The organism is Burkholderia sp. BCC1996, assembly GCF_905339955.1.
Lineage (GTDB): Bacteria > Pseudomonadota > Gammaproteobacteria > Burkholderiales > Burkholderiaceae > Burkholderia.
Genome location: NZ_CAJPHM010000002.1, coordinates 115,041 through 471,937, shown reverse-complemented (window position 1 = coordinate 471,937; position 356,897 = coordinate 115,041). Strand labels below are relative to the sequence as shown.

At 67.8% G+C, this 356,897-nt stretch carries 312 protein-coding genes, 1 tRNA gene, 1 pseudogene and 1 riboswitch (1 of these 315 only partly in view); of the genes and pseudogenes, 175 read left to right on the top strand and 139 right to left on the bottom strand.

Features of this window, described 5'->3' with window-relative positions; all coding sequences use genetic code 11:
- Positions 1–104: pseudogene (locus tag U4Z64_RS04195) on the top strand (type II toxin-antitoxin system RelE/ParE family toxin); the annotation flags it as partial.
- A gap of 22 nt (positions 105–126) precedes the next feature.
- Here U4Z64_RS04195 and U4Z64_RS04190 read toward each other — a convergent pair.
- A complete protein-coding gene (locus U4Z64_RS04190; RefSeq protein ID WP_321819319.1) occupies positions 127–1,938 on the bottom strand; it encodes a sensor histidine kinase in 1,812 nt (603 codons plus the stop codon).
- Positions 1,935–2,582, bottom strand: a complete 648-nt coding sequence (locus U4Z64_RS04185; RefSeq protein WP_044845374.1) for a response regulator transcription factor — start codon at positions 2,580–2,582, stop codon at positions 1,935–1,937. The genes U4Z64_RS04190 and U4Z64_RS04185 overlap by 4 nt, the downstream gene beginning before the upstream one ends.
- A 307-nt stretch (positions 2,583–2,889) precedes the next feature.
- On the opposite strand from U4Z64_RS04185, the gene U4Z64_RS04180 reads away from it, so the two are divergent.
- Both U4Z64_RS04180 and U4Z64_RS04175 read left to right on the top strand, forming a co-directional pair.
- On the top strand, positions 2,890–3,342 hold the full coding sequence (locus U4Z64_RS04180; protein WP_044845373.1) for a hypothetical protein: 453 nt from the start codon (positions 2,890–2,892) through the stop codon (positions 3,340–3,342).
- Between the two features lie 102 nt (positions 3,343–3,444).
- Positions 3,445–5,463, top strand: coding sequence for a VTT domain-containing protein (locus tag U4Z64_RS04175; RefSeq protein WP_321819318.1), 2,019 nt, complete (start codon positions 3,445–3,447; stop codon positions 5,461–5,463).
- A 15-nt stretch (positions 5,464–5,478) separates the two neighbouring features.
- On the opposite strand, the gene U4Z64_RS04170 is transcribed toward U4Z64_RS04175, so the two are convergent.
- The 5 genes from U4Z64_RS04170 to U4Z64_RS04150 all read right to left on the bottom strand — a co-directional run bounded on the left by U4Z64_RS04170 (position 5,479) and on the right by U4Z64_RS04150 (position 11,426).
- Positions 5,479–5,808: an addiction module antidote protein gene (locus U4Z64_RS04170; protein WP_044845371.1), complete on the bottom strand. Its 330-nt coding sequence runs from the start codon at positions 5,806–5,808 to the stop codon at positions 5,479–5,481.
- Positions 5,805–6,137 (bottom strand): type II toxin-antitoxin system RelE/ParE family toxin, encoded by a 333-nt coding sequence (locus U4Z64_RS04165; RefSeq protein ID WP_044845370.1) that lies wholly within the window; start codon positions 6,135–6,137, stop codon positions 5,805–5,807. Before U4Z64_RS04165 ends, U4Z64_RS04170 begins: the two co-directional genes overlap by 4 nt.
- 355 nt (positions 6,138–6,492) lie before the next feature.
- Positions 6,493–7,047, bottom strand: a complete 555-nt coding sequence (locus U4Z64_RS04160) for a protein tyrosine phosphatase (RefSeq protein ID WP_124487679.1) — start codon at positions 7,045–7,047, stop codon at positions 6,493–6,495.
- A gap of 187 nt (positions 7,048–7,234) precedes the next feature.
- Positions 7,235–9,712 carry an alpha/beta hydrolase fold domain-containing protein gene (locus U4Z64_RS04155; protein ID WP_321819317.1) on the bottom strand — a complete coding sequence of 826 codons (2,478 nt, stop codon included), beginning with the start codon at positions 9,710–9,712 and terminating at the stop codon, positions 7,235–7,237.
- Complete coding sequence (locus U4Z64_RS04150; protein WP_321819316.1) at positions 9,699–11,426, bottom strand: choline dehydrogenase; 1,728 nt, start codon at positions 11,424–11,426, stop codon at positions 9,699–9,701. Before U4Z64_RS04150 ends, U4Z64_RS04155 begins: the two co-directional genes overlap by 14 nt.
- A gap of 346 nt (positions 11,427–11,772) precedes the next feature.
- On the opposite strand from U4Z64_RS04150, the gene U4Z64_RS04145 reads away from it, so the two are divergent.
- Entirely contained in the window at positions 11,773–12,816 is a 1,044-nt protein-coding gene (locus U4Z64_RS04145; RefSeq protein WP_321819315.1) for an AraC family transcriptional regulator, read from the top strand.
- 52 nt (positions 12,817–12,868) lie between these two features.
- Positions 12,869–13,378, top strand: coding sequence for a GNAT family N-acetyltransferase (locus U4Z64_RS04140; RefSeq protein WP_044845369.1), 510 nt, complete (start codon positions 12,869–12,871; stop codon positions 13,376–13,378).
- Positions 13,379–13,386: 8 nt separating this feature from the next.
- Here U4Z64_RS04140 and U4Z64_RS04135 read toward each other — a convergent pair whose 3' ends face one another.
- Both U4Z64_RS04135 and U4Z64_RS04130 read right to left on the bottom strand, forming a co-directional pair.
- Positions 13,387–14,340, bottom strand: coding sequence for a leucyl aminopeptidase (locus U4Z64_RS04135; RefSeq protein WP_124487674.1), 954 nt, complete (start codon positions 14,338–14,340; stop codon positions 13,387–13,389).
- A 58-nt stretch (positions 14,341–14,398) separates the two neighbouring features.
- Positions 14,399–14,521: a hypothetical protein gene (locus U4Z64_RS04130; RefSeq protein WP_006752127.1), complete on the bottom strand. Its 123-nt coding sequence runs from the start codon at positions 14,519–14,521 to the stop codon at positions 14,399–14,401.
- Between the two features lie 468 nt (positions 14,522–14,989).
- Here U4Z64_RS04130 and U4Z64_RS04125 point away from each other — a divergent pair, with 468 nt between their 5' ends.
- The gene (locus U4Z64_RS04125; protein ID WP_321819314.1) at positions 14,990–16,240 is read left to right on the top strand and encodes a YbfB/YjiJ family MFS transporter; all 1,251 of its coding nucleotides are present in this window, start codon (positions 14,990–14,992) and stop codon (positions 16,238–16,240) included.
- Positions 16,241–16,307: 67 nt separating this feature from the next.
- Here U4Z64_RS04125 and hpaC read toward each other — a convergent pair whose 3' ends face one another.
- A complete protein-coding gene (gene hpaC / locus U4Z64_RS04120) occupies positions 16,308–16,853 on the bottom strand; it encodes a 4-hydroxyphenylacetate 3-monooxygenase, reductase component (RefSeq protein ID WP_124520373.1) in 546 nt (181 codons plus the stop codon).
- 333 nt (positions 16,854–17,186) lie between these two features.
- Here hpaC and U4Z64_RS04115 point away from each other — a divergent pair, with 333 nt between their 5' ends.
- Positions 17,187–17,819 carry a response regulator transcription factor gene (locus U4Z64_RS04115; RefSeq protein ID WP_044845365.1) on the top strand — a complete coding sequence of 211 codons (633 nt, stop codon included), beginning with the start codon at positions 17,187–17,189 and terminating at the stop codon, positions 17,817–17,819.
- Positions 17,820–18,078: 259 nt separating this feature from the next.
- On the opposite strand, the gene U4Z64_RS04110 is transcribed toward U4Z64_RS04115, so the two are convergent.
- Genes U4Z64_RS04110 through U4Z64_RS04090 form a run of 5 tightly spaced genes read right to left on the bottom strand, consistent with a single transcriptional unit; the run spans position 18,079 to position 22,237 of the window.
- Positions 18,079–18,822, bottom strand: a complete 744-nt coding sequence (locus U4Z64_RS04110; RefSeq protein ID WP_321819313.1) for an SDR family NAD(P)-dependent oxidoreductase — start codon at positions 18,820–18,822, stop codon at positions 18,079–18,081.
- Positions 18,823–18,878: 56 nt separating this feature from the next.
- Entirely contained in the window at positions 18,879–20,003 is a 1,125-nt protein-coding gene (locus tag U4Z64_RS04105; RefSeq protein ID WP_321819312.1) for an amidase, read from the bottom strand.
- A 31-nt stretch (positions 20,004–20,034) separates the two neighbouring features.
- Entirely contained in the window at positions 20,035–20,604 is a 570-nt protein-coding gene (locus tag U4Z64_RS04100) for a nuclear transport factor 2 family protein (RefSeq protein WP_321819311.1), read from the bottom strand.
- Between the two features lie 8 nt (positions 20,605–20,612).
- Positions 20,613–20,990 carry a hypothetical protein gene (locus U4Z64_RS04095; RefSeq protein ID WP_321819310.1) on the bottom strand — a complete coding sequence of 126 codons (378 nt, stop codon included), beginning with the start codon at positions 20,988–20,990 and terminating at the stop codon, positions 20,613–20,615.
- 53 nt (positions 20,991–21,043) lie between these two features.
- Entirely contained in the window at positions 21,044–22,237 is a 1,194-nt protein-coding gene (locus U4Z64_RS04090; protein WP_321819309.1) for an acyl-CoA dehydrogenase family protein, read from the bottom strand.
- Positions 22,238–22,364: 127 nt separating this feature from the next.
- On the opposite strand from U4Z64_RS04090, the gene U4Z64_RS04085 reads away from it, so the two are divergent.
- Positions 22,365–23,921 (top strand): ATP-binding protein, encoded by a 1,557-nt coding sequence (locus U4Z64_RS04085; protein ID WP_321819308.1) that lies wholly within the window; start codon positions 22,365–22,367, stop codon positions 23,919–23,921.
- A 21-nt stretch (positions 23,922–23,942) separates the two neighbouring features.
- Positions 23,943–24,119, top strand: coding sequence for a hypothetical protein (locus U4Z64_RS04080; RefSeq protein ID WP_321819307.1), 177 nt, complete (start codon positions 23,943–23,945; stop codon positions 24,117–24,119).
- A gap of 17 nt (positions 24,120–24,136) precedes the next feature.
- Here U4Z64_RS04080 and U4Z64_RS04075 read toward each other — a convergent pair whose 3' ends face one another.
- The 3 genes from U4Z64_RS04075 to U4Z64_RS04065 all read right to left on the bottom strand — a co-directional run bounded on the left by U4Z64_RS04075 (position 24,137) and on the right by U4Z64_RS04065 (position 26,519).
- The gene (locus U4Z64_RS04075) at positions 24,137–24,523 is read right to left on the bottom strand and encodes a 2-hydroxymuconate tautomerase family protein (RefSeq protein ID WP_044845361.1); all 387 of its coding nucleotides are present in this window, start codon (positions 24,521–24,523) and stop codon (positions 24,137–24,139) included.
- Between the two features lie 212 nt (positions 24,524–24,735).
- Positions 24,736–25,236 (bottom strand): aromatic-ring-hydroxylating dioxygenase subunit beta, encoded by a 501-nt coding sequence (locus tag U4Z64_RS04070; protein ID WP_124487666.1) that lies wholly within the window; start codon positions 25,234–25,236, stop codon positions 24,736–24,738.
- A complete protein-coding gene (locus tag U4Z64_RS04065) occupies positions 25,236–26,519 on the bottom strand; it encodes an aromatic ring-hydroxylating oxygenase subunit alpha (protein WP_044845359.1) in 1,284 nt (427 codons plus the stop codon). The genes U4Z64_RS04070 and U4Z64_RS04065 overlap by 1 nt, the downstream gene beginning before the upstream one ends.
- 139 nt (positions 26,520–26,658) lie before the next feature.
- On the opposite strand from U4Z64_RS04065, the gene U4Z64_RS04060 reads away from it, so the two are divergent.
- Positions 26,659–27,576, top strand: a complete 918-nt coding sequence (locus U4Z64_RS04060; RefSeq protein ID WP_321796525.1) for a LysR family transcriptional regulator — start codon at positions 26,659–26,661, stop codon at positions 27,574–27,576.
- A gap of 141 nt (positions 27,577–27,717) precedes the next feature.
- Here the strand turns inward: U4Z64_RS04060 and U4Z64_RS04055 are convergent, their stop codons facing one another.
- Both U4Z64_RS04055 and U4Z64_RS04050 read right to left on the bottom strand, forming a co-directional pair.
- On the bottom strand, positions 27,718–28,698 hold the full coding sequence (locus tag U4Z64_RS04055) for a PDR/VanB family oxidoreductase (protein ID WP_321819306.1): 981 nt from the start codon (positions 28,696–28,698) through the stop codon (positions 27,718–27,720).
- A 211-nt stretch (positions 28,699–28,909) separates the two neighbouring features.
- Positions 28,910–30,313 (bottom strand): MFS transporter, encoded by a 1,404-nt coding sequence (locus U4Z64_RS04050; RefSeq protein WP_321819305.1) that lies wholly within the window; start codon positions 30,311–30,313, stop codon positions 28,910–28,912.
- Between the two features lie 411 nt (positions 30,314–30,724).
- Between U4Z64_RS04050 and U4Z64_RS04045 the strand changes: the two genes are divergently transcribed.
- A complete protein-coding gene (locus U4Z64_RS04045) occupies positions 30,725–31,855 on the top strand; it encodes a porin (RefSeq protein WP_321819304.1) in 1,131 nt (376 codons plus the stop codon).
- 32 nt (positions 31,856–31,887) lie between these two features.
- On the opposite strand, the gene U4Z64_RS04040 is transcribed toward U4Z64_RS04045, so the two are convergent.
- Positions 31,888–32,919: a LysR family transcriptional regulator gene (locus U4Z64_RS04040; protein ID WP_044845355.1), complete on the bottom strand. Its 1,032-nt coding sequence runs from the start codon at positions 32,917–32,919 to the stop codon at positions 31,888–31,890.
- Positions 32,916–33,890 (bottom strand): AraC family transcriptional regulator, encoded by a 975-nt coding sequence (locus tag U4Z64_RS04035; protein WP_124667045.1) that lies wholly within the window; start codon positions 33,888–33,890, stop codon positions 32,916–32,918. Before U4Z64_RS04035 ends, U4Z64_RS04040 begins: the two co-directional genes overlap by 4 nt.
- Positions 33,891–34,039: 149 nt before the next feature.
- On the opposite strand from U4Z64_RS04035, the gene U4Z64_RS04030 reads away from it, so the two are divergent.
- Together U4Z64_RS04030 and U4Z64_RS04025 are read left to right on the top strand one after the other, a co-directional pair.
- A complete protein-coding gene (locus U4Z64_RS04030; RefSeq protein ID WP_321819303.1) occupies positions 34,040–35,146 on the top strand; it encodes an NAD/NADP-dependent octopine/nopaline dehydrogenase family protein in 1,107 nt (368 codons plus the stop codon).
- Positions 35,143–36,153 carry a 3-hydroxybutyryl-CoA dehydrogenase gene (locus tag U4Z64_RS04025; protein ID WP_321819302.1) on the top strand — a complete coding sequence of 337 codons (1,011 nt, stop codon included), beginning with the start codon at positions 35,143–35,145 and terminating at the stop codon, positions 36,151–36,153. Before U4Z64_RS04030 ends, U4Z64_RS04025 begins: the two co-directional genes overlap by 4 nt.
- Positions 36,154–36,263: 110 nt before the next feature.
- On the opposite strand, the gene U4Z64_RS04020 is transcribed toward U4Z64_RS04025, so the two are convergent.
- From U4Z64_RS04020 to U4Z64_RS03985, 8 genes are all read right to left on the bottom strand, one after another.
- A complete protein-coding gene (locus tag U4Z64_RS04020; RefSeq protein WP_321819301.1) occupies positions 36,264–37,601 on the bottom strand; it encodes an MFS transporter in 1,338 nt (445 codons plus the stop codon).
- Between the two features lie 172 nt (positions 37,602–37,773).
- The gene (locus U4Z64_RS04015) at positions 37,774–38,826 is read right to left on the bottom strand and encodes an ABC transporter substrate-binding protein (protein ID WP_321819300.1); all 1,053 of its coding nucleotides are present in this window, start codon (positions 38,824–38,826) and stop codon (positions 37,774–37,776) included.
- Complete coding sequence (locus tag U4Z64_RS04010) at positions 38,823–39,974, bottom strand: FAD-binding oxidoreductase (RefSeq protein ID WP_321819299.1); 1,152 nt, start codon at positions 39,972–39,974, stop codon at positions 38,823–38,825. Before U4Z64_RS04010 ends, U4Z64_RS04015 begins: the two co-directional genes overlap by 4 nt.
- Positions 39,967–41,412 carry an NAD(P)/FAD-dependent oxidoreductase gene (locus U4Z64_RS04005; protein ID WP_321819298.1) on the bottom strand — a complete coding sequence of 482 codons (1,446 nt, stop codon included), beginning with the start codon at positions 41,410–41,412 and terminating at the stop codon, positions 39,967–39,969. The genes U4Z64_RS04010 and U4Z64_RS04005 overlap by 8 nt, the downstream gene beginning before the upstream one ends.
- Entirely contained in the window at positions 41,409–41,756 is a 348-nt protein-coding gene (locus U4Z64_RS04000; protein ID WP_321819297.1) for a (2Fe-2S)-binding protein, read from the bottom strand. Before U4Z64_RS04000 ends, U4Z64_RS04005 begins: the two co-directional genes overlap by 4 nt.
- The gene (locus U4Z64_RS03995; protein WP_321819296.1) at positions 41,756–42,550 is read right to left on the bottom strand and encodes an ABC transporter permease; all 795 of its coding nucleotides are present in this window, start codon (positions 42,548–42,550) and stop codon (positions 41,756–41,758) included. Before U4Z64_RS03995 ends, U4Z64_RS04000 begins: the two co-directional genes overlap by 1 nt.
- Positions 42,547–43,545: an ABC transporter permease gene (locus U4Z64_RS03990; protein ID WP_321819295.1), complete on the bottom strand. Its 999-nt coding sequence runs from the start codon at positions 43,543–43,545 to the stop codon at positions 42,547–42,549. Before U4Z64_RS03990 ends, U4Z64_RS03995 begins: the two co-directional genes overlap by 4 nt.
- Complete coding sequence (locus tag U4Z64_RS03985) at positions 43,546–44,628, bottom strand: ABC transporter ATP-binding protein (RefSeq protein ID WP_044845344.1); 1,083 nt, start codon at positions 44,626–44,628, stop codon at positions 43,546–43,548.
- Positions 44,629–44,922: 294 nt separating this feature from the next.
- Here U4Z64_RS03985 and U4Z64_RS03980 point away from each other — a divergent pair, with 294 nt between their 5' ends.
- From U4Z64_RS03980 to U4Z64_RS03955, 6 genes are all read left to right on the top strand, one after another.
- Positions 44,923–45,813, top strand: coding sequence for an IclR family transcriptional regulator (locus tag U4Z64_RS03980; RefSeq protein ID WP_044845343.1), 891 nt, complete (start codon positions 44,923–44,925; stop codon positions 45,811–45,813).
- 315 nt (positions 45,814–46,128) lie between these two features.
- On the top strand, positions 46,129–47,244 hold the full coding sequence (locus U4Z64_RS03975) for a porin (RefSeq protein WP_415750291.1): 1,116 nt from the start codon (positions 46,129–46,131) through the stop codon (positions 47,242–47,244).
- 39 nt (positions 47,245–47,283) lie between these two features.
- A complete protein-coding gene (locus U4Z64_RS03970) occupies positions 47,284–47,496 on the top strand; it encodes a DUF3311 domain-containing protein (protein ID WP_124528938.1) in 213 nt (70 codons plus the stop codon).
- Entirely contained in the window at positions 47,493–48,971 is a 1,479-nt protein-coding gene (locus U4Z64_RS03965; protein ID WP_321819294.1) for a sodium:solute symporter, read from the top strand. Before U4Z64_RS03970 ends, U4Z64_RS03965 begins: the two co-directional genes overlap by 4 nt.
- A gap of 103 nt (positions 48,972–49,074) precedes the next feature.
- The gene (locus tag U4Z64_RS03960) at positions 49,075–50,559 is read left to right on the top strand and encodes an amidohydrolase family protein (RefSeq protein WP_321819293.1); all 1,485 of its coding nucleotides are present in this window, start codon (positions 49,075–49,077) and stop codon (positions 50,557–50,559) included.
- Between the two features lie 131 nt (positions 50,560–50,690).
- Positions 50,691–51,074 (top strand): hypothetical protein, encoded by a 384-nt coding sequence (locus U4Z64_RS03955; protein WP_044845339.1) that lies wholly within the window; start codon positions 50,691–50,693, stop codon positions 51,072–51,074.
- Between the two features lie 114 nt (positions 51,075–51,188).
- On the opposite strand, the gene U4Z64_RS03950 is transcribed toward U4Z64_RS03955, so the two are convergent.
- The 7 genes from U4Z64_RS03950 to U4Z64_RS03920 all read right to left on the bottom strand — a co-directional run bounded on the left by U4Z64_RS03950 (position 51,189) and on the right by U4Z64_RS03920 (position 59,994).
- Entirely contained in the window at positions 51,189–52,751 is a 1,563-nt protein-coding gene (locus U4Z64_RS03950; protein ID WP_124487646.1) for a methyl-accepting chemotaxis protein, read from the bottom strand.
- A gap of 435 nt (positions 52,752–53,186) precedes the next feature.
- Positions 53,187–54,686 carry an alkaline phosphatase family protein gene (locus U4Z64_RS03945; protein WP_321819292.1) on the bottom strand — a complete coding sequence of 500 codons (1,500 nt, stop codon included), beginning with the start codon at positions 54,684–54,686 and terminating at the stop codon, positions 53,187–53,189.
- Positions 54,687–54,997: 311 nt separating this feature from the next.
- Positions 54,998–55,768, bottom strand: coding sequence for an ABC transporter substrate-binding protein (locus U4Z64_RS03940; RefSeq protein WP_257770880.1), 771 nt, complete (start codon positions 55,766–55,768; stop codon positions 54,998–55,000).
- A gap of 151 nt (positions 55,769–55,919) precedes the next feature.
- A complete protein-coding gene (locus tag U4Z64_RS03935) occupies positions 55,920–57,149 on the bottom strand; it encodes a cyanate transporter (protein ID WP_321819291.1) in 1,230 nt (409 codons plus the stop codon).
- 202 nt (positions 57,150–57,351) lie between these two features.
- Positions 57,352–58,728, bottom strand: coding sequence for an FAD-containing oxidoreductase (locus tag U4Z64_RS03930; protein ID WP_321819290.1), 1,377 nt, complete (start codon positions 58,726–58,728; stop codon positions 57,352–57,354).
- Positions 58,729–58,954: 226 nt separating this feature from the next.
- Complete coding sequence (locus U4Z64_RS03925) at positions 58,955–59,530, bottom strand: hypothetical protein (protein ID WP_321819289.1); 576 nt, start codon at positions 59,528–59,530, stop codon at positions 58,955–58,957.
- Entirely contained in the window at positions 59,530–59,994 is a 465-nt protein-coding gene (locus U4Z64_RS03920) for a GNAT family N-acetyltransferase (RefSeq protein ID WP_257770872.1), read from the bottom strand. The genes U4Z64_RS03925 and U4Z64_RS03920 overlap by 1 nt, the downstream gene beginning before the upstream one ends.
- Before the next feature lie 178 nt (positions 59,995–60,172).
- Here U4Z64_RS03920 and U4Z64_RS03915 point away from each other — a divergent pair, with 178 nt between their 5' ends.
- On the top strand, positions 60,173–60,811 hold the full coding sequence (locus U4Z64_RS03915; protein WP_044845331.1) for a LysE family translocator: 639 nt from the start codon (positions 60,173–60,175) through the stop codon (positions 60,809–60,811).
- A gap of 280 nt (positions 60,812–61,091) precedes the next feature.
- On the opposite strand, the gene U4Z64_RS03910 is transcribed toward U4Z64_RS03915, so the two are convergent.
- Positions 61,092–62,303, bottom strand: a complete 1,212-nt coding sequence (locus tag U4Z64_RS03910) for a hypothetical protein (protein WP_321819288.1) — start codon at positions 62,301–62,303, stop codon at positions 61,092–61,094.
- A 495-nt stretch (positions 62,304–62,798) separates the two neighbouring features.
- Between U4Z64_RS03910 and U4Z64_RS03905 the strand changes: the two genes are divergently transcribed.
- Genes U4Z64_RS03905 through U4Z64_RS03890 form a run of 4 tightly spaced genes read left to right on the top strand, consistent with a single transcriptional unit; the run spans position 62,799 to position 67,886 of the window.
- On the top strand, positions 62,799–63,548 hold the full coding sequence (locus tag U4Z64_RS03905; protein WP_044845329.1) for a DUF3348 domain-containing protein: 750 nt from the start codon (positions 62,799–62,801) through the stop codon (positions 63,546–63,548).
- A gap of 10 nt (positions 63,549–63,558) precedes the next feature.
- Entirely contained in the window at positions 63,559–66,606 is a 3,048-nt protein-coding gene (locus tag U4Z64_RS03900; RefSeq protein ID WP_321819287.1) for a DUF802 domain-containing protein, read from the top strand.
- 3 nt (positions 66,607–66,609) lie between these two features.
- Complete coding sequence (locus tag U4Z64_RS03895; RefSeq protein ID WP_044845327.1) at positions 66,610–67,254, top strand: OmpA family protein; 645 nt, start codon at positions 66,610–66,612, stop codon at positions 67,252–67,254.
- On the top strand, positions 67,251–67,886 hold the full coding sequence (locus U4Z64_RS03890; protein WP_044845326.1) for a DUF2894 domain-containing protein: 636 nt from the start codon (positions 67,251–67,253) through the stop codon (positions 67,884–67,886). Before U4Z64_RS03895 ends, U4Z64_RS03890 begins: the two co-directional genes overlap by 4 nt.
- Positions 67,887–67,916: 30 nt before the next feature.
- Here U4Z64_RS03890 and U4Z64_RS03885 read toward each other — a convergent pair whose 3' ends face one another.
- From U4Z64_RS03885 to U4Z64_RS03870, 4 genes are all read right to left on the bottom strand, one after another.
- Positions 67,917–68,489: an NAD(P)H-dependent oxidoreductase gene (locus U4Z64_RS03885; RefSeq protein ID WP_321819286.1), complete on the bottom strand. Its 573-nt coding sequence runs from the start codon at positions 68,487–68,489 to the stop codon at positions 67,917–67,919.
- Positions 68,490–68,543: 54 nt separating this feature from the next.
- Positions 68,544–69,221: a histone acetyltransferase gene (locus U4Z64_RS03880; RefSeq protein WP_321819285.1), complete on the bottom strand. Its 678-nt coding sequence runs from the start codon at positions 69,219–69,221 to the stop codon at positions 68,544–68,546.
- Positions 69,222–69,807: 586 nt separating this feature from the next.
- A complete protein-coding gene (locus U4Z64_RS03875) occupies positions 69,808–71,091 on the bottom strand; it encodes an isoprenylcysteine carboxylmethyltransferase family protein (RefSeq protein ID WP_321819284.1) in 1,284 nt (427 codons plus the stop codon).
- Between the two features lie 120 nt (positions 71,092–71,211).
- Complete coding sequence (locus U4Z64_RS03870; protein WP_321819330.1) at positions 71,212–72,405, bottom strand: collagen-like triple helix repeat-containing protein; 1,194 nt, start codon at positions 72,403–72,405, stop codon at positions 71,212–71,214.
- Here U4Z64_RS03870 and U4Z64_RS03865 point away from each other — a divergent pair.
- Positions 72,389–73,306 (top strand): highly repetitive protein, encoded by a 918-nt coding sequence (locus U4Z64_RS03865; protein ID WP_321819329.1) that lies wholly within the window; start codon positions 72,389–72,391, stop codon positions 73,304–73,306. The genes U4Z64_RS03870 and U4Z64_RS03865 overlap by 17 nt on opposite strands.
- A gap of 377 nt (positions 73,307–73,683) precedes the next feature.
- On the top strand, positions 73,684–74,082 hold the full coding sequence (locus tag U4Z64_RS03860; RefSeq protein ID WP_044848113.1) for a carboxymuconolactone decarboxylase family protein: 399 nt from the start codon (positions 73,684–73,686) through the stop codon (positions 74,080–74,082).
- A gap of 40 nt (positions 74,083–74,122) precedes the next feature.
- On the opposite strand, the gene U4Z64_RS03855 is transcribed toward U4Z64_RS03860, so the two are convergent.
- Genes U4Z64_RS03855 through U4Z64_RS03845 form a run of 3 tightly spaced genes read right to left on the bottom strand, consistent with a single transcriptional unit; the run spans position 74,123 to position 77,581 of the window.
- The gene (locus tag U4Z64_RS03855) at positions 74,123–75,109 is read right to left on the bottom strand and encodes an alpha/beta hydrolase (RefSeq protein ID WP_321819283.1); all 987 of its coding nucleotides are present in this window, start codon (positions 75,107–75,109) and stop codon (positions 74,123–74,125) included.
- Positions 75,110–75,116: 7 nt separating this feature from the next.
- On the bottom strand, positions 75,117–76,682 hold the full coding sequence (locus U4Z64_RS03850) for an NAD(P)/FAD-dependent oxidoreductase (RefSeq protein WP_321819282.1): 1,566 nt from the start codon (positions 76,680–76,682) through the stop codon (positions 75,117–75,119).
- Complete coding sequence (locus U4Z64_RS03845) at positions 76,679–77,581, bottom strand: SDR family NAD(P)-dependent oxidoreductase (protein ID WP_124489838.1); 903 nt, start codon at positions 77,579–77,581, stop codon at positions 76,679–76,681. Before U4Z64_RS03845 ends, U4Z64_RS03850 begins: the two co-directional genes overlap by 4 nt.
- An 88-nt stretch (positions 77,582–77,669) precedes the next feature.
- On the opposite strand from U4Z64_RS03845, the gene U4Z64_RS03840 reads away from it, so the two are divergent.
- A complete protein-coding gene (locus U4Z64_RS03840) occupies positions 77,670–78,326 on the top strand; it encodes a TetR/AcrR family transcriptional regulator (protein WP_321819281.1) in 657 nt (218 codons plus the stop codon).
- A 171-nt stretch (positions 78,327–78,497) separates the two neighbouring features.
- On the opposite strand, the gene U4Z64_RS03835 is transcribed toward U4Z64_RS03840, so the two are convergent.
- Complete coding sequence (locus tag U4Z64_RS03835; protein WP_321819280.1) at positions 78,498–79,451, bottom strand: LysR family transcriptional regulator; 954 nt, start codon at positions 79,449–79,451, stop codon at positions 78,498–78,500.
- 126 nt (positions 79,452–79,577) lie between these two features.
- Here U4Z64_RS03835 and U4Z64_RS03830 point away from each other — a divergent pair, with 126 nt between their 5' ends.
- From U4Z64_RS03830 to U4Z64_RS03805, 6 genes are all read left to right on the top strand, one after another.
- Complete coding sequence (locus tag U4Z64_RS03830; protein ID WP_044848107.1) at positions 79,578–80,222, top strand: glutathione S-transferase family protein; 645 nt, start codon at positions 79,578–79,580, stop codon at positions 80,220–80,222.
- A gap of 32 nt (positions 80,223–80,254) precedes the next feature.
- The gene (locus tag U4Z64_RS03825) at positions 80,255–82,450 is read left to right on the top strand and encodes a pyridoxamine 5'-phosphate oxidase family protein (RefSeq protein ID WP_321819279.1); all 2,196 of its coding nucleotides are present in this window, start codon (positions 80,255–80,257) and stop codon (positions 82,448–82,450) included.
- Between the two features lie 123 nt (positions 82,451–82,573).
- On the top strand, positions 82,574–82,777 hold the full coding sequence (locus U4Z64_RS03820; protein ID WP_021164122.1) for a DUF2970 domain-containing protein: 204 nt from the start codon (positions 82,574–82,576) through the stop codon (positions 82,775–82,777).
- A 617-nt stretch (positions 82,778–83,394) separates the two neighbouring features.
- Positions 83,395–85,626: a TonB-dependent siderophore receptor gene (locus tag U4Z64_RS03815; protein WP_321819278.1), complete on the top strand. Its 2,232-nt coding sequence runs from the start codon at positions 83,395–83,397 to the stop codon at positions 85,624–85,626.
- A 59-nt stretch (positions 85,627–85,685) separates the two neighbouring features.
- Complete coding sequence (gene pnuC, locus U4Z64_RS03810; RefSeq protein ID WP_044848104.1) at positions 85,686–86,297, top strand: nicotinamide riboside transporter PnuC; 612 nt, start codon at positions 85,686–85,688, stop codon at positions 86,295–86,297.
- A gap of 60 nt (positions 86,298–86,357) precedes the next feature.
- Positions 86,358–87,566: a phosphotransferase enzyme family protein gene (locus U4Z64_RS03805; protein WP_321819277.1), complete on the top strand. Its 1,209-nt coding sequence runs from the start codon at positions 86,358–86,360 to the stop codon at positions 87,564–87,566.
- Between the two features lie 164 nt (positions 87,567–87,730).
- Here U4Z64_RS03805 and U4Z64_RS03800 read toward each other — a convergent pair whose 3' ends face one another.
- The gene (locus U4Z64_RS03800) at positions 87,731–88,021 is read right to left on the bottom strand and encodes a DUF4148 domain-containing protein (protein ID WP_321819276.1); all 291 of its coding nucleotides are present in this window, start codon (positions 88,019–88,021) and stop codon (positions 87,731–87,733) included.
- Positions 88,022–88,477: 456 nt separating this feature from the next.
- On the opposite strand from U4Z64_RS03800, the gene U4Z64_RS03795 reads away from it, so the two are divergent.
- Positions 88,478–88,906, top strand: coding sequence for a VOC family protein (locus tag U4Z64_RS03795; protein WP_124520339.1), 429 nt, complete (start codon positions 88,478–88,480; stop codon positions 88,904–88,906).
- A 459-nt stretch (positions 88,907–89,365) separates the two neighbouring features.
- Here the strand turns inward: U4Z64_RS03795 and U4Z64_RS03790 are convergent, their stop codons facing one another.
- Complete coding sequence (locus U4Z64_RS03790; RefSeq protein WP_321819275.1) at positions 89,366–90,661, bottom strand: O-acetylhomoserine aminocarboxypropyltransferase/cysteine synthase family protein; 1,296 nt, start codon at positions 90,659–90,661, stop codon at positions 89,366–89,368.
- A 133-nt stretch (positions 90,662–90,794) separates the two neighbouring features.
- Here U4Z64_RS03790 and U4Z64_RS03785 point away from each other — a divergent pair, with 133 nt between their 5' ends.
- Positions 90,795–91,463 (top strand): O-methyltransferase, encoded by a 669-nt coding sequence (locus U4Z64_RS03785; RefSeq protein WP_044848099.1) that lies wholly within the window; start codon positions 90,795–90,797, stop codon positions 91,461–91,463.
- Positions 91,464–91,573: 110 nt separating this feature from the next.
- Here U4Z64_RS03785 and U4Z64_RS03780 read toward each other — a convergent pair whose 3' ends face one another.
- The 3 genes from U4Z64_RS03780 to U4Z64_RS03770 form a co-directional block, all read right to left on the bottom strand.
- Positions 91,574–92,797, bottom strand: coding sequence for an RtcB family protein (locus U4Z64_RS03780; RefSeq protein ID WP_321819274.1), 1,224 nt, complete (start codon positions 92,795–92,797; stop codon positions 91,574–91,576).
- A gap of 197 nt (positions 92,798–92,994) precedes the next feature.
- Positions 92,995–93,756, bottom strand: a complete 762-nt coding sequence (locus U4Z64_RS03775) for a class I SAM-dependent methyltransferase (protein ID WP_321819273.1) — start codon at positions 93,754–93,756, stop codon at positions 92,995–92,997.
- 12 nt (positions 93,757–93,768) lie between these two features.
- Positions 93,769–94,395: a LysE family translocator gene (locus U4Z64_RS03770; RefSeq protein ID WP_044848096.1), complete on the bottom strand. Its 627-nt coding sequence runs from the start codon at positions 94,393–94,395 to the stop codon at positions 93,769–93,771.
- A 171-nt stretch (positions 94,396–94,566) separates the two neighbouring features.
- Between U4Z64_RS03770 and U4Z64_RS03765 the strand changes: the two genes are divergently transcribed.
- From U4Z64_RS03765 to U4Z64_RS03755, 3 genes are all read left to right on the top strand, one after another.
- A complete protein-coding gene (locus U4Z64_RS03765) occupies positions 94,567–95,367 on the top strand; it encodes an AraC family transcriptional regulator (RefSeq protein WP_124528898.1) in 801 nt (266 codons plus the stop codon).
- A 123-nt stretch (positions 95,368–95,490) separates the two neighbouring features.
- A complete protein-coding gene (locus U4Z64_RS03760; RefSeq protein WP_124528896.1) occupies positions 95,491–95,910 on the top strand; it encodes an ATP--cob(I)alamin adenosyltransferase in 420 nt (139 codons plus the stop codon).
- Positions 95,911–96,009: 99 nt separating this feature from the next.
- Positions 96,010–97,011, top strand: a complete 1,002-nt coding sequence (locus U4Z64_RS03755) for a LysR family transcriptional regulator (RefSeq protein WP_321819272.1) — start codon at positions 96,010–96,012, stop codon at positions 97,009–97,011.
- 30 nt (positions 97,012–97,041) lie between these two features.
- On the opposite strand, the gene U4Z64_RS03750 is transcribed toward U4Z64_RS03755, so the two are convergent.
- From U4Z64_RS03750 to U4Z64_RS03740, 3 genes are all read right to left on the bottom strand, one after another.
- On the bottom strand, positions 97,042–98,313 hold the full coding sequence (locus tag U4Z64_RS03750) for a HipA domain-containing protein (RefSeq protein ID WP_321819271.1): 1,272 nt from the start codon (positions 98,311–98,313) through the stop codon (positions 97,042–97,044).
- Positions 98,310–98,822 carry a helix-turn-helix transcriptional regulator gene (locus U4Z64_RS03745; RefSeq protein ID WP_321819270.1) on the bottom strand — a complete coding sequence of 171 codons (513 nt, stop codon included), beginning with the start codon at positions 98,820–98,822 and terminating at the stop codon, positions 98,310–98,312. The genes U4Z64_RS03750 and U4Z64_RS03745 overlap by 4 nt, the downstream gene beginning before the upstream one ends.
- 248 nt (positions 98,823–99,070) lie before the next feature.
- Positions 99,071–99,979 carry a LysR substrate-binding domain-containing protein gene (locus tag U4Z64_RS03740; protein ID WP_321819269.1) on the bottom strand — a complete coding sequence of 303 codons (909 nt, stop codon included), beginning with the start codon at positions 99,977–99,979 and terminating at the stop codon, positions 99,071–99,073.
- 108 nt (positions 99,980–100,087) lie between these two features.
- On the opposite strand from U4Z64_RS03740, the gene U4Z64_RS03735 reads away from it, so the two are divergent.
- Together U4Z64_RS03735 and U4Z64_RS03730 are read left to right on the top strand one after the other, a co-directional pair.
- Positions 100,088–101,170 (top strand): tartrate dehydrogenase, encoded by a 1,083-nt coding sequence (locus U4Z64_RS03735; protein WP_321819268.1) that lies wholly within the window; start codon positions 100,088–100,090, stop codon positions 101,168–101,170.
- 225 nt (positions 101,171–101,395) lie between these two features.
- The gene (locus tag U4Z64_RS03730; protein WP_321819267.1) at positions 101,396–102,706 is read left to right on the top strand and encodes an MFS transporter; all 1,311 of its coding nucleotides are present in this window, start codon (positions 101,396–101,398) and stop codon (positions 102,704–102,706) included.
- A gap of 127 nt (positions 102,707–102,833) precedes the next feature.
- Here U4Z64_RS03730 and U4Z64_RS03725 read toward each other — a convergent pair whose 3' ends face one another.
- The 4 genes from U4Z64_RS03725 to U4Z64_RS03710 all read right to left on the bottom strand — a co-directional run bounded on the left by U4Z64_RS03725 (position 102,834) and on the right by U4Z64_RS03710 (position 107,959).
- Positions 102,834–103,331, bottom strand: coding sequence for a shikimate kinase (locus U4Z64_RS03725; protein ID WP_321819266.1), 498 nt, complete (start codon positions 103,329–103,331; stop codon positions 102,834–102,836).
- A 195-nt stretch (positions 103,332–103,526) separates the two neighbouring features.
- A complete protein-coding gene (gene argG / locus U4Z64_RS03720; protein ID WP_044848086.1) occupies positions 103,527–104,861 on the bottom strand; it encodes an argininosuccinate synthase in 1,335 nt (444 codons plus the stop codon).
- Positions 104,862–105,211: 350 nt separating this feature from the next.
- Positions 105,212–106,282 carry an FUSC family protein gene (locus U4Z64_RS03715; protein ID WP_321819265.1) on the bottom strand — a complete coding sequence of 357 codons (1,071 nt, stop codon included), beginning with the start codon at positions 106,280–106,282 and terminating at the stop codon, positions 105,212–105,214.
- Between the two features lie 144 nt (positions 106,283–106,426).
- The gene (locus tag U4Z64_RS03710; protein WP_415750551.1) at positions 106,427–107,959 is read right to left on the bottom strand and encodes a diguanylate cyclase; all 1,533 of its coding nucleotides are present in this window, start codon (positions 107,957–107,959) and stop codon (positions 106,427–106,429) included.
- A 519-nt stretch (positions 107,960–108,478) separates the two neighbouring features.
- Between U4Z64_RS03710 and U4Z64_RS03705 the strand changes: the two genes are divergently transcribed.
- The 4 genes from U4Z64_RS03705 (at position 108,479) to U4Z64_RS03690 (ending at position 112,772) form a co-directional block, all read left to right on the top strand.
- The gene (locus U4Z64_RS03705; RefSeq protein ID WP_321819263.1) at positions 108,479–110,014 is read left to right on the top strand and encodes an amino acid permease; all 1,536 of its coding nucleotides are present in this window, start codon (positions 108,479–108,481) and stop codon (positions 110,012–110,014) included.
- 363 nt (positions 110,015–110,377) lie between these two features.
- Entirely contained in the window at positions 110,378–110,623 is a 246-nt protein-coding gene (locus U4Z64_RS03700; protein ID WP_044848083.1) for a DUF3717 domain-containing protein, read from the top strand.
- 250 nt (positions 110,624–110,873) lie between these two features.
- Complete coding sequence (locus tag U4Z64_RS03695) at positions 110,874–111,791, top strand: LysR family transcriptional regulator (RefSeq protein ID WP_044848082.1); 918 nt, start codon at positions 110,874–110,876, stop codon at positions 111,789–111,791.
- Between the two features lie 123 nt (positions 111,792–111,914).
- Positions 111,915–112,772 (top strand): alpha/beta hydrolase, encoded by an 858-nt coding sequence (locus tag U4Z64_RS03690; RefSeq protein ID WP_321819262.1) that lies wholly within the window; start codon positions 111,915–111,917, stop codon positions 112,770–112,772.
- A gap of 51 nt (positions 112,773–112,823) precedes the next feature.
- Here the strand turns inward: U4Z64_RS03690 and U4Z64_RS03685 are convergent, their stop codons facing one another.
- Both U4Z64_RS03685 and U4Z64_RS03680 read right to left on the bottom strand, forming a co-directional pair.
- The gene (locus U4Z64_RS03685) at positions 112,824–113,177 is read right to left on the bottom strand and encodes a hypothetical protein (protein ID WP_044848115.1); all 354 of its coding nucleotides are present in this window, start codon (positions 113,175–113,177) and stop codon (positions 112,824–112,826) included.
- A gap of 377 nt (positions 113,178–113,554) precedes the next feature.
- The gene (locus tag U4Z64_RS03680) at positions 113,555–114,175 is read right to left on the bottom strand and encodes a TetR/AcrR family transcriptional regulator (protein ID WP_321819261.1); all 621 of its coding nucleotides are present in this window, start codon (positions 114,173–114,175) and stop codon (positions 113,555–113,557) included.
- A gap of 95 nt (positions 114,176–114,270) precedes the next feature.
- On the opposite strand from U4Z64_RS03680, the gene U4Z64_RS03675 reads away from it, so the two are divergent.
- Complete coding sequence (locus U4Z64_RS03675; protein ID WP_321819260.1) at positions 114,271–115,512, top strand: glycosyltransferase; 1,242 nt, start codon at positions 114,271–114,273, stop codon at positions 115,510–115,512.
- A 16-nt stretch (positions 115,513–115,528) separates the two neighbouring features.
- Here the strand turns inward: U4Z64_RS03675 and hutC are convergent, their stop codons facing one another.
- Complete coding sequence (gene hutC, locus U4Z64_RS03670; RefSeq protein ID WP_257770787.1) at positions 115,529–116,224, bottom strand: histidine utilization repressor; 696 nt, start codon at positions 116,222–116,224, stop codon at positions 115,529–115,531.
- A 494-nt stretch (positions 116,225–116,718) separates the two neighbouring features.
- On the opposite strand from hutC, the gene U4Z64_RS03665 reads away from it, so the two are divergent.
- From U4Z64_RS03665 to U4Z64_RS03635, 7 genes are all read left to right on the top strand, one after another.
- Positions 116,719–117,492 carry an ABC transporter substrate-binding protein gene (locus tag U4Z64_RS03665; protein WP_044848078.1) on the top strand — a complete coding sequence of 258 codons (774 nt, stop codon included), beginning with the start codon at positions 116,719–116,721 and terminating at the stop codon, positions 117,490–117,492.
- Between the two features lie 155 nt (positions 117,493–117,647).
- Complete coding sequence (locus U4Z64_RS03660) at positions 117,648–118,337, top strand: ABC transporter permease (RefSeq protein ID WP_321819259.1); 690 nt, start codon at positions 117,648–117,650, stop codon at positions 118,335–118,337.
- Positions 118,334–119,047, top strand: a complete 714-nt coding sequence (locus tag U4Z64_RS03655; protein WP_044848076.1) for an ABC transporter permease — start codon at positions 118,334–118,336, stop codon at positions 119,045–119,047. Before U4Z64_RS03660 ends, U4Z64_RS03655 begins: the two co-directional genes overlap by 4 nt.
- Positions 119,048–119,071: 24 nt before the next feature.
- Complete coding sequence (locus U4Z64_RS03650; RefSeq protein WP_124488796.1) at positions 119,072–119,839, top strand: ABC transporter ATP-binding protein; 768 nt, start codon at positions 119,072–119,074, stop codon at positions 119,837–119,839.
- Positions 119,840–119,909: 70 nt separating this feature from the next.
- Positions 119,910–120,344, top strand: a complete 435-nt coding sequence (locus U4Z64_RS03645) for a cupin domain-containing protein (RefSeq protein ID WP_321819258.1) — start codon at positions 119,910–119,912, stop codon at positions 120,342–120,344.
- A 294-nt stretch (positions 120,345–120,638) separates the two neighbouring features.
- The gene (locus tag U4Z64_RS03640; protein ID WP_185500349.1) at positions 120,639–120,776 is read left to right on the top strand and encodes an HHHH-motif protein; all 138 of its coding nucleotides are present in this window, start codon (positions 120,639–120,641) and stop codon (positions 120,774–120,776) included.
- Between the two features lie 68 nt (positions 120,777–120,844).
- The gene (locus U4Z64_RS03635; RefSeq protein WP_044848073.1) at positions 120,845–121,312 is read left to right on the top strand and encodes a DUF3761 domain-containing protein; all 468 of its coding nucleotides are present in this window, start codon (positions 120,845–120,847) and stop codon (positions 121,310–121,312) included.
- A gap of 123 nt (positions 121,313–121,435) precedes the next feature.
- Here the strand turns inward: U4Z64_RS03635 and U4Z64_RS03630 are convergent, their stop codons facing one another.
- Positions 121,436–122,794: a polyhydroxyalkanoate depolymerase gene (locus U4Z64_RS03630; protein ID WP_321819257.1), complete on the bottom strand. Its 1,359-nt coding sequence runs from the start codon at positions 122,792–122,794 to the stop codon at positions 121,436–121,438.
- Positions 122,795–123,127: 333 nt separating this feature from the next.
- On the opposite strand from U4Z64_RS03630, the gene U4Z64_RS03625 reads away from it, so the two are divergent.
- Positions 123,128–123,790: a glutathione S-transferase family protein gene (locus U4Z64_RS03625; protein WP_044848071.1), complete on the top strand. Its 663-nt coding sequence runs from the start codon at positions 123,128–123,130 to the stop codon at positions 123,788–123,790.
- Between the two features lie 203 nt (positions 123,791–123,993).
- Here U4Z64_RS03625 and U4Z64_RS03620 read toward each other — a convergent pair whose 3' ends face one another.
- The 3 genes from U4Z64_RS03620 to U4Z64_RS03610 form a co-directional block, all read right to left on the bottom strand.
- Positions 123,994–124,962: a hypothetical protein gene (locus U4Z64_RS03620; RefSeq protein ID WP_321819256.1), complete on the bottom strand. Its 969-nt coding sequence runs from the start codon at positions 124,960–124,962 to the stop codon at positions 123,994–123,996.
- 105 nt (positions 124,963–125,067) lie between these two features.
- Entirely contained in the window at positions 125,068–126,711 is a 1,644-nt protein-coding gene (locus U4Z64_RS03615) for a DUF2334 domain-containing protein (protein ID WP_044849235.1), read from the bottom strand.
- 12 nt (positions 126,712–126,723) lie between these two features.
- Positions 126,724–127,029 carry a hypothetical protein gene (locus tag U4Z64_RS03610; protein ID WP_235879201.1) on the bottom strand — a complete coding sequence of 102 codons (306 nt, stop codon included), beginning with the start codon at positions 127,027–127,029 and terminating at the stop codon, positions 126,724–126,726.
- 956 nt (positions 127,030–127,985) lie between these two features.
- Between U4Z64_RS03610 and U4Z64_RS03605 the strand changes: the two genes are divergently transcribed.
- Both U4Z64_RS03605 and U4Z64_RS03600 read left to right on the top strand, forming a co-directional pair.
- On the top strand, positions 127,986–129,944 hold the full coding sequence (locus U4Z64_RS03605) for a glycosyl transferase family protein (RefSeq protein ID WP_321819255.1): 1,959 nt from the start codon (positions 127,986–127,988) through the stop codon (positions 129,942–129,944).
- Positions 129,941–131,635: an NfrA family protein gene (locus U4Z64_RS03600; protein ID WP_321819254.1), complete on the top strand. Its 1,695-nt coding sequence runs from the start codon at positions 129,941–129,943 to the stop codon at positions 131,633–131,635. The genes U4Z64_RS03605 and U4Z64_RS03600 overlap by 4 nt, the downstream gene beginning before the upstream one ends.
- A gap of 41 nt (positions 131,636–131,676) precedes the next feature.
- On the opposite strand, the gene U4Z64_RS03595 is transcribed toward U4Z64_RS03600, so the two are convergent.
- Positions 131,677–132,579: a hypothetical protein gene (locus tag U4Z64_RS03595; RefSeq protein WP_321803116.1), complete on the bottom strand. Its 903-nt coding sequence runs from the start codon at positions 132,577–132,579 to the stop codon at positions 131,677–131,679.
- Positions 132,580–133,377: 798 nt separating this feature from the next.
- Between U4Z64_RS03595 and U4Z64_RS03590 the strand changes: the two genes are divergently transcribed.
- The 5 genes from U4Z64_RS03590 (at position 133,378) to U4Z64_RS03570 (ending at position 138,999) form a co-directional block, all read left to right on the top strand.
- Complete coding sequence (locus tag U4Z64_RS03590; RefSeq protein ID WP_044847580.1) at positions 133,378–134,613, top strand: Crp/Fnr family transcriptional regulator; 1,236 nt, start codon at positions 133,378–133,380, stop codon at positions 134,611–134,613.
- Positions 134,614–134,635: 22 nt separating this feature from the next.
- Positions 134,636–135,400, top strand: coding sequence for a flagellar motor protein (locus U4Z64_RS03585; protein ID WP_044847579.1), 765 nt, complete (start codon positions 134,636–134,638; stop codon positions 135,398–135,400).
- A gap of 18 nt (positions 135,401–135,418) precedes the next feature.
- Positions 135,419–136,096: a flagellar motor protein MotB gene (locus tag U4Z64_RS03580; protein WP_321812203.1), complete on the top strand. Its 678-nt coding sequence runs from the start codon at positions 135,419–135,421 to the stop codon at positions 136,094–136,096.
- A 149-nt stretch (positions 136,097–136,245) separates the two neighbouring features.
- Positions 136,246–138,108 carry a methyl-accepting chemotaxis protein gene (locus U4Z64_RS03575; protein WP_321819253.1) on the top strand — a complete coding sequence of 621 codons (1,863 nt, stop codon included), beginning with the start codon at positions 136,246–136,248 and terminating at the stop codon, positions 138,106–138,108.
- 102 nt (positions 138,109–138,210) lie between these two features.
- Positions 138,211–138,999 (top strand): hypothetical protein, encoded by a 789-nt coding sequence (locus tag U4Z64_RS03570; protein ID WP_321819328.1) that lies wholly within the window; start codon positions 138,211–138,213, stop codon positions 138,997–138,999.
- Between the two features lie 144 nt (positions 139,000–139,143).
- Here U4Z64_RS03570 and wecB read toward each other — a convergent pair whose 3' ends face one another.
- A complete protein-coding gene (gene wecB / locus U4Z64_RS03565; protein WP_124488785.1) occupies positions 139,144–140,361 on the bottom strand; it encodes a non-hydrolyzing UDP-N-acetylglucosamine 2-epimerase in 1,218 nt (405 codons plus the stop codon).
- A gap of 1,274 nt (positions 140,362–141,635) precedes the next feature.
- Here wecB and glmS point away from each other — a divergent pair.
- The 4 genes from glmS (at position 141,636) to U4Z64_RS03545 (ending at position 145,445) form a co-directional block, all read left to right on the top strand.
- Positions 141,636–143,453: a glutamine--fructose-6-phosphate transaminase (isomerizing) gene (gene glmS, locus U4Z64_RS03560; RefSeq protein WP_044847574.1), complete on the top strand. Its 1,818-nt coding sequence runs from the start codon at positions 141,636–141,638 to the stop codon at positions 143,451–143,453.
- A 543-nt stretch (positions 143,454–143,996) separates the two neighbouring features.
- On the top strand, positions 143,997–144,200 hold the full coding sequence (locus U4Z64_RS03555) for a cold-shock protein (protein WP_006485974.1): 204 nt from the start codon (positions 143,997–143,999) through the stop codon (positions 144,198–144,200).
- 280 nt (positions 144,201–144,480) lie between these two features.
- Positions 144,481–144,705 (top strand): hypothetical protein, encoded by a 225-nt coding sequence (locus U4Z64_RS03550; RefSeq protein WP_044847573.1) that lies wholly within the window; start codon positions 144,481–144,483, stop codon positions 144,703–144,705.
- Positions 144,706–145,034: 329 nt separating this feature from the next.
- Positions 145,035–145,445, top strand: a complete 411-nt coding sequence (locus U4Z64_RS03545; protein WP_321819327.1) for a TIGR02594 family protein — start codon at positions 145,035–145,037, stop codon at positions 145,443–145,445.
- Between the two features lie 142 nt (positions 145,446–145,587).
- Here U4Z64_RS03545 and U4Z64_RS03540 read toward each other — a convergent pair whose 3' ends face one another.
- The 5 genes from U4Z64_RS03540 to U4Z64_RS03520 form a co-directional block, all read right to left on the bottom strand.
- A complete protein-coding gene (locus tag U4Z64_RS03540; RefSeq protein ID WP_321819252.1) occupies positions 145,588–147,024 on the bottom strand; it encodes an efflux transporter outer membrane subunit in 1,437 nt (478 codons plus the stop codon).
- Between the two features lie 16 nt (positions 147,025–147,040).
- Entirely contained in the window at positions 147,041–148,615 is a 1,575-nt protein-coding gene (locus U4Z64_RS03535) for a DHA2 family efflux MFS transporter permease subunit (protein ID WP_321819251.1), read from the bottom strand.
- 13 nt (positions 148,616–148,628) lie between these two features.
- A complete protein-coding gene (locus U4Z64_RS03530; RefSeq protein WP_044847569.1) occupies positions 148,629–149,717 on the bottom strand; it encodes an HlyD family secretion protein in 1,089 nt (362 codons plus the stop codon).
- A gap of 61 nt (positions 149,718–149,778) precedes the next feature.
- A complete protein-coding gene (locus tag U4Z64_RS03525) occupies positions 149,779–150,210 on the bottom strand; it encodes a MarR family winged helix-turn-helix transcriptional regulator (RefSeq protein ID WP_257770712.1) in 432 nt (143 codons plus the stop codon).
- A gap of 107 nt (positions 150,211–150,317) precedes the next feature.
- Entirely contained in the window at positions 150,318–151,238 is a 921-nt protein-coding gene (locus tag U4Z64_RS03520; RefSeq protein WP_044847567.1) for a LysR family transcriptional regulator, read from the bottom strand.
- A 112-nt stretch (positions 151,239–151,350) separates the two neighbouring features.
- Here U4Z64_RS03520 and U4Z64_RS03515 point away from each other — a divergent pair, with 112 nt between their 5' ends.
- The 3 genes from U4Z64_RS03515 to U4Z64_RS03505 all read left to right on the top strand — a co-directional run bounded on the left by U4Z64_RS03515 (position 151,351) and on the right by U4Z64_RS03505 (position 153,534).
- Positions 151,351–151,779, top strand: coding sequence for a MarR family winged helix-turn-helix transcriptional regulator (locus U4Z64_RS03515; protein WP_044847566.1), 429 nt, complete (start codon positions 151,351–151,353; stop codon positions 151,777–151,779).
- 65 nt (positions 151,780–151,844) lie between these two features.
- The gene (locus U4Z64_RS03510; RefSeq protein WP_321812208.1) at positions 151,845–153,092 is read left to right on the top strand and encodes an aconitase X; all 1,248 of its coding nucleotides are present in this window, start codon (positions 151,845–151,847) and stop codon (positions 153,090–153,092) included.
- The gene (locus tag U4Z64_RS03505) at positions 153,085–153,534 is read left to right on the top strand and encodes an aconitase X swivel domain-containing protein (protein WP_321812209.1); all 450 of its coding nucleotides are present in this window, start codon (positions 153,085–153,087) and stop codon (positions 153,532–153,534) included. Before U4Z64_RS03510 ends, U4Z64_RS03505 begins: the two co-directional genes overlap by 8 nt.
- A 223-nt stretch (positions 153,535–153,757) precedes the next feature.
- On the opposite strand, the gene U4Z64_RS03500 is transcribed toward U4Z64_RS03505, so the two are convergent.
- The gene (locus tag U4Z64_RS03500; protein ID WP_321819250.1) at positions 153,758–154,840 is read right to left on the bottom strand and encodes an AraC family transcriptional regulator; all 1,083 of its coding nucleotides are present in this window, start codon (positions 154,838–154,840) and stop codon (positions 153,758–153,760) included.
- Positions 154,841–154,916: 76 nt separating this feature from the next.
- Here U4Z64_RS03500 and U4Z64_RS03495 point away from each other — a divergent pair, with 76 nt between their 5' ends.
- Positions 154,917–156,950 (top strand): NADPH-dependent 2,4-dienoyl-CoA reductase, encoded by a 2,034-nt coding sequence (locus U4Z64_RS03495; RefSeq protein ID WP_321819249.1) that lies wholly within the window; start codon positions 154,917–154,919, stop codon positions 156,948–156,950.
- 24 nt (positions 156,951–156,974) lie between these two features.
- Here U4Z64_RS03495 and U4Z64_RS03490 read toward each other — a convergent pair whose 3' ends face one another.
- Together U4Z64_RS03490 and U4Z64_RS03485 are read right to left on the bottom strand one after the other, a co-directional pair.
- Entirely contained in the window at positions 156,975–157,385 is a 411-nt protein-coding gene (locus tag U4Z64_RS03490) for a DUF2471 family protein (protein ID WP_044847560.1), read from the bottom strand.
- Between the two features lie 292 nt (positions 157,386–157,677).
- On the bottom strand, positions 157,678–158,571 hold the full coding sequence (locus U4Z64_RS03485) for a LysR family transcriptional regulator (RefSeq protein WP_321812212.1): 894 nt from the start codon (positions 158,569–158,571) through the stop codon (positions 157,678–157,680).
- A gap of 86 nt (positions 158,572–158,657) precedes the next feature.
- On the opposite strand from U4Z64_RS03485, the gene U4Z64_RS03480 reads away from it, so the two are divergent.
- Positions 158,658–159,443 carry an NAD(P)H-dependent oxidoreductase gene (locus tag U4Z64_RS03480; protein ID WP_321803086.1) on the top strand — a complete coding sequence of 262 codons (786 nt, stop codon included), beginning with the start codon at positions 158,658–158,660 and terminating at the stop codon, positions 159,441–159,443.
- Positions 159,444–159,587: 144 nt separating this feature from the next.
- Here the strand turns inward: U4Z64_RS03480 and catC are convergent, their stop codons facing one another.
- From catC to U4Z64_RS03465, 3 genes are read right to left on the bottom strand one after another with little or no spacing between them, the layout of a single operon-like run.
- Complete coding sequence (catC, locus tag U4Z64_RS03475) at positions 159,588–159,878, bottom strand: muconolactone Delta-isomerase (protein WP_044847557.1); 291 nt, start codon at positions 159,876–159,878, stop codon at positions 159,588–159,590.
- Between the two features lie 43 nt (positions 159,879–159,921).
- Complete coding sequence (gene catA / locus U4Z64_RS03470; protein ID WP_321819248.1) at positions 159,922–160,824, bottom strand: catechol 1,2-dioxygenase; 903 nt, start codon at positions 160,822–160,824, stop codon at positions 159,922–159,924.
- Between the two features lie 36 nt (positions 160,825–160,860).
- Positions 160,861–161,994, bottom strand: a complete 1,134-nt coding sequence (locus tag U4Z64_RS03465; protein ID WP_044847555.1) for a muconate/chloromuconate family cycloisomerase — start codon at positions 161,992–161,994, stop codon at positions 160,861–160,863.
- Between the two features lie 91 nt (positions 161,995–162,085).
- On the opposite strand from U4Z64_RS03465, the gene U4Z64_RS03460 reads away from it, so the two are divergent.
- Positions 162,086–162,976 carry a LysR family transcriptional regulator gene (locus U4Z64_RS03460; RefSeq protein ID WP_044847554.1) on the top strand — a complete coding sequence of 297 codons (891 nt, stop codon included), beginning with the start codon at positions 162,086–162,088 and terminating at the stop codon, positions 162,974–162,976.
- A 191-nt stretch (positions 162,977–163,167) separates the two neighbouring features.
- On the opposite strand, the gene andR is transcribed toward U4Z64_RS03460, so the two are convergent.
- Positions 163,168–164,124: an anthranilate 1,2-dioxygenase regulatory protein AndR gene (andR, locus tag U4Z64_RS03455; protein WP_321819247.1), complete on the bottom strand. Its 957-nt coding sequence runs from the start codon at positions 164,122–164,124 to the stop codon at positions 163,168–163,170.
- Positions 164,125–164,334: 210 nt separating this feature from the next.
- On the opposite strand from andR, the gene andAc reads away from it, so the two are divergent.
- From andAc to U4Z64_RS03430, 5 genes are all read left to right on the top strand, one after another.
- The gene (gene andAc, locus U4Z64_RS03450; RefSeq protein ID WP_321819246.1) at positions 164,335–165,606 is read left to right on the top strand and encodes an anthranilate 1,2-dioxygenase large subunit AndAc; all 1,272 of its coding nucleotides are present in this window, start codon (positions 164,335–164,337) and stop codon (positions 165,604–165,606) included.
- A 17-nt stretch (positions 165,607–165,623) separates the two neighbouring features.
- Positions 165,624–166,109 carry an anthranilate 1,2-dioxygenase small subunit AndAd gene (gene andAd / locus U4Z64_RS03445; protein WP_321812216.1) on the top strand — a complete coding sequence of 162 codons (486 nt, stop codon included), beginning with the start codon at positions 165,624–165,626 and terminating at the stop codon, positions 166,107–166,109.
- Between the two features lie 25 nt (positions 166,110–166,134).
- On the top strand, positions 166,135–166,461 hold the full coding sequence (gene andAb / locus U4Z64_RS03440; RefSeq protein WP_044847551.1) for an anthranilate 1,2-dioxygenase ferredoxin subunit AndAb: 327 nt from the start codon (positions 166,135–166,137) through the stop codon (positions 166,459–166,461).
- Positions 166,451–167,671, top strand: a complete 1,221-nt coding sequence (gene andAa / locus U4Z64_RS03435; protein ID WP_321819245.1) for an anthranilate 1,2-dioxygenase system ferredoxin--NAD(+) reductase — start codon at positions 166,451–166,453, stop codon at positions 167,669–167,671. Before andAb ends, andAa begins: the two co-directional genes overlap by 11 nt.
- A gap of 164 nt (positions 167,672–167,835) precedes the next feature.
- The gene (locus U4Z64_RS03430; protein WP_321819244.1) at positions 167,836–169,122 is read left to right on the top strand and encodes a DUF445 domain-containing protein; all 1,287 of its coding nucleotides are present in this window, start codon (positions 167,836–167,838) and stop codon (positions 169,120–169,122) included.
- Positions 169,123–169,170: 48 nt separating this feature from the next.
- On the opposite strand, the gene U4Z64_RS03425 is transcribed toward U4Z64_RS03430, so the two are convergent.
- Both U4Z64_RS03425 and U4Z64_RS03420 read right to left on the bottom strand, forming a co-directional pair.
- Positions 169,171–169,470: an addiction module antidote protein gene (locus U4Z64_RS03425; RefSeq protein ID WP_006750245.1), complete on the bottom strand. Its 300-nt coding sequence runs from the start codon at positions 169,468–169,470 to the stop codon at positions 169,171–169,173.
- A 3-nt stretch (positions 169,471–169,473) separates the two neighbouring features.
- Entirely contained in the window at positions 169,474–169,791 is a 318-nt protein-coding gene (locus tag U4Z64_RS03420; RefSeq protein WP_121858857.1) for a type II toxin-antitoxin system RelE/ParE family toxin, read from the bottom strand.
- 395 nt (positions 169,792–170,186) lie between these two features.
- Between U4Z64_RS03420 and U4Z64_RS03415 the strand changes: the two genes are divergently transcribed.
- The 11 genes from U4Z64_RS03415 to U4Z64_RS03365 all read left to right on the top strand — a co-directional run bounded on the left by U4Z64_RS03415 (position 170,187) and on the right by U4Z64_RS03365 (position 186,059).
- Positions 170,187–171,827: an acetolactate synthase large subunit gene (locus tag U4Z64_RS03415; RefSeq protein ID WP_044847547.1), complete on the top strand. Its 1,641-nt coding sequence runs from the start codon at positions 170,187–170,189 to the stop codon at positions 171,825–171,827.
- 28 nt (positions 171,828–171,855) lie between these two features.
- Entirely contained in the window at positions 171,856–173,289 is a 1,434-nt protein-coding gene (locus U4Z64_RS03410) for an aldehyde dehydrogenase family protein (RefSeq protein ID WP_257770668.1), read from the top strand.
- 245 nt (positions 173,290–173,534) lie between these two features.
- Complete coding sequence (locus U4Z64_RS03405) at positions 173,535–175,118, top strand: Na+/H+ antiporter (protein ID WP_321819243.1); 1,584 nt, start codon at positions 173,535–173,537, stop codon at positions 175,116–175,118.
- Between the two features lie 505 nt (positions 175,119–175,623).
- Positions 175,624–176,757 (top strand): hybrid sensor histidine kinase/response regulator, encoded by a 1,134-nt coding sequence (locus U4Z64_RS03400; protein WP_044847544.1) that lies wholly within the window; start codon positions 175,624–175,626, stop codon positions 176,755–176,757.
- A gap of 123 nt (positions 176,758–176,880) precedes the next feature.
- Positions 176,881–178,557, top strand: coding sequence for a methyl-accepting chemotaxis protein (locus U4Z64_RS03395; protein ID WP_321819242.1), 1,677 nt, complete (start codon positions 176,881–176,883; stop codon positions 178,555–178,557).
- Positions 178,554–179,066: a chemotaxis protein CheW gene (locus tag U4Z64_RS03390; RefSeq protein ID WP_321819241.1), complete on the top strand. Its 513-nt coding sequence runs from the start codon at positions 178,554–178,556 to the stop codon at positions 179,064–179,066. The genes U4Z64_RS03395 and U4Z64_RS03390 overlap by 4 nt, the downstream gene beginning before the upstream one ends.
- Positions 179,063–180,496 (top strand): CheR family methyltransferase, encoded by a 1,434-nt coding sequence (locus U4Z64_RS03385; protein ID WP_321819240.1) that lies wholly within the window; start codon positions 179,063–179,065, stop codon positions 180,494–180,496. Before U4Z64_RS03390 ends, U4Z64_RS03385 begins: the two co-directional genes overlap by 4 nt.
- Before the next feature lie 45 nt (positions 180,497–180,541).
- A complete protein-coding gene (locus U4Z64_RS03380; protein ID WP_044849304.1) occupies positions 180,542–181,246 on the top strand; it encodes a chemotaxis protein CheW in 705 nt (234 codons plus the stop codon).
- The gene (locus U4Z64_RS03375; RefSeq protein ID WP_321819239.1) at positions 181,243–183,558 is read left to right on the top strand and encodes a hybrid sensor histidine kinase/response regulator; all 2,316 of its coding nucleotides are present in this window, start codon (positions 181,243–181,245) and stop codon (positions 183,556–183,558) included. The genes U4Z64_RS03380 and U4Z64_RS03375 overlap by 4 nt, the downstream gene beginning before the upstream one ends.
- A complete protein-coding gene (locus U4Z64_RS03370; protein ID WP_044846626.1) occupies positions 183,555–184,574 on the top strand; it encodes a chemotaxis response regulator protein-glutamate methylesterase in 1,020 nt (339 codons plus the stop codon). Before U4Z64_RS03375 ends, U4Z64_RS03370 begins: the two co-directional genes overlap by 4 nt.
- A gap of 60 nt (positions 184,575–184,634) precedes the next feature.
- Positions 184,635–184,738, top strand: a riboswitch (Fluoride riboswitch).
- Between the two features lie 79 nt (positions 184,739–184,817).
- Positions 184,818–186,059 carry a voltage-gated chloride channel family protein gene (locus tag U4Z64_RS03365; RefSeq protein ID WP_321819238.1) on the top strand — a complete coding sequence of 414 codons (1,242 nt, stop codon included), beginning with the start codon at positions 184,818–184,820 and terminating at the stop codon, positions 186,057–186,059.
- A gap of 93 nt (positions 186,060–186,152) precedes the next feature.
- Here U4Z64_RS03365 and U4Z64_RS03360 read toward each other — a convergent pair whose 3' ends face one another.
- Complete coding sequence (locus U4Z64_RS03360) at positions 186,153–186,866, bottom strand: riboflavin synthase (RefSeq protein WP_044846624.1); 714 nt, start codon at positions 186,864–186,866, stop codon at positions 186,153–186,155.
- Between the two features lie 230 nt (positions 186,867–187,096).
- Positions 187,097–188,959: an ABC transporter ATP-binding protein gene (locus tag U4Z64_RS03355; RefSeq protein ID WP_321819237.1), complete on the bottom strand. Its 1,863-nt coding sequence runs from the start codon at positions 188,957–188,959 to the stop codon at positions 187,097–187,099.
- A gap of 486 nt (positions 188,960–189,445) precedes the next feature.
- On the opposite strand from U4Z64_RS03355, the gene U4Z64_RS03350 reads away from it, so the two are divergent.
- Complete coding sequence (locus tag U4Z64_RS03350) at positions 189,446–190,327, top strand: Dyp-type peroxidase (protein WP_321819236.1); 882 nt, start codon at positions 189,446–189,448, stop codon at positions 190,325–190,327.
- A gap of 100 nt (positions 190,328–190,427) precedes the next feature.
- Here U4Z64_RS03350 and U4Z64_RS03345 read toward each other — a convergent pair whose 3' ends face one another.
- Complete coding sequence (locus U4Z64_RS03345; protein ID WP_321819235.1) at positions 190,428–190,829, bottom strand: OsmC family protein; 402 nt, start codon at positions 190,827–190,829, stop codon at positions 190,428–190,430.
- A gap of 118 nt (positions 190,830–190,947) precedes the next feature.
- Entirely contained in the window at positions 190,948–191,868 is a 921-nt protein-coding gene (locus U4Z64_RS03340) for a LysR family transcriptional regulator (protein WP_321819234.1), read from the bottom strand.
- 462 nt (positions 191,869–192,330) lie between these two features.
- Here U4Z64_RS03340 and U4Z64_RS03335 point away from each other — a divergent pair, with 462 nt between their 5' ends.
- The 5 genes from U4Z64_RS03335 to U4Z64_RS03315 all read left to right on the top strand — a co-directional run bounded on the left by U4Z64_RS03335 (position 192,331) and on the right by U4Z64_RS03315 (position 197,643).
- Positions 192,331–193,404, top strand: coding sequence for a helix-turn-helix domain-containing protein (locus U4Z64_RS03335; RefSeq protein WP_321819233.1), 1,074 nt, complete (start codon positions 192,331–192,333; stop codon positions 193,402–193,404).
- The gene (locus U4Z64_RS03330) at positions 193,353–194,669 is read left to right on the top strand and encodes an Nramp family divalent metal transporter (RefSeq protein WP_044846617.1); all 1,317 of its coding nucleotides are present in this window, start codon (positions 193,353–193,355) and stop codon (positions 194,667–194,669) included. The genes U4Z64_RS03335 and U4Z64_RS03330 overlap by 52 nt, the downstream gene beginning before the upstream one ends.
- A gap of 80 nt (positions 194,670–194,749) precedes the next feature.
- On the top strand, positions 194,750–195,337 hold the full coding sequence (locus U4Z64_RS03325) for a phosphatase PAP2 family protein (protein ID WP_044846616.1): 588 nt from the start codon (positions 194,750–194,752) through the stop codon (positions 195,335–195,337).
- A gap of 466 nt (positions 195,338–195,803) precedes the next feature.
- Complete coding sequence (locus tag U4Z64_RS03320; protein ID WP_124486474.1) at positions 195,804–196,592, top strand: SDR family oxidoreductase; 789 nt, start codon at positions 195,804–195,806, stop codon at positions 196,590–196,592.
- 34 nt (positions 196,593–196,626) lie between these two features.
- Entirely contained in the window at positions 196,627–197,643 is a 1,017-nt protein-coding gene (locus U4Z64_RS03315) for an NADP-dependent oxidoreductase (protein WP_321819232.1), read from the top strand.
- A 258-nt stretch (positions 197,644–197,901) separates the two neighbouring features.
- On the opposite strand, the gene U4Z64_RS03310 is transcribed toward U4Z64_RS03315, so the two are convergent.
- The 4 genes from U4Z64_RS03310 to U4Z64_RS03295 all read right to left on the bottom strand — a co-directional run bounded on the left by U4Z64_RS03310 (position 197,902) and on the right by U4Z64_RS03295 (position 202,421).
- A complete protein-coding gene (locus U4Z64_RS03310) occupies positions 197,902–198,954 on the bottom strand; it encodes an AI-2E family transporter (protein WP_044846613.1) in 1,053 nt (350 codons plus the stop codon).
- Positions 198,955–199,185: 231 nt separating this feature from the next.
- The gene (locus U4Z64_RS03305; protein ID WP_044846612.1) at positions 199,186–199,770 is read right to left on the bottom strand and encodes a YSC84-related protein; all 585 of its coding nucleotides are present in this window, start codon (positions 199,768–199,770) and stop codon (positions 199,186–199,188) included.
- Between the two features lie 51 nt (positions 199,771–199,821).
- The gene (locus U4Z64_RS03300; protein WP_044846611.1) at positions 199,822–200,208 is read right to left on the bottom strand and encodes a DUF883 family protein; all 387 of its coding nucleotides are present in this window, start codon (positions 200,206–200,208) and stop codon (positions 199,822–199,824) included.
- 338 nt (positions 200,209–200,546) lie between these two features.
- Positions 200,547–202,421, bottom strand: coding sequence for an ExeM/NucH family extracellular endonuclease (locus tag U4Z64_RS03295; RefSeq protein ID WP_321819231.1), 1,875 nt, complete (start codon positions 202,419–202,421; stop codon positions 200,547–200,549).
- 208 nt (positions 202,422–202,629) lie between these two features.
- Between U4Z64_RS03295 and U4Z64_RS03290 the strand changes: the two genes are divergently transcribed.
- From U4Z64_RS03290 to U4Z64_RS03250, 9 genes are all read left to right on the top strand, one after another.
- Positions 202,630–202,983 carry a YciI family protein gene (locus U4Z64_RS03290; RefSeq protein WP_257770625.1) on the top strand — a complete coding sequence of 118 codons (354 nt, stop codon included), beginning with the start codon at positions 202,630–202,632 and terminating at the stop codon, positions 202,981–202,983.
- Between the two features lie 125 nt (positions 202,984–203,108).
- Positions 203,109–203,528 (top strand): YciI family protein, encoded by a 420-nt coding sequence (locus U4Z64_RS03285; RefSeq protein WP_044846609.1) that lies wholly within the window; start codon positions 203,109–203,111, stop codon positions 203,526–203,528.
- 35 nt (positions 203,529–203,563) lie between these two features.
- On the top strand, positions 203,564–203,980 hold the full coding sequence (locus U4Z64_RS03280; protein ID WP_044846608.1) for a VOC family protein: 417 nt from the start codon (positions 203,564–203,566) through the stop codon (positions 203,978–203,980).
- Complete coding sequence (locus U4Z64_RS03275; RefSeq protein WP_321819230.1) at positions 203,977–205,245, top strand: RNA polymerase sigma factor; 1,269 nt, start codon at positions 203,977–203,979, stop codon at positions 205,243–205,245. The genes U4Z64_RS03280 and U4Z64_RS03275 overlap by 4 nt, the downstream gene beginning before the upstream one ends.
- 278 nt (positions 205,246–205,523) lie before the next feature.
- Positions 205,524–205,946, top strand: coding sequence for a rubrerythrin family protein (locus U4Z64_RS03270; protein WP_040140994.1), 423 nt, complete (start codon positions 205,524–205,526; stop codon positions 205,944–205,946).
- Between the two features lie 125 nt (positions 205,947–206,071).
- Positions 206,072–207,409, top strand: coding sequence for a heterodisulfide reductase-related iron-sulfur binding cluster (locus U4Z64_RS03265; protein WP_124486467.1), 1,338 nt, complete (start codon positions 206,072–206,074; stop codon positions 207,407–207,409).
- Between the two features lie 44 nt (positions 207,410–207,453).
- Positions 207,454–208,035, top strand: coding sequence for a DUF3501 family protein (locus tag U4Z64_RS03260; RefSeq protein WP_044846606.1), 582 nt, complete (start codon positions 207,454–207,456; stop codon positions 208,033–208,035).
- 151 nt (positions 208,036–208,186) lie between these two features.
- Entirely contained in the window at positions 208,187–208,540 is a 354-nt protein-coding gene (locus tag U4Z64_RS03255) for a hypothetical protein (protein ID WP_185640889.1), read from the top strand.
- Positions 208,541–208,767: 227 nt separating this feature from the next.
- On the top strand, positions 208,768–209,709 hold the full coding sequence (locus U4Z64_RS03250) for a transposase (RefSeq protein ID WP_044846605.1): 942 nt from the start codon (positions 208,768–208,770) through the stop codon (positions 209,707–209,709).
- 129 nt (positions 209,710–209,838) lie between these two features.
- On the opposite strand, the gene U4Z64_RS03245 is transcribed toward U4Z64_RS03250, so the two are convergent.
- Positions 209,839–211,365, bottom strand: a complete 1,527-nt coding sequence (locus tag U4Z64_RS03245) for a mannose-1-phosphate guanylyltransferase/mannose-6-phosphate isomerase (protein ID WP_321819229.1) — start codon at positions 211,363–211,365, stop codon at positions 209,839–209,841.
- A 426-nt stretch (positions 211,366–211,791) separates the two neighbouring features.
- Between U4Z64_RS03245 and U4Z64_RS03240 the strand changes: the two genes are divergently transcribed.
- The 10 genes from U4Z64_RS03240 (at position 211,792) to U4Z64_RS03195 (ending at position 224,720) form a co-directional block, all read left to right on the top strand.
- Positions 211,792–213,165: an undecaprenyl-phosphate glucose phosphotransferase gene (locus U4Z64_RS03240; protein ID WP_321819228.1), complete on the top strand. Its 1,374-nt coding sequence runs from the start codon at positions 211,792–211,794 to the stop codon at positions 213,163–213,165.
- A 67-nt stretch (positions 213,166–213,232) separates the two neighbouring features.
- A complete protein-coding gene (locus U4Z64_RS03235; RefSeq protein WP_124486462.1) occupies positions 213,233–214,648 on the top strand; it encodes a UDP-glucose dehydrogenase family protein in 1,416 nt (471 codons plus the stop codon).
- A 49-nt stretch (positions 214,649–214,697) separates the two neighbouring features.
- Positions 214,698–215,141 carry a low molecular weight protein-tyrosine-phosphatase gene (locus tag U4Z64_RS03230; protein ID WP_124486461.1) on the top strand — a complete coding sequence of 148 codons (444 nt, stop codon included), beginning with the start codon at positions 214,698–214,700 and terminating at the stop codon, positions 215,139–215,141.
- Positions 215,135–216,313, top strand: coding sequence for a polysaccharide biosynthesis/export family protein (locus tag U4Z64_RS03225; protein ID WP_044846601.1), 1,179 nt, complete (start codon positions 215,135–215,137; stop codon positions 216,311–216,313). Before U4Z64_RS03230 ends, U4Z64_RS03225 begins: the two co-directional genes overlap by 7 nt.
- A 50-nt stretch (positions 216,314–216,363) precedes the next feature.
- Positions 216,364–218,589 (top strand): polysaccharide biosynthesis tyrosine autokinase, encoded by a 2,226-nt coding sequence (locus tag U4Z64_RS03220; protein WP_044846600.1) that lies wholly within the window; start codon positions 216,364–216,366, stop codon positions 218,587–218,589.
- 62 nt (positions 218,590–218,651) lie between these two features.
- Positions 218,652–219,611, top strand: a complete 960-nt coding sequence (locus tag U4Z64_RS03215) for a glycosyltransferase family 2 protein (protein ID WP_044846599.1) — start codon at positions 218,652–218,654, stop codon at positions 219,609–219,611.
- Between the two features lie 148 nt (positions 219,612–219,759).
- On the top strand, positions 219,760–220,896 hold the full coding sequence (locus tag U4Z64_RS03210) for a glycosyltransferase family 4 protein (protein ID WP_321819227.1): 1,137 nt from the start codon (positions 219,760–219,762) through the stop codon (positions 220,894–220,896).
- A 10-nt stretch (positions 220,897–220,906) separates the two neighbouring features.
- Positions 220,907–222,373, top strand: coding sequence for an O-antigen ligase family protein (locus tag U4Z64_RS03205; RefSeq protein WP_044846597.1), 1,467 nt, complete (start codon positions 220,907–220,909; stop codon positions 222,371–222,373).
- On the top strand, positions 222,370–223,554 hold the full coding sequence (locus U4Z64_RS03200) for a glycosyltransferase family 4 protein (protein ID WP_321819226.1): 1,185 nt from the start codon (positions 222,370–222,372) through the stop codon (positions 223,552–223,554). Before U4Z64_RS03205 ends, U4Z64_RS03200 begins: the two co-directional genes overlap by 4 nt.
- Positions 223,555–223,595: 41 nt before the next feature.
- On the top strand, positions 223,596–224,720 hold the full coding sequence (locus U4Z64_RS03195; RefSeq protein WP_044846595.1) for a glycosyltransferase family 4 protein: 1,125 nt from the start codon (positions 223,596–223,598) through the stop codon (positions 224,718–224,720).
- 141 nt (positions 224,721–224,861) lie between these two features.
- Here U4Z64_RS03195 and U4Z64_RS03190 read toward each other — a convergent pair whose 3' ends face one another.
- The gene (locus U4Z64_RS03190) at positions 224,862–226,097 is read right to left on the bottom strand and encodes an MFS transporter (protein WP_321819225.1); all 1,236 of its coding nucleotides are present in this window, start codon (positions 226,095–226,097) and stop codon (positions 224,862–224,864) included.
- A gap of 158 nt (positions 226,098–226,255) precedes the next feature.
- On the opposite strand from U4Z64_RS03190, the gene U4Z64_RS03185 reads away from it, so the two are divergent.
- On the top strand, positions 226,256–226,714 hold the full coding sequence (locus U4Z64_RS03185; RefSeq protein ID WP_321799871.1) for a helix-turn-helix domain-containing protein: 459 nt from the start codon (positions 226,256–226,258) through the stop codon (positions 226,712–226,714).
- A gap of 280 nt (positions 226,715–226,994) precedes the next feature.
- Here U4Z64_RS03185 and U4Z64_RS03180 read toward each other — a convergent pair whose 3' ends face one another.
- Positions 226,995–227,762, bottom strand: coding sequence for an AraC family transcriptional regulator (locus U4Z64_RS03180; RefSeq protein ID WP_321819224.1), 768 nt, complete (start codon positions 227,760–227,762; stop codon positions 226,995–226,997).
- Positions 227,763–227,788: 26 nt separating this feature from the next.
- Entirely contained in the window at positions 227,789–228,130 is a 342-nt protein-coding gene (locus tag U4Z64_RS03175) for an FKBP-type peptidyl-prolyl cis-trans isomerase (RefSeq protein ID WP_044846591.1), read from the bottom strand.
- Between the two features lie 581 nt (positions 228,131–228,711).
- On the opposite strand from U4Z64_RS03175, the gene U4Z64_RS03170 reads away from it, so the two are divergent.
- Positions 228,712–229,629, top strand: a complete 918-nt coding sequence (locus U4Z64_RS03170) for a metal-dependent hydrolase (protein ID WP_124522642.1) — start codon at positions 228,712–228,714, stop codon at positions 229,627–229,629.
- A gap of 437 nt (positions 229,630–230,066) precedes the next feature.
- Positions 230,067–231,539: a sigma-54 dependent transcriptional regulator gene (locus U4Z64_RS03165; RefSeq protein WP_044846589.1), complete on the top strand. Its 1,473-nt coding sequence runs from the start codon at positions 230,067–230,069 to the stop codon at positions 231,537–231,539.
- A gap of 976 nt (positions 231,540–232,515) precedes the next feature.
- On the opposite strand, the gene U4Z64_RS03160 is transcribed toward U4Z64_RS03165, so the two are convergent.
- On the bottom strand, positions 232,516–233,298 hold the full coding sequence (locus U4Z64_RS03160; protein ID WP_044846588.1) for an ABC transporter substrate-binding protein: 783 nt from the start codon (positions 233,296–233,298) through the stop codon (positions 232,516–232,518).
- A 237-nt stretch (positions 233,299–233,535) separates the two neighbouring features.
- On the opposite strand from U4Z64_RS03160, the gene U4Z64_RS03155 reads away from it, so the two are divergent.
- Both U4Z64_RS03155 and U4Z64_RS03150 read left to right on the top strand, forming a co-directional pair.
- The gene (locus U4Z64_RS03155; RefSeq protein ID WP_044846587.1) at positions 233,536–233,955 is read left to right on the top strand and encodes an MbcA/ParS/Xre antitoxin family protein; all 420 of its coding nucleotides are present in this window, start codon (positions 233,536–233,538) and stop codon (positions 233,953–233,955) included.
- Positions 233,956–233,957: 2 nt separating this feature from the next.
- Positions 233,958–234,656 (top strand): RES family NAD+ phosphorylase, encoded by a 699-nt coding sequence (locus U4Z64_RS03150; RefSeq protein WP_124522644.1) that lies wholly within the window; start codon positions 233,958–233,960, stop codon positions 234,654–234,656.
- Between the two features lie 98 nt (positions 234,657–234,754).
- Here the strand turns inward: U4Z64_RS03150 and U4Z64_RS03145 are convergent, their stop codons facing one another.
- Positions 234,755–235,480: a metallophosphoesterase gene (locus tag U4Z64_RS03145; RefSeq protein WP_044846585.1), complete on the bottom strand. Its 726-nt coding sequence runs from the start codon at positions 235,478–235,480 to the stop codon at positions 234,755–234,757.
- Positions 235,481–235,616: 136 nt separating this feature from the next.
- Here U4Z64_RS03145 and U4Z64_RS03140 point away from each other — a divergent pair, with 136 nt between their 5' ends.
- A complete protein-coding gene (locus U4Z64_RS03140; protein ID WP_044846584.1) occupies positions 235,617–236,270 on the top strand; it encodes a DUF1345 domain-containing protein in 654 nt (217 codons plus the stop codon).
- A 234-nt stretch (positions 236,271–236,504) separates the two neighbouring features.
- Here U4Z64_RS03140 and U4Z64_RS03130 read toward each other — a convergent pair whose 3' ends face one another.
- A complete protein-coding gene (locus U4Z64_RS03130; protein WP_321819223.1) occupies positions 236,505–237,215 on the bottom strand; it encodes a class I SAM-dependent methyltransferase in 711 nt (236 codons plus the stop codon).
- 300 nt (positions 237,216–237,515) lie between these two features.
- Between U4Z64_RS03130 and U4Z64_RS03125 the strand changes: the two genes are divergently transcribed.
- Entirely contained in the window at positions 237,516–239,165 is a 1,650-nt protein-coding gene (locus U4Z64_RS03125) for a DUF3459 domain-containing protein (RefSeq protein ID WP_321819222.1), read from the top strand.
- A gap of 37 nt (positions 239,166–239,202) precedes the next feature.
- Here U4Z64_RS03125 and U4Z64_RS03120 read toward each other — a convergent pair whose 3' ends face one another.
- From U4Z64_RS03120 to U4Z64_RS03100, 5 genes are all read right to left on the bottom strand, one after another.
- Positions 239,203–239,787: a thiamine phosphate synthase gene (locus U4Z64_RS03120; protein ID WP_321819221.1), complete on the bottom strand. Its 585-nt coding sequence runs from the start codon at positions 239,785–239,787 to the stop codon at positions 239,203–239,205.
- A gap of 22 nt (positions 239,788–239,809) precedes the next feature.
- Complete coding sequence (locus U4Z64_RS03115; protein ID WP_321799888.1) at positions 239,810–241,150, bottom strand: hemolysin family protein; 1,341 nt, start codon at positions 241,148–241,150, stop codon at positions 239,810–239,812.
- A 76-nt stretch (positions 241,151–241,226) separates the two neighbouring features.
- The gene (locus U4Z64_RS03110) at positions 241,227–242,006 is read right to left on the bottom strand and encodes a HAMP domain-containing sensor histidine kinase (protein WP_321819220.1); all 780 of its coding nucleotides are present in this window, start codon (positions 242,004–242,006) and stop codon (positions 241,227–241,229) included.
- Positions 242,007–242,073: 67 nt separating this feature from the next.
- Positions 242,074–242,997 (bottom strand): DMT family transporter, encoded by a 924-nt coding sequence (locus U4Z64_RS03105; RefSeq protein ID WP_124921418.1) that lies wholly within the window; start codon positions 242,995–242,997, stop codon positions 242,074–242,076.
- Between the two features lie 41 nt (positions 242,998–243,038).
- Positions 243,039–243,896: a LysR family transcriptional regulator gene (locus tag U4Z64_RS03100; protein ID WP_124486442.1), complete on the bottom strand. Its 858-nt coding sequence runs from the start codon at positions 243,894–243,896 to the stop codon at positions 243,039–243,041.
- A gap of 109 nt (positions 243,897–244,005) precedes the next feature.
- Here U4Z64_RS03100 and U4Z64_RS03095 point away from each other — a divergent pair, with 109 nt between their 5' ends.
- The 3 genes from U4Z64_RS03095 (at position 244,006) to U4Z64_RS03085 (ending at position 247,054) form a co-directional block, all read left to right on the top strand.
- Positions 244,006–244,389 (top strand): tautomerase family protein, encoded by a 384-nt coding sequence (locus U4Z64_RS03095; RefSeq protein ID WP_044845252.1) that lies wholly within the window; start codon positions 244,006–244,008, stop codon positions 244,387–244,389.
- 139 nt (positions 244,390–244,528) lie between these two features.
- Positions 244,529–246,160, top strand: coding sequence for a CHAD domain-containing protein (locus U4Z64_RS03090; protein WP_321819219.1), 1,632 nt, complete (start codon positions 244,529–244,531; stop codon positions 246,158–246,160).
- A 48-nt stretch (positions 246,161–246,208) separates the two neighbouring features.
- Positions 246,209–247,054, top strand: a complete 846-nt coding sequence (locus U4Z64_RS03085) for a TOBE domain-containing protein (protein ID WP_321819218.1) — start codon at positions 246,209–246,211, stop codon at positions 247,052–247,054.
- 182 nt (positions 247,055–247,236) lie between these two features.
- Here the strand turns inward: U4Z64_RS03085 and U4Z64_RS03080 are convergent, their stop codons facing one another.
- The 4 genes from U4Z64_RS03080 to U4Z64_RS03065 form a co-directional block, all read right to left on the bottom strand.
- Positions 247,237–247,938, bottom strand: coding sequence for a sulfate/molybdate ABC transporter ATP-binding protein (locus U4Z64_RS03080; protein ID WP_321819217.1), 702 nt, complete (start codon positions 247,936–247,938; stop codon positions 247,237–247,239).
- 106 nt (positions 247,939–248,044) lie between these two features.
- The gene (gene modB / locus U4Z64_RS03075; protein WP_124921428.1) at positions 248,045–248,722 is read right to left on the bottom strand and encodes a molybdate ABC transporter permease subunit; all 678 of its coding nucleotides are present in this window, start codon (positions 248,720–248,722) and stop codon (positions 248,045–248,047) included.
- 10 nt (positions 248,723–248,732) lie between these two features.
- Entirely contained in the window at positions 248,733–249,530 is a 798-nt protein-coding gene (gene modA / locus U4Z64_RS03070; protein WP_321819216.1) for a molybdate ABC transporter substrate-binding protein, read from the bottom strand.
- Positions 249,531–249,666: 136 nt separating this feature from the next.
- Positions 249,667–250,365, bottom strand: a complete 699-nt coding sequence (locus tag U4Z64_RS03065) for a phosphatase PAP2 family protein (RefSeq protein ID WP_044845257.1) — start codon at positions 250,363–250,365, stop codon at positions 249,667–249,669.
- A gap of 248 nt (positions 250,366–250,613) precedes the next feature.
- On the opposite strand from U4Z64_RS03065, the gene U4Z64_RS03060 reads away from it, so the two are divergent.
- Positions 250,614–251,708, top strand: a complete 1,095-nt coding sequence (locus U4Z64_RS03060; RefSeq protein WP_124486435.1) for a PHB depolymerase family esterase — start codon at positions 250,614–250,616, stop codon at positions 251,706–251,708.
- Positions 251,709–251,804: 96 nt separating this feature from the next.
- Positions 251,805–251,981 (top strand): DUF3563 family protein, encoded by a 177-nt coding sequence (locus U4Z64_RS03055; RefSeq protein ID WP_006753395.1) that lies wholly within the window; start codon positions 251,805–251,807, stop codon positions 251,979–251,981.
- A 108-nt stretch (positions 251,982–252,089) separates the two neighbouring features.
- Here the strand turns inward: U4Z64_RS03055 and U4Z64_RS03050 are convergent, their stop codons facing one another.
- From U4Z64_RS03050 to U4Z64_RS03030, 5 genes are all read right to left on the bottom strand, one after another.
- Positions 252,090–252,509 (bottom strand): organic hydroperoxide resistance protein, encoded by a 420-nt coding sequence (locus U4Z64_RS03050; protein WP_040139352.1) that lies wholly within the window; start codon positions 252,507–252,509, stop codon positions 252,090–252,092.
- A 153-nt stretch (positions 252,510–252,662) separates the two neighbouring features.
- Complete coding sequence (locus tag U4Z64_RS03045) at positions 252,663–253,115, bottom strand: MarR family winged helix-turn-helix transcriptional regulator (RefSeq protein WP_044845259.1); 453 nt, start codon at positions 253,113–253,115, stop codon at positions 252,663–252,665.
- A 157-nt stretch (positions 253,116–253,272) separates the two neighbouring features.
- On the bottom strand, positions 253,273–254,082 hold the full coding sequence (locus tag U4Z64_RS03040) for a BPSS1780 family membrane protein (RefSeq protein WP_124486434.1): 810 nt from the start codon (positions 254,080–254,082) through the stop codon (positions 253,273–253,275).
- On the bottom strand, positions 254,073–255,071 hold the full coding sequence (locus U4Z64_RS03035) for a homoserine kinase (RefSeq protein WP_321819215.1): 999 nt from the start codon (positions 255,069–255,071) through the stop codon (positions 254,073–254,075). Before U4Z64_RS03035 ends, U4Z64_RS03040 begins: the two co-directional genes overlap by 10 nt.
- 107 nt (positions 255,072–255,178) lie before the next feature.
- Complete coding sequence (locus U4Z64_RS03030) at positions 255,179–255,586, bottom strand: hypothetical protein (RefSeq protein WP_321819214.1); 408 nt, start codon at positions 255,584–255,586, stop codon at positions 255,179–255,181.
- Between the two features lie 140 nt (positions 255,587–255,726).
- Here U4Z64_RS03030 and U4Z64_RS03025 point away from each other — a divergent pair, with 140 nt between their 5' ends.
- A complete protein-coding gene (locus tag U4Z64_RS03025; RefSeq protein WP_044845316.1) occupies positions 255,727–257,253 on the top strand; it encodes an AMP nucleosidase in 1,527 nt (508 codons plus the stop codon).
- Between the two features lie 119 nt (positions 257,254–257,372).
- Here the strand turns inward: U4Z64_RS03025 and U4Z64_RS03020 are convergent, their stop codons facing one another.
- Together U4Z64_RS03020 and U4Z64_RS03015 are read right to left on the bottom strand one after the other, a co-directional pair.
- Positions 257,373–257,663 carry a hypothetical protein gene (locus U4Z64_RS03020; RefSeq protein WP_044845263.1) on the bottom strand — a complete coding sequence of 97 codons (291 nt, stop codon included), beginning with the start codon at positions 257,661–257,663 and terminating at the stop codon, positions 257,373–257,375.
- Between the two features lie 394 nt (positions 257,664–258,057).
- A complete protein-coding gene (locus tag U4Z64_RS03015; protein ID WP_044845264.1) occupies positions 258,058–258,816 on the bottom strand; it encodes a TIGR00730 family Rossman fold protein in 759 nt (252 codons plus the stop codon).
- 1 nt (position 258,817) lies between these two features.
- Between U4Z64_RS03015 and polA the strand changes: the two genes are divergently transcribed.
- The 3 genes from polA (at position 258,818) to U4Z64_RS03000 (ending at position 264,500) form a co-directional block, all read left to right on the top strand.
- The gene (gene polA, locus U4Z64_RS03010; protein ID WP_124522662.1) at positions 258,818–261,571 is read left to right on the top strand and encodes a DNA polymerase I; all 2,754 of its coding nucleotides are present in this window, start codon (positions 258,818–258,820) and stop codon (positions 261,569–261,571) included.
- A 280-nt stretch (positions 261,572–261,851) separates the two neighbouring features.
- Positions 261,852–263,186, top strand: coding sequence for an NAD(P)/FAD-dependent oxidoreductase (locus U4Z64_RS03005; protein ID WP_321819213.1), 1,335 nt, complete (start codon positions 261,852–261,854; stop codon positions 263,184–263,186).
- 438 nt (positions 263,187–263,624) lie between these two features.
- Positions 263,625–264,500 carry a dienelactone hydrolase family protein gene (locus U4Z64_RS03000; RefSeq protein ID WP_124667572.1) on the top strand — a complete coding sequence of 292 codons (876 nt, stop codon included), beginning with the start codon at positions 263,625–263,627 and terminating at the stop codon, positions 264,498–264,500.
- 49 nt (positions 264,501–264,549) lie between these two features.
- On the opposite strand, the gene U4Z64_RS02995 is transcribed toward U4Z64_RS03000, so the two are convergent.
- Together U4Z64_RS02995 and U4Z64_RS02990 are read right to left on the bottom strand one after the other, a co-directional pair.
- Positions 264,550–265,419, bottom strand: a complete 870-nt coding sequence (locus tag U4Z64_RS02995) for a sulfurtransferase (protein ID WP_124486430.1) — start codon at positions 265,417–265,419, stop codon at positions 264,550–264,552.
- Positions 265,420–265,535: 116 nt separating this feature from the next.
- A complete protein-coding gene (locus tag U4Z64_RS02990; RefSeq protein WP_044845269.1) occupies positions 265,536–266,642 on the bottom strand; it encodes an aromatic ring-hydroxylating oxygenase subunit alpha in 1,107 nt (368 codons plus the stop codon).
- 271 nt (positions 266,643–266,913) lie between these two features.
- Here U4Z64_RS02990 and U4Z64_RS02985 point away from each other — a divergent pair, with 271 nt between their 5' ends.
- From U4Z64_RS02985 to folE2, 4 genes are all read left to right on the top strand, one after another.
- Positions 266,914–267,207, top strand: coding sequence for an exodeoxyribonuclease VII small subunit (locus U4Z64_RS02985; RefSeq protein WP_321819212.1), 294 nt, complete (start codon positions 266,914–266,916; stop codon positions 267,205–267,207).
- A complete protein-coding gene (locus U4Z64_RS02980; RefSeq protein ID WP_044845271.1) occupies positions 267,204–268,088 on the top strand; it encodes a polyprenyl synthetase family protein in 885 nt (294 codons plus the stop codon). Before U4Z64_RS02985 ends, U4Z64_RS02980 begins: the two co-directional genes overlap by 4 nt.
- 80 nt (positions 268,089–268,168) lie before the next feature.
- Entirely contained in the window at positions 268,169–270,073 is a 1,905-nt protein-coding gene (dxs, locus tag U4Z64_RS02975; protein ID WP_044845272.1) for a 1-deoxy-D-xylulose-5-phosphate synthase, read from the top strand.
- A gap of 154 nt (positions 270,074–270,227) precedes the next feature.
- Complete coding sequence (folE2, locus tag U4Z64_RS02970) at positions 270,228–271,037, top strand: GTP cyclohydrolase FolE2 (protein ID WP_044845273.1); 810 nt, start codon at positions 270,228–270,230, stop codon at positions 271,035–271,037.
- Between the two features lie 131 nt (positions 271,038–271,168).
- Here folE2 and tsaD read toward each other — a convergent pair whose 3' ends face one another.
- Positions 271,169–272,209 (bottom strand): tRNA (adenosine(37)-N6)-threonylcarbamoyltransferase complex transferase subunit TsaD, encoded by a 1,041-nt coding sequence (tsaD, locus tag U4Z64_RS02965; protein WP_044845274.1) that lies wholly within the window; start codon positions 272,207–272,209, stop codon positions 271,169–271,171.
- Positions 272,210–272,668: 459 nt separating this feature from the next.
- On the bottom strand, positions 272,669–272,890 hold the full coding sequence (locus tag U4Z64_RS02960) for a hypothetical protein (protein WP_321819211.1): 222 nt from the start codon (positions 272,888–272,890) through the stop codon (positions 272,669–272,671).
- 101 nt (positions 272,891–272,991) lie between these two features.
- On the opposite strand from U4Z64_RS02960, the gene U4Z64_RS02955 reads away from it, so the two are divergent.
- The 8 genes from U4Z64_RS02955 (at position 272,992) to U4Z64_RS02920 (ending at position 282,187) form a co-directional block, all read left to right on the top strand.
- Positions 272,992–273,408, top strand: coding sequence for a sulfocyanin-like copper-binding protein (locus U4Z64_RS02955; RefSeq protein ID WP_044845317.1), 417 nt, complete (start codon positions 272,992–272,994; stop codon positions 273,406–273,408).
- Positions 273,409–273,643: 235 nt separating this feature from the next.
- On the top strand, positions 273,644–274,720 hold the full coding sequence (locus U4Z64_RS02950; protein ID WP_321819210.1) for a TIGR03118 family protein: 1,077 nt from the start codon (positions 273,644–273,646) through the stop codon (positions 274,718–274,720).
- Positions 274,721–275,349: 629 nt separating this feature from the next.
- The gene (locus tag U4Z64_RS02945) at positions 275,350–276,570 is read left to right on the top strand and encodes an NAD(P)/FAD-dependent oxidoreductase (protein WP_044845276.1); all 1,221 of its coding nucleotides are present in this window, start codon (positions 275,350–275,352) and stop codon (positions 276,568–276,570) included.
- Between the two features lie 105 nt (positions 276,571–276,675).
- The gene (gene rpsU, locus U4Z64_RS02940; RefSeq protein WP_006479415.1) at positions 276,676–276,888 is read left to right on the top strand and encodes a 30S ribosomal protein S21; all 213 of its coding nucleotides are present in this window, start codon (positions 276,676–276,678) and stop codon (positions 276,886–276,888) included.
- Positions 276,889–277,073: 185 nt separating this feature from the next.
- Positions 277,074–277,520 (top strand): GatB/YqeY domain-containing protein, encoded by a 447-nt coding sequence (locus U4Z64_RS02935; protein ID WP_257770406.1) that lies wholly within the window; start codon positions 277,074–277,076, stop codon positions 277,518–277,520.
- 72 nt (positions 277,521–277,592) lie between these two features.
- Positions 277,593–279,464, top strand: a complete 1,872-nt coding sequence (gene dnaG, locus U4Z64_RS02930) for a DNA primase (RefSeq protein ID WP_124486423.1) — start codon at positions 277,593–277,595, stop codon at positions 279,462–279,464.
- 88 nt (positions 279,465–279,552) lie between these two features.
- A complete protein-coding gene (gene rpoD, locus U4Z64_RS02925; RefSeq protein ID WP_082088531.1) occupies positions 279,553–281,970 on the top strand; it encodes an RNA polymerase sigma factor RpoD in 2,418 nt (805 codons plus the stop codon).
- Positions 281,971–282,108: 138 nt separating this feature from the next.
- A tRNA-Ile gene (locus U4Z64_RS02920) sits at positions 282,109–282,187 on the top strand.
- A 465-nt stretch (positions 282,188–282,652) separates the two neighbouring features.
- Here U4Z64_RS02920 and U4Z64_RS02915 read toward each other — a convergent pair.
- Together U4Z64_RS02915 and U4Z64_RS02910 are read right to left on the bottom strand one after the other, a co-directional pair.
- Positions 282,653–283,642 carry an alpha/beta hydrolase fold domain-containing protein gene (locus U4Z64_RS02915; protein WP_321809786.1) on the bottom strand — a complete coding sequence of 330 codons (990 nt, stop codon included), beginning with the start codon at positions 283,640–283,642 and terminating at the stop codon, positions 282,653–282,655.
- 179 nt (positions 283,643–283,821) lie between these two features.
- Complete coding sequence (locus U4Z64_RS02910; protein WP_235879203.1) at positions 283,822–286,395, bottom strand: ATP-binding protein; 2,574 nt, start codon at positions 286,393–286,395, stop codon at positions 283,822–283,824.
- Between the two features lie 248 nt (positions 286,396–286,643).
- On the opposite strand from U4Z64_RS02910, the gene U4Z64_RS02905 reads away from it, so the two are divergent.
- Positions 286,644–287,615, top strand: a complete 972-nt coding sequence (locus U4Z64_RS02905; protein ID WP_044845281.1) for a LysR family transcriptional regulator — start codon at positions 286,644–286,646, stop codon at positions 287,613–287,615.
- 681 nt (positions 287,616–288,296) lie between these two features.
- Here U4Z64_RS02905 and U4Z64_RS02900 read toward each other — a convergent pair.
- Positions 288,297–288,515, bottom strand: coding sequence for a hypothetical protein (locus U4Z64_RS02900; RefSeq protein ID WP_321809787.1), 219 nt, complete (start codon positions 288,513–288,515; stop codon positions 288,297–288,299).
- Between the two features lie 1,288 nt (positions 288,516–289,803).
- Between U4Z64_RS02900 and U4Z64_RS02895 the strand changes: the two genes are divergently transcribed.
- The gene (locus U4Z64_RS02895) at positions 289,804–292,257 is read left to right on the top strand and encodes a glucose/quinate/shikimate family membrane-bound PQQ-dependent dehydrogenase (RefSeq protein WP_321819209.1); all 2,454 of its coding nucleotides are present in this window, start codon (positions 289,804–289,806) and stop codon (positions 292,255–292,257) included.
- Positions 292,258–292,665: 408 nt separating this feature from the next.
- On the top strand, positions 292,666–294,216 hold the full coding sequence (locus U4Z64_RS02890) for a phospholipase D family protein (RefSeq protein WP_321819208.1): 1,551 nt from the start codon (positions 292,666–292,668) through the stop codon (positions 294,214–294,216).
- 138 nt (positions 294,217–294,354) lie between these two features.
- On the opposite strand, the gene U4Z64_RS02885 is transcribed toward U4Z64_RS02890, so the two are convergent.
- The 8 genes from U4Z64_RS02885 to U4Z64_RS02850 all read right to left on the bottom strand — a co-directional run bounded on the left by U4Z64_RS02885 (position 294,355) and on the right by U4Z64_RS02850 (position 308,255).
- Entirely contained in the window at positions 294,355–296,166 is a 1,812-nt protein-coding gene (locus U4Z64_RS02885) for a S53 family peptidase (RefSeq protein WP_321819207.1), read from the bottom strand.
- Positions 296,167–296,911: 745 nt separating this feature from the next.
- Positions 296,912–297,532: a histidine kinase gene (locus tag U4Z64_RS02880; RefSeq protein WP_321819206.1), complete on the bottom strand. Its 621-nt coding sequence runs from the start codon at positions 297,530–297,532 to the stop codon at positions 296,912–296,914.
- Positions 297,529–298,218 (bottom strand): response regulator, encoded by a 690-nt coding sequence (locus U4Z64_RS02875; protein ID WP_321819205.1) that lies wholly within the window; start codon positions 298,216–298,218, stop codon positions 297,529–297,531. Before U4Z64_RS02875 ends, U4Z64_RS02880 begins: the two co-directional genes overlap by 4 nt.
- Entirely contained in the window at positions 298,215–299,660 is a 1,446-nt protein-coding gene (locus U4Z64_RS02870; RefSeq protein ID WP_321819204.1) for an efflux transporter outer membrane subunit, read from the bottom strand. Before U4Z64_RS02870 ends, U4Z64_RS02875 begins: the two co-directional genes overlap by 4 nt.
- Before the next feature lie 4 nt (positions 299,661–299,664).
- Complete coding sequence (locus U4Z64_RS02865) at positions 299,665–302,808, bottom strand: efflux RND transporter permease subunit (protein WP_321819203.1); 3,144 nt, start codon at positions 302,806–302,808, stop codon at positions 299,665–299,667.
- A 20-nt stretch (positions 302,809–302,828) separates the two neighbouring features.
- On the bottom strand, positions 302,829–303,989 hold the full coding sequence (locus U4Z64_RS02860) for an efflux RND transporter periplasmic adaptor subunit (RefSeq protein ID WP_321819202.1): 1,161 nt from the start codon (positions 303,987–303,989) through the stop codon (positions 302,829–302,831).
- Positions 303,990–304,438: 449 nt separating this feature from the next.
- On the bottom strand, positions 304,439–306,943 hold the full coding sequence (locus U4Z64_RS02855) for a mechanosensitive ion channel domain-containing protein (protein WP_321819201.1): 2,505 nt from the start codon (positions 306,941–306,943) through the stop codon (positions 304,439–304,441).
- A 352-nt stretch (positions 306,944–307,295) separates the two neighbouring features.
- Entirely contained in the window at positions 307,296–308,255 is a 960-nt protein-coding gene (locus U4Z64_RS02850) for an LLM class oxidoreductase (RefSeq protein ID WP_321819200.1), read from the bottom strand.
- 1,187 nt (positions 308,256–309,442) lie between these two features.
- On the opposite strand from U4Z64_RS02850, the gene U4Z64_RS02845 reads away from it, so the two are divergent.
- The 4 genes from U4Z64_RS02845 (at position 309,443) to U4Z64_RS02830 (ending at position 313,032) form a co-directional block, all read left to right on the top strand.
- Entirely contained in the window at positions 309,443–310,339 is an 897-nt protein-coding gene (locus U4Z64_RS02845) for an NAD-dependent protein deacetylase (protein WP_124486414.1), read from the top strand.
- Positions 310,336–310,977, top strand: a complete 642-nt coding sequence (locus tag U4Z64_RS02840) for a DUF938 domain-containing protein (RefSeq protein WP_124570558.1) — start codon at positions 310,336–310,338, stop codon at positions 310,975–310,977. Before U4Z64_RS02845 ends, U4Z64_RS02840 begins: the two co-directional genes overlap by 4 nt.
- A 97-nt stretch (positions 310,978–311,074) precedes the next feature.
- The gene (gndA, locus tag U4Z64_RS02835) at positions 311,075–312,487 is read left to right on the top strand and encodes an NADP-dependent phosphogluconate dehydrogenase (protein ID WP_044845293.1); all 1,413 of its coding nucleotides are present in this window, start codon (positions 311,075–311,077) and stop codon (positions 312,485–312,487) included.
- Positions 312,488–312,687: 200 nt separating this feature from the next.
- The gene (locus U4Z64_RS02830) at positions 312,688–313,032 is read left to right on the top strand and encodes a DUF4148 domain-containing protein (protein ID WP_044845294.1); all 345 of its coding nucleotides are present in this window, start codon (positions 312,688–312,690) and stop codon (positions 313,030–313,032) included.
- Positions 313,033–313,148: 116 nt separating this feature from the next.
- Here U4Z64_RS02830 and U4Z64_RS02825 read toward each other — a convergent pair whose 3' ends face one another.
- Complete coding sequence (locus U4Z64_RS02825) at positions 313,149–313,469, bottom strand: hypothetical protein (protein WP_321809797.1); 321 nt, start codon at positions 313,467–313,469, stop codon at positions 313,149–313,151.
- A gap of 432 nt (positions 313,470–313,901) precedes the next feature.
- Between U4Z64_RS02825 and U4Z64_RS02820 the strand changes: the two genes are divergently transcribed.
- The gene (locus U4Z64_RS02820; protein ID WP_321819199.1) at positions 313,902–314,636 is read left to right on the top strand and encodes a peptidoglycan DD-metalloendopeptidase family protein; all 735 of its coding nucleotides are present in this window, start codon (positions 313,902–313,904) and stop codon (positions 314,634–314,636) included.
- Between the two features lie 48 nt (positions 314,637–314,684).
- On the opposite strand, the gene U4Z64_RS02815 is transcribed toward U4Z64_RS02820, so the two are convergent.
- Positions 314,685–315,323, bottom strand: coding sequence for a Pr6Pr family membrane protein (locus tag U4Z64_RS02815; RefSeq protein WP_124486411.1), 639 nt, complete (start codon positions 315,321–315,323; stop codon positions 314,685–314,687).
- A 230-nt stretch (positions 315,324–315,553) separates the two neighbouring features.
- Here U4Z64_RS02815 and U4Z64_RS02810 point away from each other — a divergent pair, with 230 nt between their 5' ends.
- From U4Z64_RS02810 to U4Z64_RS02790, 5 genes are all read left to right on the top strand, one after another.
- Entirely contained in the window at positions 315,554–316,090 is a 537-nt protein-coding gene (locus tag U4Z64_RS02810; protein WP_044845297.1) for a cytochrome b, read from the top strand.
- A 156-nt stretch (positions 316,091–316,246) separates the two neighbouring features.
- Positions 316,247–316,615, top strand: a complete 369-nt coding sequence (locus U4Z64_RS02805) for a DUF2946 domain-containing protein (protein WP_321819198.1) — start codon at positions 316,247–316,249, stop codon at positions 316,613–316,615.
- Between the two features lie 83 nt (positions 316,616–316,698).
- Complete coding sequence (locus U4Z64_RS02800; protein ID WP_321819197.1) at positions 316,699–318,831, top strand: TonB-dependent copper receptor; 2,133 nt, start codon at positions 316,699–316,701, stop codon at positions 318,829–318,831.
- Between the two features lie 232 nt (positions 318,832–319,063).
- Positions 319,064–320,158: a triacylglycerol lipase gene (locus U4Z64_RS02795; RefSeq protein WP_321819196.1), complete on the top strand. Its 1,095-nt coding sequence runs from the start codon at positions 319,064–319,066 to the stop codon at positions 320,156–320,158.
- 3 nt (positions 320,159–320,161) lie between these two features.
- Positions 320,162–321,196, top strand: a complete 1,035-nt coding sequence (locus U4Z64_RS02790) for a lipase secretion chaperone (RefSeq protein ID WP_321819195.1) — start codon at positions 320,162–320,164, stop codon at positions 321,194–321,196.
- A gap of 21 nt (positions 321,197–321,217) precedes the next feature.
- Here U4Z64_RS02790 and U4Z64_RS02785 read toward each other — a convergent pair whose 3' ends face one another.
- Entirely contained in the window at positions 321,218–322,744 is a 1,527-nt protein-coding gene (locus tag U4Z64_RS02785; RefSeq protein WP_124521332.1) for a PLP-dependent aminotransferase family protein, read from the bottom strand.
- 108 nt (positions 322,745–322,852) lie between these two features.
- Between U4Z64_RS02785 and U4Z64_RS02780 the strand changes: the two genes are divergently transcribed.
- The 5 genes from U4Z64_RS02780 (at position 322,853) to U4Z64_RS02760 (ending at position 329,012) form a co-directional block, all read left to right on the top strand.
- The gene (locus U4Z64_RS02780) at positions 322,853–323,947 is read left to right on the top strand and encodes an ABC transporter ATP-binding protein (protein WP_044845303.1); all 1,095 of its coding nucleotides are present in this window, start codon (positions 322,853–322,855) and stop codon (positions 323,945–323,947) included.
- A gap of 78 nt (positions 323,948–324,025) precedes the next feature.
- Positions 324,026–325,072, top strand: a complete 1,047-nt coding sequence (locus tag U4Z64_RS02775; RefSeq protein WP_044845304.1) for an ABC transporter substrate-binding protein — start codon at positions 324,026–324,028, stop codon at positions 325,070–325,072.
- A 93-nt stretch (positions 325,073–325,165) separates the two neighbouring features.
- Positions 325,166–326,440, top strand: a complete 1,275-nt coding sequence (locus U4Z64_RS02770) for an ABC transporter permease (RefSeq protein ID WP_044845305.1) — start codon at positions 325,166–325,168, stop codon at positions 326,438–326,440.
- Positions 326,441–326,477: 37 nt separating this feature from the next.
- The gene (locus U4Z64_RS02765) at positions 326,478–327,314 is read left to right on the top strand and encodes an ABC transporter permease (protein WP_044845306.1); all 837 of its coding nucleotides are present in this window, start codon (positions 326,478–326,480) and stop codon (positions 327,312–327,314) included.
- A gap of 261 nt (positions 327,315–327,575) precedes the next feature.
- The gene (locus tag U4Z64_RS02760; RefSeq protein WP_321819194.1) at positions 327,576–329,012 is read left to right on the top strand and encodes an MFS transporter; all 1,437 of its coding nucleotides are present in this window, start codon (positions 327,576–327,578) and stop codon (positions 329,010–329,012) included.
- Between the two features lie 83 nt (positions 329,013–329,095).
- Here the strand turns inward: U4Z64_RS02760 and U4Z64_RS02755 are convergent, their stop codons facing one another.
- The gene (locus U4Z64_RS02755; protein ID WP_321809806.1) at positions 329,096–330,835 is read right to left on the bottom strand and encodes a S53 family serine peptidase; all 1,740 of its coding nucleotides are present in this window, start codon (positions 330,833–330,835) and stop codon (positions 329,096–329,098) included.
- 700 nt (positions 330,836–331,535) lie between these two features.
- Here U4Z64_RS02755 and U4Z64_RS02750 point away from each other — a divergent pair.
- From U4Z64_RS02750 to U4Z64_RS02740, 3 genes are read left to right on the top strand one after another with little or no spacing between them, the layout of a single operon-like run.
- A complete protein-coding gene (locus U4Z64_RS02750) occupies positions 331,536–331,862 on the top strand; it encodes an ArsR/SmtB family transcription factor (protein ID WP_044845308.1) in 327 nt (108 codons plus the stop codon).
- Positions 331,859–332,290, top strand: a complete 432-nt coding sequence (locus U4Z64_RS02745; RefSeq protein ID WP_321819193.1) for an SRPBCC domain-containing protein — start codon at positions 331,859–331,861, stop codon at positions 332,288–332,290. The genes U4Z64_RS02750 and U4Z64_RS02745 overlap by 4 nt, the downstream gene beginning before the upstream one ends.
- Positions 332,287–332,724: a DUF1801 domain-containing protein gene (locus U4Z64_RS02740; protein WP_321819192.1), complete on the top strand. Its 438-nt coding sequence runs from the start codon at positions 332,287–332,289 to the stop codon at positions 332,722–332,724. Before U4Z64_RS02745 ends, U4Z64_RS02740 begins: the two co-directional genes overlap by 4 nt.
- Before the next feature lie 116 nt (positions 332,725–332,840).
- Here the strand turns inward: U4Z64_RS02740 and acnA are convergent, their stop codons facing one another.
- The 5 genes from acnA to U4Z64_RS02715 all read right to left on the bottom strand — a co-directional run bounded on the left by acnA (position 332,841) and on the right by U4Z64_RS02715 (position 339,993).
- On the bottom strand, positions 332,841–335,558 hold the full coding sequence (acnA, locus tag U4Z64_RS02735; RefSeq protein WP_044845311.1) for an aconitate hydratase AcnA: 2,718 nt from the start codon (positions 335,556–335,558) through the stop codon (positions 332,841–332,843).
- Positions 335,559–335,610: 52 nt separating this feature from the next.
- A complete protein-coding gene (locus tag U4Z64_RS02730) occupies positions 335,611–337,062 on the bottom strand; it encodes a bifunctional 2-methylcitrate dehydratase/aconitate hydratase (RefSeq protein WP_321819191.1) in 1,452 nt (483 codons plus the stop codon).
- A gap of 22 nt (positions 337,063–337,084) precedes the next feature.
- Positions 337,085–337,594, bottom strand: coding sequence for a hypothetical protein (locus tag U4Z64_RS02725; RefSeq protein WP_044845313.1), 510 nt, complete (start codon positions 337,592–337,594; stop codon positions 337,085–337,087).
- 223 nt (positions 337,595–337,817) lie between these two features.
- Positions 337,818–338,822, bottom strand: a complete 1,005-nt coding sequence (locus U4Z64_RS02720) for an HpcH/HpaI aldolase/citrate lyase family protein (RefSeq protein WP_321819190.1) — start codon at positions 338,820–338,822, stop codon at positions 337,818–337,820.
- A 184-nt stretch (positions 338,823–339,006) separates the two neighbouring features.
- Entirely contained in the window at positions 339,007–339,993 is a 987-nt protein-coding gene (locus U4Z64_RS02715; protein WP_044843799.1) for a malate dehydrogenase, read from the bottom strand.
- Between the two features lie 288 nt (positions 339,994–340,281).
- On the opposite strand from U4Z64_RS02715, the gene U4Z64_RS02710 reads away from it, so the two are divergent.
- The 7 genes from U4Z64_RS02710 (at position 340,282) to gltA (ending at position 346,222) form a co-directional block, all read left to right on the top strand.
- On the top strand, positions 340,282–341,112 hold the full coding sequence (locus U4Z64_RS02710; RefSeq protein ID WP_082088449.1) for a GntR family transcriptional regulator: 831 nt from the start codon (positions 340,282–340,284) through the stop codon (positions 341,110–341,112).
- 170 nt (positions 341,113–341,282) lie between these two features.
- Positions 341,283–341,699 (top strand): succinate dehydrogenase, cytochrome b556 subunit, encoded by a 417-nt coding sequence (gene sdhC / locus U4Z64_RS02705; protein ID WP_012365678.1) that lies wholly within the window; start codon positions 341,283–341,285, stop codon positions 341,697–341,699.
- A 4-nt stretch (positions 341,700–341,703) separates the two neighbouring features.
- On the top strand, positions 341,704–342,072 hold the full coding sequence (gene sdhD, locus U4Z64_RS02700; RefSeq protein ID WP_059494581.1) for a succinate dehydrogenase, hydrophobic membrane anchor protein: 369 nt from the start codon (positions 341,704–341,706) through the stop codon (positions 342,070–342,072).
- A 3-nt stretch (positions 342,073–342,075) separates the two neighbouring features.
- Positions 342,076–343,851, top strand: coding sequence for a succinate dehydrogenase flavoprotein subunit (gene sdhA / locus U4Z64_RS02695; protein WP_044843800.1), 1,776 nt, complete (start codon positions 342,076–342,078; stop codon positions 343,849–343,851).
- Between the two features lie 21 nt (positions 343,852–343,872).
- On the top strand, positions 343,873–344,574 hold the full coding sequence (locus U4Z64_RS02690; protein WP_011658352.1) for a succinate dehydrogenase iron-sulfur subunit: 702 nt from the start codon (positions 343,873–343,875) through the stop codon (positions 344,572–344,574).
- Positions 344,575–344,582: 8 nt separating this feature from the next.
- Positions 344,583–344,855 (top strand): succinate dehydrogenase assembly factor 2, encoded by a 273-nt coding sequence (locus U4Z64_RS02685; RefSeq protein ID WP_044843801.1) that lies wholly within the window; start codon positions 344,583–344,585, stop codon positions 344,853–344,855.
- Positions 344,856–344,920: 65 nt separating this feature from the next.
- Positions 344,921–346,222 carry a citrate synthase gene (gene gltA, locus U4Z64_RS02680; protein ID WP_014899964.1) on the top strand — a complete coding sequence of 434 codons (1,302 nt, stop codon included), beginning with the start codon at positions 344,921–344,923 and terminating at the stop codon, positions 346,220–346,222.
- Positions 346,223–346,312: 90 nt separating this feature from the next.
- Here gltA and U4Z64_RS02675 read toward each other — a convergent pair whose 3' ends face one another.
- Positions 346,313–347,302 (bottom strand): helix-turn-helix domain-containing protein, encoded by a 990-nt coding sequence (locus U4Z64_RS02675; protein WP_124892009.1) that lies wholly within the window; start codon positions 347,300–347,302, stop codon positions 346,313–346,315.
- 72 nt (positions 347,303–347,374) lie between these two features.
- On the opposite strand from U4Z64_RS02675, the gene U4Z64_RS02670 reads away from it, so the two are divergent.
- From U4Z64_RS02670 to U4Z64_RS02650, 5 genes are all read left to right on the top strand, one after another.
- Positions 347,375–347,764: a VOC family protein gene (locus tag U4Z64_RS02670; protein WP_321819189.1), complete on the top strand. Its 390-nt coding sequence runs from the start codon at positions 347,375–347,377 to the stop codon at positions 347,762–347,764.
- A 111-nt stretch (positions 347,765–347,875) separates the two neighbouring features.
- Positions 347,876–349,129, top strand: a complete 1,254-nt coding sequence (locus U4Z64_RS02665; protein ID WP_321819188.1) for a DUF1479 domain-containing protein — start codon at positions 347,876–347,878, stop codon at positions 349,127–349,129.
- A 229-nt stretch (positions 349,130–349,358) separates the two neighbouring features.
- The gene (locus U4Z64_RS02660; protein WP_321819187.1) at positions 349,359–350,117 is read left to right on the top strand and encodes a dimethylarginine dimethylaminohydrolase family protein; all 759 of its coding nucleotides are present in this window, start codon (positions 349,359–349,361) and stop codon (positions 350,115–350,117) included.
- A gap of 101 nt (positions 350,118–350,218) precedes the next feature.
- Positions 350,219–350,683 carry an Lrp/AsnC family transcriptional regulator gene (locus U4Z64_RS02655; protein ID WP_124486396.1) on the top strand — a complete coding sequence of 155 codons (465 nt, stop codon included), beginning with the start codon at positions 350,219–350,221 and terminating at the stop codon, positions 350,681–350,683.
- 137 nt (positions 350,684–350,820) lie between these two features.
- Positions 350,821–352,353, top strand: coding sequence for an amino acid permease (locus tag U4Z64_RS02650; RefSeq protein WP_321819186.1), 1,533 nt, complete (start codon positions 350,821–350,823; stop codon positions 352,351–352,353).
- A 157-nt stretch (positions 352,354–352,510) separates the two neighbouring features.
- Here the strand turns inward: U4Z64_RS02650 and U4Z64_RS02645 are convergent, their stop codons facing one another.
- Both U4Z64_RS02645 and U4Z64_RS02640 read right to left on the bottom strand, forming a co-directional pair.
- Positions 352,511–353,236 carry a glutathione S-transferase gene (locus tag U4Z64_RS02645; RefSeq protein WP_321819185.1) on the bottom strand — a complete coding sequence of 242 codons (726 nt, stop codon included), beginning with the start codon at positions 353,234–353,236 and terminating at the stop codon, positions 352,511–352,513.
- A gap of 129 nt (positions 353,237–353,365) precedes the next feature.
- Positions 353,366–353,698 (bottom strand): cupin domain-containing protein, encoded by a 333-nt coding sequence (locus U4Z64_RS02640; RefSeq protein ID WP_321819184.1) that lies wholly within the window; start codon positions 353,696–353,698, stop codon positions 353,366–353,368.
- A 409-nt stretch (positions 353,699–354,107) separates the two neighbouring features.
- Here U4Z64_RS02640 and U4Z64_RS02635 point away from each other — a divergent pair, with 409 nt between their 5' ends.
- From U4Z64_RS02635 to leuC, 3 genes are all read left to right on the top strand, one after another.
- Positions 354,108–354,929, top strand: a complete 822-nt coding sequence (locus tag U4Z64_RS02635) for a hypothetical protein (RefSeq protein ID WP_321809816.1) — start codon at positions 354,108–354,110, stop codon at positions 354,927–354,929.
- 32 nt (positions 354,930–354,961) lie between these two features.
- A complete protein-coding gene (locus U4Z64_RS02630; protein ID WP_321819326.1) occupies positions 354,962–355,720 on the top strand; it encodes a Tat pathway signal protein in 759 nt (252 codons plus the stop codon).
- A gap of 162 nt (positions 355,721–355,882) precedes the next feature.
- Positions 355,883–356,897, top strand: the 5' portion of a protein-coding gene (gene leuC, locus U4Z64_RS02625) for a 3-isopropylmalate dehydratase large subunit (protein ID WP_044843810.1). The gene runs 395 nt beyond the window's last position; only the first 1,015 of its 1,410 coding nucleotides appear in the window; the start codon lies at positions 355,883–355,885; its stop codon lies off the right edge, out of view.

Here is a 356,897-nt window from a genome sequence, read left to right as displayed (position 1 = left end):
TCTCCTTCGGCACGTCAGGCTATGTGTTGTTGTTCGAGATCGAAAGCGCGGAACAAGTCACGATCCTCACCGTTCGGCATCAGCGGGAAGAAGACTACCACTGACCCCCGCAGCAGCACACCGCCGCTACTGCTTCGCCTTTACCTCTTCCGCCCGCGACGTCCCCCGTCCGTCATGCGCAATCGCGACATGCGCCGACGCCACCGGAATATCCACTTCCACCGTCGTTCCTTCGCCGAGCGTCGTATCGATCCGCAGCGTGCCGCCGACGAGATACGCGCGCTCGCGCAGGCCGACCAGCCCGAACGATCCCGACTTGCGCGGCGCACCGGGATCGAAGCCCGCACCGTCGTCGCGAATCGTCAGCGCGATCGTCTCGTCACGGTAGACGAGCGCCACGGTCGCGCTCGACGCGGCCGCATGCCGCGCGACGTTCGCGAGCGCTTCCTGCGCGATACGGAACACGGCCGTCGCATACGGTTCGTCGAGCAGCAATTCGCCCGGCTCGACGTGCAGCGCGCACGCGATGCCGTGACGGTGCTGGAAATCCTCCACGAGCCATTGCATCGCGGCCGCGAACCCGAGGTCGTCGAGCATCAGCGGACGCAGGTCGGACGCGATGCGCCGCGTGGCCGTCACCGCGCCGCGCGCGAGCGCATGCATCGCCGCGATCTTGCGCGCCAGCGGCGCGTCGTCCTGCGGCACGCGGTCGAGCAGCCATTCGAGATCGTTCTTCAGCGCCGCGAGCGTCTGCGCGAGTTCGTCGTGCAGTTCGCGCGCGATGCGGCGCTGTTCGGCCTCGCGTGCGCTCGCGCTGATCGCCGCGATCTCGCGCAGCTCCTCGCGCGACGCCTGCAGCGCCCGCTCCGCGCGCACGCGCTCCTCGACTTCGCGTCGCAGGTCGCGGTTCGACGCGCTCAACTGCGCGGTGCGCGCCGCGACGCGCTGCTCGAGCCGTTCGTTCGCCTCGTTGAGCTGCGCGCTCTTCTGCACGACGAGCAGGTGCTGATAGCGCGCGCCGGCCAGCGCGCGCACCGTCTGCGCATGCAGCCGGCCGTTCTCGAACAGCAGCGCGAACAGCACGACGCACGATGCGACGAGGCCGTAGGTCCGCCCGGCGTAGAAGCCCAGGTCGAAGCGACCGTGGTTCAGCATCGCCGACAGCGCGATGTCGAACAGCCAGGCGACGAGCACGATCATCACCCACAGATCGAGCACCGAATGACGACGCCGCAGCCGCCACATCAACACGAGCGCGGCGAGGTTCAGGGCCCAGACGATCGTGATCGCGTGCGTCATCGTCGACGCCATCCGGTTGCCCTGCATGATGCGCGGCAGCAGGTCGTGGCCGGCGGTCGCGAGCAGCGCGAGCGCGACGGTCGCGCCCGCGGCCGACGCGATGCAAAGCAGGATCGGGATCGCCGCGCGACGCTGCTCGAGCGACGGTGGACGCGCGCGCGCCGCCGCGCGCAGCAGCACGTACGCGATGACCGTCAGCGGAAAGCCGCCGTGCCAGAACAGATAAAGCCATGCGGTGGTCTGTTCGCCCGCGCCGAGCAGGCCCGTCGGCGAGAACAGCCCCGGAAAGGTCAGCATGTGCGTGCCGGCCATGAAGCCCGTGAACAGGTAGCCGCCCGCGAGCGCGAGCAGCGATTTCTCGCGCAGGATCGCGTACTGGCCGAGCAGCAGGCCGGCCGTCACCATGTCGTTGATCACGATCGCCGACTGGTACACGGGAATGAAGCCCAACACGCGCGCGAGCGGCACGCCCGCGAACGGCGCGAGGGTGGCGAAGATCACGGCCGACACGATCACCGTCGCGATCGCGAGCCGCCGCTCGCGCCGGTCGGGCGGCAGCGACGACATGAACAGGCGCGACGGATCCGACGCGTCGTCGTCGTCGGGGGCGGCGGAGCGGACGCGGAACGCGGGCATCATGCGTCGTCGACGCCGAGGTCGAGATCGTGGCGCATCGCGTAGCGCACCAGCGCGGCTTCGTGCGGCAGTTCCATCTTCTCGAGGATGCGGGTCTTGTAGGTGCTGACCGTCTTCGCGCTCAGCGTGAGTTCCGCTGCGATCCGCGTGACCGTCTGGCCCGCGACGATGCGGCGCATCACGTCGAGTTCGCGCGCGGACAGCCGCTCGTGCGGCAGCATGTCGGCCGGCGTGCGCAGCGTGCGCGCGAGGCTCTCGGCCGCCGACCGGCTCACGTACACGCCGCCCGCCGCGACCTTGGTGACGGCCTCGACGAGTTCGGCGGTCGCGCTGTCCTTCGTCAGGTAGCCGGTTGCGCCGGCCTTGAACGTGCGCGCCGCGTACTGCGCCTCCGCATGCATCGTCAGCACCAGCATGCGCAGCGACGGCGCATGCGTCCTGACCAGCCGGATCAGCTCGATACCGGTCGGCGCGGGCATCGACAGGTCGAGCAGCAGCACGTCGGCGGCGCGACGCTCGGCCAGCGCGAGCGTGGCCGCGCCGTCGCTCGCCTCGCCGACGATTTCGAAACCGCCGGCCGTTTCCAGGATGTGACGCAGTCCGTCCCGCATGACTGCGTGATCGTCAGCCAGCATTACCCTGATCATCTAGCGGTCCTCTTCGGGATGATGCCGCGGGCTGCTCCGCCGGTAGCCGCCGCGGCCGTTCTTCTGACCAATATATTCCGCCGAAACCAAAAATGGTGCACCTGCGGGAAATTTTTGAGATGCGAGAGTGTCGAATCTGTCTCAAAGCGAAATAATCGGCGTGAAATGGTACAGGCGATAGGGCCAGATGGGGCGGGTATTCCCGAGGAATGGTCGCCGTCGGGCGGGCGGCATGCGTCGCGGACCGCCCTGATTCAGAGATAAACTGGTGCCAGATTGCACCGTCCCGACCCGAGGAGCCGCCACGATGATCGATCTCGCCGACATCCTGCCGTCCGCGTTGCCCGACGCCGTCGCGTGGGCTGACGCGCAGGCGGCCCACGGGCTCGCGCAGGGCGTGCCGCTGACGCCCGCGCAGGCCGACGACGCGCGCACCGTCGGCGTCGCCCGGCCGGAGCGGATCCGCGTCGTGGTCGCCGACCGGCTGCCGTTCCCGGACACGCCGGCGCTGGGCGCGATCGCGCGCGACACCGGCCTGCTGTCACCGGGGACGATCGGCCTCACGCTCGGCCATGCGGTGTTCGTGCTGCGCGGCCACGACACGCGACGCCTGCTCACGCACGAATTCCGCCATGTGCATCAGTACGAGGAAGCCGGGTCGATCGGCGCGTTTCTCGCGCGCTATCTGCACGAGATCGCGACCGTCGGCTACCACGACGCGCCGCTCGAGGCCGACGCGCGCCAGCACGAGTTCGACTGACACCGCCCGCCGGCACGACCGCGCGCACACGCCGATGAACCTTCCCCACGCCACCGCCGGCCCGGTGCAGACACGCCGCGCCGCCACGCCGCGCGGCCTGCGATGAGCGACACCATCCACGCATGGCTCGGTGCGATCGGCGCGCATCCGGCGCTCGTGCTGGCGATCGTGTTCGCCGCCGCCTGTGCCGAGGCGATCGCGCTGATCGGCACGGTCGTGCCGGCCGGTGCCGTGCTGTTCGCGGCCGGCACGCTGATCGGCGCGGGCGCGCTCGACGGCTGGACGACGATCGGCGTCGCGGCCGCCGGCGCGATCCTCGGCGACGGGATCAGTTACGAGCTCGGACGCCGCTACCGCGGCGCGATTCGAAACGGGTGGGTCCGGCTGGGCTACGCGGATGCCTATGCGCGTGGCGAGCAGTTCGTGCTGCGCCACGGGACGAAGAGCATCGTGCTCGCGCGTTTCCTGGCGCCGGTGCGCGCGGTCGTGCCGGTCGTGGTCGGCTGCGCGACGCTGCCGCGCCGGTCGTTCTACCCGGTCAATGTCGTGTCGGCGCTGATCTGGGCGCCCGTGCACGTCGTGCCGGGCATCCTGTTCGGCGCGTCGGCGGTGCTGGCCGCCGCGATCAGCGTGCGGGTCGCCGCGATCCTGCTGGTGATCGCCGCGCTGGTCGCGCTCGTGTGGATCGGCGTGCGCGTCGCGCTGCGGCGCGGCTGGCCGTTGCTGCGCCGCGCGGCCGGCGCGGCCGTGCACGCATGCGCGCGCCGCTGGCCGCGCGTCGGCGGCTGGCTGCACGACGCGATCGAGAAGGGGCGCCGCCTGCCGGGCGTGGTGCCCGTCTTCGCGCTGCTGTTCGTCGGCTGCGTGTGGCTGCTTGCCGGCATCGTGCGGGAGGTCGTCGCGAACGATTCGCTGATGCACGCCGACATCATGGTGTATGCGTTCCTGCAGGACCTTCGCACGCCGCCGGTGGATGCCGCGATGCGCGCGCTCGCGGTGCTGCACGGACACGATACGGGGCTGATCGTCGCGGCCGCGTTCCTGGTCTGGCTGATGATCCATCGCTGCTGGGTGACGTCCGCATGGTGGCTCGCGACGGTCGGCATCGCGGTCGTGCTCGTGCCGGCGTTCGGCACCGGCGTGCCCGGCATGACGCCCGCGAGCCTGCCGCCCGGCGCGCTGCACGTGCCGCTGCCCGACGCCGACGCGGCGTTCGCGATGCTCGCGAGCAGCGGCATCGGCTGGGTGATCACACGCGACCGGCCGGCGCTGTGGCGCATTCCGGTCGTGACCGCGGTCGTGTTGTGGATCGTGCTCGGCGGCTTCGCGCGGCTTTACGTCGGCGATACGTGGCTGTCGGGTCTGCTCGGCGGCTGGAGCCTCGGGCTCGCGTGGTTCGCGGTGCTGGCGGGCGCCTATGCGTACTGGCAGGTGCGCGAGCATGTGCAGCCGCGGGGCGCGCTCGTCGCGGTGCTCGTCGTGCTCGCGACGGCCGGCGTCTGGACCGTGCCCGCGCAATGGCAGCTCGATCGCGCGGCGCGTCCGCACGTGGGCGACGTCGTCGCGATGACCGTCGATCAATGGATGCGCGGCGGGTGGCCGCGCGTGCCGACGCGGCGCACCGAGATCGGCGGCGATCGCGAGGAATATCTGCCGCTGCAATGGTGCGCGACGTCGGACACGCTCGATCGCCATCTTTCGCTGGCCGGCTGGCAGCGCGCGACGCCGTGGTCGGCCGCCGCCGCGCTGCGGTGGCTGCTGCCGCAGGGGCCGGCCGATGCGCTGCCCGTGCTGCCGCGCTATACGCACGGCGAGAGTACGCGTCGCGTGTTCGTGCGTGTCGATCCGGCCCGTCCGGACAGCCGCCTCGTGCTGCGGCTGTGGCGTTATCCGTACGCGCTGCAGGATGCGCTCGGCACGCGGCCGCTGTGGTACGGCGCGCTGTATCGCGAGACGCTGCATCGGCCCGCACGGCTGATGACGGTCGTGCGCACGACGACGATCGACGATGCGGCGACGATCGCGCAGGCGCTGCAGGTCGAGCCGACGCTCGCGCGGCCGCCGGCGGGGACGAGTGGGGCGCCGGCCGCGGTGCTGCTCGTGTGGATGGTGCAGCCTTGAAGCGCGTGCGCCGCGTTATGCGTGCGACGGTTGCGCGGGGACGACGGACAGGCGCAGGCCGACCGTCTTGAGCACCGCGAGCAGGGTTTTCAGCGTCGGGTTGCCGTTGGGCGACAGCGTGCGATACAGCGATTCGCGGCTGATGCCGGCGTCGGCCGCGACCGCGCCGAGCCCGCCATACGCTTCCGCGACCGTGCGCAGCGCGAGCAGCGCGGCCGCGCGGTTGTCGGGGTCGTCGAGCGATTCCATCGCGACGCGCAAATAGGCCACCGCGAGCTCGCGGTCCGCGCCGAGTTCGGCGACTTCCGCGTCGTGGTGCGATACCGCGCCTTTGAGCTTGTTCATGCTTGCCTCCGTTTCCAGTCCAGCCAGTGTTCCTTCGCATGCCTGATGTCGTCGGACTGGCTGTGCTTGTCGCCGCCGTACAACAGCAGCACCAGCGCACTGCCGTACCGGCCGAAGTACACGCGATAGCCGGCACCGACGTGGATGCGCAGTTCGATCACACCTTCACCGACGGGCTCGCAATCGCCGAAATTTCCGGTCTGCACGCGACGCAGCCGCTCGCGAATCCGCGCCTGGGCGACTTTGTCGCGCACGGCGTTCAACCATTCGGTGAAAGGCTCGCGACCGTCGGCACGCTGATAGCGAAGCAGTTCGAACTTGGAGAGCATTGTAGCTTATAAGTTACATAAAGGCATGGATATCGACGTGATTGCGTTCTGGGCCCGATGAGGCGGATGACGTGAAACGCACGCGGCCGACTGCCGAATCGAGACGAAGCACGACGCGAAGGCGCTGCGCGGGAATGCCTGCAGTGCCTTCGTGGCTCGGGGTGTCAGGCGGCGAGACCCGTTACCCGAACGAAAATCATTCTTTCATTCGGGGCGTGGGATGACGATTCGGCCGAACGGCTGATCTCGTCGGCGCGTACGGGAAACGCGCCGTGCGGGGGAGGGACTGCTCAAACGATCGGACCGCCGGTGCCGCCGCGTGACGCGACGGTCGACCCGGCGAGTCCGGCCTGCGTTACTGCTTCGCCGGCGCGGCCGTCGCGACCTTGTCGAGCGCGGCCGGGATGAACGTGTCGAGCTGCGCGGTCACCGATTCGTAGAAGTCGATCGGCTTGCCCCACGCGTCGGGTACGTCCTTGTGCACGCCGGTCGCGTATTCGGCAAGCGTGAAGACCTTGCCGGCGGCAGACGGATAGAGCGTGAGCACCTTCTCCTTGTGCTTGTCGGTCATCGTCAGGATCACGTCGGAGTGCTTGACGTCGTTCGCATTCAGTTGCACCGAACGATGCGCGGACGTGTCGATTCCGCGCCGCTTCATCAGGATCACACCGTTTTCCTCGGGCTTTTCGTCATACGGATCCTCGTCGACCGCGCGCGAGATCACGGCGATATGCGCGTGCCGTTGCGCGATCAGTTGTCCGGCGATCGCTTCGGCCATCACGCTGCGTCCGGTATTGCCCGTATCGACGAACGCGACCTTCTTCGGTTCCTCCGCGAATGCCGACGTCGCGCACTGGACGCCCAGGCAACAGAGCAGCGCAAGCGTCTTGAGGATGGGGCCTTTTTTCATTGGTGTCTCCGCCAGGGTGGGGTGGTCGTCGCCGCGGCACGACGCCGAGGCTGGCGGAGATCATGCCGGCCGCGCATGCCGGAAAAAAATAAACGGCCGGTTTTGGCAAGAGGGTGTCGCATTGTTGCAAGCGGGTCGATCGAGGCAGTCGCGCTCCGCAGCCTCGATCGCCGGCATCACCGGATCGTCACGTCGCGACCGCCGTCTCCGCCACCCGCCGCGCGGCAAATCCCGCCAGCGTCCGCAACGCGTCCCGCCCCGAGCGCAGATAGAACGCCTGCAGATGAAACACATGCCAGCGCGCGGCATGAATCTCCAGCCGGCACGGCACGCCGCAGGCGAGCGCATGCGACGCGAGTCGCTGCGCGTCCGACAGCAGCACTTCCTGGTCGCCAGCCTGCACCAGCATCGGCGGCAGTCCACGCAGGTCGGTGTCGAGCGGGCCGGGCGCTGCAGCCGAGCCCGCGCCGTGATACCAGCGCAGCCCTTGTTCGAGCCAGCCGCGACGGATCATCGGATCGTCGTGGCGGCGCGATGCGAGCGTGTCGCCGCCGAGCGTCGGGTCGGTCACGGGCGAGATCAGCAGCAGCGCGGCCGCGGCGGGTTCGCCGCGCTCGCGCAGCGCGATGGCGAGCGCCAGCGCGAGCGCGCCGCCGGCCGAATCGCCGGCAATCACGATCCGGTGCGGCGCGTAGCCTTGCGTGCGCAGTGCATCGTATGCGGCCAGCGCGTCGTCGAGCGCCGCCGGGCTCGGGTGCTCGGGCGCGAGCCGGTAGTCGGGCACCCACACCGGCAGGCCGGCTTCGGTCGCGAGCCGCGTCGTCACGCCGCGATGCGTATGCGGGCCGCCGAGACAGAACGCGCCGCCGTGCAGATAGAGGATCGCGCCGCCCGCCTCGCCGCGCTTCGGCGCGATCACTTCGACCGGCACGCCGGCGGCGGACGTCCGGTAGCGCAGCGTGTCGCCTGCGCCCGGCATCAGCGGCGACAGCAGCGCGACGACGCGGCGCTGCATGCGCGCGCCGAACGGCGGCCCGATCAGCGGCCGGAACGCGACGCGCAGAAAGCCGCGCAGCGACGCCGCGGCGAGTGCTTCCACGCGGCCGGCGGGCGGCGCGACGACGGCACCGTGCGTCGTCGTCGGGGTTGATGTGGGTGTCGCCGTGCCGGGCAACGGCTGCGTGAAGCGATACGCGGACAGCCCCGTGAAGCGCGTGATCCATCGATAGGTCAGCGTGAAGCCGGGCCAGTTCGTACTGTTGTGGCCCGACGCGTCGACGTACCAGCTCTTGCAGCCGCTCCACACCGAGCCTTCGAGCCGCTGCTGCACATGCGTGTTGTAGCGCCGGTAGCGGCGCGGATCGACGTCGATCGCGCACGCGCCGTCGCGCCGCATCGCGCGCACGCAGCGCATCACGTGCGCGATCTGGCTTTCGAGCATGTAGACGATCGAGTTGTGGCCGAGGTTGGTGTTCGGGCCATACAGCATGAAGAAGTTGGGGAAGCCCGGCACGGTGAGCCCGAGATACGCCTGCGCGCCGCGCCGCCAGGCGTCGTTCAGGTCGAGCCCGTCGCGGCCGGTGATGCGCATCGGCGACAGGAACGCGGTCGCCGCGAAACCGGTGCCGTAGACGATCGCGTCGACCGGATGGTGCACGCCGTCGTCGGTCTCGATGCCGGTCTCGGTCACGCGCCGGATGCGCTGCGTGACGAGCGCGACGTTGTCGCGGCCGATCGCGGCGAGGTAGTCGCTCGACAGCAGGATCCGCTTGCAGCCGATCGGATAGTCGGGCGTGAGCCGTTCGCGCAACGCCGGGTCGCGCACGTCGCGCGCGAGCAGCTTGCGGAACGGCCGGCCGACCGCGATGTCCATCAGCCCGTGCAGCCGCGTGAACGCAATCGCACGCGACTCGTAGCGCACGTAGATCGACGCGCGATGCAGCTTCATCGCCCACGGCAGCCGGCGGAACAGCGCCCGCTCCCACGGACGATAGGCGCGGTCGGGACGCGGCATCACGTAGGCCGGCGAGCGCTGGAACACGACGAGGCGCTCGACGTCGCCGGCGATCGCGGGCACGAACTGGATCGCCGACGCGCCGGTGCCGACCACCGCCACGCGCTTGCCCGCGAGCGGATAGTCGTGATCCCAGTGCGCGGAGTGGAAGGCGCGGCCGCGAAACGTGTCGATGCCGGGCAGGTCCGGCATCGCGGGGCGGCTCAACTGGCCGGTGCCGCTGACGAGCACGGCAGCGCTGAGCGTCGTGCCGTCGGCGAGCGTGACGTGCCACAGCGCACGGCCCTCGTCATACTGCGCGCGTTCGACGTTCGCGCCGAAGCGCAGGTAGCGTGCGAGGCCGTACTTGCGCGCGCAATGCTGCAGGTACGAATGGATTTCAGGCTGCGGCGCGAACACGCGCGACCAGTCCGGGTTGGGCTCGAACGAGAACGAGTACAGATGCGACGGCACGTCGCACGCGGCGCCCGGGTAGCGGTTGTCGCGCCACACGCCGCCGACGTCGTGCGAGCGCTCGACGATCACGAAGTCGTGAATGCCGGCGCGCTGCAGCGCGACGGCCATGCCGATGCCGGCGAAGCCGGCGCCGATGATGATCGCCGACAGCGGCGCGGCCGGTGCGGCGGGACGGGATGCTTCAGGCGACGACATGGCGGTTTTCCTCGGGCAGGATCGCATCGTGCGGCGCGCACGACGCGGGAACGGTGTCGCGATGTGCCGGCACGGCGGCCGGTTCACGTTCGGTGTCGGCCGCGGCGTGTAGCGGCACACGCCGCACGCCGCGGATCAGGTCGACGGCCTTCTCGGCGATCATGATCGTCGGCGCGTTGGTGTTGCCGCCGATCAGCGTCGGCATGATCGACGCATCGACGATGCGCAGCCCCGCTACGCCATGCACGCGCAATTGCGGATCGACGACCGCGAGCGCGTCGCGCCCCATCCGGCACGTGCCGACCGGGTGATACACGGTGTCGGTGCGCCGGCGCAGCACGTCGCGGATCTCGTCGTCGGTCGTCACGTTCGCGGTGAACAGGTCGCGCGTGATCCATTCGGCGAGTGCCGGCGCCTCCATCAGCCGGCGCGTGATGCGGAAGCCGGCGACCATGTCGTCGAGATCGCGCGGATCGTCGAAGAACGCGGGGTCGATGCGCGGCGCGGCGAGCGGATCGGCGCTGTGCAGCGTGACCGAGCCGCGGCTGCGCGGCCGCAGCAGGCACACGTGGCACGACAGTCCGTGGCCGGCGTGCAGCCGGCGCGCATGATCGTCGACGAGCGCGACGACGAAGTGCAGCTGGATGTCGGGTGCATCGAGGTCGGCTCGCGTCTTGAGGAAGCCGCCGCCTTCCGCGAAATTCGACGTCAGCATCCCGCGCCGCTCGCGGCGAAAGTGCGCGAACTCGCGCAGCATGCGCAGCCCGCCGCGCGCGGACACGCCCATCGTGTCGACGCTGCGCGCGCGGTAGCCGAGGATGAAGTCCGGATGATCCTGCAGGTTGCGGCCGACGCCGGGCAGGTCGGCCCGCACCGGGATGCCGAGCCCCTGCAGTTCGCGGGCCGGACCGACGCCCGACAGCATCAGCAACTGCGGCGTCTGCAACGCGCCGGCCGCGAGCACGACTTCGCGCCGTGCGCGCAGCGTGCGAACCTCGCCGTGCTGCCGCACCTCGACCCCCGTCGCGCGCGTGCCGTCGAACAGGATGCGCAGCACCTGCGCGTGTGTCTCGACCGTCAGGTTGTCGCGGCGGCCGACGTGCGGCAGCAGGTACGCGCGCGCCGCACTCCACCGCTCGCCGTGCTTCTGCGTGACCTGATAGAGGCCGACGCCTTCCTGCCGCGCGCCGTTGAAGTCGTCGGTGAGCGGCAGGCCGGCCTGTCGCGCCGCTTCCAGGTAGCGCGCATGGAACGGGTTGCCGGTGCGCAGGTCGCTGACCCACAGCGGGCCGTCGCGGCCGTGAAAGGCGTCGTCGAAGCGCTCGTTGTGCTCGCTCAGGCGGAAGTAAGGCAGCACGTCGTCGTAGGACCAGCCTTCGTTGCCGAGCGCGGCCCAGCCGTCGTAATCGACGCGATGGCCGCGAACGTAGACCATCGCGTTGATCGCGGACGAGCCACCGAGCGCCTTGCCGCGCGGCTGATAGCCGATGCGCCCGCCGAGCCCCGGCTGCGGCACCGTGTCGAATGCCCAGTTGTTCATGCGGGTCGGCAGCATCGCGACCGCGCCGGTCGGCACGTTGACGAGCGCGTTGTCGCCGCGGCCACCGGCCTCGAGCACGCAGACGGTGACGGCCGGGTCCTCGGTGAGGCGCCCCGCGACGACGCAGCCGCCCGATCCGCCGCCGACGACGATGTAGTCGAAAGTCTTGCTCATGAAATCGTCTCCCGATGGTCGATGGGTCAAGCGATGCGCGCCGGCGCGCGCGGCGGCGGATCGAGGGGCTTGCCGAGCGGCGGGTGGCGCGGCGCGGTGCCGGAACGGCGCACGGCGTCGTTGCCGAACTCGCACGGCGCGGACGGACGTGGCCCGCGATGTGCGCAGCGGGCTGTGAGGTCGGGTGGGCGACTCGGTCGCATGGTGTCTCCTCCGGGGGCGTTGACGTCGTTCGGGCGACGACTGATGACGCCGATGGTGCGGGCCGCATGGGAAAACACCAATGCTGCTTCGGGACAATTGTTTTAGTATTTGGGCCAAATCGGCGCTTCGAGGGTTTCTCCGCATGAGCTTCTGGGACTTCACCCGGAGTCCGGCCAGCGCGCGGCTGCTGGTCGATTTCGGCGACGAACGCGGCGTGCCGCGCGCGAAGTTGCTGGCCGGCACGGGGCTCGCGGACGCGCAGCTCGACGATCCGAACGTCGAGGTGACGGCCGCGCAGGAACTGCGGCTGACCGGCAACCTGCTGCGCGCGCTCGGGCGCGCGCCGGGCCTCGGGTTCGAAGTCGGGCAGCGCTATCACTTCTCCGCGTACGGCGTGTGGGGCTACGGGCTGATCGCGAGCGCGACCGCGCGCGACGCGCTGGCGCTCGCGATGCGCTTCCTGCCGCTCACGTATGCGTTCACGGTGATCACGTACCGCGAGGAACCGCAGACGGGCGTGCTCAATTTCGGCGCGCCGGAGCTCGATGCCGACCTGAGCCGGTTCCTCGTCGAACGCGACATGGCGGCCGCGGCCGTGCTGCTGCAGGAAATCGGCGGCGGCGATTTCGCGTTGTCGCGCTTCACGATGCAGGCCGCGAGCGCGGCGAGCGCAGCCGCGTTCGCACCCGCAGCGCGCATCGCGGGCGTCGAACCTGCGTTCGGCGCCCGCGCGAACAGCCTCGCATTCGACCGTGCGTTTCTCGACCGGCCGCTGCCGCATGCGAACCCGCTGACGGTCTCGATGTGCGAGCAGATATGCAGCCAGCTGGTCGAAGCGCGGCGCGCGCGGCTCGGCACGTCCGAGATGGTGCGGCAATATCTGACGGCGACGCCCGGCAACGTGCCGTTCTCGCTCGAGGACATGGCGCGGCTGATGAACACGAGCCCGCGCACGCTGAAGCGCCGGCTGCAGGAAGAAGGCACGACGTTCAGGGTGTTGCTCGCGCAGGCGCGCGGCGCGATGGCCGAGACGCTGCTCGGCGATGCGCACCTGTCGCTAACCGAAGTGGCCGAGCGGCTCGGCTTCAGCGACCTGTCGAGTTTCTCGCAGGCGTTCAAGCGCTGGTATGGTGTGCCGCCCGGCACGTATCGCAGCGGCCTGCTGCGCGACGGCGGCTCGCCCTGACGCAGTGTCGCGCCACGCGCGCATTCCCCAACCCCTTCACGAGAGTACCCGCATGATCACGCTTCGCCCGATGACCGAAGACGACTTCCCCCGCTTCTGGCCCACGTACCACGCGATCGTCGCCGCGCAGGAGACCTACGCATTCGATCCGGCGCCCACACGTGAAGCCGCCCGCGCGCTGTGGCTCGATGCGCCGCTTTGCACGTGGGTTGCCGAAGAGGATGGCGTGCTGCTCGGCTCGTACTTCCTGAAGGCGAACGCGGCCGGGCCCGGCAATCACGTGTGCAACTGCGGTTACATGGTCAGCGAGGCCGCGCGCGGCAAGGGCGTCGCGCGCCTGATGTGCGAGCACTCGCAGCAGGTGGCGCGCGAACGCGGCTTCCTCGCGATGCAGTTCAATTCGGTGGTCGCGACGAACGAGGTGGCGGTCGCGCTGTGGCAGAAGCTCGGCTTCGAGATCGTCGGCCGCCTGCCGCGCGCGTATCGTCACGCGCGGCTCGGCTTCGTCGACTGCTTCGTGATGTTCAAGTGGCTCGGCGACGCGGCGGCCGCCGACGCCTGATGCCAAGGTCAGACGGCGAACGCGCCGTCGAACACGATCCGCTCGTCGAACGCCAGCGTGCCGCGCGCGAAGATCAGGTCGAGGTGGTGGCTGCCGTTCGCGCCGCCGCCGAGGCCGAGATGCAGGCCCGGATGGCGTTCCTCGAAGCCGGCGTTGCGGCCGTATAGCCCGCGGATGCCCAGGTTCGTGCCGATGCCGAATTCCTCGATGCGCCGGTGATTGTCGTGCCGGTCGAGGTACGACGCGAAGTCGCGCCGGAAGCCCGCGTCGTCGCTGTCGAAATCGACGATCAGGCTGTCTTCGACATGCAGCGTCGCGAGCCGCTCCGTCACGCGGTACTTGATCGCGAACGGCACGGTGCCGAGGAACGTGCCGCTGAACACGATCGAGCCGTGCAGGTCGGTGACGTGCGTCGCGATCTCGCCGGGCACGACGTCGAGATTGCCCATCCCGTCCACGCTCGTCCATTTCTGGTCCGGCGCAAGCGAGCCGGTCAGCGTGTTGCCGGCTTCGTCGATGAAATGGATCTGCGATGCGCGCGCGGCCGCTTCGATCAGCCGGCCGTTGCGCGCGGCGATGTCGTCGAGCGATTCGGCGAACGCCTCGTCGAGATGCGGGCCGTAATCCTTGAACAGCACCGACTTGCTCCAGTGCCTGACGATGGCGGGACGGATCGCGGCCAGGAACGGCGGGCCGCTCGGCGACGGCGTCGGCAGGCACGACGAGTCGTACAGCAGCACGAACAGGTCCGCATGCGTGAGCGCGGCGGCGATGTCGGCGGGCGGGGTGGTGTCGAGGCAGAGGATCGTCGCGTCGAGCGAGTCGGGCAGGGCGGAAAACGCGCGCAACGCGGTGTCGCGGTTGCGGCTGTCGTAGCCGACCAGCAGTTTGCCCGTCTCGCCGCGTGCGAGCTTGTCGCGCAGCGCCGGGTGATACCCCAGCGCGCGGTGCAGGTTCAGCATGCGTGTCTCCGGAAGCGGCGGAAGGGCAGCGGCCCTTCCGCGGGAACGGGCTGGCCGCTCAGACCGGCCAGAGCGCGGTGCCGAACGGCACCACGGCATCCTCGACCATCATGTCGACGGCCTCGGGGTGCGTGTCTTCCTGCATCCAGTCAAGCAATTCGATCTGCCGGGTTTCCTGCATGTCAATTCTCCTGTGGTGAACATGAGCGATTCAACATGAAAGCGCGGTAACGGGATTACCGCGGCTCATCCGATGTTTTTTGAATACCGGACGAGTGGCGTCGATATTAGTCTGATGATTTAGTGAATGCAATGCGTGGCGAGGTTTTTAGCCGCGGCGTGCTAAACACGCGGGTTCGCTGCATTTCGCGCGGTGAAGGCGTATGAATCCAATCGCAAAACCCGAGGATTTTCGAATATCGGGGCCGCAATCGATTGATTGATTCATTCAAGCGATTTTTTGAATCGCGAGTTCAATCGCGTCGATCATTTCGATTTCCGCCATTCACGAACAATGCGCGCGGTTATCGTGGACGCGAACCGGCTCCAGCGGTTTTCTGGCACCATCTGACGACCTCGCGCGCGGGCCGCAGCCGCGCGCCTGCCGCCGTCCCGGCGGCACGATGCGAACCACGATGGAGACACCGCGATGCGCGCAGCGCCGCAACCGGAGCACGCCGGGCCAGCACGACAGGACGCCGGTGCCACCGAACCCGACCGCATGACCGCGTGGCGGCTCGCGATCTGCCTGTCGCTCGGCAGCGCGATCGCGCTCGGTCTCGCGCGCTTCTCGTACGCACTGCTGCTGCCGCCGATGAAGGCCGATCTCGGCTGGACCTTCGCGCAGGCAGGCGCCTTGAACACGGCCAACGCGGCCGGCTACCTGATCGGCGCGCTCGTCTTCCCGTTGCTGTCCCGCCGCTGGCGCACCGGCACCCTGCTGGCGGCCGGCTGCGCGCTGACCGCGGTGCTGATGGCCGCATGCGGGCTCACGTCCGGCATGAACGCGCTGCTCGTCGAGCGGCTCGCGACGGGCGTCGGCAGCGCGCTGATCTTCATCAGCGGCGGCGTGCTGGCCGCGCGGCTCGCGTCCGCAGCGCCGCGCGACGCGGGGCTGCTGCTCGGGCTCTATTACGGCGGCACCGGGTGGGGCATCGTCGCGTCGTCGCTGCTCGTGCCCGCGACGCTCGTGCAGCGCGCGCACGGCTGGCAACCGGCATGGTTCGCGCTCGCGTTCGCATGCGTGCTGTTCTCGGCGATCGCCGTGTCGGCGGCGCGTCGCATCGAGCATGCGCACGCGGCACCGGCCGCGCGGCGTGACGGTGCCGCGCCGGCGGCGACCGCGAGCCCTGCGCGATTCGCACTCGCGCTCGCGGGCTACGGCCTGTTCGGCGTCGGCTACATCGGCTACATGACGTTCATCGTCGCGCTGCTGCACGGCGCGGGAATGAGCGGGACGGTCGTGTCCGCGTTCTACGTGATGCTCGGCGTCGCGACCGTCGTGTCGGCGCGGCTGTGGTCGGGGCTGCTCGACCGGATGCGTGGCGGCCAGGCGCTGGCCGTGCTCAACGCATTGCTCGGCGTGGCGACGCTGATGCCGGCGCTGTTCGTGCATCCGGCGGCCGCGTTCGCGTCGGGCGTGCTGTTCGGCGCGACGTTCCTGTCGGCGGTCGCGTCGACGACCGCGTTCGTGCGCCACAACCTGCCGCCGGAAGGCTGGGCGAAGGGCATCAGCGCGTTCACGACGATCTTCGCGTTCGGGCAGATCGCCGGGCCGGTCGCGATCGGCTGGGTGTCCGACAGCGCGGGCCTTGCGCGCGGGCTCGTCTATTCGGCGCTGACGCTGTTCGCGGGCGCGGCCCTCGCGGCCGGACAGCGTGCATTAAGGGCGTCGGCGTAGCCGATCGGGCCTGCAACGACCGGCGAGCGCGACAACGTGAGTGCGACCGTTACCGTTCCCGTTACCGTTACCGCACGCAGGCCGTGCGCGACACGCGATGAAACGCGCGGCTGAAGTAGATGAGGCTGTCGCCGTCGTTGCGCACGCGAATCGACGTCGCCTCGATGAACATCACCGAGTGCGAGCCGACTTCCTTCATCTCGGCGATCCTGCCCTGCAGGCTCGCGAGCGCATCGCGCAGCACGGGGACGTCCTGCTCGCCGCGATCCCACACCGGCAATTCGAAGCGGCGTTCCATCGGCAGTTCGGTCATCCCCGCGAAATGGCGCGCGAGCAGTTCGTGCTCGGCCGGCAGCACGTTGATGCAGACCTGACGATTGCGCTCGAAGATCGCATGCATCGCGCTCGACCGGTTCAGGCACACGAGCAGCGTCGGCGGCGCGTCGGTGACGGAGCAGACGGCGCTCGCGGTGATGCCGCAGCGGCCGTGCGGCCCCGCGGTGGTGATCACGTTGACGGCCGCGCCGAGGTGGGCCATCGCTTGCCGGAAGGCCTGTTGCGCGTCGGTGGGGGCGGCGCGCGCCGGTTGCGGGGTATCGGTCGTTGCGGACATGGGCGTTCCTGGGTGAATGAGGGCGGCGATCGCGCGCGTTGTCGATGCGGCAGCGGATCGTCGACGATGAACCAAGCGTACGTCGCGAAAAAGCCGGCGAACATTCGCACGATTGACGATGAAGATGGCGTTCCCGCCAACGCATCTAAAGGTTCTACCTAGATGCGCGGCACGACGCTCGAAAAAAAGTGCGATCGGGCGTTCGAGCGGTACGTAAAGGGGTATTCAGCGCATTTCCGGCTCGTTATGATGTGCCGCACACCCCCGACGAACGACGCTTGCCTCACCCGCGGCGCGTGCGATACCGATACCGATATCTTGCGAGACACCCCGATGACGTCACCCGCTCCGATCGTATACATCGTCGACGACGACAGCGGCATGCGGACCTCGCTCGCGTGGTTGCTCGAATCGGTCGGCATCGCGTCCGAGGGATTCGCGAATGCCGCCGATTTTCTCGCGCGCTTCGACGTGAACCTGCCCGCGTGCCTGGTGCTCGACGTGCGAATGCCGGAGAAAAGCGGATTCGACGTGCAGGCGGAACTGAACGCGCGCGGCGCGACGCTGCCGGTGATCTTCGTCAGCGGACACGGCGACATTCCGATGTCGGTGCGCGCGCTGCAGAACGGCGCGATCGACTTCGTCGAGAAGCCGTACAACTCGCAGCAGATGCTCGAGCGCGTGCAACGCGCGCTGCGGCTCGCGCAGCAGCGGCACGCGGTCGGCCAGCGTCACCGCGAGCTGCGCCAGCGGCTCGATGCGCTGACCGCGCGCGAGAAGGAGGTGCTGCGCGGCGTCGTCGACGGCAAGGGCAGCAAGCAGATCGCGTCGGACCTGTCGATCAGCGTGAAGACCGTCGACGTACATCGCGCGAGCATCAAGGAGAAGCTCGGCGCAACGTCGATCGCCGCGCTGGTGCGCGACGTGATGGTCGTGTGGGGCGACGACGGGGAGTCGTCGCGCTAGCGCAGGGTGGTTCGCACGCGAATCGGGCCGTGCGTGTAAGCGTAGTGCCCGCACGCATCGCACGCACCGCGCACACCGCGCACACCGCGCACACCGCGCACACCGCGCACACCGCGCACACCGCGCACACCGCATACACCGCATACACCGCACACACCGCACACACCGCACACACCGCACACACCGCACACACCGCGCGCGGTACCGGCCAGCACCGGCCGGCATCAGTCTGCACCGCACGCTCGACGCATGCCGCCGCTCAACGCATGTACAACCCACCGTTGATGTCCCAGCACGCGCCGTTCGCGAAATGCGCGTCGCCCGACGCGAGCAGCACGGCCGTATCGGCGACGAAGCCGGCCGACCCGAGCTTGCCGCCCGGCAGGTTCGCGAGCACCTGCCGCAGCTTGTCCGGCGCGACGCTCTCGTACACGATCGGCAGATCGAGCGGCCCCGGCGAGATCGCGTTGACGGTCACGCCCTGCGCGGCGAGGTCGCGCGCGAACACCTTGGTCAGCGTCAGCGTGCCGCCTTTCGCGGCCGCGTAGTGCGCGCCCGTCGCCGAGCCGCCGTTCTGCCCGGCGAGCGACGCGATGTTGACGATGCGGCCCGCGCCGCGCGTCGCGAAGTACTGGCCGAACACCTGGCAGCCGAACAGCACGCTGCGCAGGTTCACGTCGATCACCTGGTCGAACTGGTCGGCCGTGATCTCCATCGCGGGCACGACCTTCGATGCGCCGGCATTGTTGACGAGCACGTCGATCGCGCCCCAGCGCGCGACGAGCGCATCGCGCGCGGCTTCGAAATCGCGTTTCGACGTGACGTCGAGCGGCAGCGCGACTGCGCGTGCGCCGCTCGCGTCGAGGTCGCGCGCATGCGCGTGAATGGCGTCGACGGCGATGTCGGCCAGCGCGACGCGATAGCCGGCCGCATGAAAGCGTTCGGCGATGACGGTGCCAAGCCCGCGCGCGGCGCCGGTGACGAGGACGACTCGGTCTGACATGGTGCGTGATTCCGTTGGTTCGCGGAACGTGGCCACAGCCGCGCCCGCATCGTGGTTCATGCGGCGAGCGCCGCTTCGAAGTGCGCGGCAACCGCGCACACCTGTTCGTCCGCGCCCTTGCGTCCGACGATCTGCAGCCCGGCCTTCAGCGGCGTTCCCGCGAGCGGCAGCGGCAGGCTGAGCGCCGGATGGCCGCTCAGGTTGAACGGCCGGATCAGCGACGACATCGCGATGACTGATACGCCGTCGCGTGCCTGCCGAAGCGTGATCGGCAGCGCGGGCAAGGTCGGCAGCACCAGCACCTCCGCGCGCTCGAGCGCGGCATCGACCTGCGCCGTGAAGCGTGCGCGCACGGCTTCGGCTTGCGCGAGCGCGGCCGGTGTCGTCGTCGCGGCCGAGCGCAGCCGCGCATCGAGATCCGCGCCGAGCTTGCCGGTTTCGACGAGATGACCGAATGCACGCGACGTTTCCGCGTTGATGACGGCAAGCCCCGCGGCGAACGCATCCTGCATCGCATCGAGCACGACGTCGTGCGTACGCAGGCCCGACGCGCCAATCGCCGCGTCGAGCGCGGCCGCGATGGCCGGCTCGGCTTCGACGATCACGCGTGCGATCGTGCAGCCGGCCACGGGTGCCGCCGCACGCGCTCGGTCGAAGCCCGGCGCGATGGCGACCATCACGGCCGCGAGCGTGCGGATGTCGCGCGCGAACGGCCCGACACAGTCGAGCGTGGTGACGGCCGGCGCGACGCCGCGTCGCGACACGCGGCCGAACGTCGGCTTGAGCCCGGCCACGCCGCAGCAGGCGGCCGGCCCGCGGATCGAGCCGCCGGTATCGGTGCCGAGCGCGGCGTCGACGGCGCCGAGCCCGACGAGCGACGCCGACCCGCTCGACGAGCCGCCCGGAATGCGCGTCGGGTCCTGCGGATTGACCGGCGTGCCCGTGTAGTCGTTGATGCCGGTCATGCCGAACGCGAGCTCGTGCATGTTCGCCTTGCCGGCGATCTGCCAGCCGGCGTCGAGCAGCAGGCGGACCACGTCCGCGTGCTGCGCGGCGGGCGCTGCATCGGCGAGCGCGCGGCTGCCCGCGCGGGTCGGATGGCCGGCGATGTCGATCGTGTCCTTGATCGCGATCGTCGGGCCCGGGCCGCCCAGCGTGAAGGTGTCGATGAAGCCTGTCATGGTCGATGGCGTGCGAGTGCGGTGAAGGGGTTCAGGCGTGCGGCGCGGCGGCGAGCGGCCACGGGCCGTCGAGCACGCGCTCGGTGCGGAAATGGCGGATCAGCCAGGTCGCGCCGTCGGGGGCCGGCGCGAAATCGATGGTCAGCCGCGCGGCGATCAGCTCGGCCGTGCCGTCCGCGTAGCGCGACGCCTGCAGCATGATCCAGCGGCCGCGCGCGCTTGCATGGTCGGCGCCGACGTCGATCGACTCCGACGTCAGGAAGTGCAGGTTCGCCGAGAAATGCGGTTCGGGCGGCAGGTAGCGGCGCAGCATCGCGACTATCGCGTCCGTGCCTTCGAGGCGGCCGAACTTGCGCGCGTACTGCGGGCCGATGCCTTCCCACACCGCGTCGGCCGTGAACAGCGCGGCGAGCGCCGGCCCGTCGCCGGCATCCTCCGGCACGTCGCACAGCGTCATGTAGCGCGTGATCGTCGCGCGCACCGCGCGTTCGGCGTCGAGCATCGCCACGCGCCGCGCGAGCGCGTCGAGCGCTTTGACGGCTTCGCGGGCGTCGGGCGCTTCGAGCGCTTCGAGCGCGCGCGTCGAATCGGGTCCGGTCATCGCGCGCCTCACGCCGCGGGCTTCGCGGCCGGCGGCACGGTCAGCGCACGGCCGACCCGCGCCTCGATCTTGCCGTAGCGCCACAGGTTGTATTCGCCGACGGGCGTCGTGCGATACAGGTTGCATACCGCGATCGTCGTGTCGAAGTCGGCGACGTCGGCCATGATGTAGAACGTCCACGGCGCGCCGTCGGCCTGGCCGACGACGAGGCGGTCGTCATCCATCACGCCGAGCACGCGCACGCCGGGCATCGCCTCGACGGCGGCGAGCATCGCGCCGTACGCTTGCCACACTTCGCCGATCTTTTCGCGCGGCAGGTCGAAGAAGTTTTGCGACACGCCGCAGCAGAACAGCACGCGCAGCGGCAGCGGATTCGAATCGGACATGAAAGGTTCTCCTGAAGAATGCGTTGTGCGGCATCGAAGCGAATCGACGCGGATTACAGATAGCCGGGAAACGGCGTGACGCCGGTGAACACCGCACCCGCGCCGTCGAAGTTGCCTTCGCCGAGAAACGCGTGCTGCGTGACGACCATCGCGTCGCGCAGCAGGCGCTGCAGCGGATGCGTGCGATAGATCGCGGCCGTGCCGCCGAGGCGGTACGCGCGCTCGACGACGCTCGCGCCTTCGCGGGCGATATGCGTGGCCGCGAGCCGCAGCAGGCTGACCTGCTCGGGCGTGACCGGGTCGCCGGCCAGGATCGATTGCCAGACCGAGTCGGTCGCGTCGTAGAAGAACGCGCGCGCCGAGCGCAGCTGCGCTTCGGCCTTCGCGAGCTCGATGCGGAAATACGCGCGATCGGCGAGGCGCGGGGCGCCGGTGGTCGTCTGGCGGCCGCCCGACATCCGGTTCGCGACGTCGAGCGCTGCGCGGGCCAGCCCGAGGTTGACCACGGCGAGCACCTGCGCCGCATACGCGACGGTCGGATAGCGGTACAGCGGCTCGTCGACGGTCGGCTCGCCGCCGCGCACGAAGGTCCACGCGTCGGGCACGAAGCGGTCGTCGACGCGCAGGTCGTGGCTGCCGGTGCCCTGCATGCCGACCACGCTCCAGTTCTCGACGATCTCGACGTCGGCGGCACGGAACACGGCCGTGCGCGGCTTGTTCGGTGCGGCGTCCTGCGCGCCGGGCACCGCGATGCCGACGCCGAGCCAGTCGGCGCCCTTGCAGCCGCTCGCGAATTTCCACGTGCCGTTCACGCGCCAGCCGCCGGGTGCCGCCTGCGCCGGCTGGACCGGGAACAGCCCGCCCGCGAATACCTGGTCGGGGCCGCTCGCGTACAGCTCGGCCTGCGTGGCGAGCGGCAGCGCGGCGAGATAGACGTTGGCCGAGCCGAAGCTCGCGACCCACGCGGCCGACCCGTCGGCGGTCGCGATCCGCTCGATCATGTCGAGGAACGCGGCGGGCGCGAGCGCATCGCCGCCGAAGCGGCGAGGCGTGCCCGCGCGATAGATGCCGGCCTCCTTGAACAGCGCGATCACGTCGCGCGGCACGTGCGACAGGCGGTCGAATTCGTCGCGGCGCGCGGCGACGGTCTCGATCACCGCGTCGAGCGGCGACACCCGCGCGGCCGCTTCGCGGACCGCATGCGGCGAGGGGGACGCGGCGTCGATGGCGAGGGCGGCGTTGGGCATGAGTGGCTCCTGGGAATGGGGTTCGAAAGACGATGCAATCAGTCTAGAAACGCCGAAAACACGCAGCAATTGGTGCGTAAGGCCGCGCGACTGGTGTGGCTCCGTGCCGGACTAAAGAAATCTTCAGATGCGGGCCGTGCACGCCGGTGCTATGTTGGACATCCGGCCGCGCGACGCCGCGCGCCTTCAACCGAATCCGCTCATGAGCTTCCCCGACGAAGACGATTTCCACCGGCTGCTCGACGCATTGACGACCTGCGTGCTGCTGCACGACGCGCAGACCAAGGCGATCGTGTGGGCGAACCGCGCCGCGTGCATCGCGCTCGGCTTTTCCGTCGAGGAGCTGCTGCCGCTGAAGGCGCCGGACATGACGCGTCCAGAACCGAAATACCGGCGCGAGATCGGCGTGGGCGCGATGGATCGCGCGATCGCCGAAGGGCGGCCGCAGGTGTACGAGTGGTGCTATCGGTCGCGCACCGGCGTCGACATGCTGTCGGAGGCGATCGCGACGCACGTGCCGCTGCGCGGGCGCGACGTCGTGATGGTGCAGTTCCGCGACATCAGCGCGGAGGAGGCGATCCGTCAGCAGTTGCGCCGCTACGAGGCGCGGCTGCGCGAATTCATGCAGGACCTCGACGAAGGCATCGCGGTCGTGACGCCGAACGGCGGCGCGCAGTTCATCAGCGAGTCGGGGCGCCGCGTGCTCGGGCTCGCGCCCGACGATGCGCTCGGCGGCGTGCTCGACTACTGCACCGCGGCCGATCGCGACCGGCTCGTCGCGCAGCTGCGCGATGCGCCGTCGACGTGCCCGTCCGAGCCGCAGCGCTACCGCTTCGTGCGGCGCGACGGCTCGGCGTGCTGGCTGCGCATCACGTGCCGGCAAGTCGAGATCGAAGGCGACCTCGACGGTTTGCTCGTGCATTTCCGCGACGTCAGCGACGAGGTCGCGATCGAGGAGGCGCGCCGCGCCGAAGCGCGCATGCTCGAATACGCGGGCCGCTACAACGCGATGGGCGAGATGGCGACGGTGATCGCGCACGAGCTGAGCCAGCCGCTCGCGGCCGTGCGCAACTTCATCGAGGGTGCGGTGCAGCGGCTGAACACGCGCGGCGCCGTCGACGATGCGATCTGGGGGCTGCGCAGCGCGGACCGGCAGGCCGAGCATGCGGCGCTGATCATCAAGAGCGTGCGCGAGTTCATCGTGAAGCGCGAGCCGGTCGTCGCGCTCGCCGACCTGCGCGAGATCCTCGCCGACGTCGCGTATTTCATCGAGCTGCGTGCGAAGGAAGCGGGCGTGACGGTCGCGATCGTGCAGGCCGACAAGCCGCTGCCGATTCGCTGCGAGCGTGTGCTGATCGGGCAGGTGATCCTGAATCTGGCCTTCAACGCGATCGAGGCGTTCGCCGGCTGCGCGCGCGCGCCGTGCACGCTGACGCTCGGCACCGCCGACGTCGGCGGCCACGCGGAGCTGCGGGCGATCGACAACGGGCCCGGTATCGTCGAAGGGGCGCACGACCGGCTGTTCGACGGTTTCTCGTCGTCGAAGGCCGGCGGCAACGGGATCGGGCTGTCGCTGTGCAAGAGCATCGTCACGCGTCATGGCGGGCGCATCGACGCGAGCCCGGCCGAAGGCGGCGGGCTCGACTGTCGCGTGACGCTGCCGCTTGTCGGTACGCAGGCGTAAGCGGTGCGTCGCGGCGCAAGCGTGACGTGCGCCACGCACGTCACGCACGTCACGCACGTCACGCACGTCACGCACGTCACGCACGTCACGCACGTCACGCACGTCACGCACGTCACGCACGTCACGCACGTCACGCACGTCACGCACGTCACGCACGTCACGCACATCACGCACATCACGCACATCGCAGCCAGATAGCGACGCGCGGCACACGATCAGCGCCCCAGTGCCCGCGCGGTCTGGCCGCCGATCCCGAAGTCGGTGTTCGGGATGTCCTTGATGATCACGCGCGTCGCCTGCAACGGCGCATCGAGCACGTTCGCGCCGGCGTCCGACAGCGCCGCGATCAACGCGCGTTTCTGCTCGTCGGTGCGGCCGGCGATCAGGATCGCGACGATCACCGGCAGCGACGGCGGTGCGCCATCGGCGGCCGTGCGGCCGCCAAGGCCGATGTGCGTGGCGGGCAATTCGGTGAGCAGGACGCGCACCGATTCGAGCGGTGCGCCGATCGCGTCGACGGTCGCGCCGCTGAGCCGCGCGATCAGCTCGGCCTTGCGCGCGTCGTCGTGGCCGGCCGGCAGGAAAACTTCGAGTGTGGGCATGGTCGTCCGGAAAGGTGAAGGTGGCCGGCTCACCGTTGCGCTGGCGATGGCGAACCGGTGGCCGCTTGCAGCAGGAAGCCGATCTCGCTGCGCGCATCGGTCGAGTCGATCAGATGGACGACCGTTTCCGCATTCGAGTGTGGGCTGGGTCGTCCGGAAAGGTGAAGGTGGCCGGCTCACCGTTGCGCTGGCGACAGCGAACCGGCGGCCGCTTACAAAAGGAAGCCGATCGCGCTGAGCGCTTCGGTCGAGTCGATCAGGCGCACGACCTTCTCCGCGATCCGCATTTCGCCGTCCGCGTCGATGTGCAGCTTGTGCGTGACGTCCGCCGCGAACAGCGTCGCGACGCCGCGCTTGTACGCGACGACAACCTGCGCGGATTTCAGCTCGACCATGCCGGCGCTGCTGCTCTCCAGCGTGAAGCGCGACACGGTCCGCACCGTGCGCGCCGCGTCGGTCGCCGACGCCGAGTAACCGGACAGCATCCGCTGCACGCGCTTCTCGCGCATGTCCTGGTCGTCGAACACGTAGTTGAGCGTCGCCGCGAAGTCGGTGGTGTCGGGATCGATCGGCACCACGTAGTGACCGGCCGGATCCCACAGATCGAGCCATGCGCGATAGTCGCGGCGGTCGAGCAGCTCGGCTTCGCGCCACACGAATTCGACCGCGCGGGCGAAGGTCTGCTCGGAAAAGAGGGCGTTGCGGTCGTCCATTACTGTTGCTCCATCATCTTGCGCCATTGCTGGTAGGCCTCGCGCATGCCCGTCTCGTCGGTCGCATGCGCGGTCTTTTCGCCGTTCGCGGCGGTCGTCTCGCGGTTCAGCCCGCGGTTCACGAGGATCGGCACGTCCGGCCCCGCATGCGCGCCGCGCTGCACGCGCTCCCACGCTTCCGCGTCGTCGGGGCTGCCGAAGCCGAACGGGCCCTGGAAATGCTCGTGAATCCGCAGCCGCTCGCGATTCGCTTCGTCCGGGCCGCCATCCATCGCGAGCGCGACGTGACGGATCTCGGTTTCGTTCGCGGAGATCGGCCGCAGCACGCGGAAGAACGCCATCGACAGCGCGAGGTTCGGAAACAGGTTCAGGTTGAAGCCGACCCCCATCAGCGAGCGCACGATGCGGCGCACTTCGTCCGGCGTATGGCGCTCGGCGAGCTTCGCCGCGAGCGGCGCGAAGCGTTCGGGCAGCGGCGCGCCGTCGTCCTGGTCGAGATCGATCAGCTCGGGCATCAGCACCGCGAGGCTGTGACCGTTGCCGAGCCCGCGGCAGAAGGCGTCCTCGCTCGTCATGAAGCTCGTGATCGCGGCCGCCGTTTCGTCGTCGATCGACTTCATCCACGACTTGTGCACGACGGGGAAGTGATAGAGGTCGGTCGTGTTCTCGAGCTGGATCTTCCAGTTGCCCTTGAACTTGAACTTGTGCTCGCCGTTCGCCTTGATCGGGTAGCCGGCACCCTGCTTCATGAACAGGTCGATCCACGGCTTCGCGCCGCCGAGGAAATCCTCGAGCGGTTCGATCGCGTCGTTGAAGCTTGCGAAGATCAGCCCCTGGTACACGCCCACGCGCAGCTTCACGAGCGGCAGGTCGCCTTTCTCGCACACGCCTTCGTAGCCGTCGCCGTACGGCAATGCGCGCAGCGTGCCGTCGAGCGCGTACGACCAGCTGTGATACGGGCACGTGAAGCCCTTCGCGTTGCCCTTGTGCGATTCGCACACGGTCGCGCCGCGATGGCGGCAGCGGTTCTGCAGCACGTTGATCTCGCCGGTCCTGTCGCGCACGACGATCACCGGCTGGCGGCCGATCGTCGTCGTGACGAAGTCGCCCGGGTTCGGCAGCTCGCTCTCGTGCGCGACCCAGATCCAGGTGCGGTAGAAGATGCGGTCGAGTTCGGCCTCGAACAGCGCGGGGTCGTGATACATCGCGGGCGCGATGCGGTCGGGCTGCGCGAAGCCGTGCAACGCGCGGGTGTCGATCGTCTGGGTGGGAATGTCGCTCATCGTCGTCGTGGGGAAAGAGTCGCGAAATCGGGCCGCGTCGCGCGCGGCATCGGGTACCCAGTCTCGTCTTCCGCTACATATCCGTCAAATTGATCTAAAATTGCCAATCAAATAAATGCGGCAAATGATGGAGGTCACGATGACATCGGTCGATCATCTCGATCTGAACCTGTTGCGGGTGTTCCAGGCGATCGTCGAGGAGCGCAGCCTGACCAAGGCCGGCGAGCGGCTCGCGCTGTCGCAGCCGGCCGTCAGCTATTCGCTCGGGCGGCTGCGCACGCTGTTCGACGATCCGCTGTTCGTGCGCACGCGCGCGGGGATGCAGCCGACGCCGGTCGCGCTCGAACTCGCGGGGATCGTCGGCAAGGCGCTCGACATGGTGCGCGTCGCGCTGCGCTATGCGGAGCGTTTCGATCCGGCGTCGAGCACGCGCACGTTCCGGCTGTCGCTGTCGGATGCAGGCGAGATGGCATACCTGCCGGCGATCTGCCAGGCGCTGCGCGAGCGCGCGCCGCGCGTGACGCTCAGCGTGCAGCCGCTGCCGGTGGAGGAGATCGAGGAGGCGCTGCGTGCGAGCCGGCTGGACTTCGCGATCGGCAACCTGCCGGAGCTGATGCCGCGCACGCGCCACCAGCTGCTGTTCGAGGAAACCTACGTGTGCATGACGGGGCGCCGGCGCGGGCTGCCGGCCGGTGCGGCGCTGAGCCTCGAGCAGTTCGTGCGCGCGGCGCACGTCAACGTGAAATCGGTCGAGCACAGCCACCACGCGCTCGACGACGCGTTGCGCGCGCAGGGCGTGGGCCGCAACATCGCGCTCGAAGTGCCGCACTTCGTCGCGTTGCCGAGCGTGCTGTCGGTCACCGATCTCTATGCGACGCTGCCGAAGCGGCTCGCGCGGATCCTGAACCGCGACAACGCGTTCCGGCTCTACGAGCTGCCGGTCACGCTGCCGCCCGCGCCGGTCACGATGCACTGGCACGAGCATTTTCACGAGGACGAGGGGATCGCGTGGATGCGCGCGCTGCTCGCCGAGATCGTCGAGCGGTTCGACGCGTGACGGCGGGGCGGCGTGCTGGGGCGGCTCTGCGAGTCGCCAGCGCATCGGCGCATCGACGCATTGGTCGATCAGTCGATCAGCGCCGCAGCACCTCAGCACCTCAGCACCTCAGCACCTCAGCACCTCAGCGCCCGCCGCGCATCACAGATCGAGAACGAGCACCGCCGAGCGCGCCCGCGACACGCAGCAGCAGATCACCGTGTTGCTCGCGCGCTCGGCCTTGCTGAGGCAGTGGTCGCGATGATCGGGCTCGCCGTCGAGCACCGGCACCATGCAGGTGCCGCACACGCCTTCGCCGCATGACGTATCGACCTCGATGCCGATGCGTGCGAGCGCGTCGACGATCGACGTGCCGGGCGCGACGCGCACCGCTTGGCCGCTGCGCTGCAGGCGCACTTCGAAGCCTTCCGCCGGGGCGGCGTCGACAGCGGCGTCGGCCGCGACGGGTTCCGCCGCGAAGCGTTCGAGATGAATCGCGTCTTCCGGAAGCCGCGTGGCCGCCGCCGCGACGACGGCATCCATGAACGGCCCCGGCCCGCACGTATAGACGTGCGCTTTCGCGTCGATCGACTCGACGCAGCGGCCCAGTTCGGCCGCGAGCGCATCGGGTGCGATCCCGTAATGGAAGGTCACGCGCGACGCGAACGGTTCGGCCGACAGTTCGTCGACGAAGGCCGCGTGTTCACGGCTGCGCGCGAAGTAGTGCAACCGGTAACGCGCGCCGCGCTGCGCGAGCGCGTATGCCATCGACAGCAGCGGCGTGATGCCGATCCCGGCCGCGACCAGCACATGCTCGCTCGCGTCGTCCGCCAGACGAAACAGGTTGCGCGGCGCGCCGATCGACAGCTCGGCACCGACGCGCACGTCGTCGTGCAGCGAGCGCGAGCCGCCGCGCGACTGCGCTTCCTTCTTCACCGCGAACAGATAGCTGCCGCGTTCGTCGGGGCGCCCGCACAGCGAGTATTGCCGCGTGACGCCGGACGGCGCGGTGACGTCGATATGGGCGCCCGGTTCGTACGCGTCGAGCGGCTGGCCGTCGACGCGCGAGACCCGGAAACAGCGGATGTCCTGCGCCGCGTCGATCAGCGCGTCGATCCGGACCTGGTGGCGGTTCGCTTGCATGGGGTGTTCCGTGGGGTAGAAGAAACCGGCGCGGCGGATACCGCGCCGTCATGCAACCGAGAATAAGGACGGGCATCGCATAAATCAAATCGATAAAAAAGCGATGCCGGAATCAGTGAGGTGGATGATGGTCGGCGGTCAGCGTGGCGGCCGCGGCGTTGACGATCGCGCAGGCGGTGCGCCGAACACGCGATCGCTGAACAGCGCGACTTCAGCGTGCGGCAACGGCGCTGCCGCCGTCGACGGCCGCATCGGCCGAAGCCGACGCCGACGCATGACCGCGTTCGCGCTCGAGGCTGCGTCGATACTGCCGGCAGCCGACGGCCAGCAACAACGCGGCGAGCGTGGCCGCCACGACGTTCACGATCGACATCGAATGGCCGACCGCCGCTGGCGCGCCGAACACGCGATCGGTGAACAGCGCGACGACGGTCGTGCCGATCCCGAGCGCGATCAGGTTCGACACGAGCAGGAACAGCGCGGAGATCTGCGCGCGCATCTGGTTCGGCGCGAGCGTCTGCATCGCGGCGGTCGACGTCGGCATCGGGAACGACGCGAAGAACATCGCGACGACGAGCATCGCGAGCGATGCCGGCAGGCTGTCGAGCTGCGTGAACAGCGTCGCGGGGATCACCATGCACGCGGCGCCGATCGCACCGGCGCGCATCGGCGCATCGGTGCGGCCGCGGCGCAGCAGCCAGTCGTTGAGCCAGCCGCCGCAGAACACGCCGGCGGTATTCGCGACGAGCAGCACGATGCCGAGCGTGTAGCCGGCTTCGACCGCCGTCATCCCGAAGCGGCGGATATAGAACGCGGGCGTCCAGCTCAGCAGGCAGTACAGCGTCATCGCGTAGAACGAGAAGCCGAGGTAGTGGCACGCGAAGGTCGCGCGATGCGTGCCGACGAAGCGCAGCGAATCGCGCATCGACACGCGCCGCACGGCGCCCGAGCGGTCCTGCGCGAGCCCCTTGCGCTGCGGGTCGCGCACGGTCGCGACGAACAGGAGCGCGACGAGGATCCCCGGCAGCCCGACGATCAGGAACGTGACCTGCCACGCGTGCACCTGCCCGACGACCGGCAGCGTGAACGCGCTCGCATGCTTGAGCAGCGCGATCACGTAGCCGCCGATCAGGAACGCGACGCCGCCGCCGATGAACGAGCCGAGCGAATACACGGCGATCGCGCGGCCGAGCTTCTCCTTCGGGAAGTAGTCGGCGAGCATCGAATACGCGCCGGGCGACAGCGCGGCCTCGCCGACGCCGACGCCCATGCGCGCGACGAACATCTGCACGAACTGCTGGCTGAGCCCGCACGCGGCGGTCGCGACGCTCCACAGCGCGATGCCGAGCGCGATGATGCGCGGGCGCGCGTAGCGGTCGGCGAGATACGCGACGGGCAGGCCCATCACCGCGTAGAACAGCGAGAACGCGAAGCCGTTCAGCAGGCTGAACTGCGTGTCGGTCAGGTGCAGGTCGCGCTTGATCGGTTCGATCATCAGGACGAGCACCTGGCGATCGACGAACGAAAAGACATACGCGAGCATGCAGATGACGACGACATACCATTCGTACGTATAGCGCTTGCCGTCGGCAGCGCGGGCCGTGGGTGCGGACATGCGGATTCTCCAGGAGCGGGGCGGTGGAAAAGCGCGGCGCGGGCCTCGCGGGCCGGGTGCCGTCGCGGTGCGAAAGCGTGCGGGTGACACGATCGGAGACGCAGCGTAGTCGGCCAAATTCGGCCGCCATAGCCGGAGTGACAGCCGCGCCACACGGACATTTACCGACGCGGATAAAGAAAACACCGAGGCCGTGCGCGCGGGCCGCCGCGCGGCGCACGTGCGGCGGCGCGTGCGCGCATCATGCGGCGCGTCTATAAGCGTTATAGAGCGCATTGCGTCGACGTCCGAAATTGTCGTTCCTAGACTCGGCCCGTTTTTGATCGGCAGCGTTCGCATCCGAATGCGAACGCGCTTCATGTCAAACGGCGCGTTGCCGACACGCGCCGGCATTTCCACGGGACGACCAAGATGAACCATTCGAACGGGCGGGCCGACCGGCTTGCCGTACCGCTTGCCACGCTGGCGGCCGCGCTCCTTGCGTGCGCATCGCTGCCGGCTGTCGCGCAATCGAGCGTGACGCTCTACGGCCGCATCGACACCGCGATCGAATATGCGAACGCCGGGCCGAACCACGTGACGCGCATGGGCAGCGGCAATCTGTGGGCGTCGCAGTGGGGGCTGAAGGGCGTCGAGGATCTCGGCGGCGGCTACGCGACGATCTTCAAGCTCGAGGACGGCTTCAACGCGGCGAGCGGCGCGCTGTCGAACGGCAGCGCGCTGTTCGGCCGCGAGGCGTGGGTCGGCATCACCGGGCCGTTCGGCGGCGTGCAGTTCGGCGAGCTCTACACGATCGTGCACACGACGCTCGTCACGTACAGCCTGCCCGGGCTCGGCGCGGGCCTCGCATGGGGCAACGCGACGAACAACTTCGTCGGCCCAGCGTTCCTGCGCGTGCGCAACTCGCTGCGCTACACGTCGCCGCGTTACGCGGGCTTCATGCTGCGCGCGATGGCCGCGCGCGGCACCAACGGCGCGGCCGGCCAGCCGGCGACGCTCGGCGACACGTACGGCGCGGGCCTCAACTACGTGCGCGGCGGGTTGTCGGTCGACGTCGACTACATGCAGCAGAAGTTCAGCCCGGTGGCGGCATCCGCGCTCGGCGTCACCAGTTCGGCCGCGAACGGCAACTACACGGTCGGCGCGATCTCGTACGACTTCAACGTCGTGAAGGTCGCCGCGCTGTACATGCGGCATCGCGGCGGCCCCGACGTCGCGACCGCGATCGACAGCCAGAGCGCGTATCCGCACAGCGACACGATGGAACTCAGCGCGACGGTGCCGATCGGGCGCGCGTCGCTGCTGCTGAGCATCGGCCACTACCGGAAGGTCGCCGACAGCGACGGCAACGCCGATTCGTACGGCATCCGCTTCGACTATCCGCTGTCGAAGCGCACGGTGCTGTACACGGGCGCCGCGATGGTGCGCAACGGCGCGCACGCACGCTTCGTCGTCAATGGCGCGGCGGGCGGCGGCGTCGCGGTCGCGAAACCCGGCGCGACCGCCAGCTCGATCGTCGCGGGCATCCTCACGGCGTTCTGATCGCCGAGGTCGGCCTGCGCCCGCCCGCGTCGCTATGCGCAGGCGGGCGGCTGCGGCGCGAGCCATGCGTCGAACGGCGCCTGCCGGCCGATATCGAACAGCTCCAGCAGCAGCGCGCGCAGCCACCGATGGCCCGGGTCCGCATCGAAGCGCCGGTGCCAGTACGCGTTGACGGCCCATTCGCCGGCGCCCGCGATCTCGTACAGCGTGCACGGCTGGCGCGCCGCGAACGTGAGCGCGACGGTCTCCGGCAGGATCAGCGCGTAATCGCCGTGTTCGAGCAGCGCCGGCACCACCAGGAAGTCGGGCAGCGCCGCCCGCACGCGCGGCATCAGGCCGTGCCGCTCCAGCAGCTGCATCGATTGCGGATGCGCGGTCACCGCGACGAAGCGCAGCGCGTCCGGCGCGTCGCCGTCGAGCACGAAACCGCCGGGCAGCGCGAGGCGCTGCGCGGTGCGGCGCGGCATCAGCAGCACGCAGCGTTCGTGCAGCAGCGCGGTCCGCTGGAAATGGCTCGATGCATCCGCGAAATGACCGAGCGCGAAGTCGATGCGGCCCGATTCGAGCGCGACGTTGAGCTGGCATTCGTCGACGTGCAGCGTCTCGATCACCGCGCCCGGCGCGCGCCGGTCGAATGCCGCGAGCAGCGTCGGCAGGAACGCGCTCGCCGCGAAGTCGCTCATGTGCAGCCGGAACACGCGCTGGGTGCTGTCCGGCGCGAAGCGTGAGCCTTCGTCGAGCACGTCCTGCAGGATCGCGAGCGCCTTGTCGACCGATAGTGCGAGCCGTTGCGCGCGCGGCGTCGGCTCGACGCCGGTGCCGGTGCGCACGAACAGCGCGTCGCGAAACATCAGGCGCAGCCGGCCGAGCGCGTAGCTCACCGACGGCTGCGTGACGCCCAGCCGCAACCCTGCGCGGCCGACGTGCCGTTCTTCGTACACCGCGCGAAACGTCTTCAACAGGTTCAGGTCGAGGTCCTGCACGCGCAGGCCGTCGGGCGCGTCCGCGTCGTGCGCCGCGGGTTCGGGGCGGGCCGGCGGCCGGCCGGTGGCGGAGTGCGTCATGGTGCTTGCCTCGCGGTGACGGAAGGCAGGTGGCCGTAACGCCGCGCATACGCCTTCGCGAAATGGCCGAAGCCGTGAATGCCGTGCGCGATCAGCACGTCGGTCACGCTGCGCGCGTCGCCGCGCTGCAGCGCGGCGTGCACCGCGGCCAGCCGGCGCTCGCGCACGTAGGCGGCCGGCGTGGTGTTCAGGAACGCGCGGAACGCATGCTGGAGCGTGCGCGGCGCGACGCCCGCGACGGCCGCCAGCGCGGCGAGCGCGAGCGGGTCGCCTAGGTGCGCGTCGACGTGGTCGCACGCGCGGCGCACGTGCGCCGGCAGCGGCGGCGTGCCGCGCGCGAGCGCGGCGCTGTACGAATGCGGCAGGTGCGTGAGCAGCAGCGCCATCAGCCACGCGGTGAGATCGGCGCCGAACGTCGTGATCGACGTGCCGATCCCCGGCTGCGCGCCGAGCCGGCACAGGTATTCGAAGGTCGGCAGCACGAGCGCCGCGCCCGCACCGTTGCCGCCGGCCGCGAGATCGAACTGCAGCGGCCGCGTGAGCGTCGTGTGCAGCATGTCCTGCAGCTTGCGCTCGAGTGCGCCGCGTTCGAGCCGCAGCACCAGGTTGCGGCAATCGGGGCTCGTGCTCAGGCGGCTCGCGAGCGCCGGCGACGACACCGTCAGCTGGCCCGGCCCGGCGCGTGCGACCACGTCGCCGGCCTGCAGCTCACATGCGCCCGACAGCGTCAGCCGGAACAGGAAATGCCCGGCATCGTCGCCGAACTCGATGCGCGTCTCGCGGCCGTAGCAGAGCTCGAGCAGTGCGCCGTGATGCAGCGGCACCTCGTACAGCTCCGCATGAAACGGATCGCGGCCGTGCGCGGCCATCCGATGCGGCCCGAGCCGGTGCGCGACCGCGCGTTCGACTTCGTCGGGCGCATGCAGCGTGCCGAGCCGGTTCGGCGCATGTCGGGAAAGGGCGATATCCATGCGGTGGCCTCGTGTCGGATGGATGGATGCGACGTCGTGCGCATCGCCGCGATTGCGTTGCGCGAACGGGCGCGCCGTTGCGCGCTTTGAAGCGACGCGACGTGCGCCGCCGCGTAGTCTCGGCAACACTCACTCACCGGGAGACGACGATGAAGGTATGTGTACTGGGCGGCGGCCACGGCTGCCATGCGGCCGCGATCGACCTGTTCGAGAAGGGCCACGACGTGACGTGGTGGCGGCGCGACCGCGAACCGCATGCGCGGCTGCGCGAACTCGGCGCGTTGCAGGTGACCGACTATCGCGGCAGGCGTGCCGTGCCGCTCGGCGACGCGCGCGGTGCGATCCGCCTGAGCGACGATCTCGCGGCCGCGCTGCGCGGCGCGCGGCTCGTCGTGGTGCCGCTGCCGGCCGTCTCGCACGATGCGCTCGCCGCGCAGGTCGCGCCCCTGCTGGAGAACGACCAGGTCGTGTTCCTGCCGCCCGGCACGTTCGGCAGCGTCGTGTTCGCGCGTGCGGCGGCCGATGCCGGCAACCGCGCGCGCGTCGCTTTTGCCGAGACCGGCACGCTGCCGTACCTGGTACGCAAGCATGGCGACGACGCGGTCGTGATCAGCGCGTATGCGACGCGCCTGCCGACCGGCGTGTTTCCCGCGAACGCGGCGACCTGGGCGTTCGACGTGCTGCGCGCGGGCTACCCGTCGGTCGAGCCGGTCGAGGATGCGCTGTCCGGCGCGCTGATGAACGCGGGCCCGGTGATTCATCCGCCGCTGATCCTGATGAACGCCGGGCCGCTCGAACACTTCGACGCGTGGGACATCCACAACGAAGGCACGCAGCCGTCGATCCGCCGCGTGACGAATGCGCTCGATGCCGAACGCATCGCCGTACGCGAGGCACTGGGCTACCGCGCGCCGCATTTCCCGCTGGCGGACCACTACGCGACCGACGGCGACGAATGGATGTACGGGCGCGGCGCGCACGGCAAGCTGACCGACAGCGGCGACTGGCGCGAGAAGATCGATTTGCGCACGCATCGCTACATGCTCGAGGACACCCGGCTCGGGCTGTCCTTCATCGTGTCGTGCGGGCGCCGGGCCGACGTGCCGACGCCCGTTGCGCAGGGGCTGCTGAGCGTCGCGTCGGCGGTGACCGGCCGCGACCTGTATGCGCAAGGGCGCACGCTGGAGGCGCTCGGCCTCGCCGCGCTGTCGCGCGACGCGATGCGCGCGCTGCTCGATGCGGGGTACGCCGCATGACGCCCGCCGCCGACGTGACGCGCGTGCACGTGCTCGGCGCGGGACGCATGGGGCAGGGGATCGCGCTCGTCTTTGCGTTCGCGGGCCTCGACGTGACGCTGATCGACTTCAAGCCGCGCGACGCGCAAGGCCGGCGCGTATTCGAGGATCGCACGCGCGGCGAGATCGCGCGGCCGCTGCATGCGCAGGTGGCACTCGGCCGGATCGATTGCGACCAGGCCGCGGCCGTCGTCGCCCGCATCGCGCTGGTCGCGCGTGAGGGCGCGGCGCCCGCGCTGCGCGACGCCGGCATCGTGTTCGAAGCGCTGCCCGAAGTGCTCGACGCGAAGGCCGACGCGCTGCGCTGGCTTGGCGCACATGTCGATGCGCGCGCAACGATTGCGTCGACGACGTCGACGTTCGTCGTCACCGAGTTGCAGCGCCATGTCGCGCATCCGGAACGGATGCTGAATGCGCACTGGCTGAACCCGGCGCTGCTGATGCCGCTCGTCGAGATCAGCCGCAGCGACGCGACCGATCAGCGGGTCGTAGACGCACTGGCCGCGCTGCTCGAACGCGTCGGCAAGAAGCCGGTGATCTGCGGGCCGGCGCCCGGCTACATCGTGCCGCGCATTCAGGCGCTCGCGATGAACGAGGCGGCACGCATGGTGGAAGAGGGCGTCGCGAGCGCCGAGGACATCGACATGGCGATCCGCACCGGCTTCGGCCCGCGCTTCGCGGTGCTCGGGCTGCTCGAGTTCATCGACTGGGGCGGCTGCGACATCCTGTACTACGCGTCGACGTATCTCGCCGGCGAGATCGGCCCGCGCTTCGCGCCGGCCGACAGCGTCGTGCGCAACATGGCGGCCGGGCGCGACGGCGTGCGTAGCGGCGCCGGGTTCCACGACTATGCGCAGGTCGACGTGCCGGCCTACATGCGGCAGCGGCTCGGCGAATTCGCACGGCTGCTCGACCACCTGGGACTGGCGCCGGTGTTCGACGGCGCGCGGCGCAGCACGGACGCATAGGACGGTCGTCGCGGCCCGGTGCGATCGTCGTGCAGCGCACGCGTGCATGCGGTACCGCAAACCGGTGTGTCGTTCGCCGGCCGGAAGCGTCGCGTGCGCGGCGGCTACGCTCATGCCGCGTCGCCGCGCGTGTCGGCAGCAGGCGCGCCGCGCGTCTCGCGCATCACGCACAGCGTCGCGACGGTCACGAGGCCGAGCGCCACGAGGAACAGCGACACGGGCCACGACGCTTGATAGCGCGCGAGCAGTGCGGTCGCGATCAGCGGCGACATGCCACCCGCGAAGATCGACGCGACTTCATGGCCGAGCGCGACGCCCGAATAGCGCACCTCGGTGCTGAACAGCTCGCCGACCAGCGCGGGCAGCGTGCCGATCATCGCGCCGTGGCTCACCGCGGTGCCGACCGTCAGCGCGAGCCACACGAGCGGCGTCGCGCGCGTGTCGAGCAGCCAGAAGAACGGAAACGCGCACGCGACGAGGCTCAGCGCGCCGATCAGGTACACGGGCTTGCGGCCGATCCGGTCGGACAGCCGGCCCCACGCGAGCATCGCGCCCATTTCGACGATCATCGCGATCATCACGCCGGTCAGCATCACGCCGTTCGGGATGCCGACGTATTTGCCGTAGACGAGCGAGAACGCGAGGAAGATGTACGCACCGCCGTTTTCGGCGACGCGCAGCCCCATCGCGAGCAGGATTTCCTTCGGATGGCGGCGGATGCATTCGACGATCGGCAAGTGCGTGTGCGCGCCGCGCTTGCCGGCCTGCTCGTAGTCGCGGCTTTCCGGCAGGTGGCGGCGGATGTAGATGCCGATCGCGAAGATCGCGATGCTCGCGAGGAACGGCAGCCGCCAGCCCCAGGTGCGGAACGCGTCGTCGGGCAGCGCCTGGGCGGCGAGAAACGCGGCCGACGACAGCACGAAGCCGCCGCCGACGCCGAGCTGGCTCCACGCCGCGTAGTAGCCGCGCTGCTCGGGCGGCGCGTTCTCGCTGATCATCAGCACGCCGCCGCCCCATTCGCCGCCGGACGCGATGCCCTGCAGCAGCCGCAGCACGACGAGCGCCGCCGGCGCCCACAGGCCGACCTGCGCGTAGGTCGGCAGCAGGCCGATCGCGAACGTCGACGCGCCCATGATCAGCAGCGTCCATACGAGCGACGCCTTGCGGCCGTAGCGGTCGCCGACATGCCCGAACACGATCCCGCCGAGCGGCCGCGCGACGAAGCCGAGCGCGAACGCGGCGAACGCTGCGAGGCTGCCCGCGAGCGGCGACGCGCCGGGCGGAAAGAACACGTGGCCGAACACGAGCGCGGCGGCCGTGCCGTAGACGAAGAAGTCGTACCACTCCATCGCGTTGCCGGCGACGGAGGCGATGACGATGCGGCGAAGCTGCCGGTCGGCGAGCGGCCGGGCGGCGCTCGGGGATTGCATGGTGTCGGTCGGGTACATGGCGGACTCTGAAGGGGGCGGGTGCGTGCCGTCTCTGCGACGCATGCGGCACTGCGGGCTAGTGTTGTCGGCACCGCCGCCCCGGTCAAATCCGCAGAAAAAGGGGAGTGTCATCACTCCCGCAAATGATGGTCGCGGCGCGCACGGCCGTACCCGCGCGCGCCGGTGCCCGTCACCGCTCGATCTGCCGGTTCCAGCGCGTGTCCCACTGCGCGCGGCGGGCGTTGATCGCCGTCCAGTCGACCACCGTCAACTTGCGCACCAGGTCGTCGACGTTGCCAAGGCTTTGCTGCATCGCGGCGGGCATCTTGGCGAGGCGATTGGTCGGGATCTGCTTGCCGGCTTCGGCCGCCTTCGTCTGCGCGGGTGCGGACAGCAGGAACTGCGCGAGCTTCTGGGCCAGTTGCGGATCCGGGTTGTTCGCGACCATGCACAGGTCGACGAGCAGCAGCACCGGGCCTTCCTTCGGGTTCGCATACGCGACCGGAATGCCCTTGTCCTGCAGGTCGCCGACGCCAGTGGGCGTCAGCGGGAACAGGCCGGCCTCGCCGGTCTGCACCATCTCGGAGATCTTCGCCGAGTTCGGGATGTACTCGACGACGTTCGGCCCGACCGTGCTCGCCCACTTGCTGAAGCCGGGCTCGACGTTCTGTTCGCTGCCGCCGAGCAGCCGGTTGATCGCGAGAAATCCGTGCAGCCCGAACGTGCTGCTCGACGCGGACTGGAACACGACCTTGCCCTTGTATTTCGGGTCGGCGAAATCCATCCACGACGTCGGCGGCGCCCAGCCTTTCTCCGCGAACAGTTTCTTGTTGTACGCGATGCCGGTCATGCCGAGCTGCACGCCGGCGCCGATGTCGTCCTTCATCCGCGCGAACGGATACAGCTCCTTCAGCACCGGCGAATCGTCGAGCTTCTGGCACACGCCGAGGCTGACCGCGCGCGCCATCACGCCGTCGTCGAGGAACGCGACGTGGATTTGCGGCTTGTTGCGGTTCGCGAGCAGCTTCGCGAGCACGTCCGACGACGTGCCGGGCACGACGACGACCTTCACGTTGTTCGCCTTCTCGAAGTCGGGCAGCACCTGGCTCGTATAGGCTTTTTCCATCGGGCCGCCGTTCATGCCGACGTAGATCGTCTTCGTTTGCGCGAAGGCGGGCGCCGGCGCGCCGGCGCCTGCGAGGCAGAGGGCGGCAGCCGCCGCGATCGTTCCGAGCAGTTTCATCGTTGGGTCTCCTCTTGACGGAAAGGGGCGGTCGGCGCGGCTTGGGGGAAGAAGCGGCCGATCGAGAATGCATCGAGCGGCGTGGCGGTCTCGCCGGTCGTGACGAGCTCGGCGAGCACTTCGCCGACGCCCGGCGCGAGCAGGAAGCCACCGCCGGAAAAGCCGAACGCATGCAGCAGGTTCGGCGTGGTACGGCTAGCGCCGATGATCGGGTTGTGGTCGGGCGTGCAGCCTTCGACGCCGCTCCACGTGCGGATCAGCAGCGCGTCGCGCAATGCGGGCAGCAGCGCGCACGCATCGCGCATCACCGCGCGCGTCGTGTCGACCGACGGCTGGCCGAACTCGCCGTCGCCGCGGCCGCGCCCGCCGCCGATCACGCAGTTGCCGCGCGCGACCTGTCGCGCGTACACGCCGCCGCCGTACACGCCGAGGTTGTGCGTGATGAACGGCGGCAGCGGTTCGGTCACCCACATGTTCGGGTAGATCGGCTCCATCGGCACGGCTTCGCCGAAGCGCTCGGCGATCGTGTTCGCCCATGCGCCGGCCGAGTTGATCAGCCACGTCGAACTGAACGCACGGCCGCCCGCAAGGACGTGAAAACGCGTGCCGTCGTGCCGGGCGTCGTCGACCGGCGTGTGCTCGAACACGTCGGCACCCGCTGCGCGGGCCGCGCGCGCGAACGCGGGCGACACGACGCGCGGGTTCGCGTGCCCGTCGGTCGCGCACAGCGAGCCGCCGACCGCTGCGCGGCCGAGCCACGGGTAGCGGCGGCGGAACGCGTCGCCGCGCATCACCTGCAACGGCAAGCCGTGCTCGCCGGCAAGCGTCGCGTAGGCATCGAGCGCATCGAGATCGGCGTCGCTGCGCGCGAGCCGCAAATGACCCGACACGACGAATTCGCCGTCGATGCCGATCAGCTCGGGCAGGCGATCCCAGATGCGCCGCGCGCGCAGCGCGAGCGGCAGTTGTTCGGCGGGGCGGCCCTGGCAGCGCACGCCGCCGTAGTTCACGCCGCTTGCCTGCGCGCCGCAGTCGCGGCGCTCGAACAGCGCGACGCGCAAGCCGTGCCGCGTGAGCGCCAGCGCAGCCGAAGCGCCGACGAGCCCGCCGCCGACGATCGCGACGTCGTAGTGACGGCGTTCACTCATCGCGTGCCTCGTCGGGAATCGCCGCGACATCGTCGCCCGCGAGTGCGGCGGAGATCGGGAACGGCTTCACCGGCGGTTGCGCGCGCAACCGGCCGACGTCCGCGAGCGCGCGGCCGGTTTCCGCGGCGAGCACGAGTGCGGTCGCGTCGCCGCACATGCGGCCCTGGCAGCGGCCCATCCCGGCGCGTGTCAGCGCCTTCAGCCGGTTCAGCTCGGTCGCTTCGCCACCGCGGATGCAGCGTCGCAGCGTACCCGCGTCGATTTCCTCGCAGCGGCACACGATCGTGTCGTCCGGGCAGCGCGCGGCGAGCGCGGCGGGCGGCGCGAACGCCGCTTCGAGGCCGGCACGGAACGCGCCGAGCCGGGCGAGCGTGCGATCGAGTGTCGCCACATCGGGCTTGCCGGCCAGCGACGGCGAAGACGACGGCATCGCGATACCCGCATCCTCGAGCAGCGCGAGCGCCGCGCGTCGCCCGGACGCCTCGGCCGCGTCGGCGCCTGCGATGCCGGCACCGTCGCCCGCCACGTAGATGCCGCGCACCGACGTGCGGCCGGTCGCATCGCGTTCGGGCAGCCATGCGCGGTTGAGCGGATCGAAACGGAACCGGCAGCCGGCGAGATCCGCGAGCTGGGTCTCGGAACGCAGCCCGAAGCCGAGGCCGAGCGCATCGCAGTCGAGCATCCGCGGCGGCGCGTCGCCGCCGGCCGCGCGCCATGCGAGGCCCGTTACGTGCCGCTCGCCGAGCACGCGCTCGAGCGTGACGCCGGTTTCGATCGCGACGCCGTGCGCGCGCAGCCAGCCGATGTAGTACAGCCCCTTCGCGAATGTGGACGGCATGCGCAGCAGGGCGGGCGTCGCGGCAGCCTGCCGGCGCAGCGGGCTCGTGTCGAGCACGGCCGCGACCTGCGCGCCGGCCTTCGCGTACTGATAGGCGACGAGATACAGCAACGGCCCCGTGCCCGCGAACACGATGCGGCTGCCGATCGCGCAGCCCTGCGCCTTCAGCGCGACCTGCGCGCCGCCGAGCGTATAGACGCCCGCGAGCGTCCACCCCGGTACCGGCAGCATGCGATCGGTCGCGCCGCTCGCGACGATCAGGTGCGAGAACGGCACGGTCGTTTCGCGGCCGTCCTGCAGTGTGTCGACGCGGCCCGCGCCGCACGCCCAGGCGAGCGTGTTCGGCCGATAGTCGACGTGCGGCAGCAACGCGGCCATCGTGCGGTGCACGGCATCGGCCTTCGCGGCCTCGAAGCCGTACAGCACGCGCTTGCCGCGCGCGAACGCGCCGTCGGCCGGCGGCTGGCGATAGATCTGCCCGCCCCAGCGCGCGTTCTCGTCGATCACGACGGGGCGCAGCCCCGCGTCGACCAGCGCCTCGGCCGCGCGCACGCCGGCCGGCCCCGCGCCGACGATCACCGGTCGCAGTGCGTCGCTCATGATGCGTCTCCGGCCGTGGCGGGCTGCGCGCCGGTGAGAATCCGCATGCCATCGGCGATCGGCGTCGAGCATGCGCGCACGCGGGGGCCGGCCTCGGTGCGGACCCAGCAGTCCTGGCACGCGCCGATCAGGCAGAAGCCCGCGCGCGGCTTGCCGCTGAATTCGCTCACGCGCACGCGGCGCTGCGCGACGAGGATCGCGGTGAGCACGGTGTCGCCGGCGAGCGCCTGCGCGGGCCGGCCGTCGAGCGTGAACGCGACGGCGGCGCGCTCGCGTTCGGCGACGCGCACGAATTGCGCGCCGTCGTCCGCGCTGTCGGTGGAGCGGGAAACGAAGGTCGTCATCAGTGTTGGCCGATCAGGATGCGGTTCAGGCCGTACACGCGATCGAGCAGCAGCATCGCGGCGGCGGTGATGAAGATGACCAGCGCCGATACCGACGCCATCATCGGATCGATCGATTCGGTCGCATACATGTACATGCGCACCGGCAGCGTGACCGTCTGCGGCGACGTGACGAAGATCGACATCGTCAGCTCGTCGAAGCTGTTGATGAACGCGAGCAGCCAGCCGCCGGTGATTCCAGGCAGGATCATCGGCAGCGTGATGCGGCGGAAAGTCGTCCACGGATCGGCGCCGAGCGAGCATGCGGCCTGTTCGACGCTGCGGTCGAGGCCCGCGACGGACGCGAGCACGAGCCGCATCACGAACGGCGTGATGACGATCATGTGCGCGAGCACCAGCCATGCGAACGAGCCGGTCGCGCCGATCAGCGCGAAGAAGCGCAGCAGCGCGATGCCGAGCACGAGGCCGGGAATCACGAGCGGCGACAGCAACAGGCCGTTCAGGAACGCGCGGCCGGGAAAGGTCGCGCGGCCGATCGCGAGCCCGGCGGGCAACGCGATCGCGAGCGACAGCGTCGCGGACGCGAATGCGAGCTTCACGCTGTTGGCGAACGCGGTGACGAAGTCCGGATAGTCGAGGATCGCGCGGAACCAGCGCAGCGACAGACCATGCGTCGGCAGCGTCAGCGTTTCGTCGGGCGTGAACGCGACCAGCACGACGATCGCGAGCGGCGCGAGCACGAACAGGATCACGAGCGTATGGAACGCCAGCGCAATGGGGCCGTTCTTTCTCATCGGGAAGCGCCTCCGAGGCTGCGCGCATAGCGGCGTTCGAGCACGCGGTAGTAGGTGAGCATCACGACGAGGTTCGCGACGAGTAGCAGCACCGCGATCGTCGCGCCGAGCGGCCAGTTCAGCGAGCCGAGGAATTCGTCGTAGACGGCGGTTGCCGCGACCTTCAGGCGGCGTCCGCCGAGCAGGCCGGGAATCGCGAAGGCGCTCGCCGACAGCCCGAACACCATCAGGCTGCCCGACAGCACGCCCGGCATCAGCTGCGGCACGACGATGCGGCGCAGCGTCGTGAACGGCGACGCGCCGAGCGACAGCGCCGCGTGCTCGGTCTGCGGATCGAGCCGCTGCAGTGCGGTCCAGACGGGAATCACCATGAACGGCAGCATCACGTGGACGAGCGCGATCACGATCGCGAACGTCGTGTACTCGAGCTTGTACGGCCCGAGGCCGACGAGCCCGAGTGCCTGGTTCACGAGCCCGCTCGTGTTCAGCAGCATGCTCCAGCCGAACGCGCGCACGACGACCGACACGAGCAGCGGAGCAAGGATGACGAGCAGGAACAGCGAGCGCCACGGATCGCGCATCTTCGACAGCACGTACGCTTCGGGTGTGCCGATCGCGACGCAGATCGCGGTGGTCAGCGCGGCGATGCCGAACGTGCGCGCGAAGATCGTGTGGAAGTACGACGAGCCGAGCACCTCCGCGTAGTTGCCGAGCTGGAAGGCGGCGATCGGACCTGTGGCCGGGTCGTAACGGTAGAACGTGAGCGCGAAGGTCATCGCGAGCGGCACGAGCACGAGCGCCGCGAACAGTGCGAACGCGGGCGCGCACATCAGCCACAGCGGCGCGTGCGCACGCCACGTCGCGCGCAGCGCAACGCCGCCGGTGCGAAGCGGAACGGCGTCGGCCGCGTTGGCCGCCGCGGTCGCGGCCGCGCCCGATGGCGCGAGCCCGGCCGGCGCGCCGTCGGTCGAAAGCGGACGGGTAGGCTGTCGCATTCAGGCCTCCCGGCGCATCACGCGCACCGCGTCGCTGTGCCAGTCGACGCCGACCGGCGCGCCTTCCGCGAGCGGCTCCGCGCCTTCGTTCTGGCAGCACACGAGCACTTCGCCGAGCGCGCTGTCGACGCGGTACAGCCACTGGCTGCCGAGGAAGAAGCGGCTCGTGACGGTCGCGGCGAAGCGGCCCGCGCCGGGTGCGCACAGTCGTAGCTTCTCGGGACGGATGCACACCGACACGGCATCGCCGATGCGCACGTCGCGCTCGCGCGCCGGTAGGTGCACGGTGCGGCCGGTCTCCGCGAGATCGTGGCCGAGATCGATGCGGATCGCGTCGCCGTCGTGCGCGACGATCGTGCCGGGCAGCAGGTTCGCCTTGCCGATGAACTGCGACACGAAGTGGTTCTCCGGGCGTTCGTACGCGCGGTACGGCGTGTCCGTCTGCGTGATGCGGCCGGCTTCCATCACGACCACGCGATCGCTGATCGACAGCGCTTCCGATTGATCATGCGTGACCATGATCGTCGTCGTGCCGATCTTGCGCTGGATCGCGCGCAGTTCGAACTGCATCTCTTCGCGCAGCTTCGCGTCGAGGTTCGACATCGGCTCGTCGAGCAGCAGCACCGGCGGCTCGATCACCACGGCGCGCGCGATCGCGACGCGCTGCCGCTGCCCGCCGGACAATTCACGCGGAAAGCGGTGCGCGAGCGCATCGAGCCGCACGAGCGCGAGCGCCGCGCGGATGCGCTCGGCGCGCTCCGCCTTGTCGACGCCGCGCATGTCGAGCCCGAAGCCGACGTTCTCCGCGACGCTCATGTGCGGAAACAGCGCATAGCTCTGGAACACGATGCCGAGCCCGCGGCGGTTCGGCTTCATGTGCGTGATGTCCTGCCCGTCGAGCGCGATGCGGCCGCGGGTGACGTCGACGAAGCCGGCGATCATCTGCAGCGTCGTGGTCTTGCCGCAGCCCGACGGCCCGAGCAGCGACACGAATTCGCCTTGTTCGACCGACAGGTTGACGTCGGCGACGGCGGTGAGCGCGCCGAACGATTTCGTCAGATCCGTAAGCGTGAGAAACGACATGGAGCACTCCGGGTTCGCACACCGCATGGCCGGTGCGTCATTGACGCGGACTCTAGCCAGCCATATTTCGGAGCGTCAATTTGGAATTCTGCTCAACGAGATGAATTTCGGAAAAATTCCAGTGAACGGAATGCTTTGCCGAGTCGCCGGCAAATCGTTCCGTTGAATGAAGGGCGGGCAGGTGGTGAAAGACGCGCGTCAATCCCGTGCACACCCGGATGCCGCGCGCATTTTGGCGACACGACAATGGCAGCTGATGTATTCCGTTCAATGAAATCATCGAGGAGAATCCGCATGCAGGAACCGCATTCGCCCGGAACGTCGCGTGCCGTACGCATGCCGGCCGCGGACGAGGACGCCGCCGTCGATGCGGCCGGCGCGCCGGGCACCGGCATGCTGCAGCGTGCGTTCGCGATCCTGCGCGCGCTGGCCGGCATGCAGCAGGACGGCGTGCGCGTCACGCACCTCGCGAAGGCCGTCGGCCTCACGCAGGGCACCGCGCACCGGATCCTGCAATCGCTGATCGCCGAAGGGATGGTCGAGCAGGACGAACAGTCGAAGCTGTACCGGCTGAGCGTCGACTTCTTCGCGCTCGCCGCGCTGGCCGGCAACCCGAGCAGCATGCGCACGCTGTGCCGGCCTGCGCTGCTGCGGCTGTGCGCAAGCCTCGGCGAGACGATCTTCCTGCTCGTGAAGAGCGGCTTCGACGCGGTGTGTCTCGATCTGTGCGAAGGCCCGTTCCCGATCCGTTCGTTCACCGGGGACATCGGCGGGCGCATTGCGCTCGGCGTCGGGCAGGGCAGCCTCGCGATCCTCGCGTTCCTGCCGGAAGCCGAGCGCGAGGAAGTGATCCGCTTCAACGTGCCGCGCATTCGCGGTTACGGCGTGCTCGACGAGGTCTACCTGCGCACCGAGATCGAGCGCGTGCGCGAGCTCGGCTACGCGGGCCGCAACAGCGGCGTGCTCGACGGGATGGCCGGCGTCGCGGTGCCGATCCTCGATCGCACCGGCTACCCGGTCGGCGCGCTGAGCGTTGGCACGCTGGCGTCGCGGCTCGGCGACGACCGGATGCCGATGGTCGTCGAGCTGCTCCGGCGCCAGGCCGATGCGATCGGCCCGCGCACGAATCCGTTCGACGCCGCGTTGCGGCGGCCGATGCACGGTCTATCCGGGAAAACCGCATAGGCGCGTCGCGCGTTACCGTTTCGTCAGCTTGCTTACGCGAGCCATTCATGTCTGAGCAGAATGCGCCGCGTCCGGCGGGCTTCCATGCTTTCTATCGGCTTGCAGACACGCGCAGTCGCCGCCCGTTTCCCCTTCGTTCGTCTCCATTCGATTTTCAACTGCCGCCCAGTTGAACATTTCATTTCTTGATGCGACTGCGGCTGGATACCATCCAGCCACTGTCTATACAAGCCGACCGGCGCGTATGGCCAGCATCAACAAAACACAACATCGACAAGACGGTTTGGAGAGGAGATGACGGAGATGGTGCGAACGATGAGCAGGAAGACGGGCGTCGCGTGCATGAGCGCAGCCATGGCGATGAGTTTCGCCGGCGCCGCGCACGCGCAGTCGACGGTGACGCTGTACGGGATCGTCGACGCCGGCGTGACCTACACGAACAATTCGAAGGGCCATGCGCTGTGGCAGTTCACGGGCGGCAACGAATCGGGCCCGCGCTGGGGCTTGATCGGCAGCGAGGATCTCGGCGGCGGCCTGAAGGCGAACTTCCGGCTCGAGAACGGCTTCAACGTCGCGAACGGCGCGCTCGGGCAGGGCGGCCGGATGTTCGGCCGCTCCGCGTGGGTCGGCCTGAGCGGCGCGAACTGGGGCGCGGTGACGCTCGGCCGCCAGTACAACTCGACGCAGGACATCCTCGGCTCGCTGCAGATGAGCAGCTTCCTCGCGCAGTACTCGACGCATCCGTTCGACAACGACGACATCAACAATAGTTTCCGCACCAACAACGCGGTCAAGTACGTGTCGCCGACGATCGCGGGCCTGCAGGCGAACCTGATGTACGGGTTCTCGAATTCGACGGGCTTCTCGAACGACAACTCGTGGAGCGCCGGCATCACGTATACGCACGGGCCGCTCAATGCAGGCGCCGCCTATGCGCGCGTGAACCATCCGGCGGCCAGCGCGACGGGCGCCGTTGCGTCCGACAACTACTACCCGGGCTCGGCGTCGGTGTTCGGCGCCGGCCTGTCGAGCGCGGTGCGCCAGCAGATCTGGGGCGCGGGCGGCAATTACACGATCGGCGCGGCGACGCTCGGGCTGCTGTACACGGGCTCGAACTTCGGCCAGGCGACGGGCGGCGCGCTGCGCTTCAACAACTACGAAGGCAGCGTGCGCTACCTGATCACGCCCGCGCTGATGGCCGCGGCCGGCTACACCTATACGAAGGTCGCGCGCGGCGCCGACGACGGTCACTACCAGCAGGTGTCGGCCGGCCTGCAGTACCTGCTGTCGAAGCGCACCGATGTGTACGTGAACGGCTTCTACCAGAAGGCGTCGTCGGGCGTGGGCCACGCGTGGATCGACGGGACCGACGGGCCGTCGTCGACGACGTCGCAGGTGGCGGTGGTGGTCGGCATCCGCCAGAAGTTCTGATGCGCTGACGCGTTCGCGCGTCTTCCGGAGGAGACATAGATGAAATTCAGACTGTTGCTGGCGGCGCTGCCGTTCGTCGGGATGTACACCGGCGGCTCGATCGCCGAGGTGCGGCCGCTGCTGTTCGGCCTGCCGTTCCTGCTCGTGTGGAACCTGATCTGGATGGCGGCGACCGCCGCGATCCTCGCGATCCTGTTCCACCTCGACGAGCGCGACGCGGCCCGCGACGGCCGCACGGGAGACGCGCGATGAACGCCTCGATCATCATCATCGCGGCGTTCGCCGTGTTCGCGCTCGCGATCGGCGTGATGGCGCGGCGCGGCCGCAAGCTCACGCTCGAACAGTGGGCGGTCGGCGGGCGCGGCTTCGGTTCGCTGCTCACGTTCCTGCTGATGGCCGGCGAGGCGTTCTCGACCTTCTCGTTCCTCGGCGCGAGCGGCTGGACCTACAGCAAGGGCGTGCCCGCGTTCTACATCCTGTCGTACGGCTGCCTCGCGTTCGTGATCGGCTACTGGATGCTGCCCGCGGTGTGGCGCTACGCAAAGGAGCGCGGGCTCGTGTCGTTCGCCGACTACTTCGCGTCGAAGTACGACAGCCGCGCAATCGGCGTGCTGGTGTCGGTCGTGGCCGTGTTCGCGATGGTGTCGCTGCTGATGATCCAGCTGCGCGGCCTCGGCGTGATCGTGTCCGAGATGTCGTACGGGCTGATTCCGCAAGCGGCCGCGATCTGGATCGCCGCGACGCTGATGGCCGTGTACATGGTCGTGTCGGGCATCCACGGTTCGGCGAGCATCGCGATCTTCAAGGACGTGTTGATCCTCGCGATCGCGATCTTCCTCGGCCTGTACCTGCCGATGCACTACTACGGCGGCCTCGGCGAGATGTTCGCGAAGATCGACGCCGCGCATCCCGAACTGCTGCGCATGCCCGAGCACGGCTTCAACCTGAGCTGGTACAACTCGACGATCCTGCTCACGTCGCTCGGCTATTACCTGTATCCGCACGGCTTCACCGCGATCTACGTCGCGAAGGACGAACGCGCGCTGCGCCGCAACGTGATCCTGATGCCGCTGTACCAGGTGCTGATCGCGTTCCTGTTCCTCGTCGGCTTCGCGGCCGTGATGACGGTGCACGGGCTCGAAGGCGCGCAGACCGATCTCGCGCTGCTGCGTCTCGTGAAGCAGACGTTCCCCGCGTGGTTCGTCGGCATCGTCGGCGGCACGGGCCTGCTGACCGCGCTGGTGCCGGGCTCGCTGATCATGCTGAACGCCTCGACGACGATCGCGCGCAACATCTACCGCGAAGGCTTCGCGCCGAACGCGACCGACCGCGAGGTGACGGGCGTCGCGCGGATCGCGCTGCCGATCTTCACGCTGGTGGTCGTCTACTTCGTGCTGCGCGGCGGCGCGACCTTCGTCACGCTCGCGATCTTCTCGTCGAGCCTGCTCACGCAGCTCGTGCCGATGCTCGCGTCGAGCTTCCTGAAGCGGCCGTTCGGCACGCGGGAAGGCGCGTTCGCGGGGATCGTCGCCGGTGCGATCGTGATCGCGCTGACGAACTACTACGGCGTGACGCTCGCGTCGCTGTTCCCCGGCGCATCCAGCACGCTGACGTCGATCAACCCCGGGCTCGTCGCACTCGCGGTGAACGCGGTGATGTTCATCGCGATCAGCGCGGCGCAGCGCAAGCTGAAGGCGCGCGTGGCCGCGCCGGCCCGCTCCGCGTGACGACCCGATCGGCGTGCCGCCGCCGAACCGCCGGGCGACTGCCCGGCGGTTTTTCCGTGCGGCGGCGCCCGGCCCCTTCTAACTACAACAGGACACCGAAACGATGACGACCGAGAACAAGGCCGAGGACCAGGCCGACGACCGGCGCGAAGCGATCGACACCCTGATCGCGAACGGCTGCGTGATCACGATGGACCCGCAGCGGCGCGTGATCGAGAACGGCGCGGTTGCCGTGACGGGCGATCGCATCGTCGCCGTCGGCGACACCGCTGAATTGCAGGCGCGCTTCCGTGCCGCGCGCACGATCGACGCACGCCGCAAGGCCGTGCTGCCGGGCCTGATCGATGCGCATGCGCACGCGGGCCACGCGATGCTGCGCACGATCGGCGGCGCGGACGGCGATGCGTGGTCGGCCGCGGCCGAGACGATCTATACGCGCGCGTCGGACGAGGCGTTCTGGGAAACCGAATCGCATCTCGCGGCGCTCGAACGGCTGAAGGCCGGCGTGACGACGGGCGTGTCGCTGCTCGGCGGCGGCAACTCGATCATGCGCGTCGACGATCCCGTCTACGCGCGGCGTCATTGCGATGCCGTCGTGCGCACCGGCACGCGCTCGATCGTGGCCGTCGGCCCGTCGCGCCCGCCCGCGCCGCGTGCATACACGCGCCACGCGCCGGACGGCAGCGACACGCGCGACATCGATTTCGACACGATGTACGACGTGTGCGAACGCATCGTCGACGAATGCCACGGCGACGCCGACGGGCGGATCCGGATCGCGATCACGCTGCCGGTGTACGGGCCCGAGCACGACCCGGAGCTCGCGCAGTACGAGCGCGACTTTCGCGACCAGGCCGCACGCTACGGCGCGCTTGCGCGCGAGCGCGGCCTGACGTTCACGCAGGACGGGCACCGCGCCGGCACGCTCGCGTTCGCGCATCGCGAGCTCGGGCTGCTCGGTCCGACGTCGTTCATGTCGCACAGCATCGACCTGACCGACGCCGACATCGCCGCGTGCGTGGAAACCGGCACCGCGATCGTCCACAACCCGAGCGCGATCATGTCGATCATCGGCCGTTGCCCCGTGCCCGAGCTGATCGATGCGGGCGTGACGGTCGCGATCGCGTCGGACGGCGCGGCGCCCGATCGCGGCTACGACATGTTCCGCCACATGTGGCAGTGCATGCACTACCATCGCCGCCACTTCCGCGACCCCGACGTGCTGCCGCACGGCAAGGTGCTGGAGATGGTGACGATCGACGCGGCGAAGGCGCTGTCGCTCGATCACGAGATCGGCTCGCTCGAAGCCGGCAAGCTCGCCGACCTCATCCTCGTCGACCTGTTTCGCCCGCACATGATGCCGATGAACATGCCGGTGTATCGCGTCACGTGTTTCGCGAACGCGGCCGACGTGTGCATGACGATGGTCGGCGGCCGCGTGCTGATGGAGGATCGGCGCGTGCTGTCGGTCGACGAGAACGCGATTCTCGAGCGCGTGATGGAAGTCGCGGAGACGATGATCGAGCGCAGCGGGTTGCGTCGCCTGCTCGACGAACCGAAGACGCTGTGGGGGCGCAGTCACTACTGAGCGATGCCGCGCGGGCCGGCATTTGCGCGCTGCGATGTCGGCAAAGCCGGTCCTTTCGGGGCCGGCTTTTTTTCTGGTTTCGCCGCCGACGGACATGCTAGGATTTCTCTCAAACAACTTCGGAGACAGCTATGCCGTTCATCTGCGAAAACGTTGAATGTCGTGCCGTGCTGGCGCGCGGGCAGGTCAAGTCTCGCCAGGATGATGCGGGATGGTGCTTCTACTGCCCGGACTGCAAGGCCAGGAACGAGTTGATGGCGATCGGCACGGCCGATGGCTCCGTCGAGCTGGTTCAGCCGGAGCGAGCGAGCCCACCGCACAAGGTCGTCGCGACGGCCCGGCCACTGGACGACGGTAAATACGCGGCGCAGTTGCGCGTTCAGCGGGCGCTGGCGGTGAGGGGAACCTACGCGGCCGAAGAGCACTGGGAACAGCTCGGTGTATTCCCCGATGCGCAGGAGGCTGTCGAGCATGCGAAGTCGTTCGCAACCGACCTGCTGGAGCGGGCGGTCTAGTCACACACAGCACACCGCACACCGCACACCGGCGATCCACCTGTTTCCCGTCACGACACCGGGCTGCGGCCCGGGTGGCGTGACGGGCCGGCCAGCCCGCCACGGGCCGTTACATCACGCCGCCGCCGCTTCTCGCAGACGGAATTGCGCGACGGCATCGCTGAGCCGCGCGCCCTGATCCTCGAGCGACAACGCCGCGGCGGCCGCTTCCTCGACCAGCGCGGCATTGCGCTGCATCGTCTGCTCCATCTGGATGACCGCGGCATTCACCTGCTCGATGCCGGCGGACTGCTCGTCGAAGGCGATGCTCGTTTCGCCCATGATCGCATTCACGCGCTCGACCGCGACGACGAGCTCGGTCATCGCTGAACCGGCGAGCGCGACGAGACCGCTGCCGTCTTCGACGCGCTGCGCGGAATTGCCGATGAGTTCGCGAATCTCCTTCGCCGCCGATGCGCAGCGCTGCGCGAGCCCCCGCACCTCGGTCGCGACGACGGCGAAGCCGCGCCCCTGTTCGCCCGCGCGCGCCGCTTCGACGGCGGCGTTCAACGCGAGGATGTTGGTCTGGAATGCGATGCTTTCGATCACGCCGACGATGCCGGAAATCCGCGCGGAGCTGTGCGAGATCGCCGACATCGTCTCGACGACGCGCTGCATCGCGTCTCCGCCTTTTGCCGCGATGCCGGCCGCCCCCTCGGCGTAAGTGCGTGCATCGCGTGCGTTGTCCGCGTTCTGGCGCACGGTTGCCGTCAGCTGCTCCACGCTCGCCGCGGCTTGCTGCAGCGAGACGGACTGCTGCTCGGTGCGCGCGGACAGGTCGACGTTGCCGCTCGCGATCGTGCGCACGTCGCCGACGATCGTCTCGGTGCTCGCGCGCACCTGGCTCACGGTTTCGACGAGGCCGTCCTGCATGCGCTTCAACGCATTCAACAGATACGCCATTTCGTTTTCGCCCGGAATGACGACCGCGCCGGTCAGGTCGCCTTTCGAGATCCTGTCGAAATGCGCGACGGCGAGATGGATCGGCGCGATGATCGCCTTCGCGAGCACGCGCTGCGCCAGGAATCCGACGACCAGCGCGAAGGCGGCGACCGCCGCCATGGCCCACACGATCCGGTGGAAGCGTTCGCCGGCCGCGTCGTAGCGCGCCTTCTGGCGCGCGACCTGGAACGATTCGAGCGCATCGATCGCTTCCTGGTAGGCGGTGAAGAGGGCCGGCGGCGCGGTGCGGTGCGTGTCGAGGAAGTCGAAGGCGTTGTCGTGGTCGAGTTGCGACATCGCTTTCAGGAAAACCTGATCGAGCAAGGTGCGACGGCGCTGCTGCAGCGTATCGAACAAGGCCTGCTCGTCGGCATCGCGCGCATGCAGCCGCGAGTACGCGTCCAGTTCGTCGTCGCTCTGCTTGAGGAGCGTGTGGAGCTGCGCGATTTCCGCCTTCGCGGGCTGGCCGGCGCTGATGATCTGCGCGACGTCGCTGACGCGTTCGCGCAGCACGAGCATGCGCTCCGAGCTGGTTTTCAGGTGCAGCAGCGACGCGGTGTCGTCGCGGTACATCGCTTCGAGCGAGCCGTTGCCGGCATAGAGCGCGGCGATGCACGCGCCGACGACCAGGACGAGCAGCGCCGTATAGCCGGCGACGGTCGCGACGAGGCCGCCGCGGATGGTGAGTTTTCGCATGACGTTCCCTTGCCGGCGGCCCGACGGGCGGCCGACGGCGGATGTGGATTCCGGATCACGAACGACGACGGGCGCCGCGTTGCAAGACGGGGCGCCGGGACTGCGAACGGGTTAACGGCGGGCCGGGCGAGGAGGTTTTATCTGCACGCGACGCGAATCTGAATGATTGCGGCAGCGGGGGACGGAGGGTGGATGCGCGCGCGTGAAGCGCGCCGCGCCGATCGTCGAGGCCACGTCGCATGCGCCGCTCGGGATGCACGCGAATCATCCGTGGCCCCGGCCATCTGCTAGTTGCCATCACCCAGTCGCGACCGGATCTCGGCGATCGACAGATCGCGCTGATGCGTGGCGAACTGCCAGGTATTGCCCTACGGATCCCCGGCCATCGCTCGCCTGTCGCCGTATCGCGTGTCGGCCGTCGCCTCCACGCGGCCGTCAGCCTCCGGTCCTGAACCCCAGTGCCGCAGCCTTCGCGCGCAACTCGGCGAAGCGGTCGACCGCCGGATTGGTTGCGGGATTGGCCGCCGGATTGGCCGCCATTTGCGACGGATCCACGCCGGTAACCGAACCGGGCGACGAGGGCGCGCTTGTCCCCGGACACGTTCCGCCGAACGGACCTTGCGGGACCGTGAACGCCGGCGCGTCCGTGCGCGGCGCGTCGTTGAAATCGAGCGCGTAAGCGAGATTGAAGGTCGCCGGATCACTGCCGCGCACGCCGAGCGGTTTCAACCCGAAACGCCATTGCAGCAGCGCGTGAATCGAGCTCGGGTCGAACGGGTAGCGCGTCACCGAGCCTGCCCGAACGCGCGGGCCGAGCAGGGCGAGCGGCACGCGAAAGCCGAGCTTGCCGTCGTTGCCGAGCGCGAGCTCGTTGTTGCTGATCGGCCGGATCGGCGGCACCGCGTGCTCGAGAAACCCGCCCCACTCGTCATATACGACGATCATCAGCGTGCGGTTCCAGGTGGGACTCGTGCGCAGCGCGTCGTACACCTGGTTGAGAAACGCCTGCCCGTCGCGGATGTCCGCATGCGGATGGTCGTCCGCGGACGCACCTTGCAACTCGCCCGCGAAAACCGGGTCGACCATGCAGAACGGCGGCAGCGTTCCCGCCGCCGCGCTCGACAGGAAATCCGCGAACACATGCGAGATGCCGAGATAGCGCGTGCCATACAGCGCGGTGAACGGTACGTCGTGGTAGTAGTAACTGCAACCGATGCTGGCGTCGCTCAGGTTGTCCCAGATCGTGCGCAGCGACGAATTGTCGGGGGTATCGGTGAGGCGGTCGGTGGCGCCGCTGTGCAGGTAGAGGCGATTCGGAAACGTATTGGTCAGCACGCCGCTGAAGTAGAAGTCGCCGATGGTGTAGCTGCTTGCCGCCGCGCTGAAGAACGGCAGGTCGGCCGACGTGTAATAACCGATGGGCAGCAGGTCGCCCTGGGTCAGGCTCGTTCCAGGCGTCAGGAGCCAGCCGTTCATCTCGCCCGAAGCCAGTTGCGTGCGCGCGCCCTGGTAGGTGTGGTTCGGGTCGTGGTACGCGCATGCCTGATAGCCGTAGGCGGGATTCGCCGACAGCGGAAACGGTGCGTTGGTCCCGCCGAACGCGTCCCTGAACTGCCGATTGGCGGGCATCCCCTCGGCACCCGGCACCCAGCTCATGAAATGGTCGAACGATCGATTTTCCATCGTGACCAGCACGATGTGATCGATGCCGGAACTCGCCGGATCGGGCAACGCAGGCCGCGGCAGGCTGTAACGATTGCCGCCGTTCGGCGACGGCGTGTCGCCGATCGATGGGGCGCGCGCATTGCCGTCCACGGCCGATATGCCGTCCCCTCCGCCGCCGCAACCCGGCAGTGCGACACTGCCGGCCACCGCGGCAACGCCGGCGAGAAAGCGGCGGCGATCGTAGCGGCGATATGCATTCGTCTCGTCCATGACAACGTCTCCTTCGTTATTAAATGCGGCGCTGGCCAGCCGATCGCGCATCGCGGCAGCCGCGAAGCGACGCGCGCTCGCCGTTCGAACAGGCGAGCGGGCGCAAGGCGCAAGCTTCGTGCCTGTCGCTGAACAGGTGGCACTTCGTCGGTGATTGCGAATAGCGAAGCCGTCGTCAGACGATGGGTCGATGCCATTGCACCGGGCGTGGGTCGAAAGGAGTCGACGAACCGGTTCCGGAAAAGAAGAAAGGGGCGTCGCACTTGCATGCGACGCCCCTTTCGGCCACCGGCCGCAACCGGCCGAGTCCGTCAGTTGTAGATATCGAACGAGAAATACTTCTTCGCGATCCGCTGATACGTGCCGTCCTGGATCAGGCTGGCGAGCGCCTGGTTGATCTGCGTGCGCAGCGCGTCGTCGTCCTTGCGCACGCCGATCGCGGAACCGACGCCGAGCGTCTTCGGATCATGCAGCGGCGGCCCCGCGAACGCGAAGTTCGCGCCCTTCGCGGTCTTCAGGAAGCCGAGATCGGCCTGTACCGACGATTGCAGCGACGCGTCGAGACGACCGGAAATCAAATCCTGATAGACGAGGTCCTGCGTCTGGTACGTGCGCACGATCACGCCCTTCGGTTCCCAGTACGTGCGCGCATAGGTCTCCTGCGTCGACCCCTGTTCGACGCCGACGCTCTTGCCGGCCAGCGACTCGGCCGTCGGCTGCAGGTTCGCGCCGCGTCGCGCGACGAGGCGCGGCGGCACGTTGTTGATCTTGTCGGTGAACGCGATCTGCGCGAGGCGCTTCTCGGTCACGCTCATCGACGACAGCACGCCGTCGAACTTGCGCGCCTTCAGCGCCGGGATCATCCCGTCGAAGGCGTTCTCGACCCACACGCAGCGCACCTTCATGCGCTCGCAGATCGCGTTGCCGAGATCGATGTCGAAGCCGACGAGCGTGCCGTCGGGTGCGAGCGATTCGAACGGCGCGTAGCTGGGATCGACGCCGAGGCGCAGGACGGCCGGGTCTTTCGCGGCGGCGGCGCCGGCCGTCAGCGCGAGCGCGACGGCGATGACGAGCTTTTTCATGATTGTCTCCTTACCGATTGATGTCGTTGTGGGGTGAAGCGAAGGTGCGGCCGATGGGCGTGACGGCCCGCGCCCGGCCATGCGCGGGCGGCTGGACGAGCGCCGCAAGCGGCCGGCGATCGTCCGGATCAGGGAATCCGGTGGTGCGGTATCAGCGCGCGGCGCCGGTGACGCGCGCCATGCTGCGCCGGTAGCCGGCGGGCGAGAACGTGGCGTTCAGCGCGGCCATTGACGCGATCACGCCGAGATGCATCCACCACGCGATCGCGAAGCCGCCGCCGGCGTCGCGCAGCCAGCCGATCAACCACGGGCTCGCGGCGACGGTCAGGAAGCCGACGCCCTGCACGAACGCGGCGAGCGCACCCGCGAGCCGCGCATCGGGCAGGTGATCGAGCGTGACGATCAGGCTCATCGAGAAGAAGCCGCCGAGCCCGATGCCGACGCTCGCGACCCACACCCACGGCGCGAGCGCGGGCATCGTCGCGAAGCCGGCGAAGCCGGCCATCTGCAGCGCGAGCGTGAGCCACAGCACCGGGCGGCGATCGTGCGAACGTTTCGCGAACATCGGCATCGCGAGCGCGCCGGCCGCCTGGAACAGCGCCATCCACGCGAGCAGGTTGCCGCTCGCCTGCGGGTTCATGCCGACGCTGCGATAAAACGCGGGCAGCCACGCGACGAGGCTCGCATAGCCGCTGTTGCTGAGGCCGAAGAACAGCGCGAGTTGCCATGCGCGCGGAATGCGTACGAACGCGGCGACGGGCGCCGATGCCGCCGCCGCATGCAGCGCGTCGCGCGGCGCCTTCGCGCGCCACAGCGCGAGCGTGACGAGCGCGGGCACGGCCCACACGGCGAGCGACAGATGCCAGCCGCCGTGCGCGGCGAGCCACGGACTCGCGACCGCGCCGAACGCACCGCCGCCGACCAGCGCGGCCGAATAGAGGCCCATCGCGAGCGGCAGCCGGTCGACGAACCAGCGCTTGGCGAGGCCCGGCGCGAGCGACTGCACCACGGCGACGCCCGCACCCGCGACGATTGCCGTGACGGCCAGTCCGGTGCTGCCGTCGCTCCACAGGCGCGCGGTACAACCCGCGGCGATCAACGCCAGCGCGGCGAGCAGCGCGCGCTGCTCGCCGACGCGCCGCGCGAGCCCGACGCCGATGCCGGCGACGACACCCATCAGCACGAACGGCAGCGTGGTCAGCAGCGCCGCGGCGCGGAAACCGAGGCCCGTGTCGGCACGCACGAGGTCGAGCACGGGGCCGAACGCGGTCAGGAACGGACGCAGGTTGAGCCCGGCCAGCACCAGCAGCGCGAGCGCGCCATAGGACACGGAAGCCGCATGCGGGCGGGAAACGGCTTGCGCGGTGCCGGGGTCGGTCATCGGAATGCTCCAGAGGGGGCCGGTGGCCCTGTGATGCGATGCCGAAAGGGTAAAGGCGCGCTCGTCCAGGTGAAAATTAAATATTCGACTGGCAATCAGTGCGGTTTGCGATGGCGCGGCGCCGCGTGACGGGGCCGGATGGGCAAGGTGCAGCGCGCGTGCATGACGGGCGCGCAGGATGCACGCCCGTTTCCGCGATCCTTCATTCGACCGGATGCAGATCCTGCAGCAAGGTCGGCACGAGCTCCGACACGGTCGGATGGATGTGCATCGCGCGGCTGATCGTCGTGTACGGCGCGCCGGCGGCCATCACGTCGAGCATGCCGTGCACGACCTCGTCGCCGGTCACGCCGAGGATCGACGCGCCGAGAATCGCATGGCTGTCCGCGTCGACGATCACCTTCATGTAACCCAGGCTCTCGCCTTTTTCCACCGCACGGCCGACGCGCGTCATCGGCCGCGTGCCGACCAGCAGCCGGCGGCCGGTCTGCTTTGCTTCCGCGAGCGTCATGCCGATGCGGGCGAGCGGCGGATCGATGTACATCGCGTACGCGTTGATGCGGTCGGACACCTTGCGCGGATCGTTGTCGAGCAGGTTGGCCGCGACGATCTCGTAGTCGTTGTACGCGGTATGCGTGAACGCGCCGCGCCCGTTGCAGTCGCCGAGCGCCCAGATGCCGGGCACGCTGGTGCGCAGCTGGTCGTCGACCGTGATGTAGCCGCGCGCGTCGGTCGCGACGCCGGCCCGCTCGAGCCCGAGATCGTCGGTGTTCGGCACCCGGCCGACCGCGAGCAGCAGGTGCGAGCCCGCGACCTCGCGGCGGCCGCCGGTGCAGTCGAGACCGACCGCGACACCGTCGCCGTCGCGCCGTGCGTTCAGGCAGTTCGCGTCGAGCTGCACGTCGATGCCTTCGTTCTCGAGAATCTCGCGCACGGCCTGCGACACGTCCTCGTCCTCGCGATGGATCAGGCGCGCGCCTTTCTCGACGATCGTGACCTTCGAACCGAAGCGGCGATACATCTGGCCGAATTCGAGCCCGACGTAGCTGCCGCCGATGATCACGAGATGCTCCGGCAGGAAGTCGACGTCCATCATCGTCGAGTTGGTCAGATAGGGCACCGAGTCGAGGCCCGGCATCGGCGGGATCTGCGCGCGTCCGCCGACGTTGATGAAGATGCGTTCGGCCTCGAGCACGTCGTCGCCCACGCGCACCGCATCGGGCCGCTCGAATCGGGCATGACCCTGAAACACCGTCGTGTGGTCGAGCCCGCGCACCCATTGCTCGACGTTGTGGTTCGAGCGGCCGGAGATCCGGTCCTTGCGCGCCTTCACGGCCTTCATGTCGACGCTGACGGGGCCGACCGACACGCCGTATTCTTCCGCGCGCCGCGCGAGTTGCGCCGCATACGCGCTTGCGATCAGCGTCTTGGTCGGGATGCAGCCGGTGTTCACGCAGGTGCCGCCGAAGCGGCCGCGTTCGACGATCGCGACTTTCATGCCGGCGCCGGCGAGCCGTGCGGCGAGCGGCGGCCCGGCCTGGCCCGTGCCGATGACGATCGCATCGAAGTGTTGCGTCATGACGTCCTCCTGCGCTGGTTCAACGTGGGAAGGGACCACGCGCAAGCCGCATGCCGCGCCGGCGCGCGCCCGAACGACGACGAGCGCTTATGGTAGACCGGTTGGCGGGGGGAGGCGAGTCGCGCGGATGCGGGCGACGCGGAACATTGTTCATGACGGCCGGCAGGCTTCATGGCCGGCGGCAACGCGGCTGCGCGCCGGTTGAGGATTGCGCTGCGCGGGTCCTTCAGTCCTTGCGCCGCCATTGGCCGAACGATACCGGCCGGTGCGCATCGGCGCGCGTGACGGTGACCTGGTCGGGCTGGTCGTCGAGCGGAAACGATTCGGTGTAGATCTCGCTGGAGAACAGCCAGCCGCGGGTGCGCGGGTCGTAGCGGAACGTCACGAAGTCGCTCCAGTGTTGCCCGCAGGCGACGAAGTTCTGCACGGTGAAATAGCGGCCTTTCACCGCGAGGCCGCTGTCGGCGGCGTCTTCGGGATCGAACGGATCGCACTGGCCGCCTTCGTTCGCGCGCAGGACGACGTGGTCGTTGCGCGCGGCGAGCCGGTATGCGCGATCGGGCTGCTCCTCGAAGATCAGCAGCGGGCGCGGCGACGGCTGCGCGCGCGTATCGGCGTCGCGATGCACGACGACGAGCAAGCTGCGCCGTCCGTTGCCGAGGTCCGGCCCTTCCTGCGCGACGAGCGGCCGGTAGCCGGACGGCAGTTGCGTCGCGACCGATGGCGGCAGGCCGCCGGCGCGTGCGCCGGACGACAGCGCGGCGAGCAGCGCAACCAGGGCGCAGCGTGCGGTGGCGCTCATCACAGATCCCGCCCGAGGAACTCGGTGCCCGGCACGGGATTGAACGCGACCGGTGGCGCGGGCGTGAAGCCGAGCGAACCATACAGTTGCCTTGCGGCGACGAACTCGGGCAGCACGTCGAGGCACATCCGCGCATAGCCGGCCGCCTTTGCGTCGCGCAGCAGCCGTTCGACGAGCTGGCGGCCGGCGTTCAGCCCGCGCGCGTCGGGACGCACGTAGACGCGCTTCATCTCGCACGTCGTCGCGTCGATTTCCCGAAACGCCGCGCAGCCGACCGCGCGCTCGCCGTGCCATGCGAGCAGCAGTTGCCCGCGCGGGGCCGCGTATTTGCCCGGCAGCGCGGCGAGCTCCGGCTCGTAGTCCTGGAACGCGAGGCTGACGGTGGGGCTTGCGATGTACTCGCGGAAGATCGCTTCGACGACGGCGGCATCGTCGGGATAGCGGGCGGCGCGGATCTCGATCATGGGGCGGGGCGCGAGGGCGGGAACGGCAGCCAGCATAGCAGCGCGCGGGCGCTTTCGGCGGGCGGCGAAGCGTGCCAGAATCGTCGGCTTCAGCGTCGGCGATCGATGCAATGCGATTCGATTCTCGATGCGACACGCAGGCGCCGGTGTTTCGGCGCCGTCGACCAAGGAGACTTCGATGACTGCATCGGCTGCCGTACTCGCCATTCTGGCCGCGCTGTGGCTTGGCGCAATGATTCCGGGACCGAGTTTCGTGCTGGTCGCGCGCAATTCGATCGGGCTGTCGCGCCGCGACGGGCTCGCGACCGCGCTCGGCATGGGCGTCGGCGGGATCGCGTTCGGCGGCGTCGCGCTGGCCGGGCTCTACACGCTGCTGCAGGCGGTCGAATGGCTGTACGTCGGGCTCAAGGTGGCCGGCGGCGCATACCTGATCTACATGGCGTCGAAGATCTGGCGCGGCGCCGACCGGCCGATCGCGATGGACGACCCGCAGGCCGTCGTCGCCGGCAGCGCGCGCAAGTCGTTCTGGACCGGCCTCACGACCCAGTTGAGCAATCCGAAGACGGCGATCTGGTACGGCAGCATCTTCGCGGCGCTGTTGCCGCAGCATCCGCCGCTGTGGTGCTACCTGGCGCTGCCGCCGCTCGTGTTCGGCGTCGAATTCGGCTGGTACACGATCGTTGCGCTGTGCTTTTCGACCCGCCGGCCGCGCGAACTCTACCTGCGCGCGAAGAAGTGGGTCGACCGCGTCGCGGCCGGCGCGATCACGCTGCTCGGCCTGCGGCTGATCCTGAACGCGCCGAAAGCGGGGATCTGACGGCAGGCGGTGCCACTCGCGCGCACCGCCGTTTCATTCCCGACGGGCATGCCGGTGCGGCCGGTCATTCCGGCCGGTGGCGGGACGGTCCGAGCCGGGCGATTCTTTTGGGCCCATCCGCGCCGTCCGCCCCGTCCATCAGCCCATCAGCCCATCCGCCCATCCGCCCATCCGCCCATCCGCCCATCCGCCCATCCGCCCATCCGCCCATCCGCCCATCCGCTCATCCGCTCATCCGCTCATCCGCCCAATCCGCCCAATCCGCCCGCGCGAGCGCGCGTCACACCGCCGGAAACCGCTCCAGCAGCGCCGCGAACCGCGCCTCGTCCGGAAACGCCTTCACTTCATATCGCACCGGCCGATGCGCGGTGGCCGTCATCAGGTCGCCGCACGCGTCCCGCAGCGCGGCCATCGGCACGTGCGCCGACTGCCGCGTCGCTTCCCGGTAGAGCACGACGATGTCGGTCTCGGGCAGCAGCGTCGGCACGCCGTCGCTCCACACGCTGACACTGAACAGCTCGCCGTTCTGCCGCCGATACACGGTGTAGGTCGCCACGAAGATGTCGGTGCCGTCCCGCTTGTGCAGGTCGTCCAGCTGCGTGCGTTGATCCTGGTAGTCGCCGGCGAGTTCGTCCACGCGCAGCGCGTGCAGCTTCGCCTCCAGTCCTGCCGGGATGAAGTTCCGCCATGCGGCGCCGTCCCAGCGCAGCATCAGCGGCGGCAGCGGACGCGGCTGCGCGCGCGCGTGTTCGGCGAGTTCGACCATCGTCGCGAGCCCGGCCGTGTTGCGGTCGCCGGTGAGCAGCAGCACGGCCCGGTTCGGCGCCATCACCACCGGCGCGCCGGAGATCGGCTGGCGATGCAGCAGGTCGGTCAGCAGCAGTCGCGCCGCGTCGTAGTAGTCGCCGAACTGCGACAGGAACACGCCGTCGCGCAACGCGACCCACGGTGCCGACGACGCGCCGCGCAGGTTGTCGATCGCGATGTCGCAGGCGGCGTCGAAGCTGACGCCCCATTCGGCGAGCCGCGCGCTCGTCAGCCGCGCGACGCTGAATTCGCCGTCGTACGCGATGCCGATCTCGAGGTTCTCGCACAGTGGCCGGAACGCCACCTCCGACGCTTCGGGCTGTCCGGCGAGCTGCAGTGCGACCGTGCCGCGCTCGGTCGCGCTGCGGATCACGGGGCGCAGCCGCGCGCGCACGTCCGCGAAGTTCGCCGGAATCTCGTGCTGCATCATCGCGTTCGCCTGGCGCAGCAGCGTCGCTTCGCGCTCGGTGGGCTTCGCGTCCGCGTAATCGCGGAACAGGTTGTGGAGGTTGATGATGTTCGACGGGGCATCGGCTTGCACGAGACGGCCCTTGTCGTGTTCGTGAAGCCACTCGCGCGTGTCGCCGGTCGCGCGCAGCGCGGCGATCAGGCGTTCGGCGAAGTCCTGCCGGGTGGGCGGTTTGCTGAAGCGCTCGCGCAGGCGCGCGACGAAGTCGGAAATCATCGTATGCGGTCGGGCGGGCCCGTCTGTTATTGATCTCTCGTTGTCATGGGCGGCGCCACCCGTCTCCCTTGGGGGCGCGCGCTGCGACCCGCCGATATCGGCCGGATACCCGGAATGCGGCCGGTGGCGGCCCGCGCGCCGGCTGCATGGCGGCGCGGGCCCGCGTCGGACGCGATTCGCGTGGCGGGTGTCGCGATGGTACCGCACGTCCGTGATGGAAACGCGTGTGGTGAACGTTTGTTGATGCACAGGCGAGAGCACCGAGCCCCGAACCCCGAACCGGCCCGCGCCGGCCCGCGCCGGCTCTGGAACGCGGCCCGACTCGTCGCCTGACCCACGCCGGCGCTGGCGAAAACCCCGACGACCGCCCCGCGAGCCTTGTGCGGCGGGCGTTCGCGCCGGTTGCGCGGCGTGCCGTGCCGGGCCGCTTCCCCGATTCTGGCGGCCGACCTCCCGACGACGTGTAAACTGCTGCCTTTTTTGACGGTTTGCAGCATGGTGCAAGCACCCCCGCGCCCGGCACTGAGCGGCCCGACGCTCGTCCGGCTGCTCGCGCGCCTGACCGATGCCGACGTCGCGGAATCCCGGCAGACGCTGTCGGACCGCCTGAGCCAGTGGCTCGGCTGGACCGACGCGATCACGCTGTCGTCCGCGCTGAATGCGAGCCCGCCCGGCGTCGCGGCCGGCGTGCGCGGTTACGACGCCGAGCGCGACTGCGCGCGCGTGCGTCACGACCTCGCGCAGGCGATCACGGCCGCCCACCGTCCGCGTACGCGGCGGCGCCCCGGCGAAATGCCGCCGCCGCCCGCCGACACGGCGGACTTCGCGGATTTCCGCCAGAGCTGTCTGTCCCTGCAGCAGGAAATGGAAACGGCGATCGGCCAGTTGCGAGGCCGCCTGCGGGTCGCGCTGGCCGCGCGCGCGTCCGGGATGGCGCGGCTCGCGGCGCTCGACGCGATCATGGAGCGCGTGCTCGGCGCGCGCGAGCGCAGCCTGCTGTCCGCCGTGCCCGCGCTGCTCGGCACGCGCTTCGAGCGGCTGCGCGACGCGGAACGGCAGGCGCTGGCCGACGCGCAAGCGGCGGCCGCTGCCGATCCCGACGGCGACGCTCCGCCCGCCGCGGCGATCGTGCCCGGCACGTGGCTCGACACGTTCCGCAACGAGATGCAAAGCATCCTGCTCGCCGAACTCGAAGTCCGGTTTCAAACGGTAGACGGGCTGCTCGCGGCCCTTCGTACCTGCTAATCCCTACGCTATGTCCAGAATTCGTCTTGATCTCGTTGTCTTCATCGCCGGCCTGCTCGCAGTGTGCTGGATCGGCGTCGGCTATGTCGCGTCGAACCCGCTCGCGACGGCCGTCACGCTGCTGATCGGCGCGTGCTACGTCGCCGGTGCGTGGGAGCTGCGGCGCTACCGGCAGGCGACCGCCACGCTGTCGCGCGCGGTGGCCGGGCTGACCGAACCGCCGGCGCAGCTCGACACCTGGCTCGACACGCTGCCCGCGGGCCTGCGCGGCGCCGTGCGGGCGCGCGTCGAAGGCGCGCGCGTCGCGCTGCCGGGCCCGTCGCTGACGCCGTATCTCGTCGGCCTGCTCGTGCTGCTCGGCATGCTCGGCACGTTGCTCGGGATGGTCGTCACGCTGAAGGGCACGGGCGCCGCGCTCGAAAGCGCGACCGACCTCGACGCGATCCGCGCGTCGCTGATCGCGCCGGTGAAGGGCCTCGGCTTCGCGTTCGGCACATCGATCGCGGGCGTCGCGACGTCGGCGATGCTCGGCCTCCTGTCCGCGCTCGTGCGCCGCGAACGGCTCGACGCGGGCCAGCAACTCGACGCGAAGATCGCGACGACGCTGCGCGTGCATTCGTCCGCACACCAGCGCGACGAATCCTTCCGGCTGCTGCAGCGCCAGGCCGACGTGATGCCGGCCCTGGTCGACCGGCTGCAGACGATGATGACGACGCTCGAGGCGCGCAGCGTCGCGCTGCACGATCGCCAGATCGAAAGCCAGCAGGCGTTCTTCGATCGGACCGAGCGCGCGTATGCGGGCCTGGCGTCGAACGTCGGCGATGCGCTGAAGGAAAGCGCCGCCGAAAGCGCACGCGTCGCCGGTGCCGCGCTGCAGCCGGTCGTCGCGGCGACGATGACGGGGCTCGCGCAGGAGATGGCCGCGTTGCGCGACACCGTGACGGGCGCCGTGCAGCGTCAGCTCGACGGGCTGACCGACGGTTTCGAGAAGACCACCGGGAACGTGACGGCCGTCTGGAACCGCGCGCTCGACGAGCAGCGCCGCGCGGGCGACGCCGTCGCGCAGCAATTGCAGACGACGCTCGGCCAGTTCACCGACACCTTCGCGCAGCGGTCGACGGACCTGCTCGACGGCGTCGCGACGCGCCTCGAATCGACCGAAAGCCGGCTGTCCGACGCGTGGCGCAATGCGCTCGCGCGCCAGGAGCAGGTCGGCGCGACGCTGGCCGCCCAGCATGCGCAGGCGCTCGGCGAAGCTGCCGCGACCTTCGAGCGGCATTCCGGCGCGGCGCTCGCCGCGATGCGCGAGTCGCATGCGGGGCTGCAGACGCAACTGGCCGCGCGCGACGAGGAACGCCTGGCGGCGTGGAATGCGTCGCTGACGGCGATGGCCGCGAAGCTCGGCGACGAATGGCAGCGCGCGGGCGCGCACAGCGCGGGCCGTCAGCAGGAAATCTGCGATGCGCTGGCGCAAACGACGCGCGATCTCGCGGCACAGGCGTCTACGTTCGAACAACGTTCGAGCGATTTGCTGTCGACGATCCGCGACTCGCACACGGGGCTGCAAACGCAACTCGCGGCACGCGACGAGGAACGCCTGTCCGCATGGAACGACTCGCTCGCCGCGATGGCGACGAAGCTCGGCGACGAGTGGCAGCGCGCGGGCGTGCACAGTGCGGGCCGTCAGCAGGAAATCTGCGATGCCCTTGCACAAACCACGCGCGATCTGACCGCACAAGCAGCGACGTTCGAGCAACGTTCGAGCGACCTGTTGTCGACGATTCGCGAATCGCACACGGGCCTGCAGACGCAACTGGCCGCACGCGACGAAGAACGCCTGTCGGCATGGAACGATTCGCTGGCCGCGATGGCGGCAAAGCTCGGCGACGAGTGGCAGCGCGCGGGCGTGCACAGTGCGGGCCGTCAGCAGGAAATCTGCGACGCCCTTGCACAAACCACGCGCGATCTGACCGCACAAGCAGCGACGTTCGAGCAACGTTCGAACGACCTGCTTGCGACGATTCGCGATTCGCACACGGGGCTGCAAACGCAACTGGCCGCACGCGACGAAGAACGCCTGTCGGCATGGAACGATTCGCTGGCCGTGATGGCGGCGAAGCTCGGCGAAGAGTGGCAGCGCGCGGGCGTACACAGCGCGGGCCGTCAGCAGGAAATCTGCGACGCGCTGGCACAGACGACGCGCGATCTGGCGGCACAAGCGTCCACGTTCGAACAACGCTCGAACGACCTGCTGTCGACGATCCGCGATTCGCACGCCGGCCTGCAAACGCAACTGGCCGCGCGCGACGAAGAACGCCTGTCGGCATGGAACGACTCGCTCGCCGCGATGGCCGCCGCGCTGCGCGACGAATGGGCGCAGACGAGCGCGCAGGCCGCGACGCGCCAGCAGGACATCTGCGACACGCTGACCCGCACCGCGAACGACATCACCGCGCAGGCGCAGGTGCATGCAAGCGACACGATCAACGAAATCTCGCGCCTCGTGCAGGCCGCATCGGAAGCGCCGAAGGCCGCGGCCGACGTCGTCGCCGAATTGCGCCAGCGCCTGTCCGACAGCATGGTGCGCGACACCGCGATGCTCGAGGAGCGCAGCCGCCTGCTCGCGACGCTCGAGACGCTGCTTGGCGCGGTCAATCACGCGTCGACCGAACAGCGCACCGCGATCGACGCACTCGTGAGCGCGTCGGCCGACCTGCTCGAGCGTGTCGGCGCGCGCTTCAACGACGCCGTCGATGCTGAAACGCGCAAGCTCGATTCGGTCGCCGCACAGGTCACGGCGGGCGCGGTCGAGGTCGCGAGCCTCGGCGATGCGTTCGGCGCGGCCGTGCAGGTGTTCGGCGAGTCGAACGACAAGCTGCTGAACCACCTGCAACGCATCGAGGCCGCGCTCGAGAAATCGCTCGCGCGCAGCGACGAGCAGCTCGAGTACTACGTCGCGCAGGCGCGCGAGGTGATCGACCTGAGCATGATGTCGCAGAAGCAGATCGTCGAGGACCTGCAGCAGATCGCCGGTCGGCGGGCATCGGTCGGAGCGTAACGCATGCACGACGAAATCGACGACGGCGCGCCTTCCGCGCCGGTGTGGCCCGCGTTCGCCGACCTGATGTCGGTGCTGCTCGGCGCGTTCGTGCTGGTCCTCGTCGGCGTGATCGGCATGCAGTTGCAGCTCACGTCGAAGCTCGAGGAAGCCGTGCGCGCGCGCCAGCAGGAAGCGCAGCAGCGCAAGTCGCTCGAGGAGGCGCTGGCCGGGCCGCTCGCGGCCGGTCGCGTCACGCTCGTGAACGGCCGCATCGGCATCAGCGGCAACGTGCTGTTCGCGCTGAACTCCGACCAGTTGCAGCCCGAGGGCCGCGATCTGTTGAAGACGCTGGCTGCGCCGCTGGCCGCCTACCTGAAGACGCGCGACGAGATCCTGATGATCAGCGGCTTCGCCGACGACCAGCAGGTGCGTGCCGGCAACCGCCAGTTCGCGGACAACTGGGAACTGTCGGCCAAGCGCGCGCTGACGGTCACGCGTGCGTTGATCGACGCCGGCGTGCCGGCGAAGTCGGTGTTCGCGGCCGCGTTCGGTTCCGAGCAGCCGGTCAGCTCGAATGCGGACGATGAAGGCCGCGCGAAGAACCGTCGCGTGGAGATCGCGCCGGTGCCGCGCAAGACCGCGTCGAGCGGAGGGAAGGCGAAGTGACGGACGACGCGACGCACGTGCGCGCGACGCTCGACGCGTGGCGCGAGCAGGGTGCCGACCGGCTCGATCCGGTGCGCTTCCATCGGCTCGACGCGCTCGAGAAGCGCGCGGCCGCGCTCGACGGCGATGCGCGCGCGTTGCTCGATGCGCGGCTCGCGATGCTGCTGGAAGGGTTTGCGCAGATCGTCGCGCGAGCCGGTGAAGCGGCAGCCGCCGGCTCAGCGGCGCAAGCGAACGCGCAGGCGCCTGCGCGTGGTGCGATCGGCGGGCTCGTCGAGCGCCTCGCGCGCGATGCACAGGCTGACCGGCGCGGGATCGATCCCGCGCTGATCGACTACTTCCGCGCGATGTGGTCGAAGGTCCGCACCGAACAGCAGTACCGCCAGTCGCTCGACCAGGTGCCGCGCAACGCGGGACCGCTCAATTCGAACAGCCTCGTGCACCGGTCGCTCGCGACGATGCGCGAGCTGTCGCCGGAATACCTGCAGCAGTTCCTGTCGTACATCGATGCGCTGGCATGGCTCGAGGATCTGGCCGGCGGCGGCGCGCAGCCGGAGAAGGAGGCGCCGCGCGCGAAAGCCGCGAAGACGCTGAAACCGGCGAAGAAGACCACGCGCACCAAGGCGCGATAACGCACGCGATTGCGTCGCGCCGATCGTTGTCTAGCGAGCGGTCGCCTGCTCGTCGATCGCCGCGCGCAGCGCGTGCAACGCGTCGGTCAGCGCCGATGCGAACGGCGGATGCGCGGCGATGCCCGCCGCGTCGAGCCGGCTGCCGAGGATCGGCAGCGCGATCGACGCGCGCTCGACGATGCACGCCGACATCACCGACAGCGTTTCCCGCAGCGCCGCGTCCGCATGCGTCGCGCGCGGCGACGCGTTCAATACCGCGACCGGCTTGTATACGACGGCCTCGCATCCCACGACCCAGTCCAGCGCGTTCTTCATCACGCCCGTCACGCCGTGCGCGTATTCCGGGCTCGCGATCAGAACGCCGTCCGCGGCGTTCAGCCGCTCGATCAGGTCGCGCACCGCGGCCGGCGACGGAAATTCGCTATCGGGGTTGAACAGCGGAAACTCGCCGAGACGATCGAAACGCGTGATGCGCATCCCGCGCGGCGCAACGCGGGCGGCTGCGTCCAGCAGCGCCGCGTTGTACGACTGCGCACGCAGGCTGCCGCACAGCGCGACGATGTCGATGCGGCGCTCGGAATCGGTTCGGGTTTCGGTAGCCATCGAGGAGCGTAGGGGTGGGAGTCTTGCGCGGCGACGGCGCGCGGATCCGCGGGATTATCGCATCGGCGCGTGAGCGACGTGCCGCGCGTCGGCGACGCGGCGCAGGTGATGCGATTCGCGTCCGTTCTGCGGCAACTGCGTGTTTTGACGCCGGGTGGCAACCGTGTCGCGCATCCCGGTTGCCCGTGCCAGGTCACCGAGTGTCCATCCGTTGCCGAGCAACAGGCGGCGCGTATGCAGCGCACCGTAGACGTCGTCCGAGACGGTTTCGCCGAGATAGCGCAGCGCGCGGCCTTCGACGTCGACGAAGCCGTGCCGGTAGTCGTGCGCGAGCGCGGTCCACAGCTGTGCCGCGCCGACCGATTGGCGTGCGCCACTGATCAGGCAGAGACCCGCGTCGAGTCCCCATCGATACAGCGTCGTCGCAAGCCCCTTGCGTTGCGCGGACCCGCGCAGCCGCGTATGCGGCGCGCGCAGGTAGCGGTCCGCGCGGCGCGGCAGTTCGGGAAGCCGGTTGAAGATCGTGTAGCCGGCGAGCTGCCGCGCCGACGGATCTTCGACGTAAAGGAAATATTCGCCGTCGGCCTCGCGGTGGCGGACGATCAGGCCCGAGTCGCCGAGCGCGACGGCCGGCAGGCCGTGCAGGCGATGGCCCGGCTGGTTCAGACGCGCATGGAGCATGTCGAGTTCATCGTCGATGTCGTGCTGGGAATGCTGTACGTCGATACGCATGGCAAAAGGCGCCCGTCCCGGGCGCATCGAGAAAGGGGTTCATCGCAAACGGGAAAGGAAATGGCAGCGGCCCCCGGGCTCGACGAGCGAGCCGGGGCCGCGAATCAGCTGGGGATGTGCTGGAAACCGGCGGCGATCGCGGCGAGGCCCGCGATGCAGAGTGCGAACAGGATCAGGACTTTGTGGATCACGCCTCTCTCCTCATGTACGCGCGGCGCCGAACGGCGGTGCCACGGAGACGGTGATGGCGGGCACGGCCCGCGCGGCCGTCGTGCGGGACGACGGTCGAAGGTCCGGGCGGCAGGCGCGCGGACGGTCAGCACCATACGCGACGGGAACGGGGCGGGCAACCGGACGGCGGGAGAAAAGCGACGAAACGCGGGGAATCGAGGGTGTTTCGCGACAATCGGTCGCAAGGGGCGGGCGTGTCGACGTCGCGTGCCGGCGTTTGTCTCGAAATCACGTCCGCTTCATGGCAAACGGATTTCACCAGGATCGGACCACGGGAGCGGGCCCGTCCACGGATCGCCGAGCCGCAACGACCTTCTTCACCCGGTGGTTGCGGCGATCTCCTAGTGTTGCCGCCTCACCCCGCCTTCCGCACCCCGAACGCCTGCCTGATCCGCGCGAACAACCCATGCTGCGCGATCCATTCCGCGTACGCGCGATATTCAGGATCACGCATCAAATGACGTTCCTCCGTCTTCGCCCGCGTGTAGTAGATCAGATTGACCGCGACGAGCCCCGCGCAGTGCATCAGCCCGACCTGCCAGCCGAGCGGCTCGACGAATGGCACCGACACCATCCAGTACGACAGGTTCTTCGTGATGTACGCCGGATGCTTCGTGAAACGATACGGGCCCGACGTGATGATCCCGCGGTTCGTGAGGTTCGAGAAACGCAGCCCGAACGAGATCGTCGACAGCGCATAGGTCATCAGCAGCAGGATGATCACCGCGCCCCAGATCACGCGCAGCGTCGGCGCGGACAGCAGCCAGTTGTCCCAGAACAGCGAGCCTTCGTAGCGGATGTAGTTGTTCGAGATCAGCGACCAGAACGGCTGGTAGCACATCAGCGCGGCGACCCAGCCGAGCGTGGTCGGCTCGACGGTGCGCACGTGGCTGTCGAGGATGCGGAACGTGCACAGGTAGCCGACGGTGCCGAACATCAGGTCCATCGTGAACGACAGGTCGTATAGGAACACGAAGGTCGCGATCGTCATCGGCGCGTTCACTGCGTGCGCAAGCGATGCGCTCAGGTGATCGGCGTCCTTCGACAGGTAGACCGTCATCAGCGGCAGGAAGAAAGCCTTCACGCCCCAGCCGGCGAGCATCTCGCGCACGGGCTGCCAGCTCGCTGGCGGCTCGCGGCGGAACAGGTAGCGGCCCCACAGCAGGTACGCGTCGTCGGTCTCGCGCTGGTGGCGATCCATCCACGCGAAGTAGAACGGCGCGGCGACGATCACGTACGGCGCGAGCGAGCGCAGCAGCGACCAGAACGGCAGGTAGAACGCGCCGTGATATTCGGGCAGCAGCCAGTAGATCGCGGCGATGCCGGCGTAGATCGACGTCAGCGCGCCGAGCCGCGTCGCGACGCGAGCGAGCCCGAGCGGGCGCACGGCCTGGCGCGACAGTCCCGCGCTCGGGCGCAGATAGACGCGCGAGATGAAGATTTCGTGCAGCGCGATCGTGCCGATGATCGCGAGGCTGGCGACGACCGCGCGCGTGGCCGCATCGAGGCTCGGCTGGTCGCGCGTGATCCACAGCGCGAAGAGACCGGCCGCGATGCCGAGCAGGCCGGCGCGGAACGGCGTGGCGGAACGGGGCGGGCGGTCCTGGACCGCGGCGATGCCGTCGAGCGTGGAATTCATGATCGGATCCTCGTCGGGATGACGGCCGGCGCCCCCGCTTGGCGGGTGGCGCCGGCCATCGGCCGGGCTTTGGATTGGTATGTGCCCGGCCATTGGCCTGTGGTTCTGATACGTGACGCGTTACTTCTTCGGGGCGGTGCCGAGCAGGCCGCCGAGCAGGTTCGTCACCGGTGCCAGCAGGTTGGTCGCGCCAGCCGCGGTGCCGCCGTTCGAACTGCCGGTCAGGCCGGCCGTGACGGTGCCGCTGCCGGACGGCGTCGTCACCGTGCCGGCCGCGCCGCCCGGGCTGGCCGTGCCGACTGCGCCGAGCGTGCCGGCCGCCGACGTCAGCGAGCCCGTCAGCGTGCCGACCGGGCCGTTCGTCAGCGCACCGCCGAGGTTGCCGGTCAGGTTGCCGCCCGGCGTCGTGACCGTGCCGGTGAGGCTCGCGCCAAGCGGCGTCAGCGAGTTGACGAGGCCGGTGACCGGTGCCAGCAGGCTGCCGGCGCCCGAGCTGCTGGTACCGCTCGTGCCGCTGGTGCCGCCCGTACCGCTCGAACCGAGGCCGCCGAGGGCGCCCGTCACCGTGCCGAGCAGGCCCGTGATCGGCGCGAGCGGGCCGCCGCTGGTGCCGCTCGTCCCGCTGGTGCCGCCGGAGCCGCTCGAACTGCTGCCGCCGCCGAGGGCGCCCGTCAGCGAACCGAGCACGCCCGTGATCGGGGCGAGCGGGTTGGTGCCGCTGCTGGAACTGCCGCTGGACAGCAGGCCGCCGGTCGACGACACCGTGTTGCCGAGCTGGGACACGCTGCCGCCCGCGCTCGTGCCGACCGGGTTGCCGGTCGCGTTGCCGACCTGCGTACCGGCGAGGCCGAGGCCGCTGCCGAGCGTGTTCAGCAGGCCGCTGAGCGGGGCGCCGAGCAGGGTCGCGTTGCCGAGCGTCTGCGTGGCGCCAGGCGTCGTGACGCCGCCTGTCAGCGTGTTGGTGATCGGGTTGATCACGCTGCCGAGTTGCGTCTCGAGTTGCTGGACCGGCGCGCTGTTCAGCGCCGTGTTGAGCGCCGATGCGGTGGAGTTGACCGCGGTGCCGACCGTGTTGACGAGACTGCCGACCAGGGTCGTCGCCGGCGCGAGCGGCGCCAGCGGACCGGTGCCGAGGCTCGTCACCGCGTTGCCGAGGTTGTTGACGGCGCCGCCGGCGCCGGTCAGCAGGCCGGTGGTCGACGTGAGCGTCGGGCCGAGCGGGTTCGGCGACACGCCGATCGAGCCAAGGCCGGCCGCGACGCCGTTGCCGAGCGACTGCACGCCGCTGCCGAGGCTGGTGACCGCATTGCCGATGCTGGTGGCCGTCGTCGGGTTCGTGCCGGGGACCTGTACGCCGCCGACCTGCGACCCGCCGTTCGCGATCGTCGTGCCCAGGGCCGTGACGAGCGTGCCGGTTTGCTGGAGGACGTTGCCGAGCGGGGTGGCGCTGGTGCCGGAGGTGCCTGAAGTACCGGAAGTGCCTGAAGTGCCGGACGTGCCCGAGGTGCCGGAAGTGCCCGAGGTGCCCGAGGTGCCGGAGGTGCCCGACGTACCGGAGGTGCCCGACGTACCGGAGGTGCCCGACGTACCGGAGGTGCCCGACGTGCCGGAAGTGCCTGACGTACCGGAAGTGCCCGACGTGCCGGAAGTGCCCGACGTGCCGGAAGTGCCGGAAGTGCCCGAGGTGCCGGAGGTGCCCGACGTGCCCGACGTGCCCGAGGTGCCGGAAGTGCCGGAGGTGCCCGACGTGCCGGAAGTGCCCGAGGTGCCGGAGGTGCCCGACGTACCGGAGGTGCCCGACGTGCCGGAAGTACCCGACGTGCCGGAAGTACCCGACGTGCCGGAAGTGCCCGACGTACCGGAAGTGCCCGACGTGCCGGAAGTACCCGACGTGCCGGAAGTACCCGACGTGCCGGAAGTACCCGAAGTACCGGAAGTACCCGAAGTACCGGAGGTGCCCGAAGTACCGGAGGTGCCCGACGTACCCGAAGTCCCCGACGAACCCGACGTCCCGGAACTACCGCCGCCGGACGTACCCGACGAGCCGCCGCCGGACGTTCCGGAAGTCCCCGAAGTCCCGGACGTCCCCGAAGTCCCGGACGTCCCCGACGTGCTCGGCTTGATCGACGGCGTGACCGGCCCGTCGACCGAGCCGCAGCCGTACAGCGAGAGCAGCGACAGGACGGCCAGCGATACCGTCGTCTTCTTTAAGTAATGGTGCATGGTGGCCTCGACATTGGAAGTTGTGTCCGGGCCATTACTGCAAATTCCGCGCCATGACATCTTCCGCGCAATGCGCCGGCGCTTTGTTGCGGGAATCGGGAATATCGGCGCGATTTAAACGGAGGAATGGGGCTTTCGCGGGACGGGCGCGCCGGTTGCGCCGCTGTGCGCGCCGTGATGTTCCCGTAAGGTGCCGTAACGCCGGGCTGGATGTTACGTAGCGTTCGGCCCGGTGTTCCGCGTGTGACGCAGCCGGCCGCGCCCCGAGGGCACGGTCTTTGACGAAACGCCCGCGCGCCGCGAACATGACGCGAACCCACCCGGCCGCGGGCGACGCCGAAGCGGCCACGACTTCAGACAGGACACGACATGAGCGAACAGGACAGGGAACAGGGCAAGGCGCGCCGCACCGAAGTCATGGGCGAGGCATTCGTCGAGCGCGCGATGCGCGACCTCGACGGTTTTTCGCGGCCGCTGCAGAACTGGCTGAACGAGCACGCGTGGGGCAGCACGTGGCAGCGCGGCGGCATCGACCTGAAGACGCGCAGCCTCTGTACGTGCGCGATGCTGGCGGCGCTCGGCCGCGGCACGGAACTGAAGGGCCACGTGCGTGGCGCGCTCAACAACGGCGCGAGCCTCGTCGAGATCCGCGAGGTGCTGCTGCACAGCGCGCTGTACGCGGGCGCGCCGGCGGCGGTCGAGGCGTTTCGCAGCGCGCGCGAGGTCATCGCGGAACTCGGGCTGTCGCTGCCCGACGACGAAGCCTGACCGGCGCGCGCCGCGGCGCGGCCGGCAGGCCCGCCGACGCTCAATGCTCGACGTGCGCGCCCTGCACCGGCGCGTCGACCGGCGCGGCGGCGACTTCGAGCAGCCAGTCCGCCGTTGCGTCGGGAATCGTGACCGGCAGCATGTGCCCGCCTTCGACGACCTTCAACCGCACGCGCGCCGACTTCTGCGCGAGCGCTTCGCCGTGCGTGCGCCAGTTCAGGATCGGATCGGCGCGGCCGTACAGCACGTCGACCGGCAGCGCGAGGTTCGCGTAGCGGCGCACCATCGCGGGCAGGTCGACGGGGGCCGACAGCAGGTCGGTCGCCGTCGCGTAGAACACGTGCGGCCGCAGCCCGAGCAGCCCGCCGCCCTTCACCGGGAAGTCGCGCGGCACGGCTTCCGGCGCGAACACCTGATCGACTGCCTTGCGGCCGGTCAGGATCGTCAGCGGGATCGCGAACGTCCACGACACGAAGCGGCGCACCAGCGGCGACGGCAGCATCAGCGGCTTGAACGGTGCCGGCGGCTCGGTCTGCTCGTGCGACAGCGGCGCGATCAGCGCAAGCCGGCTCACGCGCTCCGGATGGTTGAGCCCGACCGCGAGCGCGATCGCGCCGCCGAGCGAATGGCCGACGAGCACGGGCCGGTCGAGCTTCAGCGCGTCGATGAACGCGGCGATCGTGCGGGCCTGCGCGAACACGTTCGCCTGCGAGCCGGCGCCGCGCAGCGAGCGGCCGGCGCCGGGCCGGTCGACGAGGATTACGCGATGGTGCTGCGCGAGGCGCGTGAGCGGCAGGTACGCGAAGTTGCGCCACTGGCCGGCGAGCCCGTGCACGAACACGAGCGGCGGCCCGCTGCCGTACTCGACGTAGTGGATGTGGTCGCCGCCGATGTCGACGAAGCGGCCTTCGGGCGGAAACGCGCGCGTCACGCGACGCGCGACGTAGCCGGAAAACAGCGCGAGCGCGGCGAACATCGCGACGACGCCGAGCAGCACGTTCTGGATCAGGTGAAGCGTATGGCTCATGTCGGCCTCAACGGGTTTCGAGTACGGGTTCGGCGACCGGCGCGGCGGCCGGGCCGGCTTTCGCGCGGCGTTCGAACTGCATGGCCGAATCGGCGAGCCCGCTGAACTTCAGCGACGCGAGATCGAGCACGTAGTTCTGGTGGAACTTCCACGGCTTGCGGTGCCCCTGCTTCGGCAGGATGCCGGCCGCGCGCTGGATGTAGCCCGAGCTCAGGTTCACCGCCGGCACGTCGCCGAGGTCACCGGCGCCGAGCCGCGGCACGCAGGTGTCGTAGCCGTTCGCGCGCATGTGGTTGAGCAGCCGGCACACGTAGCGCGCGATCAGCTCGGCCTTCAGCGTCCACGACGCGTTCGTGTAACCGAACGACGACGCGAGGTTCGGCACGTCGCTGTACATCATTCCTTTGTAGGACACGGTCTGCGGCAAATCGACCGCGCGGCCGTCGACCGTGACGCGCGCGCCGCCGAGCAGCTTCACCTTCAGCCCGGTCGCGGTGACGATCACGTCCGCGTCGAGCTGCTGGCCGCTTTTCAGCTTCAGGCCGGTCGGCGTGAAGCGCTCGATCTCGTCGGTGACGATCGATGCGCGGCCCGCGCGGATCGACTTGAACAGGTCGCCGTTCGGCACGAGGCACACGCGCTGGTCCCACGGCATGTAGCGCGGCGTCAGGTGCTTCGCGACGTCGAAATCGGGGCCGAGCTGCCTGCCGGCCGCGCGGATGATGAACCGCTTCGTCCGCTCGGGCTTGCGGCGCGACACGTTGTACAGGTACATCGTCAGCAGTACGTTCTTCATGCGCACGAGCCGGTGCGCGAGCCGCGACGGCAGCACGCGGCGCAACGCGTTCGCGACCTTGTCGCGGGCGGGCAGCGACACGATGTAGGTCGGCGAGCGCTGCAGCATCGTCACGTGTTTCGCATCGGCCGCCATCGACGGCACCAGCGTGACGGCCGTCGCGCCGCTGCCGATCACGACGACGCGCCGGTTCGCGTACGACAGGTCCTTCGGCCATTGCTGCGGATGCACGATCCGGCCTTCGAACGATTCCATGCCGGCCCAGTCGGGCAGGTAGCCGCCGTCGTAGTCGTAATAGCCGCTGCACATGTAGAGGAAGCGGCACGTGTAGACCAGCGTGTCGAGCGCGCCGTCCCGCATGCGCTCGATGCGCACCGTCCAGCGTGCGCGGTTCGAATCCCAGTCGGCCGCGACCACTTTCTGGCCGTAGCGGATCGTCTTGTCGATGCCGTACGCGCGCGCGGTGTCGCGGATATAGTCGAGGATCGTCTGGCCGTCCGAGATCGCCTTGTCGCTGTGCCACGGGCGGAAGCTGTAGCCGAGCGTGAACATGTCGGAGTCCGAACGGACGCCGGGATAGCGGAACAGGTCCCAGGTGCCGCCGATCGCGTCGCGCGCCTCGACGATCGCGACGCTCGCATGTGGGCAGCGCTTTTTCAGGTGATAGGCGGCGCCGATGCCGGACAGGCCGGCGCCGACGATCAGCACGTCGAGGTCACGGGCGTCGCCCGAGGCGGACGGCGCGTCGCGCCGGTCGGTCGTCGTCGTCGAGGTCATGCGGGATCCTTGGTCGGTGTGGTCGGCCGCGCGGCGGGGGCGCGGGTGCGCTCGAGATTGCGTGCGCGGGCGCGGCGCACGTGGCGCAGCACCAACCGCTGGTAGCCGGCGCCGAGCAGGCGCGCGAGCTTGTCGAGGCGGCGCGCGTCGGCGCCGACCAGCACGCGGCGCGCATTGCGCTCGACGCCGGCGAGAATCTGCCGCGCGGCGTCGTCGGCCGTCGTCGCGTTGATCAGGCGGTTCGCCTGGCGGCGGTGGGTCGCTTCGTCCTGGCCCGTGAGCGCGTGGATGCTGGTGTCGACGCGGCTCGCGTCGACGATGTTGGTCGCGACGCCGCCCGGATGCACGCAGGTCGCGCTGACCGGCGCGCCGTCGAGTTCGAGTTCCATCCGCAGCGCCTCGGTGAAGCCGCGCACCGCGAACTTGGTCGCGTTGTACGCGCTCTGCGTCGGCATCGCGACGAGCCCGAACAGGCTCGACGTGTTGATCACGTGCCCGTCGCCCGACGCGCGCAGGTGCGGCAGGAACGCCTGCGTGCCATGCACGACGCCCCAGAAGTTGATGCCGACGATCCATTCGAGATCGGCGATGCGCGCAGTCTCGGCGCTCGCGGCCAGCGACACGCCCGCGTTGTTGAAGACCAGGTTGACCTTGCCGTGTTCGGCGCGCACGAAATCGGCCCACGCGAACACCGCGTCGCGGTCGGCGACGTCGAGCCGCCGCGTGCTCGTGCGCACGCCGTGCTTCGCGCACGCGGCCGCGGTGGCGGCGAGCCCGACATCGTTGACGTCGGCGAGCGCCACCTCGCAGCCGCGCCGCGCGAGTTCGACCGCGAGGCTGCGGCCCATGCCCGAACCGGCACCCGTGATCGCGGCGACCTTGCCGGAAAACCCCTTCATGCGTCGTTCCTCCCGTTCCGCTTGCGCTGCGTCGGCGGCGTGCCTATTGTGGTGTTATTCGTCACCACTTTAGTTTTCGGGTGTCCTGATGTCAAATAGCGAAATGGAGAAAGCACTCGAAACGGAAAAACGGGGCCGGGCGTACGGCGGCGTGGCGCCCGAGGTGCGGGCCGCCGAGCGGCGCGATGCGTTGATCCGCGCGGCGACGCGCGTGTTCGGCACGGTCGGCTTCCGCAAGGCGACCGTGCGGTCGATCTGCCAGGAAGCGAAGCTCAACGACCGTTATTTCTATGCGGCGTTCGACAGCACCGAGGATCTGCTGCGCTGCACCTACCTGCATCACGCGCAGCAGCTGCACGACGCGGTCGCACGCGCGGTGGCCGAGCGCGGCGGCGATCTGCGCGAAAGCGTCGACGCGGGGCTCGCCGCATTCTTCGGCTTCCTGCGCGATCCATGCGCGGCGCGCGTGCTGCTGCTCGAGGTGATGGGCGTGAGCGCGGATACCGACATGACGTACCAGCGGATGCTGCTCGACTTCGGCAAGCTGATCATGGCGATCGGCGCGGCCCGCGAGGCCACGACACCCGCCGAGCGCACCGAGCAGCGGCTCATCGGGCTCGCGCTGGTCGGCGCGATGACGAACGTCGGCGCGGCGTGGCTGCTCACCGGGTATCGCGACCCGGAGGCTCAGATGGTCGCGAGTTGCAGGAAGGTGCTGCTGGGGACGTTGCGGGAAGCGGGGTAGGCGGTCGGGCGTGTGTATGTCGCGCGCCGTCGCGCGAACGCCGTGCGTAGCTGCAAGGCATTCGCGCAGGAATACGAACTCGCGTCGAGCCTGAATCAGAAGCGATTCAATACGCGAAGGTGCCGCACAAAGCGCTGCTACGCGAAGTTCATGTGATGCGCGGTTGCCCCTTCAATCGTCGGCGCGTCGCACCCGTGTCGCGCGCGCACGCGGCACGGCGGCCGTTGCCGCGATCCTTGCCTTCATCGCGTCGATGAACGCGCGCACCTTCGGCGACGGCAACCGCGTCGACGGATACACCGCATGGATCCCGGCCCGCGCCGAGCGCCACGCGGGCAGCAGCCGCACGAGCCGGCCGGCCGCGACGTCCTCCGCGATCGAGAAATCCGTCAGGAGCCCGAAGCCTCCACCCGCGAGCGCGATCGCACGGCAGGCCGTCGCGGTGTTCGACACGACCGGCGCGACGCAACGCACCGACGCATGGCCGCCGCGCGCGTGGTCGAGTTCGAGCGTATGCGGGCGCGACAGCGTCGACAGCATCACGAACGGCAGCGCGGCGAGCGCGTCCGGGTCGCGCGGCAGCCCGTGCCGCGCGACGAACGCGGGGCTCGCGACCAGCCATTTCTCGTACTCGCCGAGCTGCACCGCGCGATAGTTCGAATCCGCGAGGCGGCCGATGCGGATCGCGACGTCGAGATTGTCCGCGACGAGATCGGCGATGCGGTCGTTCGCGATCAGTTCGACGTCGAGCCGCGGATGCGCGTCGCGCAGCGCGACGACGGCCGGCGCGACGACCAGCGCGCCGTAGTCGATCGGCACGCTCACGCGCAGCGTGCCGCGCAGCGGCCCGGCGTCGGACGACACCGCGTCGAGCGCGCTTTCGGTCGCGCGCACGATGTCGCGGCACGCGTCGTAGAACGCGCGCCCCGCATCGGTCACGCTCAGCCGTCGCGTGGTGCGCACCAGCAGGTTCGCGCCGACTTCGGATTCGAGGCGCTGCATGTGTGTGCTGACGACCGTCTTCGCGAGGCCGAGCCGCTCGGCCGCGGCCGTCAGCGAGCCGGCGTCGACCACCGCGACGAAGATCGCCAGCCGGTTCAGGTTCACGTCGCGCAGATCGGCCATCGTCGATTGTCCTATGGAAGCGGATAATGTTTCAGCGATTATCCGTCTTCTGGCCGCGAACGGCGAGCGCTACGCTGGGGCCGTTCGTCGCCGATTCCCGGCGGCGCGAGATCCAGGAGCTTTCCCATGCCAGCCGCCAGCAAGCCCGCCCGTCCGGTTCGTGTCTATTCGTTCCCGCTGTCCGGGCACGCGCATCGCGTCCGGCTGTTCCTGTCGCTGCTCGGGCTGCCGTTCGAGACCGTCGACGTCGACCTCGCGGCCGGCGCGCAGCGCGAACCTGCGTTCCTCGCGCTCAATCCGCTCGGCCAGGTGCCGGTGATCGACGACGACGGCACCGTGCTCGCCGATTCGAACGCGATCCTCGTCTATCTCGCGAAGCGCTACGGCGACGCGCACTGGCTGCCCGACGATGCCGCCGGCGCGGCGACCGTGCAGCGCTGGCTGTCGTACGCGGCCGGGCCGATCGCAACGGGGCCGGCGGCCGCGCGGCTCGTCACCGTGTTCGGCGCGCCGCTCGATCATGACGCGGCCAAGCGCACGGCCGCGAAGGTGCTCGCCGTGATCGACCAGGAACTCGCCGGCAAGCCGTTCGCCGCGGGCGCGCAACCGACGATCGCCGACATCGCTGCCTACACGTACATCGCGCACGCGCCGGAAGGCGGCGTGTCGCTCGAACCGTATCCGCATGTGCGCGCGTGGCTCGCGCGCGTCGAGGCGCTGCCGGGCTTCGTCGCGATGCCGCCGACCCGCGCCGGCCTGCTCGCCGCCTGACGGCGAAGCCGCGATTTCACCGGGAGAACACGATGACCGCGCCGACTGCCGCCGTACCGGGCTGGGAACTGGATGTTGCGCCGTTTCATGCGGGCGAGCTGGCCATGCAGCAGCGCGCGGGCGTGACGCAGGCCGCTGACGCGGCCGGCCGGCGCGGCATCCGGCGCTTCATGCCGGACCAGCACCGCACGTTCTTCGCGCAGTTGCCGTTCTTCGTGCTCGGCGGCGTCGATCCGGACGGCCAGCCGTGGGCGACGCTGCGGGTCGGGATGCCTGGCTTCGTGACGACGCCGGACGCGCGCACGCTGCGCATCGACGGCGACGCGCTGCCCGGCGATCCGCTGGCCGGTGCATGGCAGCCCGGCGTGCCGCTCGGCGGGCTCGGGATCGAGTTCGACACGCGCCGGCGCAATCGCGTGAACGGCGTCGTGCGCGCGGTCGACGGCGGCGCGCTGACGATCGCGGTCGAGCAGAGCTTCGGCAACTGTGCGAAGTACATTCAGGGCCGCACGCCGACGTTCGTGCCGCGCGAAGGCGATGCGTCCATCGCGGCCGACGTGTCGGACCGGCTGAGCGACGCGGATCGCGCGCTGCTCGCGCAGGCCGATACGTTCTTCGTCGCGAGCGCGAACACGTCGGCGGATGCGGGTGCCGCACGCGGCGCGGATGTGTCGCATCGCGGCGGCATGCCGGGCTTCGTGCGCGTCGACGACGCGCACACGCTGACGACACCGGATTTCAGCGGCAACCGCTTCTTCAATACGCTCGGCAACCTGCAGCACGATCCGCGCGCGGGGCTGCTGTTCGTCGATTTCGACAGCGGTGACCTGCTGTATGTCGCTGCGCACGCGGAGATCGTATGGGACGGGCCGCTCGTCGCGTCGTTCGACGGCGCGCAGCGGGTCGTGCGGTTTCACGTGCGCGAAGTGCGGCGCACGCGGGGTGTGCTGCCGTTTCGGTGGTCGGCGGTTGAGCGGGCGCCGCAGTTTGCGGGGAAGGTGGGGGCGGCGAGCGTGGGTGGGGCGGGGGTGTCTGTCTCGCCGGCGGTATCGGCATCGGCGCGCGCGTTGGCACCTGCATCGGCATTTGCACAGGCACAGGCATCCGCGCCCGCATCTGAGTCAGCATCGACTTCGGGGTTTGCATTGCCTTCGGCGTCTGCATCGACATCGACGTCGGTGCCCACATCGGCATCCCCCTCCAGCTGGCGCCCGCTGCGCATCGCGAAGATCGTCGACGAAGCGCGCGCGATCCGCTCGTTTCATTTCGAAGCGGCGGACGGCGACGCGTTGCCGGCCTACGAAGCCGGGCAGCATCTGACACTGCGCGTCGCGCTGCCGGACGAAGATGCGCCGACGATCCGCAGCTACACGCTGTCCGATGCACCCGGCGCATCGCATTACCGGATCACCGTGAAGCGCGAAGGACGCGTATCGGCCTGGCTGCACGACCACGCGCGTGCCGGCATGACGCTCGATGCGCAGATGCCGCGCGGCCGCTTCACGTTCGACGTCGCGAGCCCGCGTCCGGCGGTGCTGGTGTCGGCCGGCATCGGCATCACGCCGATGATCGCGATGCTGCGCCGCGCGCTGGCCGACGACGCACCGTCGCGCCGCGTGGTGTTCGTGCACGGCGCGCGCGATACGGCCGACCGGCCGTTTGCAGCGGAACTGACGCGCATCGCGGACGCGGACCCGCGCGTATCGCTGCACTGGTTCGACAGCCGGCCGCAGCGCGACGGCGTGGCACGACCGGGCCGTGTCGACATCGCGCAACTGAAGCGCATCCTGCCGTTCGACGACTACGATTTCTACCTGCGCGGACCCGCCGCGTTCATGCGCGATATGTACGACGGATTGCGCGCGCTGAACGTGCCGGACGAGCGTATCCGCTTCGAGGCGTTCGGGCCGTCGAGCGTCGTGCGCAGCGCGACCCGCGCGGCCGGGGCGCCGCCGGCGGCAAGCGTGCCGGTCGTGTTCCGCCGTTCGGCACGCGACGCCGCATGGACGCCCGTCGACGGCACGCTGCTCGAATTCGCCGAAGGCCGGAGCGTCGCGGTGCCGTCCGAATGCCGGTCGGGGTCGTGCGGCACATGCGCGACGCGCGTGCTGTCCGGTGCGGTCGATTACGTGCAAGCGCCCGAAGCGCCGGTCGAACCGGGCTGTGCGCTGCTGTGCGTCGCGCGGCCCGCGACGGGCACCACGGAGGCGCTCGTGCTCGACCGCTGATGGACCCTGCGACACGCCGCCGCAGACGGCCTGCTGCGCGAAAAGCACGCGCAACTGCTTCTTTTTTCGAATGCCGGTCGGATCGACGATAGCGTCAACCGATTCGATGAAAGGAGCACAACCATGAAACTGCTCGGCATGATCAAGCTGGTCCTGTGGAGTTTCTTCGGCGTACGCAACAGCAAGGCGCACGCGGCCGATCTCGCGAACGTCAACTACACGTTGCTGCCGTTCGTGGCGATTGTGCTCGCGCTGCTGGTCGGCGCGGTCATCTACGGCGTCGTGCATCTGGTTGTCGATCCGACCGCGACGATGCAGGGGTTCTGAGCGTTGGGTGAACCGGCAGCGGGCCGTCATTCCCGCTCTGGTTTTCGCTCGTTCGACCGGCGCGTGACTGCACTGGTTGTCGAGGTCGCCGCGCGCGATGCGCATTGCGATCGCATCGCCGCCGCTGTCGCACCATTCGAAGCGTATTTCCCCCATCCCGCCGTTCCCGTCTCCCGTTCCACCCGATTCACCGGCCTTCAGCCCCGCCCGGGGTAAAATGCGCGCCACGCCGCGATGTCGCGCGCGACGGGCATGCCGCCGTTCCGACGAACGGCGTACGCAACTGCCCGGCGCCCGCAACCGGGGCGTTCGAAGCGTCCCCCGCATGACAAGACCGCGCGACGCAGCCGGCCGCCCGACATGCTCGCGATCCAGGATCGACGGCTGCGTCGGTGCCCGGCGCGTCACCGTCATCCGATGTCCCATCCTGCGCTTTCCCGATCGATCGGCACGCATGCTGCGCGATCGTCAGATTCGTCTGATGAATGTCGTGTCGACGTTCGTGCCCGGCGTCCGCCGGACCGTCGCGGATTCTTGCATGAGGTCGCGCTTCGCAGCGGCGCAAAGCGTTTCGAAGGTTTCGACAGGGTCGAGTGGCGAGTTTTCCATCCAGAACAATGACGGTGAATAGAACAACAGCGTCGCCCGCACGGCGGCGGCGCGCGAAGGCCGGGCTTGGCGTCGGTCTCGGTATCACGCTTTTCGCGGCGCAGGCCGCCGTGGCGCAGGGCGACGCGCCGGCGCCCGACGCCGGTGCGGCCGGCAGCACGACGCTGCCGGCGATCACGGTGAGCGGCGAGCGCGGCAACACGCTGCGCGCACGCACGGCGTCGGTCGCGGGGCTCGACGATGCGCCGCTGCGCGACACGCCGGCCTCCGTCAACGTCGTCACGCGGGCGCTGATCGACGACCAGCAGGCGAAGCGCTTGAGCGACGTGGTGCGCAACGACGCATCGGTCGTCAACGACTATGCGCCGGTCGGCTACTTCGAAGTCTTCGCGATCCGCGGCTTTCCGGTCGATCTCGCGAGCGCGATCCGGATCGACGGGCTGACGGTGTCCGGCGAGCAGAACGTGCCGCTCGAGAACAAGGAGCGCGTCGAGATCCTGAAGGGGCTGGCGGGCATCGACAGCGGCGTGGTCGCGCCGGGCGGCGTGATCAACTTCGTGACGAAGCGCTCCGCGAACGTCGCGAGCGTAACGGGCGGCGTCGACAGCCGCGGCTCGATGTCGGCGGCCGTCGATCTCGGCCGCCGCTTCGGCCCCGACAATCAGTTCGGTTTCCGGATCAACGCCGCGAAGGAGAACATGCACTCGTACATCGACGGCACCAACGGACGGCGTACGTTCGGCTCGATCGCCGCCGACTGGGACATCAGCCCGCGCGCGAGCCTGCAGTTCAACGCGGAATTCCAGCAGTGGATCCAGCGTTCCGCGCCCGGCTACCAGCTGCTCGGCGGCACCGTCGTGCCGTCGGTCAAGACGACGTCGAAGGCGCTCGGCACGCAGCCGTGGGCGAAGCCGGTGACGACCGATGCGCTGAACCTGAACGCGCGCTTCGACTACCAGTTCAACGACGACTGGAAGGCCTACGTCGCCGCCGGCCGCAGCCGCACGATGATCGACGACAACAGCGCGTTCGCGTACGGCTGCTATTACGCGGCGAGCTGCGCGGCCGGCACGACGTCGCCGTTCTTCTTCGGCGCGAACGGCGACTACGACGTGTACGACTTCCGCAGCCCGGGCGAATACCGCCGCAACGACGACCTGCGCGCGGTCACGACCGGCAAGTTCGCGACAGGCCCGCTGCGGCATGAGCTGACGCTCGGCGTGAGCGTGCAGCGCCGCGTCGTGCACATGGCGAATGCCGTGTACGACTACGTGGGCAGCGAGAACATCTATGGGCCCGACGTCGCGTTCGCACCGTCGCCGAACACGGCCGGGCCGTCGTATCCGCAGCTCGACGCGTGGCAGTACGGCGTGTTCGGGCTCGACCGCATCAGCATCGGCGAGCACTGGCAGGTGCTCGCGGGCGGTAAGGAAGTGCTGCTGCGCCAGCGCAGCTGGAGCAGCCTCGACGGCGACGCGACGCACACCGACCGCTCGGTGTTCCTGCCGCAGGTCGCGCTCGTCTACAAGCCGGTGAACGTGCTGTCGCTGTACGCGTCGTACAGCAAGGCGCTGTCGCTCGGCGACCAGGCGCCGGTGCGCGCGACCAACGCGTATGCGTTCCTGCCGCCGGTCGAATCGCACCAGTTCGAGCTCGGCGCGAAATACGACTGGCTCGACCGGCTGAGCCTCACGGCCGCCGTGTTCTCGATCAGCAAGCCGTTCCAGTTCGCCGACCCCGATGCGTCGGGCACGAGCTATACGTTCGTGCAGCGCGGCACGCAGCGCCACCAGGGGATCGAGCTTGGCGCGGCCGGGCGCGTGACCGAGCGGCTCGGGCTGACGGCCAGCGTCGCGGCGATTCGCGCGCGCGCGTACGATTCGGGTTCGCCGGCGTACGAGGGGCACCAGATCATCAACGTGCCGGCGCTGCGCGCATCGCTGTATGCGGACTACGCGGTGCCGGGCGTTGCCGGTCTGAACGTGCTCGGCGGCGTCGAGTACAGCGCGGCGCGCAACGCGAACGAAGAGGGCACCGCGCGCGTGCCGTCGTGGTTCGTGTTCAATCTCGGCGCGCGCTATACGACGAAGATCGCGGGCCATCGCACGGTGCTGCGCGTGTCGGTGGACAACCTGTTCAACAAGTTCTACTGGCGCGACGCGGGCGAGCAGCAGGGCGACGCGTACCTGTTCCCGGGTGCACCGCGCACCGCGCGCGTGTCGTTGACCTATGATTTCTGATCGTCCGGACCCGGCCGCGTGATGCGCGGCCCCGGCAGCCAACCAGGAGAGCACAGACGATGTCCCCACTCGAAATCGCCGGCGTGATCGTCAGCGCGCTCGCGATCTGGCTGACCGCGAAGCGGCGCATGCTGTGCTGGCCGGTCGGGCTCGCGTCGGTCGCGCTGTACGGCTGGATCTTCTTCGATGCGAAGCTGTATTCCGACATGCTGTTGCAGGGCGCGTTCGCGGTGCTGCAGGTGTACGGCTGGCGCCGCTGGATTGCGCAGCGTACGCTCGAGGCGGGCGGCGGCGCGGCGCCGCAAGGCGACGTCGCGCCCGTCACCGGCGTGCGGCCGCGGCAGATGCTGCCGGACCTGATCGCGGCCGTCGTCGGCAGCGCGCTGCTCGGCGGGATGATGGCGCGCTGGACCGATGCGGCGCTGCCGTTCGTCGATGCGTCGCTGACCGCGTTCAGCCTCGTCGCGCAATACTGGACCGCGCGGCGCTACATCGCGTCGTGGGGGCTGTGGATCGTCGTGAACGTCGTGTACGTCGGGATGTTCGTGTTCAAGGCGCTGTATCTGACGGCCGGGCTCTACGCGCTGTTCATCGCGCTCGCCGTCGTCGGCTGGCGCGACTGGAGCCGGACGGCGAACGCGTTGCGCGCGACGGCGAGCCCGGCGGGCTGATTCAAGGGCTGATTCACGAGCCGATTCACGGGCTGATTCAACTACGGAGCGACGTCGTTCATGTCATTTCCACTCGAGCCGGACGCGCCTGCATCGCGTGACGTCACCGACATGCGGGACGTCGCGCCGCCGCAATTCGGCGTCGACGGCGAGCAGGCCGAACGCGACTGGCCGCTGATGACGCACGACGAAGTCGCGGGCGTGCTTGCGCGGATCGATGGCGTCGGCGCGCCGGCACGGCTTACGTGGCACAGCCCGCGGCCGTTCTCCGCGGCGGTGCTGGTGCACACGACCGACGCGCGCGCGCTGTTCGTCAAGCGTCATCACGCGAGCCTGCGCGACGTCGCCGGGCTCGAGGAGGAGCATCGCTTCATCGCGCATCTGCGCGATCGCGGTGTGCCGGTCGCGGACGTGCTCGCTGGTCGCGACGGCGCGACCGCGTTCGCATCCGGCGACTGGACCTATGAAGTGCACGTGGTGGCGCCAGGTGTGGATGCGTATCGCGGCGTGATGTCGTGGCAGCCGTTCACGCATCCTTCGCATGCGTACGCGGCAGGCCGCGCGCTGGCCGAACTGCATCGCGCGTCGGCCGGCTACGATGCGCCGGCGCGGCCCGTGCGCACGCTGCTGTCGAGTTTCCGGGTGCTGTCGTCCGCCGATCTTCCCGGTGCGCTCGAACGCTGGGTCGATGCACAGCCGCTGCTGGTGCGCGCGCTTGGCACGCGCGACTGGCGCGGCGATGTCGCGGACGCGATCGGCCCGTACCACGCGCGCCTCGTGCCGCTGCTGCCCGCGCTGGCGCCGCTGTGGACACACGGCGACTGGCATGCGTCGAATCTGCTGTGGACGGACGCCGCGCCCGGCGCGCAGGTGCGGACCGTGCTCGATTTCGGCCTGTCGGATCGCACGTGCGCCGTCATGGATCTCGCGCTCGCGATCGAACGCAACGCGATCGACTGGATGGCGCCGGCCGATGCACGTCGCGTCGAGCATGAACAGATCGGCGCGCTGCTCGACGGCTACGAATCGCTCGAACCGCTGAGCGACGACGCGTATGCGGCGCTGGTCGCGATGCTGCCGATCGTGCATACCGAATTCGCGCTGTCGGAAGTCGCGTATTTCGGCTGCATCGTCAATGCACCGGATATCGTCGATGTTGCGTACGACGGTTATCTGATCGGGCATGCGCGATGGTTCGGCGAACGCGACGGACGGCAGTTGCTCGACTGGCTGGTGCAACGCCGGCGTGCGAAGCGGGGCAACTCGTAAGGTTGCGTTGCGGACACTATCCAGCCGGCAGTGTCGTCTGCCCGAACTTCACCTTCCTGCGGTGCTGCGATCGCACCGCACGGCGCGGCCGCACGTTCGCCGCGATCCGGCGGCGCGCGGCACGCCGCCGGCGATCGCCGGGCAGCACCCACGCCTGACTCGCATCAGCGCGTCGCGAGGCTGTCGTGATTGTCGGCCTGGGGCGACTTCTCGCCGGCATGCACCGACATCCCGTGAAGTTCCTTGTTGCGCGCGATGATCTCGCTGGTCGGCGGGTACTGCGTCTTGCTCGTCGGCACGACGCCGTCGTGCTGCGCCTGCTTGAGTTCGTCGATGACTTCCGCGCGGGTCTTGCCCTGCGTTTGAGTGTGCGTTTGCGCGAAGGCGGCTTGCGAGGCGACGCCGAGCGACAGCGTGGCGGTGACGAACAGGGCTGCGAGTCTTGCCGTTTTCATGAAGCTCTCCTTGATGAGGCCGCCGGGTGGCGATCCATGAGCCCAGTATGCGAAAGCCGCCGAGCGTGACCGTGATCGGCAGATGACAAATGCGTCAGATTGCGGGGCCGAGGGGCGTGACGTGCGGGTCTGGCCGACGTGATGCAATCGTCGCGGGTCATGCATGCGATGAGCGGGAAGCGGAGCATGTCGCCTGCCGACGCCCGAAGCCGGAACCGTCGGATCGTCCGCGCCGAAGGCCGTGCGCGATGCGGTGCCCACCGGCCTGATGCCCGGCGAACAGATCGACCATGCGGGGCATCGATGCGGCAATCCGAACTTCTACGTGAACACGCATCCGTGCCTGTTCCCGAAGCGCAACGTCACGCCGTGATGCAGTCATATCCCCGCGCCACATGCGCGGCTGTCGACTATAGTTATGCACGAACAGCACCCATCCACGTCGAAGGCGGGCAAATGATCGATCACGTTTACATCTCAGTCACCGACATCGAGAAGTCGCTGATCTTCTACTCCGAAGCCTTGAAGCCACTCGGCTGGAGCGTATTCGGCAACTACGACTCCGCGAATGGCCCGGCGAGCGTCCCCGATCTCTACGGCATCGGCGACGATGTGTACGGCAAGGGAGAGGGGGTTGGATCAAGCATCTGGCTACGCAAACGTCAGCCAGGCGAGACCGGGCTTTACCTGGGGATCGTCTGCGATACGAACGAACTCGTCGACGCTGCCTACGCAGCCGCAATCAAGGCCGGCGGCATCGATGAGGGAAGACCGGCGGATCGTACCTACTTCGCCCCCGGCTACTACGCCGCCAACGTCGCCGACCTCGACGGCAACCGTCTCGAGTTCGTACACAAGGCGTGGAACCCCAAGCGACGCTCATAGCAATCCAATGGATGCCCGGGGGTCGTCGCGGGTCGTATCGCTTTGAACGATCCCGCACCGGATAGATGGCTGCTTCGCGAACGTGCGGTTGGCCGAACCGGATCGGCGAGCCCGGTCCACGGAATTCCGCAAAGAAGAAAAAAGGCCCGGCACTCGCAGTGTCCGGGCCAACGCGTGATCGTGCCGTGCGACAGCGATACGCTTGCGTGGTTCGCAACGGGCATCACCCGTCACGCATTCGATGGTATGCGACGCGATCCATCGCGAACCTGATCGGAAGATGAAGTTTTCGTCACGCGCGTATCGGTGTGCGGTCGATATTCCGATCAGAAGCAATGGCGCAGCCCGAGATTGACGATCCCTCGCGTAGCCGTAGGCGCCGATGCGGGTGCTGCGCCCCCCGGCATCGACCGGCGATTGAACACCTTGAAGCGGGCGTGTCGGCACGCCCGCTTCGGCTCACAGCTGCGCGAGCGCCTGGTCGAGGTCGGCGAGCAGGTCGTCGATGTGCTCGATGCCGATCGACAGCCGTACCGTTTCCTCCTTCACGCCGGCCTTCGCGAGCTCGGCCGGCGACAGCTGGCGGTGCGTCGTCGAGGCCGGATGCGTCGCGAGCGACTTCGTGTCGCCGATGTTGACGAGCCGCGTGAACAGTTTCAGCGCGTCCTGGAACTTCGCGCCGCCGTCGCGTCCGCCCTTCACGCCGAACGTCAGGATGCCGGGCGCGCGGCCCGACAGGTAGCGCGCGACGAGCGCATGATCGGGGTGATCGGGCAGCCCCGCGTAGTTCACCCATTCGACGTGTTCATGGCGCGCGAGATGCTGCGCGATCTTCAGCGCGTTGTCGCTGATGCGCTCGATGCGCAGCGCGAGCGTCTCGATGCCTTGCAGGATCTGGAACGCGTTGAACGGCGAGATCGCCGCGCCCATGTTGCGCAGCGGCACGACGCGCGCGCGGCCGATATATGCGGCCGGCCCGAACGCTTCGGTGTAGACGACACCGTGATAGCTGACGTCGGGCTCGTTGAGCCGCTTGAAGCGGTCCGCGTGCTGCGCCCACGGGAACTTGCCCGAATCGACGATCGCGCCGCCGAGGCTCGTGCCGTGGCCGCCGAGATACTTCGTCAGCGAGTGCACGACGATGTCCGCGCCGTGTTCGAACGGACGCAGCAGGTACGGCGACGGCACCGTGTTGTCCACGATCAGCGGGATACCGTGGCGATGCGCGACTTCCGCGAGCGCGGCGATGTCGGTCACGTTGCCGAGCGGATTGCCGACCGATTCCGCGAAGATCGCCTTCGTGCGCGCGTCGATCAGCGGCTCGAACGACGCGGGGTCGCGCGGATCGGCGAGGCGCGTCGTGATGCCGTATTGCGGCAGCGTATGCGCGAACAGGTTGTAGGTGCCGCCGTACAGCGAACTGGCGGACACGATGTTGTCGCCGGCTTCCGCGATCGTCTGGATCGCGTACGTGACGGCCGCCTGGCCCGACGCCAGCGCCAGCGCGCCGATGCCGCCCTCGAGCGCGGCGATCCGCTGTTCGAGCACGTCGGTCGTCGGGTTCATGATCCGCGTGTAGATGTTGCCCTGGACCTTCAGGTCGAACAGGTCTGCGCCGTGCTGCGTGTCGTCGAATGCGTACGCAACGGTTTGGTAGATCGGCACCGCGACCGCGCGCGTGGTCGGGTCGGGTCGATAGCCGCCGTGCACGGCGATGGTTTCGAGGCGCCAGTTCGAAGAGGCCTGATCGGTCATGAGTGCTCCATCTGTTGTTGTCGTGGTCGAGCGATTATAGGAGCAGGTGCGCTGCCGTCCTTAGAACGAATGGTTTGTTGCTTATGGAGCCGCCGCGCATAGAATGGGTTTTTCCTCGGATGAAGGGTGCGCGATGGACCAGGATCAGTGGAACAAGGTGGATGCGTATTTCTCCGCGACGCTCGTGCCGACCGACGACGCGCTCGACGCCGCGCTCGCGGCGAGCGACGCGGCCGGGCTGCCCGCGATCAACGTCGCGCCGAACCAGGGCAAGCTGCTGCAGCTGCTCGCGACGATTCGCGGCGCACGGCGCATCCTCGAAGTCGGCACGCTCGGCGGCTACAGCACGATCTGGCTCGCGCGCGCGTTGCCGCCGGACGGCCGGCTCGTGACGCTCGAACTGAACCCCGATCACGCGAAGGTCGCGACGCGGAACATCGCGCGCGCCGGGTTCGCGGATGTCGTGTCGGTGGTGGTCGGCAGCGCGAAGGACAGCCTCGCGCGGCTCGTCGATGCGGGCGAGGCGCCGTTCGACTTCATCTTCATCGACGCGGACAAGGACAACAACGCCGCTTATCTGGACGCCGCGCTGAAACTGTCGCGGCCCGGCACGGTGATCGTCGTCGACAACGTCGTGCGGGGCGGGCGCGTGGCCGATCCGGACAACCGTGAGCCGGACGTCGTCGGCGTGCGCGACGGGTTCGCGCGGATCGTCGCCGAGCCGAACCTCACGACGACCGCCTTGCAAACGGTCGGGCTGAAGGGCTGGGACGGGTTTTCGATCTCGATCGTCGGCGCGTGACTTGAAGGTGGCGCATCACCGCGGTCGTCGGCCGCACCGGACGTGCGATACGGTCGCGGCCACGGATCTTTCATCGAGCGCGGCCGCCCGGCCTTCGGCCGCGCGCCGCGCTATCCTTTCACGCACACCACCTGACGCAGCGTGTGCACCACTTCGACGAGGCTGCGCTGCGCCGCCATCACCGCATCGATGTCCTTGTAGGCCATCGGAATTTCGTCGACGACACCCGCGTCCTTCCGGCATTCGACGCCGCGCGTCGCCTTGACCTGGTCGTCGACCGTGAAGCGGCGCTTCGCTTCGGTCCGGCTCATCGCGCGGCCGGCGCCGTGGCTGCACGAACAGAAGCTCTCCGGATTGCCGAGCCCGCGCACGATGAAGCTTTTCGCGCCCATCGAGCCCGGAATGATGCCGAGCTGTCCCTTCTGCGCGGATACGGCTCCCTTGCGCGTGACAAGCACGTCCTCGCCGAAGTGGCGTTCGCGCTGCACGTAGTTGTGGTGGCAGTTCACCGCGTGCTCGTCGACCGCGAACGGCTTCGCGATCACGCCGCGCGCCGCGCCGATCACCGCATCCATCATCGCCTGCCGGTTGCGGCGCGCGTAGTCCTGCGCCCAGCCCACTGCTTCGACGTAATCGTCGAAGTGCCGGCTGCCCTCGGTGAAATACGCGAGGTTGCGATCCGGCAGGTTCGCGATGTGCTGCCGCATGTCGGCCTGCGCGAGTTCGATGAACAGGCTGCCGATCGCGTTGCCGACGCCGCGCGAGCCGCTGTGCAGCATGAACCACACGCGATCCGCTTCGTCGATGCACACCTCGATGAAGTGGTTGCCCGTGCCGAGCGTGCCCAGATGCGCGTAGTGGTTCGTCTTCTCCAGCTTCGGATACTTGCCGACGATCCGCTGAAAGCCCGGCAGCAGCGACTTCCACGACTCGGTCACGGCGGCCGGCGTGCGATCGCCCCATGCGCCGGGATCGCGGCGCCCCGGCGCGCGGCCGTGCGGCACCGCGCGTTCGATCGCGCTGCGCAGCCCGCCGAGTGCGTCCGGCAGGTCCGCTGCCGTGAGCGTCGTGCGCGCGGCCATCATCCCGCAGCCGATGTCGACGCCGACCGCGGCCGGGATGATCGCGCCCTTCGTTGGGATCACGCTGCCGATCGTCGAGCCCTTGCCGAGGTGGACGTCCGGCATCACCGCAACGTGCTTGAAGATGAACGGCATCTGTGCGGTGTTGCGCAACTGCGCGCGCGCGTCGTCCTCGACCGCGACGCCTTGTGTCCACATCTTCACCGGCTTGCCGTTCGCCAGTTCCATCACCTGAAAATCATCGTTACTCATTTGCTTCACCTTCGATCGCCCCTTCAGTCGTGCGGCGCAAGCTCTTCAAAGCATGATGCTTCCATCTATTCTTGTCGTTTTCTTCACTGGCTGCCGGCCGACGTGTGTTGGCCGAATCGGGGTACGACGCGACCGGGTCGGACTCGATTCGCGGATGCTCGCTGCGCGGTAGCCGCGCGTGAACGATGTTTCACCATTCATGCGCGGCAGATCGCGATGATCTCCGCACTGGCCGCGTCGTCGAACGGCGCACCGTTCCAGTCTCCGCACCAGTCGGCGGACGAGAAGCCGGCGGCCGCGACACGCGCCTGCAGGTCGGCTTGCGCGATGAAGCGCAGCCGGCTCGCGTTCTTCACTTGCGTATCGTCGCGATGAAACCGATAGACCGAGTCGAACGACACGATCGGACCGTCGACCGCGGTCACCGCATGGTGGAGTTCGACGCTGCCGAATTCGGGCGAATCGATGCGGGTGGCCGACGCCGCCGGAGTCCAGCCAAGCCACGGCTCGACACGCGGATTGCGGGTCTCGAACAGGAAGCGCCCGCCGTCGGCCAGCACGCGCCGCGCGCCGCACAGCGTCGCATCGATCTCCGCGTCGGTCAGCAGGCACTGGAACGCGTGCCCGGTCATCACGACGGCATCGAACGGCGCGCCGGGCGGCAGGCCGCCGAGATCGCACGCGAGCCAGCGCACCGCGCCGGCGCCCGGCTGGCGTCGCGCATGGTCGATCATCGCGGGTGCGGGGTCGATCGCGACGACGTCGTGTCCGGCCGCCGCAAGCCGACGCGCGAACGTGCCGGTGCCGCAGCCGAGATCGAGAATCCGTTGCCGCGCGGTGCCGAGGCGCGATGCGTAGAACGCGAAGTCGCGGTCCCCCGCGTTGAACCGGTCGTAGACCGCGACGAGACGCGGATCGGTATAGAGGATTTCGCCGGCAGCCGCCGCGTCGGACGTCACGCGAAACCCGCGTCAGCGCTGCTGCACCGCGACGCGCAGCCCGAGCGCGATGAAGATCGAGCCGATGATTTTTCCCTGCCAGCGCGTGAGCCACGCAAGCCGCTTCACGACGCGGCCGAGCGGACGGATCGAGCATGCGATCAGCGTCGTATAGAGCGAGCTGAGCACGACGAAGATCAGCCCGAGCACCGCGAACTGCACGAACGTCGAGCCGCGTTCCGGATGCACGAACTGCGGCATGAACGCGAGGAAGAACAGCGCGGTCTTCGGGTTCAGCACTTCGGCGGGAATCGCCTGCAGGTACGCCGTCAGCGGCGTGACGGGCGGCACCTTCGGCAGCGACGGATCGGACGGCCCGTCGAGCAGCGCGCGCACGCCGAGGTAGATGAGGTAAGCCGCGCCGACCAGCTTCACGACGTTGAACGCGAGCGCCGACGTCATCAGCAGCGCCGACAGCCCGACGGCGGCAAACAGCGTATGCACGAAGTCGCCGCTCGCGACGCCGAGGCCGGTCAGGATGCCGGTCTTGCGGCCGCCCTGCACGGTGCGGCTCAGCACGAGCAGCACGGCGGGGCCCGGGATCAGGAACAGGCCCAGGACGACGGCGGTGAAGGTGGCCAGCGTGGTCAGGTCGAACATGGCGGCTCCGGCAAGGTTGGCGAGGCGGCGAGGGATCGACGCATTGTATTCGGATCGGCGCGCGTCTGCCGACGCCGGCCGGGAACCGCGCGGCCGCGCCGGCGCCTTTCTGGTATAAGCACGAAAGGCTGCGCGGGCACGCCGTCCGGCAGCTTTCGACACCATCGCTCCATGCGCGACCTGCCACCCGTTACCGACCCCGCTGCCGACGCCGACGTCTATCACGTGCCGCGTCCGCTCGTCGTGTTCGGCGGCTCGGTCGTCGAACCCGAATGGCGGCTCGAACGGCACAGCCATCCGCAGGCGCAACTGCTGTACACGCTGAGCGGCGTCATTTATTGCGAGATCGACGGCGGCGTGTGGAGCGCGCCGCCGCAATGCACGGTGTGGATTCCGGGCGGCGTCACGCATTCGGCGCGCGGTTCGGCCGGCGCGACGTTCTACGCGGTGCTGGTCGAGCCCGATGCGGCGCCCGGCCTGCCGGCGCGCTGCTGCACGCTGGGCATGTCGCCGCTGTTGCGCGAACTGCTGCTGAAGGCCGCGAGCTTCCCGAGCCTGTACGACGTCGACGGTCCGCAGGGGCGGCTGATGGCGACGCTGCTCGACGAACTCGTCGCGGCGCCGGTCGAGGACCTGTATCTGCCGATGCCGGCCGATCGCCGGCTGCGCAGGCTGATCGATCACCTGCTCGACGACCCGGCCGACAAGTCGCCGCTGCCCGAACTCGCGCGCCGCGCCGGCGTCAGCGAGCGCAGCCTCACGCGGCTTGCCGCGAAGGAACTCGGCATGAGCCTCGGCGACTGGCGCCGGCGGCTGCACGTCGCGCTGTCGCTGCGGATGCTGACGGCGGGCCGCCGCGTGCACCAGATCGCGATCGACCTCGGCTACGAGAGCGCGAGCAGCTTCGTGACGATGTTCCGCAAGGCGACCGGCAAGTCGCCGACCCAATACCTGACCGACCGGCAGCGCTGACCGTGCCGTGCCAGGTCGGCACGCTCGCGCTTGGCCGGATCGAACAAGCGGTTGGCCGGCACGAGAAATGACGGGACGGGCGTCGATCTCTAACATGAGAATCATTCTCATCTGGAGGCCGACATGCAGATCGTCACGACTGAATTCCCGTTGGTGTGGTTGCGTTACGCGCGTTCGCCGTCGAGCGATCCCGCGCACCTGCTGGCCGAGCTCGACGCGTTGCTCGCGCGCCGCGAACGTTTCGTGTTCCTGACCGACGATGCCCCGTCCGGCGACGATCGCGATGCGCAGGATCACGAGATGCGCAAGCAGCTCGCGAAATGGAGCAAGGCGAATCGCGCGCAATCGCGCGAATGGATTCCCGCGATGATCGCGGTCGAGCCCGACGCGCAGCGGCGCGCTGCGCTCGATGCGTTCTCGGCCGCGTTCGAGAAGGTCTGGGGTTATCCGTTGAACGCGGCGGCGAATCGTGACGAGGCGCTCGCGCTGGCACGGCAGCTGCTCGCCGCGCCGGCCCGCGCGGCCGCGGCCACGCGCGACTGAACCGGTCGCCGCGCCGGCGGCGCGGCTCGCTCACTGACAGGCATGCGCCGCGTCGCGTTCGCGCGCGATGCGTGATGCCGTATTCCGCGGGAGTTTCCGGTGGACAATCCGATTCGCGCGATGCGCATCTTCACGCGCATCGTCGAGATGAACAGCTTTACGCGCGCGGCGCACTCGCTCGGCATTTCGCGCGCGACCGCGACGCGCACCGTGCAGGAACTCGAGGCGGCGCTCGGCATGCCGTTGCTGGTGCGCACGACGCGCGCGCTGCGGGCGACGCCGGAAGGCGACGCGTATTACCGGCGGTGCCAGCGCATCACCGCGGACGTCGACGAACTCGAAGCGAGCCTGCGCAACGCGGCGCGGCATCCGAGCGGGCCGCTGCGCGTCGAGTTGCCGGGCGCGGTGGCGGACGCGATCGTGCTGCCGGCGCTTGGCGCGTTCCATGCGCGCCATCCGGAACTCGTGCTGATGCTGGGCGTGTCCGGACGCGCGGCCGACCTGATCGGCGATGCGGTCGACTGCAGCATCCGGCTTGGCGCGCTGCCCGATTCGTCGCTGGTTGCGCGCCCGCTCGGCGCACTCGAGCGTGTGACCTGCGCGAGCCCCGCGTATCTCGAGCGCTGCGGCGTGCCGCGTTCGCTCGATGCGCTCGCCGGGCATCGCGCGGTCAACGGCGCGTTCGCGTCGGCCCAGCGCACGGCCGAACTCGAATTCGCGATCGATGGCGCGGTGCGCAAGATCCGGCTCGACGGCATCGTCAGCGTCGACGACGAGCAGGCGTACCTGGCTTGCGGCGTGCATGGCCTCGGGTTGATCCAGCCGCCGCGTGTCGTCGCGCAGCCGCTGATCGACGCGGGACATTTGCAGGAAGTGCTGCCGCGGTGGCGGCCGGGCGCGGTTTCGGTGTCGGCCGTCTATGCGAAGCGCCGGCACGTGTCGCCGGGCGTGCGCGCGTTCGTCGACTGGATCGCGGAGCGTTTCGAGGATGCCGCGCAGGACCGGGCCGGTGTGAGCGTGCCTGGGGCAGCGCTGCGGCAGATGGCGGCGACGGCGATCGCCGCGTGCGAGCCAGACGGGAGGCTGGCGGCAGCGGCGTGACAGCGGGGCGTCGAATGAATGAACGGGGGCTCAGGTGCTTGCGAGGCGAAACGCGTCGGCCATGCGCTCCTGTTCCCGGGCAGAAAGCGCGAGTCGTGTCGCGAGCGTGCGCCATTGGCCGACGACGCCGCGGAAATCATCGATGATCTCGTCGGCATCCTTCAGGCTCAGCCGGAAGTATTCACATACCTCGCGAGCGAGTTCGAGGTTCAGCGCGTTGTCCGCTTCCGTGATGTTGAGCTTGAGACCATCCGCTACGGCGACGGGATTCATATCGTAGGCCGCGGAGAGTCGCCAGCCCGCAGCCGGTTCGAGCATGAATCCGTGATTGCGAAGATGGTCGTCGGTATTCGAGACGAGTAGGTTGAAGACGATCCGGGCCCATAGTTCGCGCAGGTCGGCATTCGGTTGCGCGCCATGTCGCATGAGAACTTCCGCCAGTTCCAGGTAGCTGACACCGGTCGATGCATCGTCGCCGTCGACATGGCCGGTCATCGTCATGGCCGAGGCAAAATGCAGCCGGCGTCCGTCAGCAGTCCGATCGAAGCGTCGCACCAGGAAGCAGTGGTAATCGCTGGCGAATTTTCGCGCTTCGGCGTGGGCGACGTTCAGGCCACAGCCGACCGCCAGCGCATTGACGACCATTTCCCAGCCGCCTACGTCGTAGTCGTCCCGTGCGCTCGGGAACTTGGCGATATACAGGTGCCCGCGGTCGTCGGCTACGCTGGCTTTCGGTCTGGCGCCACCGAGCGAGCCGCCGGGTGCGATGAGCATCGATAGCCAATCGCGACCGTCCGGGGCGATATTGTCGACGTCTTCCTCCAGTGCCCGACTGGCTTGCTCCAGTTCGCGAATCTCCGCAAACGGCGGCGCGGCGAGATCGATGCGGTCATCGAGAAATTCTCCGGTGTCGTCGAGCTTGTAGCGCAATGCGCCGACTCGATAGAGGTCGTGGACGCCGAGCAGGTAGTCCGACTCATGGAGTCGCGTGCCCTTCGGCCGGAGACCTGCGCGAACGTCACGCTCCAGTCGGCGATCCATCAGCATGCGGCCCCATCGATCGGGGCTCGAATCGGCGAACGCGCCGAACGCGTGCCGCGGCGGCACCGGATATTGCGGTCCTTCGAAGAGGCCGATCCCGGGGTCGAGTTGCACGCCGGCGAACTCGGGTGCATCCAGCGCAACCGCGTCGTACTGGAATTCGAACCGTTCGCTGGCACGTGTCTGTCGACTGTGCAGAAGACCGAGTTTTCGGGGAGCGGGCAGGCCGTCCCAGTCTGCATAGACGGAGATGGTCGTCATTTCCTGGTCGCCCCTCCGTGTCGCTTGCCCACGGGTTTCAGCAATGCGGTGAGATCCGCGGCGGTCGTGCCGCGATTCTCGTCAGGCACTGCGTGACCGAATGCCGTCGTCGCCGTTCCGTCGGCTTGGGCGGTGGGAGAAACGCTCGCGCGAGCGCGCTTGCCGGACGTGTGCAGCGCTGCCGCGGCCGGTGTCGAAGCCACTTGCTTCGAGCGCCGCGGCGTGGCGAGTCGGGCGTCCTGAAGCTGGCGGCCGAGCGGGTCCGCGGCGGCCAGCTTTTCCAGATCACCCTGGAGCCCGAGCGTCTGCATGACGGAAAGATAGGCCCCCATCGTTACCCCCGAACTGCCCGCCTCGAGTGAGCGAAGCGTCATCGGCGACATGCCCGCGCGTTCCGCGACCTGCTTGGCCGTCAGCTTTCGGCGCAGGCGCGCCAACTTCAGCCGCTCGCCGAAGTCGACAAGCAGCCGACTGGATGCCGGCAAGAGCGGGGCAGTCTTCTTGGCCATGGTCGGAGCTAATATTTCAGCGCTTTTTGTGGAATAACGCCAAAATAATAGCACTTTGGCTTGAGGCAAGCGGCATCCCGATAGTGTCTCATGGATCAAAGTGTAAATATTTTGGCGTTTTTTATGAAAAATAGCCGAAATATTTGCATTGTGACGACCGGCCGGTTCAACGCCGCATGCGGTTTGCGCGGGACGTCCGGTGCCTCCTCGCCCTGCAGCGTGCGTCAGCGCCTTCCGCCCGCCTCCCGTCACCCACCCAGCTCCCCCGCCAGAAAATCCACGAACGCCCGTATCCGCGCGGACATCTGATGCCGCTGCGCATACACCGCGTAGATATCCGCGCTCGGCGTTTCGTAGTCGGGCAGCACGACGACGAGGCGCCCGTCGGCCAGATAGTCGCGGATATCCCACTCGGCGCGCATCAGGATGCCGTGCCCGTCGAGCGCCCATTTCACCGCGATCTCGCCGTCGTTCGTCGTCAGGTTGCCGTTGATCCGCACGGCTTCCGTGTTGCGCGCCGCGCCGCGTCCGCTCGCCAGCCGCCAGATCCCGTAGCCTTCGTCGCCTTGCCGGATGCCGATGCAGTTGTGCCGCGTCAGCTCGTGCGGCGTGCCCGGCGTGCCGTGCCGCGCGAGATACGCGGGCGCCGCGCACAGCAGCCGGCGGTTCAGCGCGAGCCGTCGCGCGACGACGCGCGTATCGGGCGGCTCGCCGAAGCGGATGCACACGTCGAACGCGTCGTCGGTGAGCGGCGGCGGCATCACCGACAGTTGCAACTGCACCGACACTTCCGGAAAACGCGCGACGAAGCGCGAGATCGCCGGGCCGACGTGGCTGCGCCCGAAGCCGAGCGTCGCGTTCACGCGCAGCAGCCCCTTCGGCCGCTGCCGCGCGCTGCCGAGCAGTTCGCCCAGTTCGTCCATCTGATCGAGGATCCGGCGCGCGTAGTCGAGATACACGTCGCCCTCGGGCGTCAGCATCATGCGCCGCGTCGTGCGGTTGACGAGCGTCACGCCCGCGCGCCGCTCCATCTGCGTGAGCCGCTTGCTGACGGCCGCCGCGGTCAGCCCGAGCTCGCGCGCGGCCGCGCTCAGGCTGCCCGCCGCGGCCAGCGTCGAGAAGAAGCCGAGATCGGCCGGCTGGACGGTATCCGCCATGACGGGATTCATGAATTGAAGTTAAAGATGCTTTGAGTATAGCCCCGGTTTCCGCACTTCCGGTTCGGTAAAGTGCGTTCACGCTCACGATCGATCGAGGATGTCAGCATGAAGACCTACCGTATCGCGACCATTCCCGGCGACGGCATCGGCAAGGAAGTGGTGCCGGCGGCCAAGCAGGTGCTGGAAGCGCTGGCCCGCGGCAGCGACCGCTTTGCGTTCGAGTTCGAGGATTTCGACTGGGGCGCCGATTACTACCGCCTGCACGGCGCGATGATGCCGGCCGACGGTCTCGACGCGCTGCGCGGCAAGGACGCGATCCTGTTCGGCTCGGCGGGCGACCCCGATGTGCCCGACCACGTGACGCTGTGGGGCCTGCGCCTGAAGATCTGCCAGGGCTTCGACCAGTACGCGAACGTGCGGCCGACGCGCATCCTGCCCGGCATCGACGCGCCGCTGAAGCGCTGCGGGCCGGCCGACCTGAACTGGGTGATCGTGCGCGAGAACTCGGAGGGCGAATACGCGGGCGTCGGCGGCCGCGTGCACCAGGGGCATCCGATCGAGGCGGCGACCGACGTGTCGATCCTCACGCGTGCCGGCGTCGAACGCATCATGCGCTTCGCATTCCGGCTCGCGCAGTCGCGTCCGCGCAAGCTGCTGACCGTCATCACGAAGAGCAACGCGCAGCGTCACGCGATGGTGATGTGGGACGAGATCGCGAAGCAGGTCGCGCAGGAATTCCCCGACGTCACGTGGGACAAGGAACTCGTCGACGCCGCGACCGCGCGCATGGTGAACCGCCCGGCGTCGCTCGACACGATCGTCGCGACCAACCTGCACGCGGACATCCTCAGCGATCTCGCGGCCGCGCTCGCGGGCAGCCTCGGCATCGCGCCGACCGGCAACATCGATCCCGAGCGCCGCTATCCGTCGATGTTCGAGCCGATCCACGGCTCCGCGTTCGACATCATGGGCCAAGGCCTTGCGAATCCGGTCGGCACGTTCTGGTCGGCCGTGATGCTGCTCGAGCATCTCGGCGAGACGGCAGCGGCCGCGCGCGTGATGCAGGCGATCGAGGCCGTGACGGCCGATCCGTCGCTGCATACGCGCGACCTCGGCGGCAGCGCGACGACCGCGCAGGTGACGGCCGCCGTCTGCGAGCGCGTCGCGCACGCGGCGGTCGCCGCCTGACAGTAACGAGAACGGCGACGAGAACGGCGACGAGAACGGCGACGAGAACGGCGACGGCCGCACGCGCAGCCGGTCGCCTTCCGTTCGCCGCCCCCCGGATTTTTTGCCCGCGACGCGCGCATTCGACGCGAGCCGGGCGCCGGCGCGCACGCTTCGTCGTAATGCCGGCGGTACCCACCGAGCCCGCGCGGACAGCGCGCGGCTCGACCTCGAAGGAGGAGACACATGCAAGCGGATCTGGAAACCCGCGTCGCCCGGAAACTGATGTGGCGCATCATTCCGTTCGTGATGCTGCTTTACTTCGTCAGCTTTCTCGATCGCGTCAACGTCGGCTTCGCGGCGATGACGATGAACAAGGCGATCGGCCTGTCGCCGACCGCGTTCGGACTCGGCGGCGGACTGTTCTTCATCGGCTACTTTCTGTTCGAAGTGCCGAGCAACCTGATTCTCCATCGCGTCGGCGCACGCATCTGGATCGCGCGCGTGATGATCACGTGGGGCATCGTGTCGGCGGTGTCCGCGTTCGCAGCCGGGCCGACGAGCTTCTACGTGCTGCGCTTCCTGCTCGGCATCGCGGAAGCCGGCTTCTTCCCCGGCATCATCCTGTACCTGAGCCTGTGGTTTCCCGCGAAGCAGCGCGCGGTGGCGGCCGCGTGGTTCATGGCGGCCGCGCCGATCTCGACCGCGATCGGCTCGCCGCTGTCGGGCGCGATCATGCAGATGCCGCCGCTGTTCGGGCTCGCCGACTGGCAGATGCTGTACATCGTCGAGGCGCTGCCCGCGGTCCTGCTCGGCTTCGTCGTGCTGAAGTGCCTGACCGATGCGCCGTCGAAGGCCGCGTGGCTGCAGCCGGACGAGCGCGACTGGCTGGTCGCGAAGCTGAAGTCCGAGGCCGACGCGCGGCACGCGCATGCCGGGCACACGGCCGGCGCGTGGCAGGCGCTGCGCGACCCGCGCGTGCTGGCGCTCGCGCTGATCTACTTCGGCACGTCGGCGGGGCTCTATACGCTCGGCCTGTGGGCGCCGCTGATGGTCAGGCAGTTCGGCTTCACCGCGTGGCAGACGGGCCTGCTGACCGGCATCCCGAGCATCGCCGCGGTCGTCGCGATGATCGGCTGGGCACGGCATTCGGATCGCACCGGCGAACGCACGTGGCATGTCGTGATTCCGTGCGTGCTCGCGTGCATCGGCTTCGTGTTCGCGGGGCAGGCGGGCACCGCGCTCCTGACCGTGCTCGCGCTGGTCGTCGTCAACATCGGGATCAGCGCCGCGAAGGCGCCGCTGTGGGCGATGCCGAGCGCGTTCCTGTCAGGCGCCGGCGCGGCCGCGGGGATCGCGATGATCAACTCGATCGGCAACCTCGGCGGCTTCGTCGGGCCGTTCGCGATCGGCTGGCTCAAGAACGTGACGGGCGGCTACGCGGCCGGGCTGTACGTGGTGGCGGGCACGCTCGCGGTGTCGGCGGTCGTCACGCTCATGCTGAGCCGCAAGGGCGCGCGCGAGCAGGTCGTGGCGGGGGTGCGGCATCATCATTGAATTGCAGGCAGCGCGTGTTGCCGGACGTGGCGACTGTGCGGAGGGTGCCGGCGCTCGCGTGAGCGAGGCCTTTGCCCACGACGCGGTGTGACGCGACTTCCGGCCGTCGCGCGCGTCGGTTTCCCCGCTACACGTTCGGCGACTGCACGCTTCGTGCGATCTCCTGCGCACACGCATCGGCCGACGCTTTCGACGTGTCGACGAAGCAATCGCTGAACGCGCGCGCCGCATACCCTTCTCGATACATCTCGGCGATACGTTGCCGCTCCCAGTCCGTCAGCGCGCGCGTGCCGCGATCCGACGCCGCGATCGCTACCGGCGGCGCGAGTGTCACGACGAACAGGCGCGCGTCGCGTGCGTCGCAGGCTGCGCGCAGCCGGTCGAATTCCGCGTCGCCGATCGGATAGGCGATCACCAGGTGACGTTCGCGTGCCTGCGCGATCTCTTTGACGAGGCGCGCCAGCGCGATCGCCCACTGCACGTCGAACGGGGCGTCGTCGGGCGCGTCGTGATCGTCGCCGTCGATGAAGCGCGCATCGGGCAGTCGCTGCGCGAGTGCGCGACCGATCGTCGTCTTGCCGCTGTTGATCGGGCCGTTCAGGTGGATGACGGTGAGGGAAGTCATGAGCCGGGCCGGAAATCGGACGACTGGCAGCTTGCCACGATTGCCGTAGCCTTGCAGCGCCGTTCGCGCGTGACGCGGTGGCGCGAGTAGAGCAGGAAGAGAAAGAAGCAGCAGGCCGCGCATGCACCGATGCACATGCGGCCTGCCCGGCCGGAGCGCGTATCGGCTACGCGCCCCGGCGTCGAACGAAGCGACTTACTTGTCGTCGCCCTTGATCTGCGGCAGCGCCGACGCTTCACCCGGCGTCAGCAGGCCGACTTGCGAATACACGCGCAGCTTGTCGCGCGTATCGGTGATGTCGAGGTTGCGCATCGTCAGCTGGCCGATCCGGTCGCGCGGCGAGAACGTCGACGCCACCTTCTCCATCGACAGGCGTTCCGGCTGATACGTGAGGTTCGGCGACTTCGTGCTCAGGATCGAGTAGTCATTGCCGCGGCGCAGTTCGATCTTCACTTCGCCGGTGATCGCGCGCGCGACCCAGCGCTGCGCCGTTTCGCGCAGCATGATCGCTTGCGGGTCGAACCAGCGGCCCTGGTACAGCAGGCGGCCGAGACGGCGGCCGTTCTCGCGGTACTGCTCGATCGTGTCTTCGTTGTGGATGCCGGTGACGAGACGCTCGTATGCGATGTACAGCAGCGCGAGGCCCGGGGCTTCGTAGATGCCGCGGCTCTTCGCCTCGATGATGCGGTTCTCGATCTGGTCGCTCATGCCGAGGCCGTGGCGGCCGCCGATGCGGTTCGCTTCCAGCAGCAGCTCGACCTGGTCCTTGAACTCGACGCCGTTCAGCGCGACCGGCTGGCCGGCTTCGAAGCGCACCGTCACTTCCTCGGCGGCGATCTTCACGTCGTCGCGCCAGAACGCGACGCCCATGATCGGGTTCACGATCTTGATGCCGCTTTCGAGGCTTTCGAGGTCCTTCGCTTCGTGCGTCGCGCCGAGCAGGTTCGAGTCGGTCGAATACGCCTTCTCGGCCGACATCTTGTATGCGAAGCCGGCCTGGTTCATGAATTCGGACATTTCGGCACGGCCGCCGAGTTCGTCGATGAACGTCTGGTCGAGCCACGGCTTGTAGATCTTCAGGTCCGGGTTCACGAGCAGGCCGTAGCGGTAGAAACGCTCGATGTCGTTGCCCTTGTACGTGCTGCCGTCGCCCCAGATGTTGACGCCGTCTTCCTTCATCGCGGCGACGAGCATCGTGCCCGTCACGGCGCGGCCGATCGGCGTCGTGTTGAAGTACGTGACGCCGGCGGTCGTGATGTGGAACGCGCCGCTTTGCAGCGCGGCGATGCCTTCGGCGACGAGCTGCGCGCGGCAGTCGATCAGGCGGGCGCCGGCTGCGCCGTATTCGATCGCGCGTTTCGGGATCGCGTCGTAATCGTCTTCGTCGGGCTGGCCGAGGTTCGCCGTGTATGCGTACGGGACGGCGCCCTTCAGTTTCATCCAGTGCAGCGCGGCGCTGGTGTCCAGGCCGCCGGAGAAGGCGATACCGACCTTCTGGCCGGTCGGGAGGCTTTCGAGAATCGTGCTCATAGGAATTACCGTGGATTGAAGCCGGTGGGATCGTATTTCGCGGAATATGCGAGTATCGGCTGTCCGGGAAGTTGGGGCAAGACCTGATTTTCGCGCCAATACGTCTTCGGGCCTGTCGCGACGGGCCTGACGGGCGGTTAACCGGCCGGAGAATCCGGCGCGAAACGGCCTCGGACGGCGGTCGAAACTGGCGAAGGCGCGCCGGCGCGCACGCCCGATTGGCGGGGCCAGATCGGTCGGCCGGTGCGGCATCCGCGCTCAGGATGCCGGGCCACCTTTATGAAAGGCTAATGAAAGATGTCCTGAGGCGCCCGGCGTCCGCCGGCCTTCGAATCGTCAAAGCTCCAGGTTCAGATATTCCACGCCTGCGCGGTATCGAGCAGTTTCTCGCGCAACTGATCCACTTCGCCGGCCAGCTTGGCCGTGATCGACACGTAGCCCGACAACTGCGCCGGCGGGGCGTCGTGCGGCGGCTCGGCCGGCCGGCGGCGCGGTGCGAGCCGGCTCGGCGTGCCGAACTTGAGCGCGCGGCTCGCGCCGACGAGCGTGTCGCGGATGCGCCGGTTCATCGCCTTCATCTCGATGCGCATGTATTCGCGTGCGGCGAGGTCGTCGCGGGCCGGCACCGTGCTCGACAGGATCTCCAGGTAGCCGATGCACAGGCGCAGGCCGCGCTGGATCGCCTCGAGCTGCGTGACCGGGATGTCGCATTCCTTCGACACCGACGGCATCAGCGAGCGCAGCTGCACCAGCAGCGCGCTCAGCGCGGCCATTTCCTTCAGGTGCGCGTCGTCGCTCACGTGGCGGTCGCCCGCGAGCCGCGCATGCACGGCCGCGCACGCGCGCAGCGCGTCGGCGAGCTTGTAGCGCCACGAGTAGGTCGCATAGAGCGGCAGCGCGAACGAGAACGCCAGCGCGATCGCGATGCCGGTCAGCACGTTCACCGCGCGCCACAGGCCGTCGACGATCTCGTTGTCGCCGTGGCCGGCCACGATCACCATCGTGATCGCCGACAGCAGCGCGATGTAGCCGGCCTTGCCGATCGCGTGATACGCGCAGAGCCCGCACGCGATCGCCATCAGCAGGTAGATCGTGAGCGGCGCGTGCAGGACGGAGTAGAGCAGGATCAGCCCGAGCCCCGCGAGCGCGCCGATCGACGTGCCGAGCGCGCGCTCGGCCGCCTTCTTGCGGATGTTGCCGTGGTGCTGCAGCCCGCCGACGACGATCAGCACGGTGATCGTCGACCATTCGCCGTGCGGCACGCGCAGGCCGGTGGACAAGGCGATCGACACGAGGATCGCGAGCGCGACGCGCGCCGCATGGATCAGCTTCGCGTGCCGGTAGCGGCGGTACGGGTCCAGCAGGGGACGGAGCGCGTGGCGCAGGAGCGGCGGGAATCGGGCAGGGAGCTGGGCGGTCATGACGGAGCGGGGGTGGCCGGCGGGATGGCCGGAATGCGCGTGCGGCGCGGGCGGGCCGGCGCCGCACGTGCGGCTGACGTAACGCTAGCCGAACGCGCGCGGGCTGTCCACGGCAGCGCGGCGCGGGTGCCGCCGGCCGCCGCGTCACGCGTCGGCCGTATTCGCCTCGGCGTTCGACACGCGATTGCGGCCGCCGGACTTCGCGTGGTACAGCGCCGCGTCGGCCTGCCGCAGCAGCGTCGCGGCGTTGACGCGCCCGCCGGCGGTGGTCGCCGCGCCGATGCTCGCCGTCACGTGCCCGTACGGGCTGCGGACGTGCGCGATGTCGAGCCCGGCGATCGCACGGCGGATCGCTTCGGCGACGGTCGCCGCGCCCTGCGCGTCGGTGTCGGGCAGCGTGACGACGAATTCCTCGCCGCCGTAGCGCGCGACGTGGTCGCTGTCGCGGCGCAGGCAGCGCGACGCGGATTGCGCGACGCGGCGCAGCACGTCGTCGCCAGCGAGGTGGCCGTAGTAGTCGTTGAACGCCTTGAAATGATCGACGTCGACGAACAGCACCGACAGCGGCCGGCCGCTGCGCGACGCGCGCTGCGCCTCCTTCGCGAGCACGGCATCGAACGTGCCGCGGTTGTCGAGCCCGGTCAGCGAATCGGTATGCGCGAGCCGGTACAGATTCAACTTGGTGACCTGCCGGCGCTCGAGTTCGCGCGACAGCGCGAGCGAGCCTCCCAGGACGAACACGGTAAACAGGCCCATCAGCACGGCGGTCCAGATCGCGCGATGGCGCCACGGCGCGTAGATGTCGATCTCGGCGGGCGCGACGTCGACGATCAGCGGCAGATGCGCGAGATGCTTGTAGACGTAGATGCGCCGCACGTCGTCGATCGCGCCCACGCCCGTCAGCACGCCTTCGCTGCTGCGCTGCGCCTTGATGAAGAGCGGGGAGTGGTGGAGGTCGAGGCCGACCACGCGCGGATCGTACGGCAGGCGCGAGACGAGCGCGCCGTTGTCCTCGACGATCGCCGCGCTGCCGTGCTGGCCGACCGCGAGCCCGTCAAGCAGCGCGCGGAAGTAGCCGATGTTGAGCGTGCCGACGACGATTCCGCCGAAGCGGCCGTCGGCCAGCGTGATCCGGCGGCTGAGCGCGATCGTCAGCGCGCCGCCGCGCAGCCGGGACGCATAGGGCCGGCTGATATAGAGGCCCTGCACGAGCCGGTCGCGATGCACGGTGAAATACTCGCGGTCGGCGAAATTGCCTTGTCGCGGCGGCGATGCGGCCGAATCGATCACGATATTGCCGTGCGGATCCATTACGAAAATGGCGCCGAGATACGCGCCGGTCGCGGCGCGGTCGAACAGCAGCCGGTGACGCTGGCGCGGCGGCAATGCCGTCAGTTCCGGATCGGCGAGCCCGTCGACGACGTTTTGCAGCGAAAGATCATACAGTTCGATATTGCGGGAAATATCGCGCTCGATCAGCAGCATCAGGTTGCGCGCATTTTCGACCGCATGGTCATACGCGTCGTGGCGTGCCTCGATTAAAAGCGATGTCGAGAGTCCCCAGCTGAACAGCAGCAGCACGACGCCGGCGACGAGCACGCCGCGGGGCGACAGTATGCGTGCCACGGCCGTCGCGGTATGACGGCGCAGCGTAGCGAGCGGCGTGGGTGGCATCATCCTCGGGGCAGGCGGCGGATATGTGCGTCGTCGACGATTCCGCGCTCTGATTAATTCGCATTAGTCGGCATTATCTCGCGAATTCCCGAAATTCGCCGCTCGATGCAAAACATGCATGCGCCAATCCGATTCGGAACGATTACGCATCATTACCGTGATCCGGGCGTTCGTTTCGATTTGAATCGCGATTATGGGTAGCCGGTATTTTGTCTGATTATTAGGGCATATCGATCGATTTTGTCGTTTTAATACAGGATCGGGCTATTGCGCCGGCGCAATTGCGTATCGGGCGGGGAGGTGCACCGTCGCGGCTCACCCCGCGTCGGCATGCGGCGCCGGGGCGTCCGGACCCGAGCGATCCAGACGGCGAATCAGGTAGAATCCGCGCTTCGCCGCTGGCGCCCGGCGCGCAACGCGTATCGGGGCCGCATCGAAATGCATCGCAGCAGGCGGCGCGACGCGCCCCGATCCCGCATGCGCCGGCCCCGGATGCCGGCCCGCTCAACGTTCGTCTCGTTTATGTCCGCAATCCCGAATTCCGACCAACCCGGTTCGTCCGCGAACCCACCCAAGCTTCATCGCGCGCTGAAGGCGCGCCATCTGACGATGATCGCCATCGGCGGCTCGATCGGCACGGGCCTGTTCGTCGCGTCCGGCGCGTCGATCTCGCAGGCCGGCCCCGGCGGCGCGATGGTCGCGTACATGCTGATCGGCCTGATGGTCTACTTCCTGATGACGAGCCTCGGCGAAATGGCCGCGTTCATGCCGGTGTCGGGCTCGTTCGCGACCTACGGCGCGAAATACGTCGACGAAGGCTTCGGCTTCGCGCTCGGCTGGAACTACTGGTACAACTGGGCCGTGACGATCGCGGTCGAGCTGGTCGCCGCGCAGCTCGTGATGCACTACTGGTTCCCGGACGTGCCGGGCGTCTGGTGGAGCGCCGCGTTCCTCGGCGTGATGTTCCTGCTCAACGCGCTGACCGTGCGCGGCTTCGGTGAAGCCGAATACTGGTTCGCGCTGATCAAGGTCGTCACCGTGGTCGCGTTCATCGGCGTCGGCCTGCTGATGATCTTCGGCATTCTGAAGGGCGCGCCGGGCAACGGCTGGGGCAATCTGACGATCGGCGACGCGCCGTTCGCGGGCGGCCTGCCGGCGCTGATGGGCGTCGCGATGATCGCGGGCTTCTCGTTCCAGGGCACCGAGCTGATCGGCGTCGCGGCCGGCGAATCGGAGAACCCGCGCACGACGATCCCGCGCGCGGTGCGTCAGGTGTTCTGGCGGATCCTGCTGTTCTACGTGCTGGCGATCTTCGTGATCGGCGTGCTGATTCCCTACACCGACCCGAACCTGCTGAAGAGCGACGTGACCGACATCGGCGTGAGCCCGTTTACGCTCGTGTTCCGCCACGCGGGCCTCGCGTTCGCGGCCGGCGTGATGAACTCGGTGATCCTGACGGCCGTGCTGTCGGCCGGCAACTCGGGCATGTACGCGTCGACCCGGATGCTCTACAACCTCGCGACGGAAGGCCGTGCGCCGAAGCTGTTCGCGAAGCTGTCGCCGGGCGGCGTGCCGCGCAACGCGCTGTACGCGACGACCGCCGTCGGTGCGCTGTGCTTCTTCACGTCGCTGTACGGCGACAAGACGGTGTACCTGTGGCTGCTGAACACGTCGGGGATGACGGGTTTCATTGCGTGGCTCGGCATCGCGATCAGCCACTACCGGTTCCGCAAGGGCTACGTGAAGCAGGGTTACGCGGTCGACCAGCTGCCGTACCAGTCGAAGTGGTTTCCGTTCGGCCCGCTGTTCGCGTTCGTGCTGTGTCTCGTGATCGCGCTCGGCCAGGACTACCAGGCGTTTCTCGCGAACCGGATCGACTGGGCGGGCGTGGCCGCGACCTACGTCGGCATTCCGCTGTTCCTCGTCGTGTGGCTCGGCTACCGGCTCCTGAACAAGAGCCGCTTCGTGCGCTACGAGGACATGGAGATCGCGCCGTGGGCGGCCGCGAACCGCAGCGCGCAGCTGCAGCGCGTGGAGAACCGCGAAACCGTCGGCTGATGCCGGTGCGGCCACCGGCCGCGTGGTGCGCGACGAAAACGGGAAGCCCGCGGGCTTCCCGTTTTTCGTTGGGGCGTCCGGGGCGACGCGGTGTGCCGCCGACGTCGGTAGCCGACGCGTGCGTCGTTCCCCGATGCCGTTCCAGCCGGCGCCGAACCCGCTTTTTTTGTCGGCTTTGCGCTGCACGGGGTCAAAGCCGGTTATATTTCCCGACCCTACCGGGCCACGGCCCGGTCGGCGCGACGAGCGCGGCGCGGATCGGGCATCCGGCGCGCGCCCGTTGCGGCGGCCGGCGGCGCCCGGCGTTTCCATCGTTCCGCCGCGGCCTGCCCGGCCCGCGGAGCGCGCAATCCAGAGGAATCCATGAGCGCATCACCCGCCGAGCGGAAGGCCGGACCCGTTTCCATCGTGCGAATCGAAGCCGCGATCAACGCGTGGCGCGAAGTGTATCCGCCGGCGCCGGACGGCGAGGACGGCTACGCGCTCGACGCCGGCAGCAACTGCCTGGCCGAGCTGTACGGCACGATGATCTGCTATCGGCTGCCGGACGTGCCGCTCGACTCGCTGAGCGACGCGCAGCGCGATGCGCTGTACGCGACCGAGGCATGACGCGCGGTCGGGACGCTGCCGCGACGCGGCGTCGATGAAGCAACGGGAAGCCTGGCGGCTTCCCGTTTTGCTTTGCGGCTTTGCGCGGTGCGCCGCCCGCGAGGGCGGGCGCGGCGCGGCTCGCGCCGGTATCGGCGCGGGCTGAGGTATCGTCATGGCATCGGGAGCAGGCGCTCACGGGACGACCGGCGCGGCACGTGTGCGCGCGGGGCCGAATGAACGTCCGTGGCCTGTCCGGGAGGGTTCGAACATGGAGTTGAGACACCTCCGCTACTTCGTCGCGGTTGCCGAGGAGCGGAATTTCACGCGCGCGGCCGAGCGCCTGCACATCGCGCAGCCGCCGCTCAGCCGGCAGATCCAGCAGCTCGAGGACGCGCTCGGCGTGCCGCTGTTCGAGCGCAACGCGCGGCCGCTGAAGCTGACCGACGCGGGGCGGTTCTTCTATTCGCACGCGGTGCAGCTGCTCGCGCAGACGACCGAGCTCGAATCGATGACGAAGCGGGTCGGCAAGATCGAGCGCAGCATGTCGGTCGGCTTCGTCGGCTCGACGCTGTACGGGATGCTGCCGAAGATCATCCGGCGCTTTCGAAGCGAGTATCCGGCCGTCGAGCTGAGCCTGCACGAGATGTCGACGATGGACCAGATCAAGGCGCTGAAGGAAGGGCGCATCGACGTCGGGTTCGGGCGCATCCGTCACGAGGACCCGAGCGTGCGGCGCGTCGTGCTGCGCGAGGAGCGGATGATCGTCGCGCTGCCGGTCGGTCACGTGCTCGACGGCGCGAAACCCGTGCTGTCGCTGCACGATCTCGTGAACGACACGCTGATCATCTTCCCGAAGGCGCCGCGGCCGAGCTATGCGGACCAGGTGCTCGCGGCATTCCACGATCGCGCGCTGCAGCCGCGCAAGATCTACGAGACGCGCGAACTGCAGATCGCGCTCGGGCTCGTCGCGATGGGCGAGGGCGTGTCGGTCGTGCCGCACAGCGTGTACGGGCTGAAGCGCGACGACATCAGCTACAAGCCGCTCGACGATCCGAAACTCGTGTCGCCGATCATCATGAGCATGCGGATGCTCGACGAATCGGAGGACATCCGCGCGATGCAGGCGCTGATCTACCGGCTGTACGACGAGTCGCAGATGGAGTATCTGCCGCCGCAGCCCGAATGAGCGCGCGGGCGGTGGGGGCTTGCTTGACGCCGCGCGCGTCGGCGGGCCACCATCGTCGGCATTCTGCGGTCCGCCCGCGTGCGGCCGCCTTCATGCAGCCTTCATGCAGACGATGACATGCACATGACTGAAATCGAGACCGAGGAGACCTGGGTCGAGACGCCGCAAGGGCGTCTCTTCGCGAAGCGCTGGCGCGGTGTGCCTGCGCAGGCGACGGCCGCGACCGGGCCGGCCGCGCCTGTGCAGGCCGCACCTATGCCGGCCGCGCCTATGCAGGCCGCGCCGATCGTGCTGCTGCACGATTCGCTCGGCTGTGTCGAACTTTGGCGCGACTTCCCCGCGCAACTCGCGCGCGCCACGCAACGCGACGTGATTGCATACGACCGGCTGGGCTTCGGTCGGTCCGACCGCCATCCGGGACAGCTCGGCACGACGTTCGTGCGCGACGAGGCCGATCAGGGCTTCCGCGCGCTGCTCGAGCGGTTCGGCATCGATGCGTTCGTGGCGTTCGGGCACAGCGTCGGCGGCGGCATGGCGGTCGGCTGCGCTGCCGCGTATCCCGCGCGTTGCCGCGCGCTGGTGACGGTCGCCGCGCAGGCGTTCGTCGAGGATCGCACGCTCGACGGCATTCGCGAGGCGGGGCAGCAGTTCGACGCGCCCGGCCAGCTCGAGCGGCTCGTGCGCTATCACGGCGACAAGGCCGAATGGGTGCTGCGTGCGTGGGTCGGCACGTGGCTGTCGCCAGCGTTTCGCGACTGGAGTCTCGACGACGCGCTGCCGCGCGTGCGCTGCGCGACGCTCGCGATTCACGGCGAGCAGGACGAATACGGGTCGGACGTGCATCCGAAGCGGATCGCCGCGCGCGTCGCGGGGCCGTCGTCGTTCCTGCTGCTCGACGGATGCGGACACATGCCGCATCGCGAGCGGAGCGGCGACGTGCTCGCGGCCGTGGCGACGTTCCTGCGCGGTGCGCTCGCCTGAACGGCCGGGCGCAGGCGCGCGATGCGACCGGCGGGCCGAGCCCGCCGGCGCTCAGAACGACAGCTGGATCGCGAGATCGAGCGCGAGAATCGCGATCGAGCAGCCGATGCCGAGGACCACGTTCGGCAACCGGTGTTCGAAGTCGCGATTGTCGCGGCGCATCGCGGCGCCGAGCAGGAAGATCGCCTCGACGACGATCTGCAGCCCGACGAACAGCAGCATCAGCAGGTACTCGTAACCCATCTGCTTGAACGCGGCGAATTGCATCCCGTGATCGCGGATCCATTGGCCGACGCGCAGCAGTTCGTAGACGAACAGCAAGGCGGGAAACAGGTAGCTGATGAAATACGTCGGCGCCGTGGCGTGCCGTAGTTCGAGGTGGAAGTGCTGATGCATGGTAGCCATCACGAAGCCCTCCTTGCAAACGCATGATTGCGGTCGCGACGGCGGCGCGACGACGTGCGGACTAAGGGATTGCCCGAGGCATCGTGCGGGGCCGTACGACATCAGCATACTGCTGCGCGGAAGATTTGGCATCCCGTGCGTGCATGCGTTGTAAAAATCCCGGCGCATCGCGCGACGCGTGCAGCGGTCTTCGCTCGCGGAGCGCGACGCGTCGGCCGGTTGCGTGTCGCCCGCGTTGCCGGGCAGCAGCGATTCCGGATGGTGTTCCAGATCGCAGGCCAGCGCGCAGCGCGCCCGGCGTGCGCGTGAATTGCGTGAGCGCCGTGCACGTTCGATGCGCACGCACCTTCCTGCCCGAGCGTCGCTTGGGCGGCCGCTCAGCCTTTCGCTTGCGCGCCTTCGACGAACAGCTTCGCGACCGACCGGAATTCCCGCTTCAGCGACAAGCCCGGCACGGTCAGCCAGCGCAGCATCGCCGCGAGATACAGATGATGGAACCACGTGGCGAGCTGGTCGGCCGCCAGCGCCGGGCTCAGTTCGCCCGCCTGCTGTCCGGCCGCGATCAGCTGCTGCCACACGAGCGCGATGTCGCTGCCGCCGTCCTTCCCGCTTTCCGCTTCCGTCACGCCGATGCTCAGGAACCGATGCCGCAGGTACGCGAGCAGGTACACCGGGTGCTGCTCGCACCACGCGGCCGACGCGTCGAGCACGCAGGCGATCCGCGACGCGAAGGTCTTCCGCCGTGCGACGTCGCGCTGCAGGTGCGCGAGGTCGCGCGCGAGTTCGCCTTCGAGCCAGTGCGCGAGCACGGCTTCCTTCGTCGGAAAGTGGTTGTACAGCGTTCGTTTCGCGACATCGGCTTGCGCGGCGATCTGCTCCATCGTCACGGCATCGTAGCCATGCACATCGAACAGGCGGGCGCCGGTGTCGGCGAGATGCGCGAGCATCTGGATGCGCTTGCGTGCGCGGCGGCCCGGATCGTCGGTCGTCGTCGGCATGGTTCGGTATCGAATGAAAGTGCACGAATTGCATTAGTATACGACGTGCATTTTTATGAATCCACTCGCCTGCATCGTGCAGGGGGAGTCCACGCATGAAGCTCGTCATCGTCACTTACGGCACCGAAGGCGACACGCGTCCGCTCGCGGCGCTCGGCCGTGCGCTGCTGGATGCGGGCCACGAGGTCCGGTTGCTGGCCGACGCCGCGACGCTCGGTTCGGCCGCCGCGCTCGGGGTGCCGTGCGCGCCGTTGTCCGGCGATATCCGCGCGGCGATCGCGCCGGATGGCGCGTTGTCGGACGCGGTGCGCGGGCGCGGCGGCTTCAACGACACGTCGAAGGCGCTCGCGGCGATCGCGAATGCGAACACGGCGGCATGGATGCGCGAAGTCGCGGCCGCGTCGGCCGGTTGCGATGCGATCCTGGTGTCGGGGCTGGCGTCGTTCGTCGGGCTGTCGGTCGCCGAGTATCGCGGCGTGCCGGCGATCGGCACGGGGATGATTCCGATCACGCCGACCGCGGCATTCGCGTCGCCGTTCCTGCCGCCCGGCAAGGTGCCGCGCTGGCTGAATCGCGCGAGCCACCGGCTCGTGAACGCGCTGCTGTGGCTCGCGTTCAAAAAGGCGACCAATGCAGCGCGCGCCAGCGTGTGCGGCCTGCCGCCGCGCCGGCACGTCTGGACCGATCATCCGATGCTGTACGGCGTGTCGCCCGTGCTGCTGTCCGATCCGGCCGACTGGCCGTCGCACGTGCAGGCCTGCGGTCAGTGGCACGCCGACGCGCCGGCGTGGACGCCGCCGCCCGCGCTGGCGACCTTTCTCGGCGCGGGCGAGCCGCCCGTGTACATCGGCTTCGGCAGCATGGCCGGGTTCGATCGCGCCGCGATGGTCGGCGCGCTGCTGCAGGCGCTCGACGGTCGGCGCGCGCTGTTCCACCCGGGCTGGAGCGGCATCGATGCGTCGATGCTGCCGGCGCACGTGTGCGTGATCGGCGAGACGCCGCACGACCGGTTGTTTCCGCATGTATCGATGGCGATCCACCACGGCGGATCGGGTACCACGCATTCGGCCGCGCGGGCGGGCATTCCGTCGGTCGTCGTGCCGTTCGCGGGCGATCAGTTCTTCTGGGCGAACCGGCTGCAACGGCTCGGTGTGGCCGATGCGCCGGTGGCGGGCCGGCGCATGGATGCCGCCGCGCTCGCGAGCGCGATCGTGTTCGCGGCGCATGCCGACACGCAGGCGCGCGCCGCCGGACTCGGTGCGCGGATCGCACGGGAGGACGGGGTGCGGCGGGCGGTCGGCGCGATCGAGCGCTGGGCGCGGCCCGGCATGCGGTGAACGCGCCGGCGCCGCTTCAGAAATGCCCGGTGAACCGGTAGCGGCTGCCCGGGTGCCACAGGTTGGCTACCGACGCGACCATCCCCTGCGACCACGTGCGCCGATGCAGCAGCAGGCAGGGTTCGCGCTCGTCCATCGTCAGGTGGCGGCGCGTTTGCGCATCGGGCATTGCGGCCTCGATCCGGTATTCGACCCGCTGCAGCGGCGCGACGCGCGTGAGGTACTGGTTCGGCGTCGTCGTCGTGAAGTCCTGCAGTGCGTATTCGGGCGCGCAGGACGGATTGACCCAGCGTTCCTCGAGCTGCACCGGCGTGTCGTTCTCGAAGTGCAGCACGCGTGAATGGAAGATCGGGCTGCCGGCGTCGAGCCGCAGCTCGTCGGCGAGCTTCGCGTCGGCGATGGCCGCGCCGACCTCCAGCACCTGCGCGCGATACCCATGGCCGCGCGCGGCGACTTCGTCCGAGATGCTGCGGATCGCCACCAGCGTCGATTCGTATTTCGGCGACGCGACATACGTGCCCGAGCCGCGCGTGCGCGTGAGCACCTGCTCGGCCGTCAGTTCGCGCAGCGCGCGGTTGACCGTCATCCGCGCGACGTTGAATTCGCGCGCGAGCTCGTTTTCCGACGGCACCTGGTCGCCTTCCGCCCACTCGCCCGCATGAATGCGCGCGAGGATGAAGTCCTTGATTTCCTGATAGATCGGTGTGGTCATTGCATTGCTGTTCGAGAGACGGCGGCCGCGTGCCGTCGCGCGCGGGCCTTCGTGCGGTGTCCGGGCGGAGTGTACCGGGTTCGACGCCGCGCGGGCCCGACTGTGGGCCCGGGATTCGGGTTATTCCGGCCCGCGTCCGGCGCGCCGGCCAAGGACCCGCGGGGCCCGTACGGGCCGCGGCCGCCGCGCCGGCGAGCGCGGCAAACGAAAAGTATAGACAAATGCATGCGCGGCGACGATGTGCCGAATCCGCACCGAAACCAGGGGTTCAGCTTCATGTAAGGTGTAGCGAATTGAAATATAAGGAAAATTCGCTCAGGTAAACAATCCGCCGACAATTAGAGATAAACACGGATTGCTGGCAGTGACCTGAAAAAGGCAAAGTTGTATGTACAACTTGGAGAGTCGTCTGACGGATGACCTCCCGGTTGGAAGGGTTCGCGGCGGCGACGCCCGACGGGACCCGTGCCCAGTTCGCCTATGACAGGAACGCCATGAAGAAACTCGCGCTCAGTATTGCCCTTGCCTGCCTCGCGGTCGGTGCCCACGCCAAGGATTGGTCGACGATCCGGTTCGGCGTCGACGCCAGCTATCCGCCGTTCGAATCGAAGGATGCAAGCGGCAAGGTCGTCGGCTTCGACGTCGATCTCGGCAACGAGATCTGCGCGCGCCTGAAGGCGAAGTGCGTGTGGATCGAGAACGACTTCGACGGGATGATTCCGGCGCTGAAGGCGAAGAAGTTCGACGGCGTGCTGTCGTCGATGTCGATGACGCCGGCGCGTGCCGAGCAGATCGCGTTCTCCGACAAGCTGTTCAACACGCCGACGCGCCTCGTCGCGAAGAAGGGCGCGAACCTGCAGCCGACGGCCGAATCGCTGAAGGGCAAGTCGGTCGGCGTCGAGCAGGGCACGATCCAGGAAACCTACGCGAAGGCCTACTGGGCGCCGAAGGGCGTGCAGGTCGTGCCTTACCAGAACCAGGACGGCGTGTACCAGGACCTGATGTCCGGCCGCCTCGACGCCGCGCTGCAGGACGCGGTGCAGGCCGATATCGGCTTCCTGAAGACACCGCGCGGCGCGAGCTTCGAATTCGCCGGCAAGGACATCGACGATCCGAAGACGCTCGGCAACGGCGCCGGCATCGGCCTGCGCAAGGACGACGCCGACCTGAAGGCGAAGATCGACCATGCGATCGCCGACATGATCAAGGACGGCACCTACAAGAAACTCGAGAAGAAGTACTTCGCATTCGACGTGTACGGCGGCTGACGCCTTCGCGGCGCGCACCGGCCGTGGCGCGCGCCGCCCGCTTCGCGTGATGCCGCTGGCTTGATGAGCAGACGGCATCAGGTAGTGCGCAGAACTCGTTTGATGCGCGGTTAATGGCTATTGACAATCCAGCCACATCGTTCTGGATCCCTTATATGATCTTCCAAGGATTTGGCCCGCTGTTGTGGGCCGGCACGGTCGAGACCGTGAAGCTCGCGGTGCTGTCGCTTGCCGCGTCGCTGATACTGGGCCTCGCGGGCGCGGCAGCGAAACTCTCGACCAACCGCATGCTCAAGTCGGTCGGCACGTTCTATACGACGCTGATCCGCGCGGTACCCGATCTCGTGCTGATGCTGCTGCTGTTCTACGGGATCCAGATCCTGCTGAACGATGCGACCGACCTGCTCGGCTGGGACCAGATCGACATCGACCCGTTCGTGGCCGGTGTCGTGACGCTCGGCTTCATCTACGGCGCGTACTTCACCGAGACGTTCCGCGGCGCATTCCTTGCGGTGCCGCGCGGCCAGCTCGAAGCGGGTTTCGCATACGGGATGAGCGGCTGGCGCGTGTTCCACCGCATCCTGTTCCCGCAGATGATGCGCTTCGCGCTGCCGGGCATCGGCAACAACTGGCAGGTGCTCGTGAAGGCCACCGCGCTCGTGTCGATCATCGGCCTCGCCGATGTCGTGAAGGCGTCGCAGGACGCCGGCAAGAGCACGCTCGATTTCTTCTTCTTCACGCTCGCGGCCGGCGCGATCTACCTCGCGATCACGACGGTGTCGAACGTCGTGCTGCACCACCTGGAGAAGCGTTATTCCGTCGGCGTCCGGAGGCTTGCACTGTGATCGAACTCGTCAGCCAGTACTGGCAAAGCTATCTCTATACCGACGGTTACCGCTTCAGCGGCCTCGCGATCACGCTGTGGCTGCTGGTCGTGTCGATCGCGTTCGGCTTCGCGCTGGCCGTGCCGCTCGCGATCGCGCGCGCGTCGTCGAACCGCTGGATCTCGGGCCCCGTGTGGCTCTATACGTACGTGTTCCGCGGCACGCCGCTCTACGTACAGCTGCTGATGTGCTACACCGGCATCTACAGCCTGCAGGTCGTGCACAACCACGTGCTGCTCGACACGTTCTTCCGCAACGCGATGAACTGCACGCTGCTCGCGTTCGTGCTGAACGAATGCGCGTATGCGACCGAGATCTTCGCGGGTGCGATCAAGGCCACGTCGGCCGGCGAGATCGAGGCCGGGATGGCCTACGGGATGTCGCGCTTCAAGCTCTATACGCGCATCATCCTGCCGTCCGCGCTGCGCCGCTCGCTGCCGAGCTACAGCAACGAAGTGATCCTGATGCTGCACGCGACGACCCTCGCGTTCACCGCGACCGTGCCCGACATCCTGAAGGTCACGCGCGATGTCAACTCCGCGACGTACATGTCGTTCCAGGCATACGGCATCGCCGCCGTGCTGTACGCCATCGTCGTGTTCACGCTCATCTGGGCGTTCCGCAAGCTCGAGACGCGCTGGCTCGCGTACCTCTCGCCGCGCAGCCACTAATGCATTCGCAAGGAAGGACCAAGCATGTACAAGCTCACCGTTGACAACCTGCACAAGAAGTTCGGCGACAACGAGGTGTTGAAGGGCGTATCGATGAAGGCGAAGGCCGGCGACGTGATCAGCATCATCGGCTCGAGCGGCTCCGGCAAGAGCACGTTCCTGCGCTGCATCAACTTCCTCGAGCAGCCGTGCTCGGGGCAGATCACGATCGGCAGCGAGCCGATCCAGACCGCGCGCGACCGTAACGGCTCGCTGCGCGTGGCCGACCAGAAGCAGCTGCAGCGGATGCGCACGAAGCTGTCGATGGTGTTCCAGCACTTCAATCTGTGGTCGCACATGACGGTGCTCGAGAACGTGATCGAGGCACCGATGGCCGTGCTGGGGATCGGCAAGGAAGAGGCCGTTGCGCGGGCACGCAAGTATCTGGAGAAGGTCGGGCTCGCGCCGCGCGTCGAAGGCATGTATCCGTCGCACCTGTCGGGCGGCCAGCAGCAGCGTGTCGCGATCGCGCGTGCGCTCGCGATGGAGCCCGAAGTGATGCTGTTCGACGAGCCGACGTCGGCGCTCGATCCGGAACTCGTCGGCGAAGTGCTGAAGGTGATGCAGAAGCTCGCCGAGGAAGGCCGCACGATGGTCGTCGTCACGCACGAGATGGGTTTCGCGCGCAACGTGTCGAACCACGTGATCTTCCTGCATCAGGGGAAGATCGAGGAAGAGGGCGATCCGCGGGAGATTCTCGTGAACCCGAAGAGCGAGCGGCTCGGGCAGTTCCTGTCGGGGCGGCTCAAGTAAGCGGGGGCCGCCGCAGCCTGGAACGCTAAATGCTTGTTTCGGACGACTCTTTCGATCAAGGAGCGCCGCGATGAGCACGCCGACCCCTACCGCGTTTTCCCACGTGAAGCCGCAGGACACCGCATATCAAGGCGAAGGCCTGCGCGACTTCTTCCTGTATCGCGATCTCGGCATCGCGGCCGCGACGAACGGCAAGGTCGTCGCGCAACTCGTCAGGGCGAATCATGCACCGGCGGCGGGCACCGGCTGGCACCGTCACGAGGCCGAGTTCCACATCGTGATGATGCTGAAGGGCTGGGCGCGCTTCATGTACGGCGAGCGCGAGACGCTGGTGAGCGCCGGCGACTGCGTGCACCAGGCGCCGGGAATCGTGCACTACCTGTTCGACTACTCGCCCGACATGGAGTACCTGGAGATCGTCGGGCCGGCTGATTTCAAGTCGATCGACGTCGAAGGGCCATGCGCGGTGCCGGCGCCGACGCCGTGGGGCGACGCGGGCGCGTAGCCCTCGGTCGCATCGGATGCGAGGCATCCGCGTGCCCACGACAGACCGCCTTCGGGCGGTTTTTTTATGGATCCTGTCCGGGCTTCGGGTTCTGACCGGGTCATTCGACATCCGAAGCATTTGCCGCGTAAGGAAATCGAAAAGACAGGCAGCAATTTGTCAGCTTCGCGTGATGTTTCGTTACACGGCGTCAAAGATCGTCAATTCGATGCAGGTGCGGTGCACGGCGCGTCGGCGACCGGCGTTAAGGACGTAACAGCCGGACCACCGGCTGGCCTACCCAGGAGAATGTCCATGACCCGCATCGCGAAGATCCTGACCGTGACGGCCGTCGCCTGTGCCACCCTCGTGCCGGCGCTGGCCGAAGCCCATTCGCACCGCGTGTGCCATTTCGATCACCACCATCACCGCGTGTGCCGCTGGGTCCGTTGACCCGCGACGCGGTATTCCCGGCAAAGCGTCGGGACGCTTTTCCCGTTCAGGCAAATCAGGAGAGGATTATGAAAAAGACGATGTTGATCGCCGCGCTCGTCGCGGGCATGGGTGTGTCGATCGGTGCGTTCGCACAGGTTCCGGCCAGCGCGCCGGCCGGTACGACCGGGCTGTGCAAGGACGGCTCGTTCTACTCGGGCGCGTCGAAGAAGGGCGCGTGCGCCGGCCACAAGGGCGTGAAGACGTGGTATGGCGCAGCGTCGGCAGCCGCGGCGAGCGCACCGGCCGCGGCCCCCGCGAGCGCGGCTGTCGCTTCCGCCGCATCCGGCGCCGCCCCGGCGAAGAGCGCGCCCGCGACGACCGCCGCGGCGGCGCCCGGCGGCGGCGCGGGCAAGGTGTGGGCCAACGACAGCACGAAGGTCTACCATTGCTCGACCGACAAGTACTACGGCAAGACGAAGCACGGCAGCTACATGTCGGAAGCCGATGCGAAGGCGAAGGGCTACCACGCGTCGCACGGCAAGGCCTGTTCGTAACACCGGCGGAACGCGCGAGCGTTGCCGCTCGCGCACTGCCCGGCACCGCGCCCCGCCGTGAGGGCGGGGCGGTTCGAGCGCAACGCCGGTGTGCCGCACCGAGCGTTGCCATCCCGCGCGGGCTCAGTGCACGTGATCGGATGGCGCCGCGGCCGCCGTCGCGTCGCGACCGGCCGCGCGCGCGTCGAGCAACGCCCGCAGCGTCACGTAGTGCGCGCCGCTCGCGCTGCCGTCCGTAGCGGCGGTGCGATCGTACGGCTCGTTGTCGTGGATCGTCGCGCGCACGATCGGATAGATCTGCGTTTCCCAGCGGCCGCCGTTGAACACACCATAATGGCCCGCGCCCGTCTGCACGTGATGCGTTTTCAGGTACGGCGGCAATCCCGAACACAGCTCCTGTGCGGCCACCGTCTGGCCCACGGCGCAGATGTCGTCCTTCTCGCCCTCGATCGTCAACAGCGCGGTGCGGTGGATCGCGGCCGGTTCCACCAGCCGGTCGCCGACCGTTAGCTCGCCGCGCGCGAGCGCGTATTGCTGGAATACCTTCTCGACCGTCTCCAGGTAGAACTCCGCGGTGAGGTCGGCCGTCGCGAAGTATTCGTCGTAGAAGTGGCGCAGCGTGTCGGCCTTCGCGGGGTCGCCTTTCGCGCGCTCGTAGTACAGGTCGGCAAACGACGCCGCATGGCGGTCGGGATTCATCGACATGAACGCGCCGACCTGCACGAAGCCCGGATACACGCAGCGCTGCGCCCCGACGAAGCCGGTCGGCACCACGCTGATCAGGTTGCGCGCGAACCATTCGATCGGCCGGCTCGTGGCGAGCGCGTTGACCTTCGTCGGATTCACGCGGCAGTCGATCGGCCCCGCCATCAACGTCAGGCTCGCGGGTTGGGCGGGATCGCCGGCGGCGGCCATCAGCGCGACCGCCGAAAGCGCGGCGACGGTCGGCTGGCAGATCGCGAGCACGTGCGCATCCGGGCCGATCTGGCGAATGAAATCGATCACGTGCCCGACGTATTCGTCGAAGCCGAAGCGCCCGGCCGCGAGCGGGATGTCGCGCGGGTTGTGCCAGTCGGTGATGTACACGTCGTGATCGGCCAGCATCGTGCTGACCGTGCCGCGCAGCAGCGTCGCGAAATGCCCGGACATCGGCGCGACGATCAGCACGCGCGGCTGGCGCGCCACCGGCCGCGCCTTGCGGAAATGCAGCAGCGTGCCGAACGGCGTGGCCGCCGCGGCTTCCTCGACGATCGGCACCACTTCGCCGTCGACGACGGTCGACGCGATGCCGAACGCCGGACGCCGGTGCGAGAACGCGCAGCATTCGAGCAGTTCGCACAGCGCGTCGACCATGCGGCCCGTCGGGGTCGACGTGGCGGGCGGCCACAGCGACATCGTCGCGCGCGTGGCGGCCGCCCATGCGCGCGCCGGACGCAGGCATTCGGCAGACCATTGGTAGAAAGGATAGGCAAGCAGGTTCATGGCCGTCGTTCGTTGCGTCGCGTTACGTCGAGCGAGGCAAGCCGTATGCCAGCGTGCGGCTGGCACGCGCGTTGCACGGGGTTTGCGAATGCGGCGATACGCGTGGCGACGCGCGCGGCGCCTCATGCGGCGATGCATGCGGCGCGTGGGGCCCGACGACCGAATGCGATGCGCCGCCGTTGCCAACGAGGCTCGGCGTACTCGATGTGTCGCTGCCCCGGGCAGCGCGCTGCGCCACTTCGGCGAATGCTTCGCACAGGCGTGGTGCGCTTCGCACGGCGCGGTGCGTGCTTTCGGTGCAGGGGTACGAACGGCAATCAGCAGGGGAACGACATGGACGTTACCGGACAGACGACGTTGACCATCAGCAGCCGCAATTACTCGTCGTGGTCGATGCGCGGCTGGCTGCTCGCGAAGCTGAGCGGGCTCGCGTTCGAGACGATCAGCGTGCCGATCGATGCGGCATCGCGCGCGGAACTGCTGCTGCTGTCGCCGTCGATTCTCGTGCCGTGCCTGACGCACGACGGCAGCACGGTATGGGATACGCTCGCGATCGCCGAATACCTGAACGAAATCCGGCCGCAGGCGCGGCTGCTGCCCGACGACCGGCATGCGCGCGCGCATTGCCGGTCGATCTGCGGCGAGATGCATTCCGGTTTCAGTGCGCTGCGCTCCGCGCTGCCGATGAACCTGCGTGCGCATTTTCCCGGCTTCCGGATCTGGTCGCGTGCGCAGCACGACATCGAGCGCATCGTGACGATCTGGCGCGCGTGTCTGGCCGCGTATGGCGGCCCCTGGCTGTTCGGCGAGCAGATCGGCATCGCCGATGCGATGTACGCGCCGGTCGTCACGCGATTCCTGACGTACGACGTGAAACTCGAACCCGATATCGCCGAGTACTGCATGCGCATGCTCGCGCATCCGTTCGTGGCGGAGTGGATCGATGCCGCGAAGGCGGAGCACGAAGACATCGACGAACTCGACATGGAGTTCTGACCTGCAACGCACCTTCGCGCGTTCAATCGGATGCCGGCATGTGCATCGAAACGAATCGTCGATGCGGCCGCGCGTGTCCTGCTCGTGCATTGCCCGCGCAGCATCTGTCGGGCATCGCGCCCCGCCGTTTCGGCGGGGCGTTGCTTACCTGTTGCCGGGCACTCTGAGGCTCGCTCCCCGCATTGCAGCACGGCGCAGCAGGATCAGGGACTCGTTTTGGCCGGCTCGGCCGCGGGTGGCTTGGCCGGACGCGTGAGGAGTTCGCGTGTGAGGTTGTCCGACACATAGTGCGGGCCATCGAACAGATAGACTTGATAGCCACGGTAGGTTGTCAGCTGCCTGCTCAATTCGTCGGCGCTGGCCGACCGGAATCCCCCGTGCTCGGCGGGCCGGAAGGCCTCCGCGATTACCCGCACACGTTGCTTTCCGAGGCGCGAGGTCAGCTCGTCGACATAGGTGCGCGCGACGTAGGGTTCGCGCGCATAGACGCCGCAGCCGTCCTGGAAGAACACCCCGACGTCCGACGGCAGCCACGACACGAGCCAGTCCGCCAGCGCCTTCCCGCCGATATTGGTCTGGTCGTAGACGCTCACCCACAGCGGGCGCGGCAGTCGCTTCAGGATATCGGCCAGCTTCGGCGCGTCCTGCCAGGTCGGGTCGATTTCGACCGGGAAGTAGTAGCCGGTGACATTCAGCGGAACGTGCGTGCGCGCTACCGCCAGGGACTGGTCCGCGAGTGTCGACAGATGGGTGCGTGCTCGCTTTTCATCCTGGTAACCGGCGAGGCCCAGGATGACGTTTCTGGCCCAGGGTTCGCGGCCGATGCGCCCCCAGTCGGGAAGGTGTGCCGCGGGACGGATGCCGGCGTCGGGCACGTACGCGGTATCGTCGACCACGCTCCACTGGATCAACAGATCGTGCACGCCGAGCTGTTGCCAGTTCCCGACGGGATTCGTCGTCGCGTTGTCCACCTGCCAGACGATTCCGTCGGCATGCACGTCATGCGCCGTCCAGCTGCACGCGGCCACGGCGAGCGATGCACCGACGGCCGCGAGCATCGCCGCGCGGGACGAACCCGGCGCGTGCGTGTGCCGGCGTCGCCGGCCTGCGTGCCGGAACCGGCCCAGACGCAGTCGAATCCCGCGCAAGGCCGGGATGGCGTACGTGATCATCGCGGCCTCCCCGGAAGCATTCCTGCGCGACATCGTAGCCGATCACATGCAAACGTGCGACCCGCCTTGCTGCTGCGGGTCGCACGAGGCTTCCACCGGCTCGCGTCACTTGGCCGTCGTGCCGTCCGCCCATGTGTAGCCGAGATTCGTGATGCCCGTCACGATACTCTGGAAGTCCTGGAAGGCGGGCAGTCCGAGATCGGGCTCGAGCCAGTACGGATGGAAGAAGAACGACGCGAAGCCGTCCCGCACCGCCAGACCGTATTGCGCGTTGGTGACGATTTGCTGCCACGTGTACGTGATGCACGAGAACGGGTCTTTACTGCAGATGTTGTATTGAAGGCTGCCCAGGTTCTCCGGAATGATTCGTTGCCCGTAGTAATCGGAGTTGATGATGTACGGGAAGAATTGCCCGGCCGAAAAGTCCTGGTTGGGCGCGCCCGTCCCGATCTGCGGATTGGTCGACGTGTAGTAGACGGCCCGCTGGAACGTGGTCGGGAACGTCTGCGCCGTGGCCGTTGATGCCATCGGCGACATCTGGTACTGCGGCGCAGCCCAGCCGACGATCTTGTAGCCGTTGAGCGTGAACTCGAGCAGGCCGTCGGCCATTCTGCCTTTCGCCCATTGCACCGAGTCCTCGTCGACAGGACGATTCTGGACTGCGTACCAGAACTCGAAGTCGCTGCCGCTCACCGCATTCTGAAGATTCGGCGTCGAGTCATACTGGTGCGTATAGCCGTGCATCACGATCGAGCCGCCGCGCAGGAGCGCGTAGTTCAACCCGCTCTTGAGGCCCGTTGCCTGCGCGAGGTGAATCGTCTCCGGCACGCCGCCGTTGTAATACCCGTTCGGGTCGGTATACAACGGAATGGTCGCCATCGTGAACTTGATCTTCTTCGAGTACAGATAGTCCGACAGCTGCCTCATCGAGCTCGTCGTCGTGAATGCGTCCAGATCCTCGAGGCGGACCAGCGCACGATGATTCACCGGCGCATTGGTCTGCAGGATGTCGTGCAGGATGTCGCATATCACCAGGTAGCGATCCGTCGGGCCGATGTAGGAGAACGGCATGTCCGCGAAGTACCAGAACTTGCCGGAGCGCATGACGTAGGGCGTCGTTGCGCCGCTCTTGCTGTTCTTGATGGTGACGAGCACTTGCGCCTTGGTGGCATCGAGAACCTGGGTCAGACCGACATCCGGGTCTGCGTTGATGGCGCCGGTCGACGCGTCGAACGCGTAGTACTTGACCATCGCCAGGTTCTTGTACGTGACGGTGTCGTAGAAGCCGGGATTCGGATTGCTGGACGATGGCGTCGCGTTCATCCCGGCAAGGCCCAGGAAGCTGAACCCGAAGGTCTGGTTGAACGTATAGGCCGTGTTCCACGCGAGCTGCCACAGGTTGTACTTGAACCAGACCACGGTTTTCGTGGCGGTCATCACGTCGCTCATGAACGCCGTCGGAATCGGGTTGTTGTAATAGTCGCCGATATAGAACGTGGCGTCGTGGCTCCCGATCATGCCGGACGTGTAGTTCTGTATCGGTACCAGGTCGACGGTCGTATTGAAGTGGCCGAGCAGGTTCCTCAACATGATGCTGTACATCAGGCCGAGCTTCGAAAACGGGTCGTTGGCCGGGTTGTCGTATAACACGAGCGTATGTGCGGTTGTGGTCTGCGCGTGCGCCGTGCCCGGCAATGTCATTTGCGCGAGTCCGGCAAGCAGGGCTATGACGATCAAGATCTTTTTCATGGCCGTATCTCCCTAGTCGCGTTCGACGTTGCCGCCGTGCTTCTTGACGGAATTTCTGCTGAACTTGGGACGCCCCGTCTCCTTGTATGCCTTGTCCCAATCCTCATCGGACATGCCGGGTTTCACGTTGACTTGGGCAGAGCCGTTTGGCAATGGCGGCGGCTTGATCTTGCCGCCGGACGACTGGTTCGTCTGCTGCGCACTCGCATGCTGAACCGCGCTGGTGATGACGAGCGCGGGACTCAATGCAAGGAGTAGCCCAACGGTGCTCAACCCGATTCGAAAAAATCGATTGCGATGCGAGGGCATGATTTTCATCCTTTGATATGCAAATTGGATTCTCGTTAACGAAACGAGCACGCCCCATTGCCGATTTAGAATCGGGTGTTATGTCGTTATTTTTTGCGTTTAATACCCCGGTTAATGAAACGAAACCGGACAGTTGGCTTTCAAGCTAGTTCTGTACCATCCGCCGCAAATGGACACCGGGCCGGGACGCCAAAATCGGCGCGTCGAGACGGTCCGAAATTGTCTCGATAAACGTTTCACGCATGCAACGCGACTGGTTTCGGAAATTGGGTCCGACGAACGCGTAACGTCTGTTTGAGCGATTCAGGCGAAACCGGTTGCGTGCTTCGTTCCGCCCACGGCAACGCGGCAACCGAGCCGGCGGCGCATCCATCCAACGGCGACCGGAGCACCGGATTTTCGGTTTCATCGTCGATCCGTCCGTCCAGAATCGACGGAATCGCGTGACGCGCTCCGGTCGCGATGATCGGGGGCGCGGGTAGAGAACCTGCCAAACGTCTCATATTCGGAACGCCGGTCCGCATGTTTCAGCACTGAAACATTTGGCTTGGTTTCGATTCGCCGATCGTGCGCGGCACACGCCCGGTACCCGGAAGGCGCAAGAGTGGTGGACGATGGCGCACGACTTGCTTGAAGCGCTGTGTATTGAAAAGAGACGGTGTATGGGGCGCACTGCGTAGCGCTGGATCGGGGGCCGCTGCAAGCGCCGGCGCACGCAGGGACGAACGCAAGCAAGCGGAGAAACCGGCTGTCAAAAGTCATCCACTGAACACGTTGCATTTTTGGTGATGTTGCGTGGTCGTATCAATAGCGCTCCAGGCAGCCGCGAGTCTTTTGATAACGACGAGAACGGATGCGGCGTTAGCCGCAGGAGTGGACGTGACGGGGTCGACGGGGACGGGGCGGTTTCGTCTTCCGTTCGTACGAAGGAAGAAATACAGACGGACGAAAATCGCGGAAAGGTAATGGATAATATGATATGGAGTGCGTATTTATATGCACTCAACCTTGTCGCCATTGTGACCGCCCTCGTCATCCTGGTCAGCACGCTGGATGACCTGACGCTGGATGGCTGTTACTGGTCATTCGAAATCGGGCGCATCCTGCGTCGCGAGAAATCGCAGACCGTCGACATCGGCATGCTGCGCGCGCAGGAAGAGCGCCATCTGGCACTCATGGTGCCGGCATGGAAAGAGTACGACGTGATCGCCAAGATGATCGAAAACACGCTGGCGACCATCGAGTACGAGCGGTATGTCATCTTCGTCGGCACCTATCACAACGACGCTGAAACCACGGCGGAAGTCGAACGGATGGTCCGCCGGTATCCGGGCAGGGTGACGCGTGCCACGGTCATGAACGACGGGCCGACCTGCAAGGCGGACTGCCTCAACTGGATTCTCGAAGCGATCCTGCGTTACGAAGCAGTCCATCATATTCAGTTCGCGGGCGTCGTCATGCACGACTGCGAAGATGTCATTCATCCGGTCGAACTCAAGTACCTCAACCATGCGGTGGCGGAGAGCGATCTGGTCCAGCTTCCGGTGCTGTCGTTGCCCCGGAAATGGAACGAGTTCGTCGCCGGCTGCTATCTCGACGATTTCAGCGAAACGCACCAGAAGGACGTGCCGGTGCGGGCACGCTTGACCGGTATCGTCCCGGGCGCGGGTGTTGCGTCGTGCTACAGCCGGCGTGCGATCGAAGCCGCGATGAAGGCGCGCGACGGCGGCCCGTTCAACACGCGTTCGCTGACCGAGGACTATGATTTCAGCTTCCGGCTGAGAGACCTCGGCATGAAGGAAACCTTTGCCCGCACGCCGCTTTCGGACATCGTGCGCGATGCCGGCGGCAAGCGCGCAAAGGACGGTGCCGCCGGTCGAAACCTGCTGGCCACGCGCGAGTACTTTCCCAAGACATTCCGCACCGCCTACCGGCAGCGCGCGCGCTGGATTCTCGGCATTGCGTTCCAAGGCTGGGAGCAACTCGGCTGGAAGGGCGACTTCCTCACCCGCTACATGTTCTTCCACGATCGCAAGGGCATCGTGACGTCGCTGTTTTCGGTGATTGCCTATGGCGTGCTGCTCAACTTCGTGTTGCTTTCCGCGCTTCAGAAAGCCGGTCACGTCATTCCCGCCAGCGCTCAACTCGTGACGGCCGGTGCCTGGGTCACGCCGCTGCTGTGGGTCAACACCCTCATGCTGTTCGCCCGTGCCGGACAGCGCTTCTACTTCGTCAGCAAGCTGAACGGCCTGCTCCAGGGGCTGCTCTCGATCCCGAGGATGTTCGTCAACAACCTGATCAATTTCTGCGCGGTGAGTCGCGCGTGGCGCATCTATGTCGGCCACCTGGTGAGCGGCAGGCCGATCGCATGGGACAAGACCAGTCACACATACCTGTCCAACGAGGAACTCGGGAAGGCGCGCCGCAAGATCGGCGAGATCCTGGTCGGCTGGGGCGTGGTTTCCCTGGCGCAACTGGAGGACGGCCTCGAGCGGCAACTGACATGCGGCAAGCGGCTGGGTGAACTGTTGCTCGAAGGCAGTGCGTTGTCCACCGAATCGCTGGCGGATGCGATCGCCGAGCAGGCGGATCTGCCGCGGGTGAGCCTGGGCAACGTCGCGGTGGGCCACTTCGCGGACTCGCTGGCATTCGAGCTGCAGTACGCGTATCGTGCCGTCCCGTTTTCGACCGCCGCCGACGGGACGCTGAACGTCGCGGTCGGGCGGCCGCTCACGCAGGACGAACAGGACGTCGTGCGGCGCGGCGCCCGAACGAACGTCGCCTATTTCATTGCCTGCGATGCGGAGATCGCCGCCGAACTCGGCCGGCACTCGCGCTTCGTCGAAATCGCGCGGCTGCGCGATGGCGACGACGCGACGCAGCAGGCAGTGCCGGTGAAAAAGCCGTCGGGAGAACAGGCATGAAGCGCTCGACACGTCGGATCGCGGCCGGCCTCAAGCGCTGCGCACGGTTGAGCGCGCTGGCCGTTGCCATGTCGCTCGCCTGGCAGGCGCCGGCATCCGCCGCCCAGCAGCTCAACCCCAAAGCCTATCGGCTCGCCGATGGCGCCTACAAGGCAATCAACGCACGCGACCTGCCCCGCGCGGAAGCGTATGCGTTGCGCGCCCTCAAGATTCAGCCGGGAAGCGAACAACTCGGGCTGTTGCTCGTGGATGTGTACCGGCGCGAAGGGAAAGTCGACGAAGCGGACGCGCTGCTGGAATCGCTGAGCGTTCGTTTTCCGAAAAGCGCGGCGGTACTGGCGCAGCATGGCTATCTGGCGCAGCGGCAGATGCGCTACGACGTCGCGTGCAGCAATTTCGCGGCGGCCGTCGCGACTGGAAACTGGAGCAAGGAGCAGCAGCGCAACTTGCGCCTCGCGTGGTCGGACAGTGCGCTCGCGGCGAAGCGTCCGCACGAGGCCGGCGTCGCGCTGGCGCCGCTGGCCGATGAAAAATCGGCCGTGATTCAGTTGCGTATCGCGCAGATGAGCTTGCAGGCGGGCGACCACGACAGCGCGCTGCGCGTGGCCGAGCTGGCGGCCGGCAACGCGTCGACCGATGCCGAGCGGAACATGGCCGCGTCGATCGCGGCACAGGCGCGGCAAGCCGACCAGCCGCCCGAGGTGCCGGTGGACGATACCGCGCAACGGACCTTGCAGCACGCCTATGATCTCCTGCGCGAGCACAAGGATCGCGAGGCGCTCGACGCATTTCAGGAAGGTTTCGCCGGTGGCGCCGGCAACGCGATGAACTACGCGGACGCCGGCTATGCGGCCAAGCGGATCGGCTTGAACGAGCAGTCCGTGCAGATGTTCGAGCAGAGTCTCGACGCCGACGAAAACGAACATGCGTTCGACGCGCAGCGCAAGTTCGGCTATCGGCGCGAGGTCGAGCAACTCGAGCGCACCTGGGGTTTCGTGCTGAGCGCGCCATACCAGTCGGCCGCATTCGGCCCGCAAGGCACGATCAGCGTGCTCCAGCCGGGTATCGAGGCGTATTGGCAGCCGCCGAAGATCGGCTATCGGAACGGCCGCATTCTCCAGTTCTTCGTGCGCGGATACGGCACGGCCTACGACGGCACGGGCAACGTGACCGGCATGCCGACCGTGCAGGGGTCGGTGGGCGTGCGCTACAAGCCGATACCCGATCAGAACGTGGTGGTGACCGCCGAGCGGTTGTTCCATATCGGCAGCCTGTCGATGACGGACTGGCTGATGCGCCTGGGTTACTCGTCGGAGGCGGGCACCGACCTGCGGGTCACCGAACCGAGCTGGCGCAGCTGGCAGGCCTATGTAGAAGGTGCGTACTTCATCAATGCCGGGCGTTACGTCATCTATTCGGAGTTGCGTTACGGGCACACGTGGCGCTTGCCGATGATCAGCGACCGGCTGACCGTCTACCCGCACGCCGCGGTGGCGGGCGATCACGACAACCGTCAGCCTGACAAGACGGCAATCGGTGCGGGGCCAGGGGTCCAGTTCAGGTACTGGTTTCGCGAAGGCAGGTATACCGCGCCGGCGAGCTATCTCGACGTGACGGTGCAATACCGGTTCGGGTTGACGTCAGCGGCACGCGCACGTGGTCTCGTGGTACGCGCGACATTGTGGTTCTGAGCAACTGCGCTGACGATCAGGCGACTCGATGGTGAGGCCGATCAGCTGGGCGACTTGAGCGTGATGATCGTTTGACGCAGCAGCTGGAAGTACGAGCTCGTCGAATACGGGACCATCTGCTCGGCGTAGTTCCACCAGAAGAATCCGCCGATGAAACGCGGATCGGTCATGCTGTTGACCATCGGGTAGTAGGTCTTGATCAGGTTCTGCTGCACCGACGCCGGCGCCGCGATATCGGACGTGCCGATTTCGCCGAAGCCGACCTTCGCGTTCGGGAAGATGCTTTCCAGCGCCGCGAAGTCGTTTTTCCACGACGGATTCAGCCCCGGGCAATCCTGGTACGGGTAGTAGCTGAACAGCGCGTAGTCGGCCTGCTGGCGAACCGTCGCCGGCAGGAACGCGGTCGGCCACGTCTTCCAGTAATCCTGCGGCTTCTCCCAGCAGTTGTTGCCCTTGCTGTCGTCGTTGTAGTACAGCGTGATCGCGGTCTTGCCGCCGTTCGATTTGACGATCGTGTTGGCCGCGGCGACCATCTGGCCGATCTGCTGCTCTTCCGAATTGACCACGGTGTTCGTGCCGCTCGGATCGTTGCGCAACCATTCGCCGTTGATTTCGTTGGCGATTTCCCACACGTCGACCGTGTTCTTCAGCTGCGACACCAGTTCCTGCGTGCGCGCCTTGTACGTCGTGATATCCGTCGGGAAATAGTACGAATCGTAGACTTCGCCCATCACGTATGCGACCGAGTGCAGGCGCAGCAGTGGTGCGTAGTAGTCGGCGGCCGACGTGCCCGGATCGAACACGACGCGCACCGTCGGTCGGTACGGCAGGTTCTGCAGCGACGCGATGATTGCATCCAGTTTCGTCAGGTCATCGAGCGTGACACCGTAGACCGGATTCTTCAGCGGTTCGACCTGGGCGTTGGCGGTTTGGGACAAGGGCATCAGCCCGGCATAAGCAACGCATGCGGCAATGGCCGTGCGTGAGATGGTTTTCGTCAGTTTAATCAAAACTTCGGTTCCGTCCTAAGGTAAGAAGAAGCGCGATTTTAGACGAAAATAAAAGGTAATTATCGGATGATATGCGCAATAAAGGGGCGGATGTCGCGGAATGGAAATTGCTGCGCGGCTGGCTGGTGATCAAAAACGCAGCATCCCGAAACGTTTGCAAGCGGGCATCGGGACGGCCGGCGGAACGGGGAATCTCCTGACGACCGGGCGTGGTGGCGCATTCGGGTATACGCGCTGCGATTCCGCTTCGGCTTCGGCTTCGCGGTCGGCTTCGACATCGGCTTCGGCTTCGGCTTCGACATCGGCTTCGGCTTCGGCTTCGGCTTCGGCGTCGGCGTCGGCGTCGGCGTCGGCGTCGGCGTCGACTTCGACATCGACTTCGACATCGGCTTAGACATCGGCTTAGACATCGGCATCGACTTCGACATCGACATCGACATCGACATCGCCATCGTCAACACTGCCGTGCTCACGATCGGCCGCATCGTTCGCGATGGCCATGCAGTGATCCCCTCGGGGGCGGTGCCGCACACAAGCGCACGCATCGAAGAATCTGCTGACGATGCCCGCAATCCGCAAACGTTTCACGTTGATTTTCGTCGGTAACGCGCAGGATTTCGCTAAAGGATGCCGGCGCCGATGACGTTAAACGGGCACGGGGATGACTGCCGATCGCATGCATGTGACATGCGACGCGCAGTCCGCAACAACCAGCGCTGCAGGGGAACCAACATGAATCGTCAGCAATCGTGGACGCGTACGGCCGCGCCCGGCGAGATCATCTACTCGGAGGGCTTCGCCGGCGAGCCCGTCATCTTTCTGATCGCCGACGGCAAGGTCGAGCTGTCGACGCGCTGCGACGACAAGCGCGTCGTCGTCGCGACGCTCGGGCGCGGCGAGTTCTTCGGCGAATCGGCGCTGCTCGCCGCCGAGCCGCGCGCGCATACCGCGAAGGCACTGTCGTTCTGCCAGCTCACGGTCGTGCCGGCCGCGACGATCGACGAGGAAATCGAGCACGTGTCGGCGCTGCTTCGCCACATCGTGCGCACGATGATCCGGCGCGTGAAGCGCAAGGACGACCAGCTCGCGACCTATACGCATGCCGACTTCATGCCGGGCGTGCTGTCGTATGCGCACGTGCTGTCGCTGATGGCGGGCGCCGACGCGCGCGGCTCCGACGACGCGTGGTCGCGGCGGCCGATGCAGGCACATGCGGAGGTGTCGGTGCCGCTCGCGGAGGTGATCCGCCGGTGCCGCGCGATTGCCGGCCATTCGCGCCCGCACGTGCTTGCGATGCTGCGCCGCATGGAGAAGCTCAATCTCGTCACGATCGAAGCCGCGCAGGGCGACCATGCCGGCGGCGCGGCCGATTACCCCGCGTCGTCGGATGCGCGCCAGACCGTCACGTTCGATGCGGCGCGCGTGGTCGATCGCGCGCAGCAGGTTGCCGATCACGATCTCGACGTGTCGATCAACAGCGAGCTGGAGCTGATCGAGCTCGCCGATCTCGAAGCGCTGATCGGCGTCGACCGGAAGCTGCTGCTCAACAAGCTGTCGCACGGCGAGATCGCCGACGAGGTGTTCGCGTTCCGCAAGTCGAAGGTGCTCGGTTACGTCGGGCAGAAAGGCGTCGCGTATTTCTCGCGGCGCAGCCCGCGCGCCGGCGGCGACGTGCGCGCGCTCGAGGATCTCGTGGGGGTCGACCAGCGCACGCTGTTCGACGTGATCAGCGCATTCGATACGTACGATCTCGCGAAGCTGATCGCGAGCCTCGACGATCGCGCGGTTGCCGACAAGCTGTTCTCCGTGATGACGGAAGCGCGGCGCAACGAGGTGTCGTGGGTGATGCGCCGCGAGCTCAAGCTCGACCCGATCGAGATCGAGGAGATCGAGCGGCGCGTGCTCGATGCCGTGCGCGCGGCCAAGGCGCCGGCGGCGTCCGTGCCGCCGGCTTCATCCGCCGCGTGACGCCCACCCGAAGGAGACATCCATGGACCTGTTGACCCTGGCCGGCGTGCTGCTCGGCGGCGTGGCGATCGTGTTCGGCTTCGCGCTGGAAGGCGGACATTTTTCAATGTTGTTCCAGTTCGAAGCGCTCGTGATCGTGCTCGGCGGCACGCTCGGCGCGGTGATGATCCAGAATACGTGGGCGCGCTTCTTCGATGCGGTGAAGCAGCTGCGGCTCGCGTTCGTGCGCGCGCAGGAAGTCGACCGCAAGCACCTAACCGACCTGCTGGAGTGGGGCGATCGCGCGAAGCTCGACGGGCTGCTCGCCTTCGAATCGATGGACGTGAGCGGCATCCATCCGTTCGCGCGGCGCGGGCTCGAACTGCTCGCGAACGGCGTGTCGACCGCGGTGCTCGAGGACGCGCTGCAGCGCGAACTGGACGCCTACGAGCGCAGCCGCCTCGCGGCCGCGCGCGTCTGGCACCAGGCCGGCGGCTATGCGCCGACGTTCGGCATTCTCGGCTCGGTGCTCGGGCTGGTGCAGGTGACGAGCCATATTCTCGAACCGGCGCAGCTCGGGCCGGGCATCGCGGTCGCATTCATCGCGACGCTCTACGGCCTCGCATTCGCGAACCTCGTGTTCCTGCCGCTCTACGGCAAGCTGCGCGCGCAGATCGACAGCGAGCTGCGGTTCCGCAAGCTGTATCTCGACGGATTGCTCGCGATCTCGCGCAAGGAGTCGCCTCACACGATCGAGACGCGACTGACCGGCGACGTGCGCGGCCGCGCGGCGGAGTCGCTCGCATGACGCACCGGGAGCTTCGACATGACGGCTCGAACTGACGGCGCGCGTGCGGGTTCGGCCGCGGCCGGGCGCGACGACGATGAGGCCGAAGGCACGCAGTCCGGGCGCTGGCTGATTTCCTACGCGGATCTCGTCACGACGCTGATGGTGCTGTTTCTCGCGCTGTACGTGCTGCAGCTCGCGAAATACAACGCGCTCGATGCGCGTTATCAGACGCTTGCGCGGCATGACGGCGGGACGGCAAGCGCGCCCGACGCAGCGACCGGGCGCATGCCCGCGTGGCTCGCATCGCTCGACGCGCTGAAGACGGCCGGCCGCATCTCGCTCGTGCGCGCGCCGCACGGCATCGAGATCGGCATCGACGCGAAGATCCTGTTCAACGTCGGCGATGCGCGCTTGCTGCCGGACGCGACACCGGTGCTGAGCCAGATCGCGCAGGCGCTGAGCGCGCATGCGAGCGGCGACATCCTCGTCGAAGGGCATACCGACAGCGTGCCGATCGCGAACGCGAAATACGAGTCGAACTGGGAGCTGTCGTCCGCGCGGGCGGGCAGCGTCGTGCGCTATCTGGCCGATCGCGGCGTCGCGCCGCACCGGCTCGCCGCGATCGGGCGGGCCGATACGCAGCCGCTCGTCGCGGGCGACGATGCGGCCGCGCGGGCGCGCAACAGGCGGGTGACGATCTTCGTCGCGTATTGAGCGCGCGAACCTCGACGGGCGCGCGACGGCCGCCCGTCGACGACATATCGGATCTCGGATGACGAACATGTGAACCCGGCGATGCGATTCCGCGCGTGCCTGCCGATAACCCAGGCTGGCTCAGACCGAGCGGTTATCGAGGGTTCCCCATGCATTTCTGGCGCAAGCTGTCCATTCAGAACAAGCTGATTCTCAGCATGACGAGTTGCCTGCTCGTGTTCGTCGCGATTTCGAGCGGGTTGAGCGTCCGTCTGATCGGCAACGCCGTGCGCGATCGCGTCGTCCGCGAGGAGCTGCCGACGGCCGTGAGCGGCATCCGCGCCGACGTGCAGCGGCAGATGGCCGGGCCGATTGCCGCGTCGCGCCTCCTTGCGCGCGATGCGTTCCTGCTGCAATGGGAGGCCGACGGCGAGCCCGATGCCGGCACGCGCAGCTGGATTCAGCTCGCGAAGAACGTGAAGGACGAGCAGAAGGCGGCGTCCGTGCAGTGGGTGTCGGTGAAGAGCGGCAACTACTACAACGAAGCCGGCCTGCAGCGGAAGGTCACCGACCAGGATCGATGGCTGACGGATTTCCTCGCGTCGGGCAAGGCCTACGAGGTGAACATGGACCGCGAGGTCACGGCCGGCGGCTACATGATGTTCATCAACAGCCGGGTGGAGCTGGACGGCACGCCGATCGGCGCGACCGGCATGAGCCTGTCCGTCGACGCGCTCGCGAAGGGAATCGCCGCATACCGGATCGGCGACACCGGGTTTGCGTACCTCGTGCGGCCGGACGGCGCGATCATGATGCATCGCGATGCGTCGCTGATCGACGGCAAGCACTTCCTGAAGGACGAACCGGGCCTGCCTGGCGATGCATCGTCGACGCTGCTGGCCGGCAAGCCGTATGCGACGTTGAGCTACGACGGCGACGGCGGCGCGCGCTTCATCGCGACATCGTTCGTTCCGGAGCTGAATGCATACGTGGTCGTCGAAGTGCCGCAAGCCGAACTGCTCGGGCCGGTTACGCGTGCGATTCGCAGCGCGGCGTTCGTCGCCGCGATCGCGGGCCTCGGTGTCGCGCTGGTCGTGATCTGGCTGGTCGGGCGCGCGATCGCCGCGCCGATCTGCCGCGCGGCGACTCTGCTGTCGGACATCGCGAGCGGACAGGGCGACCTGACGCGCCGGATGACGGTCGAAAGCCAGGACGAGATCGGCCAGCTGTCGGACGCGTTCAACCGTTTCGTATCGTCGTTGTCGACGCTCGTCCACCGGATCCGCGCGGCGTCCGCGTCGATTGCGACTGGGTCCGCGCAGATCGCGTCGGGCAATGCCGACCTCAGCGAACGCACCGAAGGGCAGTCGGGCAACCTCGAGCGGACGGCTTCGTCGATGGAGGAGATCACGGCGGTCGTGCGCAACAACACCGAAACCGCGACGACGGCCGCGCAGCTGATCACCGGCGCCGCCGACACGGCGACGCGCGGCGGGCAGGTCGTCGGCGAAGTTGTGACCACGATGGAGCAGATCAGCGATGCGTCGCGGCGGATCGCCGAGATCATCGTGATGATCGACGGCATCTCGTTCCAGACCAACATCCTCGCGCTGAATGCGGCGGTCGAGGCCGCCCGCGCCGGCGAGCAGGGGCGCGGGTTCGCGGTCGTCGCGGCGGAAGTGCGGAACCTCGCGCAGCGCAGCGCGCAGGCGGCGAAGGAGATCAAGGCGCTGATCGAGCACAGTGCGGGGACGGTGAGCACCGGGTCGCGGCTCGTCGGCGAGGCCGGCAAGGTGATGCGCGATGTCGTGTCGCAGGTGCAGGGCGTCAGCGCGATGATGAGCGAGATCGCCGAGGCGAGCCTGGAGCAGAGCGCGGGCATCGACCAGATCGGCGATGCGGTGCAGTCGCTCGATCAGATGACACAGCAGAACGCGGCGCTGGTCGAGGAGAGCGCGGCGGCCGCGGAGAGCCTGAAGCAGCAGGCGGCGGATCTGACGCGCCTGGTATCGGCGTTCAAGGTAGATGAATAGCGTCCGCGCGACGTTAGAATGAACGCGTTTCTGGGGGACGGCTGCCGTGGGGATACGGTAGCCGTTTTCGCTGTCGGCGCGGGAATCGGTGACGTCATAAAAATGAAGCGCATTTCAAGACTGAAGATCGGGGTGGGGGCGGTGGTGGTCGCGGCGGTGTTCGCCGCGGTCGGGGCGAAGGTGATCGCATCGCCGGCGGATGCGTATCTTGCCTATCGGAAGCAGGCCGCGGCGGCGGTGGCGGCGGCCCGGATGGAGGATCGGGCGGCCCTCGACCGGCAGTACACGGCCGACGTGAACGCGCGGCTCGCCAAACTAATTGGCACGGTCAGGGCGCGAGGGTTCGTCGCGCAGGCCGAGGGCACGGTGCAGAGCGTCGGCCCCGTCGACGGGATGCCGCCGGGGCCGGACGGGTTGTCCTTCAAGTCGGACGACGGCAAGACGCATCTCGTCGTGACGACCGTTCCGCTGCTGAAGGCCTGGGCGAGCACGGCGGACGCCGGCATCAAGCCGACCGACGACGTCGCCGCGATGTTCGACCATGAAACGCTTTACACGCACGTATTCAGCGACGACGCCGCCGCGTTTCGCTTCGCCGAGTTGCCCGTCAAGCGGCAGCCGGCCGACGGCGTGGTGAAGGCGTGGCTGCTGGGCGAAAGCCAGGACGGCGTGCCGGACGGGCCGAACACGCTGGCCGTGTCGGTTCGGCAGGGCCAACGCGTTTATATCCTGTGGCGGGGCGTGACGCTGCGCCCGATCGCGGCGTGCGACGCGGCGCGCGTGCCCGAGAACGCGCGGCAGGCGTGTTTCGCCAGGCAGGTGGGGACCCAGCGGATTTATCCGCGGCTGGTCGCGCAGGCGCAAGCGATGGCCGATGCCGTGGTCCGATAGCGGGATAGCGGGCGGCAGACACGGGTCGCAGCCGTCGATCGCACGGCGCGATTCGACGGCGCTGGACGGAGGTTCGCGTGCGACGATTGACGGTCGGCGACGTCACGTGTCGCCGACCGTCGGCATGCCGTCCGGCGAACGACTTCAACGCGAGCGCAACGCCTGCAACCCCAGGGTGAGCGGGTTGAACGGCATCTCCGCGGCGCCCATCGAAAAGCTCGTCGCCTTTGCGGTCGCCCCGGGCGCGTGCATCAGCGCATGAACGATCCGCTCGCTTGCATGGCCGTCGCCATACGGATTGCTCGCGCGCGCCATTTCCTCATACGCGCTGTCGCTGTCGAATAGCCGCGACGCCTCCCAGACGATCCGCTCCTGGTCCGTGCCGACGAGCCGCGCGGTGCCGGCGTGGATCGCTTCGGGCCGCTCGGTCGTCTCGCGCGTGACGAGCACCGGCTTGCCGAGTGCCGGCCCTTCCTCCTGGATGCCGCCCGAATCGGTGATGATGAAGTGCGAGCGTGACATCAGGAATACGAACGAAAGATATTCCTGGGGTTCGATCAGGTAGATGTTCGGTACGCTGCCGAGCAGCGCGCGCGCCGGCTCGCGCACGTTCGGATTCAAGTGCAGCGGATAGACGAACTGCGCATCGGGATAGCGCTTCGCGAGCGTGCAGAGCGCCTCGCAGAAATGCCGGAACGGTTCGCCGAAACTCTCGCGGCGATGGCCGGTGATCAGCACGACGCGGCGCGACGCTTCGAGAAACGGAAAGTGTGCGGCGACCTTGTCGTGGAGCGCGCTATCGTGGTCGAGCATGCGCTTGACGTCGTGCAGCGCATCGATCACGGTGTTGCCCGTCATCACGACCGCACCCACCGGCACGCCTTCGCTGAACAGGTTGTCGCGCGCCTGGCCCGTCGGCGCGAAGTGCCATGACGACACCGCATCGGTCACGCGGCGATTCAATTCCTCCGGCCACGGCGACCAGATGTCGCCGCTGCGCAGGCCCGCTTCCACGTGCCCGACCGGCAGATAGCGGTAGAACGCCGCGATACTGACGGCCAGCGTCGTCGTCGTGTCGCCGTGTACCAGCACGACGTCCGGACGCAAGTCGTCGAAGACGGTCCCGATCGCCTGAAGAATGCCGGTCGTCACGTCGGTCAGCGTCTGGCTCTGACGCATCAGATTGAGATCGTAGTCGGGCTTGATGTCGAACAACGTGAGGACCTGATCCAGCATTTCCCGATGCTGGGCGGTCACGCATACGCGGGCATCGACATCCTTGCGCGCCTTCAGCGCGCGGACGAGCGGCGCCATCTTGATGGCTTCCGGTCGAGTTCCGAACACAAGCAAGATCTTTTTCATCGATGTCCTCGTTGAGCATCTTCGCGCCGGAAGATCCGGCGTCTGGCGCCAGGCATGGTTGCAGGCCACCCGTCCCGTCTCCGCATGTATCGGCGCCAGTCGCGCGACATGCAGCGGTATTGCGGGGCGAGCGCGCCGTTTTTGTCCGCGTGGTCTGCGCCACGCAATCGTCGAACTACGGCCGTCCCGTTGCACCTCGTCAATCACGTCATGAGCATTTCTCGCTGTGTCGATCGCCATGTCTGTCGGTCAGGCCACGTACGTTTCCACGTCGCTGCGCGCCCGTACCCGTTCCTCCTTCCGATAGAGCAATATTCAAACCAGTGGCCCTGTGGCCGGCCCCGCTTCGCGCCGCACCGGTGGAATGCCAGGGAACGTTTCACAATTGCTACGAGCGCGATTGCGGCGCCCTGCCGCGATGGGGGTGAAAATCCGACCGTTCGCGCGATCGAGCCGGTCACGTCATGCGACGGATGGCGACTTGCGTCACGCGCTGGCTGCCGATCGAACCGCATGCGCCGTGTCACGCGCCTAGGAGCGTTTCGACATGCGAGTTTTGTCCGGGCAACGTGGGGAACGTCGTCGGCTGCCACGCATTGCCTCCGTGCGAAGGATGGCCCTCACGCATCGCGGCGCGTGCATCGTCCGCACCAGACGATGCGAAACGTTGCGTATCTGTAACGACCGTCCGGAGCCGGCCGGCCATATCCGCAAGGCGGTTGGTCGATGTGTGCCGCGCCGCGCACGGGGCGTTGCCGGACAAGAGCCCCGCAACGACAGCCTGCAGCGGTCGACTTCGAGAAATGGTGGCGCGCGACGTTTCGGTTCACTGAAGGCGGAAGATCCCGCTAGGGGGGAGGTGAACCCTGATTCACCGGTGAATCAAAAACACGCGATCCGTGCCGCGAGCCTGTCGATCGGGTACCCGCAGGCCATTGCATCACGGGGCAGGGCGATCCATGGCTCACCGCTTGCTTTGTTCAGGAGGACAGGCGTGCCCGTCCGAGTTCGAGCGACGACGGAAGGGCGGGGATACCGATACGACGAACCCGCCAGGCGCGACGACCCGTGCCGGGCGGGCGGCGTGCAGGCCGCGCTTGACCGCGCATCACAGCCGGTTGCCGACGCGACGGAGTGTGTGCCGGCCATTAGGCCGATGCCGACCCGCTCGCTCCCGCCCATGCCGGTTCACGATGGCGAAGACAACGGTGACCGGATCGCGTTGATACAGCAGCGCACGGTCGATCAACGAAAACAGGGGAAGGAGACGTGTCATGTGTGGCATCGTCGGCGCGGTCGCGCAACGGAACATCGTTCCGGTTCTGATCGAAGGTTTGCGCCGCCTCGAGTATCGCGGCTACGATTCATGCGGCGTGGCGACCGTCGTCGACGGCCAGGCGCGTCGCGAACGCAGTGTGTCGCGCGTCGCCGATCTCGACGCGCACGTGCGCAGCGCCGGGCTGTCCGGCAGCACGGGCATCGCGCACACCCGGTGGGCAACGCACGGCGCGCCCGCCACCTGCAACGCGCATCCGATCTTCTCGCGCGACGAGATCGCGCTCGTGCACAACGGCATCATCGAGAATCACGAGACGTTGCGCAGGCAACTGTCCGACGAGCATTACCAGTTCGACGGCCAGACCGACACCGAGGTCGTCGCGCACCTGATCCACAGCAAGTATCACGGCGACCTGCTCGCCGCGGTACGCGATGCGACGTCGCAGCTGCACGGCGCATACGCGATCGCGGTGTTCAGCAAGCACGAGCCGCAGCGGCTGATCGGCGCGCGGGTCGGCTCGCCGCTCGTCGTCGGCCTGAAGGACGACGAATGTTTCCTCGCGTCCGACGCGCTCGCGCTTGCCGGCATCACCGACCGCTTCATCTTTCTCGAGGAAGGCGACATCGTCGAGTTGACGCCGGGCGGCGTGCGTATTCTCGAACGCGGCGGCACGCCGGTCGATCGTCCGATCCAGACCGTCTCGTCGACGCAAGGCGCGGTCGAGCTCGGGCCGTACCGGCATTTCATGCAGAAGGAGATCTTCGAGCAGCCACGGGCCGTGGCCGCGACCATCCCCGATGCGGGGTTGTTCGATCCGGCGGCGTTCGGCCCGGATGCCGCGCGCGCGTTCGAGCAGATCGACAACGTGCTGATCCTCGCGTGCGGCACGAGTCACTATTCCGGCCTGACCGCGCGCCGCTGGCTCGAGACGATCGCGCGCCTGCCGGCGCAGGTCGAGATCGCGAGCGAATACCGTTACAGCGATGCGCTCGCGTTGCCGAATACGCTCGTGGTCAGCGTGTCGCAATCCGGCGAGACCGCCGACACGCTCGCCGCGCTCAAGTATGCGCAGGCGCTCGGGCATATCGATACGCTCGCGATCTGCAACGTGCCCACCAGCGCGATGATGCGGCAGACGAGCCTGCGGTTCCTGACGCGCGCCGGCCCGGAAATCGGCGTCGCGTCGACCAAGGCGTTTACCACCCAGCTCGTCGCGCTGTTCATTCTCGCGGTGACGCTCGGCCGGTTGCGCGGCTACGTCGACGATGCGCAGCTCGCGCGCTATGCGACGCAGCTGCGGCGGCTGCCGGGCGCGCTCGACGACGTGCTCGCGCTGGAGCCGCAGATCGAGCGCTGGGCCGCGGAATTCTCGCGGCACGAGAATGCGCTGTTTCTCGGGCGCGGGCTGCATTACCCGATCGCGCTCGAAGGGGCGCTGAAGCTGAAGGAGATTTCGTATATCCACGCGGAAGCGTATCCGGCCGGCGAGCTGAAGCACGGCCCGCTCGCGCTGGTGACGCACGCGATGCCGGTCGCGACGATCGCGCCGAACGACGCGCTGCTCGAGAAGCTCAAGTCGAACATGCAGGAAGTGCGGGCGCGGGGCGGTCAGCTGTACGTGTTCGCCGATGCCGATACGCGGATCGACGACAGCGAAGGCGTGTCGGTGATGAGGATGCCGGATTACTACGGGCTGCTGTCGCCGATCCTGCACGTCGTGCCGCTGCAACTGCTCGCGTATCACGCCGCGTGCCTGCGCGGCGCGGATATCGACAAGCCGAGGAACCTGGCGAAATCGGTGACGGTCGAGTGACGGGCGGGGCCGGCCGACGATTGCCGGTCGGCCCGCGCAGGCGGTCAGCGCAAGGCCGCCGCCCGGGCCTTCACGATCTTGCCCCGCTGCAGCACGTACGCGACACGTTCGCCTTCTCCCGCGACGAGGCCGATATCGTCGAGCGGATTTCCGGCGAGCACGACGACGTCGTGGGCGCAGGAAATCGAAGGAGGCTGTCGACACGATACGGGCGGATCGAACGGAAACCGGAAGGCGGGAAAATCGTTGCCGATCGGCCCGTTCGTGCGGAGATCATGTGCAACGCGCGCCCGGCCAGGCCACGCGCGCCGTCAGTCAGGGCCGCATCGCTTCGCCCGAACAGCGGGTCGCGAGGTAAAACAGTTACAAGTTAGCCGTTGACGCGCATCTGCCCGGCGGTTAGTGTGTGCGTCGAAGTCCAAGAAGTCCGATTGCTGTTCATCAATTGCTCGCTCTCCTCAGCGGTATTCGTTGTCCTCTCCCTCCTTGATGCTTCACGCGCTCTCCAGCAGGGCAAATCTTCATTTTTCTCAAGGAATCTTCATGGATACCGGTATCGTCAAGTGGTTCAACGACAGCAAAGGCTTTGGCTTCATCACGCCGGACAACGGCGGCGACGACCTGTTCGCTCATTTCTCGGAAATTCGTGCCGACGGCTTCAAGACGCTGGCCGAAAACCAGAAAGTGAGCTTCGAGACGAAGCAAGGCCCGAAGGGTCTGCAAGCGGCCAACATCAAGCCGCTGTAAAGTCTGAAGGGCCCGGCCATCCCACGATGGGCGCCGGGCCGCAGCGACATCCGCACGGAGCTTGGTCTCGTAAAGTTGGCGCGCTCGTTCCCGGCTGCGTCTGCTCATTGAGCCGCCGACCAGGCGCCATACACCTCGCTGCACTTCGTTCCCCCTCCGGCCGCAGCGCCGTATTTTCGCTTTCCGACTGCTTCGGGTTCAGCTCGCAATGGCGTTGGATCGGCGCATCCGTGCACATTTCGCACGGCACGCGCGCAGTCGAACATTATTAAAATTAAAAATGCAAAACACACAAAATCATCAATACAACGGCTATGCCGTCCGGCCCTCGGCGCATCGTTTGCCCGATGGCAGTTTTTCAGCCAACCTGCTGCTCGAGCGCATCGATAGCGCGTCTGTCGAAGGCCGCTACCGGTTCTATTCGCTCGATTACTTCGCGAGTGAAGCGCAGGCATTGCGGCACTCGGAACGCTGGGCACGCAACTGGGTCGATACGCGCGGTTAAAGGCAGCGCTGTAGGACCGGATACCCGACGCATATGAGTCGCCCGGGCGCGCAACAATGCGCGCCCGAACCTCGCGTGCGATCAATTCTGTACCTCCCGACTGGAGCCGCGCGCTCGATTCGGGTTACCGGATTTTCCTTTCGACGCCGGTGGCGCATGACGCTATCCCGGCGTCGAAGTGGGTGGCGTACTTGAGAGGCCTGGGCTGACCGAACGGTGGTGCCGACCTCCGCATCCGTGCGAAGATTGCACGCACATCACACTCGCCCGAGAACGACGTGACCCGAGCAAATCCTGAGCGCAACCCGGACGCCGCCGATCCGCCGTGGATGGCCGTCGCCCTGGCCGAACTCGGCATCCGCCGCCATCCGCCCGGCAGCGTGAACCCACGCATCGTCGAGTACAACAACCGGACGAATCTGGTCGGCTACGACGACAAGATTTCCTGGTGCTCTTCGTTCGTCAACTGGTGCATGACGCACGCGGGCATTCGCGGCACCGGGTCGGCGCTCGCGCGTTCGTGGCTCGAATGGGGCCGCCCGCTTTACAGCCCGGTCTACGGCTGCATCGCGATCCTGACGCGCGACGATCCCGCGAGCTGGAAAGGGCATGTCGGGTTCTACTTGAGCCATGACGACGAGCACGTGCATCTGTTCGGCGGCAATCAGCTTGAAGAGGTACGCGAGCTTGCGTACCCGCTGAACGAAGTGATCGGTTACCGTTGGCCCGACGCGGGATGACCTCGTCCTGCGGCATACGCGAATTCGCAATCGCGCGGTTGGCGGCTTGCTTGATCGCGTTGTCGGTCGAATGCCCGGGATCGGGCGACTGAAGAGCGGGGCCCCGGCACGTGTCGAGGCCGGCGCCGTATCGTGATCGCGCCTAGTTCTTCGCCACGGCTTCCACCTCGGGCCCACCGGCCGCATCATTCCTGCTCCACCCGCCCCCGAGCGAGCGATACAACGCGACCGCCGCCAGCGCATGCTCGCGCCTGAGCTGGTTGAGCGCGTCCGAATCCCGCAGATACACCTCCTGCGCCGACAGCACGTCCAGAAAATCCGTCGCGCCGCCCTTGTAGAGCTGGTTCGCCAGCCCGAGCGCCTTGTCCGAAGCCGCGAGCGCGCTGCCGAGCCGCTGCGTCGCTTCATCGCTGCTGACGAGGTTCGCGCGCGCATCCTCGACCTCGCGCAACGCCTGCAGCATCGTCTGCCGCAACCCGAGTTCCGACTCGCGCATCCGGCTTTCGCTCTGCGAGATATCGGCGGTAATCCGTCCCGCGTTGAAGATTGGGCTCGTCGCGCTCAGCGCCGCGCTGAACAGGTTGTCGGTCAGCGTCGGCAAGCCGAGATACGACGCGGCCAGAATCCCGTCCGTCAGGTTCAGCGAGAACTTCGGATACCGTTCGGCCTTCGCGACACCGACCTGTGCCGCGCGCCGCTCGACCTGCGCGTAGGCGGTCAGCACGTCGGGCCGGCGCAGCAGCGCCTGCGACGGCAGCGTGGCGGGCGAGCCGGCCGGCGGCGCCGGAATCGCGCCGGCCTGCGCGAGCACGAGCCGGTCGACCGATTCAGGCGTGCGGCCCGAATACACGGCGATCAGGTTGAGCTGATGCGCGATCTGCGCCTGCGTCGGCGGAATCCGCGCCTCCAGCGCATCGAGCTGGTTCTGCGCGCGCGTGACGTCGAGTTCCGTCGACAGCCCGAACGCCTGCCGCTTGCGCGTGAGTTCGAGCGCATGCCGGCGGATCGCCGCGTTGTCCTGCAGGATCTTCAGTTCCTGCTGCGCCCAGCGCAGGTCGACATAGGCGGATGCCGCATCGGCCGCGAGCGCGAGCCGCATCGCATCTTCCGCATGCTTTTGCCCGACCAGCTCGGCCTGCGCGGCCAGCAGGTCGAGCCGTTCGCCGCCGAACACGTCCGGCGACCAGCTCAGCGCGAGCCCCGCACCGGCCTGTCGCACGTGGCCGAGCGGCGGCGGCGTGTTCTTGCGCTCGTCGGCCGCATGCGCGGTCGCGTCGAGTTCCGGCAGCAGCACCGCGCGCTTCTGCACGGTCAGCGCCTGCGCCTGCTTCACGCGTTCGGCGGCGGCCTGCAGATCGAGGTTGCCGTCGAGCACGGTCGCGATCAGCCGGTCGAGCACGGGGTCGTTGAACTGCGCCCACCACGCGGCGGCGTCGATGTCGGCGCGCGGCACGTCGGTGTCCCACGCGGCCGGCGCGAGCGACTGGACGGAATCGTGCAGCGCGGGATGCTGCGCGGGCTGCACCGCACACCCTGCGGCGAAGGCGCTGACGGCCAGCGCGACGAGTAGCTTTTTCATGATGACGACCTTGGCTTCAGTGCGCGTCCGGCGGCGGCGCGTTGAGGGTGATGGGACGGGAAAACGCGACGGCGACCAGCGCGACCACGAAGCACAGCGACAGCGCGTAGTACGCATCCGCGTAGGTGAGCGTCAGCGCTTCCCGATAGATCAGGCGGTGCAGGTTCGCGAGGCCGGCCTGCGCGGTATTCAGCGTGTTGCCGGCCACCGAGGTCCAGTACGCGGCCTGGCGGTCGAGCAGCGACGCGACTTGCGGCTCGCCGGCGCTCACATGCTCGTTCAGGCGCAGGTAGTGGAAGTTCAGCCGGTCGTTGAGCATCGTCGCGCTCACCGCGATGCCGATCGCGCCGCCGAGGTTGCGCATCAGGTTGAACAGGCCGCTCGCCGATTTCAGCCGCGACTGCGGCAGCGAGCCCAACGCCATCGTCACGATCGGCGGCACGCTGAACTGCTGGCCGATGCCGCGCAGCGCCTGCGGCAGCAGCAGTTCCCGCCAGCCCCAGTCGTGCGTGATCGGCGTGTACAGGTAGCAGCCGAGGCCGAAGCAGATCAGCCCGAACACGAGCAGCGCGCGCATGCTGAAGTAGCGCGCGGCGAATGCATACGCGCAGAGCGCGAGTAGCTGGAACGCGCCGACCGACAGCAGCGCGATGCCGATCTGCAGCGAACTGAACGCCCGCACCTGCGCGAGAAACAGCGGCGTCAGGAACACGGTGACGAAGATCCCGATACCGGTCACGAACGACAGCAGACTGCCGATCCCGAAGTTGCGCACGGCGAGCGCGCGCAGGTCGACGATCGGGTCTTCCGCGGTCAGGGCGTGCACGATGAACAGGAAGCCGCAGATGGCGGAGATCCACGCGCAGAACACGATCGCATGATCGCCGAACCAGTTCTTGCGCGGGCCTTCCTCGAGCACGTATTCGAGGCAGCCGAGGAAGCCCGACATCAGCACGATGCCGAGATAGTCGCCGCGCTTGACGAGGCTCAGGTCCGGTGCGTCGATGTGCACGTAGCGCGGCACGAGCGCGGCCACCGCGATGCCCGGCACGAGGTTCAGGTAGAACAGCCAGTGCCACGACCATTGATCGGTGATCCAGCCGCCGATCACCGGCCCGATCGCCGGCGCGAGCGACGCGAGCGCGCCGATCGTCGTCGACGCGATCAGCCGCTGCTTGCCCGGGAACAGCACGAACGCGGTCGTGAACACGGTCGGGATCATCGCGGCGCCGAGCGCACCCTGCATCCCGCGGAACAGGATCATCGAGTTGATGTCCCACGCGAGCCCGCACAGCATGCTCGTGATCGTGAAGCCGACGGCCGACGCGGTGAACAGCCAGCGCGTCGACATCACCTTCGACAGCCAGCCCGACATCGGGATCACGATGATCTCGGCGATCAGGTAGGCCGTCTGCACCCACGACAGTTCGTCCTGGCTCGCGGAGAGCCCGCCGCCGATGTCGCGCAGCGACGATGCGACGATCTGGATGTCGAGCGTCGCCATGAAGAAGCCGACGCACATCAGCGCGAACGCGAAGACGCGCTGCCTGGTCGGTTGCGACGCGGGGTCGCCGGAAATCGCGGTGGTCATCGCAGGCTCCCGTTCAGTTCGCGTGGTCGGTATGCACGGTCACGACCGCGGAGAGACCGGGGCGCAGCACGTGCTCGATGCCCGGCTCCGGATCGAGATGCACGCGCACCGGCACGCGCTGGACGATCTTCGTGAAGTTGCCGGTCGCGTTCTCGGGCGGCAGCACGCTGAAGGTCGCGCCGGTCGCGGGCGCCAGGCTGTCGACGCGGCCGTGGAGGCGCGTGCTCGACGCATCGAGCGTGACATCGACGCGATCGCCTGAGCGCATCTTGCGCAGCTGGTCTTCCTTGAAGTTCGCGTCGATCCACAGCCCGGCCGCGGGCACGACCGTCAGCAGCGGCACGCCGACGTTCGCGAGCATCCCGACGCGGCCCGTGCGGTTGCCGACGTAACCGTCGACCGGCGAGCGGATCGTCGTGTACTCGACGTTCAGCGCCGCGACGCGTTGCGCGGCGAGTGCCGTGTTCACGCGGGCCCGCGCATCGGCGAGCTGCGCGCCGAGCACGTCGAGCTGCCGCTTCGACGCGAGCAGCGCGGCGTCGCTGCGTGCGACGGCCGCATCCGCCTTCGAGTAATCGGCGTCCGCGCGCTCGACGATCTGGTTCGATACCGCATCGGATTTCACGAGCTCGCGGTAGCGCACGCGATCGGACGACGCGCGCGTGAGCTCGGCCGACGACGCATTCCGGTCCGCCGCATGCTGGCCGATCACCGCGTATTGAAGTTGCTGCTTCGCTTCGAGTTCGGCCACCGCGGAGCGCGCGCTGTCGACTTCCGCGCTCGCCTGCGCGAGCTTCGCATCGTAGTCGCGCGCATCGAGCTGCACGAGCACGTCGCCGGCCTTCACGCGCTGGTTGTCGGTCACGAGGATCTTGTCGACGAAACCGTTCACCTTCGGTGCGAGCACCGTCACGTCGCCGCCGACATACGCATCGTCGGTGCTCTCCTGGAAACGCAGCACGAACAGCCAGTCGAGCGCCGCGGCCGCGACCGCGACGACGACGGCGGCCACCGCGATCCGCATCCACGGCACGCGGCGCTGCTTTGCCGGCCGGTCGGTTGTGGCTGCCTCGCGGGAGGCAGCGGCTTGGGTCGTTTCCATCGATTCACCTATGTATATGCACTTATTAAAACGACCGACGACGCGTCGCCGATCGGGGAAGTCAGCGTTCCGGCAGGTTGTGCGTGATCCGGAACAATTCGTCTCTGAGGCGGGCCGCCTGCGCCGGCCCGAACCGCTGCTCGAACGCTTCCTGCGCGGCGAGCCAGTGCACATGCGCGTCGGCGATCTTCGTTTCGCCGTGCGCGGTCAGCACGAACGTCTGGCGCCGGCAACGCGGCTCGATTTGGCCCGTGACCAGCGCGGCGCCGACCAGCGGCTTCAGCGCGCGCAACAGCGCGGTGCGCTCGATCACCAGCACGGCCGATAGCGTCGCCATCGTCAGGCCCGGACGCTCCCGCAGCAGCGCGAGAATGCTGTACTGCGACGGCGTGACGCCCGCCCGCGACAGGTAGCGCTCGTAGAACTGCGAGATTCGCCGGGCGGCTTGCCGGACCGCGAAACAATCGTCATCGATAAGCGTGGACTTGTGCATGTGCACATATTAGGTGCCCACGCGATGCGAAGCGAGCGGCGAGACAGGATCAGATTGGTGCCGTGGCTGTACCAATCGGCGGTGGAAAGGTGCGTTTGCGCGCCGGATCAGGCCGCGGCCGGAACAATCGAGCCTTCGCGGTCGTAGTACGCGGCCGTGTAGTCGATGAACGCCTTGACCTTCGCGGGCAGCAGCGCGCGGTTCGCGTAGGCGAGCTTGATTTCCACGAACGCGTCGACGAGATCGGCGCCTTCGAGCAACTGCACGAGCGCGCCCGACGCGAGTTCGGCTTCGACGAGCGCTCTCGGCACCACGCCGATGCCGAAGTCGTGCATCACCATTTCGCGGTTGAAGACGGGGCTGTTCGACGAGACGTCGAAGCTCAACGGCACGGTCAGCGTGTCGCCGTCGACGCGGAACGACAGCGCGGGCCGGCGCAGCGACGGCGACATCGGCACGAACATGTGGCCGGCGAGCTCGGCCGGTGTTTCGGGACGCGGATGCGCGCGCAGGTAGGCGGGCGTCGCGACGATCACCACCGGAATGCGTTCGATCAGCCGCACGACGGTCGTCTCGCTCGTCAGCATGTACGGCACGACGATGCCGATGTCATAGCCTTCGCCGACGAGGTCGACCGGGCGCTCGGTCAGCGTGACGTCGAGCCGCACCTTCGGATGCGCGGCCTTGAAACCGGCGATCAGCGGCACGAGCCGGTTCAGCGCGGCCGTCGTGTGCGCGACGAGCCGCAACAGCCCCTCGGGCTCGCGCGTGTACGACTGCGCCTGCGCTTCCAGCGAGTCGAGTTCGTCGAGCACCGCCGCGCATCGCTCGTAGATGCGCTCGGCGGTTTCGGTCAGCGAGACCTGGCGCGTGGTCCGGTGCAGCAGGCGGCTGCCGAAGCGCGCTTCCAGATCCGCGACCGCCCGCGACACGACCGGCCGCGCGAGGCCGTGCATGTCGGCCGCGCGCGTGAAGCTGCGCATTTCCACCACCGACCGGAAGATGCGCAGCTTGTCGATGTAGTCCATGTCCGTCTCCTCGAAGCGATGGCGCGGCGCCGGATGCGCGCGGCCGGCGCCGGCCCTTGTTACGGCCGAGTGTACATTGACTTTATGCATATGCACATTTAAATTGCCGGTCATGAACGACATCCAGATGGCCCAGGCCTGCAATTGCCTCGCGCTGCGTCAGGCGGCGCGCTTCGTCACGCAACTCTACGAGCGGCATCTGGCCCCGGTCGGCGTCACGGCCGCGCAGTTCTCGATCATGGCGAACCTGTCGCGCCGGCCCGGCCTGTTGATGAGCGAACTCGCCGATCGGCTGGTGATGGACCGCACGACGCTGTTGCGCGCGCTGAAGCCGCTGCAGCGCGACGGCTTCGTCGCCGCGGCCGCGTCCGAGCATGACGCCCGCGCGCATGCGCTCAGCCTGACGAAGCTCGGCGAGCGCACCTACGCGCAGGCGAAGGTCGCGTGGCAAGCCGCGCAGGACGAGTTCGAGACGCAATTCGGCCAGGGCCGCGCCCAGGCGTTGCGCGACGAGTTGTTCAGCCTGACGGCGCAGCGCTAGGTGCGACGCGCGGTAGTATGACAAAAGCGATCCGGATCCACCGGACGAGACACGAGGAGCCCCCCATGCTGCAGTTGAGCGAACGCGACGACGCGATGTTGCGCGGCGCATTCGGCGACGGCGTCGCGCGCGCGATGCGGATCGTCGCGCGCACGGCCGAGGTCATGTCGGCGCCGCACCTGATCGACATCACGTCCGCGCATATCGACGGCTGTCTTTACCACGGCCGGACCAGCCTCGACTTCGTCGAGTATTTCGTCGACACCGGCGCGCGGGTCGCGGTGCCGACCACTTTGAACGTCGGGTCGCTCGACCTGATCCATCCCGAGCTGTATCACGGCGACCGCGCGATCCAGCGCGACGCGCAGCGCCTGATGGATGCGCATCTGCAGCTCGGCTGCGAATCGAGCTTCACGTGCGCGCCGTATCAGCTGAAGAATCGTCCGCGCCTGGGCCAGCAGATCGCGTGGGCGGAATCCAATGCGATCGTGTTCGCCAATTCGGTGCTCGGTGCGCGTACCAGCCGCTACGGCGACTTTCTCGACCTGGCCGCCGCGATCACCGGGCGCGCGCCGTATGCGGGGCTGCACGTCGAAGCGAATCGCGCGGCGCGGATCGTGTTCAACGCGCCGGACTTCGGCAAGCGGCCCTCGCGCGACATCTATTTCGCGGCGCTTGGGCTTCTGATCGGCCGGATCGCCGGCGCGACCGTGCCGGCGATCGTCGGGCTGCCCGCGGACACCACCGAAGACGAACTCAAGGCGCTCGGCGCGGCTGCCGCATCGAGCGGGGCGGTTGCGCTGTTCCATGCGGTGGGCGTCACGCCCGAGGCGCCGACGCTCGACGCCGCGTTGCACGGGCGGGCGGCGCAGCGCACGGTCGATGTCGCGATGGCCGATCTCGACGAGATCCGCCGCACGCTGAACCACGGCGCGGCCGGCGATGCGCTCGTCGCGGTCGCGCTCGGCACGCCGCACTTCTCGCTGGCCGAGTTCCGCACGCTCGACGCGCTGCTCGATCAGTTCGACGGCCGGCCGAAGTGCGATTTCTACGTGAACACGAGCCGCTTCATCCTGTGGGAGCTGGGCGAGCTCGGGCTCGCCGGCAAGTTCGACGCGCGCGGCATCCAGATCGTCGTCGATACCTGCACGTACATCACGCCGGTCATGAAACAGCTGTCGGGCCTGGTGATGACCAACTCGGGGAAGTGGGCGTCGTATGCGCCCGCGAACATCGGCGTCACGGTGGCGTACGGCAGCATGCGCGAATGCGTGCGTTCCGCGTTCGAAGGAAAGGTGCGATTCGATGACTGATGCAACGATCGGGAAACTGACGGGCGACACGCTCGTGCCGGGCAGCGCATGCGCGAAGACGATCGTGCTCGACAAGCCGCTCAGCTTCTGGGGCGGCTACGACTCGGGGGCGGGGCGGATCGTCGATCGCGGGCATCCGCAGGCGGGCGCGAGCCTCGCGGGCCGGATCATGGTGATGCCGCACGCGAAGGGCTCGAGTTCGAGCAGCAGCGTGCTCGCGGAAGCGGTGCGCAACGGCACGGGGCCGGTCGGGATCGTGCTGAAGGAGCGCGACCTGATCATCTCGATCGGCGCGATCGTCGCCGCCGAGCTGTATGCGATCGCGGTGCCGGTGGTGTGCGTGACGGACGACGTGTACGACGCGATCGTCGCCGCGAACGGCGAGGTGCGGATCGAGGCGGGTGAGGGCGACGGCGGCGCGTGGATCTTCGTCGACGGTTGACGGGCAGCGCTTGGTTCCGTTTCACGTCGGCGATGCGGGGCGATACGGGCGACGGAGCGTGAGCGCGCGCTTGCTTTTGCGACCGCAACCGATGCGTCGAGCGCCGTTCCATTGACTTAGACGATACGCGTGCGCGGTGACCTTCGGGTGCCGGTGCATGCGCGCGTGCCAACCCCGCGACCGGGACGTTGCGTCTGCACGGCGCCGGCGCGCGCTTTCCGGCTTACTCGCTCGCCGGGTCGCCGGCCGCTTCCCGATACGCACTCGGCGTCTGCCCGGCCCAGCGCCGGAATGCGCGCGTGAAATTCGCCGGGTCGGTGAACTGCAGCCGCTCGGCGATCGTCTTCAGGTCGAGGTCCGACGCGCAGAGCAATTGCTTCGCATCGCGAAACCGCGCTTCGTCGAGCAGTTGCCGATAGCTCGACCCGGCGTCCTCGAGCCGACGCCGCAACGTGCGCGTCGATACGAGCAGCGCGTCGGCGAGCGCCTCCGGGCTCGAATAGTCGCCGGCCGTTCGCGCCAGTTCCGCGCGCACGCGCTCGACGAGATCGCCTTCCTCCTGGCGTACCTGCGCATACTCGCGCTCGACCTGCACCAGCGCCTGCCGGTGCGCGACTTCGTCGGCGAGCGGCAGCGGCCAGTCGAGCACGTCGTGCGCGATCCACAGCGCGTTCGCCGCGCAGCCGAATTCGACCGGCGGCAACTGGTCGCGATAACGCGCGAAATAACCGGGCTCGGGCCACGTGAAGCGCAGCACGATCGGCGGCGACGCGCGTCCGGACCACTGCGAGATGTTCTGCGCGAGCCCCGTCAGCACGAACTCGAACATCACGTGATGCTGCAGCACGGGGCTCGCCTGCACGCCGTGCAGCTCGAGCGTCGCGCCGTGCGCGTCCTCCGCGTAGGTCAGCCGATATTGGCGGTTGCGCATCCGAAAGTAGCGCTGCGTGACGACCAGCGCTTCGCGGATGTCCCGCGCGGTCAACGTCGCATAGCCGAGGAAGCCGTGCACGGTCGGCTTCAGCAGCAGCCCGAACGCCAGCCCGATGCCCGGATCGCCGCCGATCTCGATCGCGTTGAGCACGAGCCGGCCCCATTGCGACGGCGCGACGCGCGCGTCCGGTTCGGCCAACACTGCATCGCGCAGTCCGGTGCCCGCGCGCACCGCGGCCAGGTCGACGCCGCGTGCGGCCAGCGCCTGCAGCAGCAGGCGCGTATAGGCGACCGGAATCGTCGGCCGGCGTAGCCCGAGGTGATCCTTGCGAAACGGGGAGGTCATGTCGATTTGGCCGGAAATGACAAGCATTATGGCTGTTTGCCCCCTCACGTTCAAGGCGGCGCGCGGCCTACGATGACACGCATCGCTTACCGGCAGGATCATCATGACGACTTCGTTTCCCCATCTGCTCGCGCCGCTCGACCTCGGCTTCACCACGCTGAAGAATCGCGTGCTGATGGGGTCGATGCATACGGGCCTCGAGGACAGCCGCAAGACGCTGCCGCGGCTCGCCGACTATTTCGCCGAACGCGCACGCGGCGGCGTCGGCCTGATCGTGACCGGCGGCTTCGCGCCGAACGTGGCCGGCTGGACCAAGCCGTTCGGCGGCACGCTGATGACGTCGGCCGGCGCGCGGCGCCATCGCGTGATCACCGACGCCGTGCATGCGGACGACGGCAAGATCGCGCTGCAGATCCTGCATACCGGCCGCTACGGCTACCACCCGTTCGCGGTCGCGCCGTCGAAGATCAAGTCGCCGATTTCGCCGTTCGCGCCGCGCGAACTCAGCGCAAGCGGCGTGGAGCGGCAGATTCGAGCATTCGTCCGCTGCGCGCAGCTCGCGCGCGAGGCCGGTTACGACGGCGTCGAGATCATGGGCTCCGAGGGCTACCTGATCAACCAGTTCATCTCGATGCATACGAACAAGCGCACCGACCAGTGGGGCGGTTCGTACGAGAACCGGATCCGCCTGCCGATCGAGATCATCGAGCGCACGCGCGAAGCGGTCGGCCGCGACTTCATCCTGATCTACCGGCTGTCGATGCTCGACCTGATTCCCGACGGCAGCGACTGGAGCGAGACCGTGCAGCTCGCGAAGGCCGTCGAGCGCGCGGGCGCGACCATCATCAACACCGGGATCGGCTGGCACGAGGCACGCGTGCCGACGATCGCGACGTCGGTGCCGCGCGGCGCGTTCGCGTGGGTGACGAAGAAGATGAAGGGCGAGGTCGGCATTCCGCTCGTGACGACCAACCGGATCAACCGGCCGGAAGTGGCCGAGCAGATCCTTGCGGACGGCTGCGCGGACATGGTGTCGATGGCGCGTCCGCTGCTCGCGGATGCCGAGTTCGTCGTCAAGGCCGCGCAGGGCCGCGCCGACGAGATCAACACCTGCATCGGCTGCAACCAGGCGTGTCTCGACCACGCGTTCAGGAACAAGATCGCGTCGTGCCTGCTGAACCCGCGCGCCTGCCACGAGACCGAGCTGATCTATACGCGCGTGCAGCAGCCGAAGCGCATTGCGGTGGTCGGCGCCGGGCCGGCCGGGCTTGCATGCTCGACCGTGCTCGCGCAGCGCGGCCACCACGTCGACCTGTTCGACGCGGCAGCGGAGATCGGCGGCCAGTTCAACATGGCGAAGCGGATTCCGGGCAAGGAGGAGTTCGACGAAGCGCTGCGTTATTTCGGCCGGCAGGTCGAGCTGACCGGCGTGAACCTGCACCTGAACCGCCGCGTCGATGCGAGCGAACTGATCGCGGGCGGCTACGACGAGATCGTGCTCGCGACCGGCGTGGCGCCGCGCGACCCGAAGATTCCCGGCCAGGACGGGCCGAATGTGCTCAGCTATATCGACGTGCTCGCCGGCAGGCAGCCGGTCGGCCGGCGTGTCGCGGTGGTCGGCGCGGGCGGCATCGGCTTCGATGTCGCCGAGTATCTGGTGCAGGACGGCGAGTCGCCGACGCTCGATCTGGAAGAGTGGAAAGCGGAGTGGGGCGTGACCGATCCGGCCGCGACGCGCGGCGGCGTGACGCGCGCGCAGGTCGCGGCGCCCGCTCGCGAAGTGACGCTGCTGCAGCGCAAGGCCGCGCCGCTCGGCAAGGGGCTCGGCAAGACGACCGGCTGGATTCACCGCGCGACGCTGAAGATGAAGCAGGTGAAGATGATCGGCGGCGTGAACTACGAACTGATCGATGCGCGCGGGCTGCACGTGTCGTACGGCGAGCAGCGCACCGATCACGAACTGATCGAAGCCGACACGATCGTGTTGTGCACGGGGCAGGAGCCGCAGCGCGCGCTGTTCGCGCCGCTGCAGGCGGCCGGACGCTCCGTGCATCTGATCGGCGGCGCGGAACTGGCGGCCGAGCTCGATGCGAAGCGGGCGATCGATCAGGGCGCGCGGCTCGCGGCGCGGCTGTAACGGTACGGCCGCGAGGCGCCGCCGTCACTCCATCTCGACGCGTTGTGTCTCGCGCTCTTCCGCTTCCAGCATCGCCTTGACGATCAGATAGACGGCGGGCAGATCGTCGTCGTCGCGCTTCCAGTCGACGGCTTCCTCGACGTCCGCGGCGACCATCCGGCTGTCGCGCAGCCGAATGAAGGCGTCGACGACCATCGGATCGTTACGGTTCAGGAAGCCGGTGTTCGAGAACGCCAGCTCCTCGACATTCAGCAGCGCCTGCCAGCTCATCGTGCGGACTGCGGCCGGATGGCTGCGGCGCCGCAAGCCGAGCGCCCGCTGCGCAGGGCCGCCGACGACACGCTGAAGATCGACGACCGCTTGCCGCGCGGCACGCTCGAAGTGGACGGGGTTGAAGCCGGGTTGCTCGGGATCGAATGCGGATGACTGGAACATGGTCGCCTCACAAAAGTCCGTCCGTCATGGGTGACGGAATTCGGGTCAAATGGTACAAAAGTACTGTAAATATATACAGTGTTCGAGGCGGTTTCAAGTGCTGAATGATTGTGTTCGTGCGGCGACCGGCTTCGGGTGAGCGGATTCGGGCGAGCGGCGAGGGCGGCGGACGCATGAAACCGCATTAGTCAGAAGCCCGTTTCTGCTCCGTGCTCTTCGCTGCATCGCGCTGCGCACGTCGTGTCTCGGAACCTCGCGGTGGCCTCACTGCGCCGACCGCCCGTCTGGCGAGCTACACCGACGCGGCAATCGTCTCCCGCAGCCATCGATGCGCCGGATCGCGATGCACGCGCTCGTGCCACAGCATCGACATCTCGTAGCCGGGCACCTCGACCGGCGCCTCCACGACGCGCAATGCGGGCGTGTTGCGCACCAGCCGCTCGGGCAGCATCGCCACGAGGTCGGTTGTGGCGACGGCCGTCATCACGAACAGAAAATGCGGCACCGACAGCACCACGCGCCGCGTGGCGCCGGCTTTGGCGAGCGCTTCGTCCGTCACGCCGAAGAAGCCGCCGCCGTCGGGCGACACGATCACGTGTTCCAGCGCGCCGAACTGCGCGAGCGTCGGGCGGCGCTTCAGTTTCGGATGACCGGCGCGGCCGACCAGCACGTAACGTTCGACGAACAGCGGCAGGCGACGCATCCCTTCCGGCGAACCGTCTGTCGTGTGGAAGGCCAGGTCGATACCGTTTCGCTCGGCGTCCTGCTCGATGCGCGGCGGCACGAGTTCGACGACGGCGAGGCGCGTCGCGGGCGCAGCCGAGCGCAGCGTGTTCAGCGCGGGCAGCACGATCGTCGATTCGCCGTAGTCGGTTGCGGCCACGCGCCACGTATTCGTCGCGGTTGCCGGATCGAACGGCGTGGCCGTCAGCACCGCGCGTTCGACTGCTTCGAGCGCATCTCGCAGCGGCTCGCGCAGCGTTTCCGCGCGCGCGGTCGGCCGCATTCCTCGCGGCCCCGGCAGCAACAGCGGATCGCCGAACAGGTCGCGCAGTTTTTGCAGCTGCACGCTGACCGACGGCTGCGACATGTTCAGTTTCTCGGCCGCCCGCGTGACGTTGTGCTCGGCGAGCAGCACGTCGAGCGTGACCAGCAGGTTCAGATCCAGTCGTCTGAGATTGTTCACGGCTATACCTGGAATATCGGGAATTCATTTCCAATATACCGTTGGCGGCAGCATCCTGCAGTCATTCCATCAACGGAGCAGTGAACATGAACGTGCTGATCGTCTACGCCCATCCCGAACCGCGCTCGCTGAACGGTGCGTTGCGGGATTTCGCGGTCGAGCATCTCGAAGCGGCAGGCCATGCCGTGCAGGTGACCGATCTGTATGCGATGAACTGGAAGGCCGTGTTCGACGCGGATGACGTGACCGACCGTGCGCCCGATGCGCGCTTCGATCCCGCACGCGATTCGAAGCGCGCGTTCGAGACGGGCACGCAGCGCGACGACATCGCGCGCGAGCAGGACAAGCTGAAGTGGGCCGACGCGGTGATCCTGCAGTTTCCGCTGTGGTGGTTCTCGATGCCGGCGATCATGAAGGGCTGGGTCGAGCGCGTGTATGCGTACGGCTTCGCGTACGGCGTCGGCGAGCATTCCGACCTGCACTGGGGCGACCGTTACGGCGAAGGTTCGCTGGCCGGCAAACGGGCGATGGTGATCGTCACGACGGGCGGCTGGGAGTCGCATTACAGCGCGCGCGGCATCAACGGGCCGATCGACGACGTGCTGTTCCCGATCCAGCACGGGATTCTGTATTACCCGGGGTTCGACGTGCTGCCGCCGTTCGTGATTTACCAGACGCACCGGATGGACGACGGGCGCTTCGACGAAACGCGTGCGGCGCTCGGCAAGCGTCTCGACGAACTGTGGAGCGCGCAGCCGATTCCGTTCCGGCGACAGAACGCGGGCGACTACGACATTCCGGCGCTGACGCTGAAGGCGGAAATCGCGCCGGGGACGGTCGGGTTCGCGGCGCATCTGGCGAGCGAGCGGTGATCGTCACTGCATCGTCGTGACGCGGGGCGCCACCTGAACCCGGCGGCTGTGCAAAACGTCACGGGCGACCGGCGAGAAAATCGCCGGCCGCCCGGGGCGTGCTTCGCGCGGCCGTTCGATAACGCCGCGCTTCACATTCACTGCTTACCGATCATCTTCCCGCACCGAAGAAGGATGCCGGCACAGCGCCCGCACTTCCATCTCCATATACGGAAACAACGGCAGCTGACTCAACAGGTCGTGCAGCTGCTGCACGCTCTCGACGTCGAAAATACTGACGTTCGCATACTTCCCCGCGATCCGCCACAGATGCCGCCAGACGCCTTCGTTCATCAGCCGCTGGCACATCGCCTTCTCTTCGGCCTTCAGCGTGGCCGCCTTGACCGGATCCATGTCCGCCGGCAGGCGGACGGTCATTTCCACATGAAACAGCATCCTGCGCTCCTTGCGTTGTCGATTCGCCGAACGGGACGGCCGCTCAGGCCTGCGCCCGCACCCGTTCGACTTCGCTCGCCGGCACGTCCTGCTTGTCCTTGAGCAGCGAGAAATCGAAGTCGATCAGCGCGAACTGCCCGTCGACGCCATACGGCTTGCCTTCCGCGCCCTCGGCCTGCCTGATCTTCGGGATCAGCCCTTCGCGGGTCGCGAATGCGAAGTCGTCCCAGATATGCGGATCGCCTTCGATGTTGATCTGCGTCGTCAGCTTACGATATCCGTCCGCGGAAACGAAGAAGTGGATGTGCGCCGGACGATGGCCGTGGCGGCCGAGCTGGTCGAGCAGTTGCTCGGTCTTGCTGCCCGGCGGCACGCTGTAGCCGACCGGCAGCACGCTGCGGAAGCTGTAGCGGCCCTCGGCATCGGTGCGGATCGAGCGGCGCAGGTTGAACGCCGGCTGCGACTGATCGAAGTACGAGTAGTTGCCCAGATGGTTCGCGTGCCATACCTCGACGAGCGCATTCGCGATCGGCGTGCCGTCCTGGCCGAGCACCTGGCCGCGCATGATCAGCGTCTGGCCCGGATCGGTGCCGTCGTCGAGACGCGCATGGCCGACCGATTCCGGTGCGCCCGCGACATACAGCGGCCCTTCGATCGTGCGCGGCGTGCCGCCGTGGAAGCCGGCCTTCTCCTCGGCCTCGTCCATCCGCACGTCGAGGAAGCGCTCGAGGCCGAGGCCCGCGGCGATCAGCCCGAATTCACGGCCGGCTTCGTTCAGGTAGTTGAGCGCGGTCCAGAACTCGCTCGGCTGCACGTCGAAATCCTCGATCGTGTAGCAGAGGTCCTTCACGATCCGGTTGACGATCGCGCGCACGCGCGGATTGCCGGGCTTTTCCGCGGCGTCGTCGAAGGTCTTCAGCAGGGCGTCGATGGCTTGCTTGTTCATCTGTGTCTCCGGTTTCGGTTGTCGTGTCGTGCGGGATCAGCGGGCGTCGCGTCGCATCCGTTCGATGCGGGCCCAGTCGAAGGTGATGCCGAGGCCGGGCGCGGCCGGCAGGTGCAGCTTGAAATCCTGGTAGCGCAGCGGCTCGACGAGGATTTCCTCGGTGAGCAGCAGCGGGCCGAACAGCTCGGTGCCCCATTTCAGCGAGCCGAACGTGCTGAACAGTTGCGCGGACGCCATCGTGCCGGCCGCGCCTTCGAGCATCGTGCCGCCGTACAGGTCGATGCCGGCCGCCGACGCGATCGATGCGACGCTCGCCGCGCCGAGCAGGCCGCCCGACTGCGCGATCTTCACCGCGAACACGTCGGCCGCGCGGTCCTGCGCGAGCGCAAACGCATCGACGGGGCCGTGCAGCGCTTCGTCGGCCATGATCGGAATGTGCGCGAGCTGCGTGAGGCGTTTCAGCCCCGCGCGATTGGTTGCGGCGATCGGCTGCTCGACGAGGCTCACGCCGGCGTCCGCGAGTCGTGCGCCGGCGCGGATCGCGTCGGTTTCGGTCCAGGCCTGGTTCACGTCGACGCGCACGTCGCCGCGCTCGCCGAGCGCGCGCTTGATCGCGATCACGTGCGCGACGTCGTCGTCGACCGCGTTCGAGCCGATCTTCAGCTTGAATGCGCGATGGCGGCGTGCGTCGAGCATCGCCTCGGCTTCCGCGATGTCGCGCTGCGTGTCGCCGCTCGCGAGCGTCCACGCGACGTCGACCGCGTCGGTCGTGCGGCCGCCGAACAACTCGGACAGCGGCACGCCGAGGCGGCGCGCCTGCGCATCGAACAGCGCGGTTTCGAGCGCGCACTTCGCGAACCGGTTGCCCTGGAACAGCTTGCGCGCACGCGCCATCGCAGCGCCCGGACGCGTCGCGTCCATGCCTTGCAGCAGCGGCGCGAAGTAGGTGTCGATGTTGACCTTGATGCTCTCGGGGCTCTCCTCGCCATACGCGAGCCCGCCGATCGTGGTCGCCTCGCCGACGCCTTCGATACCGTCCGTGCATCGAACGCGAACCAGGACGAGGGTCTGGCAATTCATCGTCGCGACCGACAGTTTGTGGGGCCGAATCGTCGGCACGTCGACGAGCAGCGTGTCGATGCGTTCGATGGTGGCGGCAGTTGCTATCATGCGATTCCTCCTGTTGGTGCACATGGTAGGAATTCCCGCCCGGCGTCGTCCAACACTCTTTCCGACTACTTCCATACCTTTGAGGCATGAAATGGAATTGCGCCAGCTCCGCTACTTCATCGCCGTCGCGGAGGAAATGAACATCACGCGGGCCGCGGAGCGGCTGCACATGACGCAGCCGCCGTTGAGCCGCCAGCTCCAGGCGATCGAGGACGAGGTCGGGCTGCCGCTGTTCGAGCGCGGCGCGCGGCCGCTGAAACTGACCGACGCGGGCCGCGTGTTCTATGCGCAGGCGACGCGGGTCGTCGAACAGGCCGACGAGCTCGGCCCGCTGACGCGGCGGCTCGCGCAGTTGTCGGAGCGGATCGTGATCGGCTTCGTGCCGTCGACGCTCTATGGCGCGCTGCCGGACGTGATCCGCGCGTTTCGCGAGGCGCAGCCGGACGTCGAGCTGTCGTTGATCGAAATGTTCACGCTCGAGCAACTCGGCGCGCTGAAGGGCGGGCGGATCGACGTCGGGTTCGGCCGCCTGCGCTTCGACGACGACCAGCTCGTGCGCGAGGCGCTGATCGAGGAAAAGCTGATCGCGGCGCTGCCGGTTGGCCATCCGCTCGCCGATCCGGACCGGCCGCTGACGCTCGCGGACATCGCGAACGAGACGCTGATCGTCTATCCGAGCACGCCGCGGCCGAGCTTCGCGGACCAGCAGTTGTCCGCGCTGCGCGACGGCGCGCTCGTGCCCGCGGCCGTGCACGAGGTGCGTGAACTGCAGACGGCGCTTGGCCTCGTCGCCGCGCAGGTGGGCGTGTCGCTGGTGCCGGAAAGCGTGGAAGGCGTGCGCGTGAAGGGCGTCGTCTACCGGCGGCTGCCGGAACCCACGGCGACGTCGCCGATCATCATGAGCCGCCGGCTGCACGGCGAAAGCGCCGCGACGACCGCGTTCTGCGCGATCGCGCGGGCGATGATCGCGCCGGCGGCGTAGGGCCGGCCGTTTCCGTATCAATTGCAACTAACGGTCAATTTCGCCGCGCTACGCCGAATTCGGAGAGCGCATCGCGATGCGATGTCATTTGCCGTAGATGCAGGCGCGCAGCGAGGCGATCAGGCCGGCAGGCCGGCAGGCGGGAAGGCGCAAGCAGCAAGGCAACCGACCCCGACAAGCCCGGCACCCGCCTACCGCTTCCCGTCGAGCGTCTCCGACGGCGATTCGCCGAACTTCTCCCGGTACGCGATCGCGAACCGCCCGAGGTGTGTGAACCCGCAATCGAGTGCGATATCGGCGATCCGTCGCTCGGACGCCGACCCGCGCAGCAACTCCCGCGCATGTTCGAGCCGCGTCGCGCGCAGGTATTGCATCGGGCTCATCCCGCGGAACTGCAGGAAGGCGTCGCGCAGCGTCCGCTCCGGCACGTTGGCGGCCTGGACGATATCGGCGAGCTGCAGCGGCTGCGCGTAGTGCGCGTTCACGAACTCCTGCGCGCGCCGCACGAACCCCGGCGCGGGATCGAGGCGCGCGCTCGGTATCGACGGCGGGTGGCCTTCGATCAGCAGATCGATCAGCAGGTGCTCGAGCTGCGACGCGACGCGCGGGTTGGCATTCGCGCGTTCGAGCAGTTCGGGCGAGCGGGCGACGAGCATCAGCTGCTGACGCCACGCGGCGAGCGCGGCATCGCTGATGTGCAGCACGGGGTCGAGCATCGCGCGCGGATCGCCGGTCAGCGAGCCGGCGGTCGCGGCATCGATGCGCAGCACGAACTGCTCGCAGTCGGCGGAGAGCACCGCGTCGAAGCGCTCGCCGGGCGCGCACAGCACGCCCGTCTGCCCGTCGACGCCGAGCCGGCGGCCCATCGCGTGGACTTCCGCCTGCCCGGACAGGCAGAACATCAGCAGGTAATAGCCGTCGACGGCGTCGACCTGCACGCGCATCGCGTCGCCGAACGCGATGGTGCCGATCCCGAGCCCGCCGAGCCGGACGAAATCCATATGCGATGCGCCTTGCACGCGCCCGCTCGGCAGCAGCGCGTGCGGCTGCATCACGCGCGAGATCCGCTCGCGGGTCTCGTCGAGATCGCGGGATTCGAACAGCCGGTGCGCGCGCAGCGCAAGCGGCTCGAACGACGTTGGGGACATGGGCATCGGCCTTGGTGTGGACGCGCGCTTCGATCCGACGAATGGGTCGCGATCGTGCGCCGGGTCGCGTGTGTCGCCATGCTAGCGCAGAAATCCGCCGAAAGTGGATATTGCGCCGCCGCAATCGCACTTTCCGGATAGACGCCGAATATTAGCTTTTCAAAAATCGGCTCCATGGAATCAACGAACCGGAACCACAAGGAGTCCGACATGGAGCAGACAGAATCGCCCGTCGTATTCGCCGCGCGTGACGACGCGTCCGATGTGCGCTTTCCGCACGAAGACGGCTCACGCGTGCCGTACAAGGTGTTCAGCTCGCGCGCGGTCTACGATCGCGAGCAGGAACGCATCTTCCGCGGGCCGACCTGGAATTTCGTCGCGCTGGAAGCGGAAATCCCGAACGCCGGCGACTTCAAGAGCACGTTCATCGGCGATACGCCGGTCGTCGTCACGCGCACCGAGGACGGCACGCTGTCCGCGTGGGTGAACCGCTGCGCGCACCGCGGCGCGCAGGTCTGCCGCAAGTCGCGCGGCAACGCGAGCTCGCACACGTGCGTCTACCACCAGTGGAGCTTCGACAACCAGGGCAACCTGCTCGGCGTGCCGTTCCGGCGCGGCCAGAAGGGGATGACCGGGATGCCGGCCGACTTCGACCCGAAGCAGCACGGGCTGCGCAAGCTGCGCGTCGACAGCTATCGCGGGCTCGTGTTCGCGACCTTCAGCGATGACGTGGCGCCGCTGCCCGAATACCTGGGCGAGCAGATGCGTCCGTGGATCGACCGGATCTTCCACAAGCCGATCGAGTATCTCGGCTGCACGCGCCAGTATTCGAAGTCGAACTGGAAGCTGTACATGGAGAACGTGAAGGATCCGTATCACGCGAGCATGCTGCATCTGTTCCATACGACCTTCAACATCTTCCGCGTCGGGATGAAGGCGCGCTCGATTCCGGATGCGAACCACGGGCTGCACAGCATCATCACGGTGACGAAGACGGGCGACGACACGTCGGCCGCATACAAGCAGCAGAACATCCGCTCGTTCGACGAGGGTTTCCATCTCGAAGACGAGTCGATCCTCGATCTCGTGTCGGAATACGACGAGGACTGCACGAACCACATCCAGCCGATCTTCCCGCAGCTCGTGATCCAGCAGATCCACAACACGCTGGTCGCGCGCCAGATCCTGCCGAAGGGGCCGGACAACTTCGAGCTGATCTTCCACTTCTTCGGCTACGCGGACGACACGCCCGAGCTGCGCGCGCTGCGCATCAAGCAGGCGAACCTCGTCGGGCCGGCCGGCTACATCTCGATGGAGGACACGGAGGCGACCGAACTCGTGCAGCGCGGCACGGTGCGCGACGCCGATGCGACGTCGGTGATCGAGATGTCGCGCGGCAATCCGGACCAGCAGGACACGGTGATCACCGAAAGCCTGATCCGCAAGTTCTGGGTCGGTTATCAGAAGCTGATGGGCTATTGAAGCGGGAGCGCGGAACGATGGAAAACCTGACGGAAGACATGAAGACGTGGTTCGAGATTTACATGCTCCAGAACCGCTACATCGGCCACCTCGACAACGACCGGCTCGAACGCTGGCCGGAGATGTTCACCGAGGACTGCACGTACGAGATCGTGCCGAAGGAGAACGCCGATCTCGGGCTGCCGGTCGGGATCGTCCACTGCACGAACCAGCGGATGCTGCGCGACCGCGTGGTGTCGCTGCGGCACGCGAACATCTTCGAAGAGCACACGTACCGGCACATGACGTCGGGCCTCACGGTCGTCGCCGAACGCGACGGCGAGATCGACACCGAGAGCAACTACGTGGTCGTGCAGACGCGCAGCAACGGCGAATCGAACGTGTACCAGGCCGGCAAGTATTACGACACGGTCGTGCGCACGCCCGACGGGCTGCGCTACAAGACCAAGCGCGTGATCTACGACACGTCGCGCGTGCAGACGCTGCTCGCCACCCCGATCTGACCGATCCGACAGCCAAGGAAACGACATGACCGAAGCAACGCTCGCCGAATGGCACCCGCTGGGCACATTCGACGAATTCTCCGAAGACGAACCGGCGGCACGCGTCGCCGGCCAGAAGCCGATCGCGGTGTTCCGGATCGGCGACGAACTGTTCGCGATGCATGACCTCTGTTCGCATGGTCACGCGCGCTTGTCCGAAGGCTATGTGGAAGACGGCTGCGTCGAATGCCCGCTGCACCAGGGGCTGATCGACATTCGCACGGGTGCGCCGAAATGCGCGCCGATCACCGAGCCGGTGCGGACCTATCCGATCCGGATCGTCGACGGGCAGGTGGAAGTCAATGTCGGCTGACCCGTTCGTGATCGTCGGCGCCGGCCACGCCGCGCGGCGCACGGCCGAGGCGCTGCGCGCGCGCGACGCCGACGCACGCATCGTGATGATCGGCGCGGAGCGCGAGCTGCCGTACGATCGGCCCGCGCTGTCGAAGGACGCGCTGCTGACGGACGGCGGCGAGCAGCGCGCGTTCATCCGCGACGCCGCGTGGTACGACACGCAGCGCATCGAGTTGCGGCTCGGCTCGCGCGTCGACGCGATCGACCGCGCCGCGCAGCGTGTACGGCTCGATAACGATGCGACGGTGCCGTACACGCGGCTCGTGCTCGCGACCGGTTCGCGCGTGCGTGCGTTCGGCGGGCCGGTCGACGAAGGCGTCGTCCCGCATTACGTGCGCACCGTGGCCGACGCGCGTGCGTTGCGCGCGCAGCTCGCGCCGGGGCGTCGCGTGGCGGTGCTCGGCGGCGGCTTCATCGGCCTCGAAGTGGCGGCCGCGGCGCGCCAGCTCGGTTGCGACGTGACGGTGATCGACCCGGCTGCGCGCTTGCTGCAGCGTGCGTTGCCGGAAGTCGTCGGCGCGTATGCGCGGCAACTGCATGACGCGCGCGGCGTGCTTTTCCAGATGGCGACGCTGCCGCGCGCGATTCGCCGCGCCCCGGGCGGCGGTGCGATCGTCGAGACCGATCGCGGCGACGTGCCGGCCGATATCGTGGTCGTCGGGATCGGCGTCGTGCCCAATGTCGAGCTCGCGCAGGCGGCCGGCCTCGAGGTCGACAACGGGATCCGTGTCGATGCGGGATGCCGGACGGCCGATCGCGCGATCTTCGCCGCCGGCGAGGTGACGATGCACTTCAATCCGCTGCTCGGGCGTCACGTACGGATCGAGTCGTGGCAGGTCGCGGAAAACCAGCCGGCCGTCGCGGCCGCGAACCTGCTCGGCGCGGACGAAACCTATGCCGAGCTGCCGTGGCTGTGGTCCGATCAGTACGACTGCAACCTGCAGATGCTCGGGCTGTTCGGCAGCGAGCGGACGACCGTCGTGCGCGGCGATCCCGCGAGCGGGCCGTTCACGGTGTTCGGGCTGGGCGACGACGGGAAGATCGTCGCGGTGGCCGCGGCGAACCTGGGGCGCGACATCGGCGCGTCGAGGCGGTTGATTGCGGCGGGCGCGGTGCCCGATCCGGCGAAGCTAGCCGATCCGGCGGTGAACCTGAAGACGTTTCTCTGAGGCAACGCGCGAACGTGGCCGGGGCGGCCGTGTTCGCGTCGGATCGCTTGAACGCAGCAGGAAACCCGTTCGGGACAACATTCCCGGCGCGCGCGATGCGCACGGGTTTGTCGCGGGCCGGCGATCGGTGCATATTAGCGGCATTGCCGTTGCACCGGTCGCCCATGACGACAGACAAAGCCCTCGAACTGAAACGCAGCAAGCGCCGCGCGCTATGGCTGCTGCTGGCCGCCGTCGCGGTATTCGTCACGACGATCCTGCTGCCGCGCGGCCCGTGGGTCGACGGCTTCAAGGCGGTGGCCGAGGCTGCGATGGTCGGCGCGCTCGCCGACTGGTTCGCGGTCGTCGCGCTGTTCCGCCGCGTGCCGATCCCGTTCGTGTCGCGCCACACCGAAATCATCCCGAAGAACAAGGACAAGATCGCCGACAACCTCGCGGTGTTCGTGCGCGAGAAATTCCTCGGCCCCGACGCGCTCGCCGCGCAGATCCGCCAGCACGATCCCGCGCAGAAGCTCGGCGCATGGCTCGGCGAGCCCGCGAACACCGACGCGCTCGGCGGCTACGTGACGAAGCTGATGAGCTTCGCGCTCGACATGACCGACGACGCGCGGATCCAGTCGTTCGTCCACGACGCGTTCCGTGCGGTGATCGACCGGATCGACCTGTCGCAGTCGGCCGGCGCGATCCTCGACACGCTGACGAAGGACGGCCGCCACCAGGCGCTGCTCGACGATGCGATCGAACAGGTGGTCGACGTGCTCGACAGGGAGGAGAACCGCGAGGTGATCGCGGGTTTCATCGTCGAATGGCTGAAGACGCAATACCCGAAGATCGAGAAGATCATGCCGACGCAGTGGTTCGGCGAGAACGGCGCGCGCATGCTCGCGAGCGCGGTGAGCCGCGTGCTCGAAGGCGTGGCGGCCGATCCCGAACACGAGCTGCGGCAGCGCTTCGACCGCACGGTCGTGCGGCTGACCGAGCGGCTGAAGCACGACCCGGCGTTCATCGCGAAGGGCGACGAGATCAAGCGCTATATCCGCGACGGTGACGCGTTCAACGACTACGTGCGCGATCTGTGGGACCAGTTGCGCGCATGGCTGAAGGCCGATCTCGCACGGCCCGATTCGACGCTGCACCGGCAGGCCGCGACGCTCGGCGGCTGGCTCGGCGCGCGGCTCGCGGAGAGCCCGGCGCTGCGCGCGTCGCTGAACGAGCACATCGAGAAGGCCGTGCACGAGATGGCGCCGGATTTCGCGGATTTCCTGATGCGTCACATCCGCGACACGGTGCGCAACTGGGATGCGCGCGAGATGTCGCGGCAGATCGAGCTGAACATCGGCAAGGACCTGCAGTACATCCGCATCAACGGTACGCTGGTCGGCGGGCTGATCGGGCTCGGGCTGTATCTGGTGTCGCTGGTGCCGCGCTGGGCGGCGGGGTGGTTGCATTGATGCGGCCCCGAGCGTCGAGCATGTGGCGCGGCATCGTGTGCCGCCGCATCACGCGTGCGCCTTCGCACCGTGCAGTTGCAGGCCGAGCGCCTTGATCACCTTCAGGATCGTGCCGAAGCTCGGATTGCCGTCGTGCGACAGCGCCTTGTACAGCCCTTCGCGCGACAGGCCCGCGTCGCGCGCGACCTGCGACATGCCGCGCGCGCGGGCGATCACGCCGAGCGCATGCGCGATGAAGGCCGGGTCGTCGCCGGCTTCCTGCAGGCAGGCCTCGAAGTAGTCGGCCATGTCGTCGTCGGTCTTCAGGTGTTCGGCCGAATCCCACGGCCGGGTCTTGATCTTGTCCATCGGTTACTCCAGGTCGAGCCGCTCGAGCATCGCATGGGCGGCGCGGATGTCCGCCTGTTGCGTCGACTTGTCGCCGCCGCAGAGCAGGATCACCCATATCGTTCCGCGCCTGACGTAGTAGACGCGATAACCGGGGCCGTGGTCGATACGCATTTCGACGACGGGCGAGCCGGCGGATTTCCAGTCGCCCGGATTGCCCATCGACAGGCGGTCGATGCGGGCCTGGATGCGCCGCCTGGCGACGCGATCCTGCAGGCCGGCAAACCACGCGTCGAAGACATCGGTGGTCCGGATACTGAACGTAGGGGCACTGTAGGGCATGGATCTCGGTATGTCAACCATGGTTCACAGGTTCGATGAATGAAATTGGCTTGCCCCCAACGATAGGGCCGCGCGCGCCGCTTGAGGTCGAATTGGCCATCAGGCCGACCCTTTCGCGCGGCCGGACCCGGCCATTCGGCCGAAGTCGGAATTCCGCGAATCCGTCTACAATCAAAAACGTCCTTGCCGCCCGCGCGTGCTTGCCGCGCGCGGGTGAATCCGTTTGTCCTCCCGCCCAGGGAGGCGCCGTCGTGCGTTGCACACGTTGCTCCGCACGGCGGGCAGTGCCGTGGTTTGTGTCCAGTAGGTAAAGCGTCCGCGTGCCGTAGGCCGGCGCGCGTTCTGAACGTCGCGCGCCCGTAAGCCGGGCAGGCGGCATCAACCGAGAGTCCCCCATGAAAGCATCGGATCTGTTCGTGAAGGCGCTGGAAGCCGAAGGCGTCGAGTACGTGTTCGGCATTCCCGGCGAGGAAAACCTCGATCTGCTCGAATCGCTGCGGCGCTCGAAGATCAAGCTCGTGCTGACCCGGCACGAGCAGGCGGCCGGGTTCATGGCCGCCACCTACGGCCGCCTGACGGGCCGCACCGGCGTGTGTCTCGCGACGCTCGGGCCGGGCGCGACCAACTTCGTGACGGCCGCCGCGTATGCGCAGCTCGGCGGCATGCCGATGCTGATGATCACCGGGCAGAAGCCGATCAAGTCCAGCAAGCAGGGCCACTTCCAGATCGTCGACGTCGTCGACATGATGCAGCCGCTCACGAAGTTTACGCGGCAGATCGTGTCGATCGGCAACATTCCGTCGGCGGTGCGCGAGGCGTTCCGCCGCGCGGAGGAGGAGCGCCCCGGCGCCGCGCACCTCGAACTGCCGGAAGACATCGCGCACGAGGAGGGCGACGGCAAGCCGATTCCGCGCAGCTACAGCCGGCGGCCGGTGGCGGAGGAGAAGGCGGTCGCGCACGCGGTCGACGCGATCCAGGCCGCGCGTCACCCGCTGCTGATGATCGGCGCGGGCGGCAATCGCAAGACGACCTGCAAGATGCTGCTCGAATTCGTCGACAAGACGGGCATCCCGTTCTTCACGACGCAGATGGGCAAGGGCGTGATCGACGAAACGCATCCGCTGTGGCTCGGCAACGCGACGCTGTCCGACGGCGACTTCGTGCATCGCGCGATCGAGCATGCGGACTGCATCATCAACGTCGGCCACGACGTGATCGAGAAGCCGCCGTTCTTCATGCGCACGGACGACAAGACCGTGATCCACGTGAACTTCCTCGGCGCGCAGGTCGATCCCGTCTACTTCCCGCAGATCGAAGTGGTCGGCGACATCGCGAACGCGGTGTGGCAGATGAAGGAAGCGGTGACGCCGCAATCGCACTGGGATTTCGAGCGCTTCAAGATGATCAAGGCGCATTTCGACGCGCACCTCGAGAAGGGCCAGCACGATCCGCGCTTCCCGATGTACCCGGTGCGGATCGTGAACGACCTGTACAACGCGCTGCCGGTCGACGGGATCGTCTGTCTCGACAACGGGATGTACAAGATCTGGTTCGCGCGCTACTGGCGCGCGCACGAACCGAACTCGCTGCTGCTCGACAACGCGCTCGCGTCGATGGGCGCCGGCCTGCCGTCGGCGATCGCGACGAAGATCGTGCATCCGCAGCGCAAGGTGATCGCCGTCTGCGGCGACGGCGGCTTCATGATGAATTCGCAGGAACTCGAAACGGCCGTGCGGCTGAAGCTCGACATCGTCGTGATGATCCTGCGCGACGATGCGTTCGGGATGATCCGCTGGAAGCAGGAAAACATGAACTTCCCCGATTTCGCGATGACGCTGAAGAACCCCGATTTCGTGTCGTATGCGCAGAGCTACGGCGCGCACGGGCATCGCGTCGAAGCGGCCGACGATCTCGGGCCGCTGCTGCGCGACTGCTTCGCGACGCCGGGCGTGCACGTGATCGACGTGCCGATCGACTATTCGGACAACGAGCGCGTGCTCAACCGCGAAATCAAGCGCCTGTCGGCGCAACTCTGAATCCGCCGTTCACCGGAAGGAGCGCTCCATGCTGAAGGATACCTATCCGTACTATCTGGCCAACGAGGCCGTCTACGCGAACACCGATCTGGAAGTCACCGACAAGTTCAGCGGCAAGGTCGCGACGCGCGTCGCGCTGGCCGACGCGAAGGCGATCGATGCGGCCATCGGCGCGGCGGTCGACGCCGCGAAGCCGATGCGCGAGTTGCCGGCCTACAAGCGGCAGGCGGTGCTCGACCACTGTGTCGCGCGCTTTCGCGAGCGCTTCGACGAGCTGGCCGAGGCGTTGTGCATCGAGGCCGGCAAGCCGATCAACGATTCGAAGGGCGAAGTGACGCGGCTGATCGATACGTTCCGCGTCGCGTCCGAGGAGTCGGTGCGCATCGACGGCGAAGTGATCAACCTCGAGATCTCGGCCCGCGCGCAAGGCTACACCGGCTATACGCGGCGTGTGCCGATCGGCCCGTGCTCGTTCATCTCGCCATTCAACTTCCCGTTGAACCTCGCCGCGCACAAGGTCGCACCGGCGCTGGCCGCAGGCTGTCCGTTCGTGCTGAAACCGGCGAGCCGCACGCCGATCGGCGCGCTGATCATCGGCGAGGTGCTCGCCGAAACCGACCTGCCGAAGGGCGCATTCTCGGTGTTGCCCGCGCATCGCGACGGCGCGGACCTGTTCACGACCGACGAGCGCTTCAGGCTGCTGTCGTTTACGGGCTCGCCCGCCGTGGGCTGGGCGCTGAAGGAGAAGGCCGGCAAGAAGAAAGTCGTGCTGGAGCTCGGCGGCAACGCGGCGGCGATCGTCGACGCGGACCAGCGCGACCAGCTCGACTACGTGGTCGAGCGTCTCGCGTTCGGCGCGTATTACCAGTCGGGCCAGAGCTGTATCGGCGTGCAGCGGATCCTCGTGCATGCGGACCTGTACGACGCGCTGCGCGACAAGCTGGTCGCGAAGACGCGTTCGCTGAAGATGGGCGATCCTAAGGATCCGTCGACGTTCGTCGGCCCGATGATCTCGGAATCCGAATCGCGCCGCCTGTCGGGCTGGATGGATGCGGCCGTCGCGGCGGGCGCGAAGATCGTCGCGGGCGGCAAGGTCGACGGCGCGATGTTCGAGGCGACGCTGCTGGAAAACGTCGGCCGCGAACAGGACCTCTACCGGAAGGAGGCATTCGGTCCGGTCGCGATCCTCGAGAAGTTCGAGCGCTTCGACGATGCGCTCGCGCGCGTCAACGACAGCGACTTCGGGTTGCAGGCGGGCGTGTTCACCGATTCGCTCGCGCATGCGCAGCGCGCATGGGACGAGCTGGAGGTGGGCGGCGTCGTGATCAACGACGTGCCGTCGTTCCGCGTCGACAACATGCCGTATGGCGGCGTGAAGGATTCGGGGCTCGGCCGCGAAGGGATCCGCTACGCGATCGAGGACATGACCGAGCCGCGCCTGATGGTCGTGCGGCGCCGCTAGCCGCGACGGGCGCCGCATGACGGCACGCGGGCGGGCGCATCGCGCCGGCCCGCGTGCCGTTTTCGTTTCGGCGCACACCGACGGATCGCGGCGATGTCCGCCGTGCGCCATCGTCGCGGCAGCGCGTGCCGCGCCGGCCGAACGCGCTCGACTGCACGCATCGCATCGTGATGTAATCGCGCGAAATGGCCAGCCGGGGTACGACATCGGCTGGCGTGCGCATTCATTCCTCACGAGGTCGATTCATGTCCCCCGTCTCGGCATTCAAGCTGGTTCTGTTGTCATTCCTCGCGATCGTCGCGCTCGAATACATCGCCAAGCGGTTGCGGTTGCCGCCAGCGGCCGCGCTGCTGATCGGCGGCATCGGCATCGCGTTCATTCCCGGCCTGCCGCCGATCAACCTCGATCCGGAGCTCGTGCTGCTCGTGTTCTTGCCGCCGCTGCTGATGGACGGCGCGTATTTCACCGTGTGGGAAGAGTTCAAGCGCAATGTGGGCGGCATCCTGCTGCTCGCGATCGGCGCGGTGGTGTTCACGACGTTCGCGGTCGGCTTCGCCGTGCACTGGGTCGTGCCGTCGCTGCCGTGGGCCGCGTGCTTCGCGCTCGGCGCGATCGTGTCGCCGCCCGATGCGGTGGCCGCGAAGGCGGTGCTCGAACGCGTCGCGCTGCCGCGCCGTCTGATGGTGCTGCTCGAAGGGGAGAGCCTGCTGAACGACGCGGCGGGCCTGGTGCTGTTCCGCTTCGCGGTCGCCGCCGCGCTGACGGGCGCGTTCAGCCTCGAGCACGCGGTCGTGCGTTTCGCGGAACTCGGGCTCGGCGGCGTCGTGGTCGGCTTCCTGGTCGGCAAGCTCGTCGTGTGGTTCCTGAAGCTGCTCGACGACGACTACCTGGTGGTCACCGTCGCGGTGATCGCCGGCTGGATCGCATACATCGCGGGCGAGATGGCCGAGGTGTCGGGCGTGATCGCGACGGTCACGACCGGCATGATCGTCGGCTGGCATCAGCACGAGGTGTTCTCGGCGGCCGTGCGCACGCGCGGCACCGCGTTCTGGCAGGTCATCGTGTTCCTGCTCGAAGCGCTGGTGTTCGTGCTGATCGGGCTGTCGCTGCGCGGCGCGATCCACCGGCTCGGCGGCTTCGAGCAGGTGCTCGCCACGATGATGCCGGCCGTGCTAGCGGTGCTGGCGGCCGTGATCGTATCGCGCTTCGTGTGGATCTATGCCGTCGAGGTGCTGAAGTGGCCGGTGCGCGGGATCGTGCGGCGCGGCGGCGCGCCCGACTGGAAGGCCGCGACGGTCATGAGCTGGGCCGGCATGCGCGGGGTCGTGACGCTGGCGATCGCGCTGTCGTTGCCGGAGGCGCTGCCGGGCCGCGACGTGATCCTGGTCGCGTCGTTCGCGGTGATCCTCGTCACCGTGCTGCTGCAGGGCACGACCATCGGCCCGCTGATCCGGCTGCTGCGCCTGCCGCAACGCGAAGAGCGCGCCGTGCATCACCTGACCGAGCCGCAGACGTGGGCGCATATCGAGGCAGCGCAGCTCGCGGCGATCCAGCCGCTGGTGCGCGACGACAGCGGCAACGTGATTCATCCGCGCCTGCTGGAGCAATACACGTATCGTGCGGAGCTGACCGAGCGGGCGAAGAACGAGCCCGAATATCCGGCGGAGGTCCGCGTCGCGCACTACGACGTCGTGCTGGCCGCGATCAAGGCCGGGCGCGCGGAGCTGCTGCGCCTGCATCGTACGGGCCGCATTCACGACGAGATGCTGCACGTGGTCGAGCGCGATCTCGACCTGCAGGAAGTGTCCGCGCAGCACGCGCGCGGGTAACCGGCCGCGCGGCCGGGCGTGAGCGCACGGCCGCCTTGCTGCGCCACCGGCGCCGGCCGGCGGCGTTCGATGCGTGCCGCGTCGCGGCCGATCCGGTTGCGGCGCGTGCTTTTCTCCTCTCCACCTTCCCCATTCCGTCGCATCGAAATCCGGTCCCGATCCGTTCGACGGGCGGCCTTGCAGCGCATGCAAACCTCATGGCGGCGGCTTCGCAAACGTTGTCGTCTTTCGCGCCAGGAAATGATCTGATTTATCTGAATTCCGCTCTCTCATCATATTTGGCAAAACTAAACCGGAAGGAGATAGATGCTGTGTTCTAATTTCATTTAGAATCAGCCGGTTATCTTTATTGAGAGAAAGCGCGCGGAGGTAATGCGACCGTCGTCGGGGTGAATTCGACGTTCGGATCCCCGCGAGGCAATGCCGACAGGCCAGATCGGCAACACAGGCGGATTTCTCTGCCGCCATGTTTTAAGATGGCGTCCAAGTCGGATAAACAACTCCTATGAAAGAATCAATTGGAGATTTGGCGTTTGAAACGGTATTTATGAAAGAATCCAGCGGTGAAAATGCGCCGGATTGTCTCGAATCGGGGCTATCGGTTCTGCTCGTCGACGATCAGCCGTTCGTCGGCGAGGTGATCCGTCGCGCGCTGCGCAGCGAGCACGATATCGACCTGCATGTGTGCACCGACGCACACCGGGCGATGGCGGTCGCGCGCGACGTGAAGCCGACGGTCATCCTGCAGGATCTCGTGATGCCGGACATCGACGGCCTCGACCTCGTTCGCGCGTGGCGCGCGAACGCCGACACCGCACGCGTGCCGATCATCGTGCTGTCGGCGAAGGAAGAGCCGATCGTCAAGCGCGAGGCATTCATCGCCGGCGCGAACGACTATCTCGTGAAGCTCCCGGACGCGATGGAGCTGACCGCGCGCATCCGCTATCACTCGAATTCGTACCTGATGTCGCGGCAGCGCGACGAAGCGCTGGATTTCCTGTCGCACGACATGCGCTCGCCGCAGACCTCGATTCTCGCGCTGCTCGAGGTCTACCGGACCGAGCACGGCGACATGCCGGCGATCATGGAGCGCATTGCCGGCCACGCCCGGCGCGCGCTCGCGCTCGCCGACGGCTTCATCCACCTGACCCGCGCGCAGTCGGAACGCCGCGCGCACGAGGTCCTGAGCCTCAACGAGATCGTGCTCGACGCGGTCGACCAGCTGTGGGAGAAGGCGGCCGGATTCGGCAGCCGGGTCGTTGCCCACGTGCCCGGCACCGAGTGCGTGACGATGGGCGACCGCATGATGCTCACGCGCGCGGTCGCGAACCTGATCGACAACGCGCTGAAGTACGGCCCGGCCGGTACGGACGTGCATTGCACGCTGAGCGACGACGACGGTGCCTGGCTGATCGGCGTCGAGGACGCCGGCTCCGGCATCGCGCCCGAGCAGCGCACGGCCGCGACCGAGTCGTTCGTGCGGCTCGAATCCGCGCATGGCGCGGCGCGCGGCGGCTTCGGCCTCGGGCTTGCGTTCGTCCGCGCGACGGCCGCGCGGCATCGCGGCCAGATCCTGATGCGCAATACGGCGCGCGGTTTCATGGTCGCGCTTCGGCTGCCGGCACAAGCGGAGCGATGATTTCGCGGCGCGGCCCGCCGGTGCCGCGTTGCCCGCAGACCCCGATGCGCTCGTGGCGCGCCGTCCGGCGCGCAGGCGGGCGCGGATTTTTTCAACGCTGATTTTAGAAAGCCCATAACGAACATGGCCACCGTGACGCCCCGCGCGACCAATGAAAGCCTGCACACGACGAGCGGCGCCGCCCGGCTGACGCTCGGCAACCGTATCCTGATCAGCTTCGGCGTGCTGTTCGTGCTGATGCTGGTGATGGCCGGCGTGTCCTACGAGCGCCTGCGCGCGATCAACAGCGAAGCCGTCAGCATCGAGCGCGATTCGCTGCCCGGCGTCTATCTCGCGGCGTCGCTGCGCGGCGCGGTCAACGAATCGTTCACGGCGCTGCAGCAGGCGACGTTCGTCGACACCGATCCCGAACTCGTGCAGCGCGATTTCGCGAAGATCGGCGAGGCGCTCAAGGAGGTCGAGTCGTTGTCGGTCGACTACCAGAACACGACGTTCCGCGATGACGACCGCCAGCGCTTCGCGACGTTTCGAGGCGCCTTCGACCGCTACCTGCCGCTGCTGAACGACGCGGTGCAGAAGAGCCGCGTGTCGCGCGAAGAGTCCGTCGCCGCCTATGCGAAGGTGCAGCCTTCATGGGCCGAGGTCGTGCGCAACGCGAATATCCTGGTGCAGGAGAACCGCAAGTTCGCCGACCAGTCCGCGAAGCTGATCCGCGAATCCGTGCAGGACACCGAGGTGGTGCTCGCGACCGCGCTGGCGATCGTGCTGCTGTCCGCGCTGGGGCTGGGCTACGGGCTGTACCGTTCCGTCACCGTGCCGATGACGCGGCTCGTCGAGGTGCACGACGTGATGCGTACCGGCAACCTGACGCGCCGCCTCGACCTGCGCCGCCGCGATGAATTCGGCACGCTCGAGACGGGCTTCAACCGGATGGCCGACGAGCTGACCGAGCTGGTCGCGCGCGCGCAGCAGTCGTCGCTGCAGGTGACGACGTCGGTCGCCGAAATCGCGGCGACGTCGCGCGAGCAGCAGGCGACCGCGAACGAAACCGCGGCGACGACGACCGAAATCGGTGCGACGTCGCGCGAGATTTTCGCGACGTCACGCGACCTGCTGCGCACGATGAACGAGGTGGCCGGCGTGGCCGAGCAGTCGGCGACGCTCGCGGGCGTGAGCCAGAGCGGCCTCACGCGGATGGGCGAGACCATGCGCAGCGTGATGGACGCGGCCGGTTCGGTGAACGCGAAGCTCGCGATCCTCAACGAGAAGGCGCTGAACATTAACCAGGTCGTCGCGACCATCACCAAGGTGGCCGACCAGACCAACCTGCTGTCGCTGAACGCGGCGATCGAGGCCGAGAAGGCCGGCGAGTACGGCCGCGGCTTCGCGGTCGTCGCGACGGAGATCCGCCGCCTGGCCGACCAGACGGCGGTGGCGACCTACGACATCGAGCAGACGGTGAAGGAGATCCAGTCGGCCGTGTCGGCGGGCGTGATGGGAATGGACAAGTTTTCCGAGGAAGTCCGCCGCGGCATGCTCGACGTGCAGCAGGTCGGCGGGCAGCTGTCGCAGATCATCGCCGAGGTGCAGACGCTCGCGCCGCGCTTCCAGATGGTCAACGAAGGGATGCAGACGCAGGCGAACGGTGCCGAGCAGATCACGCAGGCGCTGTCGCAGCTGTCGGAAGCCGCGCAGCAGACGGCCGAATCGCTGCGCCAGTCGTCGCAGGCGATCGACGACCTCACGCTCGTCGCGAACCAGTTGCGCACCAGCGTGTCGCGCTTCAAGGTCGACGCGTGACGCGCGTCGAGTCGCACGGCGCCGCGCACGCGCTGTTCCTGATGTTCGAGCTCGACGGCGAGCGCTACGCGCTCGATGCGGCCGACATCGACGAGGTGTTGCCGCTCGCGACCACCAAGGCCGTGCCCGGCGCGCCCGAATGGATCGCCGGGCTGCTGATGCGCGGCGGCCAGCCGGTGCCCGTGATCGACGTGCCGATGCTCGCGCTCGGGCGGCGCGCGCATGCGTTGCGTTCGACGCGACTGGTGATGGTTCGCTACCGCGCCGGGCAGCTCGACCGCGAGCGCGTGATCGGCCTGATCATCGAGCGCGCGACGCAGACGCTGCGGATCGACCGCACGGCGTTCCGCGCCAGCGGCGTATCGACCGCGCGCACGCGCTGGCTCGGGCGCGTCGCGAACACGCCCGACGGGATCGTGCAGCAGGTCTCGGTGTCCGACCTGATCGACGACGTTGCGCGCCTGTATCTGTTCGACGGCCTGCCGGGCCACGGAGGGGAGTCCGCATGAAAGAGTCCGATTCGCGATTTCGCGGCTGGCTGCTGCGCGAGACCGGCATCGACCCCGATTCGCTCGGCAACGATTTTCTGAGCCGCGCGCTGACGGAGCGCGTGCAGGCGCTGCACGGCGACGGCGAGCGGCTGCCGTCGGCGGCGCGGCCGCCCGTCACGCCGGAAGCGCTCGACGCGTACTGGCAGCACCTCAACGCGTCGGCCGACGAACGGCGCGCGCTGATCGATCTGTTCATCGTGCCGGAGACGTGGTTCTTCCGCGATCGCGAGGCGTTCGCGACGCTCGCGCGGCAAGCGGCCGAGCGGCTCGCCGCGACGCCCGGGCGCGTGATCCGCGTGCTGAGCGCGCCATGCTCGACCGGCGAGGAGCCGTATTCGGCGGCGATGGCGCTGCTCGACGCCGGGCTCGAGCCGGCCAGCTTCACGATCGACGCGCTCGACCTGAGCGCGCGCGCGATCGAACAGGCGCGGCTCGGCTGCTACGGGCGCAATGCGTTTCGCGGCACGGCGACCGAGTTCCGCGGCCGCTACTTCACGCCGGTCGCCGACGGCTGGCTGCTCGACGAGCGCGTGCGCGCGTGCGTGCAGTTTCGCCAGGCGAACCTGGTCGAACCGGGCACCGACACGGGCATCCGCTACGATTTCGTGTTCTGCCGCAACGTGCTGATCTATTTCGACCGCGACGCGCAGGACCGTGTGATCGGTTCGCTCGAAAGCGCGCTCGCCGACGACGGCATGTTGTTCGTCGGGCCGGCCGAAACGGGCGTCGCGATGCGGCACGGGATGCGTTCGGCCCGCGTGCCGCTGGCGTTCGCGTTTCATCGCGGGCGCGATGGCGCCGCGGCGGACGGGTACGCGGCCCGCCATGCGGCACCGCTGCCCGCGGTTGCGCCGTACCGGCGCGCCGAGCGTTTCGCCGTGGCGCCGCCGGCTGCGACGCGCCCGCTGCTGGCCGTCGTCCCGCCGGCTTGGAGCGATGCCGCGCCGTCGCGCGCTGCCTTTGAACCGGCCGGGCGCCCGACGGCGTTCGGGCCGCGAGCCGACGTGCGCGTCGACCCGCTGGCCGATGCGGCGAACGTGGCCGGCACGCCCGCGCCCGCGCCGGCGCCGGCGGCCGCCGACGGCGCCGCGCCGACGCTCGAGGAAGCGCAGGCGCTGGCCAACGCGGGCGCATTCGACGAGGCCGAGCGCGTGCTCGCGCAGTTCTCCGCGCACGCCGGGCCGCACGCCGACGCGTTCTACCTGAACGGACTGATCGCGGATGCGCGCGGGCGCGTCGCGGAAGCGGGCGATTTCTACCGGAAGGCGCTGTATCTGCGGCCGACGCACCACGAAGCGCTGACGCATCTCGCGACCTTGCTGGACGTCGGCGGCGACGGCGCCGGCGCGCAATGGCTGCTCGAGCGTGCGCGGCGCTCGGCCGGATAACGAGAATACGGGTTGGGAGCCGACATCGGGATGACCGAGGAACGAATGAACCGTGACGCCGTTGCCACTGACGACACGACGATCGGCGTCGACGATTGCTGGAACCGGATCGGCACGCACGGCGACCGCTCGTGCGAGCGGCTGGCCGATTGCCTGCGCTGCCTGAACTGCCCGGTCTACGCGTATCACGCGGCGAAACTGCTCGAACGCCCGCTCGGCGCCGCCGAGCTGGCCGACGCGACGCAGCGGATCAGCGCGTTCGACGCGACCCGCGCGCACGGCGACGACGATACGCATCAGGCGGCACTGGCGTTTCGCGTCGCCGACGAATGGCTCGCGCTGCCGATCGGCGTGCTGCGCGAGATCGCTGGCACGCGTCCGATCCATTCGCTGCCGCATCGCCGCCATTCGGCCGTGCGCGGCGTGGTCAACATTCGCGGCACGCTGCGCATCGCGATCTCGATCGGCGCGTTGCTCGGCCTCGACGCGGGCAAGGGCCGCGAGGGTGGCGCGGACGGCCGTTTCACGCGGCTGCTGGTCGCCGCGCACCAGGGCGAGCCGGTGGTGTTTCCGGTCGACGAAGTCGAGGGCGTGCTGCGCTTCGGCGCATCCGAATGGGTGCCCGTGCCGGCGACGGTCGGGCGCGCGAGCGCCGGCCTGTCGCGCGGCGTGCTGTCGTGGCGCGGCAAGTCGATCGGCTTGCTCGACGACGATCGGCTGTTCGACGCCGTGACACGGAGCATGCGATGAGCGGCGATGACGATCTGAGCCAACTGTCGCTGCTCGAGCTGTATCGCGAGGAGACGCGCACGCAGACCCAGGCGCTGTCCGAGCGCCTGCTCGCGCTCGAATCGGGCGAGCCCGACTCCGTCGCGCTCGAGGCGTGCATGCGCGCCGCACATTCGCTGAAGGGCGCCGCGCGCATCGTCGGCGTGCCGCTCGGCGTCGACATCGCGGGGCGCATGGAAGAATGCTTCGTCGCGGCGCAGGCCGGCACGATCGCGCTGACGGCCACGCATGTCGACGTGCTGCTGGCCGGCGTCGACCTGCTGGTGCGCGTCGCCGATCCGCAGGCGCAGCCCGTGTCGCCGGCGGAGATCGAGGCGTTCGCGCTGGCGCTGACGGGCGCCGACGGCGCGCACGCGATGCCGGCACCGGCTTTGGCGCCGCCGCCGGCGGCCGCGGCGCCGTCCGTCGTGCCGTCTCGCGAGCACGACGGCGCCGCGAACGAGCCCGTGGGGGCCGGCGCCGCGGTGCCGCCGCTCGCGCTGCCGGCGGCCGTGCCCGATCCGGTCCAGGCCGGCCGCGCGGCCGGCGCGGGCGCGATGCGCCGCGTGCGGGCCGATACGCTGAACCGGCTGCTGAGCCTGTCCGGCGAGTCGCTCGTCGAATCGCGCTGGCTCAAGCCGTTCGCGGAATCGATGCTGCGCGTGAAGCGCGCGCAGCGCGATGCGGCCCGTTCGCTCGATCTGTTGTACGAACAGTTTGCCGACGATCTCGACGCGGGCGTGCTCGCGTCGGTGAACGAAGTGCGGCACATGCTCAACGACCTGCAGCGTTCGCTCGCCGAGCGCATGGACGAATTCGACCGCTTCGAGCGGCGCAGCACGCATATCGCCGAACAGCTGTACGACGAGGCGCTGCAGTGCCGGATGCGGCCGTTCGGCGACGCGACGCGCGCGTATCCGCGCATCGTCCGCGATCTCGCGCGCTCGCTCGGCAAGCAGGTGCGCTTCTCGATCGTCGGCGAAGGCACGCAGGTCGACCGCGACATCCTCGACCTGCTCGACGCGCCGCTCGGCCACCTGCTGCGCAACGCGATCGACCACGGCGTCGAAGCGCCCGACGCGCGCCTCGCGCGCGGCAAGCCGGCCGAGGCGAGCGTGACGCTCGAAGCGCGGCATAGCGCCGGCTCGCTGCTCGTCAGCGTGATCGACGACGGGCCGGGTGTCGACATGGATGCGTTGCGCGCGGCGGTCGTGCGCCAGCGCCTGACCGACGACGAGACGGCCGCGCGGCTGTCCGATCCCGAACTGCTCGAATTCCTGCTGCTGCCGGGTTTCTCGATGCGCGATGCGGTGACCGACGTGTCGGGGCGCGGCGTCGGCCTCGACGCGGTGCAGGAGATGGTGCGCGGCGTGCGCGGCGCGGTGCGCATCTTCAACGAGCCCGGCGCGGGCATGCGCTTCGTGCTGCAGTTGCCGCTCACGCTGTCGGTGATCCGCAGCCTGCTGGTCGAGGTCGGCGGCGAGCCGTACGCGTTCCCGCTCGCGCACGTGCGCCGCACGCTCGAACTGTCGCACGACGACATCGACGTGCTCGAAGGCCAGCCGCATTTTCCGTTCGACGGCCGGCGCGCGGGCCTCGTCGCCGCGCACCAGCTGCTCGATGCCGGCGAGCCCGGCGTCGCGCGCGCGAGCACGGCGGTCGTGGTCGTCGGCGGCGAGCCCGAGCTCTACGGTGTCGCCGTCGACCGCTTCCTCGGCGAACGGATGCTCGTCGTGCAGCCGCTCGACAGCCGCCTGCACAAGATCCAGAACATCGCGGCCGGTGCGTTGCTCGAGAACGGCGACCCGGTGCTGATCGTCGATGTCGAGGACCTGATCCGCTCCGTCGACAAGCTCGTGCGCGGCGGACAGCTCGCGAAACTCACGCGCGACCGGCAGCTCGCGCTCGCCGACCGGCGCCGCCGCGTGCTCGTCGTCGACGATTCGCTGACGGTGCGCGAGCTCGAGCGCAAGCTGCTGGAAAAGCGCGGCTACGACGTGACCATCGCGGTCGACGGGATGGACGGCTGGAACGCGGTGCGCAGCGACGCGTTCGACCTGGTCGTCACCGACGTCGACATGCCGCGCATGGACGGGATCGAACTCGTCACGCTGATCAAGGGCGATCCGACGCTCAAGCGCGTGCCGGTGATGATCGTGTCGTACAAGGATCGCGACGAGGATCGCCGGCGCGGGCTCGACGCCGGTGCCGACTACTACCTCGCGAAGAGCAGTTTCCACGACGAGGCGCTGCTCGACGCGGTGCACGACCTGATCGGGGACGCACGCGGATGAACATCGGCATCGTCAACGATCTGCCGCTTGCCGTCGAGGCGCTGCGCCGCGTGATCGCGCTGCGCACGGATCACCGCGTGCTGTGGGTGGCGACCGATGGCGACGAGGCAGTGGATTTCTGCGTCGCGCATCCGCCCGATCTCGTGCTGATGGATCTCGTGATGCCGAAGCTCGACGGCGTGGCCGCGACCCGGCAGATCATGGCGCGCGCGCCGTGCGCGATCCTGATCGTGACCGCGAGCGTCAGCGCGAACACGTCGTCGGTCTACGAGGCGATGGGGGCCGGCGCGCTCGACGCGGTCGACACGCCGACGCTCGCGCTCGGCCTGCCGTCGGATGCGGCGCCGCAGCCGCTGCTCGCGAAGATCGACCAGATCGGCCGGCTGCTCGAAAGCCGGACCACGACGCTCGTGCCGCCCGGGCCGGCACCCGCGCGCGGCCAGCCGACGCTGATCGCGATCGGCGCGTCGGCGGGCGGGCCGACCGCGCTCACCGCGCTGTTGCGCGCGCTGCCGGCCGATTTTCCGGCTGCGCTCGTGATCGTCCAGCACGTCGACCAGGCGTTCGCGGTCGGCATGGCGGAGTGGCTCGACGGCTATACGCGGCTGCCCGTGCGCGTCGCGCGGCAGGGCAGCGTGCCGCAGGCGGGCGAGGTGCTGCTCGCGGCGACCAACGATCACCTGTACATCTCGCCGCGCGGCGTGCTCGGCTATACGCGGCATCCGGCCGAGACGCCGTACCGGCCGTCGATCGACGTGTTCTTCAACAGCGTCGCCGACGGCTGGGAGGGCGACGCGCTCGGCGTGCTGCTGACCGGGATGGGGCGCGATGGCGCGCTCGGGCTGAAGGCGATGCGCGCGAAGGGGTGCTACACGATCGCGCAGGACGCGGCGACGAGCGCCGTCTACGGGATGCCGAAGGCGGCCGCGGCAATCGGCGCGGCGTCGGCGATCCTGCCGCTCGACCGGATCGCGCCGCAACTGATTTCACGCGTGACGCGCATGCCGCTCGACTGACGGCGCGCCGCGGCCCCGGCGGGGCCGCATTGCGCGCGCCGCGCGGCGTCGCGTACAATTGCCGCCTGCGGAGATGGCATGCCTCCCTGCGGTCGATCCCGTCGCGTCGCGCGCGGTTCGGCCCTCAACCGCCGGTTTGCCCGGCTGATGATGCCTGCGTGTTCCTGGGTCGTCAGGAGGTCGCAGGCCGTCCATGCGGTATTCTGCCGCCCAGGTTTTGATGTCCCGTCGAATCTGGAAATCATGTTTTTCTCGACTTCTGCCGATTTTTTCGCGACCGTGCGCTACGTGTGCCGCTGGCTCGCGCTCTCTGCGTTGCTCGGCGCGCTGGCCGGCACGGCTTCCGCGTTGTTCCTGATCGCGCTCGACTGGGCGACCGGCACGCGCGTCGCGCGTCCCTGGCTGCTGTGGGGGCTGCCGGCCGCCGGTTTGGCGACCGGCTGGGTCTACCACCGGTTCGGCCAGTCGGTCGCGCGCGGCAACAACCTGCTGATCGACGAGATTCACGACCCGAAGGCGCTGGTGCCGAAGCGGATGGCGCCGCTCGTGCTCGTCGCGACCGTCGTCACGCACCTGTTCGGCGGGTCGGCCGGCCGCGAGGGCACGGCCGTGCAGATGGGCGGCGCGCTCGCCGATCGCGTCACGCACCTGTTCCGGCTCGATCGCGAGCATCGGCGCGTGCTGCTGATGGGCGGCATCGCGGCCGGGTTCGCGTCGGTGTTCGGTACGCCGCTCGCGGGCGCCGTGTTCGGGCTCGAGGTGCTCGCGATCGGGCGCGTACGGTACGACGCGCTGCTGACCTGCGTCGCGTCGGCGATCGTCGCGGATGTCGTGTGCCGCGCGTGGGGCGTGCATCACACCGCTTATGCGATTCCGTTCGTGCCGGCCGTGTCGGCGACGGGGCTGGCCGCGACGGTCGTCGCGGGTGTCGCGTTCGGCGTCGTCGGCCGGCTGTTCGCGTTCGCGACGCATGCGCTGACCGCGTGGTTTCGCCGCGTGATCCGCCATGCGCCGCTGCAGCCGGTGCTCGGCGGCCTGCTGGTCGCGGTGGCCGCCACCGTGCTGAACGTGCCGCAGTACCTCGGGCTCGGGATTCCGACGATCGAAGCCGCGTTTCACGGGCCGCTGCCGGCTTACGATTTCGCGGGCAAGTTCGCGTTCACCGTCGTCACGCTCGCGTCGGGATTCAAGGGCGGCGAAGTGACGCCGCTGTTCTACATCGGCGCGACGCTGGGCAACGCGCTCGGGCAGGTACTGGCGCTGCCGGTGCCCGTGCTGGCGGGGCTCGGTTTCGTCGCGGTGTTCGCGGGCGCGGCCAACACGCCGATCGCGTCGACGATCATGGCGATCGAACTGTTCGGCGCGGATGTCGGCGTGTATGCGATCGTCGCCTGCGTGGTCGCCTATCTGTTTTCCGGACACGCGGGGATTTATCGCGCGCAGCGGGTGGCGGTGGGGAAGGGGGCGCAGGCGGAGGCGGAGTAAGGCGGCGTGCGGGGCGGCCGACCGGGCGCATCGCGACGGAAGCCGACGCCCGGTGATCCCGGGCATCAGCGGGAACGGCGGCGCTCTTCGCCGTTACGCCTTCGGCAGCTTCGCGACGTTCCGCGCGAGCAGTTCCTCGATATCGATGCCCTTCTCCGCGAGCAACGTCGTGACGACGCCGGTCAATTCCCCGAGGGTTTCCTTGACCGACTCGCGGATCGTATCCACGACGACCTGCGTGCTGCGCTCGATCTCGATATTGACCTTGTCGTCGACGCCCTTCGCATCGAAGGTGGTCGCGCGTCGCGTTTCGGGAATCAGCCAGACGTCGAACCAGCCTTCGTCGCGATTGACGTCCGACACGGTGAGGCTGCAGCCGTTGATCGCGATATAGCCTTTCGCAAACACGTAGCGCCTGAAATCGGCCGGCACGCCGATGCGGATCATCCGGTTGTGTTCGGACGACGCGATGTTCGCGATCGTTCCCATGAAATCGACGTGTCCGGACAGCGGATGTCCGCCGATTTCAGCGCCGTCCTTCGCGGCCCGCTCGACGTTGATCCGGGCGCCGGTCGTGAGGTCGGCGAGCGTGGTGATGCGCAGGCTCGGCAACATCACGTCGAAGTCGATCAGCTCGGGCGAGTGGATGGTCGTCACGGTCAGGCAGACGCCGTCGACCGAGACGCTCGCGCCGATCTCGATGTCGGTGGTGAACCGCTCGGGGAATTCGATGCTGAACGTTCTCAGTTCGCCGTGATCCTCGATGGCCTTGATGACGCCAACACCCTGAACAATGCCTGTAAACATGATCCGCCTTTCGTCGCAAATTGCCTGGCCGGTATGATAAGTGATCCCGGCTCGCCTCGTTCGCAAGGGGTTTGCCGGGCAGCGCACGGCGGCTCGTGTGGCGCCGTCGAATGGAATCGACGACGCACGCAACGGCCTCGTGAATTCCTGACGATCGCATCGACGTCCCCGCGTGACGCAACCGGCCGCGGCGGCGGTGCGCCGCGCATCCGGTTGCGATCGGGGCGCCTTCAGGCTTGCACCGGCTCTCCAAGCGGCCCGGCATGACCGTCCGCCGTGCGCCGCGGCGGATCGATCAGGCCCTTCGCGAGTTCCAGCGCCTGCCGCTCGAACAGCCGGCGATACGTCCCGCCGTCGATGCGGATCAGCGCGTCGTGGCTGCCTTCCTCGATCACCTTGCCGCGCTCGAGCACGATCAGACGGTCGAGCGCGCGCACCGTCGACAGCCGGTGCGCGACGACGAGCGTCGTGCGCCCGACCATCAGCCGCTCCATCGCCTGCTGGATCAGCACCTCGCTTTCGCTGTCGAGGCTCGACGTCGCTTCGTCGAGGATCAGGATCGGCGCATCGGCGAGGAACGCACGCGCGATCGCGACGCGCTGGCGTTCGCCGCCCGACAGCTTGATCCCGCGCTCGCCGACGAGCGTGTCATAGCCGTCCGGCAGCGCGACGATGAAGTCGTGCGCGCTGGCAAGACGCGCGGCGCGCTCGATCTCCGCACGGCTTGCGTCGGGGCGCGCATACGCGATGTTCTCCGCGAGCGTGCGGTGGAACAGCACGGGTTCCTGCTGGACGATCGCGATCTGGCTGCGCAGCGAATCCTGCCGCACCTGCGCGATGTCCTGGCCGTCGATCGTGATGCGGCCGCCCGACACGTCGTACAGGCGCTGGATCAGCTTGATGAACGTCGTCTTGCCCGACCCGGAATGGCCGACGAGGCCCACGCGTTCGCCGGGCGCGATGCGCATCGAGAAGTCGTCGTACAGCGGCACCGGATGGTTGCCGTAGCGGAACGTCACGTGCTCGAAGCGGATCTCGCCTTGCCCGATCCGGATCGCGGGCGCGCCGGGCCGATCGTCGATGCCGAGCGGCTGGCGCTCGAGCGCGACGAGCTCTTCCATGTCGTTGACCGAGCGCTGCAGGTTGCGAATGTGCATGCCGACGTCGCGCAGGTAGCCCTGCAGCATGAAGAACATCGTCAGCGAGAACGCGATGTCGCCGACGCTCGCTTCGTCGTTCGCCCACAGCCGCAGCGCGACGCCGATCATCGCCGCCTGCATCGCGACGAGCATCGCGCCCTGCAGCCCGCCGTTGAACGTGCCGCGCACCCACGTGCGGCGCGTGCGCTGGCGCCACTTGCCGATCACGCGATCGAGCCGCGCTTCCTCGCGCGTCTCCGCGCCGAACGCCTTGACGACCGCGTTGCAGCTCACGGCGTCGGCGAGCGCGCCGCCCATGCGCGTGTCCCACAGGTTGCCGAGCCGCGCGGCCGGCGCGACGATGCCGAGCGATACCGCGACCGTCACCGAGATGTACAGCAGCGAACCCGCACCGACGACGAGCCCCATCACCGGCCAGTGCGTGCCGAGCAGCACGGTCGCGCCGACGAGCATCGTGACCGACGGCAGCAGCGCGATCAGCACCGTGTCGTTCAGCAGGTCGAGCGCCCAGATCCCGCGCGTGATCTTGCGCACGGTCGATCCCGCGAAGCTGTTCGCGTGCCAGTCGGTCGAGAAACGCTGCACGCGATGGAACGACGCCGCGGCGATCTCGCTCATCATCTTCAGCGTGAGCGTGATGATGTTCAGGTAGACGCCCTGCCGCAGCAGCGTCGCGCCGATGCCGAGCGCGGCCAGCGTGCCGAACGCGGTGACGGCCGCATGCCACGCGGCGGCGCGGTCGGTCGGGCCGCTCGACAGCGCATCGACGAGGCGCCCGGCGAACAGCGGCGTGAGCACGTCGGCAAGCGCGCCGAGCAGCGCCAGCGTCGTGATCGTCGCGATGCGCACCGGCTGCTTGCGCCAGTAGCGGAACGTGAAGCCGAAGACGGCCTGGAATGCCTGGCCGCCCAGATGGGTGGTTTTTCTGGTCATGTATCGTTGCCCGGCGCATCGCGCGACGGGACTTTCCGGTTCGGAGAACGTCGAAAACGCGACAGCCGGACCGCGCGCACGACGCGGGCGAAACGAAACGGGCTGTCGGGAAATTGCGCGGGCGGGCGGGTTAGCGGAGCACCCGGAAGCCGGCGCGGACGACGGGCTGGATCAGCCGCGTCGTGGGACCACGTTCGGGAAGGTTGCTGGCATTCGGAACATCTGCACCTCCCTGAAGTGAACGGTTGAAAGGACGCCGAAAAAGACGTGAAGGAATTTTATCAGCAGAGCCGGACGCGCTGCAACGTCTGACGAATGCGGCGTTGCAGCAGCGATGCGGTTAGTATTCGGGGTTTTGGCCCTCTTTCGTGCGTGTTCCGCGGTGCGGTGCCGCACGGGGCGGCGGGCGGCATCGATTACACTCTGCCGTTGCGCGCCGGCCGCTGCGGCCCCGCGGATTCACCCCGATACACTCCTGAGGAAACGATGAGCGACGTTCAGCAAGGCATCCTGGCTCCGATCGACACGGCGGCCCGATACCTCACTTTCACGATTTCGAACAACGTCAATGTGGCCGCGGCGCTCGCGGCATTGCGCGAGCTCGTCGACGGGCGCGACACGGTCGCAGGTTTCGGGCAGGCGCTGGCCGCGCATCTCGGCCGCCCGGTTCCGGGGCTCACCGAATACCCGGCGTTCGCGGTGAACGACCGTACGCTGCCGATCACGCCGGCCGACGTCTGGGTCTGGCTGCGCGGCGACGATCGCGGCGCACTCGTGCTGCGCGCGCGGGCGATCGAGCGGGCGCTCGCGCCGGCGTTCGTGCTGCAGGACGCGGTCGACGGGTTCCGCTATTCGAACGATCGCGACCTGTCGGGTTACGAGGACGGTACCGAGAACCCGACCGGCGACGACGCGCTGGCCGCGGCGGTCGTCACGGGGCAGGGCGCGGGGCTCGACGGTTCGAGCTTCGTCGCGGTTCAGCAATGGCTGCACGACTTCGACCAGATGGAGCGCATTGCGTCGGGCGACATGGATCACATCGTCGGCCGCCGCCGCTCGGACAACGAGGAGCTCGACGACGCGCCCGAGTTCGCGCACGTGAAGCGCACCGCGCAGGAGAGCTTCGAGCCGGAGGCATTCATGCTGCGCCGTTCGTCGCCGTGGTCCGATGCGCGCCGCGCGGGGCTCTACTTCGTCGCGTTCGGCCGTTCGTTCCGCGCGTTCGACGTGCAGATGCGCCGGATGAGCGGCGCGGACGACGGCATCGTCGACGGCCTGTTCCGCTTCACGCGACCGCTGACGGGCGCGTATTTCTGGTGCCCGCCGGTGAAGGACGGCAAGCTGGACCTGTCCGCGCTCGGACTCTGAGCGCCGGACGACATCCGCAAACGGGCGGGCCGCGCATCGCGCGCGGCCCGCCCGTTTTCTATGTGACGCGTCGATCGCGGGCGGCGCGGTACGCCGCCCGTCAGGTCAGCGTCGTTTCGATGCGTGTGCCGCGCTTGATGAACAGCGTCACCGGCGTCTTCTCGCAGATTTCCGCGAGCCGCTGGCGCTGCGCATCGTCGAGCGGGCCGTCGAGCGTCACGACGCGGCGCACGTATTGCTGCCCTTCACGATCGGCATGCAGTTCGGTGCGCACGTCGATGCGCGCGGCCGGCCACGTCTTGCGCTGCATGTACATGCGCAGCGTCGCGGCCGTGCATTGCGCGAGGCCGGCCAGCACGAACTCGAACGGCGCCGGCCCGAGGCCCTGTCCGCCTTCGCGCGGCGCTTCGTCGCCGGTCAGCGCGTGCGTGCCGGCCTGCAGCTGGACGACGTAGTCGGGCGCGTCGGCGGCGAGGGTGGCGGCAGCGTGGATGAGCGGCATGGCAAGTCTCCGGTAAGCGGGTAAGGGGCGGCCGCGACGACGCGCGGCGTGCGAGCCGTCAGCATACCGTCTCGAGGAAAAACGCGGGCGCCACGCGCGTCGCCGGGGCTCGCCGGGATCAGCCGGCGACGCCGGCACTCCCGCGCACGAGCGCGGCGACGCGTTCGCGCACCCACTGGTGCGCGCGGTCGGTCTCGCGCGACTCGTGCCAGTACGCGAGCAGCGGAAACGGCTTGAGCCGCAGCGGCAGCGGCTGCACGGCGATCGGCAGCATCGCCGCCATGCGCAGCGCATACGTGCGCGGCAGCGTCAGCAGCAGGTCGCCTGCCGCGGCGATCTGGCAGGCGGCGAAGTAATGCTGGCAGACGAGCTGGATGTGACGGAAGCGCCCGTCATTGCCGAGCAGCACGTCGAGCGATTGCGGTTCGCCGAGCGACGACACCGCGACATGCCGCGCGGAGAAATAGTCGCTGCGCCGCAGCGGACCGCCGGTCAACGGATGATCGTGCCGCATCGCGACGACGAGCGAATCGTCGAGCAGGTGCTCGGTCACGATGCGCGGGCCGGTCTGCACGCGTCGATCGACAGCCAGATCGAGATTGCCCGACGCGAGTTCGCGTTCGATGTCGTGCACCGCGACGCGGCGGCTCACGAATCGCAGGCCCGGCGCTGCGCCGGCGAACGCGGCGACGATCTGCGGCAGCGCGATCGATTCGAGCACGTCGCGAATGCCGACCGCGATGCTCAGGTCGAGCGTCGCCGGGTCGAATGCCGCCGGGTCGCGCGCGGCGCGCTGCAGGCCGGCGAGGTGAAGCTGCACGTCCGCGATGATCGCGCGCGTGCGCTCGGTCGGCACGACGCGGTTGCCCTGGCGCACGAACAGCGGGTCGTCGAAATGCGCGCGCAGCCGGTTGAGCGCATGCGTGACGGCCGGCTGCGTCAGGTGCAGCGCACGGGCGGCCGCGCCGATGCCGCCGTGCACGTAGACCGCATCGAGCACGCGGAACAGGTTCAGGTCGAGACGATGGTCGGCAGGCACGGACGAAGGCGGCGTGGTGGGCGGTGGGGCGATTCTAATGGATGCGCGAACAACGGAACGCGGGTGCGCGCGTTGGAGCGACGAGCGATGCCGTTCGATGCATGTCGATGACGATCGTCCCGCTACGCGAGCGTGCGTCGAGCCGAAGCGCGATGCGAGTCCGCCCGTCGACACGCGCATTTCCGCGCGGCCAGATCATCGGTCGGCGATAGCCTGTAAAAATCCGCCATCATGCTGTCCCGGTCGGCCATTTCGTGACAAAGAGACGACCCGTTCGGCTAGTTCGGCTAAGATGCCGTCGCTTCATATTTCGAGATAGCCGTCCCTGTCGCACGTGTTCAAACCAAATATAAGCCTGACAGTTCGACGGCAATTAAAAGAAGTCGAAACAGTCCGGGGGCTTGGCCAGTGGAAGCAGCAGATCAGAGGTGGGTCGTAATCTATTTGAGTACGGGGTTTTCCTTGGCCGAGGCCGCGCGTCTGAGCGAGGCCTTCAACCTGGCGAATCGCCTGAACGCGTTCAATGCGGATTACCAGCTGAAGTACGTATCCGAAAACGGGGGATTGCTGCAGTCGTCGTCCGGTGTGCAGATCGCCGCCGACTCGCTCGGTGACGAGCATGGCCATCGTGCACACGCGTTCTTTCATCTTCATGGTGAGCGCGCGTCGATCAACTGGAACGATGCGTTGCGGCGCCGCCTGAGCGACATCCGCCGCCATGCGCGCTGGATCGTCGATGCGATGGGCCTGTCGACGCTCGCCGCGTCGCAGCGGCAGACGGAAGTCGATCGCGCGCGAACCGATCGCACCCGCGGTGCGGCGGCCACGATCGAACTGCAGGCCGGCGAGGCCGACGTGTTCGCGACCGTGCTCGACATGTTCCGCGCCGATCTCGGCGACAGCGCCGCACAGGAGATCGCCAGCAACCTGATGCAGCCGGTCGAGCAGCGCTATGCGCAGTCGATGTGGGCGTTTCGCGAACTGAGCGCGAGCCCGTCGATCCGGATGTCGGTGCAGCGGCTGCGCGCGCAGAGCGCGAACCGCATTTCGGTTGCGGAAGTCGCGCAGACGGTCGCGATGAGCGAGCGCAATTTCCTGCGGCGCTTCAAGAAGGAAATCGGCGTGACGCCGACCGAGTTCGTGCAGCACGTGCGGCTCGAGCGCGCCTGCCACATGCTGGTCCACACGACGCTACCGGCCGACAAGGTCGCGCGGCGCACGGGCTTCGGCAGCGGCGAGCGTCTGGCCAAGCTGTTTCGCCAGCGCCTGCTGGTGTCGCCGACCGAATTTCGCGTCGCCGAGCGCGAGCGGATCCTGACGAACGGTGCCGCGACGCCGCACCCGCAGGCCGATCGGCAGCCCGCGCCGCGGCTCGCGACTGCCGACGGCGAGCGGGCGAGCCGGGGTGTGCGCGGCGATGCGCGGGAGAAAGCGGGGCGGATGAACGTAAAATCACCGTGTCGCGATCACGATCCCCGGTTTCCATGCCCCTGCTTCCCACTACCGCCACAGCCCCCTTCTGCCCGTCGGAAGTAAAGGGCAGCATCACGATCGACGCCGGCGCGTCGCGCTGGATGAAGCTCAAGCGCTTCTTCGGCCCGGGCCTGCTGGTCGCGATCGGCTATATGGATCCCGGCAACTGGGCCACCGACATCCAGGCCGGCTCGCAATTCGGCTATTCGCTGCTGTGGGTCGTCGCGTTCTCGAGCCTCGCCGCGATCTTCCTGCAGATGCTCGCCGCGCGGCTCGGCCTCGTCGCGGGCAAGGATCTCGCGCAGGCCAGCTACGACCGCTACGGCACCTTCGGCCGCATCGTGCAGTGGGTGACCGCCGAGGTGTCGATCATCGCGTGCGACATCGCCGAAGTGCTCGGCTGCGCGCTCGCGTTCAAGCTGCTGCTCGGCGTGCCGCTCGCGTGGGGGATCGTGCTGACCGCGCTCGATACGGTGATCGTGCTCGGGTTGCAAGGCAAGGGCGTCCGGCAGATCGAGGCGATCGTGCTCGGATTGATCGCGACGATGGCGTTCTGCTTCGTCGCGCAGGTCGCGATCACGCCGCCCGACTGGCATGCGGTCGCGAAGGGGCTCGTGCCGGGCAATCCGGGCCATGACCGCAAGGACGCGATCGTGCTCGCGCTCGGCATCGTCGGCGCGACGATCATGCCGCACAACCTGTATCTGCATTCGTCGGTCGTGCAGACGCGCCATGTCGTCGGCGGCGCGCGCGGCCTGATCCGCGACACGCTCGCGCTGGTGCGCATCGACACCTGCGTGTCGCTGTTCGTCGCGATGCTCGTCAATGCGGCGATCCTGGTCGTCGCGGGCGCGGCGTTCCATGCGACCGGCCAGCACGACGTGACCGACATCGAACAGGCGTACCGGCTGATCACGCCGATCGCGGGCGGCGCGGCCGCGCTGCTGTTCGGCATCGCGCTGCTCGCGTCGGGGCAAAGCTCGACGCTGACCGGCACGATCGCCGGCCAGGTGATCATGGACGGCTTCCTGCATACGAAAATCCCGTGCTACCAGCGCCGGCTGATCACGCGCGGGCTCGCACTGGTGCCCGCGCTGATCGGCGTGCTGTGGCTCGGCGAAAACTCGGTCGGGCAATTGCTCGTCTGGAGCCAGGTGCTGCTGAGCCTGCAGCTGCCGTTCGCGATGTGGCCGCTGATCCGGTCGGTCAGCGATCGCAACACGATGGGCGAGCATGCGATCGGCCGCAGGATGCAGGCCGCCGCCTGGGTACTGTTCGCCGTCATCACCGGCACGAACCTGCTGCTGATCACGGGTGTCGCGGGCTGATACAGCTTGTCACAGGCTGAAACAGGCGCGTGGCACGCCTGCGTTAAACTGCGCCTTTTGCCAGCCGTTCGACGTCCGTCATGTGGAGTGAAATCAGCAACATCGGCGATGCCGCGCTGACCTTGCCGGTCGCGCTGACCTGCGCCGTCTGGCTCGCGCTGTCCAACTGGCGGCTCGCGGTGCGCTGGATCGCGCTGCTCGCGGCCGGCATGAGCCTGGTCGGGGCGACCAAGATTCTCTATGCGGGCTGCGGTGTCGAGATCCCGCAGTTCGATTTCCGCGTGATCAGCGGCCATACGATGCTGTCGACGTCCGTGTGGACCGTCGCGCTGTCGATGCTGTGGCAGGCATTCCGTCCGGGCAAGGAGCCGGGCGTGGCGGCCGGTCTCGTCGTCGGCGCGCTGACGGGCGTCGCGCGCGTGTTCGACCATTCGCACACGGTCCCGGAAGTCGTCGTCGGCTGGCTGCTCGGCGCGCTGGTCGCGCTGGTGTTCCTGCGCGCCTACCGGCGGGCGCACAAGCGCGCGTTCTCGCCGCGCATCGCGGCCGTCTGCCTGCTCCTCGTGTCCGGCATCGCGTACGGGCATCGCGCACCGTTCCAGCAGATGATCGACACGCATTCCCCGCAGTTCTGCGCGTTCATGCGCACGTCCGGCGACGGGTTCTGACGGCTGTTCGTTGCCGCGCATCGGTGCGCCGGTGCCGGATGCGGTCGTCGCCGCGGCGGTGGCCCCCCGAGTCCCGTCCCATTCCTTCTTGGTTATTGTCAAAACCCGTTTCCCGGTCGTTATCGAGCCGACATCGGCGATGATCGGCCGTGCCGTGCCGTGCCGTGCCGTGCCCGTCCGCCCGCCCGCCCGCCCGTCCGTCCCGCCCGTCCCGCCGCCCGCGGATCCGAAGGTCATGAGTCATGTCTATGACCGGGCATTACGAAGATTCATTTCATCGATTGGCGGCAATCGCGTACGCTGGCGTTCGTTCGAGCGGGGCCGGCAGCGGCCGGCCGCCGGATTCGTCCGGCGCGGTGCGGCCGGCTCGCTATACTCGCGCATACCGCGCGGCCGTCGGCCGGCGCACGGCAACCGCCGTCGCGGCACCGGTCCGCCGCGACGACTCACGACAGGAGCAGGTCCCATGACAATCGTTTCCACGCGCCTCGCAGGCAAGTGCGCGTACATCACAGGCGCCGCCGGCGGCCTCGGCCGCGCGATCGCGCGCCGGATGGTCGAGCAGGGCGCGCGCGTGTTCCTGACCGACGTTGCCGACGCGGCGGTGCTCGATGCATTCGCCGACGAACTCAACGCGGGCCACGCGACGCCGGTCGCGTTTGCCGCGACGCAGGACGTCCGCGACGAAGCGCGCTGGCAAGCGCTGCTCGCGCAGGCGGTCGATGCGATGGGCGGGCTGTCGGTGCTCGTCAACAACGCGGGTGTCGGCTCGATCGGCTCGCCCGCGCAGATCGAACTGGACGAATGGCGGCGCGTGATGGCGGTCAACGTCGAGAGCATCGTGCTCGGCTGCAAGCATGCGCTGTCGTATCTGGCCGAGAGCCATCCCGCATCGATCATCAACATCTCGTCGGTGGCCGCGTTCAAGGTCGAGCCGGATTTCACCGCGTACAACGCGTCGAAGGCCGCGGTCGCGTCGCTGACGAAGTCGGTCGCGATCGACTGCGCGCGCCGCGAGCTCGACGTGCGCTGCAACTCGATTCACCCGGCGTTCATTCGCACGGGGATCGTCGAGCCGCTGTTCCAGTCGCTCGGCGAACGCGATGCGACGCGCAAGCTCGCACGCGGCATTCCGCTGCGCCGGCTCGGCGAACCGGACGACGTCGCGCATGCGGCCGTCTATCTGGCATCCGACGAAAGCCGCTTCGTGACGGCCGCCGAACTCGTGATCGACGGCGGCATGTGCGCGGTCTGACGCGCATCGATAAACACAACCGGAGGAGAACATCGTGTCGACACCCGTGAACCGCCAATTGCTGCTGAAGACACGCCCGGAAGGCCGGGTCGGCCGCGAACACTTTTCGTTCGTCGAAACGCCGGTGCCGGCGCTCGCCGACGGCGAAGTGCTCGTGCGCGTGCTGTATCTGTCGATGGATCCGACCAACCGCGTGTGGATGAGCGACGTGCCGCAATACCTGCCGCCCGTCGCGATCGGCGAAGTGATGCGTGCGCTCGGCATCGGGCGCGTGGTCGCGTCGCGCCACGCGGGGTTCGCGCAAGGCGATCTCGTGCAGGGGCTGCTCGGCTGGCAGGACTATGCGCGGGTGCCGGCCGACCAGGCCGCGCAACTCGTGAAGCTGCCCGCGCAGTCGGGCCTGCCGCTGCCGACGCTGCTCGGCGCGTGCGGGATGAGCGGCCTGACCGCGTACTACGGGCTGACCGACATCGCGCCGGTGCAGCCTGGCGAGACGCTCGTCGTGTCAGCGGCGGCCGGGTCGGTCGGCTCGATCGCCGGCCAGATCGGCAAGATCCACGGTGCGCGCGTGGTGGGCATCGCGGGTGGCGCGGACAAGTGCCGCTACCTGACCGAGACGCTCGGCTTCGACGCGGCCGTCGACTACAAGGCCGACGATTTCCGTGAGCAGCTGAAGGCGGCGACGCCGGACGGCGTGCACGTGAACTTCGAGAACGTCGGCGGCGAGGTGATGCGCGCGGTGCTGTCGCGGATGGTGATCGGCGGGCGCGTCGCGCTGTGCGGCGTGATCTCGAACTACAACAGCGGCCGCGCGGCGGACGACGTCGGCGTGCTGATCTCGAAGCGGATCATGATGCGCGGCTTCCTGATCCTCGACTACCGCAAGAGCCGCGAAGCGGTGCAGACGCTCGCGGGATGGCTGCGCGACGGCCGGCTCAAGGCCGAGGAAACCGTCGCCGACGGGCTCGAAAACGCCCCCGACGTGCTGAATCGCCTGTTCGACGGCGATCATCGCGGCAAGCTCGTGCTGCGCGTCGATCCGGACGCATGAGCCGTCGCGCTCGCGCGCATTGAGTCCGAATATTCAGGTATCAGTTTAGGACTTGTCTCATATATTGTTCCGGTCGCTCTCCCTAAAGTAATTGCCGGCAAGCGGCGGCGTGACCTGCGCGTCACGCCGCCGTTTTCATTTGCGCTGCGAGAAGCGGGAAGGGAGGCGGAACATGCAGATGAAGACGAGGCGGGCGGCACCGACGGCGGCGCGCGATCGAACCAAGCGGCGCATCTTCGTCATCCGTGACGCACGGCGTCATTCCCCCTGTTCGGCGCGCGCGTAGATGTCCCAGCTCGCCATGAACAGCGCAGCGACGAGCGGCCCGATCACGAAGCCGTTGATGCCGAACAGCGCCATCCCGCCGAGCGTCGAGATCAGCACGACCCAGTCGGGCATCTTCGTGTCCTTGCCGACGAGGATCGGGCGCAGCAGGTTGTCGACGAGGCCGATCACGCCGACGCAGAACGCGACGAGGATCACGCATTTCCAGATCGCGCCGATCGCGAGGAAGTAGAGCGCGGCGGGCACCCACACGAGGCTCGCGCCGATCGCCGGCAGGAGCGACAGGAACGCCATCAGCGCGCCCCACAGCACGACACCCTCGATCCCGAGGATCCAGAAGATCAGGCCGCCGAGCGCGCCCTGCACGAGCGCGACCGCGATGTTGCCCTTCACGGTTGCGCGCACAACCGTCGTGAACTTCGCGAGCAGCAGGTTCTTGTGCTCTTCGTCGAGCGGCATCGCGCGGCGCACGCGGCGGCCGATCTCGCCGCCGTCGCGCAGCAGGAAGAACACCATGTACAGCATCACGCCGAAGCTGACGACGAACTGGAACGTGTTCTGGCCGATGCTGAGCGCCTGGGTCGCCGCGAACTGGCTGATCTGCGCGGCGCCGTCGGTCAGCTTCTTCTGGATGCCGGGGATGTTGGTCAGCCCGTATTTCTGCAGCAGGTTCTGGATCGACGTCGGCAGCGCGTGAATGATGTCATGGAAGTACTGCGAATAATTCGGCTGCGCGCTCTTCAGTTCCTGGTACACGTACGCGATTTCCTGCACGAGCGTCGCCATGACGAACACGAGCGGCAGGATCACGATCAGGATGATCAGCGACATCGTCACGAGCGCGGCCAGGTTGCGCCGCTTGCCGAAGCGCGCGGCGAGCCAGCGCTGCACCGGCTGGAACAGGATCGCGAGAATGGTGCCCCAGAAGACGGCGCCGGAGAACGGCGCGAGTATCCAGCACAGTCCGACGGTGACCGCGAACAGCAGGAAATAGAAGAATTTTTGGTGATCGTGTCCGCTATCCATGGATGGTTCGCGCAGATTGATGCCTGGTTTGATTGAATTTCGTTGCCTCGGGCGCGATCGGCTCGCGAACGTCACGGATGTCGCGGCGCAGCGCGGCAGGGCGGCCTGATCGGCAGTATGCCCGCAAAGGTGCCGCCATCATACCCGCCGCGCGCGGCGCACGAGAAAACGCCGCGGCCGGGGCCGCGGCGTTGCCGGGAAGCGAACCGGCCCGGGGGCCGTGCCGCATCGTCAGATGTGGAGCCGGGTGACCTTGGTGCCGCTGACCGACAGATCGCCCATCAGGCCCGCGTTGGTCAGCACCAGCACCTCGACCGGTGCGGTGGCCGTGTTGGAGTCGATCGCGCCGTTCGCGCCCATCTTCACGACCGCGACGGAGGCGTCGGCGCCGGCCGACCAGCCTTCGGACTTGCGGAACGAGTCGAGCGCATCCTGCGTCATGAACAGGAACACGATCGCCTTCGATTGCGCACCGGCCTGCAGGCCGACCGACAGCGACGACGTGTTGTAGTAGCCGACGGTGCTGCCGCCGACGCGCAGCGCGCCGTTGCCGGACTGGCCGCCGACGATGAGGCCGGCCTGCAGCACGTTCGGGAACACGAGCACGCCGCGCGATTTCGCGACGAGTTCACGCGAGCCCGGCACCGTCGAATAGAGGCGCGAGATCGTCGCGTTCACGCTCGCGTCGATCGACTCGCGTTTCGACGCGCTGGCCGATGCGTTGTCGGGTTTGTTGGGGGTGGTGGTGCAGCCGGCAAGTGCGAGACTGCCGAGCATGACGGCGGCGGCGGCTTTCAGGACGAGGGACTTCTGCATGGCGTTTCTCCTTCGTTGTCGGGGTGAGGAAGGACGGGGTGGTCGCCCCGTTCAACGGCGGGAAAGGAGCAGGCCGGCGACGAACGCGAGGCCCGCGACGACACCTGCGGTCTGCCATGGATTGTCGTGCACGGCTTGCGATACGCGTTCGGCCGAATCGCGCAGCCGCGCGACCGCGGTGCCCGACGCGTAGTCGAGCGTGCTGCGCGCTTCGTCGAGCCGTGCCTGCACGCGCTTGCGCAGCGCGGCGATATCGCCGTCGCCGTCGTTCTTCAGCAGGTCTTCCAGTTCATCGACCAGCCCGCGCAGATCGTCGGACACGTCCGCATGCAGGTCGCGAGCCGCCGAGCGCGTCGTGCGTCCCACGCGCCGGCCGGTGCGACGGATGTCGGACAGGCCGCGGTCCAGCTTGTGTTCGATCGAGTCGGTGAGCGCCATGGTGTTTATCCTCCTTCGATTTGATTTGCAGGCTAATTTGAAGATAAGACGAATCCCAGCAACCAATGTGATTCACATCAGCCAATTGAGTTTCGAGACAAATTTTCAATTCGCCGGCAAATTTCCCGGAAAGCCCCGCGCAATGGGACGGAGCGGCGGTTGAAAAAATTTCGCGCTTCGGGGCGAAGCGACCAGCAAGCCGTTGGCGCGACGTGAAAGTCCGGTAAATATGGCGTCGCCCGATGCGCCAGGTAAATAGTGCCGTTGCACGCATCATGCTGATGCAATTGCACTATTCGCCCGTCTCTCGGTGGAGCAGGGTTTGTGCCCGCGGTGGCTCAGGTGGCGCCTTCGTCCGGCGCGAGGTCGATGACGACGGGGTCGTGATCCGACGAGCGATAGGCATCGGGTGCGTAATAGGCCGCCCGTTGTGCCGTGGTTTTGTAATCGGGCACGGATTGCAGCGCGACCGGTTCGTCGGCATTGATGTGCCACGCGTGCACGGCCTTCACGCGCGCGGCGAGCGGCGACGTGGCGACTGCGTGGTCGAGGTTGCCCGCTTCGCCGCGGAATACGTAGCTGTAGCCGGCGTTGCCGGCGAAGCGGGCGACGAGGTTCGTGTAGCCGCGCGATTCGAGCGCGCGCAGCGGGTCTTCCTTCGCGTAGCTGTTCAGGTCGCCGATCAGCAGCACGCCGTCGGCCGGGGCGCCGGTCGGCGACGTGGCGAGCCACGCGGCGATGCGTTCGGCCGCACGCGTGCGCGTCGCGTTCCAGCAGCCCTGACCGTCCGACTGGTCGAGATCCGGGCCGCTCGCCCGTGGGCAGTTCTTCGATTTCAGGTGATTGACCGCGACCGTGAATGCGCGGGTGCCGCCGATGCGCCGGAACGTCTGCGCGAGCGGCGGGCGATTGCCGCCGTCGAGCGCGACGGTCGCGGTGCGCCCGACGGGTTCGATCGTCCGGCTGTCGTACAGCAGCGCGACCGCGATCGCATCGCGGCCGAGTCGCGCCGTGCCGGGGTCGACCGCGCGCCAGCCGTCGCCGAGCCGCGCCGCGAGACGCTGCACGGCGCTCGCGGGGCCGTGGCCGTTGTTCGCGATTTCCATCAGGCCGATCACGTCGGCGCGCAGTGCGCGCAGTGCGGCGACGATCTTCGCTTCCTGGCGGGCGAAGACGGCGGGCGTCTTCGCGCCGCGATTCGCCGGATCGTCGAAGCCGCCGCCGCTTCCGTCGCCGTTGAAATAGTTGAAGACGTTGAACGACGCGACCCGCACGTCGGCCTGCGGATGCCGCGGCGGGGCATCGGTCCGCGGATTCGATGCGGCGTCGAAGACCGGCGCCGACGCCGGCACGGGCTGCACTCGCCACGTGCCGTAGCGCTGCTCGAGCACACCTTCGACGCCGCGCACCGTGTAGCCCGCGCGCAGCGTGTTGGCGGCGCCCAGCGCAGGCGGCGGATAGCGGGCGGTCGCGGGGTTCACGCGGCTCGAACCGTCGTCGAGCACGATGCGGTTGCGGGCATTGGCCGCCGCCTGCGCGGCGGCGTCGGCCGGCGGCACCACGTGCGTCGGCATGTAGAGGCGACCGTGGCTGAGCACGATGCTGCCGTAGCGGCCGAGGTCGTAGGTATCGCTGACGGTCAGCGTTTGCGGAAAGCGCACGCGCATGCCTTCATGCGCGGCGAATACGGACTCGCTGTCGACCGGCAGCACGAGCGCGGCCGGCGTGACGGCCTGCCCGCGCGCGCAGACGGCCACGCGGCCCGACAGAGCCAGTTGCGTGCGGCCGTACTTCTGCTCGATCCTGCCGGTGACGTGCACGCGTTCGCCCGGGCGGACACGCGCGTGCGGCGCGTAGACGAACAGGCCTTCCGGGACGCCCGGCCGGTGGCGCCGCTGCGCATCCGCCTGCTGGACGAAGAATCCGCCGAAGCCGTCGGCGCCGCCGAATGCCGCGGTGACGATCGCTTCGATCGACGCGGTGCGCCCGGCCAGCGGCGACCGGCCGCCGGAATGCCGGAGGTCGGCGATCGCCGTCGTGGGGCCGCCGCAGCCCGCGCTGACCGGAGGCGCGGTGGCGGCGGCGGTGGCGGCCGGCGCTGAAAGGGCAAATGCGGCAAATGCGGCAAACGAGGCAAACGAGGCAAACGAGGCAAGCGGGGCGAGCGGGGCGAGCGACGCGGCGAGCGCGAGCGGCGGCGGCAGGCGTGACATGGAGTGCTCCACAGGAAGAAAATTCGAAGGTTCGGGCAAGCGTCTTGACGGCAAAATCGCGTGCTGCGTTCGAATTGGCCATCAGGCCAGTGTCGAACGGCCAACGATGACGGCCGGCCCGCCCGCGGCTGTTACGCTTCGCATCTGACGTGTCATTCCGGCCTGCGATCCGAACGCCTCTTGCGCACGGCCCCCACTGGAGAGTTCCATGTCCTACATGCTGTTGATTGTCGAACCGACCGGCCAGCGCGCCGAACGCACGCTCGAGGAGGGGCAGGCGCTGTACGCGCGGATGGTCGATTTCGCGCAGACGCTGAAGGCGCGCGGCGTGCTGCGCGGCGTCGAGTCGCTCGAGCGCTCGGAGCGCGCGACGCGTGTGCAGGTGCGCGACGGCGAGACGCGCCTCGTCGACGGCCCGTTCGCCGAGGCGAAGGAAATGGTCGGCGGGTTCTTCATCGTCGACGTCGACACGCGCGACGAAGCGATCGCGATCGCGCGCCAGTGCCCGGCCGCACAATGGTGCACGGTCGAAGTGCGCGCGGTCGGCCCGTGCTTCCTGTGACGGCCACGGCTCGGTGTTAACCCGGATTCGTCGCGCCGTACGTCGATCCGGCAGTCTGCCGCCCGTCGTAGGGATAAGGCGCCGATGAACGGACGCCCCTTTCCACCGATGACAAGGAGTGAACGATGCGATTCATGATCATGATCCGGGCGAACGCCGTCAGCGAATCCGACGCATTGCCGGACAACCGGCTGGTCGAGGCGATGACGGTCTATCACGAGGAGCTGGCCAAGGCCGGCGTGCTGCTTGATGCAAACGGCCTGCGGCCGAGCGCGCGCGGCTGGCGCGTGCGCTACTCAGGCGGCAAGGGCACGGTGGTCGACGGCCCGTTCGCGGAGACGAAGGAACTGATTGCCGGCTATACGCTGATCCAGGTGCGCTCGCGCGACGAGGCGCTCGAATGGACGCGCCGGTTTCCCGCGCCGTTCGGTGCGGAGATGGACTGCGAGATCGAGGTGCGGCCGCTGTTCGAACTCGACGACCTGACGCCCAGCGAGGCGGTCGAGCGGTTCCGCGAACTCAATGTCGGGCACGGCCACGCCTGACTTCACCCGAAGCCAATCCTACCGGAGCACCCGTCATGCACAAGATGGTTTTCATCAACCTGCCCGTGGCCGACCTGCCGCGCTCGAAGACGTTCTACCAGGCACTCGGTTTCGAAGTCGTACCGGCCTATACCAACGATCAGGCTGCCTGCATCAAGATCAGCGACACGATTTTCGCGATGCTGCTCGTGCGGCCGTTTTTCCAGACCTTCACCGGCAAGACCATCGTCGATCCGGCGACGCAGGTGCAGGCGCTGTCGTGCCTGTCGTGCGACAGCCGCGCCGAGGTCGACGCGATCGTCGCGAAGGCGCTCGCGGCCGGCGGGTCCGCGCCGCAAGCGCCGCGCGAGTATCCGAACATGTACGGCCACGGGTTCGACGATCCGGACGGCCACGCATGGGAGCTGATGGCCATGCCGCTCGATGCGTCCGCCCAGGGGCAAGCGTCGTGACGCGTGAGGCGACTCACCGTGCGATCGAAGCGGTCTGGCGGATCGAGGCGCCCAAGATCATCGCGCGCGCCGCGCGCGTGGTGCGCGACGTCGGCGTGGCCGAGGAACTGGCGCAGGACACGCTCGTCGCGGCGCTCGAGCACTGGCCCGTCGACGGCGTGCCCGACAATCCGGCCGCGTGGCTGATGACGGCCGTGAAGCGGCGCGCGCTCGACCGGGTGCGGCAGGAGTCGCTGCATGCGGCGAAGCGCGACCAGCTCGGCCATGAAATGGACGCGCTCGAGGCGCACGTCGTCCCCGACATCGCGGAGGCGCTCGCCGACGCGCGCGACGACGATATCGGCGACGACCTGCTGCGGCTGATCTTCACGTCGTGCCATCCGGTGCTGTCGACCGATGCGCGCGTCGCGCTGACGTTGCGGCTGCTCGGCGGGCTGACCACGAGCGAGATCGCGCGTGCGTTCCTGTCGCCCGAGCCGACAATCGCGCAGCGCATCGTGCGCGCGAAGCGCACGCTCGCGGCGGCGCGCGTGCCGTTCGAGGTGCCGGCCGCCGACGCGCGGCCCGCGCGGCTCGCGTCGGTGCTCGAAGTGATCTATCTCGTGTTCAACGAAGGCCATGCGGCGACCGCGGGCGACGACTGGATGCGCCCGGCGCTGTGCGACGAGGCGCTGCGTCTCGGCCGCGTGCTCGCCGGGCTCGTGCCGGACGAAAGCGAAGTGCTCGGGCTCGTCGCGCTGATGGAACTGCAGGCGTCGCGCATGCATGCGCGGACCGATGCGCAGGGGCGGCCCGTGCTGCTGCTCGACCAGGACCGCAGCCGCTGGGATCCGCTGCTGATCCGGCGCGGCCTCGCGGCGCTCGAGCGGGCGACGAAGCTCGGCGGCGTGCGCGGCCCGTATGCGCTGCAGGCCGCGCTGGCGGCGTGCCATGCACGCGCGCGGCACGCGTCGGACACGGACTGGGCGCAGATCGTCGCGCTGTACGACGCGCTCGCCGAAGTCGCGCCGTCGCCGGTCGTCGAGCTGAACCGTGCGGTGGCGGTGGGGATGGCGTTCGGGCCGGCCGCGGCGCTGGAAATCGTCGACGTGCTGCGCGACGATCCGGCGCTCGCGCGCTATCACTGGTTGCCGAGCGTGCGCGGCGACCTGCTCGCGAAGCTCGGCCGCGCCGACGAGGCGAAGGTCGAGTTCCGCCGCGCGGCGGAATTGACCCGCAACGAGCGCGAAAGGGAATTGCTGTTGAAGCGAGCGACGGATGCGTGACGCAGACGGGCGACGCCGGTGTGCATACACCGCGCGTCGCATCGAACGCCAAACGCCATACGCCGAAGGAAACGCCCCCCAGCCAGCGCCCCGCCTCCACCCGTCCCTCATTCCCGCTCCCCGCTATCGGACGGATTGAAAAAGCCTATTGGGGGATGCGAACGCCAGCGCCTAGATTAAAAGGCACGAAGCGTGCGTGTCCGGCGTACGCATCGTTCCCCATATCCATCATCGGCCCGGCTTCGCACGCGGCCGCGCCGACTCGAACGGAGGCGCACATGGCTCAACTCAAGGGCAGCAAGACCGAAGAGAATCTGAAGGCCGCATTCGCGGGCGAATCGCAAGCGAACCGGCGTTATCTGTATTTCGCTTCGAAGGCCGACGTCGAAGGCCAGAACGACGTCGCCGCGCTGTTCCGCTCGACTGCCGAAGGCGAAACGGGCCATGCGCACGGTCACCTCGAATACCTCGAAGCAGTCGGCGATCCGGCGACGGGTCTGCCGTTCGGCTCGTCGCGGCTGAACCTCGAATCGGCGATTGCCGGCGAGACGCACGAGTACACCGACATGTATCCGGGCATGGCGAAGACGGCGCGCGAAGAAGGCTTCGACGAAATCGCGAACTGGTTCGAGACGCTCGCGAAGGCCGAACGCAGCCACGCGAACCGCTATACGAAAGCGCTGGACGCACTCGTCGACTGACGCGGGCGTCGCCCCGAGGCCGCACGGCCCGGCCGGGCAGGTCCCGCGGCCGGCCGTGCGTTGATCGCCGCCCGCGCCGCGCGGGCGGCGCGTTCGCGCGCATGCGCGCCACGCTGGAGCGCCTCATGCCCCACAAGGAAGGCAGTCTCGAAGCCCCGACCCGGCATCCGCTCGACTGGCAGTCCGAAGCGTTCTACGACCAGGCCGCGATCGATGCGGAAATGACGCGCGTGTTCGACATCTGCGCCGGTTGCCGGCGCTGCGTGTCGCTGTGCGGCGCGTTTCCCGCGCTGTTCGATCTCGTCGACGACACGCCGACGGGCGACATCGAGGAAGTGCCGAAGGACGCGTTCGGCAAGGTCGTCGACCAGTGCTACCTGTGCGACCTCTGCTACATGACGAAATGCCCGTACGTGCCGCCGCATGCATGGAACGTCGACTTCCCGCACCTGATGCTGCGCGGCAAGGCCGCGCGCTACAAGCGCGGCGAGGCGCCGCTGCGCGACAAGGTGCTGTCGAACACCGACGCGCTCGGCCATTTCGCGGGCATTCCGATCGTCACGCAGACGGTGAACGCGGTCAATCGCACGCCGCCCGCGCGCCACGCGCTCGAAGCGGCGCTCGGCGTCGATCGCAACGCATGGCTGCCGGAGTTCGCGCCGCGCAAGTTCCGGCGCGCGGCGAAGCGCTCGGACGGCCCGCCGGTTCGCGACGGCGAACGCACGCCCGGCAAGGTCGCGATCTACGCGACGTGCTACGTGAACTTCAACGAGCCGGGCATCGGCCACGACCTGCTCGCGATCCTCGCGCACAACGAGATCCCGTACGAGCTCGTCACGCGCGAAGCGTGCTGCGGGATGCCGCTGCTCGAGCAGGGCAATCTCGCGGGCGTCGCCGCGAAGAAGGCCGTGAACATGCCGGTGCTGGAGCGCTATGCGCGCGAAGGCTATGCGCTGATCGGCGCGATCCCGAGCTGCGTGCTGATGTACAAGAGCGAACTGCCGCTGATGTTCCCCGGCGACGAAGCCGTGCGCGCGGTGGCCGATGCATTCTGGGATCCGTTCGAGTACGTGATCGCGCGGCATCGCGACGGTTTGCTGAAGACCGATTTCAAGCAGGGCCTCGGCACCGTGTCGTATCACGTGCCGTGCCACGCGCGCGTGCAGAACATCGGCCGCAAGACGGCCGACACGCTGTCGCTCGTGCCGGATACGCGCGTGAACGTCGTCGAGCGCTGTTCCGGGCACGCGGGCACGTTCGGCGTGAAGAAGGCCTTCCATGCGGACGCGATGCGGATCGGCGCGCCGGTGTTCAAGGCGATGGCCGAGCCGAAGCCGGATTTCGTGTCGTCGGACTGCGCGCTCGCCGGCCATCACATCGTGCAGGGCATTGACGAGAAAGGGTTGCCGGCCGCGCCGCTCGCGCATCCGCTGACGCTGCTGCGCCGCGCGTACGGCATCTGAACCGGCCGCTTCACGACGACATCGACGCTATCCGAGGACATCCCATGACACTGACCCGCGACTCGCTGCTGACGCTCGAAGCGTACGCGAAGATCCGCAAGACCGAACACGCGCGGCTCGTCGCGCACAAGCGCCGCCGCGCGGTGGCGCTCGGCAACCATCTGCGCCTCCTGTTCGAGGACGAGACCACGATCCGCTACCAGATCCAGGAAATGCTGCACATCGAGAAGATCTTCGACGAGGCCGGCATCGAAGGCGAACTGGAAGCCTATCTGCCGCTCGTGCCCGACGGCACCAACCTGAAGGCGACGCTGCAGATCGAATACGAGCACGAAGCCGAGCGGCGCGCGGCGCTCGCGCGGCTGATCGGCGTCGAGGATCGCGTGTACCTGCGGGTCGACGGGCACCCTGACGTCTATGCGATCGCCGACGAGGATCTCGACCGCGACAACGCGGAGAAGACCTCGGCCGTGCATTTCGTGCGCTTCGAACTGAGCGGGCCGATGCGCGCGGCGCTCAAGGACGGCGCGACGCTGTCGATCGGCTGCGATCACCCGGCCTATACGGTGCCGCCGCAGCGCATCGCGGCGGACGTGGCCGCGTCGCTGGCCGGCGATCTGCGCTGACGCGCGGCCGGGCGCCGCGCTCCATATCGCGCGGATCGCACGTCGTCCGGCCGCGAAACGCGGCGCCCGACCGTCGCGCCCGCCGCCGTCGCGTGCCCATTACCGCCGAAGATGTAACAGGCCCGTCCACGCTTGCATGCCGGGAAACAATGTGCATCGCCTGTCCGACCGCTTTCATTACTCGCCGAGAAACAATAAAAAGATTGTGCACGGAGAAATTTCGGTTCAAGGCAATTTGAATGATTTACCGATCCGTGAATATCTTGTTACGAAATTTTCCCTGATTTACCGATTTTGGCCGGGCATTCGCGGGGTGGTTGCCGGCAAGGGTCGGAACATGGCGGATCGCTTGCCGGGCGGGGTGCGGCCGCACCCCGCAGAGCCCCGCCAGACGGGGCTTCCCAGCGTTGCGCATAACGATCGCGTAAAAAAATTCAACGGTAAATGGATTGCGCATCCATGGCAGGTTGTTTCAGTGCGTAACATTAAGTCATTGTCATATTGAGATAAACCCTGAGGATGGTATGCTTCGTGCACAAAAATTCCCACATTGGAGTGAGACCGTGATTTGTGCGCCATTGCCGGGAATGGCGGCACCGTGAAAGTGCGGTGTCGCGCCGGCATGCACAACAAGCGGATAACCATAATGTGCAACCGGGCCGCCCCGTGACGCGATGCGTGACGGCGGCGCCGACAATCGCAGCCCCGGCCTGGCTGTGTGGAGAAACAACTATGTTCTTCGATGAGCTTAACGATGAAGAGTGGTTTCGTCTTTCAACCCTGATCGCCGACGAGCCGATTCGGCTGAACCGTCGAGGCCGTCCACGCGCGGAACCGCGCGTCGTCGCCAACGCGGTCCTCTGGATCCTGACGACCGGTGAAGCGTGGTCCAAACTGCCCGGGCGCTATCCGTCCGGGCCGACGTGCCGCCGCCGCTACGAGGAGTGGCTCGCGAACGGCACGCTGCTGCAGATGATCGACGTGCTGACCCAGTTCAGCGGGCGCACGTTCGCGTATGTGCCGCCGCCGCCGGCGCCGGTCGCGCCGGCATGCCGTGCGGAGCCGGCGCCCGACAACGATCGTCTGCGCGGCGTGTTCTGGCAGAACCCCGAGTCGTGGCAACTGCCGGTCGCGCACGCAAACGTTTGGGATGGCGAGGGCGCGACGCTGTCCGCGATGCCGAACGACGCAGCGCACGCGTCGTCCGGAGCGTCGTTCGCGGTCCCGGGCGCGCAGCCCGCGGGGCTGCGCCACGGGCGTCCGTCCGCCGCGAGCTTTGCCGCGGCCGAGCCGCAAGTCGATGAATACCGCGGCTATACGATCTGCGGCAGCGCGCAGCCGGTGCAGAACCTGATGTATCGCGCGTGGGCTGAGATCATGCAGGACGATCGGCGCGTCGAGCGCTCGGGCCTGATCGGCCCGCGCTTCACCGATGCGGAGGAAGCCGAGCAGTACGCGCTCGACTGGGCGCGTCAGTGGATCGATCGCCACGGTGCGAGCGACGAACCGGTGCGTGCGCCGCAAAGCGAGGTGCTGGCCGGCCTGTCCGCGCTGGCGCGGGCCGAGTCGGACATCAAGCGCTTCATCGCCGAGCGTCGCGCGGGCGCGCTGTCCGAGAGCCGCAACGACTCGGTGCAGCCGGACCGCCGCGAATACGCGTACCGTGTAGGTTGATCGTCGTCCGCACGAAAAGGAAACGCGCGGGCCGTCGTGTGTCACGGCGCCCGCGCGTTGTTTTTTGTCGCTTCCATTGCCCGTGATGCCGGGTGCACCGTTGCGACGGTGCGCCCGGCAGGCATTGCGTCACTGGCGTCCGTAGGTATCGTCGAAGCGGACGATGTCGTCCTCGCCGAGATACGCGCCCGACTGCACTTCGATCAGCTCGAGCGGCATCTTGCCCGGGTTCTCGAGACGGTGCGACACGCCGAGCGGGATGTACGTCGATTCGTTCTCGGACAGCAGGAAGGTTTCGTCGCCGCGCGTGATGCGCGCGGTGCCGCGCACGACGATCCAGTGCTCGGCGCGATGGTGGTGCATCTGCAGCGACAGTCGCGCGCCCGGCTTCACGACGATGCGTTTGACCTGGAAGCGCTCGCCCGTGTCGACCGAGTCGTAGTGCCCCCACGGGCGATGGACCTTGCGGTGATCGGTCGCTTCCGCGCCGCGTTCGGCCTTGATGCGCCCGACGATTTTCTTCACGTCCTGCACGCAGGACTTGTCGGCGACGAGCACGGCGTCGGGCGTTTCGACGACGACGAGATTCTGCGTGCCGACACATGCGACGAGCCGGCTTTCCGAATGCGCGAAGGTCGATTCGGCATTCTCGAACAGCACGTGGCCGCGGCCGACGTTCTCGGCATCGTCCTTCGGCAGGATCTGCCAGATCGCGTCCCACGAACCGACGTCCGACCAGCCTGCGTCGAGCGGCACGACGACGCTTTCGCACAGCTGCGGCAGGTTCACGAGCCGCTCCATCACCGCGTAGTCGATCGAGTTCGACGGCGAGGATGCGAACGCGTCGCGGTCGACGCGGAAGAAGTCGCCGTCGTCCTTGCCGCGTGCGACGGCCTGCTCGCAGGCCGCGAGGATCTCGGGTTCGAGCAGGCGGATCGCGTTCAGCCACACCGATGCGCGCACGATGAAGATCCCGCTGTTCCACCAGTATTCGCCGGAGGCGACGTACTGCTGCGCGAGTTCGAGATGCGGCTTCTCGACGAAGCGGTCGAGACGGCGCACGTCGAGGTTGCCGGTGCCGGCATCGCCGAGCGGCGCGCCGACGCGGATGTAGCCGTAGCCCGTTTCGGCGCGGCCCGGCACGATGCCCATCGTCGCGATCTTGCCCTGGGCCGCGCAGTGCACGCCGGCCGCGACGGCCGCATGAAAGCGCGGCTGGTCGGCCACCGCGTGGTCGGCCGGCATCACGGTCATCACGGCATCGCCGCCGCCGGCGACGATCCGCAGCGCGGCGAGCGTCAGCGCGGGCGCGGTGTCGCGGCCGAGCGGCTCGAGCATGATCGACGCACGCTTGCCGGTCAGGCGCAGTTGCTCGGCGGTCGTGAAGCGGTGATCCTCGCCGCACACGATCAGCACCTCGTCGTTCAGCGGATGACCGGTCGCGAGGCCGTCGAGCCGCAGCGCGGTGGATTGCAGCAGCGAATGATCGCCGAGCAGGCCGATCAGCTGCTTCGGATAGTGTTCGCGCGACATCGGCCACAGACGCGTGCCCGAACCGCCGGCAAGGATCACCGGCTGCACCGCGACGCGCATGCTGGCGTCGCTGGCGGCGGAAGAAGAAGGGCGCGTATCGGCTGCCACGGCCGGAGCATTCATGATGACACTCTCCTCGATTGAAGTCAGTGCCTGTTTGTAGCATGAAGTAAATCGACAATAAAACCGGACCTTTTGCAAGATATTCGTCGCGCACGGATCCGGGAAAATTTTCCGCGATAGCATCCGCTGCAAATAAAAAAATAAAAAATAATTCGGGCGATCGCGCTGGAGTCATTTCCCATCAAGGGATGCCGGGAACCGTAAAGTTTCCGAAAAAATCCCGATTCACGATCGATTCGGGAAAACGTGCCGAATTAATTCGAGAATGTCGCGGCAAGAATTTCCGATTATTTTTCGAAATACTTGTGCTCTTGAGAAGGGATTTTCTTACCGCTTCAATAGCGTCATGCAACGTTTGAATCGAAGGTGCGGCACGGGCTGCACGAGGAGCTGTTCGGCAAACGCCTGTTCAAAGAGGAAGCGGACATGTTGAGCGTGCTGGCGAGAGTCATCGATATCGCGATGGTCGTGTTGGGGGCGTTGATCGCCGCCGCGCTGCACGGCGGCAGCATCTGGCTCAACGACCTGCAGCGCACGACGGTGCTGTTCGACTGCCTGCTGGTGGTCGTGTTCTTTCCGGCCATCGGCATCTACCAGTCGTGGCGCGGCAAGCGTCTCGTCGGGCTGGTGGGGCGCGTGGCGTTCGCGTGGCTGGTGGTCGAGCTCGCGGGCATCCTGATGAGCTTCAGCTTTCACCAGTCGGGCGACCTGTCGCGGCTGTGGCTGGGTTACTGGGCGGTCGTGACGATGGCGCTGCTCGCCGGCTCGAAGACCTGCGTGCACGTCGTGCTGCGACAACTGCGCCGCGGCGGCTACAACCTGAAGGCGGTCGCGATCGTCGGCGGCACGCCGGCGGCGCGGCGGCTGATCGCGCAGATGCGGGCGCGTCCGGAAGCGGGCTTCAACCCGGTGTGCGTATACGACGAAAGCGAAGCGCCGGGCGAAGTCGCGCTCGACGACGTGCGCATCGAGCGGCAGTTCGAATCGCTGGTGTGGCTGGTGCGCAGCCGCGCGATCAGCGAGCTGTGGCTCACGCTGCCGATCACGGAGGAGCGCCGGATTCACCAGATCGTGACGGTGTTCCGCCACGACTTCGTGAATATCCGTTTCATCCCGGACGTGCGCACGCTGTCGTTCTTCAACCAGGAGGTGGTCGAGGTGCTCGGCGTGCCGGCGATCAACCTCGCGGCGTCGCCGATCACCGATGTGCGGATCCTGCCGAAGTTCGTGTTCGACCGGCTGTTCGCACTGGCGGCGCTCACGGCACTCGCGCCGGTGATGGTGCTGATCGCGTGCCTGATCAAGCTCACGTCGCGCGGGCCGGTGTTCTTCCGCCAGAAGCGCAAGGGCATCGACGGGCACGAGTTCGAGATCTACAAGTTCCGCTCGATGAAAGTGCATCACGAAGTCGCGGGACAGGTCACGCAGGCGACCAAGAACGACACGCGCGTGACGCCGGTCGGGCGGTTCCTGCGCCGCACGAGCCTCGACGAACTGCCGCAGTTCATCAACGTGCTGAAGGGCGAGATGTCGGTCGTCGGCCCGCGGCCCCATGCGCTCGCGCACGACGACATCTACAAGGATCTGGTGAAGGGCTACATGTTCCGCTACCGGATCAAGCCGGGCATCACCGGCTGGGCGCAGATCAACGGCTTTCGCGGCGAGACCGACCAGATCGAGAAGATGATGGGACGCGTGAAGCTCGATCTGTACTACATGCAGAACTGGTCGTTCTGGCTCGACATCAAGATCGTCGTGCTGACGCTCTGGAAAGGCTTCACCGGCAGCAACGCTTACTGACGCGCAACGCGCGCGGACACCCCGGTTTCACGAATTTCGAATCATTGGTCACGAGGTCCGACACATCATGAATCTGACTATCATCGGCAGCGGTTACGTAGGTCTTGTCACCGGCGCCTGTCTCGCCGACATCGGGCACGACGTGTTCTGTCTCGACGTCGATCAGGCGAAGATCGACGTCCTGAACAACGGCGGCGTGCCGATCCACGAGCCGGGCCTCAAGGAAGTCATCGCGCGCAACCGCGCGGCCGGCCGCCTGCGCTTCTCGACCGACATCGAGGCCGCGGTCGCGCACGGCGACGTGCAGTTCATCGCGGTCGGCACGCCGCCCGACGAGGACGGCTCGGCCGACCTGCAGTACGTGCTCGCGGCGGCGCGCAACATCGGCCGCTATATGAAAGGCTTCAAGGTGATCGTCGACAAGTCGACGGTGCCGGTCGGCACGGCCGAGCGCGTGCGTGCGGCGGTCGCCGAGGAACTCGCGAAGCGCGGCGGCGACGCGCCGATGTTCTCGGTCGTGTCGAATCCGGAATTCCTGAAGGAAGGCGCGGCGGTCGACGATTTCACGCGGCCGGACCGCATCGTGATCGGCTGCGACGACGACGTGCCGGGCGAGCGCGCGCGCGAGCTGATGAAGAAGCTCTACGCGCCGTTCAACCGCAATCACGAGCGCACGCTGTACATGGACGTGCGCTCGGCCGAATTCACGAAATACGCGGCCAACGCGATGCTCGCGACGCGCATCTCGTTCATGAACGAGCTCGCGAACCTGGCCGACCGCTTCGGTGCCGACATCGAGGCCGTGCGCCGCGGGATCGGCTCCGATCCGCGCATCGGCTATCACTTCCTGTATGCGGGCTGCGGCTATGGCGGCTCGTGCTTCCCGAAGGACGTCGAGGCACTGATCCGCACCGCCGACGAGCACGGTCAGGCGCTGCAGATCCTGAAGGCCGTGTCGTCGGTCAACGCGACGCAAAAGCGCGTGCTGGCCGACAAGATCGTCGCGCGCTTCGGCGAGGACCTGACCGGTCGCACGTTCGCGATCTGGGGTCTCGCGTTCAAGCCGAACACCGACGACATGCGCGAAGCGCCGAGCCGCGAGCTGATCGCCGAGCTGCTGTCGCGCGGCGCGCGCATCGCGGCGTACGACCCGGTCGCGCAGCAGGAAGCGCGCCGCGTGCTCGCGCTCGATCTCGCGGATCACCCGAGCTGGCTCGAGCGCCTCAGCTTCGTCGACGACGAGGCGCAGGCCGCGCGCGACGCCGATGCGCTCGTGATCGTCACCGAATGGAAGGCATTCAAGAGCCCGGATTTCGTCGCGCTCGGCCGCCTGTGGAAGTCGCCGGTCATCTTCGACGGCCGCAACCTGTACGAGCCGGAGACGATGAGCGAGCAGGGCATCGAATACCACCCGATCGGCCGCCCCGGCTCGCGCCAGGCCGTCGCCGCGCGCGTGCCGGGCGCCGCGCGCGCGAACGCGTAACCGGCGCGTTGCCGTTACCCGTCGTTACCCGTTACCGAATCGAGACGCCATGTTCCGCAACATCCTGATCGTCTGTCACGCGAACGTCTGCCGCAGCCCGGCGGCGGAACTGCTGTTCAAGTCGCACGCGGCGTCGCGTGGCGGCCCGCGCGTGACGTTCCACTCCGCCGGCGTGCGTGCCAACGACGGCGACGGCATCGATCCGGTGATGCGCCAACTTCTCGCCGAGCGCGGCGTCGATGCGACGACGCACCGTTCGCGGCGGCTGTCGCGCCGGATCGTGCGCGACGCCGACCTGATTCTCGTCAGCGAGCGCGAACAGATCAAGGCCGTCGAAGCGGTCGATCCGTTCGCGCGCGGCAAGGTCCACCTGCTGGGCAAGTGGGAGGACGCCGAGATCGCGGATCCGCATGGCGGCCCCGAGGCCGACTATCGCGAGAGCTACTCATTGATCGAACGTCTGGTTCAAGGATGGCTGCAAAAACTATGCTGAAACGTCCCATGCGCCCGCTGGCGCTCGCCGTCGCGATGACGACATTCCTGTCGGCCTGCGCGAGCGCGCCCGGCAACTATCTCGACTCGTCGAACCTGAAGGACGAAGGCCGGCAAGGCCAGGCCGAAACCTATCCGGTTCATTACATCGACGCGAAGCTGGTGATGGATCAGCTGCAGAAGCAGCAGGTCGAGCATCCGCTGCCGCCGGGCCGATACACCGATCCGTCGGAGTACGTGTACCGCGTCGGTCCGCAGGACATCCTCGGCGTCACGGTGTGGGATCACCCCGAGCTGACGACGCCGCAGGGCCAGTCGTTCTCGAGCGGCGGCAACACGACGCAGTCGGTCGCGGGCGCGCTGCAGCAGCCGTATACGACCGCGCTGCCGGGCCAGGCCGATCCATACGGCCAGACGGTCGCCGCCGACGGCACGATCTTCTTCCCGTTCGTCGGCCGCATCCGCGTGGCGGGCAAGACGGTCGCGCAGATCCGCGAGCAGATGGCATCGACCCTCGCGCGCTACGTGAAGAATCCGCAGCTCGACGTGCGCGTGCTGTCGTTCCGCAGCCAGAAGGTGCAGGTGACGGGCGAGGTGAAGCAGCCGGGCCCGCTCGCGGTGAGCGACGTGCCGCTGACGCTCGTCGACGCGATCTCGCGCTCGGGCGGCTCGACCAACGAGGCCGACCTGCAGCGCGTGCGCCTGACGCGCGACGGCAAGCTCTACACGCTCGACGCGAACGGCGTGCTCGATCGCGGCGAAGTGAAGCAGAACGTGATGCTGCAGCCGGGCGACATCGTCAACGTGCCGGACCGCAGCGACAGCCGCGTGTTCATCATGGGCGAGGTCAAGACGCCGGTCACCGTGCCGATGCTCAAGGGCAAGCTGACCATCGCCGATGCGCTGACGGCCGGCGGCGGCATCCTCGACACCGATGCGAACCCGCGCAAGATCTACGTGATGCGCGGCATGCGCGACAACCCGACGAAGCCGGAAGTGTTCCGCCTCGACATGACGCAGCCGGATGCGCTGATGCTGTCGAGCCGCTTCCCGCTCCAGCCGCTCGACGTCGTCTACGTCAGCACGGCCGGCTCGGTGCAGTTCAACCGCGTGCTGCAGCAGGTGTTGCCGACGATCCAGACGATCTTCTACATGCGGCAAATCACGCGCTGATAGCCCGCCGGGGCGGCGCCTGCCCCCCGGCACCACTCAAGCGGGAACGAATGGTGAACACGCAAGCGAAACACTCCTACGCGGATCTGACCGCGAAAACCGAGGAAGAGGACGTCGTCCTCGGCCAGCTGCTCCAGGTGCTCATGGACGACATCTGGCTGCTGCTCGGCATCGCGGTGACCGTCATCGCGATGGCCGGCCTGTACTGCTACATCGCGAAGCCGGTCTATCAGGCCGACGTGCACGTGCGGGTCGAGGGCAACGACAACACGTCGCAGGCGCTCACCCAGACGCAGACGGGCGCGATGATCAACAGCGGTCCGCAGCAGGCGCCGACCGAAGCGGAAATCGAGATCATCAAGAGCCGCGGCGTCGTCGCGCCGGTCGTCGAGCAGTTCAAGCTGAACTTCTCGGTCGCGCCGAAGACGCTGCCGGTGCTCGGCAGCCTGGCCGCGCGCGTCGCGACGCCGGGCGAACCGGCGCGTGCGTGGTTCGGCCTGCGCTCGTACGCATGGGGCGGCGAAGTCGCCGACATCGACACGATCAACGTCGTGCCCGCGCTCGAAGGCAAGAAGCTGACGCTGACGGCCGGCCCGAACGGCACCTACACGCTGGTCGACCAGAACGGCAACCGTCTTCTGTCGGGCCGTGTCGGCGAATCGGAGCAGGCAGGCGGCGTGACGCTGCTCGTGCAGAAGCTCGTCGCGCGTCCGGGCACGCAATTCACGGTGGTCCGCTACAACGATCTCGATGCGATCACCGGCTTCCAGTCGGGCATCCAGGTGTCCGAGCAGGGCAAGCAGACGGGCGTCGTCCAGATCTCGCTCGAAGGCAAGGACCCGGACCAGACCGCCGCGATCGCGAACGCGCTCGCGCAGTCGTACCTGAACCAGCACGTGATCGCGAAGCAGGCCGAAGCGACCAAGATGCTCGACTTCCTGAAGGGCGAGGAACCGCGCCTGAAGTCCGACCTCGAGCGCGCGGAAGCCGCACTGACGCAGTACCAGCGCACGTCCGGCTCGATCAACGCGAGCGACGAGGCGAAGGTCTACCTCGAAGGCAGCGTGCAGTACGAGCAGCAGATCGCCGCGCAGCGCCTGCAGCTCGCGTCGCTCGCGCAGCGCTTCACCGATTCGCACCCGATGGTGATCGCCGCGAAGCAGCAGCTCGCGGAACTGCAGGGCGAGAAGGACAAGTTCAGCAACCGCTTCCGCAGCCTGCCGGCCACCGAAGTGAAGGCCGTCCAGCTCCAGCGTGACGCGAAGGTGGCCGAGGACATCTACGTGCTGCTGCTGAACCGCGTGCAGGAGCTGTCGGTGCAGAAGGCCGGCACGGGCGGCAACATCCACCTCGTCGATTCGGCGCTGCGCCCGGGCGATCCGGTCAAGCCGAAGAAGGTGCTGATCCTGTCGGCGGCGGTGTTCCTCGGGCTGATCCTCGGCACCGGCATCGTGTTCCTGCGCCGCAACCTGTTCCAGGGCATCGAGGATCCGGACCGCGTCGAGCGCACGTTCAACCTGCCGCTGTACGGGCTGGTGCCGCAAAGCGCCGAGCAGGTGAAGCTCGACGCCATGGCCGAGAAGGGCGGCGGCCGCGCGCGGCCGATCCTCGCGAGCCTGCGCCCGAAGGACCTGAGCGTCGAAAGCATGCGCAGCCTGCGCACCGCGATGCAGTTCGCGATGATGGACGCGAAGAACCGCGTGGTCGTGCTGACCGGCCCGACGCCGGGCATCGGCAAGAGCTTCCTGACGGTCAACCTCGCGGTGCTGCTCGCGCATTCCGGCAAGCGTGTGCTGCTGGTCGACGCCGACATGCGGCGCGGCATGCTCGACCGCTACTTCGGCCTCACCGCGCAGCCGGGCCTGTCCGAGCTGCTGAGCGACCAGTCGTCGCTCGAGGACGCGATCCGCGAGACGCCGGTGCAGGGCCTGTCGTTCATCTCGGCCGGCACGCGCCCGCCGAACCCGTCGGAACTGCTGATGTCGGCCCGTCTGCCGCAATACCTCGAAGGGCTCGGCAAGCGCTACGACGTCGTGCTGATCGACTCGCCGCCGGTGCTGGCGGTGACCGACGCGACCATCATCGGCCGCATGGCCGGCGCGACCTTCCTGGTGCTGCGCTCGGGCATGCATACCGAAGGCGAGATCGCCGACGCGATCAAGCGCCTGCGCACCGCGGGCGTCGATCTGGAAGGCGGGATCTTCAATGGCGTGCCGCCGAAGGCACGCGGCTACGGCCGCGGTTATGCGGCCGTCCACGAATACCTGAGCGCCTGACCGCATTGCACGAAACCGGGCCGGCGCGAGCCGCATCGGCCCGGCCGACTGGAGAACCTTCGATGAAAATTTCCGTGCTCGTTCCGACCTACCGGCGTCCCGCCGACCTCGCGCGCTGCCTGCTGGCGCTGCAGCGCCAGGCGCGGCTGCCCGACGAGGTGATCGTCGTCGCGCGCCCGGAGGACGATGCCACGCACGAGCGCCTCGCCGATCCGTCGGTCGGCGGCGCGCTGCCGCTGCGGATCGTGCCGGTCGACGTGCCGGGGCAGGTCGCCGCGCTGAACAAGGGGCTCGACTCGGCGCACGGCGACATCGTCGCGATCACCGACGACGACGCGGCGCCGCACGCCGACTGGCTCGCGCGCATCGAGGCCGTGTTCCTCGCCGACCCGCGCGTCGGCGCGGTGGGCGGCCGCGACTGGGTGCACGAGAAGGGTCGTGTGCTCGACGAATCGCGCGAACTCGTCGGCCAGCTCACGCTGTCCGGCAAGATCGTCGGCAACCATCACCTGGGCGTCGGCGGCGCGCGCGAAGTCGACATGCTCAAGGGCGCGAACATGAGCTACCGCCGTGCCGCGATCGAGCGGCTGCGCTTCGACACGCGGCTGCGCGGCGCCGGTGCGCAGGTGCACAACGACATGGGTTTCAGCATGCACGTGCAGCGCGACGGCTGGAAGCTCGTCTACGACCCGGCGATCGCGGTCGACCATTTTCCGGCCGAGCGTTTCGACGACGACCGGCGCGATGCCGCATCGCTGAATGCGATCAGCAACGGCGCGTACAACCTGCACCTGATCCTGCGCGAGCATCTGCCGCCGCTGCGGCGCGAGATCGCGTGGTGGTGGTGGACGCTGGTCGGCACGCGCGTCTACCCGGGCTTCGCGCACGTGCTGCTGTCGCTGCACACCGCGCGGCGCGACCGCGTGCGCGACCACTGGCGCGCGGTGCGCCGCGGCGCGCGCGAGGCGCGCCGCGCGAATCTTGCCCCCCACCGTGCGGCGATGCCGCCGGTGACGTCTTGAACGGGCCGCGCGCACGATGCTCGGCCACCCGCGAAGGGCATGAAATGGCCCGACTCCCGCGCTCACTTGATTCGCTTGGAGGGGCGCAGCCCCTCCAGCTCCCTGAAGCTTGCCCGTCGGTGCATCCGACGGCCCGGCGGAGGCTGACATGACTTCGACGAAGGTTCACGTTCACCTGTTTTACGGTGCCGATCCGCGTACCTATCGGCAAGGCGAGAACATCGGCTGCCTGTACGGCTATCACCACGCGGAATCCGACGAATTCCGGCTGACCTATTCGCAGGACCGCCGCGAGAACCGCGTCGCGAGCCTCGCGCGCCGTGCGCTGAAGGCGGCGCTCGGCTTCGACGTCGTGCACGCGTGGCGCAATCGCGCCGCGCTGCTGAGCACGGACGTGATCTGGACGCACACCGAGCAGGAGCACCTCGCCGCCGCGCTGGTCCTGAAGCTCGCCGGCGCGCAGGGCAAGCGCCCGCTGCTGCTCGCGCAGAGCGTGTGGCTGTTCGACAAGTGGAACACGTTCGGCGGCCCGCGCCGCTGGCTGTACCGCAAGCTGCTCGCGCGCGCCGACGCGCTGACGACGCTCGCCCGCGACAACGCCGAGCTGTGCCGCCGCTATCTCGGGCGCGAGGCCGAGTTCGTCTACTACGGGCTGAACACGCAGGACTTCCCGCCGGCCGAACCGCAGCAATGGAAGCCGAACCGGCCGCTGCGGATCGCCGCGATCGGCAACGACCGCGACCGCGACTGGCGCACGTTCCTCGCCGCGTTCGGCGACGACGAGCGCTACGACGTGCGGCTCGCGACGCGCCGCCGCGTGCCGCGCGAGTGGCATGCGCCGAACGTGAAGATCGGCTCGGCATCGGGCCTCGCGAAGCAGCACGAGCTGTACGCATGGGCCGACGTGATCGTCGTGCCGCTGCGGCCGAACTTCCATGCGTCGGGCATCACCGTGATGCTCGAGGCGGCGGCGGTCGGCAAGCCGATGATCGTGTCCGACGTCGGCGGCCTCAGCGACTACTTCCCGCACGACACGGCCGCCTACGTGCCGGCGTTCGACGCAGCGGCGATGCGCCAGGCCGCCGATCGCTTCGTGGCCGATCCGGCCGCCGCGCTCGAATGCACGCGTGCCGCGGCCGCGTGCCTGCGCGAGCGCGACCTGACCACGCAGGCGTTCGCCGAGCAGCACGTGCGGATCACGCGCGACCTGCTGCGCCGGCGTCGCACGCCGGCGGCCGCCGGTCTCGCGATGCCGCTCGCGGATTCGCGCCCGTCGTCGCGGTGAGGGCGGATCGATGAGTACGATTGCCGCCGAACGCGCGCCGTCGCGCAGCCGCAGCCGGTTACCCGAACCGAAGCACTGGGTCGGGCAGGCCGGGCTGTGGACGTTGACCGCTGCGCTGATCGCCATTCACCAGGGCAAGGTGCTGACGCTCGCGTTTCCGGTGCTGGCGATCGCGGTCGGCATCTGGCTGTATTTCAAGAGCCCGGCGCGCTACGTCGGCTTCATGTGGTGGGTGTGGTTCCTGAGCCCCGAAGTGCGGCGTCTCGCCGACTGGTCGAAGGGCGCGTTCACGCCGACGAGCCTCATCCAGGTCGCGCCGCTCGCGGTGACGATGATCGCCGGCTTGGGGCTGCTCAGGCATTACCGCGTGCTCGCCCAGCGGCGCGGGATTCCCGTGCTGCTGATGCTGTTCGGGCTGACGTACGCGTACCTCGTCGGGATCGTGTCGAGCGGCGTGATGGCCGCGACCTACGACCTCGCGAACTGGGTGTACCCGGTGCTGATCGGCTTTCACATCATGGTCAACGCGCGCGACTATCCCGAGTACCGCGACGTGCTGCTGTCCACGTTCATGTGGGGCATGCTCGTGATGGGCGTGTACGGGGTCGTGCAGTACTTCGTGATGCCGCAGTGGGACGTGCTGTGGATGATCGGCTCGGACATGGGTTCGCAGGGCGAGCCGGTGCCGTACGGCGTGCGGGTCTTCAGCACGATGAACTCGTCGGGGCCGTTCGCGTTCGCGATCATGGGCGCGCTGGTGTTCGTGTTCGCGGCGCCGCAGAAGGTCCGCTGGTTCGCGGGCGCCGCCGGCTTCGTCTCGTTCGCGCTGTGTCTCGTGCGCTCGACCTGGGGCGGCTGGGTGATCGCGCTTGCGATCCAGCTCGTGCAGTCGAGCAACCGCGTGCGGATGCGGATCCTGATCAGCGGGGTCGTGCTGGTCGGGCTGTGCGTGCCGCTCCTGACCGTCGGGCCGGTGGCCGACCGGCTCGGCGCGCGCCTGCAGTCGATCACGAACCTGAAGGACGACCGCAGCTACGACGACCGCAACAAGTTCTACGCGACCTTCGCGCAAACGGCGTTCACCGACGTCGCCGGCGAAGGGATGGGCGCGACCGGCGCGTCCACCAAGCTGTCGAGCGACAGCGGCGAGCTCGGCAAGTACGGCAGCTTCGACAGCGGCGTGATGAACGTGCCGTTCGTGCTCGGCTGGCCCGGCACGCTGCTGTACCTGTCGGGTGTCGTGATGCTGCTCGCCCGCACGCTGCGCGCGGCGTTCAAGCTGCGCAAGGACAAGTTCGTCGGCGCATGCCTGAGCCTGTGCCTGTCGGTATTCGCGATGCTCGTGTTCACGAACTCGCTGATCGGCACGGGCGGCCTGCTGCTGTTCACGGCCATTTTTTCCATACTATCCGCGGCGCACTGGCAAAAGGCACAGCGCCTGCTGGCCGCCGCGCGTTCACGGGGAGGCGACCATTGAGAATCGCGATCGTCACGCACGTCGTGCGACATAACGACGGGCAGGGCCGCGTCAATTACGAAATCGCGCGCGCGGCGCTGGCAGAACACTACGAGGTCACGCTGGTCGCGTCGCACGTCGCGCCCGAGCTGCTGGCCGACCCGCGCGTGCGCTGGGTGCCGGTCAAGGTCGGCGGTTTCTGGCCGTCGAATCTCGTCAAGCAGCAGGTGTTCGCGCTCAAGAGCGCGGCCTGGCTGCGCGCGCATCGCGGCGAATACGACGTGCTGCACGTGAACGGCTTCATCTCGTGGATCAAGGCCGACGTGAACACCGCGCACTTCGTGCACGGCGGCTGGTTCAAGAGTCCGTACTATCCGTTCGGCCCGACGAAGGGGCTGTGGTCGGCGTACCAGTACGTCTATACGCGCGTGAATACGGCGCTCGAGCGCTGGGCGTACAAGCGTTCGCGCGCGATCACGGCCGTGTCGCAGAAGGTGGCCGACGAGATCGCCGGGCTCGGCATCGACAGCCGCAAGATCAGCGTGATCTACAACGGCGTCGACGGCAGCGCGTTCGCGGGCGCGCAGGCCGATCGCGCGGCGTTCAAGCTGCCGGGCGACGCGTTCCTGCTGCTGTTCGTCGGCGACCTGCGCACGCCGCGCAAGAACCTCGGCACCGTGCTGAAGGCGCTGACGAAGCTGCCGGCGAACGTCCATCTCGCGGTGGCCGGCTATCTGCCCGGCAGCCCGTATCCGGACGAGGCGCGCGCGCTCGGCATCGCGTCGCGCGTGCATTTTCTCGGGCTCGTGAAGAACATGCCGACGCTGATGCGCTCGGTCGACGCGTATGTGTTTCCGTCGCGCTACGAAGCGATGAGCCTGTCGCTGCTGGAAGCGATGGCGGCCGGGCTGCCGGTCGTCACCGCGCGCACCGCCGGCGGCGCGGAGATCATCACGCGCGATTGCGGGATCGTGCTGGAAGACCCGGACGATCCGGCCGCGCTCGCGCAGGCGATCGGCGCGCTCGCGGCGTCGCGCGACACCTGTCGCGCGATGGGCGACGCGGCCCGCGAACTGATGACCCGTTTCGGCTGGGCCCACATGGGCGCCCAGTACGTCGCGCTTTACCGGCGCATCGGCCAACCCACGCAGCCGTCCGCCTTCGAGCGGGTCGAGCATGCAATCACGCAGGAGCAACCGTGACGTCTCAATCTTCCCGGCCGATCAAATCGTTGCAAATCGGCATGCACTGGTTCCCCGAACGCGCGGGCGGCCTCGACCGGATGTACTACTCGCTCGTCGGCGCGCTGCCGGGCGCGGGCGTCGCGGTGCGCGGGCTCGTCGCCGGCTCGCCGAAGGTCGCCGACGACACGGGCGGTGCGATCCAGGGCTTCGGACCTGCGTCGCAGCCGCTCGCGCGCCGCATGCTCGCCGCGCGCCGCGCGCTGCGCGACGAGATCCGCAGCGAGCGGCCGGACGTGATTTCGTCGCACTTCGCGCTGTACACGTTCCCGGGGCTCGACGTCACGCGCGGGATTCCGCAGGTGTCGCACTTCCAGGGGCCGTGGGCCGACGAAAGCCAGGTCGAGGGCGCCGCATCGCTCGGGCAGCGCGCGAAGCGCTATCTCGAACAGGCCGTCTATACGCGCTCGTCGCGCCTGATCGTGCTGTCGCAGGCATTCGGCCAGATCCTGACGAACCGCTACGGGATCGATCCGTCGCGCGTGCGCGTGATTCCCGGCTGCGTCGATACCGCGCAGTTCGACACGCCGCTCACGCCGGCCGAGGCGCGGCACAAGCTGCAACTGCCGCAGGACCGGCCGATCGTGCTGGCCGTGCGCCGGCTCGTGCGGCGCATGGGGCTGGAAGACCTGATCGACGCGATCGGCCTCGTCAAGCAACGTCACCCGGACGTGCTGCTGCTGATCGCCGGCAAGGGCAAGATCGGCGAGGAACTGCAGCAGCGCATCGACGAAGCCGGGCTGCAGGACAACGTGAAGCTGCTCGGTTTCGTGCCCGACAACCATCTCGCGGCGCTGTACCGCGCGGCGACGGTCAGCGTCGTGCCGACCGTCGCGCTCGAAGGCTTCGGGCTGATCACCGTCGAATCGCTCGCGTCCGGCACGCCGGTGCTGGTCACGCCGGTCGGCGGGCTGCCGGAGGCGGTCGCCGGGCTGTCCAACGACCTCGTGCTGCCGTCGACGGGCGCGGACGCGATCGCGGAAGGGCTCGGCGGCGCGCTGTCGGGCGCGATCGCGTTGCCGGACGAAGCGGCGTGCAAGCGCTACGCGCGCGACCATTTCGACAACGCGGTGATCGCGCGACGCGTCGCCGGCGTGTACGAAGAGGCGATCCAGGCGGCGGGGTAAGCGAACGCGACGCGTCGTCGCGACGGTCGAGCCGGCATGCACGTCCGGTTCGCAGGCCGGCCGCCCGATCCGGGCGAGCCGGCTTTTGTCGTTCGAAGCCGGGCATGCGGCGGCTCGCGCGCCGGGCTCGACGCGCTTCGTTCAGGCACGCCCGAGCGTCACGGCCCATACGCCGAACGCGGCCGCGCTGACCGCCGCGCCGAGCCCGCAGACACCGATCCATCCCGCGTGCGCATACGTCATCGTCGACGCGATCGCGCCGAGTCCGCTACCGATCGAATAGAACAGCATGTAGCAGCCGACGAGGCGCGCATGCGCATCGGGCCGCGCGCCGAGGATCATGCTCTGGTTCACGACATGGACGGCCTGCCCGCCGACGTCGAGCAGCACGATACCGACGACCAGCAGCGCGATCGACGTACCGGTGAACGCGAGCGGCAGCCACGAGCATGCGAGCAGTGCGAGCGCGGCGCCGGTCGTCGCTTCGCCGAGCCCGCGATCCGCGAGCCGGCCCGCGCGCGCGGCGGCCGCCGCACCCAGTGCGCCGACGAGCCCGAATGCGCCGATCTGCGTATGCGACATCGCGTGCGGCGGCGCGCTCAGCGGCAGCACGAGCGCGCTCCAGAAGATGCTGAACGCCGCGAACATCAGCAGCGCGATCGCCCCGCGCACACGCAGCACGCGCTCGTTGCGCAGCAGCGTGACCATCGAACCGAGCAGCGCTGCGTAGCCGATGCGCTCGCGCGGCGCGTCCGCATCGGGCAACAGCCGCGCCAGCGCGATCAGCATCGCGATCGCAAGTGCGCCCGACACCAGGTAGACCGCACGCCAGCCGGCGATATCCGTGACGACACCCGCCAGCGAACGTGCGGCCAGCAGGCCGATCACGACGCCGCCCTGTGCCGCGCCGACCACGCGGCCGCGCTCGCCGGCCCCCGCAAGCGCGGCCGAGCAGGCGATCAGCCCTTGCGTCATCGCGGTGCCGAGCAGCCCGACCGCGACCATGCCCGCCAGCAACGCGACGCGCGTCGACGCGGCGGCCACGCCGATGCAGGCCGCCGTCAGCAGCAGAAGCTGGACGGCGAGCAGGCGTTTGCGGTTCAGCAGGTCGCCGAGCGGCACGACGAACAGCAACGCGAGCGCGCAGCCGAGCTGCGTCGCCGTGATGACGCCGCCGACTGCCGCCTGCGATACGCCGAAATCGCGGGCGATCGAATCGAGCAGCGGCTGCGCGTAGTACACATTCGCTACGCTCGCGGCGCAACAGACGGCCAGCAGCGCGACGAGCGCCGTGGATACGCGCGCGCGATCGGCCGGGCACGCGGCACGCGATGTCGCGCTGGACGCGACGGTTCCCGAACGACAAGACGATTCCATGGGCTGCCTCGCACTCGCTTAAGTAGTTGCAATTTGAAACCAGTGTGAGTGTAGGGAAAGTAGTTTTAAAATGCAACTTGTGGGGCGGCGGGCAACGGGTCCGCGCACCGACGTGCCGGGCGCGTGCGAAGGCAACCGGCGCGACAGCGGAGAACAACATGGCCAGGCAGAAAAGTCTTGCGGATTCGCCGTGCCCGGTGGCACGGGCGACCGATATCGTCGGCGATCGCTGGGCGTTGCTGATCGTGCGTGACGCGTTCGACGGCGTGCGCCGGTTCGGCGATTTCCGCGCGAGCCTCGGCGTCGCGAGCAACATCCTGTCGGACCGGCTCAGGATGCTGGTGGACGCGGGCGTATTCGACGTCGTGCCCGCGTCGGACGGCAGCGCGTATCAGGAGTACGCGTTGACGAAGAAGGGCGAGGGGCTGTTTCCGGTGATCGTGATGCTGCGGCAGTGGGGCGAGGCGAACCTGTTCGAGCGCGGCGAGCCGCATTCGGTCCTGGTCGAGCGCAAGACGGGCCGCGCGATCCGCAGGCTCGCGCTGCGGCACGACGATGGTCGGCCGTTGAAGGCGGCGGATACGGTCGTGCGGAAAGTGGGCGACGAGCGGGGGTGATACGGACGTGATGACCCCGGACGCCGTGCCGAGGACGCCGTGCGACGCAAGGACCGTGTCTTTACCGTTGCGCGGCGTCGCCGCATCGGTCGCGCGCCCGGTGGCGGCCGAGAGTCCCGTTCAAGCGGCTGCAGCCCCCGCCCGATGCGCACCGCTTTCATGCGCGCCACGATGTCGCGCGCGATGACAACGCCTGTCTAAGACCATCCGGCCATGACGCATGGGCGCGATCGGCGCAATCGCGTTCGCTATTGCAGGAAAACGGGTGGCGTCTGGCCGCTCAGTGCCGTTCGCCGCGCCAGCGCCCCGGCGCGACGCCGAAGCGTTTCGTGAACGCGTGCGTGAAGGTGCTCTGGTCGGCGAAGCCGACCATGCCGGCGATGTCGACGAGCGGATGGCGGCCGTCGGCGAGCAGCACGACGGCGGCGTCGAGCCGTAGCCGCTGCAGGTAGCGATGCGGGGTTTCGCCGAACGCGTCGACGAACAGTTGGTGAAACCGGCGCATCCCGTAGCCGCAGTGCGCGGCGAGATCGGCGATGCGCAGCGGCTCCGCGAGCCGCGCGCGCAGCCAGCGGTCGATGCGCGCGAAATCGAGGCCCGCCGCGGGCGCGGCGAGGCTGGCGTCGCCGAGCAGCGCGTCGCACAGACGCGCGGCGGCCTGCCACTGGAAGCGATGCGCGTGCCGCGTGTCGCCGGCCGGGCCGTCGAGCTGCGCGGCCGCTGTCGCGACCTGCGCGACGAGCGACGTCAGCGCCGGGTCGATCGACACGGCACGCGCGCTGTCGAACAGCCGCTGCGGCACCGCGAGCGACGCGGCGGGCAGGTCGAGCACGAGCTGTCGATTGTCGCCGAGGCCCGCGTAATCGTGGCGCGAGCCGGCCGGAATCAGCCAGGCCGCGTGCCGGTCGATGCGCTGGCCGACGCCGTCCACCGCCATCACCATCGCCCCGTCGACGCCGAGCACGACCTGGTGAAAGTCGTGCACGTCGGACGCTTCGCACGCGTCGTAACGGCGCAGCGCGATGGCGGGAGACGGGATGCGTTCCATCGGAAGGACGTCGGCCGGCGGCGTCGTCAGACGGCGAGCAGTTCGACTTCGAACACGAGCGTCGCGTTCGGCGGGATCACGCCGCCTGCACCGCGCGGGCCGTAGCCGAGTTGCGGCGGGATCGTCAGGCGACGCACGCCGCCGACCTTCATGCCCTGCACGCCTTCGTCCCAGCCCTTGATGACCATGCCGCCGCCGAGCACGAACGCGAACGGGTCGTTGCGGTCCTTGCTCGAGTCGAATTTCTGACCGTCGGTCAGCCAGCCCGTGTAGTGGACGCTGACGGTCTGGCCGGCTTGCGCTTCCGCGCCGGTGCCTTCGGTCAGCTCTTCGATTTTGAGGCCCGATGCGGTCGTGGTGACAGACATGACTTCTCCTGAAAGGGGTTGGGTAAAACCGCTATTGTAGGCGAGCGCGCAGGGGGCCGCCGCGGGCGGCGAGGGCACGGCCGCGTGCCGGTCGCGGCGGCGCTCACGCATCTCGCGCGACACGCGAATGGAACGCATGTTTGAATCGTTCGCGGACCGGCTCGAAGGAGTTGCACCATGCGAACGCCGCACGCGTATGAATCGGCGCTATCCGGCCGCTCGGCGTCGCGTCGATAAACCGCCGCGCGACGCCGCAAAACGCCCGTCGCGCGGGGCTTGCGCGCCGATTGCGATTCGCGCGCGCGTCGCCCGCCTGCCGGTTGCGCACGGATGCGCGCGTTCGAATCGCGACCCGCCCGAATGCCGCCCGAAGGTCGATTTCGTCGCGTTGCCGAACGTGCCCTGTTTGGAAGCGCGCATCTACCGCGCGGCTTGCGCGCGGCGTCGGCCGGCGCCTATCTTTACAGCTATCGATGTCAAGATTTGGGCGTTGCGCGATGCGCTGCCCGGGCCCACGCCGGCACGGCCGCAATGCTCGCAACGGCCGGCCGGGCCGCCCGGAAACAAGGAGAACGACGAACATGAAGTCAGCCGCTTCCGCGACCGCGGCCGAGGTGATGCCGGTGCGCCGCGACCTGCGCTTCGACCTGCCGGTCGAACGCGCGAAGGACTGGCACGGGCTCGGCCCGCACGTGACGCACTTCTTCAACGCGCTTTCGCTGCTGTTTCCGGCCGGCGAACGATTCTTCATGGATTCCGTGCGCCACTATCGCGACCGGATCGACGATCCGGTGCTGAAGCGGCAGGTGCTCGGCTTCATCGGGCAGGAGGCGATGCATACGCGCGAGCACGTCGAATACAACGAGCTGATGCAGGCGAACCGCCTGCCCGCGCGCAAGCTCGACAAGCGCATCTGGACCGTGCTCGGTTACATGAAGCGCAAGCTGCCGCATTCGGTGCAGCTCGCGCATACGGTCGCCGCCGAGCACTACACGGCCATGCTCGCCGACTGGCTGCTGCGCGATCCGACGCGCCTCGAAGGCTCGGTCGACGGCTACCGTCAGATGTGGGTGTGGCACGCGCTCGAGGAAACCGAGCACAAGGCCGTGTCGTTCGACGTCTGGAACGTCGCGATGAAGCCGGGCCTGCGCCGTTATCTGATCCGCATCGGCGTCTATCTGCTGACGACGCTGACGTTCTGGCCGACGGTGTTCCTGCTGCACGCGACGCTGTTGTCGCGCGATCGCGACATCGAGCATCGCGTGCGCGGCATGCTGCGCATGCTCGCGTTCCTGTACGGGCCGCGTCGTGGGCTGTTTCCGCGGATCGCGGGCGAGTGGCTGAGCTTTTTCCGGCCCGGCTTCCACCCGTGGGACCGCGACAACCGCCATCACCTCGCGCGGGTCGACGCGCTCGTCGCCGCGTACGGTGAACACGACGGCGCGTCGGCCGGCCGTGGTCGCGCCAACGCGCTCGCGCCGCTCGCATCGGGACGCTGACCCGCTCGCCGCGCTGCCCGGCGCGTGTTGCATTCCTGCATCATCCCCGTTTTATCCGACGATTGACCGGCATCAAGCGGAAACGGTTGCGGGTGCCGGGCCGGTGCGGCCGACCGGGCGTGCCGGCCCGTGCCGCCGGTCCGATCCCGTGTGCCCGGCCTCGCGTGCCGTCCCCGCGCGCCAGCACTGGCGCGGCGTCGGGTGTTCGCGATTGGTCCGGCCTCGCTTCGCGCCCGCCGCGCCACCGGGATAACACCCATCTAGCCGCGCGTCGGCGGCGTCGATATACCGTTCATGAAAGGGTTCGCCCGGCACGCGATTATTCCCCGGGGGGATTTTATTCGGACGAAAATGCGGCCAATATGTCGGTTCGATCGACGTCCGTCGGACGCGGCGGCGAGCCAGCGCACGATACCAACGCCAAGCGGGGAACAACGATGGTTGCAAGGTCACCCGACGCAAGCGGGACGGCGGCGTCCGAGACGCCGCTCGTATCCGTCACCGCTCCCGAGGCCGGACGCAAGCTGTTCGTGATCATGCGTTCGCCGGACGAGCCGTTGCTGGCGCAACTGCGCGGGCTCGGCTGGGATATCTCGGTCGCGAAGACGGCCGGCGCCGCGCAGAACATGACGTCCGGCGTGAACGTCGCCGCCGGGCTCATCGATTTCTCGGGCTTCACGTCGCGCGACTATCCCGCGCTGAAGGCCTGCCTGAGCCAGCCGGCGATCGGCTGGATTTCCATCGCGCAGGCCGGCATCACGATCGGCGCTGCCGTGCGCGAACTGATCCGCAGCTATTGTTTCGATTACGTGACGCTGCCGCTGCCGTACGAATGGATTTCGCACGTGCTCGGCCACGCGCGCGGGATGGCCGCGCTCGATCGCGTCGACGGCGCCGCATACGCGGCATCGATCGGCGAGCACGGGATGATCGGCAACTGCGAAGCGATGCAGCAGCTGTTCAGCACGATCCGCAAGGTCGCGAAAACCGACGCGAGCGTGTTCATCTCCGGGGAGTCGGGCACCGGCAAGGAGCTGACGGCGCTCGCGATCCACGAGCGCTCGGCACGCGGCAAGGGGCCGTTCGTCGCGATCAACTGCGGCGCGATCCCGCATCACCTGCTGCAGTCGGAACTGTTCGGCTACGAGCGCGGCGCGTTCACCGGCGCGAACCAGCGGCGCGCGGGCCGGATCGAATCGGCGAACGGCGGCACGCTGTTTCTCGACGAAATCGGCGACATGCCGGTCGAAAGCCAGGCGAGCCTGCTGCGTTTCCTGCAGGAAGGGAAGATCGAGCGGCTCGGCGGCCAGGAATCGATTCCGGTCGACGTGCGGATCATCTCGGCGACGCACGTGGACCTCGACGGCGCGGTCGAAGCCGGCCGCTTCCGCGCGGACCTCTATCACCGGCTCTGCGTGCTGCGCATTCACGAGCCGCCGCTGCGCGCGCGGGGCAAGGACATCGACATCCTCGCGCATTACGTGCTGCAGAAATTCAAGGGCGACAGCGGCCGCAAGATCAGCGGCTTCACGTCGGCCGCGCTCGACGCGATGCGCCGCTACGAGTGGCCCGGCAACGTGCGCGAGCTGATCAACCGGGTGCGCCGCGCGATCGTGATGGCCGAGAGCCGGCTGCTGACGCCGCACGATCTCGGGCTCGAGGTTCCGGGTGAAACGGAGCCCGTGACTCTCGAACAGGCGCGTTCGCTCGCCGAGCGCGTCGCGATCGAGAACGCGCTGCTGCGCAACGATCACCGGATCAACAAGGCCGCCGCCGAACTCGGCATCTCGCGCGTGACGCTGTACCGGATGATGATCGAGCACGGACTCAACGACCACGACAACTCCGGCGACAACGGCGGGAAGGACGGCTCGCCGCCCGACGACGCCGACCACCAGCGAGTCGGCTGAAGGCGGCCCGGAAGCGTCCGCGGCCGGTCCGTGCGCGGGCGTCCGGCGGCATGTAAAGGGCGTGAAACGTTTCCTGCCGGCGGCTGTGCAAAAAGCCCCGGCAAACGCGGGCGGCGACGCGCGGCCCGCGCCGGGAAAATTTTCCGGCTCGTCCGCGCGCCTTGTCCGGCAAGGCGTTGCCGCCACGCGACCGAGGCCGCTCGCGCCCGGCATGTTTCAGTTTCGCAACGTCCGGCATGTCCCGCCCGTCCGAGCCGCACACTGGTCCGATGAAAGGCTTGTGCCGCCGGCCCCGAACGAAGCTGGCGCGCTCCTTGCACAGGTTGGTGTGCGAGAGTCGACGACGCGTCGTCCGGCCGGTTCGGCAGCGAACCATTCGAGAACCGGCTAGGACGCAGTCCGCGGGGATGACGGCCGGACGGGCAGCATGGCCCCGCTCCGGGCGGCATGGGCCGTCGTCGTCGGATCGTCGGAGCACCGGCGGTGTCCGGTTGCCGGCACAAGCAACGACTCGAATACGGGGTAGAAAAATGAACGATCTCAACACGCCGCGGCCGGCAGGCCGCGATCGCAGTGATTCGACCCATCGCCGGTCGACCGCGCACCTTGCTGCCGGCCGGCACGCGTCGACAGGCCACCTCTCCGCGCCCGGTGCGAGGCGGATCCGGCTGATACCCGGTCATCCGCGCCGGGCCGGTGCTTTCCCGCTCGCCAATCCGGTCCGCATGGGGATGTGCACGCGGGCGCCGATACCCCGGCGCCCGGTCTTCGCTTATTGACGACGTCGAGCGCCTGCGGTCGCCAGCGCAGGCGATCCGTTTGCCATGCGAATGACGTGCGGCATCCGGTTGCGCGATACGGACGATGAAACCGGTGCGACGGCAGACGTCAGGGAGGCGTCGCCGTCCGGCGAGCAGGGGAGGGGCGGTCGGGCCGCGCGCGACGGGCATCGCACCCGTGCGCGCGCGGCGCCGCTTCAGCCGCCGTAGATGTCGAAGTCGAAGTACTTCGACGCGAGCCGCTTGTAGGTGCCGTCCTTGACCATGTCGAGGATCGCGCGATCGATCTTCGCCTTCAGGTCGGCGTCTTCCTTGCGCAGCCCGATACCGGCGCCGATGCCGAGCACCTTCTCGTCGACGAGTTCGGGCCCGACGAACTGGTAGCCCGCGCCGCGCGGCGACTTCAGGAACCCGATCGCGGCCTGCACCTCGTCCTGCAGCGCGGCGTCGAGGCGGCCCGACGTCAGGTCCGCATACACGCCGTCCTGGTTCTGGTACGACACGACGTTCGCACCCTGCTTCGCCCAGTACGCCTTCGCATACGCTTCCTGCGTCGTGCCCTGTTCGACGCCGATCGACTTGCCCTTCAGCGATTCGGCCGTCGGCAGCAGCGGCGAGCCCTTCTTCACGACGAGCCGCGTCGGCTGGTTGTAGATCTTCGTCGTGAAGCCGATCTGTTCCGCACGCTGCGGCGTGATCGACATCGACGACAGCACCGCGTCGAACTTCTTCGCCTTCAGCGCCGGGATCATCCCGTCGAAATCGTTCTCGAGCCACACGCACTTCGCCTTCAGCCGTGCGCAGATCTCGTTGCCGAGGTCGATGTCGAAGCCGACGAGCTTGCCGTCGGGCGCCTTCGATTCGAACGGCGCGTAGCTGGCGTCGGTGCCGAAGCGCAGCGTGGTCCAGTCCTTCGCGACGGCGGGGCCTGCCGATACCGCGAGCAGGGCGATCGAAACGGCGGCAATCAGTCTCTTCATGGTGGTTCTTCCTTGGCGTGGTCTATCCGGTTCTGGGCGACACGGTTGCTGCGGGGACGCACCGCGTCCCGGTGCGCTGTCCGCACGGACATTAACGCAGAAAATAAAATCGCAGTCCAGAATGGACAAAAAATATCGATCCTTCGGGAGGAATGCCGGCACGTCGGGGGACGACCCCTTGCAAAAATACGAAAATGGACTAATCTTGTTAGTAAATTCGTTTCGAGACTAACGATCATGTCACAGCCCGCCTTCGATCCGCATTCCGCCCCGCGGCAGGCTTCGGTCGCGCAGATGTCGGCGGCCGGCCTGCGCGCGTTCTTCAACATCGCGCGCGACTGGGAGCTGACGATCGACGAACAGATCGTCCTGCTCGGCTCGCCCGGCCGCTCGACGTTCTTCAAGTGGAAGGCGTCGCCCGAATCGGCGCGCCTGCCGCGCGATACGCTCGAGCGGCTATCGCTGCTGCTCGGCATCTACAAGGCGCTGCAGATCCTGCTGCCGCAGCCGGCCGCGGCCGACACCTGGGTCAAGCGGCCGAACGACGCCGCGCCGTTCGGCGGCAAGCGCGCGCTCGACCGGATGCTCGCCGGCAACGTCGGCGACCTGGTCGCCGTCCGGCAATACCTCGACGCGATGCGGGGTGGCTGGGCGTGACGATGCCGATCGAAGCAGTACAGCACTGGCCCATGACCGTCGTCGACTGGGCACCTGCCTATCGCGTGATTCCCACTCGTTTTCCAGCCATCAACCTGTTCGACCGCGTCGCGTCCGCCGAGGATTTCGATGCGCTCTATGCGCTCGAATCGCTGACCAACGATCGCATCCGCAACGAAGTCGGCACGCTCGAACTCGTGCCGCCGGCGGAGCGTCGCTACGGCCCGGGCTGGGGGCCGATCATGGCCGCGTTCACGCATCTGAATCCGCAGGGCAGCCGCTTTTCGGACGGCAGCTACGGCGTGTTCTACTGCGGGCGGTCGCGCGATACGGCGATCGCCGAAACGCGCTATCACAGCGGGCTGTTCCTGGCCGCGACGAAGGAGGCGCCGATGCGTCAGCAGATGCGGCTCTACACGGTGTATGCGCAGGGCGACGTCGCCGACGTGCGCACGTGGCCGCAGCGCAGCCCGGCGCTGCTCGATCCGCTCGATTACGGCGCGGGGCAGGCACTCGGCCGCGCGGTGCGCAACGCGGGCGGCGCGGGGATCGTCTATCCGTCGGTGCGCGACCCGCGCGGCGAGTGCCTCGCCGCGTTTCGCACGACGCTGCTGCGCGATTGTCATCACGCTGCGTATCTCGAATACAACTGGAACGGATCCGCGATCGATGCGGTGTTCGAGCTGAACCAGGTGGGTTAGCGCAGTGCTCGCGCACGCAAACGCGCGCGTGAGCGTGAGTCCGCCGAGCGTTGCCGGCCCGCGGCCTGCGCAGGCCCGTTATCGGCGTGAACGTGGGCCTAAGGCAGCGGCAGGTCGCCCGCATGACGCGCGCGCGCGTCGGCCTGCGTCAGCGACCACGTGTCGCCCGTGCGCGGCTCGACGATCGTCAGGCGTCCCGACGGTGCGAACGCGCCGGTGTCGATGAACCATTGCGCGCCGATGCGCTGCGGCGCACGCACCGGCGTGTGGCCGGTGCAGGTCAGCGACAGGCCGGCCTGCCGGGCCGGGTCGACGAGCCCCTGGACCAGGTCGCGCCCCCAGATCAGCCGCTCGCGCACGTCGGGCGAATAGCTGCCCGCGTCGAGTTCGGCGTCCGGACCGAGGAATTCCGCATGCAGCACGTTGAAGCGCGCGGGGCCGTCGCCGATCACGCGTACGAGCGGCAGCGCGTCGACGCGCGCCGCGTGCGCGTGCAGCCGTTCCGGCGGGAGGTCGGCGCCCCAGTCGCCGCCGATCCCGCGCCACGCATCGTGCGACAGCTTGCCGCGCGCGACGAGGCTCAGCACTTCTTCGTGATTGCCGCGCACCACGTGGCACCACGGGCGGTCGAGCAGCTCGAGCGCGGTTTCGGACGCGGGGCCTCGGTCGACGAGATCGCCGACCGAGAACAGCCGGTCGCGAGCCGGATCGAAGCCGATGTCGTGCAGCAGCGCGCGCAGCACATCCACGCAGCCGTGCAGATCACCGACGACGAAGTCGCGGCCGGCCGCGTTCGCGGGATGGTGGCAGAGGACGGGAGTCATCCCGATATCTTAGGCGCTCACGCCAGTCGCAACGTCATGCAGGAATGGCGATAATCGGGGCGGTACCCGCCGGCGCTGCCCGGCGGGCCGTTCGCACGCGGGCCGAACCCTTTCCATCCGCTTTCGGAATCACACGATGACGCTTTATCCGCAGGTATTACGCAACCGGCCGCGCATGGTCGCCGCCTTCGCCGCGGGCGTGCTGTGCGCGCTGCTGCTGCCGTTGCAGTTGCGGCCGACCGCGCGTGCGCTGATCGGCTGGGATTGCACGGTCTGGCTGTATCTCGTGCTGATGTGGGGGCGCATGGTCACCGCACATCACCATCAGGTGCGCGAGATCGCGATCCGCGAGGACGAGAACGCGACGACCGTGCTGACGGTGATCTGCATCGCGACGGTCGCGAGCGTCGCCGCGATCGCGATCGAGCTCGCCACCGCGAAGAACGTCGGCTTTCGTGCCGGGCTCGGCCACTACGCGGTCACGGGCGCGACGCTGTTCGGCGCATGGTTCCTGATCCCGACGATCTTCACGCTGCACTATGCGCGGCTCTATTACGGCTCGCCGAGCAGCGATCGCGCGCTGCGGTTTCCCGACCGCAACCCCGAGCCCGACTACTGGGATTTCCTGTATTTCGCCTTTACGCTCGCGGTCGCGTCGCAGACGGCCGACGTGTCGCTCGCGAATCGCGCCGCGCGTCGCGCGGTGCTCGCGCAGTCGATCCTGTCGTTCTACTTCAACATGGCCGTGCTCGGGCTGTCGATCAACGTCGCGGCAGGGTTGCTGAGCTGACGCGGATGACTTGAGCCGTTCTTACCGATCGCCGCGCTCGAGCGCGGCGGTCGGCGGCCCGCGCGTGGCTCGCTATCGAGACAGCGAGCGATCGGCGGATGCGTGCCGCCGTCGCCACGCGCCATCGCGGCTTCGAGCGGAAAGCGCGTCCGGATGGTGGCCGCGCTGACGCTGCGGCTCGCCGCTTCGCCCCGACTCACGCCGACTTACGCCGACTCACGCCGACTTACGCCGTCACGCGCCGCGCCGCGCCGCGATCCACGCGCCCCAGAACAGGCTCGAGAAAAAGCGCAGCGGCGCATCGAAGCCCGCATCGTGCAGCAACGCGAAGACGGCTTCCTCGGCAGCGGGCGGATCGGCGCCCTGCAGGATTTTCGCCAGCTGCGCACGCACGGCGTCGGGCGTCGCGCCCTTCATCCGCCAGCGCTGCTGCCACGCGTCGAGCAGGCGAGGGTGCTCCGCATAGCGGCGATAGTTGCCCGCGATCACGAGCGGTGCACCGGGCTTCAGGCGGCGCGCGATCGCATCCAGCAGCGCGGCCTTCGCCGCATCGCCGGGGACGTGATGCAGCACGCCGATCAGCGTCGCGCCGTCGAACGCCGGCGCATCGGGCAGCGCGTCGACGCCGGCCTCGACGAATTGCGTGCGGGCGGCGAACCCCGCCGCTTCGACGTTGGCACGCGCGAGCGCGAGCATCGGCGCGGACGGATCGACGGCCGTGAACTGCCAGCCCGGTTCGAGCGCCGCGGGCACGCAGATTTCCTGCCCCGTGCCGCCTGCGCCCACGACGAGGAGCCGCGCATCGCGTACACCGATCGCCGATGCGAGCATGCACGCGGCGAGTTCGTGGCACGCGTCGTAGCCGGCGAGCGCGATGCGGGATTGTTCGGCGTATTCGTGCGCGCGTGCCGGATCGAACTTCGCGGCGCTGGCGGGGAGCGACATGGAGATTCCTCGAATTCTGGCGCGGGCGGGGTGCCCACGCGCGTCGCACCGAGCGTAAGCGCGGGGCCGCGGCGCAACAAGGCGAGCGGCCATTCCGGTATGCGGACTACCCGATTCGGCCCGCATCGCGCGCAACCATTGCCGGGGTCGATTCGCATTTAAAAATGTGAGGATTCGATGCGTCGCGATCGTGAAAGCGGCGCATACTTTTCTTCCCCCCTGCCTGGCCGTCGCATGCCGGGCCCGATGCGCCGCGCGAATCGCGCGGCCATGCCGCTCGGCACGCACGAGGAGCGCATCATGTCAGATTGTCCGCACGATCCGTATGCGCAGCACTACATACACTGCCTGCCGTCCGGCGCGCAGCCCTGCGGTGCGCTCGGCACGTCGCCGCGCACGCATTTCCGCGTGTGGGCGCCGGGCAGCACGCATGTTCAGCTCGAACTCGATACCGGCTCCGGCCCGACGCTCGTCCCGATGACGGCGGCCGGTCCGCACTGGTTCGAAGTGTTCGTCGAATGCGGTGCGGGCGCGCGTTACCGTTACCGGCTCGACGATGTCGTGTCGATTCCCGATCCCGCGTCGCGTTCGCAACCGGACGGGCTCAACGGCCCGAGCGAGGTCGTCGATCCGCGCGCGTTTACATGGCGCAACACGTTCTGGCGCGGCCGCCCGTGGGAAGACATCGCGCTGTACGCGATTCGTCCGCACGCGGTGGGCGGCTTCGACGGCGTGCGCCGCCGGTTGCCGCAGCTCGCGCGTCTCGGCGTGACCGCGCTGGAGTTGCTCGCGTCGCCGCACGACAGCCTGCCGTTCGCGCCGCTCGCGTCCGAGGGCGGCCCCGACGCGCTGAAGGCATTGATCGACGCCGCGCACGGCTACGGTCTCGCGGTTCTGCTGGAACTCGATTACGCGCGCTTCGGCAGCGGCACCGACGCACTGCGCCATTACGCGGTGCCGTTCTTCCATACGCGCGACGATCCGCTGCAGGCGGCGCCGCTTGCGCTCGACCATCCGGAAGTCTGCGACTTCTTCTGCGACAACGCGCTGTACTGGATCGACGAATACCGTTGCGACGGCCTGCGGTTGCGCGAGGCCGACCGGATCGGCACGTCGTGGCTGCGCGAGATCGCCGACCGCGTGCGCGCGGCCGTGCCGGCCGACCGGATGATCCACCTCGTGCTCGGCAGCGAGCGTCATCCGGTGCACCTGGCCGATACGCATTTCGATGCGCAGTGGAACGGTTGCGGAGAACGCGCGCTGCATCGGCTGACGGGGCGCGACACGTCGGCGCACGAAGGGATTTCGCCCCACCAGTCGATCCACACGCTCGCGCGCGCGCTGACCGCCGCAGGCGCGGCGTTCCAGCCGGCGGCGGGGGGCGACGGCCCGTGCGCCGAAGGGCTGTCGCTCACGTCGCTGGTGCTGTCCGACGGCGCGTGGCGTGACAGCGAACAGCGCGACAGCGAGCAGGCGGCGGGCCTCGCGGCGCTTGCGTTGTCGCTGCTCACGCCGCAGATCCCGCTGATCTTCGACGAAACCGCGCGCGATGTCGATCGCGCGCATTTCGTGCAGTCGGCGCTCGCGGTGCGCGCGAAGCTGATCGCGCCGCGGCTGTCCGATTGCCGGCCGCAGGACGCGCATGCGTTGAAGGCGAGCGGTGACGGCGATGCCGACGCGCTGCTCGCGTCATGGCGGCTCGCCGACGACGAGACGCTGACCATCGCGTTGAACCTGTCGCCCGACGCGGTGCCGTTCGATGCGCCGAGCGGGCAGGTCGTGTTCGAGACGCCGGCACGCGCACGCGACCGGGTCGACGAAGGGGAGTTGCCGCCGTATTCGCTCGTCGCGTGGCTGACGGGCGACGTCAACCGGTACGCGCTGACGCACGACGTGCGTCGGATCGACGACCGCGCATGGCGCGCGATGCGTCCCGTTCCGCACGCGTGATGCCCGGAGGGTCGGGCGCTGGCGCGCCCGGCCGCCCTTACCAGAAACCGCGAATGCCCGCGACGCCGTACGCGCCGTGGCGGCGCGCGTCGTCGAGATGCGCGCGCGTCATGCCGCCGAGCGCATAGACCGGCATCGCGGCCTGCGCGGCCAGCGCAGCGAATTGCGTCCAGCCGAGCGTCGGCGCGCCGGGATGGCTCAGCGTCGGCAGCACGGGCGACAGCGTGACGAAATCCACGCCCGCGCGCGCGGCCAGCACGAGATCGTCGGCCGCATGGCAAGCGGCCGACATGCGGCGCGAGGCCGGCAGCGGCCGTTGCGCGACGGCGCGCAGCGCGGTGCCGTCGAGGTGCCAGCCCGCGCCGTCGAGCCGCATCACGCCGGCCGCGTCGATCGGCCCGTTGAGCATCAGTTGCGCGCCGGCCGCGTCGCAGCGCGCGAGCGCATCGGCGGCCAGCCGCGCGAACGCGGCCGCGTCGAACGACTTCACGCGCAGCTGCACGAGCGTTTCGCCGCGCGCGAGCACGGCCGACAGCGTGTCGAGGAATGCGTGGCAATCGGCGGCCGACGCGGACGCCGGCTCCGGCGTGATCACGCAGCAGCGCGGCAGCGTCGGCGTCATCGCGCGCGGCCCGCGGCGGCCGTCATTCGTCGGCCTCCTTCGCGATCTTCGGATAGACGCGCACCAGCACGATGCGCGGACCGTTCATCTTCTTCACGACGACGTCGAAGCGATCGAACGACACGCGCTGCCCTTCGGTCGGCAGATCGCTGAGCGCGTGAATCACCAGGCCGCCGACCGATTCCGCACGCCCTTCGTCGATGTCGATGCCGAGCGCCTGCTCGAGCGACACGACGGGCAGGCTGCCCTTGCCCATCAGCGTGCCGTCGTCGAGGCGGCTCCAGTCCGCGTCGCCCTGGCGGAACTCGTCGTGGATCTGGCCGACCAGCGCACCGAGCAGGTTGTCGAGCGTCAGGAAGCCGATCGGCTTCTCGCCCTTGTTGCCGACCAGCGCGAAGTGCGGCGCGCCCTTGCGGAAGCGGCGGAACAGCTCCAGCGCCGGCGTGTCGGGCTTCACGTACTGCACCGGGCGCACGTAGTCGGACAGGTCTTCGAGCGCCGCGCCGGCGTGACGCGCGAGCAGCAGGTCCTTCAGGTGGATCAGCCCGCTCACCTGTTCGCGCGACGCATTCTCGAACAGCGGATAGCGGCTGAAGCGGTGCCGCGCGACGATTTCCATGTTGTCGGGCAGCGGCAGGTCGCGGCGCAGGCCGATCATTTCATGCGCCGGCCGCATCAGGTCCGACACCGTCATCGACGAGAAATCGAGCGAGTGCGCAAGCGTGTTCCACTCGTCGTTGGTGTACGTGCCGCGCGCCGGCTGGGCCGCGTTGCCCGCGCTGCGGCGGCTGCGCAGGATCAGCTTCAGCTCGTCGGTCGAGTAGTGCGCATCGCCGCCATGGTCGGCCGACAGGCCCGCGAGCTTCAGCACCGCGTTCGCGCTGGTGTTGAGTACCCAGATCGCCGGATACATCGCCCAGTAGAACGCGTAGAGCGGCAGCGCGACCCACAGGCCGACCTTCTCCGACTGGCGGATCGCCATCGATTTCGGCGCGAGCTCGCCGACCACGATGTGCAGGAACGAGATCAGCGAGAACGCGAACACGAGCGAAATCAGGTGCACGATGCGCTCGGACTGCACGCCGATCAGGTCGAGCAGCGGCCCGATCAGTTCCGCGAACGCCGGTTCGCCGACCCAGCCGAGGCCGAGCGACGCGAGCGTGATGCCGAGCTGGCAGGCGGACAGATACGCGTCGAGCCGGCCGTGCACGATCGCGAGGATGCGCCCGCGCAGGCCGTGCTTGCGGGCAAGTGTCTTGACGCGCGTCGCGCGCAGTTTGACGAGGCCGAATTCGGCTGCGACGAAAAACCCGTTGAGGGCCACCAGGAACAACGCGCCGATGAGCGCGAAGATCTGTAACAAAGAATCGCTCCAGTCATGACAGGCCCAACAGTATAGGGCCGGAAAGGGAAATGTAATGTGTCGGGCGGCCGATGGCTTACACCGGCGCCTCGCAGGGGACGGTGAGCGACAGGGTGACGGCGGCGCCGTCGGCGAACGGGGCGTGGGTGAACGAGCCGCCGTGCGCGAGCGCGACACGCTGGCACAGCGCGAGCGCCGCTGCGACGCGCTTCGCGTCGCGCGGGTGCAGCATCTCGCGGCGCGCGAACGGTTCGAATGCATGCGGCAGCGCCGGATCGGCGAGGGCGGCGGCGTTCATGTCGCAGGCGACGTGCGCGACGTACTGCGCGCCGTCACGCGCGCACGTGAACGTCACGCGGCTGCCGGCGGCGCTGGCTTCGACGGCCGTCGTCAGCATCGTCCAGAGCGCCTGCGCGATGCGCTCGCGGTCGGCGGTCAGCGACGGCTCGCCGTCGGGCAGCGTCGCGTCGACGCTCACCTGTCGTGCGTCGGCGAGTGCGCAGCGCACCAGTGCGAGCGTGTCGTCGAGCAGCGGGCGCAGCGCGAACGGCTGCGTGGCGATCGCCAGGGTGCGTGTTGCCGCGCGCGGTGCGTCGAGCACGTCGTCGATCAGCGCGACCTGCTGGTCGATCCCCGCGCGGATGCCCGCGAGCGCGCGTTGCAGGTTCGGGTCGGCGCTGGCGAGCTGGCGCTCGAGCACGTACGCCCAGCTGTGCATCGCGTTCAGCGGGCTGCGCAGGTCGTGCGAAGCGATGGACAGCGCCTGGTCGCGCTGGAACAGCGCGGCCTCGGCGGCATAGTGCGCTGCGCGTTCGCGCAGCAGGTCGGCGGCGGGATCGACGGGAGTGGACGTCACGGGGCTGGCCTGTCGGAAGCGGTTGGCATGAAAAGCACGCGAACCGCCATTATAGGGATCGTGCGTGTCACGCCGGCAGCGCGTCCTCGTCCTTTTTCCGTGCGTCGCCGTTCGGCAGCAACTGGCAGGCGAGCAGGCCGGCGAGCATCAGCGCGCAGCCGACCAGCGCGCGTAGCGTCAGCGTCTCGCCGAGCGCGGCCCAGCCGGCGATGGCCGCGAACACCCCCTCCATGCTGAAGATCACGGCCGCGTGCGCCGGCGCTGCATCGCGCTGCGCGACGACCTGCAGCGTATAGCCGACGCCGACCGACAGCAGCCCGCCGTACAGCAGCGTCGGCAGCGCGCGCTTCAGCATCGCGAGGTTGACCGGCTCGATCGCGAGGCCGGCCGCGAGGCACAGCACGCCGCACGCGACGAATTGCAGGAACGCGAGCACGAGCGGATCGTGCCGCTTCGCGAAATGGCCGACGGTCATCACGTGCGCGGCGATGACCACGGCGCCCGCGAGCTGGAACCAGTCGCCGTAGAGCACCGAGAAATGCTCGTCGATGCTGAGGAAGTACAGGCCGAGCGCCGCGAGCAGCGCGCCGAACCACGTGCCGGCGCCGATCCGGTGGCGGACGAACACGCCCATCAGCGGCACGATCACGACGTACAGCGAGCTGATGAAGCCCGCGTTCGCGACCCGCGTGTACTGCAGGCCGACCTGCTGCAGCGAGATCGACACGGCGAGCAGCACGCCGAGCGCGAGGCCCGGCGCGAGCAGGGCCGGCTCGCGGCGAATCGCCGCGAACTGCGCGCGCGAGCCTGCGTTGACCATCAGCAGCGGGAGCAGCACCAGCGCGCCGAGCAGGAAGCGCAGCCCCGTGAACAGGAACGGCCCGATCACGTCGAGGCTCAGTCGTTGCGCGACGAACGCCGAGCCCCAGATCGCGGCGGCGGCGAGCATCAGCAGGTTGGCACGGAGGTGCTTGCGGGCGTCGGGTTTCATCGGCATTCGTCAGGGGATTGCGGGCAGCGGAACCGCGTAGTTTACGCCGAGATTGCAAGGCTGTCGGAAAACCTGCGAAGTGCGGCCGCCGCGCGGGCGTCGCGCACGCGTGAATACAGCACGACCTGCGAATGCGGCAGCGGCGGCAGGCCGAATTTCGTGCCGACGTCGACCAGCGTGCGCGGCGCGACCCGCCGGGCCAGCGGGCACACCGCGAGCCCGGCCGCGGCGGCGGCCGTGACCGCCGCGACGCCGCCGCCCGTAAAGCGCTCGCGCCACGGCCGCCCCGCATGCTCGAGCGCACGCAGCGCGGCGGCCCGCACGCCGCACGGCCCGGCCAGCACCGCGAGCGGCAGCGGCTCGCCCGCGCGCGGCGCCCAGTCGGGCGCGGCGAGCCATGCGAGCGGTTCGGTGAACAGCAGCGTGCCGTCGTCGCGCGGCGGATCCTCGCCCGGTTCGTGCCGCACGATCGCCGCGTCGAGCCGCCGTTCGTCGTATTGCGCGAGCAGGCTCGCCGACATGCCCAGATGCATCTCCAGCGACAGCCCGGGATCCTGCCGGTGCAGGCTCGTCAGCACGGCAGGCAGGTCGGGCACCGCGACGTGCTCGCTGACCCCGAGCGACAGGCGGTGCGTGCCGGCCGAAATCGCGCCGAGCGCCTGGTCGTGCGCGTCGAGCAGCGCGCGGGCGGCCGGCAGGAAGTTCTCGCCGTCCGCCGCCAGCTTGACGACGCGCGGCGTGCGTGCGAGCAGCGGCTTGCCCAGGTGCGCTTCGAGCCGCTTCAGCTTCAGGCTGACGGCCGATTGCGTGGTGCCGAGCGCGTCGGCGGCGCGCGTGAAGCTCGCGAGATCGGCGACCAGCACGAATGCGCGCACCGCATCGAGGTCGAGGACTTTCATTTCGAATGTAAATGAATGAAATATCGGATGATGACTGTTCATTATAGTTCTGCGCGCCTAACCTGACCTTGCGTTTCCGATTCTCAACGTCACCGAAAGGAGCAGGACCATGCCATTCACCCGTATCGCCGTGCGCGAAGGCAAACCGGCCGCCTACCGTGCGGCGCTCGTCGACGGCGTGCACCGCGCGCTCATGCAGACGTTCAACGTGCCCGAGGACGACATCTTCATGGTCGTGACCGAGCATTCGGCCGAGAACTTCTTCTTCGGCCGCCACTACCTCGACATCGAACGCAGCGACGATCTGGTGATGGTCCAGATCACGGCGAACAACACGCGTACGCTCGAGCAGAAGCAGGCGCTGTACCGGACCATCGCCGAGAATCTCGCGCGGCAGCCCGGCGTGCGGCCGCAGGACGTCTTCATCAGTCTCGTCGAAGTGCTGAAGGAGGATTGGTCGTTCGGCAATGGCATCGCGCAATACGTCGTCTGATACGTCGTTTGATGCGTGACAGGGGCGACAGGGCCAGATCGTCGCCAACGCATATTGGCCGCGTGTACTATGGAAGCTGCTTCACGGACGACGCCGGCACGGAGGACGTGCCGGCGATTCTTCATGTGCAGGAGCCTCCATGTCGCGTGTGCTGGAAATCGTGTTGTGCCTGTCGCTGGAAGGTTGGCCGGTCAGGGCCGGAAGCCGGGCCCGTGGTGAGCAGCGCGACTTCGGCGCCGAACTCGTCCGTGCGTGGCGGATCTGTCCGCAGGTGCGGATGCGGCGAGGCCAGGAACGCGTGACGATCGAGCCATGCCAGGTCGAGGAAGCCGAGCCGAGCCCCGGCGAGTGCTGGTGGACGTGGATCGAGTCGAACGCGCACGGCCGGCGGGTCGTCGCGTCGCGCACGAAGGCATTCGCGCCCGGCGTCGTGGAGCGCGAACTGTTCGATGCCGAACACGCGGGCATCGCGGTGGCCACGCCCGCATCGGCGCCGATCGCCGATGCGGATGCGCCGCAGGCGATCGGCGAGGGCGACCGCGTGACGCCCGACGCCGTTGCCGAAGCGGCGCTTGCCGCATCGTCCGGGCCGGCGCCGCTGCGGCTCGTCAGCGAGCGGCGGCGCGGGCGCTGGGCGGACGACAGCGGCGTGGTGGTCGAGATGACGCTCGACGACATCATTCTGCACCGTGGCACCGAACCACCGCGCCGCCAGGTCGAGCTGCGCCTCGCGGCGCCCGACTGGGAAACCGTCGCCGCGCGCACGGCCGCGCTGCGCGCGCTGTTTGCCGCCGCGCGCGAGCTCAGCGGCGCATGGCCCGCGTTCGTGCAGCTCACCAGCGTGATCGACCGCGCGTGCGCGGGCGAACCCGCCGTTGCGAGGCCGGTCAAGGCGCAGCTCGTCGACCTGAGCGGCATCCGCACGCAGCGGGCCGCGCTGTTCGCGCTGTCCGGCGACATCGCCGCGCAATGGCTCGGCAACGAGGGCGGTGTGCTCGATCGCGACGATCCCGAGTTCGTGCACCAGATGCGCGTCGCGCTGCGCCGGCTGCGCACGCTGATGCGCTTCTTTCCACGCTTCGCGGACGAGCAATGGAAGAACACGTTCGGCGCCGACTTGCGCTGGGTCGCGTCGCTGCTCGGCACGGTGCGCGACTGGGACGTGTTCTCGACCGAAAGCCTGCCCGCGCTGATCGCAGCCGACGGCGGCAGCCCCGACTGGGACGGCACGCTCGACGCCGCGCGCGTCCAGGCGACGGCGGCGCGCGTCGAACTGCGCCAGGCGTTGCATTCGGCGCGCTATGCGCGCCTGACGCTCGGCTGGCTCGAATGGCTGAGCGCGCTCGCGCTGCCGCCGGCCGCCGGCGACGACGACACGCCGTCGCTGCGGCGCCACGCGACCAAGCGCGTGCGGCGGCTGTTCGGTCACCTGTATGCATCGCCGTCGCTCACGTCGCTCGACACGGCCGCGCGGCACCAGGTGCGGATCGACGCGAAGCGGCTGCGCTACGCGCTCGAGTTCTTCGCGTCGCTGGCCTCGCGCCGCACGCGCAACGAAACGGTCAAGACGCTCGCACGCGTGCAGAGCGTGCTCGGCGAGGCGAACGACACGATCGTCGCGCTGCATCATCTCGAGCAACTGGCGGCGCCCGCGTACCAGCTCGGTTTCGTGCGCGGCTACGGTGCGGCGCTCGAGCAACGCGCCGCGCGCGACGCCGAGGCGCTGCTCGCGAGCCTGCGCCCGCCGAAGCTCGACGGCAAGCCACGTTGAGCGGCGCGCGCTCACTATAATGGCCACCCGTTTTCTTCCGACAGACCGATGAGCGACGCATCGCCTCCTTCCTCTTCCGCCGGGCCGCTCGAACTGGGCGGCGAACTGTGGCTGCGCGCGGGCGAGCAGACGCTCGGCGGCGCCACCCGCATCGCGCTGCTCGCGGCGATCGGCGACACCGGATCGATCACGCGCGCGGCAACGGCCGTCGGGCTCAGCTACAAGGCCGCGTGGGAGGCGATCGATACGATGAACAACCTGGCCGGCGAGCCGCTCGTGACGCGCTCGACGGGCGGCAAGGGCGGCGGCGGCACGACGCTGACGCCGCGCGCGACGTCGCTGATCGCCGCGTTCCGCACGATCGAGCGCGAGCATCGCCGCTTCATCGACGCCGCGAGCGCGGCGGTGTCCGGCTTCGACGTCGACTGGGCGCTGATCGGCCGGATCGGGATGAAGACGAGCGCGCGCAACCAGTGGTTCGGCAAGGTCGAGTCGATCGTGCGCGGCACGGTGAACGACGAGGTGACGCTCGTGCTGCCGGGCGGGCAGGCGATCGTCGCGGTGCTGACGCACGAAAGCGCCGACGCGCTCGGCTTGCAGCCGGGCGCGGATGCGTGCGCGCTCGTGAAGGCGTCGTGGGTCGTGCTGGCGGTCGACGACGACGGCGGAACCGACGCGACCTTGAAGGTGTCCGCACGCAACCAGTTGCACGGGACGGTCGAAACGGTCACGGCGGGCGCGGTGAACAGCGAGGTGACGCTGGCGCTCGACGGTGGCGGGACGCTCACGGCCGTGGTCACGAACGACAGTGTCGGCGCGTTGCAACTCGACGCCGGCCGGCGTGCGATCGCGCTGTTCAAGGCATCGAGCGTGATTCTCGCGGTGACGGGCTGATCGCACGACGGCGGCGCGCGCCGTCCCTGTCGATGACCGTGGGCGGACGCGGCGAAACCGGCGCCGCCCGACATGTAGGAGGCGCCGGTTTCGATCCCCTTTTCAGCTCGTTCCAGCTTGTGCCGCACGTGCGGCTTCTCTCAGGCTCCAACGTGGCCACATGGGCCACCGCCTTCGCGCGATCACGTGACGCGCGTCGGCCACTCGGCGTGCGGCGTTGCGGCCTGCACGCGTCCTTCGCTCAATTGCACGACCTGATCGCCGAACGCGGCGACGTCGTCGGGATCGTGCGAGATGAGCACCATCGGGATATCGAGCCGCGCCTGCAGTTCGGCGAGCTCGTGGCGCATGCGCTGGCGCAGCGCGCCGTCGAGCGCCGCGAACGGCTCGTCGAGCAGCAGGATGTGCGGCTGCGCGACCAGCGCGCGGGCAAGCGCGACGCGCTGTTTCTGCCCGCCCGACAACTGCGACGGGAATTGCCCGGCGAGCGTGTCGAGTTCGAACGCCTGCAGCCAGTACGCGACTTCGGGCGGCACCCCCTTCGCACGCGGGTTGCGCAGGCCCGGCGTGAGCCCGAACGCGATGTTCTGGCGCACGTTCAGGTGCGGAAACAACGCATAGTCCTGGAACAGATACGCGACGCGGCGTGCACGGGTCGGCACGTCGATGCCGCGCGCGGAATCGAACAGCGTTTCGCCGTTCAGCGTGATCGTGCCCTCGTCGGGTGACAGCAAGCCGGCGATCGCCTGCAGCGTCATGCTCTTGCCGGCGCCGGACGGCCCGAACAGCACGACGCGCTGCGTGCCGGCCGTAAACGACACGTCGAGCGTGAAGCGGCGCTCGGCGTTCGCGTAGGTCTTGCGGATATCGACGGCGACGCTCATGCGGGCCTCCGTCGTGCCGCGCCGTGCGTGCGCGAAACCGCCCGCGCGACGGGACGGCGTGTTGCCGCGACCGGTGCGGCACAGCGGTACGGATGCGGTCGGCGCGTCATGTCGGCTGGCTCCGTCCGGCACGCGACGGCACGAGCCAGCCGGTCGCGAGCAGCACGAGCACGCAGGTGATCGACGTCACCAGCACGAGGAAATTGGCCGTGCTGTCGTCGCCGGCCTGCACCGCCGCATAGATCGCGACCGACAGCGTCTGCGTGCGGCCGGGCAGGTTGCCCGCGATCATCAGCGTCGCGCCGAATTCGCCGAGCGCGCGCGCGAAGGCAAGCAGCGCGCCGGCCAGGATGCCGCGCGTGGCGAGCGGCAGCGTCACGCGGAAGAACACCGCGGCTTCGCCGAGCCCGAGCGTGCGCGCCGCGCGCTCGAGATGCGGATCGACGCTTTCGAACGCGGCGCGCGCCGATTTCAGGATCAGCGGAAACGCGACGACCATCGACGCGATCACCGCGCCCTGCCACGTGAAGACGAGTTCGATGCCGAGCGTGTCGAGCCACGCGCCGAACACGCCGTGCCGGCCGAGCAGCACGAGCAGGTAATAGCCGAGCACCGTCGGCGGCAGCACGAGCGGCAGCGTCAGCAGCGAATCGACCACGTCGCGCAGCGGCGAGCGCCAGCGCGCGAGCACGAAGGCGGCGGCGACGCCGAGCACGATGTCGAGCGCGGTCGCCCAGCCGGCGACCTTCAGCGACAACAGCAGCGGTACCCAGGCGTCCTGCATCATGCTGCGCTCACTTGCCCGCGGGCTTGAAACCGAACGTCGCCAGCACGGCCTGGCCCTGCGGCGACGCGACGAAGTCGATGAACGACTGCGCCTCCGCGGCATGGCGGCTGTCCTTGACCACCGCGATCGGATAGGTGATGGCCGTCTGCGTCGGCACGGTCAGCGCGACCTTCACGCGGCCCGGCATGATCGCCGCGTCGGTGCCGAACACGAAGCCCGCGTCGACTTCGCCGCGCGCGACGTAATCGAGGCTCTGGCGCACGTTGGCGGCCAGCACACCCTTCGCGCTGACGGCGTCCCACACGCCTGCCGCGCGCAGCGCGCCTTCGGTGTAGCGGCCGACCGGCACCGACGCCGGGTCGCCGTACGCGATGCGCTTCACGCCGGGCGCCGTCAGGTCGTTCAGCGACGTCGGCGCGGCCGCACGGCTGTCCGCCGGCACGATCAGCACGAGCGAGTTCGCCGCGAAATCGCGGCGCGTGCCCGGCACGATGACCTTTTCGCTGACCGCGCGATCCATCGCCTTCTGGTCGGCCGAGGCGAACACGTCGGCCGGTGCGCCCTTGGCGATCTGCTGCATCAGCACGTCCGACGCGCCGAAGTTGAACAGCACCTTGGTGTCCGGATGCTGCTTCTGGAACGCATCGCCGACGGCCTTGAACGCGTTCGTCAGGCTCGCGGCCGCCGACACGACCAGCTCGTCGGCAGCGCAAGCCGGCGCGCTGGACGCGATGCCCGCGGCAAGCGCGGCGAGCGGCAGCAGGCGGAGCAGGGTGCGGCGAAGCGGGTGGACGGTCGAGCGCATGGTCGGGGCGTTTGAATGGTTGGAAACCGTAATCGTAATATAGGGCGGGTTATAACGCTCGACATACCGCTAATGCGACGGCGCGCATGACGATCTTCAGACTTGAAAGGCGACCGGATGACGTGCGTGCGGCCCGTCACGCGTGCAGCAGCGGCTGCGACGAATCGGTGCGCTGCAGCGACGACGGCTGCGATGCCGGCCGGTAGTTCGGATTCGCTTTCCAGCGGGCGCGGACGAACGGCCGCTCGTGCCCCGACAGCTCCAGCGCGACCCTGGTGACCCAGCGGTGCGACGGCACCGTGATGCCGTGCAGTGCGACGGTGACGAGCGCGAGGCTCGCGACGACCGCCGCCACCGACCAGCGGTGCGGCACCGCGTGCCACGAGCCGGCGATGAACGCCAGCGCGGCGATCGCGCCGACGATGCAGCCGGTGATCGATTCGGACGGCGAATGCGCGTCAAGCGCGACGCGCGACACCCCGACCGCGATGCCGGCCGCGAGCCCGAGCGCGATGCCGGCGATCCGCACCGGCGTGCGCGTGCGGATCAGCGCGAGGAAGATCGCGACGGGATAGACCGACGTCGACAGCATCGCGTGGCCGCTGAATCCCGTGAAGTCCCACGCGCGGATGCCGATGCCCCAGCCGAGGAAGGCGATCTTCGTGAGCGCGACGACCCCGATCGCGGCCGCGAGCACGCCGAGCCACGCGGCCGCGCGCTGCCACGAGTAGCCGAGCGCGAGCCATACGGCGATCGTGATCGCGAGCGGCAAGGTCAGGCCGGCGCCACCGAACGCGGTGATCGTGATCCACAGGTGAGAGGGCAGGTCGAACATCGGGAGGGGAACGAGCAGAGGCGGGACGAATGCTTAAATCAACGCGCGAGCCGGGAAGAACGACTACAACGGATACAAGCGGCCAAACCCCAGTATAGCGCCGCGTGTGTTCGAGGCCCGTTTTTTGCGCCGAGGGGAACTCTCCGCGCGCAGGAAAAATCCCAGAAACAATGTTATGGTGCATTGCACAAAGTCGAATGATGCACCCCGTGTCGTATCCCTATTTTTCCTGACTGCGAGCCCGATTGATGACCAAAAGTCTGACGAAGGTATGGCTAGGCGGCATGAAACGAATGCTGTCTCCGGCCGCCAAACGCGCGGCGCGCGAGGCCCAGCGGATCGCGCGCGATACGCTCGAGGCCGCCGCATCGCCCGCCGCAACCGATCTGTCCCCGCCACGTGAGTCGCGCGTGCGGCCGCGCGCGGCCGCCTGGGCGGCCGGCGAGTGGACGCGCGGCGAGCATCCGATGGCGCCCGCGCTCGGCCGCCTGGTCCAGCAGCTCGCCTACGGCCTGTACGTCCCGCCTGGCCGTCGGCGCGGCGCGATACCGCTGGTCGTGATGCTGCACGGCTGCCAGCAATCGGTCGACGAGTTCGCGCAGGGCACCCGGATGAACCTGCTGGCCGACAAGTACGGTTTCGCGGTGCTGTATCCGGAGCAGTCGCTGCGGGCGCATGCGCACGGCTGCTGGCACTGGTATGAAGACACCGACCGCGCGGGCCGCGGCGAGGCGGATGCGGTCGCGTCGCTCGTCGATGCGCTCGTCGACGAGCACGGCTTCGATGCATCGCGCGTCTACGTCGCCGGGCTGTCGGCCGGCGCGGGCCTGGCGGCGCTGCTCGCGCTGCATCACCCGGACCGCTTCGCGGCGGTCGCGCTGCATTCGGGCCCCGCGCTCGGCGAGGCGAATTCCGGGATCAGCGCGATGGACGTGATGCGGCGCGGCCTGCGGCAGAACCCGGCTGCGGTGGTCGACACGCTGGTCGACACCGGGGCCTATCCGGGCATGCCCGTGCTGATCGTGCAGGGCGACGGCGACCATGTCGTCGCACCGAAGAATGCGGACCAGCTGACGGTGCAGTTCATGCGCCTGAACGGGCTCGCGGACAGCCGCGGCGCACTGCGCGGCGGCGAGCGGGTGGAGACGCGCGAGGCCGGGGCGCAGATCACCGACGTGCGTCGCGACGGCGAGTCGATCGTGCGGCTCTGTCACGTGAAAGGGCTCGATCATGCATGGTCGGGCGGCGACGAGGCGGTGCCGTTCCACGCGGCGGTCGGCCCCGATGCGAGCGCAATGATCTGGACCTTTTTCGAAGAGAATCGCCGCACTGTGGCGACCTGACGACGCACCTTCCGATCGATGCTGGCCAAAGGCTAGGGTTTTCCCTATAATTCGGGAAAACCCTAGTCAAAGAACCTCTGGATTGCGAGATCGATCATGTACCTGCTGAGCCACCTCTTCCTGATGCTGACCAAGAACGCTGAAAAGGCCGCGAAAGAGCGCGCCGACGCGTACCTTTCCGAAGCAACCGACATCTACGATCTCGAATTCCGCATGCGCAAGATCGATCGCGAAGCGGCGATGAACCGTCCGTTCTCGTTCGGCTCGCGTTAAGCAGCGCAGCGCGGGCCGGCACGTCAGCCGGTCCGGCGAATCACGCAAAAGGGCGTGTGCGGCAAGCAGCCGCACACGCCCTTTTTGCATTCGACGTCGTGCGTCGCGTCAGACGACCGTCAGGCGCACCGGCACGTTGTTGCGGGTCGCGTTCGAGTACGGGCACACGTGGTGCGCCTTGTCGACCAGCGCCTGCGCATCGGCCTTGTCGAGCCCCGGCAGCGACACGCGCAGTTCGATGTCGAGCCCGAAGCCGCCTGCGTCGTTCGGGCCGATGCCCACTTCCGCGGTCACTTGCGTGTCGGCCGGCAGCGTCTGCTTGTTCTGGCCCGCGACGAATTTCATCGCGCTGAGGAAACAGGCCGAGTAACCTGCGGCAAACAGCTGTTCCGGGTTCGTGCCCTCCGCGCCCGTGCCGCCGAGTTCGCGCGGCGCGGCCAGCTTCACTTCCAGCCTGTTGTCGGCGGATACCGCGCGGCCGTCGCGGCCGCCCGTGCTCGTGGCGCTGGTCTTGTACAGAATGTTCATGGTGCAGCTCCTGTCGGAAGAATGGGAGGAAGCGGTCCGGTCGGACGGGTGTCGCCGGCCACGAGGAAAATATAGAACACAAATGATTTGTGTGCAAATGAAATTTTGAAGAAAAGGCCCGGCAGTGCCGGGCCGTTTGCGGCCGCGGGTTCGTCAGCCTTCGTTGGCGGCCGACAGCGCGTGGCGCAACTGCTGGAGATCCGCGCGCAGCCTGACCAGGAACTCGGGCGTTTGCTGCATCGCGCAAAAGAGATCGGCGGGCACCGAGCGCGCCTTGTCCTTCAGCGCGCGGCCTTCCGTCGTCAAGCGCACGTTGACGATGCGCTCGTCGGTGACGCTGCGCACGCGTTCGACGTAGCCGAGCGCCTCGAGCCGCTTCAGCAGCGGCGTGACGGTGGCCGGATCGAGGTCGAGGCGGGCGGCGATGTCCTTTACGGCGATGTCGTCGCGCTCCCACAGCACGAGCATCGCCAGATATTGGGGATAGGTCAGCGACAGCTTGTCGAGCAGCGGTTTGTACGCCTTCGTCATCGCATGCGATGTCGAGTAGAGCGCGAAGCACAGTTGCTCGTCGAGCGTCTGGGGCAGCGGGGGCAGGCGGTCCATGATTCGGGCGGCGCGGCGGACGCGCTAACGATTTGTACGCAAATTATTTTGCGCGCAAAAGATTCGGTTGAACAGGGGTGGGGCGTGGCGCGGAGGACCCGCGCCGGGCTGGCCGGAGGAGGATGGACGGCCGGCGGCGGGCGCCGGCCGAACGGCGTCAGCGGCCGGTGGTGGGCGTCGCGGCGCCCGGTTCCTGCACGCCGAAGCAGCCGCGATAGGTCGCGTAGAACGAGCAGTACATCATCGTGACGATGAGGATCGTCACCGGCATCATGATCGTCAGCACGTAGGCGCCGGCGCCGAGGGCCTGCAGCAGCAGCGACAGGCCGAACGACGTGCCGAGCGCGACGCCGAACCACAGCAGCCCGTACACGACGAATGCGCCGCGATTGCGCCAGCAGCTGACGATGCTGAAGAACAGCGCCTTGGCGGGCGGAATGTCGTGCCACGCAGTGAGCACCGGCGCGAACCAGAACAGCATCGCGACCGGCGCGTAGAGCAGCGTCGCCAGCAGCAGCGCGCCGAGCGTGCCTTGCGCGGCGAGCGTTTCCGGCGTCGGACTCGCTTCGTTCGTGGCGCCGAGCATCATCTGGAGCAGCCCGCCGCCGTCCACGAGGGACGACGCGGCGAACACCAGCACCATCAGCGCGACATAGACCACGCCGAGCACGAGCAGCCGCTGCGTCGTCGCGGTGCCGTACGAGCGGAAGCCGTCGATGAGGATCGTCGGCATCACCGGCTTGCCGGCCACCGTGTCGCGGCATGCGGCCATGAAGCCGACCGCGATGCCGGGGATGAACAGCAGCGGCAGCGCCGCGCCGATCACCGGCACCATCGACACCAGCGTGATCGCCAGCAGGTACGTGAAAAACAGCGTGATGAACGCGAGCGGGTTCCGGCGGAACAGCCAGATGCCTTGACGGAACCAGACATAGCCCGCTTTCGCGGGCACTTCGATCAGTTGCATGCGGTATAGGTCTCGGGAAGCGCGGGCGTGTGGGCGATACGCTCACGCAGGATGCGTTCGAAATGACCGGGATCGTGCGGTTTGAGCATTTCGGCCGCGCGCGGCAGGTAGAAGTCGTACAGGCGCGACACCCAGAAGCGGTACGCGCCCGCGCGCAGCATGTCGCTCCAGTGGCGGCGCTCCTCGGCCGTGAACGGCCGGACCGTCTGGTAGGCGCGCACCAGCGCATCGGCGCGCGCGACGTCGAGCACGCCCGTCGCGAGGTCGACGCACCAGTCGTTGACGGTGACCGCGACGTCGAACAGCCATTTGTCGCAGCCCGCGAAATAGAAATCGAAGAAGCCGCCGAGCCGTACCTCATGACCGGTGCCGGGCGCCGCGTGCGCGAACAGCACGTTGTCGCGGAACAGGTCGCAGTGGCACGGGCCACCCGGCAGCGCCGCGTAGTCGTCCGACGCGAAGAACGCGGCCTGGTGCGCGAGTTCGTCCTCGAGCAGCGTGCGCTGCGTGTCGGAAACGAACGGGACGATCGCCGGCACGTTCTCCTGCCACCACGGCAGGCTGCGCAGGTTCGGCTGGTGACGCGCATAGTCGCGCCCCGCGAGGTGCAGGCGCGCGAGCATCTGCCCGACCTCGATGCAGTGTTCGACCCCCGGCGCGAGTTCGGCGGCGCCGTCGAGCTTCGTGACGATCGCCGCCGGCTTGCCGTGCAGCTCGCCGAAGAGTGCGCCGTCGTCGCGCGGGACCGGATCCGGCACCGGCACGCCGTGGCTCGCCAGATGGCGCATCAGGTCGAGGTAGAACGGCAGCTGTTCCGCCGTCAGCTTTTCGAAGATCGTCAGGACGTACTCGCCGCGCGTCGTCGTCAGGAAGAAGTTGCTGTTCTCGATGCCGGACGGAATGCCGCGGAACGCCAGCACGTCGCCCAGTTCGTAGTGGCGCATCCATTGCGCGAGATCGGAGTCGGAAACAGCGGTGAAAACGGCCATGCGAGATGCGTCTGGTCAGTTGTCGGCACGCGCGCGGCGTGCAGCGCGACAGGAGGTGAAGGGAATGCCGGCGCGCCGCGTCGGGACCGACGCGGCGCGGCAGGAAATCAGTAGCGCAGGTTGACCGACGGCAGGCGCGTGATCGGGACGCCCGCGTCGTGCGGCTTCGGCGACGTGTCGAGCGTCGAGCTCATCTGGTAGCGCGTGCCGAAGTTCGACTTCACGTCGATCTCGACCGGCTTGCCGCGATCGCGATACTCGGTGACCTCGGTGCCGCTCTTGCTCTTGGCATGGAAGCTCGGCGTGCGGCGGATGTCGGCGAAGTCGACTTTCGACGTGACTTCGGCGCCCGGCCGGTTGATCTTGCGGAGATCGGGCAGGCCGGCGGCCTCGTTGGCCTCGGCCCGGGCCTGCGCGTCGGCGTCAGGCATGCCGCCGGCGGCGTAAGCGGCGCCGGCAGCGGCAAACGTGCCCGCGAACACGGCGGCAGCGGCGACGAGAATGAGCGGCTTCATGATGAGTCTCCAGTGAACCTTCCGATTTTAGCAAATACTGCGCGCGGCCCGGCCCTCGCGTGCAAGCGGCGTGCAAGCGGGCGGCCACGAGCGTGACCGGGTTCCGTGGTAATGTCGTCCGATCAGACGAGGTGATGAAAATGAAGAACGATTTGAGCCGCCGGCATCGGGTGCTGACGCCCGAGAGTCCGCCCGTCGAAGCATTCGACGATTCCGTCGCCGCCGTCGCGCGGCTGTCGGCCATCTACGACACCAACACGGGCTTCCTGCGCGATGCCTTCGCGCGTTATCGCCGCCACGAACCGATCACCGAGCACGTGCGTGCGTGCTATCCGTTCGTGCGGATTCGTACCGACGTCAACACGCACGTCGATTCGCGCCGTTCGTACGGTTTCGTCGCGGGTCCCGGCGTGTTCGAGACGACCGTCACGCGCCCCGACCTGTTCGCGAACTACTATCGCGAGCAACTGCGCCTGCTGTCGAAGAACCACCATGTGAAGATCGAGATCGGTGTGTCGTCGCAGCCGATTCCGGTTCACTTCGCGTTTCCCGAAGGCATCCACCTCGAAGGCGAGCTCGACCGCGACCGCCTGCTCGCGATGCGCGACATCTTCGACACGCCCGACCTGTCGTACCTCGACGACCGCATCGTCAACGGCACGTTCGAGCCGGCGCCCGGCGAGCCGCATCCGCTCGCGCTGTTCACCGCCGCACGCGTCGACTTCTCGCTGCACCGGCTGCGTCACTACACGGCGACGTCGCCCACGCACTTCCAGAACTACGTGCTCTACACGAACTACCAGTTCTACATCGACGAATTCGTGAAGCTCGGCCGCACGATGATGACGGAGAGCGACGATCCCGAGGTACGCGCGTACCGCAGCCAGTACAGCGCGTTCGTCGAGCCGGGCGACGTCATCACGTACAACGCGAACCTCGGCAGCGAGCCGGCCGAGGGCGCCGCGCCGCCGCGGCTGCCGCAGATGCCCGCGTATCACCTGAAGCGCGCGGACGGCAGCGGGATCACGATGGTCAACATCGGTGTCGGCCCGTCAAACGCGAAGACGATCACCGATCACATCGCGGTGCTGCGTCCGCACGCGTGGGTGATGCTCGGCCACTGCGCGGGCCTGCGCAACACGCAGCGCCTCGGCGACTACGTGCTCGCGCACGGTTACGTGCGCGAGGATCACGTGCTGGATGCGGACCTGCCGCTGTGGGTGCCGATCCCGGCGCTCGCCGAAGTGCAGCTCGCGCTCGAGCGCGGCGTGGCCGAGGTCACCCGTCTCGAAGGTGCCGAACTGAAGCGCGTGATGCGCACGGGCACGGTCGCGAGCGTCGACAACCGCAACTGGGAGCTGCGCGATCACCGCGAACCCGTGCAGCGGCTGTCGCAGAGCCGTGCGATCGCGCTCGACATGGAAAGCGCGACGATCGCCGCGAACGGGTTCCGGTTCCGCGTGCCGTACGGCACGCTGCTGTGCGTGTCCGACAAGCCGCTGCACGGCGAGCTGAAGCTGCCGGGCATGGCCGACACGTTCTATCGCGGGCAGGTCGACCAGCATCTGCAGATCGGCGTGAAGGCGATGGAGATCCTGCGCACGAACGGGCTCGACAAGCTGCATAGCCGGAAGCTGCGGAGCTTCGCGGAAGTGGCGTTTCAGTGATGTGAACGCCGCGCAAGCCGCGGGCGTAACGACAAAGGCCGCACGCGAACTTTCGTTCACGTGCGGCCTTGTTCTTTGTCCTGCAGTGCGCGAGCCCGATCGAACCCGCACTCGGATGCTCAGCACTCGCCCTTCTTCGCGTGTCCCGGCGGGCAGTGGTAGCCGCCGTGACCATGATGGCGCTCGTGATCTTCCCACTCGCGGCGTTCCCAGTAGCGGCGGCCGTCCCAGTAACGGTCGCCATGCCAGCCGACGATGACCGCGGGCGCTGGTGCGACCACGACAGGCGCGGGCGCGACGACGACCGGCGCGGGCGTGCCGATGTTGACGTCGACGTTGACGGCGTGGGCGAGGCCGGACAGCGAAACACCGAGGCCGGCGAAGGCGAGGGCGATCAGCGAACGTTTCATGTTGTTTTCCGTGATGTCGTTGTCAAAGGGCCGGCGCGACGCGATGGACGCGAGGGGGGATCGTTCCACCGGGGGGACGCCACGCCGACAAGAGGCAGTGTGCGGGCGCCGCACGGAAAATGCGAGCGGCATTTGTTACGGCAGATTGACGTCAGGCCGGCCGGCTGGACCGATGGCAGGCAGCGTGATTTGACAATGGTCGGTCCCGGGCGTGGCACGCGTCGAATGCGTTGTGCGGCACCGGCCGCCCGAATTTGACATTCGACGGTGCGCGGCTGCGTTGCGGGATTAACGCGGCGTTACAAAATGACGCGCGGCAGGTGGCGGAATCGCCATGCCTGCCGCGCGGGAAGCGGGATGCCGGCCGTAAAGGCCGGCCATCGAGCCGATCGAATTACAGATAGAACATGCGGTCTTCTTCGGGCCGCGGCGGATGATCGTCGCCGTCCGCGCCTTCTTCCTCGCCGCTGTCCTCGTAGAACGCGAGCACGGCGTCGAGCACCTGGTCGGGATCGTCGATCACCTGCATCAGGTCCATGTCTTCCGGATTGATGAGGCCGTTCGGGATCAACTGGTCGCGGAACCATTGCAGCAGCCCCTGCCAGAACGTGCTGCCGACGAGAATGATCGGCACGAGGCGCGACTTCTTCGTCTGGATCAGCGTGAGCACTTCGGACAGTTCGTCGAGCGTGCCGAAGCCGCCCGGCATCACGATCACCGCGTCGGAGTTCTTCACGAACGTGACCTTGCGCGTGAAGAAGTGGCGGAAGCGCAGCGAGATGTCCTGGTAGTGGTTGCCGGCCTGCTCGTGCGGCAGCTCGATGTTCAGGCCGACCGACGGCGCCTTGCCGGCGTGCGCGCCCTTGTTCGCGGCTTCCATGATGCCGGGGCCGCCGCCGGAGATCACCGCGAAGCCGGCGTCGGACAGCTTGCGCGCGATCTGCACGGCCAACTTGTAGTGCGGCGTATCGGGCTTCAGACGGGCAGAACCGTAGATGCTGACGGCCGGGCGGATCTCCGACAGGTACTCGGTCGCCTCGATAAACTCTGCCATAATCGTGAACATCTGCCACGATGCGCGCGCCTTCTTGGCCGTCGCGCGTTCTTGATCTGCGAGCGAACGCAGACTCGGAATCACTTTTCTCTTGTTCATAATGCCTGAAGAACGAAATCTGGAAGGTAAGACCCTGCTATTGGTTGACGGTTCGAGCTATCTGTATCGGGCTTACCATGCGATGCCTGATTTGCGTGGCCCTGGCGGGGAGCCGACCGGAGCGCTCTACGGAATCATCAACATGCTGCGTCGTATGCGCAAGGAAGTCAGTGCAGAGTATAGCGCTTGCGTGTTCGATGCAAAGGGCAAGACGTTCCGCGACGACCTTTATGCCGACTATAAGGCAAACCGTCCGTCGATGCCGCCCGATCTTGCATTGCAGGTCGAACCGATTCACGGCGCCGTGCGCGCGCTCGGCTGGCCGCTGCTGATGGTCGAGGGCGTCGAGGCCGACGACGTGATCGGCACGCTCGCGCGCGAAGCCGAGCGGCACGGGATGAACGTGATCGTATCGACCGGCGACAAGGACCTCGCGCAACTCGTCACCGATCACGTCACGCTCGTCAACACGATGACCAACGAGACGCTCGATCGCGACGGCGTGGTCGCGAAGTTCGGCGTGCCGCCCGAGCGGATCATCGACTACCTCGCGCTGATCGGCGACACCGTCGACAACGTGCCCGGCGTCGAGAAGTGCGGGCCGAAGACGGCCGTGAAGTGGCTGTCGCAATACGACAGCCTCGACGGCGTGATCGAACACGCAGGCGAGATCAAGGGGGTGGTCGGCGACAACCTGCGTCGCGCGCTCGACTTCCTGCCGCTCGGCCGCAAGCTCGTGACCGTCGACACGGCCTGCGATCTCGCGCCGCATCTCGAATCGATCGAAGCGTCGCTGAAGAGCGACGGCGAAGCACGCGACCTGCTGCGCGACATCTTCGCGCGCTACGGCTTCAAGACGTGGCTGCGCGAAGTCGACAGCGCACCCGCCGAAGGCGGCGGCGCCGATGCGCCGGAAGGTGACCCCGCCCCGGTGGTGGCCGCAGACATCGTCCGCGAGTACGACACGATCCAGACCTGGGAGCAGTTCGACGCATGGTTCGCGAAGATCGACGCGGCCGCGCTGACCGCGTTCGACACCGAAACCACGTCGCTCGACCCGATGACCGCGCGGCTCGTCGGCCTGTCGTTCTCGGTCGAGCCGGGCAAGGCCGCGTATCTTCCGGTCGCGCATCGCGGTCCCGACCTGCCCGAGCAGCTGCCGATCGACGACGTGCTCGCGCGCCTGAAGCCGTGGCTCGAATCGGCCGACCGCAAGAAGGTCGGCCAGCACCTGAAGTACGACGCGCAGGTGCTCGCGAACTACGACATCGCGCTGAACGGCATCGAGCACGACACGCTGCTCGAATCGTACGTGCTCGAATCGCACCGCACGCACGACATGGACAGCCTCGCGCTGCGTCATCTGGGCGTCAAGACGATCAAGTACGAAGACGTGGCCGGCAAGGGCGCGAAGCAGATCGGCTTCGACGAAGTGGCGCTCGAGCAGGCCGCGGCGTATGCGGCCGAGGATGCGGACATCACGCTGCAGCTGCATCAGGCGCTGTATCCGCAGGTCGCGCGCGAGGCGGGCCTCGAGCGCGTGTATCGCGAGATCGAGATGCCGGTGTCGCTCGTGCTGCGCAAGATGGAGCGCACCGGCGTGCTGATCGACGACGCACGCCTGCAGGCGCAAAGCAGCGAGATCGCGACGCGGCTCATCGAGCTCGAGGGCCAGGCGTACGAACTGGCGGGCGGCGAGTTCAATCTCGGCTCGCCGAAGCAGATCGGGCAGATCTTCTTCGAGAAGCTGCAGTTGCCGGTCGTGAAGAAGACGCCGAGCGGCGCGCCGTCGACCGACGAGGAAGTGCTGCAGAAGCTCGCCGAGGATTACCCGCTGCCGAAGCTGCTGCTCGAGCATCGCGGGCTGTCGAAGCTGAAGTCGACCTACACCGACAAGCTGCCGCGCATGGTGAATCCCGCAACGGGCCGCGTGCACACGAACTATGCGCAGGCGGTCGCGGTCACGGGCCGTCTCGCGTCGAACGATCCCAATCTTCAGAACATTCCGGTGCGCACGGCCGAAGGCCGGCGGATCCGCGAGGCGTTCATCGCATCGCCGGGGCATCGCATCGTGTCGGCCGACTATTCGCAGATCGAACTGCGGATCATGGCGCACATTTCCGGCGACGCGTCGCTGCTGCGCGCGTTCTCGCAGGGCGAGGACATCCACCGCGCAACCGCCGCCGAAGTGTTCGGCGTGACGCCGCTGGAGGTCAATTCCGACCAGCGCCGGATCGCGAAGGTGATCAACTTCGGGCTCATCTACGGGATGAGCGCGTTCGGCCTCGCGTCGAACCTCGGCATCACGCGCGATGCGGCGAAGCTCTACATCGACCGCTATTTCGCGCGCTACCCGGGCGTCGCGCAGTACATGGAAAACACGCGCACGGTGGCGAAGGAGAAGGGCTACGTCGAAACCGTTTTCGGCCGCCGCCTGTGGCTGCCGGAGATCAACGGCGGCAACGGCCCGCGCCGTCAGGCCGCCGAGCGCGCCGCCATCAACGCACCGATGCAGGGCACGGCGGCCGACCTGATCAAGCTGTCGATGATCGCGGTGGACGACTGGCTCACGCGCGACCGGCTCGCGTCACGGATGATCATGCAGGTGCACGACGAACTGGTGCTCGAGGTGCCCGACGCAGAACTGTCGCTCGTGCGCGAGAAACTGCCGGAAATGATGTGCGGCGTGGCGAAGCTGAAGGTGCCGCTGGTCGCCGAAGTGGGCGCCGGCGCGAACTGGGAAGAGGCACACTGACGCACCCCCGTGCGATTCCCGTTTCCCGCGGCATATTGTTGCAGGGATGCTGAATATCGCGATGGTTTGCTTGTGGTCAACGCGCAAGCTCCCGGACAATGCAAGTCAGTCAGGTCATTGTCGCGGGGGCAGCGCGCCCCGTGTTCCGGCATCGGACGCATCGAAGTGTTTCGAACTGCACATCGATGATGTTCGAACCGGTTAATCCAACGGGCGGCGCGAACGCATCGCGTCTGCCTCGTGCGGCGGCAGCAGTTTCGAATCGCAAAGGGGGAATCAGATGCATCGGATCATCATCGTAGGCGGCGGCGCGGGCGGCCTGGAACTGGCGACGCGGCTCGGCGACCGTTACGGCGCGCGCGGCAATCGTCCCGCACGTGCGCTCGTCACGCTCGTCGACCGCAATCCGACCCACATCTGGAAGCCGTTGCTGCACGAGGTCGCGGCCGGCAGCATGGACCCGTTCACGCAGGAGCTCGAATACGCGGCGCAGGCGCGCTGGCATGGCTTCGAGTTTCAGCAGGGCGAACTGACCGCGCTCGACCGCACGGCGAAGCGCATCACGCTGTCGCCCGTCAACGACAGCGACGGCGCGGAGCTGCTGCCGGCACGCGACCTGGAATACGACACGCTCGTGATCGCGATCGGCAGCACGACGCACTTCTTCGGCGTGCAGGGCGCGGCCGAAAACGCGATCGCGCTCGATACGGTCGGCGAGGCCGAGCGCTTCCGCAAGCGCCTGATCGCCGCGTGCATGCGCGCCGAGCATCAGGCGCCGGCGCAGCCCGCGCCCGGGGCGGCGGCCGAACCGCGCATCCAGGTCGTGATCGTCGGTGGCGGCGCGACGGGCGTCGAGTTGTCCGCCGAGCTGCGCAATACCGCGCAGGTGCTGTCCGTCTATGGGCTGCACAAGCTCGACCCGCAGCACGACGTCGGCATCGTGCTGATCGAATCGGGGCCGCGGATTCTGCCCGCGCTGCAGGAGCGCGTATCGACGGCAACGGCCGAGCTGCTCGAAAAGCTCGGCGTGCGCTTGATGCTCGCCGAGCGCGTGACCGAAGTCGCGCCGGGTTTCGTGCACACCGCGAGCGGCAAGACGGTGCGTGCGGATCTCACGGTCTGGGCGGCCGGCATCAAGGCGCCGTCCGTGCTGTCGGATCTCGATGGCCTGCAGGTCAACAAGCTCGGCCAGCTCGACGTGCGCCGCACGCTGCAGACCTTCACCGACGACAACGTATTCGCGCTCGGCGATTGCGCGGCCTGCGTATGGCCCGGCAACGAGCGCAACGTGCCGCCGCGCGCGCAGGCGGCGCACCAGCAGGCGAGCTTCCTGCTGAAGGCGATCGGTTGCCGGCTCGACGGGCGTTCGCTGCCGGAATTCACGTATCGCGATTTCGGATCGCTCGTGTCGCTCGGTCATTTCAGCGCGGTCGGCAACCTGATGGGCGGGCTGATCGGCGGCAACATGCTGATCGAAGGGCTGTTCGCGCGCTTCATGTACATGTCGCTGTACCGGCTGCACATCGCGGCGCTGCACGGCTATCCGCGCATGATGCTCGATACGGTCGCGCACTGGCTGCGCCGCACGACGCTGCCGCGCGTCAAGCTGCACTGACGCGGCTGCACGTTCGTGCGCCGGGCGGGCAGGGAATGCGCATCGCGCGCATTTCCTGCCCGTTGTCGTTTCAAGTGCAGGGTGGTCGTGCGTTCGCGTGTCGGGCCTGTTTATTGCGCATCTCTATTGCGCGTCGTTTCGTGCCGACCCGCAAGTATTCGAGCGCGTGAAGGCGCTTGCCGCATGTGCGCCGCGGATGAACTTGCCGGGCCGGATCGCGGTTGTCGATACCGCGACGGACGCCGCCGGATTACGCCTTCGTAATCGAGTCTTACACATCTGACAGTTGACGTGACAACGGATTATTGGGCATCTTGTGCGGGTTTCCGCTTGCGGCGGAGTGTCAACCGCCGCGACATCCGCGCCGTCCGCCGGCGCGATGCCCCGTCAGGTCCAAGCCATGACCGTGACGGCGGCGCCCAATCGAGGAGTGCATTCATGTTGAAACCCGAAGTCGACAGCCTGGTTCCCCGTGTTCCGTTCTCGCGCCGCAAGTTCATGCAGGCCGCGCTGGGCGGCACCTTCGCGGCGGCCGTGCTGCCCGTGTCGGCGCAGACGATCACGACCGACAGCGCCGGGCTGGACGTCGACACCATCGAGATCCGCTCGGGCGACGCGAGCATCCCCGCGTATCGCGCGCAGCCGGTCGGCAAGACGAACCTGCCGGTCGTCATCGTGATCCACGAGGTCTTCGGCGTGCATGCGCATATCGCCGACGTCTGCCGTCGCTTCGCGAAGCTCGGCTATCTCGCGATCGCGCCCGACCTGTTCGCGCGCCAGGGCGACGTGTCGAAGTATCCGACCATCCAGGCGCTCGTCGACAACATCGTCAACAAGGTGCCGGACCGTCAGGTCACCGAGGATCTCGATGCGACCGTCGCGTGGGCCGGCAAGAACGGCGGCGACCTGTCGCGTCTCGGCGTGACGGGGTTCTGCTGGGGCGGCCGCCAGGCGTGGCTGTATGCGGAGCACAATCCGCACGTGCTGGCGGCCGTCGCGTGGTACGGGTTCGTCGAAGGCAAGACCGACGAGATGACGCCGTTCAATCCGGTCGATCATGCGTCGTTGCTGAAGGTGCCGGTGCTCGGGCTGTACGGCGAGAAGGATACGAACATCACGCAGGCGGCGCTTGCGAACATGCGCAAGGCGATCCAGGCGAGCGATTCGAAGCTCGCGCGCCAATCGGAGATCGTCGTCTATCCGGATGCCGGTCATGCGTTCTTCGCGGATTACCGGCCGAGTTACGTGAAGGGCGATGCCGAGGACGGCTGGAAGCGCGCGATCGAGTGGTTCCACAAGTACGGCGTGATGTAAGCGACAAGGCGGCAGATGCCGCCGCCTCGTCGACGTGTCGCGCCGGTGCTTACGGGTTCGGGCCGGTCGCGATCGGCCGCGACGGATCGGCGCTCCATTCGCTCCACGAGCCCGGATACAGCGACGCACCGTGAAGCCCGGCGATCTCGAGTGCGAGTGCGTTGTGGCACGCGGTCACGCCGGATCCGCATTGCAGGATCGCGTTGTTCGGTTCGGTGCCGGCCAGCAGCGCGGTGAACGTCTCGCGCAGTTCGTGGCCGGTCTTGAAGCGGCCGTCGGCGGCCAGGTTGTCCTTGAAGAACCGGTTGCGTGCGCCGGGAATATGGCCGCCGACACGATCGATCGTTTCGTTTTCGCCGCGATAGCGATCCGGCGCGCGCGCATCGATCACGACGCGCTGGGCCGACGTCACGTTCGCGAGCACGGCTGCCGCGTCGACCGTCGATTCGAGCGGGGCCGCCGCGCGGAAGTCGCCGGCGGCCGGGTGCGGCACGTCGGCGGTCAGCGGCTGGCCGGCTGCTTCCCATGCCTGCAGGCCGCCGTCGAGCACCGCGACGGAGTCGTGCCCGAGCCAGCGCAGCAGCCACCACAGGCGCGCCGCATAGGCGCCGCCGTGTGCATCATAGGCGACGACCTGCTGGCCCTGCTTGACGCCGCGGCTGGCGAGCAGCGTGGCGAGCGCGTCGCGGGTCGGCAGCGGATGGCGGCCGTTGGTGCCGGTCTTGCGGCCGGACAGGTCGCGGTCGAGATGGAGATACTGTGCGCCCGCGATATGGCCGGCTGCGTAGGCGGCTTCGCCTGCGCCCGGATCGGCGAGATCGAAGCGGCAGTCGAACACGGCAACGCTGCCCGGCGCCGCGGCCAGGCGCTCGGCGAGATTGGTTGCTGAGATGAGCGTGGTGTAGTGGGTATGTGGCATGACGGCTCCCTGGAGTGCAAACGGCCTGATACTCCAAGTCTAAACAAAAAAAGACGGGCCGGAACCCGTCTTTTCATATGCCGAATGCCGTGCGGCGCGCAAGCGCCGCGTGCAGGTCAGAGATCGCCGAGGTGGCGGCGCAGGAACTCGTGGAAGTGCTGCATGCCGTCTTCCATCGGGCTCTGGTACGGGCCGACCTGCGATTCGCCGCGCGCCATCAGTGCACGGCGGCCTGCGTCCATCCGCATCGCGATTTCGTCGTCCTCGATGGCCGTCTCCATATAGGCGGCGCGCTCGGCCTCGACGAACTCGCGCTCGAACAGCGCGATTTCCTCGGGATAGTAGAACTCGACGATGTTGGTCGTCTTCTGCGGGCCGCGCGGAATCAGCCACGACACGACGAGCACGTGCGGATACCACTCGATCATCAGGCCCGGGTAGTAGACCATCCAGATCGCGCCGAACTCCGGCGGCACGCCGTTGCGGAACTTGAGCACCTGCTCGTGCCACGTCTTGTAGGTCGCGCTGCCCGGTTTCGCGAGCGCGTTGTGCACGCCGACCGTCTGCACGCTGTACCAGTCGCCGAACTCCCATTTGAGATCGTCGCACGACACGAAGCTGCCGAGGCCCGGGTGGAACGGGACGACGTGGTAATCCTCGAGGTAGACCTCGATGAACGTCTTCCAGTTGTAATCGCACTCGTGCACTTCGACGTGATCGAAGTGATACTCGGAGAAGTCGAAGTGATGCTTCGTGCCGAGGTTCGCGAGATCGCGCGCGACGTTGCGGCCTTCGGCCTCGAACAGCAGCCCCTGCCAGTTCTGCAGCGGGCTCTTGCCGAGGTTCAGGCACGGCTTGTCGGGGAAGTGCGGCGCGCCGAGCAGCTGGCCTTCCAGATCGTACGTCCAGCGGTGCAGCGGACACACGATGTTCTGCGTGTGGCCGCGCCCGTTCAGCATGATCGCCTGCCGGTGGCGGCACACGTTCGACAGCAGTTCGATCTGGTTCGCCGGGTTGCGGACCAGCACGCGGCCTTCCTTCTCGGACGGCAGCGCAAAATAATCCCCCGCCTCGGGCACCATCAACTCGTGCCCGACGTAACGAGGTCCTTTCTTGAAGAGGGTTTCGATCTCGCGCTCGAGCAGCGCCTCATCGAAGTATGCAGTGACTGGAAGCTGGCTGTGAGCCGACTTCAACTGAAGCGCATCGCTCAGATTGGACATTCCCACTCCCGGTGTTAGCGTGAAAGCAGTGAACAACCCAACCATCGAAAAATCGATTTAGGGAAACGCGGAATTATACCCGGTTCGCCTCGCAAGGCTAGGATTAAGTGCCTGATTTGTGTCAATTTTTTGTCCGGCGGCGATCGGGTGGCGCACAATGTGTGTCGAAGAAGGGGCCCGAATGCGTGCCCGGGTGCCCAAGTCGGCAGGTCGGAAAATTCTCTTTTGCCGTAGAATGTCCGACTTGTTTTGAAATTTGACACCCTCGTCCATGGCGAAAACCGCACCCCAAGGCGCCGCCCCGCCCGGCAATGGCACCGAACCGTTGCCGGACAACTATGAAACGGCGCTCGCGGAACTCGAGACGCTGGTTGCCCGGATGGAAGGCGGCACGTTGAGCCTCGAGGATTCGCTCGCTGCGTATCGCCGCGGTGCGACTCTCGTTGCGTTTTGCCAACAGCAGCTCGAGAAAGTGGAACAGCAGGTTCGCGTGCTCGACGGCGCGACGCTGAAGACGCTTTCGTCCGGAACGGCCGCCACGGACGGCGAAGACGACGATCTATGACATTCGAACAATGGATGCGGTCCGTGCTCGACCGTGTCGAGGACGCACTCGGCCACTATTTGCCGGCTGACAACGTGGTGCCCACGCAACTCCACGAAGCGATGCGCTACGCGGTCCTCGGCGGCGGCAAACGCGTTCGCCCGCTGCTGTGCCATGCAGCAGGCGAACTGACCGGCGCGACCGAAGCGGCGCGCAACGCGGCAGCGGCGGCGCTGGAGATGATCCACGTCTACTCGCTCGTGCACGACGACATGCCGTGCATGGACGACGACGCGCTGCGACGCGGCAAGCCGACCGTGCACGTGCAGTACGACGAGCCGACGGCGCTGCTGGTCGGCGATGCGCTGCAGTCGCAGGCCTTCGTCGCGCTGACCGACGCCGCCGCGCTGTCGCCGGTGCAGCAGGCCGCGCTTGTGCGCGAGCTGGCGCTGGCGAGCGGCTCGATCGGCATGGCCGGCGGGCAGGCGATCGACCTGGCGAGCGTCGGCCTCAAGCTGACGCGCGAGCAGCTCGAGACGATGCACCGGATGAAGACGGGCGCGCTGTTGCGCGCGGCCGTGCGGATGGGCGCGCTGGCGGGCGACACGCCGTCGGCGGAGGCGATGGCCGCGCTCGACGTCTATGCGGGGGCCGTGGGTCTGGCCTTCCAGGTCGTCGACGACATTCTCGACGTCACGACCGATTCGGCGACGCTCGGCAAGACGGCCGGCAAGGATGCGGCGAACGACAAGCCGACCTACGTATCGATCCTCGGCCTCGACGCGTCGCGTGAGCTCGCAGCCCAGCTGCGCGCCGAAGCGCATGATGCGCTGAAACCGTTCGGCGCACGCGCACAGCGTCTCGCCGAACTTGCCGACCTGGTGGTGAACCGGGTCAGCTGACGCGAAGCCCGCCGCTGCGCACACGCTACGGTGCGTGCAATAGAATGCGGGCGCGTTTGATTTCCTACAATGGAACGACGATGTACGACTTGCTGAAAACCATCGACGACCCGGCGGATCTGCGCCGCCTCGATCGTCGCCAACTCCAACCGCTCGCGGATGAACTGCGCGCGTTCGTGCTCGACAGCGTGTCGAAGACGGGCGGCCATCTGTCGTCCAACCTCGGGACGGTCGAGCTGACGATCGCGTTGCACTACGTGTTCAACACGCCGAACGACCGGATCGTCTGGGACGTGGGTCACCAGACCTACCCGCACAAGATCCTGACGGGCCGCCGCGACCAGATGCATTCGCTGCGCCAGTACGACGGCATCTCGGGTTTCCCGCGCCGCAGCGAGTCGGAATACGACACGTTCGGCACCGCGCACTCGAGCACGTCGATCTCGGCGGCGCTCGGGATGGCGATCGGCAGCCAGCTGAACGGCGACGACCGCTTCTCGATCGCGGTGATCGGCGACGGCGCAATGACGGCCGGCATGGCGTTCGAGGCGATGAACAACGCGGGCGTGTCGGAGGATGCGAAGCTGCTCGTGATCCTCAACGACAACGACATGTCGATTTCGCCGCCGGTCGGCGCGCTGAACCGCCATCTCGCGCGCCTGATGTCGGGCCGCTTCTACGCGGCCGCGCGTGCGGGCGTCGAGCGCGTGCTGAGCGTGGCGCCGCCGGTGCTCGAACTCGCGCGCAAGCTCGAGGAGCACGCGAAGGGCATGGTCGTGCCGGCCACGCTGTTCGAGGAGTTCGGCTTCAACTACATCGGCCCGATCGACGGTCACGATCTCGATTCGCTGATCCCGACGCTGCAGAACATCCGCGAACTGCGCGGCCCGCAATTCCTGCACGTGGTGACGAAGAAAGGCCAGGGCTACAAGCTGGCCGAAGCGGATCCCGTGCTCTATCACGGCCCCGGCAAGTTCAACCCGGCGGAAGGCATCAAGCCGTCGGCCACGCCCGCGAAAAAGACTTATACGCAAGTATTCGGCGAATGGCTGTGCGATGAAGCCGAGCGCGATACGCGCGTCGTCGGCATCACGCCCGCGATGCGCGAAGGCTCGGGCATGGTCGAGTTCGAGAAGCGTTTCAAGGATCGCTACTACGACGTCGGCATCGCCGAGCAGCACGCGGTGACGTTCGCGGGTGGTCTCGCGACCGAAGGGCTGAAGCCCGTCGTCGCGATCTACTCGACGTTCCTGCAACGTGCGTACGACCAGCTGATCCACGACGTCGCGCTGCAGAACCTGCCGGTCGTGTTCGCGATCGACCGCGCGGGCCTCGTCGGCGCCGACGGCGCGACGCACGCGGGCGCATACGATCTCGCGTTCATGCGCTGCATCCCGAACATGACGATCATGGCCGCGTCCGACGAGGACGAGTGCCGCCAGATGCTGCACACGGCGCTGCAGCAGCCGAACCCGACCGCGGTGCGCTATCCGCGCGGCGCGGGCACCGGCGTGCCGACGGTCAAGGAATTCACCGAGATCCCGCTCGGCAAGGGTGAGGTGCGTCGCCGTACGTCGCAGCCGGAAGGCAAGCGCGTCGCGATCCTCGCGTTCGGCACGATGGTCGCGCCGTCGCTCGCGGCGGGCGAGGAGCTCGACGCCACGGTCGCGAACATGCGTTTCGTGAAGCCGGTCGATGCGGCGCTCGTGCGTGAACTCGCCGAGACGCACGACTACCTCGTCACGGTCGAGGAAGGCTGCGTGATGGGCGGTGCGGGCTCGGCCTGCGTCGAAGCCCTGATGGAGAGTGGGGTTATCCGACCCGTAATACAATTGGGCCTCCCTGACCAGTTCATCGATCATGGCGATCCCGCGAAGCTGCTGTCGCAATGCGGCCTCGACGGCGCGGGCATCGCGAAATCGATTCGCGAACGCTTCCTGAGCCCGGCGGCCGATGTCGCCGATCAGGCGAAGCGCGTCGCATAAGCTGGCGCCGCCTGCGGGCGGCGTCGGTGCGACTGGCGCAACCGGTCTACATTGATGCGGAAAACATGGGCCTGCGGGCCCATGTTGCTTTTCCGGCTGCCGCGTGACGCGGCGTGCGCGTCGTCGAACGCGCGGCTTACAAGGATTGAACAAGATGAACCAGATGAATCCCGCCTTCGTGATGCCCGACGTGCAGAGCACGGTGGATACCCGCCAGATTCCGATTCAGCGCGTGGGCGTGAAGGCGGTCCGGCATCCGTTGACGGTGTGCACCGAGAGCGGCGACGTGCAGCCGAGCGTCGGCGTCTGGAATCTCGACGTGCGCCTGCCTGCCGATCAGAAGGGCACGCACATGTCGCGCTTCGTCGCGCTGCTCGAAGAGAACCGTGCGCCGCTGACGGTCGAGCGCTTCCGCGCGATGCTCGCGTCGATGCTCGAGAAGCTGGAAGCCGAGGCCGGCCGCATCGAGGTCACGTTCCCGTACTTCGTGAACAAGACGGCGCCGGTGTCGGGCGTGCAGAGCCTGCTCGACTACGAAGTGACGCTCGCGGGCGAATGCCGCGACGGCGAAACACGCCTGTTCCTGAAGGTGCTCGTGCCGGTGACGAGCCTGTGCCCGTGTTCGAAGAAGATTTCGCAGTACGGCGCGCACAACCAGCGCTCGCACGTGACGATCGATGCCGAACTCGCAGCCGACCTGCCGGTCGAGGCGCTGATCCGCATCGCGGAAGAAGAGGCGTCGTGCGAGCTGTGGGGCTTGCTGAAGCGTCCGGACGAGAAGTTCGTGACGGAGCGCGCGTACGAAAACCCGAAGTTCGTCGAGGATCTGGTGCGCGACGTCGCGCAGCGTCTCGACGCGGACGAGCGCGTGATCGCCTACGTGCTCGAAGCCGAGAACTTCGAGTCGATCCACAATCACAGCGCGTATGCGCTGATCGAGCGCGACAAGCGACACGCTGCGTAACGTCGCATCGCTGCGGCGCTGCGTCGAATTGCCGCTGCAATGAAAAAGGCCGCTCGAATCGAGCGGCCTTCTTGTTTTCCGTCCGGCGCGTGCAGGTGCGAGCGACGTTGCGCCGCGCCGCGCCGCACGATTCAGCGTGCGAGCGACGCGAGATCCCAGCGTGGCTTCACCGTGAACGCGTAGTCCGCATTCGCCTGCTCGGGCCAGCGGCCGAGCCGCAGTGCGCCGGCGAGCGCGATCATTGCGCCGTTGTCGGTGCAGAGCGCGAGATCGGGGTAGTGCACGTCGAAGCCGCGCTTGGCCGCGGCGGCCGACAGCGCCGCGCGCAACTGGCGGTTCGCACCGACGCCGCCCGCGACCACGAGGCGCTTGAGCTTCGTCTTCTTGAGCGCGGCGAGCGATTTCGCGACGAGCACGTCGACGGCTGCGTCGACGAAGCCGCGCGCGAGATCGGCCTTCGCGCGCTCGAGCGCAACGCCCTCCAGCTTCGCCGCTTCGAACTTCTTCATCTGCGTGAGCACGGCCGTCTTCAGGCCGCTGAAGCTGAAGTCGAGATCGCCCGAATGCAGCATCGGGCGCGGCAGCACGACCGCGCCCGGCGTGCCCGTTTCCGCGAGCTTCGACACTTCCGGGCCGCCCGGATAGCCGAGGCCGATCAGCTTCGCCGTCTTGTCGAACGCTTCGCCGGCTGCGTCGTCGAGCGTCTCGCCGAGCGTCTCGTACACGCCGACGTCGGTCACGCGCATCAGTTGCGTGTGGCCGCCCGACACCAGCAGCGCGATGAACGGGAACGGCGGCGGCTCGTCGACGAGCAGCGGCGACAGCAGGTGGCCTTCGAGGTGATGGATGCCGACGGTCGGCTTGTTCCATGCGAGCGCGAGCGCATTCGCGATGCTTGCGCCGACCAGCAGCGCGCCGGCGAGGCCGGGGCCTTGCGTGAATGCGATCGCGTCGATGTCGTCGCGGCGCGTGCCGCTTTGCGCCATGACTTCCTCGAGCAGCGGCAGCGCGCGGCGGATGTGGTCGCGCGACGCGAGCTCGGGCACGACGCCGCCGTATTCGCGGTGCATCGCGATCTGCGAATGGAGCGCGTGCGCGAGCAGGCCGCGCTGCGTGTCGTAGAGCGCGAGGCCGGTTTCGTCGCAGGAGCTTTCGATGCCGAGAACGAGCATGGGTCAGGGCGGGGCGCGCTGCATCGAGCGCGCCGCAGGAAGGTAGACGTAACCGCAAATTATAGCAGGCGAGGGTCGATCGCCGCTTTGCGCGGCCCGGGCCGCAGGCCGGGCAGGTACAACGCTTCTGGAACCTTCGTGGGGTCGGTTCACATGTCGAACAGGATGCTGAGTCGCTTCAACGCGGTTCCCATCCGCGCCGGTCGACGACGGATGGCTCTGTGGCGACAGACGTCAAGACTCTCGGCCGCGTTCTCGTGGAGGCTCGGAGTAGGCCATGTTCCAGATCGCCTCCCTGTACCGGGGAAGACGTATGAGTCGCGCGAATGCACAGCCGGCACACGACGGCCAGGGTGACGGCCGATGCAGCGCGTTTCCGGTGAAATCGAGCTGAAGCGAGTTGCCGGACACTTGCGCGACGGCATCGATCTTCACGCGTCGATGCCGCCGCCGATTTCGTCAGATGGCGAACAGCATCGCGGCAAAGGCTGCATGGAGCCAGCCAACATGTGCGAGTTGGCGGTTACGCACCTGCGTTGCACGGAACGACCATTGCAGGAAGACGATGGCCAGTACCGTGATGAACGCGGCGAGAATGGACGGCGCCGCCCCTGCGCGGCTCCGGGAATAAGTGCCCCGATGCGTACGTTTAGGTATCGCGCGCCTCCCGAGAACGTTCATGCCGTCACACAGGCAGGGGGGCCTTGCGCGCTCGATGAATAGCGCACGGCAGTCGCTCAACTCGCGGCAGACGCGATGCTTCAATGTCTATGGAGGGAGCCATGTATGCCATTTGCAGAGTCATCGTCGTCGCGGGCGCGGTCGTCCTTGGTGTGACGCCGCAGGCAAGCTGGGCGCAGCATACAGTCGACGCGACATTGCTATCGAACTCGATTCAGCTCAAGACGCACACCGTGAAGTCTGGTCGGGTCACGCTTGATGTCAAAAATGCCGCTGACAACAACATGGAACATGAGCTCGTCGTGCTCAAGACGGATCTGTCTGACGATGCGCTCCCTGTCAGAAAAGGAGAGGTAATGGAGCACAGGCTGACGAAAATCGGGGAAGTCGAAGATATCGCGCCCGGCAGGAGCAAGCGTGTGTCATTCAAGCTCGCACCCGGCCACTACGTGCTGATCTGCAACAAGCCGGGGCACTATGAATCCGGCATGCACACAGTGCTTGTCGTGGCACCGTGAATTGCAACGCGGGCTTGCTAGAACAATGGCCGTCAACGACACGTGTCGATATGAGGAGACTTACGTGCATCGGCGTTCGGCTTCCGCCGACAACTATGGATCGACATCGATCGAAGCGAGTTCGCCCGCTTCGGTGACCATGCTTCGAAAATTCATGATGCGCGGGCGAGACGGGCGGAATAAACGAGGTTGCCGATTCGTTTACTAGCTGCTCTTCCACGTTCGGAGTTCCATCATGAAACAGATCCATGCGGCGTTCGGTGCTGCGTTGTCGGCTGTCGTGCTGGCGAGCGTCGTGGCGTGTGGCGGCGGTTCGTCTCACGAGAGACAGTACGCGGTCAGTGCGCTGGTCTCCGACGGCGCTGTTCCGGCTGCGCATGTGGATGCCAACCTGAAGAATCCGTGGGGCATTGCCTTCAATCCCAAGGGCTTCGTCTGGGTCGCGGATAACGGCACGCAGCACGCGACGCTCTACGATGGCAACGGCGTGCCGCAATCGCTCGTCGTGACGATCCCGCCGGGCACGAGCGGCGACCCCGCTCCGACCGGGATCGTGTTCAATGGCACGAATGACTTCATGGTGACCCAGGGCGCCAAATCGGGGCCTGCAGCGTTCATTTTCGTTGGCGAGGGCGGGACCATGACCGCATGGTCGCCCGCGGTCAACCCGACGTCGGCAATCACCGTGTTCGACAGCGGCGGCGCCGCCGTCTACAAGGGGCTCGCGATTGCCAGTAACAACGGGGCGAATTTCCTGTACGCGACGGACTTCCACAACAACCGGATCGACGTGTTCGACCGGACCTTCGCCAAAGTCACGCCAGTCGGCGCGTTTCAGGATCCCGCTTTACCTGCGGGATTCGCGCCATTCGGCATCCAGGCGCTCGGCTCGAAACTGTTCGTCGCCTACGCGAAGCAGGATGCGGCAGCACATGATGACGTCAAGGGCGCAGGCTTCGGCGTGATAGATGTGTTCAGTCCGTCGGGACAATTCCTGCAGCGCTTCGCTACCGGTGGGTCGCTGAATGCGCCGTGGGGTATGGCACTGGCTCCCGCGAATTTTGGACGCTTCAGCAACGCCGTCCTGATCGGCAACTTTGGCGATGGCATGATCCACGCGTTCGATGCGACTTCCGGGGCCATGCTCGGGACCCTTGAGCACGCTGACGGCAGCGCAATCGTCGAGGCCGGACTGTGGGGCATCGCATTCGGGAATGGGCTCAACAGTCAGCCCACTAATACGCTGTTCTTCGCGGCCGGCACGAACGACGAAGCGGATGGTCTCTATGGCCGCATCGACGTGGGGCCGTGATCGCCAGGATGACCTCAGCAGCCAACTCAGGAGCGAGCCGCGCCGAGACTTGATCGGGCAGCCGAAATCCATAAGCGTCGGTTTGGTCAAATGTCACCTCATTCATCGATTGGGACGATCGATCTGCAGGGGCAAGTGAATGTTCGTAAGCGCCTCGCAGCTTCACAAGTGACCTCATTGACTCGCTCAACCTGCCCGGGCTGTGCGGAGCCAGTTTCAATGCGACCTTGACTTCCACTAAAAACAATCAAACACCGTGCGGTCAATGGAAAGAGAGCAAGCGCATCGTCCGAACCGAATCCGAGAGTGTCTCTGGACGGCAACCGTTCATGTTGTCCCAAGGCAGGATCGGGAACCCGGGATCGGGCCGGCTGCTGACGAGGAAGTTCGCTGGTGGATGAGATCAGCCGCATTCAGGTTCTCCTGCCGACCAGCAAGGATGAGGGCCGTCGATTCACGGTTGCGAGCGCAACCTGGGAATCGAAGCTGCGGCCATCCAAGCGTTGCGTTCTCCGCCGTCGCATGTATCATTCGCCCTTCCTCAAGATATTCATCAGTCGCCTACCTCTAAGTGGCTGATAAATATGCATAATTCCTAGCCTATGCAAAGTTCCTGAACAAACCGCGCCATGGAAACTTACGACATCGCCGTGATCGGCGCGGGCGCCGCCGGGATGATGAGCGCCGCGGTCGCCGGGCAACTCGGCCGCCGCGTGGTGCTGATCGACCATGCGCCGCGGCTCGCCGAGAAAATCCGAATCTCGGGCGGCGGCCGCTGCAACTTCACGAACCTCCATGCGGGTCCCGACAACTACCTGTCGTCGAATCCGCATTTCGCGCGCTCGGCGCTTGCGCGCTACACGCCGCGCGACTTCCTCGGGTTGCTCAAGCGTCACCACGTGACCTGGCACGAAAAGCACAAGGGGCAGCTCTTTTGCGATCACGGCAGCGACGCGGTCATCGACGTGCTGAAGCATGAATGCGACGCGGGCGGCATCGCCTGGCGCCGGCCGGTGGTCGTCGACGCGGTGCGCCACGCGCCGTCCGACGGCTTCACGCTCGACACGCAGCAGGCGGGGCCGATCCGCGCACGCGCGCTGATCGTCGCCACCGGCGGCCTGTCGATCCCGAAGATCGGTGCCACCGACTTCGGCTACCGGCTCGCGAAGCAGTTCGGCCACAAGCTCGTCGATACGCGGCCCGCGCTCGTGCCGCTCACCTTTGCGTCGCAGGACTGGGAGCCGTTCGCGGCGCTGTCCGGCGTGTCGCTCGAAGTGCGCGTGTCGACCGGCGACAAGAAGCGCGGCGGCGAATTCGTCGAGGACCTGCTGCTGACCCATCGCGGCCTGTCGGGCCCGGGCATCCTGCAGATCTCCAGCTACTGGCACTCCGGCGACCCGATCCGTATCGACCTGCTGCCGCAGCGCGACGCGGTGGCCGACCTGCTCGACGCGAAGCGCACGTCGAAGCGCCAGATCGGCTCGCTGCTCGCGGACTGGGTGCCGTCGCGCCTCGCCCACGTCTGGCTCGACACGCACCGCGTCGCGGCCGACGCCCGGCTCGCGGACCTGCCCGACAAGACGCTGCGCCAGATCGGCGACGCGCTGTCCGGCTGGACGCTGACGCCGAACGGCACCGAGGGCTACAAGAAGGCCGAGGTGACGAAAGGGGGCGTCGATACGCGCGAACTGTCGTCGGCGACGATGATGAGCGCGCGGGTGCCGGGGCTGTTCTTCATCGGCGAGGCGGTGGACGTGACGGGCTGGCTCGGCGGCTACAACTTCCAGTGGGCATGGGCGTCGGGCACGGCGGCCGGGCAGGCGGCGGCGGAGTTCTCGCGCGGCGCCTGACACGGCTGCGCGCCCTGCCGTTGACGGGACCCGGCCCTTATGTCTTTGCACGACGCTCTGCTATACTCGTAAGTCTTCCCTGCAAACCTTTATTCGTGTCGGATCATGACGATCATTCGCGTTAAAGAAAACGAGCCGTTCGAAGTCGCCATGCGTCGCTTCAAGCGCACGATCGAGAAGAACGGTCTGCTGACCGAGCTTCGTGCGCGGGAGTTCTACGAAAAGCCGACCGCCGAGCGCAAGCGCAAGAAGGCTGCTGCGGTGAAGCGTCATTACAAGCGGATTCGCAGCCAGACGCTGCCGAAGAAGCTGTACTGAACGATTGAGCGCCGCGCGGTTCGCTGAGCGGCGCACCGGCGACCTCCGCACGATCGGCCTCGTTCCGGGGCCGCGAGTCGCCGATGCCGGATTCGAGCAACCCGCTTGAGACTTAGTCCCAAGCGGGTTTTTGTGTTGACGCCCGTTCGCGGGCGTCGAAGTCACGTTTCCATCCCGGGTGCAAGATGAGTTTGAAAGAGCAGATCAGCGAAGACATGAAGGCCGCGATGCGCGCGAAGGAAAGCGAGCGTCTGGCGACGATTCGCCTGCTGATGGCCGCGATCAAGCAGCGCGAGGTCGATGATCGGGTGACCCTCGACGACGCGGGCATCACCGCGGTGATCGACAAGATGATCAAGCAGCGCAAGGACTCGATCAGCCAGTTCGAGGCCGCCGGCCGCGACGATCTCGTCGCGAAGGAGCAGGCCGAACTGACGGTGCTGGGCGCCTACATGCCCGCGCAGCTGTCGGACGCCGAAGTGGCTGCCGAAGTCGAGGCCGCGGTCGCGGCAACCGGCGCAGCCGGCCCGCAGGACATGGGCAAGGTGATGGGCGTGCTGAAGGGCAAGCTCGCCGGCCGCGCCGACATGACGGCCGTTTCCGCGCAGGTCAAGGCCGCGCTGTCGAAGTAAAACCCGCTTCCCGGCGCGTCGCATGCGCGTGCGCCGGAGCGTCGTATTGTCTTTTTTTCGCTCGATCCCACGGTGATTCCGCATTCGTTCCTGCAGGATTTGCTGAACCGCGTCGATATCGTCGACGTGGTGGGCCGGTACGTGCAGCTCAAGAAGGGCGGCGCCAACTTCATGGGGTTGTGCCCGTTCCATAACGAGAAGAGCCCGTCGTTTACCGTCAGCCCGACCAAGCAGTTCTATCACTGCTTCGGCTGCGGCGCGCACGGCACGGCGATCGGCTTCCTGATGGAGCATGCGGGGCTCACGTTCCCGGAAGCCGTGCAGGAGCTCGCGCAGTCGGTCGGCCTGACCGTGCCGCACGAGCCGTCGATGCGCGGCGGCGGCGGTGGGGGCGGCGGCGACTATCCGGCGCCCGTGTCGAAATCGGTCGCGACCGCGCTGTCCGACGTGATGTCCGCCGCGTGCGACTACTACCGCAAGCAACTGCGTGGCGCGACCGTCGCGATCCAGTACCTGAAGAACCGGGGCCTGACCGGCGAGATCGCCGCGCGCTTCGGGCTCGGCTATGCGCCGGACGGCTGGCAGAACCTCGAAACGGCGTTCCCGGACTATCGCGACGACTCGCTCGTCGAATCGGGGCTCGTGATCGTCAGCGAGAAAACCGACGCGCAGGGCGTGGCGCGACGCTACGACCGGTTCCGCGAGCGGATCATGTTTCCGATCCGCAACGTGAAGGGGCAGGTGATCGGGTTCGGCGGACGCGTGCTCGGCAGCGGCGAGCCGAAGTACCTGAATTCGCCGGAAACGCCGCTGTTCAACAAGGGCAGCGAACTGTACGGGCTGTTCGAGGCGCGCCTCGCGATCCGCGAGCGCAAGTACGTGCTGGTCGTCGAAGGCTACATGGACGTCGTCGCGCTCGCCCAGCTCGGCTTCCCGAACGCGGTCGCGACGCTCGGCACGGCATGCACGCCGATCCACGTGCAGAAGTTGCTGCGCCAGACCGACACGGTCATTTTCAGCTTCGACGGCGACTCGGCCGGCCGGCGCGCGGCGCGCCGCGCGCTCGAAGCGTGCCTGCCGCATGCGGCGGACAACCGGACGATCCGATTCCTTTTCCTGCCGGCCGAGCACGATCCGGACAGCTATGTACGCGAATTCGGCGCGGACGCGTTCTCCGAGCAGGTCGAGCGCGCGATGCCGCTGTCGCAATTTCTGTTGAACGAAGCAATTGCGGGCAAGGCGCTCGATCAGCCGGAAGGTCGCGCGAAGGCGCTGTTCGACGCGAAGCCGCTGTTGCAGGCGCTGCCGGCAAACGCGTTGCGCGCGCAGATCATGCACATGTTCGCCGACCGTCTCGATATCCCGTTCGAGGAAGTCGCGGGGTTGTCGGACGTCGATGCGCGCATCGCGGCGCCGCCGCGCCAGGCGCCCGCGCGCAGCGAGCGGCGGCGCGTGACGGACAGCGAAAAGCGCGCGTTGCGCACGCTCGTGATGCATCCGCGGATCGCGTCGCAGCTCGACGACGAACAGCTTGCGACCCTGCGCGCGCTGCCGCGGATCGGCGAGCTGTTCGCCGAAGTCGTCGAGCATGCGCGTGCGCTGGGCGACGGCGCGGAGTTCCGGCTGCTGTCCGATGTCCTGCGGACCTCCTCGAACGGCGCGACTTACGAGGAAATCTTCCGCGAAATTCTGGACTATGATGAAAACGTCCGCGATTTGCTGTTACAGAATCCGGAAGACGAGACGGTGCCCGAGCGGCAGCGTGAACAGGAACGGATCGCGGGGGAGGAACTGCAGGCCGCGGTGCTCAAGATGCGCTATGACGCCTGCTGCGACCGGCTCGATCGGCTGGCGCGGCAATCGACCTTCACACCCGAGGAACTGGCCGAATTGACGGAATTGAACCAGCAGCGAACCGACATGAAACGTCGGCTCGGGCTGTAGGCGGCCGGGGCGCTGAGAGAGGGCGCCCCAGCGTGCTATAATATAAGGTTTCCAGCGGTTTGTTTTCTAAGCAGAGGCGAGATTCGCGATGGCAAAGACGACAGGCGGAAAGAAAGCAGCAGGCAAGGGCTCGACGGAGCCGACCACCAAGGTCACAGCGGCCAAGTCTGCTTCTTCCACCAGGACAACGTCTTCAGCCACGTCAGCCCCTGCAGGAAAGAAAACCGCGGCCGGCACTGCTCAGGCTGCGCCGGCGCCGGCAGCCAGAACACGGGCTGCCGCCAGACCCGACTCCGGGCCGGCCCAGCCGGCGGCGAAGCGGGCAAGTGCGAAAAGCGCAAGGGACACGACTGCCGCCGCGGACGAAACGGCAGTACGTACTACTCATGCACCTACGGTTCAACCGGCTGTCGTCCAGCAGCCGCGAGTCGATATAGCCGGTACGGCGAACTCCATGACCAAAAAGCTGAACGAAGTATCCGTCGATGACGACGCAAATCAGAGCGACGAGCAGCCCGCAGCCGCGGCTGCCCCGGGCAAATCCAAGGTGCGCGATCGTCGCGCCAAGGAAAAGGCGCTGCTGAAGGAAGCGTTCGCGACGAGCACGCCCGGCACGGCCGAGGAGCTCGAAGAGCGCCGCGTGAAACTGCGCGCGCTGATCAAGCTCGGCAAGGAGCGCGGCTTCCTCACGTATGCCGAAATCAACGACCATCTGCCGGACAACTTCACCGAGACCGAAGCCCTCGAAGGCATCATCGGCACGTTCAACGACATGGGCGTGGCGGTTTACGAGCAGGCTCCGGACGCGGAAACGCTGCTCCTGAACGACAACGCGCCGGCCGCGTCGTCGGACGATGAAGTCGAGGAAGAAGCGGAAGTCGCGCTGTCGACCGTCGATTCGGAATTCGGCCGCACGACCGATCCGGTCCGGATGTACATGCGCGAGATGGGCACGGTCGAGCTGCTCACGCGCGAAGGCGAAATCGAGATCGCGAAGCGGATCGAGGACGGCCTGCGCCACATGGTGATGGCGATTTCCGCGTGCCCGACGACGATCGCCGACATCCTCGCGATGGCCGAGCGCGTCGCGAACGAAGAGATCCGCGTCGACGAGCTCGTCGACGGCCTGCTCGATCCGAATGCTTCGGACTCCGCCGATACGGACGGTTTCTCCGCGAAGGAAGCGGAAGCGATCGAGAACGAGGACGAGGAAGCCGAAGAGGAAGAGGAAGAAGAGGAAGAGGAGGAAGACGACGGTGCCGCTCAGGCGTCGGCCAATGCCGCCCAGCTCGAAGCCCTCAAGCGCGCCTCGCTCGACAAGTTCTCGCAGATCAGCGAGTGGTTCGACAAGATGCGCCGCGCGTTCGAGAAGGAAGGCTACAAGTCGAAATCCTACTTGAAGGCGCAGGAAACGATCCAGACCGAACTGATGACGATCCGCTTCACCGCGCGTACCGTCGAGCGTCTGTGCGACACGCTGCGTGCGCAAGTGGACGAAGTGCGTCAGGTCGAGCGTCAGATCCTGCACATCGTCGTCGACAAGTGCGGCATGCCGCGTTCGGAATTCATCGCGCGCTTCCCCGGCAGCGAGACGGATCTCGACTGGGCCGAGAAGATCGCGGCCGAAGGCCACGCGTACAGCGCGGTCCTGTCGCGTAACGTTCCGGCGATCCGCGAGCAGCAGCAGCGTCTGATCGACCTGCAGGCGCGCGTCGTGCTGCCGCTGAAGGACCTGAAGGAAACCAACCGCCAGATGGCGGCCGGCGAACTGAAGGCGCGTCAGGCGAAGCGTGAAATGACCGAGGCGAACCTGCGTCTCGTGATCTCGATCGCGAAGAAGTACACGAACCGCGGCCTGCAGTTCCTCGACCTGATCCAGGAAGGCAACATCGGCCTGATGAAGGCGGTGGACAAGTTCGAATACCGTCGCGGCTACAAGTTCTCGACCTATGCGACGTGGTGGATCCGCCAGGCCATCACGCGTTCGATCGCGGACCAGGCGCGCACGATCCGTATTCCGGTTCACATGATCGAAACGATCAACAAGATGAACCGCATCTCGCGGCAGATCCTGCAGGAAACCGGTCTCGAGCCGGATCCGGCAACGCTCGCCGAGAAGATGGAGATGCCGGAAGACAAGATCCGCAAGATCATGAAGATCGCGAAGGAGCCGATCTCGATGGAAACGCCGATCGGTGACGACGACGATTCCCATCTCGGCGACTTCATCGAGGACAACAACACGGTCGCGCCGGCGGATGCCGCGCTGCATGCCAGCATGCGCGACGTCGTGAAGGACGTGCTCGATTCGCTGACGCCGCGTGAGGCGAAGGTGCTGCGGATGCGCTTCGGTATCGAGATGAGCACCGATCACACGCTCGAGGAAGTCGGCAAGCAGTTCGACGTTACCCGCGAGCGGATCCGTCAGATCGAGGCCAAGGCGCTGCGCAAGCTGCGTCACCCGAGCCGTTCCGACAAGCTGAAGTCGTTCCTCGAAGGGAACTGATTTCCAGCGTCTCACTTGCGAACGCCGCCGGTATCCGCGTGATGCCGGTGGCGTTTGTCCTCTTTAGCGGCTTTGTTGTTACAATGCCGGCCCGGCTTCGTTGCCGGGGTGGCGTGTAGCACCGGTTGCTTCCCGTCTGGGCCCCTAGCTCATGCTTGGTTAGAGCAGCGAACTCATAATTCGTTGGTGCCGGGTTCGACTCCCGGGGGGCCCACCAGATTCGCTTCCAGGGTTATCCGGGGAAGTCTGTGCCGTTGAGCATAAGTTGTCCACCTGGACACGTTATGCCTTATTTCGCGATTATGACGCCTCGGATGCCGGTCATGGTTTCACGGGGCATCCGGGTTGAACGACTGCGCCGGCGACTGATCGACCGGCACGCAGCAGTTGCTCGAAGATGGCCGTCTGCGCGCGTCGACTTTCGGAGGGCGGTGGCCCGGCCGTCGTCTGCGCTCAAAAAGGCGCACGCCTATCCATAACAGAGTCGCGATATACACGAGCGACGAGAGTCCCAGTTCTGTCGACGGTGCATCCCTGCGCAGCTTCCTCAAGACAGTGCAGAACCTCGACTGCATGACTACCGCAGGCATCGCGGTCTACTACTCGATTTCCTGAGGGGATGGGAAGGTTGAGCTGTGGCGTTCGTCAATGCAGTCAACGGACATATCGATCTGTCCCATATTCAGTGTCCGCGTAGCGTCGCGCGGATCGTGCCGCATGCCAATCGCAATGCAGCCTCGGTAGGCGGCGTGTCGGCGAGGCCGTCGAGTACCGTGAAATCGTGAATCGTGCCGAGGCAGCGAACCGCGCTTACGCGAACCCCGGCGAGCATCAGCTTGCGGGCGTAGGCTTCGCCGTCGTCACGTGCGACATCGTTTTCGGCTGTGACGATCAGCGCGGGAGGCAGGTCTTCGAGGTCCGTGTAACTCGCGTTTAGCGGCATTGCGATTATTTCGCCGAGGTTTTCTGACGAAAAGCGCGTCCGTGCGTGCATGCGCCCGGTGTGTGGGGTCAAGCCGGGACCGTCGGCGTATTTCGCTGCCGAGGCGCCCGCCGGGCTTGTGGAAAGCGTCGGACACAGCATGACCTGAAGCGCGATACGGGGGCCACGGCGCGCCTTGACGAGCAGCGCGAGGGTGGCGGCGAGATGACCGCCCGTGCCTTCGCCTGCGACGATAAGGGTGCCTGCGTCGAGATTCAATGCGCGTGCGTGCTCGTGCAGATGGACGAGCGCGGTGAATGCCTGCTCGTTTTGGGTCTGAAAGCACGCAGCGGGTGCCGAGGTGTAATCGACGAGCACGACGGCCGCCTCGGCGTCGGTGGCAATCCTGCGCGCGAGCCGGTTGTCGCTTTGGCCACCCGCGAAGCTCACGCTGCCCGGCAGGAAGAGCACGGCGGGCAGCGGAGTGGGCGCCGCCTGCGGCGGTCGTACGATCCGTATCGTGAAGCCCGGATCCGCAGCGCCAGCTTTCAGCGCGATTTCTTCGGCGTGGATCGCATCCGTAGCATCGCCGTTTGCCCATTCGCGCAGACGCGCTGCCGGAACCCCTGCCTCAGTGGCATGGTCGAGGAACGATTGCGTTTCCGCATCGAGGACCGGATACGAGTCTGCGGATCTGATCAGGCCCGGTGCGGCGTCTTCGGGCGGACGGGCAGACGTGAAATCATCCATGGGGCAGTTTCCGATGAGTAAGGCTTGCTTGTCGATCCGGCACCGTTGGCCGTCGACAGAACAAATTTTCATCGGATTCCCGCACGAGCCACAGTTAAGCGTTGCTAAGAGGCGTTAAGCCCGTGTCCAGCAAAGCGTTCAGGCTAGTGACGCACGCTTCGAGCCGATTTACCGTCGCTTCAGGTCTGCACACCGCGCATTGCCGCAGCCTCCTGCAAATGCACCTGTAACCACGACGGCGTGTTCCCCCGTCCAGCTTCGATCAATGCGTTTGCGCTCCCTGCGTCGCCAGCGCGCGCGAACACTTCGAGTTGCATCGGGGTTGCGCCGTCCGGCGTGACAGGTCTCCCTTCGTGAATGGCCTCGAAGCCCTCGCCCCATTTGTCCCAATACGCGAGACCGCGCCGGCGCGTGCGCTCGCGAAGCCGTGCGGTCCATTCGCGCGCGAGCGCGACTTCACCTTCCCATGTCGCGACGGCGATCGAGCCGATCGCGAGCCCATAACAGACGGTCAGATCGTGATCGATCGCCAGCGCCTCCGTCGCGCAGTCGCGCGCGAGCGCCATCGCCGCGTCGGTCTCGCCTTGCAGCCACAGAATGCGCATCAGAATGGAAATCGCAGCGATATGCGCGTCGACCTGCGCGTGATTCGCGTGCGTCGCGCGCACCGGGTCCTTGTCGCGAGCCATCACCCCTTCGATCAGCGCCCGCGCGATATCGTGGTCCCCGAGGAAGTGATGTGACAACGCGCACATCCGCTCGCCGGTTTGCGTCGTCGCAAAATCGCCCGTCCGCGCGGCGGCAGCGCGAAACGCACGCGCATGTTCGAGGCTTTCCGCATACGCGCCCGCGAGCGTCCGATGCGCCCACACGCCCCACAGCGTGCGCAATGCGAGCCGGTCGTCGCCGAGGCGCTGCGCGGCGGCCTGTGCGGCGTCGAACGCGTTCGCCATGTCCGCCGTCGGCCCACGCGTGTGCCACAGCGCGTGACCGTACGCGGCGAGCAGCTCGATATACTGCTCCTTACCCGCCAGATCCGAGTTTTCCGCCGCGGCGATCGCGCGCTCGGCCATCCCGAGGAACTCGTGAGGGAGCGAAAGATGGAACCACAGCGGCGCCGTCGCGATGAGCAGGTCGATCGCGAGCTTCGGCTCGCCATCCTGGCCGGCTGCCCAATCAAAAGCGGCTCGCACGTCGTCGATTCGCTGGCTGTGAATCGCGAGCCACTGACGCGGCGCCTTGCCTTCCCACGCCGCCACGGGGTCGGCAAAGATCGCACAGCAGTACAACGCATGACGGCGGCGCGCTTCATCGAGTTCGTCCGCCTCTTCAAGTCGCATATATGCGTAATGGCGCGTCGTGTCGAGCAGTCGATAGGGATGGTCCGAATCGTCGATTACGCAGGCGATCAGCGACTTGGCGATCAGGCCAGTGACGGCGTCGAAGGCGGCGAGGTCATCGACGTCGCCACTGGCCGCGACAGCCGCAGCGGCATCTATGCCGAAGGCAGCCCGCATGACTGAGAGGCGGCGCAGCACCTGGCGCTCCTCCGGCCGGAGCAATTCATAGCTCCAGTCGAGCGTCGCGCGCAGCGTCTGCTGGCGCGGAAGTGCCGTGCGGCGGCCCTGCGTGAGTAGCGCGAAGCGGTCGTCGAGCCGCGCTGCAATCGAATGCACGTCCATCAAGCCGACGCGCGCCGCCGCAAACTCGATCGCGAGCGGGATACCGTCGAGCCGTCGGCAAATATCGATCACGGGGCCCAGATTCGCCTCGCTCAACGCAAACCGGTCATTGGCGGCGCGTGCGCGGTCGTGAAACAGGGCGATCGCCGGGAACTGCACGGCGTCGTGGAGGCTCACGCCTGCGTCAGTGTCGGGCGACGGCAACGCGGCGAGGCGATGGACGGATTCGCCTTCCGCGCGCAGCGGCTCGCGGCTCGTGACCAGCAAATGCACGCCGGACGCGCCTTGCAGCAGTTGCTCGGCGAGTACGGCAACGGCATCGATCAGATGCTCGCAGTTATCCAGCACCAGCAGCACCGGCGACGCCCCAAGCGCCTGGACAAGATCGGGCACCGGATCGCCGCTCGGGACGGCAACACCTAGCGCCGACGCGATCGTACTGGCCGCGCTCGCGGCCGCGGAGACCGGCGCGAAATTGACGAACACGGCGCGCATGCCGGTGCGCTGGGCGAAGCGATGCGCGACAGCGACGGCCACGGTCGTCTTGCCCATGCCTCCCGGGCCGGCGATGGTGAGCAAGCGTCGCTCGGGCAAGTGGTCAGTCAGACCTGCGATGACGTCCTCGCGGCCTATCACGCGAGCGAGCGTGACCGGCAGACTGCGTGAACCGCTTTCGGACCCGGTGGAAGGCTGCACTGCGTGCGGATGAGGCCGTGGTGCGGCAGGGTCCGCTGCTTCGGCCCGGGTAACGGGCGCGGCGAAACGATAGCCGCGTCCGGTCTCGTTGACGATGTAACGCACACCGTCCGGTCCGTCGCCGAGCACCTTGCGCAGCGCCGACAGATGCACGCGCAGCGCACCTTCCTCGACGACGTTGTCCACCCAGACGCTGTCGCACAGATTGCGCGTCGAGACCAGCGCGCCCGCATGCTCGACAAGTACGACGAGAATGTCGAGCGCGCGGCTGCCGATTTTCAGCGGCGTCCCGTCCTTGAGCAGGACTCGTTGCGGGAATTGCAGCGTAAAAGGGCCGAACGCGAGGCTGTAAGGAGCGGTCATCGAGAGCGTCATCGCGCGGGTTGAGTGTCGGCCAATACGGTGCGCTGGTCGCGCACACTGACGCAAAAACAGCCAATCATTGCGCAGAAGCGCAGTACGCGCCCTTAAAAGATCTTAAAAAAACCGCTTTGTTCCAGCCGACGAAGCTTGGCACGGATCCGGGCGCCGACTTAGCAACGCTTAACAAGTCGTAACTGGCCCGATGCGCGTCTCCCCGCCAACATTGCTCCATGCAAGCCAATCAATGATCGGAGGTCGATATGGAGCGTCTGAAAGCGCTGGAGGTATTCAAGGCAGTGGCGGACCACGGCAGTTTCACGCGGGCGGCGGACGCCACGAATATTGGCGTACCGTCGGTGAGCCGCGCGGTGCAGGATCTTGAAACGATGCTCGGTGTGCAGCTCTTCAACCGGACCACGCGCCGCGTCGCGTTGACCACGGCGGGCCATGCGGTACTCGAGCGCGTCACGGGCGTCCTGTCCTCCTATGAAGACCTCGCGCGTACCGGCAGCGACGAAGCCGGCGATTGCGCGGGTAACGTCCGCATCGAGGTGCCGGCAATCTTCGATACCGCCCGCCTCACTTCCGTCCTGGTCCGCTTCATGCGCGCCTGGCCGAAAGTACGGGTCGACGTACGGCGCGTCGACCACCTGGCCGACACGCTCGGCGATCTTGCAGACCTCGCAATCGTCGTCGGTCGCTCGGCGCCGTCGTCGTGCATCGCGCGAGCACTCGCGGACGTGCCTTTCGGGCTCTATGCGAGTCCTGCCTGGCTCGAACGGACCAACGATCTCGCTCACCCGCTCGATGTGCCTGCCGAGGCTTGCCTCGCGACGGGGGCACAGCATTCGGTGTGGACGGTCAGCCATGAAGCATCCGGGGAGTGTGTGTCGCTTGCCCCGCGCGCGGCGCTGCGCACGAATTGTCCTCATGCGCTTCTCGCGGCGGCCGTCGACGGCGAGGGGGTAGCAATCCTGCCCAACCAGCTCGCACAAGCGGCGCTCAATCGCGGCGAACTCGTGTGCGTGCTCGATGCGTGGCAGGTGGCGCCACTGGAAGCCTGCCTCGTCTACCGGTCCAGACGCAATCTCCCCGCGCGGGTGCGCAGATTGACCGATTATTTGCTCGACGCCTTCGGCGAGCAGCGCGACGAGGTTGGCGCAATGGTGGCTGTACCGAACATTACTCAGATTGCAGCGACGCAGGCGACGCTAACGCCGTGCGCAGCTTGATGAATATCTTGCTTATACGAATGCAGGGGAAACAACGAAATGATGGTTGATTTTGCTGGATGTCTGCTGGACGTGTCGTCGCGGTATCTCGGACTCGCGACCAAGAACCGGACGGTAGTGGCTGACGTCGACGCCGGATCAGGACACGCAACGCGTGTGAGCGATTCACGTTGGCACGGGTTGCAGTGGTTTCCCAACTCGGTGGCGAATGTCTCTACGGCAGACGCTACAGTTGAGAGCAGTGTGCTAGACGCTCCTCCAATGATGTCGGCGCGGTAAGTAGTGCGTCAGTCGAATTGGGAAGATATGCGGCAGCCAAGACCGAGAGTACAAAACCGGATGGGATCCCCGACAATAGGCGATTGCGCAGATATCGGTGATGAAGAGATCGCGTCATTCTTCACAACTGCTACGACCTAGGCATAAAGTCGTCGGCACCCCATAGTCGAAGTCATGTTGAGTGGTGTAATAGGGCTCAGTAGCAGTTTGTAAGGTCGTAAATGACTGGTCGGCGTACGAAAAACGCAGCTCGTCGGACGTGACTTGTCGGCGGGCGCCGTTCCATACCTCAGCGAGCTCGAGGTTATGGCGTCTGGTTGGTTCTTCGCGGAGCACCAGCCTCCCGGCGGTATGCCATGGAAATCGTGAGGTCGATGTCGAATACCCGGTGCCGGTATGCTCTCAACATCCCAGCGGGTCGTTTTCTTCGGTCTGTGAATCCAGCCACGCTCGCGCCCCGGCGTCTCTTCTCGCTCGGTACTCTTGTACGGAAGCGAGGTCGATGTCGAACTGACCAGAAGGGTTTCTCGGCAAAACTTCCATCAGTTTCCCGTGGGCGAGCAGCATGTTGATATGAGCGCAACTCACGAAGAGATACTTTGCTGCTTCTTCAACGGTCATGGTGAACGCATTTACGATCGATTATTCAATTCGGGCCGTTCGTCGCCGGTCGCAATGGCTGGCTGTTCGCGAAGTTACCACCGTCGTGACTGCCGACGACTATGCGGTGCTCATGCCATGGATCTAGAAATAACCTACGGATTTCGTCGTTTGATTAAGCTCGCACCAGCGCTTCCATACATAGTCCGCATTGTTTGACCAACCGGGCTCCCCGATGAGCTGATAAATGCGGCCGGAGCGCGTCTCGCCGCGTCAACTCTCAAGGTCGAACGTAACGACCTCAGAGCTGGCGCGTCCTGTGCGGTCTCGGTTGTCTGCGCCGACAAAATGTCGAGTCCCGTCCGATGTTTCCAAGATTCTCCAGCGCGATCGCGAGACCCCCGGCTCGTCAATTACGGGGGCGATTCTCCAAATAGGCATGAGCATCTCCTGTTCGCCGCTGAGGGCCTGGCGGGAAGACGTCGTCTCCCACACTGGCGGCACGTCATTCATGGTATTCGAATTCGCGTCGCGTTAAAGTTAAAAACTGGATTATTTTATTGGTAATTTTTCGGACGGGATATGCTTTATATTTAACTGATTGGTCGATTTATGGTTTTTTGAGGAAAATGTGATTGCAGGTGGTGACATAATGTGTGGACCGCTTATTCTTTATCTCGAGGACGAGTTATGCTTAACGGCACAGCGGTGCAACCGACCTCGATTGGACGCGAAAAGCCGGCCCGGTGGGCCGGCTTTTTCGTTTCTGGGCTTCAACGCGTCGGATCCGGGCAATCCATGGCTCCGGACTACCCGAACGGGTAGGGACCGTTCGTGTTCCCCATCCCTAAACTGCCTTCCTGAAGATTTCGCGGCGAGCGATCGCTTGTCTGCGTATTCGACGACAGACTGGTGCGCATCGAAGCGGGCCATCGGCATCCGCAGGCGAGCTCGACGCACTCGCTACCACCTATAATCCGAGCAAGCGCGCCTTCTTGTACGGCACGGTCGCTCACCTGGACAACAGCAAGAACGGTAACTTCCCGGTGTTTGCGACGGCGCGCGATTCCAGCTTCCAGCTCGCCGACCCGTCCGAACATGGACGAAGGGCAAACCGGCGCGTATGTCGGGATGATGCACGTCTTCTAAAGCAACAGGCCGTTTCGCGGAGCGTTTTCCGCACAGCCGGCCACTGCGGGCACAGCGCAGTGGCTGGACGACTCGCCGGTGTTCGCGCGGGCGAGCCTCGCCACAGGCATCGAGTGACAAGCGATGCTGGCGCCGTCCTCAAAAGAAGGTTGAGATCATCATGACCAGATCAAGCGAATCATCATCGCCGGGGTTCATCGGCGTCGTAACGCTCCTGTTTATCGCGCTTACATCGCTCTTTCTGCTGATAGGCGGCGCGTACCTGCTCTCGCTCGGTGGCTCGGCGTATTACGTCGTGACCGGCGTCGTGCTGCTGGCAGTCACGTGGCTGCTATATCGCCGCAGTCCCACTGCGCTCGTGCTCTACGCGCTCGTGCTCGTGGGCACTGCCATCTGGTCGATCTGGGAGTCGGGTCCCGACTTCTGGGCGCTCGCGCCGCGCTCGGGGGTGCTCGTCGTGTTCGGCGTGTGGTTGCTGCTGCTCGTGAGCTGGCGTCTCGAAGTACCGCGCAAGCTCGGCGTGCAGTCGCTCGTCGGCGCGCTGGTGATCTGGGCGGGTGTGCTCGTGTACGCCTGCTTCAACGATCCGCAGACGGTCAATGGCACGATGGCTTCGTCTGTCGGTTCGCCCGCCGCGAACGCCAACGGCATCGACGCCTCGGACTGGCCCGCGTACGGGCGCACTCAGGAAGGCACGCGCTACGCGCCGCTGCAGCAGATCACGCGGGACAACGTGAAGAACCTGCAGGTGGCCTGGACGTTCCGCACGAACGACATGAAAGGCCCGAACGATCCGGGTGAAATCACCGACGAAGTCACGCCTATCAAGATCGGCAATCTGCTCTACCTGTGCTCGCCGCACCAGAAGCTCTTCGCGCTCGACGCACAGAGCGGCGCGCTCAAGTGGACCTTCGATCCGAAGCTCAAGACCGATCCGTCGTTCCAGCACGTGACTTGCCGCGGCGTGTCGTATGTCGATCTGACGGCGAGTGCCGATGTATCGGCAACGGCTGCTCCCGCTAGCGACGCTGCTGCTTCGGCGCCGCAGGCCGCCGCACCGGCAAGCGACGCAGCCGTATCGGCCACGGGGGCGTGCTCGCGCCGTCGTATCTACCTGCCCGTCAACGACGGCCACCTGTACGCGCTCGACGCACTGACAGGCGAGCGCTGCGCGGGCTTCGGCAGCAATGGCGACCTCGATCTCCAGCATGCCATGCCGGTCACCACGCCGGGTATGTACGAGCCCACTTCGCCGCCGGTCGTCACCAGCAAGGTGATCGTCGTAGCGGGCGCGGTGGAAGACAACTTCTCGAACCGGGAACCGTCGGGTGTGATCCGTGGTTACGACGTGCGCACGGGCCAGCTCGTGTGGGCGTTCGATCCGGGCGCGAGTGACCCGAACCATATCCCGGGCCCGGACGAGCACTACACCTGGAACTCGCCGAACTCATGGGCGCCCGCCGCCTACGACGCGAAGCTCGATATCGTCTATCTGCCGATGGGCGTGCGTACGCCGGACATTTGGGGCGGCGACCGTACGCCGGAGATGGAGCGATATGCAAGCGGCCTGCTCGCGCTGCACGCGTCGACGGGCAAGCTGGCCTGGTTCTACCAGACCGCTCACCATGATCTGTGGGACATGGATATGCCGTCGCAGCCGACGCTCGCCGACATCACGACCAAGGACGGCAAGACCGTGCCGGTCGTGTACGGGCCGGCCAAGACCGGCAACCTGTTCGTGCTCGACCGCCGCACCGGCGAAACCGTCGTGCCGGCTCCGGAACTGCCGGTGCCGCAAGGCGCCGCGCCTGGCGACCGTACCTCGCCGACGCAGCCGTTCTCCGAACTCACGTTCCGTCCGAAGAACCTGCTCACGGACAAGGACATGTGGGGCGCGACGATGTACGACCAGTTGGTCTGCCGCGTGATGTTCCACAAGCTGCGGTATGAAGGCACCTTCACGCCGCCGTCGCTGCAAGGCACGCTGGTGTTCCCGGGCAACCTGGGCATGTTCGAGTGGGGCGGCATTGCGCTCGACACCGATCGTCAGATCGCCATCGCCAACCCGATTGCGCTGCCGTTCGTGTCGCGTCTGATCCCACGCGGTCCGGGCAACCCGATCGAACCGGCATCGGGTGCCAAGGGGAGTGGTACGGAATCGGGTATCCAGCCGCAGTACGGCGTGCCGTTTGGCGTGACGCTGAACCCGTTCCTCTCGCCGCTTGGCTTGCCCTGCAAGCAACCGGCATGGGGCTACATCGCCGGTATCGATCTGAAGACCAACGAGATCGTCTGGAAGAAGCGTATCGGCACGGTGCGTGACAGCTCGCCGATCCCGCTGCCGTTCAAGATGGGGATGCCGATGCTGGGCGGCCCGATGATCACGGCCGGTGGTGTGGCGTTCATCGGCGCAACGGCGGACAACTACATCCGCGCGTTCGACGTGAACGACGGCAAGCAACTCTGGGAAGCCCGCCTGCCGGCAGGCGGCCAGGCCACGCCGATGAGCTACTCGATCAACGGCAAGCAGTACGTCGTGATCGCCGCAGGCGGCCACGGCTCCTTCGGCACGAAGCTCGGCGATTACGTGATCGCTTACGCGCTGCCGAACTAACACGCGTTGCTGTTCGCACCGAGCGCTGGACAGAGGTATCGAGCCTCGCGGCGCACGGTGCGATCCCCGAAACGGCATGCGTGGCATGCCGTTTTTTTGCCTGCTTTCTGGCGACTCTTTTGCCTTCGGCAAAATCTCGAAACCCGCGACGCCGCAAGGCCTCGCGGGTTTTTCTTTTGCGCGCCGCCTGAACGTGGCGAACGTGTTCACGTCCGCGTCGCATGTCGTATCGCCGCCACCGGGAAACACGGAGCGCGTGCCGTCCCGATGTCAATCGAAGTATGCTGTGGCGCGACCGGCGCGCGCGCTCGGGATTCGTCCAGCGTGCGGACCGGGGATCCGCGCCGCGCCCCGTCCGGCAGCCAGAACAAACACAAACAGACTTCGCCCGACCGTGGGGTGGCCATCATGATCATGTTGCGTTCGTGGAGTGCGATTCTTGCGTTGCTGATGCTTGCCGCGTGCGCCAGCCTGCCGCCGCAGGCTGATCGTGCGCCGACGCATGCGTTCTCCGATACCGAAAACACGCGCCTCGGCACGGCGTTCCGCCAGCAGGCCGCCACCCATCCTGGGCAGGATGCGTTTCATCTGCTGCGCGACCCGGTCGATGCGCTCGATGCGCGCGTGCTGCTCGCCGATCGCGCGGACCGCTCGCTGGACCTTCAGTACTACATCTGGCACGACGACCTGACCGGACACGAGCTCGCGGATGCGATCATCCGCGCGGCCGATCGCGGGGTCCGCGTGCGCGCGCTGCTCGACGATCTCGGGACGAACGCGGACGACCGCAAGCTGCTCGAGATCAGCTCGCATCCGAACATCGAGATCCGGCTCTTCAATCCGGTCGCCACACGCCACTTCAAGAAGATCGGCACGGTGCTCGAGTTCTCGCGGGTCAACCGGCGCATGCACAACAAGGCGATGATCGCGGACAACCAGGCGGCGATCGTCGGCGGCCGCAATATCGGCGACGAGTACTTCGGCGCGTCGTCGATGCTGGAGTTCGGCGATCTCGACGTGGTCGTGCACGGCCCGGTCGTGAACGACATCTCGACCGAATTCGATACGTTCTGGAATTCGCCGTATGCATATCCGGTCGATGCGCTGGTCGGGCACGAAGCGGCGCCCGGCGGCCTCGACCGGGAGCGCGAACGGCTGCGCGATTACCTGCGCGCGATGGAGGACAATCCGTACGTGCTCGAGGCGCGGCAAAGGCTCGACCAGATCGTGCACGGGCAGGGGACCGAGCTGTCGTGGGGGCGCGCGACGGTCCTGTACGACGATCCGGCGAAGATCGCACGCTCGCCGAAGGACAGCGACGGGCACCTGATGCCGCAACTGCGCGCACTCGCGCTGCGGCCCGAGCAGGAGCTGCTGATCGTGTCGCCGTACTTCGTGCCGGGCAAGGACATGGTCGAACGGCTGCGTGCGCTCACGGCGCGCGGCGTCCGAGTGACGATCCTGACCAACTCGCTCGCATCGACCGACGTCGCGGCCGTGCATGCCGGCTACCGGCGCTATCGGCGCGATCTCGTCGAAGCCGGCGTGCGCCTTTACGAGCGACGCCCGTCCGGCGACAAGAGCATCTCGAAGCAGGTCATCATCGGCTCGTCGCGCGCATCGCTGCATGCGAAGACGTATGTGTTCGATCGCAAGAGCATCTTCATCGGATCGATGAATCTCGACCCGCGCTCGCTGAACCTCAATACCGAGATCGGCGTTTACTGCGAGAGCCCGGAGATTGCATCCGAAGTCGCGATGGATCTGGAGCCGCGGCTCGATCGAATCGCGTGGCGCGTCGAGTTGCGGACCGATCTGGCCGGGAAAGGGCGCCTCAAGTGGATTCAGACCGACGCGGACGGGAAGGTGACCGAACTCGATCACGAACCGGAAGTGTCGGCGGCGCGGCGCATGGAAGTGTGGTTTCTCGGCTTGTTTCCGATCGAATCGCAGCTGTGATTTCGCCTGCGCGCGACAGCCGCGGGCGACGTGTGCCGACGGTCGTCGTCGATCGGGACGTGCCGCACGCACTGCCGCCGACACGGTTCCGGGCGCGCGAAACGACCGGCACCCGGAACCGCACCGCTCATCGCACGATCAGCGCGCGAAATCCGCCGTGCCCTGGATGAACGCGTTCAGCTTCGAGATGTTCACGCTGCCGAAGCCCGTCGTCGCATCCCAGCCGGCCTTCGCCTTGTAGCCGTACGTGCCGCTGCCGTTGTTGCCGGACGTCACGTCGTGCAGCAGCGCCGCATTGCTCGGGAAGTACTTGTAGATGCTCGACGCCGGGAAGCCGAGCGCGTTGTTGTTCGCCGATTGCAGCCGCGCCCAGATGCCGGTGAAGATCGGCGCGGCGAGGCTCGTGCCGCCTTCGTTGTTCAGATAGCCCGAGCCCCACAGCGTGTCGGACGTCTGGCCGTTCACCACGAGGATCGCGCCGGTGCGCAGGTCGGCGTCGAAGCCGACGTCCGGCAGCGCGCGCTTGGTCGACCCGGTGAGGCTCGACGATTGCCACGCCGGCGCGGCTTCGTACTTGCTGTAGCCGCCGCCCGTCGACCACACGGTGCCCGGCTGCCAGCTCGGATCGTTCCAGACGATTTCGCTGTTGTACGCATTGGTCGACGTGTTGGTGAACAGCGTCGTGCCGCCCACCGCGATCACGTACGGCGACGTCGCGGGCTCGCTCACGGTATAGGTCGAGCGCGACGGCGTGCCGCTCGCGCATTCGTACGCGCCGTGGTCGCCGGCCGACACGGAGAAGGTCTGCCCCTGCGCGACGGCCTGCTTGAAGATCGTGTCGTCGGTCGCTTGCGAGCCGGTGCTGTACGAGGACGATTCGCACACGCCGAGCGACACGTTGATGACTTTCGCGACGTTGTCGCTCACCGCCTTGTTGTACGCGGCGGTGATCGCCGTGAGCGTCATCGACGGTGCCACGTAGAACACGACTTGCTTCACGCTGCCGCCGGCGGCGCCGACGATCGACTGGCTGTCGAGGTTCCATTCGACGGTGCCGGATGTATCGGTGTACGAACTGCCTGACGGACCCGTCGGCACGACGCTGCTGCTGATCGTGCCGAGGCCGTTGTTCGCGGCGAACGTGTTGAGGTCGCTGACGGTCTGCGACAGGTCGCCTTCGGCGACGATGCCGACCGTGGTCTGCGAGGCCGTCGGCGTGCCGTCGCCGCCGTAGAGCGACGAGAATTCCGTCGGGTTGTGCGGCACCGCGGATGCGCCGGCGGGGATCGTCAGGTTGCTGGTGTTGCCTTGCGGCTTGCTGCCCGCGCCGGTGTGCATGAGTTCGACGTTCTGCAGGCCCAGCACCGCGCCGACGATGCCGCCGATCGCGTTCGGCACCTGCGCGGCATCGGTGTTCGCGTAGACGCTGCGGCCGTTGCGCGTGAAGCGCTTGAGCGTCGTGCGGAACGCCGACTTGATCGTTGCCGCGGTGCCGGAGGCGGACACGAGCAGGCGGTTCGGCGCGACCACGATGTTGACGAAGCCGGCCTGGCGCAGGTGCGCGACGACGGAGGCGACCTGCTGGTCGGTCGGCGCGTACTGCGCGGCGAACTGCGCCGGCGCGAGGAACTGCTTGTAGTGCGGCGAGCCGGGCGTATGCAGGTCGTGCAGGTACTGGTCGAGTTGCGCTTCGTTGCGCAGGTTCAGCCCGAGCACGATGTCGACCGATTCGCCGGGCGCCATCTCGGTGGCTGCCGCGGCAGCGGCGGCGGTACTGCTGCTTTCACCTTGCTGGACGAGGGGCAGGAAGCCCTTGGTGCGCGTTTCCGTCCAGCCGGCGGCCGGTGCGGCATGGACGCTCGCCATGCCGAACGAAGCGGCTGCCGCGGCGGCGAAGGCGAGCTTGACGATGCGGATGCGCTTTTGTTTCTTGTCTGCAACCTGATTCATGTTGAATTACCCCTCCGGTTGAACATCGAACGGCACGAACAACGACGGTCGACAGCGGCGCGGATCGTGCGCCGCCGATATCCGCCGCGCTCGCGCGGATGGCGCGGACGCGACGGGGCCTTTCGCCCGGTCCGCAAGGGTGGTGATCCTCCGGGGGCGAAATGCTGGAATGCTCGGCAACGGAGGCGCTGCGCCGCGAAGCAGGGCGACCGCGCCAGCGGGTTTGATGCAGGCGGGATGACTAGAGCAACAGTTTCGGTGTCCTGCTCATTCGGTTCGATCCTTCGGCCCGCTGCCGGACGGCAGCTGCCCAATCAATTGCATCGGGATGTTGCATGCGCCAACGGAAGAAGAGGCGGTCGGCGGCGAGAACGTCGGTGTGGCGCAAGCGCAATGCGTCGAGCGGAATCGATTGCGTGGTGGACAATTCGTCAGATTGCTTGAATCGGACGGTATCAAGAACGAAAGTTCGGTGTCAAACTTTTTCTGATTATATGAAACAAAATTAAATTGAATAAGCTGAAATGATTTTGAAAAATTGCGGGGTATTTTGTAATTTTCAAAGACGCTTTCGGATGTAATGACGGATCGGAGCGCCGGATAATTGACGATTCCATTCGTAATGAGCGAATGGTTGTGGAGGAAACATTCGAGCCGTAGACACCGGCTGAGCCGGTCATGCGTCGCGCAGCGCGCTCGCCGGCGAATGCGTAACGCAATCCGGTCTGCCATCCGCACGGAAACTTCAACGGCGCTCCCGTCGCCGAAGCTCGAGCTTCGGCGTGTCGTGCCGCTCGACGGCCTGCAGGTCGTCGATGAGCCGGAACAGGCCGTCGATACAGTGCAGCAGGCGTTCGTCCGGCGCGTCGCCGCTTGCCGACGCAAGTATCTTGATCTCGTCGAGCCGCGCTTCGAGTTCCGCAAGCGGCGCGCGCACGATGCGTTCCGCATCGGCGGGCGAGGTCGTTTCGAAGGCAGTTGCGTGCTTGAGGCGAACGGTCATGGCATTGAAGTCCTCGATGAATTGCGACATGGCGCTCGGGCAACCGTCGCGGTAAGCCGCGCGCACCGAAAGATCGTCGGCGACGATCCGGCCGGCAGCGTGCGCGGCCGAGTCGAGCGCTTCGAGCGTTCGGCGAATCAGCCGGCACAGGTCGACGGCCGCCGCCAGCAGCCTGGCCAGCAGCAGCGCCGCGAGCACCGGGTACGTGAATGCGTCGTGGTGCAGCGCGTCGCGTGATGGTCCGGCCGGATGGCGCAACGTGTCGCTGATCGACACGCCGGCGCCGGCCGCCAGCACGGCGACGATCGCGAGCAGCACGATCGCCTGCCCGATTTGCCGGCTCGGCGTCGCCGCCCGGTTCACTGTATGCCCCGCAACCGGTAACCGACCCCGCGCATCACTTCGGGCATGCCGCGCGCGCCGGCCTGTTCGAGCTTCTTGCGCAGCCGGCTGATGTGGCTGTCGATCGTGCGTTCCATCGCGCTCACGTCGGCCATGCAGGCATCGAGCAGTTCGCCGCGCGTGAACACGCGGCTCGGCGCGCGTGCCATGTGCGCAAGCAGCCGGAATTCGGTGAGCGTGAGCGACACCGGTACCTCGACCGATTCCGTGCGCACGCAAACGACATAGCTGTCGGTGTCGATCTCCAGGTAGCCGACCCGCAGCACGTGCACGGCCGACGGCGTGCGCGCGCGACGCAGGATCGCGCGCAGGCGTGCGACCACCTCGGCCGGGTCGAACGGCTTCACGATGTAGTCGTTAGCGCCGGCGCCCAGCGCCTGCCGTCTGTCGATGTCGCGGTCGAACGCGGTGACGACGACGACAGGTGTCGTACAGCGCCGTCGCAGCTCGGTCAGCACGTCCCAGCCGTTGCGGCCCGGCAGCTTGACGTCGAGCAGGATCAGGTCGGGCACCAGGTGCGGCTGCACGTCGAGCACGGCCTGCCCGTTGCCGACGCGGTAGGTGCGATAACCGTCGTGCGTCAGGTAGGCGTCGAGGATGTCCGAGATGTCGGGTTCGTCCTCTGCAATCAGGATCAGCGCGCTCATCGTTGCTGCGCCACGTTGGTCGACGGCGCGACGTCGGTATCCGTCAGCCCGCCGCCGAGCGCCTTGTAGAGCGCGACGGCATTGGACAGTTCGCCGCGGCGCAGGTCGAGCAAGGCCTGCCGCGCCGCGTACAGCTGGCGCTGCGAATCGAGCAGCTCCAGTCGCCCCTCGACGCCCGCGCGGTAGCGCAGGTTCGACAGGTCGGTGCGGCGCTCGGCCGATGCGACCACGCGCGTCTGCGCTTCGATCTGCCGGCCGAAGGTCTCGCGTCCGGCGATGCCGTCGGCGACTTCGCGGAACGCGGTCTGGATCGAGCGCTCGTATTCGGCGACGGCGCTGGCCTTGCGCACTTCCGCGAGACGCAGTTCCGAGCGCAGCCGGCCGCCCTGGAAAATCGGGACGGTGACCTGCGGCGCAAAGCTCCAGACGTTCTGACCGCCGGCGAACAGGCTGCCCATCGCCGGGCTCAGGAAGCCGATCGACGACGTCAGCGACAGCCGCGGAAAGAACGCGGCGCGCGCCGCGCCGATGTCGGCATTGGACGCGACGAGGTTCTGCTCGGCCTGCTGGATGTCCGGCCGGCGGAACAACAGCTCCGACGGCAGGCCGGCCGGCAGTTGCGTCATGACCGGCTGCTGCTCGAGCGGCAGCGGGTCCGGCAGGTCCTTCGGCGGCTCGCTGCCGAGCAGCAGGCGCAGCGCATTGCGCGCCTGCTCCACGGCACGCGTGCGCGCTTCGAGGTCGGCGGTCGCGCTCGCGACCTGGCCTTCGGCCTGCGCGATGTCGACGCCGCTCGCCTGGTGCGCTTCCTTCAGGCGGCGCGCGAGATCGAGCGACTGCTGCCAGTCGCCGAGGGTGCGCTCGGCGAGTGCGCGCTGCTCCTGCGCGAGGCGCTCCGCGAAGTACGCATCCGCCACGGCGCCGACGAGCGCGATCTGCACCGCGCGGCGGCCGTGATCAGTCGCGAGGTAGCGCGCGAACGCCGCGTCCGACAGCGACTTGACGCGGCCGAACAGGTCGATCTCGAACGCGCTGATGCCGACGTCGACGCCGTACCGGTTCTGCGTCGATTCGAGCAGCGGCGGATTCGACTGCGGGTCGGCCGCGGTGCGCTGGCGCGTGAAGCTGGCGCCAGCGTCGATCGACGGCAGGCGCGCCGAGCGCTGGATGCCGTACTGCGCTTCGGCGGCCTCGACGTTCAGCGCGGCCAGCCGCAGGTCGCGGTTGTTGCGCAGCGCGACCTCGATCAGGCGCTGCAGGCGCCGATCGCCGAACATCGTGCGCCAGCCGAGATCGGCCGCGTTCGCGTGCAGGTCGGCGGCAGCGGCGGCCGTGTAGGCGGTCGGCGCCGGCAAAGCGGGTTTCACGAGCGCCGGCGTCAGCGAGCAGGCTGACAGCGCGAGGGCGGCGCACGCCGCAGCGGAAAGAATAAGCAATCGCATGGCATCAACCTTGTTGTTCGATATGCAGCGGCTCGGGCTTGCGGCGCGCGGCGCGCCATGCTCCGATGCGTTCCTGGATGCTCATCACGAACACGAAGAACACCGGGACGAAGAAAATCGCCAGCACCGTGGCGGTCACCATGCCGCCGAACACGCCGGTGCCGATCGCGTGCTGCGTTTCGGCGCTCGCGCCGGTCGCGATCATCAGCGGCACCACGCCGAGGCCGAACGCGAGCGACGTCATCAGGATCGGGCGCAGGCGCAGCTTCGACGCCTCGACGGCCGCCTCGATCAATCCCTTGCCTTCCTCACGCAGCTGCTTCGCGAATTCGACGATCAGGATCGCGTTCTTTGCGGACAGGCCGATCACCGTGATCATCCCGACCTTGAAGAACACGTCGTTCGGCAAGCCGCGCAGCAGCACCGCGCCGATCGCGCCGAGCAGGCCGAGCGGCACCACCAGCATCACCGACAGCGGGATCGACCAGCTTTCGTACAGCGCGGCGAGCACCAGGAACACGACGATCATCGACAGCACCATCAGCATCGGCGCCTGCGACGCCGACTCGCGTTCCTGCAGCGACTGGCCGGTCCACTCGACCGCGAAGCCCGGCGGCAGTTGCGCCGCGAGACGTTCCATCTCGGCCATGGCTGCGCCGCTCGACTGGCCCGGGGCGGCAGCGCCCGAGATCCGCGCGGACGGGTAGCCCTTGAAGCGCACCATCTGCAGCGGCGTCTCGGTCCACACGGGGCGAACCACTTCGGACAGCGGCACCATGCCGCCGGCCGCGTTGCGCACGTACAGCTTCATCACGTTGTCGAGCTGCATGCGCGCCGGCGCATCGGCCTGGATGATCACCTGCTGCATGCGTCCCGCGTTCGGGAAGTCGTTCACGTAGGTCGAGCCCATCGCGGTCGACAGCGTGTCGCTGAGCGTCGTGAACGACACGCCGAGCGCCTCCGCTTTCGCGCGGTCGATCTCGAGCCGCACGCTCGTGCCGGCCGGCAGACTGTCCGGGTACACGCCGGTCACGATCCTGCTTTGCGCGGCAAGTTCGAGCAGCTTGACTTCCGCCGCCTTGAGCGCCGCGGCGCCCTGATTGGCACGGTCTTCCAGGCGCATCGAGAAGCCCGAGCTGTTGCCGAGTTCGTCGATCGCCGGCGGCAGCAGGCTCATCACCGTGCCTTCGGTCACACCGGCCATCGCTTGCTGCGCGAGCAAACCTTCCTCCACGGTCGACGAGCCGCCGCGGTTCTTCCAGTCCTTCATCACGGACCAGTTGATCGCCGCGTTCGGACCTTGCCCCGAGAAGCCGTAGCCGATCACGGAAATGCTCGACTGGATTGCCGGACGCGCAGCAAGATGCTTCTCCAGCGTCTTGACCACGTCATGCGTACGCTCGGCGGTAGCGTCTGCGGGCAGCAGAAAGCTGGTGATGAAGTAGCCCTGGTCCTCGTCCGGCAGGAACGACGACGGCAGGCTGCGGAAGCCGAGCACCAGTGCGCCCGAGATTGCGACGAACACCAGCATCACGCGGCCCGTGCGGCCGACCAGGCGGCCGACGCGCGTCTCGTACCAATTGGTCAGGTGTTCGAAGCGTCGGTTGAACCAACCGAAGAAGCCGCGCTTGTCGTGGTGACCCGGTTCGAGCGGCTTGAGCATCGTCGCGCACAGGGCAGGCGTGAGCGTCAGCGCGAGCAGCGCGGAGAACAGGATCGACACGGCCATCGACAGCGTGAACTGCTTGTAGATCACGCCGACCGAACCGCTCGCCATCGCCATTGGCAGGAACACGGCGGTCAGCACCAGCGTGATGCCGATGATCGCGCCGGTGATTTCCTTCATCGCCTTCGACGTCGCGTCCTTCGGCGACAGCCCTTCTTCGGCCATCAGGCGCTCGACGTTCTCGACGACGACGATTGCATCGTCGACGATGATGCCGATCGCGAGCACCATGCCGAACATCGTCAGCACGTTGATCGAGAAGCCCGTCAGCAGCATGACCGCGAACGTGCCGAGCATCGCGACCGGCGCGACGATGGCCGGGATCAGCGTATAGCGCACGTTCTGCAGGAACAGGTACATCACGAGGAACACGAGCACCATCGCCTCGAGCAGTGTCGCCAGCACCTTCTCGATCGAGATCTTCACGAACGGCGACGTGTCGAGCGGGATCGAGTAGCTCATGCCGGACGGCATCGACTTGCTCAGTTCGGCCATGCGCGCACGGATCGCCTCGGCGGTCTTCACGGCATTGGCGCCCGGTGCGAGCTGGATGCCGGCGAGGGTGGCCGGCCGGTTGTTCTCGCGGCTCACGAACAGGTAGTTCTGCGAGCCGAGCTCGACGCGCGCGACGTCGCCGAGCACGACCTTCGAGCCGTCCGCGTTCGCGCGCAGCACGACCTTCGCGAACGCTTCCGGCGTCGTGAGCTGGCCCTGCGCGGTGAGCGGCACGGTCACGCGCTGGCCCGGCAGCGCGGGCAGCGCGCCGAGGCTGCCCGGCGCGATTTGCACGTTCTGCTGGCCGATCGCGCTCGTCAGGTCGCTCATCGACAGGCCGAAGTTGATCAGCTTCTGCGGATCGACCCAGACGCGCATCGCGCGTTCGGAGCCGAACTGCAGCACGCGCCCGACGCCGTCGACTCGCCGCAGCTCCTCGGAAACGCTGCGCGTCATGTAGTCGGCGAGCGCACCTTCGTCGAAGCGGCCGTTGTCGGAGCGCAGGCCGATCAGCATCAGGAAACCGGACGACGCGGATTCGACGATCAGCCCGTTCTGGCGCACGGCCGCGGGCAGGCGCGGTTCGATCGACTTGATCTTGTTCTGCACGTCGACCTGCGCCAGTTCCGGATCGGTGCCGGGCTTGAACGTCACGGTGATCTGCGCGGCGCCGGACGTATCGGCCGACGATTCGAAGTACAGCAGGTTCTTGACGCCGGACAGCTCGCGCTCGATGAGGCTCAGCACGCCGTCGTTCATCGTCTGCGGCGTGGCGCCCGGGTAGCTCGCGGTGATCGTGACGGACGGCGGCGCGACCGATGGGTAGCGCGCGACCGGCAGCTGGGGGATCGCGATCAGCCCCATCAGGATGATGAAGAGGGCGATCACCCACGCAAAGACCGGGCGGCGGATAAAGAATTCAGCCATGACTGGTGACTCCTCCCGACTCAGTGCGCGGACGCGGTGGCGGCCGCGTCAGGCGACTTCCAGTCGGTCGCGGCGACAGGCGCGCCGTCGACCAGGCGCTCCATCCCTTCGACGACGATCTTCTGGCCGGCCTGCAGGCCCGACTTGATGCGGTAGCTGCGGTTCGTCAGTTCGCCGACTTCGACGGCCTTCAGATGCGCGGCGCCCTTCGCGTCGAGCACCCACACCTGCGGCTTGCCGCCAGCGCGCACGACGGCCTGCTGCGGCACTATCACCGCGCTGGCGTAGTGCGCGCGCGGAAGGCGGGCGCGCACGTACATGCCCGGCAGCAGCTGGCGCTGCGGGTTGTCGACCAGCACGCGCAGCAGCACGTCGCCGGTGCCCGGATCGACGTTGACGCCGGAGAACAGCATGCGGCCCCGCGCGTCGTAGCGCGTGTCGTCGTCGCGCAGCACGTCGACCGGCAGGCCGTTGCTGTCCGCCGCCCGCGGCTGTGCCGCGAGCGCGCCGCGCAGCGCGTCGAGCGACGCGGCCGGCTGGCGCACGTCCACGTAGACCTGGTCGATCTGCTGGATGCGCGCCATCGGCTGGCTGTCGCCGCTCGACACCAGCGCGCCTTCGGTCACGAGCGCCTGGTCGATGCGGCCGGCGATCGGCGCTTCCACGGTCGCGAATTTCAGGTCGAGCTGGCGGCGCGCGAGCGTCGCGCGGGCCTGCGCGACGTCGGCGGCGGCCTGGTCGCGTTGCGACACGGCGTCGTCGTACACCTGGCGGCTGATCGCGTCGGCCTCGACGAGCGGCTTGAAGCGCGCCGTCTGCACCTTCGCGCGCTCCAGCGCGGCCTGCGCACGTTGCAGCGACGCGGCGGCCGTGTCCATGTCGGCCTTGAACGGCGCGGGATTGATCTGGAACAGCGACTGGCCGGCGCGCACCTCGGTGCCTTGCTCGAACAGCCGGCGTTGCACGATGCCGCTGACCTGCGGCCGGATTTCGGCGACCCGCACGGCCGCGACGCGGCCCGGCAGATCCTCGGTCACGTCGAGGCGTGCGGCGGCCAGCGTCATCGCCGCGACCGGGGTGGCCGGCGCGGCTGCCTGCTGCTCTGCGGGTCCACAACCCGCCAGCAGGGCCAGCGTCAGTGCACCGGCGGCGCCGTAGCGGCATCGTTGTTGATTCTTCATAGCGACTCCAGGAAGCGCAGGCAGCCCACTGCCTGCTTTGACGGGCTGGAGTGTGCGGCGCCTGGTTGGCGTCTTTTATGCGGGAAGATGGAGATTCGATGGAGACGGCGAAAGAACCGGCAAGGCGGGGGAATGGGGTAGGCGGTGCGAGGCGGGCTTCGTCAGACGAATCGATGCGGTTGAACGAGCTGTCGCGTCCGGTTCGTCGTTCGACACCGTGCGAGGCGGCCCGTCCATGCGATATCGGAGCGGGTTGTCAGCCCGTTATGCGCGGGGCGGTGCGGCGGGCGGCGAGCGGGATGCCGGTGCGACGCCGGCCGCGCCGGCGAACGCAGCGAAGTGCGTTCGGCGCGCGAAGAAAACCGCCGCGCGTTGAGCGCGGCTATCCGTCGTTCGATGGCGCGCGCACGGCGCGACCGGCGGTGGTCGCGCCAGCGGCATCCGTACGATCAGTCCGGCTTGCGCGCCGGCGCAACGGGCGGCGGCGGTTCGGCGTCCGGCGTGCCGGCGGCGTGGTCGCCGTTCTCATCGTTCTCGGGCGCGACGGGACGCAAACCTTCGTCATACGCGACGAGGCTGCGCTGCGGATTCGCGATCCGGATTCCGCGTTCGCGGAACAGCACCGCGATGCGCCGATTGAATTCGCGCTGCACGCCCCAGCGCGCCGAGTCCTTGCACTGGATCTGTCCTGCCAGCGCGATCGCCGCGCCGTCGACCTGGTCGATGCCCCAGTAGCTGAAGTCCGACAGGATGCCGTCCTTGTAATCCGGATCGTCGCGCAACGCGGCGCCGATCTCCTTCAGCGTCGCGATCGCGCGATCGATGTCCTGACCGTAGGCGATGCTGACCTTGACGGCCGCGTTGCCGAGCCCGCGATTCGTATTGTTGACGGTCGTCACCGAGCTGAACGGGATCGTGTACAGCGATCCGTCGCCCGCGCGCAGCCGCACGGTGCGGATCGACAGGTATTCGACCGTGCCGGATACGCCGGCGAGCGTGACCCAGTCGCCCACCTGCATCGCATTCTCCATCAGCAGGAAGATCCCTGTGATGAAGTCCTGCACGAGCTTCTGCGAGCCGAAGCCGAGCGCGACGCCGAAGATGCTGGCGCCGGCGAGCAGCGGACCGATGTTCACGCCGATTTCGCTGAGGCCGGTCAGCACGACGACGAGCGCGATCATGATGAACAGCAGCGAACGCAGCATCGGCAGCAGCGTGCGCAAGCGCGCCGCGCGCACGAGGTTGCCTTCGCGTGTCCATTGCTGCAGGCGGCGCTCGATCGCGATGTTCGCGGCTTCCCAGACGATCAGCGCGACGACGGCTGCAATCGCGATCGTGATCAGCGCCGACGCGAGCCGATGGCCGATCGTGCCGGTCGCGAACGCGTGGAAGATCGGCACGCCCCAGGTCTGCAGCAGCAGCACGACGGTCACGACGGCGATCGCCGCCGACACGACCTGGCGCACCAGCGGGTAGTAGCGGTACGCGTGCAGGTGGACGAGCGTGCGGTCGTCGTCGCGGCGCTGGAACACCCGCGCGAGCGCGCCGAACACGACGATCGACACGATCCGCATGCCGATCATCACGGCGATCGAGCGGCCGCCGAGCGTGATCAGCACGCGGTAGCCGTTGTGGACGTCGAGCGCCCACACGAACCACAGCGCCATCACGACGAACACGGACACGGGCGCCCACGCGTCGGCGAGCGCGTTGCCGACCATCGCGAAGGCAGGCCGATCCTCGCCGGCCGCGCGGATGCGCGCGGCGACCGGCTGGCGGCACCGGAGGATCAGCGCCGAGATCATCAAGTGGCCGACGAGCGCGACCGCCTTCAGCAGCGCGACGTGACCGGCGTCGCTGAGGCCGAAGCTCGCGGCGATCTCGACCCCGGCCGTGCTGGCGCCGACGACCATCACGATCCGCGCGATCGAGCGCTGCGCGAACGCGGCCCATGCGTCGCTGATGTGCAGCAGCCGCAGCTGCCGCGCGTCGGGCTGGAAGAACAGCCGGCTGACGATCGTCACGAGGCGGCAGATCACGTAGATGTCGATCAGCGATTCGAGTGCCGTTTGGGTCGGCGTGCCGGCGCCGTCGAGGACCGACATCGTCAGGCTCGCGATGCCGACGAATACCAGCAGCGGTATCACCCGCAGTGCGAGGCTGACCAGCGCGCGCGGCATGCGGCGCAGCAGCGTGGTGTGGCGCCGCGCATGGCCGCGACCTTGCGACGACGTATCGGGCGTGCCGGTGCCGTCGGCGCGGGCAGCGGAGGCGGCCGGTTCCGGCGTCGAAGTGCGGTCGCCGGGACCGGGCGGTTCGGGTTCAGGTGAATCGGCGTTGGCATCTGCATTGGCATCGGCATCGGCATCGGCATCGGCCCGGTGCGACGATCCGGTGCGGCGCGCGCTCAGCGCGGCCAGCGCGCGCCGCAGCAGCCGCTTCGCGAACCATTCGACGGCGAGTGCGGGCACGAGCACGGCGAGGATGATCAAGATCGCGCGCGTGAGATCGGTACGTTGGTCGGCGCGTACGAGCCGCTCGTGCCACCAGTTGCCGACCGAGCCGACATCGAGCAGCGAGCGCAGCGATTCGTTCAGTGCGCCGCCGATTTCACCGGCCCAGCGCGATCCCTGCCGCACGAGCATCGACGCGAGCCCGTTCGTCGTGAGTGCGGCCGGAGCGGTGCCAGCCGATGCTGCGCTGGCCGGCGCCGCGGCGCTCGCCGCAAGCGCGGGCGTGCTCAGCACGCCGACGGCCGCGATCGCGCGCAATGTCGTTTCGACCTGCTGGCGCTCGCGCGGGTTTTGCAGGACGGAGAGGGCCTGCTGCGCCTGCTGCGGCGTCAGCGCGGGCACGGCGCCGGAGGCGGCCGAGGCGGCGGCCGGGGCAGGGGCGGCCGCGTGGGCGGCCGATACGACGGCGGCGAGCAGCCAGCCGAGCAGGAAATATCGCATGGGTAGGCGTGCGGGCGCGCATCGGAACGTGGCCCGCCGGTCTGGACGATGGACGGAAGTTAACATGATTGCCATCGGAACCGGATAGTTCCGTCGACGAATATTCGAATCGGGCATGCGGCAGGCGGTGCGGGCGTTTGCGCGCTGCCGTGCGGTTCCTTTCGCGTGGCGGTGTCTCGCGCCGGCCGTTCACGATCCGTGATGCGGGCAGGTCGTCGGGTGTTGGCATGCGGTCCCGCCGCAAGCGAAGGCGCAGGATCGGGAACGAAACGTGCTCGCCGGTGATTCGATGGGTTGCCAACCGTGGCTTCGACTATGGGATATAGGCGGAGAATTCCGGATTCCCGATGAATCAACCCCGATCGTCGTGAAAGAGCGGCAATACATGCTCGGCGATTTCCTCGATGACCTCGCGCACGGGCCGGTCCGAGCCGGGATTCAGCGTGACGTGGTGCGTGCCGGCTGCCCGCATGTCCCGCAGGATGTCGATGAGCGCATTCCGACCGGTCGCATAGCCGAGCGGCAGCGCGGTGGGCGGTGCATCGCGATTCGCATCGAGATCGAGCCGCATCGATACGCCGAACGCGCGAAAGCCCGGCGGTGCAAGCCGGTCGACGGCCGCGCGCCACATCGAATAACGAGCGCGCTGCGTGTCCGGGTCGCGATGATAGGTCATCCAGCCGATCGCGTTCCGTGCGATCCAGTCGACGCTCTGTCCGCCGGAGCCGACGGCAAGCATCGGCACCGCGTCGTCGCCGCGCGGCAGCAGCGTGAACTCGGGCGCGTCGGGTGGCGTCTCGTCGGGCAGCACACGGGACGGCACGCCGAGCGCGGCCGCGACGATGTCCCAATGCCGGCGATACCGGTCGCGCCGCGTTTGCGCGTCGACGCCGAACGCCGCATATTCGGGCGGCCGGTCGCCGGAGCCGAGGCCGAGGAGGAAGCGCCCGCCGGACAGCGTCGCGACCGACAGCGCGCCTTTCGCGATATGCAGCGGATGACGCAGCGGCAGCACGATCGCGCCGCTGGCAAGCACGATCCGGCGCGTGCGCGACGCGAGCGCGCCGAGCAGCACCCACGGATCGAGATGCCCGACCGGGTCGGGATAATCGGCGCTATTGAGCGGCACGTCGCGAACCCACAGTGCGCGAAAGCCGAGCGAATCGGCCAGCGCCGCGAGTTCGAGCTGCTCGTTGAAATCCGCGACGGTATGGCCGCTGCGCAGCAGCGGCAGCGTCAGGCCGATCGACAGCCGCTCGGCCGAGAAAACGCGCCGCGCGACGTCGGCGCGGCCGGAGGCGGGCAGGGTCATGTCCATTCCTTGGAGACGGGGCGAAGCCGGTGCGCGCGCCGCACCGTGTCCGAATGCTAACGTGTTTGCGCGCCGCTTGCGGCGCGCGGCGGCATCGGCGGTATTGGCATGATCGGCACCTTCGGTCATCCGGCAATCAATCGGCATGAACGTACGTCAGCGCGTGGTGGCCGGTCTTGCGGCGAGCAGCGTGCTGTCCGTGGTTGCAGGTGGTGCTCACAGGTTCGACGAGCGCGTTCGACCATGCATGCGCGGCCAGGGTCGCACGACTGACTGTAAGCGGATCGTCGGCATCGAACCGACGCAAACGCGCCGCCGGCGCACGCGTCACATGCGTGCAACACCGGCGTCGCGTCCGGTGCGATCGCTCGCGCGGGCCGTTTCCCCTCGTTTCACTTTCGAAACGTTCGCGCCTGTCTGTCGTCGTGCGATTTGCATCGGGGTCGTTTCACCGCCCGCGCGGCCTTGCACGGCGAAGCATGGTGCGCTCCTTGCATGTCTGTATGTGCCGTGAGCGCGATCGCCGGGCGCAGCAGGGGCCCGGCCGTCGCTTCAGTAGGTCGGACGCATCGAAGACGGGGACAAGAGAATGAGAACAGACCGAATCGCAACGTGCCATGTTGCAAACATGAATCGCCGACCTGCCCGTGATTTCGCGTCGCCGTTGATTACGGCGACATGAGCGCGCGGCTTTTCGCTTCATCCGGACCCATCCGGTTCGTTCCGAACGACGACGTGCAGGTATGACGCACGAGGCCGACCCGTGCCGGTCGGCCGTCGGGGATGAACCGCCGGTGCGCGCGGATGGGCGACCATGACTTCCGGATCGTCATGCCGACGCGCGATACGCAGGCGCGCCGCACGCGAAGCATGCGTGCGTGTGCCGTGCGCCGTGCCGCGCGGCGATCCTCGCAAACATCAGGGCAATTTCAGGAATTCGAAGGTGTAGTCCCGGGGAAGGTCTGCCGGCGGCGCTGCGGCGGATCCGACGACATTGTGCTGTCAGTTGATCCACTACCCCGATGGATCAATTGTTGATGCGCCCATCGCCATGTGGTCGATGGGCGTCTTTTTTTGCGGCGCCGGTGTCGCGCGCGGACCGCCGGCCGGATCGCGCGGCGTTCTGTATCATGTGCTGGCGCGCCGGCCGCACGGCCGGCCACCGCGCCCGATCACGCGCCGCCAACATGAACGACATCGCCTTGCCCGACCCCTCATCCGCCGGCATCGAACCGGCCGCGCTCGATGCGCTGCACGCGTTCGTCGAGCGCCATCCGCGGCTGCTCGTGCTGACCGGTGCGGGCATCAGCACGGATTCCGGCATTCCCGGCTATCGCGACCGCAACGGTCAATGGATGCGCTCGCCGCCGATCCAGCTCCACGAATTCCTCGGTTCCGACGCTGCGCGCCGCCGCTACTGGGCGCGCAGCATGATCGGCTGGCCCGTGGTGGGCCGTGCGCAGCCGAACCGCTCGCATGTCGCGCTCGCGCGGCTCGGCGGCACCGGCCGGATCGAGCGCCTCGTCACGCAGAACGTCGACGGGCTGCACCAGCGCGCGGGCAGCGGCGACGTGATCGAACTGCATGGCGGCATCAACGGCGTCACGTGCCTCGACTGCGGCGCGCATCACGCGCGCGCGACGATCCAGGCCGTGCTCGAAACGGACAACCCCGAGCTGCTCGGCGCGCACGCGGAGCCTGCCGCCGACGGCGACGCGCATCTCGAATGGGCCGCGCTCGACACGTTCCGCATTCCGGCCTGCCCGGCCTGCGGCGGGCTGCTGAAGCCGGCGGTGGTGTTCTTCGGCGAGAACGTGCCGCGCGAGCGCGTCGCGCTGGCGTCGCAGGCGCTCGATGCGGCCGATGCGCTGCTCGTCGTCGGCTCGTCGCTGATGGTGTATTCCGGCTACCGGTTCTGCGTGTGGGCCCAGGCGCAGAACAAGCCCGTCGCCGCGCTGAACCTCGGCCATACGCGCGCCGATCCGATGCTGACGCTGAAGGTCGAGGCGCGTTGCGCGCCCGCGCTCGACGCGCTGAACGCGCGGCTGGGCGTCGCCGGCAGCGCGCCGGAGCACGCATCGTGACCGGGCCGACGTCGTCGTCGGATCCGTCCGCGCGGCTGTCGGCGCCGGCGGCCGAGCGCAATCGCGGGCCGATCCTCGACGTGTTGCGCCGCGTGCTGCCGGCTACCGGCGACGTGCTCGAGATCGCGAGCGGCACCGGGCAGCATGCGGTCCATTTCGCGCAGGCGCTGCCGGGGCTGCGCTGGCAGCCGAGCGATCCCGACGCGCACGCGCGCCGCTCGATCGCCGCGTGGGTCGCGCATGCCGGCCTCGCGAACCTGGCCGAGCCGCTGGCATTCGACGTGCGCGACGCGTCGTGGCCGGCCGCGGCGTTCGACGCGATCGTCTGCATCAACATGATCCACATCTCGCCGTGGGCCTGCACCGACGCGCTGTTCGCCGGCGCGTCGCGCGTGCTGCGTCCGGGCGGCGTGCTGTTCCTGTACGGCCCGTATCGCCGCGCAGGCCGGCACACGGCGCCGTCCAACGAGGCGTTCGACCAGCAGTTGCGCAGCCGCGATCCGTCGTGGGGCGTGCGCGATCTCGAGGCGGTCGTCGCGCTCGGCCTCGACCGCGGGCTCGACTGCATCGAGGTCGTCGACATGCCGGCGAACAACCTGAGCGTCGTGTTCCGGCGCCTGCCGCACGCGGAGCAATGACACGCAAGCGCGCATCGCGGCCGGGTTTCCACTATCCTTTCGCCTGTGCGCGCGGCCCGGCTCGGGTCGCGCCCCGTTTTTTCCGGAGAATTGACTAATGGGCAAACAAGCAATCGGTGTGATCGGGCTGGCGGTGATGGGCCGCAATCTCGCACTCAATATCGAGAGCCGCGGTTACGCGGTGTCGGTGTACAACCGCAGCCGCGAGAAAACCGACGAACTGATCGCCGAATTCCCCGGCCGCAATCTGGTGCCGACCTATACGCTCGAGGAGTTCGTCGCGTCGCTCGAGACGCCGCGCCGGATCCTGATGATGGTGAAGGCCGGCGAAGCGACCGATGCGACGATCGCATCGCTCAAGCCGCTGCTCGAGAAGGGCGACGTGCTGATCGACGGCGGCAATACGCACTTCACGGACACGATCCGCCGCAACCAGGAGCTCGCGCAATCGGGCCTGCATTTCATCGGCACCGGTGTGTCGGGCGGCGAAGAGGGCGCGCTGCGCGGCCCGTCGATCATGCCCGGCGGCCAGCGCGACGCGTACGACCTGGTCGAGCCGATCCTCAAGCAGATCGCCGCGAAGGCGCCGTCGGACGGCGAGCCGTGCGTCGCGTACATGGGGCCGGACGGCGCGGGCCACTACGTGAAGATGGTCCACAACGGCATCGAGTACGGCGACATGCAGCTGATCGCCGAGAGCTATGCGGTGCTGAAGGACGTCGCGGGCCTGACCAACGACGAACTCGGCGCGGTCTACACCGAGTGGAACCAGGGCGAGCTCGACAGCTACCTGATCGAGATCACGTCGAAGATCTTCGGCAAGAAGGACGAAGAGACCGGCAAGCACCTCGTCGACGTGATCCTCGATCGCGCCGCGCAGAAGGGCACCGGCAAGTGGACCAGCCAGAACGCGCTGGACCTGGGCGTGCCGCTGCCGCTGATCACCGAGTCGGTGTTCGCGCGCGTGCTGTCGTCGCTGAAGACCGAGCGCGTCGCGGCCAGCAAGATCCTGTCGGGCCCGGCCGCCGCGCCGTTCGACGGCGATCGTGCCGCGTTCGTCGAAGCCGTGCGCCGCGCGCTGTACCTGAGCAAGGTGATCTCGTACGCGCAGGGCTTCGCGCAACTGCGCACGGCATCTGAAGAGTACGGCTGGAACCTCGATCTCGGGACGATCGCGAAGATCTTTCGCGCGGGCTGCATCATCCGCGCGCGTTTCCTGCAGAAGATCACGGACGCGTACGCGAAGGATCCGGCGCTCGCGAACCTGCTGCTCGACCCGTACTTCAAGGACATCGCCGCGAATTACCAGGCGTCGCTGCGCGACGTGGTGGTGGCCGCGGTGAAGGCAGGCGTGCCGGTGCCGGCGTTCGCGTCGGCGGTCGCGTACTTCGACAGCTACCGTTCCGAGCGGCTGCCGGCGAACCTTGTGCAGGCGCAGCGCGACTTCTTCGGCGCCCACACGTTCGAGCGTACCGACAAGCCGGGCAGCTTCCACGCGAACTGGTCGTAACCGGCAGGCGAGGACGGTATTGTTGCGAAATTCTATTCTTTGAGTAGGGTTTTTCGTTCCCGGATCCCGCAATTGTTGGTTCCGAGGAAACAGTGTTTTCGCTCTTTCATGGTTTTCCCTAGGTGATCTCGGGGCTAAACTTTGTTCCATCGCTGCAGACATGGTGTGTGCGGCGGAGCAAAAAAATCCCGGAGGTAATCATGAAATCGCTGATCGCAACGTTCGCTGCAGCTGCCGTCCTCGCCGTTCCCGCCGTCTCGTTCGCCCAACAGAACGCCCCCGTCACCCGTGCGCAGGTGAAGGCCGAACTGGCCCAGCTGCAACAGGCCGGCTACAAGCTGGGCAGCGACCGTACCGACTATCCGGCAAGCATCCAGGCAGCTGAAGCCCGCGTGAACCCGCAACAGAACGTCGCCGCTGCCGATACGAGCGGCTACGGTGCGCAACCGGCCGCCCAGCAAGAATCGGGCGCCCCGGCCGCTGCCAAGACCGGCTGGCAGGTCAAGCGCGTGTCGGACGGCGCACCGGTCTACAAGGGTCGTTGATCGTCATCGATCGCCGGCCGCATGGGCGGCCTGATCTGACCCCTGCGCAGTACACACAGCCCGTCGTTCCGAATCACGGAACGACGGGCTGTTTTTCATTGGCGGCGCCCGCCGCGTCAGTGCAGCGGCCGCGGGCCGCGGCCGATGTCCCGGAACAGCGCGTCGCCCGGTTCCAGCGCCTGCAGCCATGCTTGGTCGTAGCCGCTCAGCGTGTCGAGCGCGTCGCGCAGCCGCTCGATTGCGAGTACCGGCAGCTCGACGCTGTGCCGGGTAGCGCCGCTCAGGTGCGCGACGCTCGCCAGCTGGACGAGGGCGTCCGCGGCTTCGGCGACGTCCGTCGCGAACAGCAGGTGCCGGTTGAGCAGTTCGACGAGGCCGCTGGAACCGGCGAAATCCTCGGCGTTGAGCTGCACGGACAGAAACGTCGCATTGTTCATGGTTTTCTCCTCGTTATCGCTGGAACGTGCGGTGCTCCTCCGAGTATAGGAGGCGGCCGGCAGCGGGGCGGCGCTCATGGGTGCGATACGGCTGCCCGCCGCGGGACGGGACGGCCGGCCCGAAGTCCGCGGGACACCCTGCGCGGCGCGGCCCGCAGCCCACCGGCACCCGTTCGTGGCGCCGCAAGATTGTTGCCGGCTGGGACCCCTGCCGCGGTCCTGACCGCGACAAATGGTATCTTTGCCGATCGGGACGACACAAAGATGGCGCGAAGAAGGGGCCGGTGAGCCCTTTCGCGTCGACGTCCCGCGGTGGAAACTGACGGCCGCGAGAGCGGTCGGATACTGGTTGGTCCGGCCGTTCGGCCGGACATCGTGCGTCGCACGCCGGAGGGCGGTGGGCGGCGCAACGACGCAAATCCGGGAGGACCCTTGAGAAAAACGATTCCGATCCACGATGCGCTGGCGCGCTGGTTGCCGCAGGCGGCGTTCGTCGCCGCGGCCGCCGCGCTGACGGGCTGTACGATGACGCCGTGGACCGACAGCTGGCAGCCGGTGCGGCAGTCGACGCCGGCGTCGGTTGCCACGCCGGGCGTGATCGCCGGCTATTACCGCGTGAATCCAGGCGACACGCTCGCCGGCATCGCCGCCGCCTACGGGCAGCGCGTGCAGGACCTGGCCGGCTGGAACCACATGTCGCCGAATGACGCCGTGTATCCCGGCCAGGTGCTGCGCGTCGCGCCGCCGCCAGCCGCGACGTCGCTCGGGCAGCCGTCCGCGGCGGCCGCGCAGCCGGGCTCGCTGGCATGGCCGGCCACGGGTATCGTCGCGACGCCGTTCTCGGCCGGCAAGACGCGCGGCATCGTGATCGCCGCGTCGGGGCCCGACCGTTCGGTGCGGGCCGCGGCCAACGGGCGGGTGGTGTACGCCGGCTCCGGCGTCAAGGCGTATGGCCCGCTCGTGATCCTGAAGCACGACAACGGGCTCATCACGGCCTACGGGCACAACGGCAGGCTGCTCGTCAACGAAGGCGACGCGGTGCGCGCGGGCCAGCCGGTCGCCGAGATGGGCACCGACGCGAGCGGCCGCGCGACGTTCGAGTTCGAAGTCCGGCAGAACGGCAAGGTCGTCGACCCGATGAACTTCCTGCCGCGCAACGGCGGCTGACACGCCGCTTCACGACGTGTGCGCCGTGCGGCGCACACGCTCCCGCCTTCACCCTTCCTCGAGCGCCGCGGCGTCGGACTGCCTCGCATGATTGCCGAGCCAGCGGATGCCTAGCGCGAGCCCTGCCGCGCCGAGCGCGATCAGCGAGCACTGGATCGCGACCGGCAGGTAGCCGTGCGGCCGCGGATCGACGAACGGATAGGGATACCAGTTCTCCAGCGCGCCGCGCACGAGCGTATAGCCGAGATAGATCACCGGAAAGCCGAGCCACGCGACCGCGCTGCGCCACGGGATCGGCGAGCGCGGCTCCACGTACAGCCAGTCGCACAGCACCACGAGCGGCACGATCCGGTGCAGGACCCAGTTGTTGAGGGCCGGCGTGACGTGGCGCAGCGCATCGAGCCGCGCGAGCAGCAGTTCGTAGACGATCGCGGTGATCAGCACGTAGAGCACGGCGGCGCCGCGCATCGATTCGTAGCGGGCCGAACCGGGACGCGTGATGCGCGACAGCCCCGCGACCAGCATGGCCGCTGCATACAGGCTGCTCAGTTGGGTGAAGTAGCTGAGGTAGTTGCCGAGATGGAAGGCCGGCATGCCCCAGTTGCCGGCGACGCTGTGCAGCGTGGTGGACACCGCGAGCAACGCGGCGATCAGCCGGTAGGCCGCAACGAAGATCGCTTTGCTCATGATGCCCGCGCAACGTCGCACCAAAGCTTCATCGTGCCACAGCCGCGCACGCGCGCGATGCGGATTTTCCATATGGCGGCACCGTGGAACGGGCCGCGCGGATTCGTCGGATATTTGATCCGGTCGCACAACGCCGGCCACGCGCGAGGCTACAATCGGGGCAGCCGCCGGGCACCGGCCAGCCCGGCACGGGCCGCTCCGCATACCACACGAGAAACACGAGACAACGCATGAAAAACATCCTCGCGAAACAGACGCGCTACAGCGCGCCCGCAATTTTCTTCCACTGGGTCATCTTCCTGCTGGTGGCACTCGCCTACCTGGCCATCGAGATTCGCGGACCGAAAGGCAGCGACAGCCGCGTGTTCTGGATGAACGTGCACTTGCTGGCAGGCACGTTCGTGCTCGTGCTGTCGGTGCTGCGCGTGCTGTGGCGGATGGTCAGCCGCGTGCCGGAGCCGATTCCGCAGGCGACGCTGCTCAAGTGGCTGTCGATGCTCGCCCATGTCGCGCTGTATGTCTTCATCATCGCGCAGCCGCTGCTCGGCATCATGCTCGTCAACATGGGCGGCAAGCCCGTGTCGCTCGACTGGATCGGCGTGTCGTTCACGCTGTTCGGCCCCGACAAGGCGCTGCGGCCGACGATCAAGGAAGCGCACGAACTAATCGGCAACGCGTTCTACTTCGTGATCGGCCTGCATGCGCTGGCCGCGCTTTACCACCACTTCATCCGGCGCGACGACGTGCTGCGACGCATGGCGCCGTGATCGCCGCGCGCTGAAGCCGCGCAGCATCCGGGGGCGCATGGTTGTTGACGCAACCATGCGCCCCCGATCCGTTTACCCCGATGCGCGGCTGGCCATCGCGGCGAACATTCTGTAACATCTCGGCTGTTTTTACGTTCCGCTTACGCATCGCCGCGCATGCTGCACCGACATCGTCACCTGACCGCCTGGCTCGGCGTGTTCGCGATCTGGCTCGCGATCGCGGCGCCGCTGGTGTCGCAGTGGCGCATCGCGCAGGCGACGACTCCCGACGCAATCGTCTGTAGTGCAGAGCATGGTGCGCACCGTGCGCCCGATGCAGGCCACGCGCACGATCACGCGCGGCATCTCGATGCGTGCGGCTACTGCGGCTTCTTCGCGCACAGTCCAGCGATCGGCGGCGCGGCCGCCGTATCGTTCGCCTTCGTCCCCGCTCATGCCGTTTCCGCCGCCGCGCCGCATGCCGTCGCGGTGCGCGCCGACCGCTACCCGCGCGCATATCCACGCGCACCGCCCGAGCGTGCCTGACGCGCTGTCTTCCGATTCTTTCATCGCCGATATCCGTGCGGTCCGTCGAGGCCGCGTGGAGGGCGTCACTCGGGCTTTCGATCATGACCATTCTTTCCTTGCGCGCGCCGAGGGCGTCGCGCCATTCCCGTGTGCGGCGCGTGCCGCGCATGCTGAAACTCACCGTTCCCGCGCTCGCCGTCGGCGCGATGACCGCGGCGGCGGCCGCGACCGAATCCGCACGTGCGTCCGGGGCGCCGACGGACGACGCGGCCACGCTGCTGCCGCCCGTCGAAGTCGTTGCGTCGCCGTTGACGACGCCGCTCGTCGTCGTCACGGATCCGAAGACGCCGCGCCAGCCGCTGCCGGCGAGCGACGGCGCGGACTACCTGAAGACGATTCCCGGCTTCACGTCGATCCGCAGCGGCGGGACGAACGGCGACCCCGTGCTGCGCGGGATGTTCGGTTCGCGGCTGAACATTCTCGCGAACGGGATGCCGACGCTCGGCGCCTGCCCGAACCGGATGGACGCGCCGACCTCGTATATCGCGCCGGAAAGCTATGACAAGGTCACGGTCGTGAAGGGCCCGCAGACCGTGCTGTACGGCCCCGGCGCCTCGGCCGGCACCGTGCTGTTCGAACGCGTGACGCCGCGTTTCGAGCGTCCCGGCATGCGGTTCGACGGCAGCGTGGTCGGCGGCTCGTTCGGCCGCAACGACCAGAACGTCGACGTGACGGCCGGCACGCCGGACGTCTACGGCCGCGTGACCGCGAACCACGCGCATGCGCAGGACTACGACGACGGCAACGGCAATACCGTGCCGTCGCAATGGGACAAGTGGAACGCCGACGCGGCGCTCGGCTGGACACCCGACGATCACACGCGCGTCGAGCTGACGGCGGGCACCGGCGACGGCTATGCGCGCTACGCCGGGCGCGGGATGGACGGCGCGCATTTCCGCCGCGAGACGTTCGGCCTGTCGTTCGACAAGCGGCATCTCGGCGACGTGCTCGACCGGATCGAGGCGCGCGTGTACTACAACGAAGCCGACCACGTGATGGACAACTATACGTTGCGGCAGCCCGACCCGACCAGCAGCATGCCGATGCGAATGGCATCCGAGGTGCGGCGCCGCACGCTCGGCGCGCGGGCGGCGGCGACCTTCCGTTTCGGTGACGACTTCAAGCTCGTGACCGGCGTCGACGCGCAGTCGAACCGGCTCGACGCGCGCTCGGCGATGGGGCGGCAGAACTACGGCGACCAGCCGTGGGACGCGCAGGCAACGATGTGGAACGCCGGTGCGTTCGGCGAGCTGACGTGGTATGCGAGCGATGCGTCGCGCGTGATCGGCGGCGCGCGGGTCGACTACGCGAGCGCGCGCGACAAGCGTGCGACGACGAGCGGGATGATGGCGAGCAAGCCGAATCCGACTTTCGACGACGATCGCGCGCGCGTGCTGCCGAGCGGATTCGTGCGTTACGAGCGCGATCTCGCGTCGCTGCCGGTCACGTGGTACGCGGGGATCGGCCATGCGCAACGCTATCCCGACTACTGGGAGCTGTTCTCCGCGAAGCGCGGGCCCGCCGGCTCGATCAACGCGTTCTCGGCAGTGCAGCCGGAGAAGACCACGCAGCTCGACATCGGCGCGCAGTACAAGAGCGACCGGTTCGATGCATGGGTGTCGGCCTACGCGGGATATGTACAGGACTACATCCTGTTCAACTACGCGGCCGGGATGATGGGAACGACCACGCAGGCAAGCAACGTCAACGCGCAGATCATGGGCGGCGAAGCCGGCGTGTCGTGGCGGCCGGTCGCGCCGCTGCGCGTCGAGACGTCGCTCGCGTATGCGTGGGGGCGCAACGCGACGAGCGGCGATCCGCTGCCGCAGATGCCGCCGCTCGAGGCGCGCTTCGGGCTCGAGTACACGCGCGGCGCATGGTCGGCCGGCGGGCTGTGGCGGGTCGTTGCGCCGCAGCATCGCTATGCGATGAACGAGGGCAATGTGGTCGGCAAGGACTTCGGCCCGAGCGCCGGCTTCGGCGTCCTGTCGCTGCATGCGCAGTACAACGTCAGCAAGAAGGTGCAGATCTCGATCGGTGTCGACAACGTGCTGGACAAGGCCTACACCGAGCACCTGAACCTCGCCGGCAACGCGGGCTTCGGCTATCCGGCGAACGCGCCGGTAATGGAGCCGGGGCGCACGGCATGGGTGCGCGTGAGCGCGAAACTGTGACGTGCGGCGCGCGTGTGCGATGCAGCATGCGTGCGCGTGGTTGCAACCCCCGCCCGAACGGGCGGGGCGCGTCAACCGATTAGAGAACCGTATCTAGTCAGGGCGCAAACGTTCGCGACTCGTGATTCACTCCCGCATTCGATGCACACGGTACCCGCGACCGTTCGCGACGTGCCGTGCGCGTCGATCCGATCTCATTCGCACCGGCAGCACAATAATCAGGAGAACATGCATGGCCAGATCGATGCGTTCCAGGATGGTGGCAGGGGCAGTGGCATGCGCGATGAGCGTCGCGCCGTTCGCGGGGACGACCGCGGTGATGACGCTCGCGACGACGCACGCGGCGATGGCGGCAACCGCGCCGGCGGACAATTACGCGGCGACGCGTTACCCGATCGTCCTCGTGCACGGGCTCACCGGCACCGACAAGTACGCGGGCGTGCTCGAGTACTGGTACGGCATCCAGGAGGACCTGCAGCAGCACGGCGCGACCGTCTACGTCGCGAACCTGTCGGGGTTCCAGAGCGACGACGGGCCGAACGGGCGCGGCGAACAGCTGCTCGCTTACGTGAAGACGGTGCTTGCCGCGACCGGCGCGACCAAGGTGAACCTGGTCGGTCACAGCCAGGGCGGCCTCACGTCGCGCTATGTCGCGGCCGTCGCGCCCGATCTCGTCGCGTCGGTCACGACGATCGGCACGCCGCATCGCGGCTCGGAGTTCGCCGATTTCGTGCAGGGCGTGCTCGCCTACGATCCGACCGGATTGTCGTCGTCGGTGATCGCCGCGTTCGTCAATGTGTTCGGCATCCTGACGAGCAGCAGCAACAACACCAACCAGGACGCGCTCGCCGCACTGAAGACGCTGACGACCGCCCAGGCCGCCGCGTACAACCGGAATTACCCGAGTGCCGGCCTCGGCGCGCCGGGCAGTTGCCAGACGGGCGCGCCGACGGAGACCGTCGGCGGCAATACGCACCTGCTGTATTCGTGGGCCGGCACGGCGGTCCAGCCGACCGTTTCCGCATTCGGCGTCACCGGCGCGACGGATACCAGCACGATCCCGGTGATCGATCCGGCGAATGCGCTCGACCTGTCGACACTCGCATTGTTCGGCACGGGCACGGTGATGATCAATCGCGGCTCAGGCCAGAACGACGGACTCGTGTCGAAGTGCAGCGCGCTGTACGGGAAGGTGCTGGGCACGAGCTACAAGTGGAACCATCTCGACGAGATCAACCAGTTGCTCGGCGTGCGCGGTGCGTATGCGGAAGATCCGGTCGCGGTGATTCGCACGCATGCGAACCGGCTGCAGCTCGCGGGCGTGTGATCGATGACGACACGTGAAGGACGCGCGCCGCTCGCGCGGCGCGTTGTGGTCTACGGCGCGGTGGGGCTGGCGGCGATCGCCGGCGTCGCGATCTGGACCGGTACGGCATCGCATCGCGGCGCCGACGCGCCGCATGCGTCGGCGGATGCCGCAGCCCTCGGCGGCGTGAACGCCGCGCCGTCGCAGCCCGCATTGCCGGCGAGCGCGGGCCTGCCGCCGCCGCTCGCCGGTTCCAGTGCGCCCCGGCTGCCGCTCGACACCGGCGGCCACCTCGCGAAGTCGCGCGCGGTGCGCGATTTCTTCGACTACTGCCTGACCGCGCGGAGCGACTTGAGCGCGCCCGCGCTCGATGCGCTCGTCGTGCGCGAGATCGCCGCCCAGCTCGACGGCACGGTCGCGCAATCCGAGGCGCTCGACGTCTGGCATCGATACCGCGCGTATCTCGACGCGCTCGCGAAGCTGCCGGAGGCGGGTGCGGTCGACAAGTCCGATCTCGGCGCGCTGCAACTCGCGCTCGACCAGCGCGCGTCGATCGCGTATCGGACGCTCGGCGACTGGAGCCAGCCGTTCTTCGGCACCGAGCAGTGGCGGCAGCGCTACGATCTCGCGCGGCTGAAGATTACGCAGGACCCTGCGCTGACGGAGGCGCAAAAGGCGGAGCGGCTCGCGGCGCTCGCGCAGCAGATGCCGGCCGACGAACGCGCGGCACGGCAGAAGGCCGACCGGCAGCAGGCCGCGATCGACCAGATCGCGCAATTACGGAAGAGCGGGGCGACGCCCGATGCGATGCGCGCGCAACTGACGCAGACACTCGGCCCGGAAGCCGCCGCGCGCGTCGCGCAGACGCAGCAGGAGGACGCGTCGTGGCAGAGCCGCTACGCCGACTATGCGGCGCAGCGTGCGCAGATCGGCGCGGCCGGATTGTCGCCGCAGGATCGCGACGCGCAGATCGCCGCGCTGCGGCAGCGCATGTTCACGAAGCCCGGCGAAGCGCTGCGCGCGGCGTCGCTCGACCGCGGCGCGGCTGCCGCGCAGTAATGCGCGCAATCGCGCACGCGCTCATGCCGCGCGCGTGAAGCGCCGCGGCAGATGCTGTTCGATGGTGGCCGCGAGCGTGTCGAACGCGGGGCCGATGCGTTCGTGCGCGACGCACGCGTAGCCGAGCAGCAGCCCGCGCCGCGCAGTGTCCAGGCTGCTGTAGTAGCTGGTCAGCGGGCGCACGATCACGCCCGCGTCGAACGCGCTTTGCGTGACTGCGCGATCGTCGCACGTGTCGGGCAGGCCGAGCACCAGATGGAGTCCCGCCTCGTCGCCCATCACGGGCAGCGCGTCGCCGAAGCGCGCATGGATCGCATCGATCAGCAACTGCCGGCGCTCGCCGTACAGCGTGCGCATCCGCCTGACGTGCGAAGTCAGGTGCCCGTCCATGATGAACTCCGCGAGCACGGCCTGCTGCATCAGCTGGCCCTCGCGATACAGCTCCGACAGCCCGGTGCGGAACGTGTCGACCAGATGCTCCGGCACGACCATGTAGCCCATCCGCAGGCCGGGGAACAGCATCTTGCCGAGGCTGCCGACGTAGATCACGCGGCCGCCGTCGTCGAGCCCCTGCAGCGACGCGAGCGGCCGGCTGCCGTAGCGGAATTCGCTGTCGTAGTCGTCCTCGATGATCCAGCAGCGGTGCTGGCGTGCGTACTCGAGCAGCATCCGGCGGCGCGCGAGGCTCATCACCATCCCGAGCGGATACTGATGCGACGGCGTGACGAGCACGAGCCGCGGCGGATGCTGCATGTCGCCCGCGCTCGGATCGAGGCCTTCCTGGTCGACCGGCACCGGCGTGAGCGCGAGGCCGGTCGCCTGCAGCACGCTGCGCACGCCCCAGTAGCACGGCTCCTCGACCCACGCGCGATCGCCGATATCGGACAGGAGCCGCACCGCGAGGTCGATCGACTGGTGGATGCCGGTCGTGATGATCACCTGGTCCGGCGTGCATTTGACCGAGCGCGCGACGCGCAGGTAGTCGGCGAGCGCGCGGCGCAGCGGCCGGTAGCCGCCGCCCGGCGCATAGGTCAGCAATTCGGGATTCGCTTCCTTCCACAGGCGCGCCTGCAGGCGGCTCCAGGTGCGGCTCGGGAATTCCGACACGTCCGGCACGCCCGGCATGAACGCGCCCCACTGGCGCCGCGACACGCCCGCGTGCTCGATCAGCTGCCGGCCGCGCATCGACAGGCCGCCTTGTGCGTCCTGCTGCAGCGCCGCATCGGCATCGGACGGCGGCGGTGCGGCGGCGCCCGGCACGCGGATCGCGGCCGCGTCCGGCCGCGTGTCGGCCACGTAGGTGCCGCTGCCGGTCGTCGTCAGCACATAGCCTTCGGCCGTCAGCTGGTCGTACACGTGCAGCACGGTATTGCGCGCGATCGACAGGTCTGCCGCGAGCGTGCGCGAACTCGGCAGCTTTGTGCCTGGCCCTAATTCTCCGGTGAGAATGGCCTGCTGCATCAGTTGCAGCAGTTGCCGGTACATCGGCTCGGACGAGCCGCGGTCGAGACGGGCCGAGAGCCAGTCGCCCAGGATCACGGTATCCAAAGTGGTCCTACTAGGAATATTGAAATGGTTCCCTAGTATAGAACCGTGCGCGCCGTATAGTGGCTCGCATCTCAAAAACGTTTGTCGCGCAGCAAGGGGACAGCCACGATGAAGTCCGATGATGTGATCGTCAGCTTTCGCGGCGTGCGGAAGACCTACGACGGCGAGACGCTGGTCGTCAAATCGCTCGACCTCGATATCCACCGAGGGGAATTCCTGACGCTGCTCGGGCCGTCCGGCTCGGGCAAGACCACCTGCCTGATGATGCTGGCGGGCTTCGAGTTCCCGACGGGCGGCGAGATCCGCCTCGACGGGGAACTGCTGAATACCGTGCCGCCGCACAAGCGCAATATCGGCATGGTGTTCCAGAACTACGCGCTGTTTCCGCACCTGACGGTCGAGCAGAACGTCGCGTATCCGCTGACGGTGCGCAAGCTCGCGGCCGCCGAGCGCGCGGAGCGCGTCGCGCACGCGCTGAAGATGGTGCAGATGGAGCGTTTCGCGAAGCGCTATCCGGCGCAGCTGTCGGGCGGCCAGCAGCAGCGCATCGCGCTCGCGCGTGCCCTCGTGTTCGAGCCGAAGCTGGTGCTGATGGACGAGCCGCTCGGCGCGCTCGACAAGCAGTTGCGCGAACACATGCAGTACGAACTGAAGGCGCTGCACGAGAAGCTCGGCGTGACCTTCGTGTACGTGACGCACGACCAGGGCGAGGCGCTGACGATGTCCGATCGCGTCGCCGTGTTCGACAAGGGCATCGTGCAGCAGCTCGATACCGTCGACCGCCTGTACGAATCGCCGTGCAACGAATTCGTCGCGAACTTCATCGGCGACAGCAACCGGCTGCGCGGCACCATCGCGCGCGTCGACGGCGAATTCTGCGAATTCCGGCTGGACGACGGCACGCAGCTCGTCGGGCGCCGCATCGGCGACGCGGCCGAAGGCGCGCCGGCCGTCGCGTGCATCCGCCCCGAACGCATGAGCCTCGCGAATGGGCACATGAACGGCAGCACCGCCAACCGCGTCACCGGCGAGGCGCGCAGTCTCATCTATTTCGGCGATCACGTGCGCATGCGCTGCGCGCTGCCGGGCCAGGACGAATGCTTCGTGAAGGTGCCGCTCGGCACGGGCGCGCTCGACGCGTTCTCGCCCGGCGCGCCGGTATCGCTCGCATTCGCGCCCGAGCACCTGCGCGTGTTCGCCTGACACTGGGTTTTCCCGCTTTATCGCTGCACGTCGTCAACAACAACTGCCCACTTCCACCACGAGAGGAGAGGAACCATCATGAACGGAGCAAGCACTACCGCGCGTCGCACCGCGCTCGCACTGGCGCTCGCCGTCGTCGGCGCATCGGCCACGGCGGCCGAACTCACGGTCGTCAACTTCGGCGGCGCGAACGGCGACGCACAGAAGGCCGCATTCAACCAGCCGTTCGAGAAGGCGACCGGCAACAAGGTCACGGCCGTCGAGTACAACGGCGAGCAGGCGAAAGTGAAGGCGATGGTCGAGGCGAAGCACGTCAACTGGGACGTGGTCGAAGTCGAGTCGGGCGACCTGAACCGCGGCTGCGACGAAGGGCTGTACGAGAAGCTCGACTGGTCGAAGATCGCGAAGAAGTCCGACCTGATTCCGGAATCGCCGCAAGTGTGCGGCGTCGGTTTCTTCGTGTGGTCGACCGCGCTGTCGTACAACGCCGACAAGCTGAAGACCGCGCCGACCGGCTGGGCCGATTTCTGGAACGTGAAGAAATTCCCCGGCAAGCGCGGGATGCGCAAGGGCGCGCGCTACAACCTCGAGTTCGCGCTGATGGCCGACGGCGTTTCGACGAAGGACGTATACAAGGTGCTCGGCACGAAGGCCGGCCAGGATCGCGCGTTCAAGAAGCTCGACGAACTGAAGCCGTACATCCAGTGGTGGGAAGCGGGCGCGCAACCGCCGCAGTTCCTCGTGGCCGGCGACGTCGTGATGTCGACCGCGTACAACGGCCGCATCGACGCCGCGCAGAAGGAAGGCAAGAACCTGAAGGTCGTGTGGAACGGCAGCATCTACGATCTCGACTACTGGGCGATTCCGAAGGGCTCCCCGAACAAGGCGCTGGCCGAACAGTACATCGCGTACACGCTGACGCCGAAGCCGCAGCAAGAGTATGCGCATCACATCGCGTACGGCCCCGCGAACGTCGCGGCGATCAAGTCGCTCGACGCGAAGACGCTCGCGAACCTGCCGAACTCGCCGGCCAACGGCAAGAACGCGGTGCTGGAGGACATCGGCTTCTGGACCGACCACAGCGACGAGCTCGAGCAGCGCTTCGCCGCGTGGGCGACGAAGTAACCGCTACTCAGGTGTCCTGATGCAACCTGCCGCGCGGCGCGCCGAACGCGTCGCGCGGCATTCCGCCGGATCGAGCCCGGCCGGAGAGAACCGTTGAACACGATGACGATCGCTCCTTCCTCGCCGTCGACAGCCGCGCTCAAGCGCGAGCTGAAGGCCGCCGAGGCCCGCAAGCGCACGATGGCGTTGCTGCTGATCGCGCCGCTCGCGATCTTCCTGCTGCTCATCTTCGTCGTGCCGATCGGCACGCTGCTCACGCGCGCGGTGCAGAACCCGGAGATCGCGACCGCGCTGCCGAACACGGTGGCCGCGCTGTCGGGCTGGGACCGCAAGACACCGCCGGCCGATGCCGCGTATGCTGCACTCGCGGCCGACATGACGAAGGTCGCCGACAGCGAGGCGATGGGCGCGCTCGCGCGGCGCCTGAACACCGAGATTCCCGGCTACCGCTCGCTCGTCGCGAAGACGGCGCGCGCGATGCCGCTGAAGGGCGAGGAGGGCGCGGGCACCGCGGCGCTGACACCCGCGCAGACCCGCGCGAAGCTGATCGACCTCGATTCGCGCTGGGGCGAACCCGCGTACTGGCAGGCGATCGCGAAGAACGGCAGCCAGGTGTCGCCGTTCTACCTGCTCGCCGCGCTCGACCACAAGCAGGACGGCTTCGGCCAGATCGTGCGGGCCGATCCCGACCAGTCGATCTATCTGGCGATCTTCGGCCGCACGTTCGTGATCGGCGTCGCGGTCACGCTGTTCGCGCTGCTGCTCGGTTATCCGCTTGCGTACTGGATCTCGACGCTGTCCGAGCGCCGCGCGAACCTCGTGATGATCCTCGTGCTGATTCCGTTCTGGACCTCGGTGCTGGTGCGCGTCGCCGCATGGATCGTGCTGCTGCAGAGCGAGGGGCTGATCAACACCGCGCTGATCGGCGCCGGGCTGATCTCGCATCCGCTGACGCTGCTGTTCAATCGCGTCGGCGTGTACATCTCGATGACGCACATCCTGCTGCCGTTCATGATCCTGCCGCTGTACAGCGTGATGAAGTCGATCCCGCCGACCTACCAGCGCGCGGCCGTGTCGCTCGGCAGCCATCCGTTCGCCGCGTTCTGGCGCGTGTACGTGCCGCAGACCTATCCGGGCGTCGGCGCGGGCGCGCTGCTCGTGTTCATCCTCGCGATCGGCTACTACATCACGCCCGCGCTGCTCGGCGGGCCGAACGACCAGATGGTCAGCTACTACGTCGCGTACTTCACGAACGTGACGATCAACTGGGGCATGGCGTGCGCGCTCGGCGGGCTGCTGCTCGCGGCGACGCTGGTGCTGTATGCGGTGTACGGGCGCTTCACGCGCACCAACGTGAGCCTCGGCTGAGCGCCGGGGACAGGAAAACGGGAAGGGGAAGCCGACCATGAAACTCGCCAGGCCGCTGTTCGCGCCGCACATGTCGTTCGCCGAGCGCGCGTGGTACGTCGCGTTGCGCGTGCTCGTCGTGCTGACGCTGCTGTACCTGATCCTGCCGGTGCTCGCGATCGTGCCGCTGTCGTTTTCGTCGAGCACGTTCCTCGTCTATCCGATTCCGGGCTTCTCGACGCGCTGGTACGAGAACCTGATCGCATCGGACGAGTGGCGGATGGCCGCGAAGAACAGCTTCATCGTCGCGCCGTCGGCGACCGTCGTCGCGACCGTGCTCGGCACGCTCGCCGCGATCGGCCTCACGAAGGCGGATTTCCGCGGCAAGGGGCTGCTGATGGCCGTGCTGCTGTCGCCGATGATCGTGCCGGTCGTCGTGGTCGGCGTCGGCATGTACCTGTTCTTCGCGCCGCTCGGGCTCGCGAACACCTACACCGGCCTGATCGCCGCGCACGCGGCGCTCGGCGTGCCGTTCGTCGTGACGACCGTGGCCGCGACGCTGCAGGGCTTCAACCAGAACCTGGTGCGCGCGAGCCTGTCGCTCGGCGCGAACCCCGTCACGACGTTCTTCCGCGTGACGCTGCCGGTGATCGCGCCGGGCGTGATGTCGGGCGCGCTGTTCGCGTTCGCGACGTCGTTCGACGAAGTCGTCGTCACGCTGTTCCTCGCGGGCGCGGACCAGACGACGCTGCCGCGCCAGATGTTCACCGGCATTCGCGAGAACATCAGCCCGACGATCGCCGCGCTCGCGACGATCCTGATCATCTTCTCGACGAGCCTGCTGCTCGCGCTCGAATGGCTGCGCGGCCGCAACGCGCGGCGCGCGGTGTCGTAACGGCGGCCGGATGCGTGACGTTGAGCCGGCTGCCGGGCCGGCGATCGTTGCGTTCTCAACGAAGCCGCGCGCCTGACCCGGCGCGGCGAAGCTTTCGTTTCGCTGACTGACGAAGCGGTTGCCTGCACGTTCGATGCGGCTCTGCAACAATACGGCTCGTGGTGCCGCGCGTTCCGTTGCCGTCGCACGCACGGAGCGCCCGTTGCCGCGCCGCTCAATCCGCGACGCCGCGCGTCGCTCGTCAGTCAGCCGAGCCTCATCTTGTCCGAATTCGCATCCCCCGCCGGCACCCGGGAGCCGGCCGTCAACTGGCGCGCGATGTCCGCCGTGCTGCTGGCCGTCGCGCTCGCGACGCTCGACACCGCGATCGCGAACACCGCGCTGCCCGCGATCGCCGCCGACCTGCACGCGTCGCCGGCCGCATCGGTGTGGATCATCAACGCGTACCAGCTCGCGATGGTCGCGACGCTGCTGCCGTTCGCGTCGCTCGGCGACATCGTCGGCCACAAGCGCGTGTATGTCGGCGGCCTCGCGGTATTCACGCTCGCGTCGCTCGGCTGCTCGCTCGCGGCGACGCTGCCGCAGCTGACGGCGGCGCGGATCGTGCAGGGCTTCGGCGCGAGCGCGATCATGAGCGTGAACGTCGCGCTGATCCGCAACCTGTTTCCCGCGCACCGGCTCGGGCGCGGCGTCGGCTTCAACGCGCTCGTCGTCGGCGTGTCGTTCGCGGTGGGGCCGACGATCGCGTCGCTGATCCTGTCGGTGGCCGCATGGCCGTGGCTGTTCGCGGTGAACGTGCCGCTCGGCGTGCTCGCGCTTGCCGTGGCGATTCCGTCGCTGCCGCAGACGGCGCGGGGCAAGCACGCGTTCGATCCGCTCGCCGCGCTGTTCAACGTGATCACGTTCGCGTCGCTGATCTTCGCGCTCGGAGAATTCGCGCAGCGCGGGCCGCTGTCCGTCGTGTTCGCGGCCGCGGCGGTCGCGCTCGCGTTCGGCTGGCTGCTGATCCGCCGCCAGGCCGGGCACCCGGCGCCGATGCTGCCGGTCGACCTGTTTCGCCGACCCGTGTTCACGCTGTCCGCGCTGACGGCCGTGTGCGCGTTTGCCGCGCAGGGGCTCGCGTTCGTGTCGCTGCCGTTCTACTTCGAAACCGTCCTGCATCGCGACGCGGTCGAGACCGGGTTCCTGATGACGCCGTGGTCGGCGATCGTCGCGCTCGCCGCGCCGATCGCGGGCCGCTTGTCCGACCGTTATCCGCCCGGATTGCTCGGTGCGATCGGGCTCGCGCTGCTGAGCGCGGGGATGGTGTCGCTCGCCGCGTTGCCGGCAGCGCCGAGCGTCGTCGACATCGGCTGGCGGATGATGCTGTGCGGCGCGGGCTTCGGCTTCTTCCAGTCGCCGAACCTGAAGGCGCTGATGTCGAGCGCGCCGCCCGAGCGCAGCGGCGGTGCGAGCGGGATCATCGCGACCGCGCGGCTGATCGGGCAGGCGACCGGCGCGGCGCTCGTCGCGCTGTCGTTCGGGATCGCGGGGCGTCACGGGCCGACGCTCGCGCTGATGCTCGGGGCGGGTTTCGCGGGGGCGGCGAGCGTGGCGAGCGGGCTGCGGCTCTTCGCGCCATCGCACCGGGCCGGCGCGCCGGTTGCGTCGGTCGCGACGACAGCGACGACAGCGACGAACGAGCGGGCGACGGAGTAGGGCCCCGCGCCCGCCCCGCTGCCCGAATCTTTCCAGGCCGGTGCGCGGCGAACGACCGCCGCGCGCCGGCCTTCGCGTCGGGCTCAGAAGCCGCCCGTCTGGATCAGCTTGTTGAGGTTCGCGATGTTCAGGCTGCCGAAGCCGGTCGTCAGGTCCCAGCCGGTGCCTGCTCTGTAGCCATACCCCTGATAGCCGTTGTTCCCTGACACGACGTCATAGCGCACGAGCGACGGGTTCGACGGGATGTCCGCATAGAACTTCGCGGCCGGGAAACCGAGGCCGGTGCCGTTCGCCGCGAGCAGACGCGCCCAGAAGCCGGTGAAGATCGGCGCGGCGAGGCTCGTGCCGCCGATCTGCTGCAACTGGCCGTAGTTGTAGATGTACGCGCCCGTGCTTTGCGCGGCATCGAACGATACGTCGGGCAACTGACGATTGCTGCCCGATTGCCACGCCGGCGCCGGCAGCACCGTGCTGACGCCGCCGCCCGTCGCCCACAGCTTGCCGTTGCCGTCGAGGCCTTCGTTCCACACCGTTTCGTTCGAGAACGCACCCGCCGACGTGGTGTACAGCGTCGTGCCGCCGATCGCGAGCACGTGCGGCGACGCGGCCGGCCACGACACCGTGTAGTTCGCGCCGTCCGGATAGCCGCGGTTGTTGCACTCGTACACGCCTTCGTCGCCCGACGACACCGAGAACGTCTGACCCTGCGCGGCAGCCGTCGTGAAGATCTGCTCTTCGGCGTCGATCGTGCCGTCCGCGTTCGCGTCGGTCTCGCACCAGCCGAGCGACACGTTGATCACCTTCGCGGTGTTGTCCGACACCGCGCGGTTGAACGCCTGCGTGAGCCCCGTGTTGCCGGCGGCGTTCAGGTCCGCCATGTAGAACACGAGCTTGCCGACCTGGCCGCCGGCCGAGCCGACGATCGACTGGCTGTCGAGATCCCATTCGCCCTGGCCGTCCTGGTCGTCGCTGTAGCTGCCGGTCGTGCCGGTGCCGTTGGTCTTCACGGTCTGGGTCGCGACCGTGCCGTAGCCGTTGCTCGACGTGAACTGCTTCAGGTCCTGCAGCGTCTGCGACACGCCGCCGATCGTGATGATGCCGACGCTCACGCCTGCCGCGGTCGGCACGCCGGTCGCGTTGTAGAGGCCCGGGAATTCCTTCGGATAGTGGCCGGTGGCCGTGCCGGCCGCGAGCGCCTGCGGCTTCGCGACGTTGCCGATGCGCAGCATCGGCCGTGCGCGCGCGACGTTCTGCAACCCGAGCACCGAGCCGACGACGTCTCCGAGCGCGCGCGGCACCTGCGCGGTCGACGCGTTCGCGAAGCCCGAGCGGCCCGCGTACTCGAAGTGCACGAGCGACGTGTTGAACGCGGTCTTCACCGTGCCGGCCGTGCCGCGCGCGGACACCAGCAGGCGGTTCGGCGCGACCTCGATGTTCACGAAGCCGCTCTTGCGCAGATAGTCGACGACCGATTTTACTTGCGCGTCGGTGGGCGCGTAGCTGGCGAGGAACTGTTCGTGCGTCAGGTACTGGCGGTAATGCGCGTTGCCGGGCCGGTTCACGTCGTGCGCGAGCTGCTTGAGCTGCGCGGCGTTGCGCAGCTTCAGGCTGACGACGATGTCGGCCGTTTCGCCGGCCGCGAGTTCGAGCGAAGGTGCGGCGCTGCGCGCCATCAATTGCGGGCCGGTCAGAAAGGCCTTCGTGTGGGTGTCGACCCAGTCCGTCGCCGCATGTGCCGCGCCGGCGGCGAGCACGAGCGGCCACGCGCACGCGAGGCGGCGCGGCGACGGAAGGGGAAGGGCAAACCAGGCGTTCCTTTTCATCGGGAGTCCTTTTTAGGAGAGACGACGTTGCTGGAAGCCCGGGCCCTTGTGGGGCCGCGAGCGGTGACGAGCGTAGGGCGTCGGTGCCGTTCAGGTAGCTGCCAGTTTCCATAGCTGTCAGTTCTGACATCGGCGTGCTCGCGTGCCGGCGATGCGTCGTTCATGCATGCGGCAGCGGCCCGCGGCAAAGGGAACCGGTTCGCCACGCGACCAAGCATCGGCCGCTGGCGTTTGCGCGCACGACTCGTTCGTTTCGGCAGCGGAATGCGCGCGATTGCAGAGCGAAGGACCGTGTGTGAGCGGCGCTTTCGATCGCGCGTGAACGCATTGCGCGTTGCAATATGTGGTCAGGCGTTGCCGCGCGGCTGGCGCGACGACGTACGAATGCGCGAATGCACAAAAACGGAACCCGTCGATCGCGCGCGTTTCCCGAATTGTGGAACGACGTAGTGGCGAGTCTTGCAGCGTGCTTTCGGTTGGAGCGTCCGGCGAGCGGATTAGAGGAAACGCTCGAATCGGACGGTGGCGCTGCCTCGACGCGCGCGTGATGTTCTTCGCAAGCCGATTCGCCGCCATTCCGTCCGTTCCGGCGAACGGCCCCGCTGCAGGATCGCCTGATGCTTCCTGCGAAATCGCTCCTTGACGTGCATCGATACGTGGATATTCTTGAATCCATAACTATCGGGTTATGAATCAAGCCATGCAAAACGTCCCCGACATGCTGTTCAGGACGCTCGCCGATCCGACCCGCCGCGCGCTCTTCGAGCGGCTGTGCGAGGAGGGCGAGCTGACGGTTGCCGCGCTGACGGCGCACGCAGGCGTGACGCAGCCGGCGGTATCGAAGCATCTGGGGGTACTGAAGCAGGCCGGGCTCGTGAGCGACCGCCACGAAGGCCGGCAGACGCACTACAGCGCGCAGCCGCAAGCGCTGACTCCGTTGATCGACTGGACCAGCCAGATGGCAGGCTTCTGGCAGAACCGGTTCGACGCGCTCGAAGATCTGCTCAAGAGGATGGATCAGTCATGAACCAGGCCACCACTGACACACGCACCGTCGTCGTCGAACGGGAACTGTCGCATCCGCCGGAGAAGGTCTGGCGTGCGCTCACGCAACCGCATCTGATCGAGGCATGGCTGATGCAGAGCGATTTCGAGCCCGTCGCGGGCCGCGCGTTCAGCTTCCGCGCGGACTGGGGTTCGGTCGACTGCACGTTGCTGACGATCGAGCCGCAGCGCGTGCTGTCCTACACGTGGGCCGCGTACGGCCTGGAAAGCGTCGTCACGTGGACGCTCACGCCGACGCCGGTCGGCACGCTGTTGCGGATGGAGCAGGCCGGTTTCCGCGCGGATCAGGAGCAGGCGTACCGCGGTGCGCAGCACGGGTGGGCGCGGTTCTTCGAGTCGCTCGAACAGGTGCTGGCCCGTCCTGACGAAGGCACGGAGGCCCGCTCATGAGCGCGGCATCGGACCCGAGCCCGTCGGAACGCATCGACGCGCTGATCGCCGGTATTGCCGACTGGCGCGGCAAGACGTTCGCCGATCTCCGCCAGACAATCCTCGACGCCGAAGCGGACATCGTCGAGGAATGGAAATGGATGGGCAGCCCGGTGTGGTCGTGCGACGGGATGATCGCGGTCGCGAACGCGCACAAGGGCAAGGTGAAGCTCACGTTCATGCATGGCGCGCAGCTGCCCGATCCCGACCGGCTGTTCAATGCGGGCCTTGAAGGCAATGCGCGGCGTGCGATCGATTTCCTCGAAGGCGACAAGCTCGACAAACGGGCGCTGAAGCGTCTCGTTCGCGCGGCGATCGACTACAACCGCGCGCGCCTGAAGAAGAACGCGCGGCCGGCCGCAGGCGGGAGGACGCGCGCCGACAAGGCCGCATGACGCACCGGCGCGCCGGCACACCGCCGCGCAGGCAAAAAAAGCCCGACACGAGGTCGGGCTTCCAAATCGGCCGCAACCGCCGCGAGGCGGCTGCGGCACCTGCAAAAGCAGGACGCTTACGCTGCGAGCAGCGAGCGCAGCACGAACGGCAGGATACCGCCGTGCTTGTAGTAGTCGACTTCGATCGGCGTATCGATGCGCAGCAGCACCGGCACGCGGGTCGTTTCGCCATTCTTGCGGTGAATCACGAGCGTGACGTCCTGCTGCGGTTTGAAGTCGTCGCCGAGGCCTTCGATGTCGTAGGTCTCTTCGCCGGTGATGCCGAGCGACTGGATGCTGTCCGCGCCCTTGAACTGCAGCGGCAGCACGCCCATGCCGACCAGGTTCGAGCGGTGGATCCGCTCGAAGCTGCGTGCGATCACGGCCTTCACGCCGAGCAGCTGCGTGCCCTTCGCGGCCCAGTCGCGCGACGAGCCCGTGCCGTACTCTTCGCCCGCGAACACGACGGTCGGCGTGTCGGCGTCGACGTACTTCATCGCCGCATCGTAGATCGACAGCTGTTCGCCGCTCGGCTGGTGAATCGTCAGGCCGCCTTCGACGCGCGTGCCGTCCGCCTTCGCCGGGATCATCAGGTTCTTGATCCGGACGTTCGCGAACGTGCCGCGCATCATCACGTCGTGGTTGCCGCGGCGCGAACCATAGCTGTTGAAGTCGGCCTTCTGCACGCCGTTCTCCTTCAGCCACTTGCCTGCCGGCGAGTCTTCCTTGATCGAGCCTGCCGGGCTGATGTGGTCGGTCGTGACCGAGTCACCGAAGATGCCCAGCGCGCGCGCGCCCTTGACCGTCGGGATCGAATCGGCCGGCTCCATCGAGAAGTCGTTGCCGAAGAACGGCGGCTCCGCGATGTAGGTCGACTTCGGCCAGTCGTAGACCTGGCCCGTCTCGCCCTCGATCTTGCTCCAGAGGTCGCCCTTCTTGGTCAGCTTCGAGTAGTTGTCCTCGAACTTCTTCGGGTCGAGCGCGAACTTGAGCAGCGCGTGGATTTCCTCGCTCGTCGGCCAGATGTCGCCGAGGTAGATGTCGTAGCCGTCCTTGCCCTTGCCGACCGGCTCGGTCATCAGGTCGCGCGTGATGTTGCCGGCGATCGCGTACGCGACGACCAGCGGCGGCGACGCGAGGAAGTTCGCGCGGATGTTCGGGTGGATGCGCGCCTCGAAGTTACGGTTGCCCGACAGCACGGCTGCCGCGACGATGTCGTTCTTCGTGATCGCTTCGTTCAGTTCCGGCGTCAGGTCGCCCGCGTTGCCGATACAGGTCGTGCAGCCGTAGGCGGCGACTTCGAAGCCGAGCTTCGCGAGGTAGGGCAGCAGGCCCGTCTTCGTCAGGTATTCGGTGACGATGCGCGATCCCGGCGCGAGCGACGTCTTGATGTGCGGCGCGACGGTCAGGCCGGCTTCGACGGCCTTCTTCGCCAGCAGGCCGGCAGCCAGCAGCACGCTCGGGTTCGACGTGTTCGTGCACGACGTGATCGCGGCGATCAGCACGTCGCCGTTCTTCACGTCGACGCCGTTGCTCGTCGTGTACTGCGCGTTCAGGTCGTCCGCCTTTTTCGCGAAGCCGTTTTCCGCGACCGGCTTCGAGAACAGCTCGGTGAACGTCGACTTGACGTTGCCGATCTCGATGCGGTCCTGCGGGCGCTTCGGGCCGGCCAGCGACGGGGCGACGGTTGCAAGATCCAGCGTGACCGTCTTCGTGTAGTCGATGTCGCCGGCCTTCGGAATGCCGAACAGCTTCTGCGCCTTGAAGTAGTTTTCGAACGCGGCGATTTCCGCCTTCGTGCGGCCCGTGCCTTCGAAGTATTCGATGGTCTTTTCGTCGACCGGGAAGAAGCCCATCGTCGCGCCGTATTCCGGCGCCATGTTGCCGATCGTCGCGCGGTCCGGCAGCGACAGCGACTTCGTGCCTTCGCCGAAGAATTCGACGAACTTGCCGACGACCTTTTCCTTGCGCAGCATTTCGGTGATCGTCAGCACCAGGTCGGTGGCCGTCACGCCTTCGCGCAGCTTGCCCTTCAGCTCGACGCCGACGACGTCCGGCGTCAGGAAGTACACCGGCTGGCCGAGCATGCCGGCTTCAGCCTCGATGCCGCCCACGCCCCAGCCGACCACGCCGATGCCGTTGATCATCGTCGTGTGGCTGTCCGTGCCGACGAGGGTATCCGGGTAGTACACGGTGTCGCCGCCGTCCGTCTTCTTGTGGACGCCGCGCGCGAGATATTCGAGGTTCACCTGGTGGACGATGCCGACGCCCGGCGGCACGACCTTGAACGTGTCGAACGCCTGCATGCCCCACTTCATGAACTGGTAGCGCTCGTTGTTGCGCTGGAATTCCAGCTTCATGTTCAGGTCGAGCGCGTCCTTCTGGCGGAAGTAGTCGATCTGCACCGAGTGGTCGACGACGAGATCGACCGGGACCAGCGGCTCGATCTTCTTCGGATTCTTGCCCGAACGCTCCGCGACGCCGCGCATGGCCGCGATGTCGGCGAGCAGCGGCACGCCCGTGAAGTCCTGCAGCACGACGCGCGACACCACGAACGGAATCTCGTCGACGCGCTTCGCGGTCGGCTGCCAGTTCGCGAGCTGCTCGATGTGTTCTTCGGTGATCTTCTTGCCGTCGTAGTTGCGCAGCACGGACTCGAGCACGATACGGATCGACACCGGGAGGCGCTCGATCTTCGTCTTCAGTTCCTTGCCGAGCTGCGGCAGCGAGTAGAACTTGCCTTTGCCGGAACCGCTGTCGAATTCCTTGAGGGTCTTGTGGAGATTGTGGGCCATGGTGATTTTCCTGGGTTTAAGGCTAGGAAACAAAGAGTCCTGTAGATGACGGCTATATCACATACAAGTCGACGTACTCATCGACCGGCATCGCTTCGAGCTTTGCCTGGTCCAGCGACACGTCGAGAATCGCTTGTTGCTGCTTTGCCGGGAAACGGCGGGCGAGGTTGGTCCGGAACTTCTCGACCAGGAGCGGGATGCCGTCCGCACGGCGTCGCTGATGGCCGATCGGGTATTCGACCGCTACTTCGGCAAGCGTGGACCCGTCCGCGAATTCGATCGTCAGCGCATTCGCGATCGACCGCTTGGCCGGGTCATGGTAATCCTTCGTGAACCGCGGATCCTCGACGCACACGGTTTTCGCGCGCAGCGCGTCGATACGCGGATCGGCGGCGACCGCGTCTTCGTAATCGGCCGCGGTCAGCCGGCCGAACAGCAGCGGCACGGCGACCATGTACTGGATGCAGTGGTCGCGGTCGGCCGGATTGGCGAGCGGGCCCTGCTTGTCGATGATGCGGATCGCGGCCGCGTGCGTGCGGATCGTGATCCGGCTGATCTCGTCGGTCGTGCGGCCCGCCGCGGCGAGCTGCGCGTGCAGCTGCAGCGCGGCCTCGGCGGCCGTCTGCGCATGGAATTCGGCGGGGAACGCGATCTTGAACAGCACGTTTTCCATCACGTACGTGCCGTACGGGCGCTGGAAGCGGAACGGCTTGCCGTCGAACAGCACGTCGTAGAAGCCCCAGGTTTTCGCGGTGAGCGCCGACGGGTAGCCCATTTCACCCGTTTTCGCGATCAGCGCGAGGCGCACCGCGCGGGACGTCGCGTCGCCGGCCGCCCACGACTTGCGCGAACCGGTGTTCGGCGCGTGGCGGTAGGTGCGCAGCGCGTGGCCGTCGACGAATGCGTTGGATACCGCGTTGATCAGCTCGTCGCGCGTGAGCCCGAGCAGGCGGCCGACGACGGCCGTCGACGCCACTTTCACGAGCAGCACGTGGTCGAGCCCGACTGCGTTGAATGAATTCTCGAGTGCGAGGCAGCCCTGGATCTCGTGGGCCTGGATCATCGCGACGAGCACGTCGCGCATGGCAAGCGGCTTCCTGCCGGCCGCGACGGCCGTGCGGGACAGCCAGTCGGCCGTCGCCAGGATTCCGCCGAGGTTGTCGGACGGATGACCCCATTCGGCGGCGAGCCAGGTGTCGTTGAAGTCCAGCCAGCGGATCATCGCGCCGAGGTCGAAAGCGGCCTGGACGGGATCGAGCTGGAAGGACGTGCCGGGCACCTTCGCGCCGTTCGGCACGATCGTGCCGGGCACGACGGGGCCGAGCAGCTTGGTGCAGGCCGGGTAGGACAGCGCCTCGAGTCCGCATCCGAGCGTGTCGATCAGGCAATGACGCGCCGTCTCCAGCGCGAGCGCGCTGTCGATGCCGGTGTTCAGCACGTAGTCGACGATATCGACGAGTACCGTATCCGGAGCTGGGCGGACGTTGGAGACCGAGGCGGACATCGAGGAGCTCGGGAGAGCGCGCTTAGTTCGTTGCCGGCTTCAGCTCGTTCGATTGCGTCGGAGCCGGCGTGCCTTGCGCCATTTCCGGCGTCACGCATTCGTCGGCGAGACGCTCGCCGCCGTTCGCGTCGCTGAACAGCATCGCCTTGCTCGGGATCACGACCAGCTTGAAGCCTGCTGCCGGATCATAGAACGTGTCGGCGCCCGTCGTCGTGGCCTGACGCGGCAGCTTGTAGTTCTTCTTCGCCCAGTGAACCGTGACGACCTGGTCACGCTTCATGTCGCCGGCGAGGTCGAACGACAGGCCGTCCTTGCACGACCACTTGGCCGCGCCGTCCGGTACCGGATCGACCTTGGCCGCGGCACGTGCCTGCGCCTTCTTGCTGCGCGGAACGATGCGCTTGGCCGGCGCCGGGCGCTTGGCCGTCTTCTTCGCAGTCGTCGCCGTATCCTGGGCGAACGCGCTCGGAGCCGACACCAGCATCGTGGCGGACAAGGCGCCGATGGCGGTAGCGATCAGGAGTTTCTTCATGGAGTCAGAACCTTTCGATAATCAGTTGACAAGGGCCGGCAGCTGACACCGCCGGCCGGTTTGAAACTGCACGCGCCCCGGAAGCGCGCAGCGGCCGCTATTTTCACCTATTTGGCCGCGCTCATATCAGGTTTTCGGGCTCCGTTACGTTTTTTGTCGTTTCGCCAACCCGTCTCGGGTTCGCGCCCCGGTGATTCGATGAAATTCGTGTGCCGGCGCGCGCTCACCGCGCGTCTCCGGCGGCCGGGCCGAACAGCGGCGCGGCCTCGGCCGGCACCGGCTGGCCGGTCGCCCGCGCGCGGCGCAGCACCGACCAGTAATAGCGGTAGCTCGCGCGATCGTGCAGTGTATCGCCGTGGCGCGTCGGGCCCCAGTCGGCGACCTGCGCCGCCAGCAGGATCTCGGCGGCCAGCGCGACTTCATCGGTGCGTGGCGCGAACGCGTCGACGATCGGGCGGATCTGCGCGGGATGGATGCTCCACATCCGCGTGAACGCGAACTCGTCGCGCGCGCGTCGCGCGTCGCCGGCGACGACGGCCATGTCGCGCACTTCCGTCGTCACGTTGTGCGACGGCGTCTTGCCGTGCGCGTGGCAGGCGGCGGCGATTTCCAGCTTCGCGCGGCGCACGAGCGGATGGTCGAACTGGCCGGGCGAGCGCATCGCCGCATCGGGAATCGCGCCGTGATGCGCGGACACGAAGTCCATCAGCCCGAAGCTCAGCGTGCCGACCAGCGGCAGCGCGGCGAGCGCGGCCGCCTGGGCGAGCGCGCCGTGCGTCTCGACCAGCACGTCCACCGGAATCGGCTGCGCGAGGCCGAGCTCGCGGCGCGTGCCTTCGATGAACGCGACCATCTCGGCCGCGTCGGCGGCGCTCGCGATCTTCGGCAGCGTGACGTAGGCCGGCGCGCGCGCGGCGCGCAGCACGATGCGCACGTCGTCGCGCCAGTGGGGATGGGAAAAGTCGTGGATGCGGACGCCGACCCGCCCGAAGCGGTTCTCGGCGCCGCCGAGGCATTCGGCGACGAGCTGCGCGTGCGCGGCTTCCTGGCCGACGGCCGCGCCGTCCTCGCAGTCGAGCGTGATGTCGAACACGGGGCCGAGTTCGGCCTGGAGCGCGAGCGACTTGCGCATCAGCTTCTCGCTGCCCGCGTAGTGATCGCAGCAGGGCAGGATCGCGGGCGGGGACGCCCCGTCGTACAGCACTTGTGCAGGAGTGAGCGCGGACATCTCTTCTACGTCAAGGAAGCGGGCAACGTGGAGAAAATCGGATTCGGGCACGTTCTGGGCCGGCGCGCGGAGCGCCTGGAGCGGCAAAACGTGCCCGGATCGGATCGGGCGGCGGGGCCGGCTGCAGCCCCGCCGCCCGTGCCGCGGCCGGCCCGCCCGGAGGCGGCCCGGCCATGCAGCCTGCTTAGTTCTTCAGCAGGTGGGCGACGCCGTCGCGCTCTTCGAGCAGCTCGGCCAGCGTGCCGTCCATCTTCTCGCGCGAGAACGCGTCGATTTCGAGGCCTTCGACACGCTTGTACTCGCCGTTTTCGCACGTGACCGGCACGCCGTAGATGATGTCTTCGGGGATGCCGTACGAGCCGTCCGACGGGATGCCCATCGTGACCCACTTGCCGTTCGTGCCGAGGACCCAGTCACGCACGTGGTCGATCGCCGCGTTGGCTGCCGACGCCGCCGACGACAGGCCGCGCGCTTCGATGATCGCCGCGCCGCGCTTGCCGACGGTCGGGATGAACGTGTCGCGGTTCCACACGTCGTCGTTGATCAGCTTCAGCAGCGACTCGCCTTCGACGGTCGCGAAGCGGAAGTCGGGGTACATCGTCGGCGAGTGGTTGCCCCACACGGCGAGCTTCTCGATCGACGCGACCGGCTTGCCCGACTTGGCGGCGAGCTGCGACAGCGCGCGGTTGTGGTCGAGGCGCAGCATCGCCGTGAAGTTCTTCTTCGGCAGATCCGGTGCCGACTTCATCGCGATGTACGCGTTGGTGTTCGCCGGGTTGCCGACGACCAGCACCTTCACGTCGCGGCTCGCGACTTCGTTCAGCGCAGCGCCCTGGACCGTGAAGATCTCGGCGTTCGCCGACAGCAGGTCCTTGCGCTCCATGCCCTTCGAGCGCGGACGTGCACCGACCAGCAGCGCGACGTCTGCATCCTTGAATGCAACCTTCGGATCGTCGGTGATCACGACGCCCGCGAGCAGCGGGAACGCGCAATCGTCGAGTTCCATCACGACGCCTTTGACGGCGGCTTGGGCTTGCGGGAGGTCGAGCAGTTGCAGGATGACCGGCTGGTCCTTGCCGAGCAGGTCGCCGTTCGCGATGCGGAACAGCAGGGAGTAAGCGATTTGACCTGCGGCGCCGGTGACGGCAACGCGCTTTGCGGGCTTAGCCATTGAAAATCTCCAGGACGGGTGAAGCGGTGGACGCTAGGCAAAACGCCATTCTATGCGCGTTACGCGTAGCGTTGCATTGAAGCAGGGCGGAGGATTCGCGAAAGGCAGACGCGGTGAACCTGGAGACGGCCGTGGCACGTAGCCGGGGACGCATTTTGCACCCGCGAACCCTTGCTCGCCCCGGAGTGTAGGAGCCGATGGACCCAAAGTCAAACGGTATCATATGTCTTATATAAGACAGATGTTTTGCGGAATTTGAGTGGACGAAAAAGCGCGGTTTGTGATGAAATGCGCGCCATGACATCGAACCAGGCGAACAACGCGAATCCGACCGGCGCAGGCGGCCCAGGGCAGCCGGGCGCGGGCGATTCCGTGCCGGCGCCTGCGCCGGCCGCTTCGCCGTCGCCGACATTCAGTCCGTTATACCAGCAGATCAAGTCATTGATCACGCAAAGTCTCGAATCCGGTGAATGGAAGCCGGGCGAGATCATCCCGAGCGAAGTGGAGCTGGCTGCCCGTTACAAGGTCAGCCAGGGCACGGTTCGCAAGGCGATCGACGAGCTGGCCGCGGAAAACCTCGTGGTCCGGCGGCAAGGCAAGGGTACTTTTGTTGCGACGCACAATGAGGATCGCGCGCAGTTCCGCTTCCTGCGGCTGCTGGCTGACGACGGCGCCGAGCATCCGCACGTGAGCCGCCTGCTCGAATGCCGGCGCCTGCGCGCGCCGGCCGAGATCGCGCGGCAGCTCGACCTGAAGCCAGCCGATCCGGTCGTGCAGGTGCGTCGCCTGCTGGAGTTCGAGAACGAAGTGACGGTGCTCGACGAGATCTGGCTGCCGGGCGCGATGTTCCGCGGGCTCACGTTCGAGCGGCTGAGCGAGTACAAGGGTCCGCTCTACGCGATGTTCGAGACGGAATTCGGCACGCGGATGATCCGCGCGACGGAGAAGATCCGCGCGGTGGCGGCGGAGCCGGCGGTGGCCGACCTGCTGCACGTGCCGGCGGGTTTTCCGTTGCTGTCGGTCGAGCGCGTGTCCTATACATACGGAGACCGGCCGGTGGAAGTGCGGCGCGGCTGGTATGTCACAACCGGGTATTACTATCAGAATGACTTGAGCTGACGACGGATCGGCACAAGCAGCGTGCACGCGGGTTTCCCGTTTTCGCGTAGCACGTTTCGGGCCGCCTTTATTCCCGTTCGCGTAATGATCCAGAGCAGACTTTCGCTGCAGCGCGATATAAAAAGGCGCTAAAATCGCGGATTAGTGTGACAACATAGTAGGGGTCTAGCATGACTGACGCAGTAAGAAAGCCGAGGCCGGAATACCGGAACATCGGAATCGGCGACATCACCTTGAAATATCGCATGCCGCTGGCGGCGATATTGTCGATTCTCCACCGAGTCAGCGGCGCGCTGCTGTTCCTGTTCCTGCCGTTCCTGCTGTTCCTCTTCGACCAGAGTCTCACCTCCGAGCTCAGCTTCGAAGTCTTCAAGGCTTTCCTCTCCAACATCGTCGTCAAGCTGATCGTCCTCGCGCTGTCCTGGGCGTTCCTCCACCATTTCTGCGCCGGCATTCGCCACCTGCTGATGGACGTCAACCACGACGCCGTCTCGAAGGAAGGCGGCAAGCGGACGGCCGTCGTCGTCTTTGTCGTCTCGATCGCGCTGACGATCGCCATGGCACTCAAACTGTTCGGAGCATTCTAAGAAAATGGCAGCCAATAACCGAATCGGCTCGAAGCGCCTCGTCGTCGGCGCTCACTACGGCCTGCGCGACTGGCTCGCGCAGCGCGTCACCGCCACGATCATGGCGGTCTACACGATCATCCTGCTCGTCCTGTTCTTCGGCGCGCATGACTTCTCGTACGAAGGCTGGGCGTCGATCTTCTCCGCGCAATGGATGAAGCTCGCGACCTTCGTGACGCTGCTTTCCCTCTTCTACCACGCATGGGTCGGCGTGCGCGACATCTGGATGGACTACGTGAAGCCCGTCGGTGTGCGCCTGCTGCTGCAATCGCTGACCATCGTCTGGCTGCTCGCATGTGCGGGCTACGCCGCGCAGATTCTCTGGAGAGTGTAAAGAATGGCTGCAATCAAAACTTCCCTGCCGCGCCGCAAGTTCGACGTGGTGATCGTCGGCGCGGGCGGCTCGGGCTTGCGCGCAGCGCTGCAACTGTCGCGCGCGGGCCTGTCGGTCGGCGTGCTGTCGAAGGTGTTCCCGACCCGTTCGCACACGGTGGCCGCACAGGGCGGCATCGGCGCGTCGCTCGGCAACATGAGCGAAGACAACTGGCACTTCCACTTCTACGACACGATCAAGGGTTCCGACTGGCTCGGCGACCAGGACGCGATCGAGTTCATGTGCCGCGAAGCACCGAACGTCGTGTACGAGCTGGAACACTTCGGCATGCCGTTCGACCGTAACGCGGACGGCACGATCTACCAGCGTCCGTTCGGCGGCCATACCGCGAACTACGGCGAGAAGCCGGTCCAGCGCGCTTGCGCGGCCGCCGACCGTACCGGTCATGCGCTGCTGCACACGCTGTACCAGCAGAACGTCGAAGCGAAGACGCAGTTCTTCGTCGAATGGATGGCGCTCGACCTGATCCGCGACGCGGACGGCGACGTGCTCGGCGTGACGGCCCTCGAGATGGAGACGGGCGACGTCTACATCATGGAAGGCAAGACGACGCTGTTTGCGACGGGCGGCGCAGGCCGGATCTTCGCGGCATCGACCAACGCGTTCATCAACACCGGCGACGGCCTCGGCATGGCTGCCCGCTCGGGCATCGCGCTGCAGGACATGGAGTTCTGGCAGTTCCACCCGACCGGCGTGGCCGGCGCGGGCGTGCTGATCACCGAAGGCGTGCGCGGCGAAGGCGGTATCCTGCGCAACGCGAACGGCGAGCGCTTCATGGAACGCTACGCACCGACGCTGAAGGATCTGGCGCCGCGTGACTTCGTGTCGCGTTCGATGGACCAGGAAATCAAGGAAGGTCGCGGCGTCGGTCCGAACAAGGATCACGTGCTGCTCGACCTGTCGCACATCGGCGCCGAGACGATCATGAAGCGTCTGCCGTCGATCCGCGAAATCGCGCTGAAGTTCGCGAACGTCGACGCGATCAAGGAACCGATCCCGGTCGTCCCGACGATCCACTACCAGATGGGCGGCATCCCGACCAACATCCACGGTCAGGTCGTCGGCACGTCGCGCGGCCACAAGGATCCGGTCAACGGCTTCTACGCAGTGGGCGAGTGCTCGTGCGTGTCCGTGCACGGCGCGAACCGCCTCGGCACGAACTCGCTGCTGGACCTCGTGGTGTTCGGCCGTGCGGCCGGCAACCACATCGTCGAGCACGTGAAGAACCAGAAGGAACACAAGCCGCTGCCGGCCGATGCAGGCGAGTTCTCGCTGGCGCGTCTGAACAAGCTCGACAAGTCGAGCTCGGGCGAGTACACGCAGGACGTCGCGAACGACATCCGCGCGACGATGCAGAAGCACGCAGGCGTGTTCCGCACGTCGGCGCTGCTGAAGGAAGGCGTCGACCAGATGGCCGGCCTGAAGGCCCGCGTGGAAAACATCCACCTGAAGGACAAGTCGAAGGTGTTCAACACCGCGCGCGTCGAAGCGCTCGAGCTGGAGAACCTGATCGAAGTCGCCCGCGCGACGATGGTGTCGGCGGAAGCGCGCAAGGAAAGCCGCGGCGCGCACGCGCACAGCGATTACGAACACCGCGACGACGACAACTGGCTGCGCCACACGCTGTGGTACAGCGAAGGCGATCGCCTCGACTACAAGCCGGTTCAAATGAAGCCGCTGACGGTCGACTCCGTGCCGCCGAAGCCGCGCACGTTCTAAGCCGAGTCAAAGGAATCCGAAATGGCAAAACGCATTTTTGAAGTCTACCGCTACGATCCGGACAAGGACGCGGCACCGCGCATGCAGACGTACGAGCTCGAGATCCAGCATGAGCGCATGCTGCTCGACGCACTGGTCAAGCTGAAGGCCGTCGACGAGACGCTGTCGTTCCGCCGTTCGTGCCGCGAAGGCGTGTGCGGTTCGGACGCGATGAACATCAACGGCAAGAACGGTCTCGCGTGCCTGACGAACCTGAACGACCTGCCGCAGAAGATCGTGCTGCGCCCGCTGCCGGGCCTGCCCGTCGTGCGCGACCTGATCGTCGACATGACGCACTTCTTCAACCAGTATCACTCGATCAAGCCGTACCTGATCAACGACGCGCCGCCGCCGGAGAAGGAACGTCTCCAGTCGCCGGAAGAACGCGACGAGCTCGACGGCGTGTACGAGTGCATTCTGTGCGCGAGCTGCTCGACGTCGTGCCCGAGCTTCTGGTGGAACCCGGACAAGTTCGTCGGCCCGGCCGGCCTGCTGCAGGCTTACCGCTTCATCGCGGATAGCCGCGACACCGCCACCGGCGAGCGTCTCGACAACCTGGAAGACCCGTACCGTCTGTTCCGTTGCCACACGATCATGAACTGCGTCGACGTTTGCCCGAAGGGCCTGAACCCGACGAAGGCGATCGGCAAGATCAAGGAACTGATGGTTCGCCGCGCGGTTTAAAGTTTGTGATGAGCGACGATTCGCATCAATCCGACCCGCACCGTCGCGCGCGCCTCCGCTGGCGCGCGCGGCGGGGTCTGCTGGAAAACGACATCGTATTCGAGCGTTTCTTCAGCAGATACGAGCATGACCTCACCGATGCAGACGTAGGCGCGTTGTCGCGCCTGCTCGATCTGAGCGACAACGACCTGATGGACTTGCTCCTCGCGCGCAAGGAACCAGAGGGCGACCTAGACAGCCAGGACATTCACCGGCTGTTGGAGATGCTGCGCAACGTGTAACGCCAAGGTGTAACGCGCTGTGCCCGTTATCGAATCCCGTTTCTATTTTCGATTGAGGATGTGCCATGACTCCGTCTGATGTTAAAGCCACGCTATCGTTCAGCGACAACTCGCCGAGCGTCGAACTGCCGATCTACAAGGGCACGATGGGCCCGGACGTGATCGACATCCGCAAGCTGTACGGCCAGACCGGCAAGTTCACGTACGACCCGGGCTTCATGTCGACGGCAGCTTGTAATTCGGCGATCACGTACATCGACGGCGACAAGGGCGAACTGCTGTACCGCGGCTACCCGATCGACAACCTCGCGCAGAACGCCGACTTCCTCGAGTCCTGCTACCTGCTGCTGAAGGGCGAGCTGCCGAACGCGGCGCAAAAGAAGGAATTCGTCGACACCGTCACGAAGCACACGATGGTGCACGAGCAGATGCACTTCTTCTTCCGTGGCTTCCGCCGCGACGCGCACCCGATGGCGATCCTGGTCGCCGCGGTCGGCGCGCTGTCCGCGTTCTATCACGACTCGCTCGACATCAACGACCCGCGTCACCGCGAAGTGTCGGCGATCCGCATGATCGCGAAGCTGCCGACGCTCGTCGCGATGGCGTACAAGTACAGCATCGGCCAGCCGTTCGTGTATCCGAAGAACTCGCTGTCGTACAGCGCGAACTTCATGCACATGATGTTCTCGAACCCGTGCGAAGAGTACAAGGTCAACGACGTGCTCGTCCGCGCACTCGACCGCATCCTGATCCTGCACGCCGATCACGAGCAGAACGCATCGACGTCGACGGTCCGCCTGGCCGGCTCGTCGGGCGCGAACCCGTTCGCGTGTATCGCGGCCGGTATCGCGTGTCTGTGGGGCCCGGCGCACGGTGGTGCGAACGAAGCCGCGCTGAACATGCTCGAGCAGATCGGTTCGCCGGACAACATCCCCGAATTCATCAAGCAGGTGAAGGACAAGAATTCGGGCGTGAAGCTGATGGGCTTCGGTCACCGCGTGTACAAGAACTACGACCCGCGTGCGAAGCTGATGCGCGAAACGTGCTACGAAGTGCTGAACGAACTCGGCCTGCACGACGACCCGCTGTTCAAGCTCGCGATGCAGCTCGAGAAGATCGCGCTGGAAGACGAATACTTCGTGTCGCGCAAGCTGTACCCGAACGTCGACTTCTACTCGGGTATCGTCCAGCGCGCGCTGGGCATCCCGACGTCGATGTTCACGTGTATCTTCGCGATGGCACGTACGGTTGGCTGGATCGCACAGTGGAACGAAATGATCGCGGATCCGGAACAGAAGATCGGCCGTCCGCGTCAGCTGTTCATCGGCGACACGCCGCGCGAAGCGAAGCCGATCAACGCACGTTAAGTCGTGCGCGGCGCGAACGGCCGCAAGGCCGCTCGCGTCCGGCAACCGCAACGCCCCGACACCCCGGTGGGACATCCCGCCGGGGTGTTTTCATTTGCGCGGCCGTCGCTGGCCCGAGCCGGCGCGGCGTTCCAGCGACGGCGGGCGTGTGTCGAGCGGCGGCGAGTCGGTGCCGGTGTCGCTGTCGGGCGCGTGGCCGTGTTGCGCGAAGAACTGCCGGTATGCGCCGGGCGTCATCCCGCGCGCGGCGAGGAACTGGCGGTTGAAGTTCGCGGCGTTCGGAATGCCGCAGCGCGCGGCGACCGTCGCGATCGGCCAGTCGGTGCCGACCAGATGGCGGCACGCATGCGCGAGCCGCAGCCGCTGCACGTAGCGGCCGACGCTTTCGCCGAGGTGCCGTACGAACAACCGCTGCAGCGTGCGTTCGGACATGTGCGCGACGGCCGCGAGCGCATCGACGCGCAGCGGCTCGTGGAACTGCCGGTCGATCGCGTCGAGCACGCGATCGAGCCGCTCGGCTTCGGGCGCGGCGGCGTTCGCGGACGGCGACGCTGCATCGGGTTGATCGTAGGCCTGCGCGGTGGCGAGCGGTTCGCCGCCGGCGTCCGCGAGATCGGCGAGCGTGTCGAGTGCGGCCGCGAGGCGAATGCGCGGCGAAGGGTCGAGCAACTGCGGCAGCCGCGCGCGCATCGCACGGGCCGTATCGGCGTCGAACGCGAGGCCGGGCGCCGCGCGCCGCAGCAGCGAGCGCAGCGGCGCGTACTCGGGGCAGCAGTCGGCCACGCGTCGTGCCCAGTCACCGTCGAACCAGACGACGAGCGCGACTTCCGGCGCCGCGCGATCGATGCGCGCATTCGACGACCACGTATGCGGCAGGTTGGGCGGCACGAGCACCAGATCGTCGTCCGCATAGCGCGCGACGTGATCGCCGATGAAGCGCTGGCCGCGGCTGTTCAGCGTCAGCGTCAGTTCGTACTCGGGATGACGGTGCCATTCGAACGGAATGCGCGCGAGCTGGCGGTGGTACACGCGGATCGAACAGCCGGGGGCGAACGTCACGTGCTCGTACTGCGGTTTCATCGCGGCCTCCGGGCGAGGGCGGGCAGCGCGCCGTGGCATGATCGTGATCGATCGTCACGACGGAGCGATGCCATGTTTTCACATGTTTGCGTGGGCGTCAGCGATACCGCGCGCGCGTACGACTTCTACGCGCCGCTGTTCGCGGAACTCGGGCTGCGGCTGAAGTTCAGCGAGCCGGCCGGCTGGTCGGGCTGGATGCCGGCCGACACCGACCGGCCGCTGTTCTTCTTCGGCCGGCCGCTCGACGGCCGCGCGCCCGAACCCGGCAACGGCCATACGATCGCATTCGACGCGCCGACCCGCGCGCAGGTCGACCGCTGCCACGCGCTCGCGCTGCAGCAGGGCGGCGCCTGCGAAGGGCCGCCGGGCCTGCGGCCGCACTATCACCCCGACTACTACGGCGCGTATTTCCGCGACCCGGACGGCAACAAGCTGTGCGTGGTCTGCCATCGTCCGGAGTAGCGGGCGGTTTGTCAGAATTGTATCGATAGTTGGCCGGATAGTGTCGATGGCGGCGATGCGTCCGCCGTACGCTGAATGCTCATCACCACACGATTCAGCGAGGAGACGACGATGCACCTGACGATTGACGATCTGCCGGTTGCGATCCGCATGGCGAAAAGGGCGCTGCGCGCCGATCTGCCCGGTTACGCGGCCACGTTCCGCGAACTGGAGGGCGATATCGCGCGGCAGGTCGACGCGATCCGCCGCGCGCACGCGCACGGCCGCGACGTGATCCCGGTATTGCGATTCACGGATATCGCGAACGGCACCGTCGATCCGCAGGCGATCGCCGCGATCCGCACGCACGGCGCCGCGGTGATCCGCGGCGTGTTCGACGCGCAGCAGGCGCGCGACTGGAACGACGAGATCGGCGCCTATCTGGATGCGAACCGCTTCGCCGAGCGGCTGCATGCACGCGCCGAGGACCGCTACTTCGGCAATCTCGCATCGGGCAAGCCGCAGATCTACGGCGTCTACTGGTCGAAGCCGCAGGTGGCCGCGCGGCAGTCGCCGGCCCTCACGCAGGCGCGCGTGTTCCTGAACCGCCTGTGGCGTCATGCGCACGCCGCGCGCAGGCATTTCGACCCGGACCAGGTGCCGGCCTACGCCGACCGGATTCGCCGCCGGCCGCCGGGCTCGACGTCGCTCGGGCTGTCGCCGCATGTCGACGGCGGCTCTGTCGAACGCTGGCTCGGCGCGAATTTCCGGCAGGTCTATCGTCACGTGCTGGCCGGCCGCTGGCGCGATTACGATCCGTTCGACGCGGCGTTCCGCCCCGACGTCGAGGAGATCCCGTCGCCGGCCGTGTGCTCGATGTTCCGCACGTTCCAGGGCTGGACCGCGCTGACGCCGCAAGGGCCCGGCGACGGCACCCTGCAGCTGATTCCGGTCGCGAACGCGATGGCGTATGTCGTGCTGCGCGCGCTGCAGGACGACGTCGCCGACGACGACCTGTGCGGTGCGCGTCCGGGCCGCGCGCTGTCGATCCTGCCCGAATGGCACGCGCTGCTGCTCGACGCGCTGGTGCCGATCCCGCACATGGAGCCGGGCGACGCGGTGTTCTGGCACGGCGACGTCGTGCATGCGGTCGAGGATGCGCATCGCGGCAGCGGCGACAGCAACGTGATGTATATCGCGGCCGCGCCCGGGTGCGCGAAGAACGACGCGTACCTGCAGCGCCAGCGGCTCGCGTTCCTGCGCGGCGACAGCCCGCCGGATTTCCCGGCCGATCATTTCGAGATCGACTTCGACGGACGTGGCGGCGAGGGCGATCTCACGCCGCTGGGCCGTGCGCAAATGGGGTTCGCGCCCGTCGGCGCATGACGGACGCGCCGCATGCATCGGCCGCATCCGCACCGCGCGGAACGGCCGTTTGCACCGCGCCCGGCGGCTGTCTGCCGAATCCGCTGCATCCCGCCTGCAATTCGACGCGATCGGCTGCGGGCACGCCCGAATTCGACGCGAATTGCGCAATTTGGCTTCCGATAATGGTCCGGACACAACGCAGCCGCCCCGTGCGCCGCACGGGGGCAGCGTGACCATGGAGGAGTCGATGCAATTCACGCAAGCGATCGTTCGCCGTCCCGCGCCGTCCTGCGGCGCGGGTCTCACCACCGCCGCGCTCGGCGCGCCCGACTACGACAAGACGCTCACGCAGTTCCACGCGTATTGCGACGCGCTGCGCGGGCTCGGCGTCGAGCTGACCGAGCTGCCGCCGCTGGACGCGTTTCCCGATTCGCACTTCGTCGAGGACGTCGCCGTCGTCACGCCCGAATTCGCGGTGATCACGCGTCCCGGCGCACCCGCGCGGCGCGGCGAGACGGTGCACATCGAAGCGGCGCTCGCCGCGCATCGCGACCTGCTGCCGATGCAGGAAGGCCGTCTCGACGGCGGCGACGTGATGCAGGTCGGCAAGCGCTTCTACATCGGCCTGACGGGCCGCACCGATGCCGAGGGCATCGCCGCATTCGAGTCGTTGGTGGCGCGCTACGGCTATTCGGTCGTCGCGGTGCCGGTCGGCGCGGGGCTGCATCTGAAATCGGTCGTCAACGCGCTCGGCGACGACACGCTGCTCGTGACCGAGGCGCTGGCCGAGCATCCGGCGTTCGCCGACTATCGCCGCATCGCGATCTCGGCCGCCGACGAATACGCCGGCAACACGCTGCGCGTGAACGGCACGCTGATCACGCCGGCCGGCTATCCGCGCGTGCACGACGCGATTCAGTCGCTCGGGATGCCGCTGCACGTGATCGACACGAGCGAGTTCCGCAAGATGGACGGCGGCCTGACCTGCCTGTCGCTGCGGTTCTAGCCGATTGGCGCGCGGCCGCTTCGGCCGGATAATGTGGCCCCCGCGCGGAACCGGAGGAGACGCTCCGCGCACCAGCCACGACCCGACCGGAGCGAACGCGGATGACCGACAAGAAGATGCAGCTCGACAAGATCGATCTCCGGATCCTCGACATCCTGCGTACCGACGGGCGGATTTCCTACCGAAAGCTGTCCGAGCTCGTGAACCTTACGCCGCGGCCCTGCCAGGCGCGCGTGGAGCGGCTCGAGGCGCTCGGCGTGATCGAAGGCTACCGCGCGGTGATCAACGCGCCGCGCGCGACCAAGCCGATCGTCGTGATCGCGCAGATCGTGCTGGCCGACCACGGGCGTTCGCAGGCGCCGTTCGAGGACGAGATGCGGGCCAATCCGGCCGTGCTCGATTGCTGGCTCGTCAGCGGCACGTTCGATTTTCTCGTGCGGCTCGCGTGCGAGGATCTCGACGAATACCGGCGGATCGCGAACGCGTGGCTGGAAAGCCCGCGGTTCCGGATCGAGAAGATCGTGACGACGGCCGAGCTGCAGGCGATCAAGCGCAGCGTCGTCTGACGCGGCCGTGCGCGTCCGGGCCGCCGGCATCGGACGCGCGACCCGGCGGCAGGACCATTTTTTGACGCGAATAACCGGGCCGATCGATTGGTATTCCGAATCAATTCGAGCGGCCCGAATCCAACAGGGTGAACACTATGGATGCTTTGCAAGCGGCAGCGCAGACGGCCGCGCCGTCCGGAACGGCGCTCAAGCGCCGGCTGCAGAGCCGCCACATCGCGATGATCGCGATCGGCGGCTCGATCGGCACGGGGCTGTTCGTCGCGTCGGGCGCGTCGGTCGCGCAGGCGGGGCCGGGCGGGGCGATCGCCGCGTATATCGCGATCGGACTGATGGTCTACTTCGTCGTCACCGGGCTCGGCGAGATGGCCGCGCTGATGCCGGTGTCGGGCTCGTTCGCGATCTACGGCGAGAAGTACGTCGACGAAGGCTTCGGCGTCGCGCTCGGCTGGACCTACTGGTACAGCTGGGCCGTGACGATCGCGATCGAGCTGGTCGCCGCGCAGATCGTGATGCGCTACTGGTTTCCGGCGGTGCCGGGCGTGTGGTGGGGCGCCGGGTTCCTGGTGCTGATCTTCCTGCTGAACACGCTGTCCGTGCGCGGTTTCGGTGAATCCGAATACTGGTTCTCGCTGATCAAGGTCGTCACCGTGATCGCGTTCATCGCGGCGGGCTTGCTGATCGCGGCCGGCCTGCTCGGCAACGGGCAGCCGGTCGGCTGGCGCAACTTCAGGACCGGCGACGCGCCGTTCGTCGGCGGCGTGCACGCGATGATGAGCGTCGCGCTGATCGCGGGCTTCTCGTTCCTCGGCACCGAGCTGGTCGGGATCACGGCGGGCGAATCGGAAAACCCGCGCAAGACGATCCCGCGCGCGGTGAAGCAGATCTTCTGGCGCATCATGCTGTTCTACGTGCTCGCGATCTTCGTGATCGGCCTGCTGGTGCCGTACACCGATCCGAACCTGCTCAAGAGCGACGTGACCGATATCGGCGTCAGCCCGTTCACGCTCGTGTTCAGCCATGCGGGCTTTCCGCTCGCCGCGGGCGCGATGAACCTCGTGATCCTGACGGCCGTGCTGTCGGCCGGTAACTCGGGCACGTACGCGGCCACGCGGATGCTGTACAACCTCGCGGCGGAAGGCCGTGCGCCCGCGATGTTCGCGACGCTGTCGCCGGGCGGCGTGCCGCGCAACGCGCTGTACGCGACGATGGCGGTGGGCGGGCTGTGCTTCCTCACGTCGCTGACCAACAACCAGAGCATCTATCTGTGGCTGCTCAATACGGTCGGCATCACCGGCTTCATCGCGTGGCTCGGCATCGCCGTCTGCCACTACCGGTTCCGCAAGGGCTTTCTGAAACAGGGCTACCGGCTCGAGCAGCTGCCGTATCGCGCGAAGTGGTTCCCGTTCGGGCCGCTGTTCGCGATCGCGATCTGCATCGTGATCTCGCTCGGGCAGGATTACCAGGCGTTTTTCGCCGCCCGCGTCGACTGGATGGAAGTGCTGTCGATCTATGTGTGGATCCCGCTGTTCGTCGCGATCTGGTGGGTGTATCGCCGCGTGCGCAAGAGCCGGCTCGTGCGCTACGAGGAGATGGAGATCGGGCCGTGGCTCACGCGCTCGGTCGAGGCCGTCGATGCGGCGGTCGCGCGGCACGGGCAGCCGCACTGAGCGTGACGCGGCGCATGCGCGGCGACGGGGCCGGCTCGCGCAATGGGGCCGGCTCCGGTGAAGCAGGCGTGACGACGCGCAGCGGGCAGCACGCGTTCAGCGCGCGTGCTGCCGCTGCGCCTTCATGAAATCCACCCGCGCGGGAGGCGTGGCACCGCTACTTGTCCAGCTCCGGGTAGTGCCGGAAGATCCCCATGTCGTTGAACGGGATGCGGCGCTCCGACTCGAGATAACGCGCGACGGGCGGATGCGCCGCGACGCGGTCGTGCAGCCCGACGAGCCCCGCGACCTTGCGTTCCTCGCGCTTCATCGCCTTCGGGAACGCGTAGCGCAGGCCTTCGATCAGCTGGAAGATCGACAGATCCACGTAACTGAGCGCGCTGCCGGCGATGTGCCCGCCTTTGTGCGGATTCTGCGCGAGCACGCGATCGAAGTAGCCGAGGAATTTCGGCAGCCGATGTTCGAGAAAATCGGCCGCACGCTCGGCGGCTTCGGCCTTCTGGTCCTCGTAGTAAAGGCCGCTGCCGATCGGGTGATGCGTGTCGTGGATCTCGGTGACGAAATCGGCGACGGTCAACTGAAGCTGATGCACCCACAGCCGGCCGGCTTCGTCGTCGGGCGCGAGCCCCAGCCGCGCGCCGAGAAACAGCAGGATGTTCGCGGCCTGCCCGACGACCACGTCGCCGGTCTTCAGGAACGGCGGCGCGAACGGCACGCATTCGGCCTTCGTGCTGTCCATCAGCCGCATCATCGCCGACACGCCCATGCCGCGCCCCGATTCGCGCGCGACGTCGACGTAGTCGGCCTCGGCCGCTTCGAGCGCGAGCCGTACGTATTCGCCGCGGCCCTGGATTTCGGGCCAGTAATAGAGTTCGTATCGCATGCAGTGCTCCTGTCCGGTCGATGCGTCGGGCGATGCCAGCATCGTGATGGCGGGAAGGGCGGTCGCGCGCCGCCCGTTGCGAATAGACAGTCTAGGAGATCGTGCGGGAAGTGCGGTGCTTGCCGCGCATCACGCACCGCGCTCGTCGCGCTCGCCGCCTTCCGGGCCGTAGAAGAACACCCAGGTCGAGAAGTCGTCGGAGAAGCCGGCGAAGCGGTGCGCCGCGAATGCGGGGACGAACAGCACGTCGCCGGCCGCGACGCCGCATTCGCGTCCGTCCACGACGAACCGCGACGTGCCGGCGGCGATCACGTAGACCTCGTCGCGCGTGTGCGGCGTCTGCAGGTCCTCGCCGCGCGGCCGGTACAGCTCGATGTCGAGCGTGCCGTGTCGAAACAGCGTGGTGAACAGCGTGCCTTCATCGTCGAGGCGGGCGAGCGATTCGTTGATGCCGAGCTTCATCGTCGTGGGCTCCGGGGTGCGGATCGTGGGAACGAGGGCATGCGGGTTGCACCATCGTAGCGCGAAATCCGCAGCTCGGCCGGCGGTGCGCGACCCTGCCTGCGAATCGCGTCGCGCGCCATCGATGAAACGGCGGCACCACGATCTCACCACCGATGAAACGAATCGGTCCGCCGGTGAAACGGCGCGGCGATCGTCGGCATGTGTGCGACAGCTTCACCGCAATTTAATAAACGCGCACTACGATCGCGCATCGTCAATCGACGGAGCGTCGTGCTGCGTTTCACGCTTCGACGCTGCCGCCCGTCGCGGATCTCCGCGATTCGCCAGATTGCCATTTCCCGTGACCCCGCGAATTGCACCGCCGCGCCATGCCGCCGCATGCGATTCGCATTGTTTCGCATTTCTTATGAATTCGAATGCATCGACTGCTTCACGCAGAAAATTCCTTGCCGCCGCACCCGGCATCGCGGCGGCGCCGCTGTTGAGCGCATGCGGTGGCGACGACGTCGCATCGGCGCCGCTCACCGATGCGGCGCTGGCCGCGCAGATGTCCGCGAAGCTGAACGCGCAGCTCGGCGATGCGGCGACGGTCGACGCGATCCTGCCCGCGTTGACCGATGTCGGCTTCACCTGGGACCTGCCGACGGTGCCGGCCGCGCAGATCGGCGCGATCGTCGCGTACAGCTTCGGCAATCGCCCGAACGCCGCAAGCGGCAACACGTCGAGCACGGGCGGCAACCAGTCCGCGCTGCCCGATCCGGGGCCCGTCAACGAAGCGCTCGCGGACGTCGTGTACCGCATCCGCCAGCTGAAGCCGGTCAAGGTCTACGCGCAGTGGGAAATCGCGCGCTTTCTCGTGTCGAAATACGGGATGGGCGCCGATGTGCTGTCGTCGGTCGAACCGGTGATCGCGAGCGACGGCACGATCGTGTACCTGAGCACGGCCGGCGTCGCGGCCGAGGCGGTTACGCGCGCGGGCGGCGCGGCTGCGATGGGCACCGTCGCGGTGGTCGGCCATCGCGACCATGCGAAGCGCTGCATCCAGACCTCGCAGCAGGCCGGCATGAAGGCGGCCGCCGTCGCCGAGGTGCCGCTCCCGACCGTGTACGACCCGCAATCGGGCCAGCCGTGGACGCGCAACCGCAGCCTCTACCTCGTGCACGACATGTATGCGCAGATGCTGAGCCGCGCGATCGCCGCGACGATGCAGGCGTTTCCGAAGGGCTGACGCCGGCCGCTCTCCACTCGAATCTCATGACCATGACGACCCGCCGCCATTTCCTCGCTTCCTCTTCGCTGCTCGCTGCATCGTGCGCCGCCGTCGCGCCCGCGCGCGCGAGCGGTGCCCCCGTGTCCGATGCGGAACTCCAGCGCCAGATGCTCGGCAAGCTGACCGACGAACTGAACGATCGCGCGACCGCGGCCGACGAGACCGGCTACCTGCTCGAAACCTTCTTCTCATGGACGCCGCCGGGCATTGACGCGGCCGCCGTCGACACGATCGCCGCGTTCGGCTTCGGCAGCCGCGCGGGCGCGTCGGGCACCGCGCCCGTCCCGGGCCCGGTGAACGAGGCGATCGCCGATGCGGTGTTCCAGCTTCGGCAAAAGGCCGCGGCGCCGATTTACGCGCAGCAGGAAGTCGCGAGCGTGCTCGCGTCGAAGTACGGGCTGACGGCCGGCGTGACGTCGATCGCGACGCGGGCACCGGCCGCCGGCAGCCCGATCCCGACCCCCGACGGCGTCGTCGCCGCGATCGTCCGGCAGGCCGGCTCGGCCGCGGCGCTCGGCAAGGTTGGCATCGTCACGCATCGGGATCAGGTGTCGCTCGCCGTGCGCGTGTCGAGCGCTGCGGGAATGCAGGCCGCGGTGCCGGCCGGGCTGACGCTGCCGGTGTTCTACGACGCCGCCGCGCAATTGCGCGCATTGCGGCGTCGCGATCTCTACCTACTGAGCAGCGCGGGCGTGCAGCTCGGCATGCTGCGGCTCGCGCTGATCAACCGCGAATACCCGAACGGCTGACGTTCCCCGTTTGGCTGGTAATGCCGATACAGGTATTGGCACTACCAGCCAAACCACTGTTTTTAATGGGTTTTTTCGCGCCGCGCCCGCGCCGCGGCGCGTTCTGCGTGGCATAATCGACCGCATCCGCAAGGCTTGTAGTCACAACGACCCCGCATACCCATGGCACAGACTCTCTACGACAAACTGTGGAATACCCACGTCGTCCACACCGAGGACGACGGCACGGCATTGCTCTACATCGACCGTCAGCTGCTGCACGAAGTCACGAGCCCGCAGGCGTTCGAAGGGCTGAACGTCGCGCACCGCCCGGTGTGGCGCATCAGCGCGAACCTGGCCGTGTCGGACCACAACGTCCCGACCACGGATCGCAGCCACGGCATCGCCGATCCGGTCTCGAAGCTGCAGGTCGACACGCTCGACGCGAACTGCGATGCGTTCGGCATCACGCAGTTCAAGATGAACGACGTGCGTCAGGGCATCGTGCACATCATCGGGCCGGAGCAGGGCGCGACGCTGCCGGGCATGACGATCGTCTGCGGCGACTCGCACACGTCGACGCACGGTGCGTTCGGCGCGCTCGCGCACGGCATCGGCACGTCGGAAGTCGAACACGTGCTCGCGACGCAAACCTTGCTGCAGAAAAAGAGCAAGAACATGCTCGTGAAGGTCGAGGGCACGCTGCCGCGCGGCTGTACCGCGAAGGACATCGTGCTCGCGATCATCGGCAAGATCGGCACGGCCGGCGGCACGGGCTACGCGATCGAATTCGGCGGCTCGACGATCCGCGCGCTGACGATGGAAGGCCGGATGACCGTCTGCAACATGGCGATCGAAGCCGGCGCGCGCGCGGGCATGGTCGCCGTCGACGACACGACGATCGACTACCTGAAGGGTCGTCCGTTCGTGCCGACCGGCGCGGAATGGAACCAGGCCGTCGAGTACTGGCGCGAATTCAAGTCCGACGAAGGCGCGCAGTTCGACCGCGTCGTCGAGCTGAACGCAGCCGAGATCGTCCCGCAGGTCACGTGGGGCACGTCGCCGGAAATGGTCACGTCGATCGACGGTCGCGTGCCGGACCCCGAGCGCGAGAAGGATCCGGTCAAGCGCGACGCGATGGAGCGCGCGCTGGCCTACATGGCGCTCGAGCCGAACACGCCGATCGAGTCGATCAAGG

Bases quoted from the DNA above. Each gene is read 5' to 3' on its own strand.
- U4Z64_RS04190 (WP_321819319.1), bottom strand. From the start codon at position 1,938: ATGATGCCCGCGTTCCGCGTCCGCTCCGCCGCCCCCGACGACGACGAC.
- U4Z64_RS04185 (WP_044845374.1), bottom strand. From the start codon at position 2,582: ATGATCAGGGTAATGCTGGCTGACGATCACGCAGTCATGCGGGACGGA.
- U4Z64_RS04180 (WP_044845373.1), top strand. From the start codon at position 2,890: ATGATCGATCTCGCCGACATCCTGCCGTCCGCGTTGCCCGACGCCGTC.
- U4Z64_RS04175 (WP_321819318.1), top strand. From the start codon at position 3,445: ATGAGCGACACCATCCACGCATGGCTCGGTGCGATCGGCGCGCATCCG.
- U4Z64_RS04170 (WP_044845371.1), bottom strand. From the start codon at position 5,808: ATGAACAAGCTCAAAGGCGCGGTATCGCACCACGACGCGGAAGTCGCC.
- U4Z64_RS04165 (WP_044845370.1), bottom strand. From the start codon at position 6,137: ATGCTCTCCAAGTTCGAACTGCTTCGCTATCAGCGTGCCGACGGTCGC.
- U4Z64_RS04160 (WP_124487679.1), bottom strand. From the start codon at position 7,047: ATGAAAAAAGGCCCCATCCTCAAGACGCTTGCGCTGCTCTGTTGCCTG.
- U4Z64_RS04155 (WP_321819317.1), bottom strand. From the start codon at position 9,712: ATGTCGTCGCCTGAAGCATCCCGTCCCGCCGCACCGGCCGCGCCGCTG.
- U4Z64_RS04150 (WP_321819316.1), bottom strand. From the start codon at position 11,426: ATGAGCAAGACTTTCGACTACATCGTCGTCGGCGGCGGATCGGGCGGC.
- U4Z64_RS04145 (WP_321819315.1), top strand. From the start codon at position 11,773: ATGAGCTTCTGGGACTTCACCCGGAGTCCGGCCAGCGCGCGGCTGCTG.
- U4Z64_RS04140 (WP_044845369.1), top strand. From the start codon at position 12,869: ATGATCACGCTTCGCCCGATGACCGAAGACGACTTCCCCCGCTTCTGG.
- U4Z64_RS04135 (WP_124487674.1), bottom strand. From the start codon at position 14,340: ATGCTGAACCTGCACCGCGCGCTGGGGTATCACCCGGCGCTGCGCGAC.
- U4Z64_RS04130 (WP_006752127.1), bottom strand. From the start codon at position 14,521: ATGCAGGAAACCCGGCAGATCGAATTGCTTGACTGGATGCAGGAAGAC.
- U4Z64_RS04125 (WP_321819314.1), top strand. From the start codon at position 14,990: ATGCGCGCAGCGCCGCAACCGGAGCACGCCGGGCCAGCACGACAGGAC.
- hpaC (WP_124520373.1), bottom strand. From the start codon at position 16,853: ATGTCCGCAACGACCGATACCCCGCAACCGGCGCGCGCCGCCCCCACC.
- U4Z64_RS04115 (WP_044845365.1), top strand. From the start codon at position 17,187: ATGACGTCACCCGCTCCGATCGTATACATCGTCGACGACGACAGCGGC.
- U4Z64_RS04110 (WP_321819313.1), bottom strand. From the start codon at position 18,822: ATGTCAGACCGAGTCGTCCTCGTCACCGGCGCCGCGCGCGGGCTTGGC.
- U4Z64_RS04105 (WP_321819312.1), bottom strand. From the start codon at position 20,003: ATGACAGGCTTCATCGACACCTTCACGCTGGGCGGCCCGGGCCCGACG.
- U4Z64_RS04100 (WP_321819311.1), bottom strand. From the start codon at position 20,604: ATGACCGGACCCGATTCGACGCGCGCGCTCGAAGCGCTCGAAGCGCCC.
- U4Z64_RS04095 (WP_321819310.1), bottom strand. From the start codon at position 20,990: ATGTCCGATTCGAATCCGCTGCCGCTGCGCGTGCTGTTCTGCTGCGGC.
- U4Z64_RS04090 (WP_321819309.1), bottom strand. From the start codon at position 22,237: ATGCCCAACGCCGCCCTCGCCATCGACGCCGCGTCCCCCTCGCCGCAT.
- U4Z64_RS04085 (WP_321819308.1), top strand. From the start codon at position 22,365: ATGCGGGCCGTGCACGCCGGTGCTATGTTGGACATCCGGCCGCGCGAC.
- U4Z64_RS04075 (WP_044845361.1), bottom strand. From the start codon at position 24,523: ATGCCCACACTCGAAGTTTTCCTGCCGGCCGGCCACGACGACGCGCGC.
- U4Z64_RS04070 (WP_124487666.1), bottom strand. From the start codon at position 25,236: ATGGACGACCGCAACGCCCTCTTTTCCGAGCAGACCTTCGCCCGCGCG.
- U4Z64_RS04065 (WP_044845359.1), bottom strand. From the start codon at position 26,519: ATGAGCGACATTCCCACCCAGACGATCGACACCCGCGCGTTGCACGGC.
- U4Z64_RS04060 (WP_321796525.1), top strand. From the start codon at position 26,659: ATGACATCGGTCGATCATCTCGATCTGAACCTGTTGCGGGTGTTCCAG.
- U4Z64_RS04055 (WP_321819306.1), bottom strand. From the start codon at position 28,698: ATGCAAGCGAACCGCCACCAGGTCCGGATCGACGCGCTGATCGACGCG.
- U4Z64_RS04050 (WP_321819305.1), bottom strand. From the start codon at position 30,313: ATGTCCGCACCCACGGCCCGCGCTGCCGACGGCAAGCGCTATACGTAC.
- U4Z64_RS04045 (WP_321819304.1), top strand. From the start codon at position 30,725: ATGAACCATTCGAACGGGCGGGCCGACCGGCTTGCCGTACCGCTTGCC.
- U4Z64_RS04040 (WP_044845355.1), bottom strand. From the start codon at position 32,919: ATGACGCACTCCGCCACCGGCCGGCCGCCGGCCCGCCCCGAACCCGCG.
- U4Z64_RS04035 (WP_124667045.1), bottom strand. From the start codon at position 33,890: ATGGATATCGCCCTTTCCCGACATGCGCCGAACCGGCTCGGCACGCTG.
- U4Z64_RS04030 (WP_321819303.1), top strand. From the start codon at position 34,040: ATGAAGGTATGTGTACTGGGCGGCGGCCACGGCTGCCATGCGGCCGCG.
- U4Z64_RS04025 (WP_321819302.1), top strand. From the start codon at position 35,143: ATGACGCCCGCCGCCGACGTGACGCGCGTGCACGTGCTCGGCGCGGGA.
- U4Z64_RS04020 (WP_321819301.1), bottom strand. From the start codon at position 37,601: ATGTACCCGACCGACACCATGCAATCCCCGAGCGCCGCCCGGCCGCTC.
- U4Z64_RS04015 (WP_321819300.1), bottom strand. From the start codon at position 38,826: ATGAAACTGCTCGGAACGATCGCGGCGGCTGCCGCCCTCTGCCTCGCA.
- U4Z64_RS04010 (WP_321819299.1), bottom strand. From the start codon at position 39,974: ATGAGTGAACGCCGTCACTACGACGTCGCGATCGTCGGCGGCGGGCTC.
- U4Z64_RS04005 (WP_321819298.1), bottom strand. From the start codon at position 41,412: ATGAGCGACGCACTGCGACCGGTGATCGTCGGCGCGGGGCCGGCCGGC.
- U4Z64_RS04000 (WP_321819297.1), bottom strand. From the start codon at position 41,756: ATGACGACCTTCGTTTCCCGCTCCACCGACAGCGCGGACGACGGCGCG.
- U4Z64_RS03995 (WP_321819296.1), bottom strand. From the start codon at position 42,550: ATGAGAAAGAACGGCCCCATTGCGCTGGCGTTCCATACGCTCGTGATC.
- U4Z64_RS03990 (WP_321819295.1), bottom strand. From the start codon at position 43,545: ATGCGACAGCCTACCCGTCCGCTTTCGACCGACGGCGCGCCGGCCGGG.
- U4Z64_RS03985 (WP_044845344.1), bottom strand. From the start codon at position 44,628: ATGTCGTTTCTCACGCTTACGGATCTGACGAAATCGTTCGGCGCGCTC.
- U4Z64_RS03980 (WP_044845343.1), top strand. From the start codon at position 44,923: ATGCAGGAACCGCATTCGCCCGGAACGTCGCGTGCCGTACGCATGCCG.
- U4Z64_RS03975 (WP_415750291.1), top strand. From the start codon at position 46,129: ATGAGCAGGAAGACGGGCGTCGCGTGCATGAGCGCAGCCATGGCGATG.
- U4Z64_RS03970 (WP_124528938.1), top strand. From the start codon at position 47,284: ATGAAATTCAGACTGTTGCTGGCGGCGCTGCCGTTCGTCGGGATGTAC.
- U4Z64_RS03965 (WP_321819294.1), top strand. From the start codon at position 47,493: ATGAACGCCTCGATCATCATCATCGCGGCGTTCGCCGTGTTCGCGCTC.
- U4Z64_RS03960 (WP_321819293.1), top strand. From the start codon at position 49,075: ATGACGACCGAGAACAAGGCCGAGGACCAGGCCGACGACCGGCGCGAA.
- U4Z64_RS03955 (WP_044845339.1), top strand. From the start codon at position 50,691: ATGCCGTTCATCTGCGAAAACGTTGAATGTCGTGCCGTGCTGGCGCGC.
- U4Z64_RS03950 (WP_124487646.1), bottom strand. From the start codon at position 52,751: ATGCGAAAACTCACCATCCGCGGCGGCCTCGTCGCGACCGTCGCCGGC.
- U4Z64_RS03945 (WP_321819292.1), bottom strand. From the start codon at position 54,686: ATGGACGAGACGAATGCATATCGCCGCTACGATCGCCGCCGCTTTCTC.
- U4Z64_RS03940 (WP_257770880.1), bottom strand. From the start codon at position 55,768: ATGAAAAAGCTCGTCATCGCCGTCGCGCTCGCGCTGACGGCCGGCGCC.
- U4Z64_RS03935 (WP_321819291.1), bottom strand. From the start codon at position 57,149: ATGACCGACCCCGGCACCGCGCAAGCCGTTTCCCGCCCGCATGCGGCT.
- U4Z64_RS03930 (WP_321819290.1), bottom strand. From the start codon at position 58,728: ATGACGCAACACTTCGATGCGATCGTCATCGGCACGGGCCAGGCCGGG.
- U4Z64_RS03925 (WP_321819289.1), bottom strand. From the start codon at position 59,530: ATGAGCGCCACCGCACGCTGCGCCCTGGTTGCGCTGCTCGCCGCGCTG.
- U4Z64_RS03920 (WP_257770872.1), bottom strand. From the start codon at position 59,994: ATGATCGAGATCCGCGCCGCCCGCTATCCCGACGATGCCGCCGTCGTC.
- U4Z64_RS03915 (WP_044845331.1), top strand. From the start codon at position 60,173: ATGACTGCATCGGCTGCCGTACTCGCCATTCTGGCCGCGCTGTGGCTT.
- U4Z64_RS03910 (WP_321819288.1), bottom strand. From the start codon at position 62,303: ATGATTTCCGACTTCGTCGCGCGCCTGCGCGAGCGCTTCAGCAAACCG.
- U4Z64_RS03905 (WP_044845329.1), top strand. From the start codon at position 62,799: ATGGTGCAAGCACCCCCGCGCCCGGCACTGAGCGGCCCGACGCTCGTC.
- U4Z64_RS03900 (WP_321819287.1), top strand. From the start codon at position 63,559: ATGTCCAGAATTCGTCTTGATCTCGTTGTCTTCATCGCCGGCCTGCTC.
- U4Z64_RS03895 (WP_044845327.1), top strand. From the start codon at position 66,610: ATGCACGACGAAATCGACGACGGCGCGCCTTCCGCGCCGGTGTGGCCC.
- U4Z64_RS03885 (WP_321819286.1), bottom strand. From the start codon at position 68,489: ATGGCTACCGAAACCCGAACCGATTCCGAGCGCCGCATCGACATCGTC.
- U4Z64_RS03880 (WP_321819285.1), bottom strand. From the start codon at position 69,221: ATGCGTATCGACGTACAGCATTCCCAGCACGACATCGACGATGAACTC.
- U4Z64_RS03875 (WP_321819284.1), bottom strand. From the start codon at position 71,091: ATGAATTCCACGCTCGACGGCATCGCCGCGGTCCAGGACCGCCCGCCC.
- U4Z64_RS03860 (WP_044848113.1), top strand. From the start codon at position 73,684: ATGAGCGAACAGGACAGGGAACAGGGCAAGGCGCGCCGCACCGAAGTC.
- U4Z64_RS03855 (WP_321819283.1), bottom strand. From the start codon at position 75,109: ATGAGCCATACGCTTCACCTGATCCAGAACGTGCTGCTCGGCGTCGTC.
- U4Z64_RS03850 (WP_321819282.1), bottom strand. From the start codon at position 76,682: ATGACCTCGACGACGACGACCGACCGGCGCGACGCGCCGTCCGCCTCG.
- U4Z64_RS03845 (WP_124489838.1), bottom strand. From the start codon at position 77,581: ATGAAGGGGTTTTCCGGCAAGGTCGCCGCGATCACGGGTGCCGGTTCG.
- U4Z64_RS03840 (WP_321819281.1), top strand. From the start codon at position 77,670: ATGTCAAATAGCGAAATGGAGAAAGCACTCGAAACGGAAAAACGGGGC.
- U4Z64_RS03835 (WP_321819280.1), bottom strand. From the start codon at position 79,451: ATGGCCGATCTGCGCGACGTGAACCTGAACCGGCTGGCGATCTTCGTC.
- U4Z64_RS03830 (WP_044848107.1), top strand. From the start codon at position 79,578: ATGCCAGCCGCCAGCAAGCCCGCCCGTCCGGTTCGTGTCTATTCGTTC.
- U4Z64_RS03825 (WP_321819279.1), top strand. From the start codon at position 80,255: ATGACCGCGCCGACTGCCGCCGTACCGGGCTGGGAACTGGATGTTGCG.
- U4Z64_RS03820 (WP_021164122.1), top strand. From the start codon at position 82,574: ATGAAACTGCTCGGCATGATCAAGCTGGTCCTGTGGAGTTTCTTCGGC.
- U4Z64_RS03815 (WP_321819278.1), top strand. From the start codon at position 83,395: ATGACGGTGAATAGAACAACAGCGTCGCCCGCACGGCGGCGGCGCGCG.
- pnuC (WP_044848104.1), top strand. From the start codon at position 85,686: ATGTCCCCACTCGAAATCGCCGGCGTGATCGTCAGCGCGCTCGCGATC.
- U4Z64_RS03805 (WP_321819277.1), top strand. From the start codon at position 86,358: ATGTCATTTCCACTCGAGCCGGACGCGCCTGCATCGCGTGACGTCACC.
- U4Z64_RS03800 (WP_321819276.1), bottom strand. From the start codon at position 88,021: ATGAAAACGGCAAGACTCGCAGCCCTGTTCGTCACCGCCACGCTGTCG.
- U4Z64_RS03795 (WP_124520339.1), top strand. From the start codon at position 88,478: ATGATCGATCACGTTTACATCTCAGTCACCGACATCGAGAAGTCGCTG.
- U4Z64_RS03790 (WP_321819275.1), bottom strand. From the start codon at position 90,661: ATGACCGATCAGGCCTCTTCGAACTGGCGCCTCGAAACCATCGCCGTG.
- U4Z64_RS03785 (WP_044848099.1), top strand. From the start codon at position 90,795: ATGGACCAGGATCAGTGGAACAAGGTGGATGCGTATTTCTCCGCGACG.
- U4Z64_RS03780 (WP_321819274.1), bottom strand. From the start codon at position 92,797: ATGAGTAACGATGATTTTCAGGTGATGGAACTGGCGAACGGCAAGCCG.
- U4Z64_RS03770 (WP_044848096.1), bottom strand. From the start codon at position 94,395: ATGTTCGACCTGACCACGCTGGCCACCTTCACCGCCGTCGTCCTGGGC.
- U4Z64_RS03765 (WP_124528898.1), top strand. From the start codon at position 94,567: ATGCGCGACCTGCCACCCGTTACCGACCCCGCTGCCGACGCCGACGTC.
- U4Z64_RS03760 (WP_124528896.1), top strand. From the start codon at position 95,491: ATGCAGATCGTCACGACTGAATTCCCGTTGGTGTGGTTGCGTTACGCG.
- U4Z64_RS03750 (WP_321819271.1), bottom strand. From the start codon at position 98,313: ATGACGACCATCTCCGTCTATGCAGACTGGGACGGCCTGCCCGCTCCC.
- U4Z64_RS03745 (WP_321819270.1), bottom strand. From the start codon at position 98,822: ATGGCCAAGAAGACTGCCCCGCTCTTGCCGGCATCCAGTCGGCTGCTT.
- U4Z64_RS03740 (WP_321819269.1), bottom strand. From the start codon at position 99,979: ATGGCGGATACCGTCCAGCCGGCCGATCTCGGCTTCTTCTCGACGCTG.
- U4Z64_RS03735 (WP_321819268.1), top strand. From the start codon at position 100,088: ATGAAGACCTACCGTATCGCGACCATTCCCGGCGACGGCATCGGCAAG.
- U4Z64_RS03730 (WP_321819267.1), top strand. From the start codon at position 101,396: ATGCAAGCGGATCTGGAAACCCGCGTCGCCCGGAAACTGATGTGGCGC.
- U4Z64_RS03725 (WP_321819266.1), bottom strand. From the start codon at position 103,331: ATGACTTCCCTCACCGTCATCCACCTGAACGGCCCGATCAACAGCGGC.
- argG (WP_044848086.1), bottom strand. From the start codon at position 104,861: ATGAGCACGATTCTCGAAAGCCTCCCGACCGGCCAGAAGGTCGGTATC.
- U4Z64_RS03715 (WP_321819265.1), bottom strand. From the start codon at position 106,282: ATGACCGCCCAGCTCCCTGCCCGATTCCCGCCGCTCCTGCGCCACGCG.
- U4Z64_RS03710 (WP_415750551.1), bottom strand. From the start codon at position 107,959: ATGATGCCACCCACGCCGCTCGCTACGCTGCGCCGTCATACCGCGACG.
- U4Z64_RS03705 (WP_321819263.1), top strand. From the start codon at position 108,479: ATGTCCGCAATCCCGAATTCCGACCAACCCGGTTCGTCCGCGAACCCA.
- U4Z64_RS03700 (WP_044848083.1), top strand. From the start codon at position 110,378: ATGAGCGCATCACCCGCCGAGCGGAAGGCCGGACCCGTTTCCATCGTG.
- U4Z64_RS03695 (WP_044848082.1), top strand. From the start codon at position 110,874: ATGGAGTTGAGACACCTCCGCTACTTCGTCGCGGTTGCCGAGGAGCGG.
- U4Z64_RS03690 (WP_321819262.1), top strand. From the start codon at position 111,915: ATGACTGAAATCGAGACCGAGGAGACCTGGGTCGAGACGCCGCAAGGG.
- U4Z64_RS03685 (WP_044848115.1), bottom strand. From the start codon at position 113,177: ATGGCTACCATGCATCAGCACTTCCACCTCGAACTACGGCACGCCACG.
- U4Z64_RS03680 (WP_321819261.1), bottom strand. From the start codon at position 114,175: ATGCCGACGACGACCGACGATCCGGGCCGCCGCGCACGCAAGCGCATC.
- U4Z64_RS03675 (WP_321819260.1), top strand. From the start codon at position 114,271: ATGAAGCTCGTCATCGTCACTTACGGCACCGAAGGCGACACGCGTCCG.
- hutC (WP_257770787.1), bottom strand. From the start codon at position 116,224: ATGACCACACCGATCTATCAGGAAATCAAGGACTTCATCCTCGCGCGC.
- U4Z64_RS03665 (WP_044848078.1), top strand. From the start codon at position 116,719: ATGAAGAAACTCGCGCTCAGTATTGCCCTTGCCTGCCTCGCGGTCGGT.
- U4Z64_RS03660 (WP_321819259.1), top strand. From the start codon at position 117,648: ATGATCTTCCAAGGATTTGGCCCGCTGTTGTGGGCCGGCACGGTCGAG.
- U4Z64_RS03650 (WP_124488796.1), top strand. From the start codon at position 119,072: ATGTACAAGCTCACCGTTGACAACCTGCACAAGAAGTTCGGCGACAAC.
- U4Z64_RS03645 (WP_321819258.1), top strand. From the start codon at position 119,910: ATGAGCACGCCGACCCCTACCGCGTTTTCCCACGTGAAGCCGCAGGAC.
- U4Z64_RS03640 (WP_185500349.1), top strand. From the start codon at position 120,639: ATGACCCGCATCGCGAAGATCCTGACCGTGACGGCCGTCGCCTGTGCC.
- U4Z64_RS03635 (WP_044848073.1), top strand. From the start codon at position 120,845: ATGAAAAAGACGATGTTGATCGCCGCGCTCGTCGCGGGCATGGGTGTG.
- U4Z64_RS03630 (WP_321819257.1), bottom strand. From the start codon at position 122,794: ATGAACCTGCTTGCCTATCCTTTCTACCAATGGTCTGCCGAATGCCTG.
- U4Z64_RS03625 (WP_044848071.1), top strand. From the start codon at position 123,128: ATGGACGTTACCGGACAGACGACGTTGACCATCAGCAGCCGCAATTAC.
- U4Z64_RS03620 (WP_321819256.1), bottom strand. From the start codon at position 124,962: ATGATCACGTACGCCATCCCGGCCTTGCGCGGGATTCGACTGCGTCTG.
- U4Z64_RS03615 (WP_044849235.1), bottom strand. From the start codon at position 126,711: ATGAAAAAGATCTTGATCGTCATAGCCCTGCTTGCCGGACTCGCGCAA.
- U4Z64_RS03610 (WP_235879201.1), bottom strand. From the start codon at position 127,029: ATGAAAATCATGCCCTCGCATCGCAATCGATTTTTTCGAATCGGGTTG.
- U4Z64_RS03605 (WP_321819255.1), top strand. From the start codon at position 127,986: ATGGATAATATGATATGGAGTGCGTATTTATATGCACTCAACCTTGTC.
- U4Z64_RS03600 (WP_321819254.1), top strand. From the start codon at position 129,941: ATGAAGCGCTCGACACGTCGGATCGCGGCCGGCCTCAAGCGCTGCGCA.
- U4Z64_RS03595 (WP_321803116.1), bottom strand. From the start codon at position 132,579: ATGCCCTTGTCCCAAACCGCCAACGCCCAGGTCGAACCGCTGAAGAAT.
- U4Z64_RS03590 (WP_044847580.1), top strand. From the start codon at position 133,378: ATGAATCGTCAGCAATCGTGGACGCGTACGGCCGCGCCCGGCGAGATC.
- U4Z64_RS03585 (WP_044847579.1), top strand. From the start codon at position 134,636: ATGGACCTGTTGACCCTGGCCGGCGTGCTGCTCGGCGGCGTGGCGATC.
- U4Z64_RS03580 (WP_321812203.1), top strand. From the start codon at position 135,419: ATGACGGCTCGAACTGACGGCGCGCGTGCGGGTTCGGCCGCGGCCGGG.
- U4Z64_RS03575 (WP_321819253.1), top strand. From the start codon at position 136,246: ATGCATTTCTGGCGCAAGCTGTCCATTCAGAACAAGCTGATTCTCAGC.
- U4Z64_RS03570 (WP_321819328.1), top strand. From the start codon at position 138,211: ATGAAGCGCATTTCAAGACTGAAGATCGGGGTGGGGGCGGTGGTGGTC.
- wecB (WP_124488785.1), bottom strand. From the start codon at position 140,361: ATGAAAAAGATCTTGCTTGTGTTCGGAACTCGACCGGAAGCCATCAAG.
- glmS (WP_044847574.1), top strand. From the start codon at position 141,636: ATGTGTGGCATCGTCGGCGCGGTCGCGCAACGGAACATCGTTCCGGTT.
- U4Z64_RS03555 (WP_006485974.1), top strand. From the start codon at position 143,997: ATGGATACCGGTATCGTCAAGTGGTTCAACGACAGCAAAGGCTTTGGC.
- U4Z64_RS03550 (WP_044847573.1), top strand. From the start codon at position 144,481: ATGCAAAACACACAAAATCATCAATACAACGGCTATGCCGTCCGGCCC.
- U4Z64_RS03545 (WP_321819327.1), top strand. From the start codon at position 145,035: ATGGCCGTCGCCCTGGCCGAACTCGGCATCCGCCGCCATCCGCCCGGC.
- U4Z64_RS03540 (WP_321819252.1), bottom strand. From the start codon at position 147,024: ATGAAAAAGCTACTCGTCGCGCTGGCCGTCAGCGCCTTCGCCGCAGGG.
- U4Z64_RS03535 (WP_321819251.1), bottom strand. From the start codon at position 148,615: ATGACCACCGCGATTTCCGGCGACCCCGCGTCGCAACCGACCAGGCAG.
- U4Z64_RS03530 (WP_044847569.1), bottom strand. From the start codon at position 149,717: ATGGAAACGACCCAAGCCGCTGCCTCCCGCGAGGCAGCCACAACCGAC.
- U4Z64_RS03525 (WP_257770712.1), bottom strand. From the start codon at position 150,210: ATGCACAAGTCCACGCTTATCGATGACGATTGTTTCGCGGTCCGGCAA.
- U4Z64_RS03520 (WP_044847567.1), bottom strand. From the start codon at position 151,238: ATGGACTACATCGACAAGCTGCGCATCTTCCGGTCGGTGGTGGAAATG.
- U4Z64_RS03515 (WP_044847566.1), top strand. From the start codon at position 151,351: ATGAACGACATCCAGATGGCCCAGGCCTGCAATTGCCTCGCGCTGCGT.
- U4Z64_RS03510 (WP_321812208.1), top strand. From the start codon at position 151,845: ATGCTGCAGTTGAGCGAACGCGACGACGCGATGTTGCGCGGCGCATTC.
- U4Z64_RS03505 (WP_321812209.1), top strand. From the start codon at position 153,085: ATGACTGATGCAACGATCGGGAAACTGACGGGCGACACGCTCGTGCCG.
- U4Z64_RS03500 (WP_321819250.1), bottom strand. From the start codon at position 154,840: ATGCTTGTCATTTCCGGCCAAATCGACATGACCTCCCCGTTTCGCAAG.
- U4Z64_RS03495 (WP_321819249.1), top strand. From the start codon at position 154,917: ATGACGACTTCGTTTCCCCATCTGCTCGCGCCGCTCGACCTCGGCTTC.
- U4Z64_RS03490 (WP_044847560.1), bottom strand. From the start codon at position 157,385: ATGTTCCAGTCATCCGCATTCGATCCCGAGCAACCCGGCTTCAACCCC.
- U4Z64_RS03480 (WP_321803086.1), top strand. From the start codon at position 158,658: ATGAACGTGCTGATCGTCTACGCCCATCCCGAACCGCGCTCGCTGAAC.
- catC (WP_044847557.1), bottom strand. From the start codon at position 159,878: ATGCTGTTTCATGTGGAAATGACCGTCCGCCTGCCGGCGGACATGGAT.
- catA (WP_321819248.1), bottom strand. From the start codon at position 160,824: ATGAACAAGCAAGCCATCGACGCCCTGCTGAAGACCTTCGACGACGCC.
- U4Z64_RS03465 (WP_044847555.1), bottom strand. From the start codon at position 161,994: ATGATAGCAACTGCCGCCACCATCGAACGCATCGACACGCTGCTCGTC.
- U4Z64_RS03460 (WP_044847554.1), top strand. From the start codon at position 162,086: ATGGAATTGCGCCAGCTCCGCTACTTCATCGCCGTCGCGGAGGAAATG.
- andR (WP_321819247.1), bottom strand. From the start codon at position 164,124: ATGTCCCCAACGTCGTTCGAGCCGCTTGCGCTGCGCGCGCACCGGCTG.
- andAc (WP_321819246.1), top strand. From the start codon at position 164,335: ATGGAGCAGACAGAATCGCCCGTCGTATTCGCCGCGCGTGACGACGCG.
- andAd (WP_321812216.1), top strand. From the start codon at position 165,624: ATGGAAAACCTGACGGAAGACATGAAGACGTGGTTCGAGATTTACATG.
- andAb (WP_044847551.1), top strand. From the start codon at position 166,135: ATGACCGAAGCAACGCTCGCCGAATGGCACCCGCTGGGCACATTCGAC.
- andAa (WP_321819245.1), top strand. From the start codon at position 166,451: ATGTCGGCTGACCCGTTCGTGATCGTCGGCGCCGGCCACGCCGCGCGG.
- U4Z64_RS03430 (WP_321819244.1), top strand. From the start codon at position 167,836: ATGACGACAGACAAAGCCCTCGAACTGAAACGCAGCAAGCGCCGCGCG.
- U4Z64_RS03425 (WP_006750245.1), bottom strand. From the start codon at position 169,470: ATGGACAAGATCAAGACCCGGCCGTGGGATTCGGCCGAACACCTGAAG.
- U4Z64_RS03420 (WP_121858857.1), bottom strand. From the start codon at position 169,791: ATGCCCTACAGTGCCCCTACGTTCAGTATCCGGACCACCGATGTCTTC.
- U4Z64_RS03415 (WP_044847547.1), top strand. From the start codon at position 170,187: ATGAAAGCATCGGATCTGTTCGTGAAGGCGCTGGAAGCCGAAGGCGTC.
- U4Z64_RS03410 (WP_257770668.1), top strand. From the start codon at position 171,856: ATGCTGAAGGATACCTATCCGTACTATCTGGCCAACGAGGCCGTCTAC.
- U4Z64_RS03405 (WP_321819243.1), top strand. From the start codon at position 173,535: ATGTCCCCCGTCTCGGCATTCAAGCTGGTTCTGTTGTCATTCCTCGCG.
- U4Z64_RS03400 (WP_044847544.1), top strand. From the start codon at position 175,624: ATGAAAGAATCAATTGGAGATTTGGCGTTTGAAACGGTATTTATGAAA.
- U4Z64_RS03395 (WP_321819242.1), top strand. From the start codon at position 176,881: ATGGCCACCGTGACGCCCCGCGCGACCAATGAAAGCCTGCACACGACG.
- U4Z64_RS03385 (WP_321819240.1), top strand. From the start codon at position 179,063: ATGAAAGAGTCCGATTCGCGATTTCGCGGCTGGCTGCTGCGCGAGACC.
- U4Z64_RS03380 (WP_044849304.1), top strand. From the start codon at position 180,542: ATGAACCGTGACGCCGTTGCCACTGACGACACGACGATCGGCGTCGAC.
- U4Z64_RS03375 (WP_321819239.1), top strand. From the start codon at position 181,243: ATGAGCGGCGATGACGATCTGAGCCAACTGTCGCTGCTCGAGCTGTAT.
- U4Z64_RS03370 (WP_044846626.1), top strand. From the start codon at position 183,555: ATGAACATCGGCATCGTCAACGATCTGCCGCTTGCCGTCGAGGCGCTG.
- U4Z64_RS03365 (WP_321819238.1), top strand. From the start codon at position 184,818: ATGTTTTTCTCGACTTCTGCCGATTTTTTCGCGACCGTGCGCTACGTG.
- U4Z64_RS03360 (WP_044846624.1), bottom strand. From the start codon at position 186,866: ATGTTTACAGGCATTGTTCAGGGTGTTGGCGTCATCAAGGCCATCGAG.
- U4Z64_RS03355 (WP_321819237.1), bottom strand. From the start codon at position 188,959: ATGACCAGAAAAACCACCCATCTGGGCGGCCAGGCATTCCAGGCCGTC.
- U4Z64_RS03350 (WP_321819236.1), top strand. From the start codon at position 189,446: ATGAGCGACGTTCAGCAAGGCATCCTGGCTCCGATCGACACGGCGGCC.
- U4Z64_RS03345 (WP_321819235.1), bottom strand. From the start codon at position 190,829: ATGCCGCTCATCCACGCTGCCGCCACCCTCGCCGCCGACGCGCCCGAC.
- U4Z64_RS03330 (WP_044846617.1), top strand. From the start codon at position 193,353: ATGCCCCTGCTTCCCACTACCGCCACAGCCCCCTTCTGCCCGTCGGAA.
- U4Z64_RS03325 (WP_044846616.1), top strand. From the start codon at position 194,750: ATGTGGAGTGAAATCAGCAACATCGGCGATGCCGCGCTGACCTTGCCG.
- U4Z64_RS03320 (WP_124486474.1), top strand. From the start codon at position 195,804: ATGACAATCGTTTCCACGCGCCTCGCAGGCAAGTGCGCGTACATCACA.
- U4Z64_RS03310 (WP_044846613.1), bottom strand. From the start codon at position 198,954: ATGGATAGCGGACACGATCACCAAAAATTCTTCTATTTCCTGCTGTTC.
- U4Z64_RS03305 (WP_044846612.1), bottom strand. From the start codon at position 199,770: ATGCAGAAGTCCCTCGTCCTGAAAGCCGCCGCCGCCGTCATGCTCGGC.
- U4Z64_RS03300 (WP_044846611.1), bottom strand. From the start codon at position 200,208: ATGGCGCTCACCGACTCGATCGAACACAAGCTGGACCGCGGCCTGTCC.
- U4Z64_RS03295 (WP_321819231.1), bottom strand. From the start codon at position 202,421: ATGTCACGCCTGCCGCCGCCGCTCGCGCTCGCCGCGTCGCTCGCCCCG.
- U4Z64_RS03290 (WP_257770625.1), top strand. From the start codon at position 202,630: ATGTCCTACATGCTGTTGATTGTCGAACCGACCGGCCAGCGCGCCGAA.
- U4Z64_RS03285 (WP_044846609.1), top strand. From the start codon at position 203,109: ATGCGATTCATGATCATGATCCGGGCGAACGCCGTCAGCGAATCCGAC.
- U4Z64_RS03280 (WP_044846608.1), top strand. From the start codon at position 203,564: ATGCACAAGATGGTTTTCATCAACCTGCCCGTGGCCGACCTGCCGCGC.
- U4Z64_RS03270 (WP_040140994.1), top strand. From the start codon at position 205,524: ATGGCTCAACTCAAGGGCAGCAAGACCGAAGAGAATCTGAAGGCCGCA.
- U4Z64_RS03265 (WP_124486467.1), top strand. From the start codon at position 206,072: ATGCCCCACAAGGAAGGCAGTCTCGAAGCCCCGACCCGGCATCCGCTC.
- U4Z64_RS03260 (WP_044846606.1), top strand. From the start codon at position 207,454: ATGACACTGACCCGCGACTCGCTGCTGACGCTCGAAGCGTACGCGAAG.
- U4Z64_RS03250 (WP_044846605.1), top strand. From the start codon at position 208,768: ATGTTCTTCGATGAGCTTAACGATGAAGAGTGGTTTCGTCTTTCAACC.
- U4Z64_RS03245 (WP_321819229.1), bottom strand. From the start codon at position 211,365: ATGAATGCTCCGGCCGTGGCAGCCGATACGCGCCCTTCTTCTTCCGCC.
- U4Z64_RS03240 (WP_321819228.1), top strand. From the start codon at position 211,792: ATGTTGAGCGTGCTGGCGAGAGTCATCGATATCGCGATGGTCGTGTTG.
- U4Z64_RS03235 (WP_124486462.1), top strand. From the start codon at position 213,233: ATGAATCTGACTATCATCGGCAGCGGTTACGTAGGTCTTGTCACCGGC.
- U4Z64_RS03230 (WP_124486461.1), top strand. From the start codon at position 214,698: ATGTTCCGCAACATCCTGATCGTCTGTCACGCGAACGTCTGCCGCAGC.
- U4Z64_RS03225 (WP_044846601.1), top strand. From the start codon at position 215,135: ATGCTGAAACGTCCCATGCGCCCGCTGGCGCTCGCCGTCGCGATGACG.
- U4Z64_RS03220 (WP_044846600.1), top strand. From the start codon at position 216,364: ATGGTGAACACGCAAGCGAAACACTCCTACGCGGATCTGACCGCGAAA.
- U4Z64_RS03215 (WP_044846599.1), top strand. From the start codon at position 218,652: ATGAAAATTTCCGTGCTCGTTCCGACCTACCGGCGTCCCGCCGACCTC.
- U4Z64_RS03210 (WP_321819227.1), top strand. From the start codon at position 219,760: ATGACTTCGACGAAGGTTCACGTTCACCTGTTTTACGGTGCCGATCCG.
- U4Z64_RS03205 (WP_044846597.1), top strand. From the start codon at position 220,907: ATGAGTACGATTGCCGCCGAACGCGCGCCGTCGCGCAGCCGCAGCCGG.
- U4Z64_RS03195 (WP_044846595.1), top strand. From the start codon at position 223,596: ATGCACTGGTTCCCCGAACGCGCGGGCGGCCTCGACCGGATGTACTAC.
- U4Z64_RS03190 (WP_321819225.1), bottom strand. From the start codon at position 226,097: ATGGAATCGTCTTGTCGTTCGGGAACCGTCGCGTCCAGCGCGACATCG.
- U4Z64_RS03185 (WP_321799871.1), top strand. From the start codon at position 226,256: ATGGCCAGGCAGAAAAGTCTTGCGGATTCGCCGTGCCCGGTGGCACGG.
- U4Z64_RS03180 (WP_321819224.1), bottom strand. From the start codon at position 227,762: ATGGAACGCATCCCGTCTCCCGCCATCGCGCTGCGCCGTTACGACGCG.
- U4Z64_RS03175 (WP_044846591.1), bottom strand. From the start codon at position 228,130: ATGTCTGTCACCACGACCGCATCGGGCCTCAAAATCGAAGAGCTGACC.
- U4Z64_RS03170 (WP_124522642.1), top strand. From the start codon at position 228,712: ATGAAGTCAGCCGCTTCCGCGACCGCGGCCGAGGTGATGCCGGTGCGC.
- U4Z64_RS03165 (WP_044846589.1), top strand. From the start codon at position 230,067: ATGGTTGCAAGGTCACCCGACGCAAGCGGGACGGCGGCGTCCGAGACG.
- U4Z64_RS03160 (WP_044846588.1), bottom strand. From the start codon at position 233,298: ATGAAGAGACTGATTGCCGCCGTTTCGATCGCCCTGCTCGCGGTATCG.
- U4Z64_RS03155 (WP_044846587.1), top strand. From the start codon at position 233,536: ATGTCACAGCCCGCCTTCGATCCGCATTCCGCCCCGCGGCAGGCTTCG.
- U4Z64_RS03150 (WP_124522644.1), top strand. From the start codon at position 233,958: ATGCCGATCGAAGCAGTACAGCACTGGCCCATGACCGTCGTCGACTGG.
- U4Z64_RS03145 (WP_044846585.1), bottom strand. From the start codon at position 235,480: ATGACTCCCGTCCTCTGCCACCATCCCGCGAACGCGGCCGGCCGCGAC.
- U4Z64_RS03140 (WP_044846584.1), top strand. From the start codon at position 235,617: ATGACGCTTTATCCGCAGGTATTACGCAACCGGCCGCGCATGGTCGCC.
- U4Z64_RS03130 (WP_321819223.1), bottom strand. From the start codon at position 237,215: ATGTCGCTCCCCGCCAGCGCCGCGAAGTTCGATCCGGCACGCGCGCAC.
- U4Z64_RS03125 (WP_321819222.1), top strand. From the start codon at position 237,516: ATGTCAGATTGTCCGCACGATCCGTATGCGCAGCACTACATACACTGC.
- U4Z64_RS03120 (WP_321819221.1), bottom strand. From the start codon at position 239,787: ATGACGCCGACGCTGCCGCGCTGCTGCGTGATCACGCCGGAGCCGGCG.
- U4Z64_RS03105 (WP_124921418.1), bottom strand. From the start codon at position 242,997: ATGAAACCCGACGCCCGCAAGCACCTCCGTGCCAACCTGCTGATGCTC.
- U4Z64_RS03100 (WP_124486442.1), bottom strand. From the start codon at position 243,896: ATGAAAGTCCTCGACCTCGATGCGGTGCGCGCATTCGTGCTGGTCGCC.
- U4Z64_RS03095 (WP_044845252.1), top strand. From the start codon at position 244,006: ATGCCATTCACCCGTATCGCCGTGCGCGAAGGCAAACCGGCCGCCTAC.
- U4Z64_RS03090 (WP_321819219.1), top strand. From the start codon at position 244,529: ATGTCGCGTGTGCTGGAAATCGTGTTGTGCCTGTCGCTGGAAGGTTGG.
- U4Z64_RS03085 (WP_321819218.1), top strand. From the start codon at position 246,209: ATGAGCGACGCATCGCCTCCTTCCTCTTCCGCCGGGCCGCTCGAACTG.
- U4Z64_RS03080 (WP_321819217.1), bottom strand. From the start codon at position 247,938: ATGAGCGTCGCCGTCGATATCCGCAAGACCTACGCGAACGCCGAGCGC.
- modB (WP_124921428.1), bottom strand. From the start codon at position 248,722: ATGCAGGACGCCTGGGTACCGCTGCTGTTGTCGCTGAAGGTCGCCGGC.
- modA (WP_321819216.1), bottom strand. From the start codon at position 249,530: ATGCGCTCGACCGTCCACCCGCTTCGCCGCACCCTGCTCCGCCTGCTG.
- U4Z64_RS03065 (WP_044845257.1), bottom strand. From the start codon at position 250,365: ATGTTCGACCTGCCCTCTCACCTGTGGATCACGATCACCGCGTTCGGT.
- U4Z64_RS03060 (WP_124486435.1), top strand. From the start codon at position 250,614: ATGACCAAAAGTCTGACGAAGGTATGGCTAGGCGGCATGAAACGAATG.
- U4Z64_RS03055 (WP_006753395.1), top strand. From the start codon at position 251,805: ATGTACCTGCTGAGCCACCTCTTCCTGATGCTGACCAAGAACGCTGAA.
- U4Z64_RS03050 (WP_040139352.1), bottom strand. From the start codon at position 252,509: ATGAACATTCTGTACAAGACCAGCGCCACGAGCACGGGCGGCCGCGAC.
- U4Z64_RS03045 (WP_044845259.1), bottom strand. From the start codon at position 253,115: ATGGACCGCCTGCCCCCGCTGCCCCAGACGCTCGACGAGCAACTGTGC.
- U4Z64_RS03040 (WP_124486434.1), bottom strand. From the start codon at position 254,082: ATGCAACTGATCGAAGTGCCCGCGAAAGCGGGCTATGTCTGGTTCCGT.
- U4Z64_RS03035 (WP_321819215.1), bottom strand. From the start codon at position 255,071: ATGGCCGTTTTCACCGCTGTTTCCGACTCCGATCTCGCGCAATGGATG.
- U4Z64_RS03030 (WP_321819214.1), bottom strand. From the start codon at position 255,586: ATGAAGCCGCTCATTCTCGTCGCCGCTGCCGCCGTGTTCGCGGGCACG.
- U4Z64_RS03025 (WP_044845316.1), top strand. From the start codon at position 255,727: ATGAAGAACGATTTGAGCCGCCGGCATCGGGTGCTGACGCCCGAGAGT.
- U4Z64_RS03020 (WP_044845263.1), bottom strand. From the start codon at position 257,663: ATGAAACGTTCGCTGATCGCCCTCGCCTTCGCCGGCCTCGGTGTTTCG.
- U4Z64_RS03015 (WP_044845264.1), bottom strand. From the start codon at position 258,816: ATGAACAAGAGAAAAGTGATTCCGAGTCTGCGTTCGCTCGCAGATCAA.
- polA (WP_124522662.1), top strand. From the start codon at position 258,818: ATGCCTGAAGAACGAAATCTGGAAGGTAAGACCCTGCTATTGGTTGAC.
- U4Z64_RS03005 (WP_321819213.1), top strand. From the start codon at position 261,852: ATGCATCGGATCATCATCGTAGGCGGCGGCGCGGGCGGCCTGGAACTG.
- U4Z64_RS03000 (WP_124667572.1), top strand. From the start codon at position 263,625: ATGTTGAAACCCGAAGTCGACAGCCTGGTTCCCCGTGTTCCGTTCTCG.
- U4Z64_RS02995 (WP_124486430.1), bottom strand. From the start codon at position 265,419: ATGCCACATACCCACTACACCACGCTCATCTCAGCAACCAATCTCGCC.
- U4Z64_RS02990 (WP_044845269.1), bottom strand. From the start codon at position 266,642: ATGTCCAATCTGAGCGATGCGCTTCAGTTGAAGTCGGCTCACAGCCAG.
- U4Z64_RS02985 (WP_321819212.1), top strand. From the start codon at position 266,914: ATGGCGAAAACCGCACCCCAAGGCGCCGCCCCGCCCGGCAATGGCACC.
- U4Z64_RS02980 (WP_044845271.1), top strand. From the start codon at position 267,204: ATGACATTCGAACAATGGATGCGGTCCGTGCTCGACCGTGTCGAGGAC.
- dxs (WP_044845272.1), top strand. From the start codon at position 268,169: ATGTACGACTTGCTGAAAACCATCGACGACCCGGCGGATCTGCGCCGC.
- folE2 (WP_044845273.1), top strand. From the start codon at position 270,228: ATGAACCAGATGAATCCCGCCTTCGTGATGCCCGACGTGCAGAGCACG.
- tsaD (WP_044845274.1), bottom strand. From the start codon at position 272,209: ATGCTCGTTCTCGGCATCGAAAGCTCCTGCGACGAAACCGGCCTCGCG.
- U4Z64_RS02960 (WP_321819211.1), bottom strand. From the start codon at position 272,890: ATGAACGTTCTCGGGAGGCGCGCGATACCTAAACGTACGCATCGGGGC.
- U4Z64_RS02955 (WP_044845317.1), top strand. From the start codon at position 272,992: ATGTATGCCATTTGCAGAGTCATCGTCGTCGCGGGCGCGGTCGTCCTT.
- U4Z64_RS02950 (WP_321819210.1), top strand. From the start codon at position 273,644: ATGAAACAGATCCATGCGGCGTTCGGTGCTGCGTTGTCGGCTGTCGTG.
- U4Z64_RS02945 (WP_044845276.1), top strand. From the start codon at position 275,350: ATGGAAACTTACGACATCGCCGTGATCGGCGCGGGCGCCGCCGGGATG.
- rpsU (WP_006479415.1), top strand. From the start codon at position 276,676: ATGACGATCATTCGCGTTAAAGAAAACGAGCCGTTCGAAGTCGCCATG.
- U4Z64_RS02935 (WP_257770406.1), top strand. From the start codon at position 277,074: ATGAGTTTGAAAGAGCAGATCAGCGAAGACATGAAGGCCGCGATGCGC.
- rpoD (WP_082088531.1), top strand. From the start codon at position 279,553: ATGGCAAAGACGACAGGCGGAAAGAAAGCAGCAGGCAAGGGCTCGACG.
- U4Z64_RS02915 (WP_321809786.1), bottom strand. From the start codon at position 283,642: ATGGATGATTTCACGTCTGCCCGTCCGCCCGAAGACGCCGCACCGGGC.
- U4Z64_RS02910 (WP_235879203.1), bottom strand. From the start codon at position 286,395: ATGACGCTCTCGATGACCGCTCCTTACAGCCTCGCGTTCGGCCCTTTT.
- U4Z64_RS02905 (WP_044845281.1), top strand. From the start codon at position 286,644: ATGGAGCGTCTGAAAGCGCTGGAGGTATTCAAGGCAGTGGCGGACCAC.
- U4Z64_RS02900 (WP_321809787.1), bottom strand. From the start codon at position 288,515: ATGACCGTTGAAGAAGCAGCAAAGTATCTCTTCGTGAGTTGCGCTCAT.
- U4Z64_RS02895 (WP_321819209.1), top strand. From the start codon at position 289,804: ATGACCAGATCAAGCGAATCATCATCGCCGGGGTTCATCGGCGTCGTA.
- U4Z64_RS02890 (WP_321819208.1), top strand. From the start codon at position 292,666: ATGATCATGTTGCGTTCGTGGAGTGCGATTCTTGCGTTGCTGATGCTT.
- U4Z64_RS02885 (WP_321819207.1), bottom strand. From the start codon at position 296,166: ATGAATCAGGTTGCAGACAAGAAACAAAAGCGCATCCGCATCGTCAAG.
- U4Z64_RS02875 (WP_321819205.1), bottom strand. From the start codon at position 298,218: ATGAGCGCGCTGATCCTGATTGCAGAGGACGAACCCGACATCTCGGAC.
- U4Z64_RS02870 (WP_321819204.1), bottom strand. From the start codon at position 299,660: ATGCGATTGCTTATTCTTTCCGCTGCGGCGTGCGCCGCCCTCGCGCTG.
- U4Z64_RS02865 (WP_321819203.1), bottom strand. From the start codon at position 302,808: ATGGCTGAATTCTTTATCCGCCGCCCGGTCTTTGCGTGGGTGATCGCC.
- U4Z64_RS02860 (WP_321819202.1), bottom strand. From the start codon at position 303,989: ATGAAGAATCAACAACGATGCCGCTACGGCGCCGCCGGTGCACTGACG.
- U4Z64_RS02855 (WP_321819201.1), bottom strand. From the start codon at position 306,943: ATGCGATATTTCCTGCTCGGCTGGCTGCTCGCCGCCGTCGTATCGGCC.
- U4Z64_RS02850 (WP_321819200.1), bottom strand. From the start codon at position 308,255: ATGACCCTGCCCGCCTCCGGCCGCGCCGACGTCGCGCGGCGCGTTTTC.
- U4Z64_RS02845 (WP_124486414.1), top strand. From the start codon at position 309,443: ATGAACGACATCGCCTTGCCCGACCCCTCATCCGCCGGCATCGAACCG.
- gndA (WP_044845293.1), top strand. From the start codon at position 311,075: ATGGGCAAACAAGCAATCGGTGTGATCGGGCTGGCGGTGATGGGCCGC.
- U4Z64_RS02830 (WP_044845294.1), top strand. From the start codon at position 312,688: ATGAAATCGCTGATCGCAACGTTCGCTGCAGCTGCCGTCCTCGCCGTT.
- U4Z64_RS02825 (WP_321809797.1), bottom strand. From the start codon at position 313,469: ATGAACAATGCGACGTTTCTGTCCGTGCAGCTCAACGCCGAGGATTTC.
- U4Z64_RS02815 (WP_124486411.1), bottom strand. From the start codon at position 315,323: ATGAGCAAAGCGATCTTCGTTGCGGCCTACCGGCTGATCGCCGCGTTG.
- U4Z64_RS02810 (WP_044845297.1), top strand. From the start codon at position 315,554: ATGAAAAACATCCTCGCGAAACAGACGCGCTACAGCGCGCCCGCAATT.
- U4Z64_RS02805 (WP_321819198.1), top strand. From the start codon at position 316,247: ATGCTGCACCGACATCGTCACCTGACCGCCTGGCTCGGCGTGTTCGCG.
- U4Z64_RS02800 (WP_321819197.1), top strand. From the start codon at position 316,699: ATGACCATTCTTTCCTTGCGCGCGCCGAGGGCGTCGCGCCATTCCCGT.
- U4Z64_RS02795 (WP_321819196.1), top strand. From the start codon at position 319,064: ATGGCCAGATCGATGCGTTCCAGGATGGTGGCAGGGGCAGTGGCATGC.
- U4Z64_RS02790 (WP_321819195.1), top strand. From the start codon at position 320,162: ATGACGACACGTGAAGGACGCGCGCCGCTCGCGCGGCGCGTTGTGGTC.
- U4Z64_RS02780 (WP_044845303.1), top strand. From the start codon at position 322,853: ATGAAGTCCGATGATGTGATCGTCAGCTTTCGCGGCGTGCGGAAGACC.
- U4Z64_RS02775 (WP_044845304.1), top strand. From the start codon at position 324,026: ATGAACGGAGCAAGCACTACCGCGCGTCGCACCGCGCTCGCACTGGCG.
- U4Z64_RS02765 (WP_044845306.1), top strand. From the start codon at position 326,478: ATGAAACTCGCCAGGCCGCTGTTCGCGCCGCACATGTCGTTCGCCGAG.
- U4Z64_RS02755 (WP_321809806.1), bottom strand. From the start codon at position 330,835: ATGAAAAGGAACGCCTGGTTTGCCCTTCCCCTTCCGTCGCCGCGCCGC.
- U4Z64_RS02750 (WP_044845308.1), top strand. From the start codon at position 331,536: ATGCAAAACGTCCCCGACATGCTGTTCAGGACGCTCGCCGATCCGACC.
- U4Z64_RS02745 (WP_321819193.1), top strand. From the start codon at position 331,859: ATGAACCAGGCCACCACTGACACACGCACCGTCGTCGTCGAACGGGAA.
- U4Z64_RS02740 (WP_321819192.1), top strand. From the start codon at position 332,287: ATGAGCGCGGCATCGGACCCGAGCCCGTCGGAACGCATCGACGCGCTG.
- acnA (WP_044845311.1), bottom strand. From the start codon at position 335,558: ATGGCCCACAATCTCCACAAGACCCTCAAGGAATTCGACAGCGGTTCC.
- U4Z64_RS02730 (WP_321819191.1), bottom strand. From the start codon at position 337,062: ATGTCCGCCTCGGTCTCCAACGTCCGCCCAGCTCCGGATACGGTACTC.
- U4Z64_RS02725 (WP_044845313.1), bottom strand. From the start codon at position 337,594: ATGAAGAAACTCCTGATCGCTACCGCCATCGGCGCCTTGTCCGCCACG.
- U4Z64_RS02720 (WP_321819190.1), bottom strand. From the start codon at position 338,822: ATGTCCGCGCTCACTCCTGCACAAGTGCTGTACGACGGGGCGTCCCCG.
- U4Z64_RS02715 (WP_044843799.1), bottom strand. From the start codon at position 339,993: ATGGCTAAGCCCGCAAAGCGCGTTGCCGTCACCGGCGCCGCAGGTCAA.
- U4Z64_RS02710 (WP_082088449.1), top strand. From the start codon at position 340,282: ATGCGCGCCATGACATCGAACCAGGCGAACAACGCGAATCCGACCGGC.
- sdhC (WP_012365678.1), top strand. From the start codon at position 341,283: ATGACTGACGCAGTAAGAAAGCCGAGGCCGGAATACCGGAACATCGGA.
- sdhD (WP_059494581.1), top strand. From the start codon at position 341,704: ATGGCAGCCAATAACCGAATCGGCTCGAAGCGCCTCGTCGTCGGCGCT.
- sdhA (WP_044843800.1), top strand. From the start codon at position 342,076: ATGGCTGCAATCAAAACTTCCCTGCCGCGCCGCAAGTTCGACGTGGTG.
- U4Z64_RS02690 (WP_011658352.1), top strand. From the start codon at position 343,873: ATGGCAAAACGCATTTTTGAAGTCTACCGCTACGATCCGGACAAGGAC.
- U4Z64_RS02685 (WP_044843801.1), top strand. From the start codon at position 344,583: ATGAGCGACGATTCGCATCAATCCGACCCGCACCGTCGCGCGCGCCTC.
- gltA (WP_014899964.1), top strand. From the start codon at position 344,921: ATGACTCCGTCTGATGTTAAAGCCACGCTATCGTTCAGCGACAACTCG.
- U4Z64_RS02675 (WP_124892009.1), bottom strand. From the start codon at position 347,302: ATGAAACCGCAGTACGAGCACGTGACGTTCGCCCCCGGCTGTTCGATC.
- U4Z64_RS02670 (WP_321819189.1), top strand. From the start codon at position 347,375: ATGTTTTCACATGTTTGCGTGGGCGTCAGCGATACCGCGCGCGCGTAC.
- U4Z64_RS02665 (WP_321819188.1), top strand. From the start codon at position 347,876: ATGCACCTGACGATTGACGATCTGCCGGTTGCGATCCGCATGGCGAAA.
- U4Z64_RS02660 (WP_321819187.1), top strand. From the start codon at position 349,359: ATGCAATTCACGCAAGCGATCGTTCGCCGTCCCGCGCCGTCCTGCGGC.
- U4Z64_RS02655 (WP_124486396.1), top strand. From the start codon at position 350,219: ATGACCGACAAGAAGATGCAGCTCGACAAGATCGATCTCCGGATCCTC.
- U4Z64_RS02650 (WP_321819186.1), top strand. From the start codon at position 350,821: ATGGATGCTTTGCAAGCGGCAGCGCAGACGGCCGCGCCGTCCGGAACG.
- U4Z64_RS02645 (WP_321819185.1), bottom strand. From the start codon at position 353,236: ATGCGATACGAACTCTATTACTGGCCCGAAATCCAGGGCCGCGGCGAA.
- U4Z64_RS02640 (WP_321819184.1), bottom strand. From the start codon at position 353,698: ATGAAGCTCGGCATCAACGAATCGCTCGCCCGCCTCGACGATGAAGGC.
- U4Z64_RS02635 (WP_321809816.1), top strand. From the start codon at position 354,108: ATGAATTCGAATGCATCGACTGCTTCACGCAGAAAATTCCTTGCCGCC.
- U4Z64_RS02630 (WP_321819326.1), top strand. From the start codon at position 354,962: ATGACGACCCGCCGCCATTTCCTCGCTTCCTCTTCGCTGCTCGCTGCA.